Raw genomic sequence first — 406,581 nt, 5'->3', positions numbered from 1 at the left:
AACAAACCCAACCCCCACACCACAAAGATGCACCAGGCCAGACACACGTTGACGTCAACGGGGCAAAACAAACTAATTCGTCGACTAATCAAACACACTGTTGAGTTCTCAAAAATCAGACGCACCCGATCCTCGCCAGCGAAGCTGGCTCCGGTCGCGGGGCAACCTGCAGAAACTTACCGGGCGTGTTCCCCTGAGTCAAACTCGAAGTCCGACGCTCGGTGGTGGTCGCAGCTGGTCTCCGTTCCATCCGGCCTTCTGGCCAGGGAGCGGCGCCGCTTGCGGCGACAGAGAGAACATTAACCACACCCCGGCGAGCACGCAAAACCGGGGGTCCCGTTCACGCATCGTCGCAGGTCAGCGGCCTGTCGACGGTCTCGGCGACGCAGGGCGGTACGTGCTGACCGTCGGATCGTCGGTGATCCAGAAGCGCCACGGACGCTCGGCCGCGTGCCGCAGCCCCACCCGCGGACCGGTGCTGAAGGTGGGCTGGTCCGCTGCCGCCACCACTGCCACGCGGGTCCCGTTCTCGGCCAGGTCGATGCCGAGCGCCCGGCACAACCGCGCCGGGCCCCGGGCGAGGTCGCGGTCCGGGCTGCCGGGGCGGCGTACGCGCGCGAGGTCCAGACCGCCCACCACCTCGCCGGCCCGGAGCAGCACCGCTCCCGGCTCACCATCGGGTCCGGTGACGAGGTTCGCGCAGTGGTGCATGCCGTAGACGAAGTAGACGTAGAGACAGCCCGGCGGACCGAACATCACCGAGTTGCGCGGCGTACGGCCTCGGAACGCGTGGGAGCCCGGGTCGTCGGGACCGGCGTACGCCTCCACCTCGGTGAGGCGCACCGCGACTCCCCCATGGGTCAGCACGGCCCCCAGCAGGCGCGGTGCGACCTCCAGCGGGTCGCCCTCAGCCCAGGCGGTCACGGTGCCCGGCGCCGGCGGCCCGGAGCTCGTCGAGCTGCTCGCGCACCCGGTCCGGCGCGGTGCCACCGCGACCCGAGCGTGAGGACACCGAGCCCTCGACGGTGAGCACCGCGCGCACCTCGGACGTCAGCGCAGGCGAGATCTCCGCCAGCTGCTCATCGGTCAGGTCCGGCAGGTCGCAGCCGAGCTCCTCGCAGCGGCGTACGCAGGCTCCGGCGAGCTCGTGGGCGTCGCGGAACGGCACTCCTTCTCGCACGAGCCACTCCGCGACGTCGGTCGCGAGCGAGAAGCCCTGCGGTGCGAGGTCTGTCATCCGGGGACCGTTGAACGTCAGCGTCGCGACCATCCCGCTCACCGCGGGCAGCAGCACCTCGAGCGTCTGCACGGAGTCGAAGAGCGGCTCCTTGTCCTCCTGCAGGTCCCGGTTGTAGGCGAGCGGCAGGCCCTTGAGCGTGGCCATGAGGCCGGCCAGGTTGCCGATCAGCCGACCCGACTTGCCGCGCGCTAGCTCGGCGATGTCGGGGTTCTTCTTCTGCGGCATGATGCTCGACCCGGTCGACCAGGAGTCGTGCAGCTTCGCGAAGTCGAACTCACGGGTCGTCCAGAGGATGACCTCCTCCGCGAGCCGGGAGAGATCGACGCCGATCTGGGCGGTGACGAACGCGAACTCGGCGGCGAAGTCCCGTGAGGCAGTGCCGTCGATCGAGTTGGCCGACGAGCCGGAGAAGCCGAGCTCGGCCGCGACGGCCTCGGGGTCGAGCCCGAGAGTCTGGCCGGCGAGCGCACCGGAGCCGTAGGGCGAGTCGCTCGCGACCCGGACGTCCCAGTCGCGCAGCCGCTCGACGTCTCGCACCAGCGGCCACGCGTGGGCGAGCAGGTGGTGCGAGAGCAGGACCGGCTGGGCGTGCTGCAGGTGCGTGCGCCCGGGCATGATGACGTCGAGGTGAGCGGCGGCCTGGTGCTCGAGCACGTCCACGAGGTCGAGCACGAGTCCGGCGATGGTGCGGGCGTGGTCCCGCAGGTAGGCCCGGAACAGCGTCGCCACCTGGTCGTTGCGCGAGCGTCCGGCGCGCAGCCGTCCGCCGACCTCGGGCCCGACCTCCTCGAGCAGCAGCCGCTCGAGCGCGCCGTGGACGTCCTCGTCGGACTCGGCGGCGAGCAGGTCGTCGGCGGCGTACCGCTCCCCCAGGACCGACAGCCCGCGCAGCAGCTCGGCGTGGTCGCCGTCGGTCAGCAGCCCGGCCCGGTGCAGCGCGTTGGCGTGCGCGCGCGAGCCGGCGAGGTCGTACGGCGTGAGCTGCCAGTCGAAGTGCGTCGACCTCGAGAGCGCCTGGAGCTCGGGCGACGGTCCGCTGCTGAAGCGGCCGCCCCAGAGCGAGCCCTCGTTGGTGGTGCCTGCGCCTGCCGTGGGGTCTGCCATCAGTCGGTCCCGAACTCCATCGCCGCGCTCTCGAGCGCCGTCTCGTCGTAGTGCTCGTCGCCACCCTCCAGGGCCGGCGAGGGGCCGGCGCCGGTGTCGGTGATGCGGTCGAAGCCGCCGGCCTCGATGGCACCGTAGAGGGTGCCGTTCTCGACGAGCACCTGGCCCTGGTCGAGTGGCTGGGAGGCGTAGAGCTCGAGCTTGGCGCGCGAGTCGGCGATGTCGAGGTTGCGCATGGTCAGCTGGCCGATGCGGTCGGTCGGGCCGAAGGCGGCGTTGTCGGTGCGCTCCATCGAGAGCTTGTCGGGGTGGTAGGAGAACGCCGGACCGCTGGTGGCGAGGATCGAGTAGTCCTCGCCGCGGCGCAGCCGCAGCGTCACCTCACCGGTCACGAGGGAGGCGATCCAGCGCTGGATGGACTCGCGGATCATCAGCGCCTGGGGGTCGAGCCACCGGCCCTCGTAGAGCAGCCGGCCGAGCTTGCGGCCCTCGTTGTGGTACTGCGCGACGGTGTCCTCGTTGTGGATGGCGTTGACGAGCCGCTCGTAGGCGATGAACAGCAGCGCCATGGCCGGCGCCTCGTAGATGCCGCGGGACTTGGCCTCGATGATGCGGTTCTCGATCTGGTCGGACATGCCGAGACCGTGGCGGCCGCCGATGACGTTGGCCTCGTGGACCAGCGCGACCGCGTCGTCGTACACCCGTCCGTTGATCGCGACGGGCCGTCCCTGGTCGAAGCGGATCGTGACGTCCTCGGTCTCGATGGCGACCGAGGGGTCCCAGAACTTCACGCCCATGATCGGGTCGACGGTCTCCAGCGAGACGTCGAGGTGCTCGAGGGTCTTGGCCTCGTGGGTGGCGCCCCAGATGTTGGCATCGGTGGAGTACGCCTTCTCCTGGCTGTCGCGGTAGGGCAGCCCGTGCTCGGTGAGCCAGGCGCTCATCTCGTGACGCCCGCCGAGCTCGGTGACGAAGTCGGCGTCGAGCCAGGGCTTGTAGATGCGCAGGTCGGGGTTGGCGAGCAGGCCGTAGCGGTAGAACCGCTCGATGTCGTTGCCCTTGAAGGTCGAGCCGTCACCCCAGATGTTGACGCCGTCCTCGTGCATCGCGCGGACCAGCATCGTGCCGGTGACGGCACGACCCAGCGGGGTGGTGTTGAAGTAGATCCGGCTGCCCGAGCGGATGTGGAACGCGCCGCAGGCCAGGGCAGCCAGACCCTCCTCGACGAGCTGGGTCTTGCAGTCGACCGCGCGGGCCAGCTCGGCGCCGTACTGCAGGGCGCGGGACGGCACTCCGGAGATGTCGGGCTCGTCGTACTGGCCGATGTCTGCGGTGTAGGTGCACGGCACCGCACCCTTGTCGCGCATCCAGGCGACGGCGACCGAGGTGTCGAGGCCGCCGGAGAAGGCGATGCCGACGCGCTCGCCGACGGGGAGGGAGGTGAGGACCTTGCTCACGGTGTGTCCTTTGCAGAGTGCTGAGGGGTGGATGCCGCTGAGGAGTGGTGGGGGTCGTTGGCCAGGTCGAGGAAGCGCTCGGCGAGGGCGTCGCCCCCGCGCGGGTCGCGGCCGATGACGAGCAGGGTGTCATCGCCGGCGATCGTGCCGAGGATCTCCGGGAGGTCGGCCTTGTCGAAGGCGCTGGCCAGGAACTGCGCCGCGCCAGGGGGCGTGCGCAGGACCACCAGGTTGGCGCTGGCCTCGGCGCTGACGAGGAGCTCGGAGCAGAGCCGTGCGAGCCGGTCGCGACCGGCAGCGCTGTCACGTGGCCCGGAGACCGAGCGGTCGCCGCCCTCCCCAGGGACGGCGTACACGAGGGCGCCGTCAGCGCTGCGCACCTTGACCGCGTCGAGCTCGACGAGGTCACGGCTCAGCGTGGCCTGGGTGACCCGGACGCCGTGGCCGTCGAGGAGGTCGGCGAGCTCGGTCTGCGAGCGGACCGGGTGGGTCGTGACGAGGTCGATGATCCGCTGGTGCCGGGCGCTCTTCGTCAGGGGTGTCACGGCCGTCATGCGGGGTCCCCTCGGCGTCGTGGAGTGCTCATGAGCGTTCCAGGAGCCAGGTGAGCACGGCCTTCTGCGCGTGCCGACGGTTCTCGGCCTCGTCCCACACGACCGACTGCGGTCCCTCGATGACGGACTCGGAGATCTCCTTGCCGCGGTAGGCCGGCAGGCAGTGCATGACGATCGCGTCGGGCTCGGCGTGGGCGAGGAGCTCGTCGGTGACGCCGTAGGGCGGGAAGATGCGCAGCCGGTCGGCCGACTCCTCCTCGCGCCCCATGCTGACCCACGAGTCGGTGACCACGACGTCGGCGCCCTTGACCGCCTCGAGCGGGTCGACGCTCAGCTGGATAGAGCCACCGGTCTCCTGCGCGATCCCGACGGCCCGCGCGACGACGTCGGCGTCCGGGGTGAAGCCCTCGGGGGCGCCGACGACGACGTGCATCCCGGCCGAGGCTCCGGCCAGCACCCACGAGTTGCCCATGTTGCACGCGCCGTCGCCGACGAACGCGACGCGGACGCCGGCGAGACGCCCCTTGTGCTCGCGCACGGTCTGGAGGTCGGCGAGCAGCTGGCAGGGGTGGAACTCGTCGGTGAGGGCGTTGAGGACGGGTACGCCGGCGTGGTCGGCCATGGTGTCGACGTCGCTCTGGTGGGCGGTGCGCCACACGATCGCGGAGGCCTGGCGACCCAGGATCCGGGCGACGTCCTCGACGCCCTCACGCTTGCCCATGGCGGCCAAGCCGCCGTCGACGGTCATCGGGTTCCCGCCGAGCTCGGCGATGCCGGCCGCGAAGGACACCTGCGTGCGGAGGGTCGGCCGGTCGAAGACGAGTGCCACGGTGTGCGGACCGGCCAGAGGCTTGTGGTCGAACGGCGCAGCCTTCATCGCATCGGCGAGGTCGAGCACCTCGATCAGCTCCGCGGGCGAGAGGTCGTCGTCGCGGAGGAAGTGGCGGGTCATGGGGTCGTCTCCTGTGCTGCGGCGCGAGCGGTGTCGAGGATGGTGGGCAGGGCCTCGTCGAGCGCGTCGAGGTCGTCGCTCGTGAGGACGAGCGGCGGGACGAACCGCAGGCGCGAGGGACCGGTGGCGTTGAGGATGAACCCGGCGTCGCGGCCGGAGGCCACCGCTTGGGCGGCGTACGGCCCGTCGAGCTCGGCACCTCGCATCAGGCCGGAGCCGGTGACCTCGAGGACGCCGGTCTGCTTGGCCAGGAGGGCCGCGAGCTGGTCGCCACGCTCGAGCGTCGCCGTGAGCAGACCCTCGGCCTCGATGGTGCGGAGGACGGCGAGCGCGGCCGCCGACGCCACCGGGTTGCCACCGAAGGTGGTCCCGTGGTTGCCCGGCTGGAGCAGCGTGGCCGCCTTGCCACGGGCGACGGTGGCACCGATCGGGATGCCGCCGCCGAGGCCCTTGGCGAGGGTGATGACATCGGGCTGCACGCCGTCGAGGAGCTGGTGGGCGAACCAGGCGCCGGTGCGGGCGATGCCCGTCTGCACCTCGTCGAGCCACAGCAGTGCGCCGTGGTCGTGGGCGATGCGCTGGGCGGCGGCGAGGTAGTCGGCCGACGGCACGACGACGCCCGCCTCACCCTGGATCGGCTCGAGCACGATCGCGGCGACGGTGTCGTCGACGGCTGAGTCGAGCGCGGCCACGTCGTCGTAGGGCACGAAGGCGACCTCGCCCGGCAGCGGCGCGAACGGCTCGCGGTAGGCCGCCTTGGAGGTCAGGGACAGGGCACCCATGGTGCGACCGTGGAAGGAGCCCTCGGCAGCGACGACCCGGGTGCGGCCGGTGCGCCGGGTGAGCTTGAGGGCGGCCTCGTTGGCCTCGGCGCCGGAGTTGCTGAAGAAGACCCGCGCCTCGTCGCCCCATCCCAGCAGGCCGACGAGCTCCTCCGCGAGGGCCACCTGCGGCTCCGTGGCGAAGAAGTTCGAGACGTGACCCAGCGTCTGGAGCTGGGTGGTGACCGCGTCGACGAGCGCGGGGTGCGCGTGGCCGAGCGCGTTCACGGCGATGCCGCCGAGCAGGTCGACGTACTCCTTGCCGTCGGCGTCCCACACGTGGGCACCCTGGCCGCGCACGAGCGCGAGCGCGGGGGGGCCGAAGGTGTTCATGACCGCGCCGGCGTAGCGCTGCTGGATCTGCTCGCTCATGACTGGTCCTCCTTCGGGTACGGCTTGCGCAGCTTGGTGGTGGCGCCGGGCAGCACCTGGGTGCCGACTCCCTCGTCGGTGAAGATCTCGAGGAGCACCGCGTGGGGCTCGCGGCCGTCGACGACGGTGGCGCGCGGCACTCCCCCGACCACCGCCTCGTAGCAGGCGCGCATCTTCGGGATCATCCCCGCGTCGAGGCTCGGGAGCATGTCACCGAGCGCCTCCGGACTGATCTCCTGGATGAGGTCGTCGGAGTTGCCGTAGTCGCGGTAGAGACCCTCGACGTCGGTGAGGACCATGAGCTTCTCGGCCCCGAGCGCCACCGCCAGCGACGAGGCGGCCGTGTCGGCGTTGACGTTGTGGACCCGACCCTCGACGTCGGGTGCGACCGAGCTGACGACTGGCACGCGACCGGCCTCGATCAGGTCGAGCACGGCCTCGGGCCGCACGTGCGCGACCTCGCCGACCAGGCCGAGGTCGACCTCCTCGCCGTCGACCACGGTGTTGATGGCGCGGGCCGTGAACAGCCCGGCGTCCTCGCCGGACAGACCGACCGCCAGCGCACCGTGCTGGTTGATCAGGCCGACGAGCTCGCGCTGGACCTGGCCGACGAGCACCATCCGGACGACGTCCATCGCCTCGGGGGTGGTGACCCGCAGGCCACCGCGGAACTCCGACTCGATGCCGAGCTTGTCGAGCATCCGGGAGATCTGCGGGCCGCCGCCATGCACGACGACGGGCTTGAACCCGGCGAAGCGCAGGAAGGCGATGTCCTCGGCGAAGGCGACCTTGAGCGACTCGTCGGTCATGGCGTTGCCGCCGTACTTCACCACGATGGTCTGGCCGTGATAGCGCTTGAGCCACGGCAGGGCCGCCGCGAGGGTGCGCGCCTTGGCCGGGTCGGGGCGGCTCGGGTTCAGGTCGGTCTCGGTGCTGATCGTCTCGCTCATGAGCTGTAGGCGCTGTTCTCGTGGACGTAGGCGTGGGTCAGGTCGTTGGTCCAGACGGTCGCGCGGGCGTCGCCGGACTTGAGGTCGATGGTCACGCTGACCTCGCGGCCGGCGAGGTCGACACCTGCAGGGTCCTCCGCCGGCGTGGACTGCTTGCAGACCCAGACACCGTTCATCGCGACGTCGAGGTCGGCCGGGTCGAACTGGGCCTGCGTGGTGCCGATCGAGGCGAGGACGCGACCCCAGTTGGGGTCCTGTCCGAAGATCGCGGCCTTGAACAGGTTGCTGCGCGCGACGCTGCGGCCGACCTCGACGGCCTCGTCCTCCGACGCCGCGTGCAGCGTGGTGATGGCGATCTCGTGGTCGGCGCCCTCGGCATCCTTGAGCAGCTGCATGGCCAGGTCGGTGCAGGCCTGGGTGAGCGCCGCGGTGAAGTCCTCCGGCGTCGGCGTGATGCCGCTGGCGCCGCTCGCCATGACGGTGACGGTGTCGTTGGTGGACATGCAGCCGTCGGAGTCGAGCCGGTCGAAGCTGACGCGCGTCGCGGCACGCAGCGCGGCGTCGAGCTCGGCGGAGGGGACGACGGCATCGGTGGTGATGACGACCAGCATCGTGGCCAGCTGGGGCGCGAGCATTCCCGCGCCCTTCGCCATCCCTCCGATGGACCAGCCGGCGCCCTCGACCACGACGTTCTTGCTGACCGAGTCGGTGGTCATGATCGCCTCGGCAGCGCTGGGACCGCCGTCCTCGGCCAGCTCGGCCGTGGCCTGCTCGACACCGCCGAGCAGCTGGTCGCGGTCGTTGGCCAGGCCGATGAGCCCGGTGGAGCAGACGACGACGTCGATCGCACCGATGCCCAGGCCGTCGGCGACCTTCTCGGCGACGGCGTGGGTGGTCTGGAAGCCGTCGGGTCCGGTGTAGCAGTTGGCACCGCCGGAGTTGAGGACGACCGCCTTCACCGTGCCGTCCTTGACGACCTCCTGGCTCCAGAGGACCGGGTTGGCCTTGCAGCGGTTGGCGGTGAAGACGGTGGCGGAGTCGTGGGTGGGGCCCTGGTTGACCACCAGGGCGAGGTCCTTGGCGCCGCTGGACTTCAGTCCGGCCGCGACGCCGGCGGCGGTGAAGCCGCTGGGATGGGTGACACTCATGGGGCGATTCCGATCGTGGAGAGCCCGGCGGCCTCGTCGAGGCCCAGGGCGAGGTTCATGCACTGGACGGCTGCTCCGGCGGTGCCCTTGGCCAGGTTGTCGACCACGGCCACCGCCACCAGTCGTCGTACGCGCTCGTCGACGGTGACCTGCACCTGCACGGCGTTGGAGCCGAGGACGGACTGGGTCTGCGGCCACTGGCCCTCGGGCAGCAGGTGCACGAAGGGCTCGTCGGCGTACGCCGTCGTGTAGGCGGCGCGGACGTCCGCGGCGGTGATGCCGTCGAGGAGCGGCGCCTGCACCGTCGCGAGGATGCCGCGCGACATCGGCACCAGCAGCGGCGTGAAGCCGACGCGGACAGCTGAGCCATGGACGCCGCTCAGGTTCTGGACGATCTCGGGGGTGTGCCGGTGCGTGCCGCCGACGCCGTAGGCGCTGGCGTTGCCCATCACCTCGCTGCCGAGCAGGTGCGGCTTGGCGGCCTTGCCCGCTCCGCTCGTGCCTGACGCGGCCACGACGGTGACGTCGGGCTCGACGAGCCCGGCCGTGACGGCGGGCACGATCGCGAGGGTGGAGACGGTCGGGTAGCAGCCAGGCACCGCGATCCGACGCGCTGCGCGGAGCTGGTCGCGCTGGCCGGGCAGCTCGGGCAGGCCGTAGGGCCAGGAGCCCGCGTGCTCACCGCCGTAGAACGCCTGCCACTCCCCCGGGTCCGTGAGCCGGAAGTCCGCGCCGCAGTCGATCACGACGGTGTCGTCGCCGAGCGCCCGTGCGATCGCGGCCGACTGGCCGTGCGGGAGCCCGAGGAAGACGACGTCGTGGCCCGACAGGGTGTCTACCGTGGTGTCGGCGAGGACCCGGTCGGCCAGCGGCAGCAGGTGCGGCTGGAGCGCGCCCAGCCGCTCGCCGGCGTTCGAGCCGGCGGTCAGGGCGCCGATCTCGACCTCGGGGTGACCGAGCAGGAGGCGGAGCACCTCGCCCCCGGCGTACCCGCTGGCTCCGGCGACGGCGACTGAGACGGACATATGCATGACTATACATTGCTCTGCATGTCTCGACACAGCGGGGTCGGAGAACCGGGAGGCGGCGCGGCGGTCGCCTCACCTACGGTGCAGGAGTGACCCCACTTCCGGCACGCCTGTCCGCCGACGCCTACCGTTCCCACCTCCGCTCCGAGTCGCTCCGGTTTCGCGAGGTGCTCGCCTCGTGCGATCCCGAGGCACGCGTGCCCGCCTGCCCCGACTGGAGCGCCGCCGACCTGCTGTGGCACCTGGCCACCGTGCAGCGCTGGTGGACCGAGGTGCTCGATGGGCGACCTGCGCAGCCCGAGGAGCGCTACCTGTCGCGCCCGGAGACCTACGACGGGATGCTGGCGACCTACGACGAGTGGTCGGCGTCGTTGTCGTCCGCCCTGGCGGCGGCCGACCCGGCTGAGGAGGCGTGGAGCTGGTCCGACGACCACACGGTCGGCTTCATCCTGCGACGACAGGCCCACGAGGCGCTGGTCCATCGCGTCGATGCCGAGCAGACGGCCGGGGTGGCCGGCGAGCTCGACGCGACGCTCGCCTCCGACGGGGTCCACGAGTGCCTCGACGTCATGTACGGCGGCTGCCCGCCGTGGGGAGCGTGGGAGCCGGGTGCGTCGCTGGTGCGGGTGGACGTCACCGACACGGGCGACTCGTTCTGGTTGCGGTTCGGCACGTTCTCCGGCACCGACCCCGACAGCGGGACGTCGTACGCCGGCGAGGAGGACTTCCACGTGGTGGCCGCGCCGGAGGACACTGACCTCGAGCCCGACGTGGTCGTCGACGGGACCGCCGCTGACCTCGACCTCTGGCTCTGGGACCGCTCCGACGAGGCGGGGATCGCGGTGGCGGGCGACCCGGACGTGCTGGAACGGTTCCGGGCGATCGTGGGCTCGCCGATCAACTGACGGGAGCCGACACTGGGCGTTGAGTCTCCGGGAGACTCAACGCCCCGTGTCGGCGTCGTGGGGCTGGATCAGGCGCGCTGGACCGCGCCGGTCCGCTCGGCCGCCAGGGCGATCGCCGCGTCGCGGGCGGTGGCCGCCTCGCCCTCCTTCAGCGTCCGGTCGGCGGCGCGGAAGCGCAGGGCGTAAGCGAGGGACTTGCGGCCCTCGCCGACCTGCTCGCCGGTGAAGACGTCGAAGAGCCGGACCGACTCGAGCAGCTCGCCGGCACCCTCGCGGAGGGCCGCCTCGACGTCGGCGGCGGCCACGGAGGAGTCGACCACGAGGGCGACGTCCTCCTTGGCGACCGGGTACGACGAGAACGCGGGCGCCCGGCGCAGGTGGACCGACCGCTCGATGAGGACGTCGAGGTCGACCTCGGCCGCCACGGTGCGCTTCGGCAGGCCGAAGGACTGGCACACGCTGGGGTGCACCTCGCCGGCGTGGCCGATGACCTGACCCTCGACGGAGAGCTCCGCACACCGGCCGGGGTGCCAGGGCGCCAGCTCGACCGCGGAGGCGGACACGTCCAGCCCGAGAGCAGCCGCCACGGCGCGGACCGCCTCGACGGCATCCGCCCACTCGACCGGTCGGGCCTCGCCCCACCAGCCACCTGCGACGGCGTCGCCGGCCGCGACCACGGCCAGGTGGAACGGCTGGGCGGGCAGCGCGGCGTCGAGCGCCGCGAACTCCTCCTCCGTGGGCCGACGGTCGACCGGCAGGATGGCGGCCGGACCGGCGTGGCGCGGCAGCGTGACCGTCCCGGTCTCGAAGATGGCCACGTCGGCGTTGCCGTGACCGACGTTCTTGCCGGCCGCGCGGAGCACGCCGGGAAGCAGGGTCGTGGTCAGGTATGCCGCCTCGGCGCTCAGCGGGTTGGAGAGCTGCAGCAGGTCGCGACGCGGGTCGTCGGCAGGCACGCCGAGGTCGTCGAGGTCGGTCGTGCCGACGAACGGGAAGGTGACGACCTCCACGAAGCCCTCGCCGGCGAGCGTGCGCCCGATCCGGCGACGCAGCTGCTGCGCCCGGGTGAGGCCGCGCCCCGACGGGGGCGTGGGGAGCACTGACGGGATCCGGTCGTAGCCGACGAGTCGCACGACCTCCTCGGAGAAGTCCTGCGCGTCGGTGAGGTCGGGCCGCCACGGCGGCGGCGTGACCGACAGGGTGCCGGAGCCCGAGACCTCGCAGCCGATGGCGCGCAGGCACTCGATGCTGCGCTCCTCGCTGATCGGCATGCCCGACACCCGCTCGGCCAGGTCTCCGGGGACCTCGACGACGGGCATCTGCGGCGGCGTGCCGACGACCGTCACTCCCGGGTCGGCCTGAGCGCCGCCGTGCTCCACGAGGAGCTCGACCACGCGGTCGGCCGCCGCCTCGCAGATCGTCGGGTCGACCCCGCGCTCGTTGCGCTTGCCGGCCTCGGAGGTGATCTTGTGGCGCCGCCCGGTGCGGAACATCGACACCGCGTCCCAGTGGGCGGCCTCGACCAGGATCGAGGTGGTCGATCCCGAGATCTCGGTCGTCTCGCCGCCCATGACGCCGCCGAGGCCGATGATCCCCGAGTCATCGGTGACGACCAGGTCGGCCGGGTCGAGCGCGCGCTTCGCGCCGTCGAGGGTGGTCAGCGTCTCGCCATCGCGCGCGCGTCGTACGACGATCGCGCCCTCGAGGTTGTCGGCGTCGTAGCCGTGGATGGGGCGACCGGTCTCGAGCATGACGTAGTTGGTGACGTCGACGGCGAGCGAGATCGGCCGCATCCCGGCGGCGGTGATCCGTCGGACCATGAAGTCAGGCGTGGAGGCCGTCGGGTCGAAGCCGGTGACCTTGCGGGCCACGAAGACCGGGCAGCCCTCGGCGTCCTCGACCACGACCGGGTGGCCGTCGGCATTGGCTGCCGGGGTGTCACGGACGGCGGGGTCGCGGAGGTTGCTGGCACCGTCGACCGAGACCAGCACCTCGCGGGCGATGCCGCGCAGGGAGAGCGCGTAGGCCCGATCGGGGTTGATCTCGAACTCGATGGTCTCCTCGTCGAGGCCGAGGACCGCGCGCGCGTCCTGGCCGGGCTCCCCCGCGTCGGCGGGCAGCACGATGATGCCGTCGTGGTCGTCGCCGAGGCCGAGCTCGCGGGCCGAGCAGATCATGCCGGCGGACATGTGCCCGTAGGTCTTGCGGGCGCCGATCTCGAAGCCGCCGGGCAGCACGCCACCGGGCAGCACCGTGACGACGAGGTCGCCGGGCTCGAAGTTGTGCGCACCGCAGACGATGCCCTGCGGCTCCCCGGTGCCGTTGGCGTCACCGACGTCGACGGTGCACCAGTTGATGGTCTTGCCGTTCTTCTGCGGCTCGGGCTCCATCGTCAGCACGCGACCGATCACCAGCGGACCGGTGATCTCGCGACCTGGGCTCTCGATCGCCTCGAGCTTGAGCCCGGTGAGGGTGAGTCGGTCGGTGAGGTGCTCGGTCGTCGTGCCCTCGGGCACGTCGACGTAGTCCAGGATCCAGGACAGGGATGCCTTCATCTCGGTTCTCCCCTCTCAGATCTCGGTGCCGAAGGCGCTGCTGAACCGGACGTCGCCCTCGAAGAGCGGGCGCAGGTCACCCAGGTCGTGGCGGAACATGAACGACCGGTCGATCCCCATGCCGAACGCGAAGCCGCTGTAGACCTCGGGGTCGACGCCGCACGCGACCAGCACGCGCGGGTTGACGACGCCGCAGCCACCCCACTCGATCCACCCCTCCCCACGACAGGTGCGGCAGGCGGCCGCGTCGACGCCGAGGCACACGAAGCACAGCACGTCGACCTCGGCCGACGGCTCGGTGAAGGGGAAGTAGGACGGGCGGAAGCGCGTCGTGATGCCGTCGCCGAACAGCTGCGAGGCGAAGTGGTCGAGCGTGCCCTTGAGGTGCGCCATCGTGATGCCCTCGTCGACCACGAGGCCCTCGACCTGGTGGAACATCGGCGAGTGCGTGGCGTCGTACTCGTCGGTGCGGAACACCCGACCTGGACACACGACGTAGATCGGTGGCGTGCGGGTCAGCATCGTGCGCGCCTGCACCGGCGAGGTCTGCGTGCGCAGGACGAGGTGGTCCTCGGCCGGCTCGGTCCAGAACGTGTCCTGCATCGTGCGTGCCGGGTGGTCCGGGCCGAGGTTGAGGGCATCGAAGTTGAGCCACTCGGCCTCGACGACCGGGCCCTCGGCGACCTCGTAGCCCATGGCCACGAAGAGGTCGGCGATGAGCTCGGACTGCAGCGTCAGCGGATGACGGCTCCCGCGGCGGCGACGCGTGGTCGGCAGCGAGACGTCGACGGTCTCCTCGACCAGCATCCGCTCCTCGTGCTCGGCCTCGAGCACGGCCTGCCGAGCGGCGAGGGCCTGGTTGATCGCGCCGCGCGCCTGGCCGACGCGCTGGCCGGCATCCTTGCGGGCCTGCGGCGGGAGCGCGCCGATCTCGCGGTTGGCGAGCGCGAGCGGCGACCGGTCGCCGTTGTGGTCGAGGCGGACCTGCTTGAGGGCATCGAGGTCTCGAGCGTCGGCGATTGCGGCGAGCGCGGCCTCGCGCATCGCCTCGACCTGCTCGGCCTTGAGCGGGGTCACTTCGACAGGGTCGTAGTCAGTGTTGGGGCCGGACATGGCTCTCTTTCGCGCGGCGCTACCGATGTCGCCGCAGAGTCTAGAAGTGGATGAGCGTCGGGTCGGACGGGGACTCCCCGGACCCGATGACGTCAGCTGCCCGCCGGCCCGGGTCCGGGGCGCAGAAATCGCAAGCTCGTGTCCACGCGGCCGATGCTACTCCCCGATGGCCGCCCACACGCCAGCACATTCGTCGACCGGCGGGGTCTCCCCGGCGGCGTACGACGTCCCGGGCTGGGCCGGCAGCAGGCCGAGGGCGGTCAGCGGGCCCTCGGCGCGGCTGCGGGCGAGGTTCCACGCGCGCGGGTCGTCGAGGGTCTCGGGCCGCATGTCGTTCCACGGGACGAGGCCCAGGACACAGCGGGCCACGTCGTCGGGCAGCCGCTCCGCGATGACCGGTGTGGCGTCTGCCGAGAGGTCCTGCAGGTAGGAGAGGTCGAGCTTCCCGGTGGCCTCGTAGCGGTCGAGGTTGCGTCCGGCGACCCAGGCGTCGGGGTTGATCGCGGCCAGGCCGATGAGCGCGACAGCGCCGGACACCAGAGCGATCCGCGGCAGCCACGATCCGCGCCCGGCCACGCCGGCGACCATGATCGCGAGCACCACGAACCCGAGCCAGCCCTCGAAGACGTCGACGAAGAGCCGGAGCGTGGTGAAGCCGTAGGCGTCCTGGTAGACGGCCATGCCCCGCAGCGCCGACGCCACGACGAGGAGCGTCAGGCCACAGAGCAGCCCGACGGATCCGAGCAGCCAGCGACGGTCGGTCCGGGTGTCGCCGGCTCGTCGGGACGCGACCCACACCACCAGCACGGTCAGCGCGGTGGCGAGGGTCAGCTGCCCGAAGCCCTGGTGCACGAAGTCGGCGTACGTCAGACCGGTGGTGGCCTCGATGTAGTCACGACCCCCGACCAGGGCGCGGGCCTGGGCGGCGATGAAGGCGATGAACACGGCGTCGACGACGAGCACGGGGACGAGCCACTCGAACCGGTTGGTCAGCGTGGCCGGGCGTCGACCACCCAGCACCTCGACGTCCGAGGGGTTGAGCGCCAGGTAGGCGGCCCCGAGGGTCGCGGCGAAGACGAAGCACGCGAGGAAGGCCCGGCCCACGAGGTCGTTGAAGGTCAGGTGGGGGACGAGCTGGTCGACCCACGACCCGAAGACGGGGTTGGCGCTGGCGAAGATCGTGCCGAAGACCCCGAGCCCGAGCAACGACCAGGCAGCGGTGCGGACGACGGCGGGCGTGCGACTGCCGGACCCGGCGAGGCGGAGCGACCGGCCGAACCACGGAAGCCCCCGCAGCGAGGCGAGTGGCCAGGAGACGCCGGTCAGCAGGATCCCGGGCATGGTGCGCGCGCCGGTGACGCCACACAGGAAGACCGCCGTCGCCGCGACGAGGCCCAGCGACTGGACCCACCACGCGTCGAGGAGGGCGGTCGGCAGCACGAGCAGCAGCGCCAGACCGGCGCAGAGCAGGGTCCAGGGCTCGCGGCGCCGACGGGCGGTCGCCAGCGCGGCCACGCCGCAGACGATCGCGACGAGCGCCCACGTGATCCCGATGGCCGTGAAGGACAGCACCAGACCGGCCACGAGACCGGCAGCGGCGCACGCACCGACCGTGCGGAGCCCGGAGGGCACTCCGCGATCGGGCCAGAAGCGGCCGAAGAGCGCGTCGAGCCCGCCGGTCGTGGATGGGCCGGGGTCGGGAGCGGACGGTCGGTCGGGACCTGTTGCGGTCGTGGTCATGCCGGGCTCCGGGGTGCTCGACGGGATTGGGACGGAGGAGGGAGCGGACGTGGATGTCGGGTGGTCGACCTGCAGCCGCAGTCGCGCGCCCTGGCCGTCGGCCGGGTCGAGGAAGCGCAGGGTGCCGCCGTGCAGCTGGGCGACCCACCGGGCTACGGCGAGGCCGAGACCGGTGCCGCCGGCGCCGTCGGTGCCGAAACGGTCGAAGACCCGCTCGCGGTCGGCGGGGGCGACTCCCCCGCCGTCGTCCGCGACCTCGAGCCACCAGCCACGATCCCCCGCACCGGCGGTGATGCGCACCGCCGTGCCGGCGGGGGCGTGCCGTGCTGCGTTGTCCAGGACGTTGACGAGCAGCTGCCTGATCCGGGCCGGATCGCCGGGCACCACGAGGTCCTCGCCGACCACGACGTCGAACTCCCCCGCCCGGCCGGCGGAGACCACCTGCCCGACGGACTCCTCGACGAGGGCGTGCAGGACCAGGTCCTGGCGGTCGAGCTCCACGACGCCCGCCTCGAGGCGGGAGAGCTGCAGCAGGTCGTCGACCAGCCGGCCGAGCCGCTCGGCCTGGTCCAGCGCGGCACGGAGGTGGTCGGGGTCGGCGGGGACCACGCCGTCGGCGAGGTTCTCGAGGAGTGCCGTCATGGCGGTGAGTGGCGTGCGCAGCTCGTGCGAGACGGTGGCGATGAGGTCCCGGCGCTCGCGGTCGACGGTGGCGAGGTCCTCGGCCATCCGGTTGAAGGCGGCGGCGAGCTGCCCGACCTCGTCGGTGGCGGTCGTGCGTACCCGGCCGGTGTAGTCACCACGGGCCATCGCCCGCGTCACCTCGGTCATCCGACGCAGTGGCGCGACCATGCCGGCCGCCAGGAGCTGGGTGACCCCCAGGGCGAGCGCGACGCTGACCGGGAGCACGAGGAGCGCCGGGACGTGGGCCGCGGAGCCGAGGAGCGTGAGCAGGACCGCAGCCACGACGGACACGGCGACGAGGAGGCCGAGCTTGACCTTGAGGCTGGTGACGGTGTCGAGCCGGGTGCTCATGCCCGGCCCTGCCCGGTGGGTCCGACGGCCTCGAGGGCGTAGCCCACCCCGTGCACGGTCCGGATCCGCTCACCTCCGACCTTGCTCCGCAGTGCCTTCACGTGGCTGTCGACCGTCCGGGAGGCGCTGGCGCTCCCCCAGGCATCACCCCAGTCCCACACCTCGCGCAGCAGCCGTTCGCGGGCGAGCACCTGACCCGCGGCGCGAGCCAGGCAGAGCAGCAGGTCGAACTCGGTGGGGGTGAGGTGCACGCTCTCGCCCGCGACCGTCGTACGCCGGGTGCCGGGGTCGATAGACAGGGCGCCGACCTCGATGACGGCCGGGCGCTCGTCCGCGAGAGCGGCGGCCCGGTCGACGCGACGCAGCAGCGCGGCGACACGGGCGACGACCTCGCGCAGGGAGAACGGCTTGGTGAGGTAGTCGTCGGCGCCGACACCCAGCCCGACCAGCACGTCGGCCTCGTCGTCCCGGGCCGTCAGCATCAGGACCGGGACCGGGCGGGTCGCCTGGATGCGTCGACACACCTCGAGGCCGTCGAACCCGGGCAGCATCACGTCGAGCAGGACGACGTCGGGTCGCGTCGTCGCGGCCAGATCCACGGCGGTGGGCCCGTCGAAGGCCTGCTCCACGTCGAAGCCCTCGGCCCGCAGCCGCTGGGTGAGCGCGTCGTTGATGGTGCGCTCGTCCTCGACCACCAGTGCTCGCCGGGGGGCCTTCGTCGACGTCATGCCACGACCCTAGGAGGCGAGCTGCGCGGGATGTGGGGACGACTCGTGAAGGTTCTGTGGAGGTAGTCAGTCCGGCCGCTGGTCCTCGCGCGGCCAGTCGACCATCACCCGCGCGCCGCCGCCCGGGGCGTCGTCGATGGTGACCCAGCCTCCGTGGGCGCGGGCGAGGCCCCCGACGATGTACATGCCCAGCCCGGTGCCGCCGGCGTCCCCGGTGGTCCAGAACTTCGTGAACACCCGTCGTCGGAGCTCGACCGGGATCCCGTCGCCCTCGTCGTCGACCATCAGGCGTACGCCGTCGAGGCTGGGAGAGTGCGCGAGCGTCAGGCTGACGTGACCCTGGCCGTGGCGGATGGCGTTCTCGACGAGGTTGGTGACGACCTGGGTGAACTTGTCCGGGTCGGCGAAGACCTCCGGGAGGGAGTCCTCGACCTCGAGCCCGACCTCGCGCGAGGTCCCCGCCTCGATCGAGTCGACGACGCGGCGCACCAGGACCTCGGCCGAGGACTCACGTGGGTAGAGCTGGAGGCGGTCGGTGTCGATGCGGGCCACGTCGAGCAGCTCGGCGATGAGCCGGGCGAGTCGGTCGGCGTCGGCGTTGACGGTGGTGAGCATCAGCTTGCGCTGGTCGTCGGTGAGCTTGTCCCAGCGGTTGAGCAGGGCCTGGACGAACCCCTTGACTCCCGTCAGTGGCGAGCGGAGCTCGTGGGCGACCATGGCCACGAGGTCCGAGCGCTCGCGGTCCAGGCGCGCCCGCCCACGTCCGCTCCGGAGACCGACGGCGATGCCGAGCACCTGGCCGAGCTCGCCCTCGCGCACCAGCTTGGCGGTCGTCAGCACCTCCTCCCCCGACGCGTTGAGCCACGACTGCTCCGGCACGCCGCGCACGATCGAGATGCTCTCGAAGGGGCGGTTCATCTCGAGCCAGGTCTTGCCGTCCTGGTCCAGCAACCGCAGCACCTCGGGCAGGGGCAGCCCCAGCGCCACGTGGGCGTCGACGCCGAGCAGCGCAGCCCCCTGGGCGTTGAGGATCGTGACGATCCCGTCACGGGTCGCACCCAGGATCCCGTCGGGGTAGGCGTCGGCCAGCGAGCGCAGCCGGGTGGGTGCGCTGTCGACCCGCCGGCTCTCCTTCGTCACGCGCCCGACCCTAGCCGCGTGTGCTCGCCTTCGGGCGACGCAACCCCGCGGCGCGCAGGGCTGCCACCAGCTCGCGGGAGGTCACCGGGACGGCCCCGGCGGCGACCATCGCGTCGTAGTGGTCGGCGGGCACGTCGTAGTGGTCGCGGTCCCAGCCCCGCGGCGGGATGCCGTGGGCGGCAGCGAACGCGTGCAGCTCGGCGTACGACGTGTCGCTGGCGAGGTGGGACCAGAGCCGGTCCCACCTCGGCACGGCTGGTGGATCGATGAGGATCATGACCGCATCACCGCTGCGAGGGAGCGCGCTGCGCGCGGGCGCTGGCGTAGAGGCACACCGCCGCGGCGGTGGAGAGGTTGAGGCTCTCGGCCCGCCCGTGGATCGGGATCGCGACCCGGTGGTCGGCCAGGACCGCGAGCTCCTCGGGCAGGCCCCACGCCTCGTTGCCGAAGAGCCAGGCCGTCGGGCCGCTGAGGTCCGCCTCGAACAGGTCGACGTCCCCTGCTCCGTCGGCGGCAAGGACGGTCAGGCCCCGACCCTGGGCGGCGCGGACCGCGGCAACCGGGTCGGGCTCGACCGAGAACGGCAGGTGGAACAGGCTGCCCACCGTGCTGCGCACGGTCTTGGGGTTGTAGGCGTCGACGGACTGTCCGGCGAGCACGATCGCGTCGGCCCCCGCAGCGTCGGCCGTCCGGATCACGTTGCCCGCATTTCCGGGGTCGCGCACGTCGGCGCAGATGACCAGCAGCCGCGGCGAGGCAGCGACCACGTGCTCGAGCGGTGCGTCGATGTGGTGGCACAGCGCCACGACCCCGGCCGGGGAGACCGAGTCCGACAGCGAGGCGAGGGCACGCTCGTCGACGACGCGGACGACAGCGGCCGCCAGAAGGTCGGCGTACTGGTCGGATGCCGCAGGCGTGGCGAAGACCTCGACCACGCAGCCGTCGATCGACAGCGCCCCCTCGACGGCCTTGGGGCCGTCGGCGAGGAAGAGCCGCCGCTCGGTGCGTACCGAGCGGCGGCTCAACTTGCGAGCCTCCTTGACGCGAGCGTTGCTCGCGACGAGTGGCGTCACGTCGTTCAGGCGGAGACCTTGGGCGCGTTGACGTCCTCGGGCAGCGCGGCCTTGGCGGCCTCGACGAGCGCGGCGAAGGCCGGGGCGTCGTTGACGGCGAGCTCGGCGAGGATCTTGCGGTCGACCTCGATGCCGGCGAGGCCGAGGCCCTGGATGAAGCGGTTGTAGGTCATGCCGTTCGCGCGGGCAGCGGCGTTGATGCGCTGGATCCAGAGCTTGCGGAAGTTGCCCTTGTTCTTGCGGCGGTCGTTGTAGCTGTAGACCAGGGAGTGGGTGACCTGCTCCTTGGCCTTGCGGTAGAGCCGCGAGCGCTGGCCGCGGTATCCGGCGGCGCGCTCGAGGGTGGTACGACGCTTCTTCTGGGCGTTCACTGCGCGCTTGACGCGTGCCATGGCGTTACTCCTTGGTGCGGGGGGAAGTCAGACGGGACGGCGGCTGGGCCACCAGAGATGGGTGAGGCTCAGATGCCGAGCATCTTCTTGGCGCGGGCGACGTCGCCCTTCTCGAGCTCGACCATGCCGGCGTTGCGGCGGTGCTTCTTGCGGCTGCCCGTGGTCGGCGCCGACGCGAACGCAGCACCGGACTTGCGGCCGGCCTGCAGGCGCATGATCTTGCCCGAGCCGGTCACCTTGAAGCGCTTCTTCGCGCCCGAGTGGGTCTTGTTCTTCGGCATGTGTCTGCCTCAACTTCCTTGTACGTGGTTCGGGGGTCTGGGTATCTGGGCGGGACCTGGGCGACTCGCTGTGGCCACAGCGAGGGCGGCTGTCACGGCTTCGCCGCGACGTGCTCGATCGAGCCCTTCGCTTCGCTCAGGCCTCGATCTCAGGATCGAGGTTCTCGGAGCGGCGTCGCTCCTTCTTCTGGGCGACCGGGCCGGCGGCGTGCGCCGCCTCGCGCTCGGCGTCCTCCTCGGCCTGACGCTGGGCGCGCTCCTCGGCCTTGGCGGAGCGGGCGGCGTCGGCGTCGATCTTGGCGTCGGCCTTCTTCTTGTGCGGGCCGATGACCATGGTCATGTTGCGGCCGTCCTGCTTGGGCGAGGACTCGACGAAGCCGAGCTCCTGCACGTCCTCGGCCAGCTTCTGGAGCAGGCGGAAGCCCAGCTCGGGGCGGTGCTGCTCGCGACCACGGAACATGATCGTGATCTTGACCTTGTCGCCCGCGCCCAGGAACCGCACGACGTGACCCTTCTTGGTCTCGTAGTCGTGCTTGTCGATCTTGGGACGAAGCTTCATCTCCTTGATGATCACGTTCGTCTGGTTGCGACGCGACTCCCGTGCCTTCTGGGCGTTCTCGTACTTGAACTTGCCGTAGTCCATGAGCTTGCAGACCGGCGGGCGGCCCTGAGGAGCGATCTCGACGAGGTCGAGGTCGGCCTCCACGGCCAGCTTGAGTGCCTGGTCGGTCGGCACGATCCCAACGGTCTCGCCGTTGGGTCCGACGAGCCGGACCTCGGGTACGCGGATCCGCTCGTTGATGCGCAGCTCGGTGCTGATGGGTCCTCCAGTGAGTCGGGTGAATGGGAGCCGACCGCCGGGCCCGGAGCTGGTGTGCGCCGGAAATGAACAAGGCTCCCGCTGGTGCCAAGCGGGAGCCAGTCATCACACGTCACCCCTCGCGGGGAGACTGCGGTGTCCACAGGAGCCTCTCGACGTCTGTGTCACTGCGACCGGGACCCGACGATCTGTGGTGCAGGGCGATCGGTGCGGGTGGGAGACGGGTGCTGCGTGCCTCCGCTTGGCGAGATCAGCGACATCGCGACTCGGCGTGAGTCGTGGTGCCACTGATCGGTCAACATCGGAGGTTACCCGATCATTCCGCCGACGGGCCAATCCAGCCGTGTCCGCCGGCTGCGTGCTCCCCGAGTTGGACCAGCCGCCACCCGGTCGCGAGCCTGGTGAGGTCCTCGCCGTCGACGACGTACGTCGCCGGGCCGGCGAGGTCGACGAGCAGGGCCTCGGCGCCGTCCTGGATCGCCGCAGTGGCCGCCGTCGTGGTGGTCACCGGCACCGGACGGGCCGCGGGATCCCAGAGCGCCATGGCCTCCGTGGAGGTGAAGGCCAGCAGACCCGTGCTGCCATCAGGGGCCTGGACGAGCACCGCCGCCATGTCGGAGGACTTGTCGTGCGCCAGTCCCTGGGCGTCCACCTCGACCTCGCCCAGGACCGCGACGACCGGCACGAGCAGGCGCGCGTCCTGCAGGACGGCGAGCACGGTGGCCGACGAGGTGGCGCCGGCCGCGTGGTCGGCCAGCGCACGTGCCAGTCGCGGCTCGACCGCACCGCTGTCGTCGGCGAACCCGGGGTCGGGGATCGTCCGGACGAGGGGGTCGCCGTCTGCCGCGGAGTCTGGGGGGTGCACGTGCTCATTGTCCCGGGTGCGTGGACGGCTGTGGGACTCTGGGGCCGTGGAAGCGAGTACCTGGGCCGCCCTGACCGCCGCACTCACCGTGGCCGGAGCCATCTGGACGTGGATCGCGTTCCGCCGCCGCGGAGCCGTCAACGGACTGCGCGCGCTCGGCTTCACCCTCCTGCCGGCCGCCGCCTGGCTGACCGGGACCCTCGAGATGGTCGTCGAGATCGGGAGCGCGGTGACCAGCTGGGCGACGAGCCTGGTCTTCGACGTCCGCACCTGGGTGGGGGTGGGCCTGGCCGGCCTCGCCGTCGTCCTCTTCGTCATCAGCGGGTTCCTGCGGGACCGCCAGCTCGCCAGGGCCCAGGCGGGCGGATCGACCGGTGGAGCGGCCGGCGGCGCGGCAGGTGGCGCCGACCGCACCAGGCCGGCCAAGCAGCGCGAGTCCCTCCCGAAGGCGGGCTCGTCCGGGGCACGCGGCGGCTCACCCATCGACGACGACATGGCCGACATCGAGGCGCTGCTGCGCAAGCGGGGCATCGAGTGAGCGACCAGCTCGTCGACCGCAACCGTCTGTGGTCGCGCCTGGACGCTGCACTCGCGACGCTCCCCGAGTCTCCGGCGACCCCGATCGCGGTTGTCGACCTCGACGCGTTCGACGCCAACGCCGACGACCTGGTCCGTCGAGCCGGCGGCAAGCCGGTGCGCGTGGCCTCGAAGTCGCTGCGGGTGCCGGGGCTGATCGAGCGTGCCCTGGCGCACGACGGGTTCGCCGGTGTGCTGGCCTACACCGTGGCCGAGGCGCTCTGGCTGCACGACGCAGGGATCAGCGACGACATCGTCGTCGCCTACCCCTCGGTCGACACCGTCGCGCTCCGACGGCTGACCTCCTCCCCCGCTGCGGCCGCCGCGATCACGCTGATGATCGACGATCCGGCCCACCTCGACGTCGTCGACGAGACCCGACGCGCACCGGGCGCATCCGTCCGCATCGCCCTCGACATCGACGCCGGCCTCCGCGTCGGCGGGCAGCACATCGGCCCGAAGCGCTCCCCGCTCTTCGACACCGGCGACATCGTCGCGCTCGCCCGGAAGGTCGTCGAGCGCGACGGCTTCCGGCTGGTCGGCGTCATGACCTACGAGGGCCAGGTGGCCGGCGTGCAGGACGACGTCCCCGACCAGCGCACCAAGTCCCTGCTCGTACGCCGCCTCAAGCAGGCGTCGATGGCCCAGCTCGAGGTGCGACGTCGCGAGATCGCCGACGCGTTGGCCGACGTCACCGAGCTGGAGTTCTGGAACGGCGGCGGGTCGGGCTCGGTCCAGGCCACGGCCGCGGACGGTGCGGTCACCGAGATCGCCGCCGGCTCCGGCCTGCTGGTGCCGGGGATCTTCGACCACTACGCCTCCTTCGAACCCCGGCCCGCGGCCTACTTCGGCCTGCGGGTGACCCGCAAGCCCAGTCCCGCCCTCGCGACCGTCCACGGCGGCGGGCTGATCGCGAGCGGCGCCACCGGCGAGGACCGGTCGCCGGTCCCGTGGGCGCCGCCCGGGCTGCACCTCACCGGGCTCGAGGGAGCCGGCGAGGTCCAGACCCCGCTCACCGGCCACCCCGCCGCGCTGCTCGACATCGGCGACCTGGTCTGGTTCCGCCACGCCAAGTCCGGCGAGCTCTTCGAGCACGTCCGCGACGTGCACCTCGTCCGCGGCGAGGAGGTCGTCGACGTGGTGCCGTCCTACCGCGGCTGCGACCTCGCCTTCTGATGGCGGCCTGATGGCGGCCGAGCCCCGCGAGGTCGCCCGGCAGGTGGCCTCCGCCGTGCTCGGCGCGCCGCCCACGCTGGGCCGGGGACGCCTCGTGTGCGTCGACGGCCCGGCCGGCTCCGGGAAGACCACGCTCGCCGGCGCCCTGGCCGACGTCGTGCCCGACACGCAGCTCGTGCACTGCGACGAGCTGCTCGAGGGGTGGCGCGGCCTGCCCGGCCTCGCCGCGGCGGTCGAGGCACTCCTCACCCCGCTGGCGGCCGGCGGTCCCGGCGAGTGGCGGCGGTGGGACTGGCTGGCCGACGGCTGGGCGGAGACGCACCACGTGCACCCCGGCGGCCTGCTGGTGCTGGAGGGGGTCGGCTGCTGGTCACCGGCGATCGCGGACCTCGTCGGCCACCTCGTCTGGGTGGAGGCCGACCCCGACCTCCGCCTGACCCGCGGCATCGAGCGCGACGGAGAGGAGATGCGAGGCCACTGGCTCCAGTGGCGCGTCGACGAGGGCGAGCTCTTCGAGCGGCTCAGGACCCGGGAGCACGCGGACCTCGTGGTGTCGACCGACTGACGCCGCTCCCCGCCCGGTTCCTTGTCTAGTGTGGCGTCCATGGTGCATCCGAGCGGCGACCAGTACGAGATCTCGGCCGCGGGCTACTCCGCCGTGGTGACCGAGGGCGGCGCCGCGCTGCGCCGCCTGACGTGCCAGGGTCGCGACCTGGTGCGTGGCTTCGGCGAGGACGAGATGTCGAGCGGCGGACGGGGGCAGCTGCTGATGCCGTGGCCGAACCGGATCCGCGACGGTCGCTACTCGTTCGAGGGACGCGACCTGCAGCTCGGTCTCACCGACCCGGGCACGGGCAACGCCTCCCACGGGCTGGTCCGGTGGGCGTCGTGGACCGTGGAGGAGCACACCGACACCTCGGTGTCGCTGGTGTGCCGGGTGCTGGCGCAGACCGGCTACCCGTGGGCCCTCGACCTGCACGTCCTCTACGACCTGTCGGCCGACGGGCTCGTCGTCACCCAGACCGCCACCAACCTGTCCCCCGACCCGGCGCCGTACGCCAGCGGGGCGCACCCCTACCTGTGCGTGGGCGACGCCATCGAGGACCTCGAGCTCCACGTGCCCGCGCACCACCGGGTGCAGCTCGACGAGCGCCAGCTCCCCGCCGGTGTCGAGCCCGTCGCGGGGCCGTACGACTTCACCTCACCGCGCCGGATCGGCGACACCGTCCTCGACGACTGCTGGGGCGGCCTCGACCACGAGGACGGGCGGGCGACGGTGACCCTGCTCGACCCGGCGAGCGGTGACGGCGTCGCGCTGTGGGTGGACGGCCACCACCGCTGGCTCCAGCTCTACACCGCACCGTCGGACGGCCCGCGCCCCGCGCTCGCGGTCGAGCCGATGACCGCGCCGGCGGACGCGTTCAACTCCGGCACCGACCTGGTCACGCTCGCTCCGGCGGGCACCCGCGGCGACGAGCTGTCGGTGTCGTGGGGCATCCACGCGGTCTGACGCGGCCGCAGCCCCCCGCCGCTCAGTTGTCGCGGGCGTCCGCGCGGTCGATCAGCGCACGCACCTGACGGACGCCGTCGCGGGCGACCTTGCCGTCGGAGCCCTGGAACGCCATCGCCGAGAGCGTCGTGCCGTCGGCGAGGTCGAGGGTGGCCCACGGGGCACCCGGCGGCAGGTGGATCGCGAGCACCTCCTGCCACGCGAGACGGCGACGCCGGAAGCCGTTGACCACGACGAGGGCGCCCATCTCGGCGGTCACCCGCGCACGGCCGAGCGCCCAGCCGATCGTCACGAACCCACCGCCCAGGACGAGCAGGGTGATGCGCTGGAGGATGTTGAAGCGGTCGCGCACGTCCTGGGGGAAGCCGAACCACGCGGCCGCGCACACGACGAAGAGCATCACGCCGAACCCGATCACCGCGATGCGCACGCCCATCGGACGCCAGGTGCGCGGCAGGGAGGGCAGGCCCGACGACGGGTCAGAGGCGGCAGGCATGGATGTCCGTGAGCAGGATGGCGCGTGCCCCGATCGAGTACAGGTCGTCCATCAGGCGTTGCGAGCCGGCCCGCGGCACCATCACCCGCACGGCGACCCAGCCGGGCTTGCCCAGGGGGGAGATCGTCGGGCCCTCGCGCCCGGGCGCGACCTCGGTCGCCTCCGGGAGGTGGGTCTCCTCGATGTCGTAGTCCATCATCACGAAGCTGCGCGCGACCAGGACGCCCTCGACGCGGCGTCGGAAGATCTCGAAGTCGCTCGCGACGTCGCCACCGCGGGTGATGAGCACGGCCTGCGAGTCGAGGATGACCTCGCCGAAGGTCTCCAGACCGGCGGCGCGCAGCGTCGAGCCGGTCTCGACGACGTCGGCGATCACGTCGGCCACACCGAGCTGGATGCTCGTCTCGACCGCTCCGTCCAGGCGGGTGACGGTCGCGTCGATCTCGTGACGGAAGAGGTAGTCCTCGACCACGCCGACGTACGACGTCGCGATCCGGAGGCCGCGGAGGTCCTCCAGCGAGGAGTAGCGGCCGATGGGGCCGGCGAAGTGGAAGCGCGAGCGACCGAACCCGAGGTTCATCACCTCCTGGGCCTGGGCGCCGGAGTCGAGCAGCAGGTCGCGCCCGGTGATGCCGACGTCGAGGGTGCCCTCCCCCACGTAGAGCGCGATGTCGCGCGGACGCAGGTAGAAGAACTCGACGTCGTTCTCGGTGTCGACGAGCGCGAGCTCCTTGGAGTCCGTGCGCTGGCGGTAGCCCGACTCGCGGAGGATGTCGGTGGCGGCCTGGGACAGCGCCCCCTTGTTGGGGACGGCGATGCGGAGGGTCATGCGAAGGTCACCGGGTCTCTCACAGGTGGGCGTAGACGTCGTCGAGGGTCAGTCCGGAGGCGAGCATCAGCACTTGCGCGTGGTAGAGCAGCTGACTGATCTCCAGCGCCGTCGCGTCCTTGCCCTCGTGCTCGGCGGCCATCCAGGACTCGGCGGCCTCCTCCAGGAGCTTCTTGCCGATGGCATGGACGCCCGCGTCGAGCTGCTGCACGGTGCCGGACCCCTCGGGGCGCTCCACGGCCTTGGCGGACAGCTCGGCCCACAGGTCCTCGAACGTCTTCACGAGGCGCAAGCCTACGGCGCGCGGCTGGCTTCCTACGCGCCCGGTCCCGTGCGCGGACCACCCCGAGGTGTGGTGGCGTCGTCGGTGCGGCGGGCTAAAGTCGCAGCATGAGTGAATCGAACACACATTCGGACCAGGCTCCCGACGAGACCATCGGGGGCGCGACGGCGGGCGACCCCGCCCACGAGACCCTCGGTGGGCCGCAGGGCGACAGCACCCGCAAGGACCCCGAGGAGTGGGTGACCGGCGACGAGCCGATGACCGGGGCGCAGCGCAGCTACCTCGACACCCTCGCCCGTGAGGCCGGTGAGGAGCTGCCCGGCGACCTCACCAAGGCGCAGGCCTCCGAGCACATCGACCGGCTCCAGGGAGCCAGCGACCGCACCTCCTGACGGACCGCCTCCCGGGCCGGGAGGCTCAGCCCGTCCGCAGCCCGGCCAGCACGCGGGCGGTGTCGAGCGCGGCGGCAGTCGCCTCCCAGCCCTTGTCCTCGACCGAGCCCTCGAGGCCGGCACGAGCGATCGCCTGTTCCTCGGTGTCACACGTCAGGACGCCGAACCCGACCGGGATGGCGTGGTCCACGCTCACCTGCGTGAGGCCGTCTGTGGCGGCCGAGCACACGTAGTCGAAGTGCGGGGTGCCGCCGCGGATCACGACACCCAGCGCCACCACGGCGTCGTACCCGTGCCGGGCGAGGGCCGCGGCGACCACGGGCAGCTCGAAGGTCCCCGGCACCCGGATCACCTCGGGCGTGCTGATGCCGTACGCCGCGAGCGCACGCTCGGCACCGGCGACGAGGCCGTCCATCACCTGGGTGTGCCAGGTCGCGGCGACGACCGCGACCCTCAAGCCGCTGGCGTCGTAGGGCTCGGACGTCGGTGCGCCTGCTCCACTCATGCACGCACTCGCTTCGCTCCGTGCACGCATGAGGCATCTGGCACGCTGTGGTGGACCATTCGCTCGCTGCGCTCGCTCATCGGACTCCTCCGTGTGGGTCGAGGTGTTCTTCTTGGTGGTCGACGGCCAGGTCGGGCAGCTCGTGGCCCATCCGGTCGCGCTTGGTGCGGAGGTAGGCCAGGTTGTGGTCGGTGGGGCTCGGCGCGAGCGGCACCTGCTCGGTCACGGCGATGCCGAAGTCCTCGAGGCTGGCGGTCTTGTCGGGGTTGTTGGTCATCAGCCGCACCGACGCGATCTCGAGGTCACGCAGGATCTGGGTCGCGGTGCCGTAGTGGCGGGCGTCGGCGGGGAGACCGAGGTCGAGGTTCGCGTCGACGGTGTCGCGACCCCCGTCCTGGAGCTGGTAGGCCTGCAGCTTGGCGACCAGCCCGATGCCACGCCCCTCGTGCCCGCGGAGGTAGACCACCACCCCCCTGCCCTCCTCGACCACGCGACGCAGCGCCTCGTCGAGCTGGGGGCCGCAGTCGCAGCGCTCGCTGCCGAACACGTCGCCGGTGAGGCACTCGCTGTGCACCCGGGTCAGGACCGGCTCGTCACCCGAGAGGTCCCCGTAGCCCAGCGCGACGTGCTCGCTGCCGTCGATGGTGATGCGGTAGCCGTAGGCCGTGAACTCACCGTGCCGCGTCGGCAGCCTGGTCTCCGCGACCCGCTCGACATGGCGCTCGTGGCGCCGACGGTGCCGCACGAGGTCGTCGATGGAGATCATCGCGAGGCCGTGCTGGTCGGCGAACTCCCGCAGCTCGGGCGCGCGCTTCATCGTCCCGTCGTCGTTGACGACCTCGACCAGCACACCCGCGGGCGTCAGCCCGGCGAGCATCGCCAGGTCGACGGCCGCCTCGGTGTGCCCCCGTCGTACGAGCACGCCTCCCTCGCGGTAGCGCAGCGGGAAGACGTGGCCGGGGCGCGTGAGCTCCCACGGCTCGGTCGCCGAGTCGGCGAGCGTGCGGGCGGTGTGGGCGCGGTCGGCGGCGCTGATGCCGGTGCTCACGCCGTCGCGGGCATCGACCGAGATCGTGTAGGCCGTGCGGAGCTTGTCCTTGTTGTGCGGGGTCATGAGCGGGATCTCGAGCCGGTCGAGCATCTCGGCCGGCATCGGCACGCAGATCACCCCGCTGCTGTGGCGGATGGTGAAGGCCATCAGCTCCGGGGTCGCCCTGGCGGCGGCGAAGATGATGTCGCCCTCGTTCTCGCGGTCCTCGTCGTCGACGACGACGACCGCCTTGCCCGCGGCGATGTCGGCGATGGCCCGCTCGACGGAGTCAAGCCGCACGCTGCTCGGGTGGTGGTTCATACGGGGAGTGCCTCCTGCTCGTCGACGGTGCTGGTGTCGACCACGGTCCGGGCGTCGCGCCACCAGACGACGAAGCCGATGATCACGAAGATCGCGTAGAAGAGGTACATGCCTGCCGTCGGGTAGTAGCCGGCCTGGATCAAGGTGGTGACGCCGACGACGTCCACCAGGACCCAGACCAGCCAGAACTCGACCCACCCACGGGCCATGCCGTAGGTCGCCAGCATGGAGCCGGCGAGGATCCAGGCCTCGGTCGTCGGGCCCCAGGAGCCGAGCACCTGGGTCAGCACGACGTACGCCGCGGCGTAGCCGACGACCCCGAGACCCAGCAGCTGCAGTCGCTCGGTGCGCGTGGCCCAGCGCGGGGCGATGGCGCCGCCGTCGGAGGCGCCGCCGGCGTTGCGCACGTGCGACCAGCGCCACCAGCCGTAGACCGAGACCGCGGCGAAGAACACCTGACGTCCGGCCTGCCCCCACAGCGGGTCGTCGATGTGGCCGGAGAGCTCTCCGGTGGCGAAGACGGTGAAGAGCAGGACGTTGCCCACGAGCCCGATCGGCCAGGCCCAGACGAAGCGCTTCATGCCGAGGATCGCACTGGCGAGGCCGAAGAGGTTGCCGATCACCTCGCGAGCGCCGAGCTCGCCGCCGGGCACCGGGATGGTGCCGTGGACGAGCCATTCGAGCAGGGACATCAGTCTTCCTCGTCGTTCTCTGAGAAGGGGGTGGTCACGGAGCTGTAGGCGCCGAGGAGCTTCTCGACGTGCTTGGCGATGACGTCGGCCTCGAGGTTGACCAGGTCGCCGACGCGGCGGCTGCCGAGGGTCGTGCGGGCGAGGGTCTCGGGGATCAGGCTGACGGTGAAGCTCGAGTCACGGGCCTCGACCACGGTGAGACTCACTCCGTCGACGGTGATCGAGCCCTTGTCGACGAGGTAGCGCGCCAGGTGGGCCGGGAGCGAGATCTCGACGACGTCCCAGTGCTCGCTCGGTGAGCGGGCGATGACCTCGCCGACCCCGTCGACGTGGCCCTGCACGATGTGGCCCCCGAGCCGCTTGTCGACGGTGACCGCACGCTCCAGGTTGACCCGGTCGCCGGGTACGACGCCGCGCAGCGAGGTCCTGTCGAGGGTCTCCTGCATGAGGTCGGCGGTCCACCTGCCCTCGCCGAGCTCGGAGACGGTGAGGCAGCAGCCGTTGACGGAGATCGAGTCGCCCAGCCCGGTGCCCTCGAGCACGGTGCTGGCCTCGACGGTGAGTCGGACGGCGTCGCCCTGGTCGGTGACCTCGGCGATGGTGCCGAGCTCCTCGACGATCCCGGTGAACATCAGCTGCTCCTCTTCTGGGGCTTCATGGTGAGCCTCACGTTGGTGTCCTCGCCGCCGTGTCCCTGCAGCACGGCCACGTCGGTGACGTGCAGGTGGAGCGCGTCGGTGATGGTGTGGATGCCGAGGTCGGCGACGGCGCTGCGGCCGGAGCCGAGCAGCATCGGCGCGACGTAGGTGACGACCTCGTCGACGAGACCCGCGGCCAGGAACGCCCGGGCGAGCGTGGGACCACCCTCGAGGAACACGTGCTGGCGGTCCCTCGCGTGCAGCTCGGCAAGGGCGATCTCCGGGTCGCGGGTGCGCAGGTGCACGGACTCGGCCCGGTCGTTGAAGATCCGCCGGTCCGTCGGCAGGTCCCGCAGCCCCATCACGGCGCGCAGCGGCTGGATCGCGACGGGCTCGTCGACCTCGTCGCGGACGGTGAGCTCGGGGTCGTCGACCTCGACGGTGCTCGTGCCGACGAGCATCGTGTCGCACAGCCCACGTAGTCGGTGGGTGTCGAGGCGGGCGGCGCGGCTGGAGACCCATCGGCTGGTGCCGTCCGTGGCAGCGCTGCGGCCGTCGAGCGTGGTGGCGAACTTCCAGGTCACGAAGGGCCGTCGGTGGGCGATGGCGAAGGTCCAGGCCCGGTTGATCGCCTGCGCCTCGTCGATCATCTCGCCGCCGACGACCTCGACGGCCGCCTCGCGCAGCCGGCCGGCGCCGCCGACGGCGACCGGGTTGGCGTCGGGCTGGGCGAAGACGACTCGGACCACGCCGGCCGCGATGAGTGCCTCGCTGCACGGGCCTGTGCGACCGGTGTGGTTGCACGGCTCGAGCGTGACGACGGCGGTCGCGCCGCGGGCCGCGTCACCAGCCTCCGCGAGCGCGGCGGCCTCGGCGTGCGGGGTGCCCGCTCCGCGGTGGAAGCCCTCGGCGATCGTCGTACCGTCCGGGGCGAGCAGCACACAGCCGACCCGAGGGTTGGGCCCCAGTGGGACGCCGGGCGTGACCGCGAGCGCGAGTGCGCGCTGCATGGCACGCTGTTCTGCCTCGCTGGTCGTCATCGCTTCCTCCGCCTCCGGGTGTTCGGACTCCGGGGGGCGGGCGACGGCGCTCGCGGCCCCCGACAGGGAACGCGGAGTGCGTCTGCGTGCACTTCTCATCCGGACTGTGACCGTCGGTCCAGGAGTTCCACCTGGTCAACCGGCCACTGGCGGTGGTCGGGTCGCGGACTGTGACCGCCGGTGCGGAATTTCACCGCCCCCAGAGCACGCAAGCTCTTCGTGGTGGCAACCATGCCACAGGGCAGCGCATTCCCTCATCGGTGTCCGCGTGTGGCGTGCGCAACAGTTCCGAGGGTGCGCACGGTGGGTGCTGTCACCCCGCCGCCCGGGCGGAGCCGGCCTCAGACCTGGTCGAGGAAGCGGTCGAACACCCGCGCACCGAACTCCAGCGCGTCGACCGGGACCCGCTCGTCGACACCGTGGAAGAGCGCGGTGAAGTCGAGGTCGGCGGGCAGCCGCAGCGGTGCGAAGCCGTAGGAGCGCATGTCGAGCTTGCGGAAGTGCTTGGCGTCGGTGCCGCCGCTCATCAGGTAGGGCGCGACGAGGGCGTCGGGGTCCTCGGCGATGAGGCTGCGGGTCATCGCCGTCACCAGGTCACCGTCGTACGGCGTCTCCCACGGGTCCTGCTTGGACTCGAAGTCGAACTCGATCCCGTCGCCGGCGAGCTCGTGCAGGGTCTGGAAGAACTCGTCCTCGTAGCCGGGCAGGAACCGGCCGTCGACGGTCGCGTGGGCGTCGGTGGGGATGACGTTGGTCTTGTAGCCCGCCTGGAGCATCGTCGGGTTGGCGGTGTTGCGGATGACCGCGCCGAGCATCCGGGCGGCGTCGCCGAACTCCTCGACCAGCGCCTCGGCGTTGCCCGGTGTGGCCTCGGTGCCGGCGAGCTCACCGACCGTCGCGAGGAGCACCTCCATGGTGGGCGTCAGCCGGACCGGCCACTGGTGCGCGCCGATGCGGGCCACGGCGCCGGCGAGGCGGGTGACGGCGTTGTCGTCGTTGATCATCGAACCGTGGCCGGCACGCCCCCGGGCGGTGAGCCGCATCCAGGCCATGCCCTTCTCGGCGGCCTCGATGAGGTAGACCCGGCGTCCGCGGATGGTGGCGGAGAAGCCGCCCACCTCGCCGACCGCCTCGGTGCAGTCGGCGAACAGGTCGGCGTGCTCGTCGACGAGCACCTTCGCTCCGTGGCCACCTCCGGCCTCCTCGTCGGCGGTGAAGCACAGCACGACCTCCCGGTCGGGCGCGGCTCCGGCTGCGGCGCGGGCTCGCACGACGCTGAGCAGCATCGCGTCGAAGTCCTTCATGTCGACCGCGCCGCGGCCCCACACGTGGCCGTCCTTGATCTCGCCGCTGAACGGATCGACCTGCCAGTCCGACGCCTCCGCCGGTACGACGTCGAGGTGGCCGTGGAGCAGTAGCGGGGCCCGGCCGTCGCCACCGCCCCAGCGCGCGACCACGTTGGCCCGACCGGGCCGCCCCTCGATGACCTGGCTCTCGATCCCGACCTCGTCGAGCAGCCCGGCGACGTACTCGGCGGCCTTGCGCTCCCCCGGCCCGTCGTCCGTGCCGTAGTTGGACGTGTCGATGCGGATGAGCTCCCGGCACAGCTCGACGACCTCCTTGGCAGGGTCGTAGGAAGGGCCCTGCGACGGAGCCCGAGAACTGTCCTGCGGAGCCTGTTCCATGCCGCCCATCCTGCCCCACGAGCCAGCACCAACCCCGATTCGTTGCCAGCGAGGTGCTTTGCTACATTTCTCCAGCACTCGTCCGGGTGGCGGAATTGGCAGACGCGCTAGCTTGAGGTGCTAGTGCCCGTATTAGGGCGTGGGGGTTCAAGTCCCCCCTCGGACACCACGATCGAAACGAGCCCCGGGTCATCGGCCCGGGGCTTCGTCGTTGCCGGTCCGGCTGCACGCCTCACTAGGGTGGGCGCCCATGAGCTGGTGGCAGCGTGAGACGTGGAGACAGACCCTGGCGTGCGTCGGTCTGGTCGTGGGCTTCTTCACGCCCGGCGAGCCGCTGCTGGTGTTCCTCACGTCGTGGGACCTCTACGCCGTCGTCTACCTGGTCCTGACCTGGGCTGCGATCCACCGCGGGGGCCGCACCGGCCTGACGGCGATGGCGCGGCAGTCGAGGCGGATGAGCCGCGCCGCGAAGCTGTTCGTCGCCTCGCCCGAGGCCTTCGCGCAGAGCGCCGCAGTCGTGGCGCTGGTCTCGGTCCTGCTGGTCATGCCGCGTGCCGACGAGCAGCATGCGTCCGAGCCGTGGGTGCTGGCCGTGTGCCTGGTCGCCATCGTCTCGTCGTGGCTGGTGCTGCAGGCCGGATTCCTCATGACCTACGTCGCGCTCCACAGCGAGCACGGTGGACTCGCCTTCCCCGACGAGGCCCGACCCGGCGTGGTGGAGTACCTCTACTTCACCGTCGCCGTGGGGACCACCTTCGGGACGACCGACGTCGAGGTGCGCAAGTCGGTGCTGCGCGCGCAGGTGCTCAAGCACGGGGTGCTGGCCTTCGTGTTCAACACCCTCGTGCTCACCGTCGCGATCACGTTCACGACCAACTACCTCGGCTGACGAGCCGGGAACGCGCCGCCTCGGCGTGAGTCACGCCACGCGTCGACGCCACCGCATGGGGTCCACCACCCATCTTCGGTCGACGAGGCTCTCGCGACCGGGGTCATGTCACCTCGCGCCTGTAGGTTTGGCACACCCCGGCGCCCCGCCGAACCACCCGCGAGACCTCGAGGACACCCGCCTGTGCTGTTGCTGATCGTCGCCGTTCTCGCGACGGCGATCGCGTCTCCATGGCTCGTGCTGCGCGCGGGCAGTCGCGGATTCCTGGCCTTGGCGGTCGTGCCCCTCGCGGGGACGATCTGGGTGGCCGCCCAAGGGCCGACGGTCCTCGACGGCGGCACCCTCACCGAAGTCCATCCCTGGGTCGACGGCATCGGCATGGACCTCGCGCTGTCGATGGGCACCCTCCAGTGGGTGATGTCGCTGATCGTGCTGGGGATCGGCGCGCTGGTGCTGGCCTACTGCGCGTGGTACTTCGGCAGGTCCGACGCCGGCGTCCCGCGCTTCGCAGGCGTCCTGGTCGCGTTCATCGGATCCATGCTCGGCCTGGTCCTGGCCGACGACCTGCTCCTGCTCTACGTGTTCTGGGAGCTCACCACCGTCTTCTCGTTCCTGCTCATCGGGCACGACCCGGGTCGCCGCGCCAGCCGACGCTCGGCCATCCAGGCGCTCATCGTCACGACCTTCGGTGGCCTCGCGATGCTGGTCGGAGCGATCGTCGTCGCCCACGGTGCCGGGACCTACCGGATCTCGGAGATCCTGGCCGATCCGCCCGTGGGCACCGCCGTGACCGTCGGCGTGCACCTGCTCCTGGTCGGCGCCATCAGCAAGTCGGCGCTGCTGCCGTTCCACTTCTGGCTGCCGTCGGCCATGGCCGCGCCGACCCCGGTCAGCGCCTACCTCCACGCCGCGTCGATGGTGAAGGCCGGCGTCTACCTCGTGGCGCTCCTCGCCCCGGCCTTCGCCGGCGTCGCAGGCTGGCGGACGGTGCTGCTGACGCTCGGCCTCGCCACGATGCTGCTCGGCGGCGTGCGCGCGCTGCGCCAGAACGACCTCAAGCTGCTGCTCGCCTACGGCACCGTGAGCCAGCTCGGCTTCCTCGTCCTGGTGCTCGGCGTGGGCACCCGCAGCACGATGGTGGCGGGTCTGGGCGTGCTCGTCGCGCACGCCCTCTTCAAGGCCACCTTGTTCCTCACGGTCGGGATCATCGACCACAGCGCCGGGACGCGCGACCTGCGCCGCATCACCGGCCTGGCCCGCCGGATGCCCGCGCTCGCGGTGGCCGCCACGCTCGCCGCTGCGTCGATGGCCGGACTGCCCCCGCTGCTGGGCTACGTCACGAAGGAGAGCGTCCTCGTGGCACTCCTCGACGTGGCGCAGGAGGGGGACGGCACCGGCATGGCCGGTCTCTCCGGCTGGGTCCTGCTGGCCGGGGTCGTCGTCGGGTCCGCGCTGACGGCCGCCTACTCCGCTCGCTTCGTCTGGGGCGCCTTCGGCAACCGGGAGATCCACGGCGCCGGCTCGGAGCACGACGCCCCGGCCGAGGTCCACCCACCGGCACCGGGATTCGTCGCTGCCCCTGTCGTGCTGGCCGCCCTGACCGTCGCCCTGGGCTTCGCCGGCGGTCCGCTCACGACCCTGCTCGAGCAACCGGCCGAGGGCTTCCCGGCGGGCGTCCACCACCCCGAGCTCACGCTGTGGCACGGGGTCGGCACCCCGCTGCTGCTGACCGTGCTCGCGCTCGCCGGCGGAGCGCTGCTCTTCCTCGCCCGCGAGCCGGTCGCCCGAGTGCAGACGCGGCTGGCGCACGACTGGAGCCTGGAGCGCGCCTACCGGGGCGGCATGCGGCTGCTGGACCGGAGCGCGGTCGAGGTCACCGGTGTCGTCCAGCGCGGGTCCGCCTCGGCCTACCTCGCGATCATCCTCCTCGTCGTCGTGCTGCTCCCCGGATCGACGCTGCTGCGGGGTCTCGACGACGTACGCGTCCGGGCGTGGGACACCCCGGCGCAGGCCGTCGTCGGCGTGGTCATCGCCGCCGCCGCCGTGCTCACCGTGCGCTCGCGCCGTCGGATCCGTGCGGTGCTCCTGGTCGGAGTCACCGGCTACGGCACGGCTGTCCTCTTCGTCCTCCACGGCGCGCCCGACCTCGCCCTGACCCAGGCGCTCGTCGAGACCCTGACCGTCGTGGTGTTCGTGCTGGCCCTGCGCCGGCTGCCGCAGTTCTTCACCGACCGGCCGCTGAGCGCCCGCCGCCACCTCCGCGCCGTGCTCGGCGCCGCCGTGGGCGCGGTGACCGGCGGCTTCCTGCTGGTGGCGGGTGCCGCACGGACCGCGGAGCCCGTCTCGACGGCCCTCCCGAAGCAGGCGCTGGAGTTCGGCGGCGGCGGCAACATCGTCAACGTCATCCTCGTCGACACCCGCGCGTGGGACACGCTCGGCGAGCTCTCGGTCCTCGTGGCGGCCGCCACGGGCGTGGCCAGCCTCATCTACGTCAGCGCCCGCGGCGCCGACATCCGGCGCGTCCACGACATCCCCTACCCCGCCGGTGTGACGAAGGTCCCCACCGGGCCCGGTCGTCGCGCCTGGCTGCCGGGCTCGCGCACGATGGCGCCGGAGAAGCGGTCGATCATCTTCGAGGTCGTGGTGCGCCTCGTCTTCCACACGCTCATCGTGATCTCGATCTACTTCCTGCTGGCCGGGCACAACGATCCCGGAGGCGGGTTCGCCGCCGGGATGACCACCGGCCTGGCCCTCGTCGTCCGCTACCTCGCCGGCGGACGCTACGAGCTCGACGAGGCCGCGCCCGTCGACGCCGGGCGACTCATCGGTGCGGGCCTGTCCGTGGCCGCCCTCTCCGCACTGCTGCCGATGGCCTTCGGCGGCGTCGTCCTGCAGTCGGCCATCATCGACGTGCCCATCCCGCTGCTCGGTGAGCTGCACCTGGTCACCTCGGTGCTCTTCGACGTCGGCGTCTACCTCGTCGTGGTCGGCCTGGTGCTCGACCTCCTGCGCGCCCTCGGCTCCCACATCGACCGCGACATCAAGCGCACCCGACGCGAGACGGAGGCAGCGGCGGCATGAGCGTCAACCTCACCCTCGTCCTCACCTCGTCCGTCCTGCTCGGGTGCGGCGTCTACCTCGTGCTCGAGCGCAGCCTCACGCGCGTGCTGCTCGGGCTGGTCATGATCGGCAACGGCGTCAGCATCGCGTTCCTCGTCGCCGGCGGCCGGGCCGGTCGCGCGCCCATCGTCGAGAAGGGTGGCGACACCTCCGGGCTCTCCGATCCCCTGCCGCAGGCGATGGTGCTGACCGCGATCGTGATCATGCTGGCGACCACCGCGTTCGTCCTCGCCATGGCCTACCGCAGCTGGCAGCTCAACGGCCACGACGACGTCCAGGACGACGTCGAGGACGACATGATCAGGCACCTCGCGAGCCGGGACGTCACGTCCGAGGCCTACGCCGCCACCACGTCCGACTTCCCCGGTGACGACTCCAGCGGCGACCCCGGCGAGGGTCCGGACGACGACCCGCTGGCGGCCGACGAGGCCGAGATCAACCAGGAGAGGCCGTCGTGAACGCGCTCGTCCCCCTTCCCGTGGTGCTGCCGATCCTGGCTGCCGGCGTCTCGCTCGCGCTCCTGCACCACCCGCGGATCCAGCGTTGGCTCAGCCTCGGCGTCTTGACCGCCGTCGTGGTCATCTCCTCCGCGCTGCTCGTCCAGGCGGACCGGCACGGTCCGCAGACGGTCTGGATCGGCGCGTGGTCCGAGACGCTGGGCATCGTGCTCGTCGCGGACCGGCTGGCGGCCCTGATGCTGGTCGTCAGCGCGGTGGTCACGCTGGCGGTCCTCGCCTACTCCGTCGGGCAGGGCATGACCGAGGACGAGGAGGGCGCACCGATCTCGATCTACCACCCGACCTTCCTCGTGCTCGTGGCCGGTGTGTCCAACGCGTTCCTCGCCGGCGACCTGTTCAACCTCTTCGTCAGCTTCGAGATGCTGCTCTTCGCCAGCTACGTCCTGCTGACCCTCGGGGGCACGGCGACCAGGATCCGGGCCGGCACCATCTACGTGCTGGTCAACCTGCTCTCCTCCACCCTCTTCCTCATCAGCATCGCGGTCACCTACGCCGCCACCGGCACGCTGACGCTCGCCCACCTCGCCGAGCGCCTCGCCGAGCTGCCCGACCACGTCTCGCTGATGATCCAGCTCCTGCTGCTGACGACGTTCGCGATCAAGGCCGCGGTGTTCCCGCTGTCGTTCTGGCTGCCCGACAGCTATCCCACGGCACCGGCGCCGGTCACTGCGGTGTTCGCCGGCCTGCTGACCAAGGTGGGCGTCTACGCCATCCTGCGCACCCAGACCCTGCTGTTCCCCGACAGCCCACTGAGCGACCTCCTCCTGTGGACGGCGCTGCTCACGATGCTCATCGGCATCCTGGGCGCCGTCGCCCAGTCCGACATCAAGCGGATGCTGTCCTTCACGCTGGTCAGCCACATCGGCTACCTCATCCTCGGCATCGCGCTGGGCAGCCGGCTGGGCACTGCCGGCACGATCTTCTACGTCGTGCACCACATCACCATCCAGACCGCGCTCTTCCTCGTGCTCGGTCTGGTCGAGCGCCGCGCGGGCAGCACCGCCCTGATGCGGATCGGCGGCCTGGCCCGGCTCGCTCCCCTGTTGGCGGTGCTGTTCTTCGTCCCCGCGATGAACCTCGCCGGCATCCCGCCCTTCTCCGGCTTCATCGGCAAGGTCGGCCTCTTCCAGGCGGCCCAGGCCGACGGCGGGTGGCTGCCGTGGACGGTGGTCGCCGGTGGTGCGGTCACCAGCCTCCTCACCCTCTACGCCGTCGCGAAGACGTGGGCGGTCGCCTTCTGGCGTACGCCGGAGGAGGCGCACGAGGCCTTGGAGGCCATCAGTGACGCTGCGGATCCCGCCCCCGGTCACGGCAGCGACGACGGCACGCACCAGCACCGCGGGCACGTCCACACCTCGGCCGGCACGATCACCAAGAACGACATCGAGGAGGCGCGTCGTCTCGGCAACGACGACCTGCCCGACCGTGACTTCCACACCCTCATCGAGGCCGGGGAGGACAACCGGCACTCTCCCGCCGGGATGCTGGTGCCAGCCGCCGGGCTCGTCACGCTGAGCGTGCTGCTCACCGTCGTCGCCGGCCCGCTCTACGGTCTCAGCGAGCGCGCCGCCCGCGACCTCCACCAGCGCGACACCTACGTGTCGTCCGTCCTCACCGGGGAGGCTCGATGAGCCCGGTGCTCCACACCCGTCGCGACGGGACCACCCGACCCGCGCGTCACCGCGCGGTCCAGCCCCCTGCCGTCGCGGGCCTGACGCTGGTGTGGCTCGCCCTGTGGGGCGACGTCACTCCCCTGCTGCTGGTGGGCGGGGTGCTCGTCGCGGTGATGGTGTGCCTGGTGTTCCCGCTGCCTCCGCTCCACCTGAGCTTCCGGGTCCGCCCGCTCGCACTCGTCGCGCTCGTGGGGCGCTTCATCGTCGACGTGGTCCGCGCCAGCGTCGAGGTGTCCTCGGTGGTCCTGCGGCGCCGTCAGGTGAGCAACGCAGTCGTCGCGGTCGACCTCGAGTCGTCCTCCGACCTCATGATGACGCTGGTGGCCTCCATGCTCTCGCTGGTGCCCGGCTCGGTCGTCGTCGAGGCGCGGCGTTCGACCCACACGCTCTTCCTGCACGTCATCGACGTACGCGACGAGGAGGCGGTCGAGCGCTTCCGCCAGGAGGCGCTCGCGCTCGAGCAGCGGCTGCTGCGGGCCTTTCCCGCCCGAGCGACCGGGCAGGAGGAGGCGTCATGACCATCGTGCTCGTGATCGCCGCAGCCATGCTGCTGGTCGCAGCCGCGCTGCTGCTGGTGCGCATGACGCTGGGACCGACCATCCTCGACCGCAGCGTCGCGCTCGACGTGCTCGTGGCCGTCACGGTGTCCACCATCGGCCTGCTGATCGCCCACACGCGGGTGACCTACGCGCTTCCCGTCCTGGTGGTGCTGGCCGCCTTCGGCATGGTCGGCGCTGTCAGCGTCGCGCGCTATGCCAGTCGCAGCGAGGACGTCGATGCCGACAGTCGCCCGGACGAGCAGATCGAGGGGGACCTGCGATGACCTGGACCGGCGTCGCCGACGTCGTCGCGGCCGCGTGCATCCTCCTCGGCGCGCTCCTCGCGCTCATCGCCGCCATCGGCGTGGTGCGGATGCCCGACCTGCTCAGCCGGATGCACGCCGCCACGAAGCCGCAGGTGCTCGGCACCGTGCTGGTGATGGCCGGCGTGGGGCTGCGGCTGCGCGACCTCTCGGTCGTCGGTGTCCTGGTGCTCATCGTCCTGCTGCAGATGGCGACCAGCATCGTGGCCAGCCACATGGTCGGTCGCGCGTCGTTCCGTGCCGGCCAGGTCCGTCACGACCTGCTGGTCATCGACGAGCTCAGCTCCGAGCCCGCCCAGGACGAGCCGCGCGGCGCTCCCTGACCCTGCTGCCGCCGCACGCCGGTGCTACCGGGGCGGGCCGAACGGGTGCAGCCCCCACGACACCGACAGCTGCTCGCCCGCGCGCAGGCCGCGCACGCTGTTGCCGTGGTCGTCGAGGGGCGGGCTGTACGAGCCCAGGCCCAGGATCCCGGGCGCCACGGCCATCACGCCCCCCGAGACGCCGGACTTCGCCGGCAGCCCGGCGCGGTGGACCCACCTGCCACTGCCGTCGTACATGCCACAGGTCGCCATCACGCTGAGCACGTCGGTGACCACGCTCTGGGGCAGCACCCGCTCCGACGAGCCGGGGCGCACGCCCCACGTCGCCAGGGTGCCGGCCATCGTGGCCAGGTCGGCAGCGGTGACCGTGATCGCGCAGCACCGCGCCAGCACCTCCAGCGCGTCCTCCACCGAGCAGGACATGGTTCCACCGGCCCGCATCAGGAAGCCGAGGGCCCGGTTGCGGTCCCCCTGCTCGAGCTCGGTCGCCACGACGCCCTCGTCCACCGACAGCGCGCGACCCGCGGCGCCGGAGCAGACCTCGAGCACCCGGGCGACGCGCTCGTCCACACCGCGTCCCGCGACGAGCGACGACGTCAGCAGCGCACCGGCGTTCACCATCGGGTTGGGTGGCCGGCCGGTCCCCTCCTCCAGCACCACCGCGTCGAAGGGCTCACCGGTCGGCTCGACGCCCACGAGGTCGTGCACGCCGTCCCCGTGGTCGAGGAGCGCCACGCCGTAGATCCACGGCTTGACGACGGACTGGATGGGGAAGCCGACATCGGCGTCCTGCGTGTGGCTGAGCCGCCCGTCGACCGTCGTCGTCGCCAAGGCGAAGCAGCGCTCGCCGCCGTCGTCCAGCCGCTGGTCGTGGATCGTCCCCGAGGTGTCCGGGAGCAGGCGCTCGCGCTCGGCGGCCAGCGCAGAGGTCAGGTCATCGAGATGGTGCGGCACGCATGCACCCTACGGACGACCTCCCCGTCGCCGGGCCGGCGTCACTCGTCGAAGGCCTCCACGACCGCCTGGTCGATGGTCTGCACGGGTCCCTTGAACCAGTGCCTGGCCGAGGCCGCCCACCAGACAGCCAGCAGGACCAGCACGCCGAGCACCATGAACGGCGCGTAGTTCACGGCCGCCCAGTCGAACTCGTCGCGCCACGGCGCACCGAAGGGTGAGGTCGGGAGCATCAACATGATGCCGACGACGACGATCTCGATCGTGGCGACGAGGTTCATCCACTTGTACTTGCTGCCGTTGTTCCAGCTGCCGACCTCGAACGAGTCGCCGGCGCGCCAGCGCAGGAAGATCGGGACGGCGAAGGAGAAGTAGAGGCCGATGACCGAGACCGAGGTGACGGCGTAGAAGGCGGTCGGGATGCCGTTGACCGACTTCAGCGCGGGAAGCGTGATGAGGGCGCCGAGGACCGCGGCGAAGATGACGGCGTTGGCCGGGGTGCGCTGGGCGTTGACCTTGGACCACAACCGTGATCCGGGCACTGCGCGGTCACGGCTGAAGGCAAACATCATCCGCGACGTGGAGGTCAGGCAGGCGGTCGCGCAGAAGAGCTGCGCGCAGGACGAGATGAAGAGCAGCAGACCGCCCCAGGTCGATCCGAGCGCGGTGTCGAAGACGTACGCCACGCCGCCGGCCGGGATGCTGGCGTAGTCGGGCACCCCGTCGACCTTCGGGATCGCGAAGGTCACCGCGAGCAGCAGGACGTAGCCGCCGATGGCGGAGTAGAAGATCGACTGCCAGATGGCGCGCGCGGCCGTCTTGGCAGCGCCCTGGGTCTCCTCGGACAGGTGCACCGAGGCGTCGAACCCGGTGATCGTGTACTGGGTGAGGATGAAGCCGAACGGGATGATGGCGAAGAAGAACACCAGGTTGCTCGTGGACCCGTCGGACCAGCCGGAGCCGTTGTAGGTGTCGGTGAAGACCTGGGAGATGCTCAGGTGGTCGTCCGGGACGATGACGAGGACGAGCACGAGGAACGCAGCGCCGGCGACGTGCCACCACACGGAGACGTTGTTGATCAGGGCCAGCAGGTGGCTGGAGAAGATGTTGACCACCGTGATGAACACCAGGATCACGAGGAAGATCACGAAGACCGTGTTCAGCGAGAACTCGTCCATCCAGCCCCAGGCCAGGAAGGTCAGCTCGAAGAACGTCGCGCACCCGTAGGCGACGGAGGCGGTCACTGCGATGAGCCCGATCAGGTTGAGCCAGCCGGTGAAGAAGCCGGCCGCCGGGCCGCCGAGCTTGGAGGCCCAGTAGTAGATGCCGCCCGAGGTCGGCATGGCCGAGACCAGCTCGGACATCGTGAAGCCGATGATCAGGATGAAGACCGAGATGATCGGCCACGACCAGGAGATCGAGACCGGGCCGCCGTTGGCGATGCCGGCGCCGTAGGTGGTGAGGCAGCCGGCGAGGATCGAGATGATCGAGAACGAGATGGCGAAGTTGGAGAAGCCGGACCAGGAGCGGGCGAGCTCCTGCTTGTAGCCGAGCTTGGCCAGGTGCTCCTCGTCCTCGCTCAGGTGGCGCTCGGCAGCGGGCTCAGCAGACATGTCGCACCTCTCGCGGCGTCAGTGGGTGATCGGCAACCTAGACCTGGCGGAACGCCTTGTGAATACTTCGGGCCAGAACTCCGGCAAATTGGTATGAACTCCGACCATTGACCTGTTCGGTGAACCTGCGACACTGCTCACATGACCGCGCAGCCGCACGAGCACCTCACGGCTGCCGTGCTGCGACCGGTGCGTGGGCACCACGCGTTCGAGGGGTGCGTCGAGCAGCTCGCGACGGCGATCCGGCTCGGGGTCTATCCCGTCGGCAGCCTGCTCCCTCCCGAGCGCGAGCTCGCCGAGCGACTGGGCGTGAGTCGCGCGACCCTGCGCGAGGCGATCGCCGCGCTGCGGCAGGCAGGTCTGGTCGAGACACGGCGCGGGCGCGGTGGCGGGTCGACCGTGACGTCGCAGGCGCGCGGCCGGTTCACCGGTGGACTCTCCCGGGTCTCGGCCGCCACGAAGTCCGAGTGGCTCGACGCACTGGAGTTCCGGCGCGTCGCCGAGCCGGGCGCCGCGCACCTCGCCGCCAGCCACGAGCTCACGGACGCCGACCGCGAGCAGCTCGCGGCCGCCGAGACCGCGGTCCACGACGCCACGGGCAAGCGCGCCCACCGCCAGGCCGACTCCCGGCTGCACCTGACCATCGCCTCCCTGAGCGGGTCGGCGCGGCTCCAGGAGGCGGTGACCTCGGTGCAGTCCACCCTGGACCAGATGCTCGCCGCCATCCCGGCCCTCGAGCCCAACATCGGCCACTCCCACCACCAGCACCGTCTGGTGTGCCGCGCCATCCTCGCCGGGCGCCCCGAACGCGCGCGGAAGGTCATGGAGGACCACTGCGACGACACCGCCGCGCTCCTGCGCGGCCTGCTCGTCTGACCCGCCCGACCAGACCCACGAACTGCCAGCGAGACGGAGACCACGTGAGCACACGCAACGACCGCCACCTCACCATGGAGGCGCTCCGCCAGCGCATCGACGCCGGCGACGTCGACACCGTCGTCCTCGCGTTCACCGACATGCAGGGCCGCCTGCAGGGCAAGCGGCTGCACGGCCGCTACTTCCTGGACCACGTCGTCGGCCACGGCACCGAGGGCTGCAACTACCTCCTGGCGGTCGACGTCGACATGAAAACCGTCGACGGATATGCGATGACGTCGTGGGAGCAGGGCTACGGCGACATGGAGCTCGTCATGGACGAGCAGACCATCCGACTCCTCCCCTGGCTCCCGGCCACCGTGATGGTCCAGTGCGACCTCGAGTGGGCCGACCACCGCCCAGTCGTCGCCTCGCCGCGGGCCATCTTGAAGGCGCAGCTCGACCGCCTCGCCGAGCGCGACCTGGTCGCCCTCGCCGGGACCGAGCTCGAGTTCGTCGTCTACGACGACACCTATGAGGAGGCTCACCGCCTGGGCTACCGCGGCCTCACGCCGGCCAACCAGTACAACGTCGACTACTCGATCCTGGGCACGACGCGCGTCGAGCCCTTCCTGCGCGACGTCCGCAACCACATGTACGCCGCCGGGCTCGACGTCGAGGGCGCCAAGGGCGAGTGCAACTTCGGCCAGCACGAGATCGGCTTCCTCTTCAACGATGCCCTCACCACCGCCGACAACCACGTCGTCTACAAGAACGCGGCCAAGGAGATCGCGGCTCACCACGGCAGGTCGGTGACCTTCATGGCCAAGCCCAACCAGCGCGAGGGCAACTCGTGCCACATCCACCTGTCCCTGCGTGGCGCCGACGGCGAGCTGGTCTTCTGGGACGAGGACTCGGGAGCGCGTACGCCGCTCTACGACAGCTTCATCGCGGGCGTGCTGGCGACGGCGGCCGACTTCACGCTGCTCTTCGCGCCCAACATCAACTCCTACAAGCGGTTCGCCGACGGCTCCTTCGCCCCGACCACGCTGGGCTGGGGCCTGGACAACCGCACGTGCGCGGTGCGGCTCGTGGGCCGCGGTGCGGGCGCGCGCATGGAGAACCGGATCCCTGGCGCGGACGCCAACCCCTACCTCGCGCTGGCCGCGATGATCGCCGGCGGCCTGCACGGCATCGAGCACGACCTCGAGCTCGAGCCGGAGCTCACCGGCAACGCGTACGCCTCCGACAAGCCGCGCGTGCCCGGCACGATGGGCGACGCACGCGAGCGCTTCCACGCGTCCACGGTCGCCCGTGCGGCCCTCGGCGACGAGGTCGTGGACCACTACGCCAACATGGCCGACATCGAGCTCGCCGCCTACAACGCCGCCGTCACCGACTGGGAGCTCGTCCGCGGCTTCGAGCGGCTCTGAGCTCCCCTCCTGAAAGGCAGAGATGACCACCCTGATCAACCCGAGCACCGGCGCGGAGCTCGACCACTCCCCCGCGTCGGCGTCACTCGAGGACACCGACGCCGCCATCGCGCGGGCGCACGACGCCTTCCCGGCCTGGCGCGACGTCGCACCGGGCGAGCGCGCCCGGCTGCTGCGCGCCTTCGCCGCGGTCGTGGACGCCCACCTCGAGGAGCTCGCCCAGCTCGAGGTCCTCAACGCCGGTCACACGATCGGCAACGCGCGCTGGGAGGCGGGCAACGTCCGCGACTGCCTCAACTACTACTCGGCCGCGCCCGAGCGGCTCTTCGGTCGGCAGATCCCGGTGCCGGGGGGCACCGACGTCACGTTCCACGAGCCGCTCGGCGTGGTCGGCATCATCGTGCCCTGGAACTTCCCGATGCCGATCGCGGCCTGGGGCTTCGCCCCGGCCCTGGCCGCCGGCAACACCGTCGTGCTCAAGCCCGCCGAGCTGACCCCGCTGACCGCGATGCGCATCGGGGAGCTCGCGCTCGAGGCCGGTCTGCCCGAGGGTGTCCTCACCATCGTGCCCGGCAAGGGATCGGTCGTGGGCGAGCGCTTCGTCACCCACCCGCTGGTGCGGAAGGTCTGCTTCACCGGCTCCACGACCGTCGGCAAGCAGATCATGGCCGGTTGCGCCGACCAGGTGAAACGGGTGACGCTGGAGCTCGGCGGCAAGAGCTCGAACATCGTCTTCACCGACACCGACGTCGCGGCGGCCGCCGCGAGTGCGCCGTACGCCGTCTTCGACAACGCGGGCCAGGACTGCTGCGCCCGGTCGCGGATCCTCGTCCAGCGCTCGGCGTACGACGAGTTCGTGGGGCGGCTGGAGACCTCGGTCAAGGCGCTGCGGGTCATCGACCCCTCCGACGACCGGAGCGAGATGGGGCCGCTCGTCTCCGCCGGACAGCGCGAGTCCGTGCAGGCCCACCTCGACGGCGCGAGCATCGCCTTCACCGGGAGCGCCCCGGACGGGCCCGGCTGGTGGCTGCCGCCGACCGTCGTCGAGTCACGCGACACCAGCGAGTCGATCTGGCGCGAGGAGGTCTTCGGGCCGGTGGTCGCGGTGATGGCCTTCGACGACGAGGACGAGGCCGTCGCGCTGGCCAACGACACCGACTACGGCCTGTCCGGCTCGATCTTCACCTCCGACGTCGGCCGCGCGCTCCGGGTGGCACGACGCGTCGAGTCGGGGAACCTGTCGGTCAACAGCCACTCGGCGGTCCGCTACTGGACGCCGTTCGGCGGCTTCAAGCAGTCCGGCCTCGGACGCGAGCTCGGCCCGGACGCGCCGAACGCGTTCACCGAGGAGAAGAACGTCTTCATCGCCCACTGAACCAGGACCCGATCTCGACACGCCGCTCGTTCCTCGCGGCTGCTCGATCACCCAGAAGGAGAGGCACGAACACATGGCAGGACGCATCGAGGGCCGTACGGCCGTCGTGACCGGCGGGTGCAGCGGCATCGGGCTCGCGACCGTGCGACGCTTCGTCGAGGAGGGCGCGCGCGTGGTCATCGGCGACATCGACGACGCCGCTGGCGAGTCCCTGGCCGCCGAGCTGGGCGGACCCGACGTGGTCACCTACGTCCACGTCGACGTGACCTCCAAGGAGGAGGTCGACGCGCTCTTCAAGACGGCCAAGGACACCTACGGCTCGGTCGACATCGCCTTCAACAACGCCGGCATCAGCCCACCGGAGGACGACTCGATCCTCGACACCGACCTCGACGCCTGGCGAAAGGTGCAGGAGGTCAACCTGACGAGCGTCTACCTCTGCTGCAAGGCGGCCCTGCCCTACATGCTCGAGCAGAAGCGCGGCTCGATCATCAACACCGCCTCGTTCGTGGCCGTGATGGGCGCGGCGACCTCGCAGATCTCCTACTCCGCCTCCAAGGGCGGCGTGCTGTCGATGTCGCGCGAGCTCGGCGTGCAGTTCGCCCGCGAGGGCGTCCGCGTCAACGCGCTCTGCCCCGGCCCGGTCAACACGCCGCTGCTCAAGGAGCTGTTCGCCAGCGACCAGGAGCGCGCCGCCCGTCGCCTGGTGCACGTGCCGATGGGGCGTTTCGGCGAGCCCGAGGAGATGGCCAACGCGGTGCTCTTCCTCGCCTCCGACGAGTCGAGCTTCATGACCGCCAACACGTTCCTGGTCGACGGTGGGATCTCCGGCGCCTACGTCACCCCGCTCTGAGGCGGCGCGCATGGACGCACCCGTCGTCGGGTTGTCGACCTACCGCCAGCAGGCCGCGTGGGGCGTGTGGCACACGAGCGCCGACCTGCTGCCGACGGAGTACGCCGTCGCGGTCGAGGCCGCGGGCGGCGTACCCCTGCTGCTCCCGCCCGTCGCCCTGCCCGCTGCTGCCTCGCTGGTGGTGGCGCGGATCGACGCGCTCGTCATCTCCGGGGGCGCGGACGTCGACCCCGCGCAGTACGCCGAGGAGCCGCACGAGCGGACCACCGGTTGGCAGCCGGACCGGGACGCGTGGGAGCTGGCCCTCCTCACCGCCGCAGAGCAGGCGGGCCTGCCGGTGCTGGGGATCTGTCGGGGGATGCAGCTGATGGCCGTCCACGCAGGCGGCGTCCTCGACCAGCACACCCCCGACCTGGTCGGCCACGATACGCACTCCCCCGGCGGCGACACGTACGGCTCCGTCGACGTCGCGACCGAGCCCGGGTCGCGGCTGGCCGGTCTCGTCGGCGCGAGCCTCGAGGTCGGCTGCCACCACCACCAGTCGGTGGCGACCCATCCCGGGTTCACCGCGGTCGCCCGGGCGGCCGACGGCACGCTCGAGGCGATGGAGGCCCCGGGTGACCGGTTCCGCATGGCCGTCCAGTGGCACCCCGAGACGCGGGTCGAGATCGGCCTGATGACCGGCCTCGTCGCAGCCGCCCGGGAGCACGCCGCCAGTCGCTAGCTGCTCTGGCCGCGCTCCTGCTTCCGTCGCATCGTGGCGGGCATCGTGAGCAGGAGGGCGAGCCCGATGCCGATGAACATGCCGATGGAGTTGGCGGCGACGTCGCGTGGGTCGGAGACCCGGCCGGGGATCTGCTCCTGGACGGTCTCGATCATCGACGTGAGGACCACGCCGGCAGCCATCGCGATGAACCACAGGCGTGAGCCGACGAGCAGCAGCAGGAACACCCCCAGCGGGACGAAGAGCCCGATGTTGGCGAGGAACTCGATCCGCTCGACGCTCAACCGGCTGGTGAGCGGGTCGAGGTCGGGGTAGCGCTCGAGTCGCGCCAGGATCCGCGCCGCCAGCCCCTGGTAGTCGGGCTGGTCGGCTCCGGGGGTGAGCGTCACCAGCCCGATGAACCCGAGGTAGAGGAGGGTCAGGAGGCTGAGGAACGGATGACGGTGCAGCACCCGACCATCATCCGGGTCGGTCCCAGCCCCTCAGCCGAAGGACACCCCGGTCATCTCCTCCGAGACGTCCCACAGCCGCGCCGCGTCCTCGGTGCGACGCAGCGCCGGCCACAGCGTGTGCGGGCCGGGGGGACCGCCGGCGTTGCCCGGCCACTGGGGGCCGTAGAAGCCACCGTCGTCGCCCGACGTGGCGGCCATCAGCGCGGGCAGCCTCGCTGACTCGACCGTACCCACCAGCAGCCCTCGTCTCGAGAGCCACCGGATCAGCTTGACGATGGTGGTGTCGTCGGCGCGTCCGACCTCGGGCCGTGCGGCCAGCAGGCTCGTGGGGGCGACACCTGGGTGGGAGATGTTGCTCGTGACGCCCCACCCGCCGGCGCGACTGCGGCGGCTGAGCTCGAGGCCGAAGAGGCCGCAGGCGATCTTGGACTGGCGGTAGGCCGCCATCCCGTCGTAGGAGCGCTCCCAGTCGAGGTCGTCCCAGTGGATGGTCCCTCGGCGGGCGGCGATGCTCGACTGCGAGGTGATCCGGGCGCTGCCGGCACGCAGGACCGGCATCAGCCGGCCGGTCAGGGCGAAGTGGCCGAGGTGGTTGGTGCCGAGCTGGAGCTCGTGGCCGTCGGCCGTGGTCTGGCGGTCGGGCGGCGTCATCACCCCGGCGTTGTTGATCATCAGGTGGATCGGCTCGCCCGCGGTGACCAGCCGCTCCGCCAGCGCCGCGACCGAGTCGAGCGAGGACAGGTCGAGGTCGTGCAGGACCAGCCGGGCCCCGGGCACCCGGGCACGGATCGTCGACACGGCAGCCTCGCCCTTGCCGCGGTTGCGGACCGGCAGCAGCACCTCGGCGCCCGCTTCGGCCAGCGACGCGGCCATGCCGAGGCCCATCCCGTCGCTGGCGCCGGTGACCAGCGCGCGCTTGCCGGTCAGGTCGGGAAGGGTCAGGTCGTACGTCCTGGGCACGGTGGCTCCTCTGTGTCGGGCTGCGGTCCCTCCAGCATGGACGCCACCGGGGATCCCAGCCACGGCCTGGCGATCCGTGGCTACGCCCCGCTGGACCATGGAGGATGGCGCCATGATCGATCGCGTCGGGCTCGCCGACTTCCTGCGCCGCCGCCGGGAGGCGCTGCAGCCCGAGGACGTGGGACTGCCGCGCGGTGCGCGTCGGCGTACGCCCGGCCTGAGACGTGAGGAGGTCGCGGCGCTCAGCCACATGTCCACGGACTTCTACTCCCGGCTCGAGCGCGAGCGCGGACCGCAGCCCTCCGAGCAGATGGTCGCCTCGATCGCCCAGGGGCTGCACCTCTCCCTCGACGAGCGCGACCACCTCTTCCGGCTGGCCGGGCACCAGCCGCCGACCCGCGAGGCCGCCGGCGACCACGTCTCACCCGGCATGCTGCGGATCTTCGACCGGCTCGGCGACACCCCCGCCGAGATCGTCACCGAGCTCGGGGAGACGCTGCGTCAGACGCCGCTCAGCGTCGCCCTCGTCGGCGACTCGATGCGCTGGACCGGACCGTCGCGCAGCATCGGCTACCGGTGGTTCACCGAGCCGTCCGTGCGACGGTTGCACCCGCCGGAGGACCACGACTTCTACTCCCGGATGTACGCCTCCGGGCTGCGCAGCGTGCTCGCGCTCCGTGGCCCCGACTCGCGGGCCGCCCGTCTCGCGGACCGGCTCCTGGAGGAGAGCGAGGAGTTCCGGGAGCGCTGGGCCGCGCACGAGGTCGGCATCCGGCCGCACGAGGTCAAGCGCTACCTGCACCCGTCGCTCGGTCCGCTCGAGCTGAGCTGCCAGATCGTCCAGGACCCCTTCCAGTCGCACGCGCTGCTCGTCTACACCGCCACCCCGGGAACCCCCAGCCACGAGGCGCTCCAGCTCCTGGCCGCCGTGGAGGCACCCTCCCCCACCTGAGCGTCGGTGGCGTCGGCGAGGCTGTCCCCATGACCCGGATCCAGCTCTCCCGCCTGCCGGGCGAGCGTGTGCGGGTGACCGACGACGAGGCGTCGAGGGAGATCGACCTCGCCGACCTGGCGCCGTTCGTCGCCGCGCGCGAGCCCGACGGCCCGCGGTGGGTGTGGGACGACACCGCCCGCTGGTACCCCGGGCTCCTGGCCGCCGGGGTCCGCGTCGCGCGCGCCCACGACCTGAGGCTGTGCCACCACCTGCTGCGCCGGGCGCCCGCCGTCGACGCGTCCCTGCTCGTCGGGCCGGAGTCGACGCGCTGGGACCGACTCGGTCCGGCCGTGCCGAGCGACCCGGTGCTGTTCAGCTCCGACGCCGCCGCCGAACACCTCGCCGCCGACCTCGAGGACGAGCGCCAGCTGTCCGCGATCTCCGCCTCGCCCGAGGCCCGCCGCCTCCACCTGCTCGTGGCGGCCGAGTCGGCCGGCGCGCTGGCTGCTGCCGAGATGACGTACGCCGGGGTGCCGTGGCGCGTCGACGTCCACGAGGAGCTGCTGACCGGGCTGCTCGGCCCGCGCCCGCCGTGGGGCGCGCGCCCGCGACTGCTGGAGGAGGCCGTCGGCGACCTACGCCGCCTGCTGTCGGCCCCCGGCCTCAACCCCGACTCACGGCCCGAGCTCCTCGCGGCGCTGCGTCGCAACGGCATCGAGCTGACCGACACCCGGGCGCACTCGCTGCGATCGGTCGACCACCCGGTGATCGAACCACTCCTGCGCTACAAGAAGCTCGCCCACCTGTTCCAGACCAACGGCTGGGCCTGGATCGACGAGTGGGTGCGTGACGGCCGGTTCCGGCCGTCCTACCAGCCCGCGGGCTCGGCCACCGGACGCTGGTCCTCCAACGGTGGCGGCGCTCTGTCGTTCCCGGTGCAGGTTCGCTCGGCCGCGGTCGCCGACCCGGGATGGGTGCTCGTCGTCGCCGACGTCGCCCAGCTCGAGCCGCGCGTGCTCGCGGGCATGAGCGGCGACCGGGCGCTCGCGCGTGCTGCGCGCGGGGCCGACCTCTATCAAGGCATGGTGGACGACGGCGCGGTCGCGTCGCGGCAGGACGCGAAGCTCGGCCTGCTCGGCGCGATGTACGGCGCCACCAGCGGCGCGAGCGGCCGGATGGTCGCCGACCTGACCCGGCGCTACCCGGCCGCCTTCGGGCTCGTCGAGGAGGCCGCCCGGGCGGGCGAGCGCGGACAGGTCGTGCGGACGCTGCTGGGGCGCGGCTGCCCGGCACTCGGCGCCTCCTCGGACGGCGCCTGGGAGGAGTCGCCCGAGGCCCCGCCGACCGACCTCGCCGACCAGGACCGGCACCGACGCGCCTACGGCCGGTTCACCCGCAACTTCGTCGTCCAGGGAACGGGCGCCGAGTGGGCCTCGTGCTGGATCGCCGACCTCCGCAACCGGCTCTGGCACCTCGGGGCTGACGGCTCATTGGCGGAGCGCCCCCACCTGGTGTTCTTCCTCCACGACGAGGTCGTCGTGCACGCGCCTGCCCACCTGGCCGACGCCGTGGCGGGCGAGGTCACGGAGGCGGCCGCCACGGCCGGCCGGCTGCTGTTCCGGGAGCTGCCGATCGACTTCCCGCTCAGCGTCTCCGTGGTGCAGTCCTACGCCGAGGCCGGCAAGCCCGCAGGCGGCTCCAGCCATCTAGGCTCGTCGGCATGATCGCCCCCCTGCGTGTCGGCTTCGTGACCGGCGCGACGCCCGACAAGTGGGCTCGGAGCTGGCGCGCCGGCCGTCGCGAGTCGCTGCACCTCGTGCCGATGACCGAGGCCGACCAGGTCGACGGCATCCGCGACGAGACCCTCGACATGGCCATCGTCCGGCTCCCCGTCGACCGCGACGGCCTGCACTGCGTCCGGCTCTACGACGAGCTCCAGGTGGCGGTCGCCTCGCGCGAGCACCTGCTGGCGGCGGCCGACGACGAGGTCACCCTGGCCGACCTGGTCGACGAACAGCTCGTACGACCCCACCCGAGCGGCTGGACCCCTGACGTCGACCAGCTCGACTGGCCGCCGATGAGCGAGCAGGAGGCGATCGAGACGGTCGCCGCGGGCACCGGGATCGTCGTGCTTCCGATGTCGGTCGCACGCCTCCACCAGCGCAAGGACGTGGTCAGCAGGATCGTCACCGACCTCGACCCCACCACCATCGCGCTGGTCTGGCGGATCGAGCGTGACGACGAGGTCACCCAGGCGTTCGTGGGCGTGACGAAGGGGCGTACGCCCAACAGCTCGCGCTGAATCGGGTCAGTCGCCCCCGAGGACCTGGCCCAGCACGATCAGTCCGACCATGAGCAGCAGCATCGGCATCAGCACCCAGAAGTAGCGCGTGTCGACGTACTTCTTCTTCGCATCGGGGTCCCACGGGCCCTGCTTGTCGTGACTGCCGGGGTTGATGATCATGTGGTCCTCCTACCCTCTCCGGGGCCGTCGCGAACCTCGCGTCGCCGGCCATCGGCCCACACGTGTCCGAGAGGTCGCCCTCGTTCCAGCCGTTTAGGGGGGAGAACTCGGACACGTGTAGCCAGCGAAGCGGGGTTACCTCGGCCAGAACAAGGACCCGGACACGTGTCCGAGACCTTGCCGCTGTTCCGGCCGGTCAGGGGCGAGAACTCGGACACGTGTGCGTCCTCGGGGCGAAGACCGGGTCCGAGGGCGACAACTCGGACATGTGTCCGGGCGGTGGCCCCGGAAACGGTCTCCCAGGGGCGACGTCGCGGACGCGTGTCCGAGGTCGGGCCGCCCTCAGTCCCGGTGCTTGCCCCGGCGCGAGTGGGGCGTGGCCAGCACCGCCTCGACGGCGCCCCGGTCGTAGTCCTCGCCGAGCCAGTCGAAGAGCCCGCGCAGCGCCTCGGGATCGGCGACGAAGTCGTCGTAGCGCACGTGGAAGACGTCGTCGCCCAGGCCCGCGGCCGCCTCCAGCATCTTCGCCTCGATCCGCTGCACCTGTCCCAGGGGATCGTCCTTGCGCGTCCAGTAGTTGCTGGCCGCGACGTCCTCGAGCTTGCGGGTGTTGAGCACGAACCGAGCGCCCGGGAAGACCTGCCGCAGGAAGGCGAGGTAGTCGGGGAGGTCCTCGTCGTACCAGCGGATCTCCTTGAAGCCGGTGACCCGGGTGCCGGGCTCGGGACGCAGCAGCGTCGCCTCAGCCAGCGCCCGGATGTGCGTGAGCGAGGCGTCCTCGGGGAAGGCCTCGATGCCGAACCACGGGTGCGTCGGACGGCTGGCCTTCTGCGGGTCGACGCGCGCCCTCTCGGCCAGCCCGCTGCGGTGGAACTCGTAGAGGTGGCGCATGGCGTGGCGGTTCTCCCCGCGCAGCAGCCAGCCCGGGATCGAGTTGAGGATGCCCATGAGCAGGGTCGAGCCCGACCTGCCGTAGGTCATCACGAAGACGTGGCGCAGCTCGCTCATGCCGGCCTCACCACGACTTCTCGAGCGGGCGGCCCTCGTGGAAGCCGGCCGCGGACTGCACGCCGACGAGCGCCCGCTCGTGCAGCTCGGCGAGGTCGCGGGCACCGGCGTACGTGCACGACGAGCGCACGCCCGAGCAGATCTGGTCGATGAGGTCCTCGACGCCGGGGCGATGGGGGTCGAGATACATCCGCGAAGAGGAGATGCCCTCCTCGTAGAGACCCTTGCGCGCGCGGTCGTACGACGACTCGCCCGAGGTGCGGTTGGCCACCGCGCGGGCCGAGGCCATCCCGAAGGACACCTTGAAGGGGTGACCGGCGGCGTCGTGCATGAGGTCGCCGGGCGACTCGTGGGTGCCGGCGAACCACGAGCCGATCATCACCGATGAGGCACCGGCTGCCAGCGCGAGCGCGACGTCACGGGGGTGGCGTACTCCCCCGTCGGCCCACACGTGCTTGCCGAGCTCGCGGGCCGCGGTGGCGCACTCGAGGACGGCGGAGAACTGCGGGCGCCCGACGCCGGTCATCATTCGGGTGGTGCACATGGCGCCCGGACCGACGCCGACCTTGACGATGTCGGCGCCAGCCTCGATCAGGGATCGGGTGCCCTCGGCCGAGACGACGTTGCCGGCGGCGACGGGGACGGTCGGCGACAGCGCCCGGACCGCCTGGAGCGCCTGCACCATCCGGTCCTGGTGGCCGTGGGCGGTGTCGACGACGAGGCAGTCCACGCCCGCGTCCAGCAGGTCGGCGGCACGGTCGGCGACCTCGCCGTTGACCCCGACGGCCGCCGCGATGCGCAGACCGCCGTCCGCGTCGACGGCCGGCGTGTAGAGCGTCGCGCGCAGGGCTCCGAGCCGGGTCAGCACGCCGACCAGCTCGCCCGTCCCGGACACCGCGACGGCCAGCGGCGCCTTCGCTCGCTCGATCGCGTCGTAGACCTCGCGCGGGTCGGCGGTCTCGGGCACGGTCACCACGGCCTGGCTCATCACCGACGAGACCTGCGCGAAGCGGTCGACCTCGGCGCAGTCGGCCTCGGACACCACGCCGACCGGGCGGCCGTCCTGCACGACGACGGCGGCCTTGTGCGCGCGCTTGGGGATCAGCGAGAGCGCCTCGGCGACCGTCTGGTCCGGACGCAGCTCGATGGGGGTGTCGAAGACCGTGTGGCGCTGCTTGACCCATCGCACCACGTCGGCGACGACGGGGATCGGGATGTCCTGCGGGATCACCGTCAGACCTCCGCGGCGGGCGACGGTCTCGGCCATCCGCCTGCCTGCGATCGCGGTCATGTTGGCCACCACGAGCGGGAGCGTCGCACCGGTGCCGTCGGAGGTGCTGAGGTCGACGTCGTAGCGGCTGGCCACGCTCGAGGAGCGCGGGACCATGAAGACGTCGTCGTAGGTCAGGTCGTGGCCGGGGCTCTCGTGAAGGAACTGCACGTGCCCGGACTCTACGCGGCCCGTCCCGAGGAGCCGGGCAGCTTGCGTGGCCGCAGTCCGACGTCGGCGAGCTCGAGCTCGGCGAGGCGGCGTAGGACGTCGGGGTCCTTGGCCCGCCACGCACCGGCGGGGTCGTCACTGACCGTGGCGAGGACACGCATCGGCTGGTTCGCCAGTGCGCGCAGGGCGAACAGGTCGAGGTCCTCCTGGGCGTCGATGAACCGCGCTCCCGCGGTCGCCTCCCGGATGAACCGCCAGCGCAGCGGCACGTGGATCGCCGTCACGATCAGGATCGGGATCAGCGCGACCGACAGCCCGAGCAGGAGGGCGAGTCGCTCGACGGCGGTGACGGTGTCACGACCGGCCGAGGCCAGTCCCTCGGAGGCGTCCGCGGCCTTGTCGAACGGTGCGGCCAGCCCGTCGCCGACGATCGGTGTGCCGCTGAGCTTGCCGCCGGCCTCGCGGAACTGCTCGGCCATCGAGGTGGCGGCGGAGTCCGTCCTCTGAGCCGGCGCGGCGAGCTGCTCGGTGCCGTCGTGCACGGCCATCCCGATCCAGACCCACAGGCCCAGCCAGGCCACCACGAGGACGTCGGCGACGAGCTGGCGGAGGCGACGTGCGGGAGCGTCGGCGTAGAGCTTCATGACCGATACTGTCGCTCATGCACGAGCACGGGGGAACGACGTGGACGTGACGGCTCCGAACGGGCGGACCTACTCGGTGCGGCGCCAGTGGCTGGGTTGGCGCCAGCGCATCCCGTTCGACCCCGAGCTGGTGGTGTTCGTCCCTGCGGTCGTCGAGCTGGGACTCCGGGCGGCGATCGCTCCGCCCTCCATCGCCCTGCGCCGCTTCGGCGTGCTGCGGTGGGAGCTCGAGGTCCGCGACCACGGCCGGCGGTGGTGGTCCCGGTCCTCGGTCGTCCGTCGCGAGCGCATCCGCGGCTGGGACCCGTCGCAACGCAGGCTCGAGGAGCTCGCTCGGGACGTGGAGCGGGGTCACGTGGCGCTCACCGGCTTCCCGGTGACGGTGCACCTTCCACCGTCGGGCGACGGCTCCGACGACTCGCGGACCTACATGCTCGACGAGGAGACGTCCCCACCGACCGTGTCCACGCTGGTCGAGGCTCTCCGTGCCGAGCCGGCAAGGGCGCACGCGCCAGGTGGGCCCACCACGTGAGTGCTCAGGGCGAGGGGGTGGCGCCGACCGGGTGGACGGCCCCTTGCGGTCCTGGCACTCCACCGCGATCCGCGCCGCGTCGACGTACACCCGGTCGCCGACCTGTCGCACCGCATCGTGCGCGAGGGCCACTTCCACCTCGAGTTCCTCTCCACGCAGTCCGTGGAGCGCACCCTGGAGCTGATCGCGGCCGGTGGTCCGCTGCGTGAGCCTCAGACCTGAGCGGCCGCTCGCTGCAGTGCGCGCCAGGTGCGGTCGACGTCGGCCCGGGTCGTGCGCCAGCTGCCGACCGCGAGCCGGATGGCGGCGCGCCCCCCGACCGTGGTGTGGCTGAGGTAGGCCTCGCCGGAGGCGTTGACGGCCTCCATCGCGGCGAGCGTCTGCCCGTCGCCTGCCCGGAGCCGGAACACCACCAGCGACAGCGCCGGCTCGGTGACCATCTCGAAGCGGTCGTCGTCCGCGACGAGGTCGGCGACGTGCCTGGCGAGCTCGACACCGCTGCGGATGTGCTCGCGGAGGCCGCTGAGCCCGTAGGTCCGCAGCACCGCCCACAGCTTGATCGCCCGGAACCGGCGGCCGAGCTGGGGGTGCCAGTCGCGGTAGTCGACGACCTCGCCCGACTCGGTCGCCGCGTTGCGGAGGTACTCCGGGAGGATCGACAGGGCACCAGTCAGCGCAGCGCGGTCGCGCACCCAGAAGGTCGAGCAGTCGAAGGTCGTCAGCAGCCACTTGTGCGGGTTGGTGACGAAGGAGTCCGCGGCCTCGACGCCGGCGAGGTGGTCGCGGTGCTCCGGGCAGACCGCGGCCACCCCGGCCCACGCGGCGTCGACGTGCAGCCACACGCCCCACTCGCGGACGACCTCGGCCACGGCCGCGATGTCGTCCATCGCGCCGGTGGAGGTGCTGCCGGCGGCGACGTGCACCATCACCGGTCGCAGCCCGGCCTCGACGTCCGCGACGATCGCCGCACGCAGGGCCTCCACGTCCACCGTTTGCGTGACGGGGTCGGTCGCGATGCCGCGGACGGCGTCCTCCCCGAGGCCGGCCATCATCGCGGCCTTCACCAGCGACGAGTGGGCCTGGGTCGAGCCGTAGACCCGCCACGGCACGTCGCCGACACCGGAGAGTCGCGCCGCTCCCCCGCTGGCACGGTGGAGCGCGGCGAGCAGGGCGGTGAACGTCGCGGTGGACGCGGTGTCCTGGATGACGCCGCCGCCCGGTCCGTCGCTGCGGAACGCCTCCGGCAGGCCGAGCGCCTCGGCGAGCCAGTCCAGCACCACCTGCTCGACCTCGGTCACCGCCGGACTGGTCGCCCAGATCATTCCCTGTGCGCCGACGCCGCTGGAGAGCAGGTCGCCCAGGATGGCCGCCGGCGAGGAGTTGGCCGGGAAGTAGGCGAAGAACCGCGGGTGCTGCCAGTGCGTGAGACCCGGGACGACCACGCGGTCGAGGTCGCCGAGCACGGCGTCGAACGGCTCGGCGTCCTCCTGGGCCGACGCGGGCAGGAGTCGTCGTACGTCGCCGGGCTGGACCTGCGCGCGCACCGGCAGGTCGTCGAGCGAGGCCCAGTAGTCGGCGATCCAGTCGATCGCGGCATGGCCCTGGCGGCGGAACTCCTCGGGCGACATGTGGCCGGCCGGCTGCGGTTCGTCAGGCATGGTGCGAACGTACCTGTGGCGGTGGGGTACTCGTACTCAGGTCCGATCGGGTACGACGGCAGGTCCCGGCAGCGCCCACGAGGAACAGGCTTCGGTCATGACTTCCAAGACCGACTCCACCGCCAAGAACACCACCGCCTTCGCCGCCCAGGCCGCCATCTCGTTCGGTGCCGCGCTCTTCGCCATGCTGGTCGCGATCTACTTCATGGAGGCCGACCCGTGGATCAAGGGCTTCATGGCCCTCGGCACCCTCTACCTGACCACCTCGGCCTTCACGCTCGCCAAGGTCGTGCGCGACATGCAGGAGGACCAGCGGGTCTTCCACCGCATCGACCAGGCGCGCGTCGACAAGCTCCTCTCCGAGCACGACCCCTTCAAGGCCGTCTGACTCCTCGTCGTAGTCCCCTACGTTCTCGCCCTCGCCTCCGCGACCAGAACGTAGGGGACTACCCATGTGGGGTCAGCGGAGCTCGGCGCTCGACAGCCCGAGGACCCGGCGGGCCACGATCAGCTGCTGGATCTGCTGGGTGCCCTCGAAGATGTCGAGGATCTTGGAGTCGCGGGCCCACTTCTCCAGCAGCTCGCCCTCGCTGTAGCCGAGGGTGCCGCACAGCTGGACGCACGACAGGGTCACGTCGGAGCCGACGCGGCCGGCCTTCGCCTTGGCCATCGAGGCCTCGAGCGAGTTGGGCCTGCGGTTGTCGGCCATCCACGCCGCCTGCATCATCAGCAGCTGGGCGCCCTCCCAGTCGGCCTCGAGACGGAGGAACGTGGAGGCGGCCGCACTCTGCAGCTGGGCCGGCCTGTCGTGGTCGATGACCACGCCGGCCCGCTCGAGCAGGTCGCGGGTGAGGTCGAGCGACGCCCGGGCGCAGCCCACCGCCATCGCCGCCACCAGCGGACGCGTGTTGTCGAAGGTCGCCATCGCTCCGGCGAAGCCGGACCTGTCGTCGATCTCCGGCGAGCCGAGCAGGTCCTCGGCAGGGACCCGGCAGTCGGTGAAGGTGATCGCCGCGGTGTCGGAGGCGCGGATACCGAGCTTGTGCTCCAGTCGCTCGACCTTGAGCCCGGGGTTGTCCTTGCGCACCAGGAACGACTTGATCGCCGCCCGCCCGAGCTCCCTGTCGAGCGTCGCCCACACGACCACGCTGTCGGCCCGGTCGCCGGAGGTGACGTAGATCTTCTCGCCGTTGATGACGTAGTCGTCGCCGTCCTTGACGGCGGTGGTGGTGATGTTGGCCGAGTCCGAGCCAGTGCCGGGCTCGGTGATGGCCATCGCCGCCCACGTGCCCCTGAAGCGCTCGAGCTGCTCCTCGTTGGCGACCGAGGCGATGGCCGAGTTGCCGAGGCCCTGCCGGGGCATCGACAGCAGCAGGGCGGTGTCACCCCAGCACATCTCGGCGATCGAGAGCACCGACGCGAGGTTCGTGCCGTTGCGCACCCTCCCCGAGTCCTCGGACGTGCGGGGCTTCTCCTCCCGGCGTACGCCGCCGGCACCCGCGCCACCGGTCGCACCGGTCTCGGCCACGCCGTCGATCAGCGCGGCGAGCATGTCGAGCTCCTGGGGATACTCGTGCTCGGCGCGGTCGTACTTGCGCGAGATCGGGCGGAGCATGTTCATCGCCAGCTGGTGGGCCTGGTCGATCAGGCCGGCCTGCCTCCTCGGGATCTCGAGGTTGATCATCAGAGCATCACCGCGCCTTCCATCACGCCGACGGCTCGCAGGTCGCGGTACCACCGCTCCACCGGGTGCTCCTTGACGAACCCGTGCCCACCGAGCAGCTGCACGCCGTCGAGCCCGATCCTCATGCCCTTCTCGGTGCAGAGCTGGCGGGCCAGCCCGACCTCGCGGGTGAAGTCCTCCCCACGCGTCGCCCGGGAGGCGGCCTTCCACGTCAGCAACCGCATCGCCTGCAGCTCGATCGCGATGTCGGCGACCATGAAGGCGACCGACTGGCGGTGGCTGATCGGCTCGCCGAACGCCTCCCGCCCGTTGACGTAGTCCTTGACGTAGTCGAGCACCGCCTGGCCGGTGCCGACCGTCAGCGCGCACCACGCCAGGCGCGAGAGCCGCACGCACTCGGCGTACGCCGTGGCCTCGGTGTCGCCGAGCAGCGCGTCCGCCCCCAGCCGTACGCCGGTGAGGTGCAGGCGCGACAGCCCCGCGGCGCGCACGCCCATCGACGGGTCGGCCTCCACCTCGAGGCCGTGCGTGCCGGACTCGACGAGGAACAACGCGGGCGTGCCGTCGAGCGACGCCGCGACGACGAACAGCTCGGCCTCGGCCCCCCGCACGACCGCGGACTTCACGCCGTCGAGGACGAACCCGTCGCCGTCGCGCCGTGCCGTGGTGGCCGGCGCGAAGGCGTCGAAGAGCACGGTCGGCTCGGCGATCGCCAGGGCGGCGGCCGGGACGGCACTGCCGGTGAAGGCCGGCAGGTAGGTCTGCTGCTGCGCCTCGGTGCCCCACAGGCTGATCGCGGTGGCGACCGCGCCGGGGGCGAGGGTGGCGACGGCCAGGCCCATGTCGCCCTGCGCGAGCGCCTCGGCGACCAGCGCTCCCGCCATCGCGGACCGGTCCTCCATGATGCCGCCGAGCGGCTCGGGGACGCCGAGGCCGGACAGTCCGACCTCCTGGGCGGCGACGAGCACCTCGGCGGGCGCGGCGCACGCCGCGTCGGCCGCCGAGGCAGCGGGTCGCAGCACCTCCTGGGCCAGCTCGCGGGCGACCTGGACGAGCATCTCCTCGTCGTCGGTCGGGGTGAGGTCGAAGACGCCGCGCGACTCGCCGCTCGCTGGTCGGGTGCCGGCGGTGCGCCGTCCGGCCCTGGCGAACTGCCGGCCGGCGGCCGTGGCGACCCGGAAGCCGTTGCGCGTGGTCACGTAGACGGCCTGCTCGGCCTGCTTGCGCAGGCCGACGCGATCGATCAGGTCGCTCTGGGCGAGCCGGCTCACCGCGGCGACCGCGACCCCGATCGGGGTGCGGCTCTCGCGGGACGACAGCCCGTGCCGGCCGCCCGGCCGGAGAGGGTGGATGAGGGACATGGTGGAACTGTAACTTCGAGTTACAGAACGAGCCAGACATCCTCTCGTGCGGAGCCTCACCCGGCCGCTCCGCCTCGCCCGCGCTCAGTAGGATCGCCCGCATGCCTGAGGACGAGACGACCGTGACCCCGACCGACGTGCGGGCGCCGTACGGCCAGCTCCCGGGGGGTGGCACGATCCGCGCGATCACCCGGTGGGGCACGCCCGTCATGCACCGCGCGCAGACTCCCGTCACGGCGTACGACGACGCCCTCAGGGCGCTGGCCGCCGACATGGTGGCGACGATGTACGCCGCCGACGGCGTGGGCCTGGCCGCGTGCCAGATCGGCGAGGACGTCGCGATGTTCGTCTTCGACTGCCCCGACGACGAGGGAGAGCGCACCGTCGGCGTGGTGTGCAACCCGGTGCTGACGCTGCCCGAGGGCAAGGACCGCCAGCTCGACTCCGACGACGAGGGCTGCCTGTCCTTCCCCGGGTCCTTCGAGCCGTGCGCGCGTCCGGACTGGGCACGGGTGGACGGCTTCGGCCTCGACGGCGAACCGGTGACCTTCGAGGGAGACGGCCTGCTCGCCCGCTGCCTGCAGCACGAGACCGACCACACGCTCGGCACGGTCTTCGGCGACCGGCTCTCCGCCAAGTCGCGCAAGAAGCTGGGCAAGAAGCACGACGCCGCCGCCGAGGACTACCCGCTCGACTGGCCCGCCCACGTCGCCGAAGCGGCGTCGTGACCGAGCTCCGCATCACTCGGGAGAACGCCCGGTTCCAGCAGTGGGAGGCGCTGCTCGCCAACCGCTCCAAGCGCCATCGCAACCGTGAGTTCCTCGTCCAGGGGGTCCGCCCGATCACCCGGGCCGTCGACGAGGGCTGGACGGTGCGTGCACTGCTGCGCGCCGACGGCGGGTCCTCCACGTGGGCCGACCGGCTGTGGGCCGACGCCGACGGCGAGCGCGTCACGCTCTCCCCCGAGCTCCACGCCCGGCTCAGCGGCAAGGACGACGGCGCGGAGCTCGTCGCCGTCGTCGAGATGCCCGAGGACGGGGTCGAGCGCCTCGCCGAGTCCTCGCGACCGCACGGTCCCGTCGTCGTCTTCGACCGCCCGACCAGCCCGGGCAACATCGGCACCCTGGCCCGCTCCGCCGACGCCTTCGGCGCGTCCGCCCTGGTCGTCACCGGCCACGCGGCCGACCCCTACGACCCGCAGTCGGTGCGCGCGAGCACCGGCTCGCTGTTCGCGCTCACCGTGCTGCGGGTGCCCGGACCGGGGCCGGTCGTGGAATGGGCCCATGCCCACGGCTACCGGATCATCGGCACCGACGAGGCTGGCAGCGCGCTGGCAGACGTCGACCTGACCGGGCGGGTGGTGCTGCTGGTGGGCAACGAGACCCACGGCCTCTCCGCCGGGTGGCGCGAGGCCTGCGACGACGTGGTGAGCATCCCGATGGTGGGCACCGCCTCCTCCCTCAACGCCGCGGTCGCCGGCTCGGTCGTGCTGCACGAGGCGCTGCGCCAGCGCGGGTGATTGGGACCGGGTTGCTATGACTTCCCCTGACGTCCGTCCATCGAACGCCAGGGAGAGAACGACTCGTGGAAGCCGTGCTCGACTGGCTCGTCCTCGTCATGCGCACGATCGGCTCACCGGGGGTCGGCCTGGCCACCGCCCTCGAGACGGTGTTCCCGCCGATCCCGAGCGAGCTCGTGCTGCCCCTGTCGGGCTACACCGCGAGCCAGGGCCACTACAGCCTCGTCGCCGCCATCGCCTGGGCCACCGCGGGTTCGCTCGCGGGTGCGCTCGTCCTCTACTGGTTGGGCGCCGCGTGGGGCCTGGACCGGCTCTGCGCCCTGGCCGACCGCATCCCGCTCATGCACGCCGACGACGTCCGCAAGGCCGTGGAGTGGTTCCGCCGCCACGGGCGCGCCGCGGTCTTCCTCGGCAGGCTGGTCCCGGGCGTGCGCAGCCTCGTGTCGATCCCGGCCGGCGTCGACCGGATGCCGCTGTGGACCTTCTGCCTCTACACGACCGCGGGCAGCCTGCTCTGGAACGCCGCACTGATCCTCGCCGGCTACGAGCTCGGCGAGCAGTGGCACCTCGTCGAGGCGTACGTCGACCCCGCCAGCAACGTCGTCTACGCGCTCGTCGTCCTCGTCATCGTCGTCATCGCCGCCCGCCGGCTCCGGCAACGCCTCAGCGGCGAGCAGCCGCGTAGCACGCCACCGCAGTAGCCGCCGCGACGTTGAGCGAGTCGATGCCTGCCCGCATCGGGATGATCGCCCGCCGGTCGGCGGACTGCTCCCAGCGGGCCGAGAGGCCGTGCCCCTCGGACCCGAGCACGAGCGCCAGCCGGTCGACCCCGGCGACGGACTGCTCGATCGGCGTGGAGTCCTCGGCCAGGGTCAGCGCGACGGTGGTGAAGCCGCGGCGCGAGAGGTCCGGCAGGGCGTCGTACCAGTCCGGGAGCCGGGTCCAGGGCGTGCTGAACACCGCACCCATGCCGACCTTGATCGAGCGACGGTAGAGCGGGTCGGCGCATCGCGGCGCCAGCAGGACGGCGTCGAACCCGAGCGCGGCGCCGGCCCGGAAGATGGCGCCGACGTTGGTGTGGTCGACGAGGTCCTCGAGCACGAGCACGGACCGTACGCCGTCGAGGACGTCGTCGATGCTCGGGAGCGGGTTGCGACGCAGGGACGCGAGGGCACCCCGGTGGACGTGGAAGCCGGTGACCTGCTCGATGAGCGCCTCGGACAGCACGTAGCACGGCCCGTCGCTGCGGGCGAGCACGTCGCCGAGCCCGTCGAGCCATCGCGGGGCCATCAGGAAGGAGCGCGCCTCGAAGCCCGCCTCGACGGCACGCCGCACGACCTTCTCCCCCTCGGCGAGGAACAGCCCGTGCTCGGCCTCGAGGGTCTTGCGCAGCTCGACGTCGCGCAGGTCGCGGTAGTCGGCCAGGCGCGGGTCGTCGGGCGAGGAGACCTCGACCAGGTCAGCCACGCGCCGGTCCGTGCCCCGCGCGTGGGTCGGCGTAGTGGTCGGGGCGAGCGACGGCGACGACGTCGCCGATGACGATGATGGCCGGCGGCACCACCTGGTGGGCAGCGAGGTCGGCGGCGAGGCCGCCGAGCGTGCTGAGCACGGTGCGCTCGGTCGGCATGGTGCCGTCGACGATGACCGCGACCGGGGTGTCGGCCCTGCGGCCGTGCTCGACCAGGGTCGCCGCGATCGCGGGTGCGTTGTCCACCGCCATCAGCAGCACGAGCGTCCCCCGCAGCCCGGCGACGCTCTCCCACGAGACGAGCGAGTCGGGGTGGCCGGGCGGGATGTGCCCGGAGATCACGGTGAACTCGTGCGCGACGCCCCGGTGGGTGACCGGGATCCCGACGCGCGCCGGGACCGCGATGGCCGAGGTGAGCCCCGGCACGACGGTGACCGGAACGTCCGCGGCCGCGCACGCCAGCAGCTCCTCGTAGCCGCGACCGAACACGAAGTTGTCGCCGCCCTTGAAGCGCACGACCCGCTTGCCGGCACGCGCGCGCTCGACGATGACCTCGTTGATGTGGTCCTGCGAGGCCGAGCGCCCGCGGGGCAGCTTGGCCACGTCGATCAGCTCGACGTGGGGGCCCAGCCCGTCGAGCAGCTCACGAGGGGCGAGGCGATCGGCCACGACCACGTCGGCCGAGGCCAGCGCGTGGCGCGCGGCGACCGTGACGAAGTCGGGCTCCCCCGGTCCCCCGCCCACCAGCACCACGCCGGGGCTGCGGTCGAGGGCGTCGGAGGCGGTCAGCTGGCCGTCACGGAGCGCGGTGACGATGTCGTCGCGCAGCGCGGCCGACTTCTGCGGCTCGCGGTCGCCGAGGACGCCGACCGTGACGCTGCCGTGGTGACCGACGGCGGGCGTCCACGCCGATCCGCCGAGCGCGTCGTCGCTGCGGACGCAGAACGTGTGTCGAGCCTCCGCGGCCGCCGCGACCCGGGCGTTGACCTCGGGGTCGTCGGTCGCGGCCAGGACGTACCACGCGCCGTCGAGGTCGGGCTCGGAGAAGTCGCGGAGCACGAGGGTGAGCTCACCGGCCAGTCCCTCGATCGCCGGGGTCACCTCGGGGCTCACCAGGGTGACGAGGGCACCCGTGGCGATGAGCGCCGGCACGCGCCGCTGCGCGACGTGACCGCCCCCGACCACGACCACCTTCCGATCCGTCAGCACCAGGCCGGCGAGATAGGGGTGGTGGTCGGCGCGGCCGTCGTCGGTGCCGAGGCGGTGATGGGTGGTGCTCATGCCTCATTCTCTCTGGCCCGCGTCACGAGGCGGTGGCTAGGTTCGAGGCATGAGCATCGAGCGACCCGTCAGCCCCGATCCGTACGACCTCCTCCCCGCCACCGCGTCCTTCACCGTCACCAGTGACGACGTGACCGACGGCGCACCGTTGAAGGACGACCAGGTGGCCGATCTCGGCAACACCTCCCCCCAGCTGAGCTGGTTCGGCGCACCGGAGGGCACGAAGTCCTACGTCGTCACCTGCTTCGACCCCGACGCCCCGACTCCGAGCGGCTTCTGGCACTGGTGCCTGGTCGACATTCCCGCCGACGTCACCTCCCTCGAGGCGGGCGCGGCCACGGGCGAGCTCCCCGGTGGGTCCTTCCACGTCCGCAACGACGGGGGTGAGGCCGGCTTCATGGGCGCCGCACCGCCCGAGGGCGACCAGCCGCACCGCTACTTCTTCGTCGTGCACGCCGTGCAGGACGACCGCCTCGGGGTGGACGACTCCGCCTCACCCGCCGTCGTCTCGTTCAACCTCGCCTTCAAGACCCTCGGCCGGGCGATCGTGCACGGCACCTACCAGCACTGACCGCCCGCCGCTCCCGAGCGGCGCCCGACAACGGGTCGCCCGTTCGTCACTGGCGTCACACGAGTCCCACGCAACCCACCAGACCCATGGTCCGGACCGAGAGGTCCAGACCATGGGTCCTTTTTTCGTGATTCGACCACGCGCCCCGCGTCGAACGGTTTTGATGCGTACTCCGAGCCTTCGCTCGTTCTAACGGAAATCTTTACCAAACAGGCGGCACGTTGGGGTCGCGACGCTCACGAGACCTCGACATCACCCGTCAACAGTCACTACATTCAGTCTCTGTTCCCTCAAGATCATCTCAAGAAACCGTGAGGATCTCCCGTGCGTCGCTCCCGCCCCGCCTCCCTGCTCGCGGCCCTGGTCGTCGCCGCGGTGGCGCTCTGCGGCATGCCCGGCGCCGCGCACGCCAGGACCTGGTCCGTGCCCGCGTCGGTGGCGACCAAGGACGCCCAGGAGGTCACCAACGACGACCTCGAGGACGCGTTGATGGTCGAGATCAACGCAGCCCGCGCGGCAGAGGGCCTGTCGAAGATCTGGACGTTCGACTCCTGCACCGACCGGCTCGCCGAGCTGTGGGGTGCGCGGATCGCGCGCACCGGCCGGTTCGAGCACCGCAACCAGAACGAGATCATCCGCCGCTGCAACAACTCGTGGGCCGGTGAGACCCTGGTCCGCGGATCCGGGCTGACTCCCGCCGACATGGTGGAGCTGTGGCTCGACTCCCCGCCCCACCGCGAGATCCTGCTCAACCCGCGCGCCAAGCGGGCCGGGGTCGCCATCACCGAGGACTCCCAGGGCCGCGTGATCGGCGTGGTCAACCTCGTGCGGCAGAACTGACGCACGCCCCGCCCGAGACCGTCGCTCGCTGAAAGGCAGGTGCACGCGGTCCACCGGATGTGAGACGATCCCCGGCCCCCTCGTGGGTGGGCCGGGGATCGATCTCGTCTGGGACGCCCCGTGGACGAGGGGGGTGGAGGATGCTGCACGTCGCGATCGCGACCCGTGCCTTCCGTCGCTACTCCACCTACCGCGCTGCCACCCTCGCCGGGATCTTCACCAACTCGGTCTTCGGCGTCATCTACTCCTACGCCTACCTCGCCCTCTGGGACGCCAACCCCACCGCGGGAGGCTACGACGCCCAGGACGCGGTGACCTACGTCTGGCTCGGGCAGGCACTGCTGATGACGATCGCGCTGTGGGGCGGCGGCTCGACCGACGACCTCGCCGAGCGGATCCGCACCGGCGACGTGGCCATCGACCTCTATCGGCCCGTCGGGCTCGTCGGGTGGTACCTCGCCAGCGACCTGGGCCGCGCGGCCTACCACCTCCTCACCCGCGGGTTCGGTCCGACGCTGATCGGCTTCCTCCTCTTCGACATCGCCCGGCCGTCGTCGTGGCTCGCAGCGGGCGCGTTCGCGGTGTCCCTGGTGCTGGCGGTCGTGGTCAGCTTCGCGATCCGCTTCCTCGTGGCAGCGACCGCGTTCTGGCTGCTCGACCAGTCGGGCGTGAAGGTGATGAGCGGCGCGTTCGCGATCTTCTTCAGCGGCATGATGCTCCCGCTGGTGCTCTTCCCCGGCTGGCTGGGCACGCTGGCCCGTGCGCTGCCCTGGGCGTCGTACGTCCAGGTGCCCGCCGACATCTGGCTCGGCAAGCACGTCGGCACGGACCTGGCGGCAGCACTCGGCTTCCAGCTGGTGTGGGCCGTCGTGCTGCTCGCCGCCTGCCGGGGCGTGCTGCGCCTGGCGACCCGCAAGGTGGTGGTCCAGGGTGGCTGAGCATCCGGCGACGCACGTGCGCACCTACGGCCAGATCGCGTGGCTCTGGATCCGCGCCGCCTGGCAGTACCCGACGTCGTTCGTCCTCCTCGCGGTCGGCAACGGGCTGATCACCGGCCTCGACTTCGTCGGCCTGTGGATCATGTTCTCCCACCTCCGCGAGCTCGCGGGCTTCTCGCTCCACGAGGTGGCCCTGCTCTACGGCAGCGCCTCGCTCGCCCTCGCGTTCGCCGACACCGCCATCGGCAGCGTGGAGCGGATCGGCACCTACATCCGCACGGGGCGGCTCGACCAGATGATGACCAAACCGGTGCCGCTGCTGGTGCAGGTCTGCGCCGACCAGTTCACCCTGCGCCGGCTGGGCAGGCTCACCCAGGCGGGCGTCGTGTTCGCGTGGGCGAGCACGTACGTCGACTGGACCCCGCTGCGCGTCCTCGTGGCCGTGTCGATGCTGGTCAGCGGCTGCCTGGTGTTCTTCGGGCTGTTCGTGGGGTTCTCGTGCATCCAGTTCTGGACCACCGACGCCACCGAGTTCGCCAATGCCTTCACCTACGGCGGCGCGACGGTCACCCAGTACCCCCTCAACATCTTCCCGCGCGAGGTGCTCGTCGGCCTCACCTTCGTCGTCCCGGTCGCGTTCGTGAACTGGTACCCCTGCCTGTTCCTCCTCGGCCGCGACGACCCGTCAGGCATGCCCGACGCCTTCCAGCTCGCCTCGCCGCTCGCCGGCCTCGTGACCATGGCGGCTGCCCTGCTCGTGTGGCGCTCCGGCGTCCGTCACTACACCTCCACCGGGAGCTGACATGCCGACCGACCCCTCGCTCATCGACGTCCGTGACCTCGAGCGCACCTTCGACGTGCGACGCAGGGTCGAGGGACGCCGTCGCCGGGCCCGGGAACAGGTCCGTGCCGTCCACGACCTCAGCTTCTCGGTCGAGGCGGGCGAGATGGTCGGCTACATCGGCCCCAACGGCGCGGGCAAGAGCACCACGATCAAGATGCTCACCGGCATCCTGGTCCCGACGGGTGGGCAGGTGCGGGTCGCCGGGCTCGATCCCAGCCGCGACCGCGTCGAGCTCGCCCGCCGGATCGGCGTGGTGTTCGGCCAGCGCTCGACGCTCTGGTGGGACCTGCCCCTGCGCGACTCCTTCGACCTGCTGCAGAAGATGTATCGCATCCCGAGCGCGCGCTACCGTGAGAACCTCGAGCGGTTCGTCGAGCTGCTCGACCTCGGCAGGCAGCTCGACACACCCGTGCGGCAGCTGAGCCTCGGCCAGCGGATGCGAGGCGACATCACCGCCGCGCTCCTGCACGACCCGGAGGTGCTCTACCTCGACGAGCCCACCATCGGCCTCGACGTGGTCAGCAAGGGTCGCCTGCGCGAGTTCCTCCGCGCCCTCAACGCCGAGCGCGGCACGACCCTGCTCCTCACCACGCACGACCTGCAGGACATCGAGGCGCTGTGCGACCGGGTGATCGTGATCGACCACGGCACGAGCGTGTACGACGGGTCCCTCGCCGGGCTGCACGCGCAGGGTGGGTCCACCCGCACCCTCGTCGTCGACCTGGTCGACGAGGCGCCGCCCGTCGACGTCCCGGGCGTGACGGTGCGCAGGGTCGAGGGGCCGCGCCAGTGGCTGTCGTTCCCGGCCGACGCCAGCGCCGCGCCGATCGTGGCGGCCGTGGCGTCGACGTACGACGTCGCGGACCTCTCCATCCAGGAGCCGGACATCGAGGACGTGATCCGCGAGCTCTACTCCCGGGAGGGCTGAGGACGTCGGGTCAGCCGCCGAGGCTGCGCAGGCGCTCGGAGTCGCGCTCGGGCGACGTCAGGGGTTGGCGCTCGATCAGCAGCAGGGCCCGGTCGTCGTCGCCGCGCGGGACCTTCTTGAGCACGCGTTCGGTCATGCCGGGGAAACCACGGGAGTCCACGGCCGCCAGGGCGGTGTTGCGCAGCCAGTCGATGCCCCCGTCGAGGTCCTTGTCGGCTCCCTCGATGACGCCGTCGGTGTAGAACATCAAGGCCTCACCTGGGCGGAGCCGGCCCCGGCTCGGGGTGAACTCGGCCTCGTCGATGACGCCCAGTGCCATCCCGCGCGCGTTGTCGATCGCCCAGCCGCGACGGTCCAGGTGCCAGTGGAGCGCGGGCGGGTGGCCCGCGCTGGTGATGGTGTAGTCGCCGGTGACCAGGTCGATCTTGATGTGCACCGCCGTGGCCAGTGCCTCGTCGGACTCCTGGCGCAGCAGGAAGTTGTTGGCCGCCGCCATCAGCTGGGCCGGGGGCAGTGCTCCGATGAGGCCGCCCAGCGCACCGGCGAACTGCAGCGCCTGGGGTCCCACGGTCGTGCCCTTGCCGGCCACGTCGACCAGCGCCATCTCCAGCCAGCGGCCGTCGCGCAGGTCGGCCACGATGAAGTCACCGGCGTAGCTGGGACCGTTGGCCGTGAGTGCCGCGGACTCCGAGCGCCATCCCGTCGGCAGCTGGGGGATGGCGCCCTGGCGCTGCAGTCGGTCGCGCAGCTGGGTCAGCACCGCCTCGCTCAGCGCCATCGGCAGCCCCGAGCGCTGGCGGCTGGACTGGTAGACGGCGAGCAGGACGGCGAAGCCGAAGATCACCAGAGCCGAGCTCCTGCTGGCGGTGGCGAAGTGGGTGTCGAGCGTGGTGATCCAGGCGACGGCGCCGAGCACGACCACCAGCACGATCAGGGGCCCGAAGCGCAGCAGCATCGTGCCGACCATGAGGAACAGGAACCACATCGAGATCGGCACCACGACCTCGACCCACGACCCGAGCATGGCGGTCAGGCCGACCATGGCGACGAGGACGAGCAGCAGGAACCCCTGGCTCCCGCGCGAGCCCGTCCGCCAGCCGTCGACGCGCTGCCGGACGTACGACGCGACACCGCGCACCACGGACCCGACAGCACTCGACACCGCCAAAGGGTAGTTCGCGGGTGGGCTTTCGCGAGGTCGAACTCCCAAACTCCCGGCCGCTGGATAGGGTCGCGACATGCCTCTGGTTCCGCTGCAGGCCGACATCCTCGGGCCTGACTTCCGGGTGGAGACGTTCTCCCTCCCACCCGACAGCGAGGGCTCCGTGGTCGCCACGCTGGTGACCCTCGCGCCCGCGCGTCCCAACGGTCGCGCCGTGCTCCACGTCCACGGCTTCGCCGACTACTTCTTCCACGCCGAGCAGGCCCGCTGGTGGGCGGAGCGCGGCTACACCTTCTACGCCCTCGACCTGCGCAAGTACGGCCGGTCGCTGCGCGAGCACCAGACCCCCAACTACGTCGCCGACCTGCACGAGTACTACGGCGAGATCGACCTCGCGTGGTGGCGCATCACCGAGCGCGACGGCCACGACGAGGTCGTGGCGTCCGGGCACTCCACCGGGGGCCTGACCATGGCGCTGTGGGCCGACGAGCGGCGTCCCGCGGGGTTGGTCGCGCTCGTGCTGAACGCCCCGTGGTTCGACATGCACGGCCCCGCGTGGCTGCGCAGCCCCGCGGCCCGCCTGGCCATCGAACGCATCGGGTCGAGCCGCCCGCTGCAGGAGATCCCCCGCAAGGTCAGCGGGGTCTACGGGCGCTCGCTGCACCGCGACCACGGCGGCGAGTGGGACTACGACCTGTCCTGGAAGCCGATCGAGTCGCGCCCGGTCCACGTCGGCTGGCTGCGGGCGATCCGGCGCGGCCACACCCGGCTGCACGCCGGGCTCGGCGTGCGGTGCCCGGTGCTGGTGCTCTCCTCGGCCCGCTCGTTCTTCGGCGACGTGGACGGCGAGGCGGCCGCCACCCACGACATCGTGCTCGACGTCGAGCAGATCCGACGCTGGGCGTCGTCGGTCGGCCCGCACGTCACGTCCATCGCGATCGAGGGGGCCATCCACGACGTGCTGCTCTCGCGCCCACCCGTGCGCGCGGCGGCGTACGACGTCATCGGCCGGTGGCTGGACGCGTGGGTGGCGTCGCCCGCGCCCGTCGGCTCAGGCCAGGAGGACCACCAGGGCGCTCACGCCGACGACGGCGATCACCACGCGTAGCAGCTGGGGTGGGAGCCGTCGCCCCACCGTCGCACCGATCTGGCCGCCGACCACCGAGCCGGCCGCGATCAGCCCGGCGACGACCCAGTCGATGTCGGCGACGGCGATGAAGACTGCCGCCGCGACCGCGTTGACGACCAGGGCCAGGACGATCTTGGTGGCGTTGTGGCGCTGCAGGGTGTCGGCCACCCCGATGCCGAGGATCGCCATCAGCAGCACGCCCTGCGCCGCACCGAAGTAGCCGCCGTAGACCCCGGCCGCGGCGACCGCCGGCCACACCCACCACACGCCGTGGTCGGGGATGCCGCCGCGCAACTCCGCGCGGGCGGCCACGCCGCGCTGGATCCGGGGGCCGAAGATCACGAGCAGCACCCCCAGCGCGATCAGTGCCGGGACGATGGTGTCGAAGGCCGAGGACGGCAGCCACAGCAGCAGCAGCGCGCCGACGACGCCGCCGATCAACGACGCGGCGCCGAGCCTCAGCAGCCGGTGCCGCTGACCGGCAAGCTCGCGGCGGTAGCCCACCACTCCCGAGACGCTGCCGGGGACGAGACCGACGGTGTTGCTCACGTTGGCGGTGACAGGAGGCACGCCGAACGCGAGAAGGGTCGGGAACGTGATCAACGTTCCCGACCCCACCACGGTGTTGATGGTGCCGGCCGCCACTCCTGCGAGAGCGACCAGCACCATCTCGAGGGGACTCACTGGCCGGCGGGTGCTCCCGGCTCGTCGGTGCCGGACGAGTCGACCGGACCCTCGGAGAGCGGATCGGTGAGCGGGTCACCCGTCGTGTCCGGGGCGACGTCGGGGCTCGTGTCGAGCCCGCGAGCGGCCTTGCCGGGGTTCGCTGCGCTCTCGGCCTCCGCGATGGCCTGCTGGACCGCTGCGTTGGTGGCCGAGATCTCGGGGTCGTCGGAACGGTGCGGCAGCTGGGGCTCGCTCGGGCCCATGTCGATGCGGGTGCGAGGCGTCGCGTCCTTCGGGATGCCGGCGATCTCGTGGATCGAGGACCCGAGGCCCTCCATCGCCTTGGTGATCTCCGAGGGGATGACCCACACCTTGTTGGCGCTTCCCTCGGCGATCTTCGGCATCATCTGGAGGTACTGGTAGGCCAGCAGCGACTGGTCGGGCTGTCCGTCGTGGATCGCCTGGAAGACCGTCTGGATCGCCTGTCCCTCACCCTGGGCCCGGAGGATCGCCGCCTCGCGGTCGGCCTGGGCACGCAGGATCAGCGACTCCCGGTCACCCTCGGCGTTCAGGATCGAGGACTGCTTGTTTCCCTCGGCGGTGAGGATCGCGGACTGCCGCTGGCCCTCGGCGGTCAGGATGAGGGCGCGCTTGTCGCGGTCGGCGCGCATCTGCTTCTCCATCGCGTCCTTGATTGACGGCGGCGGGTCGATGCCCTTGATCTCGACGCGGTTGACCCGGATGCCCCACTTGCCGGTCGCCTCGTCGAGGACGCCACGCAGTCCGCTGTTGATCTCGTCGCGGCTGGTGAGGGTCTGCTCGAGGTCCATGCCACCCACGATGTTGCGCAGCGTGGTCATGGTGAGCTGCTCGACGGCCTGGATGTAGTTGGCGATCTCGTAGGTCGCCGTGACCGGGTCGGTGACCTGGAAGTAGATGACGGTGTCGATCGACACCACCAGGTTGTCCTCGGTGATCACCGGCTGGGGCGGGAAGCTCACGACCTGCTCACGCAGGTCGATGAGGTAGCGCACCTTGTCGATGAACGGCACGACGATGTTGAGTCCGGCCGGCAACGTGCCCTTGTACTTGCCGAAGCGCTCGACGATGGCCGCTCGCGCCTGAGGCACGATGCGGACCGTCTTGGCGAGCATGACGACGACGAACAGGACGACGAGCAGGAGCAGGACCAGCAATGCTGTCCCCATTGGGTTCTCCCCCGATCTTGTTGTGTGGCTGAGTGGTGCGACTGGTGGCGCGAGTGCCGCTGGAGACTGGTGCCGGTGGGCGTGCGGTGCCGGTCAGGGCTCGAGCGTGGCCACCGGGTGGACGTAGGCCGTGGCGCCCTTGATCTGAAGGATCTCGACCGTCTCCCCCGGTGCGATGCGCAGGTTCTCGTCGTAGGGCAACGCCGACCAGATCTCACCACCGGCCTTGACGCGACCGGGCGCGAGACCGGTGATCTCCTCGGTGACCATCGCACGGGTGCCGACGAGCTTGCCGTGGCCGAGCGAGAGCTCGGGTCCGGAGTGCAGACGCTTGGCGAACGTCGGACGGACGAAGACGAGCATGGCCACGGAGGTGCCGAGGGCTGCGAGCAGCGTGAGCTCGAGCGGGAGGCCGATGATGGCGGTGATCATCCCGATGACGGCGCCGGCCGCGAGCATGGCCAGGATCAGGTCCAGGCTGAACATCTCGGCGACGCCGAGCGCGATCGACACCGCCAGCCACGTCTCCCAGAGATGGTCACGGATCCAGTCCATGCCTCGACCCTATCCAGTCAGGGGTTGGGCGTGGACCGCGAGGGACGTCGGCGCGCGGCGAAGCGGTCGTCGGCACGACTCAGCAGCAGCGGCATGCCGAAGGTCTCCGACAGCGTCTCCGCGGTGACCACGTCGTCGACGGGTCCTGCGTCGACCACCCGGCCCTCCCGGAGCAGGAGGGCGTGGGTGAATCCCGGCGGGATCTCCTCGACGTGGTGCGACACCAGGACCGTGGCCGGCGAGTCATGATCGAGCGCCAGCTCCGAGAGCGTGGCGACGAGGTCCTCGCGGCCGCCGAGGTCGAGGCCCGCGGCCGGCTCGTCGAGCAGGAGGAGCTCGGGGTCGGTCATCAGGGCGCGGGCGATCTGGACCCGCTTGCGCTCACCCTCGCTGAGCGTGCCGAACGTGCGCTCCAGCAGGTGGCCGGCCCCGACCTCGGCCAGCAGGCCCGCAGCGCGGTCGTGGTCGAGGTCGGCGTACTCCTCGCGCCAGCGGCCGACGACGCCGTAGGACGCGGAGACGACGACGTCCTTGACCAGCTCGCTGCGGGGGATGCGGTCGGCGAGCACGGCGCTGGTGAGGCCGATGCGCGGACGCAGCTCGAAGACGTCGGTGGTGCCGAGCACGACGTCGAGGATCCCGGCGACGCCGGAGGTCGGGTGGATCTGCGCGGCGGCGACCTGGAGGAGCGTCGTCTTGCCGGCACCGTTGGGCCCGAGCACGACCCAGCGCTCGTCCTCCTCGACCATCCAGCTGACGTCGTCGAGCAGCAGTGTCCGACCACGGCGCACCGTGACCCCTGCGAGCTCGATGACGGCGACCATGCGCGTCACCCTATCCAGCAGCGACCACGCGCCCGTGCGTGACACGACGGTCGACGACCGGACGGTCGACGACCGGACGTCCCGAGTAGCCTCGCCTGCGATGTCGTCCTCCCCCGCCGGCCACGGTCTCGCCCTCCCGCACGCCGCGACGCTCGCCTGGTGGCTGACGGCGTGGCTGCGCGGGCACGAGCAGACCGACCACGTGCTGGACGCGCTCGCCGAGGACGTGCACCTCCTGGCGGGCGGTTCGGCGCTCGACCTGCTGGCGCGCGCACGAGCGACGGGGGCGCCGTACGCCGGTCTCGCGCTGCCGGTCGAGGGCGACCTCCTCGGCCTGGGTGGCCCGCGCCCGTTCAACGAGGCGGCGCTCGACGCGGGCCAGGCCGTGGTCGCCGGCGACGTCGGCCTGGTGCCCGAGGAGCAGGGCGAGACCGTGCAGTGGCACGCCCTCGAGGCCTCCCGCCGGCAGCTGCCCGACGTGGGCGAGGCCGACCGCGGCCTGCGCGAGACGCTCCTCGCCACGGCCGGCGACCTGGCCGACCTCGACGTGGCCCGGTGGCGACCCGAGGCCGCGGACGCCCTGATGAACCTCCACCACCGACCCCCGCTGGAGGCGCCGCTCGGCACTCCGCCACGGTGCGTCGACCTGGCTGCGCGGGGCCTCCAGGCCTGGGCGATCGTCGACCTCGCGCTCGTCGACGACGGCGGAGCCCTGTCGTCCTACGAGGTGGAGCAGCGGCGGGCGCTGCTGCAGCCGCTGGGTCGCGCCGCTCGCCGCGCGATCGTCGCGGCGTGCTCGCCCGAGGTGTGGCCGGACGCCTGATCGCGGCAGGACCGGGGCGGCCGCCGGCCCGGGCTCGGGCGGGCCGGCTCAGGAGGTGGTCCAGACGCCGAGCACGTTGCCGCTGGGGTCGCTGAACTCGAAACGACGACCGCCGGGGAACTCGTAGGGAGGGGCCGTGACCGAACCACCCGCCCCCTCGACGGCGGCCACGGTGGCGTCGAGGTCGTCGGAGAAGAGCAGGACGAGCGGGCCACCCGGGCCCGGGATGCCGGTGGCGTCGAGCCCGCCGACCTCGCCGTCACCCGTGGCGGCGCGGATGCCGGAGTAGGTCGGGCCGACCACCGACACGTCCGACCGGCCCGATGCGCGGACCCCGTCCACCCGACGGTCGGAGGCGGACTAGCCTTCCTCCCACGATGGAAGACGAGCCGAAGACCCTCCTGGTCACCCTCACGGGCAAGGACCGGCCCGGCGTCACCTCCGCGATCTTCGCGGCCCTGTCGGCTGCCGGCGTCGAGGTCCTCGACATCGAGCAGATCGTGCTGCGCCGGCGGCTGGTGCTCGGCATCCTGGTGACCGCTCCCCGCGACTGGAAGAAGCTGCGCGACGTCATCGAGCGGACCGCCTCGGGCCTCGACATGTCCGTCGAGGTCGACCGGGGCGCCGGAGACAACAGGAGCCGGCGCGGCGACCGCTCCCACATCACGATCATCGGCAACCCGCTGCGCGCCTCCGCGATGGCGGCCATCGCCGGCCGGATCGCCGACTCGGGCGCCAACATCGACAAGATCGAGCGGATGGCGCGCTACCCGGTGACCGCGATCGAGCTGCACGTCTCCGGGGCACCGGCCGACACGCTGCGACCGCTGCTGGCGGCGGAGGCGGTCCAGCAGGGCATCGACCTCGCCGTGCAGCGCGACTCGCTGCACCGGCGCGGGATCCGCCTGATCGTGATGGACGTGGACTCGACGCTCATCCAGGGCGAGGTCATCGAGATGATCGCCGCGCACGCCGGGCAGGAGGCCGAGGTCGCCCGGGTGACCGAGGCCGCCATGCGCGGCGAGCTCGACTTCGAGCAGTCCCTGCGCGAGCGGGTGGCCCTCCTCGAGGGCGTCCCTGCCTCCGCGCTCGACGAGGTCTACGCGTCGGTCGTGCTGGCCCCGGGTGCCCGCACGATGGTGCGTACGCTGCGCCGCCTCGGCTACCGGTTCGCGATCGTGTCCGGCGGCTTCAGCCAGATCACCGACCGGCTCGCGGTCGACCTCGGGATCCACTTCGCCCGAGCCAACGAGCTCGAGATCGTCGACGGTCACCTCACCGGACGCATCGTGGGCGAGGTGGTCGACCGGCCCGGCAAGGCCCGCGCGCTGCGCGAGTTCGCCGAGGAGGTCGGCGTGCCGCTCGACGCGGTGATCGCCATCGGTGACGGCGCCAACGACCTCGACATGATCAACGCCGCCGGGCTCGGCATCGCCTACAACGCCAAGCCGATGGTGCGCGACGCGGCGGACACGGCGGTGAACGTGCCCTACCTCGACGCCATCCTCTACCTGCTCGGGATCTCCCGTGAGCAGATCGAGGAGGCCGACGCCGAGTTCGGCATCGTGACGCCCGCGCCGCTCATCCCCTGACGCTGTGCCCGACAGCGCGCCGGCCGACGACCACGCAGCCGCCGATCTCCGGGTCCTCGACCACCTCGGTGCCGAGTCCCGCAGCGACCATCGCCGCCGTGGTCGCTGACGCCTGCTGCCTGCTCGTCTCCACGAGCAGCACGCCCCCGGGCGCCAGCCACTCGGGCGCGGACGCCGCCAGGCGGCGGTGCAGGTCGACGCCGTCGACGCCTCCGTCGAGCGCCGCACGCGGCTCGTGGTCGCGGGCCTCGGTAGGCATGCCGGCGACCCGGGCGGAGGGGACGTACGGCGCGTTGGCGGCCAGCACGTCGACGCGGCCTCGCAACCCCGCCGGGAGCGCGTCGTAGAGGTCGCCCTCGTGGACGGTGGCCGTGGGCGCGTTCTGCCGGGCGCACGACAGCGCCACCGGGCTGAGGTCGGCGACGTGCAGCTCGGTCGGTGCCGGCACGGATGCGGCCACGGGCGCGACGCCGCAGCACATCTCGACGACGACGGGCACCTCCCGGCCGGCGGCCCACGTGATCGTCGTACGCGCCAGCAGCTCCGTGCGCCGGCGCGGCACGAACACGCCGGGGGCGACGACCAGGCGTCGGCCGAGGAACTCCACCCAGCCGAGCACGGTCTCGAGCGGCTCGCCCGCCACGCGTCGGGCGACCAGCTGCTCGAGCTCGGCGGTCGAGCCGGCCTGCGCCTCGAGGAGGGCGGCCTCGTCCTCGGCCCACACGCACCCGGCCGCCCGCAGCCGGGCAACAGTCCCGGTGCTCACGCCTCCCCGACGTGGAACGCCTGGAGACGTCCCCCGCCCGGTGCGAGGTCGCGCCAGGCACCCTCGACCGCGAACACCGCGAGGGCACAGGTCGGGAAGCCGCGGGTGAGCATGCCGGTGGTGACGTCGGCCGGTCCCTCGCCGTCGTCGACGAGCTCCGCGAGATAGGCCATGGTCGGGTTGTGGCCGATGACGACCAAGGTCGTCGCCGATGCGTCGGTCTCGCGGATCAGGTCGAGCGCCGAGTCGGCCTCGGCCGCGTAGAGCGCCGCGGAGAAGTCGGCTGCACAGTCCCAGCCGGCACCCCCGGCGACCCCGTCCCAGGTCTCCCGGGTCCGCAGGGCGTCGGAGACCAGGGCGACGTCGGGCACCACGCCCTGCTCGCCCAGCCAGCGGCCGGCCTCATCCGCGGCGGCACGCCCTTGGGGGGCCAGCGGCCGCTCGTGGTCGGACGGGGCGGTGACGGCGGCCTTCGCGTGGCGCATGACCACCAGACGGCGTGGGCCGTCGACGGCTCGCTGCACGCCGTCGGTCGATGACTCCTGCATGGCTCCACCCTTCCAGCCGCGAGCATGTCTGCCAATCCTCGGCGACGCGCAGCAGGCCATGGGATTGGCAGACATGCCCTAGCCTGCCTGTCATGCCCAGGGGACCTCTCATGATCATCGGTGGCGCGGAGGACAAGCTGCGCAAGCCGACGATCCTCAAGCACTTCGTCGCTCTCAGCGGCGGCCGGGACGCACGCATCGCCGTCATCCCGACCGCCTCGTCCCTCGGGCGCGAGGTGGTCGACGTCTACGACGCGCTGTTCTCGAAGTTCGGCGCGGCCGCAGTGGACGCCGTACGCCCCGAGTCGCGCGAGCAGGCCCACGACCCGGCGCTGGTGAAGGCGCTCGAGGAGTCCACCGGCATCTTCATGACCGGCGGCAACCAGCTCAAGCTGTCGAGCATCGTGTGCGGTACGCCGGTGGGCGATGCGATCCTGCGCGCGCACGAGCGCGGGGCCGTGGTGGCCGGGACCTCCGCGGGTGCGAGCATCCAGTCGTCACACATGGTCGCGTTCGGCGTCGGCGGGGCCACCCCCAAGCAACGGATGACCCAGGTGGCGGCGGGCCTCGGCCTGGTGGACTCCACCGTCATCGACCAGCACTTCGACCAGCGCAACCGCTACGGCCGGCTGCTGATGATCGTGGCCCAGAGCCCGCAGCTGCTCGGCATCGGCGTGGACGAGGACACCTGCGGTCTCGTCGAGGACGTCGACGGCGACCTGGTCATGCGGGTGCTCGGCAAGGGTGCGGTGACGATCTTCGACGGGTCGCGCATGGTCTCCAACGCCTACGAGGCCAAGCGCTCGTCGCCGTTGCTGGCGAGCGGTGTCGTCTTCCACACGCTGCCCGAGGACACCGTGTTCAACCTGACCACCCGCTCGCTCGTCCCCCACGAGGCGGCCGTCGACCCCGAGGAGGCCGACGAGCTGGCCGAGGCGGGCCGCGACCTGCGCCAGCTGGCCAGGGACATCGCCGCGGCGGACGCCACCCCGGCCGCCATCGCCCGCCGGCTCCGCAAGCGGCGACCCACGACGCCACCCGACAACGCCCCGACCGCCCCGATCGAAGGACCGAGCTCATGAGCGAGCGACCCACGCCTGACCTGGAGATCGTCGAGACCCGCGTCTACCGCGGCGCCAACGTCTGGTCCTACGACAAGTCGATCCACCTGGTGGTCGACCTCGGGTCGCTCGAGCAGTTCCCCAGCAACACCATCCCCGGCTTCACCGACGACCTGGTCGCCATGCTGCCCGGGCTGCGCGAGCACTCCTGCTCACGCGGGCGCCGCGGCGGCTTCCTCGAGCGGCTCCACGAGGGCACCTGGCTCGGGCACGTCGCCGAGCACGTCGCGCTCGCGCTCCAGCAGCTCGTCGGTCACGACATCCGGCGCGGCAAGACCCGCCAGGTCAAGGGCCGGCCCGGCCGCTACAACATCATCTACGGCTACATCGACGAGAACGTCGGCCTCAGCGCCGGACGGCTCGCCGTCCGGCTGGTCAACCACCTCGTCGAGGGCGATCCCGACTTCGAGTGGGAGGCCGAGCGCGACGACTTCATCCGGCGTGCCGAGCGCACCGCCTTCGGGCCCTCGACCCAGGCGATCGTCGACGAGGCGGTCTCGCGTGACATCCCGTGGCTGCGACTCAACCAGCACTCGCTCGTGCAGCTCGGGCAGGGCGTCCACGCCAAGCGGATCCGCGCCACGATGACCTCCGAGACGTCCTCCATCGCGGTCGACATCGCCTCCGACAAGGACCTCACCACCAAGCTCCTCGGCGCCGCAGGCCTGCCGGTCCCGAAGCAGGAGTCGGTCCGCAGCGAGGACGGTGCCGTCGCGGCCGCCCGCCGGATCGGCTATCCCGTCGTGCTCAAGCCGCTGGACGGCAACCACGGCCGCGGGGTGTGCCTCGACCTGCAGGACGAGGACGACGTACGCGCCGCGTTCCCGATCGCCGAGGGACAGTCGCGGCGCGGCAACGTCATCGTCGAGTCGTTCGTGACCGGCAAGGACTACCGCTGCCTGATCATCGACGGCCGCATGGTCGCGATCGCCGAGCGGGTGCCCGCATCGGTCACCGGTGACGGCACCTCGAACGTCGAGCAGCTCGTCGACCTGACCAACGCCGACCCGAGGCGCGGTGTCGGCCACGAGAAGGTGCTCACCCGCATCAAGGTCGACGAGGCCGCGCTCGAGGTGCTCGCCGACCAGGGTCACAGCCTCCAGTCCGTGCCGAAGGAGGGCGAGATGGTCAAGCTCGCGCTCACGGGCAACATGTCGACCGGCGGCATCTCGATCGACCGCACCTTCGAGGCACACCCGGAGAACGTCGAGATCGCCGAGGAGGCCGCCCGGATGGTCGGGCTCGACATCGCCGGCATCGACTTCATCTGCCCCGACATCACCGAGCCGGTCCGCGAGACCGGCGGCGCGATCTGCGAGGTCAACGCCGCACCGGGGTTCCGGATGCACACGCACCCGACGATCGGCGAGCCCCAGTTCATCGCCAAGCCGGTCGTCGACATGCTGTTCCCCTCCGGCTCGCCCTCGCGGATCCCGATCGTCGCGGTGACCGGCACCAACGGCAAGACGACGACCAGCCGGATGATCAGCCACATCTTCAAGGGCATGGGGCGCAAGGTCGGGATGACCTCGACCGACGGGGTCGTGATCGACGAGCGCCTGGTGATCCGAGCCGACGCCTCGGGGCCGCGCTCCGCACGGATGGTGCTGCAGAACCCGCGCGTCGACTTCGCGGTCTTCGAGGTCGCCCGCGGCGGGATCCTGCGCGAGGGTCTGGGCTACGAGCGCAACGACGTCGCGGTCGTGCTCAACGTCCAGCCCGACCACCTCGGCCTGCGGGGCATCGACACCGTCGAGCAGCTCGCCGACGTGAAGGCCGTGATCGTCGAGGCGGTGCCGCGCGACGGCCACGCGGTGCTCAACGCCGACGACCCGCTCGTGCGGGAGATGCGGCGCAAGTGCTCGGGGCAGGTCGTGTGGTTCTCGATGGAGGAGCCCGGCAGCGAGGTGCGCGACATGATCGACGCCCACTGCCGCCGCGGCGGCAAGGCGATCGTGCTCGACCCGACCGAGCGCGGCGAGATGATGGTCGTCCAGCACGGCCGCCGCGAGATGCAGCTGGCGTGGACGCACCTGCTGCCCGCGACCTTCAAGGGCCGGGCACGGATGAACGTCCAGAACTCGCTCGCCGCGGCTGCCGCGGCCTTCGCCGCGGGCGCCCCCCTCCACGACATCCGTCAGGGCCTGCGCACCTTCTCGACGAACTACTACCTCTCCCCCGGCCGCCTCAACGAGGTCGAGGTCAACGGCGTCAACGTGATCGTGGACTACTGCCACAACGCGCCGGGCATGAAGATGCTCGGCGACTTCGTGGACCGGGTGGGCGACTCGCTCGAGTCGTCGCACGACCTGGCCCGTCCCTCCCGCATCGGCATCATCGCCACCGCGGGCGACCGCCGCGACGAGGACATGCGCGAGCTCGGGCAGATCGCCGCCCAGCACTTCGACGTCCTGGTCGTCCGCGAGGACGTGGCGCTCCGCGGCCGCGAGCGCGGCGCGACGGCCGACCTGGTGCTGGAGGGCGTGCGGGCCGCGATGGCCGACGGAGCACGGTGCAAGCAGGTCGAGCTGGTGCTCGACGAGATCCAGGCCGTGCGCCACGCGATGAGCCGCGCCAACCGAGGCGACCTCGTCGTCGTCTGCGTCGACAAGCACGCCGAGGTGATGACCGAGCTGGAGAACTGGTCGGACGAGGCCCAGGCCGGCTCCGGCGCCAACCCCGACGCCCCCGCGGCCGACCCCGACTACACCCCGCCCTCCACCGAGGACAGGGAGGGCTGAGTGCGGCTCCTCGACCTCACGGGTCTGCCGCACCGCCCGATCGACGCGCACGGCAGCCGCGGCTTCTCGGTGGGCGCGTTCGGGATCAGCGCCGACGCCCACCTGGTCGCCGTGAGACTCGAGCCGGGTGGCGTCATCGGCCGTCATCCCGCTGTCGGGCGACAGATCCTCGTGGTGCTGTCGGGCGAGGCCGAGGTCAGCGGGGCGGAGCTCACGGTGAGCCGCATCGGCCCTGGTCAGGGCGCCGTCTGGGAGCCCGGCGAGGTCCACGAGACGCGCTCGCCCGGTGGCCTGACGGCCATGATCGTGGAGGGTGACCTCGACATCGGCGCACCCGGGGAGCAGGTGGACCCCGGCGACGTGTGACCCGTGTGCTCAGGCGCCGGCCCCGGCGTCCGCCGCCGCGTCGACCGCGACGGGTCCCCCCTGGTCGCGCCGCGCGCCCAGCAGGGCGACCCCGGCCGCGCCGACGAGGGAGACCAGGGAGGTCACCAGCACCGCTCGGTGCCAGCCGTCGACGAGGCCCGCTGCGGTGACCGCACCGGTGGGTGCCGCGACGACCGAGACGACCGTGACACCCAGCGCCGAGCCGAGGTAGCGAGCGGTGTTGTTGGCGCCGCTGCCGAGACCTGCCTGGCCGGGAGGCACGCTCGCGACGCTCTCGCGACCCATCGCGGCGTTCAGCACACCGGTCGCGACGCCCGCGAGGAGCAGTCCGGGCACGAACCGCGCCGGTCCGCTGCCCGTGCCCACCCCGAGCACCAGCAGCTGGCCGACGGCGACCACGGCGAGCGCGACGGCCATCTGCGCCCGGCCGCTCCAGGCCGCGGGCAGCCGTCGGGCCAGGACCGCCGCCACCACGCTCGGCAGCGACCAGGCCAGCATCAGCCACGCCGCCGTCGTCGCGGAGATGCCGAGGGCCGCACCCACGAACCCCGAGACGTACGACATCAGGGCGATGATGCCGGCGCCGGTGGCCAGGCCGGCGACGGTCACCGCGCGGAAGGCCGGGCGGCGCAGCAGTCCGAGGTCGAGCATGGGGTGGGTCGAGCGGGCCTCGACCGCGACGAAGACGGCGAGCATGGCCACGCCGGCGGACAGCAGCACGACGGTGACGGGCCGTCCCCACCCGGCGCGGCCCTCGGTCAGTCCGGCCAGGAGGGCGGCGGTGCCGAGCGCCATCAGGAGCACACCCGCCACGTCGAGCCTGGCTCGGTGCTGCGAGCGGGACTCCGGGCACCGGCGGGCGGCCACCGCGAGGACGAGGCCGACGGCACCGAGGACGACGTAGACGTCCCGCCAGGAGTGGAGCGAGCTGAGGTAGTTGCCGAGCAGCGGACCGATCGCGATCCCGGCACCGACGCTGGCGCCCCAGACCCCCGTGGCGCGGCCGCGGGCCGCGGGGGCGGGGTGCGCGGCCGCGATCATCCCGAGCCCGGCGGCGATGACAGCGGCCCCACCGGCGCCCGCGGCGATGCGTGAGGCGACGAAGGCCGGCACTCCGCCGGCCGCCGCTCCGGCCAGGGATGCCAGGCCCAGGACCAGGGATCCGATCACGAACACGCGCCGCCGCCCGTAGTCGTCGGCCAGCCGACCGGCCGTCAGCAGGACGGCACCGAGACCGATGCTCATCGAGCTCAGCACCCACGTGCCGCCGCGATGTCCCGCGCCCAACCCCGTGACGGTCTCGTTGAAGTTGGCCAACGGCGCCGTGAAGGCGACCAGCACGGCGACGGTGCCGAGCGAGGCGGTCGCGAGCGTGCGGGTGGGCGACATGAGCCATCCTCTTGGTTCGATGAACAGACCAAAAGACGATAGCATCGACCTGTGGCACTCGGCACCGACTATCCGCGGCAGGACTGCGGCATCGCCCGCTCGCTCGAGCTGGTGGGTGAGCGCTGGACCCTGCTGATCCTGCGCGACTGCTTCCTCGGCGTGCGCCGTTTCTCCGACTTCCAGGTCCACCTCGACGTCTCCCGCGCCGTCCTGGCGGCGCGCCTCGACGCGCTCGTGGGCGCCGGTCTGCTGGTGCGCGTGGGCGCGGGACACGCGACCTACGAGCTCACCGCCGAGGCGCTCGACCTCTGGCCCGTTCTCCACGGCCTGGCGCAGTGGGGCGACCGCCGGACCAGCCCGGACGGTCCCCGCCGGACGTTCCACCACCTCGTCGCCGGGGTCGCCTGCGGGACCATCGGGGCCGATGGTCGATGCCGGTCCTGCGACACGTCTCCACGACCCGGAGACATCGAGACCCGGCCCGGCCCGGGAGCAGACCCGACGCTGCGCGACGACCCGGTGTCCCGCGCCCTCCGCGTGCCGCACCGGCTGCTCGAGCCGCTCGTCACCCGCTGACGCGGGCGGTGCTCACGGCGTCGCGGCGGCCCGCACCTTCGCCGAGAGCACCTCAGGCGTGTCGGCCGTGCCACCGTGCGCGGCGATCCAGTCGTAGGCCTGCTGCCGCTCGGCATGGCACATCAGCCCGACCACGTCCCCGGCACGGGCCCGCTCGACCAGGGCGGCCAGGCAGCCGACCTCGGTGTCGTAGGTGTCGATCTCGGTGACCCCGACCCGCCCGGCCCCCGCCCGGAGGAGCCCGTCGATCTCGTCCATCGTGCGGCCGCGGAGATAGCGCGCCTTGTGCCCGATCGCGACCACGTCGCTGCCCTTCGCGCCGATCTCGCCGAGCGCGTCGATCAGCTCGTCGGTGCGGTCGCCGACAGCGCCGAGGCCGAGGAGCAGGCGCGCGCCGGGTCGACGTACGCCACCCATGATCTCGAGCAGGGCCTCGAGCCCTGCCTCGTTGTGGGCGAGGTCCATGACGACGGACACCTCGCCCGGCAGGGAGAAGAAGTTCATCCGGCCCGGGTTGTGCTCCGCGTCGGGTCGGAACGACCTCAGCCCGGCGATCACGTCGGCCCGGTCGAGGTCGATCGCGAGGGCCGCCGAGGCGGCGGCGAGCGCGTTCTCGATGTTGAAGCGCGAGAGGCCGGCCAGGGTCATGGGGACGTCGACGAGCTCGACCAGCGGGTCGGGGTCGGCGCCGGGCGCCAGGACCGTGATCCAGCCGTCGATGACGGTCGTGGCACGACCGCCGTCGCCTAGCACCTCGCGCACCGCGGGTGAGTCGGGGTCGCGGCTGAAGACCCACGGCTGGGCCGAGATGACGCCGCGCATCGCGAGCACCCGCGGGTCGTCGCCGTTGAGCACCGCCCAGCCGTCCTTGCGGGTGATCCTCGCGACGACGGACTTGACCTCCGCGAGCTGGTCGACGGTGTCGATGCCCTGGAGGCCGAGGTGGTCGGCGGTCACGTTGGTGACCACGGAGACGTCGTTGCGGGTGATGCCGATGCCCTTGAGCAGGATGCCGCCGCGGGCGGTCTCGGTGACGGCGAGCTGGACACCGTCGAGGCCGAGCGCCCGGGCCGCGCCGGAGGGGCCGGAGTAGTCACCCTCCTCGACCAGCACGCCGTCGCGATAGATGCCGTCGGTGTTGGACCAGCCCACGACGAGACCGCTGGTGCGACCGATGTGGGCGATCATCCGGCTGGTGGTGGTCTTGCCGTTGGTGCCGGTCACCGCGACCACCGGGATCCTCGGGGTGATGGTGGTGGGCCGCTCGCCCCTCTCGGCGGCGGCGACCTGCCGGGCCGCCTCGCTCACGGCGCCCTCCACGTCGGGTGCGGGCAGCGCGTCGAGCGCGTGGGCCACCGCGGCGCCCAGGGCCTGCGCCCGGGTGCGGTTGCGCCACGGGAAGGCGACCACGACGACGTCGGGGTCCGAGGTGGGACGCACGCGCACCGCCAGCCGCCGGGTGCCGGCCTCCCCCGCGATGGCGCGGACGAGGCGCTCCACCGCGCGCAGCGCGAACCGCTGCCGGAAGCCCGAGCCCGACGCCCCCGGACGGGTGGTGCGCAACCCGATGCGGCGCGCGAGGCGCAGCACGGCCTCGTCGTCGGCCTCGGTGATCGACGAGACGTCGAGGGTCAGCTTCACCGCGGCGCGCGGGAAGTAGAGGTTCGGTCCTTCGAGGACGCGCAGCTCGACGAGTGAGGTCACCCGGGGAAACTACCGAAGAGCGGCTCGAGCGCTACAGCCCCATGGCGTGGAAGCCGCCGTCGACGTGCACGATCTCGCCCGTGGTGGCCGGGAAGAAGTCGCTCAGCAGCGCGCAGACCGCCTGCGCGGTGGGCGTCTGGTCGGTCTCGTCCCAGCCGAGCGGGGCGCGGTCCTTCCACGACGACTCGAGGTCCTCGAAGCCGGGGATCGCCTTCGCCGCGAGCGTCTTGAGCGGGCCGGCCGAGACCAGGTTGCAGCGGATCCCCTCGGGGCCCAGGTCGCGGGCGAGGTAGCGCGAGGTGTTCTCCAGCGCCGCCTTCGCCACGCCCATCCAGTCGTACGCCGGCCACGCGGTGGTGGCGTCGAACGTCAGGCCGACGATGGAGCCACCGCTGCCCATGAGCGGCCGGGTGGCCACGGCGAGGGACTTGAGGGAGTACGCCGAGACCTGCACGGCCTGCGCCACGTCGTCCCACGGGCCCTCGAGGAACTTGCCGCCGAGCAGCGTCTCGGGGTTGCCGTAGGCGATCGAGTGGACCACGCCGTCGAGGCCGTCGACGTGCTCGCGCACCTGGTCGGCGAGGCCGGCGAGGTGGTCCTCGTCGGTGACGTCGAGCTCGAGCACGGGCGCCTCCTGCGGCAGCCGCTTGGCGATGCGCCGGGTGATGCCGAGCGCGCGGCCGAAGTTGGAGATGAGCACGGTCGCGCCCTGCTCCTGGGCGACCTTCGCGGTCGCGAAGCCGATCGAGCTGTCCATCGTCACGCCGGCGACGAGGATGCGCTTGCCGTCGAGGAGTCCCATGTGTCTGTGTCCCTTCGCGTGGCCCGGGGGCCGTCAGGTGGGTGGGTGTCGGTGGGTCGGCGTCAGTGGCCCATGCCGAGGCCGCCGTCGACCGGGATCACGGCTCCGGTGACGTAGGCGGCGCCGTTGGAGGCGAGCCAGGTGACGGCCGAGGCGACCTCGGCCGGCGAGGCGTAGCGGCCGAGCGGCACCTGCTGCTTGATCGTGGCCTTCTGGTCGTCGGTGAGCACGTCGGTCATGTCGGTCTCCACGAAGCCGGGCGACACGACGTTGGTGGTGATCGAGCGGCTGCCGAGCTCTCGGGCGAGCGAGCGGGCCAGACCGACGAGGCCGGACTTGGACGCGGCGTAGTTGACCTGCCCGGCCGAGCCGAGCAGCCCGACGACCGAGGAGATCAGGATGATCCGGCCCCGGCGCAGGCGCAGCATCCCCTTGGCGGCACGCTTGGCGAGGCGGAAGGTGCCGGTGAGGTTGGTGTCGATCACCGACGACCAGTCGTCCTCGCTCATCCGCAGCAGCAGGGTGTCCTTGGTGATGCCCGCGTTGGCGACCAGCACCTCGACCGGACCGTGGGCCTCCTCGACCTGCGCGAAGGCCGCCTCGACCTGCGCCGGGTCGGTGATGTCGCAGCGCACGTCGAGCGCTCCCTCGGGGGCGCCGCCGTTGCGGGTGGTGACCGCGACCTTGTCGCCCTGGGCGAGGAACGCCTCGGCGATGGCGCGGCCGATGCCGCGGTTGCCTCCGGTCACCAGGACCGAACGGGGCTCGTGCACTGCGTTCTCGATCTCGCTCACGCTCCCTGACGCTAGTGATTACCGGTTGGTACGAGGAAACCCGGATCCGGTGGTCACTCGTCCTCGAGACGGAAGCCGACCTTCATCCCGACCTGGAAGTGCTCGACCTGCCCGTCCTTGGCGTGACCCCGGATCTGGGTCACCTCGAACCAGTCGATGTGGCGCAGCGTCTTGCCCGCCCGCTCGATGCCGTTGCGGACGGCCTGGTCGATCCCGTCGGGCGAGGTGCCGACGATCTCGGTCACGCGGTAGGTGCGGTCGGTCATGGAATGCCTCCTGGTCGTGGTTCGGCGAGCCTAGCGACGTACAGTGGAGGACATGGCCAAGCCTGACGCCGTTCGCATCACCACGGCGCGCAGCAGCGCCGCCGAGGACATGCGCTCCCGACAGCGTCGTTACGCGTGGTCGATGAGCATCCGCCTCGTCTGCTTCATCGCCGCGGTGTTCGTCCCGGGGCCGATGCGCTGGGTCCTCGTGGTCGCAGCGGTGTTCCTGCCGCTCTTCGCCGTGGTCGTCGCCAACGCCAACGACCAGCGTGACGACGGCTTCACGCTGCCTCCGGGTGCAGGCGCTCACGAGCTCACCTCGGGCTCCGACGACGAGTGACGAGACGGCGACACGGCTCCCCGAGAAGTTTGGCTTTGCCCCCGCTCGCGTGCCATGATCCAGACGCGAGCGCAGCATCCCCCGTCTGCGATTCGCATCTCGAGGTGCCGGACAGCTCCCCCCGTGGCTGTCCGGCACCTCTTTTCGTCCCGCTCCAGAACGCCACCCGGAAGGTCCCCGCATGCTGCCGATGGACGAGCCCGGGCGCGACATCTGCTCTGCCAAGGGGTGCCAGGCCGATGCCGCGTGGGACCTGCAGTGGAACAACCCGAAGATCCACACCCCCGAGCGCCGCAAGTCCTGGCTCGCGTGCGACGAGCACCGCCAGTCGCTCTCGGACTTCCTCGGCGCCCGCGGGTTCTTGAAGGACGTCGTGCCGCACACGCCCGCCTGACGTCGTACGCCGCCAAGAGTGGCGGGAAACGACATCGGAGCGGACGTCAGCGATGCCGTACGCCGCCACGGTGGCGGCAGATCGCAGGCTGAGACCCCGCGGCATGCCACGTGCCGCCAGCCTCGCCCCGACGGACCGCCAGACCGCCGAACCGCCAGGGTGGCGGGAAACGACACCCGAACCGGCGTCAGCGATGCCGTACGCCGCCAGGGTGGCGGGTCAGCCGCCGATGGCCGACATCGGGCGGTCGGGCTGGAGGAAGGTCACGTCGTCGATCCCGTGACCGGCGGCCTTGCCGCGCATGGCGACGACCCAGCGCTCGGCGATGACGGCGTCGCTGGCGCCGGTGCGCAGCGCCGCACGGAGGTCGGACTCCTCACGGGCGAAGAGGCAGTTGCGGACCTGGCCGTCGGCGGTGAGCCGGACGCGGTCGCAGTCACCGCAGAACGGACGGGTGATCGAGGCGATGACGCCGACGGTCGCGGGTCCGCCGTCGACGTCGAAGAGCTCGGCCGGTGCGCTCCCCCGGGGCTCGTCGTGCGGGGTCAGCGTGAACTCGGCGTCGAGCATGGCGAAGATCTCGTCGGCGGTGACCATCGCCGCACGGCTCCAGTCGTGCTGGGCGTCGAGGGGCATCTGCTCGATGAACCGCAGGTCGTAGCCGTGCTCGATGCTCCACCGGAGCAGCTCGGCGGCCTGGTCGTCATTGGTGCCGCGCAGGAGGACCGCGTTGAGCTTGATCGGACCGAGGCCGGCAGCCTTGGCCGCCTCGAGCCCGGCGACGACGTCGTGGAGCCGGTCGCGTCGGGTGATCGCGGCGAAGGTCTCGGGGCGGACGGTGTCGATGCTGGCGTTGATCCGGTCGAGGCCAGCGTCGGCCAGCGCCTGCGCCGTGCGCTCGAGGCCGAGGGCGTTCGTCGTCAGCGAGGTCTCCACGCCGAGGGCGTGGGTGCGCGCGACGATGTCGACCAGTCCGCGGCGCAGCAGGGGCTCGCCGCCGGTGAACCGCACCTCGCGGATCCCGAGCTGCTCGACGCCGATCGTGATCAACCGGACGACCTCGTCGTCGCTCAGCGTCTGCTCGGTCGGGAGCCAGTCGAGACCCTCCGCCGGCATGCAGTAGCTGCAGCGCAGGTTGCACCGGTCGGTGAGGGACACGCGCAGATCGGTGGCCACGCGGCCGAAGCGGTCTGCCAGAGGTGTCGTCACCACAGAAGTCTAGCGAGGCACCCCTCATGGGGTCAGGGCGCGCCGGATAACCTCACCGGGTGCACAAGCTGCGGTTCCTCGTCTCGCGCCGCTGGATCGCCTTCGCGCTCGTCGTCGTCTTCCTCGCCTGGGTGGCCTGGCGGCTCGGCGAGTGGCAGTTCCACCGCCTCGAGGACCGCAAGGAGCTCAACTCGATCATCGAGCGCAACGAGGAGGCCGGCCCCTCGCCGGTCGAGGACGTCCTGGCCCCCGGCCGGCCGGTCGCGCGCGACGACGAGTGGCGCATCGTCGAGGCGACCGGCACCTACGCCGTCGACGACACCGTGATCGTGCGCTACCGCACGCGTGACGGCGAGGCCGGAGTGGACGTCGTCGTGCCGCTCGAGCTGCCCGACGGCACGAGCCTGCTGGTCGACCGCGGCTGGTACGCCACCGACAACCGCGGCGCGACCACCGCCGACGTGCCCGCGCCACCGTCGGGCCAGGTCACGATCACCGGCTGGGCACGCAGCGACGCCGAGGGCGACAGCACGCAGGTGAGCGCGCAGTCGACCCGCGCGGTCAACAGCGAGCGGATCGGTGAGGCGCTGGACCGCGAGGTGCTCGGCGGCTGGGCCGACCTGCGCACCGAGTCGCCCGAGCCCGCCGAGGCCCTGCTCCCGGTCGAGCTGCCCGAGCTCAACAACGGTCCGCACTTCTTCTACGGCCTGCAGTGGTGGTTCTTCGGCGCGCTCGCGATCTTCGGCTTCTTCTTCCTCATCTACGACGAGTGGCGCGGGGGCCGTGGGCCGTGGGGCAACAAGGACGAGCCGGCTCCCGGGGCACGCGAGCGCGCGGCGGCCGTGCCGGCGCCGCCCGCCGAGCGCCCCACCGTCGCCCAGGCGTCCCCGAAGGCCGCGAAGCCCCGGCGCAAGACCTGGCGCGAGCGCCTCGACTCCGGCGCCGACGACGAGGCGGACGACCTGGCCCGGGCGCGAGCCGCCTCAGAGCGCGCGGAGCAGACCCCCGTCGACCGGGAGCATCACACCCGTCAGGAATGACGCGGCCGGCGACATGAGGAACGCGGCCGCGGCCCCGAACTCCTCCGGCCTGCCGTAGCGACCCAGCGGAATCGTCGCCTCCGCCGCCCGGCGCGCCCCCTCGGCGTCCCCGGTGGACGCGTCGAGCTCGGCGACCCGCTCGGTCTCGATGCGCCCGGGCATCAGGCCGTTGACCCGTACGCCGCGGGGGCCGAGCTCGTCGGCGAGGGTCTTGGCCACCATCGCCAAGCCCGGGCGCAGGCCGTTGGAGATCGCCATCTCCGGCAGCGGAGCCCGCACGCTGGAGGAGAGCACGAGGCCCAAAGCGCCGCCGGCGGACAGTGACGAGCTGACCTTCGTCGCCAGGCGTACGGCTCCCAGGAAGACCGACTCGAAGGCGGCGGTCCACTGGTCGTCGGTGACGGCGGAGACGGCTCCCTTGGGCGGGCCGCCGACGCTGATCAGGGCGCCGTCGAGCCGTCCCCAGACGTCGTCCGCGGCAGCCATCAGCCGGCCGGGCGCGTCGGGGTGGGAGTTGTCGACCGCCACCGCCACCGCCGCCTCGCGGTCGGCGGCGCGGTTGAGGGCAGCGACGGCGTCGAGGAGCGAGTCCTGCGACCGCCCGGACAGCACCACCCGAGCGCCTTCGGCGACCAGCGCGTCGGCGCTGGCCCGTCCGAGACCCCGCGCTCCCCCGGTGACGATGAAGACCCGGTCGGTCAGCTGGAGATCCATGCCGTGAGGCTATCCGGGCACGACGAAGTCGAGACCCGCGACCTCAGGACACCGTCGCCTCGCGGAACTGCGTCGCGTGGAGGGTGGCGTAGAGCCCGCCGGCGGCGAGCAGGTCCTCGTGGGTGCCGTGCTGGACGACCCGACCGTCGTCGAGGACGAGGATCAGGTCGGCGTTGCGGACCGTGGACAGCCGGTGGGCGATGACCAGCGACGTACGACCCTCGAGTGCGGCGTCGAGGGCCCCCTGCACGGCGGCCTCGGACTCGCTGTCGAGGTGGGCGGTGGCCTCGTCGAGCACGACGATCGAGGGCGCCTTGAGCAGGAGCCGGGCGATGGCCAGCCGCTGGCGCTCGCCCCCGCTGAGCCGGTATCCCCGATCGCCGACGACCGTGTCGAGCCCGTCGCGCAGCACGCGCACCAGGTGGGCGATCTGCGCAGCCTCGAGTGCCGCCCAGATCTCGTCGTCGGTGGCGTCGGGTCGGGCGTAGAGCAGGTTCGCCCGGATCGTGTCGTGGAACATGTGCGCGTCCTGGGTGACGTAGCCGACGGCGTCCTCCAGCGACTGCAGCGTCACGTCGCGCACGTCGTGACCGCCGACGCGCACGGTACCCGACCCGACGTCGTAGAGCCGGGCCACGAGGTGGGTCACGGTCGTCTTGCCGGCCCCCGAGGGTCCGACGAGCGCCACCATCTGGCCGGGCTCGGCGGTGAAGGAGACGTCGTGCAGCACCTCCGCGCTGTCGCCCGCGGCCTCGGTGCGCGCGACGCTCTCGAGCGAGGCGAGGGAGATCTGGTCGGTGCGCGGGTAGGTGAAGGCCACGTGGTCGAACTCGAGCTTCGAGACGGTGCGCGGCAGCTCGACGGCGTCGGGCTTCTCCTGGATGAGCGACGGCAGGTCGAGCACCTCGAAGACGCGGTCGAAGCTCACGAGCGCGGTCATCACGTCGATGCGGACGTTGGAGAGCCCCTGCAGCGGGCCGAGGAGCCGGGTCAGGAGCACGCCGAGCGCGACGATCGTGCCGACCGACAGGTCGCCGCGGATGGCGAGCCACCCGCCGATGCCGTAGACGAGCGCGGTCGCGAGCTGCGGAACGAGCGTCATCGCGGCGAAGAAGATCCGGGTGAGCAGCGAGATCCGGATCCCGAGGTCACGCACGACGGCGGCCTTCTCGGCGTAGCGGACGTCCTCGACGTCGCGCCGGCCGAAGAGCTTGAGCAGCATCGCGCCGCCGACGTTGAAGCGCTCGGTCATCGCGTTGCCGAGGTCGGCGTTGCCCTCCATCTGCTCGCGGGAGAGCGCGGCCAGCTTGTGCGAGACCAGGCGCGAGGCGAGCAGCAGGATCGGGAACAGGGCCAGGCACACCAGCGTCACCGGCCAGCTCAGGAAGAGCATCGTCACACCGACCACGATCGCCGCGATGATGTTGGAGACCGTCCCCTGCAGCGTGGAGGTGAACGCCCGTTGCGCGCCGATGACGTCGTTGTTGAGGCGACTGACGAGCGCACCGGTCTGCGTGCGGGTGAAGAACGCGAGCGACTGCCGCTGGACGTGGGCGAAGACCTGGGTGCGGAGGTCGTAGATGAGGCCCTCGCCGATGCGGCTGGAGAGCCATCCGGTGACCAGCCCGAACCCGGCGTCGACGACGGCCACCAGCGCGACCAGCAGCGCCAGCCACACGACGAGCGACAGGTCTCCGCCGCTGACCGCGTCGTCGATGATCGCCTTGAGCAGCAGAGGGGGTACGACGACGAGGCCGGCGTCGACGACCGTGATGGCGAGGAAGCCGGCGATCAGCCTCCGGTGTGGCCGCGCGAACCCCAGCACCCGCCGCACGGTCCGGCGCTCGATCTTGTTGTCGACGACGCTGCGGTCGCTGCGGAGGAACCGCCACGGCGGTCCGCCTGCTCCCAGGCCCATCGACATGCATGCTCCTTCGTCCGCTCACTCGTGGAACCGGCGGACGACCACCATTGTTCCGCGCGCCACCCACAGCCGCCGGGCGGGGGTGGTCCAGTGGCGAACGGCGATCCTCCGGGGGTAGTCCAGTGGCACGTGGTCGTCATCCGGGTCCCCGGACGACCATCTGCCACTGGACTACCCCGCCGGGGGCCGCGTGCGGGGTCCGGCCGGACTCAGGCGGACCATGGGCCGCTTGACCGACGGCATGCTGTCGGTCAAGCGGCCCGAGGTCCGCTCGAGCGGCGCATGGGCGGAAGGTCAGGCCAGGGCTGCGGCGACCGCGCGGAAGCGACGCACCTGCGCCTCGCGCTCGAGACGACGCTGCTCGTCGAGGTCGCGGTCGGCCGCTCCCCGGAGCAGCGCCTTGGTCTCCTCGACGACCCCTGGCATGGGCGTCAGCAGCGCGGTGACGAGGTCGGCGACGCTCGCGTCGAGCTGGTCTCCCGGCACGGCAGCCGTCGCGAGGCCGATGCGCACGGCCTCCTCGGCGGTCACGACGCGCGCGGTCGCGCAGATCTCGAGCGCACGGGCGTAGCCGACGTGCTCGACGAGCGGCTTGGTGCCGGTGAGGTCGGGCACGAGTCCGAGCGCCGACTCCTTCATGGAGAGCTTCGCGTCGTCGGCGACGACGCGCAGGTCGCACGACAGGGCGAGCTGGAAGCCCGCGCCGATGGCGTGGCCGCGCACCTTCGCGATCGAGACGAACCGTGGGTCGCGCAGCCAGGTGAAGCCCTGCTGGAACGCCTCGATGCGCGCCGAGGCCTCCTCGTCGCTGAGCGCCAGGAGCCCGAGGACGCTCTGCTCACCGGGCGTCGCGGGGTCGAGCATCGCGCGGTCGAGCCCGGCCGAGAAGCTCTGCCCCTCCCCCGTCACCACGACGACCCGGACGTCATCGGCCAGGCTGCGCCCGATCTCACCGAGTGCCAGCCACATCGCCGGTGTCTGGGCGTTGCGTACGTCGGGTCGGTCGAGCGTCACCGTCGCGACCGGGCCGTCGACGTCGAGGCGGAGTCCGACCGCGGCGAGCTCTTCGGGAGTCATGACGGCAGGCTACTACCGGCGGGTAACACGCGGGTCAGGCGAGCGAGACCAGGTCGGCGTACTCGTCGTTCCAGAGGTCCTCGTCGCCGTCGGGAAGCAGGAGCACGCGGTCCGGCGAGAGCGCGCGCACCGCCCCCTCGTCGTGGGTGACGAGGATGATCGCGCCGGTGTAGCTGCGGATGGCGTGCAGCACCTCCTCGCGCGACGCCGGGTCGAGGTTGTTGGTGGGCTCGTCGAGCAGCAGCACGTTGGCGCTGGAGACGACGAGGATCGCGAGGGCCAGGCGGGTCTTCTCGCCGCCCGACAGGACGCCGGCGGGCTTGTGGGCGTCGTCGCCGGAGAAGAGGAACGAGCCCAGCACCGAGCGGGCCTGGGTGTCGGTGAGCTCAGGGGCCGCGCTGTGCATGTTCTCCAGCACGGTGCGGTGGACGTCGAGCGTCTCGTGCTCCTGGGCGTAGTAGCCCATCTTGAGCCCGTAGCCCGGCACGACCTCGCCGGTGTCGGGCTGGTCGACCCCGGCCAGGATCCGGAGCATGGTGGTCTTGCCGGCACCGTTGAGGCCGAGGATCACCACCCGGCTGCCCCGGTCGATGGCGAGGTCGACGGCGGTGAAGACCTCGAGCGAGCCGTACGACTTGGACAGCTCGCTGCCCATGAGCGGCGTCTTGCCGCACGGCGCGGGCTCGGGGAACGCGATGCGCGCCACCTTGTCGGCCGCCCGCTCGGACTCGATGCCCGACATCATCTTCTCGGCCCGCTTGAGCATCGACTGCGCTGCCTGGGCCTTGGTCGCCTTGGCGCGCATCTTGTTGGCCTGGTCGGTGAGCACCTTGGCCTTGTTCTCGGCGTTCGAGCGCTCGCGCTTGCGGCGCTTCTCGTCGTCCTCGCGCTGGGTGAGGTAGTTGTGCCAGCCCATGTTGTAGACGTCGATGACGGCGCGGTTGGCGTCGAGGTGGAAGACCTTGTTGACGGTGGCCTCGAGCAGCGCGTTGTCGTGGCTGATCACCACGAAGCCGCCGCGGTGCGCCTTGAGGAAGTCGCGCAGCCACACGATCGAGTCGGCGTCGAGGTGGTTGGTCGGCTCGTCGAGGAGCATGATCTCGGCGCCCGAGAAGAGGATGCGGGCGAGCTCGACGCGGCGCCGCTGACCACCGGACAGGGTGCCGATCGGCTGAGCGAGGATGCGCTCCTCGATGCCGAGTGCGGCCGCCATCTGCGCGGCCTCGGACTCGGCGGCGTACCCACCACCGGCGTGCAGCTCGGCGTCGGCGCGGGTCCACCGCTTCATCCCGCGCTCGTGGACCTTCGGGTCCTCGCTGGCCATGTCGACCTCGGCCTCGCGCAGGCGGCGTACGACGTCGTCGAGACCGCGCGCGGACAGGATCCGGTCGCGGGCGATGACCTCGGGGTCGCCGACCCGGGGATCCTGCGGCAGGTAGCCGATGTCGCCGCCGCGCAGCACCTGGCCGGCGGCGGGCTCGCCCTCTCCGGCGAGGATGCGGGTGAGCGTCGTCTTGCCGGCACCGTTGCGCCCCACGAGGCCCACCTTGTCGCCTGCGGCGATGCGGAAGGTGACGTCCTCCATGAGGAGCCGCGCGCCGGCTCGGACCTCGAGCTTCTGGGCGGTGATCATCTCGGGCGTCATCCTACGAAGGGGTGGGCGCAGGAGCCCCATCGGCGCACGCGCGCGCTAACCTGCGCTGAGGTCGGTTCCACCGACATGACCGGCGGAAAGGCACGCCCATGCGCTTCAACCCGAAGGCCGACATCAGCGGCGGTCGCGTCAGCGACGCAGGTCGTGGCGGCGGTGGTGGTCGCGGCGGACCCATGCGTATCCCGCTCCCCGGCGGCGCCCGCGCCGGTGGCGGCATCGGGGGCGTCATCATCGTCATCCTGTTCGTCGTGCTCACCCAGTGCATGGGCGGCGGACTGCCCGGCGGTGGCGGCGGGGGCACGACCCAGGGCCAGGCGCAGGGCGATCCGCAGGGCATCGACAACGGCGACGAGCGCTACGCCAGCTGCAAGACCGGGGCCGATGCGAACGACAACCCCGACTGCGCCCGCAAGGCGGTCGCGCTGTCGCTGGAGAACTACTGGGGAGCCACGCTGCCCGACCAGGGCGGCACGGAGTTCCAGCCGGCCTCGATCGAGACCTTCGACGGGTCGATCGCGACGGGCTGCGGCAACGCCACGTCGCAGGTGGGGCCGTTCTACTGCCCGGCCGACCAGAAGATCTACCTCGACACCACGTTCTTCGCCGACGTGCTCGAGGGCCAGCTCGGCGGCCAGGGCGGCGACTTCGTCGAGCCCTACGTCCTCGGACACGAGTACGGCCACCACATCCAGAACCTCCTCGGCACGATGGGCAAGGTCCGCACGCAGCAGGGCCCGAGTTCCGACGCGGTACGCCTCGAGCTGCAGGCCGACTGCTACGCCGGCATGTGGACCAAGGACGCCAGCGACGGCGACGGCATCCTCGAGGGCCTCGACCAGGGCGACATCGAGGAGGCGCTCGACGCGGCCAAGACGGTCGGCGACGACCGCATCCAGCAGGCGGGGGGCCAGCGGGTCAACCCCGAGGGGTGGACGCACGGGTCGTCGGCGCAGCGGATGAAGTGGTTCACGACCGGCTACGAGAAGGGCACGCTCGAGGCCTGCGACACCTTCTCCGCCAGCAGCCTGTAGGTGCGGTCCGCAGCCGTGGACCGCAGCAGTCCGCGGGTCTAGGGTCCCGGCCATGGACATGCTGAGAGGTCCCGAGATCGCCGCGGCCGCCCTGGTGGACTGGCGCAAGCTGGCGCAGGGGCTGCACGCCCGCTTCCACATCGGCGACTTCGGTGCCGGCGCGCGTTTCGTCGTCGCCGTGGGCGAGGCGGGCGACGCGATCGCGCACCACCCGCGCGTCGTCATCGGGACCGGGCACCTCGACCTCGAGCTGGTCACCGCCGAGGCGATCTATCGCGACGACGAGGGCACCGAGCACGTCGTGGAGTGGGTGACCCAGCAGGACGTCGACCTCGCGCGGCGGATCAGCGAGATCGCCGCCGACCAGGGGCTGGTCGCCGACCCCGCCTCGGTGAGCGAGATGGAGCTCGGCCTCGACACTCCCGACTCGGCGAGGGTCGCTCCCGTGTGGGCGGCGCTGCTGACCGGTGACGCGGAGTCACAGGGCCGGGGCACACCGGGCGACGAGGTCCGCGACGCCACCGTCAGGTTGCCGAACCTGTGGTTCGACGACGCGGCTTCGGAGGGTCAGCGGTGGCACGTCGAGGTCTACGTGCCTGCGGAGGTGGTCGAGGCCAGGATCGCCGCGGCCGTGGCCGCGGGCGGCACCGTCGTCGACGACAGCGACGCGCCGGGCCTCACCGTGATCGCCGACCAGGACGGCAACCGGGGCGTCCTCTGCGCGGACGTGTCGGCCGCGCCGACTGCCTGAGACCCGCACGATCGGTCGGTCGACCTACAGGAGCGCCTCGATCTGGCTGACCTGGCGCTGCATGGCGCGGATGTAGGGCGCCACGCTCGGATGGCGGAACTTGCCCGCGAGCGCCCCTTCGCCGTCGGCCACCCGGGCCAGGGCCCAGTCCAGACGCGTCAGCGCGGTGTACACCGCCATCACGCGCGCGCCGGTCATCACCTGGTCGGTGGTGGCCAGGCCCTCCGGCAGGGCGGCGACGTACGCCGCCGCGAGGGGCTCGACGTCCTCGCGGGTCGCGAGCGAGAGGTAGCCGAGGTCGGCGCCCACGGGTCCCGTTCCCAGGTGCGCCCAGTCGACGGCCACGCCTCCCTCAGCGTGACGGCCCGGGATGTTGGCAGCCGACGGGTCACCGTGCTGGGCCACCTGCGGCAGCGCGTCGCTGCGCTCCAGCCAGGCGGACCGGTGCGACCAGAGGTGGTCGGCGATGTCGGCCATCGGCGTCCGCGCGAGCGTGCGCCATCCACCCCGACGCTCGACCAGCGTGAGTCGGCTGCGGAGCTGGTCGCGTGCGAGCCACGCGTGCTGGCCGAGGTCGACGGCGGCGAACCGGCCGAGGCAGTCGGCGATCCAGAGGCCGGGCGCGTCGTGGAGCCCGACCCGCTCGTGGACCAGCGTGATCCCCTCGGCGTCCTCCTCGACGCGTACGACCGGCGCCTCGCGCAGTCCCGGAGCGGCGGCCACGACCCCGGTGAGCGCGACGTCGGCGGCGCGGCGCCAGTAGTTCACGTCGCCGGGCACCTGGGTGCCGGGGGCGTCGTGCGGGTCCGGGCAGCGCAGCCGCTTCACGACGACGTCGCGTCCTCGGTGGGTGGTCGACCACACGCCGACGGTGGCGGGTCCGGACCCCGGAAGGCGCACCCAGCCCGGCTCGGGCTCCCACCGGGCGGCGTCCATGCGCGCGAACCTAGCGCACCGCGACGCCTCCGCACGGGGACGTCATGGGGATGGGCGGTTCGCACCGGGGATTCTCATGACGTCAGGCGTTGACGACCTCGACCCGGATCGCCTGCGTGTCGCCGATCGCCTGGTCGAGCACGGCGCGCCGCGGGTCGGGGACCGCGAGCCACGGCTCGACGACGGTGACGTGCGCGAGGCGTGCGTCGGCGAGGACCGCGTCCACAGCGCCGTGGTCGCCTCCGGTGGAGACGAGGGTTGCGCCGGCCAGGATCCGCGCCGCGTGGTCGGCTGCGGCCTCGTAGGCCTGGCGCGCCTGGTTGTCGCGGCGACGGGCGAAACGCTGCTGGCTCTGGCCACCTGCCTTGGTGCGGCCCTGCACGTGGCGTTGGCCGATCTTGTGCTCGACGAGCGTGGTGCCCGAGAGCCGCGCGATCGCGAAGCCGCCCTTACGGACCAGCAGCACGCCCCACGCAGCAGGAGCCACGGCGGCCGTCGCGAAGGCACGCGCCTCAGCCGGGCCGTCGTACTCCGTGGCGAAGGGCAGGCGTGCGGTGAAGTGCGAGCCGTCCGCGGCCGTCCCGCGCAGCACTCCGCCGTCGACGACCGCGAGGCTCGCGCCGTCGTGGCGTGAGCCGAAGTTGTCGACCCAGCGGTGCCAGCGCGCGACCGGGACCAGGACGTGTGGCACGGCGCCTCAGAGGAAGTCGAGCGGGTCGAACTCGTCGATCGGGATGACCCGGGTGCGCGGCAGCGGGGAGTTGAACGCACCGAGGTCGTACTCGAGGTCGAAGATCCGCAGCCCCGGCAGGCTGCGGAACTGGGAGTTGATGAACTCGGTGAACCCGATGACGCCGACCTGGCGGCTGCCGTCGGCCAGGGCCGAGACCTGGTCGACGAAGTCGCCGTCGTGGCTGACGAGGACCACGTCGGCCTCACGCTCGACGAGGGCCTCGGCCGTGCGCTGGATGGCGATGTCGACGATCTTGCCCTCGCCGCTCAGCGGGATCGGCTTGAAGCCGATCGCCAGCAGGGCCTGGACGAAGCTGGTCGGCAGCTCGGTGGTGGCGGCCAGGAAGAAGAGGCCGGTGACGTCCTGGTCGAAGGCGCGCTCGGCCCACTCGAGGAGCCGGTCCCACCGGGGCCGCTCCTCGGGCCGGGGACGCCGACCCAGGATCGACGTGCCCAGGGTCGCGTCGATGTTCTCCCCGTCGACGAGGAGGTAGGTCATCCGCTCAGCCATGCGAGGACTCTCCCACACCAGGAGGGGACGTCGGTCAGGGCTGGTAGACGACCCGGAACGACTCGACGACCACGTCTGCGGACACGGCCACGTCGGTCACCTCGACCAAGGCGCGCGGCTTGCCGGACCCGTCACACAGGATGGAGAGCACGCCGACCTCGGGCAGGTCGCCGTCGTAGTCGCTGCTCGCCGCGGTGGTGCTGCCGGACTCGCCGTCCAGCACGGTCTCGACGAACGCGTCCGACTCCTCCGCCGAGTCACCGAAGGCCCAGGCGGGCGGCGGCACGGACTCGAGGGTCGTCGGACCGAAGTAGGTCGGCGCCGCGTTGAGCTTGGCGTGGTAGCGGGCGAGGTCCCAGAAGACCCGGAGCTCCTCGTGGTCGAAGTCGTCGTGCTCGGACAGGTCGGACGGGTCGGCCTCGGGCTCCATGACGGGAGCCTAGGCGAGTGGTCCCAACGGACCGGCCCGGCGCTCAGGCGACCTCGGCGACGTACGCCGCGAACTCGCGCGCCGCGGACAGCGAGCCCGGCCGGGGCGGGGCGTCGGGGTCCCAGCCGAGCTCCCGGTCGGCGAGCACCTGCTGGAGCAGGGGCCGCCACCGCGGGTCCGCGTGCATCATCGCCCAGCGCAGGGCGTCACGCTTGCTGGCGACCTCGGCGGTGCGCACGGTGTAGAGGCTGCGACTGGCCTGGACGACGAGGTAGCGCTGGCACCACGCCACCTGGGACGGGCACCACCCGAGCACGTCCGCGGTGATCGTCGCCAGTCCGGCGCGGGCGTGCTCGCGCAGGACCTCGGGCGGCACCGGGTCCACGAGCTCCGCCGGGCACGGGCCGAGGAGCGTGATGCCCCGCTCGCGCAGGACCCATCGGGTCCACGGCTGGTTGCAGTGAGCGGACCAGGACATCTCGTCCCACCCGTGGTCGACGTACAGCCACTCCCGGCCGAGCCCGGCGACGGATCGCAGGTCGTCGGCGACGGCGTACGAGCCCTCGAGATGACGACTCCAGAACTCAGGTCGGTGCGGGAGGTCGCGGTGGAGGCCTCGCAACGCCGACTCCTGCTCGGCGTCGGGGCGCTCGTGCACGACGACGAGGAAGTCGCAGTCGCTGTGCACGTCCCCGGCCCCGAGGGCGAAGGAGCCCTGCAGGTAGGCACCCACGAACGACTCACCCAGCACGGCCCGAGCCGCGGTGACGAGGTCGTGCAGCACACCGTTCAGCTCGGCGTAGCGCGTGGGGTGGGGGTTGAGCACGGAGGGAAGTGTGCGCTCAGCCGCTCTCCGGCCGCGACCGATTATTCAGACGTTGAAGCCCAGGGCGCGGAGCTGCTCGCGGCCGTCCTCGGTGATCTTGTCCGGGCCCCACGGCGGCATCCAGACCCAGTTGATCGCGACGTCGCCGACGAGGCCTTCGAGGGCCTGCTCGGTCTGGTCGGTGATCACGTCGGTCAGCGGGCAGGCCGCGGAGGTGAGGGTCATGTCGAGCACGGCGTTGCTGTGCTCGTCGAGGTGCACGTCGTAGACGAGGCCGAGGTCGACCACGTTGATGCCGAGCTCGGGGTCGACGACGTCCTTCATCGCCTCGGTGACGTCCTCGCGGGTCACCGTCGCGGTGCCACCGCCGGACGTGGCCTCGGGGACCTCGGGCAGGTCGCTGTGGTCTACGGGCTGGGACTCGCTCATGCGGTGTCTCCTCCGGTCGTGGCCGAATCTGATTGGGCCTGGGCGGTCGCGTCCTTCCACGCCATCCAGGAGAGCAGCGCGCACTTCACGCGCGCGGGGAACTTGGCGACGCCGGCGAAGGCGATCCCGTCCTCGAGGACGTCCTCGTCGGGCTCGACCTGCCCCTTGCCCTGCATGAGCTCGAGGAAGGTCTGGTGGATCGTCATCGCCTCGTCGACCGGCTTGCCGATCACGAGGTCGGTCAGCACGGAGGCCGACGCCTGCGAGATGGAGCAGCCGACGCTGTCGTACGACACGTCCTGCACGACCGGTCCTCGAGGGCCGTCGGCGAGGTGCACCCGGAGGGTGACCTCGTCACCGCAGGTCGGGTTGACGTGGTGCACCTCGGACTCGAAGGGGTCGCGCAGTCCCTTGTGGTGCGGGTTCTTGTAATGGTCCAGGATGATCTCCTGGTAGAGCGCGTCGAGGTCGGTGCTCACGTCAGGCCACCTTGAAGTAGCTGCGGGTCTGGTGCAGGCCCTCGACCAGCGCGTCGATCTCCGCAGGGGTCGTGTAGAGGTAGGACGACATCCGTGTCGAGCTCTGCACGCCGAAGCGGGCGTGCGCCGGCTTCGCGCAGTGGTGCCCGGCCCGCACCGCGATGCCGCGCGAGTCGAGGACCTGGGCGATGTCGTGCGGGTGGACTCCGGCCAGCTCGAACGAGATCGCACCGCCACGCTGCGCGGCGTCGAGCGGACCCAGCACGGTCACGCCCGGCACCGACTGCAGGCCGTCGAGGGCGTACGCCGTGATCGTCTGCTCGTGCGCGTGGATGGCGTCGAGCCCGATGTGGCCGAGGTAGTCGACCGCGCAGCCCAACCCGATCGCCTCGACGATCGGCGGGGTGCCGGCCTCGAAGCGGTGCGGCGCCTTGGCGTAGGTCGAGCGCGCCATGGTGACCGTCTCGATCATCTCACCGCCACCGTGGAAGGGCGGGAGCTCGTTGAGCAGCTCCTCACGGCCCCACAGGACACCGATGCCCGTCGGACCGCAGACCTTGTGGCCGGTGAACACCAGGAAGTCGCACCCGACCGCCTGGACGTCGACCGGGAGCTGTGGCGCGGCCTGCGAGGCGTCGACCACCGAGTAGGCGCCGACAGCCTTCGCACGGGCGGCGAGGTCGGCGACCGGGTTGATGGTGCCGAGCATGTTGGACACCCACGTGAACGCGACCACCTTCGTGTGCTCGTCGACCAGCTGGTCGGCGTTGCTCAGGTCGAGGTGACCGTCGTCGGTCAGCCCGAACCAGCGCAGCTCCGCGCCGGCGCGCTCGCACGCCAGCTGCCACGACACGATGTTGGAGTGGTGCTCCATCTCGGTGATGACGACGTTGTCGCCGGGGCCGAGCTCGATCGTGCGGGCGAGCAGGTTGAGCGCCTCGGTCGCGTTCTTGGTGAAGACGACCTCGTTGCGCGACGAGGCGTTGACGAACGCCGCGACCTTGTCACGCGCGCCCTCGTAGGCCTCCGTCGACTCCGCGCCGAGCTGGTGCATGGCGCGGGCGATGTTGGCGTTGTGCCGCTCGAGCTGGTCGACCATCGAGTCGATGACGACCTGCGGCTTCTGCGAGGTGTTGGCGCTGTCCAGGTAGACCAGCGGCACTCCGCCCGCGAGCGTGCGCTCGAGGATCGGGAAGTCCTTGCGGATCACGTCGAGATCGGGAAGCAAGCCTTCCATTGACTACCCCTTTCGGCGGTGTGAGAAGTGGTGCTGGTCAAGGCGGAGGAGCGAGGGCGACCTTGGAGCGGAGCGGGTCGTCGAGCGACGACGACGCAGGCCGGTGCCGCTTATCGCAGCGCCGAGACGTACTTGTCGTAGCCGTTGGCCTCCAGCTCGTCGGCGAGCTCCTTGCCGCCGGACTCGGCGACCTTGCCGTCGACGAACACATGGACGTAGTCGGGCTCGATGTAGCGCAGGATGCGGGTGTAGTGGGTGATCAGCAGGACACCCTTGCCCTCGCGCGCGCGGAAGCGGTTGACGCCCTCGGCGACGGTCTTGAGAGCGTCGATGTCGAGGCCGGAGTCGGTCTCGTCGAGCACGGCGACCTTCGGGTCGAGCAGCTCGAGCTGCGCGATCTCGTGACGCTTCTTCTCACCGCCGGAGAAGTTCTCGTTGACGTTGCGCGTGCCGAAGGACGGGTCGAGGTCGAGCTGCTGCAGGGCCGCGTTGACGTCCTTGACCCAGGTGCGCAGCTTGGGGGCCTCGCCGTCGATCGCGGTCTTGGCGGTGCGCAGGAAGTTCGACACCGACACACCGGGCACCTCGACGGGGTACTGCATGGCGAGGAACATCCCGGCGCGGGCCCGCTCGTCGACGCTGAGCGCGAGGACGTCCTGGCCGTCGAGGGTCACCGAGCCGCCGGTGATCGTGTACTTCGGGTGGCCCGCGATCGAGTAGGCGAGGGTGGACTTGCCGGAGCCGTTGGGCCCCATGATCGCGTGGGTCTCGCCGTCCTTGATGGTGAGGGTGACGCCCTTGAGGATCTCCTTGGGGCCGTCCTCGGTGTCGACGGTGACGTGCAGGTCGGTGATGACGAGCTTGCTCATGCGGGGGTGACTCCGTTCAGGGTGGTCTGGGTGTCGACGTAGACGTCCGTGCCGCGCACGTCGACGGGGAAGGTGGCGACCGGCTCGGTCGCGGGGAGGTTGGTGGGCTTGCCGGTGCGCAGGTCGAACATCGACCCGTGCAGCCAGCACTCGATCTGGCAGCCACCGTCGGAGGAGGCGACCTCACCCTCGCTGAGGGCGACCTCGGCGTGGCTGCAGGTGTTCTCGATGGCGAAGACCTCGTCGCCGTCGCGGGCGATGGCCAGGTCGTAGCGACCGAGCGTGACCGCGAGGGCCTGGTCGGCCTGGACCTCGTCCAGTGCGCATGCGCGCTCGTAGGCCATCAGGCCTCCTGCGCGAAGGCGGCGAGCGAGCCCGGGTCCCTCAGGACGTTCTTGGCGAGCTCGGCCTCGACGGTGGTCAGCAGCCGGTCCTCGATGGAGGGCACGCCGACCTTGCGGATGAGGTCGTTGAAGAAGCCGTGGACGACGAGGCGCTGGGCCTCCTGCTCCGAGATGCCGCGGGACTGGAGGTAGAACAGGTGCTCGTCGTCGAACCGCGCGGTGGTGGAGGCGTGACCGGCCCCGGCGATCTCGCCGGTCTCGATCTCCAGGTTGGGGATCGAGTCGGCCTGGCAGCCGTCGGTGAGGACGAGGTTGCGGTTCTCCTCGTAGGTCTCGATGCCCTCGGCGACCTTGCGGATCAGCACGTTGCCGACCCACACGGTGTGCGCCTTCTCGCCCTGCAGCGCGCCCTTGTAGACCGCGTGCGACTTCGTCTGCGGCGCGGTGTGGTCGGCGAAGATCCGGTGCTCGATGTGCTGACCGGCGTCGGCGAAGTAGAGGCCGAGCAGCTCGGCGGACCCGCCGGGGCCGTCGTAGCTGACGTTGGCGTCCATCCGGACCACGTTGCCGCCGAACGAGATGGCGGCGTGCTTGTAGGACGCGTCACGACCCACGCGCGCCTGGTGGTGGGACAGGTGCACCGCGTCGTCGGCCCAGTCCTGGATCGAGACGACCGTGACGTCGGCACCGTCACCGACCGCGATCTCGACGACGGCCGCCACGGTGGACGACCCGGTGTGGTTGAGCACCACGATCGCCCTGCTGTGCGCGCCGAAGCGCATCGCGACGTGGCCGGCCTCGGTGACACTGGCGTCCGTGCCATCGAGGTCGACGACGATCGGCTCGGTGAGCTCGGTGTCGGCGGGGAGGTCGATCAGCAGGCTGTCGGGGACCTCGGCCAGCACCCGCGCGGCCCAGCGCGTGTTGGGGACCAGCCCGGAGAGCCCGCGGAGCCCGCGCGCCTCGTCGCCCGACACGCCCTCGATGCGGGCACCTGCGGGGGTGTTCCAGGTGCAGGAGGTCTTCGAGGGCATGAACTCGGCGTCAGCTTGCAGGCCCTTGAGCCGCTTGAGCGGGGTGAAGCGCCAGATCTCCTCACGGCCGGTCGGCACCTCGTGGGCGTCCACGTCGAAGGAGCCCTCCGGGTGGAGGTGGCTGTCCACGCGCTCGTGCGTGGGTGTCTGCTCCAGGGCAGCACTGACGGAATCGGTGGTGACGGTCACAGCTCTACTTTCTACGTTCGTACGTCGGTGGGCGGGGGCTCGATCAGCCGACCGCGCCTTCCATCTGCAGCTCGATGAGGCGGTTGAGCTCGAGGGCGTACTCCATCGGCAGCTCCTTGGCGATCGGCTCGACGAACCCGCGCACGATCATCGCCATCGCCTCGTCCTGCTCCATGCCGCGCGACATGAGGTAGAAGAGCTGGTCGTCGGAGACCTTCGACACGCTCGCCTCGTGACCCATCGACACGTCGTCCTCGCGGATGTCGACGTAGGGGTAGGTGTCGCTCCGGCTGATCTGGTCGACCAGCAGCGCGTCGCACAGCACGTTGGACTTCGAGCCGTGCGCCCCTTCGTTGACCTGGATCAGGCCGCGGTACGACGTCCGGCCACCGCCCCGGGCGACCGACTTGCTCAGGATCGAGCTGGAGGTGTGGGGCGCCGCGTGCACCATCTTGGCGCCGGCGTCCTGGTGCTGGCCCTCGCCGGCGAAGGCGATCGACAGCGTCTCGCCCTTGGCGTGCTCGCCCATGAGGTAGATGGCGGGGTACTTCATCGTCACCTTGGAGCCGATGTTGCCGTCGACCCACTCCATGGTCGCGCCGGCCTCGCACGTCGCACGCTTGGTGACGAGGTTGTAGACGTTATTGGACCAGTTCTGGATCGTCGTGTAGCGCACGCGGGCGCCCTTCTTGACGATGATCTCGACCACCGCGGAGTGCAGGGAGTCCGAGGAGTAGATCGGCGCCGTGCAGCCCTCGACGTAGTGCACGTAGGAGTCCTCGTCGGCGATGATCAGCGTCCGCTCGAACTGGCCCATGTTCTCGGTGTTGATCCGGAAGTAGGCCTGCAGCGGGATGTCGACGTGCACGCCCTTGGGGACGTAGATGAACGAGCCGCCCGACCACACCGAGGTGTTGAGCGCCGAGAACTTGTTGTCACCGACGGGGATGACGGTGCCGAAGTACTCCTTGAAGAGGTCCTCGTGCTCCTTCAGCGCGGTGTCGGTGTCGACGAAGATGACGCCCTTCTCCTCGAGGTCCTCGCGGATCGAGTGGTAGACGACCTCCGACTCGTACTGGGCGGCGACACCGGCGACGAGGCGCTGCTTCTCCGCCTCGGGGATGCCGAGCTTGTCGTAGGTGTTCTTGATGTCCTCGGGCAGGTCCTCCCACGAGGTCGCCTGCTTCTCGCTGGAGCGCACGAAGTACTTGATGTTGTCGAAGTCGATGCCACCGAGGTCCGAGCCCCAGGTCGGCATGGGCTTGCGGTGGAAGAGCTTGAGGCCCTTCAGGCGCAGGTCGAGCATCCACTGCGGCTCGGACTTCTTGCCGGAGATGTCGCGCACGACGTCCTCGTTGAGACCGCGCGTCGCGGTGGCGCCGGCGTCGTCGGAGTCGGACCAGCCGAACTCGTAGTTGCCGATGCCCTTGAGCGTCGGGTTGAGCTCTTCGATGGAGGTCATGCCTTCTCCTTCTTCGGGGTCTGGGGGATGCAGGTCGTGCACACGCCGTCGCCGTGGGCGATGGTCGCCAGGCGCTGGACGTGGGTGCCGAGCACGGAGGCGATGGCCTCGGTCTCGGCCTCGCAGAGCTGGGGGAACTCGTGGGCGACGTGGGAGACGGGGCAGTGCTGCTGGCACATCTGCTCCCCGACCGGCAGGTCACGCACGGACGCCGCGTAGCCGTTCTGGGTGAAGACCTTCGCCAGCGCCTCGGCCGGGCTCAGGTCGGGCTGGGCGGCGAGTGCGGCGGCGTAGTCACGCTCGACGAACGCCACCCGACGACGGGCGAACTCGACGACGGCCTCCTCGCCCTGGGTCTCGGCCAGGAACCGCATGGCCTGCACGGCGAGGTCGTCGTACTGCTGGTCGAAGCTGTCGCGGCCGGACTCGGTCAGGGCGAACACCTTCGCGGGCCGTCCGCGGCCGCGACTGCCGTAGACCTTCTGCTCGCGCGACTCCACGACACCCTCGGCGGTGAGCAGGTCGAGGTGACGGCGCACGGCGGCGGGCGTGAGGTCGAGCCGACCGGCCAGGTCGGCCGCCGTGGAGGGGCCGTTCTCCAGGATCGTGCGGGCCACGCGCTCGCGCGTGGGTGCGTCTCCGTCGGGAGTCGCCGCCGTCCTGGTGAATTCCACAACGACAGTGTGACGTTATTGAGGTTCACGCTTCAAGCAAGGGTCCCCTAAGTGACTCGTGCCACCGCGGAGGTCCTGGGTCGGCGGCCGGCAGGCCTGCGACCTAGACTTCCGGTCGTGCCGCCCTCCCCCGCCGTCGAGATCGACGGACTGGTGATGACGTACGGCGACAAGGTGGCGGTCGACGGGCTCTCCCTCGAGGTTCCGAGGGGTTCGATCACCGCCGTGCTGGGACCCAACGGCGCGGGCAAGACGACCACGCTCGAGACGTGCGAGGGCTACCGGGTCGCGCAGCGGGGCTCCGTCCGGGTGCTGGGCCTCGATCCGCAGCGCGACCGGGCAGCGCTGCTGCCCCGCATCGGCGTGATGCTGCAGGCCGGCGGGGCGTGGAGCGGCGTACGCGCCTCGGAGATGCTCGAGCACATGGCCTCGTTGCACGCCCGGCCGCTCGACACGGTGATGCTCGGCGAGCGCCTCGGTCTCGGCGACTGCGGGCGTACGCCCTATCGTCGCCTCTCCGGCGGGCAGAAGCAGCGGCTCGGGCTCGCGATCGCCCTGGTGGGCCGCCCCGAGCTGGTCTTCGTCGACGAGCCGACCGCCGGCATGGACCCGCAGGCCCGCCGGACGACGTGGGAGCTGCTCGAGGAGATCCGCGTCGACGGGGTGACGGTCGTGCTGACCACCCACCACATGGACGAGGCCGAGCACCTCGCCGACCGGTTGCACATCATCGACCGCGGTCGGGTCATCGTGAGCGGGACGCCGGCCGAGCTCACCCGCGACGGCCGCTCGGCCACGATCCGGCTGGTCGTCAACCGGCCCTTCCCCGAGGGCGCGCCCGAGTCGCTGCGGGCCGAGCTCGGCCCGGCCGCCGAGGTCCGCCAGCTCGACGAGGTCAGCATGCTCATCCACGGACCCGCCGACTCGACCACCCTCGGCCGCGTCTCGCGCTGGTGCGAGGAGCACGACGTCCTCCCGCAGACGCTCAACCTCGGCCAGCGCACCCTCGAGGACGTGTTCCTCGAGCTCACCGGACGGGCGCTCGCCTCGTGAGCGCCCCCACGTTCGCTCCCGCTCCCGGAGGCGCGTCGATGGCGCGCATGGTGCTGGCGCAGTCGCGGATGGAGGCGCGGCTGATGCTGCGCAACGGCGAGCAGCTGCTGCTCGCCATCGTCATCCCGGTCATCGTGCTCGTCGGTGGCGTGGTCGCCGCCGACCGGATCGGCATCGACCTCGACGGCCACCGGGCCGTCGACATCCTCACCCCGGGCGTGCTCGCGCTCGCGGTGATGTCGACGTCCTTCACGTCGGTCGCCATCGCGACGGGCTTCGAGCGCCGCTACGGCGTCATCAAGCTGCTGGGCTCCTCGCCGCTCCCGCGGAGCGGACTGCTGCTCGGCAAGATCCTGGCGCTGCTCAACGTCGTCGTCCTCCAGCTCGTCGTGCTCGTCGCAGTCGGGCTGGCCCTCGGGTGGGAACCGACCCTGGCACACCCGCTCCGGACGCTGGTCGGCCTGGTGCTGGCCGTCGCACTCGGGACGGCGGCGTTCGCGGCGCTCGGCCTCTTCGTCGCCGGCGTCCTGCGCGCCGAGGCCACCCTGGCCCTGGCCAACCTGGTCTACCTGCTGCTGATGGCGGGCGGCGGTGTCGTGCTGCCGACGAGCACCTACGGCGCCGCGTCGTCGCTCATCCAGTGGCTGCCCTCGGGCGCCCTCGGCGAGGCCATGCGCGAGGCACTCGTGCACGCCACCGTGGACGGCCGCTCGCTGCTGGTGCTCGTGGCCTGGGCCGCGCTCGGCACCGTCCTCACTGCCCGAACGTTCAGATGGGAATGATGAAGTCTCTGCTCGACCTGCTGTCCCGCTTCCTCTGGCCGCTGTCGGTCGCCAACCTGGTCGCCAACATCGGCATCGTGGTGACCGGCGGAGCCGTGCGCCTCACCGGCTCCGGGCTGGGGTGTCCGACCTGGCCCCGCTGCACCGACGAGTCCTACGTCCCGCACACCGAGCTCGGCGCGCACGGAGCCATCGAGTTCGGCAACCGGCTGCTGACCTTCGTCCTCACCGCCGTCGCGATCGCGTGCTTCCTCGCCGCGGTGGGTGCCAGGCACCGTCGGGCGACCCGGCTGGCCCTCGTCGTCGGACTCGGCATCCCGCTGCAGGCCGTGATCGGCGGCATCACCGTGCTGACCGACCTCAACCCGTGGATCGTCTCCGGGCACTTCCTGCTGTCGATGGCGATGATCATGGTCTGTGTCGCCCTCATCGACGAGCAGCGCAGCCCGGACCGCGGCGCCGCTCCGCCGCTGCCGCGCTACCTCGCGTGGGCCACGCTGATCGTCGGCTGGGTCGTGCTCTACCTCGGGACGGTCGTCACCGGAGCCGGCCCGCACGCGGGCGACACCGACTCACCGCGCAACGGCCTCGACCCGGCGTCCATCTCGCACGCGCACGCGTACGCCGTCTACGCGCTGGTCGCGCTGACCGTCGGCCTGCTCGTGGTGGCACTGCGTGGCGGCCACCGGTGGCTGGCGCGGGTCACCTCACTCGTGCTGGCGATCGAGCTGCTCCAGGGCGTCCTGGGATGGACGCAGTACTGGCTCGACCTGCCGGTGACGCTCGTCGCCCTGCACATGCTCGGCGCCGGGCTGCTCGCCGCGGGCCTGGCCCGCACGGCGCTGGCGGTCCTGCCGCACCACGCGGACCACGAGCCACGGCCGGGCGGCGAGTCGCAGCCCCACGCTGCGACTCGCCTGCCCTGAGGCTCCCTCCCGGGGTTCCTCGCTCCTGAGAACCGATCCTGCTAGCGCCCGATCTTGCGCGCGAAGACGACCGTGCGCTTGGAGTAGTCATCGGCCTTGCACGCCACCAGCACGATGCGCGCCGGGCCGTGAGCCGAGTAGAGCGCACCCATCTTGCGTGATGCCGACCAGAACTCGCGCTTGGTCACCTTGAACCGGCAGCCGCCGACGCGGATGACGTCGCCACGCCGCAGCTGTCCCCATCGATCGGCGACGCCGTTGCCGGCCCGCCACGCGTGACCGGCGTAGACCGTGCTGCCGGTCGGATCGCACGGTGGGTCACCCTGCGACCAGGTGTAGACCGCTCCGCGGAGCTGGTGCCCCACCGCGAGCGTGTCGTTGCGCGCCGGCACCTTGATGATCCTGGCGTCCGTGCTGGTCTTCGCGATGCGGAGCCGGTCAGGGGCGGCGTGAGCCGCACCCTGACCGACCAGCACGGACGATGCGCAGACCGCCACGGTGGCCGTGGCGTGTGCCAGCATGCGCCAGACGGTCACGCGCCCGTGTTCGGCGCGACCTGCGGTCCGTTGGCGCAGGACTTGTTGGTGAAGGTCAGCGTCCACCTCTGCTGGCCCTTGAGGCGGAAGGCCTCGTTGGCGGCGCTCGCGCGGACCACGACCTTGCGGCCCTTGGCGTGGATCCAGACGCCCTTCTTCACGACCTTGCCCTTGACCGTGTAGACCACACCTGCGCGCTTGGCGACCTTGAACATGTCGCTGCGGGTGCCGCACTTGTCGAGCTTGCGGGCCGCGCCCTTCACCACGCGCACCTGGGCAGGCAGCACCTCGGGCGGGGTGGTGACCGGCGGAGTGGTGACCGGCGGGGTCGTGACCGGCGGCGTCTCGACCGGCGGCGTCACCGGCGGAGTCGGGCACGGGACGTTGCTGTCCACCGGAGCCGGGATGGTCACGGAGGTCTGGCCGTTGCTGAACTCGTAGCCCGTGTTGGCGGTGATCGTCAGGCTGCCGTCAGGGTTGAGCACCGAGGTCCAGGGACCGCTCGGCACCGGGCCGAAGGTCGCGTTGTTCGGGCCGCACTCGTCGACGACCGGCACGGTCGGGGGCGCCGTCTGGGTGCTCGGGCACGGGACGTTGCTGTCCTTGGGCTTGGGGTAGGTCACGGACTTCGTGCCCCTGGTGTCGAACTGGTAGCCCGGGTTGGCGGTGATGGTCAGGCTGCCGTCCGGGTTGAGCTTCGAGGTCCACGGACCCGTCGGCACCGTGCCGAAGGTCGCGTTGTTCGGACCGCACTCGTCGATGACGGGAACGGTCGGCGGCGTGACGGTCTTGGTGCCGCAGTTGTCGGCGAACTTGCTCGCCGGGATGGTGCCAGAGTTGCTCACCGTCGTGTTGCTGCTGGCCCAGTAGCCCTTGACGGACAAGGTGAGGCCGGAGCTCGGCTTGGTGGTCACCGTCTCGTAGAAGGTGCCGGTCTTCCCCTTGTCGATGAAGGTGCCGATCGGCACGGCCGAAGGCCGGTTGGAGTCGATGATCTTCTCGGACCGCTGGGACTCGCTGTTGGTCACCCACCAGGTGACGGCCCAGCCGCCACCGGTCGCGCAGTCCACCTTGCCCGAGATCGTGTTGTGGTGGGCGCTGGCAGCACCAGCGATCCCCACGACGGCGAACCCCACGGCGATGACCAGCGTCATCACCCTCGCCATCATTCGCGGCGTACGAGCCACGTCCTTCTCAGCCGTCCCCACGGCGTTTCCCACGACTGTTCGCATACTGAATAGACCCCCAAAGGTCGTCCTGAGGGAAGCCCCATGCCTCCCCACCCGATGATTCAACGGGCTGGCAGCACCTGCGGCACGCAACGACTCCTCAAGAACGCCTAAAGAGTTCGTCATTCGCCGGACATCGTCCGTAGATCTCCACTAGTGCACGAGCAGGGGGTCCAGTGCCACCGCGACGAAGAGGAGGGAGAGGTACAGGTTCGAGGTGTGGAAGAGCCGCATCGGGTTGATCTCGGCCAGCTGGTCCGAGCGCTTCGCACGTGCCCACATCCGGTGCGCCTCGACGAGGAACACCGCCCCGAGGACGACGGCGGCGGCCGGGTAGACCAGGCTCGTGCCGGCGACCGGCCACAGGAGCAGGGAGGTCGCCACCATCACCCAGCTGTAGACGACGATCTGTCGTCCGACCTCGCCCGCGGGCCTGACCACGGGCAGCATCGGGACGTCGACGTTGCGGTAGTCCTCGCGATAGCGCAGTGCGAGCGCCCACGTGTGCGGCGGCGTCCAGAAGAAGACGACGAGGAACAGCACCACCGGGGTCCACGCCAGCTCGCCGGTCACCGCGGTCCAGCCGATCAGCGCCGGGAAGCAGCCCGCGAGGCCGCCCCAGACGATGTTCTGGGTGGTGCGCCGCTTGAGCAGGATCGTGTAGACGAGGACGTAGAACGCGTTCGCCCCGAGCGACAGGGCGGCCGAGAGGTAGTTGACCCACACCGCCAGGACGACGGTCGAGAGCACCGCGAGGACGGTGGCGAAGACGAGGGCGGAGCGGGGCGAGACGATGTGACGCGGCAGCGCCCGGCGCCGCGTACGGCGCATCTGCTCGTCGATGTCACGGTCGTAGACGCAGTTGTACGTCGACGCGGAGCCGGCCGACAGCGCACCTCCGACGACGGTGGCGGCCACCAGCCCGAGGGCCGGGATGCCGCGGGCGGCGAAGAACATCACCGGGACCGTGGTGAGGAGCAGCAGCTCGATCACCCGCGGCTTGGTGAGCCCGACGTAGGCCCCGACGACGTCGCGCCAGGTCTTCGGCTCCTGCGTCCCGGGGTCGTGCTCCCCGCTCGCCCGCCGCTCGGACGGTTGCCGGTCGGACGCAGCAGCGTGCGGGCCGGCGTGGGACACGGTGGGAACCTCGGGAGAGCAGGGGGTGGGACGCACAGGTCTGGGCAACCGGAGGGACGTCGACGGTGGCCGTGACCACCGTCCGGGACGACCCTCGGGCAGGGTCGAGTCTACTGGTCCACGGCGATAGGCTCGCAGTCGAGGCCACCTCGAGGGGGCTGTGATGCTGCACTCCCCCACCCCGCACCGGCCGAACCATCGAGAGGAACCGCGTTGACCGAGAAGTCCGCCCTGCCCGCCACCTTGGAGTGGACCGAGATCGACGACCGCGCCGTCGACACCGTCCGCGTCCTGGCGATGGACGCGGTGCAGAAGGTCGGCAACGGCCACCCCGGCACCGCCATGAGCCTGGCCCCCGCGGCGTACCTGCTGTTCCAGAAGGTGATGCGCCACGACCCGGCCGACCCCGAGTGGGTCGCGCGCGACCGCTTCGTGCTCTCCTGCGGCCACTCGAGCATCTCGCTCTACATCCAGCTCTACCTCGGTGGCTTCGGGCTCGAGCTCGACGACATCAAGGCACTGCGCACCTGGGGCTCGAAGACCCCCGGTCACCCCGAGCTCGGGCACACCGCCGGGGTCGAGGTGACGACGGGGCCGCTCGGCCAGGGCGTGGGCAACGCCGTCGGCATGGCCCTGTCCGGTCGCCGCATCCACGGCATGCTCGACAGCGAGGCCGCGGCGGGCCAGGGCCTCTTCGACCACCAGGTCTATGCCATCGCCTCCGACGGTGACCTCGAGGAAGGCGTCAGCTCCGAGGCGAGCTCGATCGCCGGCACGCAGAAGCTGGGAAACCTGACCCTGATCTACGACCGCAACCGGATCTCGATCGAGGGCAACACCGATATCGCCTTCACCGAGGACGTCGCCAAGCGCTACGAGGCCTACGGCTGGCACGTCCAGACCGTCGACTGGACCAACGGCGGCACCGACTACGTCGAGGACGTCCCAGCGCTCTACGCCGCGATCCGCAAGGCGCACGGCGTCACCGACCAGCCCTCGCTGATCGTCCTCGACACCGTCATCGCCTGGCCCGCCCCCCACGCCCAGGGCACGGAGGCCGCGCACGGCAGCGCGCTCGGCGCCGACGAGGTCGCGGCCACCAAGAAGGTCCTCGGCTTCGACCCCGACCAGACCTTCGAGGTGCCGCCGGCGGTCCTCGAGCACACCCGCCAGCTGCGCGAGCGCGGCAGCGCGTGGGGGGCGGAGTGGGACGAGAGGTACGCCGCCTGGTCCGCCGCCCACCCGGAGTCGGCCGAGCTCCTGCACCGGCTGAAGCGGCGCGAGATGCCCGTCGGTCTCGCCGACGCGCTGCCGACCTTCCCCGCCGACGAGAAGGGCGTGGCGACCCGATCTGCGTCGGGCAAGATCATCAACGCGCTCGCGCCGGTGCTGCCCGAGCTGTGGGGTGGGTCCGCCGACCTGGCCGGGTCCAACAACACCACGATCACCAGCGCACCCTCGGTCGGCCCCGAGGTCGCCGAGGTGGGCGAGTGGAGCACCGACCCCCACGCCGGCCGGGTCCTCCACTTCGGCATCCGCGAGCACGGGATGGGCGCGATCATGAACGGCATCGCGGCCGACCGGCTCACGCGCGTCTTCGGTGGCACGTTCCTCACCTTCTCCGACTACATGCGCGGATCCGTCCGCGTGGCCGCCCTGAGCAAGCTGCCGGTCACCTACGTGTGGACGCACGACTCCATCGGCCTGGGCGAGGACGGCCCGACCCACCAGCCGATCGAGCACCTGGCCGCGCTGCGCGCCATGCCCGGCCTCGACGTCGTACGCCCGGCGGACGCCAACGAGACGGTCGCCGCGTGGCACACCATCCTCACCCGCACGGACTCCCCGGCCGCGCTCGCGCTGACCCGGCAGAACGTGCCGGTCTTCCCCCGCGGCGAGGACGGCTTCCAGTCGACCGAGGGCGTGGCCCGCGGGGCCTACGTCCTCATCGACGCCGAGAAGGGCACGCCCGACGTGATCCTCATCGGCACCGGCTCGGAGGTCCAGCTCGCGGTGGAGGCCCGCACGCTGCTCGCCGCCGACGGCATCGACGCCCGCGTGGTGTCCATGCCGTGCCTGGAGTGGTTCGAGGAGCAGGACGAGTCCTACCGCGACACCGTCCTGCCGCCGACCGTCAAGGCGCGCGTGTCGGTCGAGGCCGGCGTCAAGCAGGGCTGGCGCGAGATCGTCGGCGACAACGGTCGGATCGTCTCGATCGAGCACTACGGGGCGTCGGCCGACTACGCCCGCATCTACACCGAGTTCGGCATCACCGGCCAGGCCGTCGCCGACGCCGCGCGCGACAGCGTCGCCGTCGTCACCGCCTGACCGCCCCAGACCACCAGCACGGGAGGCTCCTCATGAACGACCGTCTCAAGGCCCTGGCAGACGCCGGGGTGTCCATCTGGCTCGACGACCTGTCGCGGGAGCGGCTGGAGACCGGCAACCTGGCCGACCTGGTGAAGAACAGCAACGTGGTCGGGGTGACGTCCAACCCGGCGATCTTCCAGACCGCGCTGTCCGACGGCGAGCGCTACGACCCGCAGGTGCGTGAGCTGGCCGCAGCGGGCGCCGACGTCGAGAAGGCCACCCAGACCATCACCACCGACGACGTGCGCGAGGCCTGCAAGATCATGCGGCCCGTGTTCGACATCACCGACGGCGTCGACGGTCGGGTCTCGATCGAGGTGTCCCCCGGTCTGGCCCACGACACCGAGCAGACCGTCGCCGAGGCCGCCGAGCTGTGGCGCATCGTCGACCAGCCCAACCTGCTCATCAAGATCCCCGGCACCAAGGAGGGCTGGCCGGCGATCACCGAGACCATCGCTGCGGGGATCTCGGTCAACGTGACGCTGATCTTCGGCCTCGAGCAGTACCAGAACGTGATGGAGGCCTACGTCGCCGGACTGGAGAAGGCGGCCCACAACGGCCACGAGCTCGCCGACATCCATTCGGTCGCCTCGTTCTTCGTCTCGCGGGTCGACTCCGAGATCGACAAGCGCCTCGAGGCCACCACCGCGGGACCCGGCACCGACCCGGCCCTGCGTGGCAAGGCCGGCGTCGCCAACGCCCGACTGGCGTTCCAGATGTACGAGCAGTTCTTCAGCGGCGAGCGCTGGGAGGCGCTCGAGGCCAAGGGCGCCCGCAAGCAGCGCCCGCTGTGGGCCTCGACCGGGGTCAAGAACCCCGACTACGACGACACGATGTACGTCGTCGACCTCGTCGTGGAGGACACCGTCAACACGATGCCCGAGAAGACCCTCGACGCCGTCGCCGACCACGGCGAGGTGCGCGGCGACCGGGTCCGCCCGTTCTACGACGACGCCGCCGCGCACATGCAGGCGCTGGCCGACGCGGGCATCGACTACGACGACGTCATCCAGGTGCTCATCCAGGAGGGCGTCGAGAAGTTCCTCGTCGCCTGGGACGAGCTCCAGACGACCCTGAAGGCGTCGCTCGAGGCCGCCCGGGCATGAGCGGCTCCGCCCCGGTGGACCCCACGACGACGTCCGCATGGGCGGACCTCGCTCGCCTGGCCGACGCGTACTCGCCCGACCTGCGCACGGCGCTCACCCCCGAGCGGGTCACGCAGCACTCGCTGGTCGCCGCCGACCTACTCGTCGACCTGTCGAAGAACCTGGTCGACGACGAGGTGGGGGCGGCCCTGCACCGGCTCGCCGACGAGGCGGGCGTCCTGCGCCGCCGCGACGCGATGTTCGCCGGCGAGCACATCAACGTCACCGAGGACCGCGCGGCGCTCCACACCGCGCTGCGGCTGCCGACCGACGCCTCGCTCACCGTCGACGGCCAGGACGTCGTGGCCGACGTCCACGAGGTGCTCGCGCGCGTCTACTCCTTCGCCGACCGGGTCCGCACGGGAGAGTGGACCGGTGTCACCGGCAAGAGGATCCAGACCGTCGTCAACATCGGCATCGGCGGCTCCGACCTCGGTCCGGTGATGGCCTACGAGGCGCTCGAGCCCTATCGCCAGGACGGTCTCACCTGCCGCTTCATCAGCAACATCGACCCGACCGACGCAGGCCAGAAGCTCACCGGGCTCGACCCGGAGACCACCCTCTTCATCGTGTCCAGCAAGACCTTCGGCACCCTGGAGACACTCACCAACGCGCGGCTGTGCAAGGCGTGGCTGCTCGACCACCTGCCCGCCGAAAGCGACCCGGAGGCCGCCGTCGCGCAGCACTTCGTCGCCGTGTCGACCGCCCTCGACAAGGTCGCCGACTTCGGCATCGACCCCGACAACGCGTTCGGCTTCTGGGACTGGGTCGGAGGCCGCTACTCCATGGACTCCGCGATCGGGCTCTCCCTGGTCGTGGCGATCGGGCCGACGCACTTCGCCGAGATGCTCGCCGGGTTCCATGCGATGGACGAGCACTTCCGCACCGCCCCGGCAGCCGACAACGTGCCGCTGAGGATGGGCCTGCTCAACGTCTGGTACGCCAACTTCCTCGGCGCGCACACCCACGCCGTGCTGCCCTACTCCCAGCTGCTCCACCGCTTCCCGGCCTATCTCCAGCAGCTGACCATGGAGTCCAACGGCAAGCGGGTGCGGTGGGACGGTGAGGCCGTCGGGCACGACACCGGCGAGATCTTCTGGGGCGAGCCCGGCACCAACGGACAGCACGCGTTCTACCAGCTCATCCACCAGGGGACCCGACTGATCCCGGCCGACTTCATCGCCTTCGCGCGACCGGCGTACGCCCTTCGCGACGGCGACACCGACGTGCACGAGCTGTTCCTGGCCAACTTCTTCGCCCAGACCCAGGCACTCGCGGTCGGCAAGACCGCCGACGAGGTGCGGGCCGAGGGAGTCGCCGAGGAGCTCGTGGCGGCCCGGACCTTCCCCGGCAACCGCCCGACGAGCTCGATCATGGCGCCCGAGCTGACCCCGGCCGTGCTCGGCCAGCTCGTCGCCCTCTACGAGCACATCACGTTCGTCGAGGGGGCCGTCTGGGGCATCGACAGCTTCGACCAGTGGGGGGTCGAGCTCGGCAAGCAGCTCGCCCAGCAGCTGCAGCCGGCGGTGTCCGGTGACGACTCCGTGCTGGCGGAGCAGGATGCCTCCACCCAGTCGCTGATCCGCTACTACCAGGAGCACCGAGGCCGATGACGAACACCAACCCGCTGCGCGACCCGCAGGACCGTCGGCTCCCCCGCATCGCCGGTCCGTGCGGGATGGTGCTGTTCGGGGTCACCGGCGACCTGTCGCGCAAGAAGGTCATGCCGGCGATCTACGACCTGGCCAACCGCGGCCTGCTGCCGCCGGGCTTCAGCCTGGTCGGCTTCGCCCGGCGCGACTGGGCCGACCAGGACTTCGCCCAGATCGTGCACGACGCGGTCAAGGAGCACGCGCGCACACCGTTTCGCGAGGAGGTCTGGAACCAGCTGTCCGAGGGCTTCCGCTTCGTCTCCGGGGACTTCGACGACGACGACGCCTTCGACCAGCTCCGCCGCACCGTCGAGGAGCTCGACCAGAAGCGCGGCACCGGCGGCAACATGGCGTTCTACCTCGCCATCCCGCCGGCGTTCTTCGGCAACGTGGTCGGTCAGCTCAAGGAGCACGGGCTCGCCGATCCCGGCGCTGACCAGTGGCGCCGCGTGGTGGTCGAGAAGCCGTTCGGTCACGATCTCGAGTCTGCCCGCGAGCTCAACGCCACGCTCGCCGGCGTCTTCCCGTCGGGCTCGGTCTTCCGGATCGACCACTACCTCGGCAAGGAGACGGTCCAGAACATCCTGGCGATGCGCTTCGCCAACAACATGTTCGAGCCGATCTGGAACTCCAACTACGTCGACCACGTGCAGATCACCATGGCCGAGGACATCGGCATCGGCGGCCGCGCCGGCTACTACGACGGCATCGGCGCGGCCCGCGACGTCATCCAGAACCACCTGCTGCAGCTGATGGCGCTCGTCGCGATGGAGGAGCCGATCGCCTTCGACGCCGAGAGCCTGCGGCTGGAGAAGCAGAAGGTGCTCGCCTCGGCACAGCTGCCGGCGCGACTCGACCTCACCACGGCCCGCGGCCAGTACGTCGCCGGCTGGGCGGGCGGCGAGAAGGTCGGCGGGTTCCTCGAGGAGGAGGGCATCGAGAAGAGCTCCACCACCGAGACGTTCGCCGCGATCACCGTGAACGTCGAGACCCGTCGCTGGGCGGGCGTGCCGTTCTACCTCCGCACCGGCAAGCGCCTGGGGCGCCGGGTCACCGAGGTGGCCGTGGTCTTCAAGCGGGCTCCGCACCTGCCGTTCACCCAGACCGCGACCGAGGATCTCACCCAGAACGCGCTCGTCATCCGCGTCCAGCCCGACGAGGGCATGACCATGCGGTTCGGTGCCAAGGTGCCCGGCACCGCGATGGAGATCCGCGACGTCAACATGGACTTCGCCTACGGCGGCTCCTTCACCGAGGCCAGTGCCGAGGCGTACGAGCGCCTGATCCTCGACGTGCTGCTCGGCGACCCGCCGCTCTTCCCACGGCACGAGGAGGTCGAGCTGTCCTGGAAGATCCTCGACCCGGTGATCGAGCACTGGTCGAAGAAGGGCAAGCCCGACAGCTACGACTCCGGCACCTGGGGACCGGAGTCCGCCGACAAGATGCTCGCCCGCGACGGCCGGACCTGGAGGCGACCCTGATGTCGCCCCTCGCTGTTCTTCGCCTCCCCCGCTCCGCTCCTCCGCCGAACAACACCGAGGGGACCCCGACGAAATGATCGAGCTCACCGACACCAACTCATCGTCGATCGCGGCCGAGTTCGTCCGCTCCCGCACCCGCGCGGGCAGTCCTGCCATGGGCATGGTCATGACGCTGGTCATCGTGGCGCCCGAGGAGGACGCAGCCGAGGCCATGGCCGCCGCCAAGCGCGCCTCGCGCGAGCACCCCTCGCGCGTGCTCGGCGTGATCCTGGGCGACGCGAGAGGAGCCGCCCAGGTCAACGCGCAGGTCGGCAGCGGCGACGGCTGGGGTGGCGAGACCGCCCTCATCCGGCTCAAGGGAGAGGTGGTCAAGCACGCCGAGTCCGTCGTGCTGCCCCTGCTGCTGCCCGACTCCCCCGTCGCCATCTGGTGGCCCACGTCAGCGCCCCGTGATCCCGCAGCCGACCCGCTCGGCGCCCTCGCGCAGCGCAGGATCACCGACTCCGCCGCCGTGCCTCGTGGCAAGTCGACCGCGATGCTCACCCAGTGCGAGACCTACGCACCGGGCAACACCGATCTCAGCTGGACCCGGCTGACCCCGTGGCGCGCCCTGCTGGCGGCCGCCCTCGACCAGCACCCGCTGAAGGTCACCGGCGCCAAGGTGACCGCCGAGCGGATCAGCCCGAGCGCCGACCTGCTGGCCGCCTGGCTGTGCGACCGGCTCAAGATCGAGGTGACCCGCGGGAGCTCCGAGGGCCCTGGCATCACCGAGGTCACCCTGGACACCAAGGAGGGCCCCATCCGCATCGCTCGCGCCGACGGACGCCTGGCGACCTTCACCTCGCCGAACCGTCCCGATCGGCCGGTCGCGCTCAAGCGACGCGAGGTCCCGGCACTGCTCGCCGAGGAGCTGCGACGGCTCGACGAGGACGACGTCTATGCCGAGGTCGCCCAGCGACTCGTCAAGCTCCGGGGCTCGAAGTGAGCGCCGCGGCACCGGTCGTACGCCGTCACGACGACGCCGACAGCCTCGTCGGTGACGTCGCGTCGGCCCTGCTCGACCGGCTCGAGGCCGCGCAGTCGCGCGGCGAGGTGCCGCAGGTCGGGCTCACCGGCGGCACCATCGCCGAGTCGCTGCACCGCGAGCTGGCCCGCCGGGCGTCCGACTCCTCGGTCGACTGGTCGCGCGTGGTGTTCTGGTGGGGCGACGAGCGGTTCGTCCCGGCCGACTCGCCCGACCGCAACGCCCGGCAGGCACGCGAGGCCCTGCTCGACCACGTGCCGGTCGACCCGGCGCACGTGCACGAGGTCCCGGCGAGCGACGAGGTGGCCACCGCCGAGGACGCCGCCGAGGCCTACAGCGCCGCCATGCGCGAGCACGGTGCCGGGTTCTTCGAGGTGCTGATGCTCGGCATCGGCCCCGACGGGCACTGCGCCTCGCTGTTCCCCGGGCACCCGGTCCTCGAGGCACGTGACGCGATCGCGGTCGCCGTGCACGACTCCCCCAAGCCGCCGCCCGACCGGGTCACCCTGACCTTCGAGGCACTGCAGCACGCGCGGTCGGTCTGGTTCATCGCCAGCGGCGAGGGCAAGGCCGAAGCGGTCGCGCGCGCCCTGGCCGACGAGGGCTCTGTCACCGAGACGCCGGCTCGCGGCGTCCGCGGCGACGAGACCGTCTGGTGGCTCGACGAGGACGCTGCCTCCGCCCTCTGACGTACGACGCGCGAGCAGGACGTCATGGCGGCGGGTCGCCCGGAAAGCCACTGACCATGACGTCATAGGGATCCTCGGTGCGAACCGAGGGTTCTCATGACGTCCCGGCGAGAACGGGTCAGAAGATGATCTCGCCGGCCTTGCGACGGCTGCGGAGCTGGGCGACGGCCTCGTCGAGGATGTCGGCGGCCTCGGTCTCGCTGCGACGCTCCTTCACGTAGGCCAGGTGCGTCTTGTAGGGCTCGATCTTGGGCGCCGGCGGCGGGTTCTCGGAGTCGAGGCTGGCCGGCAGTCCGCACTTGGGGCAGTCCCACGAGTCGGGCACCGTGGCCTCGACCGCGAAGGTCACCACCGAGCGGTGGTCGTGACTGCAGAAGTAGGTGACCGTCTGCCGGGGCGCGGCGTCGCCGCGCTCGGCCTCGCCCATCGGCCCGGCACCGACTCGACTGCCGCGGATCGCGTTTCCAGCACCAGCCACGGGGGCTCCTTCTCAGGGACTCAGAGCAGATTCAGACGGGATGCAGAGAGGGGGTTCAGTTGCCCTGGTAGGCCATGAGCAGGCCGAGGGCGAGGATGCAGGCGAACCAGATGACACCGACACCGACGGTGAACCGGTCGAGGTTGCGCTCGGCCACCGACGATCCTCCGAGGCTGCTGGACACGCCGCCGCCGAACATGTCGGACAGGCCGCCGCCCCGCCCCTTGTGGAGGAGGACCAGCAGGATCTGGATCGCGCTCGTGATGACGAGCAGGATGGTGAAGAGCAGAATCACGGTGCGCAGCCTACGTCACTGGAGGTGAGGACCGGCGAGCGGCCTCACAGGACGGGCATGTCGTAGAACCGGCAGATGCCGCCGAACTCGTCGACCTGCAGGCTCGCGCCCCCGACCAGGCATCCGTCGACGTCGGGCTTGTCCATGATGCCGCCCACGTTGGCCGCCTTCACGGAGCCGCCGTAGAGGATCCGGAGCCCGTCGGCGGCCGCGTCCCCGTGCACCTCGCGCACACGCGTGCGGATGGCCGAGCAGACCTCCTGCGCGTCGTCGGGAGTGGCGACCTCACCGGTGCCGATGGCCCAGACGGGCTCGTAGGCGACGACGAGGCCGGCGACCTGCTCGGCGGTGAAGCCGTCGAGCGAGCCGTCCACCTGCGACAGCGTGAAGGGCACGTGCTCCCCCGCCTGGCGCACGTCGAGGCCCTCACCGACGCACACGATGGGCGTCATGCCACCGGCCAGCGACTTGTGCGCCTTCGCGTTGACCAGCTCGTCGCTCTCGCTGTGGTGCATCCGGCGCTCGGAGTGGCCCACCACGACGTAGGAGCAGCCGAGCTTGCCCAGCATCGCCGCCGAGATCTCACCGGTGTAGGCGCCGTTGTCGTGGACCGAGACGTCCTGCGCGCCGTAGCGGATCGAGAGGCGGTCGCCGTCGACCAGCGTCTGCACCGACCGGAGGTCGGTGAAGGGCGGGACGACGACGACCTCGACCGAGCCGTAGTCGTGGCGCTTGTCGGACAGCGTCCACGCCAGCTTCTGGACCAGCACCACCGCTTCCTGGTGGTTGAGGTTCATCTTCCAGTTGCCCGCCATCAGCGGGGTGCGGTCGTGCTTGGCCACAGTGGTTCAGTCCCTCTCGAGTACGGCGATGCCCGGGAGCTCCTTGCCCTCCAGGAACTCCAGCGACGCGCCACCGCCGGTGGAGATGTGGCCGAAGGCGGCCTCGTCGAAGCCCAGCTGTCGCACGGCGGCGGCGGAGTCGCCACCGCCGACGACCGACAGGCCGTCGACCTTGGTGAGTGCCTCGGCCACGGCACGGGTGCCGGCGGCGAAGGCGTCGACCTCGAAGACCCCCATCGGGCCGTTCCAGAACACCGTCCTCGCATCGGCCAGCGCGGCCGCGAAGGCAGCCGCCGACTCCGGCCCGATGTCGAGACCCAAGGCGTCGGCAGGGATCTCCGAGGCGGGTACGACGCTGGGCTGGGGCTCGCGGTCGCCCGACGGGAACGCCGTGTCGACCACGACGTCGGTCGGGAGCACGATCTCCACACCACGGTCCGCCGCCTCGCTGAGGTAGCGGGTGCAGGTGTCGAGCTGGTCGTCCTCGAGCAGGCTCTTGCCGACCTCGTGGCCCTGGGCCTTGAGGAAGGTGAACACCATCCCGCCCCCGACGAGGATCTTGTCGGCCTTGTCGATGAGGTTGTCGATGACGCCGAGCTTGTCCGACACCTTCGAGCCGCCCAGGACCACCACGTAGGGGCGGTCCGGGTGCTCGGTCAGGCGCCTCAGCACGTCGACCTCCGCGGCCACGAGCCCGCCCATCGCGGACGGCAGCCGCAGCGCGACGTCGTACACGCTCGCCTGCTTGCGGTGCACGACCCCGAAGCCGTCGGAGACGAAGGCGTCGGCGAGCTGAGCGAGCTGACCGGCGAACGCGGCTCGCACCGCGTCGTCCTTGCTGGTCTCGCCGTCGTTGAAGCGGACGTTCTCCAGGACGGCGATGTCGCCGTCCTCGAGCGCGTCCACCGTCTCGGTCGCGCTCTTGCCGACCGTGTCGGTCGCGAACGCCACCGGCCGCCCGAGCAGCTCGGCGAGCCGCGCTGCGACCGGCTCCAGGGAGTACTTCGGGTCGGGCGAGCCGTCCGGGCGGCCCAGGTGGGCAACGACCACCACTCGGGCCCCCGCATCGGACAGCTGCTGGAGCGTCGGCACGCTCGCGCGGATCCGGCCGTCGTCGGTGATGGTGGTGCCGTCGAGGGGCACGTTGAGGTCCGAGCGGACCAGCACGCGCCTCCCCTTCAGCTCACCCAGTGACGCGATGTCTGCCGTGTGGTCGGACATCGCGCTCAGAGCGACGAGCCGACGTGCGTGATCAGGTCGGCGAGGCGGTTGGAGTAGCCCCACTCGTTGTCGTACCAGCCGAGCACCTTGACCTGGTTGCCGATGACCTTCGTCAGCGGCGCGTCGAAGATGCAGGACGCCGGGTCGGTGACGATGTCGGTGGAGACGATCGGGTCGGTGGAGTACTTCAGGAAGCGGCCGTCGGCGGCCGCGTTGACGATCTCGTTGACCTCGTCGACCGACGTCTCGCGCGACGCCTCGAAGGTGAGGTCGGTGGCCGAGCCGGTCGGGACCGGGACGCGCATCGCGTAGCCGTCGAGCTTGCCCTTGAGCTCGGGGAGGACCAGTCCGATGGCCTTGGCGGCACCGGTCGAGGTCGGGACCATGTTGAGCGCGGCGGCACGGGCGCGACGCGGGTCCTTGTGGATGTTGTCCTGGAGGTTCTGGTCGGCCGTGTAGGCGTGGATCGTCGTCATCAGGCCCTTGTTGATGCCGAGGCCGTCGTGGAGCGCCTTGGCCATCGGCGCGAGGCAGTTCGTCGTGCACGAGGCGTTGGAGATGACGGTGTGCGCGGCCGGGTCGTAGAGGCCGTCGTTGACGCCCATCACGATGGTGATGTCCTCGTTGGAGGCGGGCGCGGAGATGATGACCTTCTTGGCGCCCGCGTCGACGTGGGCCTTGGCCTTGGTCGCGTCGGTGAAGAAGCCGGTGGACTCGACCACGACGTCGACGCCGAGGTCGCCCCACTTGAGGGCGCCGGGGTCGCGCTCGGCGGAGACGGCGATCTTCTGGTCGCCGACCAGGATCGAGGACTCGTCGCTCGAGACGTCGGCGTCGAGGCGGCCGAGGATCGAGTCATACTTGAGCAGGTGCGCGAGCGAGGCGTTGTCGGTCAGGTCGTTGACGCCGACGATCTCGATGTCGGCGCCGGAGGCGCGGACGGCGCGGAAGAAGTTGCGGCCGATGCGGCCGAAGCCGTTGATACCTACGCGGACGGTCATGGGTGCATGTCTCCTTGGTGTGGGGCCTTCGGTGACCCCGTGGACAACTCTGGCCTTCGGTGACCAGCATCACCGACCCTATCGGGTCCCCGCAGCCCCTCCGAGCGGGGTCGTTCGAGGTACGGACAGGTAACTTGGATCGATCCAAAGGCGCTCCGCAAGCGTAGCGGACCGCCGCGGCCGATCGTCTCGGCCTCAGCCCTCGTCGACGAGCATGTCGGGCGTCAGCGACGCCTCGGTGTCGGGGATCCCGAGGTCCTCCGCACGCTTGTCGGCCATCGCGAGCAGCCGGCGGATGCGTCCGGCGATCGCGTCCTTGGTCAGCACCGGGTCGTGCAGCTGGCCGAGCTCCTCGAGGGAGGCCTGCTTGTGCTCCAGGCGGAGGTGCCCGGCCTGGCGCAGGTGGTCGGGGATCTCCTCGCCGAGGATTTCGAGGGCGCGCTCGACGCGGGCGCCCGCGGCGACCGCGGCACGGGCGGAGCGGCGCAGGTTGGCGTCGTCGAAGTTGGCGAGCCGGTTGGCCGTGGCGCGCACCTCGCGGCGCATCCGGCGCTCCTCCCAGGCCATCAACGACTCGTGGGCGCCGAGGCGGGTGAGCAGCGCACCGATCGCGTCGCCGTCGCGGATCACGACACGGTCGACGCCGCGGACCTCGCGCGCCTTGGCGGAGATGCCGAGCCGGCGGGCAACGCCGACGATCGCCAGGGCTGCCTCAGGCCCCGGGCAGGTGATCTCGAGGGACGACGAGCGTCCCGGCTCGGTGAGCGAGCCGTGGGCGAGGAACGCACCACGCCAGGCGGCGACGGCGTCGCAGCCACCCCCGCTCACGACAGCGGGCGGCAGGCCGCGCACGGGGCGCCCGCGCTGGTCGAGCAGACCGGTCTGGCGGGCGAGCGACTCACCGTCCTTGGTCACGCGCACGATGTAGCGGCTGCCCTTGCGGATGCCGTTGCCCTGCACCATGACCACGTCGGAGGGGTGGCCGTAGACCTCGGAGATGTCCTTGCGGAGCCGACGCGCGGCCGCGCCGGTGTCGAGCTCGGCCTCGACGACGATGCGGCCGCTCACGATGTGGAGGCCGCCGGCGAAGCGGAGCATCGAGGCGACCTCGGCCTTGCGGCAGCAGGTCTTGGTGATCTGGGTGGAGGCGAGCTCTGCCTTCACCTGTGCCGTCATTGCCATGAGCCGAATCCTGCCATGCTGGTCAACGACCCCCGAGGCCTGAGATCGACCTGGGCCGGGCGGGGGTGACCTTCACCTCAGCAGGCCTCAGCCCTCGTCGACGATCCGGCGGAAGGCCTCGGCGAGGCGGGCGGGGTCGTGCCGCGGCTCCCCCGGCACGGCGATGTCCTCGACCACCAGCCGGGCACCGTGCCCGGCGACGACCCTCTCCAGCCGTCCGCGGCCGCCCACCTCGGACGCGGCGAGCAAGGAGGCGTCGACGAGGACGGCGTGCACCGTCAGGTCGGGAGCGTGCTCGAAGAGGACGTCGAGGTGGTCCTCCGGGCCGAACCCGGTCGTCTCCCCCGCCTGCGCCTCGAGGTTGAGCACCACCACCAGCCGTCCCGCAGTCTCCGCGAGCGCGCGACGCAGGCCCGGCACCATGAGGTGCGGGATGACCGAGCTGAACCACGAGCCGGGGCCGAGCACCACCCACTCGGCGGCGAGGATCGCCTCGACCGCCTCCTGACAGGCCTGCGGGTCCTCGGGCACCAGGGCGACGGACTCGATGTGACCCTCGGTGGTGGCGACCTCGACCTGCCCGCGGACGACACTGACGACGTCGGGCCGGCCGGCCTCCGCGCCGCGCACCCGGGCGGTGATGTCCATCGGGGTGGTGGCCATCGGCAGCACCCGCCCGTGGGCGCCGAGCAACCGACCGACCCAGTCGAGCGCCCGGACGTGGTCGCCCATCAGCTCCCACAGCCCGACGATCAGGAGGTTGCCGACGACGTGACCGTTCATCTCGCCGTCGCCGGCGAAGCGGTGCTGGAGGACGTCGGTCCAGGTGCGTCCCCACTCGTCGTCGCCGCACAGCGCTGCGAGCGCCATCCGCAGGTCACCGGGAGGCAGGACGCCGAACTCGCCCCGCAGGCGCCCCGAGGACCCGCCGTTGTCGGCGACCGTCACGACCGCGGTCAGGTCGTCGATGGTGAGGTCGTCGTGGAGTCGGCGCAGCGCCGACAGCGTGGCGAAGAGCCCGTGGCCCCCGCCCAGCGCGACCGCGGCCTGCGCGGTCTGGCGCGCCACGTCACTCCCTGCCGAGGTCGCGGTGGGCGGTGCTCACGTCGTAGCCGGACTCGCGCAGCAGGCCGGCGATCCGCTCGGTCATCGCGACGCTGCGATGCTTGCCGCCGGTGCAGCCGACGGCGACCTGCATGAAGCGCTTGCCCTCACGGAGGTAGCCCTCGGCGACGGTCTGGAGGACCGGGAGGTACTGCTCGAGGAACTGACCCGCGCCGGGCTGCGACAGGACGTAGGCGGAGACGTCGGGGTCGCGGCCGTTCTGCGGGCGCAGCTCGGGCACCCAGTGCGGGTTGGGCAGGAACCGCATGTCGGCCACCCAGTCGGCGTCGACCGGGATGCCGTACTTGAAGCCGAAGCTGATGACGGTGACCTTGAGCCGCGTGGTGGCTGCGGTGCCGAACAGCTCGGCGATGCGGTCCTGGAGCTGGTGGACGTTGAAGTTGGACGTGTCGAGCTGGATGTCGGCGTCGCCCCGGATGTCGGCCATCACGTCGCGCTCGCGCCGGAGGCCGTGGAGCAGCCGCCCGCCACCCTGGAGCGGGTGCGGGCGACGCGCCGCCTCCTGCCGGCGGACCAGCACGTCCTCGGTCGCCTCGAGGAAGAGCAGCGTGGTCGGCCGGCCAGTGACCTGCTGGTGCCGGTTGGCCTGGAGGGAGTCGAAGAACGACCCGGAGCGCACGTCGACGACGATCGCGATCGGCTGGTGGATGCCCCGGCTGTCGTCGACGAGCCGCACCACGTCGCGCACCAGCGTCGGCGGGAGGTTGTCGACCACGAAGTAGCCGAGGTCCTCGAGCTCCTTGGCCGCGGTGCTGCGTCCGGCACCGGTCATACCGGTGACGATCACCAGCTCACCGGGAGTCGGTTCGTTCACGTCAGTCGTCCTCCATGATCTCGCCGGTGGCGGTGTTGACGGTGGGCGCGCGGGGAGCAGTCTTCCTCGTCGCGTCGGCCTGCGCGACCGCGTCCTTGATCGCGCTGGCCGTGCGGGGGCCGATGCCGGGGACGAGCGCGATGGCGCCGACCTCGGCCTCGCGGAGCTTCTTGAGCGAGCCGAAGTGCTTGAGGAGGGTCTTGCGGCGCACCTCCCCGAGCCCGGGCACGTCGTCGAGCATGCTCTCGACCATCGACTTGGAGCGCCTGCTGCGGTGGTGGTTGATGGCGAACCGGTGGGCCTCGTCGCGGATCCGCTGGAGGAGGTAGAGGCCCTCGCTGGTGCGGGCCATGATCACCGGGTCCTCCTCCCCCGGCAGCCACACCTCCTCGAGCCGCTTCGCCAGGCCGCAGACCGGGATGTCGTTGATGCCGAGCTCGGCCAGGGCCTGCTGGGCCGCGGCCACCTGCGGCGGGCCCCCGTCGACGACGACGAGCGACGGGGAGTAGGCGAACTTGCGCGGGCGGCCCGTCTCCGGGTCGACGAGGAGGGGCGCCTGCGGGTCGGGCTGCTGAGCCTGCGAAGCGTCCGAGCCCGCTGGCGCCGCCCGAGGAGCATCGTGAAGCTCCACCCGCGCCTGCTCGTCGAGCAGCCGCTTGAATCGCCGGGTGATCACCTCGTGCATCGAGGCCACGTCGTTCTGCCCGTCGACGCCCTTGATCACGAAGCGTCGGTACTCACCCTTGCGGGAGAGGCCGTCCTCGAAGACCACCATCGAGGCGACGACCTCGGTGCCCTGGAGGTTGGACACGTCGTAGCACTCGATGCGCAGCGGCACCTCGTCGAGCGCGAGGGCCTGCTGGATCTCCTCCAGCGCCCGGTTGCGCGTGGTGAGGTCGCTGGCGCGCTTGGTCTTGTGGAGCGCGAGCGCCTGGCCGGCGTTGGTCGCGACGGTCTGCTGGAGGTCGCGCTTGTCGCCGCGCTGCGGCACCCGGATCGCGACCTTGCTCCCCCGTCGCTCGCTGAGCAGCTCCTCGAGCACGTCGACGTCCGGAGGCAGCGCGGGCACGAGCACCTCGCGCGGGATGGTCTCCCCGCCCTCCTCGGCGCCGACGCCGCCGTAGAGCTGCAGCAGGAAGTCCTGGACCAGCTCCGGCGTGCCGCCCTCGTCGGTGCGGTCGGCGACCCAGCCGCGCTGGCCGCGGATCCGGCCGCCGCGGACGTAGAAGATCTGGACGGCGACCTCGAGCGGGTCCTCGACCAGGGCGATGACGTCGGCGTCGGCCCCGTCACCGAGCACGACCGCCTGCTTCTCCAGGGCTCGCTCCATCGCACCGAGGTCGTCGCGGAGCCGGGCAGCCTTCTCGAAGTCGAGTGCCTCGCTGGCGGCGTACATCTCGTTGCGGATCCGCGCCATGAACGGCTTGGTCTGGCCGCCCATGAAGTCGCAGAAGTCGTCGACGATGCGGCGGTGCTCCTCCTCGGTGACGTTGCCGACGCACGGGGCGGAGCACTTGTCGATGTAGCCGAGGAGGCAGGGTCGGCCGATCTGGCTGGAGCGCTTGAAGACACCGTTGCTGCACGAGCGCATCGGGAAGACCCGCAGCAGGATGTCGACGGTCTCCCGGATGGCCCAGGCGTGGCTGTAGGGGCCGAAGTAGCGGGTGCCCTTGCGCTTCGCTCCGCGGCCGACCATCACCCGGGGGAACTCGTCGCCGACGGTGACGGCGAGCCAGGGGTAGGACTTGTCGTCGCGGTACTTGACGTTGAAGCGCGGGTCGAACTCCTTGATCCAGCTGTACTCCAGCTGGAGGGCCTCGACCTCGGTGTCGACCACGGTCCACTCGACGCTCGCGCCGGTGGTGACCATGGTGGCCGTGCGCGGGTGGAGGTTGCCGATGTCCTGGAAGTAGGACGAGAGCCGCGAGCGCAGGCTCTTGGCCTTGCCGACGTAGATCACGCGGCCCTTGGCGTCGCGGAAGCGGTAGACCCCCGGACTGGTCGGGATCGACCCCGGTGCGGGTCGATAGGTGCTCGGCGTGGCCACCGGACAACCCTACGGGCGGCCCCCGACAACGGGGGCCGCCCGGGTGGTCGTCAGCGGCAGGTCACTTCCTGACCTTGACCGGCTTCGACTTCACGGTGGACTTCTTGAAGCCCTTCTTCGAGCCGGTCACCTTCACCACGAGCTTCTTGCCGCGCATCGAGCGGGTGACCTTGAGCTTCTTCTTGGTCGCACCCTTGATCGCCTTCTTGCCGACGAACCACCGGTAGGTGAGCTTCGTGCCCCGGGTCCACCCCTTGGCCTTCGCCTTCACCGTCTTGCCGACCTTGGCCTTGCCCTTGATGCGGGGCTTGGTGGTCTTGAGCTTGCCGATGCGGATCTTCTTGGTGGCCTCTGAGCGGACCGAGGCAGAGGTGTCGTAGCCGGAGGCACGCGGGTACTCCGTCACCTGGATCCGCTTGCCCTTGTCCTTGCGGGTCAACCGGTAGGTGCTCTTCGTCGCTCCCTTGATCGCCTTGCCGTTGCGGGTCCACTTGTAGACCGGAGCCAGGTCGGCCGGCTTCTCCCCGAAGTTGTTCACCCAGTTCGGGCTGGTCACGGTGAGCACGCCACCGACGCGGATCGGCCCGCTGATGGTGGCCGTCCGCTGCACGCCGTCGACGTACCACGTGGCGCCGCCGACGGTCACCGGAGCGGACTGTGCCGGCGGGCTCGGGTTGCGCCCGACCGCGTAGCCGGTGGCGATCACGCTCAGGGATCCGCCCGCCATGGCCAGCGTGGGGGTGAACGTCGGGTCGTCGGCCTGCGGGATCGCCTGACCGTTGAGCACCCACTGGTAGCGCACCGCCGTCGCCTCGGGGAAGCTGGCCGCCGCGGACACCTCGCGGAGGGCGACGGGAGCCGGGACGGCAGCCGTGCCGCCGGGCAGCGGGGGCTTCTGGACACGGGTGACCGTGATCTGGTTGGCCGCGTTGGCGGTCACCGTGACGCTCTGGCCCTGGTTGGTCCAGCTCTCCCCGGCCTGCAGCGAGCCGTCGTTGCCGGGAGCGGGGAGGAGGAACGCGCCTCGCTGCGCGTCCTCGCGCTCGATGGTGAGGCCGACGCGGTAGTCCTGCCCGTACCTCTGGCTGGCGTAGTTGCAGTAGTTGGCGGTGCCGTAGCAGGTGTTCGCGTCGAGGCCCGCGCCGTCGCGGTAGTCGACGAAGTAGCGCTTGCCGTCGTCGGGGTTGATGAAGTGCACCCCGCGCAGCCCACTGGCCGACGAGCGCGACTGCAGCGTGTAGGTGCCGCCGGCGTCCGTCGCGTCGGCGACCTCGCCGGCAGCGATGATCCCCTGCTCCATCCGGTAGATCGTGCCGAGGACGGGGCTGCTCTTCCCGTCGGGGTGGGAGCCCATCACCTGGTAGAGGTCGCCGTACTCCGCCGCAGCGTTGTTGGAGTGCTGCAGGCTCAGGTTGTGGCCGTACTCGTGCTCGAGCGTGGAGCGGAAGCCCGAGGTGAGCTTGGCCTGGACGATGACGGGACCACCACTGGCGAGCGACGTCCCGAGCCGGGCACGACCCGCCGTCGGACTCCCGCACCCGTCCGGCACCAGCACCACGAGATGGTTGGGCGACGCACCGGAGAAGTCGACACCCGGGAAGGCCTGCGCACCCACGCTGGCGACGATCCCGGAGAAGTCGGCGCCGTCGTTGCCGAGGCCGCAGCCGGCCGCGGCCGAACCTGCCGCCGAGTCGACCGGGACGACGCCGGTGACGGTGTTCCATGCGGCGATCTGCCCGCCGGACTGCCCGACCCACCAGTCCTGGGCCTGCTTGATCCCGTCGAGGGCCTGGGCGTCCGTCAGCGCGATCGGGCCGAAGTTGGTCACCTTCGCGACGTACGTCGCGTGGGTGGTGACCACTGGTGCGGGAGCACCGGGAGAGGTGCGCGAGGTGACGACCTCGAGCGGCGCTCCGGATGCGGAGGCGCGTCGCAGCGCACTCGCACGGTCGGCCCCGGTGAGCCTCTGGTCGGCGCCGGCGCCCGGGACCGCGAGGGTGCCGGCGAACACCGACAGCGGATCGGCCTCGAAGCCCTCCGCGAGCTCGACGACGTTGCCCGACGGCAGCTGCAGCGAGTAGCGGTCGCGGTCACCGTCCTCGCCGTGGAGCACGAGCACGGTGCCCGTGACCTCGACCGTGTCGCGCCCGGACGCCGAGGGCGCGGTGGCGCTCCCCTGCGTCGGCGTGAGCAGTGCTGCGGTGACGAGGGCGGCCGCCGCGAGGGCGATCCGTCCGCGAACAGGTGTCAACGACATGTGGAGCTCCCCCTGGTGCGCGCCCACCCTCGGGGCGTCTGGGGAGCATTGTGTCTCACCGTGAGGTCGTTCAAACCCCTGCGGGTGATTCGCGGACGAGGCGACCGGTCACGGGGTCACCCGACGCTCAGGCCCGGAGGATCGAGTCCCCGTCGACGGTGATCGCGACCGACGCCAGCGCGGCCGTCGCCGGACCGGACAGGGGCGAGCCGTCCTCCAGCGAGAACTTGCTGCCGTGGCACGGGCAGGGGATGTCGCCCTCCGTGCTCGACTCGACCGCGCAGCCCTGGTGCGTGCAGACGGCGGAGAACGCCTTGAACTCACCCTCGGTCGGCTGGGTCACCACCACCTTGGCAGCGGCTGCGACGAAGCACCCGCCCACCGGTACGTCGCTCGCGGACGCCAGCGAGTCGCCACCGCCGGAGCTCGCGGAGCCGCTCGACGTGGGCTCGGACGTCGGGTCCGAGCTCGGGTCGTCGGCCCCGGACGCACCCGGGTCGGTGGCCGTGTCATCGGAGCCGCAGGCCGCGAGGACCGGCACGCCGATGGCGAAGGCGGCGGTGCCGGACAGGGCGCGTCGTCGGTTGATCGTCGTCATGCGGCGACCCTAGCCAGCCACCCTGTGAGGAGGCTGTGACCTCGGTGGCCGACCGGCGGGGCCTCCTACGACGTGCGCTTCCTCGCGGCGGCCTTCTTCGCCGGAGCCTTCTTCGCAGCCGTCTTCTTCGCGGCGGCCTTCTTCGCCGGAGCCTTCTTGGCGGGCGCGCTGGCGGCAGCCGCCTTCTTGGCCGCACGCTCGGCCGCAGCCACCTTCTTGGCGGCGGCCTTGGTGACCGGCCGGCCGACCTCCACCGGCTTGACCTTGCCCGTGGGCTGCTTCGCCCCCCGGCCCTCGAGGATCGGTCGCAGGAAGGTGCCGGTGTGGCTGGCCTCGACCATCGCGACGTGCTCGGGTGTGCCCTCGGCGACGACCATGCCGCCGCGCGACCCGCCCTCCGGGCCCATGTCGATGAGCCAGTCGGCGGTCTTGATGACGTCGAGGTTGTGCTCGATGACCAGCACCGTGTTGCCCTTGTCGACGAGGCCGGACAGGACGTGCAGGAGCTTGCGGATGTCCTCGAAGTGGAGACCGGTGGTGGGCTCGTCGAGCACGTAGACGGTGCGGCCCGTGGACCGCTTCTGCAGCTCGCTGGCGAGCTTGACGCGCTGGGCCTCGCCCCCGGACAGTGTCGTCGCCGGCTGGCCGAGGCGGACGTAGCCGAGGCCCACCTCGCCCAACGTCTTCATGTGGCGGGCGATCGGCGGGACCGCGGCGAAGAAGTCGGCAGCCTCCTCGATCGGCATGTCGAGGACCTCGGCGATGGTCTTGCCCTTGTAGTGGACCTCGAGCGTCTCGCGGTTGTAGCGGGCGCCGTGGCACACCTCGCACGGGACGTAGACGTCCGGGAGGAAGTTCATCTCGATCTTGATGGTGCCGTCGCCGGAGCACGCCTCGCAGCGCCCGCCCTTGACGTTGAACGAGAAGCGGCCCTGGAGGTAGCCCCGCATCTTGGCCTCCGGGGTGGAGGCGAAGAGCCGGCGGACGTGGTCGAAGACGCCGGTGTAGGTCGCCGGGTTGGAGCGTGGTGTGCGCCCGATCGGCGACTGGTCGACGTGGATGACCTTGTCGACGTGCTCGAGGCCGGTGATCTTGGTGTGGCGCCCCGGGACCGTGCGGGCGTTGTAGATCTGCTTGGCCAGGGACGTGTAGAGGATGTCGTTGACCAGCGTGGACTTGCCGGACCCGGACACACCGGTGACCGCGGTGAAGACACCGAGCGGGAAGCTGACGTCGACGTTCTGCAGGTTGTGCTCGCGGGCGCCGTGGACGGTCAGCTCGCGACCGACCGTGCGCGGGCGGCGCACGGCGGGCAGGGGGATCTCGCGACGACCGGAGAGGTACTGACCGGTCATCGAGTCGGGATGGGCCAGCAGGTCCTCGACCGAGCCCGAGTGGACGACCTGGCCACCGTGCTCGCCGGCACCGGGCCCGATGTCGACCACCCAGTCGGCCACGCGGACGGTGTCCTCGTCGTGCTCGACGACGATCAGGGTGTTGCCGAGGTCCTTGAGGCGCAGCAGCGTCTCGATGAGGCGGTGGTTGTCGCGCTGGTGCAGGCCGATCGACGGCTCGTCGAGGACGTAGAGGACGCCGACGAGGCCGGCGCCGATCTGGGTGGCGAGCCGGATCCGCTGGGCCTCGCCGCCCGACAGCGACCCGCTGGGGCGGTCGAGGGAGAGGTAGTCGAGACCGACGTCGAGCAGGAACCGCAGGCGCTCCTGGATCTCCTTGAGGACCCGCTCGCCGATCTGGCGCTCACGGGCGGAGAGCTCGACGGTGCGCAGGTATTCGGCCGTCTCGTCGATCGACAGCGCGCAGACCTCGGCGATGTTCTTGCCGCCCTGGTCCTTGGCGCCGAGCGTCACCGAGACCGAGACCGGCTTGAGGCGGGTGCCCTTGCAGGCGGGGCACGGCACCTCGCGCATGAAGCCCTCGAAGCGCTCGCGACTGGTGTCGGACTCGGCCTCGCGGTGACGGCGCTCGACGTAGGGACGCACGCCCTCGAAGGCGGCGTAGTAGGCGCGCTGGCGGCCGTAGCGGTTCTTCGTGACCACGTGGACCTTGGTCTTGTGGCCGTCGAGCAGCGAGGTGCGCGCGTGGGGGGTGAGCTGGTCCCACGGGGTGTTGAGGTCGAAGCCGAGCTCCTCGCCCAGCGCGTTGACCAGGCGGAGGAAGTAGTCGGCCACGTGGGCGCCGCTCCACGGAGCGATGGCCCCCTCCCCCAGGGTCGCGCCCTGGTCGGGCACGACCAGCTCCGGGTCGACCTCCATCTTGGTGCCGAGGCCGGAGCAGACCGTGCAGGCGCCGAAGGGCGAGTTGAAGGAGAACGAGCGGGGCTCGAGGTCGTCGGTGTCGATGGTGTGGTCGTTGGGGCACGCCATCTTCTCCGAGAAGCGCATCTCGCGGCCCGGGTCCTTGGCGTCGAGGTCGACGAAGTCGAAGACCACGAGACCGCCGGCGAGGCCGAGGGCGGTCTCGACCGAGTCGGTGAGGCGACGCTTGGACGACCCCTTCACCGCGAGCCGGTCGACGACGACCTCGATGGTGTGCTTGAGCTTCTTGTCGAGCGTGGGCGGCTCGTCGAGGGAGTGGGTCTGCCCGTCCACGCGCGCCCGGCTGAAGCCCTGCTGCTGGAGCTGGCGGAAGAGCTCGACGTATTCGCCCTTGCGACCCCGGATGACCGGCGCGAGGACCTGGAAGCGCCGACCCTCCTCGAGGGCGAGGATGCGGTCGACGATCTGCTGGGGCGTCTGCCGCTCGATCGGCGCGCCGCACGTCGGGCAGTGGGCCCGTCCGGCACGCGCGTAGAGGAGACGGAGGTAGTCGTAGACCTCGGTGATCGTGCCGACGGTCGACCGCGGGTTCTTCGAGGTGGACTTCTGGTCGATGCTGACCGCGGGGCTCAGGCCCTCGATGAAGTCGACGTCGGGCTTGTCCATCTGGCCGAGGAACTGCCGGGCGTAGGCCGACAGCGACTCGACGTAGCGGCGCTGGCCCTCGGCGAAGATCGTGTCGAACGCGAGGCTCGACTTGCCCGACCCGGACAGGCCCGTGAAGACGATGAGCGAGTCGCGCGGAAGGTCGATCGACACGTCCTTGAGATTGTGCTCGCGGGCGCCCCGGATGATGAGCTGGTCGGCCACAGTGGTCCTCTGTCTGGCGGCTGGTCGGAGTCGAACACGTGTTCGCCTCGATGTTCGTCCCAATGGCGCGCCGCGGTCAAGACGACGCACCGCTCCACACTATGACCCCGCACCGACAACGGGCCCATCCGTCACCCGCGAGGGTGGGTGGCACGAGGTGGCACGATGGCCGTCGTGACCGACCTCACCGTCCTGACCGGCCTGATCGACCGTGCCGACGCCGAGCTGGTGCGCACGGTCGACGCGCTGGCGGGTGCGGCGTACGCCGAGCCCTCCCTGCTGCCGGGCTGGACCCGTGCGCACGTGGTCGCCCACCTCACGCTCAACGCCGAGGCGCTGGCCGGGGTGCTGCACGGCGCGCACGTCGGGGAGCCGCAGCCGATGTATGCCTCGGTCGAGGGACGCGACGCCGACATCGCCGGGCTCGCGGACGCCTCGCCGTCGGCCCTGCGCGAGCGGTTCCTGGCCTCGACGACGCTCTTCGGCGAGGCCCTGGGGGCGATGGGTGAGGACGACTGGGCGGGCCGCTTCGACCGCGTGCCGGACGGGCCGACCTTCCAGCACGCCGACATCCCGCTGATGCGCCTGCGCGAGCTCGAGATCCACCACGCCGACCTGTCGGCCGGCTACACCCCCGCCGACTGGAGCGACGAGTTCGCCACCGTCCTGCTGGACGCGATGACGAGGTTCCGCACGTCGACGCCGTTCGGCATCCGGGCGATCGACCTCGACCGCTCCTGGCACTTCGGCGAGGGCGAGGGCGGCCCCGTCGTGAGCGGTACGGCGGGTGCGCTGGGATGGTGGCTCACCGGCCGGGGCACCGGCGACGACCTGACGTCCGACACGAACGAGCTCCCCGAGATGGAGGCATGGTGACCACCCAGCACGAACCCGGCGAGTCCTACACCGGCGAGGTGTCGCCCGGCGGCGACGCCGACGTCCGCACCCTGGGGTGCCTGACCCTGACGAAGGTCGCGGTCGACCCGAAGATGTCCAACAACTGCTACCTGCTGCGGTGTGCCGACACCGGCGCGCAGGTCCTCGTCGACGCGGCCGCCGAGCCGTCGCGACTCCTCGAGCTGGTCGGTGACCGGCCGCTCGCGGCCATCGTCACCACCCATCAGCACTGGGACCACCACCGCGCGCTCGCCGCGGTGAAGGCCGCCCACCCCGCCGCCGTGGTGATCGCGGGCGAGCCCGATGCGGACGCGATCGAGGAGCAGACCGGCGTCACCGTCGACCGGCGGGTGCGCGAGAACGACACGATCGCGGTCGGCACGTGCGAGCTCCAGGTCGTCCCCGTGGCCGGTCACACGCCGGGCTCGATCTGCCTGCTGCTCCGTGACGACGAGGTCTCCCCCAGCCCCCACCTCTTCACCGGCGACTGCCTCTTCCCTGGCGGCGTCGGCGGGACCTTCGGCGACGCCGATGCTTTCGCCCAGCTCATCGGCGACGTCGAGACCAAGCTCTTCGGCCGCCTGCCCGACGACACCTGGTTCTACCCCGGCCACGGCAACGACGGGCGGCTCGGCGACGAGCGGCCACACCTGGCGGAGTGGCGCGAGCGCGGCTGGTAGCCGCGCCGTTCGCCTGACATCCCCTGCTGGGCACGACAGACTCCCGCGCATGAGCCGAACGGAGGCAGTCGAGGCCGCGCTGACGCGTCGGCCAGCGGATCCGGCTGGCGAGATCGCTCTCACGGCCGCCACGCTCGGAGCCTGGCTGCTCACCTACGGCCTGCTCGCATGGCTTCAGGCGGGTCGCGTGAGCTTCGAGACGTCGCTCTGGCTCGTCCCGCTGCGCTTCGCCGCGACCCTCGCTCCGACCGTCCTGCTCCGCGCCCGCGACGCGCGTAGGAGGACCTGGGCCGGGATCGCCCTCACAGTCCTCCTGGCCACGATGCTCGTCCCCGCGCTCCTCCTGCTTCCTAGCGACGACCTCTGGAGGACATACGGGGTGTTGTTCGACATCTCCGGCCAGGCGGCTCCCCTGCTCGTGCTGGTGGTCTGGGGGCTGGCCCGCCGCCACGGTCACTGGTGGTGGATCGGCCTGATCCCGGCGTACGGGCTGGTCGTGGCGTCGACGCACCTCGTCACGGCGCTCGGCACCGGCGCGGCCGGGTGGGTCGCGGAGGTCGGCAGCTGGACCCTCGGCACGCTCGCGATGATCCTCGGCGGCCTGTGCTGCTGGTGGGTCGACGTGGCGACCACCCGGCCCGCGCGACCCGGCGCGTGGCAGTCTTGAGCCATGAGCACGCGTGAGCTGACCCTGGCCGACTTCGAGCAGACGGTGAGCGGTGAGGGCATCGTCCTGGTCGACTTCTGGGCGTCGTGGTGCGGTCCGTGCCGCCAGTTCGCCCCGGTCTTCGAGAAGGCGTCGGAGGACAACCCCGACATCGTCTTCGGCAAGGTGGACACCGAGTCCGAGCAGCAGCTCGCCCAGATGGCGGCGATCACCTCGATCCCGACCCTGATGCTCTTCCGCGACGGGGTGCTGCTCTTCAACCAGGCCGGCGCCCTGCCGCCCCAGGCCCTGAGCGGCGTGATCCAGCAGGCGCGCGAGCTCGACATGGATGCCGTGCGCCAGGAGGCCGCTGCCGCCCAGGAGGCCGCCGCCGACGCACCGAAGGACGAGGTCGGGCTCGACGACTTCGTCGCGGTGCACAGCCAGGGGGCGTACGTCGTCGACGTCCGCGAGGCCGACGAGGTGGCCGGAGGGCGCGTGCCCGGCGCCATCCACATCCCGATGAACGAGGTGCCCGCGCGGGTCGCGGAGCTCCCGAAGGACCAGCCGGTCTTCGTGATCTGCCAGTCCGGGGGTCGTAGCCGCCAGGTGGTCGACCACCTGCGCGCCCAGGGCGTGCCGGCCTTCAACGTCGCCGGCGGCACCGGCGGCTGGGCGCAGCGCGGCTGGCCGCTCGAGAGCTGATCGCGCCGGCTCAGAGCATCCGGCGCAGGATCTTCGGGCGCGCGTTGGTGAACAGGTGTGCCGCCAGCGCCGCGAAGAACGCGATGTGTGCGCCGATGTGAAGGGGCAGCCAGTCGTCGTCGCCCGTGCCGACCAGGAGCAGGCCGCTGACCGGCACGACGACGAGCAGGGCCAGCAGGGCCCGCTCGGTCCAGTGCACGAGCCGTTTGTCGGCGATCGAGAGGTGCTCGGACCACGGCGGCAGACCGACGTGCCTGCGCCACAGTGGACGGACGACGCCGAGCGCGAGGACGAGCAGGCCGAGGAAGAGGTGCACCTCTGCGAGGTCGACGCCACCGCCGATCAGGTCGTAGTCGTCGGCCCGGGCCTCGCACGCGTCCTCGAGGCGGTCCATCCGGTCCTCGAAGGCGTCGCTCGTGTCACCGCCGCTGAGGTCCTCCCCCGGCGGGTCGCAGTCGTCGAGGTCGAGGTTGTAGCCGACGGCGAGCTGGGCCCCGAGCGCTCCGACGGTCAGCCAGTGCAGGACCTTCTGGGAGGGGCGGTAGCCCCGCGGCGGGCCGAGGGTCGTCACGGCTCAGCCGACGATCACGCGGCCGGCCTCGACCTGCCAGCGCTGGTCGAGGGAGACGTGGGCCAGCAGCCGGCGGTCGTGGGACACGAGCAGCAGCGTGCCGTCGTAGGAGTCGAGTGCCTGCTCGAGCTGCTCGATGGCCGGCAGGTCGAGGTGGTTGGTCGGCTCGTCGAGGACGAGCAGGTTGACCCCGCGGGCCTGCAGGAGTGCCATCGCCGCACGGGTGCGCTCGCCCGGTGAGAGCCGCTCGACGAGGCTGGCGACCTGGTCGGCCTTGAGGCCGAACTTGGCCAGCAGGGTGCGCACCTCGGCGGGCGTCATCGCGGGCACGGCGGCCTCGAAGGCGTCGCCGAGCGACAGCGCCTCGTCGAGCGACGTGCGCGCCTGGTCGATCTCGCCGATCGCCACGGTGGCACCGAGGGAGGCCCGCCCCTCGTCGGGGGCGAGGTGGCCGAGCAGCAGCCGCAGCAGGGTGGTCTTGCCGGCTCCGTTCGGGCCGGTGATCGCGACGCGGTCTCCGGCCGAGACCTGGAGCGAGACCGGGCCGAGCCGGAAGTCGCCGAGCTGCACGGTCGCGGCGTCGAGGACCGCGACGACGCTCGAGGAGCGCGGTGCGGCGGCGATCGCGAACTGGAGCACCCACTCCTTGCGGGGCTCCTCGACCTCCTCGAGGCGGGCGATGCGCGACTCCATCTGCCGCACCTTCTGGGCCTGCTTCTCCGACGACTCGCTCTGCGCGCGGCGGCGGATCTTGTCGTTGTCGGGCGACTTCTTCATGGCGTTGCGCACGCCCTGCGAGCTCCACTCCCGCTGCGTGCGGGCGCGAGCGACCAGGTCGGCCTTCTTGCCGGCGAACTCGTCGTACGCCTCTCGCGCGTGCCGCCGGGCGACCGCGCGCTCCTCGAGGAAGGCGTCGTAGCCGCCGTCGTAGACCGCGACCTGCCCCTGGGCGAGGTCGAGCTCGACGATGCGGGTGACGCAGCGCGCCAGGAACTCACGGTCGTGCGACACCAGCACGACGCCCGCCCGCAGGCCGCGGACGAACGACTCGAGCCGCTCGAGGCCGGCGAGGTCGAGGTCGTTGGTGGGCTCGTCGAGGAGCACCACGTCGAAGCGGCTCAGCAGCAGCGCGGCGAGCGCGACCCGGGCCGCCTGTCCGCCGGAGAGCGAGGTCATGAGGGTGTCGATCCCGAGGTCGAGGCCGAGCTCGGCGAGGATCGCGGGCGCCCGGTCCTCGAGGTCCGGCGCCCCGGTGGCGAGCCAGTGGTCCAGCGCAGCGGCGTACGCGTCCCCGGCGGCGGGATCGTCGGACTCGAGCGACGCGGCGGCGGACTCCATCGCCTCCGTCGCCGGGGTGGCGCCGGTGCGGCGCCCGAGGTAGCCGGCGATCGTCTCGCCGGGCACGCGCTCGTGCTCCTGCGGCAGCCACCCGACGAACGCGTCCGCCGGCGCGGTCGACACCCGCCCCGCCATCGGCGCGTCCACGCCGGCGAGCAGCCGCAGCAGCGTCGACTTGCCGGCGCCGTTGGCACCGACGACCCCGACCACGTCCCCCGGCGCGACGGTGAGGTCGAGGGACTCGAAGAGGGTGCGCTGCCCGTGGCCGCCGGCCAGGTCCTTCGCGACGAGGGTGCCGGTCACGGCCACAGGCTAGACGGCGCGCCGACGGGACGGCATGGGTGGGTGAGCGTGGGATAGCCTCGGCGCGTGCTCATCAGCGACACCCGGCAGGTGCTCTTCGTCCACGTCCCGAAGACCGGTGGCGTGTCGATCGAGCAGACGGTCGAGGCGGCGTGTCCCGACGCCCGCAAGGGCGAGGCCCCTCTGGGCCGACACGCGACGCTGGGCAGGATCCTCAAGCACGAGCCGCAGGCCGTGGGCCACTGGACCTTCGGCTTCGTCCGGAACCCCTGGGCGCGGATGGTGTCGTGGTACTCGATGATCTCGCAGTGGGACCGCCGCCACGGCCCGTCCAGCGGCAAGCCGCAGGACGTCTTCCACGGCTCGATGCGCGACGGCAACGACATGTGGCGAGCCGCGGCGGCGTACTCCGGGTTCGACGAGTTCGTGATGCGCGGCACCGAGGAGCTGCCGCGGGTCGGGACTCCGCAGATCAGGTACCTGCGGGCTCCGAAGTTCGGTCGCGAGGTCGACTTCATCGGACGCACGGAGAACTTCGTCGCAGACCTCCAGAAGGTGCAGGTCCAGCTCGGCCTCGAGCCGTCGGTGCCCGTCCACAAGAACAAGTCGAGGCACGGCACCTACCACGACTACTTCACCGACGAGACCCGCAAGAAGATCGCCGAGGTCTACGCCGAGGACATCGACCTCTTCGGCTACACCTACTGAGACCGGGCCTCGAGCAGCGGTGTGCCTCGGGCGCCTGCCCACTCCCCTGTCGCGGCAAGCCGATGCCACACCTCGTACTCCGGGGCGAAGTGGGCGGCCAGCGCCTCCCGCGTCGCGAACGACAGCGCGCCCCGCTCGGCACCCGAGGCGTTGCGGCGCCCGAACTCCAGCGGCGCTCCGACCCGCTCGGCGAACCACGGCTCCCACACGTCGGGGCGGTCGACGCTGAAGATCCGGTCCACAGCGACCCCGCCCTCGGCACGGATGAACCTCGCCGGCCGGCCCTTCGGCGTCGGCGCGTCGTCGTCACCGGCGAGGTAGTGCAGGGCGAACTGCTCGAACGTCATGTCCGCGGTCGACTGCCGGCTGTCGTCGCGCGAGCGGTAGCGCCACCACGACTCGAGCCAGGCGACCGGCTCGCGGAACATCGTGACGAGCTCGTAGGACTCGCGCGGATGCCCCTGCTCGGCGAGCGTGCGGGCCCGGGTGTGGACGAAACCTCGGGCCGGCAGGTGCTTCTGGCCCGGCGGCGAGCCCACCACCTCGGTGGCGTACGGCGCCAGCGTGCGCTCGAGACTGGTGCTCGCGGTCTTCGGCAGGGCGAGCAGCACGAAGTCCCGGCCGGGCCCGAGTCCGAGGAACGTGATCACGGGGTCGATCATCCCCCATCAGGTCTCGCTCGGTCGCACCTGTCACGGGTAGGTGGGCTAGCCTCCCACCCGTGCTCATCTCCGACGCCAAGCGCGCGCTGTTCGTGCACGTGCCCAAGACGGGGGGAGTCTCGGCAGGGGTCGCCTTCGAGCGCTGCTGCCCCGACGCCCGGAGCAAGACACCCGGCGTGAAGCCGCCGCTGGGCCGGCACGCGCCGTACGGCCGCATCCTGCGTGCGGAGCCGGGCGTCGCCGACTACTGGTCGTTCGCGTTCGTCCGCAACCCGTGGGCGCGGATGGTCTCGTGGTGGTCGATGATCCATGACTGGAACCACTCCCACGGCCCCGCGAGCGGCAAGCCGCAGGAGGGCGCGACGAGGATGCGCGGCAACGACATGTGGCGCGCCGCGGCCGACTACTCCGGGTTCGACGAGTTCGTGCTCCGCGGCACCGACGAGCTGCCCCGGGTGGGTCGCCCGCAGGTCGACTACCTCCATGCCCCGGAGCGCGAGGTGGACTTCGTCGGGCGGACCGAGACCTTCGCGGCCGACCTGGCCGAGGTCGAGCGTCGCCTCGGGGGCGACCCGGCCCGCGTCCCGCACCGCAACAAGTCGCCGCACGGCAGCTATCGCGACTACTACTCCGATGCCACGCGCGACAAGGTCGCCGAGGTGTACGCCGCCGACCTCGAGGCCTTCGGCTACACCTTCTGAGGCCCGCCGCCCCGTGCGCGGGGTGCACAATGCGGCATGAGCTTTCCGGACGGCTGGTCGCAGGGCGAGCACACGCACGACGGCGTCACCCACCCGACGTACCGCCGAGGTGAGGGTCCCGGCGTCATCGTCATCCACGAGATCCCCGGCATCACGCCCGAGGTCGCGACGTTCGCCCAGGAGGTCGTCGACGCCGGCCACACCGTCGTGATGCCGAGCCTCTTCGGCACGGACGGCGCGCCCATGTCGGCCGGCTCGACGGTGCGCGCGCTGCGTCAGGTGTGCGTCAGCCGGGAGCTCACGAAGCTCCGCACCGGGGAGACCACGCCGGTCGCTGGCTGGCTGCGATCGCTGGCCCGCGAGCTCCACGCAGAGCTCGGCGGTCCCGGGGTGGGCGCCCTCGGCATGTGCTTCACCGGCGGCTTCGCCCTGGCGATGATGGTCGACGACTCGGTCACCGCACCGGTCCTGTGCCAGCCCAGCGCTCCCTTCGCGGTCTCCCCCTCCCGGTCCCGCGACGTCAACCTCTCCCCGGGTGACCTCGACATCGTCAAGGGCCGCTGTGCCGCCGGTCAGCAGGTCCTCGGCATCCGCTACCGGTCCGATCCCGCGGTCGGCAAGCGGTTCGACACCCTCACCACCGAGCTCGGCGACGCCTTCATCCGGGTCGAGCTCGACGGCAGGGGCCACTCCACCGTCACCGCCCACCGCTCCCAGGTCGCCGTCGAGGCGGTGCTGGCCTTCTTCGCCGAGCACCTCCGCGCACCCGCCGCTGGTTGAGCAGGGCGCCCCGGCGCCCGTGTCGAGACCAAGGCCGACAGGACCCGTGGTCTCGACACGCTCGTGCCTCGCCGCTCGACCGACGGGACCCTCGAGACCCACACCACCGGGCACTACCGCAATGCTCGACCCCGGCACCTACGACTGGACCAGCCCCCAGCGCCACCACTACCGACGCGACCACACCGGCACCACGCGCATCGACGAACCACCCGACTGACTGGCTCACGAGTTGTCGACAGGCCTGATCTCCACCACCGGGTGGACTCGGGTCAGCACCCGCGCCGCGTCCACAAGGTCGTCGTAGTCATCGCACGTGACCACGTAGAAGCCGGACATCTGCTCCACCGTCTCGGCATACGGCCCGTCGGTGATCACCACGTCGGACCCTCCTCGCCTGAGGGTCCGGGTATGCGTGCTGTCCTCGAGCGCTGCGCCGCCGACCACCGCTCCGCCGCGCGCTGCGAGCAGACGGACGAACTCAGCGTCGGTGTCGAAGGTGACCTGGCGTTCGGCGGCAGTCGCCGCCCGCCAGACCGTCTCGTCGTCGGCAGGGAACAGGAGGATGTACTCGGTCATGGGGCTTCCTCTCGTGGTGGTCCATCATCATCGTGACGGTCGAGGAGGCGCAGGATCGACATCAGGCACCACACTCGAGGCATGGCCACCACCCCCGGTTACGACGACGAGTTCCTCGGCGCCACGCTGGCGCCTCCCACTGCACCCGGCGACGGCGCGCTGCTCGACTACGTGCACTTCAGCCTCCAGATGCATCCGGAACGGAGGCTGGCAGCGTGGGTGGCCTGGAACATCGACGGCCTCCGCCTCTTCCCCGGCGACAGCATCAGCCGGTCCGGCGAGCGCTTCCGGGCCGACCCCCGCATCCCGGAGGACGCCCAGACCCTGGAGGCGGCGTACGCCGACAACGACCTCGACCGCGGCCACATCGCCCGGCGCTCCGACCTGCTGTGGGGCACCCTCGAGGAGGCCCGGGCGGCCAACTCCGACTCGTTCTTCTTCACCAACATCACCCCGCAGCACCAGGACTTCAACCAGTCCGGACGCGGGGGCACGTGGGGGCTGCTCGAGAACGCGGTGCTGGCGCAGGAGGGCCTCGTCGACCGCCGGCTGACCCTCTTCGCCGGCCCGGTGCTGGCCGAGGACGACCCGCTCTACCGCGACATCGTCCAGCTCCCGCGCGAGCACTGGAAGGTCGTGGTCTACCGCATCGACGACGAGCTGCGTTTCAAGTGCTTCGTGCTCTCGCAGGACCTCGACGGGGTCGCCAGCGTCGACTTCCTCGACGAGTTCGACACGTGGCTGGTGCCGCTCGCCCTGCTCGAGGAGCGCACGGGCCTCACCTTCCCGAGCCTGCGAGACGCCGCCCCGGCGGAGCTGCGCGTGGAGGGCCCGGTCCTGGTCACCAATCCCGAGATCGTGGACTGGTAGTCCCCCAGTACCGGCCACCGGCACCAGGTACGACCGACTCCGTGCCCGGGTGCCCGGGCCGTGAGGATGGAGCCATGAGCCACCTCCTCCGTGCCCTCACCGTCGTCGTCGCCAGCCTGCTGCTGGGTGGCGCGACCTCGTACGCCCAGGGATTCCTGCCCGACGCGTTGACCTCCTTCGCCAACTCCCCCTCGGGTTGGACGATGCTGACGGCGCTGCTGGTGGCCGCGGTACGGCCTTCGCCACCCGTCGGTGCGCTGCTCGGCCTGGTGTCCTTCGTGAGCCTGGTGATGGGCTACACGATCGCCTCCGAGCTGCGTGGCCTCGCCTACGACCCGCTGTTCTGGAGCGTCGTGGGGGTGATCGCCGGCCCCTTCGTCGGCGCCGCAGCCGCCGCGGTCCGCGGCCCGGACGGTGTGCTGGCGGGCCTCGGCGCCGGTGCGCTGGCGGGCGCGCTGGTCGCCGACGGGATCTACGGGCTGACGGAGGTCGCAGCGACGACGAGCCCGGTCTACTGGACGCTCTGCCTGGTGCTCGGCGCGGTCCTCGTGAGCGTGATGGCGGCCCGGCTCCGGGCCCAGCACCGCGCGGTGCTCGTCGTCCTCGTCACGACCGTGGTGGCGACCGGGGTGGTGAGCGTCGGCTACCAGGTGCTGAACGGCCTCTACACCGTCGACGTCTCCTGAGCGCGTCAGAGCGAGGCGATGAGCCGCCGCACGGTCGCGAGCGCACCCTGGGAGATCGCCGGTGCCGTCTCGCGGTAGTAGGTCCAGCCGCTGATGGCGGGAGCGAGCGCGAAGCCGCGCGCCCGGCGGTACGCCGCCTCGTCGAGGCCGACCTCGTCGCGGTAGAGCCGGGCGACCGAGGCCGGGAGGTAGCCCCACATCGCGTTGAGCTCGATGGCGGGGTCGCCCCGGCCCGCCGTCCTCCAGTCGATCACTGCGGCCAGCCGGCCGTCGCGGACCAGCAGGTTGCCCTCGTGCAGGTCGCCGTGGAACCAGCACGGCTCCCCGTCGTACGCCGGTGCGGCGAGCGCGTCGGCCCACACCTCGAGCACGGCGTCGCGGGAGACCTCGGCGGGATCGGCCCGGGCCGTCCACTCGCGGACCCAGTCGTCCAGGGAGGCGAGCAGACCGCCGCGTCCCTCCGTGCGAGGCGGCGCATCCATCCCCGGCACCTCCCGGCACTCCCGCACGAAGGCAGCCAGCTGCACCGCCCACGACTCCGGGTCGAAGGTGGCCTCGGTGGGGGTCTCCCCCTCGATCCACGGCACGACGCTCCAGTGCCACGGATAGCCCTCGCCCGGCTCCCCCAGCGCCACGGGCGCGGGGATGACGAGACTCAGGTGGGGCGCGATCCTCGGCAGCCACGCGTGCTCGCTCACGGCCGCGTCCGCCGCCCAGTGGATGCGCGGCATCCGGACGAGCAGGTCGTCGCCGAGCCGGAACAGCTGGTTGTCGGTCCCGACCGGTGGCAGCCGCCGCAGCGGGAGGTCCGCCCACGCGGGGAGCTGGGCGGCGAGCAGCCGTCGTACGGTCTCGTCGTCGATCGCGATCTCGTCAGCGTGCATCCCGGTCATCGCCCGGCACCTTAGTACCGGCAAGTAGGTTGGGCACGTGAGTTTCCTGCGCCGCCAAGCACTCGTCGCCGCCCTCACCGCGAATGCGCTGCGACCACCCCGCAACCAACGCGCCGGGGTGTGGTCCTTCGCCGCCGGTTGGCTCTTCGGCGAGACGGCACCACAGATGCTCGCACTGACCACCCTCGACGCGGCCACCCACCTCACGAGGGGCCGCCGGTCGGGGGTCGCGGCGAAGGCCGGGCTCGCACTCGCGGGCGCCAGTGCGCTCGGGCTGGCCCACATGGTCAGGCAGAGTCGTCGGGCCAAGGGGGTCTTCGAGGAGGCGCTGGTCGAGGGGCTGGGCGTGGACTACGTCGAGCAGCTGGACCAGGTGCCCGACCCGGCCGACCTCGCGACCCCGTGGCGCCGCCTGGCCCGTCCCTTCCACTTCGCGGACCGGGACGTGAAGGTCATCCGCAACCTGGCCTACACCGAGGCCGGTCGCCGCGGCCACCTCGACATCTACCTCCCCGCCGGCCGTGACGCGATCCAGGACGCCCCCGTCCTCCTGCAGGTCCACGGCGGCGCCTGGACGCTGGGCGCCAAGGAGCACCAGGCCCGCCCGCTGATGAACCAGATGGCGGCCCAGGGCTGGGTCTGCGTCGCGATCAACTACCGCCTCGCGCCGCGCGACCCGTGGCCCGCCCACATCGTCGACGTCAAGCGCGCGATCGCCTGGGTCAGGGACAACATCGCCGACTACGGCGGCGACCCCGACTACCTCGCCATCACCGGCGGCTCCGCCGGCGGGCACCTCGCGGCGCTGGCCGCGCTCACCCCGGGCGACCCCGCCTTCCAGCCGGGCTTCGAGGACGCCGACACGAGCGTCCGGGCAGCCGTCCCGTTCTACGGCGTCTACGACTTCGCCGGGTCCACGGGCCTGTCCAACGCGATCGGCATGCGCGACGCCTTCCTGAGTCCCAAGGTGATGCAGACGACGTGGAAGGACGCGCCCGACCTCTTCGAGGCGGCCTCGCCGATCCTGCGCGTCACTCCGGACGCACCCGACTTCTTCGTCATCCACGGCGACCTCGACAGCCTGGTCGCGGTCGACCAGGCGCGCCTGTTCACCTCCGAGCTGCGGCGCACGTCGGAGAAGTCCGTGGTCTACGCCGAGCTGCCGGGGGCCCAGCACGCCTTCGACGTCTTCCACTCGATCCGCAGCGCCTTCGCGGTGCAGGCGGTGGACCGCTACCTCACCTGGCACTGGAACACCTGGCGCCACGGCCTCGAGGCCGACAGCGGCGCGGACCCCCGGGACATGCAGGGCGACCGTCCGGCCTCGTGATCAGCCCTGGGTGATGAAGCCGACCTGGTTGCCGGCCGGGTCGGTCAGCAGTGCCAGTGACGTGCCGCCGCCGACCTCGGTGATCGGGAACACGACGGTCCCGCCGGCCGCCTCGGTCTCGGCGACCTTGCCGCCGAGGTCGTCGGTCATCCAGTAGACGGCCGTGCCGGTCATGCCCTGCGCCGCTCCGTTCGGGTTGAGCCCGATCTCCTGACCGTCCACGTTGAAGCCGACGTAGTACGGCGTCACCGTGTGCGGCTCCACGCCCCACGCGGTCGTGTAGAACGCCGTGGCGGCGTCGAGGTCCTCGACGGGGATGGCGATGGTGTGGTTGCTCATGTCTGCTCCTGCGGTGAGAGGTGGGTGGTGTGCCTGCGCTGGTACGACGGCTGGGCGCGCGGGAGTGTGACCGCGGCCGGCTCTCCGCCACGCAGGAGCACCTCGCCGTAGGGTCGCTCCCGTGATGCCCGACGACCTGCTCGCCCACGCCCGCGCAGCGAAGGGCTTCATGCCCGAGGAGGAGGGCGAGGTGCTGCACCGGTGGGCGCGCGAGCGGCTGCCCCACGGCCCCGCGCTCGAGGTGGGCACCTACTGCGGCAAGTCGGCGATCTGGCTGGGCGCCGCCGCCCGCGAGCTCGGCGGGACGGTGTTCACCGTCGACCACCACCGAGGCTCGGAGGAGAACCAGGCGGGCTGGGAGCACCACGACCGCTCGCTCGTCGACGCGGACCTCGGGGTGATGGACACGCTGCCCACGTTCCGCCGGACCATCCGCGAGGCCGGGCTCGAGGAGCAGGTCGTCGCCGTCGTGGGTCGCTCGGAGACCGTGAGCCGCTGGTGGCGCACGCCCCTGTCGGTGCTGTTCATCGACGGCGGCCACGGCGTCGATCCGGCCCGCGCCGACTTCCGCGGGTGGCCGCGCTGGATCATGGCCGACGGCGTGCTGCTGGTCCACGACGTCTTCCCCGATCCCGGGGACGGCGGCCGCCCGCCCTACGAGGACATCTACCTCCCCGCCCTGGCCACTGGCGCCTTCACCGAGGTGGAGGCGGTCGGGTCGATGCGGGTGCTACGGCGTACGTCGGGCGATGCCGGCGACCCGCTCGGCTGACCCGGCCGCCGACGGGCAGCCGCACTCCAGCCCGAGCTCGGCGAACTCCGGGGCGAGCAGCGTGCCGCGCACGATGTCCGCGCCGGGCGTGGTGTCGGTGAGCGCGTCGGCAGCCAGGATGACGGCAGCGGCGGTGTAGGTGGTCTGCTCGACCGGCCAGTTGACCCCCTCCTGCGCCGGGTCGTCCGGGACGACGTAGCCCGTCCAGTAGGACCCGTCGACGGCGCGCAGGTGCTGCATGTCGGCGAAGAGCCCCAGCGCCCGCTCACGGTCGCCGATCGCCTCGAGGGCGAGCACCAGCTCGCACGTCTCGGCACCGGTGAACCACGGGTTGGTGGCCACGCAGCGGATGCCGAGCCCGGGCTCGACGAAGGTGTCCCAGCGCTCGGCGAGCAGCGCCTCCGCGGCGGGTCCCCGGACGGCACCGCCGAGGACGGGGTAGTACCAGTCCATCGAGAAGGCCGACTTGTCCAGGAACAGGTCCCGGTGCTCGCGCAGGGCGTGGGCGAGCCGCCCACCGGCGAGCTCCCACTCCACCTGCGGCTCCCCCACCAGGTCGGCGAGGGCGCAGCCCGCACGCAACGCGTGGTGGATGCTCGACGAGCCGGCCAGCAGCGCCTCCTCGTTGACCGCCGCGGGCGCGCCGTCGTGCCACTCCTGCGACCAGGCGATGCCACCGAAGGGCAGCTGGAGCGAGACGACGAAGTCGAGCGCGCGGTGCACGGTGGGCCACATCGACCGCACGAAGTCCTCGTCGTGGGCCACCAGCCAGTGGTGCCACACGGCCACCGCGACGTAGGCCGACATGTTGGTCTCGCCGGAGTGGTCCTCGACCTCGCCGACGACGATCTTCATCGGCCACGAGCCGTCGGGGCGCTGCGTCGCGCGCGCCCACGCGAAGGCGCGCTCCGCCGCCTCCCGCCGACCGCCGACCATCAGGGCCATCGCCGACTCGAGGTGGTTCCACACGTCGGTGTGCTCGCCGGGCGTCCACGGGATCGCACCCGACGGCTCCTGCATCGACACGATCGTCGCGGCGGTCTGCTCGACCTCGGCGCGGCTGAGCATCAGGACGGCTTGCGGAAGTAGAGCACCAGGCTCTTCCCGATCAGCGGGTCGAGCACCTTGCCGGCGTACTGCAGCGCCTTCGGGTTCTTCATGATCTCCCACACCAGGAGCCGGTGGTAGCCCTTCGCGAGCGGGTGCTTGTCGTTGGTCACACCGACCGCGCACTTGATCCACCAGTAGGGCGTGTGGAGCCCGTGGGCGTAGTCCTTGCCGGTGAAGACCATCGCGTCGCCAGGGGTGCCGTCGTTGGAGCGGCCCGCCTTGGTGACCTTGTCGACCAGCTCCTCGGACGTGTAGATCCGCACGTGCCCGCCCTCGGCGTTGTGGTAGTCGTCGGAGAGCTTCCAGTTGACGACCTCGGGCAGCCAGCGCGGCACTGTGACGGCGAGCGTCCCGCCGGGGCGGAGCACCCGCACGAGCTCCTTGATGGCGTCGACGTCGGCGTGGATGTGCTCGAGCACCTCCGAGCACACGATCCGGTCGAACTCGCCGTCGGCGAAGGGCAGCGCGAGCGCGTCGCCCTCCTTCACGTCGGCCTCGGCTCCCGCGGGCACCTCACCGGCCTCGCGCATCGCGGTGAACCACTCGCGCACCGTCGCCAGCTCGTCGGCGTCCTGGTCGAAGGCGATGACGTCGGCGCCGCGCTTGTACATCTCGAAGGCGTGCCGGCCGGCGCCGCAGCCCATGTCGAGCACGCGCTCGCCCGGGCGCAGCCCGAGCCGGTCGAAGTCAACGGTCAGCACGGTGGTCCTCCTGAAGGCGGCGCTCCGCGCGGAACGACGCGATGGTCTCCTCATAGGCGGCGGCGGTGGCCTCGGCCACGGCGCGCCAGCTGAACAGCCGCTCGACCCGGGCCCGGCCGGCGGCGCCCATCGTCGTACGCCGCTGGGGGTCGTCGAGCAACGCGGCGATGGCCTGCTCCAGCTCGCCGACGTCGCCGGGGGTGACCAGGTCGGCGCACTCGCCGTCCGGCCCGACGACCTCCGGGATGGCCCCCGCCCGTGAGACGACGAGCGGCGTGGCGCAGGCCATCAGCTCGGCCGTCGGGAGCGAGAAGCCCTCGTAGAGCGACGGCACGCAGGCGATCTCGGCCGAGCCCATCACCTCGACGAGCTCGGCGTCGCTCACACCGTTGACGAAGGAGACCTTGTCGGTGATCCCGAGCTGGTCGATGAGCCGTTCGGTGCGACCACCGGGCTCGGGCCGGGTGACCAGCACCAGCGACACGTCGCGCTCGACGGCGAGCTTGGCGAAGGCCTCCAGCAGCGTCGCGATGCCCTTCATGGGCGCATCGGCACTGGCCATGGCCAGGATCCGGCCGGGCACGCGTAGGGTGCTGGGTGGCGAGAAGACGTCGTCGACGCCGAGCAGGATGGTCTGCATGCGGGCGGGGTCCACGCCGAAGTCGCGGGCGATGTCGCGGCTCGAGGACTCCGAGGGCGTCAGCACCTTGCGGTAGCGCTTGGCGACCCGGGTCTGCATCCGGAGGAAGCCGTACCACCGGCGCAGCGTGAGCCGCTTGCGCCGGGTCGGGGCCGTCTCGAGGTCGATCCGGCGATCCACCGTGATCGGGTGGTGGATGGTGGCGACCACCGGCAGGCCGAGCTCCTCCAGCTCCATGATCCCGGTGCCGAGCACCTGGTTGTCGTGGGCGATGTCGAAGTCCCCGGCGCGCTCCCTCATCAGCCGCGCGATGCGCGAGCTGAAGGTCTTGGGCTCGGGGAAGCCGGCCGTGCACATGGTGAGGAACTCCTCGACGTCGATCCGGTCGCGGAACTCCCGCAGCCTGGGCACCCGGAACGGGTCGGGCTCGCGGTAGAGGTCGAGGCTCGGCACCTTCGTGAGCCCCACTCCCTCGTCGAGGTCGGGGTAGGGCTGGCCGGAGAACACCTCGACCTCGTGGCCGAGCCGGACGAGCTCGCGGCTCAGGTGCCGGATGTAGACGCCCTGTCCGCCGCAGTGGGGCTTGCTCCGGTAGGACAGCAGGGCGATGCGCACCTCGCCATTATGCCTACTCGCAAGTAGCGCCTCGCCGGCGCCGCCCGCCTCATCCCTCGCTGGAGTGACCGGGGAACACGTGGGTCGACGGGTCGATGACGACGGCGGCGTTGTTGACCGCGGTCGCGGCCTCGCCGAACCCCACGGCGATCAGGCGGACCTTGCCGGGATAGTCGGTGATGTCACCGGCCGCGAAGACCCGCGGGAGGTTGGTGCGCATCGACGGGTCGACGACCACGTGCCGCTTGGAGGTCTCGAGGCCCCACTGCTGGATCGCGCCGAGGTCGGCGATGAAGCCCAGAGCCGCCACGAGCGCCTGCGCCTTGATCGTGCGGGGCTCCTCGTCGTCGACGCTGATCTCCACCTCCTCGAGGTGCGGCTCGCCGCGCAGCTCGGTGACCTGCGCACGCGTGATGATCTCGACGCTGGAGTCGCGGACCGCGGCGACCGTGCGCTCGTGCGCCCGGAAGGCGTCGCGCCGGTGGACCAGCGTGACGGAGGCGGCGACCGGCTCGAGGTGCTGGGCCCAGTCGAAGGCGCTGTCCCCTCCCCCGACGACCACCACGTCCTTGCCGGCGTACGGCGCGAAGCTGGGCACGAAGAACTCCATCCCGCGACCCACCCAGCCCTCGCCGGCCGGCAGCGGGCGCGGGCTGAACTTCCCGATCCCCGACGTGATCAGCACCGCCTTGGCGGTGACCCGCACGCCGTCGTCGAGCGTGACGACGACCTCGTCCTCGCCGTGCTCGAGGGTGGTCGCCGTGCGGTCGAGGAGGTACGTCGGGGCGGCCGTGGCGGCCTGCTCGACCAGCCCCTCCACGAGGTCGCGGCCCTTGACGCTGGGGAAGCCCGCCACGTCGAGGATCGCCTTCTCGGGATACATCGCGGTGATCTGGCCGCCGAGCTCGGGCAGTGAGTCGACCACCGCGACGCTCATCCCCCGGAAACCGGCGTAGTAGGCGGAGAACAGCCCGGTCGGGCCCGCGCCGATGATGAGCAAGTCGGTCGTCACGTCGTCCACGTCGCGAACCTATCCGTTGTCGGGTCTCTGCGGGGGTGCTGTCAGAGCGCGTCGAGCTCGCTCACCCGCCACCCGTCCCCGTCGCGGGCCAGGGTCACCAGCACCCGGTCGAGGTCGAGCAGCGGCTTGTCGAGGGTGTCGTCGGTCGTCGACTGGTTGACGAAGACGAGCACCCGGGCGTGCGTCGTCGTGGCGGTCACGAGCGCGGAGTCGAGGACCTCGGCCCGGACCACCGTGTGGTCGCGCGTGCTCGACGTGACGACGCCGGCCATGGTCCGCTCGTAGCGTCGCTGCATGTCGGGCGTCATCAGGGCACGTGCGGAGGCCTTGTCGTCGGTGATCGTCTTCCACGAGTAGCCGTAGACCGCGCCCGCGGCCTGCGCGGCGACCTCGCGCACCTCGTTCCTGATCGCCCCCGAGGCGACCGCGGAGTCCGCCGCGGCGGCGCTGGTCGCCGTCGGGGTCGTGTCTCCCCCGTCCAGGACGAGCCAGCCGAGCGTCGCGGCAGCAGCCAGGACCAGCACCACCAGTGCCGCGGCAACCCGCTTCTGCGTCACCGCCGTCACCTCACGAACTCGAGGTTGCGGGTCAGCCAGCGGCCGTCCTCCAGGACGAGCTCCAGCCGCATCCGGTAGTAGCGCGTCTGCGCCTCGCCGTAGGTGCTGGCGTTCATCACCGTCGAGTTGGCCGCCACCAGCACGGTGGCGGCATCGTCGTCGAGGTCACCGACGCCGAGGGAGACGACCTCGCCGGTGGAGGTGACCCGGTTGCGCCTGGTCTCCTTCGTCAGCGTGCCGCGCTGAGCGGCGTACTTGTCGGCGAAGTCACCGGTGGCACCGGCCAGCACGGCGTCGATGAGCGGGTCCATGCCCCTGTGGTCGACGGTCAGGAAGGCGACCGCCTCGGCGCGGGCGGCCTCGGCGACCTGCTGCTGCCGTGCGGTCAGGGCGTCGTCGACCGCCCCGCGCGAGGACACCTGCAGGCCGATGGCAACCAGCAGCCCGGCGAGCACGACGACGAGACCGCCGATCACCCACCCGCCGCTGCGTGCTCCCACGTCGCGAACCTAGCCGAGTGGCGACCCCACGTCGCGCTCATCCACGTCCCTAGACTGCGACGGTGAGACGTCGTCTGGACCAGCTGGTGGCGCACCCCTCCGCGGTGCTGCTCGCCGCCCAGCTGCTGCAGGTGCTGGCCTGGCCGTTCCTGGGCGGGTCCAGGATCGGTGGCGCCCTCCTCGGCGTGATCGGGATGCTCGCCGTGGGATCCGCGGTGCTGGCGGTCCGGCGTACGCCCGTGGTGAGCCGGGTCGTGTTCCTGCTCGGCGGCCCGGCGATGGTGCTGACGCTGCTCGAGCCGCTCTTCCCCACCAGCGACCCGGTCGTCCTGGTGTCGGGCCTGCTGCACGCGCCGTTCTACTTCTACGTGTCCTACGCGATGCTGCGCTACCTCTTCCACGACGAGGAGGTGACCACCGACGAGTACTTCGCGACCGGTGCCGCCTTCACCGTGGTGGCCTGGGGCTTCGCCTACGTGTTCGCCGCCATCCAGGTCGTCTGGCCGAGCTCGTTCTCCAACGCCGGCGGCTTCGACCACACCTGGTTCGAGCTGCTCTACCTCTCCTTCTCGACGCTCACCAGCGTCGGCCTGTCCGACATCGTGGCGGTCGGGGCCCAGGCCCGATCGGTGCTGATGGTCGAGATGATGGTGGGCGTCTTCTACGTCGCGATGGTCGTGGCGCGGATGGTCGGCCTGACCATGATGCGGCGCCGCTGAGCGGACGCGAGGTGGCGCTCAGCGCTCCCAGCCCTCGGGCCGGTCCCGCTTCGGCAGGCGCGAGCCGACCAGCCGGTAGGACTCCTCGACGGCCTCGACGAGCTCGTCGTCGGGGATCGCACCGGCGAGGGCCAGGTCGTTCCAGCCCGCCCTGCCGATGTAGGCCATGACGCTGGCGTCGTCGGGGTAGCGCTCGAGCCACTCGTCGGCGACCTCGCGGGTGACAGCGGCCTTCACCCCGACGCGGTCGGCGCCGAGGAACGCGAAGATCTTGCCCCGCTCCGCCGGACCGACCTTGAACACCGGGTGCTCGTGGTCCCACGGGTTGTCCGGCCAGGCGCCCGGGAGGCCGGCGCACACGGCATGCATCTCCTCCACCCGCACGCCGGACCTCCCGGGGTCGTGGCTCAGTCGTCGTCGCCCTCCTCGTCGTCGTCGAGGAGGCCCTTCTTCTCGGCAGCCTGCACGATCCTGCGGACGTTGTCGATGCTCCCGCAGTCGTTGTCGAGCTGGGCGTTGCGCTCGGCCGCGAAGACCTTGCCGAGGTCGGCGCGCACCTGCTCGCCGACCTCCTCACGAGCCGGGTTGAGGATGGTCAGCTCCTCCTCGGTGAGGTGGTGGTTGAGCGCCGTGGCCAGCTCCTCCACCGCGTCGTCGAACGCCTGCGTGTCGGTGCCCTTGAGCTCGAGCACCTTGAGCATCGCCTCGTGGCCCTCGGCGTGCTCCTCCTCGCCGTGCTCGGCCTCGTGCTCGGTGATCGCGTCCTTGCCACGCAGCTTGGGGTAGACGTGCTTCTCCTCCGCCTCGGCGTGCGCGACGTGCAGGGCCGCGAGCGCGCGGCGCACGGCGTCGCGGTCGGAGCTGCTGTCGCGGAGCTGTCGCATGAGCGACTCGAAGCGCCGGTGGTCCTCGAGGATGAGGTCGATGACGTCGCCGGAGATGGGCCTGCCGAGGTCGATGGGAGTGCTCATGCGTCGACGCTAGGCGAGGCACCAAGCGAGGGACCTCACCCCTGCGGGTCGGCGCCCGCCCCACCGGCACCGGCCCGTCCGGGTCGGCGCGCGTGCCTATGCTGGCGGCATGTCGTCAGCCGTGTGGAGTCGCTTCGAGCACGACCCCCGAACTCCCCAGGCGGCCCGGCTCCGCGCCTCGGACAAGGACCGGGACGTCGCCCTCGAGGTGCTCGGCCAGGCGTTCGCCGACGGGCGCATCGACCACCAGGAGTACGACGAGCGCTCCACCGCCGTCACCAGGGCCAAGGTGCTCGGTGACGTCCTGCCGCACCTGGAGGACCTGGTCCCCGACGAGCCGGTGGCCTCGCTGGCCGTCCGCGGCTCGGGCTCCCTCGTCACCGCGGACATGCACGAGCAGGCCGTCGCGAAGTGGGCCTCGGACCGCCGCGAGGCCGTGATGGGGCTGGTCGGGATCTCGGTCCTGCTCTGGACGATCTGGGCGATCACCATGCCCGGCGGCTTCCCGTGGCCGCTCTTCCCGATGGGCTTCGCGATGATGAACCTCGCGCGCACGATCGTGCAGAAGAAGGACATCGTCGCCGCTCACGAGAAGCGGCTCGCGAAGCGGGCGAAGAAGGCGGTCGACCTCGAGCGCCAGAAGGCCAAGGAGCTGGAGTCGGGCTCAGACGACTGAGCCGCTCCTCACTTCGTCGCCGGCGCACTCGCTTCGCTCGCACGCAGCTCCTCGCTCGTCGGGTGCGCCACAGACCTCGTTCCTCGGTCTGCGCGCACCGCTCCTCACTTCGTCGCTTCCATCATCTGGCGGAGCTCCTTCTTCAGGTCCGAGATCTCGTCGCGCAGGCGGGCGGCGACCTCGAACTGCAGCTCCGCGGCGGCCGTCTTCATCTGGTCGGTCAGCCCCTGGATGAGCTCGGCGAGGTCGGTGCTCGGGATGCCGGCGGTGTCGGGTGCCTCGGAGTGGATCCGCGACAGGGCGGGCGTCGGCGACTTGCCGGCCTTGACGCCGCCGGCGCGACCCTTCTGGCCGACGTCGGCCCACGTGCGCAGCAGCTCCTCGGTGTTCTCGTCCTCGCGGGCGAGCATCTCGGTGATGTCGGCGATCTTCTTGCGCAGCGGCTGGGGGTCGATCCCGCGCTCGGTGTTGTAGGCGACCTGGATGGCCCGACGACGGTTGGTCTCGCCGATCGCCATCTCCATCGACGGCGTGATCTTGTCGGCGTACATGTGGACCTGGCCGGACACGTTGCGAGCGGCGCGACCGATGGTCTGGATCAGCGACTTGTCGGAGCGCAGGAAGCCCTCCTTGTCGGCGTCGAGGATCGAGACCAGCGACACCTCGGGCAGGTCGAGGCCCTCGCGCAGCAGGTTGATGCCGACGAGCACGTCGTACTCGCCCATCCGCAGCTCACGCAGCAGCTCGATGCGACGCAGGGTGTCGACCTCGGAGTGGAGGTATCGGGTGCGGATGCCGGCGTCGAGGAGGTAGTCGGTGAGGTCCTCGGACATCTTCTTGGTCAGCGTCGTGACCAGGACCCGCTCCTCCTTCTCCGAGCGGGTGCGGATCTCGTGGATCAGGTCGTCGATCTGACCCTTGGTGGGCTTGACCACGACCTCGGGGTCGATGAGGCCGGTCGGCCGGATGATCTGCTGGACCGTGCCGTCGATGCCGCCGACCTTGTCGAGCTCGTAGTTGCCGGGGGTGGCGGAGAGGTAGATCGTCTGGCCGATCCGGTCGAGGAACTCCTCCCACCGCAGCGGACGGTTGTCCATCGCGCTCGGGAGCCGGAAGCCGTGGTCGACGAGGTTGCGCTTGCGCGACATGTCGCCCTCGTACATCCCGCCGATCTGCGGCACGGCGACGTGGGACTCGTCGACGACGAGCACGAAGTCCTCGGGGAAGTAGTCGAGGAGGGTGTTGGGCGCGGTCCCGGGCTTGCGTCCGTCCATGTGCATCGAGTAGTTCTCGATGCCCGAGCACGAGCCCACCTGACGCATCATCTCGACGTCGTAGGTGGTGCGCATCCGCAGGCGCTGGGCCTCGAGCAGCTTGCCCTGCTTCTCGAACACGGCGAGCTGGTCCTCGAGCTCGAGCTCGATGCCCTTGATCGCGCGCTCCATCCGCTCGGGGCCGGCGACGTAGTGGGTCGCGGGGAAGACGTGGAGCTCGGTGTCCTCCGAGATCACCTCGCCCGTGATCGGGTGGAGCGTCATCAGGCGCTCGATCTCGTCGCCGAAGAACTCGATGCGCACCGCGAGCTCCTCGTAGACCGGGAAGATCTCGAGGGTGTCGCCGCGGACCCGGAACGTGCCTCGGGTGAACGACATGTCGTTGCGCGTGTATTGGATCTCGACCAGCCGGCGCAGCACCGAGTCGCGGTCGTGCTCCTCGCCGACGTTGAGCCGCAGCATGCGGTCGACGTACTCCTGGGGGGTGCCGAGACCGTAGATGCAGGACACCGTCGAGACCACGATCGTGTCGCGGCGGGTGAGCAGGCTGTTGGTCGCGCTGTGGCGCAGCCGCTCGACCTCCTCGTTGATCGAGGAGTCCTTCTCGATGTAGGTGTCGGTCTGGGGGACGTAGGCCTCGGGCTGGTAGTAGTCGTAGTAGGACACGAAGTACTCGACGGCGTTCTGCGGGAACAGCTGGCGCAGCTCGTTGGCGAACTGCGCGGCGAGCGTCTTGTTGGGCTGGAGCACCAGCACCGGGCGCTGCACCTGCTCGGCGACCCAGGCGACCGTGGCGGTCTTGCCGGTGCCGGTCGCGCCGAGGAGCACGACGTCCTGCTCGCCGCCGTTGATCCGCTCGACGATCTCCTTGATCGCCGTCGGCTGGTCGCCCGACGGCTCGTAGTCGGAGACGACCTCGAAGGGCGCCACACGGCGCTGCAGATCGGTGATGGGACGCATGCGTCGAGCCTACGACCAGCCACCGACAACGCTCCCACCACCGCTGGAGCACCTACGCTCGTCCGGTGCCCCACCCGTCACAGCCGCCGGACCACGTGCTCGACCTGTTCGCGGCCGAGGGCGTCCTGGAGCCGCTCGAGGGCGGCCGCGGCACCAGCTGGCGAGCCGGCGACCTCGTGCTCTCGCCCGGTCACGACGAGTCGGAGGCGTGGCTGGCGCCGATCCAGGCGCGTCTCGCCGTGCGTCTCGACGAGGCCTCGCCACGCTCGCTGCGGCTGGCGCTGCCCGTCCCCGCGCGCGACGGCAATCTCACCGCCGACGGCTGGGCGGCCACCCGCTTCGAACCCGGCACGACCCCCTGCCGGCACCTGGCCACCCTCCAGGCCACCGCACACCTCCTGCACGCCCGACTGGCCGCCGCCGTGCCCGAGCGGCCCGCGGGGCTGGACGCGCGTGACGACCGCTGGGCCCGCGCCGAGCGGGCGGCGTACGACGGCACGGCCGCCCGTCTCGCCGCACGGTCGGACCCCGGTGGCATCCGTGATCTCGTCCGCTCGCTGGAGGCGGCGCTCGACGAGACCGACCTCGGCCGCGAGCAGCTGGTGCACACCGATCTCGCGAACAACGTGCTGCTCGACGCGACAGGCATCCCGTTCGTCATCGACTTCTCCCCCGCCTGGCGCTCGCCCCTGTGGGCGGAGGCGGTCTGCGTGCTCGACGCCGTGCTCTGGCAGGACGCCCCGGCCGAGGCGCTCGACGACTGGCGGTCGGGCGCGCAGCGTCAGGCGATGCTGCGGGCCGCGCTGTTCCGGGTGCTGTCCGACGAGACGTGCGACGTCGCTCGCTACGCCGCGCTGGATCTTGCAGACGCGTAGGCTCGCACCATGACGGCGTCGAGGGACACCAGCAGGCGAGGACCGGCGTTCGCAGCAGTCCTGGGCGTGCTGTGGCTCGCGATGGGCGTCTTCTACCTCGGCGACGGGCGGACCTGGCTGGGTCTGGCCGGGATGGCGCTGGGCGCCGTCAGCCTGGTCACGTGGTGGTGGCCGGACACCGCCTTCGCCAGGTTCGTGTGGACCTCGCCGTTCCGGCGCAAGAAGGGGACCGACGAGCTCAGCGCACCCGATCGAGGGTGACGACCCGGACGCCGGCGGGCAGGTCGACCTGGTCCACCGCCCCGAAGCGGGCGTGGGCGAAGGGCCCCTCGAACAGCCGCTTGCCGTCCCCGATCACCGACGGGTTGACCTTCAGCACGAGCCGGTCGATCTCGGGGAGCAGGGCGTGGGCCAGCGTCCCACCGCCGACGAGCCAGATGTCCTTCCCGGCCTCGGCCTTGAGCTCGCGCACCCGCGCGAGCGGCTCTTCGGGGACGACCTCGACCGGGAGGTCGCTGCGGTCGGCGAGCGTGCGGGACACCACGAGGTGGCGCAGGTGGGGGTAGGCGTCGAGGAGGCCAGCGGCCAGCCCGATGTCGTAGGACCCGCGTCCCTCGATGACGGTGTCGAACGACGTCCCGGGGTCGTCCACGCCCATCGCCGCGCGCGCGGGACCGGGCAGCGTCTCGGGCCAGGTGGCCACCAGGTGCTCGACGAGGTCGGGGGTCACCGGGAGGAAGTCGGAGCCGCTGGGGTCTCCCCCGTCCGGGCCGGCGATGAATCCGTCGAGGGTGACGGCGACGAGGTAGACGAGGCGGCGCATCCGCCAAGCCTGCCATCGCCACCTCGACGACCGGGTTGTTGCCGCGTCCGCGCGCGTCGCGCAGGATGCGGGGATGGACCAGACGACCGCCACGAGCGTCAACGCGCGGCGGTGGGGCTTCGCCCTCAGCGGCCTGTGGACCGTCCTCGCGGTCTGGGGCCTCGTCCTCGGCAACCTCTGGCTGCCCCTCTTCCAGCTCCTCCTCGCGGCCCTGACCCTCGCCACGACGTACTCCCCTCGCGCAGCGGCCGCGCTGCACGCGCCGCTCCTGCCGCGCCGGAGGCGGAACTGAGCGGTCACCCGTGGCCGATGCTGGGTAGGTTGTCCGCGTGACTGCCGGACGCCTGATGACCGCCGTACGCCGGACGCTCCTCACGCTGCTCGGGCTCCAGGTCGGCTTGGCGCTCACCCTCTCCCTCGTCGACTCCTACCGCCGCCGCGGCAAGAAGCCCAAGCCGTTCCCGGTGACCGAGCCGGAGACCGTTCCGGTCGGCAGCGGCGAGATCACGACCTACACCTTCGGGCGCGACCTCTACGACGACATGCTGGCCGCGATCGACGGCGCCAAGAAGCAGATCCTCTTCGAGACCTACATCTGGAAGGGCGACGAGATCGGGTGGAAGTTCAAGACCGCCCTCACCGCCGCCGCCGACCGAGGTGTCGACGTGCACTGCGTCTACGACGGCTTCGCCAACATCGTCGTCTCCCCCGCCTTCAAGCGGTTCTCGCCGTCGCTCAAGGTGCTGCGCTACCCCGTGTGGACGGCCGGCCTGCGCTTCTGGGACCTGCGCCGCTACGGCCGCAACCACCGCAAGATGCTCGTGATCGACGAGGAGGTCGCCTTCCTCGGCGGCTACAACATCGGCTCGGCCTACGCCACCGAGTGGCGTGACACCCACGTGCGGATCACCGGCCCGGGCGTGTGGGACATGAAGCGCGCCTTCGCGGACTTCTGGAACCTCAACCGCCGCCACCGGATCCGGCGCAACGAGCGCCCGCTGCTGCTCGAGACCGCCTCCGACTGGGATCCGCAGATCCGGATCCACAAGAACATCCCGCGCCAGTGGAACTTCCCGATCCGGAGCATGTACCTCGAGGCGATCCAGCGTGCCAGCCGCAACATCTGGCTGACCACCGCCTACTTCCTGCCCGACCAGGACTTCGTCGACTCGGTCGCCGAGGCGGCGCAGCGCGGCGTGGACGTCCGCATCCTGCTTCCGCTGAAGTCCAACCACATCGTCGCCGACTGGATCTCGCGCGGCTACTACGGCCAGCTGCTCGCGGCGGGCGTGCGGATCCTGCGCTTCAAGGACGCGATGGTGCACGCCAAGACCGCCACCATCGACGGCAGCTGGTCGACCGTCGGCACCGCGAACATCGACCGGCTCAGCCTCCAGGGCAACTACGAGATCAACCTCGAGGTCATCGACCCCGCCTTCGCCAGGACGATGGAGCAGGTCTTCCTCACCGACGAGTCGAACTGCCTCGAGCTCAGCCTCGCCGAGTGGCAGGCCCGCGACCTCAACCGGAAGTTCACCGAGAGCTTCCTCGCGCCGCTGCGTCCGCTGCTCTGAGTCAGGTGTGACGCTCTGGTTGGTGGGCCGTCGGTCCACGTGGTTGAGTTCGTCGCTGTGTTGACGTCGATGCTCCTCGGCATGGCCACAGCGGGCGTGATCGTGCTCCTGCTGGGCCTGGCCAAGCCGCTGCCGGAGTGTCCGGAGTGCGGGCAGCGCGTGGCGCGCATCCGGTGGCCGGACAGCGGGACGCAGGCGATCAGGGGCGGATGGACCTGCAAGCGGTGCGGCTGCCGGATGGATCGCCGAGGGCGACCGACCGGCGGCGAGCCCGAGCCGAGGCCGGAGGGCTGAGCACCGCTCAGCGCGTCGGCAGGTGGGTCGGGATGCTCATCCGCGGCCCCCGTCGCGGCCGGGACGGTCCGCCGGCGATCGCCATCGCCGCCGCGCGGCCGCGCTGCGGGCGGTAGGGCTCGAGCAGCTCGCCCATCTCCTCGTCGGTGATGTCGTGCCCGACCAGCGCCCAGCCGACCCAGTTGGCGAGGTGGTAGTCGCCGAAGCTCACCGCGTCGACGTCGCCGAGGGCGCGCATCCGGACCTCGGCGCTGGTCCACACACCGATCCCGCGGATCGACCGCAACCGCCTGTCCGCCTCCTCGTGGGAGACCTGGGTGATCCGCTCCAGCGACGCCCCGAGCCGGCAGGCGGTGACCATCGTGCGCGACTGCGCCGGCTGCACGCCGAGGCGCAGCCACTCCCACGACGGGATCGCCGCGATGACGTCGGGGGTCGGCTGCAGCATGAGGCGCAGCGCCGCCACCGGGCCGGGCGCGGGCTCGCCGTGACGGCGCACGAGCTCGCGGAACGACCCGAACGCCTGCTTGCCGGTGACCTTCTGCTCCAGGATCGAGGGCACCAGCGACTCCATCACGAGGCCGGTGCCACCGAGCCGCCAGTGCCTGTGGCGCTTGAGCCCCTCGGCGACCTGGGGATGGTGGGCGACGAACCCGCTCGGGTCGTCGTCGGCGCCGAGCAGCGCGGGCAGCCGGTCGAGCGCCCACTCGGCCCCCGGCCCCCACGCGCGGGCGAGGACGTCGCCCGAGGTCGGCCGGGCCTGGACGCACAGCGACGCCGGCCCGGTCGGCGTACGCATGGCGCGCCAGATGCGTCCGTCGTCGAGGTGCCGCTGGGTCGGGTCGCCGGCCCCGCGTCGCTGCGGGCGCAGCACCTGACCGACTGCGCACGGCCAGTCGGGCACCCACGTGCGGGTGCGCTCGACAGCGCCGGAGCCGGTGGAGGGGGCCATGGGTGCGACGTTAGACGAGCCCACCGACTAGGTTGCCGCCCATGGCAGACGGACGGGCAGACGGACGGTCAGACGGACGGTCAGACGGCACGGGCGGGACGGCGAACCAGCGCGAGATCGAGGCCGGCATCCAGCGCGACTTCTCGCAGTCGCTGTCCTACGGCGACTACCTGCGACTCGACGTGCTGCTCTCGGCGCAGCAGCCGCTGTCGGACCCGCCGCAGCACGACGAGCTGCTCTTCATCGTCCAGCACCAGACCAGCGAGCTGTGGCTCAAGCTGCTGCTCCACGAGCTGCGCTCGGCGCGCGCCCTGCTGCGCACCGACGACCTCTCCCCCGCGCTCAAGCGGATGGCCCGGGTCAAGCACATCCAGCACACCCTCACCGACCAGTGGTCGGTGCTGGCGACGCTGACGCCGAGCGAGTACGCCGAGATCCGCCCCTTCCTCGCGACCAGCTCGGGCTTCCAGTCCGCGCAGTACCGCGAGGTCGAGTTCCTCCTCGGCAACAAGAACGCCGAGATGGTCAAGGTCTTCGCCCACGACGACACCACCCGCGCCGCCCTCGACGAGCTGCTCCACGAGCCCTCGCTCTACGACGAGTTCCTGGCCTACCTCTCCCGCCAGGGCTACGCCGTCCCGCAGCGGCTGCTCGAGCGCGACTGGACGCTGCCGCACACGGCGGACGAGGAGCTGATCGACGTCTTCGCCTCCGTCTACGCCGCACCGGCCGAGCACTGGGGCGTCTACGAGACCTGCGAGGAGCTCGTCGACATCGAGGACTCCTTCCAGCAGTGGCGCTTCCGGCACCTCCAGGTCGTCCAGCGGGTCATCGGCCACAAGATCGGCACCGGCGGGTCGTCGGGGGTGGACTTCCTCAGGCGCGCGCTCTCGCTGACCTTCTTCCCGGAGCTCTACGAGGTGCGCACGCGCATCGGGCAGTGAGGTCGACGTGCTCCACGTGATGTTCCTCGAGCCCCGGATCCCGCCCAACACGGGCAACGCGATCCGGATGGTCGCCGCGACCGGCGCCACCCTGCACCTCGTCGAGCCCCTCGGCTTCGAGCTGTCCGAGCCCAGGCTCAGGCGCGCCGGGCTCGACTACCACGACCTCGCGTCGGTGACGGTGCACGCCGGCCTCGACGCCGCGCTGTCCAGCGCGGAGCTGGCCGGCTCGCGGGTGTTCGCGTTCACCGCGCATGCGACCCGGTGGCACACCGACGTCGACTACCGGCCCGACGACGTCCTGCTCTTCGGGCCGGAGCCGACCGGCCTCTCCGCAGAGGTGCTCGCCCACGAGCGGGTGAGCGACCGGCTCCGGATCCCGATGATCGCCGGGCGTCGGTCGCTCAACCTGTCGAACTCGGCGGCCGTGGCGACCTACGAGGCGTGGCGTCAGCAGGGATTCCCGGGCGCCACCTAGGCAGGCTCAGAGCAGGCGGCCGCAGGTGGGCCACGGCGAGCGCCCGCGCTGCTGGTAGAGCAGCTTGGCGCGGTAGGTCTGCTCGGCCGCCGAGGCGGAGGTGGGCAGGCCGGAGCCGCCGACGCTGCGCCAGGTCCCGGTGTCGAACTGGTAGAGCCCGTAGTAGCCCGCCGCGTTGACCGCCTGGGGGTTGCCGCCCGACTCGCAGTTGGCCAGCGCGCCCCAGTTGAGCCCGTCGGCGCCGGGGACGGAGTAGGCCGCGCGGCCGACCAGCACGCGACGCGGACGTGGCTCCTTCACGAGCTTCTTCTTGATCACGCGATACTTCACGGCCTCGCCGTTGTGGAACGTCTTCATCGCGACGACCTTGCGGACGCCCGCGCGGCCGGTGCTGACGACCTTGCGCTTGCCGGGCTTGAGCTTGGTCGTCGAGACCTCGACGGTGCCCCGGGGGACCTTCTGCGTCTTGACCTTGCGCTTCTTCTCGACCTGCGTCAGCCGCACGAGGTCGCCCTCGCGGACACGCTTCTTCGCGCCGGTGACCGTGCGCCCGTCGCGGACCACGTCGACCAGGTCGTCGCTGCCGACGGACACGCCGTGTGCCTCGAGCAGCTGGGTCGGCCACACCCTCGGGATGGTGGCGACCTCGACGGGCGGCTGGTCGGCCACCTTCAGCTCCACGCCCACGGGCGTGTCCGCGCTCGCGGCCTGGGCCGAGGCGCTGCCGGGCGCGAGCGTCAGGGCGAGAGCCACCGCGGCGGTTGCGGCGGCGAGCCCTCGCGGGCGTACGAACAGGGCGGGTGTGGTGGTGGCACGCACGTGCTTCTTACCTCACGGGGGTCGGGGGTGCGCCTCTCCGGGCGCTCGGACGCGACGCCGTACGGGTGGGGCGTCGGGGCCGCGGCGCACGTCCACCTCACGACGGGAGGTGCCTCGCACAGGACGAGGAGCACTGCCTGCGGCTCATCCACCAGAACATTTCCGACCGGGCATGTCGAATCGTGCGGGCCGGTTCAGGCGCTCCGGAGGTCGGTCACGCCCTCGTAGCCGGCGAACCCCACGGCCGGGTCCCAGTCGGCGGCCGCGAGCTCACCGGCCAGCACGTACGCCCCGACGAGGGCCAGCCCCGTTCCGGCTCCGGACATCGGGGAGGCGCTGAACGCGGCGTCGCCGACCAGCCCGACCCGGCCCGTCGACCAGTGCTCCATGACGACCTGGGCGACCTGGTCGAGCTAGAAGTCGGGCGCGTCGTCGAGGTGCTCCAGGATGCGCGGGGCCTCCCACCCGAAACCGGCCATGTGCTCGCGCAGGAGCCGCCTCTGGGGCGTCGACGCCGTCGGCATCCCGGGTGAGCCCGGTGATCCGGTCGCCGAAGACGTAGTCCACGTCGGCGCTGGTGTCGTCGTGCAGCACCTGCGCGAAGTCGCCGCGCAGCACCTCGATCTCCGACACGTAGCCGTCGCCGTCGTCGTCGGACGCACTGAACGTCTCCAGCACGTTGCCGTCGGCGTCGACCTTGCTCATGATGATCTCCTCACGACCGGGCGCTCGGTGGCGCCCTCCCAGCATGACGACGAACGGCGACCCGTCCCCACGACACCCGGTGGGGCACTAGAATTCCTTCGTGAACGACGTCCGCGTGATCGCCTACTTCGCCGGCGACCCGACGAGGACCTACCAGCTCGTGCAGTGGCTGGAGGTCCTCGAGATCCTGGACGGCGCCCACCCGGTCGGGCTGGTCATGCGCGATCCCGACTCCGCCGCAGTGGTCGGGGCCCGCACCCGCCTGCCGATCCGCACCGCCTCGACCTTCGCCGAGCTCACCGAGACCTACGCCGAGATCGACGCCAAGGTCGTGCTCTACTGCAACAACTCGCCGCTCAACTTCGAGTCGCTGGTCGACAGCCGCATGCTGCACGTGCACATCAACCACGGTGAGAGCGACAAGCAGTCCATGGCGAGCAACAACGCCAGGGCCTACGACCGCGTGTTCGTCGCCGGGGACGCCGCCGTGCATCGCTACGTCTCGGGCCTGCTCGACTTCGACGCCGGGCGCCTCGTGCGGATCGGCCGCCCGCAGCTCGATCTCCCCCGCACTCCCCTGCTCGCCCCGAGCGCGCGGCGCACAGTGATGTACGCCCCCACCTGGGAGGGCGACGCCGACTACAACGACTACACCTCGGTCGTCACGCTCGGCGAGTCGATCGTCCGGGCGATCCTCGACGTCCCTGACGTGCGGCTGGTCTACAAGCCGCACCCGAAGGTCACGACCAGCCTCGATCCCCATGTCGCCGAGGCGCACCTGGGCATCCTGCAGCTCATCGCCGAGGCGGACCCGGCTGCAGGTCACGCCGACGTCCTGAGCGGTGACATCCTCGCCGTCATGCCCGGCTGCGACGCCCTCGTGACAGACGTCTCGTCGGTCGGGCTCGACTGGCTCTACCTGCACACGGACCGGCCCGTCTTCCTGACCGATCCCCGCGGTGAGGCCGAGCTGCTGCTGGAGCAGGTGCCGATCAGCCGCTGTGCCGACATCCTCGACGCGGACGCCGTCGGCTCTCTCGCCGCGCTCCTGGCCGACCGGCTCGACCACGACGAGCACCACCTCGCCCGGCTCGCCATGCGCCACCACTACTTCGACGACCTCCAGGTCGGCGACAGCACGGGCCGCTTCCTGACCGCGGTCTCGGAGCTCGTCGAGCTGCGCGACCGTCTCGTCGCCGGCGACGAGACGGACTCGGCCATCGAGGCGTGACCCGGCTCGCGCGTTCGTGTCGGCACACGAGTGCGCTTCGCGAGCAGCGGATCAGCGCGTGGGTCACTATGCTGCGCTCCTACCACCACCAACACGTGACGCGGGGGCAGACATGATCATCGAGCCCGGAAAGCAACGGCCGCAGGGCCCGTGGGACCCCAACGAGAAGAAGAAGTACTTCGACACCAGGGAGGCGTGGCTCTGGCTGCCGCTGCTCGGGTTGATCGGTGCTCTCGTCGCCGCCGTCTACTTCTTCGGGTAGCGCTCGACGTAGTCCACGAGCGCCGCAGAGGTCGGGTCCTACGAGCCCGCGAGGGCGGGCGCCGTGGATCCGGCCATTCCGCCGTGGGCGCGCCGTCGGATCACTAGGCTCCTCGACGAGCCGGTGCGTGAGGCATCGGCCGCGCCACGGACCGACGTGGTCGACGATCGTCCTGTGGAGGCCACCCGACCATGAGTCGTCCTGCTGACGCGCGCAAGCGCACCTTCGCACTGGTCGTGCGCCTGCTCGTCACGGCGGTGGTGAGCGGGCTGCTCGCCGTCGCCCCCACGTCGGCCCACGCCCTCTCGTCCGCTGCCGCGGGTCCGCCCCAGCTCGGCGTCACGCTCGTCGTCGACGACGATTCCGTCGAGGGGGGTCAGGCGGTCCAGCACACGATCGGGCTGACCAGCGCCGGCGGATCGACCGCGGAGGGCGCCCGGATCTGGAGCGTGCTGCCGTCGGGGATCACCTGTGCGGCGATCACCGCCGCCTCCGACGGGGGCGCCTGTGCCAGCGGCCGGATCGCGTGGTCCGGTGTCGACGTCGCGACCGGCGCCACCAGGACCCTCACCTACACCTTGACCGTCCCCGACGGTGTCAGCCCGGGCGTGGCCTACGCCGGCGTCGTCGGCGTCGTGGACTACTCCTACACCGCTGACGACGGCTCGACGATCCGGCTCGTCCCGGACAACGCGCAGGTCACGGACCCCACCCTTCCCGTGGCCAACGCACCAGCGGCCGAGGCGACCGTCGTCATCCGCACCCCCGCCGCCGCGGTGGTGATGACCCGCACCACCTCGGTCACCGAGTCCGGCAACGCCGCCGGCCAGGCGACGATCGGCGAGGTCGTGACCTACACCGTCGTCACCACGATCCCCCGCAACACCACGGTGTACGGCGCGAGGGTCACCGACCCGCTCGGGTCCCGCCAGCAGCTGGTGCCCGGCAGCCTCTGCGTCAACGGCTGCACCCTCGACGGCGCTGCCTTCGGCGGCGTCGCCCAGTCGCCGGCCGACACCGTCGTCGCCACGCTGCCCACGCCCTACCGGCCGACGAGCGCCGACGGCGTGCTGGTCCTGACCTTCCAGGCCACGGTCCTCGACGTGGCGGCCAACGTCCGCGGCAGCTCGCTCACCAACACCGCGACGGTGTCGTACGCCGACCAGGACGGGTCGCCCCGCACCCGTGCCGGCGCGGTCGGCACCACCGTCGTCGAGCCCCGGACCGCAGCCGCCATGACCCACGCCGGGTCGGCGACCGTCACCCCCGGACAGGCGAAGGCGTTCACCGTCACCGCCTCGAACTCGTCCGCGACGAACGTCTCGACCGCTCACGACGTGACGCTGGCCGCCTCCCTCCCCGCCGGCATCGAGCCGGTGACGATCAACGACGGCGGTGCCTGGAACGCGGCGGCCCGGACCATCACGTGGACGGTCGCGTCGCTCGCCCCCGGGGCGTCCACCGCGCGGACCTACACCGTCCAGGTCGAGTCACCGGCCGTGGGCGGCATCACCTACACCAGCTCGCTGGCGATGACGAGCCGCAGCCTCCCCGGCGTCCCCGGTGCGCGCACGGGGGCCTCGAGCTCGAGCACGGCCGTCGACTACTCGGCCAGCGCGTCCGACGTGCTCCGAGTGGTGCTTCTTTCGGTCGTCCACGACGTCGACCGCCCCACCGCCACCGTCGGCAGCGCCGTGACGTGGCGGGTCGGCGTCGAGGTCCCGGCCGGGGTGCGCAGCCTCGACACCACCGTGGTCGGCAGCGTCCCGGACGGCCTGGCCGTCGAGGGCTACGGCGCCGTCACGTGCACCGCCGGCTGCCCGGGCACCGACCCGGAAGTGATCACCTTCGCCCCGACCGCGAGCGGCTCCGCCCAGCAGGCCGCGTGGTTCCTCGGCGACCTCGCACCGGCCGCGCAGAAGCGCACCTACGAGCTCGTCCTGCGCGGTCATGTCCTGTCGAGCCGGCGCGCCGGTGGCACCGTGACCGCGCCGGCGTCGTTCACCAGCACCGTCCGGGTGCGGACCAACCGGGCCGACACTCTTCCGGCCGCGCCCGCGTCCGTCCCGGCGACGTACGCCGACACGGTGGGGCCGGCCTCGGCCACGACGGCGGTGCGCGAGCCCGCCGTCGCGCTCGACAAGAGCGTCGACCGGGGCCCCTACGTCGAGGCCGGCGACCTGGTGACCTACTCGGTCACGATCGAGAACACCGCCACCTGGCCGGCGTACGACGTCGAGGTGGTGGACGTGCCCGACGCCGAGCTGGTCGACGTCACGCTCGTCGACGGGGCCTCGCGTAGCACGGACGGCTGGACGGCCGACGACCCCGACCTGCGCTGGCTGGTCCCTGGCCCGCTGGCCGCCGGCGCGAGCCAGACCTTCACCTACACCGCGCGGCTCGCGCCGGGCGCCACGCTCACGTCCGGCGACCAGGTGTCGAACACCGCCCGGGTCGCGTCCTACTCCGGCGCGTCGACCGCCGAGCGCGCGGACGCGCCCACCAACCCGTGGCGTGGATACACCGGTCCCAGCGACACCGTCACGGTCACCGTCGCCAAGCCGCAGCTCACCCTCACCCACACTCCCGACGACGCCGCTGCCACTGCCGGGTCGGACGCGACCTTCACCCTCACGGTGACCAACACCGACACCCGCGCCACCGCCCACGGCGTCGTCGTCCGCGACGTGCTCCCCGACGGCCTCTCCTACGTCAGCAGCTCGCCGTCCGCGACGGTCTCGGACCGCACGGTCCAGTGGGGCGTCGGCACCCTGGCGCCCGGCGCGTCCTCGACCGTGACGCTGGTCGTCCGGGTGGGCTCCGACGTGGAGAGCGGCACCACGCTCACCGCCACGGCGTCCACGCACGCCGACGAGGTGCCGACCGGGACGACCGACGCCGGTTCGCTGGTGGTCGGCACGGCGACAGACGTATCGGTCGCCAAGACCGCGTCACGCAGGTCGGTGCTGGCGGGCGAGGAGATCGTCTACACGCTCACCACCACCAACGCCGGCCCGTCGGACGCTCGCGTCACGGTGCTCACCGACACGCTGCCGTCGTACCTGACCTTCGTCGAGCTCGACGACCCGGACCGGTGCGGCGTCGACGGGCAGACGATCACCTGCGCCTACGGCACGCTCGCGCCTGGCGCGGTCCGCGAGGTCGAGGTCACCGTCCTGGTCGCCGCAGCCCGGACGGGCTCGGTCACCAACGCCGCCGACGTCGCCACCACGACGCCCGACTCGGTCCCGGCCAACAACCACAGCCAGGTGACCACGCCGGTCGCGGCCCCCGCGCCGTTCACCACCGGACCGGTCGCTGCCATCTCAGGGGAGGCGGTCCTGGGCGGCACGCTCACCGCCACCCCGACCGGGCTCGACGCCACGACCCCGTCCGCGCAGTCCTTCTCCTACGCCTGGGCCGCCGACGGCGCCGAGATCGACGGCGCCACCGGGACGACGCTCGCCCTCTCCCCTGCCCTCGTGGGTGCGAGGATCACCGTCACGGTGACGGCCCGGCGCTTCGGATACGTCGACGCGGCCAGCACGTCGGCTGCGACCGCACCGGTCGCGAGGGCGACCTTCGCGACCGGCCCCTCGGCTGCGATCAGCGGCGAGGCGGTCTTCGGCGCCACTCTGTCCGCCACGCCCGGCCCGTCCCAGACCGGCTCGACGAGCCCGACGGCCGACTCCCTCACCTACCAGTGGCTCGCCGACGGCACGCCGATCGAGGGCGCCACCGGCCCCACGCTCGCGATGACCTCCTCGTTGGTCGGCAGGGAGATCACGGTGGCCGTGACGGCGCACCGGGTCGCGTACGTCGACGCGGTGGGCGTGTCCGCGCCGACCGCGCCGGTCGCGAAGGCCGCCTTCACCGCCGGCCCCACCGCCAGCGTCAGCGGCACCGCGCAGGTCGGCCAGACGCTGACCGCCGACGCGGGCGTCCCGGCGCCCTCACCGGAGCACTACGCCTTCGCCTGGCGTGCTGACGGCGCCGCCATCGCCGGGGCGACCGGCTCGACCCTCACGCTGACCAGCGCCCAGCGCGGCCAGCGGATCAGCGTCACGGTCACGGCCTCCCGCACCGGGTACGCCGACGTCACCAGCACCTCGGCCCCGACCGCGCCCGTCTCCACGGACCAGGCACCCGGTCTCGAGCTGTCGCTCGCGGTGCCCAAGAAGGCACGGGGAGGCGAGACGCCCGACGGCGAGGCCACCGCGCTCCGCGGCCGACGCGTCACACTGAGCTGGAGCGCCACCGACGCCCAGGAGCTGACGGCGACCGGCCCATTGAAGGCAGCGCTGGTCCGGCGCTACGGCGACCAGCCCGTGCCCGTCACCGGAAGCGTCCGCGTGCGCCTCGACCGATCCGGCACCCACACCTTCCGGCTGCGCGCGACCAACGAGGCCGGCGCCACGAGCGCCGCCGCCACCATCGTCGCGGTCCGCAGGCCCACCGTCCTCAAGGTGACCGCACCGTCGTCGGCCCGCAGGGGCGAGTCCATCATGGTGCTCGCCGCGGGCCTCGGCTCCCGGGAGCGCTTCTACGTCACCATCCAGGGCGACACGACCACGACCCGCCTCTACGCCGGGCGCGCCACCTCCCGAGGCACGTTCATCCGCACGCTCAAGCTCCCCAAGACCCTCGGCCGCGGCTTCCACCTGATCGAGGTCACCGGCCGCGCGACCCACCGCTCGGGGACGGCAGGCATCGGGCTGCGGTAGTCCTGGTGGGTTTTCGAAAGAGACGTGGATCGTTGGCTCGGGACTGAGCCGAGTGCCGCGTCAGTTGCGGCACTAAGACGCAGGTTGCTCATCAGCCGGCCAGGGCGTCCGAAAGCATCACTGCGCGCCGCACAGCCGTGCACTTGTTCGCTAGCTGCCCACGTAGTGGTTCCACTGCCAATCGGCCAGATCGAAGCCAGTGTCGACGCCGGAGCGAGCGTAGATGCGCGCTTCGACCTCGGCCCCGACAGACCGCAGAGCCGCGGAGTAGCGCCGATATTCAGAACGGCCGATCTGTATGAAGTCGCCAGTCGAGTAGTGATGCCGCGTAGCCAGACCGGGACTCTTCTTAAGCGCACTCTTGTCTACCCGACCAGCCCGATGGACGAGGACGTCGCGCAGTGCCGAGAAGTCTTGCAACGTTGATGCCATGTCGCTCGGTATTGAGGTTCCGGGCCGTGGCGGGAACCCAATGCTCGTGAGCACGCGTTCCCATCGCTCTGGGGCTGATCCGTAGAGGCGAGGGAAGTCAGGGACCTGATCTGACACCGTTGAGATTGCGGCTTTGCGGATCGACTCGCGCGCCTCCTCATCGAGCGACGGCCATGCTGCTGAGTGCTCAAAGTCGCGCAGTCTTGTGAGGATGCGATCTGCCAGCACGGTCGCTGAATAGTCTCGGACGGTCGGACCGAGCCGTTCAACAAGCGAGTCCAGGTTTCCGAACAGTCCGACGAGCACAACGCCGTTCAGGAATGAATGACCGGATGCTCGGTCGGCTTTCGCCATCTCGCTACGTTCCCATGCGGCCTGAGCCTCATCGTCATCCCCATCGAACCCATCCCTGATCATGCTTTCGATGCCACCGATAGCGAACACTCGGACGCGTTCGGCTTGGTCGACGTAGTCGAAGTAGTCAGCCAGGATCGCTGTCCCGTCCCGTTCCAGCCTGGGATCGACCCGAGCCGCGTTCAGCTGACGACGCGCGTAGTCGCCCAATCGGCCCTCGCCGACCGCGTTGCTAGCAAGCGGCGCTGCCTCAGGAATTCCTTCCGCGCCTGGCGACTCATTCATGCGACCATTCAAGCGCACGTGCCAGCGTGCTCTCTCGCGATCGAGGGGCTAGTAGTTGCTCGGGGAGGGTCGTAGGCGCATCCAACACAGGAGGCGCGCGCTCGGGTGTAGAGAAAGCGGCGGTATAGGTTAGGCCCAGACATCATTGGTTCGCGCAGCCGCCGTTCGGAAGTCGCAGAGAAGTCGCAGAGGGGTTGAGGCCCTATTCTGTTTCGGCGATGAGGACGTACAGGCCGTTGTCCGGGTGGTACGTGTACTCGTAAATCAAACCGTCGTCCTCAGTGGACTGGCGTCCCATCATGGACGTGGTGTGCCCGATGCTCGACTGCACGCGCTCGGACGTACCCAAGGATGTCATCACGCAGACGTAGTCGAGGTAGCCGGTCGTGTCTGACTCGCCATCGGTCTGGATGATGAGCGTCTCGCCTGCGTCTGCGATCTCCAACGCGTCGCCAAGTTCCCGACCCTCGATGGTGGCGGGTTCATCCTCCGGCTCTCCGCACGTCGAGTAAGCCTTCTCGAGGCGGGTCTTCGACTTCTCCGAATCCGTGCCGTCGTCGCCTGAGGAGCCGCAAGACGACAGTGCGAAGCAGGCAACGACAGCCGTCGCGGCGACACGAAGTATGGCCATGCGCATGGGACTTCCATTCGAGAGAACACAACACGGAGCAGTCAGGTTCGCATTGACGTATCCGTCTTGTTTGCAGAACAGCAAAATTGGCGACCTTGCCGGAGCGGCGCTTCTAAGCCAACGCTGCGAACCCGGCGACGCCATCGACCACGATGCTGCGTTCGATGCCGAAACCGCCCTCGCGTAGCGTCATCCGCAACTCACGGTGGGACTCCAACCATGCGCAGTGACGTCCCGTACTGGCGCGTCACTTCAGGGCCTCCACTAAACCCGGCACGCGACATAGGAGACGCGCCTCGCCCATGACCGACCCGCCAACCCCGGCCCTCGTGGCCCGAGGAGTTCGTACCATCTTCAGTTAGAGAGCAGGCGGTTTGGGCACCAGGCCCTGAACCTCTAGCTCCCGCATGAAACGGATGAACGACTTCATCATGGGATCGCGAAAGCTGTTCAAGTTGTAGACCCGCCCGCCCTCACGGCGCTCTACGTCCTGCAGGATGCTGTCCTCCGAGGATTTCAACTCACGGAGAGGCCCCGACAACGCGGTTGCCGGTACGTCGTCGCCCAACTGTTCGGAGACACGCGTTCGGATCTCTTCCATGTTGGCAAAGTCGTGGGTTTGTTCAGCCATGGCCAGGAGGATCTGCTTCCGGTACTTCTTGGGCCCAACCTGCTCAATGGCCTTGAGGTAGACCCCCGCGAGCCGCCGACCGTTCTCAGCGAGGTAGGTCCTTACGGCGGCTTCGTAGTCACTCGGCGTCAGGAACGTGTCATCTCGGGCGATGCACGCCTCGGCCATGTCGAGGCAAACCGACTGCACGATCGTCGGCGCTCCTGCTGAGGTCCGAATGATCGTCTCAACAAGGTGGTCGGGGACCGATAACTGCAGACGGTTAAAACCTTGCGTGACGATGAATCTGGCTTCCTCGTCGGTCAGGGGCTCAACCAGCAGTTCCTTTACGAATCGATCGATTCCAGGATCCTGCCCGACCAATCGCTCCGCATCAAGCGTGGTGCCGATCAACACAATCACTGGGTAGTCGTCATTGCCTCCGCGACATGCCTTCATGAAATCGACCAAGTCCTCGCGGAAGGACGGAGTCGCGCGATGAAGCTCATCGATGATCAAGGTGACCTGGCGCGACGCCATCTCGGCGATCAGTGCCTCGCTTGTCGGCGAAGTAACCACGAGGCTGTACTTGGTGTTGATCTCGTTAGACGTTGCGAGCTTTCCATGAGCCACCAAACGCGCCCCTAGTTCTTGCGAGTCGCCGGTCCGGCGCGAGATCTCGGTTTCCACCGCGTAGTCCAGGTGCTCCAGGACCACGGTGAAGACATCGGCCAGTTCTTTGCCCGCCGGGCTGGAGACGTAGACGACGGTTCCTGCGTCGTCCGCCTCGCGGAAGAATCGACGTACGACCGTCGTTTTCCCGACCCCGTACTCGCCAAAGACGACCGGGATCTGCCCGCGCTGAACGTAGCGCGTCAACGCCTTCTCGGGGTCGCTGCGCTTCGTGTACACGTTCGTGTCCGCAAGAGGGATCTTTGTTGGTGTGAACACTTCGTCGGGGCGCGGCCGATCGGGCTGTGACATGCAGCGGAGCCTACTTCCGACGGTCGCCTTCATCGACCAACCCGCGGTTCGATCGAGAGGCGCCCTCTGGCGAGGTTCCCGACATGAATACGGAGATTGCCTCCGGAGGTGCATCTTCGTGTCGAGGCGCATCCCTGACGAGGCACAGCCGTGGTAGTCCATTCTGGGCGGTTCGCAGCGGGTCGACAGCGCTGCCATCGTGCGCGGTTCGACCGCACCCTCGTCCACGGTGCGCGATGACCGCGCATCTAGAACCAGTGTCGGCTTACGTCCGCCTGGCGAAGCTGACCTTGTTGTCTGAGTGGACAGTCATCGCGTAGCGAGAGTCGTGGGCCAGGCGGTGATGTCGGGGGCACAGAAGCCGGCCGTTGGCCAGATCGGTGAGTCCGCCTCTGGACCAGGGGTCGTCGTGGTGGGCGTGACAGCCTGAGGCGCCCGTCTCGCAACCGCGGGCCGTGCAGCCTCGGTCGCGAAGGCCAAGGGCGATGCGTTGAGCACGAGAGTGCAGACGTGCCGTGCGACCGAGGTCGAGCGGAAGAGAGTCCGAGCCGAGGACGACCGGGATGATCCCCGCCTCGCACGCCAGGCGGCGCGCCTGACCGGCCGTCATCCGGCTGCCGTCGTCGAGGAGAGCGGTCGCGTTCTCGGTCAGCAACTCCTGCAGCGTCATCGTGACCACCACGGTGGCGTTGACGCCGGCGGTCTGCGGCGTGGCCTTCACCGGATAGCGCTCGACGTACTCGACGAACGCCTCGCCCAGGCGACGGCGCAGCGACTTGAAAGACCCGGTCTCGTCGCGCAGCTCGGCCTCGGTGTGGCGGGCCGGGTTGGCCAGCGCCAGCAGGTGCCGCTTGAAGATCGCACCGACGTGGGAGGGGACGACGAAGGTGCCACGGCAGCGGCCCTCGCCGTCGTCGGTCAAGGTGAGCTCGACACCGGCTGCCGCACGCGCCTCCTCGGCCGCCAGCACGGCTGCCTCGTGGGACTCACCGATCTCGGGGGCGACCACGTCGAGGATCCGCTTGCCGATCTGCTTCAGCTCACGTGCGTCGTGGCGAGCAGCGAGCTCCAGCATCACCGTCTTCGCACGACCGCGTACGGCGGCGTCGACGCGGGGTGGGAGGGCATCGACCGCCTCGACGATCGCCCGCGCCTGCTCCGCGCGCACGTCCCCGGAGGCCAGCGCGACGGCGACCTCCGCGTGCTCCTCGAGAGCGCGCCCCAGGGTCAGGTCGCGGCGGGTCTCGCGCCGGGTGGTGCGGGTCTGCACTGCCAGCCAGGCGGCGGCATCACGCAGCCCGTGCTCGACACCGACCTCGTCCGAGGCAGCGAGCACCCGCGCCGCCAACGCATCGAGCTGGGAGCGCGCCTGCGCCAGCGCGACCAGCGCCGACTCCTTCTCCCCCACCGTCATGAACGCCGGCTCCACCGATGCGACACCCTTCAACGACGCACGGATGTCAGCGGCGCACCCGATGATCGGATGTAGATCGCTCATGGTGGCCACCTCCTCGACACACGTCACTGACAACCGCCCAGATCCGGGGCGGAGCGGTGAGGCATGGACTGGTGGCACCGTTGCCAGGTCGTCACCTTGTGAGCCGTCAAGCATCCCGTCAGCACCAACGACGGGTTCTATGGGTGACTGTCTCGATCCCGGGATCCTCGTCACCTCAGACGATGGACCCTTTCCGGATCGACGTGCTACGCACGATCGTACACCTGTTCGGATATGCACGCAAGGGGCCTGCCGTGCTGGTTTCGAGGCTCGCTGCCGCTCGCACCTCAACCACCAGGGCCGAGCTTCACTCGCACCTCAAGTCCTCGGGCGCCTCCGCATGCACCTCAACCACCGGTGGCGAGCACAGTCGCCGCGTACGTTGGCGCGATGACCGAGAAGACGATGCGCGAACGCATGCTGGCCGGCGAGCCGTACATCGCCGACGACCCCGTCCTGGGCGAGGAGTCACGGCGGGCGCAGGGACTGACGCACCGGATCAACTCGATGGATCCCAACGACGCGAGCGCGCGACGGGAGCTGCTGGTGGAGCTGCTCGGCGCGTTTGGGGAGGACAGCGAGGTGCGACCTCCGCTCCAGTGTGACTACGGCACCCAGACCACCATCGGCGCGCGCACCTTCGTGAACTGGGGCGTGACCTTGCTCGACGTCGCCCGGATCACGATCGGCGACGACGTCCAGATCGGCCCGAGCGTGCAGCTGCTGACCGCGACCCACCCGCTCGACCCAGAGCCTCGACGCGCCAAGTGGGAGGCGGCGGAGCCCATCGTCATCGGTGACAACGTGTGGCTCGGCGGCGGCGTCATCGTCTGTCCCGGTGTGAGCATCGGCGCCGACACGGTGGTCGGAGCGGGGTCCGTCGTCACCCGCGACCTCCCGGGAGGCGTCGTCGCCGTCGGCTCGCCTGCCAGGGTCATTCGCGAGCTCTGAGCTGCGGGCAGACGTCGGCTGCCCCGATCTGGGGATGACGGAGTGACCGTGTCCAGCACAGGATGGCCCATGACCATCCACGTCCTCGGCGAGGTCCCGATCGGCGACCTCGACCAGTTCCTGGCCGTCTTCTCGACCGACGGGCTGGCGAAGCGGCAGGAGCACGGCTGTTCCGGCGCCACTGTTCTCTCACCGATCCACGAGTCCGGCAGGGTCGTCGTGATCCTGGAGTTCGCCGACGAGCAGAGCTTCCAGGCGTTCCGCGACGACGCCACCGCTCCACCGATCATGCGCCGCGGCGGGGCGCAGGGGCCGCCGACCTTCACGGTGCTCCAGCAGGTCGGGTCCTACCCCCACTGAGCAGCGGATCCGGCTAGGTCGACCGCTCGATCGTGGTGACCACGCTCGTCACCGACGGCCGCTTCGGTGTGCTCGAGAAGCCGAACTGACAGGGCGGGTCGACCGACGCGAGCGTGCCGAGCGACGTACCCCGCCACTCCCCCGAGATGGCAGTGACCGAGACGACCGACGTCGCGCCGTACCACTCGCGGCGATCGTTGCCCGCGGTCCCGCGGGTGCGGACGCCGCGCATCACGACCCGCGCGGCCGGGTCGATCGCCGCGCACCAGGCCGGCGAGGTCGCGAGTCGGGCGGGCACCAGGCCTAGCAGCCCGCCGAGCGGCGTACGCCCTCCGACCGTCAGGCGCACCGACAGCGAGGGCGTCGAGACCTGCCACCCGTCGGAGGTGTCGGTGACCTCGACCGGCTCGATGACCTGATCGTCGAAGGAGTAGGTCGCGGCGACGAAGTCGCGCACCCGCTCGTCCGGCGCCAGCAGCACCCGGTGCCCGGCGGCGTCCTCGAGCATGACGTCGGCGAAGGAGCCCCACGGGGAGTCGTCCCAGCGCCCCACGACGATGCGCACACCGCTGGTGCTGCCCACCCCGGCGATCCGGCCGGTGAAGCGCTCGCGGACCCGACCGTGCCTCAAGGCGCGACCAGGCCGTCGGCGTCGCGACCGTCCGCGACGAGGCCCGTCGCGACACCCGCCCGGTCGGCGTCGGACCGGTTCTGGCTGAGCTTGGCCTTCGCCTCGACGGACTCGACGACCACCTCGACGCCGACGATCGGACGCAGGTTCTTCTCGACGTAGTCAGCGGGAGCGTCCGTGACCGCCCACGGCTCGTCGCGCGCCGACTCGTGGCGATCGGTCAGCCGGGTCACCAGCCCGCGCACCCAGGTGGCGTCGTCGTGGACGGTGATGCGACCGCGCAGGTGGACCACGGAGTAGTTCCACGTCGGGACGACCTTGCCGTGCTCGCGCTTCGTGGCATACCAGGACGGCGAGACGTAGGCGTCCGGCCCCGTCACGATCGCCAGCGCCGGGGAGCCGTCGACGATCCGCCGCCAGTGCGGGTTCGCGCGGGCGAGATGACCGACGAGCCGGTCGCCGTCCCAGAGGACCGGCAGGAAGGTCGCGTCGGGGATCCCGTCCTCGCCGACGGTCACCAGCTGCGCGGTCGCGACCGCGTCGACGAACGGGCGTACGCCGCCCGCGTCCATCGCGTTGAAGCGCGGGACGTAGAGCGAGGCGTCGGGAGTGGAGCTCACGAGGACCATCCTGCCCGTTGGGGGGCAGCGGCTGTCGGTGCCGGGCGGCAGGATGGATCCATGCTGCTCGCCGAGCTCGTCGCGACCTCCGAGGAGGTCGCCGCCACCCGATCCCGCAAGGCGAAGGTCGTGCTGCTCGCCGAGCTGCTCGGCCGAGTCGATGCCGAGGAGCTCGAGGTCGTCGTGTCCTACCTCGGCGGCGCCCTGCGTCAGCGGCGCACGGGCCTGGGTGGGCGCGGCGTCAGCGACCTGCCCGTGCCGGCCGACGAGGCGTCGTTGAGCGTGCTCGAGGTGCACGAGGCGTTCGAGGCGATGTCGGAGCTCTCGGGTTCCGGCTCGCAGGCCGCGCGCAAGCAGGCCGTCACCGACCTCTTCGGCCGAGCGACGGCGTCGGAGCAGGCGTGGCTGCGCGCGGTCGTCACCGGCAACCTGCGCCAGGGAGCGCTCGACGCGGTCACCCAGGAGGCGGTGGCCCAGGTGGCCGCAGTGCCGGTCGGGGCGGTGCGCCGTGCCGCGATGCTGGCCGGCAGCACGGTCGCCGCGGCGGGGGCGGCGTTCGAGGGCGAGGAGGCGCTGGCCGCGATCGGGCTCGAGGTCGGTCGCCCGATCATGCCGATGCTCGCCTCCAGCGCGAGCGACGTGGCCGCCGCGATGGCGAGCCTCTCCCCCGACGGCGCGACCGAGGTCGCGATCGACGCCAAGCTCGACGGCATCCGGATCCAGGTCCACCGCGACTGTGACGACGTGCTCGTGGTGACGCGCAGCCTCGACGACATCACCGGGCGGCTGCCCGAGGTGGTCGACGTCGCCCGCTCGCTGCCTGCGTCGCGGTTCGTCCTCGACGGCGAGGCGCTTGCACTCTCCGAAGACGGCCGTCCGATGGCCTTCCAGGACACCGCCAGCCGCACCGCGCAGGACACCGGCGTCGCGGTCACCCCGCACTTCTTCGACGTGCTCCACGTCGACGGTCGCGACCTGCTCGACTCCCCCGGCCGCGAGCGCCTGGCGGAGCTCGACGCGCTCGTCCCCGATCATCACCGGGTGCGCCGCCTCGTCACCGCCGACCCGGCTGCCGCCGAGGCCTTCGCCACCGAGACCGTCGCCGCAGGACACGAGGGCGTCGTCCTGAAGGACCTCTCGGCCCCCTACGCCGCGGGGCGTCGCGGATCGGCCTGGGTGAAGGTCAAGCCGGTCCACACCCTCGACCTCGTGGTCCTCGCCGTCGAGTGGGGCTCGGGACGCCGCAAGGGCTGGCTCTCCAACATCCACCTCGGCGCCCGCGACGCCTCGTCGGAGTCCGGCTTCGTGATGCTCGGCAAGACCTTCAAGGGGATGACCGACGAGACCCTCCAGTGGCAGACCGAGCGGTTCACCGAGCTCGCCCTCGCCCCGGGCACCATGCGCGAGCACTACGCCGTCGAGGTGCGCCCCGAGCAGGTCGTCGAGATCGCCTTCGACGGTCTCCAGCGCTCCACCCGCTACCCCGGCGGCGTGGCGCTGCGCTTCGCCCGTGTCGTCCGCTACCGCGACGACAAGTCGGCCGACGAGGCGGACACGATCGAGATGGTGCGCACCCACCTCACCCCGTAGGGGCGCACGCGTTCACCAGAACCCGGGACAGCCGCCGGCTCGCTCACCCAGACTGGAGGCTCGCACCCCTGTGCGCGCGGGGCTCATCTCGGGTCTGTGCAGCGCGCCCGACGCCACGAGGACGCCCGATGAAGAAGCCCGTCAGCCTCCTGATGTCCGCGCTCGCCTTGGCGCTGGTGCCCACGGGCGCGACCGCTTCCCAGCCCACAGGCTCCATGACGGCCCGGACCGGCGCCGGCTCGTTCACCGTGGCACCGACGCTCACGCTCCCCGCTGAGGACTGCGTCGACCACTACTACGACCTCCACCTCACCATCGGCGAGGACACCGACGACTGGTACGTCGACGTCACCGTGCTGGCACCCGACGGGTCGATCGTCGGCGGCTACGAGTCGGACACCTACAACGACACCGGGGCCCAGCTCCTCGACGACTACGTGACCCTCTGCTCCGGCGACGACGACCCCGGCGCCTACCGCATCGTCGGCGACCTCTACACCACCAACGACGACAGCCCGACGTACGTCAAGCAGGCCCTCACCCCGAGCGGCTTCACCGTGGTCGCCGCTCCGGTGACGTACGTCGACGTGGCCGGCACGGTCAGCAAGAAGCTCGTCCGGCGAGGTGTCGAGCTGACCTTCAAGGCCGACAAGGTCCCGGCCTCGACGACCGTGCGCACCCCGCTCCGCTGGAGCGTCGTCGTCGACGGCAGGCTCACGTCCTTCACCCAGAAGCCCGGCGCCACGAAGCGCAAGAAGTACGTGTTCGCCCAGGGAAGCGGCCGGCACAGGATCAAGGTGCTGCGCAACGGGAAGCCGACGCTGAAGGTGGTCGTCCGCTCCTAGGGGTGGGAAGAGAACGTCCCTTCCTCAAGGAAGGCCCAACGTTCGTCGAATCGGCCACGCACCGCCGGCGGCGCCTCTAGCGTCTGCGAGGTTCGTCCGGTCACTCGAGACCCGGACGCGGAGCACCAGAGGGTGACGATGCAGCTCAGCAAGCTCGGTCAGGGACTCGCGGTCAGCGCGGTCAGCGCACTCGTCATCACCGGGCTGGCGGTGAGCGCAGCACCCGCAACCGCCGCCGACACCGCCGGTGTCCGGCTGATCAGCCAGGCCGACGGGCTGGCGTCAATGCGGCGCGATGCCAGCAACTCGGTCGGCCTCACCGTGGCCCTCACGGCGCAGCGGCTCGACCCGAACGCCACGATCTCCTTCGAGGTCAACGCGAACCCCGTTGCCACCGACGACGATCCCGGTTGGACGGCCGTGGCGACCAGTGGCGAGACCGTCCACCAGCCCTACACCTCGGTCCAGTGGACGCCGAGCACAGACCTGGTCGGCACGCGCATCGCGCTGCGGGCCGTGGCCACGGTGCCGGCCGGCTCAGGCTCGGTGGAGACCAGGACCTACTCGACCAGGCGCGACGTGGCGCTCACGGGCGCCCAGTCCACGACACACGCAGTGTCGGTCGGCACGTCACCGTTCGACGACTTCTTCATTCCCATCGGCCCGTCCTTCCCGGTGCCGTCAGCCGGTCAGATCGGCCACTACTTCGCGCAGCCCTACCGCGACTCGGGCCGTACGGCGAGCCTGCTGCGCGTCTACGGCACCACCTCCGCCACGAGCGGCACTGTGGAGCTGTCCGCCTGGAACGCCGCCGATGGAGCATTCCGCGGGCAGACGAACGCCGCCGTGAGCGCCGCGACGCTGAAGACGAACGGCTACAGCTCCACCGCGGTGAGCGGCGGCAGCTTCCGCGGCCTCCTCGACATCTCGGGATTCGATGCGCGATCCGGCGACGCGCTGGCCGTGCGGGCCGCGAGGGACACCGACGCTGTGCTGCCGGTCCAGCTGACGGCGCAGCGCCTCACCGCGATCAGCGTCGGTGAGCCCTACCTCGGCGAGGAGGGGGCCTCGGTCACCCTCACGGTCCTCGACCAGGACAGCGACTCGGTGCCCGGCGCCGAGGTCCGCCGCATGTCTGACGGCTCGCTGGTCGACTACACCGACATCAACGGCCAGGTGAGCGTCTCCCAGCCCAGCAGCACCAGCGAGCGCTACTACGCCAACACCACCGACAACGACGCCTACGAGAAGCGCGTCGACGTGGCGACCGCCCCGGTTCGCACACCTGCCCCGGACGCGGTCGCCACCGGCACCGAGGCCGTCTTCGCGCACGGTCCTGTCTTCGACGACCAGGAGTACCGCGCCGGCGACATCGCTCTCCAGGTCCTCGACCAGGGTGGTGCGCCGATCCGCGGTCAGCAGCAGGTCACGTACTCGGTCCGCGCAGCAGGTGCAGAGCCCACCGCGCCCACGACGGTGTCCACCGACCTGAACGGCCGGGTGGAGATCCCCTTCGACCCCGAGGCGCCTGACGGCGAGTACGTCCTCTCCTTCACCGCGCCCGAGAGCGCCGGAGGTGCCGAGATGACACCGGTGAGGTTCGTCGCCGGCGACGCCGAGCTCGACCTCACCCCGCGTGCGGGCACGGCCCCCTCGGGCGGCCGGATCACCTACGACGGCAGGCTCACCGTCGAGGGCAAGCCTCTCCCCGACCATGCCATCGACCTCGACTACACCCGCGGCACCGAGGAGGCACCCGGCACCGAGGCCGACGCCGCCCTGCTCGTCGACGGCCTCCGCGTGCTCGACGCCCAGACGTACTCCGAGGACGACGGCAGCTTCTCGGTGACGGTCGACGACCTGGCCGAGGCCGGAGGGCCGGCTGAGACCGGAGGCAGGCTGACGGTCGCGACGCGCGACCTGGGTGACCTGATCGAGGCGACCGCCGACTTCACGGCGGCCCCCGACACCACGCCGACGCCGACGCCCACGCCGACTGCCACGCCTGCCCCGGTGCCGACACCGACACCGACGCCGACGCCCGTCACCGACCCGGCCAAGGCCACCGTCACGCTCCGACTGACCGGCACGGACGCGGGACCGGCGCGCGACCGGCTGCGGATCGCGGGGTCGACGGAGGTCGCAGGCCAGAAGGTCCGCATCCACGTGAAGGGCGCACGCGGACACTGGCGGTCCGTCAAGACCCTGCGCCTGGACGAGCGGGGCAACGCCGACGTGACGCTGCGCGACCGCAACGGGGACGCGGTCACGCACTACCGCGTGCGACTGCTCCCCAACCCGGACTCCTTCGCGTTCACCTCGAAGGTGCTCCGCCTCAGGTGAGCACCGCCCAGGTCGAGCCGATGTCGGCCGCCGACCTCGACGCCTGGCGGGCGTCGAGGTCGGCGGCCGGCGCCCCGCTGCCGGAGGCGACCGACGGTGCCGAGCTCGAGGCCGTCACCGTGACGGTCGACGACGTGCAGGTCGGTGGCGCCCTGCTCGAGCACGCCGACGACGCCGGGCGGCAGCGCTGCGCCGTCCGCGTCCTCCAGACGACGCTCCCCCGTGACGCCGACGCCGTCTGGGGTCTGGTGATCTCCGTCCTGGAGACGTTCGTCCGTGCCCGTGGGGCCACGCTCCTGACCACCGCTGTCGCACCCGAGCTGGCGCGGGTCTTCGGGCTCGCCGGGTTCGCGGCGACCATGACGACCGTCGGCAAGCGGCTCGACCCGGACTCCGCACCCGAGCTGCAGGAGGACCGCCGGGTCGCCGTCCGGCCGATGAGCGCCGATGAGCGCGAGCGGTTCGTCGACGACGTCCGCGACCAGCTCCGGGCCGGCATGGCCCGCGCGGGCGTCGCCGATGCCGACAGCCCCCAGCTCGGCAGCCTCGAGACGCGGCTCCGCGGGCTCGCGGTCGACCCGCCGGCCGACGAGCTCCTGATGGTCGGCACGGTCGAGGGGACCGTGGTCGGACGGGCCTGGGCCACGCTCGTCGAGCGCGACGGAGCGCTCGACTTCCACGGCAACACGATCGACCTCCTCCCCGAGCACCGCGGCCAGCGGCTGACGCCGTCGTTCCTGGGTGCCCTGCGCCGCCACGTGCACGACCTCGGGGTCCGTGACGTGCACCTGCGCGTCTACGGCCACGACGCCGGAGCCCGCCGCACGTTCCTCGAGCAGGGCGCCGGCATCGAGGACGTGCACCTGCGCAAGGACCTCGCCTAGCAGCAGCGCCCGGGATCGCCGGGTCGCCCCCTCCCTAGACTGGCCGCCATGAGCACCGATTCGTCGTCCCGGACGGTCCCCGCTCGTGGGAGCACCGCGGCTGCCCGACGCCGCCTGCGGGAGGCCGAGATCATCGCCGCCACGCGGCGGCTCTTCGACGAGCGTGGCGTGCGCGACGCGCAGATCGAGGACATCGCCCGGGCCGTCGGGATCAACCGGGCGATCATCTACCGCCACTTCACCGGCAAGGAGGAGCTCTTCAGCCTCACGCTCGTGCACTACCTCGACGAGCTCCGGGTGGCGCTCTCGGACGCCGCGGAGACGACCGCCGACCCGCGTCAGCAGCTCGAGCGGCTGGTCGAGGCGTTCGTCGACTACGGCCTGGCGCATCCCGCCTTCGTCGACTGCGCCCAGGCGATCATGCGGCGCCCCGGGGGCGACCTGCTCGAGGAGGTCAGCGAGAGCGCGATGTATCGGCTCGGCCAGGCCATCGGCGGCTGCCTGTCCGTCCTGACGCACACCATCGAGTCAGGGGTGGCGCAGGGCGAGTTCCACGTCGAGGACCCCGGCCTGCTCGCCAACATGCTCTACGCCAGCGGGCTCGGCACGCTCCAGCTCGGCCGCGTCGCCATGCTGGTCTCCGAGGAGGCGCCGGGCGTCCCGCGGATCAGCCGGATCACGCCGGCGCAGGTGCGCGACCACATGGTCGCCTCCGCGCTCGCGGTCGCCACCGGCGTACCGGCACGCTCCTGAGCCCCCGCCGCCGGCGAGGCGGCCCGGCAGAGGCTCAGCGCGACAGGTGCCGCGCGCGGGCGAAGCAGAACAGCCCGAACCCGGCGATGCCGATGGCGATCGCGACCAGCAGCACCTGGCCGAACGGAGCCTCCAGCACCGTCTGCAGTGCCTGGTCGAGGCCACCCGACTTCTTGGGCTCGTGGGTGATGGCGGCATAGGCGAACAGGCCGCCGACGATCGCCAGCGCCACGCCCTTGGCGATGTAGCCGACCTTGCCGAACAGGACGAAGGCCGACCCGTCCTTGCCCGTCGTGCCCTGGACGTCGAGCTCCTTCGTGAACTTCTCGCTCCAGCCCTTGTAGACCAGGTAGCCGCCGGTGCCGACGATCCCCAGGCCGACCAGACCGACGATGACCTGCCCCGCCGGGAGGTCCATCAGCTTCGCCGTGGTGGAGTCGGTGCCGTCCTTCGAGGAGCCCTGCCCGATCGCCGTCTGCACCGCGCTCCAGCCGAGCACGCCGTAGACCACACCCTTGCCGGCCGCGGTCGCGCGCTTGCGCCACGCCTTCGTCGTGTCCTCCTCGTGGCGCTGGCCGAAGAGGACCTCGAGCACCATCCAGACGACCAGCAGGAGCATGCCCACGGCGATGAGCCAGACCAGCACCCGGCCCATCGGCTGCTCGGCGAGGTAGTGCAGCGCGCCGCTGTTGGACGCGCTCTCCTTCTTCTCGCCGAAGGCCAGCTGGACGGCGAGCCACGCGAGCAGCAGGTGCACCACGCCGTACGCCACCAGGCCGGCGCGGATCGCGTGGTCCATCCAGTCGCTGTCGTTGACCTGCTGGGCGGTGCGGGAGGCGTCGGGGGTGCTGGGCATGACGACCAACCTAGGCCGAACCCGCGATGGTGGGCGAGGCGGCCCACCCCCGGAGGGTGAGTCTCAGACGAGGCTGGCGCGGTCGCGCTGGATCGAGCCGAGCAGCCCGTTGACGAACGCCGGGGAGTCGTCGGTGGAGAGGTCCTGCACCAGGTGCATCGCCTCGCTCACCGCGACGGTCTCCGGGACGTCGGCGTCGCCCCAGAGCAGCTCGAAGACGCCGATGCGGAGCACGTTGCGGTCCACCGCCGGCATCCGACCGAGGGTCCAGCCCTTGCTGTAGGTCGTCAGCACCTCGTCGATCCGGGCCTGGTGCTCGACCACGCCGCGCACCAGCGTGCTGGTGTAGTCGTTGGTCGGGCCCTCGCCGGCCTCGATGGCACGGTCGAGCGCCATCGCCGGGTCCTCGGAGCGGAGCTCGGAGGCGAACAGGATGTCCAGCGCGCGCTTGCGGGCCTTGGAACGGGCAGCCACGTGATGTCAGGCCTTGACGCGGCCGAGGTAGGACGAGTCGCGGGTGTCGACCTTGACCTTCTCGCCGGTGGTGATGAACAGCGGGACCGCGATGGTGTGGCCGGTCTCGAGCGTGGCGGGCTTGGTGCCGCCGGTCGAGCGGTCACCCTGAAGGCCCGGCTCGGTCTCGGAGATCAGCAGCTCGACGGAGGCGGGGAGCTCGATGAACAGGACGCGGCCGTCGTTGGTGGCGACGATCGCCTCCTGGTTCTCCAGCATGAAGTTCTTGGCGTCGCCGACGATCTCCGGCGTGACCTCGAGCTGCTCGTAGGTGCTGGTGTCCATGAAGACGTAGGACGAGCCGTCGTTGTAGAGGTACTGCATGGTGCGCTTGTCGACGTTGGCCGTCTCGACCTTGGTGCCGGCGTTGAAGGTCTTGTCGACGTTCTTGCCCGACTCGACGTTGCGGAGCTTGGTGCGCACGAAGGCGGGACCCTTGCCGGGCTTGACGTGCTGGAACTCGACGACGGCCCAGAGCTGACCCTCGATGCGCAGGACCATGCCGTTCTTGAGGTCGTTGGTGCTTGCCATGTGGTCTCTGTCCGCCTTCGTCGCTGTGGGTGATGTCAAGGAGTGTCAGGGATGAGCGGGCGCCGGACCGCGGTCACGGCGCCGACGCGCCAGTCTAGTCGCGGGCCGCGAGACCCATGAAATTGCTCGCCTGTGTAGCGTCGACCCCATGCGAGTCACCATCTTCGGCGGACACGGCAAGATCGCGCTCATCCTGGCTCCGATGCTGGTCGAGGCGGGGCACGAGGTCACCTCGGTCATCCGCAACCCCGACCACGTCGTCGACGTGGAGGCCACGGGCGCGAGCGCCGTCGTCGCCTCGGTGGAGGACGCCGACGAGGAAGCGCTCGGCGACCTGCTCAGTGGGCAGGACGCGGTCGTCTGGTCGGCCGGTGCCGGTGGCGGCGATCCGGACCGGACGTACGCCGTCGACCGCGACGCGGCGATCCGCTCGATGGAGGCGGCCGCCTCGGCCGGGGCCGCGCGCTACGTGATGGTGTCGTTCTCCGGCGCCGACCCCGACTCGCTCGTGCCCGAGGACAACCCGTTCCGGCACTACCAGGACGCGAAGATCGCCGCCGACGACCACCTCCGCGAGACCGAGCTCCAGTGGACGATCCTCGGCCCGGGCACGCTGACGCTCGAGCCGGGTCACGGCTCGGTGAATCCCGGGGCCGGCTTCAACGACGGTGACACCACCTCGCGCGAGCTCGTCGCCCAGGTCGCGGTGGCAGTGCTCGACGACCCGCGGGCGCTGCGCCAGACGCTGGTGTTCGGCGACGGCGACGTCCCGATCGATGCCTGGCTCGACACCCTCTGAGGGCCGTCCTCAGGCCAGCTCGCGCGCCCGGTCGGCCGAGACCCGGAGGTCGCGCCGGTCGGTGACGGCGAGGCGTGCCGCGGACGCCAGTGCGCCCAGGTCGCCGTCGGCGACCCGCCACACGTCGTCGAGGACCTGCGGAGGCGGGGCCACCTCGCCGTAGCAGTCGTGCCAGGCGAGCTCGAGCAGCTCCAGCAGGTCGAGCGCGGCCTCGGCGTACGCGCCGTACTCGAGCGAGGCGCGCCCGCGCGCGGCTGCACGTCGCCCGGCACGGCTCACGAGCGACGACGGCACGCGGCCGCCGCTCCCGGCGCCGACGACTCCGTCGCGGACCATCATCGCGCTGCCCTCCTCGGCCGGACGACGCTCATCGTGTGCAGCAGCGCGTCGCGCCTCGCCGCGCGCACCTCCCCGACCTTCACCTCGCAGGCCCAGCACCGATCGGTGGCGACACAGCAGGTCGCCTCCCGCACCTCGGCCTCCAGCTGGTCCGCGTGCGCACTCCCGCTCAGGACGCTCCGCATGTCGACTCCTCCACTCCGCGACACCGACTCATGGGTCGGCATCCACGACGAGTGTGCCGAGGGCGGGCGGCTCACCACATCCGTAGTCCTACCGATCTAGGCTCGGGGCGTGCCCGAGTCCCCGCCAGCCGCCGCGGTCGTCCGACGCGCCGTGGAGGCCGACGCCGACGGCCTCGCCCGGCTCGCCGCCCTCACCTTCCCGCTGGCCTGCACCCCGCAGACCTCACGCACGACCATCGAGGCCCACGTCGCGGCCCGTCTCGGTCCGGACAGCTTCCGTCGCCAGCTCGCTGATCCGGCGTACGTCGTGCTGCTGGCCGAGGCCGGCCCGGGCGCGGACCCGATCGGCTACACGATGCTGATCGCCGGGGAGCCCGACGACCCGGACGTGTCGCAGGCGATCCGGCTGCGCCCGACGATCGCCCTCGAGCGGTTCTACGTCCACCCCGACCATCACGGCTCCGGGATCGCGACGCGCCTCATGGCGGCGACCCTGGAGGCCGCTCGGTCGACCGGGGCGCGGGGCGCCTGGCTCGGTGTCAGCGAGGACAACGGACGCGCGAACGCGTTCTACGCCCGCCACGGGTTCGAGGTCGTCGGGACGAAGCAGTTCCACATCGGCGACGTGGCCGAGCGCGACAACGTCCGCGAGCGGGAGCTGTGACCGCTCGGACGCGCTAGAGGTCGACCTCGCCGGTGATCCGGGTGACGGCGTCGCCGGAGACCCAGACCCGGTCGGCTTTGGACTCGATCCGCACCCGGCCCTCGCGACCGATCACGCTGCCCTGCCGGGAGGTGTAGGCCGACGGCAGCGCCCCGGTGCCGATCAGCCACTGCGCGAGCCCGGCGTTGGCGCTGCCGGTGACGGGGTCCTCGCCGAAGAGGCCGCCGCCGCCCCACAGCGCCCGGACCTCCACGTCGGCGCCCAGCTCGGCCGCGCGGGCGTCGTCCCACCGGCCGATGACCGTGACGTCGAGGTCGCCGAAGGCGGCGACGTCGGGACGCACGGCGAGCACGGCCTCGGCCGTCCCCAGGTCGACGCCGATCCAGCCCGGCCCGTTGTCGATCCAGGCCATCCCGTGGACGTCGGCCTCGCTGACGGCGAGCGCGGCGAGCACCCTGTCCCGCAGGTCGGGCTCGACGGGGCCGGACCGCTGCAGCGGCGGGGCCGCGAAGCCCAGCTGCGGCGAGCGGCGTACGTCGACGAGGCCGGCGCGGCACTCCTGCACGATCACCTCGCCCTGCGGCACTCCCCCGGCCTCCAGCCACGCGTGGGCACTGCCGAGCGTGGGGTGCCCGGCGAACGGCAGCTCGCCACTGGGCGTCCAGATCCGCACCCGGTAGTCGGCGGCGGGGTCGGTCGGCGCGCACAGGAACGTCGTCTCGGACAGGTTGGTCCAGCGTGCGAACGCCGCCATCTGCTCCTCGCTGACCGCGTCGGCGTCGTGGACGACCGCGAGCGGGTTGCCGAGCCACGGCTCGGCACTGAAGACGTCGACCTGGCGGAAGGGCAGCATCTGCCGATCCAATCAGGTGTGCGACGCCCAGCGGCGCGCGGCCTCGTCGGCGGCCGCCGCCATCAGCTCGGTGAGCTCCGGGCGGTCGGGCACGGGGAAGGAGACGTAGCCACCACGCCCGCCCGCCACCGGGCGCCCGTAGGCCTTGGCGGCGAGCGCGCCGTCCGGGAGCAGCCGGATGGTGATCGTCTGGAGCTCGAACTCCTCCTCGCGCCGGGTGTCGCGCCACCGCAGGTCGTCGGGGACGACCACGTTGATCGCGAGCGCGCTGACCTCGACCGGGGTGCTCATGCGGCTGATCGTGCCACGCCTCGGCCACGGGTGAGCCCGGCGGCGAGCACGACGCCCCAGGCCAGGAACAACGGGTCCCAGAGGAACGCGTGTCCGATCATGCCAGCACGGTCGTAGCCGCCGTCCGGCACGATGAGACCGATCAGCACCAGGTTGCCCACCACGGTGTTCAGCCCTCCCCACAGCACGAGCACCACGGCGCCCAGCCAGCACGCCGTGCGGGTGAACCACCGCAGAGGCCAGCCCTGACGGGCGGCGACGAGGGGGACCCAGGCGGCGACCAGCTTGACCACTCCGATGGGGAGCAGGAGCCACTCCCATCCCGCGAAGGCGTCGACCATCCGCCGTCCCAGGGTCTCGACGAGCCACCCGCCGCCGACACCCCAGTAGAGGCTGAACGCGGCGTGGACCGTGCCGAGGAGTCCGGCGAGGAGCAGCGGGGCGCGGCCCCCTGCGCCGTACGACGTCACGGCGTGGCGCTGGCCAGCACCTCGAGCGCCTGCCGGTAGCCGTCGATGCCCTGCCCGGCGATCGTCACGGCGGCGTGGGGCTCGACGACCGAGGTGTGGCGGAACTCCTCCGCGCGCTGCTTCGGGTCCGAGATGTGCACCTCGACCAGGGGCGCGGTGAGCTGGGCGCAGGCGTCCCAGAGGGCGAGGGAGTAGTGCGTCCACGCTGCGGCGTTGAGCACGACGGGCGTGCCGTCGTCGGCGGCCGTGTTGAGCCAGTCGAGCAGGTCGCCCTCGTGGTTGGTCTGGCGCACCTCGACCTCGAGCCCGAGCTCGCTGCCCCACTCCACACATCGGTGGGCGAGCTCGGCGTGGGTGGTGTCGCCGTAGATCTCGGGCTGCCGGCGACCCAGACGGCCGAGGTTGGGGCCGTTGAGGACGAGCACGCGGGTCACGAGTCGCGACCTCCGATCGCGGCGTACGCCGCCCGCAGGTCGTCCTCGCTCGGTCCGGCGAGGATCCGCGGCGTGGCGAGGTCGTCGAGCACGACGAACCGGAGCTGGGAGCCACGGGCCTTCTTGTCGACCTTCATCGCCTCGTGCAGCTCGTCGAACGACGCTGCGTCGTACGTCGTCGGGAGCCCGACGCGGCCGAACGCAGCGCGGTGCCGCTCCACCAGTGCGGGGTCGAGCGCACCGGCTCGCGCGGCGAGCTCGGCGACGTAGACGCAGCCGATCGCGACGGCCTCGCCGTGGCGGACGGTGTAGTCGCTCGTGCGCTCGATCGCGTGGGCCAGGGTGTGGCCGTAGTTGAGCACCTCGCGACCGGGGTGCCCGTCCACGCCGCCGGTCTCGCGCAGGTCGTCGACGACGACGTCGATCTTGACCTGGATCGCCCGCTCGACGAGCTCACGCAGCTCGGGCGAGCCGGCGGTCAGCGCGTCGGGGTCGGTGCGCTCGACGAGGTCGAGGATGGCCGGGTCGGCGATGAAGCCGCACTTGACGACCTCACCGAGGCCCGCGACGAGCTCCTCGCGCGGCAGCGAGGCCAGCAGCGACAGGTCGCACAGCACGCCCGCGGGCTCGTGGAAGGACCCCACGAGGTTCTTGCCGGCGCCGGTGTTGATGCCGGTCTTGCCCCCGACGGCGGCGTCGACCATGGCCAGGAGGGTGGTGGGCACGTGCACCACGCGTACGCCGCGCAGCCAGGTCGCGGCGACGAACCCGCCGAGGTCGGTGCTCGCCCCGCCGCCGAGGGTGACCACGGCGTCGGAGCGGGTGAAGCCGGCCTCGCCGAGCGCCTCCCAGCAGTCGGCGGCGACCGGTGCGGTCTTGGCGCGCTCGCCCTCGGGCAGCCCGAGCGCGAGGACGTCGTAGTGCTCGACGAGGATGTCGACGACCGGGTCGGCCAGCGCGCCCAGCGAGCCGGCGTAGAGCACGGCGACACGCTCGACGGAGCTGCCGAGGATCGCCGGCAGACGGGCGGCGAGGTCGTGACCGACCACGACGTCGTAGGGCGAGGCGCCTGCGACGTGGAGCACGGTGTCCGTCATCGGACCAGCCCCTGGATCTCGGTCGCGACCTCGTCGGGCGTGCGCCCGTCGGTCTCGACCACGTGGGTGGCGACGGACTCGTAGACCGGGGTGCGCTCGTCGAGCAGCGCCTTGATGCGGGCGCGGACGTTGCCGAGCAGGAGTGGGCGACCGCTGCCGAGGCCGACCCGCTTCACCGCGTCGGAGAGGCCGACCCGCAAGAAGACGACGGGCACCGAGGCGAGCAGCTCACGGGTCTCCGGGCGCAGGACCGCGCCGCCGCCGAGGGCGAGCACGCCCTCGTGCTCGGCCAGTGCGGCCGAGACGGCCGTCGCCTCGAGGTCGCGGAAGTGGTCCTCGCCCGACTCCACGAAGATGTCGGAGATCTCCCGCCCGGTGGTCGCGACGATGTCGGCGTCGGTGTCGCGCACCGGCAGGTCCCACGCGGCGCCGAGGAGCTCGGCGACGGTGGTCTTGCCGGCCCCCATCGGGCCGACGAGCACCACGCGTGGCGGCATCAGCGGAACCGCAGGGTGTCGAGGTAGGACTCGGCGTTGCGACGGGTCTCGTGCACGGAGTCGCCACCGAACTTCTCCACCACGGCGTCGGCCAGCACCAGCGCCACCATCGCCTCCGCGACGATGCCGGCCGCGGGGACGGCACAGACGTCGGAGCGCTGGTGGTGGGCCACGGTCGCCTCGCCCGTCGACACGTCGACCGTGCGCAGCGCCTTCGGCACGGTCGCGATCGGCTTCATCGCCGCGCGCACGCGCAGCGCCTCGCCGGTCGACATGCCGCCCTCGGTGCCCCCGGAGCGACCCGACGTGCGACGCAGGCCCTCGTCGGTGGAGACGATCTCGTCGTGGGCGAGCGAGCCGGGCGTGTCGGCGAGCTCGAAGCCGTCGCCGACCTCGACACCCTTGATCGCCTGGATGCCCATCAGGGCGCCGGCGAGCCTCGCGTCGAGTCGCCGGTCCCAGTGGACGTGGGACCCGAGGCCCGGCGGCAGGCCGTGCACGACGACCTCGACGACGCCGCCGAGGGTGTCGCCGTCCTTGTGGGCCTGGTCGATGCGGGCGACCATCGCGGCGCTCGTCTCGGGGTCGAGGCAGCGCACCTCGTCGGCGTCCAGCCGCTCGACGTCGTCCGGCAGCGGGACGACGCCGGCGGGCGCCTTGACGCCACCGAGCGCGACCACGTGGGACACGATGCGCGCGCCGACGGCCTGCTCGAGGAAGTTCGACGCCACGCGACCGAGGGCCACCCGGGCCGCGGTCTCCCGGGCCGAGGCGCGCTCGAGAATCGGACGGGCCTCGTCGAAGTCGTACTTCTGCATGCCCACGAGGTCGGCGTGGCCGGGTCGGGGCCGGGTGAGCTTGGCGTTGCGGGCCAGCGCCTCGAGCTCGACCGGGTCGACGGGATCGGCCGACATGACCTTCTCCCACTTGGGCCACTCGGTGTTGCCCACCTCGATGGCGACCGGGCCGCCCTGGGTCTCGCCGTGGCGCACGCCGCCGAGCACGCGGACCTGGTCCTGCTCGAACTTCATCCGCGCGCCGCGGCCGTAGCCGAGCCGGCGGCGGGCCAGCGAGTCGGCGAGGTCGTCGGTCGTGACGCGGACGTGGGCGGGCAGCCCCTCGAGGATCGCCACCAGCGAGGGACCGTGGGACTCGCCTGCTGTGAGCCATCGGAGCATGGCAGAAGTCTCTCAGCCCCAGATGCCGCCAGCGAGCGCGGTCCCCCAGACGAGACCCACGAGGGCGCCGAGGACCATGAACGGCCCGAACGGGAACGACTTCTTGAGCATCGACCGGTCGCGCCGGGCGATCGCGAGGCCGAGGGCGGGAAGGGCGAACGCGATGAAGCCGATCCACAGCCCGATCGCCAGGGCACCCCAGCCGACCCACCCGAGCACCAGCCCGACGGGAGCGGCGAGCCGGACGTCACCGAACCCCATGCCGGCCGAGCGGAGGAACCACAGCAGCCAGAAGAACGACCGCGCCACCACCATCGCGGCGAGCGCCCGCAGCAGCGCCTCGCGCTCCCCGGTCGCCAGCCCGACGACGACGACCACGGCGATGGCCGCCAGCGTGGCGGGTACGACGACCACGCGGGGCAGCAGCCGGGTGTGCCAGTCGATCACCGACAGCGCGACCGCGACGGGAGTCAGGGGCACCAGCCAGAGCAGCGGCCAGTCGAGCCCGGTCGCCCAGCCGAGCAGCGCACCGCAGGCCGACGCGACGACGACGCTGCGCCACGCCAGGCCGGGTCGCGCCGCCATGTCGGCGTAGAGCATCTTCGGCGGCTCGTCCTCCGGCGTCTCGTCGGGAGTGCCCTCGGGCCTCTCCTTCGGCCTCGGTTCGGGCACCCGCCCGATCAACGTCGGGACCAGCAACCCGCCCAGCCCCGCCGCCACGGCGGCGACGAGGACGGCGATGAGGGTGTCGTTCACGGGGACATTCAAGCCGGGTTGCGGGCCGCGAGGGCGCGTTCGCCCGCTTCGCGCATCACCGCGAGCGGCGCGGTCCGGCCGGTGAACAGCTCGAACTGCAGCGCAGCCTGGTGCACGAGGAGGTCGAGCCCGCTGACGAGCGCCCGGCCGGAGGCGGTCGCCGCGGCCGCGAGCGGCGTGGGCCACGGGTCGTAGAGCGCCTCGAAGACGACCGGGACGTCGCGCCACCGATCGACGAGCTCGCCGGTCTGCGCCGCCGCCGGCACGGTCGAGACCACGACGTCCACGGCGGAGCCCGGAGCCGGTGGGCCGGACGCGTCGCTCCGCTGTCCCCCGCCGAGTGACCGGACGGTGATCGCGGGCGCCGCCGGGTGCGACCGCAGGAGGTCCGCCGTCTCGGCCGCCCGTGACTCCTCGCGCACCAGCAGCTCGATCGAGGTCACCCCCAGGTCGGCGAGCGCCAGCCCCACCGAGCCGGCGGTGGCACCGCCGCCCAGGATCGCCGCCGAGGCCAGCGGCATCGTCGTACGCTCCCGGATCGCGGCGGCCGCTCCCGGCAGGTCGGTGTTGTCACCCGTCCGGGTGCCGTCGTCCTCGAGCACGAGCGTGTTGACCGCGCCCGCGAGCCGCGCCCGGTCGGTGAGGCGGTCGACGAGCGGGATCGCCTCGCGCTTGAGCGGCATCGTGAGCGACAGCCCCCGCCAGCCCGCGCCGAGGCCGCCGAGGAACTCCGCCAGGCCGCCCGCCGGCACCCGGTGGGCGTCGTAGGCCCAGTCGAGGCCGAGCGCGCCGTAGCCCGCAGCGTGGAGCACCGGGGACAGCGAGTGGGCGATCGGGTCGCCCAGCACACCACAGCGTCGAGTACCGCTCACCTCAGCAGCGGTCCGACGTCTCGCAGTAGGTCTTGTACTCGTCACGGCCGACCAGGAAGCCGGCGTAGTCGTCGTAGAACTTCGTCTCACCGGTGGCGAGGTCGACCGTGACGTAGTAGTACCAGTTGCCCTCGGCGGGGTTGGCCGCCGCCGCGATCGCCTCGTCCCCCGGCGCCTCGATCGGGGTCGGCGGGAGACCGGCGTTGATGCGGGTGTTGTAGGGGGTGTCCTCGGCGAGCTGGTCGGGCGTGAGCTCGGTGGAGCCGGGCGAGAGACCGAGTCCGTAGGCGATCGAGGCGTCGATGCCCAAGGTGCCGTTGGTGCCGCCCTTGTCGCCGGGCCCGTCCAGCCGGTTGTAGATCACCCGGGAGATCTTCGGCATGTCGTCGCCGCGGCCCTCGGCCTGGATGAGCGAGGCGATGATCATCAGCTCGGCCGGGGTCTTGCCCAGTGCTGCGGCTCGGCCCTCGAGGTCGGCCGCGTCAGCGGCCTGCTGCCACCGGGTGGTCATCATCTTGAGGATCTGCACCGGCGTCATCCCCGGCTTGATCTCGTAGGTCGCCGGGAAGAGATAGCCCTCGGCGTTGCCGTCGGCGTAGTCGGGCAGACCGATCTTGCCCGGCTGTCCGAGCGCGCGGTTCCAGGCGCGGGCGGGGAAGTCGGTGTTCTCGGCCAGGGTGGAGACGATCTCGGTGAGGCGGAGGCCCTCTCGGATCGTGACGGTCGGGTATCCGATGAGGTTGCCCGGGTCGATGAGCACGTCGAGGGCCTGGGAGGCGCTCATCTGCTTCTTGAGCTCGTAGGCGCCGACCTGGATGCCGCTGGAGTCGGGCTCGCCGTTGGCGGCGTCGATGAACGCCTGGACGGACTTGGTGACGCCGTCCTCCTTGAGGTTGCGACCCATCTGGGCGATGGTGTCGCCCTCGTTGACGCTGAACTGCACCGAACCGGTGCCGGGACCGGGATAGTCCTCGGGACCCTGGAACTGGTCGGCGACCCAGGAGACGCCCTTGGTCAGCCCGAAGTAGAAGCCTCCGACGAGCACCGCGAGCGCGACGAGCACCGCGACGCACCCCTTCAGGCCGCGGCCCTTGCGCCGCTTGCCCCCAGGCACGTAGTCGTACTCCTGCTCGAACCCGGCCTCGTCCGGCTGGGTCTCGTGCTCACTCATGGGTCTCCGTCACCTCGACGATCTCTCCCGGCGCCTGCCCGCTGGACCGCTCCGTGTCGAGTGCAGTCTGCAGGATCAGCACCGCGGCTGCCTGGTCCACCACGGCGCGTCTCTTCGCCCCGTGCCGGCCCTGCTCGCGCAGGATCGACTCGGCCGAGACCGTGGTCAGTCGTTCATCACACATTCTCACGGGGACGGGCGCAACTCGGCGGGCCAGCCTGCCCGCGAGGTCGCGCGCCTTCTCCGCGGCCGGCCCCTCGGTGCCGTTGAGCGACCTGGGCAGGCCGACCACGACCTCGACGGCCTCCGTCTCCGCGACGAGCTGTGCGAGGCGGCGTACGTCGCCCTTGCCCCGCCGCACCGTCTCGACCGGGGTCGCGAGGAAGCCGGACGGGTCGCTGCGCGCGACGCCGACCCGGGCGTCCCCGGGATCCACGCCGAGGCGCACTCCGAACCTCATGCTCGGCGCTCAGCCCTGCGCAGCCTTCGCGGCCACCTCGGACGCGACGAGCGTGAGCGCCTCGTCGATGCGGGAGGCGTCGGTGCCACCGCCCTGGGCGACGTCGTCCTTGCCACCGCCCTTGCCGCCGAGGAGCGGGCCGACCGCCCGCACGAGCTCGCCGGCGGACAGGCCACGGGCGCGCGCCTCGTCGTTGGTCGCGGCGACGACGGACACCTTGCCATCGGCACTGCCGATGATGACGACGACGCCCGGCTCGCCCTGTGGGAGCCGCCCACGCACGTCCATCGCGAGGTTGCGTACGTCGCCTCCCGCAGCGCCGTCGGCGCGGTGCGCCACCAGCCGGACCGGGCCGACCTGGGCGGCGCCGGCCGCCAGCTCGGCGCTGGCTCCGAGGAGCTGGGCCAGGCGCGCCCTCTCCAGCTCCTTCTCGGCTGCGCGCAGGCGCTCGGTGAGTCCCTGCACCCGGTCGACCAGGTCGTCGGGCTGGGTCTTGAGCAGCCCGGTCAGCTGGGCGACCACGTCGCGCTCGCGGGCGAGGTAGCCGAAGCCCTCGACGCCGGTCAGCGCCTCGATGCGCCGGTTGCCCGAGCCGACGCTCGTCTCGCCGGTGACCACCACGGTGCCGATCTGCGAGGAGTGGTCGACGTGCGTGCCGCCGCAGAGCTCGCGCGACCACGGGCCGCCGATCTCGACGACGCGCACCTTGGTGTTGTCGTAGGTCTCGCCGAAGAGCGCGATGGCGCCCCACTCCTTGGCCTGCTCGAGCGTCATGTAGTCCCAGCCGACGGCCAGGTCCGCGCGCAGCGCCTGCTGCGAGACGCGCTCGACCTCGCGGACCTGCTCGGGGCTCAGCGCCTGCGTCCAGCCGAAGTCGAGACGGAGGTAGCCCGGGCGGTTGTAGGAGCCCGACTGCAGGGCGGTGGGACCGAGCACCTCGCGCAGGGCCGCGTGCACCACGTGGGTGCCGGAGTGCGCCTGGCGGGCGCCCGTGCGCCACTCGGGGTCGACGCGCGCATGGACCTCACCCGTCCCGGCGGTCGGGGTCAGCTCACCGTCGAGCACCCGGACCTGGTGCACGACCAGGCCCTTGACCGGGCGCTGCACGTCGAGCACCTCGAGCCGGCCGCCGTCGAAGATGATCGTGCCGGCGTCGGCGACCTGACCGCCGGACTCGGCGTAGAACGGTGTGCGGTCGAGCACGAGCTCGCCGATCTCGCCCTGCGCGAGGTGCGACACGGAGGCGCCACCGCTCAGCAGTGCCAGGGGGCGCGACTCGGTCTCGAGCGTCTCGTAGGCGAGCCACTCGGTCGGGCCGAACTCGTCGAGGATCCCGCGGTAGACCGCGGTGTCGCCGTGGGCGCCCTTCTTGGCCCGGGCGTCGGCCTTGGCCCGCTCCCGCTGCTCGGCCATCAGGCCGCGGAATCCCTCCTCGTCGACGCTCAGCCCTGCCTCGGAGGCCATCTCGAGGGTCAGGTCGATCGGGAAGCCGTAGGTGTCGTGGAGGGCGAAGGCGCGCTCGCCGGACAGCGTGGTGCCGCCGGACTGCTTCACCTCCGACGAGGCGGTGTCGAAGATCTGGGTGCCGGCCTGGAGGGTCTTGCGGAAGGCGTCCTCCTCGGCGAAGGCGACCTGCGAGATCCGCGCCCAGTCGCTGACGAGGTTGTCGTAGGTCTGGCCCATCACGTCGCGCGAGACCGGCATCAGCTCGGGCAGCACCCGGTCCTCGCAGCCCAGCAGGCGCATCGAGCGGACGGCGCGGCGCAGCAGGCGGCGCAGGACGTAGCCGCGACCGTCGTTGCCGGGCGTGACGCCGTCACCGATGAGCATCATCGAGGAGCGCACGTGGTCGGCGACCACCCGGAACCGCACGTCGTCCGCCGGGTCCGCGCCGTAGCGCTTGCCGGTCATCTGCTCGGCCTTCTCGATCACGCCGTAGACGACGTCGATCTCGTACATGTTCTGCTTGCCCTGGAGCAGGAGCGCGACCCGGTCCAGCCCCATGCCGGTGTCGATGTTCTTCTTCGGCAGGGAGCCGGAGATGTCGAAGTCGGACTTGGAGCGCACCGCGCTGAGCTCGTCCTGCATGAAGACGAGGTTCCAGATCTCCAGCAGCCGGTCCTCGAGCTCGACCGGCATGTCGGGCCCGAGCGTGGACGGGTCGAAGTCGGGGCCGAAGTCCGGACCGCGGTCGTAGAGGATCTCCGAGCACGGGCCACCGGGCCCGGGCACGCCCATCGACCAGTAGTTCTCCTTCGGGCCGAGCTGGACGATGCGCTCGCGCGGGAAGCCGGTCACCTGCATCCACAGCTCGATGGCCTCGTCGTCACCGACCAGCACCGACGGGTAGAGCCGGTCCTTCTCCAGGCCGTAGCCACCGTCGCTGATCGGCGTCGTGATCAGGCTCCAGGCCAGCTCGATGGCGCCCTGCTTGAAGTAGTCGCCGAAGGAGAAGTTGCCGCACATCTCGAAGAACGTGCCGTGGCGCGTGGTCTTGCCGACGTCCTCGATGTCCGGCGTGCGCACGCACTTCTGGATGCTGGTCGCCCGGTCGAACGGCGGCGTCTCCTGGCCCAGGAAGTAGGGCTTGAAGGGGACCATGCCGGCCGGCACGAAGAGCAGGTTGGGGTCGTCGGCCAGCAGCGAGGCAGAGGGCACCACGGCGTGTCCGGCGGCCTCGAAGTGCGCGAGGAAGCGGCGGCGGATCTCGGCGGTGTCCATCAGGGCAGGTCCTTCATCTCGGTGCTGGTCAGTTCGGGAACTCCATGGGGCCGCAGGCCCAGCTGCTCGCGCAACTCGGTTTCGCGCTCGGTGCGGCCCTGCTGGACCTCCTCCGCGAACAGCCGGGCGCCCACCTGCCAGCCGCGGAGGCGGTCGCGCAGGCCGTCGGCGGTCAGTGACTCGGCGGCACGACGGGCGCGGGCGGCGGCGTACACCCCGACCCCCGCCCCGGCCACGAACCAGAGTGGGCGACCCATCAGGCGACGTCCTCCCTGAGGTCGCCGTCCACGTCGCGGCGGGCGGCGGCGCGCTCACGGGCGCGGAACTCGCGCAGCGCCTGCTTCATCTCCGCGCGGCGCTCGCGGCCGGCCTGCTTGGTCTCCTGGCGGACGTGGAACCGGATCCGGTTGCGGCTCTCGGGAGAGAGCGCTCGGCGCAGGCCGTGGGTCCAGGAGGCGGCCTTGACCACGCTCTCGCGCGCCACGATGTCGGCGAAGAGCCGCCCGTCGATCGGCCGGGCGAGCGGGACCTCGGGATCGGGCGGGTCCGTCGGGGCCGTCGTGGCCGCCGCGCCGTCGCCGACACCGGTGATGACGTAGGTCGTCGCTCCGGTGTCCGCGAGCGGCACCGGGACGTCGGTCGCCGGTGACTCCAGGAGCGCGACCCGCGCGACCAGGGTCTCGAGCAGGCCCTCGGCACGACGTGCCCGACGGCGCGCGAGCAGCGCCAGCACGAGCGCGGTGAGCGCCACCGCGCCGGCTGCGACCAGCCACACCTGCTCCGTCGTCACCGGGACACCCTATAAGGGCGCCCGACAGGCCGCGCGCGTCACCGCAGGACGAAGAGGTCCTTGTAGTTGGGTGCGCTCGCGGCCGCGTCCCCGCTGGGGTTGCCGACCTGGTCGCCGAAGACGAAGAGGTGGTTCATGTAGGCGACCGGGATGATCGGGAAGTAGCGCTCGAGGATCATCTCGTCGAGGTCGCCCCACGCGTCCGCCTGCTCGTCGATCGGCAGCTCGGCGATGGCGTCCATCGCGGCGTCGACCGCGGGTTCGTCGAAGTGCGCGGTGTTGAACGGGGCCCCGCTCTTCAGCAGCGGCGGCAGCAGCGCCGACCCGGCCGGCCACGCCGGGCACCACCCGACCCCACGGAGGTTGAGCAGCTGGTTCACCTTGTTGTCGGGGTCGGTCCAGACGCTGTAGGTCGATCCCTGGACAGGGATGCTCCTGACCGAGAAGCCCCCCGCCTCCAGGCCGGTCGTGACCTGCTCCTGCATCGCGCTGGCGCGGGCGTCGATCGAGTTGTAGGCCATCGTGATCGGGTAGGGCTCGTCGGCGTAGCCGGCCTCCGCCAGGAGCTCGCGCGCCCGCTCGGGGTCGTACGTCAGCGGCTCGCCGTCGATGCGGAAGTCGCTCTGGCCCGGCATGCCGGGCGGCATGAGCGAGCCGGCCCGGACCCGGGTCACCCCCGGCACGTCGCCCGCGGCGAGCCAGGTGTCCTCGGCGGGATAGGCGTAGGCCAGCGCCTTGCGCACCCGGATGTCGGTGATCTTGCGGTAGTCGGGGGTGATCGTGGCGACGCACTGCGAGGTCTGGTGGACCAGTCGCTGTCCCAGTCGGTCGTTGGCCTCCTGGTAGCGGCTGGCGCTCAAGGACGTCGCCACGGCGGTGCGGCTGGCCGCGTTGCCCGAGAGCATGATCTCGTCGACCTTCGCCTGGTCCTGGCTGAACTTGAACACGAACGTGTCGACGTACTGGTGACGAGCGGGATCGGACGCACCCTCCCACTCCTCGTTGCGCACGAGCACGAGCTCCTCGTCCGGCTGCCACCTCTCCACCTTGTAGGGGCCGTTCGCCATCGGGCGCTGCGCGTAGCGGGTCGGCTCGGATGCCGAGCCCCGCGGCGCCGGGCCCATGACCATCATGGCGCCGTAGTAGTCCATGTCGGGGAACGGCCTCGTCATCGCGATGGTCACGTCCTGTCCGTCCACGGTGACGCCGTCCCAGCCGTCGCACTCGGGGTCCTGGCCGGTGTAGGGGCCGTCGTAGTCGTCGGCGCCGGCGAAGTAGTGGGTCGAGAACTCGTTCCCGGGCCCGGACGGGAAGGCCTCCGTGTCGAGCGACCGGCAGATCCCGAAGGCGACGTCGTCGGCGGTCACCGGGCTGCCGTCCTCCCACGTCGCGTCGTCGCGGATGGTGAAGGTCCACTCGGTGAAGTCGTCGTTCGGGGTGCCCAGGTCGGTGGCGAGGTCCGGCACGAGCACCGGCTGCCCCTCGTCGCCCCGGGCGTACTGGGTCAGCGACCGGCTCACCAGCGCCTGCTGGATCGCGTTGCCCGGCGCGGACTGGGCGTCCGTGGGGTCGAGGGTGTCCGGTCCCGGGGCGCTCGGCAGGTAGACGGTGAGCGTCCCGCCGCTCGTCGCTCCGTCGACCTCCGCGGCCGGACCCGTCAGCGTGGGGTCCTTGGAGCCGACGCCCTGCGGCCCGAACGTGCGGACGGCGCCACTGTTCTCACGGTCGGCGGACCCGGGCCGACCCGTGGTGCAGGCGGCGAGCGCGACGAGCAGGGCACATGCCACCCACGCCGTCGATCGGGATGGGGGCATGCTCATGCCTTGCCCCGCACGATCCGCCTGACCCGCTCCCAGCGCTCCTTGACGCCGGCCTCGGAGCCGAGGCTGGTGGGCGAGTAGTAGGACGCGTCCGCGAGCACATCGGGTAGGTACTGCTGCTCGACCACGCCGAAGGCCTCGTCGTGCGGGTAGCGGTAGCCCTTGCCGTGACCGAGGTCCTTGGCACCGCCGTAGTGGGCGTCGCGCAGGTGCGAGGGAACCTGCCCGATCTTGCCCGCGCGCACGTCGGAGAGAGCTCCGTCGATCGCGACGATGACCGCGTTCGACTTCGGGGCGATGGCGAGGTGGATCGTGGCCTGAGCCAGGTTGATCCGCGCCTCGGGCATGCCGATCAGCTGCACCGCCTGCGCGGCCGCGACCGCGGCCTGGAGCGCGGTGGGGTCGGCCAGGCCGATGTCCTCGCTGGCATGGACCACGAGGCGCCGCGCGATGAAGCGGGGGTCCTCCCCCGCCTCGATCATCCGTGCGAGGTAGTGGAGCGCGGCATCGGGATCGGAGCCGCGGATCGACTTGATGAAGGCGGAGATGACGTCGTAGTGCTGGTCACCCTGCCGGTCGTAGCGCACGGCTGCCTGGTCGACGGCCGTCTCCGCGGTGACGAGGTCGATGGACTCCCTGCCGCTGCTCACGGCCGCGCCCGCGGCCGCCTCGAGGTAGGTGAGGGCGCGTCGCGCGTCACCGCCGGCCAGGCGTACGAGGTGGTCGCGCGCGTCCTCGTCCAGCTCGGTCGAGCCGGACAGCCCGCGCTCGTCGACCAGCGCCTGGTCGATCACCTCCGCGACGTCGTCGTCGGTCAGGGACTGCAGCCGCAGCAGCAGGCTGCGCGAGAGCAGCGGACTGATGACGGAGAAGAACGGGTTCTCGGTGGTCGCGGCGATCAGGGTGACCCAGCGGTTCTCGACGCCGGGCAGCAGGGCGTCCTGCTGGGCCTTGCTGAAGCGGTGCACCTCGTCGACGAAGAGCACGGTCTCCTCGCCGGTGCGGACGAGCTCGGCGCGGGCACCGTCGATCGCGGCGCGCACCTCCTTCACCCCCGCCGACACGGCCGAGACCTCGACGAACCGACGGCTGGTCTGCTGGCTCACGATGGCCGCGATCGTGGTCTTGCCGGTGCCGGGCGGTCCCCACAGGAGCAGCGACATCGACTGGTCGCCCTCGATCAGGCGACGCAGCGGCGACCCCGTGGCGCGCAGCTGCTGCTGGCCGACGAGCTCGTCGATCGTGCGCGGGCGCATGCGCACGGCGAGCGGCGCCGACGCGTGCGTGTTGGCACCGAGCGATCCCGACCCCGGAACCTGGCCGGGCACGGCTCCGCGCGCGGGCTGCCCGGCGCCCGGGATCTCGAACAGGCCATCCACGTCGGTGAGTCTCTCCCACTGCGCCGACAGCGCCGGCAGCAGGACCGCTCGGCTCAGGCGCCGGCGGTCTGCTTGGTGTCGAGGTCGTACCACGTCTTCTCGTAGCCCGGGATCGACAGCCGCGCCGCCGGGGTGGCCCCGGGGACCGCACTGCCCTGGTCGTCGACACCGAGGATCTCCGTGGTCACCGGAGTGGCCGGGTGGGCTCCCAGCTCGCCGGCGAAGTGGCAGGCGACCTTGTGGCGCTTGCCGATCTGGAGCAGTGGTGGCTCGACCTTCGCGCAGATCTCCTGCGCGAACTGGCAGCGGGTGCGGAAGCGGCATCCCGAGGGTGGGTTGATCGGGCTCGGCACGTCACCCTCGAGGCGGATGCGCTCGCGACGACCACCGACCGCTGCCTGCTTGACGTCGGGCACGGCCGACAGCAGCGCCTGCGTGTAGGGGTGGTGGGGGTGGGAGTAGATCGTCTCGCGGTCACCGATCTCGACAATCTTCCCGAGGTACATCACCGCGATCTCCGGGCAGAAGTGGCGCACGATCGCGAGGTCGTGGGCGATGAAGAGGAACGCCACGTCGAACTCACGCTGGATGTCCTGGAGCAGGTTGACGACCTGCGCCTGGATCGACACGTCGAGCGCGGAGACCGGCTCGTCGGCCACCAGGATCTTGGGGTTCAGCGTGAGCGCCCGGGCGATGCCGATGCGCTGGCGCTGGCCGCCGGAGAACTCGTTGGGGTAGCGGTTGTAGTGCTCGGGGTTGAGACCCACGACCTCGAGCAGCTCCTTGACCCGCGGGATGACCTGCTTCTTCGGGACGATGTTGTGCACCTCGAGGGGTGCACCGACGATCGTGCCGACCGTGTGGCGCGGGTTGAGCGAGGTGTAGGGGTCCTGGAAGATCATCTGCACGTCGCGGCGCAACGGCTTCATCTCCCGGTTGGACAGCTTCGCCAGGTCCTGACCCTCGAACATCATCGAGCCGCCGGTGGGCGTGTAGAGCCGCGTGATCAGCCGACCGGTCGTCGACTTGCCGCACCCGGACTCGCCCACGAGACCCAGCGAGCCTCCCTTGGGCACCTCGAACGAGATCCCGTCGACGGCCTGCACCTGACCGATCGTGCGACGGACCAGTCCCGAGGACTTCACCGGGAAGTACATCTTGAGGTTGTCGACCGTGAGGACGGCGGGCGCGTCGGGGTCGCGCTCCGCGGCCACGTGGCCGTGCTCGGCCACCGCGGCGAAGTCGAGGTCCCCGATCGGGACCTCGTGGTCGGCGGTCACGTCGTGCGTGTCCTCGAGCCGGCGCTCGCCGGTCTCTGCGGCGTTCGCGCCGATCTCGGTCGGCTCCACCTCGGCCCGGGTGTTGGGATCCTGCGTCATCGGGTCTCCTCGACCAGCTCGGGGGCGATCTCGGGCAGCACCTCGGACTGGTAGACCCCGACGGGGTCGGCCAGGTGGCACCGCCTGAGATGGGCCGTTCCGCTGCTGGCCGGCAGCAGCTCGGGGAGCTCGGTGCTGCAGAGGTCGCCGGCGACCTTGTCGGAGTGCACGCAGCGAGGATGGAACGAGCAGCCCGACGGCGGCCTCAGCAGGCTCGGCGGGTTGCCCGGGATCGGGATGAGACGGGCGTCCGTCGACGCGCGCACGTCGGGGATGCTGGACAGCAGTCCCCACGTGTAGGGCATCTCGGGCGCGGTGAGGATCTGCTTGGTCGTGCCGTACTCCACGCACCGGCCGGCGTACATCACGAGCACGTCGTCGGCCATCTCCGCGATGACGCCGAGGTCGTGGGTGATGATGATGACGGCGGAGTTGAACTCGCGCTGGAGGTCCTGCAGCAGGTCGAGGATCTGAGCCTGCACCGTCACGTCGAGGGCGGTCGTGGGCTCGTCGGCGATGAGCAGCGACGGGTCGTTGATCAGTCCCATCGCGATCATCGCGCGCTGCCGCATGCCGCCGGAGAACTGGTGCGGGAAGTCGTCCACGCGCCGGTCGGGCTGCGGGATGCCCACCCGGTCGAGCATCTCGATCGCCTTGCGGCGGGCGTCTCGCTTGGACGCGCTGGAGTGGTGGACCAGGTAGGCCTCCTCCAGCTGCTTGCCGATCTTGTAGAACGGGTGCAGGGCAGCGAGCGCGTCTTGGAAGATCATCGCCATCGAGTTGCCGCGCAGGCTGCGCATCCGCGACTCGCCCAGGCCCACGATCTCGGTGCCGCCGACCCTGATGGAGCCGGAGATCCGGGCGGACTTGGCGTCGTGCAGGCCCATCACGGCCATGCTCGAGACGGACTTGCCCGATCCCGACTCCCCCACGATGCCCAGGGTCTGGCCCTTCGCGACCGAGTAGGACAGGCCCTTGACCGCGGTCACGGGACCGTCCTGGGTCGGGAAGGTGACCTGCAGGTCCTCCACCTGGAGGTAGGGGCCCTCCGGGTCGCTCGACGCGGCGGACGACGGGGTCACGGGAATGCTGGTCACGAGAGCCTCACTCTCGGGTCGAGGACGCTGTAGACAACGTCCACGAGCAGGTTGGCGATGATCAGGACGACGGCACTGAACAGTGCCGTGGCCTGGACGACCGGCAGGTCGCGTCCTTGGACGGCCTGCAGGCTCCAGTAGCCGATGCCCTGGATGTCGAAGATGCGCTCGGTGAAGATGGTGCCGGCGAGCAGCGTGCCGAAGTCGATGCCGAAGATGGTCACGACCGGCACGAGGGCGGCTCGGAGCCCGTGCTTGTAGACGATCGTCCGCGTCGGCAGGCCCTTGGCCTTGGCGGTGCGGATGTAGTCCTCGCTCAGCGCCTCGACCATCGCACCTCGCGTGAACCGCGTGTACTGCGTGCAGCCGAAGATGCCGAGCGCCACCCAGGCGAGGAACAGACCTCCGAACCACTTGAGTGGCCCGTTCTGGGCGATGGAGAAGTAGCCCGTGTCGCTGAAGAACGGGATCGGGAACGTGATCGTCAGGTAGAGCCAGGTGAGCAGCGCGAAGAGGTAGTAGGGGATCGAGCTGATGAACAGGAAGCTCGAGACCAGGGCCTTGTCGGCCACGGTGCCGCGCCGTCGTGCGGCAGCGACGCCGATCGGGACGCCGAAGAGGAGGTAGAGGAACGCGCCTCCGATGGCCACGGAGAAGGTCGCGGGCATGCGCGAGACCAGCTCCTCCTTGACCGGCTGCTTGGTGCGGTAGCTGACGCCGAGGCATGGCGCTCCGCACTCGTAGTCGTTGGAGGCGATCGTGAGCGTGCGACCGACGAAGATGCCCTTGACGTACTTCCCGTACTCCTCGTAGACCGGGTTGTCGTAGCCCAGCGTCTTCTCGTAGACGGCCAGCTTGGTCTGGGTGCACCGGTTGCTGGTCTCTCGGTCGCAGATGGGCTGCGCCGGGCTCGACGGGCCGTACCAGAACAGCAGGAAGATCGCCATCGAGACCAAGGTCACGACGAGGACTCCCGAGATCAGCCGCTTCACGACATACGCGAACATCGCAGGTCACTCTCCGGGGTGGTGGATGAGTCGGCCCCCCGGGCACGCAGCCTACTGCGTCCCGTCCGGGAGGTCCGGGCTGGCGAGTGGGGGCCCCCGGTCGGGAGCCCCCACCCGTCAGTGGTTGCTACTGGGTACTACGTGGTGCTCCCCAACCTGCGAGAGCACCGGGATCACTGCATGACGTACAGGTCCTTGTAGTTCGGCGCACCGATCGAGCCATCGCCCGTCGGGTTGCCGATCTTGGTGCCGAAGACGAACAGGTCGTTGCGGAACGCGGTCGGGATGATCGGGAAGTAGTCCGTCATGATCTCCTCGTCCAGCGAGCCCCAGGCGTCGGCCTGCTCCTCGAGGGGCAGGGTCGCGATGTTGTCCATCTCGTCGTTGACCGAGGCCTCGTCGAAGCGAGCGGTGTTGTAGACGGCGCCGCCGCGCAGCAGCGACGGGATCATCGTCGAGCCCGAGGGCCAGTCCGAGCACCAGTTCACGCCGCGCAGGTTGAGGGTCTTGTTGACCTTGTTGTCGGGGTCGAGCCAGATGTTGTAGGGCGACTCCTGGACCGGGACGGCCTTGACCTTGAAGCCCGAGGCCTCGAAGCCCTTGGTGATCTGGTCCTGGGCGGCCTTGGCCAGCGGGTCGACCTCGTAGTAGACCATCGTGATCGGGTACGGCATCTCGACACCGGCCTCCTCGAGGAGGGCCTTGGCCTTCTCCGGGTCGTAGGTGATCTGCTCACCGTCGACCTGGAAGTCCTTCTTGCCCGCCATGCCGGGGGGCATGATCGAGTTGGCCGGGACCCGGGTCACGCCCGGGACCTCGCCGCTGGCGATCCACACGTCCTCGTAGGGGTACGCGTAGGCGAGCGCCTTGCGGACGTTGATGTCGGTGATCTGGTCGTAGTCCGGCGTCAGCGTGGACACGCACTGCGAGGTCTGCTGCACCAGGCGGTCGCCCAGCTGGCCGTTGGCGTCGGTGTACTTGTCCGAGCCGAGGCCGGTGGAGACGGCGGTCTGGCTGTCGGAGTTGTCCGAGAGCATGATCTCGTCGACCTTGGACTGGTCCTGGTTGAACTTGAACACGAACTCGTCGGCGTACTGGTGACGGGCCGGGTCGGAGTCAGCGGACCACTGGTCGTTCTTGACGAGGACGAGCTCCTCGTTGGGCTTGAAGCTGTCGACCTTGTAGGGGCCGTTGGCCAGCGGCTTGTTGCCGTAGTTCGGCGGCTTGGAGGCGTTGCCGAGCGGGGCCGGGCCCATGGTCATGAAGGCGCCCCAGTAGTCCATGTCGGGGAACGGCTTGGCCATCGAGATGGTGATGTCCTGGCCGTCGACCGCGATGCCGTCCCACTTCTCGCAGTTGGGGTCCTTGCCGGTGTAGGGGCCCTCGTAGTCGGCAGCGTCCTTGAAGTACGTCTTGGAGTACTCCGTGCCGGCACCGGACGGGAACGCCTCGGAGTCCAGCGAGCGGCAGATGCCGAACGCGACCTCTTCGGCGGTGACGGGCTTGCCGTCCTCCCACGTCGCGTCGTCGCGGATCGTGAAGGTCCACTCGGTGTAGTCGTCGTTGGGCGTGCCGAGGTCGGTCGCGAGGTCGGGGACCAGCACCGGCTGGCCGTTCTCGTCGCGGGCGTACTGGGTCAGCGAGCGGCTGGTGAGCGCCTGCTGGATGGAGTTGCCCGTGACGGACCACCCGGTGGTCGGGTCGAGCGAGTCCGGGCCCGGGTCGCCGGGCAGGTAGACGGTGATCGTGCCACCCGTCGCGGCGCCCTCGATCTCTGCGGCAGGACCCTTGCGGGCGGCGTCCTTGGTGCCACCTTCCTGGTCACCGAACTCCCGGTCCGTTCCTCCGTTGCTGCCGCCACCGTCCGACGACCCGCCGCCACAGGCAGCGAGGGTCAGAAGAGCGGCGCCGGCAACGAGTGCGAGCGGCTTGTTCCGCTTCATGCTGTCCAGCCTTTCCATTGTGTTTCTCACCGAGGACGGCGTCTCCGGCGACGTGCGAGCGACCGTGGGCCGAGCGTGGCTCAGCGGCGGGTCTTGGGGTCGAGGGCGTCGCGGATCGCGTCACCCAGGAGGTTGAGGGAGAGCACCAGGGCGACGATGCCGAGCAACGGCTGCCACAGGTACTGCGGGTACTCACGGAAGTAGGTCGGGGTGGCCGCCTGGAGGATCGTCTGGCCCCAGGAGACGCCGTCGGTGACGCCGATGCCGAGGTAGGCGAGCCCGGCCTCGGCCGCCACGAACGCCGGGAGCATCAGCGACACGCTGATGATGATCGGCGCGGCGAGGTTGGGCAGCAGCTCCTTGAAGAGGATGCGCGAGGTGGGCATGCCCATCACCCGGGCCGCCTGGACGAACTCGCGCTCGCGCAGCGCCAGCACCTCACCTCGGATGAGGCGCGCGGTGCCCATCCACCCGAACAGCGCCAGCACCACGACCAGGCTGAACTTCTGGATCGTCGCGTAGCTGTCGTAGAGGGCGAACCGCTCGTTGAGGATAGGCGCGAGCGTCAGCGCGGCGAGCAGGAACGGGATGGTGAGGAAGGTGTCGACGAAGAACGACAGGATCTTGTCGACCGCACCCCCGAGGAACCCGGCGAGCAGGCCGACGACGACGCCGGTGACGCTGGCCACGAGCGTCGCGCTGGCGGCGATCAGCAGCGAGATGCGGCAGCCGTAGAGCCAGTAGGCGAGGTTGTCGTTGCCCGTCCGCGGCGCGACACCCATCGGGTGCTCCCACGTGAAGGGGCCGAACGGCGGTCCCATCTCGGGCTTGGGCATGTTGTTGTTGAGCCCGTCGACGCGCTCGCTGGCCAGCGGAGTCTCCAGGCTCACGCCGAAGAGGTGGCTGATCGGTCCGGCGAACACGGCGCAGATGATGAAGAACAAGACGACGACCGCACAGACCACCGCGATCTTGTCGCGGGCCAGACGGCCCAGCGCGATGCGCAGTGGGGACTTGCCGGCGATCTCCTTGGCCTGCTGGCTGTTGGGATCCTGGTGCTGCGGCTCGTCGCTCAACGAGCCGAGCGTCTCCGGCCCTGCGGTGTCTGCCGACATGCTCTCCCCATCTTGTTCGGGACTGTCTCGGTGCCCGGGCTCGGGGTCTCCCGAGACCTGCGCCGAGACGCGACTCTATGTGACCCGCGACGCAGGGACGATCACTGGCGCGTAACGATCCCGTTACGACCCGTTGGCCGAACGGGCCCGGCAAACATGTTGGAGATCGGCTGCCCGACGGGATGTTGTCCGCGATGATCTCGTCATCTCCGAACGAGATCGCGCCTCGTCCGGACACGACGAGACGGCTGCGGCCACCCCTCGAGGTGGCCGCAGCCGGGTCGACGTACGGATCAGGCGCCGGCTGCGGGGCTTCCCTCGGCCCGGGCGTCCTCCGGCGTGGCGTCCACCCCGGCCTCCTTGCGCTGCTCCGGCGTGATCGGCGCGGGGGCCGCGGTCAGCGGGTCGTAGCCGCCCCCGGACTTGGGGAAGGCGATCACGTCGCGGATCGAGTCCGTGCCGGCGAGCAGCGCGACGATGCGGTCCATGCCCACGGCGATGCCGCCGTGCGGGGGCGCGCCGAACTTGAAGGCGTCGAGGAGGAAGCCGAACTTCTCCTGCGCCTCCTCCTCGCCGAGGCCCATCACCGAGAAGACGCGCTTCTGGATGTCGCCGCGGTGGATACGGATGGACCCGCCGCCCAGCTCGTTGCCGTTGCAGACGATGTCGTAGGCGTAGGCCAGCGCGCTGCCGGGGTCGGTGTCGAAGGTGTCGACGAACTCGGGCTTGGGGCTGGTGAAGGCGTGGTGCACGGCCGTCCAGGCGCCGGCGCCGACGGCGACGTCGCCGCTGGCGACCGCGTCGGAGCTCGGCTCGAACAGCGGCGCGTCGACCACCCAGGTGAAGGCGAACGTCGAGTCGTCGAGCATGTCGCCGCGGCGGCCGATCTCGAGCCGCGCGGCACCGAGGAGCGCTCGGCTGCTCTTGGCCGGACCCGCGGCGAAGAAGATGCAGTCGCCGGGGGCGGCGCCGACGTGCGCGGCGAGGCCCGCGCGCTCGGTGTCCGTGAGGTTCTTCGCGACCGGTCCCCCGAGCTCGCCGTCGTCGGCGACCGTGACGTAGGCCAGGCCCTTGGCCCCGCGCTGCTTGGCCCAGTCCTGCCACGCGTCGAACTGACGGCGCGGCTGGCTGCCGCCGCCGGGCATCACGACGGCGCCGACGTAGTCGGCCTGGAAGACCCGGAAGCCGGTGTCCTTGAAGTAGTCGGTGCACTCGACGAGCTCGAGGCCCATCCGCAGGTCGGGCTTGTCCGAGCCGTACATCGCCATCGCCTCGGCGTACGTCATCCGCGGCAGGGGACGCTCGATCGTGTGTCCGGCCTGCGCCCACATCGCCTCGAGGACGTCCTCCATCAGCTCGATGACGTCCTCCTGGTCCACGAAGCTCATCTCGATGTCGAGCTGGGTGAACTCCGGCTGGCGGTCGGCGCGGAAGTCCTCGTCGCGGTAGCAGCGCGCGATCTGGTAGTAGCGCTCCATGCCACCGACCATCAGCAGCTGCTTGAACAGCTGCGGGCTCTGCGGCAGCGCGTACCAGCTGCCGGGGGCCAGGCGGGCCGGCACCAGGAAGTCGCGCGCCCCCTCGGGAGTCGAGCGGGTGAGGGTGGGAGTCTCCACCTCCACGAAGTCGCGCTCGTCGAGCACGTCGCGCGCGGCCTTGTTGATCTTGCTGCGCAGGCGCAGCGCGGCGTTGGGGCCCGAGCGGCGCAGGTCGAGGTAGCGGTGCCGCAGGCGTGCCTCCTCGCCGACCTCGCCACCCTTGTGGCCCGACGCGTCGTCGATCGGGAACGGCAGCGGGTCGGAGGTGGAGAGCACCTCGAGCTCGGTGGCGACGACCTCGATCTCGCCGGTGGCCAGGTTGGGGTTCTGGTTGCCCTCCTTGCGTGCCACGACCTCCCCGGTGACCTTCAGGCAGAACTCGCTGCGCAGGCTGTGGGCCACCGCCTCGTCGCGTACGACGACCTGGACCACGCCGCTGCGCTCGCGGAGGTCGAGGAACGCGACACCGCCGTGATCGCGCCGACGCGCCACCCACCCGGCGAGCGTGACGGTCTGTCCGACGTCCGTGGCGCGCAGGGCGCCGGCGTCATGGGTGCGAATCACTTCAGGGTCTCCTTGTTGCTGGTGGCGGTGCTGGTGATCGTGGGCCGGAGGTCGGCCGCGGGCGGGGTCCAGGTGGCCGGGTCGGCGTCGACCTGCTCCCCCGAGCGGATGTCCTTGACCTGGTGGCTGCCGTCGGGCTGGACGAACCAGACGAAGGGGATGCCACGACGCTCGGCGAAGCGGATCTGCTTGCCGAACCTCGCAGGAGCAGGGGCGACCTCGCAAGCGATATCGCGGGACCGCAGGGCGGCGGCGACCGCGGTGCTGACCGCGCGGTCGTCCTCGGTGTTGAGCGCGACGAGGACCGCGCTGGGGACCGGGCGGCTGCCGGACAGCACCTCGTCGGCGATGAGCGGGATCAGCGTGCGGGAGACGCCGAAGGACACGCCGACGCCCGGGTAGGTCGTCCGTCCGTCGCTGGCGAGCGCGTCGTAGCGTCCTCCCCCGCCGACCGACTTCAACCGCTCGTAGCCCTCCATGAAGATCTCGACGACGGTGCCGGTGTAGTAGTCGAGACCGCGAGCGATGCGCAGGTTGGCCTCGACGCTCACCCGGTCGCCGGCGACGGCACGGCAGCCCTCGACGACCGCCGCAAGCTCGTCGAGGCCCTGGTCGAGCAGCTCGTCGGTGACGCCCAGCGCGCGGACCCGCTCGACGAAGGAGGAGTCCGCGACCCGGATGGTCGCCAGCTCCAGGCACCGCTGCGCCTGCTCGGGTGTCGTGCCGACGCGCTCCACGAGCAGCTTCGCGACCTCCTCGGCCGGCAGCTTGTCGAGCTTGTCGATGACGCGGATCGCGTCGGTGACGTCGTCGATGCCCAGGCCGCGGTAGAAGCCCTGGATGAGCCTGCGGTTGTTGAACTGGAACGACACCGGCGGGATCGGCAGCCGGCCGAGGGCGTCGACCATCACCGACATCACCTCGACGTCGTGGTGGAAGGGCAGCTCGTCGCGCCCGACGATGTCGACGTCGGCCTGGGTGAACTGGCGGTAGCGGCCCTCCTGCGGGCGCTCCCCGCGCCAGGCCGGCTGGACCTGGAAGCGCCGGAAGGGGAACTCGAGGTGCCCGGCGTGCTCGAGGACGTAGCGCGCGAACGGCACGGTGAGGTCGAAGTGGAGGCCCAGCTCGGCCTTCGCGTCCGGCTCGGCCGCGATGCGCTGCAGGACGTAGATCTCCTTGTCGACCTCGCCGCCCTTGGCCAGCCGCTCGATGGGCTCGACGACGCGGGTCTCGATGTTGGCGAAGCCGTGCAGCTCGAAGGTGTGCGACAGGGAGGCGACGACCTCGCGCTCGACGGTGCGCTGCGCAGGCAGCAGCTCGGGGAACCCGCTCAGCGGGGCGATCTTGCTCATCTCAGAGTCCTCGCGTGACCTGGTCGGAGTCGCCCTCGCGCTGGAGGTCGAGCAGGTAGGGGTTGGTGGCGCGCTCGCGGCCGATGGAGGTCTGGTTGCCGTGACCGGGAAGCACCACGATGTCGTCGGGGAGCGTCAGCACCTTGTCGGCCAGGCTGCGCAGGATCGTCGCGTGGTCACCCCCGGGCAGGTCGGTGCGGCCGATGGAGCCCTCGAAGAGCAGGTCGCCGGAGAACATCACCTCGGACACGTCCTGCTGCACGTACGGCGTACGGAAGGTCACCGAGCCCTCGGTGTGCCCCGGCGTGTGGTCGACGACGAACCGCACGCCCGCGAGCTCGAGCTCGGCGAGGTCGGACAGTTCGCGCACGTCGTCGGGCTCGGCCCACGTGTGGTCGCCACCGAGCAGCATCTGGGTGGTCTCGCGGCTCATCCCGGCCATCGGGTCGGTCAGCAGGTGCCGGTCGCGGGGGTGGATCCACGCGGTCGCGTCGTAGGTGCCGGCGACCGGCGCGACGCACCACATGTGGTCGACGTGCCCGTGGGTGACCAGGACGCTGACCGGCTTGAGCCTGTGCTCGCGGACCACCTCGGCGACGCCGTCGGCGGCGTCCTTGCCGGGATCGATGACGACGCACTCCGCGCCGGGACCGGTCGCCACGACATAGCAGTTGGTGCCCCACGGCCCGGCGGGGAAGCCGGCGATGAACACAGGCGTCAGTCCTTGCTTGTCTCGACTTGTCCGGTCCGTCAGGTCTCCGGTCGGATCTTCTCAGGAGGGAAGCCTACCGAGGCCAGTCGCGACCATGACTACGATGGGCGACCATGAGCGCTGACAAGCAGTCCCGAGACGACTCGGCCCCGGGTCAGCAGCCCTGGGGTCGGGTGGCCGAGGACGGCACCGTCTATGTCCGCACCGCCGACGGGGAGCGATCCGTCGGCTCCTACGAGGCCGGCACCCCGGCCGAGGCGTTGGAGTTCTTCGCCAAGAGGTTCGAGGAGCTCGAGGGCAAGGTGCACCTGCTCGAGCAGCGCGTCGCCTCGGGCCGGCTGGCCCCCGAGGAGGCCACCTCGTCGATCAAGTCCCTGCGCGAGCAGGTCGTCGACGCCCACGCCGTGGGCGACCTGGTGTCCCTCGCCGGGCGGCTCGACGCGCTCGCTCCCGTGGTCGCGGCCCAACGCTCGGCCCGCCGGGAGGAGCGCGCGCAGAAGACGGCGGAGTCCAAGGCGGAGAAGGAGAAGCTCGTCGCCGAGGCCGAGCGCCTCGCCGAGAGCTCCGACTGGCGCAACGGCGCCAACCGCCTGCGCGACCTGCTCGCGACGTGGAAGGACCTCCCCCGCCTCGACCGCGCCACCGACGACGCACTGTGGCGGCGCTTCTCGACCGCGCGGACGACGTACACCCGGCACCGCAAGGCGCACTTCGCCGAGGAGCACGAGCGTCGCGACGGTGCGCGGGTCATCAAGGAGCGGTTGGCCAAGGAGGCCGAGGCGCTCTCGTCCTCGACCGAGTGGGGCCCGACCGCCGGCAAGTACCGCGACCTGATGCGCGACTGGAAGGCCGCCGGCCCCGCCCCCCGCGAGGTGGACGACCAGCTCTGGCAGCGCTTCCGCGGCGCCCAGGACACGTTCTTCGGCGCCCGTGACGCGGCCAACGCCGCGCTCGACGAGGAGTTCGCCGGCAACGCGGAGGTCAAGGAGGCGATCCTGGTCGAGGCCGAGGCGCTCCTGCCCGTCAGGGACCTCGACGCGACCAAGAAGACCTTCCGCGACCTGGCTGAGCGCTGGGACGCCGCCGGCAAGGTCCCGCGCGACCGGATGAAGGACCTCGAGGCCCGCATCCGCAAGGTCGAGCAGGCCATCCGCGCCGTCGAGGACGAGCAGTGGAGCAAGAGCGACCCGGAGAAGTCCGCGCGAGCCGACGACATGATCGGCAAGCTCGAGGCCGGCATCGCCGAGACCCAGGCCAAGCTCGACAAGGCCCGTGCCGCCGGCGACGACCGCAAGGTCAAGGACCTCGAGGGCGAGCTGGCCAACAAGCAGGCCTTCCTCGACATGGCGAAGAAGGCCGCGGCGGACTTCAGCTAGTCCACTTCGTCGGGGTGCTGGAGCGTGAGCCCTGGTGCTCGCGAGCGCCCCTCGTCGGACACGTGTCCGAGATATCGCCCTTCAGGTCGCCGGTTGAGGGCGACTTGTCGGACATGTGTCCGAGATATTGCCCTCAAGGTCGCCGGTTGAGGGCGAGTTCGCGGACACGTGTCGGCGAGAGGCCCACGTTGCTGCGTGACGGCATCGTGGCCACACGTGTCCGAGATATCGCCCCTGATCCGCGCGGTTGCGGGCGACTTCTCGGACACGTGTCCGATGGAGGTGCGCGCGGGACACGTGTCCGACGGAGGTGCCCGCGGAGCGAGGTCAGGCGGTGACGCGGTAGGCGTCGAACACGCCCGGCACCGCGCGTACGGCGCGCAGCACGCCGTCGAGGTGGGCCGCGTCGGCCATCTCGAAGGAGAACCGGCTCTTCGCGACCCGGTCGCGCGTGGTGGACAGGGTCGCGCTGAGGATGTTCACGTGGGCGTCGGAGAGCGCCATCGTGATGTCGGAGAGCAGGCGGGCGCGGTCGAGGGCCTCGACCTGGATGTTGACCAGGAAGGTCGACTGCGAGGTCGGCGCCCACTCCACCTCGAGCACGCGCTCGGGCTGACCGAGGAGGCTGGAGGCGTTGGTGCAGTCACGGCGGTGGACCGAGACTCCCCCACCCTTGGTGACGAAGCCGAGGATCGGGTCGGGCGGCACCGGCGTGCAGCACTTGGCGAGCTTGACCCACAGGTCGTCGACGCCGGGCACGATGACGCCGGAGTCGGTCGGGGCGCGCTTGGCGCGCGAGCGCCCGGTGATGGTGACGCCCTCGGACAGGTCCTCCTGGGCACCCTCGTCGCCGCCGTGGATGTCGATGACGCGGCGTACGACGGCCTGGGCGCTGAGGTTGCCCTCGCCGACCGCGGCGTAGAGCGCGGAGACGTCGGCGTGGTGGAAGTGCTCGGCGACGAGCGCGAGGATGTCGTGCGTCATCAGGCGGGTGAGGGGCAGGCCCTCCTTGCGCATGAGCTTGGCGATCTGGTCCTTGCCGTGCTCGATCGCCTCCTCGCGCCGCTCCTTGGTGAACCACTGACGGATCTTCGAGCGGGCGCGGGGCGACTGGACGAAGTTGAGCCAGTCGCGCGAGGGGCCGGAGGTGGGCGACTTGGAGGTGAAGACCTCGACCACGTCGCCGTTGTCGAGGGTGGACTCGAGCGGGACGAGGCGACCGTTGACCCGCGAGCCGATCGTGTGGTGGCCGACCTCCGTGTGGACGGCGTACGCGAAGTCGACCGGGGTCGCGCCCATCGGCAGCGGGATGACGTCGCCACGCGGGGTGAAGACGTAGACCTGCTGCTGGTTCATCTCGAAGCGCAGCGACTCCAGGAACTCGCCCGGGTCCTCGACCTCGCTCTGCCAGTCGAGCAGCTGGCGCAGCCAGGTGAGGTCGTCCTTGTCGCCGAGGCGGTCGGTGTCGACGCCGGCCTTGGAGTTCTCCTTGTACTTCCAGTGCGCGGCGACGCCGTACTCGGCGCGGCGGTGCTGGGCGAAGGTGCGGATCTGCACCTCGACCGGCTTGCCCGCGGGGCCGATGACGGTCGTGTGGAGCGACTGGTACATGTTGAACTTCGGCATCGCGACGTAGTCCTTGAACCGCCCCAGGACCGGGTTCCACCGCGAGTGGATGACTCCGAGCGCGCTGTAGCAGTCGCGGTCCTCGTCGACCAGGATCCGGATGCCGACGAGGTCGTAGATGTCGGAGAAGTCGCGGCCGCCGACGATCATCTTCTGGTAGATCGAGTAGTAGTGCTTCGGTCGTCCGGTGACCTTCGCGTTGATCCGCGCGGACTTGAGGTCCTGCTCGATCTCCACGACGACCTCGGCGAGGAACTGGTCGCGCGACGGCGCCCGCTCGGCGACCATCCGCACGATCTCGTCGTAGATCTTGGGGTGCAGGGTCGCGAACGCGAGGTCCTCGAGCTCCCACTTGAGGGTGTTCATGCCCAGCCGGTGGGCCAGCGGGGCATAGATGTCGAGGGTCTCGCGCGAGGACCGCTCCTGCGACTTCGCCGGGACGTAGCGCAGGGTGCGCATGTTGTGGAGCCGGTCGGCGAGCTTGATGACCAGCACCCGGATGTCGCGCGACATCGCCACGATCATCTTGCGGATGGTCTCGGCCTGCGCCGAGTCGCCGTACTGCACCTTGTCGAGCTTCGTGACTCCGTCGACCAGGACGGCGACCTCGTCACCGAACTCGGCGCGCAGCTCGTCGAGGGTGTACGGCGTGTCCTCGACCGTGTCGTGCAGCAGCGCCGCGACGAGCGTCGGCTCGGTCATGCCGATGTCGGCGAGGATCGTCGTCACCGCGAGCGGGTGGGTGATGTAGGGGTCGCCGCTCTTGCGCATCTGGCCGGTGTGCCACTTGTCGGCGACCGCGTAGGCGCGCTCGAGCAGGGCGAGGTCGGCCTTCGGGTGGTTGGCGCGCACTGCCCGGAAGAGCGGCTCGAGGACCGGGTTGGAGGCCGGCGGCCGGGTGCCGACACGGGCGAGGCGAGCACGCATGCCGCGCGCGGTCAGGGGCGCCTTCGGCTCCTGCGTGGGCACCTGCTCCTCTGCCATTGGCCCAGTCTAGTGACGGGTCGCGCACTCTCGTGAGCCGACGCCGACGACCGCGTGGGCCCGACCGCTCCTCGGTCGGCTCGTCAGACGGTGAGCAGCGACGCGATCGGCAGGTCGCCGGTGACCGCACGCGGCTCGAGGAACCCGAGCTCGAGCAGGACCGAGCAGCTGGTGGCGGTGCCGCCGCAGGCCTCGATGAGCTGCCGGGTCGCGACGACGGTGCCGCCGGTGGCGAGCACGTCGTCGATCATCAGCACCCGCTCGCCCGGCGCGATGCCGTCGCGGTGCACCTCGAGCGTGGCCTCGCCGTACTCGAGCGTGTAGGTCACCGCGTGCGTCTCGCGTGGCAGCTTGCCGGCCTTGCGGATCGGCACGAAGCCGACGCCGAGGGCCAGCGCGACCGGCGCGGCGAGGATGAAGCCGCGGGCCTCCATGCCGACGACCTTGTCGACCACGACGTTGCCGTGGTCGTCCTTCCCGGCCGCTGCCAGCGCGGTGATGATGGCGGAGAAGGCGTGGTGGTCGGCCAGGACCGGCGTGATGTCCTTGAACGTCACCCCCGGCTCCGGCCAGTCGGGCACGTCGACGATCAGTCGCTCGAGCGCCTCCTGGGCCGTACGCCGGTCAGGCATCGCCGGGCTCGCCGATCACCGGCGACTCGACCTTGGCGATCGCCGCGCGGGCGATCTCGATCGTGGCGCCGGGCGCGATCTCGAGGCGGACGCGGTCGTCGATGATCGAGGTGATCGTGCCGAAGATGCCGGCCGACATCATCACGCGCTGGCCGACCTCGATGCTGTTCTGCAGGGCGGTGACCTCCTGCTGGCGGCGCCGTTGCGGCCGGACGACCATGAACCAGAACAGGGCGAAGATGGCCACCAGGGGCAGCAGGGCGACGACGTCGTTCACGGGAGGGCTCTCCTCGAGGAGGGTCGGGGGTGTCTGAGCGCGTGGAGTCTAACGGGGCTCCCGCGACGCCCTCACGCCTCGTCGAAGAGCGTGGAGTCGACGGTCGGCATCGCGGGCGGCGTCAGCCCGAGGTGCTGCCAGGCCGCCGGGGTCGCGACGCGTCCGCGGGGCGTGCGGGCGAGCAGGCCGGTGCGGACCAGGAACGGCTCGGCGACCTCCTCGACCGTCTCGCGCTCCTCGCCGACCGCGACGGCCAGCGTCGAGATGCCGACCGGTCCCCCGCCGAAGCGGCGGCACAGCACGTCGAGCACGCCCCGATCGAGCCGGTCGAGCCCGGACTCGTCGACCTCGAAGAGCTCGAGCGCGGCCCGGGCGACCGGCAGCGTCAGCACGCCGTCGGCGCGGACCTGGGCGTAGTCGCGCACCCGGCGCAGCAGACGGTTGGCGATGCGGGGCGTGCCCCGGGAACGGGAGGCGATCTCGCTCGAGCCCTCGGCGGTCAGGTGCACGCCCAGGAGCCCGGCGGAGCGGTGCACGATGAGGTCGAGCTCCTCGGGCTCGTAGAACTCCAGGTGGGCGGTGAAGCCGAAGCGGTCACGCAGCGGGCCGGGCAGCAGCCCGGCGCGGGTGGTGGCGCCGACCAGGGTGAACGGCGGGATCTCCAGCGGGATCGCGGTGGCGCCGGGGCCCTTGCCGATGACCACGTCGACCCGGAAGTCCTCCATGGCCATGTAGAGCAGCTCCTCGGCCGGGCGCGACATCCGGTGGATCTCGTCGACGAAGAGCACGTCGCCCTCGTTGAGGCCCGACAGGATCGCGGCGAGGTCGCCGGCGTGGGTGATGGCCGGGCCACTCGTGAGGCGCAGCGGTGTGCTCATCTCGGCAGCGATGATCATCGCGAGCGTGGTCTTGCCCAGCCCGGGCGGGCCGGACAGCAGCACGTGGTCGGGCGCGCGGCCCCGGCGGCGAGCCGCCTCGAGGACCAGCCCGAGCTGGTCGCGTACGCGGACCTGCCCCACCACCTCGTCGAGGGTCTTGGGGCGCAGCGCGGCCTCGACGGCCCGCTCGTCGCCGTCGGCCTCGGCGTCGGTGAGCCGCTGGAGGTGGGCGTGCTCGGCACGGGTGAGGTCGTCGGTGTCGTCGACGTCGGTGTCGTCGTCCCAGTTCATCTCAGGCCTTGCTCAGCGTGCGCAGCGCCGCGCGCAGCAGGGCGCCGACGTCCGGTCGGTCACCGGCCTCGGGCGCGACGGCGTCGACGGCCTTCTCCGACTCCTTCGCCGACCAGCCGAGGCCGACGAGGCCGTCGCGGACCTGGTCGCGCCAGGCCTCCGCGGCGCTCGGGGCGGCCGCCGGGTGGTGGACGCCGACCGGCGGGCCGATGCGGTCCTTGAGCTCGAGGATGATGCGCTGGGCGCCCTTCTGGCCGATGCCCGGGACGCGGGTGAGCGCCTTGACGTCCTCGGTGCCGATGGCGCGGCGTACGTCGTCGGGGCTCATCACCGCGACGATCGCCTGGGCGACCTTGGGGCCGACGCCGGAGGCGGTCTGGACGATCTCGAAGATCTGCTTCTCGTCGTCGTCGAGGAAGCCGAAGATCGTCAGGCTGTCCTCACGCACGACCATGCTCGTGGGCAGCGTCGCGGGCTTGCCGACGCGCAGCGTGGCCAGCGTGCCGGGGGTGCACATCAGCTCGAGGCCGACGCCGCCGACCTCGAGGACGGCGCTGCTGAGGGTGACGGCGGCGACCTCGCCGCGGACGAAGGCGATCATCGGGTCCTCATCTTCTGCTTCTGTGCCTTGACCAGCGCCTGCTGCTGCGCCACGGCGGCCTCGAGGCGGTTGCTCGCCGCGCCACGCCACACGTGCGTGATGGCGAGCGCGAGCGCGTCGGCGGCGTCGGCAGGCTTGGGCAGCTCGCTCAGCCGCAGGATCCGCACGACCATCGCACCGACCTGGGCCTTGTCGGCGCGGCCGTTGCCGGAGACGGCGGCCTTGACCTCGCTCGGGGTGTGCATGGTGATGGGCAGTCCCCTGCGTGCCGCGACGACGAGCGCGATGCCGCTGGCCTGGGCGGTGCCCATGATCGTGCTGGAGTCGGAGCGCGCGAAGACCCGCTCCACCGCGACCGCGTCGGGCCGGTGCTCCTCGATCCAGGCGTCGAGGCCCTTCTCGATCGTCACCAGACGCTGCGCGATCGGCAGGTCCGAGCTGGTGCGGATGACGCCGACGTCCACCATCGACAGCGGGCGCCCGACGCTGCCGTCGACCACCCCGACGCCGCACCTGGTCAGACCGGGGTCGATGCCGAGCACACGCACGCCTCGCCCCCTCGCCTCGCCCTGACCGGTCCGTCCGAACACCTGTTCGTGCGGCCACGCTAACCCGGGGCGGGTGCGGGACGTCGTACGACACGCGGCGGGCGGTCGCTGAGCGCACGTCCCACCGTGCCCGGCCCCGCTGATCCGCGGGCGGGTGCGGCTGACGCGGTACGGGGCAAGGTCGGCCGTCTCGGTGCCGAAGCGGGCGCACGTGTCGGCGTACTCGCGGGCGGCCCGCGCGAGAGCGGCCTGCCGCCCGCTGAAGAGATCGACGTAGGTCAGTCGTGACGAACCGAGCTTGAAGCCGGTCAGGAAGTCGTGGCGCCGCTTCTCCTCCGCGAGGACGACCTCGGGCGTCTTCCCGCTCGGGTTGCCGAGCGGGTACTTGAGCAGGCCGTCGGCCTCGAAGAAGTGGCGATCCACGATGAGGTCGACGAACGCCGTCGCGTGTCCGTCCGACAGCCCGAACTGGCACTCGGGAGCCCCGATGGCCAGCTCCAGGACGAAGTCGCGGACCAAGGACTCGAGATAGCTCTCGGCAAGGGCGTCGGCGTGCTCGATGCACCAGCGCATGCAGCGACTGTGTGGCCAGCACGACATCCGTGACAGGTGGTCGAGCAGCTCGGCACGGGTCACGCCGTGCCGCAGCGCCGCGTCGCACGCCGCCAGCCCGTGGGCACGCCCGTGCTCGCGCACCATGTCCAGGGCGGTGCGCGCCCGCGAGAGCACGGCCAGCCCCTCCACGTCGGTGACGTCGCCGGGCAGGTAGGGCGCCAGGTGGTGCTTCACGCCGTTGCGCACCGCGTCGCCGTGCACCTTCGTCCTGCTGAGGTGGACCAGCGAGGTCCGCGGGTCCGGGGCGCCCATGCCGAGCGGGATCGCGGACGAGTCGTGACTGAAGGCGTACGTCGTCGACCGCAACCCCATCCTGGTGGCCCGGATGCGCAGCATCGGCTGACCCCGGTAGGGGTCCAGTGCCTGCCACGCGTCGGCGTCGGCGTACACCCCGCGGCGGACGCGGACGAGCCGGCCCGCGGCGAGGAGGCGTCGTACGTCGCCGGGGTCGAGGCCAGCCACGGCAAGCTGCTTGCTCGTCACCAATCCGTGCTCGCGGTGCATCTGGGCGATGACAGGGAGGTACATGCCGCCGACGATCCGCGCGGCGACGGACGGTGGGACCGATCGGCGGAGGAGGTCTGTGGAGCAAGCCGCTCCGTGGCCGGCTGTGGACGATTGCTGGCCCGGGATCGGGCCCGCCCGGAAGCCCCCACAGCGCTGTAACGCCGGGTTAGTGGTTGTACCCACCATGCTGCAACAGGGTGGGTAGAGCCACTAACCCGGCGTTACAGCGCCAGGTGGGAACGGGGCCGGGGCGGTCAGGCGTCGGCGGACTCGAGCTCGGCCATCACGTCGGCGGGGATGTCGACGTTGGTGAAGACGTCCTGGACGTCGTCGAGGTCCTCGAGCGCGTCGAGGAGGTGGAGCACCTTGCCGGCGCCGTCGGCGTCGACCGGGATCTCGAGGCTGGCGACGAACTCCACGTCGGCGGAGTCGTAGTCGATGCCGGCGTCCTGCAGCGCGGTGCGGACCGCGACCACGTCGGTGGCCTCGCTCTGCACCTGGAACGCCTCGTCGAGGTCGTTGACCTCCTCCGCGCCGGCGTCGAGGGTCGCCTCGAGGACGTCGTCCTCGGAGACCTCACGCACGGTGCCGTCGTGGTCCTGCGACTTGGGCACCACGACGACGCCCTTGCGGGTGAACAGGCGCGAGACGGAGCCGGGGTCGGCCATGGTCCCGCCGTTGCGGGTGACCGCGGTGCGGACCTCCATCGCGGCACGGTTGGTGTTGTCGGTGAGGCACTCGACGAGGAAGGCGACGCCCTGCGGTCCGTAGACCTCGTAGGAGATCGTCTTGTAGTCGACACCGCCGGACTCCGCACCGGAGCCGCGCTTGAGCGCGGAGTCGATGTTCTTGTTGGGCACCGAGCTCTTCTTCGCCTTCTGGATGGCGTCGTAGAGGGTCGGGTTGCCGGCAGGGTCGCCGCCGCCCTGCTTGGCCGCGACCTCGATGTTCTTGATCAGCTTGGCGAAGAGCTTGCCGCGCTTGGCGTCGATCGCGGCCTTCTTGTGCTTGGTCGTTGCCCACTTGGAGTGGCCTGACATGTGTCCCTCTATCTACTCGCTCGCGTGTCGTGGTCGTCAGGCCGAGCGCACCAGGTCCACGAACATGCCGTGGACCCGGTCGTCGCTGCCGACCTCGGGATGGAACGAGGTCGCCATCAGGGGGCCTTGACGGACCGCGACGATCCTACCCGCGGCCGGCCCGACGGCGACCCGAGCCAGTACGTCGACGTCGTCGGCGACCGCCTCGACCCACGGGGCCCGGATGAAGACCGCCCGCACCGGGGCGGCCAGTCCGTCGACCTCGAGGTCGTCCTCGAAGGAGTCGACCTGGCGCCCGAAGGCGTTGCGGCGCACCGTGATGTGGAGCCCGCCGATCGTCTCCTGGCCCACGGCGCCGTCCTCGATCCGGTCGGCCAGCATGATCATCCCGGCGCAGGTGCCGAACGTCGGCAGGCCTCCCCGGACGGCCTCACGCAGGGGCTCGAGCAGCTCGAAGATCCGCGCGAGCTTGACCATCGTGGTCGACTCCCCGCCCGGGACGACCAGGCCGTCGCAGGCCGCCAGCTCGGCCGGTCGGCGTACGGAGATCGGGTCGGCGCCGAGCGAGCGCAGGGCGGTCAGGTGCTCGCGCACGTCGCCCTGGAGGGCGAGGACGCCGATGACCGGCTGGCTCACCAACCGCGCTCGGCGAGGCGGTGCGGCTGCGGGATCTCGTCGACGTTGATGCCGACCATGGCCTCGCCGAGACCCCGGGAGACCTTCGCGACCACGTCGGGGTCGTCGTGGAACGTCGTGGCCTTCACGATCGCCTCGGCGCGCTGCGCGGGGTTGCCGGACTTGAAGATGCCGGAGCCGACGAAGACGCCCTCGGCGCCGAGCTGCATCATCATCGCGGCGTCGGCCGGGGTCGCGATGCCACCGGCGGTGAAGAGCACGACAGGGAGCTTGCCGGCGGCCGCGACCTCCTTGACGAGGTCGTAGGGCGCCTGGAGCTCCTTGGCTGCGACGTAGAGCTCGTCCTCGGCCATCGCGCGGAGGCGGTTGAGCTCGCCCCGGATGGTGCGCATGTGGGTGACCGCGTTGGACACGTCACCGGTGCCGGCCTCGCCCTTGGAACGGATCATCGCCGCACCCTCGGTGATCCGGCGCAGTGCCTCGCCCAGGTTGGTCGCACCGCACACGAACGGCACGGTGAAGGCCCACTTGTCGATGTGGTTCGTGTAGTCGGCCGGGGTCAGGACCTCGGACTCGTCGATGTAGTCGACGCCCAGCGACTGCAGGACCTGCGCCTCGGCGAAGTGGCCGATCCGCGCCTTGGCCATCACCGGGATCGACACCGACGAGATGATCGAGTCGATCATGTCGGGATCGCTCATCCGCGACACGCCGCCCTGGGCTCGGATGTCGGCCGGGACCCGCTCCAGCGCCATCACCGCAACGGCACCGGCGTCCTCGGCGATCTTCGCCTGCTCGGCGGTGACGACGTCCATGATCACGCCGCCCTTGAGCATCTCGGCCATGCCGCGCTTCACGCGGCTGGTGCCGTGCTCGAGAGGGGTGTCGGGAGTGTTCTCAGCCATGTGTCGGATGGTAGTGCGCCCTCACCCCGCGGGGTGCACCGGTGTCACGCCTGCGAGCCGGCCCGGGCGAGCGCCTGGCGGCGGACGACCCAGATGCGCTGCGCGACCGTGACGGTCGCGGCGACGGCCAGCGCCCAGAGCGCGATGTAGAGCAGGAACCAGAGGTCGAGGAGGTCGGCGAAGAAGGCAGGCACGAGCATGCCGACGAGGCGGTCGGGACGCTCGGCGATCCCGACCTTGGCGTCGTAGCCGAGGTAGTCGGCCTTGGCGCGGGCGTACGACGTCACCGCACCCATGACGAGGATGACCAGGCACAGCACGAGGTAGAGGCGGCTCTCGTGGTGCCAGGCGAAGAACAGGGCCAGTCCGCCGAACAGCGCACCGTCGGCGACCCGGTCCAGCGTGGAGTCGAGGAAGGCACCGAAGTCGTCCTTCCGACCCACCTTGCGGGCCATCGCGCCGTCGACCAGGTCGCTGAAGACGAACGCGGTGATGAACAGGACGCCCTGCCACACCCACCCCTGCGCGAAGAAGAACAGCGCGCCGAAGCTGACGCCGAGCGTGCCGACGAGCGTCACCACGTCGGGGCTGATGCCCAGACGGATGAACAGGTTGATGAAGGGGGCGAGCATGACGCCCTGCCAGAACTGCTTGAACCGATCGAGCACGGCGGCAGGCTACCCGTCGAGCAGGGCCGCGCGGACGTCCGCCACCGCGGCCGGCGCCCCGGTGACCGTCCAGTCCACGCCGGAGGCGGGTACGACGACCGAGTCGCCCCCGGCGCCGCGGATGATCGCCGCGCCCGGGAGCCGGTCCCAGTCGGCCACGGAGTGCTGGAACAGCACGTCCCACTGTCCCGAGGCGATGGCCATGCAGTCCATGGTCCCCGAGCCCAGCATCCGCAGGGTGCCGACCTGTCGGAGCGCGCGGGCGAACGCCTCCCCCACCTCGCCGCCGTAGAACGGCGGGTGGAGGTAGGTGGTCGCGCACCGCGCCTCGCGCGGGGTCGCTGGGAGCGCGTCGAGGGGCGCACCGTCGCAGGTGCTCGGCACCCGCGGCCCGCCGATCCACGTGCGCCCGGTGGCGGGGTGGTGGACCGCGCCCAGCAGCACGTCGTCCTCGTCGTGCAGCGCGATCGCCGTGCACCACCAGTCGCTGCCGCGCGAGAAGTTGTAGGTGCCGTCGACGGGGTCGATGACCCACGTGCGACCGGACGTCCCGGGTCGGGACGTGCCCTCCTCCCCCACGATCGCGTCGTCGGGTCGCGCGGCGGCGAGACGCTCGACGATGAGCCGCTCGGAGGCGGTGTCGGCCTGGGTGACGATGTCGGAGCCGCTGGTCTTGCGCTCGATGTCGAGGCCCTCGCCCCGGATGCGCGCGGCGAGGGATCCGGCCTCCTGCACCAGCTCGGCAGCGAGGGCGGCGTCGTCGGTCAGCGAGGAGTCGTCCACGGCGGCCACGTTAGTGCCGGGGCGTAGTGTGGCGGCACGGAGCCATCCAGGCTTCCGACAAGGGAGCCCCGATGAGCGACAAGTCGCCACGGCAAGGCATGTCCAAGAAGTCCGGCAAGTCCATCAAGGAGAAGCGTGCCGACAAGCACGCGAAGGCGGCCGGCAAGTCCGACGCCACCGAGCCCCTGATCCCCAAGAAGCGGTGACCCGGCTCAGTCTCGGCGTCATCGGGACCTCGGCCAAGGAGAACGAGCACCGCCTCCCGCTCCATCCGGAGCACCTGCACCGGCTCGCCCCGGACGTTGCCGCGCGCACGACCCTCGAGCACGGGTACGCCGACCACTTCGGCGTGAGCGACGCCGAGCTGGCCGGGCAGGTGGCCGGCTTCGCCTCCCGCGAGGAGATCCTCGCCACCGCGGACGTCGTCGTGCTGCCCAAGCCGCAGCACGAGGACGTCGCCGCCATGCACGCGGGTCAGGTGCTGTGGGGCTGGCCGCACTGCGTGCAGGACCCCGAGCTCACCCAGCTCGCGATCGACCGGGAGCTCACGCTGATCGCCTTCGAGGCGATGAACCACTGGACCCGGGACGGCTACGTCGGCCTGCACGTCTTCCACAAGAACAACGAGCTCGCCGGCTACTGCTCGGTGCTGCAGGCCATGGAGCTCGTCGGCATCACCGGTGACTACGGTCGCCGGCTGAGCGCGGTCGTGATCGGCTTCGGGGCGACCGCCCGCGGCGCGGTCACGGCGCTCAAGGCCCACGGGGTGGGCGACGTCGCGGTCCTCACCACCCGCGGGGTGGCCGCAGTGGGATCACCGATCCACTCGGTGCGGATCCGGCAGTTCGACCACGACCCGGACGACCCGAGCGCGAGCATGGTGATCACCGAGCGCGGTCGCGAGCCACTGGCCGCGTACCTCGCCGAGAACGACATCGTCGTCAACTGCACGCTCCAGGACACCGCGGCCCCGCTGACCTACCTGCACACCGACGACCTTCCCGCCTTCCGCAGCGGCAGCCTGATCGTGGACGTGTCGTGCGACGAGGGCATGGGCTTCTCGTGGGCGGCGCCGACGACGTTCGCCGACCCGATGCACACCGTCGGAGGGCGGGTCCACTACTACGCGGTAGACCACAGCCCGTCGTACCTCTGGAGCTCGGCGACGTGGGAGAACAGCGAGGCGCTGCTCCCCTTCATCGAGACCGTCCTCGACGGGCCCGAGGCCTGGGCCACCAGCGAGACCCTGACCCGGGCCATCGAGATCCAGGACGGCCGGATCCTCAACCCGGCGATCCTCGCCTTCCAGGGTCGCGCGGCCGAGCACCCCTACGCGGTCGGCTGATCCCAGGCGCCGGCCAGCAGGGCGCGGGTGTCCTCGAGCAGCTGCGGGAGCATCTTGGTGCCACCGACGACGGTGATGAAGTTCGAGTCGCCGGTCCAGCGTGGCACGACGTGCTGGTGCAGGTGCTCCGACAGCGAGCCACCGGCCGACCGGCCGAGGTTGAGGCCCACGTTGAACGAGTGGGGGCTGGCCACCGCGCGGATCGTCCGCAGCGACTGCTGGGTCAGCGCCATGAGCTCGGCCGACTCCTCCGCGGTGAGGTCGGTCAGGTCCGCGACGTGGCGGTAGGGCAGCACCATCAGGTGACCGGGGTTGTAGGGATGCAGGTTCAGCACGACGTACGTCGTCTCCCCCCGCGCCACGACCAGCGACTCGTCGTCGGGGTGGCCCGGGATCGCGCAGAACGGGCACCCCTCGTCGACCACGGAGGTCCGGACGTAGGCCATCCGGTGGGGCGTCCAGATCCGCTCGAGCCCGTCGTGTCCCATGCCGACGATCCTAGGCTTCTCCCATGACCTCGATCCGACCGGCCGTCGACACGGACATGGCAGGGGTTGCCGACCTGTGGCACGTGGGCTGGCACGACGGTCACGCCGGTCGCGTCCCCGACGGACTGACCGCCGCCCGGACGCTCGGAGCCTTCCGCGAGCGCACGCCCGCCCGGGTCGCCGACACGACCGTCGCCGTCTCCGACGACGGTGAGCTGCTGGGCTTCGTGATGGTCGTCGGCGACGAGGTGGAGCAGGTCTTCGTCGGACGCGACGCCCGCGGCAGTGGCGTGGCGGGGATGCTGCTGGCCGAGGCGGAGCGACAGGTCGCAGCCGCCGGTCTCGCCGTCGCCTGGCTGGCCGTCGTCGAGGGCAACACCCGGGCGCGGTCGTTCTACGAGAGGCAGGGCTGGCGTGACGAGGGTGCACTGCCCTACGAGGTCACCGCGGACGGGCAGGTCTTCGTGTCGCCGTGCCGTCGCTACGTCAAGGACGTCGTCGTCGACGACCTCAGCCGATGACGGCGAAGCGGGTCTCCGGCGCCGGGTAGAACTGGGCGATCACCCTGCCGATGGTGACCGCGGAGGAGGTGTCGCCGGAGGTGACGGCGACCGTCGCCCCGACCGGCTGCGACCAGGTCGCCGCCACCGGGTGGCGCAGGTGACCGTCTCGCCCGACCTGGAACGACGTGACCTCGACCGACGACTGGCGGGCACCTCTCGTGTGAGCGACCCAGGCGACGACTCCCCGTCCGCCGGCGCTGACGGCCAGGTCCATCGTGTCCCCCGAGACCGTCGCGTCGGTGAGGGTGGTGGCCCCGGCCAACGACCGCACCCGCGGCTGGGGCCGTCGAGGCACCCACGTCGCGACCCGCGGTCGTGCGGTGCGGCCGCGGTCGACCGCCTGCCACGCCACGACCGCAACCTCCTGACCGGTGATCGCGGCCGAGGACGTCACGACCTGGCGGCTCCACCGCCGGGGTGCCCAGACGCGCGGGTCGCCCGGCCTCCCGCTCAGCACGACGACGCGACTGTCGCGGCTGTCGAGCCTGCCCGTCGAGCGGGACTCGACGACGGTCGCGGCGATGCGGCCGCCGTCGAGGTCGAGGCCGGTCGGGTGGACGCCGCCGTCCGGGTAGCGGCGCGTGACGCGCGTCGTCCACGTGCGGCGGGCAGCGTCGTACGTCTCGATGCGGAGGCGCCCGCCGAACCAGTAGCCGGGCTTGTCCTCGAAGCCTGCTCCCCGCAGCGCGACGGCGTCCCCGCTGTCGTCGACGGCCGCGATCATGGTGTCCCCGGTGAGCCCGCGCTCGCGCCGCGTGAGGTCCCGCCAGCCGAGGTCGGGGTGATAGCTGGTGAGGTGGTGCGGCCTGCCGTACTGGCTGTTGCTGGTGAAGAGCGCGAACTGCCCGCCCGGCGACCAGTCCAGCGACCCGAGCTCGCCCTCGGGTTGCACACGCCACGCCCACCCGTCGTCGCCGGTCCACACCAGCTCGACGAGCCGGGTCGGTGGGTCCTCCAGGTCCGTCGTGCGCTGGCACTCGACGGCGACCGCGAGGTTGCCGTCGGCCGAGGCGGCCTCGACGGGACGGCAGTGGTCGGCGCCCGCCACGGTCATCACCTCGACCGGCGCGCCCACGCTGCCGTCCCCCGCGCGCCGCTGGTCGTAGACGGTCGCCTCGTCGGACCCGCCGACGCTGATCAGCGCGGTCTGCTCCCCGTCCAGGGCGACTGCGAGCCCATGGCCGTCCGCCTCCTGCAGCGCGCCCCACGACTCGGGGGCCGCGGCGGACGACGACACGGCCAGCGTGGCGGAGACCAGGAGTGCCGCGGCGACGGCGAGCGGGAGACGGCGGAGCTTCTGCACGAGGACCTCCGGTGCGGGTGGACCTGCGACGTTACCCGCGGCCGCGCCTCGCACACCGCCCGTCGCCAGGATGGTGGAGTCCCCGGTTCACCGGATGGCACAGGGGCTCCACCATCGTGAGGAGAGCCGGCTCTGCCTCGGTGCGTCAGGTCCAGGCCTTGGCGAGCCGCTCGACGACCTCGGTGAGCCGGTCGGGGGACGTGGCGATGTTGAGCCGGACGTGGTCGCCGCGACCGGCGGCGTAGGACGTCCCGGCGCTCACCATCACCCGGCCGCGCTCGAGCGCGACCGCCGCGGCGTCGTCGTGCCCGTAGGCGGAGGCGTCGAGCCAGGCGAGGTACGTCGCCTCCAGAGGGCGCATCCGGACCTCGGGCAGGTGCGTCGCGAGCAGCTCGCCGAGGAGCGAGCGCTGCTGGTCGAGCCGCTCGACGAGCGAGGCCAGCCACGGGTCGCCGAGGTCGTAGGCGGCCTTCGCGGCCACGATGCCGGCGGTGGAGTAGGACTCGTTGCGCGACATCGGCTCGTCGAGCAGGCGCTGCTGCGACACCGGGTCGGGCACCACGAGCTGCGCGCACCGCAGGCCGGCGGTGTTGAAGGCCTTCGACGCCGCCACGATCGCGATCGCGTGGTCGCGGGTGCCGTCGAGGGACAGGTAGGACACGTGCTCGGCACCCGGCAGCACGAGCGGCGCGTGGATCTCGTCGCAGACCACGCGGGCGCCGTGGCGCACGACGACGTCGCGGATGCCCTCGAGCTCGGCGCGGGTGAAGACCCGGCCCCACGGGTTGTGCGGCTGGGTGAGGAGCAGCGTCTGCGCGCCCTCGGCGAAGAGCCGGTCGAGGCGGTCGAGGTCGATCTCCGCGCGCTCGGCCGATGCCGGCACCTCGAGCCGGAGCTCCTCGCGACCGGTGACCGAGGCGAGTCCGTGGTGCGCGTTGTAGCCCGGCGTCGGGAAGACGACTCCCCCCGGACCGCTGAAGACGTCGATCGCGATCCGCACGCCCGCCGTCACGTCGACGACCGGGTGCACGGCCTCGGGCGCCGGAGCCCACCCGAAGTGACGCTCGGCCCAGCCGGCGTAGGACTCGGCGAGCTCGGGGTCCCAGCCGAAGAGCGGGTAGCCGACGATGCCGTCGGTGACCATCCTCTGCAGCGCCTCGATGACCACGGGGTCGACCGCGTAGTCCATCTCGGCCACCCATGCCGGCAGCACGTCCTCGGGCACACCCCACTTCAGCGGCAGCTTCAGGCGCGCCTCGTCGTCGGTGAGGTCGACGACCGGACGTCGCTCCCCGACCATGGCGCGCTCAGACCTGCTCGCGCGAGGCCACCGCCGCGGCGACCCGCTCGATCGCCTCCGCGAGGGGTACGCCGTTGTCCTGGCGGCCGTCGCGGTAGCGGAAGCTGACCGCGCCCTTCTCGACGTCGTCGTCACCGGCGATCATCATGAACGGCACCTTCTGCAGCTGCGCGTTGCGGATCTTCTTCTGCATCCGGTCGTCGGACTCGTCCACCTCCACGCGCAGGCCCTGAGCCTTCATCTGCCTGGCGATGTCGAACAGGTAGTCGTTGTGGCGCTCGGCGATCGGGATGCCCTGGACCTGGACGGGCGCGAGCCAGGGCGGGAAGGCGCCGGCGTAGTGCTCGACCAGCACGCCGATGAACCGCTCGATGGAGCCGAACTTCGCCGAGTGGATCATCACCGGCTGCTGGCGGGTGCCGTCGGCAGCGACGTACTCGAGGTCGAAGCGGTCGGTCGCCGGCTGGTTGAAGTCGTACTGGATCGTCGACATCTGCCAGGTGCGACCGATCGCGTCCTTGGCCTGCACGGAGATCTTCGGGCCGTAGAACGCGGCACCGCCCGGGTCGGGCACGAGGTCCACGCCGAACGTGCGCGCCGCGGCCTCCAGCACCGACGTCGCGGTCTCCCACTGGTCGTCGGAGCCGATGAACTTGTCGGGCTTGGAGTCGTCGCGGGTCGACAGCTCGAAGTAGTAGTCGTCGAGGCCGAAGTCACGCAACAGGCCGGTGACGAAGGTCAGCAGGTGCTCGACCTCGGCCGGAGCCTGCTCCGGGGTGACGTAGGAGTGCGAGTCGTCCTGGGTCATCGCGCGCACGCGGGTCAGGCCGTGCACGACGCCGGACTTCTCGTAGCGGTAGACCGACCCGAACTCGAAGAACCGCAGCGGCAGCTCGCGGTAGGAGCGCTGCCGCGAGCGGTAGATGAGGTTGTGCATCGGGCAGTTCATCGCCTTGAGGCGGTACTCGGCGTGCTCCATCTCCATCGGCGGGAACATGGTGTCCGCGTAGTAGGGCAGGTGCCCGGAGGTGTGGAACAGGCCGTCCTTGCTGATGTGGGGGGTGCCGACGTAGTCGAAGCCCTCCTCGAGGTGCCGGCGACGGACGTAGTCCTCCATCTCGCGCTTGATCACCCCACCACGCGGGTGGAACACCGCCATCCCGGAGCCGATCTCGTCGGGGAAGGAGAACAGGTCGAGCTCGCGGCCGAGCTTGCGGTGGTCGCGCCGCTCGGCCTCCTCGATGCGGTGCAGGTGCTCCTCGAGCGCCTCCTTCGACTCCCACGCGGTGCCGTAGATCCGCTGCAGCTGCTTGTTCTTCTCGTCACCGCGCCAGTAGGCCGCCGCGCTGCGCATCAGCTTGAACGCCGGGATCCGCTTGGTGGTCGGCAGGTGCGGCCCGCGGCACAGGTCGGACCACTTGGCCTCGCCGCTGCGGCCGATGTTGTCGTAGATGGTGAGCTCGCCGGCGCCGACCTCGACGCTGGCACCTTCGGTGTCGGCCGCGCCCGCTCCGCCCTTGAGCCCGATGAGCTCGAGCTTGTAGGGCTCGTCCTTCAGCTCGTCCAGGGCATCGGCGTCGGTGGTGACCCGGCGCTCGAAGCGCTGGTTCTCCTTGATGATCTTGCGCATCGCGGACTCGATCTTGACCAGGTCCTCGGGGACGAAGGGGGTCTCGACGTCGAAGTCGTAGTAGAAGCCGTTGTCGATCGGCGGGCCGATGCCGAGCTTGGCCTCGGGCCACAGCTGCTGCACCGCCTGCGCCATGACGTGGGCGGTCGAGTGCCGGAGGATGTCGCGGCCGTCGGCGCTGTCGATGAGCACGCCCTCGACCTCGTCACCGTCCACGAGCTCGTGGGCGAGGTCCTTCAGCGTGCCACCGATCCGGGCAGCGACGACGTCGGCGTCGTCGCGGAACAGCTCCCAGGCCCTGGTGCCCGTCGTGACCGTGGTCTCCGCACGCTGATCGGCGTGGATGCGGACGACCTGGATGTCGGACACGAGAGCTCCTTCGGGGAGTGAGGGGTAGGACGGATGTTTCCCCGACGAGCCTATCGGCCGACCTCGGCCCCGCTCACCCCGGTTTCGGCCAGCAGGTCGTGCTCCCCGTCGTCCTCGACCGGCGGCAGCACCATGTTGAACCTGCGCCGCTGCGCGCTGACCACGATGTCCTCGGACTCCGCGAGTCCGTTGCGCGGGTCGAGCGCGGTGAGGACGTAGCGGCCGAGCGGCGGGAGGCCGAGCTCGTAGTGGCCGCCCTCGTCGGTGCGCGTCGCGCCGACCGACTCGCCGCTGGAGTCGGTGAGCACGACGAGCGCGTCCTCCACCGGCCAGCCGTCCGAGGACACCACACCGGCGACGGTGAGCCGCTCGAGGACCTCGAGCCGTGCCGGCGACTCCGGTGTGAGCGGGCGCAGCTCCGAGCGCGACGCCCACCCCTCGGCCGCAGCGATGACGAGGTACTCGCCCGCGCCGGGCAGCACGACGGAGAACTGTCCGGAGTTGTCGGCGCGGGCCCAGTCGGCCTGCCGCCCGGTCCGCTCGAGCACCGAGACCACGGCGAGGCGCGCCGGCTTGCCGTCGGGTCGCCTCACGCTGCCGCGGACCACGACCTCGGCGCCGGCAGCCGCCCGGCGTACGCCGTCCTCGCGGGCGTCGTCCGCCCTCGGGGCGACACCGACCGGTGTGGCCAGCGCCGGCGCGACCCGGGTCGGGATGAGCAGCGCGACGGCCGCGCCGGCGAAGGCTCCGACGGCGGCGAGCCAGCTGGTCGCGTGGACGGCCGACTCCGTCGGGAAGCCGCTGGAGCCGACCCCGGCGGTGAGGATGGCCGCCACGGTCGCCGAGCACAGCGAGGTGCCGATGGCGCGGACCACGCTGTTCAGGCCGTTGGCCGCCGCGGTCTCGCTGATCGGCACCGAGCGCATGATCAGGACCGGCATCGCGGCGAAGGCGACCGCGATGCCCACCGACACGACCGCGACGCCGAGGGCGAGCTGGAAGATCGTCGCGTCGAGCAGGACGCGCACGACGTAGCCCAGGCCCGTGATCGTCAGCCCGGCGACCAGCGTGGTCCGGGCGCCGAAGCGGCGGGTGATCGAGGCCGAGAACGGGGAGACCAGCACCATCAGCGCGCCACCGGGCAGCATCACCAGGCCCGCGCGCGTGACGTCGAGGCCGAAGCCGACGCCGCTCTCCGTCGGCAGCTGCAGCTGCTGCACCGCGACGAGCAGGTTGGAGAACATCGCGAAGCCGGCGAGCAGCGAGGCCACGTTGGTCAGCAGGACGGGGCGGCGGGTGGAGGTGCGCAGGTCGACCAGCGGCTGACCGGTCCGCAGCTCCCACGGCACCCAGAGGGCGAAGAGCAGCACCGCCGCCAGCAGCGAGGCCAACGTGGCCTGCGAGGTCCAGCCCCAGTAGCCGCCCTTGGAGATGCCGAGCAGGAGCGTCGTCAGGGCACCGGAGAGCAGGATCGCCCCGCCCCAGTCGAACCGGCCGGGCGTGCGCACGCTCGACTCCGGCACCACGGCCAGGACCAGGGCGATCAGCAGCACCGACATCGCGACGCTGCCCCAGAAGACCGACTGCCAGCCGAAGTTCTCGTACATCACGCCGGCCAGCGGCAGGCCGACCGCGCCGCCGATGCCCAGCGTGGTGCTCATCAGGGCGACGGCACTGCCGATCCGCTCCGGCGGCAGCTCGTCGCGCATCGTCGCGATGCCGATCGGGATCAGGGCCGGGGCGAAGCCCTGGAGGGCACGCGCCACGATCAGCACCGGCAGGGTCTCGCTGAACGCCCCCAGCAACGAGCCGAGGAGCAGCATCCCGAGGGACACCAGGATCATCAGGCGCTTGCCGAACATGTCGGCGAGCCGGGACAGGATCGGTGTCGCCACGGCGGCGGTCAGCAGGGTGACGGTGACCAGCCAGGAGGCGTTGTCCGACGAGGTGTCGAGCAGACGGGGGAAGTCGGGGAGCAGGGGGACGACGAGCGTCTGCATGAGGGAGACGCTGGTGCCGCACAGGGCCAGGACCAGGACGACCGGTCCGGCCCGACGCTGCTGCTCGGCGGCCTCGGGGGTCTCGGTCGAGACGGTCTGGGTCACGTGGTCTCACCCGGGCACAGCACGATCCGATCCTAGCGACGGCGCTCGGCGAGCGCCCCTGCCGTCCTCAGCCCTGAGACCGGATGACCCGCTCCATCTCGGTGATCGAGCGTGCGGTGTCGACGTGCAGCACCGCGTGCCACCCGAAGGCCCGCGCCGCGGTGACGTTGGCCTCGACGTCGTCGAGGAACACCACCTCGGCGGGCTCGACCCCGAGGCGATGGGTCGCGAGGTCGTACGCCGCCGGGTCGGGCTTGCGGAGCCCGACCTCGTGGCTGTAGACGAGGTCGTCGGTGACGTCCTCGAACCGGTGGACGCGCTCGGCCTCGCGCGCGCCCGGGCCGGAGTTGGACAGGATGCCCGTGAGCCGCGCGGGTCGCTGGGCGGCGAACCAGTCGAACAGCACCCGGTCGAGCGTGCCGACGTACCACCGCCAGAAGTCGGCCATCAGCTCGTCGGCCTGCGCGTCGTCGAGCCGCAGGGTGCGCTGCCACTCGGCCCGCACCTCGGCCTCGGTCACCTCGCCGATGCCGGCGTCACCGGGCAGCGCGTCGAGCCCGCGCCCGATGCTGCCGGCCTCGAGGCCCAGCCGCTCCTCGGCCGGGCCGGGGAAGACACCGTCGTCGATGACCTCGAGCACGCCCCCGATGTCGAGCACCACAGCCCTGATCGCCATGCGGGCAGCATGCCCGGGTCGCCTCAGCCCGAAACCGTGGCCTGCTCGCCCGCCAGCTCCCCGGTCTGCACCCGCCAGAGGGCGGCGTACGCCCCGTCGACGTCGAGCAGCTCGTCGTGGGTGCCGGCTTCGACGACGCGGCCGGCGTCGAGCACCCAGATGCGGTGGGCGTGCCGCACGGTCGAGAGCCGGTGGGCCACCACGATCGCGGTGCGGCGTGCGGTGGCCTTGCGCAGCGAGCGCTGGATGGCCGCCTCGGTCTCGTTGTCGACGGCGCTGGTGGCCTCGTCGAGCACGAGGACGGCCGGGTCGCGCAGCAGCGCCCGGGCGAGGGCGAGTCGCTGACGCTGGCCGCCGGACAGGGTGACGCCGCGCTCCCCCACCCAGGTGTCGAGGCCGTCGGGCATCGCCTCGATGAAGTCGAGGGCCGCGGCACCCTCGGCGGCGGCACGGACCTCCTCGCGGGTGGCGTCGGGACGGCCGTAGGCGATGTTGTCGGCGACGGTTCCGGCGAACATGAAGACGTCCTGGGCGACGTAGCCCAGCGAGCCGCGCAGCGAGTCCCAGTCGAGGTCGCGCACGTCCTGGCCGTCGAAGTGCACCGTGCCCGCGCGGGGGTCGTCGAAGCGCAGCACCAGCCGGAGCAGGGAGGACTTGCCGGATCCGGTGGCGCCGACGATGGCGTGGGTCTCCCCTGCGGGGACGACCAGGTCGATGCCGTGCAGCACATCGGGACCGTCGGCGTAGCCGGCGCGGACGCCGACGAGCTCGACGCGGCCCTGCACCGGCCGCTCGAGGGCCGTCTCACCGGCCGGCACCGTCACGGGGATCTCGAGCAGACCGAGGATCCGGGACGCCGAGGCGCGGCCGCGCTGGTAGAGGTCGAGGACGGTGGCGACCTCGGTGAGCGGCCACAGCAGGCGCTGGGTCATGAAGACGAGGACCGAGTAGAGGCCGACCTGGAGGTCACCGCGCAGGGTCGCCCAGCCGCCGAGCAGCAGGGTGCAGGTGAAGCCGGTCAGGATCGCCAGGCGCACCAACGGCACGAAGGCGGCCGAGGAGCGGATCGCGTCGGTGTTGGCCTGCCGGTAGGCCTGCGAGACCGCGGCGACGCGGTCGCGCTCGCGGTCCTCGGCGGTGAAGGCCTTGATGGTGGCGATGCCGGAGATGTTGGACGAGAGCGTGCTGGACAGGTCGGCGACAGCGGAGCGGACCCGGTCGTAGAGCGGCTCGAGGCGACGCTGGAAGACCAGCGAGCCGACCACGATCACGGGGATCGGGAGGAAGGCCAGCACCAGCAGCTGGCCCGACGCCGCCGCGAAGACGGCACCGACGAGGAGCACGTTGAGGACGGTCTGCAGGATCGCCGGGGCCCCGACGTCGAGGAAGCGCTCGAGCTGGTTGACGTCGTCGTTGAGCGTGGCGAGCGTCGACCCGGCCGGTCGGCTCTCGTGCCAGCCGAGGTCGAGGTGCTGGACGTGGTCGTAGGCCTCGACCCGGAGGTCGTGCTCGACGCCCTGCGCCAGGCCGCGCCACAGCACGTCGGCGACGTACTCGCTCAGCGACTCGATGATCCACACGACGGCGTTGATGACCGCGAGCCAGCCGAGCTGGGCGTAGCGCGACTCCACGCCGAGCACGTCGGCCACGAAGGAGGCGTCACCGCGGACCACGACGTCGACCGCGGCACCGATGAGGAGCTCGGGGACGACGTCGGCCACCTTGTTGACCGTCGACGCCGTGACCGCGCCGACGAAGCGCCAGCGGTAGACGTCGTAGCGACGCCACAGGGCACGCAGGGGCTGGACGGCGGCGGGGGTGACAGGCTCGGACACGGGAACAGGTTAGGTGGGCCTAACTCCGGGCGGGGCGGCAGGTCCGCAGGGGTGAGGGTGAGATGCGGGTCCGCGGGTACCTTGGGGTGCACCCGAGTTCCTCGGGGCGCACCCGAGGAGGATTCGATGAGCGCCACCGCGACGGACGCGGCACTCCTGCGACTGCTGGAGGAGGGGCGCACGCGCGCCGCGGCCATCGACCCCGACCACGCCGTGCTGTGGGACGCGCTGTGCGCGGCCACCGAGGGCGGCAAGCGGTTCCGCCCGGCCCTGGTCGTCACGACGCACGACGCACTGGGTGGCACTTCACCGGACGCGGCCGCCGTGGTGGGCGCCGCCGTCGAGCTGCTGCACACCGCCTTCGTGATCCACGACGACGTCATCGACGGCGACGACGTCCGCCGGGGCCGGCCCAACGTCAGCGGGACGTTCGGCGACCGGGCGCGCGCGGCCGACGCGGACAGCCGGGAGGCCTCGGACTACGGCCGGACGGCAGCCATCCTCGCCGGCGACCTGGCGCTGTCGACGGCGGTGCGCGCCGTCGCGACGAGCGGACCGCCCCCGGACGTCGTCCGCCGCCTGCTCGACCTCTTCGACGAGGCACTGCACACGACCGCGGCCGGTGAGCTCGCCGACGTCCGCCTGTCCCTGGACCTCGCGCCGGTGTCGCTGGAGGAGAGCCTGGCGATGGCGGAGCAGAAGACGAGCGCCTACTCCTTCAGCCTCCCTCTCCGCGCCGGCGCGGTGCTGGCCGGCGCCGACGAGCGCACGACCGACCTGCTCGCCGAGGCCGGGCGCGCGCTGGGCGTGGCCTTCCAGCTCACCGACGACCTCGTCGGGGTCTTCGGCGACCCGCGCGAGTCCGGCAAGAGCACGACGAGCGACCTGCGCAGCCGCAAGCAGACCCCGCTGCTGGTCCACGCCCGCTCGACCGCGGCCTGGGAGCGCATCCGCCGCCACGTCGGTCGCGACCTCGACGACGCCGAGCTGCGCGAGGTGCGTGAGCTGCTCACCGAGTCGGGATCGCGGCACTTCGTCGAGGGGCTCGCCGAGCAGCGGCTGGCGGCCGCGCACGAGATCACCGACGAGCTCGGGATCTCGCTGGACCTGCTGACGTCCACGATCATCGCACCCCGGGTCGCGGGCGGACGCGAGCTGGTCGCGTGAGCCTCCTCGTGCGGCACACCCCGGTCCGCAGCCTCTACGACCTGGTGTCGGAGGGCAGCGCCGCCGTGGTGATCCGGGAGTACTCCAGCTCGTTCGGGCTCGCGTCCCGCCTGCTCGCCGAGCCGGTGCGCACCCAGGTCCGCAACGTGTACGCCCTGGTGCGGGTGGCCGACGAGATCGTCGACAACCCCGACCCGTTCCTCGAGCGCGAGCCGCGCGCGACCATGCTCGACTGGCTCCAGGACGACGTGCGTCATGCGCTGCAGCACGGCTACAGCGGCAACCTGGTCGTCCACGCCTTCGCCCGCACCGCCCGCGCGACCGGCATCGACGACGCGCTGGTGAAGCCGTTCTTCGACTCGATGCGCAGTGACCTGGACGCCTGCACCCACACCCGGGCCAGCTTCGATCGCTACGTCTACGGCTCGGCCGAGGTCGTCGGGCTGATGTGCCTGCGCACCTTCCTGGCGGCCCCCGACGGCCCGACCGACGCTGAGAGCGCCTACGACAGGCTCGCACCCGGCGCCCGCCGCCTCGGCGCGGCCTTCCAGAAGCTCAACTTCATCCGCGACCTCGCCGACGACCACGACGTGCTGCGGCGCGACTACTTCCCCGGGCTCGAGGTCGACGCGTTCTGCGACCGCGACCGTGACCTGATCCTCGACGACATCGACGCCGACCTCGACGCCGCGGCGGCCGTGGTGCCGGGTCTGCCGACCAGCAGCCGCCGCGCCGTCCGCGCGGCGCACGCGACCTTCGCCGAGCTCGCGGCGCGCCTGCGCGCGACCCCGGCCGCCGAGATCCGCCGCACGCGCGTCAGCGTGCCGCCGTCGGTGAAGGTCCGGCTGGCCGTCGGCGCACTGCGAGGCGATCGTCGGTGACCCTGCGCCTGCCCGAACGGCTCGGCCGCCGCCCGGCGACTCCCCCCGAGGGGACGGAGCCTCGCCAGGTGGTCGTCATCGGCGGCGGGATCGCCGGCCTCGCCACGGCGGCACTGCTCGCCTCCCGCGGTCACAGCGTCGACCTGCTGGAGAAGAACGACGAGCTCGGCGGCCGCGTCGGCAGCGTCGAGCGCGACGGCTTCCGCTTCGACACCGGCGCCTCGTGGTACTTGATGCCGGAGGTCTTCGAGCACTTCTTCGAGCTCCTCGGCACGACGGCGGAGGCCGAGCTCGACCTGCGCGTGCTCGACCCGAGCTACCGCGTGTTCTTCGAGGGCCACGACGAGCCGCTCGACCTGCGTCCCGACCGCGCCCACAACCGGGCCCTCTTCGAGTCGGTCGAACCCGGCGCCGGGGCGGCGTTCGACGCCTACCTCGACTCCGCCCAGGACACCTACGACCTGGCGCTGCGCCGCTTCCTCTACAGCAACTTCGACTCCTCCTCGTCGTTCCTGCGCACCGACGTCGTACGCCGCACGCCGGCGCTCGCCGGGCTGCTGACCCGCTCGCTGGAGAGCCACGTCGCCTCGCGGTTCTCCGACTCCCGGCTCCGGCAGGTGCTGGGCTACCCCGCGGTGTTCCTCGGCTCGTCGCCCGACCGCGCGCCGAGCATGTACCACCTGATGAGCCGGCTCGACCTCGGCGACCGGGTGCTCTACCCGCAGGGCGGCTTCACCCGACTGATCGAGGTCATCGCCTCCCTCGCCGAGCGCCACGGCGCGCGGCTGCACACCGGCGCGACGGTGTCGCGGATCATCACCGGCCAGCACTCCCGAGGTCGCCCGCGGGCGACCGGGGTCGAGCACGTCGACGCGGACGGCGCACGACGCACGACACCGGCCGACGTCGTCGTCGGCGCCGCGGACCTGCACCACCTCGAGACGTCCCTGCTGCCCGAGCGCCTGCAGACCCACCCCGAGGCCGCGTGGCGGCGCCGCTCCCCCGGCCCCGGCGCCGTGCTGGCGATGCTCGGCGTCGAGGGACGGCTCCCGGAGCTGACCCACCACTCGCTGTTCTTCACCTCGGACTGGGCGCAGAACTTCGGTGACATCTTCGGACGTGACTCCCGGGTCCCCGACCCGGCGTCGGTCTACGTCTGCAAGCCGTCCGAGACCGACCCCAGCGTCGCACCTGAGGGTTGCGAGAACCTGTTCGTGCTGGTGCCGGTGCCGGCCGACGTCTCCATCGGCTCCGGCGACGACGACGGCGCCGGCTCGCCGCTCGTCGAGCGTACGGTCGACGCGGCGCTCGACCAGGTCGCGGCGTGGGCGGGCGTCCCCGACCTGCGCGACCGGGTCCGGGTCCGCCACACGGTCGGCCCGGCGGACTTCGAGCGCCGCTACCACTCGTGGCGCGGCGGCGCCCTCGGCCTCGAGCACAACCTGCGCCAGAGCGCCTTCCTCCGCCCGGGCAACACCTCCGCGAAGGTCGACGGGCTGTTCTACGCCGGCGCCAGCACCGTGCCCGGCGTCGGGCTCCCGATGTGCCTGATCAGCGCCGAGCTCGTGCTCAAGCGCCTCACCGGCGACCACTCCTCCGTGCCGGTGGTGCGATGAGCCTGCTGCACTGGTCGTACGTCGCCATGCTGGCCTTCTGCCTCGCCGGCACCCTGCCGCTGGTCCCGGCCTTCGGGCTCGACGTGCTGCGGCAGCGTCGCCGCCTGCTGCTGACGATCGCGATGGCCGGTGTGCCGTTCCTCGTGTGGGACCTCTACGCGACCCACGCGGGCGGGCACTGGACCTTCGACGCCGCGCAGACGCTGCCGGTCCGGGTCGCCGGGCTGCCGCTGGAGGAGATCGCCTTCTTCGTCGTGATCCCCCTCGTCTCGGTGCTGACCCTCGAGGCCGTCAAGGTGGCGCGGCGACGGGTGCGCGAGGCCAGCACCCGGCGCCGGCAGGACGCCCGGTGACCTACACGACCCTGGCCGTCCTCGGCGTCCTCGCCGCGCTCGCGCTCGACCGGTGGGGCGCGCGCACCCGCCTGACGAGCACCCGCGACTGGTGGTCGGCCTACGCCATCATCGTGTTCTTCCAGCTCGTCACCAACGGCTGGCTCACCGGCCGCGGCATCGTGCGCTACTCCCCCGACGCGATCATCGGCAGCGACCGCATCGTGCTCGTCGGCGACGGACGCCTGGTCTACGCACCGGTCGAGGACCTCGCCTTCGGCTTCGCGCTCGTGCTCACCAGCTGCGTGGTCTGGACCTGGCTCGGGACCCGGGACCCGCGCCGCGCCGGGCGGGCGGACGGCGCCGAGCGTGCCGACGTGGACCGGGACGTGCGCGGATGAGCATCGCCACGCGCCTGCAGGACCTGCAGCCCACCGACCTCGGGATCCCCGGTCCGACCTCGCTCGACATGGCACGTGCCTTCCGCTCGGTGCGCGCCGACCCGCTCTCCTTCCTGGCCTCGGTCGGCGAGCGCTATGGCGACGTGGTCTCCTTCCCGGTGCCCGGACCGCCGGCGCTGCTGCTCAACGACCCCGCCGACGTGCGACACGTGCTCCAGACCGCAGCCCGCAGCTGGGGCAAGCAGACCGTGCAGTACGCCGCCCTGGCGCGCGTCACCGGGCCGGGCCTCCTCGCATCCGCCGAGCCGAGCTGGCTGGACCACCGGCGACTGGCCGCACCCGCCTTCCACCGCCAGCGGCTCGACGCCGTGGCCGCCGAGGTCCGGGCGGCTGCGCGCGACGCGGTCACCACCCGGCTCGGTCCCGGCCGGCACCCGGGTCGGTCGGAGGGCGAGGTGGTCGACGTGTCCGCCCTCACCCACCGGGTGGGGCTCGACGCCGTCGGCCGCGCGCTCTTCTCCGCCGACCTCTCCGGGCAGGCGCAGCGGCTGCTGACGGCCACCAGCGACGCCGCCGACCTGGTGGTGCGGCTGGGACGCTCGATCCTGCCCACGGCCGAGTGGACCCCCACCCGCACCAACCTCCGGCTGCGCTCGGCACGCCGTCGGCTCGACCAGAGTGCCGCCGAGATCATCGCCCAGCGACGGGCCAGGAGGTCGTCGGGCAGCACCCACGGCGACGACCTGCTCGGGCTGCTGCTCGACAGCGACCTGTCCGACGCCGAGGTCCGCGACGAGCTGGTCACCATGGTCATCGCCGGCCACGAGACCGTCGCCGCCGCGCTCGCCTGGACGCTGATGCTGCTGGCCGAGCACCCGTCGGCGCAGGAGCGGGTGCGCGCCGAGCTCGCGGACCACGTCGGCCCCGTCTCGCTGACGGGCCACCGCGAGACGCTGCCGTGGACGCGGGCGGTGGTCGACGAGGCGCTGCGGCTGTTCCCGCCGGCCTGGGCGCTGTCGCGACGTGCGCACGACGTGGACGTGGTGGCCGGACAGGAGGTGCCCGCCGGCACGCTGGTCATCGTCAGCCCGTGGCTGGTCCACCGGCGCCCGGACGTGTGGCCGCGTCCCCACGCCTTCCGGCCCGAGCGGTTCCTCGGCACCGACGCCGGGAGGACGGCGTACCTCCCCTTCGGCCAGGGCCCCCGGCTGTGCATCGGACGCGAGTTCGCGCTCGGCGAGATGGTCGTCGTGCTGTCCGAGCTCCTGCGCGACCACCGGGTCGCCGTGCCGCCCGGCTGGCGACGGCCACAGGCCCAGGCCCAGGTGGCCGTGCACCCCCGCGGCGGCATGCCGCTGCTGGTCACGCGGGCGCCCGGGAGCGGCGGATGAGCGACCCGCTCGGCGGGCTGCTGCCGGACCTGGTGCCGGACCTGGTGGTCGTCGTGCTCGTGCTGGCCGCGCTGGCGGCCTCCCACTGGTTCCTCGCCGATCTCCGCACCCTCCCACCGACCGCGGCCCGGCCGGCACGGACGCCAGCGGTGTCCGTGGTGGTCCCCGCGCGCGACGAGGAGGCGAGCCTGCCCGCCCTGTTGCGCTCGGTCGCCGCACTGGACCCTCCGGTCGCCGAGGTCGTGGTCGTCGACGACGGGTCGGTGGACGCCACGGCCGCGGTTACGCGTGCCGCCGGCGCCGTCGTCGTGCCCGCCCCGGCGCCACCCCCGGGCTGGACCGGCAAGGCCTGGGCCTGCCACGTGGGAGCCGAGGCGACCTCGGGAGACGTGCTCCTCCTCCTCGACGCGGACACCGTCCTCGCGCCCGACGCCCTGGCCGGGCTGCTCGAGGTGCACGCCCGCCGAGGTGGACTGGTCTCGGTGCAGCCCTTCCACCGGGTCGTGCGCCCCTACGAGCAGCTCTCGGCCTACTTCAACGTGGTCGCGGTCATGGCGAGCTCGGCCTTCACCCGGCGGCCTGCGACCGGGCCGATGGCGTTCGGGCCGTGCCTGCTCACCTCCCGCTCGGACCTCCTCAGTGCCGGCGGTCATCGCGCGGTGCGGGACGAGATCCTCGACGACGCCGCCCTCGCGGCGGCGTACACCCGTGCCGGCCTCCCGGTCACCTGCGCGGTCGGCGAGACCGCGGTGACCATGCGGAGCTATCCGGGCGGCCTCGGCCAGCTCGTGTCGGGGTGGACCAAGAACATCGCCTCGGGGGCGTCGAGCGCCTCCCCGTTCGCCACCCTCGCCACCGTGCTGTGGGTGAGCGTCCACCACGCCGTGGCCGTCGGCGCCGTCCTCTCGTGGATCCTGGCCCTCACCGGTCGTGGTGGCTGGCTCGCCACCGGCGACGTCGCCGTCTGGACCACCGCGTGGGTCGCGCTCGCCTGGCACCTCCGCTCGCTCCTGCGGCGGCTGGGCTCGTTCCGCTGGTGGGCGTGGGCGCTGTTCCCGGTGCCGCTGCTCGCCTTCGACCTCGTCTTCGCCCGCTCGGCGGTGCTCACCCTCGTACGCCGCTCCGTGCGGTGGCGCGGCCGCGACGTCGACCTGCGCGGCCCCCGGTCCCGGGAGGAGGTGGTCTGATGCTCCGACTCGTCATGCCGCAGACCCTGACGGTCGTCGTCGACGTGCTGGCCTGGGGCCTCTTCCACGCAGCCACGGGCTACGCCGCCCACCGGCTCGGCGACGACCGGCTGCGGCGCGAGGGCCCGGTGCTGCGGCAGAAGGGCTTCGAGGACCGCGGCCGGTGGTATCGCCGACGCCTGCTGGTCCACCGCTGGAAGGACCGCCTGCCCGAGGCGGGTGCGACGTTCGAGGGCGGGATCAGCAAGCGACAGCTGCCCGGTGGCGACGTCGAGGGCCTCGAGACGTTCGTCCGCGAGACGCGTCGCGCCGAGCTGGCGCACTGGTGGGCGATGGCCTGCTCGCCGCTGTTCCTCCTCTGGAACCCGCCGTTGGCGGCCGGGCTGCTCGTCTCCTACGGCGTGCTCGTCAACCTCCCCTTCATCGTGATCCAGCGCTACAACCGGTTCCGGACCCAGGCGCTCCTCGCCCGTCTGGCCCGGCGCAGGAGCCGCGCGTGAGCAACCGGGCCAGCGCCCGCTCGCAGAGCTCCGCCCCGCGCGTCGAGGTCGAGGAGCCCGGGCGGCGCGCGGTCCGGCGACCACCGTCTCGGCACGGCCCGATCGCCCAGCTGCTGATGTCGCTCTCGCCGCTGAGCCTGATCCTCGTCGTCTACGCGGTGGCGGACTGGGTGAGCGCGCCGCTGTCCGGCGGGAGCGGCACCAACCGCCTCGGGGCGGTCCTGCACGTGGACGGGCCGGCTCGGGCGGACACCTGGGTCTTCGGCGCCGTCCCCACCGTCTGGCTCCAGGCCCGCCTCGTCGACGGATCGGCGCACTGGTGGGACGCGGTCGCTGCGCTGGTCTACGCGACCCACTTCGTCGCCATCCCGCTGCTCACCGCGTTCGTGTGGTTCCGGCTGCGCCACCGGTTCGTCGCCTGGCTGGTCGCCGTGCTCACCATGTCGGTCGTGGGCATCGCGGGCTACGTCGCCTATCCCGCCGCGCCGCCGTGGCTCGCCTCCGACCAGGGCCGGATCGGGGACGTCGAGCGGATCTCGACGATCGGCTGGGACGTCCTCCACCTCGGCCTCCTCGGCGATCTCACCCGGACCGGACAGACGGGCAGCAACCCCGTCGCCGCGATGCCGTCGCTGCACGCCGGCGCGGCCCTGCTGGTGGCGCTGTTCCTGTGGCCGTCGGTCTCGCGTGCGGTCCGCGCCGCGCTGGCGGCGTACGTCCTGGCCATGGGCGTGGTCCTGGTCTACACCGGCGAGCACTACGTGGTGGACGTCGTCGCCGGCTGGCTGGTCGCCGCGGTCGCCATCACCGCAGCGGCCCGCGCGGGAGCCGTCGTCGCCTCCCGGCGGGTCGCACGGGAGGCACCTCCGCCCGCTTGACTCGTTCGAACACCTGTTCGATCATGGAGCCATGTCGTCCGCCCGCTCCGTCGCCGCCCTCGACCCGGCCCGATCGGTGGTCGAGCAGCTGCGCGAGCGGGTCGCCGCGATGGAGCGCAAGCCGGCCGGCGAGCCCGTGCCGACCCTGCCCGGACTGGCCGGGCTGGTGCCGCTGCACGCAGGGGCAGCCTACGCCGTGGACTCGGCCTCGCTGGCGCTCGCGCTGGCCGCGGGCGCCTCGCAGGCCGGTGAGTGGATCGGCTTCGCGGGCTGCGCCGACTTCGGAGCGGAGGCGGCGGCCGAGCTCGGGATCGAGCTGTCCCGCACGGTCGTGGTCCCCGACCCGGGCGAGCACTGGCTGGAGGTCACCGCGGCACTGGTCGACGTGCTCCGGCTGGTCGTGCTGCGCCCTCCTGCGACGGTCGACGAGCGCACGGCCGGCATCCTCGACTCCCGTCTGCGCACCCGCTCGGCAGTGCTGGTCGTGCACGGCGACTGGCCCCGCGCGGAGGCCCGCCTGAGCGTCGAGGGGTCGAGCTGGCGCGGCCCCGCGTCCGGCACGGGGCAGCTGGAGGAGCGCCGTGCCCGCCTCGTCGTGCGCCGGGGTGCCCGCCCTCCGCAGCGCACCGACCTGGCGTGGCCGGGAGCGCGCGAGGTGGTGGCGACACCGGTGCGGGAGATCCACCGGGCCTCCGGATGAGCCGCGGGGCGCAGAGGCGATGAGGGTGATGGTGGTGTGGTGCCCCGACTGGTCGGTGGTCGCCGCGCTCGACGAGGCCGAGCGGTCGCGGCGCTCCCCCGCCGCGGTCCTCTCCGCCAACGTCGTCGAGGTGTGCAACGGCCCGGCCCGCACCGAGGGCGTGCGCCGTGGGCAGAGACGTCGTGACGCCCAGTCCCGGTGTCCCGACCTGGTGCTGCTCCCCGCCAACCCCGATCGTGACGCCCGGGCCTTCGAGCCGGTGCTGGGCGTCGTGGAGGCTCTGCGTCCCGGGGTGGCAGCGCTGCGTCCCGGCCTGCTGGCCGTCCGCGCGCCCGGCAGCTGGTACGGCACCGAGTCCGACGCCGCCGCCACGGTCTGCCAGGCCCTCGTCGAGGCCGACGTGTGGGACGTCCGCATCGGGATCGCCGACGACCTCTTCACCGCCGAGCAGGCGGCCCGCACCGCCGGCGTCCAGGGGTGGGAGATCGTCCCCGTCGGTGGCGCCGCGCCGTTCCTCGGCCCTCTGCCGGTGCACGTCCTGCAGCAGGACGGGCCGCAGGGCCGCGACCTGGTCAGCCTCCTCCAGAGGCTGGGGCTCCACACGCTCGGTGCACTCGCCGACCTGCCGGGCGACGCCGTCCAGCACCGGCTCGGCGCCTACGGCGCGACCGTGTGGCGTCGCGCGCGTGGCGAGGACCCTGCGCTCTTCGCCGCGCGCACCCCTCCACCCGAGCTCGAGGCCGACGTGGTCTTCGAGCCTCCGCTCGACTCTGTCGAGGCGATCACCTTCAGCGTGCGCACGACCACGGAGCGGTTCCTGACCCAGCTGGCCCACCACCAGCTCGTCGCTACCGGCGTGCGCATCGAGGCCGAGTCCGATGCCGTCGTCTGCTCGTCACGCACCTGGCTGCACCCGCGCCACTTCGCCGCCCGCGACTTGGTCGACCGGGTGCACTGGCAGCTGCAGGGAGCCGGGTCCACGAGCGGTGCCGGCAGCTCGCTGCGCGCACGCAAGGACGTCGGCCGGGTGCGGGCGCCGATCGAGCGGATCCGGTTCGTGCCCGAGGTCGTCGAGCCGGCGGCCGCCCACGGGGAGGCGCTGTGGGGGGCGGCCTCCGACGACCTCGTCGAGCGGGGCGTGGCCCGGGTGCAGGGCATGGTCGGCTTCGACGCCGTGCGCCGTCCGGTGCTGCAGGGCGGTCGCAGCCCTGCGGCGCGGCAGGCACTGGTGCCCTGGGGGGAGCGGGCGGTCGACCTGCGTCCCGTCGACCGGCCCTGGCCCGGTCGGGTGCCGGGCCCGGCGCCGGTGCGGGTGTTCGCGACACCGCCGGTCGCCGAGGTCGTCGACGACGCCGGGCGCGAGGTGCGGGTCACCGATCGCGGGGTCGTCACCGGCGAGCCGCGGCGCTTCCGCGTCGGCGGTGACGGCGTCGTCAGCGGCGGGCCAGGCCTGCCGTGGCAGCCGGTGACGGCATGGGCCGGGCCGTGGCCGACCGACGAGGGCTGGTGGTCGGGCGGGAGTGGGCCCAGCGCCCGCTTCCAGGTCGTGGGTGCCGACGGACGGGCCTGGCTCCTGCTCCGCTCGCCCGAGGGCTGGTCGCTGGAGGCCGGCTATGACTGAGCGCCCGGCCGTCGGGGTGGTGCGCTGATGGGCTGGAACAACCCCGCCATGCACTGGAAGGAGCTCGAGCGCCGACTCAGCGGCCTGCCGGGCGCCGACGACGCACCGGTCTCGCGGCGCAAGCACGCACGGGCGGAGGCGCGCGCGATCGAGCGACCCGCCCACGTGACGCCCTACGCCGAGCTGCACTGCCACAGCCACTTCAGCTTCCTCGACGGGGCCAGCTCGCCGGCCGAGCTGGTCGAGGAGGCGGTGCGGCTCGGGCTGCACGCGCTGGCCGTCACCGACCACGACGGCTTCTACGGCGCCCCGATGCTGGCCGAGGCAGCAGCGGAGCACGGCCTGCCCACCGTCTTCGGTGCCGAGCTGTCCCTCGGCCTCACCGGCCCGCAGAACGGCGTGCCCGACCCCGAGGGCAGCCACCTGCTCGTGCTGGCGCGCGGTGTCGAGGGCTACCACCGGCTGGCCGCGGCGATGACCGACGCCCACCTCGGTGGCGACGAGAAGGGACGACCGGTCTACGACCTCGACGAGCTGGGCGAGCGCGGTCGCGGGCACTGGACGGTCCTGACGGGGTGCCGCAAGGGCACCGTCCGTCAGGCGCTGGCCAGCGGCGGAGAGTCGGCAGCGGCTGCCGAGCTCGACCGGCTGACCGCGCTGTTCGGGCTCGAGCACGTGCTCGTCGAGCTCTCACCCCGACCGGGTGCCGACACCGTCAACGCCACGCTCGCCTCGTTGGCCGCGGTGCACGGGCTCGACGTCGTCGCGGCGGGCAACGTCCACCACGCCACGCCGCGTGGCCACCGGCTCGCCTCCGCGATGGCTGCCGTGCGCGCCAGACGCAGCCTCGCCGACCTCGACGGCTGGCTCGACCTGTCGGGCTCGGCCCACCTGCGCAGCGGTGACGAGACGGCCGCCGCGCTGGCGGCGTACCCCGACGGGCTCGGCGCCCGGGCGGTGGCGCGCAGCGTCTCGCTCGCCGACGAGCTCGCCTTCGACCTCCGCAAGGCCTCCCCCGCGCTGCCCAAGCGGCAGATCCCCGAGGGACACACCGCCGACTCGTGGCTGCGGGTGCTGGCCGAGCGCGGCTTCGCCGAGCGCTACGCCGGCGTCCCCCACGAGGCCGCCGCGCGCGAGCGCCTCGAGCACGAGCTGCGGGTCGTCTCGGAGAAGGACTTCGCCGGCTACTTCGTCATCGTGCACGACATCGTCGCCTTCGCCCGCGGGCGCGGCATCCTCTGCCAGGGCCGCGGGTCGGCGGCGAGCTCCGCGGTCTGCTTCGCGCTCGGCATCACCGCGGTCGACGCCGTCTTCTTCAAGCTGCCGTTCGAGCGCTTCATCTCCGCCCACCGCGACGAGGAGCCCGACATCGACGTCGACTTCGACTCCGACCGGCGCGAGGAGGTCATCCAGTGGGTCTACGACACCTACGGGCGCCGCAACGCCGCCCAGGTCGCCAACGTCATCAGCTACCGGCCACGGATGGCGGTGCGCGACGCCGCCAAGGCGCTCGGGCACTCCCCTGGCCAGCAGGACGCCTGGTCCAAGCAGATCGACGGCTGGAAGTCGGTCGTCGCCGGCGACATGGGCGATCCCGACGCGCACGACGTGCCGGCTGCGGTGGTGGCGCTGGCCGAGGAGCTGATGGGGGCGCCGCGCCACCTCGGCATCCACTCCGGCGGGATGGTGCTGACCGAGCGCCCGATCGGCGAGGTGTGCCCGATCGAGCGGGCCCGGATGGACAAGCGCACCGTGCTGCAGTGGGACAAGGACGCGTGCGAGTCGATGGGCCTGGTGAAGTTCGACCTGCTCGGGCTCGGCATGCTCGGCGCGCTCGACCACATGATGCGGCTGGCCGGCGACCACCTCGGTGAGCGGTGGGACCTCGCGACGATGCCCAAGGAGGAACCGGCCGTCTACGACATGCTCTGCCGGGCCGACTCGATCGGGGTGTTCCAGGTCGAGAGCCGCGCCCAGATCGGCACCCTGCCGCGGCTGCGGCCGCGCGAGTTCTACGACCTCGCCATCGAGATCGCGCTGATCCGGCCCGGCCCCATCCAGGGCGGTGCCGTGCACCCCTACGTCCGGCGCGCGACCGGCCAGGAGGAGGTGACCTACGACCACCCCGAGCTGGTGCCGGTGCTCGAGCGCACCAAGGGGGTGCCGCTCTTCCAGGAGCAGCTGATGGCGATGGCGGTCACTCTCGGCGACTGCAGCCGCGACGACGCCGACCTGCTGCGTCGCGCGATGGGCTCCAAGCGCGGGGTCGAGCGGATCGAGTCGGTCAAGGCCAAGCTCTACGCCGGCATGGAGCGCCGCGGCATCACCGGCGACCTGGCCGACTCGATCTACGTCAAGATCCTCTCCTTCGCCAACTTCGGCTTCGCCGAGTCGCACGCCCTGTCCTTCGCACTGCTGGTCTACGCCTCGTCGTGGTTCAAGCTGCACTACCCCGCGGCCTTCCTCGCGGGCCTGCTGCGCAACCAGCCGATGGGGTTCTACTCACCGCAGTCGCTGGTCGGCGACGCGCGCCGCCACGGGGTCGACGTACGCCGTCCCGACGTCGTGCGCTCGGCAGCACAGGCCGATCTGGAGGGCCTCGTGGCGGGACCGGTCGCCGCCACCGGGCTCGGCGGCTGCTGCGAGCCACGCTCCACCCGCACCGAGTGGGTGCCGGGCACCCCCGACCCGGTGCCGGCCCATCGGCGTGACGGCATGCTCGCCGTCCGGCTCGGTCTCGACTCGGTGCGGGGCATCGGGCTCGACGTGGCGCGCCGGATCGTCGCCGCGCGCGACGAGGCGCCCTTCACCGGAGTGACCGACCTGTCGCGTCGCGCCGACCTGACGTCCGCACAGCTCGAGGCGCTGGCGACCGCCGGAGCGTTCGACTCCTGGGGGCTCGACCGTCGCCAGGCGCTGTGGGCGGCGGGGTTCGCCGAGGGCTCCGGTCACCTGCCGGGCACCACGCCTGCACCCGACGCGCCGACGTTGCCGGGCATGAGCGAGCCGGAGCTCACCCTCGCCGACCTGTGGGCCACCGGGATCTCCCCGGAGCGCCACCCGGTCGAGCACCTCCGCGACGAGCTGCGCCGCGCCGGCGTCCGCTCCGTCGCCGAGCTCGACACCGCGGAGTCGGGGCGCCGGGTCCACGTCGGCGGGCTGATCACCCACCGTCAGCGGCCCGGCACCGCGATGGGTGTCACCTTCCTCAACCTCGAGGACGAGACCGGGATGCTCAACGTCGTGTGCTCGATCGGCGTGATGAAGGCGCACCGCCAGGCAGCCCGCAACCGGGTGGCGGTGGTCATCCGCGGCCGACTCGAGCGCAACGAGGGTGTCGTCAACCTCATCGCCGACCGGGTCGAGGGCATCGACGTCGTCGTGCCCGGCGCGGGGGCCGTGCTGCAGGCGCGGGCGTCCTCACGTGACTTCCGCTGAGCCTGCGACCACCACCCCCGACACGTGTCCGAGCTGTCGCCCTCGGATCGCTGCGCGGAGGTCAGCATCTCGGACACGTGTTGCCGACGGCCTCGCTCAGCGCGCGAACGGACCGCGCAGGGCCGCCCACTGCAGCAGCATGACCGTCTTGGCGTCGACGATGGTCGTGCCGATGCCCGCGAGCGCCTCGTCGAAGCCGAGCTCGACGGTCTCGATGTGCTCGCCCTCGTCGGCGACGCCGTGCTGCGTGCCCGAGAGGTCGGCGCGGGTGTAGGGCGCGGCGAAGAAGAGCAGCTTCTCGGTGACCGAGCCGGGGCTCATGTAGAGGTCGAAGAGGCGCTCCACCTCGCCGACCTCGACGCCGGTCTCCTCCAGCGTCTCGCGGCGCATCGCGCTCTCGCCGTCCTCCTCCTCGATCAGGCCGGCCGGGGTCTCCAGCAGCATCCCGTCGGGGTGGTCGTTGACGTAGACGGGGTAGCGGAACTGCCGGGTCAGCAGCACCGTGCGGCGGTCCAGGTCGTAGAGCAGGATCGTCGCACCGTCACCCCGGTCGTAGGTCTCGCGCCGCTCGGTGTGCCACGCCCCGTCCGCGCGCCTGATGTCGTACGTCGTCGCGCGCAGCACGTACCAGTCCGAGCTCAGCAGCTCGACGTCGCGGACCACCACGTCCGGGTTGCGGTCCAGGTCACGCCCGGTCAGGTGGAGACCGGTGCGGCCACGGCCGTCCGGCTCGTCGGCGCCTCGTGCCATCGTCCTCTCCTCACTCGTCATGGTGCTCCCGACATCTTCTCAGCGAGGGAAGTCGAGCCGGCGCAGCGCGATCTCCAGGGTGATGTCGCGCCTCAGGCGACGGGACTCCTCGCCGCGACGTCGGCGGGACGGGAACGGGCGGTGGTGCTGGATCGTGTCCATGGCGGTGATTCCTTCGGTCAGGTCAGCCGGTCGGCCGATGACCCGACTCTGGCCGGCAGCCCTTGCGGCGACCTTGCGATCGCCCTGCAGGTCGCTGCCTACGTCCGGCGGCGGCTCGCCTCACCCGGCGACGTCAGGTCCGAGGGACCGCGCACCAGCAAGCCGGGTGACACGCAGCCTCTAGAGACGGATGCTGCGGTTCACCCAGGTCGACGTCACGACCATGCCGACGCGCTCGTAGAGTCCGCGCGCGCCGGCGCGGGTGTCGGTGGAGAGGTAGGACCGTGTCGCGCCGTGTGCTCGCGCGAGAGCGAAGGCGTCGACCAGCATGGCCGGCGCGAGCCCGCGGCCTCGCTGGTCCGGCCGGACGGCGATCTTGGCGACGTACGCCGACGGGGTCCCGTCGTCACCGCCCGCGAGATGGACGTGGGTGGCGCCGAGCAGCTCACCGCGGGCGTCGCGGACCAGGCGCAGGTTCCACGGCTCGTAGCCGGTCCGCCCCCAGATGCGCGCGCCGAAGTCGTCGAGCGAGACCCGGTCACGGTCCGACCACTCGAGGAAGGCGTCCTCCAGCAGCGTCCAGGCCGCCTCGCGGTCCGACGGCGAGGCGTCGGAGACGGTGACCCCGTCAGGCAGCGGCCGGGCGACGATCTCGCGCTCGGGGGGCAGCTCCAGGTCCCAGGCGGTCCACAGGGCCTCGTAGCCCAGGTCACGCATCAGCCGGTCGGCGGCGCTGCCCTCGGGCATCTGGGAGCCCACCCGGTCGGAGCCGCCAGCACGGGCACGGTCCTGCACCCAGCCGGCCAGTGCGGTGCCGATCCCGCGGCCCTGGTGGTCAGGCAGCACGGCGGTGTAGGCCACGCTGGGCGCACTGAGGTCGGCGTAGGCAACCAGCTGGTCTCCGTCGAAGACGCCCACGGTGCTGGTCGCGATGTCGTAGCTGGGCCGCAGCCAGTCGGACTCGACGTCTTCCAGCGTCATGGTCGACTCGCCGAGGTCGACGACCTCCTCCGCGGCGATCGCAGCGAGGACGGCCGGCGCGTCGGCCAGGGTCAGGGGACGGTGGGTGAGGCCCGCAGGCAGGTCGAGGTCCATGACAGGAGTGTGCGACGTCGCCCTTGCGGTCCGCCTGCCGTTTTCTTGCTCACGCATGGACGAACGCACGACGGTCGAGCGTGCGGTATCCGCGACGTCCGATCGCGTGCATCCACCGCACAGGGGCGGGCGCACCAGCGAAGAGACGGTCGTGGGCCTCGCTCGGCAGCTCGTCGGTGACCCACGGCAGCAGGAACAGCATCTGCCGGAGGGTCGGCCTCCCGCGCAGGACGGTGGCCTCGAGGTGGGCCCACTCCTCCGCGGTCACCTGCTCCTGGATGATGCGGATGGCGTCGGCCTCCTCGTGGGAGAGGTGGGCATCGAGGCGGTCCGCGAGCTCGCCGACGGCGTCGGCCAGGTCGGAGCGCACGCTGTCCGTGCCCTCGGGGGTGCCGTTCGCCAGCCGGCGAAGCCCTTCCTCGACACACGCGAGCAGGGGGTCGATGGCGGCGTGCTCGGCCTCCATGGCCGCCAGCACCCCATGGTCCTCCGGCCCGACCCGGTCGAGCAGCAACGGCCAGATGCCCTCATCCTCCTTGGTGTGGTGCTCGTGCAGCTCGCGGGCGAACCGGTCCCAGCGGGCGGCCAGAGCGCGCCAGGTGGCGACCTCGACCACAGGCGTGCGTCGCATGGCGACCGCGAAACGGCTGAGGTCACGGCGGAACGCGTGGTGCATGACGTACATGCCGGTCAGGTCGCACGGTCCGGCGTGGGCGGCGGCCTGGCCGGGAAGCAGCAGCTGGACGGGGAAGGCGTGGTCTGCGGTGGTCATGAGCTGATCTCCTGGATCTGACGGGTGGACGGGACGAGCGGGACGACGACGGCGGTGACGATCCACGGCTCCTCGTCGTCCACGGACGGCAGCACGTCGGTGACGACGTGGACGAAGCCGTCGGAGCGCACGACGCGGAAGCAGAGGGCCGCGGTGTGACCCGCCGCCGCGGACGTGAGGACCGCCTGGTCGACGGTGCCCATCTGTTCGGCATGGAGGCCCGTGTCCCTGACGGCCTCGGCGAGCAGCGACCACGTGGCTGCCGGCCCGAGGCAGGCCGTGCCGGCCGTGGCATCGACCACGACGTCGACCAGCCGGTGGGTCAGCACCCGCATCGTCGGGGCGAGACCGTCACCCGGACGCGCTGCGCCGTCGTCGGTGCGCAGGCCGTGCACCCGGGCGACGTCGACCGCGGCCGCCACGGCGGACTCGGTGTCGGGCACCACGACGACGTCGGGCGGCGCCGGCAGGCCGGAGACGAGGTCCGGGTAGTGGGGGTCGGTCGGATAGACGATCAGGCCCGCCACGGTGCGGCGGAGTGCCTCCACCGCGGCAGGCGGGACGGTCGTGGGTCGGGGCGTCATGCGTCCACCGTGCGCCACCGCGCTTGCGACCGGCTGAACGCCGACTTGCACTCAGGTCCGCAGGTGCTCCGGCGTCCTGACCCAGGTGCGGTCCCACGTGGTCGCCTGACCCGGACCGGTCAGCCGCAGGGCCCGGTCGAAGTGCTCGGCGGCCAGGGTCGGCTCACCCAGCGTCGTGGCGAGCAGGCCGAGGTAGTGGTCGACCGGCCCCATGGCGAGGGCTCCGTTGAGGGACCGGGCGAGCTGGCCCGACCACGGCAACATCTCGTCGTACACGACCCGTGCCTGCTCGAGGTCACCGAGGAACGCCACGATGTGGGCCCGGACGGCGATGTCGAAGAGCCAGGTGGCGTCGTGCTGCATCGGCGTCGGCGACCACAGCTCGCGGGCCTGGTCGACCTCGCCTGCGTCGAGCAGCGTCACGACGAGCAGGTCGGTGGAGTGCCACGGCATCAGCTCGGTCATCCGCTCCGCGTGCTCCCTCAGCCCCGAGGTGTCCCCTGCGGCGAAGTCGATGGCGAACCGCGACCAGAGCCAGATGAAGAAGCCGTTGGGGTCGCCCGAGCCGGTGATCACCTCGCAGACGCGCTCGAAGCCGTCGCGCGCGCCGGCGAGATCCGACTGGAGCAGCATCGTGGTCGCCTCGAAGATCGAGGACAGGAGCAGCAGCTCGGGCAGCTGGCCGCTCGTCCCGGCCCGCACTGCCAGGTCGATGTGGGCGGCCGCGGTGCCCAGGTCGGCCTCCGCGATCGCCGCCGAGTGCAGGTGCATGTGCGCCACCGCGGTGTAGCCGTGCAGACCGCCCTCCTCGGCGGCGGCGAGCATCCGGCGGCCGATGGTGCCGAGGACCGTGGGGTCGTCGGACGCCAGCACCGCGAAGTACGCCGCGTTGAGGGCGCGGCACCGCAGCTCAGGGTCGGCGAGGCCCTCGGCGATCGCCACCGCCTCGTCCGCGGCCTCCACGACCACGTCGATGTTCCACGGGTCTGCCTCGATGACGAGGGCGTTCAGCAGCTCGAGACGGAGCACCGGGTCGTCGTGGCCGGTCTCGTCGAGCAGGGCTCGCAGCGCCAGCACCGACTCCTCGCTGACCTGGTCGGAGGCCCGCCTGGTCCACATCATCGGCGACTGCCACTGCCAGGCGCGGGCGACGTCGGTCGTGGACCCGTGCGCGGTCGCCTCGTCGATCGCGACCCGACGCTCCGCCGCCGCGGAGCTGATGTCGCCGTCCCGGGCCAGCGCCCGGACCAGGTCGAGGCGCACGGGGAACGACTCGTGCGGCTCCGCCCCCGCCAGCTCGAGCGCTCGCAGGGCGGTGCGCAGGTGCGGTACGGCGCCGGAGGGACCGCCGCGCGCCGCAGCGGCCAGCAGCAGCGGGACGGCGTCGGCCGCGGATCGACGGTCCAGGCTCGCGGTCGCGTGGTGCGCGATCTCCTCGACGCGCCCGGGCCACTCCTTGAGGTACGTCGTGAGCGCCGCTCGGTGCAGCCGGGTGCGGCGCAGGGGCGGCAGCCGTCCGTAGAACGTGTCGCGGATGAGCGCGTGCGTGAACCGCAGCTCCGACGGGCGCGGGCTGTCGAGGAGCCCCGCGACCAGGCCGGCGTCGAGCTGGTTGGCGACGGTGTCCTCGTCCGCGTCGCCCCACTCCTGCTCGAGCGCCAGGACCAGGTCGAAGTCGATGTCGCGGCCGAGCACCGAGGCGCGCGACAGGGCGTCGACCGTGGTCTCGGGCAGACGCTCGATCCGGCGCAGCAGCAGGTCGCGGATCGCAGCCGGCACCGCGTCCACCGAGCCGACTCCCTCGGACTCGACGAGCTGGGCGAGCTGGCGCAGGAAGAGCGGGTTGCCCGCCGAGCGGTCCAGCAGGCGCGCGAGGGCGTCCGTGGGCAGCGGTGCCGCCACGTGCTGCGAGATCAGCTCGCGGGCCGCGCGCTGGTCGAGGCCCCCGAGCACGATGCGGTCCAGGGTGCGCTCCGTGGTGAGCGCGAGGGTGGCGGCGAGGTCGCGACCGACCTCGTGGCTGCGGAACGTCGCCACCACCAGCACCGGTGCGTCGACCGACTCGACGAGGCGCCAGAGCACCTGCAGCGTGTCGTCGTCCGCACGGTGCACGTCCTCGACGACCAGCAGGGTCGGCGTGGCACGCTGCTCGAGCCGATGGCGTACGGCGTCGGCCAGCGCGAAGGGGTGCGCGTCGTCCGGCACGGGCGCGGCGAGCGCGTCGAGGATCTCGAGCCAGGCGTGGCTCGGGGGTGCGCCGGCCACCTCCGAGCAGTGCCCGCGCACCACGGACCAGTCGGCGATCGACTGGTCGCCGAACCTCGAGACGAGAGCGGACTTGCCGAAGCCCGCGTCACCTTCCACCCACACCACCCCCGCCCGGCGGCGCAGGGAGCCCGCGGCGGCACCCAACCGGGCCAGCTCGTCCTCGCGCCCGACCAGCGGTGTGCTCTCGACGAGGGACCGCTCCGGAAGGGTCGGCAAGACGGCCGCGACGGGACGCGGTGGCGCGGCGAGGTGCTCGGCCTGGTGGAGGATGTCGGACTCGAGCTCGCGCAGCTCGGGGCCGGGGTCGACGCCGAGCTCGTCGACCAGCCGCTCACGCACCATGCTGAGTGCCGCCAGCGCCTCGGCCTGTCGCCCCGACTGGTAGTAGGCACGGGCGAGCAGGCCGACCGCCTGCTCCCGCAGGGGGTGCCGACGCACGTGCTCCTCGAGGTCGGCCACCGTCGCTCCCCCGCGCCCGAGTCTCAGGGAGACCGAGCCTCGTGCCTCGACGGCCTCGGCGTGCAGCTCGCCCATCCGGGTGGCCTCCGTGGCGGCCCAGTCCTGGTCGAGGTACTCCGCGAACGGTCCGTCGCCCCACAGCGCGAGTGCCTCGTCGAGCACGGTCAGGGCCGGCTCGTCGTCGAGCCCGGCCGCGCGGCGCACGAGCGAGGTGAAGTGCCAGGTGTCGACCGCCTCGTCCGGCAACGACAGGGCGTAGCCGGGCGGGTTGCTGACCAGCACCGCTGCCGGGCGACGCTTCTCGCGTCCGGGCTCGAGGGCCGACCGGAGACGGGAGACGTACGCCTGCAGCGCGCCGATCGCGCTGGGCGGGGGCTCACCGCTCCAGAGCTCCTCGAGGAACCGGTCGATCGAGACGGTGCGGCGCCCCGATGCGACGAGCATTCCCAGCACCGCACGCTGACGTGGCCCGCCGAGGTCGACGGGCTCCCCGTCCAGGCGGGCACGGACACTGCCGAAGGCGCGGACCTCGAGCATGGGCTGATCCTAGGGACGACGACGGGGCGGCTGACGGTGTTCATCGTCAGCCGCCCCACTTGCGGTCCACTTGCAGCGTCGCTCAGCGCTTCTGCCGCTTCTTCTTCGCCACCACCTTCACCGTGAGCGGCCCGGACGTCGAGGCGAGCGCGCTCGCCGAGCCGGCGTACGTCGCGACGAGGGTGTGCCGGCCCCTCGCGAGGCGGAGCCTGACGGTGCCCGAACCGGCGCGGGTCGCTACCTTCCTGCCCTTGTCGGTGATCACGACCGGGCCCGCGGTCGTGCCGGTGAGAGTCACCCTGACGGCGACCTTCCTGCCTGCGACAACCCTCGCCGGGGCCTTGAGGGTGAGCGACGTGGTCGCCTTCACCGGTGCTGGCGGCGCCGGTGCGGGGGAGGTGACCGGCGGTGTGGCGACCGGCGGAGGTGCCGGCGCCCGGTGCATCGCCAGCAGGTGGCGGCCGCCGGCCGCGATGCCCGTGATCGGTGCGTACTGGCTCACCGCCGCAGGGACCGGGTGGATCTTCCCCGCGTTGCCCCACGTGATCACGTCACCGGTGCTCGTCAGCGCCATGGCGACCTCGGCGCCGAGGTCGATGTCGACGACCTTGACGCCGTCGAGCGCTGCGGGGAGCTCCGTCAGGCCGGTGCCGGAGTCGCCCCAGGCGATCACCTCACCGTCGGCGGTGAGGACCATGGACGTGGCTCCGTGCGCCTCGACGTCGATCACGTCCTCCTCGGCGACGCGTGCGGGGACTTGCTTCTCCCCGTGCCGGTTGGAGCCCCACACCGAGACCACCCCGCGGGTGTCCACCGCGACCGAGTGCAGGTAACCGGCTGCGACGTCGACGGCGTAGTGCGACCCCTCGAGGAGGTCCTGGGGGACGTGGGTCTGACCGGCGTTGATCGCCGCGTGTCGTCCCTCGGCGCCCCACGCCACGACTCGACCGCCACCGACGATGGCGAGCGCGTGGTAGGTGCCCATCGACACGGTGCTGGCGCGGCTCGCAGGGTGGGGCCCGCGCAGTTCTGCCGGGATGTCGATCTGCCCTTCGTCGGTGTCGCCGAGGGCACCCCAGCCGCGGACGCTGCCGTCCCATGCGATGGCCAGCGAGGCGTAGACGCCGGCATCGACCGACGAGGCCATGGTCGCTCCCGTGGCGAGGTCGGACGGGATGTCGATCTGTCCGTCGCCGTTCCAGCCCCACCCGGTGACGGCACCGTCGGAGGTGATGGCCAGCGAGTGCTCGTCGCCCGCCGACACGCTCCAGACCTCGCGGCCTGCGAGGCCGGCCGGCACGACCGACTGGCCGACGTCGAAGCCACCCCAGCCGGAGACCACGGTCAGCGGCTGGGTCGCAGCGCTTGCCGGCCCCGCGACCGAGGTGAGTGTGCCGGCGAGCACCACGGAGGTGCCCAGTGCCAGGGCGGTGCGAGCCCCGCGCCTCATCGGACCGTCACCTTCGTGGGAGCCGACGAGGACGCGAGCACCTGCTCCGACCCGCCGTAGCGGGCGACGAGCACGTGCTTGCCCTTCCTCAGCCGCGGCAGCTTGAGGGTGGTCACCCGCCCGGACACCTGGGTCGAGGCGATCTTCCTGCCCTTGTCGGTGATGACGACCTTGCCGGACACGGCTGCCGTGCTGGTGATGGTGATCGTGGCCTTCCGCTTCGCGACCCGGTACGACGCCTTGGTCGTGGAGGCCGCCTGGGTGGCTCCGGGCGTCGGGCCTGCGGGACCGGTGGCCGCGCCGGTGGCGAACAGCCCGACGTACGGGGTCACGTAGTGCTTGTTGCCGCCGTGGCCACCGACGGTGAAGGCGACCTGGAGGTGGTCGCCGGAGACGTCGGCCGGGCAGGGCGCGGTGCCGTCGATGCGGGTCTGGCACTCCGGCTGCTGGGTGGCCGGGCCCTTCAGCTCGCGGGTCGCGACGACCGGGACCTGGATCTCGAGGATGTCCCCGACGCGGAGCTCCCAGGCCTTGCGGTCCGGGGTGCCGATCAGGAAGCCCCCGTTGGCGCCACGGTCGAAGGTGAGGGTGTCGGTCTTGAGCGCCTGGGGCGTCCCCGACTTGGTCAGGTCCCAGTAGAGGGGGGCCTTGTCGTCGGCCGGCACGACGCCGGACGGCAGCATCAGCTCCGGCAGCACCGTCACGGCGCCGCTGCAGGGGATCGAGACCAGGCCGGCGTAGCCGCGGACGTAGAAGACCTCGCCGACCTTCGGCACCTGACCGGTCTCCGAGCGCCAGCCGACGTCGGCGCTGACGCCGGGTGCCGGCTGCTGGGTGATGCAGTTGATGACGGTGTCCTCGTCGTGCTTGCCGGGGTTCCAGTCGCCTGCTGCCTGCGCACCGTGCGCCAGGGGTACGACGGCGGCGAGGGCGCCGAGGAGGGCGATCCCTGCCCGGTTGCGGAGAGAGCGGCGAACGGGCGCAAGGCGTGCTGAGCGCGTGGTCATGGTGGGTCCTTCGTGGTGGGTGGTCGGGGGGTGATTGCTGCGGGTGGGGTGGTCGGTCAGTGGGTCAGGCATGAGCCGGCTCCTGCTCCGCGGCGACGCGGCTGTGGCCGAGACGCTGCTGGATGAGGACGCCGAGGGTGGCGACCATCAGCCCCCTGGGCACCTCGACGATCAGGCCGGCGAGGACGGGGCGCTCCGGGAGCGGGACGAGCAGCGGCAGCGCACCGACGACGAGCAGGACGCCGATCCAGCTGGGGATGCCGGTCGCCCGGATGAGGGCGATGCCCATCACGAGCAGGCTGATCACGAAGATCAGGCCACCGACGAGCTGGAGCGTCACGAACGCCGCGCCGTCGAAGATCTCGCCCCGGTCGGAGATCAGGGCACGACCCTGCGGGTCCGCGGCGAGCGTCGGGGCGACGAACGCCTCGACGACCAGGTGCGACATGGCGCTCAGGGCGTTGCCGAGCATGTACATCGTGAACCCGACGAACCCGACCCTGCCGAGCTCCTCACGGAAGTAGAGGTAGCCGCCCGGCAGGCCGAGCATCAGGAACAGGGCACCGACGTAGATGAAGTACTGCGCCCAGGGCGAGCGCGGGGCGAGGAAGACCTCGATGGAGTGCGACTGCCCGTCGACGACGGGGTGCAGCACCCCGCCGAGCAGGCTGAACGCGAAGGACAGGATCAGCGCGACGGCGCTGAGGCGGTAGAGGGTGTTGGTGGTCATGGGAGCACCGTGCGGCGGAGCTCTTGCGCGGGTCTTGCACGGGCCGCCACGCCTGCTTGTGGGCGAGTTGCACCGCCCTCCCTCAGAGCCTCAGCGCGGCGTGTTCGCGCCCAGGACGTGGTCCAGGACGTCGGCGGTCCACACGCGGTACGACGTTGCGGCGCCCGCCTCGGTCACCGTCAGGGCGGCCAGCTCGGTGGCCAGCCGCACGCCCTCGGGCAGAGAGCGTCCACCCGCCAGCAGCGCCGCGAGGGCGCCGACGAAGGCGTCACCCGCACCTGTGGTGTCCACGACCCGCGACACCGCGGGTGGCTCGCTGACCTCGACCCGGTTGCCCACGAGGCACGCAGCACCGCGCGCACCGAGGGTGACGACCACGCTCACCGCACAACCCGCCAGGCTCCGGCACAGCTCGACGGGGTCTGCGTCCTCCGCACCGCCGGGCACCGCCCGGCCCAGGGACGAGAGGAGCGCGAGCGCCTCGGTCTCGTTCACCACCAGTGGGTTCGCCGACGCGACCACCTCGGCGGGGAGGTCGGTGTACGGCGCGATGTTGAGCACGAACCTCAGATCGTGGCGGCCCGCCCACGCTGACGCCTGCGCGATCGTGTCGACCGGCACCTCGGCCTGGCTCACCACGACCGCGTCGCCCCCGACCCGCTCCCCTACCTTCGCCAGACACCTCTCGGTGACCTCGGGCAGGTGCGCGCCGTTGGCGCCCGGCGACACCACGATGACGTTCTCGCCCTGCTCGTCGACGGTGATCGCGGCCGTGCCGGTGCGCTGGCTCGTGCCGGGCAGCAGGTCGACCAGCTCGACCCCGCGCTCACCGAGCTCGTGACGCAGCACCGTGCCCTCCGTGTCGTGGCCCAGCGCGCTCAGGAACACGACCTGCACGCCGACCGTGGCGGCGGCGACACTCTGGTTCGCTCCCTTGCCCCCGATCGACTCACGCGTCTCCTGGGCGGTGACCGTCTCGCCCGGTCGGGGAAGCGAGTCGACGTACGTGGTGCGGTCGTAGTTGCTCGACCCCACGACGATGACCTGACCACTCACTGCGATGTCCTCACTCGATGCCCGGCTCGCCGTCGGCGGTGTATGGCGACACCCTTCCACGATGGTGAGTCGTCATGCTCCTCCTGGAGACCGTCACGAGCCAGCGCGATGCGGCGGCAACGCGCTCAGCGAGCGGTCATGTTCGGCCACGGCGTGCCCTGCGCTCGGTACGGGACGAGGTCCTGGCCGGCGTCCATGAACACCGTGGGGAGGTCGGGACCCCAGAACGGCTGCGCCGCCAACTCGGTGAGCTCCTCCATCGTGAGCGGAGGCTGCGAGCGTCGGACATCCCAACCTCCGCCCGCGAGGGACAGACCGTTGGTCGCCGAGACCGAGACCTGGACGTTGTCAGTGCGCCGCAGCTGGACGATGCGAGCGATGCCCACCTCCTCGTCAGCCGCGGTGCGTTGCTCGTAGGTCTTCAGGATGCTGCCATCCGCGAGCGTGCTGACCTGGCAGTCGACGACCGCCTTGTCCGGGCGGCAGTCACCGAACGGCATGTCGTTCTGCACGTTGACGTCGAGCTGGGAGGTGCCCTCGCCGTCGGCGGCGTCCCACTCCAGGCTGGCGTGCCACTCGTGGCCGGCCTGGCCGCCGAAGTTCGTGGCCGTGCCGGCCTGGAGGTCCGTCACTGCCCACCAGAGCGCGGCGGCGACGCCGCGTCCCGTCGCCGGGGCGCTCGGCCCCGGCGCCGACGGGTCGAAGGCGTCCGGGACGGCGGGGCTGACTGCCGTCACCACCTCGCCTGCGACGTCCGCCTGGTCGGGTCCGACGGCGAGGGCGTCGACTCCCACGGCCGTGGCGGCGACAGCTGCCGCACAGGCGATACCGGACACGACGCGGCGGCGGCGCAGCGCGCGTGTCCCCTGACCGCGCGCCACGTGACTGAGCCGCTGGACGTCGATGTCAGGTCGGTCGTGCGAGTCGAGCTCCCGCTCGAGCTGCTCGTGAAGCTTCATCGCTGCTCCTGTGGCTGTGAGTCGTGGTTGGGACGAGATGGGTCGAGCTCGAGGTCGGGGAACTGCTCGCGGAGCCTGACCAGGGCCCGGCGAGCCCGTTGGCGTACGGCGGCCTCGCTGATCCCGAGGCTGACCGCGGTCTGGGTCACGCTGAGATCGAGCCAGTAGCGCAGCACCAGCACGACCCGGTCTCCGGCCCTGAGCGTCCCCAGCGCCGCAATCAGGTCGAGCCGTACGGCCGCGTCCGGTCCGTCGACCCCCGGCCGATCCACGAGCACGTCGGCGGGTCGCTCGCTGTTGCGGCGCAGCCGGCGGTGAGACAGGTACGTGCGTGTGAGGACCTGACGCGTGTACGCGACCGGGTCCTCCAGACCAGAGATCCGTCGCCAGGCCATGAACACCTTCGTGTACGTGGCCTGGGTCAGGTCCTGCGCGAGGTGGTGGTCGCCGCCGGTCAGCAGCAGTGCCGTGCCGTGCATGGTGCGAGCGGTCGCATGGACGAAGTCGTCGAACGAGGCGGTGACCGTGCTCGGTCTCGCGGGAGTCACCGGCGTCGTCCAATCGAGGGGGAAGGTGGTCACACCAGTCAAACGCCTCGAGACGGCGGTCGTGTGACAGCCCACCCGTGGAACCTGCAGGAGCGGGGTGACTCACCCACATGCCAAAGGGCCGGCTTCCTGATCGGAAGTCGGCCCCTGACCTGCGGTGACTCGGTGGGCGATACTGGGTTCGAACCAGTGACCTCTTCGGTGTGAACGAAGCGCGCTACCACTGCGCCAATCGCCCGAGCTCGGCAGAACGTTATCCCATGGAGCGTCGCGACCTTGAATCGGGTCGGGGCACACGGGGCTCGCTCGTCAGTCGCGCACGCGGCCTTCGTGCTTGCGCTCCTCGCGCTCGTGCTGAGCAGCCTCGATCTCGCGACCGAGCTCGGCGACGGCCTCGGGCTTGCCGTGGAAGCGACGGTAGCTGTAGACGATGAGCGCGAGGGCGATGATCGCCGAGCCGATCTGGGTGATGCCGGTCCAGATGCCGCCGGGGAGCCACCACGCGTCCGAGAACGGCCACCAGCCCGGCGCGGGCGGGTAGGCGATCCACAGGACCCCGCAGGCGACGAGCGCGAGCGCCCCGGCGCAGGAGGCGATGATCCGCGGCCAGGTCTCCACACCGTCCGCGGCACCGCGGAGGGCGCGGAGGCGGACCGGCTCGACGCGCCGCTCGGCCCAGTCGTACTGCTGCGACAGCAGGGCCAGTCCGGCGAAGATCCCGAGCAGGCCGGGGCCGGGCAGGAAGATCATCGCGACCCCGAGGAGCAGCAGGACCCAGCCGAGGGTCTCGAGAACGATGCGCTTGGCTGCCCCGGTCATGGGGAGAACCTATCCGGCCGCACCAGAGGCAATCCGTACCTCCGACGACGTCGAATCGTTAAGGAACCATCAAGGCGCACATCTCAACGTAAAGATCTGGTCTGGACCGGTCCGGGTCATATTTCGCCGTTTCACATCACAGGGGGCCTGACATGACGTCTCATGAGCACCAACACCCCCGGAGCCCTCGCCCCGGGAAACCCCAAGGAGCGTCGATGAACATGTCTGGAAGCGGCCACACCCTGTCCGACGTGGCGCTGGACATCACCGTGGAGTGCCTGGACGACCGCGGCATCCGGCACGAGATCGACACCGTCCTGGGGTACCGCAGCCACGACCCGTTCGCCGTCGCGATGACGTTCGTGACCGCCGACGGCAACCTCGTGTGGACCTTCGGTCGCGACCTGCTCATCAGGGGCACCGAGAAGCCCACCGGCGAGGGTGACGTGCACGTGGCGCCGGCCATCGGCGTCAGCGGACGCGCCATGGTCAGCATCGAGCTGAGCTCGCCCGACGGACACCTCGTGCTCCTGGCCCGCTCCTCGGACATCCACGACTTCCTCGACCGGACCACCGCGATCGTGGCGCCCGGCTCGGAGTCGGAGTTCTTCGACGCGGACATGCTGATCAGCCAGGTGCTCGCCTCCTGACCCGCCTCCGGGACCGGTCCCGGAGATCCCTCGCCTCAGGCGCGGGAGTGCTGGGCGATCCAGCTCGCGTGCAGTCCTGCGTAGACGCTGCCGGCCTGCGTGACGAGCTCGGCGTGCGGTCCGCGCTGCACGACCCGTCCCTTGTCGACGACGATCACCTCGTCGGCGCCCTCGGCCGTCGAGAGCCGGTGCGCGATGGTGACGGAGGTCCGCGACTGCATCAGCCGCTCGAGAGCGCGGCCGATCTGCATCTCCAGGGCCGGATCGACCGCGCTGGTGGCCTCGTCGAGGACCAGCAGGTCGGGGTCGGCGAGGTGCGCGCGCAGCAGCGCCACCAGCTGCCGCTCCCCCGCTGACAGCGACTCGCCGCGCTGGCCCACCGCCGTGTGGAGACCGTGCGGCAGGCCGGCGAGCCAGTCGTCGACGCCGAGCTGGACCGCGGACGCCCGGATCTCGTCCTCGGTGGCGTCGAGCTTGCCGTAGCGGACGTTGGCGGCGACCGTGTCGTCGAAGAGGAAGCCCTCCTGCGGCACCAGCACCACGCTGCGCCGCAGTGACGTGGCGTCGATGCGGCGCACGTCGACGCCGTCGAGGAGCACCGCGCCGTCGACCGGGTCCATCAGGCGCGTGAGCAGCTTGGCGAAGGTCGACTTGCCCGACCCGGTCTCCCCCACGATCGCGATGCGGGTGCCCGCGTCGATCGTCAGATCGACCTCGCGCAGGACCGGCGGACCACCGGGGTAGGCGAAGGAGACGTCGGCGAAGCGGACGTCGACGGGGCCGCGCGGGAGCTGCTCGCCGTCGGGTCCGGGGTCGACCAGGTCGGCCGGGGTCTCGAGGATGCCGAGCACGCGCCGCCAGCTGGAGATGGCGTTCTGGGCGTCGGTGAGGATCTGCGTGCCCATCTGCACGGGCCCGACGAACAGCGTGACGAGGAACGCGAAGGCGAGCACCTTGCCCGGGGTCATGTCGCCGGTGAAGCCGAGCAGCACGCCGATGACGATGACGCCGGCATTGGCCAGACCCGCCGAGATGCCCCCGAGGGAGAACGACGTCACGGTGAACTTCTGGGCGTGGATGTAGGCGTCCTGCCAGTCCTGGATCGCGGTGTCGATGCGGGCCTGGGTGCGGTCCTCGACGCCGTTGGAGCGGACCACGGCGGCGCCGACGACCGGCTCGGAGATCGCGCCGAGGAGCACGCCGACCTGGTGGCGTACGACGGTGTAGGCGGCCGAGAGCTTCTTCTGGAACCAGCGGATGGACAAGAACAGCGGCGCGAAGGCGACCCACACCACCGCGGCGAGCTGCCAGCTGTAGAACAGCATGAGCACGGTCGCCACCAGGATCTGCCCGATGCTCACCACGAAGATCAGCCCTCCGAAGACGAGGAACTGGCTCACCTGGTCGACGTCGGTGGTCACGCGCGAGACGAGGGCGCCGCGGCGCTCGGTGTTCTGGGTGAGCAGCGGCAGGTCGTGGACGTGGCGGAACGCCTTGGCGCGCAGGGTGGCCAGACCGCGCTCGGACACGGTGAACAGCCGCCGCGTCATGGCGTACGACGCCCAGCTGGTGACGCCGATCGCCAGCGCGGCGACCAGGCCCATCCAGAGCACGAAGTCGAGGCGGGGCCCCCCGGGCGCGCCGAGGCCGCGGTCGAGGGTCTGCTGCACCGCGATCGGCACGACGACCTGCCCGCAGGAGGCCAGGACCGCGAGCACCAGCGAGACGCCGAGGCCCTCGCGCAGCTCGGGTGAGTACTTCACCCCGAGCCGGATGGTGGCCATGGCACCGATCTCCTCGCCGGTGTCCATGCGGGTGCCGGCGGTGGGGGCCGGGTCCGAGGTGGTCGTCATCGGTTGCTGCCCTCCTCGGCGGGGTCGGTCTCGTAGGCGTTGACGAGCTGGGCGTAGGAAGGGCTCGACGCCAGCAGCTCGGCATGGGTGCCGCGCCCGACGACGCGGCCCTCGTCGAGGTGCACCACCTCGTCGGCCAGGGAGATCGTGGCCTTGCGGTAGGCGACCACGAGGAGCGAGGCGGCCGAGGTGTCGTCACCGTCGAGGTCGTCGCGCAGGGAGGCCAGGATCCGGGCCTCCACCTCGGGGTCGACCGCGGACGTGGCGTCGTCGAGGATCAGCAGCCGTGGCCGTCGCACGAGGGCCCGCGCCAGCGACAGGCGCTGGCGCTGGCCCCCGGACAGCGAGGTGCCGCGCTCCCCCAGCCGGGTGTCGAGCCCTTCGGGCAGGGCGGCCACGAAGCCGTCGGCCTGGGCGGTGCGCAGCACGCTCCAGACCTCGTCGTCGGGCACGTCGGCGCCGAGCGTGACGTTGCCGCGCACGGTGTCGTCGAACATGAAGGCGGTCTGCGGCACCAGCGCCACGTCTCGCGGCAGCTCGCCTCGCCGCAGGCCCTTGAGATCGTGGCCGTCGATGCGGATCTCACCGGCGTCGGGGTCGACGAGCCGGGTCATCAGGCTGGTGAGGGTGCTCTTGCCCGACGCCGTGGCGCCGACGAGCGCGACGGTGCGCCCCGGGCGTACGTCGAAGTCGACGCCGCGCAGCAGCGGGGTGTCGGCGTCGTAGGAGTAGTGGAGGCCGTCGACCTGCAGGAGCGCGCCGCTCGAGCCACGAGGCAGCTCGACGTCGCCGTAGGCCATGTTGCCCTGGGCCTCGAGCACGGCCTGGGCTCGGCGGTAGCCGACGACCGAGCGCGGGAACTCGCCGAGGAGCCAGCCGATCGCGCGGATCGGGAAGGCGACGATCGTCAGCAGGTAGGCGACGGTGACGACGGCGCCCGGCTCGGTGGCGCCGCTCGTCACGCGGGAGACGCCGACGGCCAGCACGACCAGCACCCCGAGGTTGGGCAGGCTGGCCAGCGCGGGGTCGAAGATCGCGCGGATCCTGCCGGCGCGCACGTTGACGTCGCGCAGCTCGTCGACCTTGACCCGAAACCGGTCGGTCTCCTCGACCTCGCGGCCCAGCGTCTTGACGACCATCGCGCCGTCGAAGGACTCGTGGGCGATCTCGCTGACCTCGGCGCGCAGCTCCTGGGCACGAGTCATCAGCGGCGAGGAGTAGTGCTGGTAGAGCAGGTTGGCGACCACCACCGCGGGGAAGACCAGCAGGCCCACCATCGCCATCACCACGTCGGCGACGAACATCTGGATGACCGCGATCACCATCATCACGATCGTGCCCAGCGCCATGGGCAGCGGCATGATCGGCGCCCAGGCCGCCTCGACGTCGGAGTAGGCGTTGGACAGCAGCTGGCCGGTCGGGTGGCGCTGGTGCCACTCCATCGGCAGGGAGAGGTATTGGCGGGTGACGCCGCGTCGGGTGTGCGACTGCATCCGGTAGTACATGATGCCGCCGCCGAGGCGGCGCGCGACGATGCCGACGGCGCGGAGGATGGCCACCGCCATGAAGAGCGCGACCACCCACACGAGCAGGCCGGCCCCGATCTCGCCGGTGTCGAAGGCGGGGATCAGGACGTGCTGGGTGGACCAGCCGAGCACCCAGGCGTCGGCCACGGTGAGGACGCCGAAGAGGACGGCCCCGAGCGTGGCGACGGTGAAGATCGTGGGCTCACGCTTGATGGCGACCCAGAGGACCCGGAAGCCGTCGAGCGTCGTGGTGCGCCGCAGATTCGCGTCCTCGCCCACCGGTGTCGCCCGCCTCCTGTTGTCCGTGACCGTCCTGATCGGAACCGATCAGTCCGTTGCCGTGCGCAACCACCCGACCTGGTCAGGCTATTCCTCGCCACCGACAGCGGACGAATCACGTGGTGCGCGTTCGCTGGCGGCGTACGCCCTCACGCGCGGATGCGGGAGAGGAACGCGCGGGTGCGCTCCTGCTGCGGGTCGCCGATGACCTGCTCGGGGCTCCCCTGCTCGTGGATCCGACCGTCGTGCAGGAAGCAGACCTGGTCGGCGACGTCGCGCGCGAAGCCCATCTCGTGGGTGTTCAGCAGCATCGTGACGCCCTCGCCCTTGAGCTCGGTCAGCAGGTCGAGCACCTCGCCGACCAGCTCGGGGTCGAGCGCGCTGGTGACCTCGTCGAGCAGCATCAGGCGCGGGTTGGCGACCATCGCCCGGGCGATCGCGACGCGCTGCTGCTGGCCGCCGGACAGGTCGTCGGGACGCGCCGCCGCCTTCGAGGCGAGACCCACCCGGTCGAGCATCGCCAGCCCGCGCGAGCGCGCCTCCTCGGCCCCGACGCCGTGCACGAGGCGGAGCGCCATCGTCACGTTGCCGATGACGTCGAGGTGCGGGAAGAGGTTGTAGGCCTGGAACACCAGGCCCATCCGCGAGCGCACCTCGTCGCCGTCGACCCGCGGATCGGTGATGTCGCGGCCCTCGAAGGTGATCACCCCGTCGTCGACGATCTCGAGGAGGTTCACGCACCGCAGCAGCGTGGACTTGCCCGACCCGGACGCGCCGATGAGCACGACGCACTGGCCCGGCTCGATCGTCAGGTCGACGTCGCTGAGGACGACGTGGTCGCCGAAGGCCTTGCGCACGCCGTCGAGACGCAGCAGCTCGGTGGAGCTCTCGCTCACAGGTGTCCCCCGGCTCCGTGGTAGCCCTTCTTGCGGGCGTAGCGGTCGGTGAGCCGCGCCATCGGGATGGTGAGGCAGCAGAACAGCGCACCGGCGACGACGTAGGGCGTGTAGTTGAAGTCGAGCGCCGTCTCGATCTGCGCCTTGCGGATCGCGTCGGTGACCCCGAGGACGGCGATCAGGCCGGAGTCCTTCTGGAGCGAGACGAGGTCGTTCATCAGGGGCGGGATCACGCGACGCCAGGCCTGCGGCAGCACGACGTGGCGCAGCGTCTGACCGTAGGACAGGCCGAGCGAGCGGCCCGCCAGCCGCTGGCTGGGATGGACCGACTCGATGCCGGCACGGAACACCTCGGCGACATAGGCCGAGTAGGACAGCACCAGCGCCGAGCAGCCCCAGAACAGGGCGGAGGTGGGCAGCCCGCTGAGCCCGAGCGCCGGACCGCCGAAGCCGAGCAGGAAGATCACCAGCAGCAGCGGCAGGCCTCGGAAGACGTCGACGTACGCCGTGCCGAGCAGCCGCAGCGGGAAGGCGACCGGGCCGCGCAGCGTCCGCACGACCGCGACGGTCAGGCTGACCACCAGGATCAGCACCCAGCAGATGGCCATCACGCGGATGTTGAGCCACAGTCCCTCGAGGACCGCCGGGAACGACGAGACGGCCTTGTCCCAGTCGAAGTAGGTCTCCCGGACCCGCTCCCAGCCCGGCGAGCTGATGACGGCACCGCCGATGACGCCCAGGAGCAGGAGGGTGCTCCCGGCCGCGATGACCGCGCTGCGCAGCGTGCGGCGGCGCCGCCACTCGTCACGCTCGCGCTGGACCTCGGAGGGCGTCCACTCCTCGGAGGCGGTCTGGGCCTCGGTCATCAGGAGAGCTCGGGTGCGCCCTGCTGCTTGAGCCACTCCTCGTTGATCTGGTCGAGGATGCCGTCCTCACGCAGCGCGTCGACGGCGCCGGAGACGCAGCTGGTGAGGGGGCTGTCCTTGGCGAGCACGGCGCCGAACTGCTCGGGGTCGCCCTCGGGCAGCGGGAGCTGGCCGACGATGACGCCGTCGTCGAGCTGGACCGCGGTCATGAAGTAGGCCGTGGGGAGGTCGACGACGATGCCGTCGATCTGGCCGTTCTTGAGCGCCTGGACGGCCTGGTCGTTGGTGTCGAAGACGGCCGGGTCCTGCGAGGGCTGGATCTGGTCGGTGATCGCGGTGTAGCTCGTGGTGCCGACCTGCGCGCCGAGCTTGGCGTCCGCGAGGTCGGCCACGCTGGTCACCCCGTCGATGTCACTGCCGGAGTTGGTGATGACGGCCTGGACGACGTCGTAGTAGCCGGAGGAGAAGTCGACCGCCTTGCGGCGGGCCTCGGTGATCGAGACCTGGTTGAGGTCGAGGTCGAACTCCTTGGGACCGGGCTGGACGACCTTGTTGAACGGCACCGTGACCCAGGTGACCTGCTCGTCGGTGTAGCCGAGCTGCTCGGCGATGGCGTAGGCCACCGCGGACTCGTAGCCCTGGTCGTTGGTGGGGTCGTTGTCGACGAACCACGGCTCGTAGGCGGGGTCGTCGGTCGCGATGGTGAGCGTGCCGTCGGAGACCGTCTCCATCGAGTCGGGCGTGCACTCCCCGGCCGCCGCGCTCTCGCTCGCGCCGGCCGTGGCATCGGATCCGCCGTCGGAGCCGCCGTCGGCCTCGTCGGTGGGAGCACAGGCGGTGAGGGCGATGGTGGCGGCCGTGAGGGTGGCGACGGCGAGGTGGCGCTTCGCGACGCGCCGGGAGGTCTTCAGCATGGGGCGAATCCTACGGCTCCACTCGACTTCAGCGAACCGGGTGACCCGCCGCGGACAGACCGGCCTTGACCTCACCGATGCCGAGGGTGCCGAAGTGGAAGACGGTGGCGGCCAGCACGGCGTCGGCGCCGGCGTCGACGGCGGGCGGGAAGTGCTCGACCGCACCCGCTCCCCCGCTTGCGATCACCGGGACGCTGACCTCACGGCGCACGGCCCGGATCAGCTCGAGGTCGAAGCCGTCGGTGGTGCCGTCGGCGTCCATCGCGTTGAGCAGGATCTCGCCGGCGCCGAGCTCGGCTGCCCGGATCGCCCACTCGATCGCGTCGAGGCCGGCGCTCTTGCGGCCACCGTGGGTGGTGACCTCGAAGCCGCTGGCCGTGCCCTCGGCGCGGCGCGCGTCGACGCTCAGCACGAGCACCTGGTTGCCGAAGCGGTCGGCGATCTCGGCGACCAGCTCGGGGCGGTGGATGGCGGCGGTGTTGACCGCCACCTTGTCCGCGCCGGCGCGCAGCAGCCTGTCGACGTCGTCGACGCTGCTGACGCCACCGCCGACCGTGAGCGGGATGAAGACCTCCTCGGCGCAGCGGCTGACGACCTCCATGGTGGTCGCGCGTCCCTGGTGGGAGGCGGAGATGTCGAGGAAGGTCAGCTCGTCGGCACCCTCGGCGTCGTAGAGCCGGGCCAGCTCGACCGGGTCACCGGCGTCGCGGAGCTCGGTGAAGTTGACGCCCTTGACCACCCGGCCGCCGTCGACGTCCAGGCACGGGATCACGCGGATCGCGAGGCTCATGCCTGCTCCTCCCTGACCGCGCGGGCGGCCAGCGCGACGTCGACGATGGACGAGCGCCGCTGTCCCTCGAGCTCGGCGAGCGGCACCCAGGCGGCGTGGTCGGTCGATCCGCCGACCTCCGTGGTGCCCAGCTCTCCCCCGGTGATGGTGGCGTCGAAGACGAACCGCTGGGACCGCATCCACCCGTCGAAGGACCGGCCACGGGCGGTGAAGAAGTCGTCGGTCAGCAGCGGACCGGGCCTCACGTGGTAGCCGGTCTCCTCGAAGACCTCGCGCACCATCGCGTCGCGGATCGACTCCTCGAACTCGACGCCCCCGCCGGGCAGCGACCACTCGGGCTCGCTGTGGCCCTCGCCGTTCCACCACGCGAGGAGCACCCGGTCGGACTCGTCGACCAGGAGGGCGTACGCCGCGAGCCGGACGTGGTAGTCGGTGAACTCCATGCTCACGACCTGGTCAGCTCCAGCGCGTCCTCGAGGGTGAAGCGGCCCTCGTAGAGCGCGGTGCCGGCGATGGCGCCCTCGACGCCGTCGGCGACCAGGCCCATCAGCGCCTCGATGTCGGCGAGCGTGGTGACGCCGCCACTGGCGACGACCGGCTGGTCCGTGGCCGCGCACACCTCGCGCAGCAGCTGGAGGTTGGGCCCCTGGAGCATGCCGTCCTTGTTGACGTCGGTGACGACGTAGCGCGCGCAGCCCTCGCCGTCGAGGCGGGCGAGCGTCTCGTAGAGGTCGCCGCCCTCGCGGGTCCAGCCGCGGGCCGCGAGCGTCGTGCCCCGCACGTCGAGCCCGACCGCCACCCGGTCGCCGTACGTCGCGATGGCGCGCGCGCACCACTCGGGCTGCTCGAGCGCGGCGGTGCCGATGTTGACGCGCCGGCAGCCGGTGGCCATCGCGGCCTCGAGCGACTCGTCGTCACGGATGCCGCCGCTCATCTCGACCTGGATGTCGAGGGTGCCGACGATCCTCGCCTGCAGCTCACGGTTGTGGCCGTGCCCGAACGCCGCGTCGAGGTCGACGAGGTGGATCCACTCCGCGCCCGCCTCCTGCCAGCGCAGCGCCGCCTCGATCGGGTCGCCGAAGCGCTTCTCGGAGCCGTCCACGCCCTGCACGAGCTGGACGGCCTGGCCGCCCTTGATGTCGACGGCGGGCAGGAGCTCGAGGTAGGGCTGCTCGGGGGTGCTGGGCATGGGTCGATCCTAGGAGCCCCGCCGGGCCCGCCCGACGGGGTGGCGCCAGTGCGAGACGGCGCTAGTGACGACCGCGCTTGCGGACGGGCAGCTCGTAGGCGATGCCGTCCATGGGGTAGGTCGCCTGGATGCCCATCGCCCGCAGGATCGTCGGCATGATGTCGACCGAGCGGACCTCGGCGCGCAGGTCCTTGCTCGAGAGCCCGCCGCCGGCGAAGACGATCGGGATCTGCTGCGCGGCGCGCTGGATGCCGCCGTGGTCGCCCTTGACGGAGTACGTCGTGTCGTCGGGCAGCGTGGCGATGAGGTCCGGGCCGTAGTCAGCCGCCTGGGTGTCGACGAGCTCCTGCGCCTTGCTGGCGAACCAGACCCGCTCCCCCCACGAGCGCATCCGTTCCCAGCGCACGGGCGAGACGCGGTCGTAGTGGTCGCCGTCGCGCCTCCAGACCGCCGTCACCCCCGCCATCGTGCCCATCGCGGTCGCCGCCTCGTCGACCTTGGCCGGCGACTGGTCCTTGAGCCACACGCGCAGCATCGAGTCGCTGTAGGAGAGCCCGACGTTGCCGGTGTTCACCAGCGGCAGCAGTGCGTCCTGCGGCCTGTCGTAGACGCCGTCGTTCTCGGGATCGCCGTAGTACCAGTTGTAGTAGCCGTAGTCGCGCTCGGCGACCTCCTTGCCGTAGAAGGTCTTCCCGGCGACCGAGCCGTGGTCGGCGGTGAGGACCACGAGGGTGTCGTCGAGGACTCCCTGCGCCTCCAGCTCGCCCATGATCTTGCCGACCTGCCGGTCGGCCTCGGCCGTCGCGGCCGCCAGGTGGGTCATCGGGTCGCCATCGGTGCCGGTGGGACCGGGGTCCGACGTACCACCCCACATGTGGGCGGCCTTGTCGACGCCCGGCAGGGTCACGAAGATGCCGTTCCAGCTCGCCTCGTTGCGCATCACGGCCACCGCCGCGTCGGCGGCCCACACGTCCCCGCCCTGGTGGGCCGGGTCCTTGCCGGTGACGTAGCGGTCGCTGTCGAGCGGGTAGAGGATCGCCGGCAGCTTGGCGGTGTCGTAGGCGAAGGTCGGGTAGCCGCTGTGCACCCAGAAGCGGCTGCACGGCTCGCCGAGGATGTACGAGGGCACGTTGATGCCGGTGGGCTTGCGCCACGAGCCGCCGGTGGTGCACTCGGGGCCGCTGCCGAAGGTGATGATCGAGTCCGACCCGGCGCCGCCGAAGGCGTACCCGGCGTAGCCCTTGGGACTGATCGTGAACGTCTTGGCGCTCGGGTCGGCCGTGCCGAGGTAGTCGGCGAGCTTCGGGTAGCCCGCGGCCTGCTGGAGCTTGAACAGGTCGGTGGTCGCGTTGCTGGTGATGTAGAGCTGGTCGGGGTTCGTCGGCTCCGGGTCGCCGAGGACGCCGGCGACGTCGCGGTAGCCCTCGTCGGTCCAGCCCATGTGCTGGGGCAGCTGCCCGGAGGTGATCACGTTGTGCGTGACGACGGTCACCGAGCCGGTGTGGCCCAGGTAGGACCGCGGACTGTCGACGCCGTCCTTCATCAGCGCCTCGACGTTGCGCATGTCGTACTGCTCGACGATCTCCTTGCTGAGGGAGTCGACGACGATGATCACGACCTTCGACGGACGGTCGACCGAGCCGTGGCCGGGGCCGTGTCCGTGCCCATGGCCGTGCGGATGGCTCTGGCCGCCGCGCCCACCGGCCACCGCACCCGACTGGGTTCCGGCGACGGTGAGCGCGACCACGGCAGCGGTGGCAACGGCAAGCACACGGGTACGGCGCTGGGTCATCACGATCCCTCCCGGCGCGGCTGCACTGCCGCGAACCGTGAGCCGAACCTAGACCTGCCGCGCCGACCTCGGGTATCCCTCAGGCGGGGTACGTCAAGGCTGCCTGGTCACCACTGCGGGTCGTTGATCCAGGTGGCCAGGTCGGAGAGCGCGCCGGTGCCCAGGGCCGGCGCCAGCAGGAACGGAAGGACCACCACGAGCACCACGAACGCAAGCAGGCCGCCCCACGGCCGCGCCTTCAGACCGTGGAGCACGAGCCCCGCAGCCGCCGCCGGCGCGACGAACGGGAGTGCAGCAGGGAGCTGCCAGACGCACCACGCCACCACTGCGGCGTAGAGCACGAGACCGACCAGCCGCGTGCCGGCAGCGGTGACCCACGACGTCGATCGTCCGCGGCGATCCCCACCGTGCCGTCGTACGTCGGCGATCGGCAGGTGGCAGCTCCGGCACGCCTGCGCGTTCGCCGGCACGCTCGCTGCGCACAGCGGGCAGGTCAGAGCCACGTCGGAGATCGGTCGCGTCTCGGGCACGGAAGAACCGTAGGCGCGACTCGCCCGTCGTGCGGGGGGAACGTCGAGATCTCCATGAGGTTGACTGCCGGTCATGGTGCTGAAGGGGATCGCTGGCGTGGTGGCGACGCTGGCAGTGGCAGCAGTGCTCGGAGTGGTGGTGCTGCTCGCCAGCATCCTGGGCCCGCAGTTCCCCACCGAGGGGCACTTCCCCGACCTCCCTGACGACTACTCGTACGCCGGCGAGGCCGACCGAGGGTGCGGGTCGGGCGGCTGCTTCCTCTCCCTGGCCGTCGACAGCCCGGATGACGCCGAGACCGGCTCGCTGGCCGACGCCCTCGCCCTGCGAGCGGACGACTGCCGAGCGAACGGGCTGCTGGACCGTCGGAAGCGGTGCACCGGCGTGTCCTCCGACGCTGACGGGGACGTCGTCATCTCGGTGATGATCCACGACCTCGGGAAGTGATCCGGGGTCCTGTTGCCCTGGAGGTCGGCGCTCCAGGTTCGGGTGGAGCGAGCCTCTCGCTCACTCCGACCTCGGCTCTACAGGTCCGTTTCCGCGACGGCGACTGTCGGTGGCCACCGATAGAATCGAACGCATGATCGACACCCTGGCAGCCGCACCCGCGGCAGAGGCAGACGACCTCTCCGCCTCGGCGCTGCTCGCCTCGATCCGCTCGGCCCGCGATGTCGAGCACGCCGCTGCAGCCGAGCAGCTCGACCTCGCCGCCCGGTGGGCCGACCTCCACCCACCCGAGTCGATCCACTCCGCCGCATCGTTCACCACGCCCGGGTGTGAGCACGAAGAGCCCATCGCCGGCCCCGGCTGCCCACTCGTCGCGGAGTTCTGCGCCGCCGAGCTCGGCGCTGTCCTCGGGATCTCCACTCTGTCCGCGAAAAAGCTCATCGGACACTCGCTGGAGCTACGCCACCGCCTCCCCCGCCTCTGGGCGCACGTCCACGCTGGTGTCGTGCCCGCCTGGCGGGCACGGTCGGTCGCCGAGACCACCATCCACACCAGCCCCTCGTTGACCGTCGAGGCGGCCGGGTGGGTCGACGCGCAGGTCGCGGCCGCCGCCGCGAAGATCGGCCCCGCGCAGCTCGACCGGCTCGTCGCAGAGTCGATCACCCGCTTCGACCTCGCCGATGCTGATCCGACTGCCGATCCGGAGGACGGGTACCTCCACGTCGACCCCCGCCACGTGACCGTGCACGGTCAGGACGTCCACTACGCCGGCACCGTGCGCATCGAGGCCGAGCTCGACCTCGCCGACAGCATCGACCTCGACAACGCCCTCGCCCACGGTGCCGCTACCCAGAAAGCCCTCGGCTCCGAGGAGTCACTCGACGCCCGCCGCGCCAAGGCCCTCGGCGACCTCGCCCGCACCCAGACCGCCCTCGACCTCTTCCACCACGGCACCGGGTCAGCGAAGACCTCTGCCAGCGACGAGGGTGGGCTCCCGGCGGCGCGGCAGGTCGTCCTCTACGCCCACTTCGACGGTGGTCTGTCGGGAGAGACCACGGTGTTCGGTCCCACCGGCCGCATGGAACACGGCCTACGCCTCGCGCTGCTGGACCAGGTCCAGGCGTGGTGCGCCGACTCCCGCACCGAGGTGATCGTCAAGCCCGTCATCGACCTCCACGAGCAGCTCGCCACACCGGCGTACGAGGTCCCCGACCGGATCCGCGAGCACGTCATCCTCCGAGACCGCACCTGCGTGTTCGCCTGGTGCGCCCGACCCGCGCGAGCCTGCGACATCGACCACATCATCCCCTTCGACCACGAAGCAGATGCCGACGGCAGACCTCAGACCGGACCGACCGAGACCGGCAACCTCGCCGCCCTGTGCCGGACCCACCACCGCCTGAAAACCCGCACGACCTGGCGCTACCGCATGCTCGAACCCGGCGTCTTCGAGTGGACCAGCCCCCACAGTCACCGCTACCGGCGCGACCGATCAGGCACCACCCGCATCGACGAACCACCCAACTGACCGGGTCTCGGGACAGGACTTCGTCCTTCCTCGACCGAACGCAAGCACGCCCCGTCCCCCTCCAGTCATCACGATGGCGGGGGTGTCGGCACGCACACCCTCCGACGACGCCTGAGCCCGGCGGCGTGACGTCGGATCAGTTGACCAGCGACAAAGCTGCTACCCCTGCACCGCCATGGCGCGGGTGCGCACCGCCGGCCCTGCGCGGGTCCACGAGCCCAGCACAGCGATGCCGACGAGCGGCAGGAGCACCGCAGTGGTGGCCACGCCGTGGACTGACGTCATCACCGACATGACCAGGACCAACACGGCCACGGGCACGACGAGCAGGACCGCAGAGCCCACGAAGAGCAGGATGCCCTGGACGTCAGTCGTCCGGGGCGCGAGCACGAACGCCGAGAGGACCGAAGCAGAGACACTCCCCGACTTCATGCGCCCACGCTGCCATCTCGACACGCTCACGTCGTCGAGTCAGCTGCGCAGCCAGGTCGGCCGCAACCGCGGCGCGCCAGCCCAGCGGCTAGCGTCACCAGCATGATCGGCGACCGGTGGGGTGTCACGGACGAAGAGGTCCGGCGACGCTACGGGTGCGACGACCTCGCGCCGGAGCCGACGCTGCAGGCATGGCGTGGCGTCACCGTGCACGCCGAGCCGACGCGGGTCTGGGCACGCGTGCGGCAGGTGCGCCTGGCGCCGTACTCCTACGACCTCGTCGACAACCTCGGACGCCGCTCCCCGCAGGAGCTGCGTGACGTCCAGGAGCCGCAGGTCGGCGACGCGTTCACGCGGGCGTTCGGCCGCGACCAGGGTGAGGTGGTCGCGGTGGTCCCCGCGCGGGAGCTGACCGCACGCATCATGGGCGCCCACATGACGTACGCCGTCGAGCCCGGCGCGGACGGCACCCGTCTGCTGCTGAAGATCGTCGCCGGCACGCACCGGTGGCTGGCGCCCGCACTGTCGGTCGGCGACCTGGTGATGGCGCGCAAGCAGCTGCTGACCCTGAAGCGGCTGGCCGAGGGCGACTAGCGCCAAACGGGTGCGACCTCGCGGTGGTAGCGACGCGCCACCACCTTGGTGAGGATCGTGACCACCGGGCCGGGGATGGTGGCGCGGAGCGACGAGAGCTCACGTTCGCCGGCTCCGTCCTGCATCCAGGCCAGGGCGTTGGCCGCGTCGACGAGGGAGGCCGGCCGCATCTTCGCCGCCGCCTTCTTCCACTCGGGATCCTGCTCCAGGTCGCCCATGATCCCCTCGACGTCGGCCTCCTCGTGGTCGAGGTGGCCGTTGATCACCTCGCGCGCGCGAGCGACCTCGTCGGCCGCGGCGACGGCGGCGGTCGCGGTGGGGGCGGCGACGACGGCGTCGATCGCGGCGGACGACGCGGTCAGGGCGTTCTTCATCGCGACGTGCTCCGCCTCCATCTCCTCCAGCAGCCCGGTGTCGAAGCCGCGTGAGGCCAGGAACGGCCACGCGATGGTGTCCTCGGCCTCGTGGTGGTGCGTCAGCTCGCGCACCAGGTTGCGCCAGGCGGTCTGCACCTGGCGGGCGCGCTCCCCGTCGCCGTCGTCGAGGGCGCGCAGCGCCTGCTCGGTGCGGGCCACGTCGCGTCGCACGGCGGCGTGGATGACCTGGTTCATGCTCATCGGCTCGCTCATGGCGGGACGCTAGACCTCAGCGGCGCAGTGACGCCACCCAGTTCTCGAGCAGCTTCGCACCGGCGTCACCGGACTTCTCCGGGTGGAACTGGGTGGCCCACAGAGGTCCGTTCTCGACGGCGGCCACGAACCGGTCGCCCCCGTGCTCGGCCCAGGTCACCAGCGGCGCTGCGGTGCGGTCGTTGGTCACGAGGTCCCAGCTGCGAGCGGCGTAGGAGTGCACGAAGTAGAAGCGCTCGTCCTCGGCGCCGGCGAACAGCCGGGTCCCGGCCGGCACCTCGACGGTGTTCCAGCCCATGTGCGGCACCACGTCGGCCTCGAGCCGGGTGACCAGGCCGGGCCACTCGTCGCACCCGTCGGTCTCGACGCCGTGCTCGACTCCCCCGGCGAACAGGATCTGCATCCCGACGCAGATGCCGAGCACCGGACGACCGCCGGCCAGCCGGCGACCGATGATCCGCTCGCCCTTGATCGCCCGCAGGCCCGCCATGCAGGCGGCGTACGCCCCCACGCCCGGCACGACGAGGCCGTCGGCTGCCAGCGCGGTCTCGAAGTCACCGGTCAGCGTCACCGAGGCGCCGGCGCGCTCGACGGCGCGCACGACCGAACGGACGTTGCCCGAGCCGTAGTCGAGAACGACGACCTCAGCACTCACAGAGCACCCTTGGTGGACGGCACACCCGTCTCGCGCGGGTCGATCGCGACGGCGTCGCGGAAGGCGCGGGCGAACGCCTTGTACTGGGTCTCGACGATGTGGTGCGGGTCGCGCCCGGCGAGCACGCGGACGTGGAGCCCGAAGTGACCGTGCTGGGCGATCGACTCGAAGACGTGCTGGGTGAGCGACCCCATGTAGGGAACACCGGAGCCACCGATGGCGGCGTAGACCTGGCCCTCCGGCTCACCGGTGTGCACGCAGTAGGGCCGGCCGGACACGTCGACCACGGCCTGCACCAGCGCCTCGTCGAGCGGCACGGTCGCATCGCCGAAGCGGCGGATGCCGGACTTGTCGCCCAGCGCCTGCCGCAGCGCCTGGCCGAGCACGATCGCGGTGTCCTCGACCGAGTGGTGCGCGTCGATGTGCGTGTCGCCCTCGGTGCGCACGACGAGGTCGACCAGCGAGTGGCGCGCGAACGCGTCGAGCATGTGGTCGTAGAACCCGACGCCGGTGGACACCTCGGAGCGGCCGGTCCCGTCGAGGTCGACCTCGACGGCGACCTGCGACTCCTTGGTCGTGCGCTCGATCTTCGCGGTGCGGCTCATGCGGTGTCCCTCGTGCTCGTCTGATCAGTCGTCTGCCGGACCGTCTCCAGCAGTGCCTGCCTGAATGCTGCCATCTCCCCGGCCGTGCCGATGGACACGCGCAGCCACCCGTCAGGGCCGGTCTCGCGGATCAGCACGCCGCGGTCGACCAGCCCCCGCCACACCGCGTGCCGGTCGGCGAACCGGCCGAACAGCACGAAGTTGGCGTCGGAGTCGGCGACCTCGAACCCCTGCTCACGCAGCCACACCACGGTCGCGTCGCGCTCGACTCGCAGGTCGTCGACCCTGCCGAGCAGCTCCGGCGCGTGCCGCAGCGCGGCCAGCGCGGTCGCCTGGGTGACGGCCGAGAGGTGGTAGGGCAGCCGGACGACGCGGATCGCGTCGCAGATCGCGGGATCGGCGGCGAGGTAGCCGACCCGCGCACCGGCGAGGGCGAAGGCCTTGCTCATCGTGCGGGTCACCACCAGGTTGCGGTGGACCGCCAGCAGCTCGAGCGCACTCGGCGTCCCGGCACGGCGGAACTCGCCGTAGGCCTCGTCGACCACGACGACACCGCCCGGCTCGTAGGACGCCGCGGCCTCGCACAGCATGGAGACCGCCTCCGGCGGCAGCGCGGTGCCGGTCGGGTTGTTGGGGCTCGGGAGCAGCACCACCGACGGCTGCTTCTCGAGCACCAGGTCACCTGCAGCGTCGAGGTCGAGCGAGAAGTCCTCGGCACGGTGCCCGGCGACCCACTCGGTGAGGGTGTCGCGGGCGTACTCGGGATACATCGAGTACGTCGGGGCGAACGACAGCGCCACGCGACCGGGACCGCCGAAGGCCTGCAGCAGCTGCAGCATGACCTCGTTGGAGCCGTTGGCCGCCCACACCATCTCCGGGACGATCGCCGAACCGCCGGAGCTGTTGAGGTACGTCGCCAGGGCCGCGCGCAGCGCGACGAACTCCCGGTCCGGATAGCGGTTCAGCGACACGGCGGCCTCACCGACGGCACGCGCGATGTCGGCGGCCGCCTCGGGAGAGGGGCCGTAGGGATTCTCGTTGACGTTGAGCTGCACCGGCACGTCGAGCTGAGGCGCGCCATAGGGCTCGATCCCCCGCAGCTCCTCGCGCAGGGGTGGGAACGCGCCGCTCACCGCTGCGACCGGTCGGAGTCGAGGCGCACCGAGACGGCCTGTCCGTGCCCGGGCAGGTCCTCGGCCTCGGCCAGGGTGACCACGTGGTCGGCGACCTCGGCGAGGGCGGCCTGGGAGTAGTCGATGACGTGCACCGACCTGGTGAAGGCGCGCACGGACAGCCCGCTGGAGTGGCACGCGCAGCCGGCGGTGGGCAGCACGTGGTTGGACCCGGCGCAGTAGTCGCCGAGGGAGACCGGCGCCCACGGGCCGACGAAGATCGCGCCGGCGTTGCGGATCCGGGCGGCGTGGGCCCGCGCGTCGCGCGTGTGGATCTCGAGGTGCTCGGCGGCGTAGGCGTTGACCACGTCGAGGCCCTGGTCCATGCCGTCGACCAGCACGATGGCGGACTGACGTCCTCCCAGCGCGGTGCTGATGCGCTCGGTGTGGCGGGTGGCGAAGACCTGCTTGTCGAGCTCGGCGTCGACCGCGTCGGCCAGCTCGAGGGAGTCGGTGACCAGCACGGAGGCCGCCATCGGGTCGTGCTCGGCCTGGCTGATCAGGTCGGCAGCGACGAACGCGGCGTCGGCACTGTCGTCGGCCAGGATCGCGATCTCGGTCGGGCCGGCCTCGGAGTCGATGCCGACCACGCCGCGCAGCAGCCGCTTGGCGGCGGCGACGTAGATGTTGCCCGGCCCCGTGACCAGGTCGACCCGCTCGCACGGACCGGCACCGTAGGCGAACATGGCGATCGCCTGCGCGCCGCCGACCGCGTACACCTCGTCGACGCCCAGGAGGGCGCAGGCGGCCAGGATCGTGGGCTCGGGCAGACCACCGCTGTTCTTCTGCGGCGGGCTCGCGAGCGCGATCGAGCGGACGCCGGCGACCTGTGCGGGGACGACGTTCATCACCACGCTGCTGACGAGCGGAGCGAGCCCGCCGGGGACGTAGAGCCCGACCCGGTCGATGGGCACCTTGCGGTGCGTCACGACCGCGCCGGGCGCGACCTCGCTCGTGACGTCGTGCTCGAGCTCGACCTCCGACGTCGCACGGAGCCGGCGGATGGACTCCTCCAGGCCTGCTCGGACCGCCGGGTCGAGGGTCTCCAGCGCCTCCGCGATGGCCGCACGCGGCACGGCGATGTCGTTGCTGTCGACCCCGTCGAACTGAGCGGAGAACTCCGCGATCGCCTCGACCCCGCGGGTGCGCACGGCGTGGATGATCGGCTGGACCTGATGCGTGGCGGCCTCGACGTCGAACTCGGCTCGAGGCACGCTCGTGCGGTAGTCGACGGACGCCTGGTCGGCGCCCCTCAGGTCGATGCGACGGATCAGGGACATGTCCCGATTCTAGGTTCCCCGGCGGGTCGGCCCGCCCTCGCGGGCCCATGGTGGACACGCCGGGCTAGTGTCGAAGCGTGAGCGACCCGCTGCCGATGTTCCCGCTGAACACCGTGGTGTTCCCGGGGATGAGCCTGCCGCTCCACGTCTTCGAGGACCGCTACCGGATGCTCGTCCGGCACCTGCTGACCGTCGACGACCCGGCGGCGAGGGTGTTCGGCACCGTCGCCATCCGTGAGGGCTACGAGGTCGGTGACCACGGCGCCCAGTCGGTCTACCGGGTCGGCTGCGTCCTGCAGCTCACCGAGGTGGACCGCCGCGACGACGGCACCTTCGACATCGTCGCCGTCGCGCGCGACCGGTTGAAGCTGGAGCAGATGAGCCGCGGGGACGAGTTCCCCCAAGGCGTCGTCGCGGTGATGAGCGAGCCCGAGGTCGAGGTGCCCAGCGAGGTGCTCGACCGCGCGCGCTCGACGTTCACCGCGTTCCGCGCGGCGATGGCCCAGCTCCAGGGCGATCCGTTCAGCGGCACGCTGCCCCGCGACCCCGACTACCTCGCCTGGACGCTCTCGGCGCTGACCCCGCTGCCGATGGCCGAGCGGCAGTCGTTGCTCGAGGCCGAGGACGCCACCGAGCGGCTCACCCTGGTCACCCGCCTGCTCACCGAGGAGCTGCGGGCGATCAACGTCATCCCGTCGTTGCCGGCCACCCAGGTGGCGCGCACGGCCTGGTCCCCGAACTGACCTGACGAGCATGGCGAAGAAGCCACGCCCCGGCGGCGGTACGCCGGCCACGCTGGCGCTCACGGCCGCGGGCATCGCCTTCGAGGCGCGCGCCTACGAGCACGACCCGCGCGCGACGTCGTACGGACTGGAGGCGGCCGAGGCTCTCGGGGCGGACCCCGCGACGGTGTTCAAGACGTTGATGGCCTCCCTCGACGGCTCACTCGTCGTCGGGATCGTCCCGGTCTCGGGGCAGCTCGACCTCAAGGCCCTCGCTCGCGCGCTGGGCGGGAGCAAGGCCGTGATGGCCGACGTCTCCGCGGCGCAGCGTGCCACCGGCTACGTCGCCGGCGGGATCTCGCCGATCGGGCAGAAGCGCCGGCACCCGACCGTCCTGGACGCATCGGCGATGGACCACCCGGCGATCCTCGTCTCGGGTGGGCGGCGCGGCTTCGACCTCGAGCTCTCCCCCCACGACCTGGTGGCGGTCACCGGAGCGGTGACCGCCACCATCGGTCGCACGGGCTGACCAGCCCTGGGTCAGTTGGTCGTCAGCTTGAGCATGCCGTGGACGACGTCGTCGTCCACCCATCCACTCACGCCGAAGGCCGACAGGGGGGCGAGGTTCTCGCTGATCTCGGGCTCGTCCTTGCTGAGCCGGACCAGCCAGTCGTCGTCGGCGTCGAAGTTGACGAACAGCACGGTCTGCGCGTCGTCGTCGATCACCTTCGAGTAGAGGTCGCTGCTGCCGAGACCGCTGTCGCTCTCGAGCGTGTCGCGGTAGGAGTCCTGCAGGGCCAGCACGGCATAGCCGTCGCCCTCGGTGACCTGGAGGTACTGCTCGGCCTCGGGGCCTGCGAGCGCGCTGATCTTGTCGAGCACCGCCTGGATCTCGTCAGCGTCGCCCTTGATCTTGATGCCGACCGGGATCTCGCCGGGACCGCCGTTGGCGATCGCGTCGGGGTCGATGCCGCTGCCGACCGACACGGTGACACCCTCACCGAGCAACGTCTCCACGTCCTCGGGGAAGGCCAGCCCGGTCTCGCTCTCGAACTGCGCGAGCTGGTCGTCGATCGTGGCGGCCTCGTCGGGGACGATCGTCTTCACGTAGTCGAGCATGCCCTGGGCCCAGCCCTTGCTGAGCGAGAAGCCGAAGGCGGCGATGGTGTCCTCCGGCAGGTCGGAGACCATGTCGACGCCCTCCTCGCTGCTGAGGAACTTGGTGAAGTCGGACTGGTAGTTGCTCATCGCGTACTCGACCTCGACCGCGCCGTCGTTGAAGCGGACCGTGGCCGCCGCACCGTCGAAGTCGTTGATCATCTGCTGGACCTCCGCCGGGAGCTCCTCGGAGCCGGTGCCGCCGGTGGAGTCGTCCGCCGACTCGTCGAAGCACTTCTCCATCTCCTCGGGCGTGGTGGCCTCGGTGATGCAGTTCTCGTCGAAACCGGTGCTGCCGGGAGCGGCACCGAGCGGCGAGGGGACACCGAGCATGGAGCCCATGCCGGCCGCGTCCTCGAGGTACTTCGCGGCGCCCTTGGCGACGTAGAAGGACATGAACCCGTCGTCGCCCGCCTCGCCGGTCCACTGGCCGAAGGCCGAGTCCGCGGCGAGCGTCCCGTCGTCGGTGGCGTCGACGACCTTCTGGGCGACGTCCTCGGTCTCGGCGATGACCATCCAGTCGCCGTCGACGACCCATCCCCCGGTGCCGCCAGCCGCGTCGTCACCGGAGCCGTCCTCGGCGCCGGTGCTGCCGCCGCAGGTCTCGACGAGCTTGGCCATGCCCTCGTCGGCCTTCCCCGAGTCGGTCACCTGCACGACTCCGACGGCGGTGGGCTCGTCCTCGCCGAGGTCGACGGCGGCGATCGCGGCGCGCGACCCGAGCCACGGCTTCACGTCGTCGGCGTAGTCGAGACCCTCGCACTCACCGGACTTGGTGATCTCCTCGAACATCCGCTCGCGCAGGTCGTCGTCGGTGTCGAGGTTGACCTTGTCGGTGAAGCCGGGGAACTTGCGCAGCGTCTTGATGGCCTCGATCTTCTGGCCGCCGCTCGGGTCGAGGTCGACGCTGGCGTAGGCGATCGTCGAGCCCGGGAGCGCCTCGGCGGGCTGGGAGCCGGTGGCGAAGAAGCTGGTGGCCGCCCAGGCGCCGCCTGCCACGATCGCACCGCCGGCGACGATGGCACCGAGCGCGATCAGGCGCTTCTTGTTGTCGTTGGCGGGGGCGGTGGTCGCCGGCCCCGACGAGTCGAGGTACTCCGGGGAGTACTCCCCAGAGTGCTCAGGTGTGTTGCCCGGGCCGCCCGGTGGTGTCGTGCTCATGAGATCTGCTCCCCCACATCACGCGCCCCGGATGGCCGGGACGCCCAGAACTGGTCGCGGTCAGCCTACCCACGGCGGCGCCCGGTGAATCCTCGACTTCCGAAGAGATAGGTGCCGACCAGACCGGTCATCGCGCCCGAGGGCAGGGCGAGGAGCGCGGTCGAGAGCCAGGCGGACTGTCCTCGGTCGGGAGCGCTCAACCCGATGTCGGCGGGCAGAGTGGTGTAGTCGGGCTTGGCCGCGGCCAGCGTCTGCGGGTCGGTCGGACCGAGCGCGTGGCCGACGGCGTACATCAGGACACCCGCCGCCGAGGCCGCGACCAGCACCGTCAGCGTGGTGGCGACCTCGTGACGGCTCCACACCCCGGCGAGCACCGCGAGCAGCAGGCCGAGGGGGAACGCGATGACCACGAACAGCGCGACGCCCTCGAAGGAGACGTCGGGACCGGCGGGCTCGAGGAACCACGTGCCCTGGTAGGTCAGACCGGTCGGGGGCTTCCAGAGCCACTCCCACAGGACGCCGCCCAGCGCCCCGGCGAGGAGGAACATCGCGGCGACGAGCACGAGCCTGCGCAGCAGCCCGCGGCGTTCCGTCGCCGGCCGCTCCGCCCCGGTGTCGTACGACGCCTCGTCCACGCCGATCACCCGGCCAGGCACCCCGGGCCGAGCAGCTGCTTGAGGTCGGCGAAGAGGGCGGGGCTCGGGCTCACCCGGAGGTTGTCGTCGAGGCGGAGCACCTTGGTGGAGCTGCGCGTCAGCAGGCGCAGCTGCACCTCGGTCATGCCGGGGTGGGTGCCGAGCACGTCGCGGAGCTGGGCCACGACCGGTGGCGTGCACCGGGTGGAGGGCAGGCTGATGACGACCGGGCCGGTGGGCCCGTGGGTGAGGTCGGGGGCGGTGACCTCCTGGGCGCGCAGCTCGGGCTGGTCCTTGTCGCGCGAGAGCTGGCCCTTGATCCGCACGATCTGGTCCTCGACGAGCAGCGTCGAGGCGAGCGTGTAGGAGCTGGGGAACAGCAGCACGTCGATGGCGCCGTCGAGGTCCTCGAGCGTGATCGTCGCCCACGGGTCGCCACGCTTGGTGATCTTGCGGGAGACCGAGGTGATCAGCCCGCTGACGGTGAGCGTCGAGCCGTGCGGTCGGTCCTCGTCGAGCATGAGCTGTCCGATGGTGCAGTCGGTGCCCTGCGAGAGCACGTGCTCGAGGCCCAGCAGCGGGTGGTCGGAGACGTAGAGGCCGAGCATCTCGCGCTCGTGGCCGAGGAGGGTCAGCTTGTCCCAGTCGTCGATGTCGGGGATGGTCACGCTCACCCCGAAGCCGGCGTCGTCCTCGCTCAGCCCGCCGAAGAGGGAGTCCTGACCGATGGCCTCGTTCTTCTTGAGGTCGACGAACTGGTCGACCGCGGTCTCGTGGACGGCGACGAGCGCACGGCGCTTGTGCTTCATGTCGTCGAAGGCACCGGCCTTGATGAGCGACTCCACGACGCGCTTGTTGCACACGAGCGCGGGGACCTTCTCCATGAAGTCGTTGAAGTCGGCGTAGCGGCCCTTCTCCTCGCGGGCGGCGGCGATGCCGTCGACGACGTTGCTGCCGACGTTGCGCACGGCGGTGAGGCCGAAGCGGATGTCGTTGCCGACCGGGGTGAAGTTGGCGTGGGACTCGTTGACGTCGGGTGGGAGGACCTGGATCTTCATCCGGCGACACTCGTTGAGGTAGATCGCCATCTTGTCCTTGTCGTCCTTCACCGAGGTGAGGAGCGCCGCCATGTACTCGGTGCGATAGTTGGCCTTGAGGTAGGCCGTCCAGTAGGTGATGACGCCGTAGGCGGCCGAGTGCGACTTGTTGAAGGCGTAGTCGGAGAACGGGAGCAGGATCTCCCAGAGCTTGTCGATCGCGACCTGGGGGAAGCTGCGCTCGAGCATGCCGGCCTGGAAGCCGGCGTACTGCTTGTCGAGCTCCTCCTTCTTCTTCTTGCCCATCGCGCGGCGGAGGTTGTCGGCTGCGCCCAGGGTGAAGCCGGCCAGGACCTGGGCGATCGCCATCACCTGCTCCTGGTAGACGATCAGGCCGTAGGTCTCCCCCAGCACCGGCTCGAGCGCCTCGGCGAGCGCCGGGTGGATGGGCTCGATCGGCTCGCGACCGTTCTTGCGGCGGGCGTACTTGTTGTGGGAGTCGGCACCCATCGGACCGGGACGGTAGAGCGCGCTGACGGCGGTGATGTCGGCGAACTGGTCGGGCTGCATCGAGCGCAGCAGCGCGCGCATGCCCGAGCCGTCGAGCTGGAACACGCCGAGCGTGTCGCCGCGGCCCATCAGCTCGTAGGTCGCCCGGTCGTCGAACGGCAGCTCCTCCAGCACGACCGTCTCGTCGCGGTTGACCTGGATGTTGGCGAGCGCGTCCTCGAGGATGCGGAGGTTGGACAGGCCGAGGAAGTCCATCTTGACCAGCCCGAGCGACTCGCACATCGGGTAGTCGAACTGGGTGATGACCGCGCCGTCCTGCGGGCGGGACATGATCGGCACGATGTCGATGAGCGGCTCGCTCGACATGATCACGCCGGCGGCGTGGACGCCCCAGTTGCGGATCTGGCCCTCGAGACCGAGCGCGGTCTCGTAGATCGTGCGGACGTCGGGGTCCTGGTCGTGCAGGGCCCGGAACTCGCCGCCGTCGTTGTAGCGCTTGTGCTGGGGGTTGAAGACCTCGCTGAGCGGGACGCCCTTGCCCATCACGTCGGCCGGCAGCGCCTTGGTGATGCGGTCGGAGATCGCGAACCCGTGGTCGAGGACGCGGGCGGCGTCCTTGATGGCGGCCTTCGCCTTGAGCCGGCCGAACGTCGCGATCTGCGCGACCCGCTCGGCGCCGTACTTCTGCGAGACGTAGGTGATGACCTCGCCCCGGCGGGCGTCGTCGAAGTCGATGTCGAAGTCGGGCATCGAGGGACGCTCGGGGTTGAGGAACCGCTCGAAGAACAGGCCGTGCTCGAGGGGGCACAGGTCGGTGATGCGCAGCGCGTAGGCCGCGATCGACCCGGCGCCGGAGCCACGGCCGGGACCGACGCGGATGCCGTTGTCCTTGGCCCAGTTGATGAAGTCTGCGACCACGAGGTAGTAGCCGCAGTAGCCCTTCTGCGAGATGATCGCCAGCTCCATCTCGACGCGGTCGCGGACACCCTGGTCGAGCCGCTCACCGGGGTAGCGGGCCTCGATGCCGCGCCAGACCTCCTTGCGGAACCACGAGTCCTCGGTCTCGCCCGGCGGCACGTCGGCGCGCGCCATGTAGCCGCCGGTGGACTCGGTGAACTCCACCTCGCACCGCTCGGCGATCGCCAGGGTGTTGTCGCAGGCCTCGGGCATGCCGAAGCGCTCGCCCCAGAGCTCGCGCATCTCGGCGGCGGACTTGATGTAGTAGCCGCCACCGTCGAACTTGAGACGGTTGGTGTCGGAGAGACGCTTGCCCGACGCCACGCAGATGAGGGCGTCGTGGGCCGAGGCGTCCTCGGGGTTGTTGTAGTGGGAGTCGTTGGTGGCGATGGGCGGCAGGCCCATCTCCTTGCCGAGCCGGAGCAGGTCGTCGCGGACCCGCTTCTCGATGTCGATGCCGTGGTCCATCAGCTCGAGGTAGACGTTGTCGCGCCCGAAGATGTCCTGGAGCTCGGCCGCCTCGCGCACCGCCTCGTCGTACTGGCCCAGGCGCAGCCGGGTCTGGATCGCGCCGCTCGGGCAGCCGGTGCTGACGATCAGCCCCTTGCTGTGCTCGGCGAGGATCTCCTTGTCCATGCGGGGCTTGAAGTAGTAGCCCTCCATGCTCGAGCGCGAGGACAGCCGGAACAGGTTGTGCATGCCCTCGGTGCTCTCGGCCCACATCGTCATGTGGGTGTAGGCACCACCGCCGGCGACGTCGTTGCCGCCCTCCTCGGCCAGGTCGCCCTGCCCCCACCGGACCCGGCGCCGCTCGCCGCGCTGGGTGCCGGGCGTGATGTAGGCCTCGATGCCGATGATCGGCTTGACGCCGTGCTGCTTGGCCTTGCGGTAGAAGTCGTAGGCGCCGTGGAGGTTGCCGTGGTCGGTCATCGCGATCGCCGGCATGCCGAGCTCGCTGGTGCGGCTGAACAGGCCGTCGAGCAGCGACGCCCCGTCGAGCATGGAGTACTCGGTGTGCACGTGGAGGTGCACGAAGTTGTCCGCTGCAGTGTGGGGGGAGCCGGCCGACATGGAGGAGACTTCCGCGCCTTTCTGGGGTCGCTGACGGTGCTTTTCTGACGGGAGGTGCTGGCTGCGCAGACCGCCTGACCAGAAGGAGGGGGAAGATCAGCAAGCCTACGTCAGTCTGCCGGTCACCACCGACAGGACACTCGCCCGTCAGAGCCAGTCGAGGGCGTGACCGTGGCCGTGGCTCCAGGCCACCGGCGTGCCGTCGAGCGCGGTCACGAACCGGCCACCGGGCACCTCCCGGCCGCCCGTCACGCCGGGCAGCACGCGCGGACCCTCGTTGCTGACCCACCGGCACCGGCCGGCGGACACCAGGGTGGTCATCAGCACGTGGAAGCGCTCACGATCCGGCGGCTCGAGGTAGGCGATCACCGCGGAGTGGAACACGACCGGGGCGCCGTGCTGCGCGGCCTCGTCGACCAGGCTCTCGACCTCCTCGAGCAGGTCGCCGGCCCGCAGCCTCGGCGGCTCCCGGCGGGCGACGGCGATCGCGGCGCGCAGCCGCTCGCGACGCTCGTCCTGCTCGGGCCAGACCAGGATCTCCAACCACGCCATCGCGTCGGCGTCGGTGACGTCGAGCGGATTGAGGTCGACGCCGCCGCGCCACGCGATCACGGGGTGCGCCGTGGGCACCGGCAGCGGACCGGTGGCCGCGGCGGTCAGGACCGGACCGCCGCTCCCCCGCAGGTCGCCCACGGGCGGCCAGGCGTAGTCGTAGCGGTCCGGGTAGAGGCACAGGCCGGCGCTCGCGCCGACCTCGACGAGCGCCAGCGGGCGGTCCTCCTTGTCGCCGACCAGCCCGAGGACGGGGGTGAGCGTGGCGAGGCGCCCCACCTCGTTGGTCTGGGTGGCGCGCGCCATGATCGTCGCCCGGACCGCGGCCTCCCGCTCGACCAGCACCCGGCGCAGTCCGGCGTACGCCCCGGGCGCGGGAGCGCCGTGCCAGCGAGCGGCGGCGAAGACGAGGTTGGGCTGTCGCTTGAGCGCCGGCAGCGTGCCCAGCCACGCCACGACCTCCGCGTCCTCGACGACCCCGAGCGCCCACTCCTCGAAGCACGGCGAGTCGCCCGCGGCATAGGTCGCGAAGTCGCGGTACTCCTCGATCACCTCGGCGTGCAGCAGCATGGCCACATCCTGCGCCTGCGGACCGGACCCGTCAGCGTCGGGTCGGGAACGGACCGCCGGGTCCGATGCCGGCGTTGCCCATCCGGATGCCGGAGAACTCGAGCCCGCGGTCGCGGACACCGGTGAAGTACGGCTCGAGCTCGTCCAGCACCAGCAGCTCGATGCCGTGGCGGGCGTGGAGGTCGACCAGGTCGCCGACCTCGGCGGGTGGCCCCAGTGGGGAGACCGCATGTGTGGCGACGTGGGCGTGCGGTCGTTCGCCGAACGGCGCGAAGTCGGTCGCGTCGAACCGGTAGGCCCACAGCGTCGTGGCGCGCATCGACTCCAACCAGGCGGCCTCGACGGCGTGGACCCGGCCGGACCCCGTCGCCCCGTCCCACGAGCAGACGCGCGGGCACTGGCGCGGGAACCAGTAGCAGGGGCTGTTGAGCGCGTCGACGGTCCAGACGTAGGCCTCCGGCTGGAGCGAGGTCGCCGCCACGTGCGGGACGAAGTGCTCGATCGAGGGGTCCTCGCTGAAGTGGAGCAGCTCTCCGGGGCCTGGCAGCACCGGAGCATCGTGTCCCGCCAGAGCCGGGGCGGCAACAGTGGAGCGTGCGGTCGGACCTACCGGCCCCGGGCTCCGCTGTCGGCGGCGTCGAGGGACTCGGTGATGATGACGTCGACGATCCGAGCGACCCGGTCGTCGCCCAGCTCGGGGACGATGCCGGCGATGCGGTGGGCGATCTCGGCCTCACGGACCCGGTCACGCTCCGTGGACGGCTTGATGTCCTGCACGGCTCGGGTCAGGGCCGTACGCCGTGCCAGCACGTCGCCGAGCACCAGGTCGACCTCGTCGATCATCGACCGGAAGCACCCCAGGGGGTCGCGACCCGGGTGGACGAGCTTGATGTCGGGCGAGCGCTCCTCGTTGGCCGTGCCGTCCGTGCGCTCGAGGGCCACGAAGCCGTGCCGGGCGTAGAAGTCGCGAGCCGGCCGGTTGGACTCGAAGACCCACAGGCCGACGCCGTCGGGATGGGCGGCCAGCACCTGCAGCAGCAGCGCGGTGCCGACGCCGGTGCCCTGCATCTCGGGCCGGACGTAGAGGTCGTCGAGCCATGTGGGCGTGGACCGGGCGTAGCCGACGACCCGGTCGTCCTGGACGGCCACCCGGACGTCGTAGGCCCTCAGGTCCCAGCCGGCGACCCAGGCGTGCGCCTCGTCGTCGGTGTGCACGCTCGGCGGGAAGGCGGTGCCCGCCCCGGCACGGGCCACCAGGTGGACCTCGGCGATCACCGGCAGGTCGGCCGGTGTGGCGGGCCGCAGGACCATGTCCGCGCCCGGCATCTCAGTGCTCGTCCCGGACGACCTCGAGCGCGTGCGCCAGGTCGTCGGGGTAGGTCGACTCGTAGGTGACGTGGTCGCCGGTCTCGGGGTGCTCGAAGCCGAGCCGCATCGCGTGCAGCCACTGGCGCTCGAGCCCCACGCGCGCGGCCAGCGTCGGGTCGGCACCGTAGGTGAGGTCGCCGACGCACGGATGCTTGAGCGCACTCATGTGGACGCGGATCTGGTGGGTGCGTCCGGTCTCGAGGTGCACCTCGAGCAGGCTGGCGAAGCGGTGCGCCTCCAGGGTCTCGTAGTGGGTGATGCTGTGGCGACCGTCGGCCATCACCGCGAACTTGTAGTCGTGGTGAGGGTGCCGCCCGATGGGCGCGTCGACCGTGCCGGCGAGCGGGTCCGGGTGCCCTTGGACCAGCGCGTGGTAGGTCTTGTCGACCGTGCGGTGGCGGAAGGCGTTCTTGAGCACGGAGTAGGCGTGCTCGGACTTCGCGATCACCATGACGCCGGACGTGCCGACGTCGAGGCGCTGGACGATCCCCTCGCGCTCCTTGGCCCCGGACGTGGAGATCCGGAAGCCGGCGCCGGCGAGGTGCCCGACGACGGTCGGGCCGCGCCACCCCGGGGACGGGTGCACCGCGACGCCGACGGGCTTGTCGATCACCACGATGGCGTCGTCGTCGTGGATGATCCGGATCCCCTCGACGATCTCGGGCCGCACCTCGAGCGGGTCCCGCTCCGCGGGGATCGTCACGTCGAGCATGGCGCCCGCGTCGACGCGGTCGCTCTTGCCCACCGACGCGCCGTCCACGTGGACCAGGCCCTGGGAGATCAGGTCGGCGGCCTTGGTGCGCGAGAGACCGAACATCCGTGCCATCGCGGCGTCGACTCGCTCGCCGGCCAGCCCGTCGGGGACGAACACCGTGCGCTGCTCGGCGTGCACGCTCACGCCCGATCGCCGGCCTCGTCGTCGACAGCCCCCGTGGCGTCGGAGCCGTGGGACTCTCGGGTGCCGTCGATCCGGATGCCCCGGAAGGTCTGCAGGATGATCACACCGGCGGCGACGTTGATGCAGACGTCGGCGACGTTGAACACCGGCCAGTTGGGCAGCATCAAGAAGTCGACCACGTGCCCGTGGAACGCCTCGGGCTGGCGGAAGATGCGATCGGTCAGGTTGCCGCTGACGCCGCCCAGCAGGACGCCGAGACCGAGCGCCCAGCCGATGCTGCCGAGCCGGCGGCTCAGCCACAGCACCACGACCACGGCCACCATCGCCAGGCAGGTGAAGACGATCGTGAAGCCGGTGCCCGTGCTGAACGCCGCGCCCGGGTTGAAGGTCAGGTGGAGCGTGAACCAGTCGCCGAACACCCCGATGTCACCGTCGGCCAGCGCGGACAACGCCCACTGCTTCGTGCCGAGGTCGACGGCGTACGCCGCGACAGCGACGGCGGCGAACACGAGCCGGGGGGCCATGCGCCGTCGGCCGGCGGCCGGGTCGGCCTGGTCGCTGGAGTTCAGCGACGCTCCTCGCGCTGCTTGCATGACAGGCACAGTGTGGCATGGGGCCGGGCCATCAACCGATTCTTGCCGATGGGGTTGCCGCAGGAGTCGCAGACTCCGTAGGACCCGTCGTCGATGTGCGACAGGGCACGCTCGATCTCGGCGAGCGTCTCGCGCTCCTTGGCCAGCACGGTGAACTCGTGGTCACGCTCGAAGCTCGTCGCACCGACGTCGGCCTGGTCCTGCCCGGCGCCGTCACCGGCGTCGCGCATGAGCCCGGCCAGCTCCTCCTCGGACTGCCCGACGATCTCGGTCAGGCGCTCTTGGTGGTCACGGAGCTCCTTCACGACCTCGTTGAGCTCACTACGGGTCCAGGCGCCCTCACCGTCGAGCACGACGAGCGTGCTGGGGGTGGCCTTGCGGACCTTCTTCGCCGACGCGTTCTTGGCTGGTGCGGGAGCGGCCTTCGTCACGGGAGCAGCTTTCTTGGTCGTTGCGGTCGTCGCAGGTGCGGTCTTCTTGGCTGGCTTCGTCGCAGCCTTCGTGGCGGTCTTCTTCGCCGCCGGTGCCGTGTCGGCTGCACCAGTGTTGCTGGCCGGCACAACCTTCGACGCCACTGACTTCTTCCCAGGTGCCTTCTTGGTCGCTGGCGCAGGCGTGACCGCTGCCTTCTTCGCCGGGGCGGCCTTCTTCGCGGGAGCCTTCTTCGCCGGGGCGGCCTTCTTCGCGGGAGCCTTCTTCGCCGGGGCGGCCTTCTTCGCCGGAGCCTTCTTCGCCGGGGCGGCCTTCTTCGCCGGAGCGGCCTTCTTCGCCGGAGCCTTCTCGGCCGGCGCGGCCTTCTTCGCCGGAGCGGCCTTCGTCGCGGCGGCCTTCTTCGCTGTCGCCTTCTTCGCCGGGGCCTGCTTCGATGCCGCAGCCTCCGTCGAGCCACCTCGCCGCCCGATCACCCGCTTCGCTGCAGCAGCGGCGGTGCCTGCCAGGGACTTGCGCGTGCTACCAGCCATCTCCGAGGGCCTCCGGTGCGTCGGGTGTGGCTTGAACCACACGGTGGCAGGGAGGCTATCCGCTGGCAGGGGGCGAACCAACACACGGCTCGCCGAAATGCGAGAACGACCACCCCCAGGGGCGGTCGTCCTCGCACGGTGCGTGTTCAGCTCGCGGTGTCAGCTCTCGTCGTCGCCGAGCACGGAGCGGAGGCGCTTGGGAGCCGCGCTCCCGGTGTCGGCCGGCGCCTGGCTCTCGGCACCCGTGTTGAGCGCCTCCAGCTGCTGGGTGAAGTAGGTCTTCAGGCGCGAGCGGTACTCGCGCTCGAACTGACGCAGCGTCTCCACGTCGCTGTTGAGCTTGTCGCGCTCCTTCTCCAGGTCGCCGAACATCTGCTGGCGACGCTCGGCGGTCTCGGAGTCGAGCATCTGCGAGCGCTGGCGGGCGTCCGCCTCCATGCGGTCGGACTTGGTCTTGGCCTCGGCCTCGACGCGCTCGGACTTGGTGCGCGCGGCGCCGACGATGCGGTCCGCCTCGTTCTTGGCGTCCTCGACGAGCTCGTCGGCGTTGCGCGTGGCGATCTCGAGCAGGCGCGCCGCAGCGTTGGAGGCGTCCGCGATGTTGCTGACACGCTCGGTCTGCACGGGCGCCGGCGCGGCGGCCAGCGGAGCAGCAGGGGCGGCGGGCTCGGGCTCGGGTTGCGGCTCGGGCTCGGGCTCCGGCTCAGTCTCCCGGGCAGCAGGAGCGAACGACGCGGAGGCGGGCGCCGGCGTCGAGGAGCCGCCGGACTGGGCCGCGGCGAGCTTGGACCGGAGGTCGTCGTTCTCCTTCGTGAGGCGGGCGAGCTCGGCCTCGACCTCGTCGAGGAACTGGTCGACCTCTCCCATGTCGTAGCCCTCACGGAGCCGGACAGGCGTAAAGCGCTTGTTGCTCACGTCCTCAGGCGTCAGCGGCATGACCTCACCCAAACTTTCACAATTCGATTACGCGACGGCTCTGCTGTCAGAAGACAATAGCGCCCGGAGTTCCACGGGGCACAGTGGCCCGTGTGACGGATGGTTCAGACTACGAGCTCAAGAAGATGGTCGCGACCACCCGCAGCAGCAGCCATGCTGTCACCAGCACGAGCAGGAAGCTCAGGTCGAGGGCGACCTGGCCGATCCGCAGCGGCGGGACGACGCGGCGCAGCGCCATGATGGGCGGGTCGGTCGCGGAGTAGACGCCCTCGAGCGCCACCAGCAGCGGACCACGCGGCTGCCACTGGCGGGCGAAGACTTGGACCCAGTCGACGATGAAGCGGATCCAGAGCAGGGCGATGAAGACGAACAGGACGTAGTAGAGCGTCAGCCCGATGATGTACACGGTGGAAGTGTCACTCAGCTCTGGTTGAAGAAGCCGTCCTCGGCGATCCGCTCCTTGTCCTCCGCCGACACCGCGACGTTGGGGGGCGAGAGGAGGAACACCTTGTTGGTCACCCGCTCGATGGAGCCGCGCGTGGCGAAGATCAGACCGGCGGCGAAGTCGACGAGGCGCTTGGCGTCGTTGTCGTCCATCTCGCTGAGGTTCATGATCACGGGCGTGCCGTCGCGGTAGTTCTCGCCGACGAGGCGGGCCTCGTTGTAGTTGCGCGGGTGCAGGGTGGTGATGCGGCTCAACTCGGCCACGACTCCCGTCTGGACCGGGGCCGGTCGACGGCGCTCGGCAAGGTCGGACACAGGGGCAGGACGCCGCTCGCGCTCGACCGGACGCCGGTCGACGGCCTCCTGGGTCGAGGTCTCGGCGTCACCGTCGAACTCGTCGTAGTGGCCGGTGTCCTCGAGCAGGCCGAGGTACTCGCCGATCTTGCGCATCGCGCCGCTCATGAGACTGATCCTCCGCTAGACCCGGCGCCCCGGACGGGACACCTGTTGACTGTTGTGGACATTACTGGACCGCGGGCCTCGGACCGAGGACCGCGGAGCCGACACGCACGTGTGTCGCACCACGCCTGATCGCCGCCTCGAGGTCACCGCTCATCCCGGCCGACAGCACGGTGGCACCGGGATGGTCGCGGAGGAGCTCCGCGTGCACCTCCGCGAGCCTGGCGAAGGCGTCGTCGGGCTCCTCGCCGAGCGGCGCGACGGCCATCAGGCCGCGCAGCCGCAGCATGCCCGCCTCCTCGACGCGACGCGCCAGCTCGGCGACGTCGTCCGGGGCGGCACCGGATCGATGGTCTGCCCCCGGCGGGTCCAGACCCACCTGGAGGAGCACGTCGACCTCGTGACCTCGCGTGTGGGCGCCCCGTGACAGCGCTTCGACGAGCTTGGCGCGGTCGACCGACTCGACCACGTCGGCGTACGACGCGACCGCCGCCGCCTTGTTGGACTGGAGTCCACCGATGAAGTGCCACCGCAGACCGAGGTCGGCGCACTCGGCGGCCTTGGCCTCGGCCTCCTGGTGGCGGTTCTCCCCGACGTCGGTGACACCGAGGTCGGCGAGGATCCGGACGTCGGAGGCGGGGAAGAACTTGGTGACGACCACGAGCGAGACCTCCCCCCGATCCCGACCGGCGTCGGCGCACGCCGCGTCGATGCGTCGGCGTACGGCGTCGAGGTTGGCGACGAGCTCGTCGCGGCGCGCACTCACGCGTGGCTCCAGATCACGCCGGCGAACCGCGTCGCCGCCGCACCGTCGCGGCGGTGGGACGGCCAGGACCCGTCCTCGCGCGTGCACACCTCGACCACGCGGACGTCGTCGATGCCGGCGGCCGCCAGCTGCGCTCGTACGCCCGCCCCCAGGTCGAGGCCGGGCGTGTCCCACGAGGTGGTGGACCGGGACTCCGGGACGACCGCGGCCACCTCGTCCTGCATCGCAGCCGGAACCTCGTAGCAGGAGCCGCACACGTGCGGGCCGACCCACCCGACCGACGGGCGGGCACCTCGCGCGCGCAACGCCGCGACCGCAGCGGGTACGACGCCCGCGGCCAGACCGGGGCGCCCGGCGTGCACGGCCGCGATCCACCCGGACCGCGGATCGGCCAGCAGGACGGGCACGCAGTCAGCTGCGCGCGCCAGGAGTGCGACCCCGGACCGGCCGGTGATCATCGCGTCACCGGTGGCCGCCACGGCTGTGGGCGTGTCGTCGACGAGCGCCACGTCGGCACCGTGCACCTGCTTCATCAGCACGGGCGCGGCACCGGTGGCCCGGGCGACCTCGCGCAGCGCCTCGGCGCGCACCTCGTCCTCGGCGGCGTCGCCGAGGCTGAGCGAGACATCGGTGAAGGCGACCTCGATGACGAGGTCGCCTTCGATCCGGTCGCGGTGGTGGAGCAGGGTCACCTGAGGGTCACTTGAGGAAGTCGGGCACGTCGAGGTCGTCGTCGTCGAACTGGACCTGACGGGCCGGGCGCGGCTGGGTCGGCGTCGTGGACTGTCCCGGCTGACCCGACGCGCCGGCAGCCGGACCACCGCTCTGCGTGGCCGGCTGGCCCGCCGGCTGCGAGGCGGGCGTGACCGGGCGCGAGGGCGTGGCTGATCCCTGACCGGAGGCGCCGGCCGACGCTCCCTGCGACGCGAGCTGCTGGGCGGCGGCCCGGGTCTGCTCCTGCGTCTGCGCGGGCGTCGTACGTCCGAGCACGTTGCCGTCGGAGCGGCGCTTGGGCATGCCGCCGTCGAAGCCGGCGGCGATGACGGTGACCCGCACCTCGTCGCCGAGCGCGTCGTCGATCGTCGCGCCGAAGATGATGTTGGCCTCGGCGTGCGCGGACTGCGAGACGAGCGCGGCGGCCTCGTTGATCTCGAACAGGCCGAGGTCGGAGCCCCCGGCGATGGAGAGGAGCACGCCGTGGGCACCCTCGATGCTGGCCTCGAGCAGCGGGCTGGAGACGGCCATCTCGGCGGCGGCGACCGCACGGTCCTCCCCGCGTGCCGAGCCGATGCCCATGAGGGCGGAGCCGGCGTTGGCCATCACCGACTTGACGTCGGCGAAGTCGAGGTTGATCAGGCCGGGCGTGGTGATCAGGTCGGTGATGCCCGAGACACCCTGCAGCAGCACCTGGTCGGCCTGCTTGAAGGCGTCGAGGATCGACACGTTGCGGTCCGAGATCGACAGCAAGCGGTCGTTGGGGATCACGATGAGGGTGTCGACCTCCTCGCGGAGCTGGCTGATGCCCTCCTCCGCGGAGTTGGCCCGACGACGCCCCTCGAAGGCGAACGGACGGGTCACCACGCCGATGGTGAGCGCGCCGAGGGATCGGGCGATGCGGGCCACGACGGGCGCGCCGCCGGTGCCCGTTCCGCCACCCTCGCCGGCGGTCACGAAGACCATGTCGGCGCCCTTGATGACCTCCTCGATCTCGTCGGAGTGGTCCTCGGCGGCCTTGGCGCCCACGTCGGGGTTGGCGCCGGCTCCGAGCCCACGGGTGAGCTCACGACCGATGTCGAGCTTGACGTCGGCGTCGCTCATGAGGAGGGCCTGGGCGTCGGTGTTGATCGCGATGAACTCGACGCCCTTGAGGCCGACCTCGATCATCCGGTTGACGGCGTTGACGCCACCTCCACCAATGCCCACGACCTTGATGATCGCCAGGTAGTTCTGCGCTGCTGCCACGGCTCGGGGCCTTTCGATCGGAATGTCTGGTGCGAGTTCTGGGGAAGGGGGACGAGGTGAGCTGCTGTGCCCTCGGTGGCCGCGAAACTCTAACGGTGAACCTGAGGGTTATAGTTATGTCAACCTCGCCTTTCGATAGAGATTAGGAGCGCGGCGACGCGAAACTCCGCCGGACACGCCCACCGCGCGCGTGTCGGCAGGGAAAATGTCCGTCCACCCGCGTTCGGACGGCTTGCGGCGCAGGGCCGGGCCCCGATCAGCCGGCGTCGCGGACCGTCGGGTTGCCGGGCACGCTGACGTCGTAGACCGGCGACTCCACCGAGGTGAGCAGCTTGTCGATGACCTGGGCCTTGAGCTCCGACTCGTCCGCGCTCCCCCACAGCACCTCCCGCTGGTCGCGCAGCACGAGGGTGATCTGGTCGACGGTGGCGACCTCGACGTGGTCGACGCGGGCGGCGAGGTCCTGGGGCAGCGCCGCGACGACGGTGGCCGCCTCCTTGAGGGCGTCGGTGCCTGCGGCCCCACCCGGGCGGATGAGTGGCATGCCCGGAGGCACCCGCTTGTAGTCGCGAAAGACCACCCCGTCGGCGTCGAGCCCACGGATCCGTCCGGTCAGGTCGACCACGGCCACCGCGGTGCGCTCGACGACCTCGATCCGTACGGCGTCAGGCCAGCTGCGCGTCACGTCGACCGACTTCACCTCGGCCATCGCCCTGACCCGCGCGGTCGCCCGGTCGAGGTCGACGAGCGCGAGCTGCTCCCCCAGCGGGATGTCGGCGCGCTCACGCACCTGTGCGTCGCTGAGCAGCTCGTTGCCGGCGACCTGCACCTTCGTCACCTGCAGGACGGTCGAGAAGAACACCAGGTAGACCGAGGCACCGAGCAGGCCGAGCACCAGCACGAACGCCAGGACGTAGCGCAGCGAGAGCCACCGACGGGCCCACTGGCGACGGGCGAACCGGCGCCGGGTGCGGCTCGCCGCGCGGGTGTCCTGGTCGCTCTCCTGCGCCACTCACGCACCCCCGAGGAGCGCGAGCACCTGGGGCCCGACCCGGGTGATGTCCCCCGCGCCGAGCGTGATGACCAGGTCGCCGGGGCGGGCACGCGCGGCCAGGGCCTCGGCGGCGGCAGGGAGCCCGTCGACGTAGGCGACGTGCTCGGCCGGCAGGGGTACGGCGTCGACGACGAGGCGGCCGGTCACGGCGGGGTCCGGGGCCTCGCGGGCGACGTAGACGTCGAGCACCACGACCTCGTCGGCCGCGCCGAGCGCGACCCCCATGGCCTCGCCGAAGATGCGGGTCCGCGAGACGAGGTGGGGCTGGAAGGCCGCGACGACCCGCCCCTCCCCCGCGAGTGCGCGGGCGGCCTCGAGGTCGCCGCGGATCTCGACCGGGTGGTGGGCGTAGGAGTCGTAGACGCGGATGCCGTCGACCTCGCCCTTGAGCTCCATCCGGCGGCCGGTCCCGGTGAACCCGCCGAGGCCGTCGACGAGCGCGTCGAACGCGCAGCCGAGCCGGAGGCCCATGGCCAGGGCGGCGACGGCGTCGAGGACGTAGTGGCGCCCGGGGATGCGCAGGCGGAGCTCGCCGAGGTCGACCCCGTCACGCGAGATCCGGCAGGTCGAGGTGGAGCCGTCGAGCGTGAGGTCGTGGATGCGGAGGTCGGCCCCGGCGGACTCCCCCACCTCGATGACCTCCAGCCCGCGGTCGCGGGCGGTGCGGGCCAGCGCGACGGCGCCGGGGTCGTCGGCGACGCAGACGAGGAAGCCATCGCGGTCGAGCGTCCCGGCGAACTCCTCGAAGGCCTGGTGGTAGGCCTCCTCGGTGCCCCAGTTGTCGAGGTGGTCGGCCTCGACGTTGGTCACGATCGCCGCGTGCGGGCGGTAGTGGAGGAAGGCTCCGTCGCTCTCGTCGGCCTCGGCGACGAAGAGGTCGTCGATGCCGGCGTCGGCGTTGCGCCCGGTGGCGCTCAGCACCCCGCCGACGGCGTACGACGGGTCGAGTCCCGCCGCCAGCAGGGCGGAGGTCAGCAGGCCGGTCGTCGTCGTCTTGCCGTGCGTGCCGGCGACGGCCAGCACGCGCGAGCCGGCCATCACGGCGGCGAGACCCGCCGAGCGGGGCAGGATGCGGAGACCGCGCCGGCGCGCCTCCGACACCTCGGGGTTGTCGTCGCGCGCGGCCGTGGTGACGACGAGGGTGTCGGCGTCGGCGACGTGGGAGGCGTCGTAGCCGAGGTGGCAGGTCACGCCGAGCTCGCGCAGGGCGGGGAGGAACGGGGTGTCGTTGTCGTCGCTGCCGGAGACCTCGACGCCCTGCCTGGCCATGATCCGGGCGATGGCGGAGATCCCGGCTCCACCGATGCCGACGCAGTGCACACGCCCGAGCTCGGCTGCGGGGAGGATCTCGTCGGGGACCGGGATCCTCATCGCGCGGCACCGGCGTCGAGGATCATCCGGGCGAGGATCTCGTCCGCGTCGAGCGGGATGATCCCGCGTGCCGCGGCGCCCATCCCGGCCAGACGATCCGGGTCGGTGAGCAGCCCGGGCACGGTGGCCGCGACCCACTCGGGAGTGAGCGCGGCATCGGCGACCAGCAGGCCGCCGCCGGCGTCGATGACCGGGCGGGCGTTGAGGGACTGCTCGCCGTTGCCGATGGGCAGTGGGACGTAGATCGCCGGCAGGCCGACGCCGGCCACCTCGGTGACGGTGTTGCTGCCCGAGCGGCACAGCACGGCGTCGGCCGCGGCGTAGGCGAGGTCCATCCGGTCGACGTAGTTGAGCACCACGTAGGGCACCTCGCCCGAGGCCACGTCGAGACCGTGCTTGGGACCGACGACGTGGAGCACCTGCACGCCGGCGGCGGCGAGGTCACCCGCAGCCCCGGAGACGGCGGCGTTGATGCGCGCCGCGCCCTGGGAGCCACCGGTCACGAGCAACGTCGGCAGGTCGTCGCGCAGCCCGAACGACGCCATCGCCTCGGTCCGGAGCGCGCCGCGGTCCATCGTGGAGATCAGCCGGCGGATCGGCAGGCCGGTGACCACCGCGTGGGGCAGGACGGTGTCGGGGAAGCTGGTGGCGACGTGGGAGGTCATCCGCGCACCGAGCTTGTTGGCGATGCCGGGGATCGCGTTGCCCTCGTGGACCACGATGGGCAGGCTGCGCCTGCGAGCAGCCAGGTAGGCCGGGACCGAGACGTAGCCGCCGAAGCCGACGACCACGTCGGGGCGCACCCGGTCGACGACCTCGAGCGCGGCGGCGCGGGCGGCGCGCAGCCGGGACGGCGTACGCAGCAGGTCGGGGCCGGGCCTGCGGGGCAGGGGCAAGCGGGGCACGATCTCGAGGGGCAGCCCGGCCTCGGGGACCAGCCGGGCCTCGAGGCCCTCGCGGGTGCCGAGGCAGGTGATCTCGGTCGCCGGGTCGAGCCGCCGCAACGCGTCGGCGGTGGCGAGCAGGGGCGAGGTGTGGCCGGCGGAACCGCCGCCGGCGAGGAGAACGCGCATCAGGGGAAATCTATCGACTGGTGCCGGCGGAGAGACCGGCGGAGCGGTTGCGGCGGCGCGCGGCGAGCGCCGCGGCGGCCTCGGGCTCGCGTCGGGCGAAGCCGATGAGCAGGCCGAGCGCGACCAGCGAGGGCAGGAGCGCCGAGCCGCCGTAGGACACGATCGGCAGCGGGATGCCGATGACGGGCAGCACCGCGAGCACCATGCCGACGTTGATCATCATCTGGCCCAGGATCCAGACCACGATGCCGAAGGTCGCGTAGCGCACGAACGGGTCGGCCGTGCTGAGCGCCACGCGGATGGCGGCGTAGGCGATGGTGAAGAAGAGACCGACGACCAGCAGCGTGCCGACCAGGCCGAGCTCCTCGCCGAGCACGGCGAAGATGAAGTCGGTGTGGGCCTCGGGCAGGTCGCCCCACTTCTGGGTGGAGGCACCGATGCCCTGGCCGAACCAGCCACCGCTCGAGAGGGCGTAGAGGCCGTGGGCCGGCTGCCAGCCCGCGTCGGTGTAGTCCTTGAACGGATCGGTGAAGTGGGTGATGCGCTTGAGCCGCTCGGCGTTGGTCGCTGCCATCGCGAGCGCGGCGACGCCGAGGACCGAGATGCTGAGCCCAAACAGCCGCATCGGCGCTCCCACCACCCACAGCATGCCGAGCAGGATCGCGGCCAGGACCAGGGCGGTGCCGAGGTCACGGCCCACGAGGACCAGCCCGATGACGGCGAACAGGCCGGGCACCACCGGCACGAGCAGGTGGTGCAGCTCACGCAGGCGTCGCTCCTTGTGGGCGTAGATGTTGGCCGCCCACAGCACGATCGCGAGCTTGGCCACCTCGGCCGGCTGCATGGTGAACGGACCGACCTGCAGCCAGTTCTTGTTGCCGTTGATCAGCACGCCGAAGCGCGCGACCAGGGCCAGCAGCACCAGCGCGAAGACGAATCCGGGATAGGCCAGGCGGCGGATGTGCCTGATGGGCAGCCGGGAGGCGACCCAGGCACAGGGCAGGCCGATCGCGACCCACAGCAGCTGGCGCTTCACGATGGCGTAGGAGTCGCCGGTGCTCGTGTAGGACCGCACGCTCGACGCGCTCAGCACCATGATCACGCCGATGGTGAGGAGCAGGGCCGAGGCCCCGAGGAGCAGGTAGTAGGAGGTGAGGGGGCGGTCGAGCGCGGCGCGGACCGAGCGCCAGCCGGCGATGACGCCGGAGCCCAGCGGCGCGCGTGCCGGGACCGAGTCCTCGACCGTGCCGGTCGCCACGGTGCCACCGGGGCGAGCCGGTCGCACCGCGGTGTCCTCGGGGTTCGCGGTGGTCATCGTCGCGCTCCCCTCCGGAGGTGTGGTGTGCCTAGTCGGTGCCGGTGATCCTGCGGTGGACGGCCGCGGCGAACGCATCGCCGCGGGCGCCGTAGTTGGCGAACATGTCCATGGAGGCGCATCCCGGCGCGAGGAGCACGGTGTCACCGGACCTGGCGAGCCCGGCGGCTGCGTCGACCACGCGCCCCATGGGGTCACCAGTCTCATCGGCGCCCACGTCGATGACCGGCACATCGGGCGCGTGTCGCGAAAGTGCGTCGGCGATGACCTGGCGGTCCCGACCGAGCAGGACGACGCCGCGCAGCCGGCCGCTGACGGCCGCGACGAGATCGTCGAAGCGGGCGCCCTTGGCCAGGCCGCCGGCGACCCACACGACGTGCTCGTAGGCGGCGAGCGAGGACTGCGCCGCGTGCGGGTTGGTCGCCTTGGAGTCGTCGATCCAGGTCACCCCGCCGGCCACCGCGACGTGCGCGATGCGGTGTCCGTCGGGACGGAACGAGCGCAGCCCGTCGCGGACCGCCTGCTGGCTGACGCCGTGCGCGCGCGCCAGGGCCGCCGCGGCGAGCGCGTTCGCGACGAAGTGGGGGGCCTGCGAGGCGAGGTCGTCGAGCGTGCAGAGCTCGGCGGCGCTGGTGGCCCGCTCCTCGATGAACGCTCGGTCGACCAGCAGGTCCTCCACGACGCCGACGTTGCCGGCCGCGGGCATCCCGAGCGTGAAGCCGACGGCACGCGCCCCCTCGACCACGTCGGCGCGCTCCACCATGCGCTCGGTGAGCGGGTCGGCGAGGTTGTAGACGCAGGCGCGCTGGACACGCTCGTAGATGCGTGCCTTGTCGGCGGCGTACTGGTCCATGCCGGTCCGTGCGCCGGGGACGTCGTCCGGCTCGTCGTCGTACCAGTCGAGGTGGTCCTCGGCGACGTTGAGCACCACGGCCGACTCCGCGGACATCGACGAGGTGTAGTGGAGCTGGAAGCTGGAGAGCTCGACGGCCAGGACGTCGTAGGGCTCGGGATCCATCACCGCCTCGACGATCGGCAGACCGACGTTGCCGACGGCGGCGGCGCGCAGCCCGGCGGCCAGGAGGATCGACTGCAGCATCTGCACGGTCGTGGTCTTGCCGTTGGTGCCGGTGACAGCCAGCCACGGCGCCGGCTGCCCGGGCGAGGTGGTGTCGCGCAGCCGCCAGGCAAGCTCGACCTCGCCCCAGACCGGGATCTGGCGGTCGGTGGCCTGCGCCAGCAGCGGTGCGTCCGGGCGCCAGCCGGGAGAGGTCACCACGAGGTCGACGTCGTCGGGCAGGGTCGCCGTGGCGCCGGGCTCGAGCCGGACGGTCGCGCCGAGCGTCTCGAGCAGCTGGGCCTTCTCGGCCTTCTCCTCGCTGGTGGACTCATCGAGGGCGGTCACCTGGGCGCCGAGGAAGAGCAGGTTGTCGGCGGCGGCGTAGCCGGAGACGCCGAACCCGGCCACCACGACGCGTACGCCGGACCAGTCGCTGCGGCGGTCGAGCCCTTCGATGTCTGTCGTCATCCGATGCCGGCGACCCACTCGGCGTAGAAGATGCCCAGGCCGGTGGCCACGCAGAGCCCGGTGATGATCCAGAAGCGGATCGTCACGGTGACCTGCTCCCAGCCGAGCATCTCGAAGTGGTGCTGGAGCGGCGCGATGCGGAACACGCGGTGGCCGGCCTGGATCCTGAACACCGACCGGACCAGCCCGCTGGCCCGGCTGAGCTTGAAGACCGACACCTGGATCATCACCGAGAGCGTGATGACCACGAACAGCCCGCCGATGATGATCAGCAGCAGCTCGGTGCGGGTCATGATCGCGAAGCCGGCCATGGCGCCGCCGAGGGCGAGCGAGCCGGTGTCGCCCATGAAGATCTGCGCCGGCGAGGCGTTCCACCACAGGAAGCCGAAGCACGCCCCGGTGATGGCCGCGGCGACGACGGCCAGGTCGAGCGGGTCGCGGACCTCGTAGCACTTGGGGCCGGCCTCGAGGGCGCACGACTGGCTGTTCTGCCAGATGTTGACCAGCGTGTAGGCGGCGAAGACGAGGATCGAGGCGCCGGTCGCGAGGCCGTCGAGGCCGTCGGTGAGGTTGACCGCGTTGCTGAAGCCGGTGACGAGGAACCAGATGAGCACGATGGCGAGGACCGTCGGCAGGGCGAAGCGCTCGTAGTCGCGGATGAACGAGATGTGGTCGGACGCGGGACGCCAGCCCCGCTCGTCCTCGAGCGCCGGTGACAGCGCGAGGAACCCGAAGACCACCGCGACGAGCGTCTGCCCGATCATCTTGGCCCGGCTGCGCAGCCCCAGGTTGTGCTGGCGGCTCACCTTGAGGAAGTCGTCGAGGAAGCCGACCGTGCCGAGCCCGACGAAGAGGAAGAGCAGCAGCATCGCCGACGCCGTCGGCGCGGAGCCGGTGATGACCTTCGCCGCGAAGTAGCCCACGACGGTGGCGAGCACGATCACCGCCCCTCCCATCGTGGGCGTCCCGCGCTTGGTGTGGTGCGTGGTGGGACCGTCGTCGCGGATCGGCTGGCCGAAGCCCTGACGGGTGAAGATCCGGATGGCGTAGCGCGTGCCGAGCAGCGAGATCAGCAGCGAGAGTCCTCCTCCGAACAGGATGGCTCTCATGTGATGCGTCTCCCTTCCGTGCCGCTCTGGGCGAGCAGGTCCTCGGCGATCAGTTCCAGCGCCGCCCCTCGTGATGCCTTCACCAGGACGACATCAGCAGCCGAGACATTGTGCCGCAGCCAGGTGACCGCAGCGTCACGCCCCGCCGTGGGGATGCTCACTCCCCCACCTCCGACGTCGTCGAAGCCGTCCGCGATCCGCCCCGCGCCGGCACCCACGGTGACCAGGAGGTCGACGCCGACCTCGGCGGCGTACGTCCCGACTCCGCGGTGCGCGTCGGCGGCTCCCTCACCGAGCTCGAACATCTCACCGAGCACCGCGACCGTACGTCGACCGCTGCGGGCGCCGATGCCGGCGAGCGTCTCGAGGGCGGCCCGCATGGACTCGGGGTTGGCGTTGTAGGCGTCGTTGACCACGACGAGGCCGTCCGCGCGCTCGGTCACCTCCATCCGCCACCGGCTGGCGGGACCGGCGTCGGCGAGCGAGTCGGCGACGGTGTCGAGGTCGAGGCCGGCCGCGAGGGCCATCGCGGCCGCGACCGCGGCGTTGCGCCACTGGAAGGCGCCGATCTGGGCCAGGTGCACGGTCGCGCCGGACCCGCGGTGGACGACCTCGAAGGACTGACGGCCGATGTCGTCGGTGGTGACCTCGCTGACGGCCACGTCGACGGGGCCACCCCGTGCGCTGCTCCCGACCGTGACGACCGAGGCGCGCGTGCGCGGCGCCATGGCGGCGACGAGGTCGTCGTCGGCGTTGAGGACCGCGGTGCCGTCGGCCGGCAGCGCCTCGATGATCTCGCCCTTGGCCCGGGCGATCGCGTCGCGGCTGCCGAACTCACCGATGTGCGCGGTGCCGACGTTGAGCACGGCGGCGATGTGCGGCGGCGCGATCTCGCAGAGCCGGGCGATGTGCCCGACGCCCCGGGCCCCCATCTCGACGACGAGGTAGCGCGTCTCGGGGGTCGCCCGCAGCACGGTGAGCGGAACGCCGAGCTCGTTGTTGAAGTTGCCGCGGGTCGCGACCGTCGGCCCGGACTCGCCGAGGAGGTGGGCCAGGTAGTCCTTGGTGCCGGTCTTGCCCTGCGAGCCGGTCATCGCGAGCACCGTGACCTCGGGGAGACGGTCCACCACGTGTCGCGCGAGTCGGCCGAGGGCGCCGGTCACGTCGTCGACGACGACGGTCGGGAGCGCAGTGGGTCGGGTGCCCAGCACCGCGACGGCACCGGCCGCGCCGGCCTCGGCCACGAAGTCGTGGCCGTCGACGCGCTCACCGACGATGGCGACGAACAGTCCGCCCGGCTCCGGGGTGCGGGTGTCGAGGAACGCACCACCCGTGAGCGTCGCCTCGCCGTGGGCCACTCCCCCGACCGCCTCGGCGACCTCGGCCAGCGACATCGCGATCATCGGGCCCCACCGTCGTGCGTGGACGCTGCCCGGAGGGTCGCGTCGACCTCCTCGCCGGCCACGACGCGGTCGTCGAACGGGTGCACCACGTCACCGACCTCCTGGCCGGTCTCGTGCCCCTTGCCGGCGACCAGCACCACGTCGCCGGGCGCGGCACGGCGCACGGCCTCGCGGATGGCGAGGCGCCGGTCGCCCACCTCGAGCACCTCCGCCCGACCGCCACCGGCGCCGGCGAGCACCGCCGCGCGGATCGCGGCGGGGTCCTCGGTGCGAGGGTTGTCGTCGGTGATGATCGCCACGTCGGCGAGTCGAGCCGCGATCTCGCCCATGACCGGGCGCTTGGTCGTGTCGCGGTCGCCCCCCGCGCCGACGACCACGATCAGCCGGCCGTCGGTCAACGGACGCAGGGTGCGGAGGACGGCCTCGAGCGCGTCGGGCTTGTGGGCGTAGTCGACCACGACCGCATAGCCCTGACCGCGCGCGACCTGCTCGAGTCGACCGGGCACGCCGCTGACCCGCGCGATGCCATCGGCGACCGCACGCGGGTCGAGCCCGGCCAGCGCGGCGGACGCGATGGCGGCGAGCGTGTTCGAGACGTTGAACTCGCCCGGGATACCGACGGCCGCCTCGATCTGGACGTCCGGGCCGAGGACCGTGAACGTCGCCCCTGTCGGGCCGAGGTCGACGTCGACGGCCCGCCAGTCGGCGGCACCGTCCGGGTCCTGGCTGGAGAAGGTGGACATCGGGATCGTCGCCACGTCGAGCAGTCTGCGGCCGAACTCGTCGTCGATGTTGGTCAGGCCGCCGCTCGCGCGCTCGGGGGTGAAGAGGCTGGCCTTGGCGGCGAAGTAGTCGTCGAGGTCGTGGTGGAAGTCGAGGTGGTCGCGACCGAGGTTGAGGAAGGTCGCCACGTCGAAGACCACCCCGTCGACCCGGCCGAGCACCAGCGCGTGGCTGGAGACCTCCATGGCGCAGGTGTCGACCCCCTCCTCGCGCATGACCGCGAAGAGGCCGTGCAGGTCGGGCGCCTCGGGCGTCGTGAGCTGTGTCTTCACGTCCTCCCCGGCGATGCGGGTGCCGACGGTGCCGATCACCGCCGACGTGGTGCCGGAGGCGGTCAGGCCCTGCTCGAGGATCCGGGTGGTCGTGGTCTTGCCCTGGGTGCCGGTGACCCCGATGACGCGGAGGGCACGGGCCGGCTCGCCGTAGATCCGGGCGGCCAGCCGCCCCAGGACGCGCCGCGGCTCCGGGACGACCAGGGCAGGCGTGCCGGACGGCAGCCGGTCGAGCCCGGACGGGTCGGTCAGGACCACGACGACTCCGGCGCCGAGCGCCTGCGCGGCGTAGTCGGCACCGTGGGCGCGTGCGCCCGGGAGGGCGGCGTACAGGTCACCCGGGCGGATGCGGGCGGTGCTCAGCGAGATGCCGGTGACGGCGACGGAGAGGTCACCGCGCACGGCCACCTCCGTGGTGGACGACAGCCAGTCGGCGAGCTCGGCCGCGGGGGTCGCCGGGACCTGCTGCGGCCGGGTCGCGCTCACTGCCTGATCCACCGACCGAGAGTAACGACTCACCACTCGACGGGGAGACGCGACGGCTTGCCGTTGGTCGGCTCGACGCCGTAGCGGCCCAGCACGTAGCCCATGATCCGCGAGAACACCGGTCCGGTGATCGAGCCACCACCACCGTCGACCATCGGGCGGTGGATCACGACGTAGACGGTGAAGCGCGGGTCGTCGGCCGGGGCGAACCCCCCGAAGGACACCGAGGTGCTGCCGTCGTAGACACCGTCGACCACGCGCTGCGCGGTGCCGGTCTTGCCGGCCACGAGATAGCCCGGCACCTGCGCGCCGGGGGCGACGCCGTCCTCGGGGTCGACGACCTTCTCCATCATCTTGGCGGTGCCCCGGGCTGCCTTCTTGCTCACGACCCGGGTCCGGGTGGCGGTGTCGGTGCCGACGGTGACACCGTCGTCGGTGACCGCGGAACCGGCGATGATGCTGGGCGAGACCCGGATGCCGCCGTTGGCGACCGTGTTGACCGCGGCCGCCATCTGCATGACGTTGACCGACAGCGACTGGCCGAAGGCGACGCGGTCCTTGGTCTGCGACGTCATCGCGTCCCCCGTGGTGAGCAGGCCGGACGACTCGCCCCGGACGCCGATGTCGGTGCGCTGGCCGAGCCCGAACCGCTTGAGGTAGTCGACGAGCTCGGGTGGCGTGAACGCGTCGGCCGCGAGCACGGTGCCGATGTTGGACGACTTCGCGATGATCCCCGCGAGCGTGAGCCTGATGTCCCCGTGGTCGAACCAGTCGCCGATGACGCGGTCCTGACGGGCCAGGTTCGGCGGCACCTTGAACCTCTGTCGCGGGAAGGCCTTGCCGGCATCGATCAGCGACGACGCAGTGAGCACCTTCTCGACCGAGCCGGGCTCGTAGGCGTCGTTCATCGCCCGGGAGCCGAGGTCGTCCTTCTTCGCCTCGCTCGGCCGGTTGGCGTCGAAGGTCGGGTAGTCGGCCAGCGCGAGCACCTCGCCCGTGCGGGTGTCCAGCACCGCGGCGGCGCCGCTCTCGGCGCGATACTGGTCGACCGACTGCGCGAGCACCTTCTGCACGAACCACTGCAGGTCGCGGTCGATCGTCAGCGTCAGCGGCTTGCCGTCCTGCGCAGCCTTGATCGTGCTGTCGCGCAGCGGGATTCGGACGCCCTTGCGGGAGTTGGACTGCCAGGTGGCCTGGCCGTCGACGCCGGCCAGCTGCTTGTCGAAGGTGCGCTCGAAGCCGCCGAGCGGCTCGTCGGTGCCCATGTAGCCGAGCAGGTTGGCCGCGACGTCGCCGGCGGGGTAGTCCCGGATCGGGTCGTCCTGGAGGGAGACGCCGTCGTAGCCCGCGGCGTCGATCGCCTTGAGGGTGTCGCTGGCCAGGGTGCTCGGCACCCGGCGGGCGATGTACTCGAAGCGGCTGCCCTCCTTGCGGCCCTTGAGCGCGGTGAGCGCCTTGAAGTAGTCGATCGACAGGGCGTCGGAGAGCAGCCGGGCGATCGCGGGGGCCTGCGCGGCGGTGAGGCTCGGGTCGGCGATGACCATCTTGCCCTGGATGGAGTCGGCCAGCGGCACGCCGTTGCGGTCGAGGATGTCGCCGCGCTCGGCGAGCAGCGGGATCTTCACCGCGCCCTCGGCCGCGGCCATGGCGGCGTACGAGCGCGGGTCGACGCCCTGGAGCTGCACCAGCCGGGCGCCGAAGAAGGAGAGGACCATCGCGATGAGGACGAACCCGACCCGCAGGCGCAGCAGGGGTGCGCCTCGCGAGGCTCCGGGCCTCAGGCGGCTGCTCGGCACTGGTCTCCTCATTTCCCCGTCGGGTCCCGGGCTGCGCCCGGGCACGTGCGGTGGTGCTGAATGTAGGTGGCTGACGCCGTGGATCGGTGCGACCGCGCCGTCAGCGGTCGCGGTTCTTCTTGCCCTGCTGGTTGCCCTGCTGGCCGGTGGTCTTCGTCGACGCGGTGGACGCCGTGGCCGGGACCTGGACGACGGTCGGGTCGGGCTGCAGGATCTTCGGCTTGGGCGGCGGGGGCGGGTCGAGCCGGATCGCGTTCTCCGGGGTCGCGGGGGTGCGCACCCCGATCGTCTTGCCGGTCTCGAGGTCGAGGAAGACCGGCGCCGGCGGGATGACCATGCCCATCTGCTGCGCCTGCTGTGCCAGCCGCTGGGGGTCGCGCAGCTCGTCGAGCTCCATGCGCAGGGTCTGCTGACGCGCAGCCAGGGTGTCGGCCTCCTTCTCCAGCGAGGACGCGGAGAACGAGGCCTGCTGCATGGAGGTGTTGAAGAGCAGGAGCCCGACGATGCCGGCCACCAGGACCGCGCTGACCAGGGTCACGAACGGCACCCGCGGGGCGCGCGTGCGCACCCGGGGCACGACGGTGAGGCGCGCCTTGTCGACGGCCTCCTGGGCGATCCGGGTGACCCGGGTCCTGGTCTGCAGAGCGGGACTGCTCATCGTTGTGGCTCCCGGGGTTGGTGGGACTGGCTGGGTGAGGCAGGGCGGACGCGCTCGACGGCGCGCAGCCGGACGGATGCAGCTCGGGGGTTCTCGGCGACCTCGTGCTCGTCGGCCTGCTCCGCGCCGCGGGTGACCAGGCGCAGGGCCGGCTCGGCACCCTCGGGCACGAAGGGCAGGTCCGGCGGCACGTCGAGCCGGGTGGCCTCGGTGAACGCCCGCTTGACCAGGCGGTCCTCGAGGGAGTGGTAGGACTCCACGACCACGCGACCGCCGAGGCCGATGGCCTCGATCGAGGCCGGGATCGCCCGTCGCAGGACGGCGAGCTCGTCGTTGACCGCCATCCGCAGCGCCTGGAAGGTCCGCTTGGCGGGGTGGCCACCGGTGCGCCGGGCGGGTGCCGGGATGGTCGCGTAGAGCAGCTCGACCAGGTCGGCGCTGGTGGAGAACGGCGCCGTCTCGCGGCGGCGTACGACCTCACGGGCGATCTTGCTGGCGAACTTCTCCTCGCCGTACTCCCGCAGGATCCGGGTGAGCTCCTGCGGGGTCGCGGTGTTGAGCAGGTCCGCGGCGGTCTGGCCCGTGGTGGGGTCCATCCGCATGTCGAGCGGGGCGTCCTCGGAGTAGGCGAAGCCGCGGTCGCGGACGTCGAGCTGCATGGAGGAGACGCCGAGATCGAAGAAGATCGCGTCGACGTGGTCCAGGCCGAGGCTGCCGACGACCTCGGGGAGCTCGTCGTAGACCGCGTGCACGGCTGTGAACCGGTCACCGTGGGCGGCGAGGCGCTCGGTCGACATCCGCAGTGCGGCGGGATCGCGGTCGATGCCGATGACCCGGGCCTCGGGCAGCCGCTCGAGGACCGCCTCGCTGTGGCCACCGAGGCCGAGCGTGCAGTCGACGTACACCGACCCGGGGGCGGCGAGCGCAGGCGCCAGGAGGGCGACGACCCGGTCGAGGAGGACCGGGGCGTGGCTGGGAGTCGTCATCCGGTCCAGCCCGACTCAGCCCTGGTGACCCAGGAACGTGAGCAGGAGCAGCGCCAGGGCCAGCGACGTGGCTGCGGCGGCGGAGAAGAGGATGAGGGCGACCGCCTGGCGCGCCTGGTCGCGCACCCGCAGCGGCGGTGCCGCCGTGGTGCGCCCCAAGGGCTGGGTGGTGCTCATGGTCTCGACCCCACTGGTTGGTGTGCTGGTGTGCTGGTGTGCTGCGGGTGCAGGTTGGCGGTGCGACTGACACGCCCCGCCGGAGTGGCACGGGGTGGGCCGCCGCACCAGGTCCCTGCCCGCTCCCGGCGATGGGGAAGGCCGTCTGGTGCCGGGGAAGTGCCCCAGATGGCCATCGCTGCGGGAGCGGGCTCGAGACCTGGTGATGCGGGTCCGATGTCAGTTCTCGTGGTGCGTCTTGTGCTGTCACGGTCGTGCTGGTGCTGCGGTGGATCCCTGCTCAGATCCCGGGGAAGACCTCGTCACTGAGCTCGGAGAACTTCTGCTCCTGCTCCTCGGAGTAGGTCGCCCACGCCGTGGGGTCCCAGATCTCGATCCGGTTCATCGACCCGATGACCACGCACTCCTTGCGGAGCGAGGCGTACTCCCGCAGTGGTGCCGGGATGTTGATCCGTCCCTGCTTGTCCGGCACCTCCTGGCTGGCGGCGGCGAACAGCATGCGGACGTAGTCGCGGGTGCCCTTCTGCGTGACCGGCGCCTCTCGGAGCCGGTCGGTGAGCCTCCCGAAGTCCTCCAGCGACCAGACGGTGAGGCAGCGCTCCTGCCCCCTGGTCACCACGAGTCCCTCCGTCAGCTCGTCCCTGAACTTCGCGGGGAGGAAGAGGCGTCCCTTCTCGTCGAGCTTGGGCGTGTAGGTGCCGAAGAACATCCGGCACCCCCCTCGCTCGGCGGGAAAGTTCGACCCTGTCCCCCACTTCGCCCCACAGTACTCCACATTGCTCCACCGTCAACCAGATCCCGCGTGTTTCCCGCCTGAATTTCACGTCGCCCACCGCCGCGCCGGGCGTACGCCGCCTCGGTGGCGCGCGACGGCGTACCGGTCCCGCTGAGCGTGGATCCGCGCCTCTCCACGCTCAGCACGCACCGTCCGCCGTCCCCCGGGGAGCGCCGGTGGGGAACGGGGCAGGCCGGTGGTGGAGGAAAGTGGAGGGACCGGGGCTGCCCGGGGTGCGCGGTGGTGGATCGCGGTGCCTTCGGCGCCCGGATGCGGTCGCGACGAGCCTGCGGTCCGGACTTCGGGTCCCGGTATGTTGCGCAGACCACATACCGTGGTGCCGAGCGCCGATCGCGGCTGACGAGGGGACGGACGAGACGTGACCACTGGGCCAACCGACGAGACGTTCGGGCGGGCGCCCGACCTGGACACCGTGCACCGGGTGACCGGCGCGGTTCGCCAGAACATCGAGCGGGTGATCGCCGGCAAGCCCGACGTCGTCAACGCGGCGCTCGTCGTCCTGCTGGCCGAGGGTCACCTCCTCATCGAGGACGTCCCCGGTGTCGGCAAGACCCAGCTGAGCAAGGCGCTCGCGAGGAGCATCGACTCGACGGTGCGCCGGATCCAGTTCACGCCGGACCTGCTGCCGTCCGACGTCACCGGCGTCTCGATCTTCAACCAGGACACCCGCGAGTTCGAGTTCCGCCCCGGGGGCATCTTCGCCAACATCGTGGTCGGCGACGAGATCAACCGGGCCTCGCCCAAGACGCAGTCCGCGCTGCTGGAGTCGATGGAGGAGCGCCAGGTCACCGTGGACAGCGCGACCTACCAGCTCGAGAAGCCCTTCATGGTGATCGCCACCCAGAACCCGATCGAGATGGAGGGCACCTACGCCCTCCCCGAGGCCCAGCGCGACCGCTTCATGGCCCGTGTCTCGGTGGGCTATCCCGTCGAGTCCGCGGAGATCGCGATGCTCGAGGGCCACACCGCGCACAACCCGCTCGACGACCTCGAGCCCGTCACCGACGCCGGCGAGATCCGCAAGGTCATCGAGATCGTCGGCCGTGTCCACGTCTCCTCGGCCGTGCACCGCTACGCCGTCGCCCTCGCGACGGCCACCCGCACGAGCAGCGACCTCCACCTCGGCGCCTCGCCGCGCGCGACGCTCCACCTGGTCCGTGCCGCCAAGGCGGTCGCTGCCACGCAGGGCCGCGACTACGTCCTCCCCGACGACCTGCACGGCATCGCGCAGCCGGTGCTCGCGCACCGACTCCTGCCCAACGTCGAGGCGACCATGAGCGGACGCACCACCGGGTCGATCCTGGCCGCGATCGTGGAGTCGGTCCCGGTCCCGGCTGCGCCCGACTCCCGTGGCAGCCGTGCGTGAGGCACTCGCCTCCCTGACCGTCCGCGGACGGGCGTTCCTGGCTGCCGGCATCACGACGGTGGTCGCTGCGATCGTCGTGGGCCACTCCTCCGTGGTCCGCATCGGCGTGCTGGTCGCCGTGCTCCCGCTCCTGACCGCGTGGTGGGTGGGCCGCTCCCGCTACCGGCTCGGCCTGGTGCGCACCGTCTCGCCGCAGCTCGTCGTCGCCGGCCAGCCCGCGACCGTCGAGCTCACCGTCGCCAACGAGTCGCGCACGCCGACCGGCGTGCTGCTGCTCGAGGAGCGACTCCCCTACGTGCTGGGCACCAGGCCGCGCTTCGTGCTGGAGGGACTCGGCCACGGCTGGCGACGCCATGCGACCTACCAGGTGCGCTCGGAGCTGCGCGGCCAGTTCGACATCGGTCCGATGTCCGTGCGGGTCACCGACCCGTTCGGCCTCGTCGAGCTCGGGCGCACCTTCCACGCGACCTCGCGCCTGACCGTCACCCCGCGCACCATCACCCTGCCGAGCATCCCGCTCGGCGGCGCCTGGACCGGGTCCGGCGACAACCGGCCCCGCGCCTTCGCGACCGGCAGCGCCGAGGACGTCACCGTCCGCGAGTACCGCCGCGGCGACGACCTCCGGCGCGTGCACTGGCGCAGCTCGGCCCGCGTCGGTGAGCTGATGGTGCGGCGCGAGGAGCAGCCCTGGCAGTCGCGTGCGACGGTCTTCCTCGACAACCGCGGCACCTCGCACCGCGGCCAGGGCGCTGCCAGCTCGCTGGAGGGCGCGGTCTCCGCCGCCGCCTCGATCGCGGTCCACCTGGCCCATCGCGGCTACACCGTCCGGCTGGTCACCGCCTCCGGGGACAGCCGCGAGACCCAGTGGCACTCGCAGACCGGGGAGGCGAGCACCGTGCCGCTGCTCGAGGCACTGGCCGTGGTCCAGCTCGACCACGCTCCCGCCCCCGACCTCCAGTGGCTGGCCGAGCCCGGGCACGGCGGGCTCACCGTCGGCGTCTTCGGCGGGCTCGCGGAGGTCGACCTCCCGTTCCTGCGGCGCCTGCAGCACCATGCGTCCTCGAGCCTGGCCATCTCGCTCGACGTCGACGCCTGGGCACCGCACCTGCCCGTGCAGCCGGGCCGAGGTGCGGCCGCCCACCTCACCGCGTCCGGCTGGCGCTCGGTGACCCTCGGTCCCCGCGACCGGCTCGACACCGCGTGGCAGGAGCTCGGACTCATGCAGAGCAGGTCGACCGCAGCGGCAGGATCCGCGCGATGAAGGCGTCCGGCACGACCTCGTGGAGCGCGCTCCCCCACCAGCTGCGGGTGGCGTTCATCGCCCTGCTCGCCGGCTGGGCCACCATCCTCTCGTGGCGGGTGCTGACCGACGGCTTCGCCGAGGTGGGGATCCCGCTCCTCCTCATCGGGGTCGTCCTGGCCGCGATGGGTGCCGTCGCGCGCTGGAGCCGGCTGCCCGCCCCTGCGATCATGGCCGGCCAGCTGGTCGTCGGTGGCCTGCTGGTGCTCGGCACGGTGACCGGTTCTCCGGTCCCGACGCCGGGCAACGTCGATGCCTTCCTCGTCGCGCTCGACGACGCGCTCGAGACCTCCCGCAACTACGCGGCTCCCGTCCAGGCCGGCGTGCCTCCGGTGTACCCGCTCCTGCTCATCGGCGGAGCACTGGTCGTCTGGCTGGTCGACGTGGTGGCCTGCACGCTGCGTCGCGCTCCGGTGGCCGGTCTCGTGCTGCTGGCGGCGTACACCCTGCCGGTGGCAGTGACCGGCAACGCGGTGTCGTGGTGGCTCTTCGTGGTCATCGCCGGACTGTTCCTCGCCCTCGTCTTCCTCCAGCACAGCGACCACGTGACCAGCTGGGGCAGGGCGCCGGACGGCGAGAAGGGCTCGTTCTCCGTGCGCACCGGCGCGATCGGCAACACCGCGCTCGCCCTCGGCGCCTCGGCGATCGCCCTCGCAGTCGCCGTGCCGCTCGCCGTGCCCACCATGACTATGAGCGTCTTCGACGGCAACGGGCCCGGCACGCGCGAGGTCGAGGTCAAGGACCCGATGATCGACCTGCGTCGTGACCTCCAGCGAGGCGAGGACATCCCGTTGCTGTGGGTGACCACGGCCGGCCCCAAGCCCAGCTACTTCCGCATCTCGGTCCTGTCCCGCTTCAACGGGTCGTCGTGGACGCCCGGCGACCGCGAGATCCCGGAGACCCAGACCGCCACCGGTGCGTTGCCGACCCTCGACGGCGTCGCCACCGACGTGCCGCGCAAGGAGTTCGCCTACGACGTCCGGGTCAGCCCCGACTTCAGGTCGACCTGGCTGCCGACCACGGAGCAGGTCACCCGGATCTCGGCAGGCACCGACTGGCGCTACGACGTCAGCACCCGTGACTTCATCGGCGCCAACGACGACGTCACCACCGCCGGGCGGACCTACGACTTCACCGGCGCCCAGCTGACCTACGACGCCGAGTCGATGAACACCGCCGTCTCCGGCGCCGGCTCGGTCGCCGGCATCTTCACCGACGTGCCGAGCACGCTCAACAACGAGATCCGTCGGCTGGCCGCGAGCGTCACCGCCGACGCTCCGACCCGGTTCCAGAAGGCGCAGCTGCTCCAGCAGTGGTTCCGCCGCGACGGCGGCTTCCGCTACGACGTCAACCAGGTCGAGTCGGCCGGCAACGGCGGCGCAGACCTGATGGCGTTCCTCGACGACCGGGTGGGCTACTGCGAGCAGTTCGCGGCGTCGATGGCGATCATGGCGCGCGTCATCGGCATCCCGAGCCGGGTCGCGGTCGGCTTCCTCGAGCCGGAGAAGTCCACCAACGGGTCCTGGGAGTTCTCCGCCCACGACCTGCACGCCTGGCCCGAGCTCTACTTCCCCGGCTCCGGCTGGGTGCGGTTCGAACCGACACCCGCGGCCCGCGCCGACAACGTCCCGGGCTACACCGACGCCCAGTTCGAGGCGGTCACCGAGGCGCCGACGCCGAGTGCCAGCAGCTCCACCGAGCTCCTTCCCGAGCGCGGGGAGACCGCCGACACCGACACCAGCACGGCGTCCGAGACCACCTCGTCGATCCCGTGGGTCCCGATCGTGTCCGGCGTGCTGGGTCTCGCCCTCCTGGTGCTGCTGCTGCTGACACCGCGGCTGGTCCGCACGTCACGTCGGCGACGGCGGCTCGCCGGAGACATCGAGGACCTCTGGGTCGAGCTGCGCGACGTCGCTCGCGACCTCGGCCACGCCTGGCCCGAAGGTCGCTCACCTCGCCGGGCCGGCGAGTGGCTCGGACGGCTGCTGGCCGCACCCGTCGCCGGGGGCGAGCGACCCGACCGGCCACGACGGGGCCGCGACGAGGCACCGGAGGCCGCGCACGCCCTCGACCGTCTCGTCGTCGCGCTCGAGCGAAGCCGCTACGCCCGCGACCCCGAGACCTTCACCGCAGACCGGTTCGCCGACGACCTCAGCCTGGTCGAGGAGTCCCTGGCCGCCGCGGTCACGCCCCGCGAGGCGCGTCGGGCCACCTGGTGGCCGGCCTCGGTCGTCGGGCGACGTACGTCGTGGCGTCCCCGCTCGCGGTCCCGCCGGGCCGAGACGCCCGAGCAGGACACCGGCCGGACGGTCGACGAGCTCGTCGGCTGACGCCCCCGGCCCGCCGGCGAGGCGCGGAGGTCATGGCCGGTGGTCGCACTGGCGACCGAGCGTCATGACGTACGTCCACGACGTCGTGGCGCCTGGTCGCCGCAACGACCGATGTCCATGACGTCCGGGAACGGGTGCGTGGCCACGACGTACGACTAGCCCGGCCGAAGCCGGGCTCGATCGGGGTGGAGTCAGTGCGAGGTCACAGGCCGCGCTCGCGGCGGCGACGCCACCGCTCCTCCATGCGCTCCATGAACGGACCGCCGGAGCGCTGACGGCCCGGACGGCTGGGGCGGTGCTGCCGACCACCGTCGACGACACCGAGGCCGGAACGGCCGGACGCCCGCACCTTGGGGCTGGCCTGGTGGCCCGGGCTGCGCGTCGAGGTGAGGGCCAGCACGGCGCCTCCGAGCATCACCACGAAGCCGAGGACCCCGGTGATGGTCTGGAGCAGGGCGCTGAGGTCGAGGAGCACGGCGATGACGAGGAGGCCGATGCCGGCCACGAGGACGACGCCGCCGAGGACGAGGCGCCGACGAGCAGCACGCTGGAAGGACGTGCCGCGCAGGGTCGAGGCGAGCTTGGGGTCCTCCTCGACGAGCGCGCGCTCCATCTGCTCGAGCATTCGCAGTTCTTCCTCGGAGAGCTCCACGGTTCCTCCTCACCTCTCTCGGCCACAAGTCTAGGCACGCTGTTGCGCCTACGGTAGGCGTCCCCGGAAAATTCACCCCACCGCAGGTGCCGCGGTCGCCCGCCGGGGTGGGCCGGACGCGTCCACCGGCCCGTGGGTCAGGGCCGCCCGACCACCAGGCTGGCGGGTCGGACGGCCGCCGACCCGAACCGACGCGTCGCGCGATCGACCGCCCGGTCCGCCTCCGTCCAGCCGGGGTCGGGCTCGCCCAGCGCGAGCTGGCGGTGGACCGTGCAGCGTGGCACCAACCGCTCGACGCGCACCCCGACCAGGCGCAGGCGCTGGTGTCGCAGCCCGAGCGCGTCGAAGAGGCGGGTCGCCGTGCGATGGATCTCGACGGTCACGTCGGTGGCCTCGGGCACGGTGCGCGCGCGGGCGATGGTGGTGAAGTCGGAGAACCTGACCTTGAGGGTGATCGTCCGACCGACGACGCCGGCCGCACGCATCCGGCCGGCCACGCGCGCCGAGAGGCGGAGCAGCTCTCGCACGATGACCTCGCGGTCGTCGGTGTCTCGACCGAAGGTCTCGTCGGCACCCATCGATCGCTCGGGCTCGCGCGTGCCCGTGCTGGCGTTCAGCTCGTCGCGGTCCGTGCCCCACGCCAAGTCGTGGAGGTGGCGGCCGAGGTGGACGCCCACCTGGCGCTGGAGGGCGTCGAGCGGCGTGTGCGCGACGTCCTTGACGGTGCGCAGCCCTGACCGGTGCAGCAGTGCGCGGGTCTTCTCCCCCACGCCGTAGAGGTCGCCGACGTCGAGGGGGTGGAGGAACGACGTCACCTCGGACGGCGGGACCACGATGACGCCGTCGGGCTTGGCCCGCCGACTGGCGACCTTGGCCACCGAGATGGTCCTGGCCACGCCGACCGAGCAGGTGATGCCCTGCTCGTCGTGGATCGTCGAGCGCACCCGCTCAGCGATCTCCACCGGCGAGCCCAGCCGCCGGGTCGACCCGCGCACGTCGAGGAACGCCTCGTCGAGCGAGAGCACCTCCACGACCGGCGTCACCTCGCGGAAGGTCTCCATGACCGAGGCAGAGACGGTGATGAACGTGGCGTAGTCGGGCTCGAGCACGACCACCCGTGGGCACAGCCGGCGCACGCGGCTCATCGGCAACGCCGAGTGCACGCCGTAGCGACGGGCGACGTAGTTGGCGGCCAGGACCACGCCGCGGCCGCGTCCGCCGACCACCACCGGCTGGTCCAGGAGGTCGGGGCGCTCGCGCAGCGCCACGGACGCGTAGAAGGCGTCCATGTCGACGTGCAAGATCGGGGTGTCGGTCACCGCCGCCTGCCGATCGGGCCGTCGGTCCGGCCGCCGTCGGGCGTGTCAGCGACCGGCGATGACGTGGAGCTGAGTGGCGAGCGGCAGGTATTCCGGTCGGGTCGCGACGGCTCGCTCGAGCTCGACCAGGGCCGCGGTCGCGCCGGGCTCGAGGTCGAGCAGGCTGCCGGGAACGAGGTCGGCGAAGACCCGCACCGCCTGCACCGACGAGGCCTGGAGCCCGGCGTCACCGAGGAGGTCGCCGAGCTCGTCGTGGGTGAAGCGGCGACCGCCGCGGCTTGCACCGGACCCGGCTGCGGGGTCACCGTCGAGCAGCTCACGGGCGGCCTGGAAGTGCCCGGCCATGGCCCGCGCCACGACCGCGGCGTGCCGCTGGGCGACGAGCAGGCTGAGGTGTCCGCCCGGGCGGAGCACGCCCGCGATCGCCGCGAGGGACGCGGCGGGGTCGTCGACCATCTCGAGCACACCGTGGCAGAGGACGAGGTCGACCTCGGCAGCGAGGGTGGGCAGGTCGGACAGGTCGCCCTGCTGGCCGGTGACGCGGTCGGCGACACCACGCTCGCGGGCCCGCCGGTCGAGCGAGGCGAGCGCGTCCGGGCTGGGGTCGATGACCTGGACGGTGTGACCCAGCTCGGCCAGGGGGACCGCGAACCCGCCCGTGCCGCCGCCGACGTCGACGATGCGGGCCTGTTCCGCTGCGGGTGCCGCGGTGCCGTCGCCGTCCAGCAGCCGGCGCACGCCGTCCCACACGACGCCGGTGCGGACGGACTGGCGACGGTCGCTGGCGGAAGGCTGCGGCATGCCGGCAACCCTAGTGGCACGCTCACGCCACGCTGGCGTGCGGCACGAGGCCGAGCGCCTGCTCGACCACAGCGAGGAACCGGTCGGCGTCGCGGACCAGGTCATCGGCCTCCCGCTCGGTCACCGCACGGGTGGAGCCCGCCTCGGCGGCGGCACGCTTGGCGGCTCCAGCGGCGAAGAAGCTCGCCCACTCCGAGAGCTCGGGTGCGACCTCGGCCAGGAGCACCCAGGCGTTCTTCTGCCGCCTCCCCCGCGGCGCGGGCCGGGCGCGCGCCGCGAGCAGGGCGGCCGCGGCGCACAGCGCGGCGACGTGTGCGCAGGCATAGCGGGTGGGCACGTCTCGGGCGGTGATCGCGTCGCGCAGCGAGGTCGCCGATCGTTGGAGGTAGGAGTGCGTCGTCGCCGGCAGCATGTGCGGGCCTGCCTGGTCGAACCGCTCGCTCCGTCGCACCTGGACGGGGTCGTCGTGCTGCCTCATCGCGCCTCCTCGGCACATCCGTCGACCCCGGGGACGACCCGGGGACGATGGGGTCGAGGTCACCGCCACCCGGGTCGCGTCGAACATCTGTTCGAACACCACGAACGGTACTACGGCCCACCGACACCCCGTCAAGAGCAGGCGGCGCTCGCCGGCGGCGCAGGCTCAGGAGCGCCGCAGGAAGGCGGTCGTGTCCCGGTGCCAGAGGAAGAAGGAGAGCACCAGGCCCTCGACGATGACCAGGGCGGAGAGCACCACGAAGACGACCGGCAGGTGGGACTTGAGGCAGACCGCGCCGACCAGCACACCGACTCCGGCCGTGGCGGTGAGCACCATGCGGGCCCAGCCGTGCCCACCCACGAGGAACGACCCGAGCACCATGGCGAGCAGCGTGAACCCGATGAACGCCACGACCGCGAGCGCCACGAACCCCGGCACGATCTGATCGTTGCGCAGCAGCGCGATCCCGCCCTCCTCGAGCTTGGCCTGGGCGGCCGGGTTGCCGTCGGCCCAGCCGAGGATGACCTCGTCGCGCATCAGCCGGATCAGCACGGTGATCACCGCGGAGGTCGCCACGATCAACGCGAGCACTCGCACACTGTTGACCACGGATCGGGGCAGGTCGCGCGCCATCTTCGAAAGTCTCCTGGGTCGGTCGTCGTCGCTAGGCTCGCATCATGTCGACCGAGCACCCCTCCGTCACCTCGTTTCGAGATGAGCTCACCCGGCGCGGCGGCACGGGTGACGTGGTCATCCTGCCCGACAGCGCCCACACTGCCGCACTCGCCGCTGCGGCCCTGGGGTGCGAGGTCGGCGCCATCGCCAACAGCCTGCTCTTCGACAGCGACGGCGAGCCGGTGCTGATCCTCACCTCGGGCGCCCACCGCGTGGACACGAAGGCCGTCGCCGAGCGCATCGGGGTCGCCGGGCTGAAGCGTGCCGCGCCCGAGTTCGTCCGCCGTCACACCGGCCAGGTGATCGGCGGCGTCTCCCCCCTCGACCACCCAGCCCCCGTCCGCACCTGGATCGACCCGTGGCTGCGCCGGCACGACGTCGTCTGGGCGGCTGCCGGGCACCCCGCCGCGGTGTTCTCCTCGACGTACGACGAGCTGGTCGCGATGACCGGTGCCATCGAGGTGCAGGTGGACTGACCATGGACGCGCTCGCGCTGACGTTCTCCAGCGGCTGGGCCAGCGGCATCAACGCCTACCTCGTCGTGCTCGTGCTGGGCACCGCCGACCGGGTCGGGTCGTTCGCCGAGATCCCCGACGCCCTCGGTCGGTGGGACGTGCTCGCCGCCGCGGCCTTCCTCTACGCGATGGAGTTCGTCGCCGACAAGATCCCCTACATCGACTCCACCTGGGACGCGATCTCCACCGCCATCCGGCCCACGGCCGGCGCGGTCATCGGGGTGCTGCTCGCCGGTGACGCCTCCTCCCTCGACCAGGCGGTCCTCGGCGTGGTCGGTGGCGGCACCGCGCTGCTGAGCCACCTCGCCAAGGCCGGCGGCCGGCTGGCCCTCAACTCCTCACCCGAGCCCGTCACCAACGTGCTGGCGAGCCTGACCGAGGATGCCGCCGTGCTGGGCGTCGTGTGGTTCTCGCTCGCGCACCCGCAGGCAGCCGCCGCGATCGCGGGCGCGCTGCTGCTCCTCGGCCTGGTCGTGCTGCTGCTCGTGGCGCGGCTCGTGCGCCGCGGCTGGCGCAGGTGGCGCCAGAAGGACCCGCTCCACCACGGCGCCCGACCGGGCGCGCTCTAGGGTTCCCCCGTGTCTCGTGTCGTGGTGGTCGGTGGCGGCTTCGGCGGCATGGCCGCCGCCGCCCGCCTCGCCAAGCTCGGGCACGACGTCACCCTGCTCGAGCGATCACCGCGGCTCGGAGGCGCGCTGAGCACCGTCGAGCAGGACGGCTTCGCCTGGGACGCCGGAGCGTCGACCACCCTGCTGCCGGCCGTCGTGCGCGACCTCTTCCGCAAGTCCGGGCGCCCGCTCGAGCGCGAGGTCGACCTCCAGCCGCTCGACCTGGTGCGCGAGCACCGCTTCGAGGACGGCACCTCCCTCGCGCTGCCCGGCGGGTCGCGGGCCGCCCAGCTCGCGGCCTTCGAGACCCTCGGGGCCGGGCTCGGCCACCAGTGGGTGGAGCACGTGGCGTCGTACGGCGAGACGTGGGAGCTGCTGCGGCGGGAGTGGTTCGAGCGCGCCTTCGACGCCGACGTCGCGCCGCGCGAGATGACCTCCCTGCTCGAGAGCCGCGAGTCGCTGCAGAAGCGGTTGCGTCGCACCTTCCGCGACGAGCGCCTGCGCCTGGTCGCCGGACACCGGCTGGTGATGGACGGCCACCACCTCCGCGACGTGCCGGTCTTCGCGGGCGTCGACGTCTACCTCGAGCAGCGCTTCGGCGCCTGGACCGTCCCCGGCGGGCTGGCCGCGCTGGGCGCGGCGATGGCCGACCGGCTGGCGCTGCGCAACGTGGACGTGCGGACCGGTGCGTCCGCCACCGACCTCGTCCTGCGCGCCGGCCGCGTCGCCGCCGTCCGCACCGACGACGGGGAGGTCGATGCCGACCTCGTCGTCGTCGCGATCGACCCGCGACGACTGCCCGCCCTGGCGACGTACGTCCGGCGCACCACCCCGGCCTTCCCGCCGGTCGTGTGCCACGTCGGGCTGGCGGGCGGGCCGGGCCTGGAGCTCCCCGACCTCCCCCACGAGGTCGTGGTCCACGGCGACCCCCACATCGTCGTGCGGACCGGCGGCCGCGCTCCCGACGGGGCCGCCGCGTGGACCGTGCTCGCGCGGGGTCGGCTCGTCGAGGACCTGCTGACCGCACTCGCCCGCCGCGGCATCGACCTGCGCCGTCGCGTCATCACCCGTCGCGATCGCAGCCCGCGCGACCTCGTCGACGCCTGGGGCGGGTCGCCGCACGGCCTGCAGTGGGCGGGGCCCCGGTCCGCCGGCACCCGGCTGGGTCCTCGCACGCCGATCGCCGGCGTGCTCGCCGCGGGCGCCCACGCCACGACCGGCTCCGGACTGCCGTTCGCGGGGCTCAGCGCAGCGCTGGTCGCCGAGACCGTCGGGCGCGCCGAACGTCGGGTCCTCTAGGGGAGGAGCTCCCACACGACCGTGACCGATGCGGTCACCGTCGTCTCTCCGGCCTCGATGCCGCCGCCCGCGTCGCGCATCATCGCCAGCTTGGGCAGGGGCGAAGGCCCGTCGGCGGCATCGCCCTCGACGATCGTCTGCACCGCCCCCAGCCCAGCGGCGCCGGCCATCCGCGCCAGCTGGGCCGCACGCTCGCGGGCGTCGTTGAACGCCGCCTCGCGGGCCTTGCCGCCCGCCCCGTGGTCCTCGGTCACCTCGAGCGCGACGCTGTCGACGGCCAGCCCGTCGCCGACCTCGACCGCGAGCTCGCCGAGCAACCGGCCGGCACTCGCGAGGTCGGCGCAGCCGATGGCGTAGGCGTGGCGTGCCTCGTATCCGGTGCGTCGGCCCTCATGGTCGTGGGCCGGCCACACGGTGATCCCGGTCGAGGCGACGCGCCGCTCGTCGGTGTGACGCTGGGCGACCTCGACGACCGTGGCCGCAGCGGTGGACATCGCCTCGTAGGCTCCGGCGACGGCCGCGCCGCGTGCGACGGCAGCCACCCGGACGACGGCGCTGTCGGGAGCGACGGTGCTGGTGCCGATCCCGGTGACGGTGACGGTGAACATGCCCCCACCGTAGTGCCGCGGCGGATCTGCGGACGGGGCGACGGCTCAGGCCGTGATGCGCAGGTTGGCGAAGATCTCGCGCGTGGCCCGCGATCGGTTCAGCGTGTAGAAGTGCAGTCCCGGGGCGCCGGCGTCGAGGAGGTCGCGGCACAGCTCGGTCGCGATCGTGATGCCCTCGGCGCGCAGCCGCTCGGGGTCGTCGGCGAGCGGGCGCAGGCGCGCGCTCACCTCGTCGGGCAGCTCACGGCCCGAGAACTCGACCATCCGCTCCATCGAACGGAGGTTGAGGATCGGCATGATGCCCGGGATGATCGGGAGGTCCGCGCCGGCGGCCGTGGCACGCTCGACCAGCCCGGCGTAGTCGGACGCACGTAGCACCATGTCGGTCACGGCGAACTCGGCGCCGGCGTCGTACTTCGCCTTCAGCACCTTGGCGTCGTGCTCGAGGTCGGGCGCGTCGACGTGGCCCTCGGGGAAGGCCGCGACGCCGATCCGCATGTCGTGGTGGTGGTCGCGGATGAGTGCGACCAGCTCGTTGGCGTAGGTCAGTCCGCCCTCGGTCGGGGTCCACGGCGAGCCGGGCCCGTCCGGCGGGTCGCCGCGCAACGCCATCACGTGGCGCACGCCGGCCTCGGCGAGGTCGTCGAGGACCGCCTCGAGCTCGCCGGTCGTGTGGCCCACGCAGGTCAGGTGCGCGACGGGCAGCAGGCCGGTCTCGCGAGCGATCCGCTCGGTGATCGCGACGGTGCGGTCGCGCGTCGTGCCGCCGGCGCCGTAGGTGACCGACACGAAGGTCGGGCCGAACGGCTCGAGCTCGGTGATGGCCTGCCAGAGCTGCTGCTCGCCGGCCTCGTCCTTGGGTGGGAAGAACTCGAAGGAGAAGGACCGCTCGCCACGCGCGAGACGCTCGCGCATGCTCAGGTCCCGGCCCACGTCCCGGCTGTGCGTCATGCGCAACAGCCTACGGACGGTGGCGGTGACTTCCCCAATCCGTCCACTGGCTAGGCTCGCCGCCGTGACGACCTGGGACCCTGCCCCCTTCCGCGACCAGGTCCAGCAGGTGCTCGACGTGTTCCTCGACGAGCGCGAGGCCGAGCTCGCCCCGCTCGGCCCCGACGCCGGTCGCCTCATCGCCGAGGCGCGTACGGCGGTGCACGGGGGCAAGCGCTTCCGCGCGGCGTTCTGCCACTGGGGCTACCGCGCGATCCGGCCGGACGTCGCCGACTCCACGGCGGCGGCACTGGCGCAGGCCTGCGCATCGCTGGAGCTGCTGCACGCGAGCGCGCTCGTCCACGACGACTACATGGACGCCTCGGACACCCGCCGCGGCCGGCCGGCCACCCACCGCGCCTTCGAGGCCGAGCACCGGGCCGCCGGCTGGCGGGGCGACCCGGTGCAGTTCGGCGCCGCGGCCGCGATCCTGCTCGGCGACCTGCTCCTCGGCTGGGCCGGCGACATGCTGCGCCGCAGCGGCTTCGGCGCCGACGAGACCGCGTCCGGGCTCGGCCTGTTCGAGCTGTGCCGCACGGAGGTCATCGCCGGTCAGTTCCTCGACGTGTCGGTCCAGGCGCGTGGTCGCGCCGACGTCGACACCGCGATGACGGTGCTGCGCTACAAGTCCGCCAAGTACTCCATCGAGCGGCCGATCCACATCGGCGCAGGCCTCGCCGGTGCCACCGCCCAGCAGAACGAGCAGCTCACCCGGTTCGGCCTGCCGCTCGGCGAGGCCTTCCAGCTGCGCGACGACCTGCTCGGCGTCTTCGGCGACCCCGCCGAGACGGGCAAGCCCGCGGGCGACGACCTCGTCGAGGGCAAGCGGACCGTGCTGGTCGCGCTCGCGCTCGACGCCGCCCCGCGGGCCGCCGCCGAGCGCCTCGACCGTGCTCTCGGCACGCCCCTCCAGCCCGCCGAGGTCGACGAGCTGCGCGGCATCATCGACGACTCGGGCGCTCGCGCGCAGGTCGAGGAGGTCATCGGCCACCTCGCCGACCGCGCGGTCGAGTCGCTGCGGGCAGCCGACGTCGACGAGCACGCGCGCGAGGTGCTCACCGAGCTCGCCGCGGCCGCGACCCAGCGCACCGTCTGACGCCGGGGCCCGGGTCTCGACACGCTCGTGCCTCGCTGCTCGACCGGCGTGTATCGGACGTCAGTCCAGGCTGGTGGTGCCCGGCAGCGGCGGGCCCTCGCCGCGCAGGAGCACGGAGAACGGCACCCCGCGGTCCGCGTTCACCCGTGAGCCGAGCACGCTGAGCGCGACGCTGAAGGCCCGCTCGTCGGCGCGAGCGAGGGTGCCCCAGCCGTCCCAGAGCAGGACGACGCCGTCGGAACCGCTCCCGATGTCGTGCAGGCAGTCGGCGAGGGCGTCGAAGTTGCGGCCGTAGTGGTCGGGGAACCCGAGCGCCTCCCCCACCGCGACGAGGAACGCGGCCTTGGTGTCGGCGCCGGTCCAGCCGTCGACGTGCCCGAAGCCCCAGCCGGCGTGCTCGACCGTGTGGCGTACGTCGTCGACGTCGAAGCCGCCGTGCCACAGGTGGATGCCGGGCGGCTCGTGCCCGGCGAGGACGGCAGCGAGACCACTCACGTCGCGATCCTGGAGAAGGAGTCGTAGTGGTCCCCGGTGTAGTAGAGCTCACCGTCGTCGCCGGCCACGATGCGTCGTGCTCCGCGGTCGTCGGACCCGGGGGTGGGCACGGTGTACTCGCGGTAGTAGCCCGAGGGACGGTCGGGCAGCAGTTCCTCGCGGTTGCCGAACGTGCCACCGTCGTGGTCGGGCTCGGGGAACGGACCACCGGCGAGGATCAGCTCGATCGTGTCCGCCACCTCCGGGGGGAGGTCGTCGACCCGCACGATCGGCAGCCCGCTGTCCGGGTCCTCCGTCTCCGCGGCACCCGTCGGGGGGAAGCCCGTCGTGTCGTCGGTCGGCGTGGCCGACGACGTCGCGTCGGTGCTCTCGCCGGAGGTCGCCGGGTCCTGCGGATCGGCCGGGGTGAAGAACCAGACGACCAGGAACGCAGCCGCGACGAGCAGCACCAGCACCCGGAAGCGCTGCCGGCCCGGCGCGTCGGCCATCAGTACTCCAGGACCTGCGCGCGCCGCTTGACCTCGCTGCCGCGGTTCTCGCGGAGCGCGTCGATCGGACGTCCCGGCAGGTCGTCGTCGGTGAACAGCCACGCGATGCACTCGCGGTCGTCGAAGCGGTGGTCGTGCAACAGGGTCAGCAGTCCCGGCAGGCCCTTGACGACCAGCCCGTCCTGGATGAAGTCGGCCGGCACGCGGGGTCCCGCGCCCGGCTCGGAGACAGCGGCGGCGAGCTCGTGCTCGCGGATCATCGTGCGGACCTTGCTCGGGGTCACGCCCAGGAGCGTGGCGACCTGCTGCCAGTCGAGCCACTCCGGCACGAGTGCGGCCAGGTCACGGTCGGCCAGGGGTGCTTCACTCATGGGCGGAAGTCTGTCACGGGACCGACGCCACGCCGGAACTCGCGCGAGAGCGTGGGCTCAGGCGTGGCTTCCGTAGAGTGGAGGCGCCGGATCCTTCCCCGTGTCGCCATGGTCCGGCCCTGGAGGTCGAGCAGTGGAGCCACCCGAGCACGCCCGCGCAACCGCGCCCGGCGCTGCAGGCGACCCCTTGATCGGTCGCGTCCTCGAGCGCCGCTACGAGATCCGCGCGCGCATCGCCCGCGGGGGCATGGCCAGTGTCTACGAGGCCACCGACACCCGCCTCGACCGCACGGTGGCGGTCAAGGTCATGCACCCCGGCCTCGGCGACGACCAGGAGTTCGCCGCGCGCTTCGTCCGCGAGGCGCGCGCCGCCGCCCGGCTGAACCACCCCCACGTCGTGGGCGTCTACGACCAGGGCGACGACACGTCCGAGGGTCAGGACACCGTCTTCCTGGTGATGGAGTACGTCCCCGGCCACACCCTGCGCGACGTCATCCGCAAGGAGTCCCCGATGTCGCCGACCCGGGCGCTCGCGCTGCTCGAGCCGGTCGTCTCCGCGCTCGGCGCCGCGCACCGGGCCGGGCTCATCCACCGCGACGTGAAGCCCGAGAACGTGCTCATCGCCGACGAGGCGCACGGCGGCCGGGTCAAGGTCGCCGACTTCGGGCTGGCGAAGGCCGTCAGCGCCGACACCCAGCACACCGCCACCGGCGGGGTGCTGATCGGCACCGTCTCCTACCTGGCGCCCGAGCTGGTCGTCGACGGCCGCGCCGACGCGCGCGCCGACGTGTACGCCGCCGGGGTGGTCCTCTACGAGCTGCTCACCGGCAGGAAGCCCCACGAGGGCGAGTCGCCGATCCAGGTGGCCTACCGCCACGTCCACCACGACGTGCCGATGCCCTCGCTCCTCCAACCCGGCATCCCCGACTACGTCGACGCCCTGGTCGCCCGGGCCACCTCGCGTGACCGCGACCAACGGCCCGCGGACGCCACCGTCCTCCTGCACCACCTGCACCGCGTCGAGCAGGCCCTGCGCGAGGGACTGGACTCCGACCCGGAGCTCGCCGCGGACCTGCTGCCGCGTCGCGCGCCGGGGGGCGAGCCGGACCCCACCGAGCACAGCAACGACACCGTGCGCGAGCCCTTCGACGCCAGCGCGCTGGCGCTGCTCACCGAGGTCGACCCGCGCGACTCCGGGCTGGTCGCCGACGGCAGCCCCGACCGGACGACGGCGCTCGAGCGCCACGCGGTCCACCCCGCGGACGCTCCGGTCACCGAGCCGATGCGGACGATGGCGCCACCGGACGCCGGCGGTGCCCCACTCACGTCCGCCGTGACGTCCGCCCCTGCCGCCGCGGTCCCCGCACGCCCCCCGGCACCCGGACCCGGGGCCGGCCGGGCACCGAGCAAGGTCGCGCCGGTCCCGACGACGCCGCGCCGTCGCTCCCGCAAGGGACCGATCTCCTTCGTCCTCGCGATCCTCCTGCTGGCCGGCGTCGCGGGTGGCGCCTACTGGTTCGGCTGGGCGCGCTACACCACCACGCCCGGAGTGCTCACCCTCGACGAGGCTGCGGCGACCGCCAAGCTGGAGGCCGCCGGGCTCGACGTCGAGGCCGGCGAGCCGGCGTACTCCGAGAACGTCGAGCAGGGGCTGGTCATCTCGACCGACCCCGGCCCCGGTGGCCGGGTGCTGGCCGGCGGCACCGTCACGCTGGTGCTCTCCCTCGGCCCCGAGCGCTACGACGTGCCCGAGCTGGCGGGGCAGACCGAGGACCAGGCCCAGGACGCCCTCGCCGCGACCAACCTCGTCTTCGGCGAGAGCCTGGGCCGCTGGAGCGAGACCGTGCCCGAGGGACAGGTGGTCCGGACCAAGCCGAGGGCCGGCACCACGCTGAAGCCGGGTGCCACCGTCGACCTCGTGCTCAGCCGTGGGCGCAAGCCGCTCACCATCCGCGACTGGACCGGCAGGTCGTTCGACAGCGCCAAGTCGGCCCTCGAGGGGCGAGAGCTCCAGGTCACGGTGGCGAGCGAGGAGTTCAGCGACACCGTCCCCGAGGGCAACGTCATCTCGCAGGACCCGGCCACCGGCACGCTCTACCGCGGCGACACCATCACCTTCGTCGTCTCGCGAGGCCCGGAGCTGGTCGAGGTGCCGCGGGTGCGCGCGATGGGTGTCGCAGCGGCCACCGAGCTGCTCGAGGGGCTCGGGTTCACCGTCGAGACCGAGCAGTCCGACACCTACCTCGGCCTCGGCTTCGTCTCCGGCTCCGACCCCGAGCAGGGCGAGGACGTGCCCAAGGGCTCGACGATCACGCTCTTCCTCGTGTGAGGTCCTAGCCTTCGCGGGTGAGTCCCGAGCAGCACCGGCGTACGACGCTCGTGGCCACCGCAGCCCTGCTGGGCCTGGCGGCCTGCTGGGGCTCGACGTTCTTCCTCATCAAGGACCTCCTCGACCGGGTGCCGACCCTCGACTTCCTGGCCGTGCGGTTCGGGATCGCCTCGATCGCGCTGCTGCTGGTGGCCCCGAAGGCTCTGGGTCGGCTGTCCCCGGTCGTGCGCCGCCACGCCGTCGTGCTCGGACTGCTCTACGGCTTCGCGCAGATCCTGCAGACCGCCGGGCTCGCGCACACGCCGGCGAGCGTGAGCGGCTTCGTCACCGGGCTGTACGTCGTGTTCACGCCCCTGCTGGCCGCTGCCATCCTCAGGACCCGGATCCCGCCGATCACGTGGGTGGCCGTCGTGCTGGCCACCGTCGGGCTCGCGGTGCTCGCGCTCAACGGTCTCAGCGTCGGCTACGGCGAGCTGGTCACCTTGTCGTCGGCGGTGCTCTACGCGCTCCACATCGTCGGTCTCGGCGCCTGGTCCACCGCCCAGGACGCGCTCGGGATGACGCTCCTCCAGATGATCGTGATCGCCTTCGTGTGCACGATGGCCACCGCGCACGACGGGATCGTGCTCCCCCAGCGCACCTCCGACTGGGTGTCGGTGCTCTACATGGCGGTCGTGGTGGCGGCCCTCGGGCTCTTCGCGCAGACCTGGGCGCAGGCGCACCTGCCGCCGACCCGCAGCGCGATCCTGATGAGCATGGAGCCGGTGTTCGCCTCGTTCTTCGCCGTCTGGCTGGGCGGCGAGGACCTGACGGCCCGGCTGCTGATCGGCGGCACGATGGTGCTCGCCGCCATGCTGACGGTCGAGCTGGCGCCACGCCGGGTGGTCGAGGGCGAGGTCGCCCACATCGTCGTCTGAACCGACGCGGCCGCAGGAGCGGCGCGGGGTGGGGCCGTCCCCCTATCGTGGTGCCCGTGGACAGGTGTGTGGCGTGCGGGGCTGAGCTGGGCGTGGGCCGGTTCTGCCTCAACTGCGGCCACCCCATCGGCGCCCCGGCACCGACGCCCGCCGCACCGCCAGCACCCGCACCGACCGCACCAGCGGCTCCGAAGCCGACGCCTCGCCCCGCGCCCCCGGACCCGACCCCCGCGCCGACCCGTGGGAGCGACGGTCCGGGACCGGTCGGCATGCCGGTGCAGGCAGCCGACCCCACCCCCGTGCCGCCCACCGTCCCGCCCGACGCCGCGACCGATCCCGCGCCGACGCAGGTGACCCCGGCCGCCGTCGCTGCCGGCACCCGCGGCGTGCCCGCCACCTCCCCGCGTCCGCGCTGGGATCCCGAGGAGGAGCTCCTCCCCTACGAGGAGGTCGACGGGCTCGAGCCGGACTATCCGGTGCGCGGCCGGACGTGGATCTTCTGGGTGGTCGGCGCCGCGCTGCTGGTCGGACTGGTCGTCGTCCTGCTGCAGGTCTTCACGACCGGCGACGAGGACACGGCCGCCGACCCCGCGGGCGGCACGAACTCGAGCGTGAGCGCCGAGCCCGATCCCAGCACGCCCGAGGAGACCGAGGCCGACCCCGGCACGGGGCAGGAGACCGATGCGCCGGCAGGTGCGGGACAGCGGGTCGAGCTCGCGACCGGAGCGACCTTCGAGGTGCCCGACACGGCGCCACCGACCCAGGACTTCGACGGCACCATGGTGGCCTACGAAGCCGCGCAGATGGGCGACGGCAACCCGAGCACCGCGTGGCGCACCGAGGGGGACGCGACCGGGCAGAGCATCACGATCACGCTGCCGGAGGCGGGCGTCGTCCAACGGGTCGGGCTCGTCAACGGCTACGCCAAGCAGGTCGCCGGGGTCGACTGGTATCCCAACAACCGCCGGATCCTGGCGGTGACGTGGACCTTCGACGACGGGACGGCGGTGACGCAGACCCTCGCGGAGCGGCCCGAGCTGCAGACGCTGAAGGTGCCACAGGTGGAGACCAGCACGGTGGTCCTGAGCATCGACTCGGTCACGCCGCCGGGCAGCGGCAGCCTCGGGCGGGACTACACCGCCATCAGCGAGGTGTCGATCATCGGTCGAGCAGCCGGCTGAGCACGGCCGCCGCCCGCTCGGCGTCGGCACGGCTGACGTCGAGGTGGGTCACGAGGCGTACGGCGCGGGGTCCCACCGCCGAGATCCGGACGCCCTCCTCGGCCGCTCGGGCCACGAACGTCGCCGCGTCGGGGCGCTCCACCACGACGATGTTGGTGTCCACCATCGCCGGGTCGAGGCCCAGCGCCTCGCCGATCAGGCACGCGTGTGCGTGGTCGTCGGCCAGCCGCTCGACGTGGTGATCGAGGGCGTACGCCCCGGCTGCGGCCAGGACGCCGACCTGGCGCATCCCGCCGCCCATTCGCTTGCGGCGCACCCGGGCCTCGTCGATCGCGTCGGCCGAGCCCACCACCAGCGACCCGACCGGAGCGCCGAGCCCCTTGGACAGGCAGACCGCGAGGACGTCGGCGACCCGGCCGTAGTCGGCCAGGGAGGTCCCGGTCGCGACGTGGGCGTTCCACAGCCGCGCGCCGTCGAGGTGGATCTTGGTCCCGGTCGAGTCCGCCCAGCCGCGGAGGGCCTGCAGGTCCTCGATCGGCAGGACGGCGCCGCCGGCGAAGTTGTGGGTGTTCTCGACCGAGACCGCTGCCGTGCGCACGAAGTACATGCCCATGTCGGGGGCGAACATCGACTCGATCGCGGGCAGGTCGACCTGGCCGCGGTCGTGGGTCCAGGTGCGCATGGTGATCCCGGAGATGGCGCCGTGCGCGCCGAGCTCGGCACGCGCGATGTGCGCCGACGACTCGCAGAGCACCTCCTGACCCGGCGCGACGAGCGAGGCGACCGCGAGCACGTTGGCCATCGACCCCGTCGGGGTGAACAGCGCCGCCTCGTGGCCGAACGTCTCCGCGACCCGCTCCTGCAGCGCGATCACCGTCGGGTCCTCGCCGTAGACGTCGTCGCCGACCTCCGCGCGAGCCATCGCCTCGCGCATGCCGTCCGTCGGCCGGGTCAGGGTGTCGGAGCGCAGGTCGATCACGCGACCATCCAACCAGCCGGCCCCGGCGCTCGGGCGAGCGGTGTGTGAGACAGGTTCCGGGCGTGCGAAACCTGTCTCACGCACCGCTCGGGAAGGTGGGACCTCCCGGGTGGTGTTTCGTCACGCACGTCGCGCGCGCTCGCAGGCTCGCGCGAGCGAGGCTGCTCAACCCTGCTCGCGCACGCCGCTCGCTCGTCCCTCGCGACCGGCTGCTCGCAGCATCTCGGCGACGAGGAACGACAGCTCGAGGGACTGGACCCGGTTGAGGCGGGGGTCGCAGACCGACTCGTAGCGGTGGGCGAGACCGACCTCGTCGATCTCCTCGCCGCCGCCGACGCACTCGGTCACGTCGTCGCCGGTGAGCTCGACGTGCACGCCACCGGGCCAGGTGCCGAGCGAGCGGTGCACGTCGAAGAAGCCCTGGACCTCGTCGATGACGTCGTCGAAGCGGCGGGTCTTGTAGCCCGAGGACGCCTCGAAGGTGTTGCCGTGCATCGGGTCGCAGACCCAGGCGACGTTGAGCCCCTCGGCGGTGACCTTCTCCACGAGGGCCGGCAGGCCGTCGCGGATCTTGCCGGCGCCGAAGCGGGTGATGAACGTCAGCCGACCGGGGGTGTTGTCGGGGTTGAGGCGCGCGGCGTAGGCCAGGGCGTCGTCGGGCGTGGTCGTCGGCCCGAGCTTGATGCCGATCGGGTTCTTGATCTTCGACAGCAGCTCGACGTGCGCGCCGTCGAGCTGGCGGGTGCGCTCGCCGATCCACACGAAGTGGGCCGAGACGTTGTAGGGCTCGTCGGTGCGCGAGTCGATGCGGGTCAGGGACTGCTCGTACTCGAGCAGCAGCGCCTCGTGGCTGGAGTGGAAGTCGACCCGGTGGAACTCGTCGGGGTCGGCGCCGATCGCCTTCATGAAGGTGAGCGCGCGCTCGATCTCGTCGGCCACCGCCTCGTAGCGCCGACCGAACGGCGAGCTCTGCACGAAGTCGGTGTTCCAGGTGTGCACCTGTCGCAGGTCGGCGTAGCCGCCGGTCACGAAGGCGCGGACCAGGTTCAGCGTCGCCGCCGAGGAGTTGTAGACGTCGACCAGGCGCTGCGGGTCGGGGACGCGGGACTCGGGCGTGAAGTCGAAGCCGTTGACCGCGTCGCCGCGGTAGGCCGGCAGGGTGACCCCGCCGCGGGTCTCCTGGTCGGAGCTGCGGGGCTTGGCGTACTGGCCCGCGAGACGGCCCAGCTTCACCACCGGCACCGAGGCGGCGTAGGTCAGGACGACCGCCATCTGCAGCAGGACCCGGAGCTTGTTGCGGACGTTGTCGGCGGTGACGCCGTCGAAGGTCTCGGCGCAGTCGCCACCCTGGAGCAGGAAGGCCTCGCCGCGGGTGACCGCCGCGAGCTTCTCGGTGAGGTCGTCGCACTCGCCCGCGAAGACGAGCGGCGGCGCGGTCCTCAGTCGGGCCACGGCAGCGTCGACCGCCCCGGCATCGGGATAGGTCGGCTGCTGCTGGGGCCCGAGGGCGTGCAACTGCTCGAGGGTGGGGATGGCACTCACCCGACAAGGGTACGGCGCCGGGCCCCGCCCGCCCGAACCGTGACCGCCCCGTGGGCGACCCCGGGTGGCCGCGTCCTCGGCAGCTGCCTCAGCGGCGCGGCGTGAACACCCCGCCGGTCGCGTCGAGCCGCACGCCACCGTCGCGGGTGCGGCTGGCCTCGAGGGTGCCGGTGACGATCGAGGGCCGGGGGTAGCTGATGTGTCCGGGCGCTCCCTGCCGGGACGTGGTCCAGAGCCGGTCCTCGAAGCCGACGACGCCGCGGAACTGGTGGTTCTCCAGCACGAGCCGGTCGGCGCTCACCTGCCCGACGACGTACGACGCCTCGCCGCGGTAGAGCAGCGAGCCGTGGGAGACCTGGAGGATCCCGTCGCGCTGGAGGACGGTCTGGTCGTGCACCTCGCCACTGAGGTAGACGTCGACGCCGCCCTCGACCATCGCCTTCCAGAGGTCGGAGCGCCGGCCCTTCTCGTAGCTCAGCTGACTGGAGTTGCGGTGACGCACGTCGCGGGTCATGGGCGTGTGGCCCTGCACCATCACCCACGGCACGTCGTCCTTCCGTGCCTGGCGCAGCACCCCCTTGAACCACTTCAGCTGCTGCGCGTCGACCGAGAGGTGCACGTCTCCCCCGCGCCGCTCGAAGACGTCGAGGGTCACCAGCAGCACGTCGGCGTCGAGCCGCACGGCGTACGCCGTCCTGCGCGCCGGCCCCGATCGCGGGCGGTCGGTGAAGCGGGGCCTGCCGTCGGCGCGGGTGAGCATGTGCTCGGCGAAGATCTTCTTGAACTCCGGGACGTGGCGGCGCTTGAAGTCGATCCAGGCGTTGGGCCGCCGCGTGCGCCACGGGTCGTCGCCCACCTCGTGGTCGCCGACGGCGGGGTAGGTCCGGAGGCCGTGGTCGGCGAAGCGCTGCCGGTAGGCCGGGTAGTAGACGTCAGCGGCCCGGCGCCATGCGCGCATCCGCTGCGACTCGGTCCGCACGGGCCCGAAGACACCCGCCTTCGAGTCGTCGCGGCCCCACCTCCCCTCGACCAGGTCACCGGCCACGAGGACGTCACGGGTGCCGTGGGACGCCATCTCGGAGATGACGCGGTCGAGGGCGGTCTCGTAGTCGCGGTTGGTGGAGTTGGCGACCTCACCGGTCTGCTTGACGACGTGGGGCTTGCGGCCGTCGGCCGTGAGGTCGGCGACGTCCTGGTTGAGGAAGTCGGGGGCGGAGATGAAGCGGTAGGCGCCCGGGAGGTCGGGGGCCGCCGGGACCGGGGGCCGGTCGCGCGGCTTGCGGTCGTCGACGGAGCTCGACGGCCTCGTGGGCGACGGAGCCACCGTGGGTGCGGGGTAGTCCCCGCCAGGTGTCGCGCTCGCCGACGGGGCCGGTGGGGTGACCGCCGAGCAGCCGAGCGCCGATCCGATCAGCAGGGCCAGGAGGGTCCCGAGAGGTCGTCGTGTCACTTGCCCCACCGTAGACGGCGGACCCGACCCGTTCGGCGTACTCCCCTGCCGTGTCGGCGACCGCTCCTGGTCACTCCTCCAGGTGGTCGATGTCGCGGAAGCCGGTCTTCTTCGCGCGCACCCCCCGGTTGGTCGCCCACGTCAGCGCCCACAGGACGATGCCGACCGCGAGCAGGCCACCGGCGATCTTGTACTGCACCATGTCAGCCTCGAGCCGCGCCCACGGACCGAGCAGGTAGGCGCAGCACACCGCGCCGATGACCGGCATACCGGCCGGCGCCCGGAAGGCCCCGTCGGGTGTCGCGTCGCGGCGCAGGATCAGGCAGGCGATGTTGACGATCGTGAAGACCGCGAGCAGCAGCAGGGCCGTCGTGCCGGAGAGGGCGGAGACGACCGACGACTCCGAGTCGAGGGTGACCACGAAGATCAGCGCGAGCGCCAGCAGGGTGGTGAAGAGGATCGCGGTCCACGGCGAGCGGCGGCGCGGCAGGACCTTGCCGAGCGAGCGGGGCAGCACGTCCTGCTGTGCCATGCCGTAGATGAGCCGGCTCGCCATCAGCATGTTGATCAGCGCGGTGTTGGCGACGGCGAAGACGGTCAGGAACGGGAAGATCGTGTCGATCGGCAGGTTCGGCGCACCGACCTTGACCACGTCGAGCAGGATCCCGGCCTCGGCGTTGGTCGGCTCGGCGATCTGGCCGGCCGGGATGACCGCGACGACCGAGATCGCGACGAGCATGTAGATCAGCACCGCGATGCCCAGACCGGTGAGCATCGTGCGCGGGAAGATCTTCATCGGGTCCTTGGTCTCCTCGACCATGTTGACCGAGTCCTCGAACCCGACCATCGAGAAGAAGGCGATGGCCGTGGCGATCGTCACGGCCATGAAGAGGCCCTTGTCGTCGGGGCTCTCGAAGACGATGACGCGGCCCAGGTCGCCGTCGCCGCGGGCGATCACCCAGAACCCGATGCCGATCACGATCGCGAGCGCGGTCATCTCGACGATCGTGAGGAGGACGTTGAACTTCACGGACTCGCCGACGCCGCGCAGGTTGATCGCCGCCAGGACGAGCATGAACCCCAGGGCCGTGATCAACGTGGCGCTCGAGCTCGGCGAGTCGTTGCCGAACCCGATCAGCAGGTTGGCGGCCAGCAGGTTGGACGACGTGGACGCGCTGGTGATGCCCGAGCAGACGACCGTGAAGGCCACCAGGAAGGTGATGAAGTGGATGCCGAACGCCTTGTGCGTGTAGAGCGCCGCGCCCGCCGCCTGGGGATACTTCGTGACCAGCTCGAGATAGCTGAACGCCGTCACGGTCGCGACGGCGAAGGCGACCAGGAACGGCAGCCACGCGATGCCGCCGACCTGTCCGGCGAGCTTGCCGGTGACGGCGTACACGCCCGCGCCGAGGATGTCGCCGACGATGAACAGGAGCAGCAGCTTGGGGCCGAGCACCCGCTTGAGGTCGGGGTTGTCGGGTCCGTTGACGTCGGACTCCGCGGCTTCGGTGGCGCTCATGTGACTCTCCTTGGTCCGTGACGTGCCCGAGCACGCGTGATGGCTCACCCTGTCGTGCTCGCCGTCGCCCGGCAACCACCGGCCCACCGAATCTAAGGCGGACCGGACCGAGGATCGGACCGGACTTCCGCACTTGGATCGTTCTAACTACCCTGCTGCCCATGCCGAAGCGTGTTGCCCTCCTGACGGCCGGTGGCTACGCCCCGTGCCTGTCGTCCGCCGTCGGGGCCCTCATCGAGACCTACGACGCCACGGACCCCGACATCGAGCTGATCGCCTACCGGCACGGCTACCACGGGCTGCTCACCGGCAACAGCATCTCGATCGGAGCCGACGTACGAGCCGGTGCCGCGCTGCTGCACCGGTTCGGCGGCAGCCCGATCGGCAACAGCCGGGTCAAGCTGACCAACGACGAGGACTGCCGACGGCGCGGTCTGATCGGAGAGGGCGAGACCGCGCTGGAGGTGGCGGCGGCGAGGCTCCAGGCCGACGGCGTGGACGTGCTCCACACGATCGGCGGTGACGACACCAACACCGCGGCGGCCGACCTCGCGGCGTACCTCCGCACGCAGGGCTCCGAGCTGACCGTCGTGGGGCTCCCCAAGACCATCGACAACGACATCGTGCCGATCCGCCAGAGCCTCGGCGCGCTGACCGCGGCCGAGGAGGCCTCGCTCTTCGCCCAGCACGTGCTGGCCGAGCACGGCTCCAGCCCGCGGATGCTGATCGTGCACGAGGTGATGGGCCGCGCCAGCGGGTGGCTCACCGCCGCCGCGGCACGCGACTACATGGCGTGGCACGCCGAGCAGGAGTGGCTGCCCGGGATCGGCCTCGACGCGCGGCGCTGGGCGATCCACGCGGTCTACGTCCCCGAGCGCGGCATCGACCTCACGGCCGAGGCGACCCGCCTGCGGGCGGTCATGGACGAGGTCGGCTGCGTCAACATCTTCCTCGCCGAGGGCGCCGGGATCGACGACATCGTCGCCGACCTGGAGGCCGCGGGCGAGACCGTCGGCCGCGACCCGTTCGGCCACGTCAGGATCGACACGATCAACCCCGGCCGCTACTTCGCCGACCGCTTCTCCCAGGAGATCGGCGCGGAGAAGCAGATGGTGCAGAAGTCGGGCTACTTCTCCCGCTCGGCGCCGGCGAACGACACCGACCTCCGGCTGATCCGCGAGATGGCCGAGCTCGCTGTCGCCTCGGCCCTCGACGGCACCCCCGGTGTGATCGGGCACGACGAGGAGCGGGGCGACGAGCTGCGCGCGATCGAGTTCGAGCGGATCGCCGGGCACAAGCCGTTCGACGCCTCGCAGCCGTGGTTCGCCGAGCTGCTGGCCGGGATCGGCCAGGCCTGACCGCTTCGGGACGGAGCACTCCGGGCCGGGTCTGCTCGCGCCGATCTCGGACGACTCAGACGTCCACCCGCTCGGTGATCCGGAGGCCGGAGGAGGGCAGGACCCGCGGCAGCCTCTGCAGGTACGCCGCACCGGCGAGGCCGATCAGCGCCAGCACCCACCAGATGGTGACCTGGCCGTGCTCGAGCAGCCAGGTGAACGTGAGCGGGGCGACTGCGCCACCGAGTCCCCAGCTGAGCTGGAACAGCCCGAGGTAGCGGCCGCGCAGGTGGTCGGGCGCGGCCTCGGCCGCGGTGGCGCTGAAGACCGGGCCACCGACGAGCTCGCCACCCGTGTAGACCGCCGCACCCACCAGCATGACCAGCACCGCGAGCCACACCGGCAGCCACCCGGCGACGGCGAACATCGCATAGCTCGCCACGAACACCAGCTGGGCCAGGCCCATCATCCGGGCTCGCACGCGCCCGGTCATCCGGCGTACGACGAGTCCCTGCCCGAGCCCGATGAGCGCGGTGTTGAGCGTGAAGATCGCTCCGACCACCCATCCCGGCAGCCCGACCGTCTCGACCACGTAGACCGGGAGCGCGACGTTGAGCACCATCATGCCCGCCACGAAGCCGAGCTGGCCCAGCACGAGCCGGAGGTAGGCCCGGTCGCGCAGCACCACGGCCCACCCCTCCCCGGACGTGTCGGCCACCGGGGCGGTGCGGTGGTCGGGGACCCCCAGGAGAAGGACGAAGGCGAGGACGAACGTCGCGGCGTTGACGACCACCACCGAGTAGAACGCGGCGTGGGTGCCGATCTGGAGGGCGATGCCGGCGAGGACGCCGCCGACGGAGAAGCCGAGGTTGCGCACGGCCTGCAGGAAGCCGAACCACATCTCGCGCTCGCCCGGCACCGAGATCGCGGTGACGACGTTGCCGAACGACCCCCAGAAGGCCTGGCGGCCGATGTTGAGCAACGTGGTCCAGAACGCCACCTCGACCACCGAGTCGGCCCAGAGGTAGGCCACCATGCCGGTCGCCTGGACCAGGTTGCCGACGAGCATCAGCGCGCGCGGGCCGAACCGGTCGACGAGGCTCCCGACGGCGAAGGCTCCGGGCATCGTCAGCAGGGCGGACAGCGACAGCGCGGACCCGATCTCCACCAGGGAGAGGTCCGTGGTCCCGAGGAAGTAGAGCAGTGTCACCGGCAGGAACAGCCCGCTGCCCACGGTGTCGGCGAGCATGGCCGCGACGAACCTGCGATGCTCCCCCACACGAGGGAATCCGAGACGGTTCAGCACGCGCGCATCCTTGCACCTGCAGCCGCTGCGTGGCAGCAACCAGTCATCTAGGGTCGGCGCCATGACCTTCTCGATCGTGGCCCGCTCCGACGACGGCGAGTCCTGGGGCGTCGCGGTCGCCTCGAAGTTCCTGGCCGTGGGCTCCGCCGTGCCGGCCGCGGCCGCCGGGGTGGGTGCGATCGCCACCCAGGCCGACGCCAACCTCGCCTACAAGTACCTCGGCCTCGCCCACCTCGACGAGGGCGCCACCGCACAGGTCGCGCTCGACCGGCTCGTGGAGGAGGACGACGATCGCGAGCACCGCCAGGCCGGCATCGTCGACTCCGACGGCAACGCCGCCACCTGGACCGGCAGCGACTGCTTCGCCTGGGCGGGCGGCACCACCGGCCGCAGCGGCGAGCGCGGCGGCTACGCGATCCAGGGCAACATCCTGACCGGACCCGAGGTCGTCGAGGCGATGGAGCGCGCCTGGCTCGCCTCGTCGGAGGACATGATCGAGCGGCGGCTGCTCGCGGCGCTCGCCGCGGGCGACGAGGCGGGCGGCGACAGCCGCGGCCGGCAGTCGGCGGCGCTCCTCGTCGTACGCGACGGGGCGGGCTACGGCGGTCACGACGACGTCGCCGTCGACCTGCGGGTGGACGACCACACCGACCCCGTCCCCGAGCTGGCCCGCCTGGTCGACCTCAACGAGCTCTACCTGACCGCCTCGACGCCCGAGGAGAGGGTGCCGGTCGACGACGCGCTCCTGATGGAGCTCGAGGCGCTGGCCAAGGCCGACGGCAAGGACAGCTTCCACATGTGGGTCGGCTCGGAGAACTACGAGATGCGGGTCGACACCTCGCCGAGGCCTGCCTGGATCGACCGTCGGATCCTCGAGATCATCCGCGGCGGTCGCGAGGAGGGCCCGGCATGAGCGAGCGGAGCGAGCGCATCGGTCAGCACGGTGCGCCTCGTGCCTCGTGCACGCACGGAGCGAAGCGAGCAGGTGCATGAGTGTCCTGGCCATCGACGCCGGCACGACGGGCGTCACCGCTGTCGTGGTCACGCCCGACGGCCGGATCGAGGCCACGGGCTACCAGGAGTTCCGCCAGCACTTCCCGCACCCGGGCTGGGTCGAGCACTCGGCCGAGGAGATCTGGCAGGCCACGATCGAGGCGACGCGGGAGGTCCTGACCAAGGTCGACCAGTCCGAGCTCACCGCGATCGGGATCACCAACCAGCGCGAGACGATCGTGCTGTGGGACCGCGAGACGCTCGGGTCCCCGCGCCGCGCGATCGTGTGGCAGGACCGGCGCACCGCCGACATCTGCGAGCGCCTGCGCGCCGACGGGCACGAGGACCGCGTCACCGAGCTCACCGGTCTCCGCCTCGACCCCTACTTCTCCGGCACCAAGCTGATGTGGCTCGCCGAGCAGGAGCCGCACACGTGGGCGCTGGTCGAGTCGGGGAGGTACGCCGTCGGCACCGTGGACTCCTACCTCATCGCCCGGATGACCCGCGGCACCTGGCACGTCACCGACGTCTCCAACGCCTGCCGCACCCTGCTGTTCGACCTCGAGGCGGGCGACTGGTCCGAGGAGCTGTGCGGGCTGTTCGGGGTCCCCCGCGACGCGCTCCCGGACCTGGTGCCCAACTGGGGCGAGGTCGCCCCGTCGGACCCGAAGGTCTTCCTCGGCCTCGAGCTGCCGATCGCGGGCATCGCCGGCGACCAGCAGTCGGCGCTGTTCGGGCAGACCTGCTTCGACGAGGGCGAGTCGAAGTGCACCTACGGCACCGGCTCCTTCATCCTCACCAACACCGGCGGCGAGGTCGTGCGCAGCGACGCCGGCCTGCTCTCCACGGCCGCGTGGCGCTCCCCCGGCGGCGAGATGACGTACGCCCTCGAGGGCGCGATCTTCGTGACCGGGTCGGCGGTCCAGTGGCTGCGCGACGGCCTGCAGATCGTCGGCAGCGCCGCCGAGACCGCGGCCATCGCGGCGACCGTCGACGACAGTGACGGCGTCGTCTTCGTGCCGGCGCTGACCGGCCTCGGGGCACCCCACTGGGACCCGCACGCGCGCGGCACCATCCTCGGGATCACCCGCGGCACCACCCGGGCGCACCTCGTCCGCGCGACGCTCGAGGGGATCGCCTTCGAGGTGCGCGACGTGCTCGAGACCCTGCCCGAGCTCACCACGCTGAGGGTCGACGGCGGTGCGGCGGCCAACGACTTCCTGTGCCAGCTCCAGGCCGACCAGGTCGACCGGGCGGTGGAGCGGCCGGAGATCGTGGAGACCACCGCGCTGGGTGCGGCGTTCCTCGCCGGGCTCGGCACGGGCGTGTGGGACTCGACCGACGACCTGCGCGAGACCTGGGCGCTGGAGCGCCGCTTCGAGCCCGCAGGTGACCGCGACGCGCTCGATGCGTCCTACGCTCGCTGGCGCGACGCCGTGGAGCGGTCGAAGGGCTGGGCAGGCTGACCCGGTCGGCTAGATCCGGTCCCGCGCCGCCTTCGCCGACTCGACTCCCGCCTGCGCCTCGGCGACGGCCTCCTCCGCCTCGGCCTGTGCCGCCTCGGCCTCGCCGAGGTCGTCGTCCACCTCCTCGAGCGTGCCCTCGAGCGCCGCGAGCCGACTGCGCAGCTCGTCGATCTCGGACTGCACCTGGAGGGTCCTCGCCTGCAGCCTCTCCACCGCGCGTCGGGCGGCGCGCTGCTCCTTCTCCGCGGCCGCGAGGTCGGTCTTGGCGTCCGCGACCCGCTGCGCAGCGACTGCCCTGGCTTTCTTGTCCGCGTCCGGGTCGGGTACGACGTGCAGCTGGGGTCGCTGCGTCGGATCGGGCGCCGCGACCGGGCGCGCCGTCGCGGTGAAGCCGAGCGCCTCGGGCACGGCGACCGCGCCGCCGAGGTCGAGGTCGCCGAGGCCGGTCGCGGACAGCGCGGTCACCAGCAGACCGCTGCGGACGGCCCTGGCCGCATCGGGCTCGAGCATGGCGGCGGTCAGGGTGGCCTCGACCTGGTCGGCGACCGACTGCGTGGTCCGGACCCCCTCCTCCCTCGCCATCCGTCGGGCGGCGGTGGTGACCGACGCGGTGAGCTGACGACGCTGCTTGGTGAACTCACGCAGCTGGCCGGCGTCGAGGTTGTCCTGGGCGTCGCGCAGCGCCTCGCCGACCGCCAGGACCTGGTCGACCTGGTCCGGGTCTCGTCGCACGAGGAGGTTGACCACCCAGGCCGCGACCGACGACTTCCGCAGGCCCCTGACCGCGGCGGCCAGGTCCTTGTCGGCCTTGTGCTCCTTGACCAGCGCGTCGCGCGCCGGGGTGAAGTCCGCGAGCGGCAGTGCGTAGAGCTCGTCGGCGATCTCCAGCAGCGGGTCGGCCATGGGCCGATCCTAGGAGGGTGCCTGGGCGGCGTACTCGACCTCGGTGGGGTACGGCGGCCACGGGCACTCCTGCACGACCCCGGTGGGGCTCCAGCCGCGCGAGTCGTAGAGCGCGCGAGCGCGCGCGTTGGCCTGCAGGACCCACAGCCGACGCGCGCCGGCGGCCTCGGCGCGGGCGAAGCCGGCGCGGCCGAGGCCCGAACCCCAGTGGTCGGGGCGGACGGCCAGGTGGCGCAGCGACGAGCCGTCGTGGGCCGCGAGCGCGATGAGTCCCTGCTGGTCCCCGACCACCTCCACCACGACCTCGGGGTCGTCGAGCAGCAGGACCCAGCGGGCGAGCACGTCGTCGTCGGGGTAGGGCAGGTCGCCGAACACGTGCGCCAGACCGGTGCGGCTGGCGATCCGCTCGAGGTCGCGCAGCGCCACGGCGTCGTCCGCGGTCGCCCGGCGCCACACGACCCGGTCGGGGGCCCGGTCCGCCGTCACGGCCGGCCCGCCTCGTCCCACGCCCGGTGCGAGGCCTGCGTGCGCTGCCACAGCGAGGACCACTCGTCGGCGGTCACGTCGTCCACCGGGAGCAGCAGGTCGTCGACCAGCGCCCCACGCCACTCGTCGTACGTCGTCAGGTCGCGCTGGTCGCGCCCGGCCGGGGTCATCACCTGGTGCACGAGGCCGCGCACCGTGAGCTGCCGCGGTCCCTCGATGCGCTGCACGACCAGGACCCGACGGAACGGCGAGCCCTCGCTCGCGCTCAGGTGCTCGTGCGCGACGGCGATCGCGTCCGTCGAGTGGTCGCGCGAGGTGACCACGATCCCGCCGAGCACGCCGTCCGGCAGGTGCCGGTAGGTCCAGGCGGCCGGGCCGGTCGGGCGACCCGAGGCCCGGGCGCCGAAGCCGGCACCGATGCCGAAGGACCACCCCTCCACCTCGTGATCGCCGCGCACCAGCGGCAGCGGCTCGGCGAACCCCTCGCCGAGGCCCGCGTCCACCCACCAGTGGCCGCCGGGGTTGTCGTCGGTCGGCAGCCCCGACACCACCAGCACCAGGTGGTTCAGCCCGGTCTCGAGCTGGTCCTCGGGGCGCATCCACACGTGGCCGTGGCGCCGGCTGACCGAGAAGCCGAGCCCGGACAGCAGCCACGCGAAGGCGCCGTTCTGCTGGAAGCAGTAGCCGAGCCGACCGCCCGCGACGACGCGCGCCACGCCCGCGGCCGGGTCGACCGGATCAGGTCGTCCGAGCATCGTGGAGAGGTTGTCGTAGGGGAGGCGCGAGACGTGGGCCCGGTGCACCTCACGCAGGTCCTCGACCGTGTGGCCGGGACGACCCGTCAGCCCGAGCCGCGTGAGGTAGGTGTCCACGTCGGACGACACCTCTGCCACAGCCACTCCCCTCCGTCGTCGCCGATCTCGGCGATTCGCTCGCCCTGCCGCTGCCGAAACCTACCCGCACGGGTGCTGGTCTGGTCCGCATACCCGATTTGAGGGTTGAGAGTGCACGGGCAGCGGTGTTGTGGTGAAGACCGGCTCCCGCACGGGGGTCGTGTGTCCGGGGGTGTGATGCAGATGCGACGACGTGCTCCGATCGTGCTGGCAGCGATGCTGGCCCTGTTCGTCCTGGGGCCGGCGCAGTCCGGCACCGCCAGCGAGGGTCCGTCGGCCCCACCCGCGCAGGTGACGGTGGTCCAGGCCGTCCCGGGCGCCGCGGTCGACGTCTCCATCGACGGGAGGTCCGTCGCGTCCGGCGCCGCGGTCGGTGCGGTGCTCGGACCCTTCGAGGTCGCGCCCGGCTCGCACGACGTCTCGTTCACCGGCGACGGCATGACGGTCGACTCCAGCCTGGAGGTGACCGCCGGGGAGAGCAGCGACGTGGTGCTCCACCTCCCGGCGCAGGTCGGCGGCGACCCGGTGGTGAACTCGTACGCCGCTCCGACCGGCCCCATCGGGCCGGGCAAGGCACGCGTGATGCTCGCGCACACCGCGACGGTCGCCCCGGCCGACGTCGAGGTCGACGGGCAGACGGTCTTCACCAACATCGCCAACGGCGAGTTCGCCGACGCGGACGTCCCCGGCGGCACGATCAAGGTCGCGCTGCTCCCGTCGGGCACGAAGGACGACCCGATCCTGGGTCCGCTGGACGTGAGCCTCGACTCCGGCACGCTGTCGATGATCTACGCCTACGGCAACCCGCGCGACGGCTCGATGAACGTCATCGCCCACACCTCGGAGCTGGCTGCGGACGGCAGCGTGCAGCCCTCGCGCATCGACACCGGATCGGCCGGCCTGGCGAACAGCCCGGTCTCCACCTTCGGCCACGCAGCTCCTCGTGATGCCGGCCCGCTCGGGTCCGTACCGCCCTTGGGGATGCTGGGAGTGTCGGCGGTCGTCGGAGTGGTCACGGTCCTCGGGGCACGCCGCCGCTCGCGGCGCACGCCGTCGCGACCGCGGCTCGGATGAGGCCCGGGCGGACGCTGGGACTGGCCGTGTCGCTCGCGCTCCTGGCAGTCGGTGCGGGGTGCGCCGAGGATGCCTCGTCACCCGGAGCAGACGTCGAGGCATCCTCGACCGCATCGTCCGCCCCACCTCCTGTCGCGACCTCCTCGACGACCCCGGTGACCCCAGCGAGGCGTGCCGACTCGGTGGTCAGGCCGCAGCCGCCCGTGCTCGCCGTCCTGCCCAGCGGCCGCAGGGTCCCGATCAGCACGGTGGGCACCACCCCTGCCGGGCTGCTGGCGGTGCCTGAGGACATCGACGTCGCCGGGTGGTGGCGCGGCGGGTCCCGGCTGGGTGACCCGTTCGGATCGATCCTCGTGGCCGCGCACGTCGACTCCCGGACCCAGGGGCTGGGACCCTTCGCCGAGCTTCTCAGCGTCGAGCCCGGGACGCGCGTCCGCGTCGAGTCCGACCGGTTGCGCCAGACGTTCGAGGTCGAGTCGCGTCGCCTGGTGCCGCAGGGCACGCTGGTGGACGACTCCTGGATCTTCGACGCGTCCGGCGACCTGCGGCTCACGCTGGTGACCTGTGCCCCGCCCTACGACTCGGCCCGCGGTGGCTACCAGAACCTCGCGGTCGTCACCGCTCTCCCCCTCGGCCCGCCGGAGACACCGTGAGCAAGAAGAAGCCGTATAAGAACCAGCTGCCGAGGGTGCTCCCGCCGACCCCTCGCCCCGCCTCCAAGCCGGCCGCGACGTCGCGGACCACGACGCCTCCGAGGTCGGCCCCCGGCGCGGCACCGACGCCGCCCACGACGGTGACGCCGAAGGCGACCCCGGCATCCGGGCCGAGGACCGCTCCGAGGGACCTGCCGAGGCCACGGCCCGCGTCCGAGCCGGTTCGCGCCTCCACCCAGGCGCCGGCGAAGCGGCCCGCGCCGTCGGCTCCGCCCGCTCCCCCGGCGCGTCCGAGTCCCCCGCTCCCGGCGCCGGTGGTCGACCCGGCACGCACCCGCCGTCGGCGAGCCGTCCTGGCGCTCGTGGCCGTGGCGGTCGTGGTCGCAGCCGGCCTCGTCACCTGGCGGATCGCGGCCGGCGGCTCCGACGGCGGCCCTGCGGAGGCGTCGATCCCGGCGGGCTGGCCCGAGGCCGGTGCGTCCCGCACCGTGACCGAGGTGCGCGCGGACGGCACGCTCGAGGTGACGCACTGGATCCACACCGAGGAGCCGCTCGACGAGATCGATGTCGCCTTGCCCCAGGGAACGGAGGACGGCACGCTCGAGGCGACCGACGTGCGCGTGCGTGCGGACGGTCGCTCGGCGTCCGGTCCGCAGACGCTCAGCTTCAGCCGCGCCTCCTACGTCTTCTCCGGCGCGACCCGGATCCAGGTGCGCTACCGACTGGCCGGTGCGGTGGAGGAGAGCACCTCCGCGGCCGGGCGCGGACTGGCCACCCCGACGGCGCTCGACGTGTCGGCGGTGCAGCCGAGCGACACCCGGATCGTGCGCTCCGCCGACGTCCTCTCGATGGCGTGCGCGTCCTCCCCCGACGTGTCCCTCGCCCCGTGCGGCGAGGCCGACGGCGACGGGCAGTGGAAGGTCGTGCTGACCGGACAGGAAGCCGGCGGCCGCGTCGTGGCGGCCGTCACTGTTCCCTCGTGATCGACCCGCACGGACTCGACGGGTTCAGTCGTCGCCCTCGTCGAGGCCGTGCTCGATGGCCCAGCGGGTGAGCTGGACGCGGTTGTTCATCTGGAGCTTGCGGAGGGTGTTCTGCACGTGGTTCTGCACGGTGCGGTGCGAGAGGACCAGCCGTTCGGCGATCTGCTTGTAGCTCATGCCGGTCGCGACCATCTTGAGGATCTCGGTCTCGCGCTCGGTGAGCTGGTCGCGCGGGTCGTCGGCGGGGCCGTCGGCGATCCGCCGGAACTCGCCCAGCACCAGGCCGGCCAGCCCCGGCGTGAAGACCGTGTCCCCCTCCGCCACTCGCGTCACGGCGCTGACCAGCTCCGCGCTGGAGGCGGACTTCACCAGGTAGCCCGTCGCGCCGGCCTTGATCGCGTCGAGCACGTCGGTCTGCTCGCCGCTCGCGGAGAGGATGAGCACACGTGCGGCGGGATCGTGCTCGAGCATCATGCTCGTGACCTGGACGCCGCTGTGGTCGGGCAGCTGCAGGTCCAGCACGACGACCTGCGGCGTCGCCGCCGGGAACCGGGCCATCGCCTCGCGCCCGTTGGCGGCGACCGCGACCACCTCGTGGCCCGCCGCCTGCAGGTCGCGCTCGACCGCGTCCCGCCACATCGGGTGGTCGTCGACCACCATCACTCGCACCATGGATCCCCCGTCCTGAGTTGGGTGGATGGTAGTCCGGCTACACGCCCGGCGGGACGTAACGGCCGCGGCGATGCACGAGGGCATCGGCGTCGTCGCCGACGACGACCTCCTCGGCCCGGCAGGTGACCAGGCGCGACCATCCGACGTCGACGTCGGACTCGACCTCGAGGCTCGCCCACGTCGTCGCGCGCGCGAGCCGCGGTCCGTGTGCGGTGTCCTCCCACGGCGCGAGCCGCCACGGCCCGCCGGGTGCCGGGGCGGTCCCGGCGAAGACGTCGGCGAGGTCCCGGTCGTCCCACGTCAGGAGCTGCACCACGCCACGCCCCGTCGCCAGCAGCAGGTCGGTGAGGTCGGCGTCCGGGTCCAGCAGCGCCAGCACCCGACCGGGCTCGCCGCCGGCGACCATCCACGACGAGACCGTGAGACCGGCTCGCTCACCGCCCGGCGAGCCCGACGTCCACAGCGAGACGGTGCCGCCGAGGCGCCCGCGCAGTCGTCGTACGGGATCGCGGTCACCCTCGGGCTCGAGGAAGGGGTGGGTCGAGTGGATGGTCACCACGTCACGCTAGCGGCACGGTCAGCTCCCACTCGGTGCCCCACGTGCCGCTCTGCATCACGGCGGTGCCACCGAGCTCCTCGATGCGGCCGCGGATGGACGAGGACACACCCAGCCGACCCTGCGCCGCGGCCTCCTCGAGACGACCGGCCTCGATCCCGGGGCCGTCGTCGCGCACCGAGATCGTGATCGCCGCGGCGGCCGACTGGGCCAGCACCCAGGCCGACGCGTCCGGGCCGACGTGGGTGAGCACGTTGTCGAGGCAGGCCTTCACGGCGGCCACGGTCTCCTGCGCGACGTGCCGGTCCACGGGGACGGCCGCACCGGGGGTCGCGACCTCGACCCGCACCGGGTGGGCCGTCGCCATCGCCTCGAGGGCACCGGCGAGGTCCACCTGTGCACCGGGCCCGCTCGCGGTCGGGACCGTGTCCTGCTGGCGGATGAGCGACCGCAGGCTGCGCTCCTGCTCGCCGGCGAGGCGGCCGAGGTCGGCCCACTCGCCGCCGGCCGCGGTCCCACGACGCTGGGTCATCGCCAGGACCTGCAGGACCCCGTCGTGCACCGCGCGGGCGAGGCGGGTGCGCTCGTCGGCCGCGGCGGCCGTGCGCTCCGCGGCGTCCCGCTCCCGCGCCATGCGCTGGAGGGACTCGCACATGAATCCGACGATCGGGCCGCCGATGAGGATCAAGAAGACGTTGCCGTAGTTGCTCTGGTCGATCTCGGCGCGCGGCAGCAGGTCGGACGCCGAGATCAGCGCCGCGGCGACGAGCCCGCCGCGCCAGTGCCAGTGGATCGCCCAGGCCAGCAACGCCCCCATCACCCAGAACCCCGGGATCGTGGCGTTGAAGTGCTCCGATTTCACCCACGGCGTCGCAGCCATGGCTGCCAGCACGATCGCGAGGTCGACGACCAGCACGGCGGACGTACGACGTGCGCGGTCGCGGTAGAGCCAGATGGCTGCAGCCGTCCAGGCGACCAGCCCCAGCACGATCGCCAGCGCGACGTCGGGGTGGGAGAAGTTGTCGCGGCGGTAGGCGTTCAGCCCGACCATGTTGATCGTGACGACCACCCGCACGATCGCCAGCGCGGAGTAGAGGCGGTCCTCGACCGCCAGTGCCGAGTCCGCTCGCGGCGCGGAGCCGCGCGGGCTGCGCGACGACACGTCGGCGCTCAGGACGCCTTCTGGTCCGGTCCGTCGCCAGCCTTCTCCTGCTCGGCGGCGGCCTGCTTGGCGAGCTCCTTGGCTTCCTCCCTGGCCTCGCGGTCGAGCTCCTTGGCCTTGCTGGCGTAGAGGTCGACGTACTCCTGCTCCGAGAGACGCATGATCTCGTACATGATCTCGTCGGTGATCGAGCGGAGGATGTAGCGGTCGTTCTCCATCCCGGCGTAGCGGGAGAAGTCGAGCGGCTTCCCGAACCGCACGACCGGGCGGGTCCAGGTGCCGTAGACCTTGCCGGTCGGTGCGACGACGTCCGTGCCGACCACCGCGCACGGGATCACCGGCGCACCGGACTCCAGCGCGAGCCGGGCGACGCCGGTCTTGCCGCGGTAGAGCCGGCCGTCGTGCGAGCGGGTGCCCTCGGGGTAGATCCCGAACAGGTCGCCCTGGCCGAGGATCTTCATCGCCGACTTCATCGCGCCCTCGGCGGCGTTGGCGCCGGAGCGGTCGATCGGCACCTGTCCGGCTCCGGTGAAGAACTTCTTCTGGAACCAGCCCTTGATGCCGGGGGTGGTGAAGTACTCCGCCTTGGCCACGAAGGTCACCCGGCGGTTGAGCGTCAGCGGCATGAACAGCCAGTCGGCGTACGACAGGTGGTTGCTGGCCAGGATCGCCGGACCCGTCTCCGGCACGTGGTCGATGCCGTAGGCCTTGGGCCGGAAGACGAGGCGGAGCACCGGCCCGAGGGCGATCCACTTCAGGAACCAATAGAGCACGCGGCGAGCCTATCCCTGTCCCCGCCCCTGCCGAGTGACCCGCTCGATGAACTCGGCGGACTCGGCGAGGATGCGCGGAGCGTCGTGGTCGAGGGTCGCGACGTGGTAGCTGTTCTCGAGCACCCGCTCCTCGAAGTCCTTCGACGACAGGCCCGCGTTGAGGGCGCGCGAGCTGGAGATGTCGACGACGTGGTCGTCCGCGGAGCGGAAGTACAGCACCGGGATCGTGATCTTCGGCAGGTCCCGACGGAGCTCGGCGTACCCCGCGAACATCGACGCGGCCGCCCTCAGGGGGGTCATCGGGTACCCGTACTCCTCGGCGCCCGGCTTCTTGATGTCGTTGGCGATGCCGGGCATCGCCGGAAGCACGTGCTTGAGCAACGGGAGCACCTTGACGTCCTTGCGCAGCGTGTCGACCGCCGCGTTGACGATGACGATGCCGGCGAGGTCGTCGCCCCGGTCCGCGGCGAGGCGCAGGCACAGGGCACCGCCCATCGACAGACCGACGGCGACGACGGCGTCGTTCTCGGCGAGCAGCCTGTCGAAGGTCCCCTCCACGGTCGTCACCCAGTCGGACCAGGACGTCTTGTTCATGTCCTGCCAGCGGGTGCCGTGGCCGGGCAGCAGCGGCATCTCGACGGCGTACCCGCGGGCCGCGAGGTCGTCGGCCCAGGGCCGCATCGAGGCGGGGTTGCCGGTGAACCCGTGCTGCACCAGCACCCCGATGCGCTGACCGTCGGTGAGCTCCGGCTGCGCCGCGGTGGACATCGGCGCGACGAGGGCCGGGTCGAGTGGCGCCGCCGGGGCGCGGAGGAACGGGATCTTCACAGCCGACAGTCTGCACCACTCCACGCGTCCCGGAGCGGGCTCGAGCGGCACTTTCGTCGGCCTCCGACAACCGGGGGGCCGGCGCGACGGACGTCGGAACCGCACGGGGGCTACCGTTGGCAGGGTGAGCCGCCCGGAGGACGAGAGCAGCACCGAGCTGGCGTGGCGCGAGATCGTCGAGAACTACGGCGAGCGGGCCGTGCTGCCCGACGACCTCGCAGGCGCCGCGCCCGGAGGATCTGCCGCGACGTCCGAGCCGCTCCCGCCCGACGAGGTCGACGAGCGCACCGTGGGCACCCCCGGCGCCACCCCGCCCGAGACCGCCGGCCCCCTGCCCGACCACCTGGCCGACGACGACCCGGTCGAGGCACGCGAGCAGGCGGTCGAGGAAGCGGCGCGCTTCCGTCCGCCGCCGCCACCGCCCTTCCCCGTGCCCCGGACGTGGCAGCGCGGCCTGGCCTGGTCGGGGATCTTCGTGGCGCCGGTGCTGGCGCTGGTGATCGCGTTGTTCTCCATCTACGTGAACCCGCTCATCGGGTGGCTGCTCGTGTCCTGGTTCGTCGGCGGGTTCCTCTACCTCGTCCTCGAGATGCCGAGTGCGCCCCGGGACCCGTGGGACGACGGGTCCCGCATCTGATCCGCGTCTCTGGATAGGGTCGCGCACGTGGGTGCCAAGGAGACGGTCGAGATCACGGGGCACCTGATGGACAGTGGCATCCTGTCGCGGATCCTGGACGACATCCGCGACTACGGCGGCGACTACGTGATCGAGCAGTTCGACGTCGGCCACGAGGCGCAGGACCCCAGCAGTGCCCGCATCGCCATCGAGGCCGCGGACGAGGGCGCGCTCCAGCGACTGCTCATGCGGCTCCAGACCCGCGGTGTCAACCAGGTCGCGCTGGGGGATGCCGCGGTGGCGTCCGCCGATCGCGACGGCGTGCTGCCGGACGGCTTCTACTCCACGACCAACCTCGAGACCCAGGTACGCCTCGACGGCACGTGGCACGAGGTGGAGAACCCGGAGATGGACTGCGGACTGGTCGTCAGCTCGTCCGCCGAGGGTGCGCCGCGGGTCCGCACCGTCCCGATGTCCGACGTCCGGGCGGGGATGCGGATCGTGGTGGGCGCCTCGGGCATCCGGGTGTCCGTGCCCAGTGCCGACTCCGCAGCCGATCCCTTCGCGCAGCTCCCGAGCGACTCCTCGGAGCGTCCGCAGGCGGTGCTCGTGCGCCAGGTGGCCGACACCATGCGCCAGGTGCGGGCAGCCGGCAAGCGGTTGCTGTGGGTGGCGGGGCCAGGCGTCGTGCACACCGGTGCGACACCGGCGATGGTCGCCCTGATCAGGGCCGGTTTCGTCGACGCCCTGTTCGCGGGCAACGCGCTGGCCACCCACGACATCGAGTCCGCGCTCTACGGCACCAGCCTGGGCATCGACATGAACATGGGCCAGGGGGTCGAGCACGGCCACGAGCACCACGTCCGCGCGCTCAACACGATCCGGAAGGCCGGCTCGATCCGTCACGCGGTCGCCGACGGGACACTGACCAGCGGGATCATGCACGCGCTCGTCACCGAGGAGAGGCCGTACGTCCTGGTCGGCTCGGTGCGCGACGACGGCCCTCTGCCCGACGTCCACACCGACGTCATCGAGGGCCAGCGGGCGATGCGGGCGCAGCTCCACGACGTCGGCTACTGCCTGATGATGGCGACCCAGCTCCACTCGGTGGCGACCGGCAACATCCTGCCGGCCTCGGTCCCGCTGGTGTGCGTCGACATCAACCCCTCGACAGTCACCAAGCTCGCCGACCGTGGCACCAGCCAGGGACGCGGCATCGTCACCGACGTCGGCCTGTTCCTCGAGCAGCTGGCGCTCGAGCTGGTGCCGGACCACCGGCGCTACTGAGGTCGGGCCACCAGCAGCGCCGCACCGATCATCCCGGCCTCGGGTCCCAGACGGGCCGCGACCAGGTCGGGGACCACACGGTGCGCGGCGCCGACCAGGGTCCGGCGAAGCGCCGCCCGCGCCGGGTCGAGCAGCCGGTCGCCGGCGGCCGAGACACCGCCGCCGACGACCACGAGCTGCGGGTCGAGGGCGGCGACGAGGTTCGCTGTGCCGACGCCGAGCCACTCCCCGATGGAGGCGAAGGCCTGACGGGCGACGAGGTCGCCCTGCTCCGCGGCCGCGGTCACCATCGGGCCGGTGACCCGGTCCGGGCCACCCGCGCACATGTCGGTCAGCACGGACGGCTGCTCGGCCATCAGCGCGCGTGCGTTGCGCACGAGCGCGTTGCCCGAGGAGTACTGCTCCCAGCAGCCGCTCCGTCCGCACTCGCACTCCTGCCCTCCGGGGACGACCTGCATGTGCCCGAACTCGCCGGCCATGCCGTTCTGGCCGCGCAGCACCCGGCCGTCGAGGAGCAGCGCGCCCCCGATCCCGGTGCCCATGGTGATCATGAGGGCCGACCGGGCCCCCCTCGCCGCTCCGTGGTGAGCCTCGGCACGGGCGGCGCAGTTGGCGTCGTTGTCGAGCACCACCGGGCACCCGAGCCGGTCCTCGAGCAGGTCGCGCAGCGGCTCGCCCTGCCACGGCAGGTGCGGTGCGAACATCACGCGCTCACCGGCAGGGTCGACGAACCCGGCCGCGGCGACGCCGACGCCGAGCAGCGCCCGCTCGCCGGCCGCCTCCGCGACCGCCCCGACGAGGGCGTCCTCGACCTGGCTGGCCACGACCCGGCGCCCGGGCGTCGTACGACGAGCCGTGCGGGTCACCCGCCCACCGCCGTCCACCACGCCCGCAAGGACCTTCGTCCCCCCGATGTCGACCCCGACGACGACGCCGTCTGCGTCAGTCACGGCGTCCCGGCGGCGCCATGACGACCGCTGCGGCCTGCGCGAGCGACGACATCGCGGCGGTCAGGTGCTCGGTGAGCTCCGGACTCAGCTGCCGGACGGTGTGCACCACCCGGCACACCGGGCATGCGGTGCACTCCGCCGACCCCGTCGCGAGGTGGTCGTCGAGGTCGTCCGCGGTCGTCGTGGCGTGGGCCGAGAGGTCCGACAGCACCTCGCTCGCCTCGCCGGCCTGGTCACGTGCCCAACCCGAGAGCGCTCCGAAGAGCTTGGCCGCCTCCTCGCTCAGGGAACCGACCTCGCGCGGGTCATCCGTCATGTGATCACTCCTGGAGGACAGCGGGCGACGAGCCGAGCCGGATCAGAGCGACTCGACGCGCTTCTTAAGCCCCTTCAGGGCGGCGTCGATGAGGATCTTCTCGCCCTTGCGCTTGAGCATGCCGATCAGCGGGATGCTCACGTCCAGGGCGAGGCGGTAGGTCACCTCGGTGCTGCCGTCGCCCAGGTCCACGAGCGTGTAGGCGCCGTCGAGCGCCTTGAGCATGTTGCCCTCGACCAGGGTCCACGTCACCTCGCGGTCGCCGTCCCAGTCGTAGGCCAGCGTGTACTCGTCCTTGATCGGCGAGACGTCGAGCGCGAAGTAGACCTGCTCGGCGCGACCACCGGACCCGGCAGCCGTGACCTCCGCGGTCTGCACGCCCTTGGCCCACTCCGGGTAGGACTCGAAGTCGGCGATGACGGCCATCACGTCGGCCGGAGGGGCGTCGACCGTGATCGACGAGGAGGTCTGTTCGGCCATGGCCGGAGCCTACGACATGTCGGCTCGGGCTCGTCCCACGCAGCGCCCCTCCCGCCGAAGCGGGTGCGAGGCCCGGGCTCGCCCGGCGAGCCGGGCACGTTCCCTGAAGCGATAGCCTGCGCTGGCACTCGAGTCATCCAACCAGGAGGTTCCACCGTGCGTGAGTTCTCCACGCCGCTCTCCGTCGCCATCCCCACCACGGGGAACCTCACCGACGACGTCGTCACCAACGCGCGCGAGGCGGGTGGGACGGCGGTCTTCAGCCGCAACACCGGTGAGGGCTGGGTCGACGTGACGGCGACCGAGTTCCACGACGAGGTGTGCGCGGTGGCCAAGGGGCTCGTCGCGGCTGGTGTCGAGGCCGGTGACCGGGTCGCGCTGCTCTCCAAGACGCGCTACGAGTGGACGCTGCTCGACTACGCCATCTGGTTCGCCGGAGCCGTGACGGTCCCGATCTACGAGACGTCGTCCGCCGAGCAGGTCGGCTGGATCCTGCAGGACTCCGGCGCTCGTGCGGTCGTCGCCGAGGGCCCCGAGCACCTCGCCCGGGTGCGTGAGGCCCGCCAGTCCGGTGATCTCGCCGAGCTCCAGCACGTCTGGTCGATCACCGACAACGCCGTCGACGTGCTCCAGCGCCTCGGCTCGGACATCTCCGACGCGGTCCTCGAGGAGCGGCGTACGACGGCGACCCCGCAGGACCTGGCGACGCTGATCTACACGAGCGGCACCACGGGCAAGCCGAAGGGCTGCATGCTCACCCACGGCAACTTCATGTTCGAGCTCGGCGTGGCCGTCGAGGAGCTCCCCGAGCTCTTCGAGACCGACGACGCCTCGACGCTGCTGTTCCTCCCCCTGGCCCACGTCTTCGCCCGGATCATCCAGGTCGGGTGTGTGAAGAGCCGCGCACGGATGGGCCACAGCTCCGACATCAAGAACCTCGTCGCCGACCTCGGCGAGTTCCGGCCCACCTTCATCCTCGCGGTGCCCCGCGTCTTCGAGAAGGTCTTCAACACCGCATCCCAACGCGCGACCGCCGACGGCCGCGGCAAGGTCTTCGACCGCGCCGCCGACACCGCGATCGCCTACTCGCGCGCCCAGGACGGCAAGAGGGTTCCCGTCCGGTTGCGCGCCCAGCACGCCGTCTTCGACAAGCTCGTCTACGGCAAGCTTCGCCAGGCGCTCGGCGGCAGCTGCGCGTACGCCATCTCCGGTGGCGCACCGCTGGGCGACCGCCTCGGCCACTTCTACCGCGGCATCGGCCTCACGGTGCTCGAGGGATACGGCCTCACCGAGACGACGGCCGCACTGTCGGCCAACCTGCCGGACGCCACGAAGATCGGCACCGTCGGACGCCCGCTCCCCGGCACCAGCGTCCGCGTCGGTGACGACGGGGAGCTCCTGTTCAAGGGCGGCCAGGTCTTCACCGGCTACTGGTCCAACGAGGCAGCCACCCGCGAGGCACTCGACGACGACGGCTGGTTCCACACCGGAGACGTCGGCGAGGTCGACGACGAGGGCTTCGTGCGCATCACCGGACGCAAGAAGGAGATCCTGGTGACGGCCGGCGGCAAGAACGTCGCGCCCGCCGTGCTCGAGGACCGGCTCCGCGCGCACGCGCTCGTCGACCAGTGCCTGGTGGTGGGCGACGGTCAGCCGTTCATCGGCGCCCTGGTCACCATTGATCGCGAGACCTTCCCGCAGTGGGCCGAGCAGCACGGCAAGTCCGGCGACATCGCCGACCTGGTCGAGGACCCCGACCTCGTCGCCGCCGTTCAGGAGGCCGTCGACGAGGCCAACAAGGCCGTCTCCAAGGCCGAGGCGATCCGGAAGTTCACGATCCTGGCCGACGAGTGGACCGAGGAGGGCGGCCAGCTCACGCCCAGCATGAAGCTCAAGCGCAACGTGGTCGTCCGCCAGCAGCGCGACGAGATCGAGGCGCTCTACCTCGGCTGAAGTCCCAGGTCGGATCGCTGCCGGCTAGACCATGACTACGTCGGACTAGTCACTTCGGGCTACCCGGATGCTGCCTTCGGGTGGTTTGTCAGGTTTAGCCCTCACCTCTCCGAGCACGCGCCTAGTGTCTGGCGTGCGTGAGGGACGTCGGGATCCTCAGCAGCGCGCATGTCTCCGAGCGGCCGTCACCCCGAGGGCACGTTCGGCTCCCGGCAACCACCTGAGCGAATCCACATCCGTGGTTCTGAGTTCGAAGGATGCCCGATGGCACGTCGTTCCGTACTTCTCGCCGTGGCCATCGTCACGGCACTCGTCGGTACCTTGCTGATCGTCCTGTATGTCCAGGGCATCGACAGCCGAGCCACGCAGGGACAGGAGCTCGTCAAGGTCCTGGTCGCGAAGGACGTCGTCAACGCTGGTGAGTCCGTCGCCGACGCCGAGGCTGCTGGAAAGTTCGCCACCTCCGAGGTGCGCCGAGAAGACATGGTCCCCGGCGCGCTGTCCTCGTCCACCAGCGTCACCGGCCTGGTCTCCACTGGCAACATCTATCCCGGTGAGCAGCTGATCGCCGACAAGTTCGGCACGATCGCACAGACCGAGTCCTTGGTCATCCCGGACGACAAGCTGGCCATCTCGGTCGAGCTGACCGACCCGGAGCGGGTCGCGGGCTTCGTCAACCCGGGCTCCGAGGTGGCCGTGTTCGTCACCGTCACGGACCCGAAGTCCTACACCCGCGTCCTGCTCACGCGCGTCACCGTCATCGGTGTCGGCCAGACCACCACGACGTCGCGCACGACGACCGACGACTCCGGGGCACAGATCCTGGAGGAGGTCCCCAAGACCATCCTCACCCTGGCGCTGAGCCAGAAGGAGTCGGAGAAGCTGATCTGGGCAGACCGGTTCGGCGAGCTGAACTTCGCGCTCCTCAGCGAGAACACCAAGGTCGTGGACGAGAAGGGCACCGACGTGCAGCTCGCGGTCCCCGGACTCCCCCCGGTCGTGAGCTGACATGACAGCCATCGTCGAGGTCGACCCCGCGCAGCGCGGGATCCTCCAGGCCATGCTGCACGGCTCCACCGCTGTCGGCACGGTCGCGGAGCTCCACACCCTCATCCAAGACTCGCACGACGAGTTCGCGGTGCTGATCGGCCCGAGCATCACTGCCGAGGACGCGACGTCCTTCGCCCAGTGGGCACGCATCAACCGACCCGATCTGGGCGTCATCTTGCTGCGCGACGCCGTGGACGCCGGCGCGCTGTCGATGGCACTGCGAAGCGGCATGCGCGAGGTCGTCCAGAGCAAGGACCTGGCCGGGATCACGACCGCTGTGCAGCGCGCACGCACCGTCTCCAGCGCGATCGGCAAGACCATGCTGGGCGGGGTTCAGGCCGCGGCCGAGGAGGCCAAGGCTCAGATCATCGCGGAGGCGGCGGCCGAGCGTGCGGCCGCCGAGGCGCCGCAGGGCAAGCTCTTCACGGTCTTCTCCACCAAGGGCGGTGTCGGCAAGAGCCTGGTGGCGACCAACACCGCGGTCGCGCTCGCGGACAAGGGACACAAGGTGTGTCTCGTCGACCTCGACGTCAACAGCGGAGACGTCGCCCTCATGCTGCAGCTGACGCCGACCCGTAACGTGAACGACCTCGTGGGCTTCGGCGGCAGCATCGACGAAGGCTCCATCGAGTCCCTTCTCACCCGCCACTCCGACCAGCTCGCCGTGGTGGCCGCGCCTGTGCACCTGGACTCCCCCGACCAGGCCTCCGGTGAGGAGATCGGCCTGCTCCTCGACGGCCTGAAGGCCATGTTCGAGTTCATCGTCGTCGACACCTCCGGGGTGTTCGACGACCAGGCACTCGCCGCGCTCGATCGCTCCGACAGCATCATCCTCGTCGGCACACTGGACATCCCGGCACTCAAGGGCGTCAAGCTCGCGACCAGCACGCTGGACCTCTTGAACTTCGCCCGCGACTCCTGGACGTTCGTGCTCAACCGTGCGGACGCCAAGGTGGGCCTCACCCAGTCCGAGTTCGAGTCGACCCTCGGCCTCAAGGCCGACGCGACTCTCGTGAGCAGCCGGGAGGTCCTGGCTGCTGTCAACCGCGGCGAAGCCCTCGTGAAGGCCTACCCCGGCAACGCGAACAGCAAGGCGTTGGTCACCTTCGCGAACACGCTCGCCAAGGCACATGCCCCGGCTGACGACGCCGCTGGGGCCAGCCGCAGGACCGGACGTCTCCGTCTCAGGAAGGGCTGACCATGAGCCTCACCGACCGTCTCGCCGCCGCGTCGCGCTCACGATCCGAGGCGCCCGCCGCGGGGAGCTCGTCCGAGTCGACCGCACCGGGCACGTCACCGGCCAAGTCCTCCGAACCGACCGAGGCGACCCGTCGCCGCGCTGCTGCTCGTGACAGCGCTGATCCGTTCAAGGAGCTCAAGCGCATCGTCCATGGTCGCCTGGTCAGTGCGCTGGGTCCGACGCTCTACGACGCCCACCTGACGCAATCCGACCTGGAGCAGCAGGTGCGTCTCGCCCTGCAGACCACCCTCGCAGAGGTGGACATGCCGATGTCGTCGGCGGACAAGTCGCGCATCTCTCAGGAGATCGCAGACGACATCCTCGGCTACGGGCCACTTGAGCCACTGCTGCGCGACCCCGACCTGTCCGAGGTCATGGTCAACACGTTCCAGGACATCTACGTCGAGCGCAGCGGCAAGCTCGTCAAGGTGGACGCCACGTTCAACGACGAGGCGCACTTGCGCCGCACGATCGACAAGATCGTCAGCAAGATCGGCCGCCGGGTCGACGAGACCAGCCCCATGGTGGACGCCCGGCTCCCCGACGGCAGCCGCGTGAACGCGATCATCCCGCCTCTGGCACTCGACGGCTCCAAGCTGACGATCCGCAAGTTCTCCGAGGACCCCTACACGGTCGAGGACCTGATCACGTTCGGCACGCTCAACCGCGCTTCTGCGGACCTCCTCGACGCCTGCGTCCGTGGTCGGCTGAACATCCTGGTCTCGGGTGGTACGGGTGCCGGCAAGACGACGACGCTCAACGTGCTGTCGTCGTTCATCCCGACCGACGAGCGCATCGTGACCATCGAGGACGCCGCCGAGCTCAGGCTCGTCCAGGACCACGTGCTCCGCCTGGAGTCGCGTCCGCCCAACATCGAGGGCAAGGGAGCGGTCACCATCCGCGACCTGGTCAAGAACTCGCTGCGCATGCGTCCCGACCGCGTCGTCGTCGGCGAGATCCGCGACGCGGCGGCTCTCGACATGCTCCAGGCGATGAACACCGGCCACGACGGGTCGATCTCCACCCTGCACGCGAACACGCCGCGTGACGCGCTGTCGCGGCTGGAGACGATGGTGCTGATGGCCGGCATGGACCTCCCCGTGCGGGCCATCCGCGAACAGGTGGCCAGCGCCGTCGACCTGATCATCCAGCAGACCCGCCTCAAGGACGGCACCCGGAGGATCACCGCGATCACCGAGATCGTCGGCATGGAGGGTGACATCGTCACCACTCAGGACGTCTTCCTCTTCGACTACGCCGCAGGCGTGGACGACCAGGGCAAGTTCAAGGGAGGTCTCGCGTCGACCGGGCTGCGCCCGAGGTTCCTCGAGCGACTGGCCGACCACGGCGTCCACCTCAACCCGGCAGTGTTCGTCGTGGGTGGCACCCGATGAGCGTTGTCCGGCGCGGGGTGGCTGCTGCTCTCGCCGCGGCCGTCGTCCTCGTGGTCGGTACCGCGCCGGCGTGGGCGGCCGACGGCATCACCATCGAGCACGTCGACACCGATCGCGGCTCCGTCAGCCTGCTCGTCTCCACCGACGGCGTACCTCCCGGCGTCACCGTCGAGGCCTCGCAGATCTCCGTCGAGCTCAACGGCAGCGCTGTCGATACGTCTGCCAAGCTCGTCGACGCCGGAGACATCAACCGATCGACGGTCATCGTGCTCGATGCGAGCAACAGCATGAAGGGGCGCGGAAAGTTCGCCGCCGCCACCACAGCGATCAATGCCTTCCTCGACACCGCCCCGGACGACGTCGCCATCGGCCTCGTCGCGTTCGCCGGCTCCATCACCTCAACGGTGGCCCCCACCACCGACCATGACGCGGTCCGACAGGCGCTGACCGAGGTCCAGCTGTCCAGGGGCACCAACGTGTACGACGCCGTCGTGGAGGGCGTCAAGCTCCTCCAGGCAGATGGCGCGCGCAATCTCCTCGTCCTGTCCGACGGAGCCGACACCGGCAGCAGCATGACCCCCGAGGTCGCCACCGCGGATGCCAAGGAGGCAGGCGTGGTCGTCGACGTCGTCTCCCTGGTCGAGCCCGCGGGCAGCGACGAGCTCGCTGCCATTGCTGCAGCCACCAACGGCTCGGTCATCCCTGCCGACCCCGACGTGCTCACCTCGGTGTTCAACGAGCGAGCGGACGCACTCGCGCAGCAGCTGCTCGTCAGCTTCGAGGCTCCGTACGGCACCGGAGCGGACGCGAACATCGACGTCGTCGTCGACGCCGGAGGTACGGCGTACCACGACACGGCCTTCACCACGCTCGGGCCGGGCTTCGAGGTGCCCGACGTGGTCACGTCGGGAAAAGCGCTCGTCGGCAACTCAGGCATGCTGATCGGAGCAGCCACCCTGGCCGTTGGCCTGTTCGGGCTCCTCGCTGTCGCACTCATCGGCAGCGGCGACAATCGCTCACAGTCGGTGCGCCAGCTCGATGCCTACTTCAACGGAGCCGGCGGCGCCAACGGCAAGAAGCAGAAGAAGGCGACCACTTCGGCGGACCTGAAGGGATCGGCCGTCTCTGTGGCGAACAAGTTCGTCAGCGCCGACCTCGAGACGAAGATCTCGCAGCGATTGTCCGGCGCCGGCTCGGCCTTGACCGCCTCCGAGTGGGTGCTGCTCCACGTCGGGATCGCCGTGACCGGCGGTGTGGTCGGACTCGTGATGGGTGGAGCGTCGCTCAGCATTCTCGGCCTCCTGCTAGGCATCGGCGTGCCGTGGGTGTACCTGCGGTTCCGCCACAGCCGCCGGCTCGGTGCCTTCAACGGACAGCTGGCGCAGACCCTCAGCCTGATGGCGGGCGGCCTTCAGGCCGGCCTGTCTCTTCCGCAGGCGGTCGACACCGTGGTCCGCGAAGGTCACGAGCCGATGGCCGGTGAGCTGCGCCGGGCCCTGGTCGAGCAGCGGCTCGGGGTCGACATCACCGATGCCCTGGACGGTGTCGGCGAGCGCATGGAGAGTGAGGACTTCGGCTGGGTGGTCATGGCCGTACGCATCCAGCGCGAGGTGGGTGGCAACCTCGCCGAGATCCTGCACACGGTCTCCGAGACCCTGCGCGAGCGCGAGTACCTTCGCCGCCAGGTGAAGGCGCTCAGTGCCGAGGGACGGCTCTCCGGCTACATCCTCACCGGCCTGCCACCCCTCATCTTCTTCTACATGACGTTCGCCAACCCCGAGTACGTGCGGCTGCTCTACACCACGCTTCCTGGCTACATCATCCTCGCCGTGGCACTGTTCCTGTTGTCCTTGGGCTCGTTCGCCATGGCCAAGCTCGCGACAGTGAAGGTGTGAGATGATTCTCTGGATCGGTGCCGGTCTCGTCTTCGTGGCCATCGTGCTGTCACTCTCCGTCGTCGGCGTGATCACGCGGGAGCGGCGCGGCGTCGGCCGCTCGGTGGCCGCCATCCAGGCCATGAGCCGCAGCACGCCCGACATGCTCAAGTCGGAGCTCGAGCGGCCCTTCGCCGAGCGGGTGTTGGGCCCCCTCGGCGACCAGCTGGTGGGCACCGGTCGCAGGCTGGTGCGGGCCGACACGGCCACCAAGCTGGAGTACCGGCTCAACGTCGCCGGCAACCCTCCCGGCTGGGACGCCAACCGCCTCATCGGGCTCAAGGTGCTCGGCATGGCCACGTTCGGCGGGCTCGGGCTGCTCTACTTCGCGGCGCGGGACTGGCCCTTCAGTCGCGTCGTCATCGCGACAGCCCTGGTGGCTGCGTTCGGCTACCTGCTTCCCAACGTGCTGCTCCACAATGCTGGCCAGAAGCGAGAGAAGCTGATGCGGAACTCGCTGCCGGACGCCCTCGACCTGTTGACCGTCTCGGTCGAGGCCGGGCTGGGCTTCGACGCCGCGGTGGACCGCGTCGCCCGCAACACGAACGGTCCGCTCGCGGGCGAGTTCGCCCGACTGCTCCAAGAGATGAACATCGGCGTCGGCCGGGTGGACGCGATGCGTGCGATGGCAGATCGCACCTCGCTCGACGACCTCAAGTCGTTCTGCCTGGCGATGGTGCAGGCCGACAGCCTCGGCATCCCGATCGGACGCGTGCTCCGCATCCAGAGCGCGGAGATGCGCACGAAACGTCGCCAGCGAGCCGAGGAGAAGGCCCAGCAGGTCCCGGTCCGGATGATGATCCCTCTGGTGCTCTTCATCCTGCCGTGCCTGTTCCTCGTGATCATGGGGCCGGCCGGCATCCAGATCGCCGAGACCTTCTCGAACCAGTGACGCGATGCGCCTGACCTCGCGACTGGACCGAGCGGTTCCCGCAGGCGGGCTGCCCTACACCTGGCGGGTCACGACCGCGATCCGCGTGTTCGCCCTGGCTCTCGCCGCAGGCATCGTGCTGGCCGACAACGAGGCGGGCGCCTCGTGGCCACTCCTGACCGCGCTGGCCGTCATCGCTGCCGCGAGCGCGGTGCTGGACTGGTCACCCCAGCCCGACCGGTCACCGTGGGTCGCAGCCGCCGAGATGCTCCTCAGCGCTCTGATCCTCTCGAGCGCGGACGCTTCGATCGGCCTCTACGCCTACCTGGCGGCCCCGCCTGTGGTGACGGGGCTGCGTCACGGGCTCGTCACCACCGTCAACGTGGCAGCCGTCGGCGCGTTGGGGGTGCTCGGTGCCTCCGCTGCGGGCGACGATCCGCGCCCGGAGCTCTTCGCAGCCGCCCCGTGGGTGCTGAGCGGACTGGGCGCCGGCATGTTGACCAGCTGGCAGTCACGATCCCTGCGCGACCAAGGCGCACGACGCGCGCCCTACCAGGCCGCCCATCAGCTGATGGCCCAGCTCCATGACCTCGCGCGGCGACGTGAGCTGGGGCTGGACCGCCTCCAGCTCGCCGCGGACCTCCAGACACACCTGCGCCGGGCGACCGGCGCCGTGACGTCGACGGTCTTCACCGGCTCGGCGCAGGATGACCTGGTCGTGCTGTCCAGCTGTGGCGATGCCGCGCAGCTGGCCGACGAGGTGCGCCTCTCCGTCGAGCACCGGAGTCCGGACGTGCGGATCGTGCCCGTGCACGGCACCGCCGGTGTCATGGGGTTCCTCGCTCTCGGTGGTGTGCAGCGCTGGAACGACGAGATCGCGCAACGAGCCGCGGAGATGACCGATGACTTCGCGCTCAGGCTCGACACCGCGGTGCTGTTCGACGAGGTGCGGATCATGGCTACGTCGGAGGAGCGCAACCGGCTGGCCCGCGAGATGCACGACGGCGTAGCCCAGGAGATCGTCGCGCTCGGCTACGTCGTGGACGAGATCGAGTCGATCTCCCACGACAAGAAGGCGCGCGACCTCGCCGTATCCCTTCGCGACGAGATCACCCGGGTCGTCGGCGAGCTGCGCTACTCCATCTACGACCTGCGGCACGAGGTCACCGGCCAGCGCCTGTCAGGCGCCATCTCCGAGTACGTCCGCGACCTCAGCAGCGGCACCGATCTCCACGTGCACCTCGACTTCGACGAGGTCGGTCCGCCGCTGTCGCCCAACACGGAGTCCGAGCTGCTGCGCATCGCCCAGGAGGCGATCAGCAACGTGCGCCGACACTCGCACGCCGAGAACCTGTGGGTCAGCTTCGCCACCGACGGCTGGTCCGTCGACCTGCAGATCGAGGACGACGGCGTCGGCAACGCCAGCCCGAAGGACCGCCACTGGGGTCTCCAGACCATGTCCGAGCGTGCCGCCGGGATCGGTGCACGTCTCGATGTGTGCGACCGAGCCGCCGGCGGCACCCGGGTTCACCTCCGCACAGAACAGACCACCACCACCCGAGAGGGGAGCTCAGCCAGATGAGCACCACCGTCATGCTGATCGACGACCACGAGCTGATCCGACAGGGGCTCGCCCGCGCCTTCGAGCGCGAGGACGAGATGCGCGTCGTGGGTCAGGCCGGCAGTGTGCACGAGGGCCTGTCCGTCTTCCGTGACGTCGATCCGGACGTGGTGGTCACCGACCTCCAGCTTCCGGACGGTCAGGGACTGGAGGTGGTGCGGTCCGTTCGCGAGCAGAGCGACACCGTCGGTCTGGTCGTCCTCACCATGCACGCGGGTGACGACCAGATCTTCGCAGCCATGGAAGCGGGCGCCTCGGCCTTCGTCGGCAAGGACAGCAAGGCCTCGGAGGTGGTGAGTGCCGCCCGGCACGCAGCCGTCGCCCCCCGGACCTTCCTGTGCGCCGGACTCAGCGCCGCGATGATGCGTCGAGCCACCACCCCTGCCGCGCCCCGGCTGTCCGGCCGCGAGGAGGAGGTGTTGGTGCTGCTCGCCGACGGTCTGGGCACCGGCGACATCGCCCGCCGGCTCTACCTGAGCGAGTCGACCGCGAAGACCCACATCACGCACATCTACCAGAAGCTCGGAGCGGCCAACCGGGCGCAGGCCTTGGTGACCGCGATGCGGATGGGAATGCTGGATCACCAAGCTTGACGGCCCCAGGGACCACTCGTGCGACGCGCCCAGCAGGTGAGCCATCGCCTGCGTCCGACGGGGTGGTCGCAAGATAGTCAGAACGGACTACCCCATCGGAGCCGTTCACCCGATTCGCCGGATCCCGATATGGACGAGAGTTTCTCCTGACGGGTCCTCGTGGGCTCGGGACCCAAACAATTCGACTTCCAAGGGGAAAACAATGATCGAGTTCCTGACCATCATGCTCAACGCTCGCCGCGACGAGGAGAAGGGCGCCACCGCCGTGGAGTACGGCCTCATGGTCGCCCTCATCGCCATCGTGATCATCGCCGCCGTCACCCTGCTCGGTGGCAACCTGTCGTCGCTGTTCAACAACGTCTCCTCGAGCATCGGCACCGGCTCCACCAACTGATCCACGCAGCCGGGCTGCATCGTGACCCGGGTCCGCGCACGCGGGCCCGGGTCTTGTCTCTTCACACTAGGAGAACGGGCAATGGATCGCTGGCACGAGATGCGCGACGAGCGCGGTGCGACGGCCGTCGAGTACGGTCTCATGGTGGCGATGATCGCCATCGTCATCGTCGCGGCCGTCGCGCTGTTCGGCACCGCCGTGAGCGACCTCTTCGAGGTCCCCGCAGGAGTCTTCTCCCGCTGATGGGTCGTGGACGACCCGCCCCGTCACATCACGTCCGAGGGCGACCGGTAGACCGGTCGCCCTCAGTCGTCTACGGGACCTACCGACATCACCTGCTCAGGTCTGCCAGCGTCCCTCGCCATGTCGCTGTCAGCCTCCCGAGCGGTAGCCCTCTCATGCGCAGCCGATCGCCGATCGCTGCACCTCCGGAGACGTCGCCGTACAGCTGCACCAGACGTTCCTCCCCCACCCGCTCGGCGATGATCCGGCACGCCAGCCAGGCTCCCTCGTAGGCCGCCTGGAGGCCGTCGGATCGGGTGTCGAAGTCAGCTGCCGACGGCAACGCCTCCGGCAGTCCGTCACGGCGCACCGCATCGACGGCGCGCCCGAGGGTCACGCGGTCCGGCAGACGCGTGTTACGGAGCGCGACGTAGTCGGCGAAGCCCTCCAGCAGCCACGGCTCCATCGCGCTGCGGGCCGCGTCGGTCGCGACGTGCACGAGCTCGTGGCTCATGACCACCTGGGCGCCAGCCCGTCGCAGGCCGTCGGTCACATCGGGGTTCACCAAGACGTGCACCGGCGCGTCGTCGGCCGTCCCGCTACCGACCGCCGCGGTGACCGCTGCGATGTCGGCGTACGTCCCGGGGCTCGCGCCGAGCGTCTCGTCGAGGTCCGCACCGCTGGCCGGGACCTCCACGACCACCGGGCCCTCCCAGTCGGGCAGCACCCGTCGCACGACCTGGATCCCCCGGGTGACGCGCTGCGCCACGTCGTCGGCCTCGCCCGTGGTTCCGTCGGCCATGACGAGCACGCCCGCCGTGCGCGCCACGGAGAGCTCGCCGCGCAGCCACAGCGGCGTACGTGATCGCCCTCCCCCGTCGGCGCTCCCGAAGCCGACGATGCCGAGCGTGTCCCCGTCCGGGGCGAAGGTGACCACGACGTCGGCCTCGGACGGGGCTGGATCGAACCCGTCGAGCTGCCACGTCAGCTCGACGACTCCGGACCACGTGCCGTCCTCATCGACGGCGCCCACCTGGTCCACGTAGCGCGCCGTCACGCCGACCAGGGCAAGGGCAGCGGCGTTGCGCCCGATGCCCGCGAGGAGGTCGCGCGCAGCGGTGTCGCCCCCTGGCGCCAGATCGGCCATGACATCAGCATCGCGCGCCTCGATGCCGTCCACGAAGGTCGTGAGAGCAGCCGTCGCGGCGGCTGGGCTCGCGCGGGGTACGTCGAGGGGTCCGGTGTCGGCCTCGTAGCGGCTGTCACGCGCCAGGAGCGCGACGACGAGCGCAGCGACCAGGGACAGCGAAAGGCCGGCCGCCCACAGGAGTGGACGGCCGGCCTTCGTGCGCGGCTGATCAGCCAGGGCGGACCGCGCCGACGAACGGCATCGAGTAGAGGCCCGAGACGACGACGCCGGTGCCGGGGTTGGCGGCATGGACGATCATCCCGTTGCCGATGTACATCCCGACGTGGCTGATGGGGCTGTAGTAGAAGACCAGGTCACCCGGCTGCAGGTCGCTCGCGGCAACGCGAGGGCCGAAGCCGAACTGAGCACTGGACGAGTGCGGCAGAGCCACACCGGCCTGGGCCCAGGCCCGCATGGTCAGGCCGCTGCAGTCGAAGGCGTTCTCACCGGCGGCACCGTAGACGTAGGCGTCCCCGACCTGGGCCATGGCGTACTGGACGGCGGCGGCCGCGCGGCCGGAGGCGGGCACGTCACTGGGCATCCGGACCGAGCTGCCGCGGGAGGCGAGGAGCCGCTCACGCTCCTCGGCCTCGAGGTCGGCGAGCACGTCCTTGGCCTCGGCGAGCTTCTCGTCGACCGTGTCCTTCTCGGTGCTCAACTGGTCGGTGAGCTCGGCGATCTCGGTCGTGCGCGCATCGGTGGCCTCGCGACGGATCTCGAGGGCCTCGAGCTCGGTGTCGTAGTTGCTGAGGAGCGAGGATTGGAGGTCGTTGAAGGACGACATCGTGGAGAGCGAGTCGAGGAACGACCCGGGGTCCTCCGCGACGACGATCTGGCCGACGGTCGAGATCCCCTCGCCCTCGAGCTGGCGCACCACGGCGTCGGACACCTGGGCACGCACGGCGTCGAGACGGTCGTCCTGGCGCTCCTGGTCGGCCTCCAGGCCGGACAGGTCGCTGCGGAGATCGGCGAGCTCGAGCTTGGCGTCGTGCAGGCGCTCCTGAGCCGCCTCGGCCTCGTGGTAGAGGCGATCGACGCGAACCTTGACGTCCTTGATGCTGGGGTCGGCCTGCGCGGGGGTCGCGGGCACGAATGCGATGGCGGCGATTGCGCACAGTCCTAGGACGGTCGCGCCGACTCGCTTGCGGGTGTGAGCCACGAGCGGGGGAACTCCTCGGGGTGTCGTACGCCTACCGGGTGAGCTGACGGGTTCGGCACGACGTGTCCTACCCCTGCTCCACGCACCGCTCGCGCGGTGCGCCTCACAGGGGATTCACCCCAGGGGGAAGTGTGGTTCCCCGGCTCGTCGACCACTGCGAAGCGGGGGTCGTGGTCGACAACTCGGCGCGGCTCCCGCGCGGGCCTGGTGACCCACTTCCACGGAAGCCAGCCCTCACCCTAGACCGCGAGGGGAAGCCTCGCCAATCTTTGGGTCGATCGCTTCGGCAAAGTCCTGCACGCGGCAAGCGAGGGCCGGCGGTGTCGCCGGCTCGGCGGGCTCGGCGGGCTCGGCGGCAACCCCGGTGTGCCGATCACGGAGGAACGGCTCCTCAACGCAGCGCCACGAGAGCTCGGCGATCGCCGCGGTGAGCAGCACTGCCACCGCGAGCGCCGGCCACCGAGCTGGCGCCGGCAGGGTGGCGGCCACCCCGAAGAGCGGGAAGTGCCAGAGGTACATCGCGTACGAGCGCCGGCCGACCCAGCGCAGCGGACGGCTGTGCAGCAGTCGGCCGCCCGGCTGCTGCACCAGCGCGAGGATCGCCACCGCCACCAGGAGCGGAACGAGCGTCGGCACCACGAGGTACTTGACCGTTCCTGGGCCCACGCTGAGGAGGGCCGCGCCCCCGCGAGGCATGCTGCGGCGAGCACCGGTCGGTTGCGGCCGGGATGACGCCCGCTCATCCAGATCGCGACCAGGCATCCGACGAGCAGACCATCCATGCGGGTGTCCGTGCCGAAGTAGATCCGGTCGGCCCCCTTCCCCCGTCCCACAGGAACAGCCGAAGGGTGATCGCCGCCACCGACCCGAGCGCCGCCACCGAGAACAACACCCGCATGCTGTGAGCGACAGCCCCGATGCCCATCACCAGGATCGGCCAGACGATGTAGAACTGCTCCTCGACCGCCAGCGACCAGGTGTGGACGAGCACGTTGTCGCTCCCCTGCATCCCGGTCGTGTAGTTGCCGACGTAGAACAGGGCGCCCAGGAAGTCGGTCAGGGACGGAGATGTCCGCGCGTTGCTGAGCTGGGCGAAGACGGCCATCGCAGCGAGGTAGGCGAGCAGCGCAGGCAGCAGCCTGCGGGCTCGACGACGGTAGAAGTCACCCAGCGAGATCCGGTCCGGGCGCGCCCGTTCGTCGAGAAGGAGCGAGGTGATCAGGAAGCCACTGACGTCACGCCCACGGGGCCTGCCGCCTGCAACGGTGTACGCACCGTGTGGTGCACGAGCACGAGGAGGACCGCGACGGCGCGCAGGCCGTCCAGCGCGGGACGCCGTCCCAGCGTCCACGTCCTCTCACCACTCACGACGCCATGATCCACGCTGAGCCCCGGTCACGCAGCCGAACGGCCTGCGACCGGGCGGAGCTCGCCGAGCAGTTATCGCGGGAGCTTCCGTGTCCCGAACCGCTGCAGCGGTCGCCTGGACGGCTGTAGCGTGCGCGCAGAACGGACGAGGCCGGACGAATGTGGAGCGATGACGACCTTCTCACGCCCTACGGACGGCGCCGGACGGATGGTCGCATCGTGGCGATGGTCCTCTCGGATGTTCGGCGTGGCGACCATCGCGCACCTGGCCGGCAACCCGTCCGGATGGCGAGGCGACGGTCTCGGTCAGCCGACAGCGCTGGTGGTCGCATCGGCCCTCATGGGAGGGCTCGCGCTCATCCTCCTCGTCCGTCCCGGCCGACGCGCGCTCGGGGCGACCGCAGCACTCGTGCTGGTGACCCTCTGGCTCGAGCTGCCGAACGCGGGCAACCACTGGTTGCTGATGGGCTTCGTCGCCGCCGCGTCCCTGCTCTCGCTGGCCAGGAGCGACTCGTGGCAGTGGTTCTCGAGGACCGGGCGCTGGATCTTCTTCGGCTTCTACTGCTTCGCTGCCTTCGCGAAGCTCAACGCCGGCTTCTTCGACCCGACCACCTCGTGCGGTGTGTTCTACGCGAACCAGTCACTCGCGTCGTTCGGCCTGCCGACGATGGGAAGCGAGAGCCCGCTGGCGAGGATCGCCGTCGCAGGTCCGGTGCTCACCGAGCTCTCGGTGCCGGTGCTGCTGGCGTTCTCGCGCACGCGTCACGCCGGGGTCCTGCTGGCCCTGATCTTCCACTCGGTCATCTCGCTGGACCTCGACCAGCACTTCTACGACTTCACCAGCGCCCTCGCGGTGCTGTTGTGCCTCTTCCTCCCGGAGTCGACGACAACCCGGCTCGAGGAGCGCGCCACCAGACCGTCGCTGGTCCGTCACGTGACCGTGGTTCTCGCCGCAGTGTTGGTGGGGGCATCCTTGCTGCCCTCGACGTACGCCCTCGCCGTCGTGGTCCTGCGAGTGGTCGCCTTCGTGCTCTGGGTCCCGTTCGCCATCTGGCTCATCGCGGCTGTGGCACGCGACGGCCTCCACACCACCTCGCTGCCCATGCGCCTGCGGGGCGTCGCAGCGTGGGGACTGGTGACGGTGGTGGTCCTGAACGGACTGACCCCGTACCTCGAGGTGAAGACAGCGGTCGGCTTCAACATGTACGCCAACCTGGTCACGGTGGCCGGTGAGTCGAACCACTTCGTCGTGCCGCGCACCCTGCACCTCAGCTCGGTCCAGGACGACCTGGTCGAGATCGTGGACTCCGACGATCCCGCGCTCGAGGTCTACGCCCGCGAGGGCTACCTCCTGCCCGAGCGGAACCTCCTGCACTACCTCGCCGAGCATCCAGACAGCACCGTGTCCGTGCGGGACGGAGACGGTGAGCGCAGCCTGGCCGGGGCGGACGGGGTGCCCCTCCCGCTCGTGATCACCAAGCTCCAGCCGTTCCGCGCCGTCGACACGCAGAACCCGCCCCGCTGCCAGGCGGTGTGGCTCTCGGCTCTCTGAGCCCTCACGCCGACTCGATCACCGGCCCGGCCACCGGCTCCACGAGCCGCAACGGCGGGACCAGTCCCCCCGAGGCCAGCACGTCGAGCGCCGCCATCTCGTCGTCGTCGATCGTGAGCTCCGGTGGCGGTCCGAGGAGCACCGTCACCACGCAGTCGTGGCAGTGCAGGCCGCGCACCACGCAGGTGTCGCAGTCGATCCGTGTCGTCATGTCCCGAACGGTGACAGGAGCCACCGACAGCGGCAGCCCGAGCGTGTCGCCCCGCGTGTCTCAGCCCCGCAGGATGCCGAGAAGCGCCGAGGCCGGCACGACGCGTGCACCGGTTCGCGCCACGTCCCGGGCCACGGCCCGGTCACCGGTGACGACGACGACCACCCGTCCCCGGGGCTCTGCCGCCACGAGCTGCCGGATGACGTCGTCGGCGATCACGCCCTCCGGGCTGAACACCACGCGCACACCGCGCGGCGCCGGCATCACGGTCCGCGCAGTCGACTCGGCGGCGTCGAAGACCACCGTGGTCTCGGCGCCCGAGCGTGCCACCAGTGGACCGAGCGCGGCGACCAGTCGGCTGCGCTGCGCCTCGAGGCTGGCCGTGGGCCACGCCTCCTTGGTCACGTTGTAGCCGTCGACCACGAGCCGAGCGCGTGGCATGGCGAGCACCTGCTCGAGGAGGGCCGGCGAGGCGGGTGCGCTGGAGGTGGGAGCGGACTCGATGCCGGCCAGCCCTGCCTCGACCGCGTCGCCAGGGGATCCGTCGACAGGGGCGAGGCCGAGCTCGCGCCGGAGCCCGGTCGCCGACTCGACAACGGCGTCGAGCAGCAGTCGCGCGCGGATGGTGGCGGCATCGCGCTCGGAGCGGACGTCGCGGCGCTGCGCGGCCAGACCGGACTCGGCCTCGTCGAGCTGGGCACGCATCCGGCGCACGTCGACCTCCGCCGCGCGGGTCGCCGCCTCGGCATCGGCCAGCGCGGCGTCGCGGGCGGCGTACGCCTCGTCACGAGCCTCCTCAGCGGCGCGCAGCACGCCTCGCGCCTCCCCGAGACGCTGGCGCAGCACCTTGTGGTCGGCCCGCGCACGGTCGAGCTCGTCGCGATGGACCGCCTTGAGCGAGGCGAGGTCCGCCTGGAGGCGGGCCACCTGGGCCGTCAGCCGGGCGACCTCGGTGCTGACCTGCTCGTCGCGGACCTCCTCCCCCTCGAGCTCCTCGACGGCCGCTGCGACCACCGCCTCCCATCCGTCGTCGCGGCCCAGCCAGGCCCGGGCCGCCGCGTCCACGGCATCGTCGTCGACCGGGACGGCCGCCACCTGGACGGCAGCATGCTGCCGGAAGTCGTCGTCGGCCAGCGCGTCCCAGATCGCTCGTCCGCCGAGCCGCGCGCGGCGCGCGGGGGCGAAGGCGGCCACCTTGCGCAGGGGCGCGGGGACGGGGTTGACGGACGGCAGCACCGCGGACACGAGCGCGACCACCCGCAGGCGGAGTCGCTCGGGCAGCGGCGTCGGGTCCGTCACACCACGACCCGTCAGCCTGCTGCCGGGTCGCCGGCAGTGTCGGCGGCAGCGCGGTCCACGACCTCGATCGCGTCCGCGCGGCCGCACCAGCGGCACGAGACGGCCTCGACCGCCTCCGAGCGCACCTTCTCCTCCTCGACCTGGTGGTCGCCGGCGAGGTCGAAGTGCCAGTACTCCGTCGTACGCCGGGTGCGCGTGACGTCGAAGCGGGTCAGGTTGCCGCACCCGGCACACCGCCAGCGCTCTCCGTCGCCCGGAACGCGAAGGTCGGCGGTCTGGTCGGTCACAGGTGCTCCTCGGGATGGGCGATGAAGGGTCGGCCGGGCGTCGAGCCACCGGCGCGGTCAGCGTAGTCCGCGCGTCGCCGCACCGATGTCGTAGCCCACGTCTAGCGTCGTCAGGCATGAGCACCACCGCCCAGCGCCCGTCGCGGGAGAGATCACGCTGGGAGGCGCAGCGCAGCTTCGACGAGCTGGGACGGCCCCTGCGTGACGTCACGTTCTGCGTGGTCGACCTCGAGACCACCGGAGGCTCGGCCGCGGCCGGCTCGATGATCACCGAGATCGGCGCGGTGAAGGTGCGTGGCGGCGAGGTCCTGGGTGAGTTCCAGACGCTCGTCGACCCATGCACCGAGATCCCCGCGTTCATCGCGGTCCTGACCGGCATCACCAACTCGATGGTCCGCGACGCCCCGCCGATCGAGTCGGCGCTGCCGGCCTTCCTCGAGTTCGCCGCGGGCTCCGTCCTCGTGGCGCACAACGCGCCGTTCGACGTGGGATTCCTCCAGCACTTCGCGCGCGAGCAGGGCCGCGCCTGGCCGAAGTTCGAGGTGCTCGACACCGCCAAGCTGGCCCGGCGCGTGATCACCCGCGACGAGGCGCCCAACTGCAAGCTCGCGTCCCTGGCCCGGGTGTTCGGTGCCTCGACCACGCCCAACCACCGCGCCCTCTCCGACGCGCGTGCCACGGTCGACGTCCTCCACGGCCTGATGGAGCGGCTGGGCGGGCTCGGGGTGCACACGCTCGAGGAGCTGCAGACCTTCTCGGCGCGGGTCAGCACGGCCCAGCGCCGCAAGCGGCACCTCGCCGAAGGCCTCCCCCACGCTCCCGGCGTCTACCTCTTCCGCGACGAGCGCTCACGCGTGCTCTACGTCGGCACCTCACGCGACCTGCGCACGCGAGTGCGCACCTACTTCACCGCGTCGGAGACCCGCACCCGGATGGGCGAGATGGTCGGCCTGGCCAGCTCGGTCACCGGCATCGAGTGCGCGACCCCGCTCGAGGCGGAGGTCCGTGAGCTCCGCCTGATCGCCGAGCACAAGCCCCGCTACAACAGGCGTTCGCGATTCCCGGAGAAGGTGCACTTCCTCAAGCTCACCCGCGAGACCTGGCCGCGCCTGTCCCTCGTCCGCAAGGTGCTCGACGACGACGCCGACTACCTCGGCCCGTTCTCGTCGAAGAAGACCGCGGAGAAGTGCCTCGCCGCACTCCACGAGACGTTCCCGGTCCGACAGTGCAGCGGCCGCCTCCCTCGCCAGCCGTCGGGATCTGCCTGCGTGCTGGCCGAGATGGGTCGGTGCCTGTCCCCCTGCGACGGGTCGGTCGACGAGAGCACCTACGCCACCGTCGTACGACAGCTGCGTGACACCCTGCTGCGCAGCCCGCAGGAGGTCGTGGAGGCCATCAACCAACGGATGAGCGCGCTCGCCGACCACGAGCGCTTCGAGGAGGCCGGGGTCCACCGTGATCGACTCGCCACCTTCGTCCGCGCAGCGGCACGCACCCAGCGGCTCTCCGCGCTCACCCGGTGCCCGGAGGTCGTCGCAGCCCGCCGCGAGGACGACGGACGCTGGTCGGTCCACGTGGTGCGTCACGGCCGGCTGGCCGCAGCCGGGGTGATCCCGCCGGGAGCCGAGGCCCACCAGTTCGTCCGTGAGCTGACGGCGAGTGCTGAGACCGTGGGCGACGCCCCGGGACCCGTGCCGGCCGCGACCGCCGAGGAGACCGAGAAGGTCCTGCGCTGGTTGGAGTCGCCCGGCGTGCGGCTCGTCGACGTCGACGGCGAGTGGGTCTGCCCGCTCGCCGGGGCGGCTCGTCACCTGGCGGTCTACGACGCGGCCAACCAGTCGCGGCTCTCCCTCGTGCCCTTCGACGAGCAGCGGCTGCCCTCCCCCGTGCACCGACCGGTGCGGTGAGCCGTCAGTCCAGGCCGATGCTGAACGCCGACTCCAGGTCGTGGCGGGAGTAGGTCCGGAACGCGATGTGGGTCTCGGTCTCCGTCACACCGGTGACCTTGTTGAGCCGGTCGGCCACCACGGATGCGATGTCCTCGTGCTCGCGCACCCGCACCAGTGCGATCAGGTCGATCGCACCCGTGACCGAGTAGACCTCGCTCACGCCGTCGAGCGCGGCGATCTCCTCGGCGACCTCGGGGATGCGCGCGACGTCGGCCTTCACGAACACGATGGCGGTGATCATGGCCTCACCGTAGCGCTCGACCACACAGCTCGCTGCGCCTCGCGTTCGACACCGACTGGCTACTTCGTCTAGTCATTTGTGACTAGCCGATCCCGGTTCCCCGGCGTGGTCCGTGCGTGCAGACCTAGCGTGTGACGGTCTGCACCGCCACGAGGGGGAACTCCGGTATGCCACGCACGTCTTTCGGGTCCATCACACGCGCGTCCCGGGCCGCCCTGGTGGTCGCGCTGACCGTCACCGCGACCTTCGTCGCCCTGTCGCAGCCGGCTCAGGCCACACCGGACGCACCGGTCGGCCTCACCGCCAGCGGCACCCCGGTCCCCACGCTGTCGTGGGCTCGGGTGTCCGGCGCGCAGCGCTACCGGGTGCAAGGCTCGGAGGACTCCTCGTTCCCCAGCAACAACCTGGTCTTCAACACCGAGACGACCAACGACCGATACACGCCGACCCGCGTCCTGCGCAACGGCACCCTCTACTGGCAGGTCCAGGCCATCGATGCCTCGGGCGCCGGGTCGTGGAGCCGCAGCGAGACCACCATCGCACCGCTCCAGGTGCCTCCCGGGCTCCAGGTCTCCACCGGCCAGCAGGTCCTTCCCCCCGTCTCGCCGCCGGTCATCTCGTGGCAGGCCGTTCCCGGCGCCACCGGGTACGACATCGAGCTGGACGACAACGGGGACTGGGTCGGAACCTCGCTCCGGCAGGACATCCGCACCACGTCGTACGTCTGGCCGGACCCTCAAGAGGTCGGCGACTACTTCGTCCGGGTGCGGGCGCGCTTCGAGAACAACCTCCAGAGCGCGTGGTCGGACGTGACCACCTACGACGTCACCCAACTTCCCGCCGTCACCTCGACGACGTGCGCGTCAGGCCTCGCCTGCGCCCCCGACCCGGCCGGTGGTGTCCGCTCGAGCGTGAGCATGCAGGACGTCGTGCTGAGCTGGGACCCGATCAAGGGGGCCAAGCAGTACGAGCTGCAGATCGCTCTCGACCGAGACTTCCAGAACCGGGTCGAGCCCGTCGGCGCGACCAGCCGGCTCCTCACGTACTCGACCCGCTACTCACCGGCGACGACCTACAGCAACGGCAACTACTACTGGCGCGTCCGTGCGATCAACGCCGCCGGCCAGGCCACACCGTGGCCCTCGACGCCGAGCGAGTTCCAGCGCCGCTGGGACTCCAAGCCCACGCTCCTGTACCCAGCCGATGGCGCGACCGACGTCGCCGACGACATCTACTACCAGTGGACGCCGGTGCAGCACGCCACCCGGTACGCGCTCGACATCAGCAACGACTCCAACTTCACCACCTACTCCACGTGTGAGACCGCTTCAACGACCTACGTGCCGGGCGACGAGCGACGCTCGTCGTGCAACCCCAATCAGGGCACCAACGTCTACTGGCGGGTGCGGGCGCTCGACCTGCCCAAGGGGATCGAGAGCCTCACCTCGGCCAGCAGCCGCTTCACCTACAGCAGCGGCGAGATCCAGGTCCTCGAGCCTGGCCCCAACGCCTCCGTCTCGGTGCCCACCCTCCGGTGGAAGCCCAGCCAGGACGCGAACAAGTACGCCATCACGCTGGAAGGTCCCGGCGGGGCCACCGTGACGGCCACCACGGCATCGACCTCTTGGACGCCGACCGAGCTGCTGCCCTCGGACAGCGACACCGACGACCCCCAACGACTTCCGGACCGCTTCGACTACTGGATCGCCGCCATCGACGGAGACGGCAAGTCATCGGTCACCTACCACTCGGGGTCGTTCCTGGTCGCCGAGTCGGTGCCCGCGAGCTCCTCGGGCCTGAGCCCGCTCACCCCTCTCCCGTCTGCAGGCGGCCAGGTGCCGTCGCGGTTCCCCTCGCTCACGTGGGTGCCCTACGCATCCACCGAGGGAAGCCGGGTGCAGTACCAGTTGCAGATCTCCGAGACCAACAACAACGTCATCGTCTCCCCCGGCGCGACGCCCATCCTCAACAAGCGACTCGCCTACCCCGCGGTGACCGACCTCGACACCTACTTCCTCCGCCAGGGCACGTACAGCTGGCGCGTGCTGGCCATCAACGGCCAGACGGGGGCGACCTTTGACGTCGGTCCGTGGGCGACGTTCACCATCTCTGCGCCCGAGCCGGTGGACGGCGAGAAGGTCGCGCTCGACGGCTTGGCGATCGACGCCGGCAACGCCTGCACCAAGCAGCTCGTCGTAGGTGATGAGTCCACCGTGTGCACGGGGATGAGCGCCACACCGGTCCTCGACTGGGACCCGGTGCCCGGAGCGGGTGGCTACCAGGTCTACGTCTCCCGCGACCCCGACTTCACCACCAAGATCTACGACGGCGTCCAGACCATCAACTCGCGCTTCACTCCGCACGTCGCCATGTCGCCCCAGCAGCTGCCGGACAACGAGTCCGGACCGGCCTACTACTGGTACGTGCGACCCTGCGCCCAGGTCATGCCGTTGCGCAACTGCGGGCCCGCACCGTCGGGCACCCTCGACGCCGGCCGCGGCGCCTTCCGCAAGGTCTCGCCCAAGGTCCAGCTCCAGAGCCCGGCCCCCGGTGCGACCATCGCCGACCAGGTCACCTTCACCTGGCAGGACTACGAGGCGACCAACAGGGCGACCCCGCCGCAGTACGGCGGTACGCGCCGCCCGTACCAGACGGCTCGTGGTTACAAGATCCAGGTGGCGACGTCCGAGACCTTCTCCGGCGCCTCGATCATCGAGAACAGCAATTTCGAGATCGACCAGGCGACCTTCACCGCCTCCACCAAGACCTATCCCGAGGGTGACCTCTGGTGGCGCGTGCAGGCGGTCGACGCCGCCGGCAACGAGCTGCCGTGGTCGGACCCGCGCAAGGTCGTGAAGTCGACGCCTCCGCTCAGCCTCGCCTCGCCGGCGTTCGACAGTCGCCAGGCGAGCGGTCCCACCCTGTTCCGTTGGGCAGCCGGCAACTTCGACGGCACCTGGAACATCGAGGTCTACCGCAACGACGACACGACGCAGTCCTCGGCCAACCGGGTGCTGAGCACCCAGGTGAAGCAGGCAGCGGTCGTCCTGCCTTCCGTGCTGCCGCCGTCGGCATCGGCATACCGCTGGCGTGTGCAACGGGTCGACGTCGCGGGCAACACTGGGCGGTGGTCCGACTTCGGTCGGTTCTTCGTCGACGACCGTCCGGTCACGCTCTCCTCGCCCGCCGACGGAGCGGTCCTGCAGCCGAACGCAGTGCACCTCACCTGGACGCCGTACGCCACGGGCGCTACGCAGGCCACGAAGTACACCGTCCAGGTCAGCAACGTCTCCGGCGGCGCGAGTCCGGGCGCCACGACGACCTCCGCGACGGCAGCCTCCATGACCGGCAACCTCGTCGGCGGGACGTACGCCTGGGTCGTGCGGGCGTTCGATGCCCAGAACAACCTGCTCGGCAGCAGTGCGGAGCGGCGGTTCACCGTCGACGCGGGCCTCGAGGCGACCACACCGGTGCGCATCGACGCGCCGAGCGGTTCCGCCATCGGCCAGACGCTGACCAGCACGCCGCCGACGTGGAACCAGACGGACGTCGCCATGTCCTATCAGTGGCTCCGGAGCGGTCAGCCCATCGGAGGCGCCAACGGACCGACGTACACGCTCACCACCGCGGACTACACGCGGGTCGTGGCCCTCCGCGTCACCGGCACGAAGGCGGCGTACACCGACGCGAGCACGACGAGCAACGAGTTCTCGGTGACTGCAGGCGGCGCCCTCCAGGCGACGGGTCAGCCCGTCGTGTCCGGGAGCGCAGCGGTGGGGAGCTCGCTGTCGGTGACCAACGGCTCGTGGAGCCCGGTCGCCACCAGGTTCCGCTACCAGTGGCTGCGTCAGGGGGCCCCGATCCCCGGCGCGACCGGTTCGACGTACCGCATCGGTGCGGACGACGCCGGCCGGGACGTCTCGGTGACCGTGTTCGCGTCGGCGACCGGGTTCAACGAGGGCGCTGCGACCACAGCGGCCGTGTCCGTGGGCCGTATGAAGTCCAGCGTCGCGGCGACCCTGCCGAAGACGCGGGTCAAGCTGAAGAAGGTCGCCAAGCTCGGCGTCACGGTGACGGTGCCCGGTCTCGACACCCCCACCGGCACCATCCAGGTCCTCGACAAGGGCAAGAAGATCGCGCAGATGACCATGGCGCCGGCGCACAAGGGCAAGGCGACGTTGAAGCTGAAGAAGCTGAAGAAGGGCAAGCACAAGCTCCAGGTCGTCTACCTCGGCAACGGCCAGGTCTTCGGCTCGAAGTCGAAGATGCTCGTCCTCTTCGTGGTCAAGTGACGGATCGGCACGCCGGTCACGGCGGGAAGTAGGCTCCCCGCCGTGACCTGGCTCTCCGACCACTGGCTCGACCTTCTCGGATGGGGCGGCAGCGCGCTGCTCGTCTACTCATTGCTCCAGGCCAGCCTGCTGCGGTTGCGGATCCTCAACGCCGTGGCGTGCGTCATCCTGATTGTCTTCAACGGTCTTCTCCAGGTCTGGCCGATGGTCGGGATGAACGCGGTCTTGGTGGCGATCAACGCGTGGTTCGTCCTCAAGATGCTCGGCGAGCGCCACGACGCCGACGCCTTCGAGGTGCTCGAGGTCGGACCGGACGACGAGTACCTCCGACACGTGCTGCGCGTGCACGGTGCCGACATTCGGCGGTTCAATCCCGACTTCGTCCACGACCCGGGCGGGACGCACGACGCGTTCCTGGTGCAGAAGGGCGACGAGACCGTCGGTGTCGTGCTGCTGCAGGAGGAGGGACAGGTCGCGGACGTCAAGCTGGACTACGTCACGCCGCGATACCGAGACCACTCACCCGGCGAGTTCGTGTGGCGACGCAGCGGACTGCTGGCTGCACGCGGGATCCGCCGTGTCGTGACCCCGCCGTCGATGATCGGTGCCTACTACGAGCGCCTCGGGTTCCGACGCGACGGCCGGTCGTGGGTGCTGGACGTGACACCGTGATCACGGTCTTCGTCAGGCGGGTGCTGCCGGTCATCGGCATGGGGGCCGTGATGATGGTGGTGGCCACCCGCATGATCATCTCCGGCACCGGGGCCGACACCTACTTCCACCTCCGGTTCGGCCAGGAGTTCCTCGACGGGTGGTCCATCAGGTCCCCCGGGCACCTGAGCGCCTTCGACTCGGCGAGCTGGACGCCGACCCAGTGGCTCGCCCAGGTCGGCATGGCCGGCGTCGACGACGTGTTCGGCCTCGCCGGGATCCTGTGGCTCGCCGGCACCCTGACGATGGCGTTGCTCGTCCTCGTCTACCTGATGGCGCGACTGCGGGCCGCCCCGCTTGCGGCGGCGCTCGCCACGGCGGTGTTCTACGTCGCCGCCGCGCCCGGCCTGTCCGCACGCCCCCAGCTGCTCAGCTACGTGTTCATCGCCGTCGCCACCCATGCCTGGCTGGCCACTGTCAAGGATGGTCGTCCGCGCTACTGGCTCGTGCTGCTGGCCTGGGTGTGGCCCACCGTGCACGGCATGTGGCCCTTCGGGATCATGATCGCGGTCGTCGTCCTCGCAGGCATGGCACTCGATCGAAGCGTCGCGCCTCGCGCCCTGCTCAAGCTCGCCGTCATCCCGGTCGCCTCCCTCCTGCTGTCGGCAGCCACCCCGGCCGGACTCGGCGCGTTCCGGTCGCTGGTGGACGTGAGCTCACGGTCGGACTACTTCGCCGAATGGGGTGCGCCCGACTTCACCTCGCCGTCGTCCTTCGTGCTGGCACTGATGCTCGCCGTGGTCTTCCTGGTCGCGCTGGTCCGACCGCTCCCGACCACCTGGGCAGACGCCCTGATGATCGGCATGGCGACCGCGTGGGCGCTGTTCACCGTGCGGACCGGCCCCGCCGCCGCCATCGTCGCGGCCCCCTTCCTCGCCTCCGCGATCCAGACGTTCCTCCCGTCTCAGGGTCCACCTGCCCGTCGGGAGGTCATCACGGTGCTCGCCCTCGCCGCCGTGAGCAGCACCGTCCTCGCGCTCAGCGCAGGTTCAAGGACGAGCGAGCCGGTCGTGCCGGCGTGGCTGGACGCTCGGCTGGACGCCGTGCCCACCGGCACGCGCGTGCTCAACGAGTGGGACTCGGGCCCGTACTTCCTGTGGCGGCATCCGCAGCTCAGCCTCGTCATGCACGGCTACGGCGACGTCTTCACCGACGACGAGATCCAGCGCAACGCCGACCTGGTCCAGCTCAATCGTGGATGGGACGACGACGTCGCGGACCTCGAGGCCGACTACGCGCTCGTCACCGCCGACTCGAGGCTGGGCTACGCCCTCGTGCACCAGCTCGGCTGGACCGTCCTCGAGGGGGACGACGAGTTCGAGCTCCTGAGTCCGTCCGAGAAGTGAACGGGGCCCAGCGGCAGCTGACCGGCCGCCACGTAAGGAGACGAGCGGCTCGCGACCTGCTGTGGGCGGTCGCCCTGCTCCAGACGTGGCTGGTGGTCCAGTTCGTGGCCGGCGCCGGGTACGGACTCGGTGTGGACTCGCACGCGTACTGGGCTGCATGGCGCGGTGAGATGTACGACGCCGCGCCGGCGACGCTCGACGCCTACCTCTACAGTCCCGCCTTCGCTCAGCTCGTGTGGCCCCTCGCCCAGCTTCCCTGGCCCGTCTTCGGCGTCGTGTGGGCGATCGCCACCGTCGCCGCCGTGATCTGGCTGGTGAAGGTCGCGCACTGGTACGTCGCCGTCCCCCTGTCGCTCATCGGCCTCCACGAGGTCCTCACCGGCAACATCAACTGGCTCCTGGCCTTGGTCGTCGTCCTCGGCCAACGCCATCCCGCGCTCTGGTCGTTGCCGTTCCTGACCAAAGTCACCTCGTGCCTCGGGCCGATCTGGTTCCTCGCGCGCGGCGAGTGGCGCAAGCTCCTCGTGTGCCTGGGCACCATCGTGGGCATCGCACTCGCATCCTGGCTCGTGGTGCCGGAGCTCTGGCGCGACTGGATCTCCTTCCTGCGGATCCACTCGGGCAGCACGGACACCCAGGTAGGTGCTGCCTTCCTGCCGCCCCTCATCGTGCGTCTCCCGATCGCCATCGCACTCGTGGCCTGGGGCGCTCGCCGGGACCACTGGTGGACCCTGGCGGTCGGCATGATGCTCTCCTCACCCGTCGCCGGACTGGGCCAGATGGCCCTCTTCCTGGCTCTCCCCCGGCTCAACGCCGAGGCTCGTCGCCGTAGGACGGCGATCGACTCCTAGCCGCGTCCGACCCGCCTCGTGCACCGTTGGGAGGACAGGGTCAGCGCCCCGAAGCGGCCACCCACCGCTCGAGCGCAGCGGCTGCCTGACCGGAGTCGATCGCCTCGGCAGCCCGGGCCACGCCGGCGGCGAGGGCAGGCTCGACGTCGTCGTCCGGCGCCCCGTGGACCGCCAGCGCGGCGCCCGCGTTGAGCACCACTGCGTCGCGGACCGGGCCGGTATCACCCGCCAGGAGACGGCGTACGACGTCGGCGTTGTGCGCGGCGTCGCCGCCGCGGAGGTCCTCGGTGGTCGCGCGGGGGATGTCGAGCGTGGCTGGGTCGATCGACTGCTCGGTGACCGAGCCCCCGTGGACGCGCCACAGCGTCGAGGTGGTCGTGGTGGTGAGCTCGTCGAGGCCGTCGTCGCCGCGGAAGACCCACGCGTCGACGCCGCGCCTGGCCAGGACGCCGGCCATGACGGGGGCCATCCGGAGGTCCGCGCAGCCGATGGCCTGCGCCTGCGGACGGGCCGGGTTGGTCAACGGTCCGAGGATGTTGAAGGTGGTCGCGATGCCGAGCTCGCGCCGGGGCACCGCAGCGTGTCGCATGGCCGGGTGGAAGGCGGCGGAGAAGCAGAAGGTGATGCCGGCCTCCTCGGCGACCTCCGCGACCCGCTCCGGCTCGAGGTCGAGCCGGATGCCGAGCGCCTCCAGCACGTCGGCCGACCCGGACTGGGAGGACGCGGAGCGGTTGCCGTGCTTGACGACACGGGCACCGGCGCCCGCGGCGACGATCGCGGCCATCGTGGAGATGTTGACCGACATGGACCGGTCGCCACCGGTCCCGACGACGTCGAGGAGCCGCCCGGGGACCGAGATGGGGTTCGCGGCCGCGAGCATGGCCTCGGCGATGCCGGAGACCTCCTCGACGGTCTCGCCCTTGGCCCGCAGCGCCACCACGAGGCCCGCGAGCTGGACGGGCGTCGCCGCGCCGGCGAACACCTCGTCCATGGCCCATCGCGCCTGCTCGGTCGACAGGTCGCCTCCGGCGACCAGCGTGGAGAGGACGTCGGGCCAGGTGTGGGACATGGGGATCAGGCTAGTGGGGCGACCGGGTGGCTCCGGCCCGGGTTTCAGTGCGTGGCCGGGACCGAGGGGCGCAGCAGCCCGATGACCGCCTCGGCGAGCTGGATCGGGTCGATCGGGTGCGGCACGGCCGCCTCGGCCCGCGACCACGTCGCCAGCCAGGCGTCCTGCGGACGGCCGGTGAGCACGAGGACCGGCGGACACTGGTAGATCTCGTCCTTGAGCTGCTTGGCGATGCCCATGCCACCGGCCGGGACGGCCTCGCCGTCGAGGATGGCCAGCGCGATGTCTCCGGCATCCATGTTCTGGATGACGACGGGCTCGGTCGCCACCTCGACGTACTCGAGCTCCGGGAGGTCGGGGTGCGGGCGACGGCCCAGCGCCAGGATCACCTGCTGGCGGGTGTTCACGTCGTCGCTGTAGACGAGGACCTTGACCGGACGATCTGAGGGGGCGTGGCTCACCCGAGCATCGTAACCATGCAGGAGGTCCGCCGACCCTGTGGCACGGGTCACGACCGACGAGGCGTCAGCCGGTCGTCGTACGCCGCCGCTCCTCGAGGTCGAGCCGGCGGTCCTCCCGGGCGGCCTCCTTCATCGACGACCGCAGCCACTGCGTGAACAGCACGCCGAAGAACAGCACCCCGATGAGGTCCCCGCTGGCCCAGAGGATTCCCCCGGCCAGGTGCTGGTCGTCGAGCACGGGTGGCAGCCACGCACCCATGGGGCCCTCCCGCAGCGCGAGGTAGTGCGCGCCGCCGATCAGCGTCGACTGACCCATGATGGTGACGCCCAGGAACGCGTGGAACGGCAGCGTCATCAGCGTCAGCAGCACCCGGAACGGGTGGCCGACCCTGCCGGGCACCGGGTCGACGCCCATCAGCGGCCAGAAGAACAGGGTGCCCACCAGCACGAGGTGGATGTGCATCATCTGGTGCACGAACGTCGAGCTCAGGCTGGCGTCGTACCAGGAGCTGAAGTAGAGCGCCCACGGCGAGGCGACGTAGAGCACGAACGCCAGCGGCGGGAAGGCCAGCACCTTGGCGACGCGGGAGTGCAGCACCGCCAGCAGCCACCGCCGAGGCTTGCGCGGGAGCGTGCGCAGGGCGAGCGTCACGGGTGCTCCGAGCGCCAGCGCCAGCGGCACCACCATCGACAGCAGCATGTGCTGGACCATGTGCACGCTGAGCAGCGTGGTGTCGTAGCGACCGAGTCCCGAGCTCGTCGCCAGGAAGAAGGCGCCCATCCCGAGCCCGACGAAGGCGAGGGTCCGACCGACCGGCCAGCGGTCGCCGCGGCGGCTCAGGACCACCACCCCGAGCACGTAGAGGCCCACCGCCCAGACCGTCACGACGAACGGGATGGGGTCGATCCCCCACTCGGTGAAGACCCGTCCCAGCGTGAAACGCGGGAGGGTCTCGAGGGCTTCCTGGGAGGCACCGGACAGGGGGATCAGCACCCTGTGAACTTTATGTCGCGACAACACAGGGGGTCGGGGTGCCCTCCACCTCCGGGAGAAGCAATAATGACGCCTGTGGCGACAGCAACTGCGATCCCGGCCTCCCGTCTGCACGGGCACCACGACCGACCCAGCATGGTCAGCGTGGGCACCATCATCTGGCTCTCCAGCGAGCTGATGTTCTTCGCGGCGCTGTTCGCGGCCTACTTCACCATCCGGGCGGTCAGCCCCGAGCTGTGGGGACAGGAGACGGCCAAGCTCAACGTCGTCTTCGCCACCGCCAACACCTCGATCCTGGTGGCCTCCTCGTTCGCCTGCCAGTGGGGCGTGTTCGCAGCCGAGCGCGGCCAGGTCGGCCGCACCGGCGGCCTGCTCAACTTCACCAAGTGGGGCCTGCGCGAGTGGTTCATCCTGACCTACGTCATGGGCGCCATCTTCGTGGGCGGACAGGCGTTGGAGTACGTCGAGCTGGTGCACCACGGCGTGACCATCCCGAGCTCGGCCTACGGCTCGATGTTCTACCTGACCACCGGCTTCCACGGCATCCACGTGGTCGGGGGGTTGATCGCCTTCCTCTTCGTGCTGGGCCGGACCTACCTGGCCCGACGCTTCACCCACGAGCAAGCCGTGACCGCGATCGTCGTGTCCTACTACTGGCACTTCGTCGACGTGGTGTGGATCGGCCTGTTCTTCACGATCTACGTCATCCAGTAAGCACCGATCCCCCACCGCCAAGGACTTATCGTGCGTTTGCTCAACCGAACCGCTGGTCGCCTCTCCCGGCATCGCCGGGGGCCGCTCGCGGGTCTCGCCGTGCTGCTGCTGGGCCTGCTGATCTCCGGCTCGCTCTACACCGCCTTCGCTCCGGCCCAGGCGCAGAGCCAGGCGAGCGAGACCGAGAAGATCGCGCAGGGCAAGGAGCTCTTCCTCGCCAGCTGCGCCTTCTGCCACGGCAAGAACGGTGAGGGCATCCCGACCGTGCGTCCGGGCTACCAGATCGGCCCGCCGCTCGTCGGCACGGGCGCCGCCGCGGTCGACTTCCAGGTCGGCACCGGCCGGATGCCCATGGCCGCACCCGGCCAGCAGGCACCCCGCAAGGCCGTCGCCTTCAGCGACGACGAGGTGGACGCGCTCGCGGCGTACGTCGCCTCCCTCGGCCCCGGCCCGGCGATCCCCAACGAGTCCGACTACTCGATCGAGGGCCTGTCCGAGGAGGAGCGCCAGGAGGCGATCTCCCGCGGCGGCCAGATCTTCCTCACCAACTGCACGGCCTGCCACAACTTCAACGGCGCCGGCGGAGCCATGCCCCGCGGCGGCTACGCGCCCACGCTCCACGGCGTCGAGGGCAAGTACATCTACGAGGCGCTGCTGACCGGACCGCAGCAGATGCCGACCTTCAGCAACGGCAACCTCTCCCCCGACGAGAAGCGCGACGTCATCGCCTACCTCGGCAGCCTCGAGGACGCCCCCGAGGTGGCCGGCTTCACGCTCGGCGGCTACGGGCCGGTCGGTGAGGGCCTGTTCGTCTGGGTCCTCGGCATCGGCGGCCTCGTCGGCGCGGCGGTCTGGATCGCCTCGCACACGACGCGCACCACGAAGAGCAAGGTGGAATCGTGAGCAACGACAACAGCAGCATCGAGCCCACCTCGGGCGGCGGGGACTCCCACCTGCCCGAGCGCGTCGAGGCCGACCCGATCGCCGACCCGGGGCTCCCGCCCCACAAGTGGCGCCCGACCGACGTCGACCCGAAGGCCGAGCGCCGTGCCGAGCGACAGATCGCCGCGATGTTCATCGGCGCGATGGTCATGGCCGTCCTCTTCGTGGTCAGCTACTTCACCTTCTCGGTGGGCGACTCCTGGGACACGATCGGCGGCCTCGGCGCCTCCACCGTGACCCTCGGCGTCACGCTCGGCCTGACCCTCCTGCTCATCGGCACCGCGATCATCCACCTCGCGCGCAAGCTGATGGCCGACGCCGAGATGGTCGAGATGCGGCACCCCGCCGCCTCCCCCCAGGAGGACCGCGACGCCACCGTCGCCGCGCTCAACGCCGGCCTCGACGAGTCCGGCATCGGCCGCCGCCCGCTCGTGCGCAACACCATGTTCGGCGCCATCGGCGTCGGTCTGGGCCTCCCGAGCGTCGTGCTCCTGCGCGACCTCGCCCCGGGCGACCAGCTCGACATCAGCAAGCTCGCGAAGACCATCTGGGCACCGGGCATGCGGCTCGTGCGCGACGTCGTCGGCACCCCGATCCTCGCCAGCGAGATCGAGGTCGGCGACCTCATCAACGGTGCTCCCGAGGCGATGTTCCCCACCGAGGAGAACGGCTACCCCGAGCTGCACGGCGCCCAGGAGCAGATCGACAAGGCCAAGGGCGCCATCATCATCGTCCGGATGGACCCCGACGACATCACGCCGCTCAAGGGGCGTGAGAAGTGGACCGTCGACGGAATCATCTGCTACTCGAAGATCTGCACCCACGTCGGATGCCCGATCTCCCTCTACGAGCGCACCACGCACCACGTGCTGTGCCCGTGCCACCAGTCGACCTTCGACCTCGCGGACCACGCGAAGGTCATCTTCGGTCCGGCTGCCCGCCCCCTCCCCCAGCTGCCCATCGCAGTGGACGAAGAGGGCTACCTCGTCGCGCAGAGCGACTTCACCGAGCCCATCGGGGCTAGCTACTGGGAGCGTGAGAAGCAGTGAGCGTCGACACCAGCAAGGTCGCGACGAGCAACCGCACGAACGCCGCAACCGCATCGAAGCCCGGCCCCGCCGGGTCCCTGGCCACCTGGGCGGACGACCGCCTCGGCCTGGCCACCGCCATGAAGAAGAACCTCCGGAAGGTCTTCCCCGACCACTGGTCGTTCATGCTCGGCGAGATCGCGCTCTGGAGCTTCGTCGTGCTGCTCCTCACCGGCGTCTTCCTCACCTTGTGGTTCAACCCCTCGATGGGTCACATCACCTACGAGGGCTCCTACGACCAGCTCCGCGGCATCGGCATGTCGGAGTCGATGGCCTCGACGGTGCACATCTCCTTCGACGTCCGCGGCGGCCTGCTGATGCGCCAGATGCACCACTGGGCGGCGGCCATCTTCATCGCCTCGATGATGGTGCACCTGCTGCGCGTCGCCTTCACCGGCGCCTACCGCAAGCCCCGTGAGCTCAACTGGGTCATCGGCTGCGTGCTGCTGCTCCTCGGCACGCTCGAGGGCTTCACCGGCTACTCGCTGCCCGACGACCTGCTCTCGGGCACCGGCGTCCGTGCCGCCGACGGCTTCCTCAAGGCCACCCCCGTGGTGGGCGCGTACATGTCGTTCTTCCTCTTCGGCGGCGAGTTCCCCGGCGAGTCGATCATCCCGCGCCTCTACATCATCCACGTGCTGCTCATCCCCGGCATCCTGCTGGCTCTGATCGCCGCGCACATGCTGCTGCTCGTCTACCACAAGCACACGCAGTGGCCTGGCCCCGGCCGCACCGAGCAGAACGTCGTGGGATTCCCCATGCTGCCCGTGTACGCCGCCAAGGCCGGCGGCTTCTTCTTCATGGTCTTCGGCGTCATCGCCCTCATGGGCGGCCTGATGTCGATCAACCCGGTGTGGAAGTTCGGCCCCTACGACCCGACCAAGGTCACCGCCGGCTCCCAGCCCGACTGGTACATGGGCTGGCCCGACGGCCTGCTGCGGATCATCCCGAGCCACTGGGAGTCGGTGATCTTCGGCTACACGATCTCGTGGAACGTGATGCTCCCGATCCTGATCGTTCCGCCGCTCATGCTCGTCGTCCTGATCCTCCTGCCCTTCCTCGAGGGCTGGATCACCGGCGACAAGCGCGACCACCACCTGCTCCAGCGCCCCCGCAACGCGCCCACGCGCACCGCGGTCATGGTCGCCCTGATGACGTTCTACGGCCTCGCCTGGGCCGCGGGTGGTAACGACATCATCGCCATCAAGCTGCACCTGAGCATCAACCAGATCACCTACTTCATGCGCGTGGCGATCTTCCTGGGGCCGGTCCTGGCCTTCTGGATCACGCGTCGGTGGTGCATCTCCCTGCAGCGCCACGACAACGAGAAGCTGCTCCACGGCTACGAGACGGGCATCATCACCCGCTCCCCCGAGGGCCAGTACTCCGAGCGTCACCTCCCGATCAGCGCGACGTCCGCCTACACGCTCACTGCACGTGACCGTGACGAGGTCCTGGCGTTGCCGAGCGAGACGGACTCGGCTGGCGTGACGGCGCCCAACTCCCGCTCCGAGCGGCTGCGGGCGAGGCTGTCGTCGTGGATGTACAGCAACAACGTGCAGAAGCCCACGCGGGCCGAGCTCGAGGAGGCGCACCACCACGCCGAGCACGAGGCGGAGCTCCAGGCCGGTCTGGACCACCCGGCCGACGGTCACCAGTTCGACGACCACCGCCTGCGCGACGCCGACGACGTACCGCTGCGCGACCACTGAGCCGCGCCGCTGGTCCGCCAGCATGGAGCAGGGCCCGCCGGGATCGTCCCGGCGGGCCCTTCTTCTTCGTCAGGCCGGGGGCTTCAGGAGAGCGCGGAGCCCTTGCGCCACGCCTGGGGCGACAGGTTCCAGTCGCCGTAGCCGTTGTCGAGGGTCATCTGCCGCTCGGAGCCGCTGACCTCCACGACGTCGCCCCTGCTGGTGCGGTCGTAGAGCCACTGTGCGTCAGCCAGGCTCATGCCGACGCAGCCGTGCGAGACGTTGGCGCTGCCCTGGGAGCCGACCGACCAGGGGGCCGCGTGGATGAACTCGCCGGAGTACGTGACGCGCATGGCGTACTCGACGTTCGAGAGGTTGTAGTACTCCGGGTCGCTCTCGTCGACGCCGATCGTGGCGGCGTTCATCGTCTTGCGCCGGAACTTCTCGATGATCACCTTGGTGCCCGACCGGGTCTCCCACCCGGCCTTGCCGGCACTGATCGGCATGGTGCGGGCGAGCGTGCCGTTGATGAAGGTGCGCATGAGGTGGGTGTCGACGTCGACCTTGCTGACCACCGAGTCGCCGATGTGGAAGTCGATGCTGCGCGACTCCTGTCCGAAGATGCCGTTGCCGGCGGGCAGGCTGTTGACGTCGACGTCCACCGAGACGTCGGTTCCGGGCTTCCAGTAGTGCGCCGGTCGGAAGTGCGCCTCCCGGTCGCTCAGCCAGTACCACGACCCCTTCTGCTCGGGGCTGCTGGTGACGTGCATGTGCTTCTCGAAGAGCGCCTTGTCGGTCACCGGGAGGTCGAAGGTGACCACGACGGGCATGCCCACGCCGACCGTCTCGCCGTTCAGGGGCGCGACCGAGGGGAACGTCTGCTGGTCGAGGGTCAGGTCGACGGTGTGGAAGCTGCGGGTGCGCTCCACCGCGTGGCCGTCGGAGCGCGTCGCGGTGGCGGTGATGGTGTAGTCGGTGCCGGGCTCGAGCAGGCTCGAGGCCGTCCACGAGCCGTCCGCCACCTCTCCGGTCACGTCACCCGCGCTGGAGGTCACCTGCACCGCATCCAGGGTGCCGCCGCTCGCGCTGACCGACACCGGTGCGTCGATGGGGACGCTGGCGGGGTCGGTGAAGCTGGTGCTGAGGCGTACGGGCTGGGGCCTGGCGGTCTCGGAGGCCGACTGGCCTCCGGGTCGCTGGCCTGGTCCGTCGGCGGAGGAACCCCCTCCGGGCGAGGTGCACGCGGTCAGCCCTGCGGTGAGGGCGAGGACCGCGACACCGGCCACCGTGGCACGGTGGGCGGAGCGCGTGGTGACGAGCGCACGAGAGCGCATGTGGTGAGACCCCCAGGAGAACGACAAGACCCACCCAGCGTACGTCGCGGGCGGGCCCTGGTCGTGGTTGGCGCGGGTGTGGCGCACCGATCAGGGGTGGATCAGCGATGACTCAGTGGGCGTGCTCGCCCCGGTAGTACTCGAAGACGAAGCCACAGGTCATCACCGCGCCGACGATGAAGCCGATGATCACCAGCCACCACGCTGCGAGCGCGACGCCGTAGACCAGCAGGCCGAGCGCGAGGGCGCACCACAGCGGCCACCACGAGTAGGGCGGGAAGAAGCCCAGCTCGCCGGCTCCCTCGGCGATCTCACCTTCCTTGCGGTCCTCGGGACGGGGGTCCATCTTCGAGGCGTGGAAGCCGAGGTACATGGTGACCATGCCGAACAGCAGCGCGGTCATGACCAGCGCGGACGTGCCGGTCCAGTCGTGGGCGAGGAACCAGTAGGCCGGAGTGACGACCGCGACGAACAGTGCGGTGGCTCCGAAGACCCAGGCTTCGGCCTTCATCGGTGATCTCCATCGTGAGGGTCGGTGGTGGTGTCGTCGTCGGCGCGCTCGCGCAGCATCTCCTCGCGCCCGGTCATCTCGGGTGCGTCGGCCACCTCACCGTTGCGCTCGGCGTCGTGCTCGTGGAGCTCCATGAGCGCGATCTCCGGGTGGTGGAGGTCGAAGGCCGGGGACTCCGAGCGGATGCGCGGCAGGGTGTGGAAGTTGTGGCGCGGCGGCGGGCAGCTGGTGGCCCACTCCAGCGAGCGGCCCCAGCCCCACGGGTCGTCGACCTCGATCTTCGGCCCGCGGGCGGAGACGTAGACGTTGTAGAGGAACGGCAGCATCGAGGCACCGAGGAGGAAGGAGCCCACGGTCGAGATCTGGTTGAGCGTGGTGAACCCGTCCTCGGGCAGGTAGTCGGCGTAGCGACGCGGCATGCCCTCCACCCCGAGCCAGTGCTGGACGAGGAAGGTGGTGTGGAAGCCGACGAACAGCAGCCAGAAGTGGACCTTGCCCAGACGCTCGTCGAGCATCCGACCGGTCATCTTCGGCCACCAGAAGTAGAACCCGGCGAACATCGCGAAGACCACCGTGCCGAACACGACGTAGTGGAAGTGCGCCACCACGAAGTAGGAGTCGGACACGTGGAAGTCCAGCGGCGGGCTGGCCAGGATCACTCCGGTCAGACCACCGAAGAGGAAGGTGGTCAAGAAGCCGATCGACCACAGCATGGGGGTGTCGAAGGACAGAGATCCCCCCCACATCGTGCCGATCCAGTTGAAGAACTTCACGCCGGTCGGGACCGCGATGAGGAACGTCATGCCCGAGAAGAACGGCAGGTCGACGGCGCCGGTGACGAACATGTGGTGGGCCCACACCGCGACGGACAGCATCGCGATGCCGAGCGTGGCCGCGACGAGACCGACGTAGCCGAAGATCGGCTTGCGGCTGAAGACCGGCAGGACCTCGGAGATGATGCCGAAGAACGGCAGCGCGATGATGTAGACCTCGGGGTGACCGAAGAACCAGAACAGGTGCTGCCACAGCACCGGGCCGCCGTGGGACGGGTCGAAGACGTGCGCCCCGAGTATCCGATCGGCCTCGAGCGAGAGCAGCGCGCCCGCGAGGATCGGGAACACCATGATCACGAGCATGCTGGTGATCAGGACGTTCCAGACGAAGATCGGCATCCGGAACATCGTCATGCCGGGCGCACGCATGCAGATGATCGTGGTGATGAAGTTGACGCCACCCAGGATCGAGCCGAGACCGGCCATCCACAGGCCCATGATCCAGAGGTCGCCGCCGACACCCGGGCTGCGAACCGCGTCGGACAGCGGCGTGTAGGCGAACCACCCGAAGTCGGCGGCGCCGGACGGGGTGAGGAAGCCGGAACCGGCGATGAGGCCGCCGAACAGGAACAGCCAGTAGCTGAACATGTTGAGGCGCGGGAACGCCACGTCGGGCGCGCCGATCTGCAGCGGCATGATCACGTTGGCGAAGCCGAAGAACAGCGGCGTCGCGAACAGCAGCAGCATGATCGTGCCGTGCATCGTGAACAGCTGGTTGTAGAGCTGGTCGTTGACGATCTGCTGACCGGGGTAGGCCAGCTCGGCGCGGATCAGCATGGCCATCAGGCCCGCGGCCAGGAACCAGCCGAACGAGGTGATGAGGTACATCTTGCCGATCAGCTTGTGATCGGTCGTGGTCAGCATCCGGACGACCTGCTGGCCCAGCGGCTTGCGCTCCGGCGGGGGCGTCGCGGCCTGGGGGGAGGCCGAGGTGGTGGCGGTCACTCGCTGTGTCCTTCCGAGTTGGCGTCGAGGCCGGCCTGCTCGTTGACGAAGCTGCCGCCGAGGACCGGGAGCTGCGAGGTGTTGCCCTGCTCGGCCAGGTCGGCGAGGTAGGCCTCGTAGTCGGCCTGGCTGACGACCTCGACGTTGAAGAGCATCCGGGAGTGGGAGACGCCGCAGAGCTCGTAGCACTTGCCGGCGTAGGTGCCCTCCACCGTCGGCGTGACCTGGAGCTTGTTCACACGGCCGGGGATCACGTCGAGCTTGGTGAGGAAGGCGGGCACGCCGAACGAGTGGATGACGTCGGGCGAGTGCAGGTTGAACTGGATGGTCTCGTCCACCGGCAGCACCAGCGTCGGGATGTCGCGCGCGGTGCCGGAGGTGTAGACGTACTCGTCGTAGGCGAAGTCTGCGGGCTCGCCGTTGGCGGCGGGCTCACCCGTCGCATCGGTGTTCTGCTCCCCGATGCCGTGGTTGAAGGTCCACGTCCACTGCTGGCCCATCACCTCGATCGTCAGGTCGGGGTCGGGGACCATCTTGGTCATCTCGTCCTGGACGCGGACGGTGTGGAAGAAGAACACGACACACATCAGGACCGGCGCGATCGTGTAGAAGACCTCGAGCGGCAGGTTGTAGCGCGTCTGCCGCGGCACCTCGTCGTCGCTGCGGCGGCGGAACTTCACCACGGCGTAGAAGATGAGGCCCCACACGATGATGCCGGTGGCCATCGCCGCGACCCAGGCCCATTTCCAGAGCTCGTAGGTGTAGGGGCCCTGCGCGCTGGCGCGGTCGGGCATCGCGAGGTTCTTGATCTGGTGCGTGTCGGCCTCGGAACATCCGGCCAGCACCAGCATCGTCATGCCCAGCAGCGCGACCTTCAGGGCACGCCGCGTGCGCGCACCTGAAAGGTTGGGGACTTGCAGACCCACTGACGAGCCTCTCTCTAGGTCCTTCTCGACGTGTAGAGAGTATCCCCAACCGGCCGCGTCGCGCGGGGCAGGGTCGGGTGTCGGCTGATCTGGCCCGATCGGGGAGACCGACGTGGGCGGCGCGCGCCGGGCGTGGCATAAGTTGCCCCTGTGACCGGGCCGCGCGACCTCGACAGCGCCTCCGCCATGCCCCTGCACCCGGCCGCCCGCGAGGCCTTCCTCGCCGCGCTCGACCGGGGGTACGCCGACCCCCGCCGGCTGCACCGGGCGGGCCGCGAGGCGCGGATCCTGCTCGACAACGCGCGCGAGGTGACGGCCCACGCGCTCGGCGTGCGTCCCGACGAGGTCACCTTCACCCCCAGCGGCACCCATGCGGTGCACCTGGGCCTGCTGGGTCTCGTGCGCGGGTCGCGGCGGGGGGATGTCGTCGTGCACTCCGCGGTCGAGCACTCAGCCGTCCGCCACGCCGTCGCGTGGGGTGCTCGCGCCCGGACGGTGTCGTGCGACGCGCAGGGCCGGGTGGACGTCGGCGTCCTGGCGAACGAGGCGACCGCGCCCGACGTGGGCGTGGTCGCCCTGCAGGCCGCCAACCACGAGGTCGGCACCGTGCAGCCCGTCGGCGACCTCGATCTGCCCGCCGAACTCCCGCTCTTCACCGACGCCTGCGCATCGATGGGCCGCTCGCCCCTCCCGACCGGCTGGGCCGCCGCTGCCGGGTCTGCGCACAAGTGGGGAGGTCCGGCGGGGGTCGGCGTGCTCCTCGTGCGCAAGCGGGCCCGCTGGCGCAACCCCTTCCCCGGTGACGACCGCGTCGACGAGCGGAGCACCGGCTTCGAGAACGTTCCCGCCGTCCTCGCCTCGGCCGCCTCGCTCCAGGCGGTGGTGGCCGAGCGCGAGGAGGTCAGCGCCCGCCAGCACGAGCTCGTCGACGTCGTACGCCGCCGGGTGGCCGCGGAGGTCCCCGACGTGGAGGTGGTCGGCGATCCCGTGCGACGCCTCCCCCACCTGGTGACCTTCTCGTGCCTCTACGTCGACGGCGAGGCGCTGGTCACCGAGCTCGACCGGCGCGGCCTCGGCATCGCCAGCGGCTCGGCCTGCACCGCCTCCACCCTGACGCCGAGCCACGTGCTGGAGGCGATGGGCGTGCTGACCCACGGCAACGTCCGCCTCTCGCTCCAGCGCGACGCGACCCGTGCCGACGTCGACGCCTTCTGCGACGTGCTGCCGGGCGTCGTGGCGGAGATCCGGTCACGGGTGGGCATGTGAGCGCCGAGTCGTCCGGGCCGAGGATCGCGCTCGAGCTGGACTGTCGCGCCCTGCCGTGCCCGATGCCGGTCATCGAGCTGGCCCGTCACCTCGCGGACGTGTCGGTGGGCGACCTGCTGGCAGTCGTGGCGCACGACCCCGCGGCAGCGGTCGACGTGCCGGCCTGGTGCCGGATGAAGGCACAGGACTACGTCGGGGCGGACACCGCCGACGACGGCGCCCCGCGCTTCGTCGTACGACGCCTGACGTGACCCGCTCGCGGTAGTCCCCTACGTTCTGGGGCTCTCCTGGGACCCCACACTCGGTAGTCCCCTACGTTCTGGGCGCCCAGAACGTAGGGGACTACCTCGAGGTCGTGGATCAGGCGCGGATGGTCTTCAGGTGCGGCTCGAAGTCGGCGACGGCCTCGTCGCCGTAGGTCGCCCCGCACCGCTCGAGGAAGGCCTGGCGGGAGATCTCGTACTCCTGCGTGCCGACCCGCTCGACGACGTAGACGGCCAGCAGGCAGCCGAGCTGGGCAGCGCGCTCGTGGCCGAGGCCCCAGCTCAGTGCGGCGAGGAAACCGGCGCGGAAGGCGTCGCCGACCCCGGTGGGCTCGACCTTCGCGATCTCGGGCACGGCCCGGACCACGATCGACTCCTCGCCCCGGCGGTCGATGCGTACGCCGTCGGGGCCGAGCGTGACGACCCAGGTGCCGACCCGCGAGAGGACCTCGTCGGCGCTCCAGCCGGTCTTCTGGGTGATCAGGCTGGCTTCGTACTCGTTGGAGAACAGGATCTCCGCGCCGTCGATCAGCGGTCGGATCAGGTCGCCGTCGCCGAAGGCCAGCTGCTGCGAGGGGTCCGCGAGGAACTTGTAGCCGCGCTGGCGGCACTCCTCGGTGTGGCGCAGCATGCCCTGCGGGTCGTCCGGGCCGATGATCACGTAGTCGGGCTCCCCCACGCGCTCGACGATCGGCTTGAGCTCGATCTCGCGCGACTCGCTCATCGCGCCGGCGTAGAAGCTCGCGATCTGCGCGTGGGAGGAGTCGTTGGTGCACACGAAGCGCGCGGTGTGCCGGGTCTCGGACACGTGCACCGAGTCACAGTCGACGTTGTGGCGCTCGAGCCACGCGCGGTACTCGGCGAAGTCCTCCCCCACGGCTCCGACGAGCACCGGGCGCAGGCCCAGGTTGCCCAAGCCGAAGCAGATGTTGGCCGCACACCCGCCGCGGCGGACCTCCAGGTCCTCGACGAGGAACGACACGGAGAGCTTGTCGAGCTGGTCGACGACGAGGCTGTCGGCGAACCTGCCCGGGAAGGACATCAGGTGGTCGGTCGCGATGGATCCGGCAACGAGGAGGGACACGACGCGGAACACTACCCTCAGGTAAGCCTCGGACTACCTCGCGGTAGCCCGTAGCGTCGGGTCCATGACGACTCCAGCGCAGGGTTCCCAGCGTCCCTCGAGCCTGGTCCACGACGAGCTCGGCACGCCGGCACAGATGGCCGACGACTGTCGCCAGGTCGGCCGCCACCTGCGTCTCGAACGAGCCGCCCGCGCCGCCGTCTCCGCTCCACCGAGCCTTCGCTTCGAGGACTACCCCGCCGAGGTCGGCAAGCGCGACATCCGGATCTCGGACGCCGCCGCCCGCCTCGCCAACGCGCTCCACCTGCACCTGGACTGACCCACTTCGCGAAGAAGGGCCCCCGCCGGTCGGCGGGGGCCCTTCGTCGCTGATGTGGTCAGTCGGCTGACGCGTGCACGCTCAGTGGAACGAGTCGCCGCACGCGCACGAGCCCGTGGCGTTCGGGTTGTCGATCGTGAAGCCCTGCTTCTCGATGGTGTCGACGAAGTCGATCTCGGCACCGTTGAGGTAGGGGACGCTCATCCGGTCGACCACGACGGTGACGCCGTCGAAGTCGGTGGTCACGTCACCGTCGAGGGTGCGCTCGTCGAAGAACAGCTGGTAGCGCAGACCCGAGCAGCCACCCGGCTGCACGGAGATGCGCAGGGCCAGGTCGTCGCGACCCTCCTGCTCGAGGAGGCTGCTGATCTTGCTGGCGGCGACGGCAGACAGGTTGATCTGGTCGGTGCGGCGCTCAGTGGTCTCGACCTGCTCGGTCATCTCATCACTCCAGAAGGCTCGGGGTACTGCTGGTTCCAATGGTCGCACACCCGGGGTTATTCCCGACGGTCGTGCCCGTGGCGCAGCCGACACCCTGCGGGGGTCCATCCTGGCGGCGCACGACATCCGCGCCAGCAATCTCGATGTCGTGCGCCGCCACCCTCGCGTGCGCCGACCTCACCGTGGCGGCGTACGACATCCGGAGCCACGACCACGATGTCGTCAGCCGCCACCTTGGCCGGCGACCCGCCGGAGGAAGTCCGCCTGACCTGCCGGCGTGAACAGCGACCGGCGGAGCTCCTTGGTCCACGGCCGGATCCGAGCCGGGTCGTGGGGTCGACCGATCGCGCGGTCGGCGTCCTCCAGCACGGTGACGGGACGGCGCAGGACGTCGCCCGAGGTGTAGCCACGACGGACGCGGCCCGCCTTGTCGAGCCTCCGGTCGCGACGTCGGTCCTTGACCCTGCGGATCGCCGTCTCGTGCTCGTCGCCGTCGTACTCGTGGACCGACGTGGTTCCTGTGACCCAGAGATCCACGCGAGCCACCAGCACGCCGTCCGCGTCGACCACCTCGTGCTGCGGGACGACGTCGATGCCGCACCAGACGTGAAGGAGACGGAGAAGCGTCTCGAAGGCGGACTCCGACCGCTCGTCGGCCAACGCCAGCGCCTCACGCAACCGACGCGCACCCGGCCGACGGGGCCTGATGACCTCCTCGATCTCGGCGCGGGTGGCGAGCCGGAGATGGAGGACGCAGTCGACCAGAACGACGGTGTCGATGACGCACAGCCATCGCGCACACGCCAGCAGGGTCTCGGGAACGGACGCGCACCTGAGCCCGTGGACCTCCTCGAAGGCGATGACCCTCCCGTGCCG

General features: G+C 71.5%; 408 protein-coding genes, 2 tRNA genes, 2 pseudogenes and 2 riboswitches (1 of these 414 cut by a window edge). Of the genes and pseudogenes, 148 read left to right on the top strand and 264 right to left on the bottom strand.

Annotated elements, in window-relative coordinates; translation table 11 throughout:
• Window positions 1-357 precede the first annotated feature (357 nt).
• The 9 genes from IEZ25_RS04005 to argC are packed head-to-tail and all read right to left on the bottom strand — an operon-like array spanning window position 358 to window position 9,623.
• Entirely contained in the window at window positions 358-924 is a 567-nt protein-coding gene (locus IEZ25_RS04005; protein WP_191198058.1) for a DNA-3-methyladenine glycosylase, read from the bottom strand.
• Entirely contained in the window at window positions 908-2,344 is a 1,437-nt protein-coding gene (argH, locus tag IEZ25_RS04000) for an argininosuccinate lyase (RefSeq protein WP_191198057.1), read from the bottom strand. The genes IEZ25_RS04005 and argH overlap by 17 nt, the downstream gene beginning before the upstream one ends.
• Window positions 2,344-3,801, bottom strand: a complete 1,458-nt coding sequence (gene argG / locus IEZ25_RS03995) for an argininosuccinate synthase (protein ID WP_191198056.1) — start codon at window positions 3,799-3,801, stop codon at window positions 2,344-2,346. The genes argH and argG overlap by 1 nt, the downstream gene beginning before the upstream one ends.
• Window positions 3,798-4,355, bottom strand: coding sequence for an arginine repressor (locus IEZ25_RS03990; protein WP_191198055.1), 558 nt, complete (start codon window positions 4,353-4,355; stop codon window positions 3,798-3,800). The genes argG and IEZ25_RS03990 overlap by 4 nt, the downstream gene beginning before the upstream one ends.
• A gap of 28 nt (window positions 4,356-4,383) precedes the next feature.
• Entirely contained in the window at window positions 4,384-5,307 is a 924-nt protein-coding gene (gene argF / locus IEZ25_RS03985) for an ornithine carbamoyltransferase (protein ID WP_191198054.1), read from the bottom strand.
• Window positions 5,304-6,500: an acetylornithine transaminase gene (locus tag IEZ25_RS03980; RefSeq protein ID WP_191198053.1), complete on the bottom strand. Its 1,197-nt coding sequence runs from the start codon at window positions 6,498-6,500 to the stop codon at window positions 5,304-5,306. The genes argF and IEZ25_RS03980 overlap by 4 nt, the downstream gene beginning before the upstream one ends.
• On the bottom strand, window positions 6,497-7,450 hold the full coding sequence (gene argB / locus IEZ25_RS03975; protein ID WP_191198052.1) for an acetylglutamate kinase: 954 nt from the start codon (window positions 7,448-7,450) through the stop codon (window positions 6,497-6,499). Before argB ends, IEZ25_RS03980 begins: the two co-directional genes overlap by 4 nt.
• Window positions 7,447-8,598, bottom strand: a complete 1,152-nt coding sequence (gene argJ / locus IEZ25_RS03970) for a bifunctional glutamate N-acetyltransferase/amino-acid acetyltransferase ArgJ (protein WP_191198051.1) — start codon at window positions 8,596-8,598, stop codon at window positions 7,447-7,449. Before argJ ends, argB begins: the two co-directional genes overlap by 4 nt.
• Window positions 8,595-9,623: an N-acetyl-gamma-glutamyl-phosphate reductase gene (argC, locus tag IEZ25_RS03965; protein WP_191198050.1), complete on the bottom strand. Its 1,029-nt coding sequence runs from the start codon at window positions 9,621-9,623 to the stop codon at window positions 8,595-8,597. Before argC ends, argJ begins: the two co-directional genes overlap by 4 nt.
• Window positions 9,624-9,715: 92 nt before the next feature.
• Between argC and IEZ25_RS03960 the strand changes: the two genes are divergently transcribed.
• Window positions 9,716-10,531 carry a maleylpyruvate isomerase family mycothiol-dependent enzyme gene (locus IEZ25_RS03960; protein ID WP_191198049.1) on the top strand — a complete coding sequence of 272 codons (816 nt, stop codon included), beginning with the start codon at window positions 9,716-9,718 and terminating at the stop codon, window positions 10,529-10,531.
• A gap of 68 nt (window positions 10,532-10,599) precedes the next feature.
• Here IEZ25_RS03960 and pheT read toward each other — a convergent pair whose 3' ends face one another.
• The 11 genes from pheT to IEZ25_RS03905 form a co-directional block, all read right to left on the bottom strand.
• Window positions 10,600-13,086: a phenylalanine--tRNA ligase subunit beta gene (gene pheT / locus IEZ25_RS03955; protein ID WP_191198048.1), complete on the bottom strand. Its 2,487-nt coding sequence runs from the start codon at window positions 13,084-13,086 to the stop codon at window positions 10,600-10,602.
• 15 nt (window positions 13,087-13,101) lie between these two features.
• Window positions 13,102-14,199, bottom strand: a complete 1,098-nt coding sequence (gene pheS, locus IEZ25_RS03950) for a phenylalanine--tRNA ligase subunit alpha (protein WP_191198047.1) — start codon at window positions 14,197-14,199, stop codon at window positions 13,102-13,104.
• 156 nt (window positions 14,200-14,355) lie between these two features.
• A complete protein-coding gene (locus IEZ25_RS03945; RefSeq protein ID WP_191198046.1) occupies window positions 14,356-16,974 on the bottom strand; it encodes a DUF4153 domain-containing protein in 2,619 nt (872 codons plus the stop codon).
• Window positions 16,971-17,702 (bottom strand): response regulator transcription factor, encoded by a 732-nt coding sequence (locus tag IEZ25_RS03940; protein WP_191198045.1) that lies wholly within the window; start codon window positions 17,700-17,702, stop codon window positions 16,971-16,973. Before IEZ25_RS03940 ends, IEZ25_RS03945 begins: the two co-directional genes overlap by 4 nt.
• A gap of 66 nt (window positions 17,703-17,768) precedes the next feature.
• A complete protein-coding gene (locus tag IEZ25_RS03935; RefSeq protein ID WP_318152023.1) occupies window positions 17,769-18,842 on the bottom strand; it encodes a PAS domain-containing sensor histidine kinase in 1,074 nt (357 codons plus the stop codon).
• A 10-nt stretch (window positions 18,843-18,852) separates the two neighbouring features.
• Window positions 18,853-19,119: a DUF4031 domain-containing protein gene (locus IEZ25_RS03930; protein ID WP_191198044.1), complete on the bottom strand. Its 267-nt coding sequence runs from the start codon at window positions 19,117-19,119 to the stop codon at window positions 18,853-18,855.
• 7 nt (window positions 19,120-19,126) lie between these two features.
• Window positions 19,127-19,924 (bottom strand): TrmH family RNA methyltransferase, encoded by a 798-nt coding sequence (locus tag IEZ25_RS03925; protein ID WP_191198141.1) that lies wholly within the window; start codon window positions 19,922-19,924, stop codon window positions 19,127-19,129.
• Entirely contained in the window at window positions 19,921-20,307 is a 387-nt protein-coding gene (gene rplT / locus IEZ25_RS03920; protein ID WP_129402084.1) for a 50S ribosomal protein L20, read from the bottom strand. The genes IEZ25_RS03925 and rplT overlap by 4 nt, the downstream gene beginning before the upstream one ends.
• 68 nt (window positions 20,308-20,375) lie before the next feature.
• Window positions 20,376-20,588, bottom strand: a complete 213-nt coding sequence (locus IEZ25_RS03915) for a large ribosomal subunit protein bL35 (RefSeq protein WP_090971167.1) — start codon at window positions 20,586-20,588, stop codon at window positions 20,376-20,378.
• Window positions 20,589-20,724: 136 nt separating this feature from the next.
• Entirely contained in the window at window positions 20,725-21,408 is a 684-nt protein-coding gene (gene infC, locus IEZ25_RS03910) for a translation initiation factor IF-3 (protein WP_344056932.1), read from the bottom strand.
• Between the two features lie 316 nt (window positions 21,409-21,724).
• Window positions 21,725-22,273 carry an SseB family protein gene (locus IEZ25_RS03905; RefSeq protein WP_318152022.1) on the bottom strand — a complete coding sequence of 183 codons (549 nt, stop codon included), beginning with the start codon at window positions 22,271-22,273 and terminating at the stop codon, window positions 21,725-21,727.
• 46 nt (window positions 22,274-22,319) lie between these two features.
• Here IEZ25_RS03905 and IEZ25_RS03900 point away from each other — a divergent pair, with 46 nt between their 5' ends.
• From IEZ25_RS03900 to IEZ25_RS03885, 4 genes are read left to right on the top strand one after another with little or no spacing between them, the layout of a single operon-like run.
• A complete protein-coding gene (locus IEZ25_RS03900; protein WP_191198143.1) occupies window positions 22,320-22,811 on the top strand; it encodes a cellulose synthase in 492 nt (163 codons plus the stop codon).
• The gene (locus tag IEZ25_RS03895; protein ID WP_318152021.1) at window positions 22,808-24,025 is read left to right on the top strand and encodes an amino acid deaminase/aldolase; all 1,218 of its coding nucleotides are present in this window, start codon (window positions 22,808-22,810) and stop codon (window positions 24,023-24,025) included. Before IEZ25_RS03900 ends, IEZ25_RS03895 begins: the two co-directional genes overlap by 4 nt.
• Window positions 24,026-24,035: 10 nt before the next feature.
• Window positions 24,036-24,590 (top strand): uridine kinase family protein, encoded by a 555-nt coding sequence (locus tag IEZ25_RS03890; RefSeq protein ID WP_191198042.1) that lies wholly within the window; start codon window positions 24,036-24,038, stop codon window positions 24,588-24,590.
• A 39-nt stretch (window positions 24,591-24,629) separates the two neighbouring features.
• The gene (locus IEZ25_RS03885; RefSeq protein ID WP_191198041.1) at window positions 24,630-25,535 is read left to right on the top strand and encodes an aldose 1-epimerase family protein; all 906 of its coding nucleotides are present in this window, start codon (window positions 24,630-24,632) and stop codon (window positions 25,533-25,535) included.
• Between the two features lie 22 nt (window positions 25,536-25,557).
• On the opposite strand, the gene IEZ25_RS03880 is transcribed toward IEZ25_RS03885, so the two are convergent.
• The 3 genes from IEZ25_RS03880 to IEZ25_RS03870 are packed head-to-tail and all read right to left on the bottom strand — an operon-like array spanning window position 25,558 to window position 27,143.
• Window positions 25,558-26,031, bottom strand: coding sequence for a PH domain-containing protein (locus IEZ25_RS03880; protein ID WP_191198040.1), 474 nt, complete (start codon window positions 26,029-26,031; stop codon window positions 25,558-25,560).
• A complete protein-coding gene (hisG, locus tag IEZ25_RS03875) occupies window positions 26,015-26,860 on the bottom strand; it encodes an ATP phosphoribosyltransferase (RefSeq protein ID WP_191198039.1) in 846 nt (281 codons plus the stop codon). Before hisG ends, IEZ25_RS03880 begins: the two co-directional genes overlap by 17 nt.
• A gap of 19 nt (window positions 26,861-26,879) precedes the next feature.
• A complete protein-coding gene (locus IEZ25_RS03870; RefSeq protein ID WP_191198038.1) occupies window positions 26,880-27,143 on the bottom strand; it encodes a phosphoribosyl-ATP diphosphatase in 264 nt (87 codons plus the stop codon).
• A 107-nt stretch (window positions 27,144-27,250) separates the two neighbouring features.
• Here IEZ25_RS03870 and IEZ25_RS03865 point away from each other — a divergent pair, with 107 nt between their 5' ends.
• Entirely contained in the window at window positions 27,251-27,535 is a 285-nt protein-coding gene (locus IEZ25_RS03865; protein ID WP_191198037.1) for a DUF3072 domain-containing protein, read from the top strand.
• 25 nt (window positions 27,536-27,560) lie between these two features.
• Here IEZ25_RS03865 and ribH read toward each other — a convergent pair whose 3' ends face one another.
• The 6 genes from ribH to IEZ25_RS03835 form a co-directional block, all read right to left on the bottom strand.
• Window positions 27,561-28,040, bottom strand: coding sequence for a 6,7-dimethyl-8-ribityllumazine synthase (gene ribH, locus IEZ25_RS03860; RefSeq protein WP_191198036.1), 480 nt, complete (start codon window positions 28,038-28,040; stop codon window positions 27,561-27,563).
• A gap of 76 nt (window positions 28,041-28,116) precedes the next feature.
• Window positions 28,117-29,391: a bifunctional 3,4-dihydroxy-2-butanone-4-phosphate synthase/GTP cyclohydrolase II gene (locus tag IEZ25_RS03855; RefSeq protein WP_191198035.1), complete on the bottom strand. Its 1,275-nt coding sequence runs from the start codon at window positions 29,389-29,391 to the stop codon at window positions 28,117-28,119.
• The gene (gene pnuC / locus IEZ25_RS03850) at window positions 29,388-30,086 is read right to left on the bottom strand and encodes a nicotinamide riboside transporter PnuC (RefSeq protein WP_397183065.1); all 699 of its coding nucleotides are present in this window, start codon (window positions 30,084-30,086) and stop codon (window positions 29,388-29,390) included. Before pnuC ends, IEZ25_RS03855 begins: the two co-directional genes overlap by 4 nt.
• On the bottom strand, window positions 30,083-30,715 hold the full coding sequence (locus IEZ25_RS03845; protein WP_191198033.1) for a riboflavin synthase: 633 nt from the start codon (window positions 30,713-30,715) through the stop codon (window positions 30,083-30,085). Before IEZ25_RS03845 ends, pnuC begins: the two co-directional genes overlap by 4 nt.
• Window positions 30,715-31,761, bottom strand: coding sequence for a bifunctional diaminohydroxyphosphoribosylaminopyrimidine deaminase/5-amino-6-(5-phosphoribosylamino)uracil reductase RibD (gene ribD, locus IEZ25_RS03840; protein WP_224748284.1), 1,047 nt, complete (start codon window positions 31,759-31,761; stop codon window positions 30,715-30,717). The genes IEZ25_RS03845 and ribD overlap by 1 nt, the downstream gene beginning before the upstream one ends.
• A gap of 82 nt (window positions 31,762-31,843) precedes the next feature.
• Window positions 31,844-31,973: riboswitch (FMN riboswitch) on the bottom strand.
• A gap of 129 nt (window positions 31,974-32,102) precedes the next feature.
• Window positions 32,103-33,446 carry a M20/M25/M40 family metallo-hydrolase gene (locus tag IEZ25_RS03835; RefSeq protein ID WP_191198032.1) on the bottom strand — a complete coding sequence of 448 codons (1,344 nt, stop codon included), beginning with the start codon at window positions 33,444-33,446 and terminating at the stop codon, window positions 32,103-32,105.
• A gap of 80 nt (window positions 33,447-33,526) precedes the next feature.
• On the opposite strand from IEZ25_RS03835, the gene IEZ25_RS03830 reads away from it, so the two are divergent.
• The 8 genes from IEZ25_RS03830 to mnhG all read left to right on the top strand — a co-directional run bounded on the left by IEZ25_RS03830 (window position 33,527) and on the right by mnhG (window position 40,831).
• Window positions 33,527-33,615, top strand: a tRNA-Leu gene (locus IEZ25_RS03830).
• An 81-nt stretch (window positions 33,616-33,696) separates the two neighbouring features.
• A complete protein-coding gene (locus IEZ25_RS03825) occupies window positions 33,697-34,335 on the top strand; it encodes a DUF1345 domain-containing protein (protein ID WP_191198031.1) in 639 nt (212 codons plus the stop codon).
• A gap of 183 nt (window positions 34,336-34,518) precedes the next feature.
• Entirely contained in the window at window positions 34,519-37,416 is a 2,898-nt protein-coding gene (locus tag IEZ25_RS03820; RefSeq protein WP_318152020.1) for a Na+/H+ antiporter subunit A, read from the top strand.
• Window positions 37,413-37,913 (top strand): Na(+)/H(+) antiporter subunit C, encoded by a 501-nt coding sequence (locus IEZ25_RS03815; RefSeq protein WP_191198029.1) that lies wholly within the window; start codon window positions 37,413-37,415, stop codon window positions 37,911-37,913. Before IEZ25_RS03820 ends, IEZ25_RS03815 begins: the two co-directional genes overlap by 4 nt.
• Complete coding sequence (locus IEZ25_RS03810; protein WP_191198028.1) at window positions 37,910-39,604, top strand: Na+/H+ antiporter subunit D; 1,695 nt, start codon at window positions 37,910-37,912, stop codon at window positions 39,602-39,604. The genes IEZ25_RS03815 and IEZ25_RS03810 overlap by 4 nt, the downstream gene beginning before the upstream one ends.
• Window positions 39,601-40,164, top strand: coding sequence for a Na+/H+ antiporter subunit E (locus tag IEZ25_RS03805; RefSeq protein ID WP_191198027.1), 564 nt, complete (start codon window positions 39,601-39,603; stop codon window positions 40,162-40,164). Before IEZ25_RS03810 ends, IEZ25_RS03805 begins: the two co-directional genes overlap by 4 nt.
• Window positions 40,161-40,469 (top strand): monovalent cation/H+ antiporter complex subunit F, encoded by a 309-nt coding sequence (locus IEZ25_RS03800; RefSeq protein WP_191198026.1) that lies wholly within the window; start codon window positions 40,161-40,163, stop codon window positions 40,467-40,469. The genes IEZ25_RS03805 and IEZ25_RS03800 overlap by 4 nt, the downstream gene beginning before the upstream one ends.
• On the top strand, window positions 40,466-40,831 hold the full coding sequence (gene mnhG, locus IEZ25_RS03795) for a monovalent cation/H(+) antiporter subunit G (RefSeq protein WP_191198025.1): 366 nt from the start codon (window positions 40,466-40,468) through the stop codon (window positions 40,829-40,831). Before IEZ25_RS03800 ends, mnhG begins: the two co-directional genes overlap by 4 nt.
• Before the next feature lie 24 nt (window positions 40,832-40,855).
• Here the strand turns inward: mnhG and glsA are convergent, their stop codons facing one another.
• On the bottom strand, window positions 40,856-41,785 hold the full coding sequence (glsA, locus tag IEZ25_RS03790) for a glutaminase A (RefSeq protein ID WP_318152019.1): 930 nt from the start codon (window positions 41,783-41,785) through the stop codon (window positions 40,856-40,858).
• A 41-nt stretch (window positions 41,786-41,826) separates the two neighbouring features.
• Complete coding sequence (locus tag IEZ25_RS03785; protein WP_191198024.1) at window positions 41,827-43,398, bottom strand: amino acid permease; 1,572 nt, start codon at window positions 43,396-43,398, stop codon at window positions 41,827-41,829.
• A gap of 141 nt (window positions 43,399-43,539) precedes the next feature.
• Between IEZ25_RS03785 and IEZ25_RS03780 the strand changes: the two genes are divergently transcribed.
• From IEZ25_RS03780 to IEZ25_RS03760, 5 genes are all read left to right on the top strand, one after another.
• On the top strand, window positions 43,540-44,274 hold the full coding sequence (locus IEZ25_RS03780; RefSeq protein ID WP_191198023.1) for a FadR/GntR family transcriptional regulator: 735 nt from the start codon (window positions 43,540-43,542) through the stop codon (window positions 44,272-44,274).
• A gap of 44 nt (window positions 44,275-44,318) precedes the next feature.
• Window positions 44,319-45,686, top strand: a complete 1,368-nt coding sequence (locus tag IEZ25_RS03775; protein WP_318152018.1) for a glutamine synthetase family protein — start codon at window positions 44,319-44,321, stop codon at window positions 45,684-45,686.
• 22 nt (window positions 45,687-45,708) lie between these two features.
• On the top strand, window positions 45,709-47,061 hold the full coding sequence (locus tag IEZ25_RS03770; RefSeq protein WP_191198022.1) for an aldehyde dehydrogenase family protein: 1,353 nt from the start codon (window positions 45,709-45,711) through the stop codon (window positions 47,059-47,061).
• A gap of 73 nt (window positions 47,062-47,134) precedes the next feature.
• Window positions 47,135-47,914: a 3-oxoacyl-ACP reductase gene (locus IEZ25_RS03765; protein WP_191198021.1), complete on the top strand. Its 780-nt coding sequence runs from the start codon at window positions 47,135-47,137 to the stop codon at window positions 47,912-47,914.
• A 10-nt stretch (window positions 47,915-47,924) separates the two neighbouring features.
• Window positions 47,925-48,638 carry a gamma-glutamyl-gamma-aminobutyrate hydrolase family protein gene (locus IEZ25_RS03760; RefSeq protein WP_191198020.1) on the top strand — a complete coding sequence of 238 codons (714 nt, stop codon included), beginning with the start codon at window positions 47,925-47,927 and terminating at the stop codon, window positions 48,636-48,638.
• Here IEZ25_RS03760 and IEZ25_RS03755 read toward each other — a convergent pair.
• On the bottom strand, window positions 48,635-49,090 hold the full coding sequence (locus IEZ25_RS03755) for a VanZ family protein (RefSeq protein WP_191198019.1): 456 nt from the start codon (window positions 49,088-49,090) through the stop codon (window positions 48,635-48,637). The two genes, IEZ25_RS03760 and IEZ25_RS03755, sit on opposite strands and share 4 nt — an antisense overlap.
• A gap of 30 nt (window positions 49,091-49,120) precedes the next feature.
• Window positions 49,121-50,050: an SDR family oxidoreductase gene (locus IEZ25_RS03750; protein WP_191198018.1), complete on the bottom strand. Its 930-nt coding sequence runs from the start codon at window positions 50,048-50,050 to the stop codon at window positions 49,121-49,123.
• A gap of 112 nt (window positions 50,051-50,162) precedes the next feature.
• Here IEZ25_RS03750 and IEZ25_RS03745 point away from each other — a divergent pair, with 112 nt between their 5' ends.
• From IEZ25_RS03745 to IEZ25_RS03735, 3 genes are read left to right on the top strand one after another with little or no spacing between them, the layout of a single operon-like run.
• Entirely contained in the window at window positions 50,163-51,002 is an 840-nt protein-coding gene (locus IEZ25_RS03745; protein WP_191198017.1) for a helix-turn-helix transcriptional regulator, read from the top strand.
• 29 nt (window positions 51,003-51,031) lie between these two features.
• Window positions 51,032-52,708, top strand: coding sequence for a bifunctional 3'-5' exonuclease/DNA polymerase (locus IEZ25_RS03740; protein WP_191198016.1), 1,677 nt, complete (start codon window positions 51,032-51,034; stop codon window positions 52,706-52,708).
• Window positions 52,705-53,286, top strand: a complete 582-nt coding sequence (locus IEZ25_RS03735) for a LysR family substrate-binding domain-containing protein (protein ID WP_191198015.1) — start codon at window positions 52,705-52,707, stop codon at window positions 53,284-53,286. The genes IEZ25_RS03740 and IEZ25_RS03735 overlap by 4 nt, the downstream gene beginning before the upstream one ends.
• Window positions 53,287-53,292: 6 nt before the next feature.
• On the opposite strand, the gene IEZ25_RS03730 is transcribed toward IEZ25_RS03735, so the two are convergent.
• The 4 genes from IEZ25_RS03730 to IEZ25_RS03715 all read right to left on the bottom strand — a co-directional run bounded on the left by IEZ25_RS03730 (window position 53,293) and on the right by IEZ25_RS03715 (window position 56,541).
• The gene (locus IEZ25_RS03730) at window positions 53,293-53,448 is read right to left on the bottom strand and encodes a hypothetical protein (RefSeq protein ID WP_191198014.1); all 156 of its coding nucleotides are present in this window, start codon (window positions 53,446-53,448) and stop codon (window positions 53,293-53,295) included.
• 342 nt (window positions 53,449-53,790) lie between these two features.
• Window positions 53,791-54,456 carry a sulfotransferase family protein gene (locus IEZ25_RS03725; protein WP_191198013.1) on the bottom strand — a complete coding sequence of 222 codons (666 nt, stop codon included), beginning with the start codon at window positions 54,454-54,456 and terminating at the stop codon, window positions 53,791-53,793.
• 7 nt (window positions 54,457-54,463) lie between these two features.
• A complete protein-coding gene (locus IEZ25_RS03720; protein WP_191198012.1) occupies window positions 54,464-55,897 on the bottom strand; it encodes a GuaB1 family IMP dehydrogenase-related protein in 1,434 nt (477 codons plus the stop codon).
• 11 nt (window positions 55,898-55,908) lie between these two features.
• A complete protein-coding gene (locus IEZ25_RS03715) occupies window positions 55,909-56,541 on the bottom strand; it encodes a hypothetical protein (RefSeq protein ID WP_191198011.1) in 633 nt (210 codons plus the stop codon).
• Between the two features lie 46 nt (window positions 56,542-56,587).
• Between IEZ25_RS03715 and IEZ25_RS03710 the strand changes: the two genes are divergently transcribed.
• Window positions 56,588-57,073: a hypothetical protein gene (locus IEZ25_RS03710; protein WP_191198010.1), complete on the top strand. Its 486-nt coding sequence runs from the start codon at window positions 56,588-56,590 to the stop codon at window positions 57,071-57,073.
• Window positions 57,074-57,285: 212 nt separating this feature from the next.
• Here the strand turns inward: IEZ25_RS03710 and IEZ25_RS03705 are convergent, their stop codons facing one another.
• Window positions 57,286-58,731, bottom strand: a complete 1,446-nt coding sequence (locus IEZ25_RS03705) for a pyridoxal phosphate-dependent decarboxylase family protein (protein ID WP_224748283.1) — start codon at window positions 58,729-58,731, stop codon at window positions 57,286-57,288.
• Between the two features lie 97 nt (window positions 58,732-58,828).
• Here IEZ25_RS03705 and IEZ25_RS03700 point away from each other — a divergent pair, with 97 nt between their 5' ends.
• Window positions 58,829-59,119, top strand: coding sequence for a YiaA/YiaB family inner membrane protein (locus IEZ25_RS03700; protein ID WP_191198009.1), 291 nt, complete (start codon window positions 58,829-58,831; stop codon window positions 59,117-59,119).
• 72 nt (window positions 59,120-59,191) lie between these two features.
• On the opposite strand, the gene IEZ25_RS03695 is transcribed toward IEZ25_RS03700, so the two are convergent.
• Together IEZ25_RS03695 and IEZ25_RS03690 are read right to left on the bottom strand one after the other, a co-directional pair.
• Complete coding sequence (locus IEZ25_RS03695) at window positions 59,192-60,415, bottom strand: acyl-CoA dehydrogenase family protein (RefSeq protein WP_191198008.1); 1,224 nt, start codon at window positions 60,413-60,415, stop codon at window positions 59,192-59,194.
• Window positions 60,415-61,776, bottom strand: coding sequence for an acyl-CoA dehydrogenase family protein (locus tag IEZ25_RS03690; RefSeq protein ID WP_191198007.1), 1,362 nt, complete (start codon window positions 61,774-61,776; stop codon window positions 60,415-60,417). Before IEZ25_RS03690 ends, IEZ25_RS03695 begins: the two co-directional genes overlap by 1 nt.
• A 101-nt stretch (window positions 61,777-61,877) precedes the next feature.
• Here IEZ25_RS03690 and def point away from each other — a divergent pair, with 101 nt between their 5' ends.
• The 3 genes from def (at window position 61,878) to IEZ25_RS03675 (ending at window position 63,996) form a co-directional block, all read left to right on the top strand.
• A complete protein-coding gene (gene def, locus IEZ25_RS03685) occupies window positions 61,878-62,504 on the top strand; it encodes a peptide deformylase (protein ID WP_191198006.1) in 627 nt (208 codons plus the stop codon).
• Window positions 62,501-63,295: a TrmH family RNA methyltransferase gene (locus IEZ25_RS03680; protein WP_191198005.1), complete on the top strand. Its 795-nt coding sequence runs from the start codon at window positions 62,501-62,503 to the stop codon at window positions 63,293-63,295. The genes def and IEZ25_RS03680 overlap by 4 nt, the downstream gene beginning before the upstream one ends.
• Window positions 63,296-63,360: 65 nt before the next feature.
• On the top strand, window positions 63,361-63,996 hold the full coding sequence (locus IEZ25_RS03675) for a DedA family protein (RefSeq protein WP_318152017.1): 636 nt from the start codon (window positions 63,361-63,363) through the stop codon (window positions 63,994-63,996).
• Here the strand turns inward: IEZ25_RS03675 and IEZ25_RS03670 are convergent.
• Complete coding sequence (locus tag IEZ25_RS03670) at window positions 63,959-64,762, bottom strand: TrmH family RNA methyltransferase (RefSeq protein WP_191198004.1); 804 nt, start codon at window positions 64,760-64,762, stop codon at window positions 63,959-63,961. The genes IEZ25_RS03675 and IEZ25_RS03670 overlap by 38 nt on opposite strands.
• Window positions 64,755-66,044, bottom strand: a complete 1,290-nt coding sequence (cobA, locus tag IEZ25_RS03665; protein ID WP_191198003.1) for a uroporphyrinogen-III C-methyltransferase — start codon at window positions 66,042-66,044, stop codon at window positions 64,755-64,757. The genes IEZ25_RS03670 and cobA overlap by 8 nt, the downstream gene beginning before the upstream one ends.
• Window positions 66,045-66,093: 49 nt before the next feature.
• Here cobA and IEZ25_RS03660 point away from each other — a divergent pair, with 49 nt between their 5' ends.
• The 5 genes from IEZ25_RS03660 to IEZ25_RS03640 all read left to right on the top strand — a co-directional run bounded on the left by IEZ25_RS03660 (window position 66,094) and on the right by IEZ25_RS03640 (window position 70,165).
• Window positions 66,094-66,615 carry a YbhB/YbcL family Raf kinase inhibitor-like protein gene (locus IEZ25_RS03660; RefSeq protein ID WP_191198002.1) on the top strand — a complete coding sequence of 174 codons (522 nt, stop codon included), beginning with the start codon at window positions 66,094-66,096 and terminating at the stop codon, window positions 66,613-66,615.
• Window positions 66,616-66,939: 324 nt separating this feature from the next.
• Window positions 66,940-67,455: a CAP domain-containing protein gene (locus tag IEZ25_RS03655; protein WP_191198001.1), complete on the top strand. Its 516-nt coding sequence runs from the start codon at window positions 66,940-66,942 to the stop codon at window positions 67,453-67,455.
• A gap of 140 nt (window positions 67,456-67,595) precedes the next feature.
• Window positions 67,596-68,393 carry an ABC transporter permease gene (locus IEZ25_RS03650; RefSeq protein WP_191198000.1) on the top strand — a complete coding sequence of 266 codons (798 nt, stop codon included), beginning with the start codon at window positions 67,596-67,598 and terminating at the stop codon, window positions 68,391-68,393.
• Window positions 68,386-69,195: an ABC transporter permease gene (locus tag IEZ25_RS03645; RefSeq protein ID WP_191197999.1), complete on the top strand. Its 810-nt coding sequence runs from the start codon at window positions 68,386-68,388 to the stop codon at window positions 69,193-69,195. The genes IEZ25_RS03650 and IEZ25_RS03645 overlap by 8 nt, the downstream gene beginning before the upstream one ends.
• Window position 69,196: 1 nt before the next feature.
• Complete coding sequence (locus IEZ25_RS03640) at window positions 69,197-70,165, top strand: ABC transporter ATP-binding protein (RefSeq protein ID WP_191197998.1); 969 nt, start codon at window positions 69,197-69,199, stop codon at window positions 70,163-70,165.
• A 10-nt stretch (window positions 70,166-70,175) separates the two neighbouring features.
• Here IEZ25_RS03640 and IEZ25_RS22100 read toward each other — a convergent pair whose 3' ends face one another.
• Entirely contained in the window at window positions 70,176-71,327 is a 1,152-nt protein-coding gene (locus tag IEZ25_RS22100) for a PP2C family protein-serine/threonine phosphatase (RefSeq protein WP_191197997.1), read from the bottom strand.
• 76 nt (window positions 71,328-71,403) lie between these two features.
• Between IEZ25_RS22100 and IEZ25_RS03630 the strand changes: the two genes are divergently transcribed.
• The gene (locus IEZ25_RS03630) at window positions 71,404-72,435 is read left to right on the top strand and encodes an alpha/beta hydrolase (RefSeq protein WP_224748282.1); all 1,032 of its coding nucleotides are present in this window, start codon (window positions 71,404-71,406) and stop codon (window positions 72,433-72,435) included.
• Here IEZ25_RS03630 and IEZ25_RS03625 read toward each other — a convergent pair.
• From IEZ25_RS03625 to IEZ25_RS03610, 4 genes are all read right to left on the bottom strand, one after another.
• Window positions 72,379-73,140, bottom strand: a complete 762-nt coding sequence (locus IEZ25_RS03625; RefSeq protein WP_191197996.1) for a sulfite exporter TauE/SafE family protein — start codon at window positions 73,138-73,140, stop codon at window positions 72,379-72,381. The genes IEZ25_RS03630 and IEZ25_RS03625 overlap by 57 nt on opposite strands.
• Window positions 73,137-74,330, bottom strand: coding sequence for an SPFH domain-containing protein (locus IEZ25_RS03620; RefSeq protein WP_191197995.1), 1,194 nt, complete (start codon window positions 74,328-74,330; stop codon window positions 73,137-73,139). Before IEZ25_RS03620 ends, IEZ25_RS03625 begins: the two co-directional genes overlap by 4 nt.
• 93 nt (window positions 74,331-74,423) lie before the next feature.
• Window positions 74,424-74,885, bottom strand: a complete 462-nt coding sequence (locus tag IEZ25_RS03615; protein WP_191197994.1) for an NfeD family protein — start codon at window positions 74,883-74,885, stop codon at window positions 74,424-74,426.
• A gap of 17 nt (window positions 74,886-74,902) precedes the next feature.
• Window positions 74,903-75,709 (bottom strand): ABC transporter ATP-binding protein, encoded by an 807-nt coding sequence (locus tag IEZ25_RS03610; protein ID WP_191197993.1) that lies wholly within the window; start codon window positions 75,707-75,709, stop codon window positions 74,903-74,905.
• 100 nt (window positions 75,710-75,809) lie between these two features.
• On the opposite strand from IEZ25_RS03610, the gene IEZ25_RS03605 reads away from it, so the two are divergent.
• Entirely contained in the window at window positions 75,810-76,532 is a 723-nt protein-coding gene (locus IEZ25_RS03605; RefSeq protein ID WP_191197992.1) for a hypothetical protein, read from the top strand.
• Window positions 76,533-76,580: 48 nt separating this feature from the next.
• Here the strand turns inward: IEZ25_RS03605 and IEZ25_RS03600 are convergent, their stop codons facing one another.
• Window positions 76,581-76,835 carry a VOC family protein gene (locus tag IEZ25_RS03600; RefSeq protein WP_191197991.1) on the bottom strand — a complete coding sequence of 85 codons (255 nt, stop codon included), beginning with the start codon at window positions 76,833-76,835 and terminating at the stop codon, window positions 76,581-76,583.
• 74 nt (window positions 76,836-76,909) lie between these two features.
• Between IEZ25_RS03600 and serB the strand changes: the two genes are divergently transcribed.
• Window positions 76,910-78,124, top strand: coding sequence for a phosphoserine phosphatase SerB (serB, locus tag IEZ25_RS03595; RefSeq protein ID WP_191197990.1), 1,215 nt, complete (start codon window positions 76,910-76,912; stop codon window positions 78,122-78,124).
• On the opposite strand, the gene IEZ25_RS03590 is transcribed toward serB, so the two are convergent.
• Window positions 78,114-78,890 (bottom strand): putative protein N(5)-glutamine methyltransferase, encoded by a 777-nt coding sequence (locus IEZ25_RS03590; protein WP_191197989.1) that lies wholly within the window; start codon window positions 78,888-78,890, stop codon window positions 78,114-78,116. The two genes, serB and IEZ25_RS03590, sit on opposite strands and share 11 nt — an antisense overlap.
• Window positions 78,887-79,438: a SixA phosphatase family protein gene (locus IEZ25_RS03585; protein WP_191197988.1), complete on the bottom strand. Its 552-nt coding sequence runs from the start codon at window positions 79,436-79,438 to the stop codon at window positions 78,887-78,889. The genes IEZ25_RS03590 and IEZ25_RS03585 overlap by 4 nt, the downstream gene beginning before the upstream one ends.
• A gap of 92 nt (window positions 79,439-79,530) precedes the next feature.
• On the opposite strand from IEZ25_RS03585, the gene IEZ25_RS03580 reads away from it, so the two are divergent.
• From IEZ25_RS03580 to IEZ25_RS03570, 3 genes are read left to right on the top strand one after another with little or no spacing between them, the layout of a single operon-like run.
• Entirely contained in the window at window positions 79,531-80,520 is a 990-nt protein-coding gene (locus IEZ25_RS03580; RefSeq protein WP_191197987.1) for a cyanophycinase, read from the top strand.
• On the top strand, window positions 80,517-83,300 hold the full coding sequence (gene cphA / locus IEZ25_RS03575) for a cyanophycin synthetase (protein WP_191197986.1): 2,784 nt from the start codon (window positions 80,517-80,519) through the stop codon (window positions 83,298-83,300). The genes IEZ25_RS03580 and cphA overlap by 4 nt, the downstream gene beginning before the upstream one ends.
• On the top strand, window positions 83,301-83,666 hold the full coding sequence (locus IEZ25_RS03570) for a cupin domain-containing protein (RefSeq protein WP_191197985.1): 366 nt from the start codon (window positions 83,301-83,303) through the stop codon (window positions 83,664-83,666).
• Between the two features lie 9 nt (window positions 83,667-83,675).
• On the opposite strand, the gene IEZ25_RS03565 is transcribed toward IEZ25_RS03570, so the two are convergent.
• Window positions 83,676-85,076 (bottom strand): MFS transporter, encoded by a 1,401-nt coding sequence (locus IEZ25_RS03565; RefSeq protein WP_224748281.1) that lies wholly within the window; start codon window positions 85,074-85,076, stop codon window positions 83,676-83,678.
• Window positions 85,077-85,127: 51 nt separating this feature from the next.
• Here IEZ25_RS03565 and IEZ25_RS03560 point away from each other — a divergent pair, with 51 nt between their 5' ends.
• A complete protein-coding gene (locus IEZ25_RS03560) occupies window positions 85,128-85,652 on the top strand; it encodes a winged helix-turn-helix transcriptional regulator (RefSeq protein WP_191197983.1) in 525 nt (174 codons plus the stop codon).
• 12 nt (window positions 85,653-85,664) lie between these two features.
• Here IEZ25_RS03560 and IEZ25_RS03555 read toward each other — a convergent pair whose 3' ends face one another.
• The 4 genes from IEZ25_RS03555 to IEZ25_RS03540 form a co-directional block, all read right to left on the bottom strand.
• The gene (locus tag IEZ25_RS03555; RefSeq protein ID WP_191197982.1) at window positions 85,665-87,356 is read right to left on the bottom strand and encodes a Mur ligase family protein; all 1,692 of its coding nucleotides are present in this window, start codon (window positions 87,354-87,356) and stop codon (window positions 85,665-85,667) included.
• Between the two features lie 31 nt (window positions 87,357-87,387).
• Entirely contained in the window at window positions 87,388-88,158 is a 771-nt protein-coding gene (fabI, locus tag IEZ25_RS03550) for an enoyl-ACP reductase FabI (RefSeq protein WP_191197981.1), read from the bottom strand.
• Between the two features lie 62 nt (window positions 88,159-88,220).
• The gene (locus tag IEZ25_RS03545) at window positions 88,221-88,952 is read right to left on the bottom strand and encodes a beta-ketoacyl-ACP reductase (protein ID WP_191197980.1); all 732 of its coding nucleotides are present in this window, start codon (window positions 88,950-88,952) and stop codon (window positions 88,221-88,223) included.
• 53 nt (window positions 88,953-89,005) lie between these two features.
• Window positions 89,006-89,218 carry a dodecin gene (locus IEZ25_RS03540; RefSeq protein WP_191197979.1) on the bottom strand — a complete coding sequence of 71 codons (213 nt, stop codon included), beginning with the start codon at window positions 89,216-89,218 and terminating at the stop codon, window positions 89,006-89,008.
• A gap of 52 nt (window positions 89,219-89,270) precedes the next feature.
• On the opposite strand from IEZ25_RS03540, the gene IEZ25_RS03535 reads away from it, so the two are divergent.
• Together IEZ25_RS03535 and IEZ25_RS03530 are read left to right on the top strand one after the other, a co-directional pair.
• A complete protein-coding gene (locus IEZ25_RS03535; RefSeq protein WP_191197978.1) occupies window positions 89,271-89,558 on the top strand; it encodes a DUF3099 domain-containing protein in 288 nt (95 codons plus the stop codon).
• A gap of 181 nt (window positions 89,559-89,739) precedes the next feature.
• The gene (locus IEZ25_RS03530; protein WP_191197977.1) at window positions 89,740-89,952 is read left to right on the top strand and encodes an acetone carboxylase; all 213 of its coding nucleotides are present in this window, start codon (window positions 89,740-89,742) and stop codon (window positions 89,950-89,952) included.
• A gap of 219 nt (window positions 89,953-90,171) precedes the next feature.
• Here IEZ25_RS03530 and moaA read toward each other — a convergent pair whose 3' ends face one another.
• A complete protein-coding gene (gene moaA / locus IEZ25_RS03525; protein WP_191197976.1) occupies window positions 90,172-91,161 on the bottom strand; it encodes a GTP 3',8-cyclase MoaA in 990 nt (329 codons plus the stop codon).
• A 59-nt stretch (window positions 91,162-91,220) separates the two neighbouring features.
• Here moaA and IEZ25_RS03520 point away from each other — a divergent pair, with 59 nt between their 5' ends.
• The gene (locus IEZ25_RS03520; RefSeq protein WP_318152016.1) at window positions 91,221-92,201 is read left to right on the top strand and encodes an SURF1 family cytochrome oxidase biogenesis protein; all 981 of its coding nucleotides are present in this window, start codon (window positions 91,221-91,223) and stop codon (window positions 92,199-92,201) included.
• On the opposite strand, the gene IEZ25_RS03515 is transcribed toward IEZ25_RS03520, so the two are convergent.
• The 4 genes from IEZ25_RS03515 to IEZ25_RS03500 form a co-directional block, all read right to left on the bottom strand.
• Complete coding sequence (locus tag IEZ25_RS03515; protein WP_191197975.1) at window positions 92,145-92,915, bottom strand: SDR family oxidoreductase; 771 nt, start codon at window positions 92,913-92,915, stop codon at window positions 92,145-92,147. The genes IEZ25_RS03520 and IEZ25_RS03515 overlap by 57 nt on opposite strands.
• Window positions 92,916-92,958: 43 nt before the next feature.
• Complete coding sequence (locus IEZ25_RS03510) at window positions 92,959-94,839, bottom strand: ABC transporter ATP-binding protein (RefSeq protein WP_191197974.1); 1,881 nt, start codon at window positions 94,837-94,839, stop codon at window positions 92,959-92,961.
• A gap of 294 nt (window positions 94,840-95,133) precedes the next feature.
• Window positions 95,134-95,916, bottom strand: coding sequence for an enoyl-CoA hydratase/isomerase family protein (locus tag IEZ25_RS03505; protein ID WP_191197973.1), 783 nt, complete (start codon window positions 95,914-95,916; stop codon window positions 95,134-95,136).
• 34 nt (window positions 95,917-95,950) lie between these two features.
• Complete coding sequence (locus IEZ25_RS03500) at window positions 95,951-97,549, bottom strand: ABC-F family ATP-binding cassette domain-containing protein (RefSeq protein WP_191197972.1); 1,599 nt, start codon at window positions 97,547-97,549, stop codon at window positions 95,951-95,953.
• A gap of 110 nt (window positions 97,550-97,659) precedes the next feature.
• Here IEZ25_RS03500 and ypfJ point away from each other — a divergent pair, with 110 nt between their 5' ends.
• The gene (gene ypfJ / locus IEZ25_RS03495) at window positions 97,660-98,601 is read left to right on the top strand and encodes a KPN_02809 family neutral zinc metallopeptidase (RefSeq protein ID WP_191197971.1); all 942 of its coding nucleotides are present in this window, start codon (window positions 97,660-97,662) and stop codon (window positions 98,599-98,601) included.
• Window positions 98,602-98,653: 52 nt separating this feature from the next.
• The gene (locus IEZ25_RS03490; protein WP_191197970.1) at window positions 98,654-99,352 is read left to right on the top strand and encodes a 4a-hydroxytetrahydrobiopterin dehydratase; all 699 of its coding nucleotides are present in this window, start codon (window positions 98,654-98,656) and stop codon (window positions 99,350-99,352) included.
• Between the two features lie 24 nt (window positions 99,353-99,376).
• Here IEZ25_RS03490 and IEZ25_RS03485 read toward each other — a convergent pair whose 3' ends face one another.
• The 13 genes from IEZ25_RS03485 to IEZ25_RS03425 all read right to left on the bottom strand — a co-directional run bounded on the left by IEZ25_RS03485 (window position 99,377) and on the right by IEZ25_RS03425 (window position 109,504).
• On the bottom strand, window positions 99,377-100,288 hold the full coding sequence (locus IEZ25_RS03485) for a phosphotransferase (RefSeq protein ID WP_191197969.1): 912 nt from the start codon (window positions 100,286-100,288) through the stop codon (window positions 99,377-99,379).
• Window positions 100,289-100,370: 82 nt separating this feature from the next.
• Window positions 100,371-100,979: an acVLRF1 family peptidyl-tRNA hydrolase gene (locus IEZ25_RS03480; protein ID WP_191197968.1), complete on the bottom strand. Its 609-nt coding sequence runs from the start codon at window positions 100,977-100,979 to the stop codon at window positions 100,371-100,373.
• A 6-nt stretch (window positions 100,980-100,985) separates the two neighbouring features.
• Entirely contained in the window at window positions 100,986-101,531 is a 546-nt protein-coding gene (locus IEZ25_RS03475; RefSeq protein ID WP_191197967.1) for an NYN domain-containing protein, read from the bottom strand.
• A gap of 34 nt (window positions 101,532-101,565) precedes the next feature.
• Window positions 101,566-101,961, bottom strand: coding sequence for an ASCH domain-containing protein (locus tag IEZ25_RS03470; protein ID WP_191197966.1), 396 nt, complete (start codon window positions 101,959-101,961; stop codon window positions 101,566-101,568).
• A 43-nt stretch (window positions 101,962-102,004) separates the two neighbouring features.
• On the bottom strand, window positions 102,005-102,787 hold the full coding sequence (locus tag IEZ25_RS22095; RefSeq protein ID WP_191197965.1) for an aminoglycoside adenylyltransferase domain-containing protein: 783 nt from the start codon (window positions 102,785-102,787) through the stop codon (window positions 102,005-102,007).
• Between the two features lie 45 nt (window positions 102,788-102,832).
• A complete protein-coding gene (locus IEZ25_RS03460; protein ID WP_191197964.1) occupies window positions 102,833-103,216 on the bottom strand; it encodes a metal-sulfur cluster assembly factor in 384 nt (127 codons plus the stop codon).
• A complete protein-coding gene (sufU, locus tag IEZ25_RS03455; protein ID WP_191197963.1) occupies window positions 103,213-103,695 on the bottom strand; it encodes a Fe-S cluster assembly sulfur transfer protein SufU in 483 nt (160 codons plus the stop codon). The genes IEZ25_RS03460 and sufU overlap by 4 nt, the downstream gene beginning before the upstream one ends.
• A 1-nt stretch (window position 103,696) precedes the next feature.
• On the bottom strand, window positions 103,697-104,932 hold the full coding sequence (locus IEZ25_RS03450; protein WP_191197962.1) for an aminotransferase class V-fold PLP-dependent enzyme: 1,236 nt from the start codon (window positions 104,930-104,932) through the stop codon (window positions 103,697-103,699).
• A 110-nt stretch (window positions 104,933-105,042) separates the two neighbouring features.
• Window positions 105,043-105,801 carry a Fe-S cluster assembly ATPase SufC gene (gene sufC / locus IEZ25_RS03445; RefSeq protein WP_191197961.1) on the bottom strand — a complete coding sequence of 253 codons (759 nt, stop codon included), beginning with the start codon at window positions 105,799-105,801 and terminating at the stop codon, window positions 105,043-105,045.
• Entirely contained in the window at window positions 105,798-106,145 is a 348-nt protein-coding gene (locus tag IEZ25_RS03440) for a non-heme iron oxygenase ferredoxin subunit (protein ID WP_191197960.1), read from the bottom strand. Before IEZ25_RS03440 ends, sufC begins: the two co-directional genes overlap by 4 nt.
• On the bottom strand, window positions 106,145-107,368 hold the full coding sequence (sufD, locus tag IEZ25_RS03435) for a Fe-S cluster assembly protein SufD (protein ID WP_191197959.1): 1,224 nt from the start codon (window positions 107,366-107,368) through the stop codon (window positions 106,145-106,147). The genes IEZ25_RS03440 and sufD overlap by 1 nt, the downstream gene beginning before the upstream one ends.
• Before the next feature lie 43 nt (window positions 107,369-107,411).
• Window positions 107,412-108,830, bottom strand: a complete 1,419-nt coding sequence (sufB, locus tag IEZ25_RS03430) for a Fe-S cluster assembly protein SufB (RefSeq protein ID WP_191197958.1) — start codon at window positions 108,828-108,830, stop codon at window positions 107,412-107,414.
• Window positions 108,827-109,504, bottom strand: coding sequence for a helix-turn-helix transcriptional regulator (locus IEZ25_RS03425; RefSeq protein WP_191197957.1), 678 nt, complete (start codon window positions 109,502-109,504; stop codon window positions 108,827-108,829). The genes sufB and IEZ25_RS03425 overlap by 4 nt, the downstream gene beginning before the upstream one ends.
• 117 nt (window positions 109,505-109,621) lie before the next feature.
• Between IEZ25_RS03425 and IEZ25_RS03420 the strand changes: the two genes are divergently transcribed.
• Genes IEZ25_RS03420 through IEZ25_RS03410 form a run of 3 tightly spaced genes read left to right on the top strand, consistent with a single transcriptional unit; the run spans window position 109,622 to window position 112,265 of the window.
• Window positions 109,622-110,557: an ABC transporter ATP-binding protein gene (locus IEZ25_RS03420; RefSeq protein WP_318152015.1), complete on the top strand. Its 936-nt coding sequence runs from the start codon at window positions 109,622-109,624 to the stop codon at window positions 110,555-110,557.
• On the top strand, window positions 110,554-111,339 hold the full coding sequence (locus IEZ25_RS03415; RefSeq protein WP_318152014.1) for an ABC transporter permease: 786 nt from the start codon (window positions 110,554-110,556) through the stop codon (window positions 111,337-111,339). The genes IEZ25_RS03420 and IEZ25_RS03415 overlap by 4 nt, the downstream gene beginning before the upstream one ends.
• Window positions 111,339-112,265 carry a COX15/CtaA family protein gene (locus IEZ25_RS03410; RefSeq protein ID WP_224748280.1) on the top strand — a complete coding sequence of 309 codons (927 nt, stop codon included), beginning with the start codon at window positions 111,339-111,341 and terminating at the stop codon, window positions 112,263-112,265. The genes IEZ25_RS03415 and IEZ25_RS03410 overlap by 1 nt, the downstream gene beginning before the upstream one ends.
• Before the next feature lie 41 nt (window positions 112,266-112,306).
• Here IEZ25_RS03410 and IEZ25_RS03405 read toward each other — a convergent pair whose 3' ends face one another.
• The 3 genes from IEZ25_RS03405 to IEZ25_RS03395 all read right to left on the bottom strand — a co-directional run bounded on the left by IEZ25_RS03405 (window position 112,307) and on the right by IEZ25_RS03395 (window position 115,203).
• Entirely contained in the window at window positions 112,307-112,786 is a 480-nt protein-coding gene (locus IEZ25_RS03405) for a class F sortase (protein ID WP_191197955.1), read from the bottom strand.
• An 11-nt stretch (window positions 112,787-112,797) separates the two neighbouring features.
• The gene (locus tag IEZ25_RS03400) at window positions 112,798-113,967 is read right to left on the bottom strand and encodes a hypothetical protein (protein ID WP_191197954.1); all 1,170 of its coding nucleotides are present in this window, start codon (window positions 113,965-113,967) and stop codon (window positions 112,798-112,800) included.
• 216 nt (window positions 113,968-114,183) lie between these two features.
• Window positions 114,184-115,203, bottom strand: a complete 1,020-nt coding sequence (locus IEZ25_RS03395) for a heme o synthase (protein WP_397183006.1) — start codon at window positions 115,201-115,203, stop codon at window positions 114,184-114,186.
• A 177-nt stretch (window positions 115,204-115,380) separates the two neighbouring features.
• Here IEZ25_RS03395 and tkt point away from each other — a divergent pair, with 177 nt between their 5' ends.
• The 6 genes from tkt (at window position 115,381) to pgl (ending at window position 123,528) form a co-directional block, all read left to right on the top strand.
• Complete coding sequence (gene tkt / locus IEZ25_RS03390; RefSeq protein ID WP_191197952.1) at window positions 115,381-117,495, top strand: transketolase; 2,115 nt, start codon at window positions 115,381-115,383, stop codon at window positions 117,493-117,495.
• A gap of 32 nt (window positions 117,496-117,527) precedes the next feature.
• Entirely contained in the window at window positions 117,528-118,643 is a 1,116-nt protein-coding gene (gene tal / locus IEZ25_RS03385) for a transaldolase (RefSeq protein ID WP_191197951.1), read from the top strand.
• Window positions 118,640-120,295: a glucose-6-phosphate isomerase gene (pgi, locus tag IEZ25_RS03380; protein ID WP_191197950.1), complete on the top strand. Its 1,656-nt coding sequence runs from the start codon at window positions 118,640-118,642 to the stop codon at window positions 120,293-120,295. Before tal ends, pgi begins: the two co-directional genes overlap by 4 nt.
• Window positions 120,292-121,815 carry a glucose-6-phosphate dehydrogenase gene (zwf, locus tag IEZ25_RS03375; RefSeq protein WP_191197949.1) on the top strand — a complete coding sequence of 508 codons (1,524 nt, stop codon included), beginning with the start codon at window positions 120,292-120,294 and terminating at the stop codon, window positions 121,813-121,815. The genes pgi and zwf overlap by 4 nt, the downstream gene beginning before the upstream one ends.
• A 73-nt stretch (window positions 121,816-121,888) precedes the next feature.
• The gene (locus IEZ25_RS03370; protein WP_191197948.1) at window positions 121,889-122,800 is read left to right on the top strand and encodes a glucose-6-phosphate dehydrogenase assembly protein OpcA; all 912 of its coding nucleotides are present in this window, start codon (window positions 121,889-121,891) and stop codon (window positions 122,798-122,800) included.
• On the top strand, window positions 122,797-123,528 hold the full coding sequence (gene pgl / locus IEZ25_RS03365; protein ID WP_191197947.1) for a 6-phosphogluconolactonase: 732 nt from the start codon (window positions 122,797-122,799) through the stop codon (window positions 123,526-123,528). Before IEZ25_RS03370 ends, pgl begins: the two co-directional genes overlap by 4 nt.
• Window positions 123,529-123,646: 118 nt before the next feature.
• Here the strand turns inward: pgl and IEZ25_RS03360 are convergent, their stop codons facing one another.
• From IEZ25_RS03360 to uvrA, 12 genes are all read right to left on the bottom strand, one after another.
• Window positions 123,647-124,006, bottom strand: coding sequence for an RNA polymerase-binding protein RbpA (locus IEZ25_RS03360; RefSeq protein ID WP_191197946.1), 360 nt, complete (start codon window positions 124,004-124,006; stop codon window positions 123,647-123,649).
• Between the two features lie 55 nt (window positions 124,007-124,061).
• Entirely contained in the window at window positions 124,062-124,301 is a 240-nt protein-coding gene (secG, locus tag IEZ25_RS03355; protein WP_191197945.1) for a preprotein translocase subunit SecG, read from the bottom strand.
• 44 nt (window positions 124,302-124,345) lie between these two features.
• On the bottom strand, window positions 124,346-125,116 hold the full coding sequence (tpiA, locus tag IEZ25_RS03350) for a triose-phosphate isomerase (RefSeq protein WP_191198130.1): 771 nt from the start codon (window positions 125,114-125,116) through the stop codon (window positions 124,346-124,348).
• A gap of 33 nt (window positions 125,117-125,149) precedes the next feature.
• Window positions 125,150-126,364, bottom strand: coding sequence for a phosphoglycerate kinase (locus IEZ25_RS03345; protein WP_191197944.1), 1,215 nt, complete (start codon window positions 126,362-126,364; stop codon window positions 125,150-125,152).
• Window positions 126,365-126,369: 5 nt separating this feature from the next.
• On the bottom strand, window positions 126,370-127,365 hold the full coding sequence (gene gap, locus IEZ25_RS03340; protein ID WP_191197943.1) for a type I glyceraldehyde-3-phosphate dehydrogenase: 996 nt from the start codon (window positions 127,363-127,365) through the stop codon (window positions 126,370-126,372).
• A 195-nt stretch (window positions 127,366-127,560) separates the two neighbouring features.
• The gene (gene whiA, locus IEZ25_RS03335) at window positions 127,561-128,547 is read right to left on the bottom strand and encodes a DNA-binding protein WhiA (RefSeq protein ID WP_191197942.1); all 987 of its coding nucleotides are present in this window, start codon (window positions 128,545-128,547) and stop codon (window positions 127,561-127,563) included.
• A gap of 87 nt (window positions 128,548-128,634) precedes the next feature.
• Entirely contained in the window at window positions 128,635-129,615 is a 981-nt protein-coding gene (locus IEZ25_RS03330) for a gluconeogenesis factor YvcK family protein (protein WP_191197941.1), read from the bottom strand.
• Between the two features lies 1 nt (window position 129,616).
• Window positions 129,617-130,486 carry an RNase adapter RapZ gene (rapZ, locus tag IEZ25_RS03325; protein WP_191197940.1) on the bottom strand — a complete coding sequence of 290 codons (870 nt, stop codon included), beginning with the start codon at window positions 130,484-130,486 and terminating at the stop codon, window positions 129,617-129,619.
• Window position 130,487: 1 nt separating this feature from the next.
• The gene (uvrC, locus tag IEZ25_RS03320) at window positions 130,488-132,533 is read right to left on the bottom strand and encodes an excinuclease ABC subunit UvrC (protein ID WP_191197939.1); all 2,046 of its coding nucleotides are present in this window, start codon (window positions 132,531-132,533) and stop codon (window positions 130,488-130,490) included.
• 61 nt (window positions 132,534-132,594) lie between these two features.
• Window positions 132,595-134,790: a hypothetical protein gene (locus IEZ25_RS03315; protein WP_191197938.1), complete on the bottom strand. Its 2,196-nt coding sequence runs from the start codon at window positions 134,788-134,790 to the stop codon at window positions 132,595-132,597.
• A gap of 127 nt (window positions 134,791-134,917) precedes the next feature.
• Entirely contained in the window at window positions 134,918-135,388 is a 471-nt protein-coding gene (locus IEZ25_RS03310; RefSeq protein WP_191197937.1) for a Rieske (2Fe-2S) protein, read from the bottom strand.
• A 65-nt stretch (window positions 135,389-135,453) separates the two neighbouring features.
• Entirely contained in the window at window positions 135,454-138,534 is a 3,081-nt protein-coding gene (gene uvrA, locus IEZ25_RS03305; RefSeq protein ID WP_191197936.1) for an excinuclease ABC subunit UvrA, read from the bottom strand.
• Window positions 138,535-138,708: 174 nt separating this feature from the next.
• Here uvrA and IEZ25_RS03300 point away from each other — a divergent pair, with 174 nt between their 5' ends.
• From IEZ25_RS03300 to trxA, 4 genes are read left to right on the top strand one after another with little or no spacing between them, the layout of a single operon-like run.
• Window positions 138,709-139,410, top strand: a complete 702-nt coding sequence (locus IEZ25_RS03300; RefSeq protein ID WP_191197935.1) for a maleylpyruvate isomerase family mycothiol-dependent enzyme — start codon at window positions 138,709-138,711, stop codon at window positions 139,408-139,410.
• On the top strand, window positions 139,404-140,111 hold the full coding sequence (locus tag IEZ25_RS03295) for an MBL fold metallo-hydrolase (RefSeq protein ID WP_191197934.1): 708 nt from the start codon (window positions 139,404-139,406) through the stop codon (window positions 140,109-140,111). Before IEZ25_RS03300 ends, IEZ25_RS03295 begins: the two co-directional genes overlap by 7 nt.
• Before the next feature lie 49 nt (window positions 140,112-140,160).
• A complete protein-coding gene (locus IEZ25_RS03290; RefSeq protein ID WP_191197933.1) occupies window positions 140,161-140,778 on the top strand; it encodes a hypothetical protein in 618 nt (205 codons plus the stop codon).
• A gap of 3 nt (window positions 140,779-140,781) precedes the next feature.
• On the top strand, window positions 140,782-141,462 hold the full coding sequence (gene trxA / locus IEZ25_RS22090; protein ID WP_191197932.1) for a thioredoxin: 681 nt from the start codon (window positions 140,782-140,784) through the stop codon (window positions 141,460-141,462).
• A gap of 10 nt (window positions 141,463-141,472) precedes the next feature.
• On the opposite strand, the gene IEZ25_RS03280 is transcribed toward trxA, so the two are convergent.
• Window positions 141,473-142,033, bottom strand: coding sequence for a cytochrome b/b6 domain-containing protein (locus IEZ25_RS03280; RefSeq protein ID WP_191197931.1), 561 nt, complete (start codon window positions 142,031-142,033; stop codon window positions 141,473-141,475).
• A gap of 3 nt (window positions 142,034-142,036) precedes the next feature.
• Window positions 142,037-143,674 (bottom strand): ribosomal protection-like ABC-F family protein, encoded by a 1,638-nt coding sequence (gene abc-f / locus IEZ25_RS03275; protein ID WP_191197930.1) that lies wholly within the window; start codon window positions 143,672-143,674, stop codon window positions 142,037-142,039.
• A gap of 66 nt (window positions 143,675-143,740) precedes the next feature.
• On the opposite strand from abc-f, the gene IEZ25_RS03270 reads away from it, so the two are divergent.
• Entirely contained in the window at window positions 143,741-144,382 is a 642-nt protein-coding gene (locus tag IEZ25_RS03270) for a sulfotransferase family 2 domain-containing protein (RefSeq protein ID WP_191197929.1), read from the top strand.
• Here the strand turns inward: IEZ25_RS03270 and IEZ25_RS03265 are convergent.
• Window positions 144,376-145,032, bottom strand: a complete 657-nt coding sequence (locus IEZ25_RS03265; protein WP_191197928.1) for a sulfotransferase family protein — start codon at window positions 145,030-145,032, stop codon at window positions 144,376-144,378. The two genes, IEZ25_RS03270 and IEZ25_RS03265, sit on opposite strands and share 7 nt — an antisense overlap.
• 71 nt (window positions 145,033-145,103) lie before the next feature.
• Between IEZ25_RS03265 and IEZ25_RS03260 the strand changes: the two genes are divergently transcribed.
• Window positions 145,104-145,745, top strand: a complete 642-nt coding sequence (locus tag IEZ25_RS03260; RefSeq protein WP_191197927.1) for a sulfotransferase family 2 domain-containing protein — start codon at window positions 145,104-145,106, stop codon at window positions 145,743-145,745.
• Between the two features lie 36 nt (window positions 145,746-145,781).
• Window positions 145,782-146,525, top strand: a complete 744-nt coding sequence (locus IEZ25_RS03255; protein WP_191197926.1) for a dienelactone hydrolase family protein — start codon at window positions 145,782-145,784, stop codon at window positions 146,523-146,525.
• Window positions 146,526-146,750: 225 nt separating this feature from the next.
• On the opposite strand, the gene IEZ25_RS03250 is transcribed toward IEZ25_RS03255, so the two are convergent.
• Window positions 146,751-147,104, bottom strand: a complete 354-nt coding sequence (locus IEZ25_RS03250; RefSeq protein ID WP_191197925.1) for a YciI family protein — start codon at window positions 147,102-147,104, stop codon at window positions 146,751-146,753.
• Window positions 147,105-147,185: 81 nt separating this feature from the next.
• Between IEZ25_RS03250 and IEZ25_RS03245 the strand changes: the two genes are divergently transcribed.
• Both IEZ25_RS03245 and IEZ25_RS03240 read left to right on the top strand, forming a co-directional pair.
• A complete protein-coding gene (locus tag IEZ25_RS03245; protein WP_191197924.1) occupies window positions 147,186-147,974 on the top strand; it encodes a DNA/RNA non-specific endonuclease in 789 nt (262 codons plus the stop codon).
• Between the two features lie 74 nt (window positions 147,975-148,048).
• On the top strand, window positions 148,049-148,660 hold the full coding sequence (locus tag IEZ25_RS03240; protein WP_191197923.1) for a DUF6518 family protein: 612 nt from the start codon (window positions 148,049-148,051) through the stop codon (window positions 148,658-148,660).
• A 5-nt stretch (window positions 148,661-148,665) separates the two neighbouring features.
• Here IEZ25_RS03240 and IEZ25_RS03235 read toward each other — a convergent pair whose 3' ends face one another.
• Window positions 148,666-149,553, bottom strand: a complete 888-nt coding sequence (locus IEZ25_RS03235; protein WP_191197922.1) for an aminoglycoside phosphotransferase family protein — start codon at window positions 149,551-149,553, stop codon at window positions 148,666-148,668.
• Window positions 149,554-149,590: 37 nt separating this feature from the next.
• Between IEZ25_RS03235 and IEZ25_RS03230 the strand changes: the two genes are divergently transcribed.
• Complete coding sequence (locus tag IEZ25_RS03230) at window positions 149,591-150,883, top strand: alpha/beta hydrolase fold domain-containing protein (RefSeq protein WP_191197921.1); 1,293 nt, start codon at window positions 149,591-149,593, stop codon at window positions 150,881-150,883.
• Here the strand turns inward: IEZ25_RS03230 and IEZ25_RS03225 are convergent, their stop codons facing one another.
• Complete coding sequence (locus IEZ25_RS03225) at window positions 150,884-151,222, bottom strand: VOC family protein (RefSeq protein ID WP_191197920.1); 339 nt, start codon at window positions 151,220-151,222, stop codon at window positions 150,884-150,886. It lies immediately after the preceding gene.
• A 124-nt stretch (window positions 151,223-151,346) separates the two neighbouring features.
• On the opposite strand from IEZ25_RS03225, the gene IEZ25_RS03220 reads away from it, so the two are divergent.
• Complete coding sequence (locus tag IEZ25_RS03220) at window positions 151,347-151,994, top strand: class I SAM-dependent methyltransferase (RefSeq protein WP_191198129.1); 648 nt, start codon at window positions 151,347-151,349, stop codon at window positions 151,992-151,994.
• Here the strand turns inward: IEZ25_RS03220 and IEZ25_RS03215 are convergent.
• Genes IEZ25_RS03215 through IEZ25_RS03190 form a run of 6 tightly spaced genes read right to left on the bottom strand, consistent with a single transcriptional unit; the run spans window position 151,953 to window position 157,138 of the window.
• Entirely contained in the window at window positions 151,953-153,062 is a 1,110-nt protein-coding gene (locus IEZ25_RS03215) for a prenyltransferase/squalene oxidase repeat-containing protein (protein ID WP_191197919.1), read from the bottom strand. The genes IEZ25_RS03220 and IEZ25_RS03215 overlap by 42 nt on opposite strands.
• On the bottom strand, window positions 153,062-153,805 hold the full coding sequence (locus IEZ25_RS03210) for a class I SAM-dependent methyltransferase (RefSeq protein ID WP_191197918.1): 744 nt from the start codon (window positions 153,803-153,805) through the stop codon (window positions 153,062-153,064). Before IEZ25_RS03210 ends, IEZ25_RS03215 begins: the two co-directional genes overlap by 1 nt.
• The gene (locus IEZ25_RS03205; protein WP_191197917.1) at window positions 153,792-155,060 is read right to left on the bottom strand and encodes a glycosyltransferase family 4 protein; all 1,269 of its coding nucleotides are present in this window, start codon (window positions 155,058-155,060) and stop codon (window positions 153,792-153,794) included. Before IEZ25_RS03205 ends, IEZ25_RS03210 begins: the two co-directional genes overlap by 14 nt.
• 49 nt (window positions 155,061-155,109) lie before the next feature.
• A complete protein-coding gene (locus IEZ25_RS03200) occupies window positions 155,110-156,081 on the bottom strand; it encodes an NAD(P)/FAD-dependent oxidoreductase (protein WP_191197916.1) in 972 nt (323 codons plus the stop codon).
• A gap of 41 nt (window positions 156,082-156,122) precedes the next feature.
• Window positions 156,123-156,638 carry a hypothetical protein gene (locus IEZ25_RS03195; protein ID WP_191197915.1) on the bottom strand — a complete coding sequence of 172 codons (516 nt, stop codon included), beginning with the start codon at window positions 156,636-156,638 and terminating at the stop codon, window positions 156,123-156,125.
• A 5-nt stretch (window positions 156,639-156,643) separates the two neighbouring features.
• Entirely contained in the window at window positions 156,644-157,138 is a 495-nt protein-coding gene (locus IEZ25_RS03190; RefSeq protein ID WP_191197914.1) for a hypothetical protein, read from the bottom strand.
• A gap of 62 nt (window positions 157,139-157,200) precedes the next feature.
• Between IEZ25_RS03190 and IEZ25_RS03185 the strand changes: the two genes are divergently transcribed.
• Window positions 157,201-157,857, top strand: a complete 657-nt coding sequence (locus IEZ25_RS03185; protein WP_191197913.1) for an ion channel — start codon at window positions 157,201-157,203, stop codon at window positions 157,855-157,857.
• An 18-nt stretch (window positions 157,858-157,875) separates the two neighbouring features.
• On the opposite strand, the gene IEZ25_RS03180 is transcribed toward IEZ25_RS03185, so the two are convergent.
• Both IEZ25_RS03180 and IEZ25_RS03175 read right to left on the bottom strand, forming a co-directional pair.
• Window positions 157,876-158,241, bottom strand: a complete 366-nt coding sequence (locus IEZ25_RS03180; protein ID WP_318152012.1) for an MmcQ/YjbR family DNA-binding protein — start codon at window positions 158,239-158,241, stop codon at window positions 157,876-157,878.
• A 23-nt stretch (window positions 158,242-158,264) separates the two neighbouring features.
• On the bottom strand, window positions 158,265-158,828 hold the full coding sequence (locus IEZ25_RS03175; protein WP_191197912.1) for a hemerythrin domain-containing protein: 564 nt from the start codon (window positions 158,826-158,828) through the stop codon (window positions 158,265-158,267).
• Between the two features lie 109 nt (window positions 158,829-158,937).
• Here IEZ25_RS03175 and IEZ25_RS03170 point away from each other — a divergent pair, with 109 nt between their 5' ends.
• Window positions 158,938-159,504 carry a DUF1707 SHOCT-like domain-containing protein gene (locus IEZ25_RS03170; RefSeq protein WP_191197911.1) on the top strand — a complete coding sequence of 189 codons (567 nt, stop codon included), beginning with the start codon at window positions 158,938-158,940 and terminating at the stop codon, window positions 159,502-159,504.
• A gap of 104 nt (window positions 159,505-159,608) precedes the next feature.
• On the opposite strand, the gene uvrB is transcribed toward IEZ25_RS03170, so the two are convergent.
• Complete coding sequence (gene uvrB / locus IEZ25_RS03165) at window positions 159,609-161,738, bottom strand: excinuclease ABC subunit UvrB (RefSeq protein ID WP_191197910.1); 2,130 nt, start codon at window positions 161,736-161,738, stop codon at window positions 159,609-159,611.
• Window positions 161,739-161,803: 65 nt separating this feature from the next.
• On the opposite strand from uvrB, the gene IEZ25_RS03160 reads away from it, so the two are divergent.
• Together IEZ25_RS03160 and IEZ25_RS03155 are read left to right on the top strand one after the other, a co-directional pair.
• Complete coding sequence (locus tag IEZ25_RS03160) at window positions 161,804-162,613, top strand: hypothetical protein (protein WP_224748278.1); 810 nt, start codon at window positions 161,804-161,806, stop codon at window positions 162,611-162,613.
• 9 nt (window positions 162,614-162,622) lie between these two features.
• Window positions 162,623-162,874 (top strand): hypothetical protein, encoded by a 252-nt coding sequence (locus tag IEZ25_RS03155; RefSeq protein WP_191197909.1) that lies wholly within the window; start codon window positions 162,623-162,625, stop codon window positions 162,872-162,874.
• Here IEZ25_RS03155 and IEZ25_RS03150 read toward each other — a convergent pair.
• Window positions 162,852-163,436 carry a dihydrofolate reductase family protein gene (locus IEZ25_RS03150; protein ID WP_191197908.1) on the bottom strand — a complete coding sequence of 195 codons (585 nt, stop codon included), beginning with the start codon at window positions 163,434-163,436 and terminating at the stop codon, window positions 162,852-162,854. The two genes, IEZ25_RS03155 and IEZ25_RS03150, sit on opposite strands and share 23 nt — an antisense overlap.
• A gap of 73 nt (window positions 163,437-163,509) precedes the next feature.
• Here IEZ25_RS03150 and IEZ25_RS03145 point away from each other — a divergent pair, with 73 nt between their 5' ends.
• From IEZ25_RS03145 to IEZ25_RS03135, 3 genes are all read left to right on the top strand, one after another.
• A complete protein-coding gene (locus IEZ25_RS03145; protein WP_191197907.1) occupies window positions 163,510-163,728 on the top strand; it encodes a hypothetical protein in 219 nt (72 codons plus the stop codon).
• A 37-nt stretch (window positions 163,729-163,765) separates the two neighbouring features.
• Complete coding sequence (locus IEZ25_RS03140) at window positions 163,766-165,010, top strand: phospholipase D-like domain-containing protein (RefSeq protein WP_318152011.1); 1,245 nt, start codon at window positions 163,766-163,768, stop codon at window positions 165,008-165,010.
• 81 nt (window positions 165,011-165,091) lie between these two features.
• Window positions 165,092-165,304, top strand: a complete 213-nt coding sequence (locus IEZ25_RS03135) for a hypothetical protein (protein ID WP_191197906.1) — start codon at window positions 165,092-165,094, stop codon at window positions 165,302-165,304.
• A gap of 7 nt (window positions 165,305-165,311) precedes the next feature.
• On the opposite strand, the gene IEZ25_RS03130 is transcribed toward IEZ25_RS03135, so the two are convergent.
• The gene (locus IEZ25_RS03130; protein ID WP_191197905.1) at window positions 165,312-166,256 is read right to left on the bottom strand and encodes a DNA-3-methyladenine glycosylase family protein; all 945 of its coding nucleotides are present in this window, start codon (window positions 166,254-166,256) and stop codon (window positions 165,312-165,314) included.
• Window positions 166,257-166,297: 41 nt separating this feature from the next.
• Here IEZ25_RS03130 and kynA point away from each other — a divergent pair, with 41 nt between their 5' ends.
• Both kynA and IEZ25_RS03120 read left to right on the top strand, forming a co-directional pair.
• Entirely contained in the window at window positions 166,298-167,200 is a 903-nt protein-coding gene (gene kynA / locus IEZ25_RS03125; protein WP_191197904.1) for a tryptophan 2,3-dioxygenase, read from the top strand.
• Window positions 167,201-167,207: 7 nt separating this feature from the next.
• Window positions 167,208-167,678 carry a tRNA (cytidine(34)-2'-O)-methyltransferase gene (locus IEZ25_RS03120; protein ID WP_191197903.1) on the top strand — a complete coding sequence of 157 codons (471 nt, stop codon included), beginning with the start codon at window positions 167,208-167,210 and terminating at the stop codon, window positions 167,676-167,678.
• A gap of 6 nt (window positions 167,679-167,684) precedes the next feature.
• Here the strand turns inward: IEZ25_RS03120 and IEZ25_RS21240 are convergent, their stop codons facing one another.
• Together IEZ25_RS21240 and IEZ25_RS21235 are read right to left on the bottom strand one after the other, a co-directional pair.
• Window positions 167,685-168,497 carry a resuscitation-promoting factor gene (locus IEZ25_RS21240; protein WP_318152010.1) on the bottom strand — a complete coding sequence of 271 codons (813 nt, stop codon included), beginning with the start codon at window positions 168,495-168,497 and terminating at the stop codon, window positions 167,685-167,687.
• Between the two features lie 194 nt (window positions 168,498-168,691).
• Window positions 168,692-168,889: pseudogene (locus tag IEZ25_RS21235) on the bottom strand (FAD-dependent monooxygenase); the annotation flags it as partial.
• 413 nt (window positions 168,890-169,302) lie between these two features.
• Here IEZ25_RS21235 and IEZ25_RS03105 point away from each other — a divergent pair.
• The 3 genes from IEZ25_RS03105 (at window position 169,303) to IEZ25_RS03095 (ending at window position 175,419) form a co-directional block, all read left to right on the top strand.
• Entirely contained in the window at window positions 169,303-170,433 is a 1,131-nt protein-coding gene (locus IEZ25_RS03105; RefSeq protein ID WP_191197902.1) for a CDP-glycerol glycerophosphotransferase family protein, read from the top strand.
• Window positions 170,434-170,545: 112 nt separating this feature from the next.
• On the top strand, window positions 170,546-170,695 hold the full coding sequence (locus IEZ25_RS03100) for a hypothetical protein (protein ID WP_191197901.1): 150 nt from the start codon (window positions 170,546-170,548) through the stop codon (window positions 170,693-170,695).
• Between the two features lie 191 nt (window positions 170,696-170,886).
• Window positions 170,887-175,419: a DUF11 domain-containing protein gene (locus tag IEZ25_RS03095; RefSeq protein ID WP_191197900.1), complete on the top strand. Its 4,533-nt coding sequence runs from the start codon at window positions 170,887-170,889 to the stop codon at window positions 175,417-175,419.
• A 150-nt stretch (window positions 175,420-175,569) separates the two neighbouring features.
• On the opposite strand, the gene IEZ25_RS03090 is transcribed toward IEZ25_RS03095, so the two are convergent.
• From IEZ25_RS03090 to IEZ25_RS03075, 4 genes are all read right to left on the bottom strand, one after another.
• Window positions 175,570-176,490, bottom strand: coding sequence for a hypothetical protein (locus tag IEZ25_RS03090; protein WP_191197899.1), 921 nt, complete (start codon window positions 176,488-176,490; stop codon window positions 175,570-175,572).
• Window positions 176,491-176,692: 202 nt separating this feature from the next.
• Window positions 176,693-177,121 carry a hypothetical protein gene (locus IEZ25_RS03085; RefSeq protein WP_191197898.1) on the bottom strand — a complete coding sequence of 143 codons (429 nt, stop codon included), beginning with the start codon at window positions 177,119-177,121 and terminating at the stop codon, window positions 176,693-176,695.
• 358 nt (window positions 177,122-177,479) lie between these two features.
• Window positions 177,480-178,715 (bottom strand): ATP-binding protein, encoded by a 1,236-nt coding sequence (locus IEZ25_RS03080; RefSeq protein WP_191197897.1) that lies wholly within the window; start codon window positions 178,713-178,715, stop codon window positions 177,480-177,482.
• A 265-nt stretch (window positions 178,716-178,980) separates the two neighbouring features.
• Window positions 178,981-180,213, bottom strand: coding sequence for an HNH endonuclease signature motif containing protein (locus IEZ25_RS03075; protein WP_191197896.1), 1,233 nt, complete (start codon window positions 180,211-180,213; stop codon window positions 178,981-178,983).
• A 390-nt stretch (window positions 180,214-180,603) separates the two neighbouring features.
• Between IEZ25_RS03075 and IEZ25_RS03070 the strand changes: the two genes are divergently transcribed.
• Together IEZ25_RS03070 and IEZ25_RS03065 are read left to right on the top strand one after the other, a co-directional pair.
• The gene (locus IEZ25_RS03070; protein WP_191197895.1) at window positions 180,604-181,164 is read left to right on the top strand and encodes a sugar O-acetyltransferase; all 561 of its coding nucleotides are present in this window, start codon (window positions 180,604-180,606) and stop codon (window positions 181,162-181,164) included.
• A gap of 69 nt (window positions 181,165-181,233) precedes the next feature.
• A complete protein-coding gene (locus IEZ25_RS03065; RefSeq protein ID WP_191197894.1) occupies window positions 181,234-181,524 on the top strand; it encodes an antibiotic biosynthesis monooxygenase in 291 nt (96 codons plus the stop codon).
• Between the two features lie 13 nt (window positions 181,525-181,537).
• On the opposite strand, the gene IEZ25_RS03060 is transcribed toward IEZ25_RS03065, so the two are convergent.
• Both IEZ25_RS03060 and IEZ25_RS03055 read right to left on the bottom strand, forming a co-directional pair.
• Window positions 181,538-182,155 carry a hypothetical protein gene (locus tag IEZ25_RS03060; RefSeq protein ID WP_191197893.1) on the bottom strand — a complete coding sequence of 206 codons (618 nt, stop codon included), beginning with the start codon at window positions 182,153-182,155 and terminating at the stop codon, window positions 181,538-181,540.
• Entirely contained in the window at window positions 182,152-182,775 is a 624-nt protein-coding gene (locus tag IEZ25_RS03055; RefSeq protein WP_318152009.1) for an FMN-binding negative transcriptional regulator, read from the bottom strand. The genes IEZ25_RS03060 and IEZ25_RS03055 overlap by 4 nt, the downstream gene beginning before the upstream one ends.
• Before the next feature lie 60 nt (window positions 182,776-182,835).
• Between IEZ25_RS03055 and IEZ25_RS03050 the strand changes: the two genes are divergently transcribed.
• The 5 genes from IEZ25_RS03050 (at window position 182,836) to IEZ25_RS03030 (ending at window position 189,190) form a co-directional block, all read left to right on the top strand.
• Window positions 182,836-184,365 carry an ATP-dependent DNA ligase gene (locus tag IEZ25_RS03050; protein ID WP_191197891.1) on the top strand — a complete coding sequence of 510 codons (1,530 nt, stop codon included), beginning with the start codon at window positions 182,836-182,838 and terminating at the stop codon, window positions 184,363-184,365.
• A gap of 128 nt (window positions 184,366-184,493) precedes the next feature.
• Window positions 184,494-185,210, top strand: a complete 717-nt coding sequence (locus IEZ25_RS03045; protein ID WP_191197890.1) for a hypothetical protein — start codon at window positions 184,494-184,496, stop codon at window positions 185,208-185,210.
• A gap of 138 nt (window positions 185,211-185,348) precedes the next feature.
• The gene (locus IEZ25_RS03040; protein ID WP_191197889.1) at window positions 185,349-187,553 is read left to right on the top strand and encodes a hypothetical protein; all 2,205 of its coding nucleotides are present in this window, start codon (window positions 185,349-185,351) and stop codon (window positions 187,551-187,553) included.
• The gene (locus IEZ25_RS03035) at window positions 187,550-188,437 is read left to right on the top strand and encodes a hypothetical protein (protein WP_191197888.1); all 888 of its coding nucleotides are present in this window, start codon (window positions 187,550-187,552) and stop codon (window positions 188,435-188,437) included. Before IEZ25_RS03040 ends, IEZ25_RS03035 begins: the two co-directional genes overlap by 4 nt.
• A gap of 48 nt (window positions 188,438-188,485) precedes the next feature.
• Window positions 188,486-189,190, top strand: coding sequence for a TetR/AcrR family transcriptional regulator (locus tag IEZ25_RS03030; protein ID WP_191197887.1), 705 nt, complete (start codon window positions 188,486-188,488; stop codon window positions 189,188-189,190).
• 34 nt (window positions 189,191-189,224) lie between these two features.
• On the opposite strand, the gene IEZ25_RS03025 is transcribed toward IEZ25_RS03030, so the two are convergent.
• From IEZ25_RS03025 to efp, 3 genes are all read right to left on the bottom strand, one after another.
• The gene (locus IEZ25_RS03025) at window positions 189,225-190,046 is read right to left on the bottom strand and encodes a DUF1206 domain-containing protein (RefSeq protein WP_191197886.1); all 822 of its coding nucleotides are present in this window, start codon (window positions 190,044-190,046) and stop codon (window positions 189,225-189,227) included.
• A 63-nt stretch (window positions 190,047-190,109) separates the two neighbouring features.
• On the bottom strand, window positions 190,110-190,520 hold the full coding sequence (nusB, locus tag IEZ25_RS03020) for a transcription antitermination factor NusB (RefSeq protein WP_191197885.1): 411 nt from the start codon (window positions 190,518-190,520) through the stop codon (window positions 190,110-190,112).
• A gap of 6 nt (window positions 190,521-190,526) precedes the next feature.
• On the bottom strand, window positions 190,527-191,090 hold the full coding sequence (gene efp / locus IEZ25_RS03015) for an elongation factor P (RefSeq protein ID WP_191197884.1): 564 nt from the start codon (window positions 191,088-191,090) through the stop codon (window positions 190,527-190,529).
• A 148-nt stretch (window positions 191,091-191,238) separates the two neighbouring features.
• Between efp and IEZ25_RS03010 the strand changes: the two genes are divergently transcribed.
• The gene (locus IEZ25_RS03010) at window positions 191,239-191,889 is read left to right on the top strand and encodes an SDR family oxidoreductase (RefSeq protein WP_191197883.1); all 651 of its coding nucleotides are present in this window, start codon (window positions 191,239-191,241) and stop codon (window positions 191,887-191,889) included.
• Window positions 191,890-191,898: 9 nt separating this feature from the next.
• Here the strand turns inward: IEZ25_RS03010 and IEZ25_RS03005 are convergent, their stop codons facing one another.
• Both IEZ25_RS03005 and IEZ25_RS03000 read right to left on the bottom strand, forming a co-directional pair.
• Window positions 191,899-192,228, bottom strand: a complete 330-nt coding sequence (locus IEZ25_RS03005) for a hypothetical protein (protein ID WP_191197882.1) — start codon at window positions 192,226-192,228, stop codon at window positions 191,899-191,901.
• The gene (locus tag IEZ25_RS03000) at window positions 192,225-192,413 is read right to left on the bottom strand and encodes a hypothetical protein (RefSeq protein WP_191197881.1); all 189 of its coding nucleotides are present in this window, start codon (window positions 192,411-192,413) and stop codon (window positions 192,225-192,227) included. The genes IEZ25_RS03005 and IEZ25_RS03000 overlap by 4 nt, the downstream gene beginning before the upstream one ends.
• 109 nt (window positions 192,414-192,522) lie before the next feature.
• On the opposite strand from IEZ25_RS03000, the gene IEZ25_RS02995 reads away from it, so the two are divergent.
• Window positions 192,523-193,077: a GNAT family N-acetyltransferase gene (locus IEZ25_RS02995; protein ID WP_191197880.1), complete on the top strand. Its 555-nt coding sequence runs from the start codon at window positions 192,523-192,525 to the stop codon at window positions 193,075-193,077.
• Between the two features lie 13 nt (window positions 193,078-193,090).
• On the opposite strand, the gene IEZ25_RS02990 is transcribed toward IEZ25_RS02995, so the two are convergent.
• The 24 genes from IEZ25_RS02990 to IEZ25_RS02875 form a co-directional block, all read right to left on the bottom strand.
• On the bottom strand, window positions 193,091-193,930 hold the full coding sequence (locus IEZ25_RS02990) for a PhzF family phenazine biosynthesis protein (protein WP_191197879.1): 840 nt from the start codon (window positions 193,928-193,930) through the stop codon (window positions 193,091-193,093).
• 12 nt (window positions 193,931-193,942) lie between these two features.
• Window positions 193,943-194,221 carry a hypothetical protein gene (locus IEZ25_RS02985; RefSeq protein WP_191197878.1) on the bottom strand — a complete coding sequence of 93 codons (279 nt, stop codon included), beginning with the start codon at window positions 194,219-194,221 and terminating at the stop codon, window positions 193,943-193,945.
• Complete coding sequence (locus tag IEZ25_RS02980) at window positions 194,218-194,691, bottom strand: DUF3995 domain-containing protein (protein ID WP_191197877.1); 474 nt, start codon at window positions 194,689-194,691, stop codon at window positions 194,218-194,220. The genes IEZ25_RS02985 and IEZ25_RS02980 overlap by 4 nt, the downstream gene beginning before the upstream one ends.
• Window positions 194,688-195,125, bottom strand: coding sequence for a type II 3-dehydroquinate dehydratase (locus tag IEZ25_RS02975; protein WP_191197876.1), 438 nt, complete (start codon window positions 195,123-195,125; stop codon window positions 194,688-194,690). The genes IEZ25_RS02980 and IEZ25_RS02975 overlap by 4 nt, the downstream gene beginning before the upstream one ends.
• Window positions 195,122-196,222 (bottom strand): 3-dehydroquinate synthase, encoded by a 1,101-nt coding sequence (gene aroB / locus IEZ25_RS02970; RefSeq protein ID WP_191197875.1) that lies wholly within the window; start codon window positions 196,220-196,222, stop codon window positions 195,122-195,124. The genes IEZ25_RS02975 and aroB overlap by 4 nt, the downstream gene beginning before the upstream one ends.
• Window positions 196,219-196,719, bottom strand: a complete 501-nt coding sequence (locus IEZ25_RS02965) for a shikimate kinase (protein WP_224748276.1) — start codon at window positions 196,717-196,719, stop codon at window positions 196,219-196,221. The genes aroB and IEZ25_RS02965 overlap by 4 nt, the downstream gene beginning before the upstream one ends.
• A complete protein-coding gene (gene aroC / locus IEZ25_RS02960) occupies window positions 196,719-197,897 on the bottom strand; it encodes a chorismate synthase (RefSeq protein WP_191197874.1) in 1,179 nt (392 codons plus the stop codon). The genes IEZ25_RS02965 and aroC overlap by 1 nt, the downstream gene beginning before the upstream one ends.
• A 12-nt stretch (window positions 197,898-197,909) precedes the next feature.
• Window positions 197,910-198,653, bottom strand: a complete 744-nt coding sequence (locus IEZ25_RS02955) for a prepilin peptidase (RefSeq protein WP_191197873.1) — start codon at window positions 198,651-198,653, stop codon at window positions 197,910-197,912.
• 8 nt (window positions 198,654-198,661) lie between these two features.
• A complete protein-coding gene (locus IEZ25_RS02950; protein WP_191197872.1) occupies window positions 198,662-199,525 on the bottom strand; it encodes a shikimate dehydrogenase in 864 nt (287 codons plus the stop codon).
• Window position 199,526: 1 nt separating this feature from the next.
• Entirely contained in the window at window positions 199,527-200,696 is a 1,170-nt protein-coding gene (gene mltG, locus IEZ25_RS02945) for an endolytic transglycosylase MltG (protein WP_191197871.1), read from the bottom strand.
• Window positions 200,689-201,156: a Holliday junction resolvase RuvX gene (gene ruvX / locus IEZ25_RS02940; protein ID WP_191197870.1), complete on the bottom strand. Its 468-nt coding sequence runs from the start codon at window positions 201,154-201,156 to the stop codon at window positions 200,689-200,691. The genes mltG and ruvX overlap by 8 nt, the downstream gene beginning before the upstream one ends.
• Window positions 201,157-201,165: 9 nt before the next feature.
• Window positions 201,166-203,877, bottom strand: a complete 2,712-nt coding sequence (gene alaS, locus IEZ25_RS02935; protein ID WP_191197869.1) for an alanine--tRNA ligase — start codon at window positions 203,875-203,877, stop codon at window positions 201,166-201,168.
• Window positions 203,877-204,134, bottom strand: coding sequence for a DUF6167 family protein (locus tag IEZ25_RS02930; protein WP_191197868.1), 258 nt, complete (start codon window positions 204,132-204,134; stop codon window positions 203,877-203,879). Before IEZ25_RS02930 ends, alaS begins: the two co-directional genes overlap by 1 nt.
• Window positions 204,134-204,667, bottom strand: coding sequence for a hypothetical protein (locus tag IEZ25_RS02925; RefSeq protein WP_191197867.1), 534 nt, complete (start codon window positions 204,665-204,667; stop codon window positions 204,134-204,136). Before IEZ25_RS02925 ends, IEZ25_RS02930 begins: the two co-directional genes overlap by 1 nt.
• A 38-nt stretch (window positions 204,668-204,705) precedes the next feature.
• Window positions 204,706-206,481, bottom strand: a complete 1,776-nt coding sequence (locus tag IEZ25_RS02920) for an ABC transporter substrate-binding protein (protein WP_191197866.1) — start codon at window positions 206,479-206,481, stop codon at window positions 204,706-204,708.
• 2 nt (window positions 206,482-206,483) lie between these two features.
• Window positions 206,484-207,866, bottom strand: a complete 1,383-nt coding sequence (locus IEZ25_RS02915) for a replication-associated recombination protein A (RefSeq protein ID WP_397182969.1) — start codon at window positions 207,864-207,866, stop codon at window positions 206,484-206,486.
• 53 nt (window positions 207,867-207,919) lie between these two features.
• Entirely contained in the window at window positions 207,920-209,245 is a 1,326-nt protein-coding gene (locus IEZ25_RS02910) for an ABC transporter ATP-binding protein (protein ID WP_191197865.1), read from the bottom strand.
• On the bottom strand, window positions 209,242-210,342 hold the full coding sequence (locus IEZ25_RS02905; RefSeq protein ID WP_318152008.1) for an ABC transporter ATP-binding protein: 1,101 nt from the start codon (window positions 210,340-210,342) through the stop codon (window positions 209,242-209,244). The genes IEZ25_RS02910 and IEZ25_RS02905 overlap by 4 nt, the downstream gene beginning before the upstream one ends.
• Entirely contained in the window at window positions 210,339-211,349 is a 1,011-nt protein-coding gene (locus IEZ25_RS02900) for an ABC transporter permease (RefSeq protein WP_191197864.1), read from the bottom strand. Before IEZ25_RS02900 ends, IEZ25_RS02905 begins: the two co-directional genes overlap by 4 nt.
• Window positions 211,350-211,522: 173 nt before the next feature.
• Window positions 211,523-213,292: an ABC transporter substrate-binding protein gene (locus IEZ25_RS02895; protein ID WP_191197863.1), complete on the bottom strand. Its 1,770-nt coding sequence runs from the start codon at window positions 213,290-213,292 to the stop codon at window positions 211,523-211,525.
• A gap of 80 nt (window positions 213,293-213,372) precedes the next feature.
• Window positions 213,373-214,407, bottom strand: coding sequence for an ABC transporter permease (locus IEZ25_RS02890; RefSeq protein ID WP_191197862.1), 1,035 nt, complete (start codon window positions 214,405-214,407; stop codon window positions 213,373-213,375).
• A gap of 293 nt (window positions 214,408-214,700) precedes the next feature.
• A complete protein-coding gene (gene aspS, locus IEZ25_RS02885; protein ID WP_191197861.1) occupies window positions 214,701-216,509 on the bottom strand; it encodes an aspartate--tRNA ligase in 1,809 nt (602 codons plus the stop codon).
• Window positions 216,506-217,861 carry a histidine--tRNA ligase gene (gene hisS, locus IEZ25_RS02880; RefSeq protein ID WP_191197860.1) on the bottom strand — a complete coding sequence of 452 codons (1,356 nt, stop codon included), beginning with the start codon at window positions 217,859-217,861 and terminating at the stop codon, window positions 216,506-216,508. Before hisS ends, aspS begins: the two co-directional genes overlap by 4 nt.
• Before the next feature lies 1 nt (window position 217,862).
• Entirely contained in the window at window positions 217,863-218,573 is a 711-nt protein-coding gene (locus IEZ25_RS02875) for an MBL fold metallo-hydrolase (RefSeq protein WP_191197859.1), read from the bottom strand.
• Between the two features lie 113 nt (window positions 218,574-218,686).
• Between IEZ25_RS02875 and IEZ25_RS02870 the strand changes: the two genes are divergently transcribed.
• Window positions 218,687-219,949 carry a DUF349 domain-containing protein gene (locus IEZ25_RS02870; protein ID WP_191197858.1) on the top strand — a complete coding sequence of 421 codons (1,263 nt, stop codon included), beginning with the start codon at window positions 218,687-218,689 and terminating at the stop codon, window positions 219,947-219,949.
• Window positions 219,950-220,276: 327 nt separating this feature from the next.
• On the opposite strand, the gene IEZ25_RS02865 is transcribed toward IEZ25_RS02870, so the two are convergent.
• The 12 genes and pseudogenes from IEZ25_RS02865 to IEZ25_RS02815 all read right to left on the bottom strand — a co-directional run bounded on the left by IEZ25_RS02865 (window position 220,277) and on the right by IEZ25_RS02815 (window position 230,940).
• Entirely contained in the window at window positions 220,277-222,559 is a 2,283-nt protein-coding gene (locus IEZ25_RS02865; protein WP_224748275.1) for a RelA/SpoT family protein, read from the bottom strand.
• Window positions 222,560-222,642: 83 nt separating this feature from the next.
• Window positions 222,643-223,191 carry an adenine phosphoribosyltransferase gene (locus IEZ25_RS02860; RefSeq protein WP_191197857.1) on the bottom strand — a complete coding sequence of 183 codons (549 nt, stop codon included), beginning with the start codon at window positions 223,189-223,191 and terminating at the stop codon, window positions 222,643-222,645.
• A complete protein-coding gene (gene yajC, locus IEZ25_RS02855) occupies window positions 223,184-223,468 on the bottom strand; it encodes a preprotein translocase subunit YajC (protein ID WP_191197856.1) in 285 nt (94 codons plus the stop codon). The genes IEZ25_RS02860 and yajC overlap by 8 nt, the downstream gene beginning before the upstream one ends.
• 71 nt (window positions 223,469-223,539) lie before the next feature.
• Window positions 223,540-224,637: a Holliday junction branch migration DNA helicase RuvB gene (gene ruvB / locus IEZ25_RS02850; RefSeq protein ID WP_191197855.1), complete on the bottom strand. Its 1,098-nt coding sequence runs from the start codon at window positions 224,635-224,637 to the stop codon at window positions 223,540-223,542.
• A 1-nt stretch (window position 224,638) separates the two neighbouring features.
• Entirely contained in the window at window positions 224,639-225,238 is a 600-nt protein-coding gene (gene ruvA, locus IEZ25_RS02845; RefSeq protein ID WP_191197854.1) for a Holliday junction branch migration protein RuvA, read from the bottom strand.
• Window positions 225,235-225,786, bottom strand: a complete 552-nt coding sequence (ruvC, locus tag IEZ25_RS21230) for a crossover junction endodeoxyribonuclease RuvC (protein ID WP_318152030.1) — start codon at window positions 225,784-225,786, stop codon at window positions 225,235-225,237. The genes ruvA and ruvC overlap by 4 nt, the downstream gene beginning before the upstream one ends.
• A gap of 1,008 nt (window positions 225,787-226,794) precedes the next feature.
• Window positions 226,795-226,905, bottom strand: a pseudogene (locus IEZ25_RS21225) (type IV toxin-antitoxin system AbiEi family antitoxin domain-containing protein); the annotation flags it as partial.
• A gap of 257 nt (window positions 226,906-227,162) precedes the next feature.
• Window positions 227,163-227,948 carry a YebC/PmpR family DNA-binding transcriptional regulator gene (locus tag IEZ25_RS02835; protein WP_191197852.1) on the bottom strand — a complete coding sequence of 262 codons (786 nt, stop codon included), beginning with the start codon at window positions 227,946-227,948 and terminating at the stop codon, window positions 227,163-227,165.
• Between the two features lie 36 nt (window positions 227,949-227,984).
• The gene (gene pdxT / locus IEZ25_RS02830) at window positions 227,985-228,584 is read right to left on the bottom strand and encodes a pyridoxal 5'-phosphate synthase glutaminase subunit PdxT (RefSeq protein WP_397182961.1); all 600 of its coding nucleotides are present in this window, start codon (window positions 228,582-228,584) and stop codon (window positions 227,985-227,987) included.
• The gene (gene pdxS, locus IEZ25_RS02825; protein ID WP_191197850.1) at window positions 228,581-229,489 is read right to left on the bottom strand and encodes a pyridoxal 5'-phosphate synthase lyase subunit PdxS; all 909 of its coding nucleotides are present in this window, start codon (window positions 229,487-229,489) and stop codon (window positions 228,581-228,583) included. The genes pdxT and pdxS overlap by 4 nt, the downstream gene beginning before the upstream one ends.
• 44 nt (window positions 229,490-229,533) lie before the next feature.
• Window positions 229,534-230,157, bottom strand: a complete 624-nt coding sequence (pgsA, locus tag IEZ25_RS02820; RefSeq protein WP_191197849.1) for a phosphatidylinositol phosphate synthase — start codon at window positions 230,155-230,157, stop codon at window positions 229,534-229,536.
• 9 nt (window positions 230,158-230,166) lie between these two features.
• Window positions 230,167-230,940 (bottom strand): inositol monophosphatase family protein, encoded by a 774-nt coding sequence (locus IEZ25_RS02815; RefSeq protein WP_318152007.1) that lies wholly within the window; start codon window positions 230,938-230,940, stop codon window positions 230,167-230,169.
• Window positions 230,941-231,011: 71 nt separating this feature from the next.
• On the opposite strand from IEZ25_RS02815, the gene IEZ25_RS21740 reads away from it, so the two are divergent.
• A complete protein-coding gene (locus IEZ25_RS21740) occupies window positions 231,012-231,146 on the top strand; it encodes a hypothetical protein (protein WP_263575170.1) in 135 nt (44 codons plus the stop codon).
• Window positions 231,143-232,285, top strand: coding sequence for a N(5)-(carboxyethyl)ornithine synthase (locus IEZ25_RS22085; RefSeq protein ID WP_318152006.1), 1,143 nt, complete (start codon window positions 231,143-231,145; stop codon window positions 232,283-232,285). Before IEZ25_RS21740 ends, IEZ25_RS22085 begins: the two co-directional genes overlap by 4 nt.
• On the opposite strand, the gene IEZ25_RS02805 is transcribed toward IEZ25_RS22085, so the two are convergent.
• The gene (locus IEZ25_RS02805) at window positions 232,270-232,773 is read right to left on the bottom strand and encodes an HIT family protein (protein ID WP_191197846.1); all 504 of its coding nucleotides are present in this window, start codon (window positions 232,771-232,773) and stop codon (window positions 232,270-232,272) included. The genes IEZ25_RS22085 and IEZ25_RS02805 overlap by 16 nt on opposite strands.
• A 23-nt stretch (window positions 232,774-232,796) precedes the next feature.
• On the opposite strand from IEZ25_RS02805, the gene IEZ25_RS02800 reads away from it, so the two are divergent.
• A complete protein-coding gene (locus tag IEZ25_RS02800; RefSeq protein ID WP_191197845.1) occupies window positions 232,797-233,294 on the top strand; it encodes a GNAT family N-acetyltransferase in 498 nt (165 codons plus the stop codon).
• Here the strand turns inward: IEZ25_RS02800 and IEZ25_RS02795 are convergent.
• The 6 genes from IEZ25_RS02795 to IEZ25_RS02770 all read right to left on the bottom strand — a co-directional run bounded on the left by IEZ25_RS02795 (window position 233,284) and on the right by IEZ25_RS02770 (window position 242,554).
• Window positions 233,284-234,639 (bottom strand): hypothetical protein, encoded by a 1,356-nt coding sequence (locus IEZ25_RS02795; protein ID WP_191197844.1) that lies wholly within the window; start codon window positions 234,637-234,639, stop codon window positions 233,284-233,286. The genes IEZ25_RS02800 and IEZ25_RS02795 overlap by 11 nt on opposite strands.
• 145 nt (window positions 234,640-234,784) lie before the next feature.
• Window positions 234,785-235,939, bottom strand: coding sequence for a MalY/PatB family protein (locus IEZ25_RS02790; RefSeq protein WP_191197843.1), 1,155 nt, complete (start codon window positions 235,937-235,939; stop codon window positions 234,785-234,787).
• A 7-nt stretch (window positions 235,940-235,946) separates the two neighbouring features.
• Window positions 235,947-237,938 carry a threonine--tRNA ligase gene (gene thrS, locus IEZ25_RS02785; RefSeq protein ID WP_191197842.1) on the bottom strand — a complete coding sequence of 664 codons (1,992 nt, stop codon included), beginning with the start codon at window positions 237,936-237,938 and terminating at the stop codon, window positions 235,947-235,949.
• 50 nt (window positions 237,939-237,988) lie between these two features.
• A complete protein-coding gene (locus IEZ25_RS02780) occupies window positions 237,989-240,043 on the bottom strand; it encodes an MFS transporter (RefSeq protein WP_318152005.1) in 2,055 nt (684 codons plus the stop codon).
• Window positions 240,044-240,110: 67 nt separating this feature from the next.
• Window positions 240,111-240,719 carry an HAD-IA family hydrolase gene (locus tag IEZ25_RS02775; RefSeq protein WP_191197841.1) on the bottom strand — a complete coding sequence of 203 codons (609 nt, stop codon included), beginning with the start codon at window positions 240,717-240,719 and terminating at the stop codon, window positions 240,111-240,113.
• 23 nt (window positions 240,720-240,742) lie between these two features.
• On the bottom strand, window positions 240,743-242,554 hold the full coding sequence (locus tag IEZ25_RS02770; RefSeq protein ID WP_191197840.1) for an ABC transporter ATP-binding protein: 1,812 nt from the start codon (window positions 242,552-242,554) through the stop codon (window positions 240,743-240,745).
• Window positions 242,555-242,680: 126 nt separating this feature from the next.
• Between IEZ25_RS02770 and IEZ25_RS02765 the strand changes: the two genes are divergently transcribed.
• The 12 genes from IEZ25_RS02765 to IEZ25_RS02710 are packed head-to-tail and all read left to right on the top strand — an operon-like array spanning window position 242,681 to window position 256,666.
• Window positions 242,681-243,721 carry a polyprenyl synthetase family protein gene (locus tag IEZ25_RS02765; protein ID WP_191197839.1) on the top strand — a complete coding sequence of 347 codons (1,041 nt, stop codon included), beginning with the start codon at window positions 242,681-242,683 and terminating at the stop codon, window positions 243,719-243,721.
• Window positions 243,718-244,602: a phytoene/squalene synthase family protein gene (locus IEZ25_RS02760; RefSeq protein ID WP_191197838.1), complete on the top strand. Its 885-nt coding sequence runs from the start codon at window positions 243,718-243,720 to the stop codon at window positions 244,600-244,602. The genes IEZ25_RS02765 and IEZ25_RS02760 overlap by 4 nt, the downstream gene beginning before the upstream one ends.
• The gene (gene crtI, locus IEZ25_RS02755; protein ID WP_318152004.1) at window positions 244,599-246,218 is read left to right on the top strand and encodes a phytoene desaturase family protein; all 1,620 of its coding nucleotides are present in this window, start codon (window positions 244,599-244,601) and stop codon (window positions 246,216-246,218) included. The genes IEZ25_RS02760 and crtI overlap by 4 nt, the downstream gene beginning before the upstream one ends.
• Entirely contained in the window at window positions 246,215-246,571 is a 357-nt protein-coding gene (locus tag IEZ25_RS02750; protein WP_224748274.1) for a lycopene cyclase domain-containing protein, read from the top strand. Before crtI ends, IEZ25_RS02750 begins: the two co-directional genes overlap by 4 nt.
• Window positions 246,568-246,951, top strand: a complete 384-nt coding sequence (locus IEZ25_RS02745; RefSeq protein WP_191197837.1) for a lycopene cyclase domain-containing protein — start codon at window positions 246,568-246,570, stop codon at window positions 246,949-246,951. The genes IEZ25_RS02750 and IEZ25_RS02745 overlap by 4 nt, the downstream gene beginning before the upstream one ends.
• Window positions 246,948-248,342, top strand: coding sequence for a cytochrome P450 (locus tag IEZ25_RS02740; RefSeq protein ID WP_191197836.1), 1,395 nt, complete (start codon window positions 246,948-246,950; stop codon window positions 248,340-248,342). Before IEZ25_RS02745 ends, IEZ25_RS02740 begins: the two co-directional genes overlap by 4 nt.
• On the top strand, window positions 248,339-249,529 hold the full coding sequence (locus IEZ25_RS02735) for a glycosyltransferase family 2 protein (protein WP_191197835.1): 1,191 nt from the start codon (window positions 248,339-248,341) through the stop codon (window positions 249,527-249,529). The genes IEZ25_RS02740 and IEZ25_RS02735 overlap by 4 nt, the downstream gene beginning before the upstream one ends.
• Window positions 249,529-250,029, top strand: coding sequence for a glycosyl-4,4'-diaponeurosporenoate acyltransferase CrtO family protein (locus IEZ25_RS02730; RefSeq protein ID WP_191197834.1), 501 nt, complete (start codon window positions 249,529-249,531; stop codon window positions 250,027-250,029). The genes IEZ25_RS02735 and IEZ25_RS02730 overlap by 1 nt, the downstream gene beginning before the upstream one ends.
• The gene (locus IEZ25_RS02725; RefSeq protein WP_191197833.1) at window positions 250,026-250,907 is read left to right on the top strand and encodes a phosphatase PAP2 family protein; all 882 of its coding nucleotides are present in this window, start codon (window positions 250,026-250,028) and stop codon (window positions 250,905-250,907) included. Before IEZ25_RS02730 ends, IEZ25_RS02725 begins: the two co-directional genes overlap by 4 nt.
• A 31-nt stretch (window positions 250,908-250,938) precedes the next feature.
• The gene (locus tag IEZ25_RS02720; protein ID WP_191197832.1) at window positions 250,939-251,607 is read left to right on the top strand and encodes a hypothetical protein; all 669 of its coding nucleotides are present in this window, start codon (window positions 250,939-250,941) and stop codon (window positions 251,605-251,607) included.
• A gap of 19 nt (window positions 251,608-251,626) precedes the next feature.
• The gene (locus IEZ25_RS02715; RefSeq protein WP_191197831.1) at window positions 251,627-253,228 is read left to right on the top strand and encodes a Y-family DNA polymerase; all 1,602 of its coding nucleotides are present in this window, start codon (window positions 251,627-251,629) and stop codon (window positions 253,226-253,228) included.
• Window positions 253,229-253,255: 27 nt separating this feature from the next.
• Window positions 253,256-256,666, top strand: a complete 3,411-nt coding sequence (locus IEZ25_RS02710) for an error-prone DNA polymerase (protein WP_191197830.1) — start codon at window positions 253,256-253,258, stop codon at window positions 256,664-256,666.
• 96 nt (window positions 256,667-256,762) lie between these two features.
• On the opposite strand, the gene IEZ25_RS02705 is transcribed toward IEZ25_RS02710, so the two are convergent.
• The 14 genes from IEZ25_RS02705 to IEZ25_RS02645 all read right to left on the bottom strand — a co-directional run bounded on the left by IEZ25_RS02705 (window position 256,763) and on the right by IEZ25_RS02645 (window position 269,862).
• Window positions 256,763-257,416, bottom strand: coding sequence for an NUDIX domain-containing protein (locus tag IEZ25_RS02705; protein WP_191197829.1), 654 nt, complete (start codon window positions 257,414-257,416; stop codon window positions 256,763-256,765).
• A gap of 39 nt (window positions 257,417-257,455) precedes the next feature.
• The gene (locus IEZ25_RS21725) at window positions 257,456-257,578 is read right to left on the bottom strand and encodes a hypothetical protein (RefSeq protein WP_263575169.1); all 123 of its coding nucleotides are present in this window, start codon (window positions 257,576-257,578) and stop codon (window positions 257,456-257,458) included.
• 180 nt (window positions 257,579-257,758) lie between these two features.
• Entirely contained in the window at window positions 257,759-258,673 is a 915-nt protein-coding gene (locus IEZ25_RS02700) for a GNAT family N-acetyltransferase (RefSeq protein ID WP_224748273.1), read from the bottom strand.
• A gap of 49 nt (window positions 258,674-258,722) precedes the next feature.
• A complete protein-coding gene (locus IEZ25_RS02695; protein ID WP_191197827.1) occupies window positions 258,723-259,445 on the bottom strand; it encodes a hemerythrin domain-containing protein in 723 nt (240 codons plus the stop codon).
• Complete coding sequence (locus IEZ25_RS02690) at window positions 259,442-260,029, bottom strand: hypothetical protein (protein ID WP_191197826.1); 588 nt, start codon at window positions 260,027-260,029, stop codon at window positions 259,442-259,444. Before IEZ25_RS02690 ends, IEZ25_RS02695 begins: the two co-directional genes overlap by 4 nt.
• A gap of 51 nt (window positions 260,030-260,080) precedes the next feature.
• Complete coding sequence (locus tag IEZ25_RS02685; protein WP_191197825.1) at window positions 260,081-263,293, bottom strand: BTAD domain-containing putative transcriptional regulator; 3,213 nt, start codon at window positions 263,291-263,293, stop codon at window positions 260,081-260,083.
• Between the two features lie 82 nt (window positions 263,294-263,375).
• Complete coding sequence (locus IEZ25_RS02680; protein WP_191197824.1) at window positions 263,376-264,743, bottom strand: Ig-like domain repeat protein; 1,368 nt, start codon at window positions 264,741-264,743, stop codon at window positions 263,376-263,378.
• The gene (locus tag IEZ25_RS02675; RefSeq protein ID WP_191197823.1) at window positions 264,740-265,750 is read right to left on the bottom strand and encodes an Ig-like domain-containing protein; all 1,011 of its coding nucleotides are present in this window, start codon (window positions 265,748-265,750) and stop codon (window positions 264,740-264,742) included. The genes IEZ25_RS02680 and IEZ25_RS02675 overlap by 4 nt, the downstream gene beginning before the upstream one ends.
• Before the next feature lie 64 nt (window positions 265,751-265,814).
• Complete coding sequence (locus IEZ25_RS02670; RefSeq protein ID WP_191197822.1) at window positions 265,815-266,480, bottom strand: hypothetical protein; 666 nt, start codon at window positions 266,478-266,480, stop codon at window positions 265,815-265,817.
• Window positions 266,481-266,570: 90 nt separating this feature from the next.
• Window positions 266,571-267,536, bottom strand: coding sequence for a ribokinase (locus IEZ25_RS02665; RefSeq protein ID WP_318152003.1), 966 nt, complete (start codon window positions 267,534-267,536; stop codon window positions 266,571-266,573).
• 125 nt (window positions 267,537-267,661) lie between these two features.
• Window positions 267,662-268,495, bottom strand: a complete 834-nt coding sequence (locus IEZ25_RS02660; RefSeq protein ID WP_191197821.1) for a hypothetical protein — start codon at window positions 268,493-268,495, stop codon at window positions 267,662-267,664.
• Window positions 268,492-269,043 carry a sigma-70 family RNA polymerase sigma factor gene (locus tag IEZ25_RS02655; protein WP_318152002.1) on the bottom strand — a complete coding sequence of 184 codons (552 nt, stop codon included), beginning with the start codon at window positions 269,041-269,043 and terminating at the stop codon, window positions 268,492-268,494. Before IEZ25_RS02655 ends, IEZ25_RS02660 begins: the two co-directional genes overlap by 4 nt.
• Window positions 269,044-269,209: 166 nt before the next feature.
• Window positions 269,210-269,281, bottom strand: a tRNA-Val gene (locus IEZ25_RS02650).
• Window positions 269,282-269,352: 71 nt separating this feature from the next.
• Window positions 269,353-269,862 (bottom strand): PGPGW domain-containing protein, encoded by a 510-nt coding sequence (locus tag IEZ25_RS02645; protein WP_191197820.1) that lies wholly within the window; start codon window positions 269,860-269,862, stop codon window positions 269,353-269,355.
• A 215-nt stretch (window positions 269,863-270,077) separates the two neighbouring features.
• Here IEZ25_RS02645 and IEZ25_RS02640 point away from each other — a divergent pair, with 215 nt between their 5' ends.
• Complete coding sequence (locus IEZ25_RS02640; RefSeq protein ID WP_191197819.1) at window positions 270,078-270,512, top strand: SsgA family sporulation/cell division regulator; 435 nt, start codon at window positions 270,078-270,080, stop codon at window positions 270,510-270,512.
• 35 nt (window positions 270,513-270,547) lie between these two features.
• Here IEZ25_RS02640 and IEZ25_RS02635 read toward each other — a convergent pair whose 3' ends face one another.
• The 10 genes from IEZ25_RS02635 to IEZ25_RS02590 form a co-directional block, all read right to left on the bottom strand.
• Entirely contained in the window at window positions 270,548-272,365 is a 1,818-nt protein-coding gene (locus IEZ25_RS02635) for an ABC transporter ATP-binding protein (protein ID WP_191197818.1), read from the bottom strand.
• Complete coding sequence (locus IEZ25_RS02630) at window positions 272,362-274,170, bottom strand: ABC transporter ATP-binding protein (protein ID WP_318152001.1); 1,809 nt, start codon at window positions 274,168-274,170, stop codon at window positions 272,362-272,364. The genes IEZ25_RS02635 and IEZ25_RS02630 overlap by 4 nt, the downstream gene beginning before the upstream one ends.
• 149 nt (window positions 274,171-274,319) lie before the next feature.
• Complete coding sequence (locus tag IEZ25_RS02625) at window positions 274,320-275,066, bottom strand: amino acid ABC transporter ATP-binding protein (protein ID WP_191197817.1); 747 nt, start codon at window positions 275,064-275,066, stop codon at window positions 274,320-274,322.
• Window positions 275,063-275,932, bottom strand: coding sequence for an amino acid ABC transporter permease (locus tag IEZ25_RS02620; RefSeq protein WP_191197816.1), 870 nt, complete (start codon window positions 275,930-275,932; stop codon window positions 275,063-275,065). The genes IEZ25_RS02625 and IEZ25_RS02620 overlap by 4 nt, the downstream gene beginning before the upstream one ends.
• Window positions 275,932-276,846, bottom strand: coding sequence for an ABC transporter substrate-binding protein (locus tag IEZ25_RS02615; protein WP_191197815.1), 915 nt, complete (start codon window positions 276,844-276,846; stop codon window positions 275,932-275,934). Before IEZ25_RS02615 ends, IEZ25_RS02620 begins: the two co-directional genes overlap by 1 nt.
• A gap of 28 nt (window positions 276,847-276,874) precedes the next feature.
• Window positions 276,875-277,636, bottom strand: coding sequence for an imidazole glycerol phosphate synthase subunit HisF (gene hisF, locus IEZ25_RS02610; RefSeq protein WP_191197814.1), 762 nt, complete (start codon window positions 277,634-277,636; stop codon window positions 276,875-276,877).
• Window positions 277,633-278,079: an NUDIX hydrolase gene (locus IEZ25_RS02605; RefSeq protein ID WP_191197813.1), complete on the bottom strand. Its 447-nt coding sequence runs from the start codon at window positions 278,077-278,079 to the stop codon at window positions 277,633-277,635. The genes hisF and IEZ25_RS02605 overlap by 4 nt, the downstream gene beginning before the upstream one ends.
• 2 nt (window positions 278,080-278,081) lie before the next feature.
• On the bottom strand, window positions 278,082-278,825 hold the full coding sequence (gene priA / locus IEZ25_RS02600) for a bifunctional 1-(5-phosphoribosyl)-5-((5-phosphoribosylamino)methylideneamino)imidazole-4-carboxamide isomerase/phosphoribosylanthranilate isomerase PriA (protein ID WP_191197812.1): 744 nt from the start codon (window positions 278,823-278,825) through the stop codon (window positions 278,082-278,084).
• Between the two features lie 61 nt (window positions 278,826-278,886).
• Complete coding sequence (locus IEZ25_RS02595; RefSeq protein ID WP_191197811.1) at window positions 278,887-280,617, bottom strand: alkaline phosphatase family protein; 1,731 nt, start codon at window positions 280,615-280,617, stop codon at window positions 278,887-278,889.
• Between the two features lie 107 nt (window positions 280,618-280,724).
• Window positions 280,725-281,147, bottom strand: a complete 423-nt coding sequence (locus IEZ25_RS02590; RefSeq protein WP_191197810.1) for a hypothetical protein — start codon at window positions 281,145-281,147, stop codon at window positions 280,725-280,727.
• Window positions 281,148-281,220: 73 nt separating this feature from the next.
• Between IEZ25_RS02590 and IEZ25_RS02585 the strand changes: the two genes are divergently transcribed.
• Both IEZ25_RS02585 and IEZ25_RS02580 read left to right on the top strand, forming a co-directional pair.
• Entirely contained in the window at window positions 281,221-281,592 is a 372-nt protein-coding gene (locus IEZ25_RS02585; protein ID WP_191197809.1) for a hypothetical protein, read from the top strand.
• Window positions 281,593-281,725: 133 nt separating this feature from the next.
• Window positions 281,726-283,120: an HNH endonuclease signature motif containing protein gene (locus tag IEZ25_RS02580; protein WP_191197808.1), complete on the top strand. Its 1,395-nt coding sequence runs from the start codon at window positions 281,726-281,728 to the stop codon at window positions 283,118-283,120.
• 159 nt (window positions 283,121-283,279) lie between these two features.
• Here IEZ25_RS02580 and IEZ25_RS02575 read toward each other — a convergent pair whose 3' ends face one another.
• The gene (locus IEZ25_RS02575) at window positions 283,280-283,552 is read right to left on the bottom strand and encodes a hypothetical protein (RefSeq protein WP_191197807.1); all 273 of its coding nucleotides are present in this window, start codon (window positions 283,550-283,552) and stop codon (window positions 283,280-283,282) included.
• A gap of 102 nt (window positions 283,553-283,654) precedes the next feature.
• Between IEZ25_RS02575 and IEZ25_RS02570 the strand changes: the two genes are divergently transcribed.
• On the top strand, window positions 283,655-284,146 hold the full coding sequence (locus tag IEZ25_RS02570) for a polyketide cyclase (RefSeq protein WP_191197806.1): 492 nt from the start codon (window positions 283,655-283,657) through the stop codon (window positions 284,144-284,146).
• On the opposite strand, the gene IEZ25_RS02565 is transcribed toward IEZ25_RS02570, so the two are convergent.
• Genes IEZ25_RS02565 through hisD form a run of 5 tightly spaced genes read right to left on the bottom strand, consistent with a single transcriptional unit; the run spans window position 284,143 to window position 288,481 of the window.
• Complete coding sequence (locus tag IEZ25_RS02565; protein WP_191197805.1) at window positions 284,143-284,775, bottom strand: hemerythrin domain-containing protein; 633 nt, start codon at window positions 284,773-284,775, stop codon at window positions 284,143-284,145. The genes IEZ25_RS02570 and IEZ25_RS02565 overlap by 4 nt on opposite strands.
• Window positions 284,776-284,791: 16 nt before the next feature.
• Entirely contained in the window at window positions 284,792-285,430 is a 639-nt protein-coding gene (hisH, locus tag IEZ25_RS02560) for an imidazole glycerol phosphate synthase subunit HisH (RefSeq protein WP_191197804.1), read from the bottom strand.
• On the bottom strand, window positions 285,427-286,035 hold the full coding sequence (hisB, locus tag IEZ25_RS02555; protein WP_191197803.1) for an imidazoleglycerol-phosphate dehydratase HisB: 609 nt from the start codon (window positions 286,033-286,035) through the stop codon (window positions 285,427-285,429). The genes hisH and hisB overlap by 4 nt, the downstream gene beginning before the upstream one ends.
• On the bottom strand, window positions 286,032-287,168 hold the full coding sequence (locus IEZ25_RS02550; RefSeq protein WP_191197802.1) for a histidinol-phosphate transaminase: 1,137 nt from the start codon (window positions 287,166-287,168) through the stop codon (window positions 286,032-286,034). The genes hisB and IEZ25_RS02550 overlap by 4 nt, the downstream gene beginning before the upstream one ends.
• Window positions 287,165-288,481 (bottom strand): histidinol dehydrogenase, encoded by a 1,317-nt coding sequence (hisD, locus tag IEZ25_RS02545; RefSeq protein WP_224748414.1) that lies wholly within the window; start codon window positions 288,479-288,481, stop codon window positions 287,165-287,167. The genes IEZ25_RS02550 and hisD overlap by 4 nt, the downstream gene beginning before the upstream one ends.
• Window positions 288,482-288,564: 83 nt before the next feature.
• Here hisD and IEZ25_RS02540 point away from each other — a divergent pair, with 83 nt between their 5' ends.
• Together IEZ25_RS02540 and ybaK are read left to right on the top strand one after the other, a co-directional pair.
• Window positions 288,565-289,230 (top strand): LON peptidase substrate-binding domain-containing protein, encoded by a 666-nt coding sequence (locus IEZ25_RS02540; RefSeq protein WP_191197800.1) that lies wholly within the window; start codon window positions 288,565-288,567, stop codon window positions 289,228-289,230.
• A gap of 10 nt (window positions 289,231-289,240) precedes the next feature.
• On the top strand, window positions 289,241-289,738 hold the full coding sequence (gene ybaK / locus IEZ25_RS02535; RefSeq protein ID WP_191197799.1) for a Cys-tRNA(Pro) deacylase: 498 nt from the start codon (window positions 289,241-289,243) through the stop codon (window positions 289,736-289,738).
• Window positions 289,739-289,749: 11 nt separating this feature from the next.
• On the opposite strand, the gene IEZ25_RS02530 is transcribed toward ybaK, so the two are convergent.
• From IEZ25_RS02530 to mraZ, 28 genes are all read right to left on the bottom strand, one after another.
• Window positions 289,750-291,528 (bottom strand): DUF3352 domain-containing protein, encoded by a 1,779-nt coding sequence (locus tag IEZ25_RS02530; RefSeq protein WP_191197798.1) that lies wholly within the window; start codon window positions 291,526-291,528, stop codon window positions 289,750-289,752.
• Window positions 291,529-291,593: 65 nt separating this feature from the next.
• On the bottom strand, window positions 291,594-292,172 hold the full coding sequence (locus IEZ25_RS02525) for a hypothetical protein (RefSeq protein ID WP_191197797.1): 579 nt from the start codon (window positions 292,170-292,172) through the stop codon (window positions 291,594-291,596).
• Window positions 292,169-295,738, bottom strand: a complete 3,570-nt coding sequence (gene dnaE / locus IEZ25_RS02520; protein WP_191197796.1) for a DNA polymerase III subunit alpha — start codon at window positions 295,736-295,738, stop codon at window positions 292,169-292,171. Before dnaE ends, IEZ25_RS02525 begins: the two co-directional genes overlap by 4 nt.
• A gap of 147 nt (window positions 295,739-295,885) precedes the next feature.
• Window positions 295,886-296,860 carry a DUF2332 domain-containing protein gene (locus tag IEZ25_RS02515; protein ID WP_191197795.1) on the bottom strand — a complete coding sequence of 325 codons (975 nt, stop codon included), beginning with the start codon at window positions 296,858-296,860 and terminating at the stop codon, window positions 295,886-295,888.
• Between the two features lie 31 nt (window positions 296,861-296,891).
• Window positions 296,892-297,410, bottom strand: coding sequence for a DUF6886 family protein (locus IEZ25_RS02510; RefSeq protein ID WP_191197794.1), 519 nt, complete (start codon window positions 297,408-297,410; stop codon window positions 296,892-296,894).
• Window positions 297,411-297,466: 56 nt separating this feature from the next.
• Window positions 297,467-298,186 (bottom strand): GNAT family N-acetyltransferase, encoded by a 720-nt coding sequence (locus IEZ25_RS02505; protein ID WP_191197793.1) that lies wholly within the window; start codon window positions 298,184-298,186, stop codon window positions 297,467-297,469.
• A 1-nt stretch (window position 298,187) separates the two neighbouring features.
• Window positions 298,188-299,126 carry an RluA family pseudouridine synthase gene (locus tag IEZ25_RS02500; RefSeq protein WP_191197792.1) on the bottom strand — a complete coding sequence of 313 codons (939 nt, stop codon included), beginning with the start codon at window positions 299,124-299,126 and terminating at the stop codon, window positions 298,188-298,190.
• A complete protein-coding gene (gene lspA / locus IEZ25_RS02495; RefSeq protein ID WP_191197791.1) occupies window positions 299,123-299,719 on the bottom strand; it encodes a signal peptidase II in 597 nt (198 codons plus the stop codon). The genes IEZ25_RS02500 and lspA overlap by 4 nt, the downstream gene beginning before the upstream one ends.
• Window positions 299,692-300,681: a TraR/DksA family transcriptional regulator gene (locus IEZ25_RS02490; protein WP_191197790.1), complete on the bottom strand. Its 990-nt coding sequence runs from the start codon at window positions 300,679-300,681 to the stop codon at window positions 299,692-299,694. The genes lspA and IEZ25_RS02490 overlap by 28 nt, the downstream gene beginning before the upstream one ends.
• 159 nt (window positions 300,682-300,840) lie before the next feature.
• A complete protein-coding gene (locus IEZ25_RS02485) occupies window positions 300,841-301,617 on the bottom strand; it encodes a DivIVA domain-containing protein (protein ID WP_191197789.1) in 777 nt (258 codons plus the stop codon).
• A gap of 109 nt (window positions 301,618-301,726) precedes the next feature.
• Window positions 301,727-302,023, bottom strand: coding sequence for a YggT family protein (locus IEZ25_RS02480; RefSeq protein WP_191197788.1), 297 nt, complete (start codon window positions 302,021-302,023; stop codon window positions 301,727-301,729).
• Between the two features lie 14 nt (window positions 302,024-302,037).
• Complete coding sequence (locus tag IEZ25_RS02475; RefSeq protein WP_191197787.1) at window positions 302,038-302,523, bottom strand: cell division protein SepF; 486 nt, start codon at window positions 302,521-302,523, stop codon at window positions 302,038-302,040.
• Between the two features lie 61 nt (window positions 302,524-302,584).
• Window positions 302,585-303,286 carry a YggS family pyridoxal phosphate-dependent enzyme gene (locus tag IEZ25_RS02470; protein WP_318152000.1) on the bottom strand — a complete coding sequence of 234 codons (702 nt, stop codon included), beginning with the start codon at window positions 303,284-303,286 and terminating at the stop codon, window positions 302,585-302,587.
• Complete coding sequence (locus IEZ25_RS02465; protein WP_191197786.1) at window positions 303,283-303,978, bottom strand: polyphenol oxidase family protein; 696 nt, start codon at window positions 303,976-303,978, stop codon at window positions 303,283-303,285. The genes IEZ25_RS02470 and IEZ25_RS02465 overlap by 4 nt, the downstream gene beginning before the upstream one ends.
• A 7-nt stretch (window positions 303,979-303,985) precedes the next feature.
• Window positions 303,986-305,248 (bottom strand): cell division protein FtsZ, encoded by a 1,263-nt coding sequence (gene ftsZ / locus IEZ25_RS02460; RefSeq protein ID WP_191197785.1) that lies wholly within the window; start codon window positions 305,246-305,248, stop codon window positions 303,986-303,988.
• A 256-nt stretch (window positions 305,249-305,504) separates the two neighbouring features.
• Entirely contained in the window at window positions 305,505-306,260 is a 756-nt protein-coding gene (locus IEZ25_RS02455; protein WP_191197784.1) for a cell division protein FtsQ/DivIB, read from the bottom strand.
• The gene (murC, locus tag IEZ25_RS02450; RefSeq protein WP_191197783.1) at window positions 306,261-307,673 is read right to left on the bottom strand and encodes a UDP-N-acetylmuramate--L-alanine ligase; all 1,413 of its coding nucleotides are present in this window, start codon (window positions 307,671-307,673) and stop codon (window positions 306,261-306,263) included.
• Complete coding sequence (locus IEZ25_RS02445; protein ID WP_191197782.1) at window positions 307,670-308,746, bottom strand: UDP-N-acetylglucosamine--N-acetylmuramyl-(pentapeptide) pyrophosphoryl-undecaprenol N-acetylglucosamine transferase; 1,077 nt, start codon at window positions 308,744-308,746, stop codon at window positions 307,670-307,672. The genes murC and IEZ25_RS02445 overlap by 4 nt, the downstream gene beginning before the upstream one ends.
• Window positions 308,747-308,756: 10 nt before the next feature.
• Window positions 308,757-310,061, bottom strand: coding sequence for a putative lipid II flippase FtsW (ftsW, locus tag IEZ25_RS02440; protein WP_191197781.1), 1,305 nt, complete (start codon window positions 310,059-310,061; stop codon window positions 308,757-308,759).
• A gap of 31 nt (window positions 310,062-310,092) precedes the next feature.
• Window positions 310,093-311,589, bottom strand: coding sequence for a UDP-N-acetylmuramoyl-L-alanine--D-glutamate ligase (murD, locus tag IEZ25_RS02435; RefSeq protein ID WP_191197780.1), 1,497 nt, complete (start codon window positions 311,587-311,589; stop codon window positions 310,093-310,095).
• On the bottom strand, window positions 311,586-312,698 hold the full coding sequence (gene mraY, locus IEZ25_RS02430; protein WP_191197779.1) for a phospho-N-acetylmuramoyl-pentapeptide-transferase: 1,113 nt from the start codon (window positions 312,696-312,698) through the stop codon (window positions 311,586-311,588). The genes murD and mraY overlap by 4 nt, the downstream gene beginning before the upstream one ends.
• A complete protein-coding gene (locus IEZ25_RS02425; RefSeq protein WP_191197778.1) occupies window positions 312,695-314,101 on the bottom strand; it encodes a UDP-N-acetylmuramoyl-tripeptide--D-alanyl-D-alanine ligase in 1,407 nt (468 codons plus the stop codon). Before IEZ25_RS02425 ends, mraY begins: the two co-directional genes overlap by 4 nt.
• Complete coding sequence (locus IEZ25_RS02420; protein WP_449866948.1) at window positions 314,098-315,654, bottom strand: UDP-N-acetylmuramoyl-L-alanyl-D-glutamate--2,6-diaminopimelate ligase; 1,557 nt, start codon at window positions 315,652-315,654, stop codon at window positions 314,098-314,100. The genes IEZ25_RS02425 and IEZ25_RS02420 overlap by 4 nt, the downstream gene beginning before the upstream one ends.
• 17 nt (window positions 315,655-315,671) lie before the next feature.
• Window positions 315,672-317,438, bottom strand: a complete 1,767-nt coding sequence (locus IEZ25_RS02415) for a peptidoglycan D,D-transpeptidase FtsI family protein (protein ID WP_318151999.1) — start codon at window positions 317,436-317,438, stop codon at window positions 315,672-315,674.
• A gap of 100 nt (window positions 317,439-317,538) precedes the next feature.
• The gene (locus IEZ25_RS02410) at window positions 317,539-318,096 is read right to left on the bottom strand and encodes a hypothetical protein (protein WP_191197776.1); all 558 of its coding nucleotides are present in this window, start codon (window positions 318,094-318,096) and stop codon (window positions 317,539-317,541) included.
• Complete coding sequence (rsmH, locus tag IEZ25_RS02405; RefSeq protein WP_191197775.1) at window positions 318,093-319,082, bottom strand: 16S rRNA (cytosine(1402)-N(4))-methyltransferase RsmH; 990 nt, start codon at window positions 319,080-319,082, stop codon at window positions 318,093-318,095. The genes IEZ25_RS02410 and rsmH overlap by 4 nt, the downstream gene beginning before the upstream one ends.
• A gap of 15 nt (window positions 319,083-319,097) precedes the next feature.
• On the bottom strand, window positions 319,098-319,259 hold the full coding sequence (locus tag IEZ25_RS02400; RefSeq protein WP_191197774.1) for a hypothetical protein: 162 nt from the start codon (window positions 319,257-319,259) through the stop codon (window positions 319,098-319,100).
• 280 nt (window positions 319,260-319,539) lie between these two features.
• Entirely contained in the window at window positions 319,540-319,968 is a 429-nt protein-coding gene (mraZ, locus tag IEZ25_RS02395) for a division/cell wall cluster transcriptional repressor MraZ (RefSeq protein ID WP_090971700.1), read from the bottom strand.
• A 445-nt stretch (window positions 319,969-320,413) separates the two neighbouring features.
• Between mraZ and IEZ25_RS02390 the strand changes: the two genes are divergently transcribed.
• From IEZ25_RS02390 to IEZ25_RS02380, 3 genes are read left to right on the top strand one after another with little or no spacing between them, the layout of a single operon-like run.
• Window positions 320,414-321,421 carry an AAA family ATPase gene (locus IEZ25_RS02390; protein WP_191197773.1) on the top strand — a complete coding sequence of 336 codons (1,008 nt, stop codon included), beginning with the start codon at window positions 320,414-320,416 and terminating at the stop codon, window positions 321,419-321,421.
• On the top strand, window positions 321,414-322,682 hold the full coding sequence (locus IEZ25_RS02385) for a DUF58 domain-containing protein (protein WP_191197772.1): 1,269 nt from the start codon (window positions 321,414-321,416) through the stop codon (window positions 322,680-322,682). Before IEZ25_RS02390 ends, IEZ25_RS02385 begins: the two co-directional genes overlap by 8 nt.
• On the top strand, window positions 322,679-325,051 hold the full coding sequence (locus IEZ25_RS02380) for a transglutaminase family protein (RefSeq protein WP_191197771.1): 2,373 nt from the start codon (window positions 322,679-322,681) through the stop codon (window positions 325,049-325,051). The genes IEZ25_RS02385 and IEZ25_RS02380 overlap by 4 nt, the downstream gene beginning before the upstream one ends.
• 202 nt (window positions 325,052-325,253) lie before the next feature.
• On the opposite strand, the gene IEZ25_RS02375 is transcribed toward IEZ25_RS02380, so the two are convergent.
• From IEZ25_RS02375 to IEZ25_RS02355, 5 genes are all read right to left on the bottom strand, one after another.
• Window positions 325,254-325,703: a DUF3040 domain-containing protein gene (locus tag IEZ25_RS02375; protein WP_191197770.1), complete on the bottom strand. Its 450-nt coding sequence runs from the start codon at window positions 325,701-325,703 to the stop codon at window positions 325,254-325,256.
• Window positions 325,704-325,840: 137 nt separating this feature from the next.
• Window positions 325,841-327,022 carry a DNA polymerase IV gene (gene dinB, locus IEZ25_RS02370; protein ID WP_318151998.1) on the bottom strand — a complete coding sequence of 394 codons (1,182 nt, stop codon included), beginning with the start codon at window positions 327,020-327,022 and terminating at the stop codon, window positions 325,841-325,843.
• Between the two features lie 45 nt (window positions 327,023-327,067).
• Window positions 327,068-327,823, bottom strand: coding sequence for a methyltransferase domain-containing protein (locus IEZ25_RS02365; RefSeq protein WP_191197769.1), 756 nt, complete (start codon window positions 327,821-327,823; stop codon window positions 327,068-327,070).
• Window positions 327,824-327,845: 22 nt separating this feature from the next.
• Window positions 327,846-328,301, bottom strand: coding sequence for an SAV_6107 family HEPN domain-containing protein (locus tag IEZ25_RS02360; protein WP_224748271.1), 456 nt, complete (start codon window positions 328,299-328,301; stop codon window positions 327,846-327,848).
• A 165-nt stretch (window positions 328,302-328,466) separates the two neighbouring features.
• Entirely contained in the window at window positions 328,467-328,892 is a 426-nt protein-coding gene (locus IEZ25_RS02355) for a hypothetical protein (RefSeq protein WP_191197768.1), read from the bottom strand.
• Window positions 328,893-328,978: 86 nt separating this feature from the next.
• Here IEZ25_RS02355 and IEZ25_RS02350 point away from each other — a divergent pair, with 86 nt between their 5' ends.
• Genes IEZ25_RS02350 through IEZ25_RS02340 form a run of 3 tightly spaced genes read left to right on the top strand, consistent with a single transcriptional unit; the run spans window position 328,979 to window position 331,398 of the window.
• Window positions 328,979-329,452 carry a YbaK/EbsC family protein gene (locus IEZ25_RS02350; protein WP_191197767.1) on the top strand — a complete coding sequence of 158 codons (474 nt, stop codon included), beginning with the start codon at window positions 328,979-328,981 and terminating at the stop codon, window positions 329,450-329,452.
• Between the two features lie 2 nt (window positions 329,453-329,454).
• Window positions 329,455-330,060 (top strand): DUF4126 domain-containing protein, encoded by a 606-nt coding sequence (locus tag IEZ25_RS02345; protein WP_191197766.1) that lies wholly within the window; start codon window positions 329,455-329,457, stop codon window positions 330,058-330,060.
• A 9-nt stretch (window positions 330,061-330,069) separates the two neighbouring features.
• Window positions 330,070-331,398, top strand: a complete 1,329-nt coding sequence (locus tag IEZ25_RS02340) for a phytoene desaturase family protein (protein WP_191197765.1) — start codon at window positions 330,070-330,072, stop codon at window positions 331,396-331,398.
• On the opposite strand, the gene IEZ25_RS02335 is transcribed toward IEZ25_RS02340, so the two are convergent.
• Both IEZ25_RS02335 and metF read right to left on the bottom strand, forming a co-directional pair.
• The gene (locus IEZ25_RS02335; RefSeq protein WP_191197764.1) at window positions 331,395-332,006 is read right to left on the bottom strand and encodes an SIMPL domain-containing protein; all 612 of its coding nucleotides are present in this window, start codon (window positions 332,004-332,006) and stop codon (window positions 331,395-331,397) included. The two genes, IEZ25_RS02340 and IEZ25_RS02335, sit on opposite strands and share 4 nt — an antisense overlap.
• Before the next feature lie 45 nt (window positions 332,007-332,051).
• The gene (gene metF, locus IEZ25_RS02330; RefSeq protein ID WP_224748270.1) at window positions 332,052-332,957 is read right to left on the bottom strand and encodes a methylenetetrahydrofolate reductase [NAD(P)H]; all 906 of its coding nucleotides are present in this window, start codon (window positions 332,955-332,957) and stop codon (window positions 332,052-332,054) included.
• Window positions 332,958-333,021: 64 nt separating this feature from the next.
• Here metF and IEZ25_RS02325 point away from each other — a divergent pair, with 64 nt between their 5' ends.
• Window positions 333,022-334,092 (top strand): polyprenyl synthetase family protein, encoded by a 1,071-nt coding sequence (locus IEZ25_RS02325; RefSeq protein WP_318151997.1) that lies wholly within the window; start codon window positions 333,022-333,024, stop codon window positions 334,090-334,092.
• Window positions 334,093-334,152: 60 nt separating this feature from the next.
• On the opposite strand, the gene IEZ25_RS02320 is transcribed toward IEZ25_RS02325, so the two are convergent.
• The 3 genes from IEZ25_RS02320 to IEZ25_RS02310 are packed head-to-tail and all read right to left on the bottom strand — an operon-like array spanning window position 334,153 to window position 335,446.
• Window positions 334,153-334,587 (bottom strand): barstar family protein, encoded by a 435-nt coding sequence (locus tag IEZ25_RS02320; RefSeq protein ID WP_191197762.1) that lies wholly within the window; start codon window positions 334,585-334,587, stop codon window positions 334,153-334,155.
• Window positions 334,584-335,075, bottom strand: coding sequence for a ribonuclease domain-containing protein (locus IEZ25_RS02315; protein ID WP_191197761.1), 492 nt, complete (start codon window positions 335,073-335,075; stop codon window positions 334,584-334,586). The genes IEZ25_RS02320 and IEZ25_RS02315 overlap by 4 nt, the downstream gene beginning before the upstream one ends.
• A complete protein-coding gene (locus IEZ25_RS02310) occupies window positions 335,075-335,446 on the bottom strand; it encodes an Rv2175c family DNA-binding protein (protein WP_191197760.1) in 372 nt (123 codons plus the stop codon). Before IEZ25_RS02310 ends, IEZ25_RS02315 begins: the two co-directional genes overlap by 1 nt.
• A 187-nt stretch (window positions 335,447-335,633) precedes the next feature.
• On the opposite strand from IEZ25_RS02310, the gene IEZ25_RS02305 reads away from it, so the two are divergent.
• From IEZ25_RS02305 to IEZ25_RS02295, 3 genes are all read left to right on the top strand, one after another.
• The gene (locus tag IEZ25_RS02305) at window positions 335,634-337,775 is read left to right on the top strand and encodes a Stk1 family PASTA domain-containing Ser/Thr kinase (RefSeq protein WP_224748269.1); all 2,142 of its coding nucleotides are present in this window, start codon (window positions 335,634-335,636) and stop codon (window positions 337,773-337,775) included.
• 17 nt (window positions 337,776-337,792) lie between these two features.
• Complete coding sequence (locus IEZ25_RS02300) at window positions 337,793-338,692, top strand: DMT family transporter (protein ID WP_191197758.1); 900 nt, start codon at window positions 337,793-337,795, stop codon at window positions 338,690-338,692.
• 269 nt (window positions 338,693-338,961) lie between these two features.
• Window positions 338,962-339,873 carry an NADase-type glycan-binding domain-containing protein gene (locus IEZ25_RS02295; RefSeq protein WP_191197757.1) on the top strand — a complete coding sequence of 304 codons (912 nt, stop codon included), beginning with the start codon at window positions 338,962-338,964 and terminating at the stop codon, window positions 339,871-339,873.
• On the opposite strand, the gene IEZ25_RS02290 is transcribed toward IEZ25_RS02295, so the two are convergent.
• The 4 genes from IEZ25_RS02290 to IEZ25_RS02275 all read right to left on the bottom strand — a co-directional run bounded on the left by IEZ25_RS02290 (window position 339,851) and on the right by IEZ25_RS02275 (window position 345,363).
• Window positions 339,851-340,852, bottom strand: coding sequence for a threonine aldolase family protein (locus IEZ25_RS02290; RefSeq protein ID WP_191197756.1), 1,002 nt, complete (start codon window positions 340,850-340,852; stop codon window positions 339,851-339,853). The two genes, IEZ25_RS02295 and IEZ25_RS02290, sit on opposite strands and share 23 nt — an antisense overlap.
• A gap of 165 nt (window positions 340,853-341,017) precedes the next feature.
• Window positions 341,018-342,394, bottom strand: coding sequence for a class II 3-deoxy-7-phosphoheptulonate synthase (locus tag IEZ25_RS02285; protein ID WP_191197755.1), 1,377 nt, complete (start codon window positions 342,392-342,394; stop codon window positions 341,018-341,020).
• 88 nt (window positions 342,395-342,482) lie between these two features.
• Window positions 342,483-343,844: a metallophosphoesterase family protein gene (locus IEZ25_RS02280; protein ID WP_191197754.1), complete on the bottom strand. Its 1,362-nt coding sequence runs from the start codon at window positions 343,842-343,844 to the stop codon at window positions 342,483-342,485.
• A 70-nt stretch (window positions 343,845-343,914) separates the two neighbouring features.
• Window positions 343,915-345,363 (bottom strand): APC family permease, encoded by a 1,449-nt coding sequence (locus IEZ25_RS02275; protein WP_191197753.1) that lies wholly within the window; start codon window positions 345,361-345,363, stop codon window positions 343,915-343,917.
• Between the two features lie 161 nt (window positions 345,364-345,524).
• Between IEZ25_RS02275 and IEZ25_RS02270 the strand changes: the two genes are divergently transcribed.
• Window positions 345,525-346,721 carry a pyrophosphate--fructose-6-phosphate 1-phosphotransferase gene (locus IEZ25_RS02270; RefSeq protein WP_191197752.1) on the top strand — a complete coding sequence of 399 codons (1,197 nt, stop codon included), beginning with the start codon at window positions 345,525-345,527 and terminating at the stop codon, window positions 346,719-346,721.
• A gap of 55 nt (window positions 346,722-346,776) precedes the next feature.
• Here the strand turns inward: IEZ25_RS02270 and IEZ25_RS02265 are convergent, their stop codons facing one another.
• Entirely contained in the window at window positions 346,777-348,006 is a 1,230-nt protein-coding gene (locus IEZ25_RS02265; RefSeq protein WP_318151996.1) for an MFS transporter, read from the bottom strand.
• A gap of 61 nt (window positions 348,007-348,067) precedes the next feature.
• Between IEZ25_RS02265 and IEZ25_RS02260 the strand changes: the two genes are divergently transcribed.
• Window positions 348,068-348,919, top strand: coding sequence for a DUF1028 domain-containing protein (locus tag IEZ25_RS02260; RefSeq protein WP_191197751.1), 852 nt, complete (start codon window positions 348,068-348,070; stop codon window positions 348,917-348,919).
• Window positions 348,920-348,995: 76 nt separating this feature from the next.
• The gene (gene glpK / locus IEZ25_RS02255; protein WP_191197750.1) at window positions 348,996-350,465 is read left to right on the top strand and encodes a glycerol kinase GlpK; all 1,470 of its coding nucleotides are present in this window, start codon (window positions 348,996-348,998) and stop codon (window positions 350,463-350,465) included.
• 9 nt (window positions 350,466-350,474) lie between these two features.
• Here the strand turns inward: glpK and IEZ25_RS02250 are convergent, their stop codons facing one another.
• The 3 genes from IEZ25_RS02250 to IEZ25_RS02240 are packed head-to-tail and all read right to left on the bottom strand — an operon-like array spanning window position 350,475 to window position 352,747.
• Window positions 350,475-351,368 (bottom strand): hypothetical protein, encoded by an 894-nt coding sequence (locus IEZ25_RS02250; protein WP_191197749.1) that lies wholly within the window; start codon window positions 351,366-351,368, stop codon window positions 350,475-350,477.
• Between the two features lie 9 nt (window positions 351,369-351,377).
• On the bottom strand, window positions 351,378-351,854 hold the full coding sequence (locus IEZ25_RS02245; protein WP_191197748.1) for a GNAT family N-acetyltransferase: 477 nt from the start codon (window positions 351,852-351,854) through the stop codon (window positions 351,378-351,380).
• Window positions 351,851-352,747, bottom strand: coding sequence for an arylamine N-acetyltransferase family protein (locus tag IEZ25_RS02240; protein WP_191197747.1), 897 nt, complete (start codon window positions 352,745-352,747; stop codon window positions 351,851-351,853). Before IEZ25_RS02240 ends, IEZ25_RS02245 begins: the two co-directional genes overlap by 4 nt.
• A 183-nt stretch (window positions 352,748-352,930) precedes the next feature.
• On the opposite strand from IEZ25_RS02240, the gene IEZ25_RS02235 reads away from it, so the two are divergent.
• Both IEZ25_RS02235 and IEZ25_RS02230 read left to right on the top strand, forming a co-directional pair.
• Complete coding sequence (locus IEZ25_RS02235; protein WP_191197746.1) at window positions 352,931-353,821, top strand: DUF4397 domain-containing protein; 891 nt, start codon at window positions 352,931-352,933, stop codon at window positions 353,819-353,821.
• 155 nt (window positions 353,822-353,976) lie between these two features.
• Window positions 353,977-354,474: a class F sortase gene (locus tag IEZ25_RS02230; RefSeq protein WP_191197745.1), complete on the top strand. Its 498-nt coding sequence runs from the start codon at window positions 353,977-353,979 to the stop codon at window positions 354,472-354,474.
• Here the strand turns inward: IEZ25_RS02230 and IEZ25_RS02225 are convergent.
• Entirely contained in the window at window positions 354,437-354,808 is a 372-nt protein-coding gene (locus tag IEZ25_RS02225) for a hypothetical protein (protein ID WP_191197744.1), read from the bottom strand. The two genes, IEZ25_RS02230 and IEZ25_RS02225, sit on opposite strands and share 38 nt — an antisense overlap.
• On the opposite strand from IEZ25_RS02225, the gene IEZ25_RS02220 reads away from it, so the two are divergent.
• Window positions 354,789-355,457 carry a hypothetical protein gene (locus tag IEZ25_RS02220; protein WP_191197743.1) on the top strand — a complete coding sequence of 223 codons (669 nt, stop codon included), beginning with the start codon at window positions 354,789-354,791 and terminating at the stop codon, window positions 355,455-355,457. The two genes, IEZ25_RS02225 and IEZ25_RS02220, sit on opposite strands and share 20 nt — an antisense overlap.
• A 24-nt stretch (window positions 355,458-355,481) precedes the next feature.
• Here the strand turns inward: IEZ25_RS02220 and IEZ25_RS02215 are convergent, their stop codons facing one another.
• Genes IEZ25_RS02215 through IEZ25_RS02195 form a run of 5 tightly spaced genes read right to left on the bottom strand, consistent with a single transcriptional unit; the run spans window position 355,482 to window position 359,448 of the window.
• Window positions 355,482-356,129 carry a response regulator gene (locus IEZ25_RS02215; RefSeq protein WP_191197742.1) on the bottom strand — a complete coding sequence of 216 codons (648 nt, stop codon included), beginning with the start codon at window positions 356,127-356,129 and terminating at the stop codon, window positions 355,482-355,484.
• A 37-nt stretch (window positions 356,130-356,166) separates the two neighbouring features.
• Window positions 356,167-356,685, bottom strand: coding sequence for a flavin reductase family protein (locus IEZ25_RS02210; RefSeq protein WP_191197741.1), 519 nt, complete (start codon window positions 356,683-356,685; stop codon window positions 356,167-356,169).
• A gap of 4 nt (window positions 356,686-356,689) precedes the next feature.
• Window positions 356,690-357,847 (bottom strand): MacS family sensor histidine kinase, encoded by a 1,158-nt coding sequence (gene macS / locus IEZ25_RS02205; protein WP_318151995.1) that lies wholly within the window; start codon window positions 357,845-357,847, stop codon window positions 356,690-356,692.
• An 8-nt stretch (window positions 357,848-357,855) separates the two neighbouring features.
• Window positions 357,856-358,620, bottom strand: a complete 765-nt coding sequence (locus IEZ25_RS02200; protein ID WP_191197740.1) for a 1-acyl-sn-glycerol-3-phosphate acyltransferase — start codon at window positions 358,618-358,620, stop codon at window positions 357,856-357,858.
• A gap of 9 nt (window positions 358,621-358,629) precedes the next feature.
• On the bottom strand, window positions 358,630-359,448 hold the full coding sequence (locus IEZ25_RS02195) for an alpha/beta hydrolase (RefSeq protein WP_318151994.1): 819 nt from the start codon (window positions 359,446-359,448) through the stop codon (window positions 358,630-358,632).
• Window positions 359,449-359,572: 124 nt separating this feature from the next.
• Between IEZ25_RS02195 and IEZ25_RS02190 the strand changes: the two genes are divergently transcribed.
• Together IEZ25_RS02190 and IEZ25_RS02185 are read left to right on the top strand one after the other, a co-directional pair.
• Complete coding sequence (locus tag IEZ25_RS02190) at window positions 359,573-360,085, top strand: hypothetical protein (protein WP_191197739.1); 513 nt, start codon at window positions 359,573-359,575, stop codon at window positions 360,083-360,085.
• 27 nt (window positions 360,086-360,112) lie between these two features.
• Window positions 360,113-361,351 carry an ornithine cyclodeaminase gene (locus IEZ25_RS02185; RefSeq protein ID WP_191197738.1) on the top strand — a complete coding sequence of 413 codons (1,239 nt, stop codon included), beginning with the start codon at window positions 360,113-360,115 and terminating at the stop codon, window positions 361,349-361,351.
• Here the strand turns inward: IEZ25_RS02185 and IEZ25_RS02180 are convergent.
• The 3 genes from IEZ25_RS02180 to IEZ25_RS02170 are packed head-to-tail and all read right to left on the bottom strand — an operon-like array spanning window position 361,345 to window position 363,097.
• Entirely contained in the window at window positions 361,345-362,301 is a 957-nt protein-coding gene (locus tag IEZ25_RS02180; protein ID WP_191197737.1) for an ROK family protein, read from the bottom strand. The genes IEZ25_RS02185 and IEZ25_RS02180 overlap by 7 nt on opposite strands.
• Window positions 362,294-362,617: a hypothetical protein gene (locus IEZ25_RS02175; RefSeq protein ID WP_191197736.1), complete on the bottom strand. Its 324-nt coding sequence runs from the start codon at window positions 362,615-362,617 to the stop codon at window positions 362,294-362,296. Before IEZ25_RS02175 ends, IEZ25_RS02180 begins: the two co-directional genes overlap by 8 nt.
• A 42-nt stretch (window positions 362,618-362,659) precedes the next feature.
• Entirely contained in the window at window positions 362,660-363,097 is a 438-nt protein-coding gene (locus IEZ25_RS02170; protein ID WP_191197735.1) for an SRPBCC family protein, read from the bottom strand.
• 156 nt (window positions 363,098-363,253) lie between these two features.
• On the opposite strand from IEZ25_RS02170, the gene IEZ25_RS02165 reads away from it, so the two are divergent.
• From IEZ25_RS02165 to IEZ25_RS02120, 10 genes are all read left to right on the top strand, one after another.
• Window positions 363,254-365,050, top strand: a complete 1,797-nt coding sequence (locus IEZ25_RS02165) for an AMP-dependent synthetase/ligase (RefSeq protein WP_191197734.1) — start codon at window positions 363,254-363,256, stop codon at window positions 365,048-365,050.
• A 264-nt stretch (window positions 365,051-365,314) separates the two neighbouring features.
• Window positions 365,315-366,058, top strand: a complete 744-nt coding sequence (gene cpaB / locus IEZ25_RS02160; protein ID WP_191197733.1) for a Flp pilus assembly protein CpaB — start codon at window positions 365,315-365,317, stop codon at window positions 366,056-366,058.
• A gap of 1 nt (window position 366,059) precedes the next feature.
• The gene (locus IEZ25_RS02155) at window positions 366,060-367,298 is read left to right on the top strand and encodes an AAA family ATPase (RefSeq protein WP_191197732.1); all 1,239 of its coding nucleotides are present in this window, start codon (window positions 366,060-366,062) and stop codon (window positions 367,296-367,298) included.
• Window positions 367,299-367,300: 2 nt separating this feature from the next.
• Complete coding sequence (locus IEZ25_RS02150) at window positions 367,301-368,734, top strand: CpaF family protein (RefSeq protein ID WP_191197731.1); 1,434 nt, start codon at window positions 367,301-367,303, stop codon at window positions 368,732-368,734.
• Window positions 368,731-370,629: a type II secretion system F family protein gene (locus tag IEZ25_RS02145; RefSeq protein ID WP_191197730.1), complete on the top strand. Its 1,899-nt coding sequence runs from the start codon at window positions 368,731-368,733 to the stop codon at window positions 370,627-370,629. Before IEZ25_RS02150 ends, IEZ25_RS02145 begins: the two co-directional genes overlap by 4 nt.
• 1 nt (window position 370,630) lies before the next feature.
• On the top strand, window positions 370,631-371,560 hold the full coding sequence (locus IEZ25_RS02140; protein WP_191197729.1) for a type II secretion system F family protein: 930 nt from the start codon (window positions 370,631-370,633) through the stop codon (window positions 371,558-371,560).
• A 4-nt stretch (window positions 371,561-371,564) separates the two neighbouring features.
• On the top strand, window positions 371,565-373,121 hold the full coding sequence (locus IEZ25_RS02135) for a sensor histidine kinase (protein WP_191197728.1): 1,557 nt from the start codon (window positions 371,565-371,567) through the stop codon (window positions 373,119-373,121).
• The gene (locus IEZ25_RS02130; RefSeq protein ID WP_191197727.1) at window positions 373,118-373,753 is read left to right on the top strand and encodes a response regulator; all 636 of its coding nucleotides are present in this window, start codon (window positions 373,118-373,120) and stop codon (window positions 373,751-373,753) included. The genes IEZ25_RS02135 and IEZ25_RS02130 overlap by 4 nt, the downstream gene beginning before the upstream one ends.
• Before the next feature lie 202 nt (window positions 373,754-373,955).
• Window positions 373,956-374,147: a Flp family type IVb pilin gene (locus tag IEZ25_RS02125; protein ID WP_191197726.1), complete on the top strand. Its 192-nt coding sequence runs from the start codon at window positions 373,956-373,958 to the stop codon at window positions 374,145-374,147.
• Window positions 374,148-374,228: 81 nt separating this feature from the next.
• Window positions 374,229-374,390: a Flp family type IVb pilin gene (locus IEZ25_RS02120; protein ID WP_191197725.1), complete on the top strand. Its 162-nt coding sequence runs from the start codon at window positions 374,229-374,231 to the stop codon at window positions 374,388-374,390.
• An 88-nt stretch (window positions 374,391-374,478) separates the two neighbouring features.
• Here IEZ25_RS02120 and IEZ25_RS02115 read toward each other — a convergent pair whose 3' ends face one another.
• From IEZ25_RS02115 to IEZ25_RS02100, 4 genes are all read right to left on the bottom strand, one after another.
• Entirely contained in the window at window positions 374,479-375,807 is a 1,329-nt protein-coding gene (locus IEZ25_RS02115) for a gluzincin family metallopeptidase (protein WP_191197724.1), read from the bottom strand.
• Window positions 375,728-376,648: a C40 family peptidase gene (locus IEZ25_RS02110; protein WP_318151993.1), complete on the bottom strand. Its 921-nt coding sequence runs from the start codon at window positions 376,646-376,648 to the stop codon at window positions 375,728-375,730. The genes IEZ25_RS02115 and IEZ25_RS02110 overlap by 80 nt, the downstream gene beginning before the upstream one ends.
• A gap of 99 nt (window positions 376,649-376,747) precedes the next feature.
• Window positions 376,748-376,882, bottom strand: a riboswitch (cyclic di-AMP (ydaO/yuaA leader).
• A gap of 69 nt (window positions 376,883-376,951) precedes the next feature.
• Window positions 376,952-377,353, bottom strand: a complete 402-nt coding sequence (locus IEZ25_RS02105; protein ID WP_191197722.1) for an acyltransferase family protein — start codon at window positions 377,351-377,353, stop codon at window positions 376,952-376,954.
• A gap of 103 nt (window positions 377,354-377,456) precedes the next feature.
• Window positions 377,457-378,068: an acyltransferase family protein gene (locus IEZ25_RS02100; RefSeq protein WP_191197721.1), complete on the bottom strand. Its 612-nt coding sequence runs from the start codon at window positions 378,066-378,068 to the stop codon at window positions 377,457-377,459.
• Window positions 378,069-378,332: 264 nt separating this feature from the next.
• Between IEZ25_RS02100 and IEZ25_RS02095 the strand changes: the two genes are divergently transcribed.
• Window positions 378,333-379,637, top strand: a complete 1,305-nt coding sequence (locus IEZ25_RS02095; protein ID WP_191197720.1) for a hypothetical protein — start codon at window positions 378,333-378,335, stop codon at window positions 379,635-379,637.
• A gap of 4 nt (window positions 379,638-379,641) precedes the next feature.
• Here the strand turns inward: IEZ25_RS02095 and IEZ25_RS02090 are convergent, their stop codons facing one another.
• Genes IEZ25_RS02090 through IEZ25_RS02080 form a run of 3 tightly spaced genes read right to left on the bottom strand, consistent with a single transcriptional unit; the run spans window position 379,642 to window position 381,434 of the window.
• Window positions 379,642-379,848: a hypothetical protein gene (locus tag IEZ25_RS02090; protein WP_191196838.1), complete on the bottom strand. Its 207-nt coding sequence runs from the start codon at window positions 379,846-379,848 to the stop codon at window positions 379,642-379,644.
• A gap of 60 nt (window positions 379,849-379,908) precedes the next feature.
• Window positions 379,909-381,147, bottom strand: coding sequence for an NYN domain-containing protein (locus IEZ25_RS22080; RefSeq protein WP_191197719.1), 1,239 nt, complete (start codon window positions 381,145-381,147; stop codon window positions 379,909-379,911).
• A gap of 11 nt (window positions 381,148-381,158) precedes the next feature.
• Complete coding sequence (locus tag IEZ25_RS02080; RefSeq protein ID WP_191197718.1) at window positions 381,159-381,434, bottom strand: hypothetical protein; 276 nt, start codon at window positions 381,432-381,434, stop codon at window positions 381,159-381,161.
• 116 nt (window positions 381,435-381,550) lie between these two features.
• Between IEZ25_RS02080 and IEZ25_RS02075 the strand changes: the two genes are divergently transcribed.
• On the top strand, window positions 381,551-383,341 hold the full coding sequence (locus IEZ25_RS02075; RefSeq protein ID WP_191197717.1) for a DEDD exonuclease domain-containing protein: 1,791 nt from the start codon (window positions 381,551-381,553) through the stop codon (window positions 383,339-383,341).
• A gap of 4 nt (window positions 383,342-383,345) precedes the next feature.
• On the opposite strand, the gene IEZ25_RS02070 is transcribed toward IEZ25_RS02075, so the two are convergent.
• A complete protein-coding gene (locus IEZ25_RS02070; protein ID WP_191197716.1) occupies window positions 383,346-383,624 on the bottom strand; it encodes an Lrp/AsnC family transcriptional regulator in 279 nt (92 codons plus the stop codon).
• Window positions 383,625-383,791: 167 nt separating this feature from the next.
• Between IEZ25_RS02070 and IEZ25_RS02065 the strand changes: the two genes are divergently transcribed.
• Genes IEZ25_RS02065 through IEZ25_RS02050 form a run of 4 tightly spaced genes read left to right on the top strand, consistent with a single transcriptional unit; the run spans window position 383,792 to window position 390,824 of the window.
• Window positions 383,792-387,916 carry an Ig-like domain repeat protein gene (locus IEZ25_RS02065; protein WP_191197715.1) on the top strand — a complete coding sequence of 1,375 codons (4,125 nt, stop codon included), beginning with the start codon at window positions 383,792-383,794 and terminating at the stop codon, window positions 387,914-387,916.
• Window positions 387,917-387,958: 42 nt separating this feature from the next.
• Window positions 387,959-388,588, top strand: coding sequence for a hypothetical protein (locus IEZ25_RS02060; RefSeq protein WP_191197714.1), 630 nt, complete (start codon window positions 387,959-387,961; stop codon window positions 388,586-388,588).
• Complete coding sequence (locus IEZ25_RS02055; RefSeq protein ID WP_191197713.1) at window positions 388,585-389,973, top strand: hypothetical protein; 1,389 nt, start codon at window positions 388,585-388,587, stop codon at window positions 389,971-389,973. The genes IEZ25_RS02060 and IEZ25_RS02055 overlap by 4 nt, the downstream gene beginning before the upstream one ends.
• Window positions 389,970-390,824 carry a glycosyltransferase family 87 protein gene (locus IEZ25_RS02050; protein WP_191197712.1) on the top strand — a complete coding sequence of 285 codons (855 nt, stop codon included), beginning with the start codon at window positions 389,970-389,972 and terminating at the stop codon, window positions 390,822-390,824. Before IEZ25_RS02055 ends, IEZ25_RS02050 begins: the two co-directional genes overlap by 4 nt.
• Window positions 390,825-390,864: 40 nt before the next feature.
• Here the strand turns inward: IEZ25_RS02050 and trpD are convergent, their stop codons facing one another.
• The 3 genes from trpD to IEZ25_RS02035 form a co-directional block, all read right to left on the bottom strand.
• A complete protein-coding gene (gene trpD / locus IEZ25_RS02045; RefSeq protein WP_191197711.1) occupies window positions 390,865-391,893 on the bottom strand; it encodes an anthranilate phosphoribosyltransferase in 1,029 nt (342 codons plus the stop codon).
• A gap of 44 nt (window positions 391,894-391,937) precedes the next feature.
• Window positions 391,938-392,354, bottom strand: coding sequence for an Rv3143 family two-component system response regulator (locus IEZ25_RS02040; RefSeq protein WP_191197710.1), 417 nt, complete (start codon window positions 392,352-392,354; stop codon window positions 391,938-391,940).
• 64 nt (window positions 392,355-392,418) lie between these two features.
• Window positions 392,419-393,348 (bottom strand): cytochrome c oxidase assembly protein, encoded by a 930-nt coding sequence (locus IEZ25_RS02035; protein ID WP_318151992.1) that lies wholly within the window; start codon window positions 393,346-393,348, stop codon window positions 392,419-392,421.
• A 12-nt stretch (window positions 393,349-393,360) separates the two neighbouring features.
• Here IEZ25_RS02035 and ctaE point away from each other — a divergent pair, with 12 nt between their 5' ends.
• Genes ctaE through qcrB form a run of 4 tightly spaced genes read left to right on the top strand, consistent with a single transcriptional unit; the run spans window position 393,361 to window position 397,804 of the window.
• Window positions 393,361-394,062 (top strand): aa3-type cytochrome oxidase subunit III, encoded by a 702-nt coding sequence (ctaE, locus tag IEZ25_RS02030; RefSeq protein ID WP_449866947.1) that lies wholly within the window; start codon window positions 393,361-393,363, stop codon window positions 394,060-394,062.
• Between the two features lie 30 nt (window positions 394,063-394,092).
• Entirely contained in the window at window positions 394,093-394,965 is an 873-nt protein-coding gene (gene qcrC, locus IEZ25_RS02025; protein ID WP_191197708.1) for a cytochrome bc1 complex diheme cytochrome c subunit, read from the top strand.
• Window positions 394,962-396,053, top strand: a complete 1,092-nt coding sequence (gene qcrA / locus IEZ25_RS02020) for a cytochrome bc1 complex Rieske iron-sulfur subunit (RefSeq protein WP_318151991.1) — start codon at window positions 394,962-394,964, stop codon at window positions 396,051-396,053. Before qcrC ends, qcrA begins: the two co-directional genes overlap by 4 nt.
• Window positions 396,050-397,804, top strand: a complete 1,755-nt coding sequence (gene qcrB, locus IEZ25_RS02015) for a cytochrome bc1 complex cytochrome b subunit (protein WP_318151990.1) — start codon at window positions 396,050-396,052, stop codon at window positions 397,802-397,804. The genes qcrA and qcrB overlap by 4 nt, the downstream gene beginning before the upstream one ends.
• A gap of 83 nt (window positions 397,805-397,887) precedes the next feature.
• Here qcrB and IEZ25_RS02010 read toward each other — a convergent pair whose 3' ends face one another.
• The 4 genes from IEZ25_RS02010 to ctaC all read right to left on the bottom strand — a co-directional run bounded on the left by IEZ25_RS02010 (window position 397,888) and on the right by ctaC (window position 402,332).
• On the bottom strand, window positions 397,888-399,117 hold the full coding sequence (locus tag IEZ25_RS02010; RefSeq protein WP_191197707.1) for a L,D-transpeptidase: 1,230 nt from the start codon (window positions 399,115-399,117) through the stop codon (window positions 397,888-397,890).
• Window positions 399,118-399,229: 112 nt separating this feature from the next.
• Window positions 399,230-399,628 (bottom strand): cytochrome c oxidase subunit 4, encoded by a 399-nt coding sequence (locus IEZ25_RS02005; RefSeq protein WP_191197706.1) that lies wholly within the window; start codon window positions 399,626-399,628, stop codon window positions 399,230-399,232.
• Window positions 399,625-401,406, bottom strand: a complete 1,782-nt coding sequence (gene ctaD, locus IEZ25_RS02000; RefSeq protein WP_449866946.1) for an aa3-type cytochrome oxidase subunit I — start codon at window positions 401,404-401,406, stop codon at window positions 399,625-399,627. The genes IEZ25_RS02005 and ctaD overlap by 4 nt, the downstream gene beginning before the upstream one ends.
• Window positions 401,403-402,332: an aa3-type cytochrome oxidase subunit II gene (gene ctaC / locus IEZ25_RS01995; protein WP_318151989.1), complete on the bottom strand. Its 930-nt coding sequence runs from the start codon at window positions 402,330-402,332 to the stop codon at window positions 401,403-401,405. Before ctaC ends, ctaD begins: the two co-directional genes overlap by 4 nt.
• A gap of 150 nt (window positions 402,333-402,482) precedes the next feature.
• Here ctaC and IEZ25_RS01990 point away from each other — a divergent pair, with 150 nt between their 5' ends.
• Window positions 402,483-403,598, top strand: coding sequence for a cysteine desulfurase family protein (locus tag IEZ25_RS01990; RefSeq protein WP_318151988.1), 1,116 nt, complete (start codon window positions 402,483-402,485; stop codon window positions 403,596-403,598).
• A complete protein-coding gene (locus IEZ25_RS01985; protein ID WP_318151987.1) occupies window positions 403,595-403,849 on the top strand; it encodes a sulfurtransferase TusA family protein in 255 nt (84 codons plus the stop codon). Before IEZ25_RS01990 ends, IEZ25_RS01985 begins: the two co-directional genes overlap by 4 nt.
• A 109-nt stretch (window positions 403,850-403,958) precedes the next feature.
• Here IEZ25_RS01985 and IEZ25_RS01980 read toward each other — a convergent pair whose 3' ends face one another.
• Entirely contained in the window at window positions 403,959-404,945 is a 987-nt protein-coding gene (locus IEZ25_RS01980) for a carbohydrate kinase family protein (RefSeq protein WP_191197705.1), read from the bottom strand.
• A 64-nt stretch (window positions 404,946-405,009) separates the two neighbouring features.
• Here IEZ25_RS01980 and IEZ25_RS01975 point away from each other — a divergent pair, with 64 nt between their 5' ends.
• Complete coding sequence (locus tag IEZ25_RS01975) at window positions 405,010-405,264, top strand: hypothetical protein (RefSeq protein ID WP_191197704.1); 255 nt, start codon at window positions 405,010-405,012, stop codon at window positions 405,262-405,264.
• A gap of 81 nt (window positions 405,265-405,345) precedes the next feature.
• On the opposite strand, the gene erpA is transcribed toward IEZ25_RS01975, so the two are convergent.
• Both erpA and IEZ25_RS01965 read right to left on the bottom strand, forming a co-directional pair.
• Window positions 405,346-405,705 (bottom strand): iron-sulfur cluster insertion protein ErpA, encoded by a 360-nt coding sequence (gene erpA / locus IEZ25_RS01970; RefSeq protein WP_129400819.1) that lies wholly within the window; start codon window positions 405,703-405,705, stop codon window positions 405,346-405,348.
• A 222-nt stretch (window positions 405,706-405,927) separates the two neighbouring features.
• A protein-coding gene (locus tag IEZ25_RS01965) for a hypothetical protein (protein WP_191197703.1) crosses the window boundary here: on the bottom strand, window positions 405,928-406,581 show its 3' portion. It continues 291 nt past the right edge of the window; 654 of the gene's 945 nt are visible here — the last part of the coding sequence; its start codon lies off the right edge, out of view; its stop codon occupies window positions 405,928-405,930.

Source organism: Nocardioides hwasunensis (genome assembly GCF_014779665.1).
Lineage (GTDB): Bacteria > Actinomycetota > Actinomycetes > Propionibacteriales > Nocardioidaceae > Nocardioides > Nocardioides hwasunensis.
This window is presented reverse-complemented; position numbering and strand designations above follow the sequence as displayed.

Bases quoted from the DNA above. Each gene is read 5' to 3' on its own strand.
- argH (WP_191198057.1), bottom strand. From the start codon at position 2,344: ATGGCAGACCCCACGGCAGGCGCAGGCACCACCAACGAGGGCTCGCTC.
- IEZ25_RS03990 (WP_191198055.1), bottom strand. From the start codon at position 4,355: ATGACGGCCGTGACACCCCTGACGAAGAGCGCCCGGCACCAGCGGATC.
- argF (WP_191198054.1), bottom strand. From the start codon at position 5,307: ATGACCCGCCACTTCCTCCGCGACGACGACCTCTCGCCCGCGGAGCTG.
- IEZ25_RS03980 (WP_191198053.1), bottom strand. From the start codon at position 6,500: ATGAGCGAGCAGATCCAGCAGCGCTACGCCGGCGCGGTCATGAACACC.
- argB (WP_191198052.1), bottom strand. From the start codon at position 7,450: ATGAGCGAGACGATCAGCACCGAGACCGACCTGAACCCGAGCCGCCCC.
- argJ (WP_191198051.1), bottom strand. From the start codon at position 8,598: ATGAGTGTCACCCATCCCAGCGGCTTCACCGCCGCCGGCGTCGCGGCC.
- argC (WP_191198050.1), bottom strand. From the start codon at position 9,623: ATGTCCGTCTCAGTCGCCGTCGCCGGAGCCAGCGGGTACGCCGGGGGC.
- pheT (WP_191198048.1), bottom strand. From the start codon at position 13,086: ATGAAGGCATCCCTGTCCTGGATCCTGGACTACGTCGACGTGCCCGAG.
- pheS (WP_191198047.1), bottom strand. From the start codon at position 14,199: ATGTCCGGCCCCAACACTGACTACGACCCTGTCGAAGTGACCCCGCTC.
- IEZ25_RS03945 (WP_191198046.1), bottom strand. From the start codon at position 16,974: ATGAGCACCCGGCTCGACACCGTCACCAGCCTCAAGGTCAAGCTCGGC.
- IEZ25_RS03940 (WP_191198045.1), bottom strand. From the start codon at position 17,702: ATGACGTCGACGAAGGCCCCCCGGCGAGCACTGGTGGTCGAGGACGAG.
- IEZ25_RS03930 (WP_191198044.1), bottom strand. From the start codon at position 19,119: ATGATCCTCATCGATCCACCAGCCGTGCCGAGGTGGGACCGGCTCTGG.
- rplT (WP_129402084.1), bottom strand. From the start codon at position 20,307: ATGGCACGCGTCAAGCGCGCAGTGAACGCCCAGAAGAAGCGTCGTACC.
- IEZ25_RS03915 (WP_090971167.1), bottom strand. From the start codon at position 20,588: ATGCCGAAGAACAAGACCCACTCGGGCGCGAAGAAGCGCTTCAAGGTG.
- IEZ25_RS03890 (WP_191198042.1), top strand. From the start codon at position 24,036: ATGGCGGCCGAGCCCCGCGAGGTCGCCCGGCAGGTGGCCTCCGCCGTG.
- IEZ25_RS03885 (WP_191198041.1), top strand. From the start codon at position 24,630: ATGGTGCATCCGAGCGGCGACCAGTACGAGATCTCGGCCGCGGGCTAC.
- IEZ25_RS03880 (WP_191198040.1), bottom strand. From the start codon at position 26,031: ATGCCTGCCGCCTCTGACCCGTCGTCGGGCCTGCCCTCCCTGCCGCGC.
- hisG (WP_191198039.1), bottom strand. From the start codon at position 26,860: ATGACCCTCCGCATCGCCGTCCCCAACAAGGGGGCGCTGTCCCAGGCC.
- IEZ25_RS03865 (WP_191198037.1), top strand. From the start codon at position 27,251: ATGAGTGAATCGAACACACATTCGGACCAGGCTCCCGACGAGACCATC.
- ribH (WP_191198036.1), bottom strand. From the start codon at position 28,040: ATGAGTGGAGCAGGCGCACCGACGTCCGAGCCCTACGACGCCAGCGGC.
- IEZ25_RS03855 (WP_191198035.1), bottom strand. From the start codon at position 29,391: ATGAACCACCACCCGAGCAGCGTGCGGCTTGACTCCGTCGAGCGGGCC.
- IEZ25_RS03845 (WP_191198033.1), bottom strand. From the start codon at position 30,715: ATGTTCACCGGGATCGTCGAGGAGCTCGGCACCATCGCCGAGGTCACC.
- ribD (WP_224748284.1), bottom strand. From the start codon at position 31,761: ATGACGACCAGCGAGGCAGAACAGCGTGCCATGCAGCGCGCACTCGCG.
- IEZ25_RS03835 (WP_191198032.1), bottom strand. From the start codon at position 33,446: ATGGAACAGGCTCCGCAGGACAGTTCTCGGGCTCCGTCGCAGGGCCCT.
- IEZ25_RS03825 (WP_191198031.1), top strand. From the start codon at position 33,697: ATGAGCTGGTGGCAGCGTGAGACGTGGAGACAGACCCTGGCGTGCGTC.
- IEZ25_RS03815 (WP_191198029.1), top strand. From the start codon at position 37,413: ATGAGCGTCAACCTCACCCTCGTCCTCACCTCGTCCGTCCTGCTCGGG.
- IEZ25_RS03805 (WP_191198027.1), top strand. From the start codon at position 39,601: ATGAGCCCGGTGCTCCACACCCGTCGCGACGGGACCACCCGACCCGCG.
- IEZ25_RS03800 (WP_191198026.1), top strand. From the start codon at position 40,161: ATGACCATCGTGCTCGTGATCGCCGCAGCCATGCTGCTGGTCGCAGCC.
- mnhG (WP_191198025.1), top strand. From the start codon at position 40,466: ATGACCTGGACCGGCGTCGCCGACGTCGTCGCGGCCGCGTGCATCCTC.
- IEZ25_RS03785 (WP_191198024.1), bottom strand. From the start codon at position 43,398: ATGTCTGCTGAGCCCGCTGCCGAGCGCCACCTGAGCGAGGACGAGGAG.
- IEZ25_RS03780 (WP_191198023.1), top strand. From the start codon at position 43,540: ATGACCGCGCAGCCGCACGAGCACCTCACGGCTGCCGTGCTGCGACCG.
- IEZ25_RS03770 (WP_191198022.1), top strand. From the start codon at position 45,709: ATGACCACCCTGATCAACCCGAGCACCGGCGCGGAGCTCGACCACTCC.
- IEZ25_RS03765 (WP_191198021.1), top strand. From the start codon at position 47,135: ATGGCAGGACGCATCGAGGGCCGTACGGCCGTCGTGACCGGCGGGTGC.
- IEZ25_RS03760 (WP_191198020.1), top strand. From the start codon at position 47,925: ATGGACGCACCCGTCGTCGGGTTGTCGACCTACCGCCAGCAGGCCGCG.
- IEZ25_RS03745 (WP_191198017.1), top strand. From the start codon at position 50,163: ATGATCGATCGCGTCGGGCTCGCCGACTTCCTGCGCCGCCGCCGGGAG.
- IEZ25_RS03740 (WP_191198016.1), top strand. From the start codon at position 51,032: ATGACCCGGATCCAGCTCTCCCGCCTGCCGGGCGAGCGTGTGCGGGTG.
- IEZ25_RS03735 (WP_191198015.1), top strand. From the start codon at position 52,705: ATGATCGCCCCCCTGCGTGTCGGCTTCGTGACCGGCGCGACGCCCGAC.
- IEZ25_RS03730 (WP_191198014.1), bottom strand. From the start codon at position 53,448: ATGATCATCAACCCCGGCAGTCACGACAAGCAGGGCCCGTGGGACCCC.
- IEZ25_RS03725 (WP_191198013.1), bottom strand. From the start codon at position 54,456: ATGAGCGAGCTGCGCCACGTCTTCGTGATGACCTACGGCAGGTCGGGC.
- IEZ25_RS03715 (WP_191198011.1), bottom strand. From the start codon at position 56,541: ATGAAGCTCTACGCCGACGCTCCCGCACGTCGCCTCCGCCAGCTCGTC.
- IEZ25_RS03705 (WP_224748283.1), bottom strand. From the start codon at position 58,731: ATGCCTGACGAACCGCAGCCGGCCGGCCACATGTCGCCCGAGGAGTTC.
- IEZ25_RS03700 (WP_191198009.1), top strand. From the start codon at position 58,829: ATGACTTCCAAGACCGACTCCACCGCCAAGAACACCACCGCCTTCGCC.
- IEZ25_RS03695 (WP_191198008.1), bottom strand. From the start codon at position 60,415: ATGATCAACCTCGAGATCCCGAGGAGGCAGGCCGGCCTGATCGACCAG.
- IEZ25_RS03690 (WP_191198007.1), bottom strand. From the start codon at position 61,776: ATGTCCCTCATCCACCCTCTCCGGCCGGGCGGCCGGCACGGGCTGTCG.
- def (WP_191198006.1), top strand. From the start codon at position 61,878: ATGCCTGAGGACGAGACGACCGTGACCCCGACCGACGTGCGGGCGCCG.
- cobA (WP_191198003.1), bottom strand. From the start codon at position 66,044: ATGAGCACCACCCATCACCGCCTCGGCACCGACGACGGCCGCGCCGAC.
- IEZ25_RS03660 (WP_191198002.1), top strand. From the start codon at position 66,094: ATGAGCATCGAGCGACCCGTCAGCCCCGATCCGTACGACCTCCTCCCC.
- IEZ25_RS03650 (WP_191198000.1), top strand. From the start codon at position 67,596: ATGCTGCACGTCGCGATCGCGACCCGTGCCTTCCGTCGCTACTCCACC.
- IEZ25_RS03640 (WP_191197998.1), top strand. From the start codon at position 69,197: ATGCCGACCGACCCCTCGCTCATCGACGTCCGTGACCTCGAGCGCACC.
- IEZ25_RS03630 (WP_224748282.1), top strand. From the start codon at position 71,404: ATGCCTCTGGTTCCGCTGCAGGCCGACATCCTCGGGCCTGACTTCCGG.
- IEZ25_RS03620 (WP_191197995.1), bottom strand. From the start codon at position 74,330: ATGGGGACAGCATTGCTGGTCCTGCTCCTGCTCGTCGTCCTGTTCGTC.
- IEZ25_RS03615 (WP_191197994.1), bottom strand. From the start codon at position 74,885: ATGGACTGGATCCGTGACCATCTCTGGGAGACGTGGCTGGCGGTGTCG.
- IEZ25_RS03610 (WP_191197993.1), bottom strand. From the start codon at position 75,709: ATGGTCGCCGTCATCGAGCTCGCAGGGGTCACGGTGCGCCGTGGTCGG.
- IEZ25_RS03605 (WP_191197992.1), top strand. From the start codon at position 75,810: ATGTCGTCCTCCCCCGCCGGCCACGGTCTCGCCCTCCCGCACGCCGCG.
- serB (WP_191197990.1), top strand. From the start codon at position 76,910: ATGGAAGACGAGCCGAAGACCCTCCTGGTCACCCTCACGGGCAAGGAC.
- IEZ25_RS03585 (WP_191197988.1), bottom strand. From the start codon at position 79,438: ATGCAGGAGTCATCGACCGACGGCGTGCAGCGAGCCGTCGACGGCCCA.
- IEZ25_RS03580 (WP_191197987.1), top strand. From the start codon at position 79,531: ATGCCCAGGGGACCTCTCATGATCATCGGTGGCGCGGAGGACAAGCTG.
- cphA (WP_191197986.1), top strand. From the start codon at position 80,517: ATGAGCGAGCGACCCACGCCTGACCTGGAGATCGTCGAGACCCGCGTC.
- IEZ25_RS03565 (WP_224748281.1), bottom strand. From the start codon at position 85,076: ATGTCGCCCACCCGCACGCTCGCGACCGCCTCGCTCGGCACCGTCGCC.
- fabI (WP_191197981.1), bottom strand. From the start codon at position 88,158: ATGGGACTCCTCGACGGCAAGCGCATCCTCGTCGCCGGCGTGACGATG.
- IEZ25_RS03540 (WP_191197979.1), bottom strand. From the start codon at position 89,218: ATGACCGACCGCACCTACCGCGTGACCGAGATCGTCGGCACCTCGCCC.
- IEZ25_RS03535 (WP_191197978.1), top strand. From the start codon at position 89,271: ATGGCCAAGCCTGACGCCGTTCGCATCACCACGGCGCGCAGCAGCGCC.
- IEZ25_RS03530 (WP_191197977.1), top strand. From the start codon at position 89,740: ATGCTGCCGATGGACGAGCCCGGGCGCGACATCTGCTCTGCCAAGGGG.
- IEZ25_RS03515 (WP_191197975.1), bottom strand. From the start codon at position 92,915: ATGGATCTCCAGCTGACCGACCGGGTCTTCATCGTCACCGGGGGAGCG.
- IEZ25_RS03510 (WP_191197974.1), bottom strand. From the start codon at position 94,839: ATGTCGATGGGCCTGGGAGCAGGCGGACCGCCGTGGCGGTTCCTCCGC.
- IEZ25_RS03505 (WP_191197973.1), bottom strand. From the start codon at position 95,916: ATGACTCCCGAAGAGCTCGCCGCGGTCGGACTCCGCCTCGACGTCGAC.
- IEZ25_RS03500 (WP_191197972.1), bottom strand. From the start codon at position 97,549: ATGATCACCGCCCAGAAGCTCGAGGTCCGAGCCGGCGCGCGGCTCCTC.
- ypfJ (WP_191197971.1), top strand. From the start codon at position 97,660: ATGCGCTTCAACCCGAAGGCCGACATCAGCGGCGGTCGCGTCAGCGAC.
- IEZ25_RS03490 (WP_191197970.1), top strand. From the start codon at position 98,654: ATGGACATGCTGAGAGGTCCCGAGATCGCCGCGGCCGCCCTGGTGGAC.
- IEZ25_RS03485 (WP_191197969.1), bottom strand. From the start codon at position 100,288: ATGGACGCCGCCCGGTGGGAGCCCGAGCCGGGCTGGGTGCGCCTTCCG.
- IEZ25_RS03475 (WP_191197967.1), bottom strand. From the start codon at position 101,531: ATGGCTGAGCGGATGACCTACCTCCTCGTCGACGGGGAGAACATCGAC.
- IEZ25_RS03470 (WP_191197966.1), bottom strand. From the start codon at position 101,961: ATGGAGCCCGAGGCCGACCCGTCCGACCTGTCCGAGCACGACGACTTC.
- IEZ25_RS03460 (WP_191197964.1), bottom strand. From the start codon at position 103,216: ATGAGCGAGTCCCAGCCCGTAGACCACAGCGACCTGCCCGAGGTCCCC.
- IEZ25_RS03450 (WP_191197962.1), bottom strand. From the start codon at position 104,932: ATGGAAGGCTTGCTTCCCGATCTCGACGTGATCCGCAAGGACTTCCCG.
- sufC (WP_191197961.1), bottom strand. From the start codon at position 105,801: ATGAGCAAGCTCGTCATCACCGACCTGCACGTCACCGTCGACACCGAG.
- IEZ25_RS03440 (WP_191197960.1), bottom strand. From the start codon at position 106,145: ATGGCCTACGAGCGCGCATGCGCACTGGACGAGGTCCAGGCCGACCAG.
- sufB (WP_191197958.1), bottom strand. From the start codon at position 108,830: ATGACCTCCATCGAAGAGCTCAACCCGACGCTCAAGGGCATCGGCAAC.
- IEZ25_RS03410 (WP_224748280.1), top strand. From the start codon at position 111,339: ATGAAGTCTCTGCTCGACCTGCTGTCCCGCTTCCTCTGGCCGCTGTCG.
- IEZ25_RS03405 (WP_191197955.1), bottom strand. From the start codon at position 112,786: ATGCTGGCACACGCCACGGCCACCGTGGCGGTCTGCGCATCGTCCGTG.
- IEZ25_RS03400 (WP_191197954.1), bottom strand. From the start codon at position 113,967: ATGGCGAGGGTGATGACGCTGGTCATCGCCGTGGGGTTCGCCGTCGTG.
- tal (WP_191197951.1), top strand. From the start codon at position 117,528: ATGAACGACCGTCTCAAGGCCCTGGCAGACGCCGGGGTGTCCATCTGG.
- pgi (WP_191197950.1), top strand. From the start codon at position 118,640: ATGAGCGGCTCCGCCCCGGTGGACCCCACGACGACGTCCGCATGGGCG.
- zwf (WP_191197949.1), top strand. From the start codon at position 120,292: ATGACGAACACCAACCCGCTGCGCGACCCGCAGGACCGTCGGCTCCCC.
- IEZ25_RS03370 (WP_191197948.1), top strand. From the start codon at position 121,889: ATGATCGAGCTCACCGACACCAACTCATCGTCGATCGCGGCCGAGTTC.
- tpiA (WP_191198130.1), bottom strand. From the start codon at position 125,116: ATGGCGGGCAACTGGAAGATGAACCTCAACCACCAGGAAGCGGTGGTG.
- IEZ25_RS03345 (WP_191197944.1), bottom strand. From the start codon at position 126,364: ATGTCCGACCACACGGCAGACATCGCGTCACTGGGTGAGCTGAAGGGG.
- gap (WP_191197943.1), bottom strand. From the start codon at position 127,365: ATGACCGTCCGCGTAGGTATCAACGGCTTCGGCCGCATCGGCCGCAAC.
- whiA (WP_191197942.1), bottom strand. From the start codon at position 128,547: ATGGCAATGACGGCACAGGTGAAGGCAGAGCTCGCCTCCACCCAGATC.
- IEZ25_RS03315 (WP_191197938.1), bottom strand. From the start codon at position 134,790: ATGTCGTTGACACCTGTTCGCGGACGGATCGCCCTCGCGGCGGCCGCC.
- IEZ25_RS03310 (WP_191197937.1), bottom strand. From the start codon at position 135,388: ATGACGACGATCAACCGACGACGCGCCCTGTCCGGCACCGCCGCCTTC.
- IEZ25_RS03295 (WP_191197934.1), top strand. From the start codon at position 139,404: ATGGTGACCACCCAGCACGAACCCGGCGAGTCCTACACCGGCGAGGTG.
- IEZ25_RS03290 (WP_191197933.1), top strand. From the start codon at position 140,161: ATGAGCCGAACGGAGGCAGTCGAGGCCGCGCTGACGCGTCGGCCAGCG.
- trxA (WP_191197932.1), top strand. From the start codon at position 140,782: ATGAGCACGCGTGAGCTGACCCTGGCCGACTTCGAGCAGACGGTGAGC.
- IEZ25_RS03255 (WP_191197926.1), top strand. From the start codon at position 145,782: ATGAGCTTTCCGGACGGCTGGTCGCAGGGCGAGCACACGCACGACGGC.
- IEZ25_RS03250 (WP_191197925.1), bottom strand. From the start codon at position 147,104: ATGACCGAGTACATCCTCCTGTTCCCTGCCGACGACGAGACGGTCTGG.
- IEZ25_RS03245 (WP_191197924.1), top strand. From the start codon at position 147,186: ATGGCCACCACCCCCGGTTACGACGACGAGTTCCTCGGCGCCACGCTG.
- IEZ25_RS03240 (WP_191197923.1), top strand. From the start codon at position 148,049: ATGAGCCACCTCCTCCGTGCCCTCACCGTCGTCGTCGCCAGCCTGCTG.
- IEZ25_RS03235 (WP_191197922.1), bottom strand. From the start codon at position 149,553: ATGACCGGGATGCACGCTGACGAGATCGCGATCGACGACGAGACCGTA.
- IEZ25_RS03225 (WP_191197920.1), bottom strand. From the start codon at position 151,222: ATGAGCAACCACACCATCGCCATCCCCGTCGAGGACCTCGACGCCGCC.
- IEZ25_RS03220 (WP_191198129.1), top strand. From the start codon at position 151,347: ATGCCCGACGACCTGCTCGCCCACGCCCGCGCAGCGAAGGGCTTCATG.
- IEZ25_RS03215 (WP_191197919.1), bottom strand. From the start codon at position 153,062: ATGCTCAGCCGCGCCGAGGTCGAGCAGACCGCCGCGACGATCGTGTCG.
- IEZ25_RS03175 (WP_191197912.1), bottom strand. From the start codon at position 158,828: ATGAGCACTCCCATCGACCTCGGCAGGCCCATCTCCGGCGACGTCATC.
- IEZ25_RS03170 (WP_191197911.1), top strand. From the start codon at position 158,938: ATGTCGTCAGCCGTGTGGAGTCGCTTCGAGCACGACCCCCGAACTCCC.
- uvrB (WP_191197910.1), bottom strand. From the start codon at position 161,738: ATGCGTCCCATCACCGATCTGCAGCGCCGTGTGGCGCCCTTCGAGGTC.
- IEZ25_RS03155 (WP_191197909.1), top strand. From the start codon at position 162,623: ATGACGGCGTCGAGGGACACCAGCAGGCGAGGACCGGCGTTCGCAGCA.
- IEZ25_RS03150 (WP_191197908.1), bottom strand. From the start codon at position 163,436: ATGCGCCGCCTCGTCTACCTCGTCGCCGTCACCCTCGACGGATTCATC.
- IEZ25_RS03145 (WP_191197907.1), top strand. From the start codon at position 163,510: ATGGACCAGACGACCGCCACGAGCGTCAACGCGCGGCGGTGGGGCTTC.
- IEZ25_RS03135 (WP_191197906.1), top strand. From the start codon at position 165,092: ATGGCCACAGCGGGCGTGATCGTGCTCCTGCTGGGCCTGGCCAAGCCG.
- IEZ25_RS03130 (WP_191197905.1), bottom strand. From the start codon at position 166,256: ATGGCCCCCTCCACCGGCTCCGGCGCTGTCGAGCGCACCCGCACGTGG.
- kynA (WP_191197904.1), top strand. From the start codon at position 166,298: ATGGCAGACGGACGGGCAGACGGACGGTCAGACGGACGGTCAGACGGC.
- IEZ25_RS03100 (WP_191197901.1), top strand. From the start codon at position 170,546: ATGATCATCGAGCCCGGAAAGCAACGGCCGCAGGGCCCGTGGGACCCC.
- IEZ25_RS03095 (WP_191197900.1), top strand. From the start codon at position 170,887: ATGAGTCGTCCTGCTGACGCGCGCAAGCGCACCTTCGCACTGGTCGTG.
- IEZ25_RS03090 (WP_191197899.1), bottom strand. From the start codon at position 176,490: ATGAATGAGTCGCCAGGCGCGGAAGGAATTCCTGAGGCAGCGCCGCTT.
- IEZ25_RS03085 (WP_191197898.1), bottom strand. From the start codon at position 177,121: ATGGCCATACTTCGTGTCGCCGCGACGGCTGTCGTTGCCTGCTTCGCA.
- IEZ25_RS03080 (WP_191197897.1), bottom strand. From the start codon at position 178,715: ATGTCACAGCCCGATCGGCCGCGCCCCGACGAAGTGTTCACACCAACA.
- IEZ25_RS03075 (WP_191197896.1), bottom strand. From the start codon at position 180,213: ATGAGCGATCTACATCCGATCATCGGGTGCGCCGCTGACATCCGTGCG.
- IEZ25_RS03070 (WP_191197895.1), top strand. From the start codon at position 180,604: ATGACCGAGAAGACGATGCGCGAACGCATGCTGGCCGGCGAGCCGTAC.
- IEZ25_RS03065 (WP_191197894.1), top strand. From the start codon at position 181,234: ATGACCATCCACGTCCTCGGCGAGGTCCCGATCGGCGACCTCGACCAG.
- IEZ25_RS03050 (WP_191197891.1), top strand. From the start codon at position 182,836: ATGCTGCTCGCCGAGCTCGTCGCGACCTCCGAGGAGGTCGCCGCCACC.
- IEZ25_RS03045 (WP_191197890.1), top strand. From the start codon at position 184,494: ATGAAGAAGCCCGTCAGCCTCCTGATGTCCGCGCTCGCCTTGGCGCTG.
- IEZ25_RS03040 (WP_191197889.1), top strand. From the start codon at position 185,349: ATGCAGCTCAGCAAGCTCGGTCAGGGACTCGCGGTCAGCGCGGTCAGC.
- IEZ25_RS03030 (WP_191197887.1), top strand. From the start codon at position 188,486: ATGAGCACCGATTCGTCGTCCCGGACGGTCCCCGCTCGTGGGAGCACC.
- IEZ25_RS03025 (WP_191197886.1), bottom strand. From the start codon at position 190,046: ATGCCCAGCACCCCCGACGCCTCCCGCACCGCCCAGCAGGTCAACGAC.
- efp (WP_191197884.1), bottom strand. From the start codon at position 191,090: ATGGCAAGCACCAACGACCTCAAGAACGGCATGGTCCTGCGCATCGAG.
- IEZ25_RS03010 (WP_191197883.1), top strand. From the start codon at position 191,239: ATGCGAGTCACCATCTTCGGCGGACACGGCAAGATCGCGCTCATCCTG.
- IEZ25_RS03005 (WP_191197882.1), bottom strand. From the start codon at position 192,228: ATGATGGTCCGCGACGGAGTCGTCGGCGCCGGGAGCGGCGGCCGCGTG.
- IEZ25_RS03000 (WP_191197881.1), bottom strand. From the start codon at position 192,413: ATGCGGAGCGTCCTGAGCGGGAGTGCGCACGCGGACCAGCTGGAGGCC.
- IEZ25_RS02990 (WP_191197879.1), bottom strand. From the start codon at position 193,930: ATGCTGCCCTTCCGCCAGGTCGACGTCTTCAGTGCCGAGCCGTGGCTC.
- IEZ25_RS02985 (WP_191197878.1), bottom strand. From the start codon at position 194,221: ATGAGCACCCCGGTCGAGGTCAGCGCGCTCGCGATCAACGTGGTCGTC.
- aroB (WP_191197875.1), bottom strand. From the start codon at position 196,222: ATGACGGACACCGTGCTCCACGTCGCAGGCGCCTCGCCCTACGACGTC.
- IEZ25_RS02965 (WP_224748276.1), bottom strand. From the start codon at position 196,719: ATGCCGCCACGCGTGGTGCTCGTCGGCCCGATGGGGGCCGGCAAGACC.
- aroC (WP_191197874.1), bottom strand. From the start codon at position 197,897: ATGCTCCGATGGCTCACAGCAGGCGAGTCCCACGGTCCCTCGCTGGTG.
- mltG (WP_191197871.1), bottom strand. From the start codon at position 200,696: ATGAGTGAGCACGAGACCCAGCCGGACGAGGCCGGGTTCGAGCAGGAG.
- ruvX (WP_191197870.1), bottom strand. From the start codon at position 201,156: ATGAGGTTCGGAGTGCGCCTCGGCGTGGATCCCGGGGACGCCCGGGTC.
- alaS (WP_191197869.1), bottom strand. From the start codon at position 203,877: ATGGACACCGCCGAGATCCGCCGCCGCTTCCTCGCGCACTTCGAGGCC.
- IEZ25_RS02930 (WP_191197868.1), bottom strand. From the start codon at position 204,134: ATGGGTCGCCCACTCTGGTTCGTGGCCGGGGCGGGGGTCGGGGTGTAC.
- IEZ25_RS02920 (WP_191197866.1), bottom strand. From the start codon at position 206,481: ATGCCCCCATCCCGATCGACGGCGTGGGTGGCATGTGCCCTGCTCGTC.
- IEZ25_RS02910 (WP_191197865.1), bottom strand. From the start codon at position 209,245: ATGACGCAGGATCCCAACACCCGGGCCGAGGTGGAGCCGACCGAGATC.
- IEZ25_RS02900 (WP_191197864.1), bottom strand. From the start codon at position 211,349: ATGTTCGCGTATGTCGTGAAGCGGCTGATCTCGGGAGTCCTCGTCGTG.
- IEZ25_RS02895 (WP_191197863.1), bottom strand. From the start codon at position 213,292: ATGAAGCGGAACAAGCCGCTCGCACTCGTTGCCGGCGCCGCTCTTCTG.
- IEZ25_RS02890 (WP_191197862.1), bottom strand. From the start codon at position 214,407: ATGTCGGCAGACACCGCAGGGCCGGAGACGCTCGGCTCGTTGAGCGAC.
- hisS (WP_191197860.1), bottom strand. From the start codon at position 217,861: ATGAGCAAGATCGCCCCGCTGAGCGGGTTCCCCGAGCTGCTGCCTGCG.
- IEZ25_RS02870 (WP_191197858.1), top strand. From the start codon at position 218,687: ATGAGCGCTGACAAGCAGTCCCGAGACGACTCGGCCCCGGGTCAGCAG.
- IEZ25_RS02865 (WP_224748275.1), bottom strand. From the start codon at position 222,559: ATGGCAGAGGAGCAGGTGCCCACGCAGGAGCCGAAGGCGCCCCTGACC.
- IEZ25_RS02860 (WP_191197857.1), bottom strand. From the start codon at position 223,191: ATGCCTGACCGGCGTACGGCCCAGGAGGCGCTCGAGCGACTGATCGTC.
- ruvB (WP_191197855.1), bottom strand. From the start codon at position 224,637: ATGAACTGGGACGACGACACCGACGTCGACGACACCGACGACCTCACC.
- ruvA (WP_191197854.1), bottom strand. From the start codon at position 225,238: ATGATCGCCTTCGTCCGCGGCGAGGTCGCCGCCGTCACCCTCAGCAGC.
- IEZ25_RS02835 (WP_191197852.1), bottom strand. From the start codon at position 227,948: ATGTCAGGCCACTCCAAGTGGGCAACGACCAAGCACAAGAAGGCCGCG.
- pdxS (WP_191197850.1), bottom strand. From the start codon at position 229,489: ATGGCTGAGAACACTCCCGACACCCCTCTCGAGCACGGCACCAGCCGC.
- IEZ25_RS21740 (WP_263575170.1), top strand. From the start codon at position 231,012: ATGAGCGACAAGTCGCCACGGCAAGGCATGTCCAAGAAGTCCGGCAAG.
- IEZ25_RS02805 (WP_191197846.1), bottom strand. From the start codon at position 232,773: ATGGGACACGACGGGCTCGAGCGGATCTGGACGCCCCACCGGATGGCC.
- IEZ25_RS02800 (WP_191197845.1), top strand. From the start codon at position 232,797: ATGACCTCGATCCGACCGGCCGTCGACACGGACATGGCAGGGGTTGCC.
- IEZ25_RS02790 (WP_191197843.1), bottom strand. From the start codon at position 235,939: ATGGTCGGGGAGCGACGTCCGGTCGTCGACCTCACCGACGACGAGGCG.
- IEZ25_RS02775 (WP_191197841.1), bottom strand. From the start codon at position 240,719: ATGGCGATCAGGGCTGTGGTGCTCGACATCGGGGGCGTGCTCGAGGTC.
- IEZ25_RS02765 (WP_191197839.1), top strand. From the start codon at position 242,681: ATGAGCGCCACCGCGACGGACGCGGCACTCCTGCGACTGCTGGAGGAG.
- IEZ25_RS02750 (WP_224748274.1), top strand. From the start codon at position 246,215: ATGAGCCTGCTGCACTGGTCGTACGTCGCCATGCTGGCCTTCTGCCTC.
- IEZ25_RS02740 (WP_191197836.1), top strand. From the start codon at position 246,948: ATGAGCATCGCCACGCGCCTGCAGGACCTGCAGCCCACCGACCTCGGG.
- IEZ25_RS02735 (WP_191197835.1), top strand. From the start codon at position 248,339: ATGAGCGACCCGCTCGGCGGGCTGCTGCCGGACCTGGTGCCGGACCTG.
- IEZ25_RS02730 (WP_191197834.1), top strand. From the start codon at position 249,529: ATGCTCCGACTCGTCATGCCGCAGACCCTGACGGTCGTCGTCGACGTG.
- IEZ25_RS02720 (WP_191197832.1), top strand. From the start codon at position 250,939: ATGTCGTCCGCCCGCTCCGTCGCCGCCCTCGACCCGGCCCGATCGGTG.
- IEZ25_RS02715 (WP_191197831.1), top strand. From the start codon at position 251,627: ATGAGGGTGATGGTGGTGTGGTGCCCCGACTGGTCGGTGGTCGCCGCG.
- IEZ25_RS02710 (WP_191197830.1), top strand. From the start codon at position 253,256: ATGGGCTGGAACAACCCCGCCATGCACTGGAAGGAGCTCGAGCGCCGA.
- IEZ25_RS02705 (WP_191197829.1), bottom strand. From the start codon at position 257,416: ATGGCACGAGGCGCCGACGAGCCGGACGGCCGTGGCCGCACCGGTCTC.
- IEZ25_RS21725 (WP_263575169.1), bottom strand. From the start codon at position 257,578: ATGGACACGATCCAGCACCACCGCCCGTTCCCGTCCCGCCGACGTCGC.
- IEZ25_RS02700 (WP_224748273.1), bottom strand. From the start codon at position 258,673: ATGGACCTCGACCTGCCTGCGGGCCTCACCCACCGTCCCCTGACCCTG.
- IEZ25_RS02695 (WP_191197827.1), bottom strand. From the start codon at position 259,445: ATGACCACCGCAGACCACGCCTTCCCCGTCCAGCTGCTGCTTCCCGGC.
- IEZ25_RS02690 (WP_191197826.1), bottom strand. From the start codon at position 260,029: ATGACGCCCCGACCCACGACCGTCCCGCCTGCCGCGGTGGAGGCACTC.
- IEZ25_RS02685 (WP_191197825.1), bottom strand. From the start codon at position 263,293: ATGCTCGAGGTCCGCGCCTTCGGCAGTGTCCGTGCCCGCCTGGACGGG.
- IEZ25_RS02680 (WP_191197824.1), bottom strand. From the start codon at position 264,743: ATGAGGCGCGGGGCTCGCACCGCCCTGGCACTGGGCACCTCCGTGGTG.
- IEZ25_RS02675 (WP_191197823.1), bottom strand. From the start codon at position 265,750: ATGACCACGCGCTCAGCACGCCTTGCGCCCGTTCGCCGCTCTCTCCGC.
- IEZ25_RS02670 (WP_191197822.1), bottom strand. From the start codon at position 266,480: ATGACCACCAACACCCTCTACCGCCTCAGCGCCGTCGCGCTGATCCTG.
- IEZ25_RS02660 (WP_191197821.1), bottom strand. From the start codon at position 268,495: ATGAAGCTTCACGAGCAGCTCGAGCGGGAGCTCGACTCGCACGACCGA.
- IEZ25_RS02645 (WP_191197820.1), bottom strand. From the start codon at position 269,862: ATGACCGGGGCAGCCAAGCGCATCGTTCTCGAGACCCTCGGCTGGGTC.
- IEZ25_RS02640 (WP_191197819.1), top strand. From the start codon at position 270,078: ATGAACATGTCTGGAAGCGGCCACACCCTGTCCGACGTGGCGCTGGAC.
- IEZ25_RS02635 (WP_191197818.1), bottom strand. From the start codon at position 272,365: ATGACGACCACCTCGGACCCGGCCCCCACCGCCGGCACCCGCATGGAC.
- IEZ25_RS02620 (WP_191197816.1), bottom strand. From the start codon at position 275,932: ATGACCGAGGCCCAGACCGCCTCCGAGGAGTGGACGCCCTCCGAGGTC.
- IEZ25_RS02615 (WP_191197815.1), bottom strand. From the start codon at position 276,846: ATGCTGAAGACCTCCCGGCGCGTCGCGAAGCGCCACCTCGCCGTCGCC.
- hisF (WP_191197814.1), bottom strand. From the start codon at position 277,636: ATGAGCCTCGCGATCCGCGTGATCCCGTGCCTGGACGTCGACGGCGGC.
- IEZ25_RS02605 (WP_191197813.1), bottom strand. From the start codon at position 278,079: ATGGAGTTCACCGACTACCACGTCCGGCTCGCGGCGTACGCCCTCCTG.
- priA (WP_191197812.1), bottom strand. From the start codon at position 278,825: ATGCCCAGCACCCCCGAGCAGCCCTACCTCGAGCTCCTGCCCGCCGTC.
- IEZ25_RS02595 (WP_191197811.1), bottom strand. From the start codon at position 280,617: ATGACCCAGCGCCGTACCCGTGTGCTTGCCGTTGCCACCGCTGCCGTG.
- IEZ25_RS02585 (WP_191197809.1), top strand. From the start codon at position 281,221: ATGGTGCTGAAGGGGATCGCTGGCGTGGTGGCGACGCTGGCAGTGGCA.
- IEZ25_RS02580 (WP_191197808.1), top strand. From the start codon at position 281,726: ATGATCGACACCCTGGCAGCCGCACCCGCGGCAGAGGCAGACGACCTC.
- IEZ25_RS02575 (WP_191197807.1), bottom strand. From the start codon at position 283,552: ATGAAGTCGGGGAGTGTCTCTGCTTCGGTCCTCTCGGCGTTCGTGCTC.
- IEZ25_RS02570 (WP_191197806.1), top strand. From the start codon at position 283,655: ATGATCGGCGACCGGTGGGGTGTCACGGACGAAGAGGTCCGGCGACGC.
- IEZ25_RS02565 (WP_191197805.1), bottom strand. From the start codon at position 284,775: ATGAGCGAGCCGATGAGCATGAACCAGGTCATCCACGCCGCCGTGCGA.
- hisB (WP_191197803.1), bottom strand. From the start codon at position 286,035: ATGAGCCGCACCGCGAAGATCGAGCGCACGACCAAGGAGTCGCAGGTC.
- ybaK (WP_191197799.1), top strand. From the start codon at position 289,241: ATGGCGAAGAAGCCACGCCCCGGCGGCGGTACGCCGGCCACGCTGGCG.
- IEZ25_RS02530 (WP_191197798.1), bottom strand. From the start codon at position 291,528: ATGAGCACGACACCACCGGGCGGCCCGGGCAACACACCTGAGCACTCT.
- dnaE (WP_191197796.1), bottom strand. From the start codon at position 295,738: ATGTCGGCCGGCTCCCCCCACACTGCAGCGGACAACTTCGTGCACCTC.
- IEZ25_RS02515 (WP_191197795.1), bottom strand. From the start codon at position 296,860: ATGCTGCTGCACGCCGAGGTGATCGAGGAGTACCGCGACTTCGCGACC.
- IEZ25_RS02505 (WP_191197793.1), bottom strand. From the start codon at position 298,186: ATGCCGGGCGCGGACATGGTCCTGCGGCCCGCCACACCGGCCGACCTG.
- lspA (WP_191197791.1), bottom strand. From the start codon at position 299,719: ATGCAAGCAGCGCGAGGAGCGTCGCTGAACTCCAGCGACCAGGCCGAC.
- IEZ25_RS02490 (WP_191197790.1), bottom strand. From the start codon at position 300,681: ATGGCTGGTAGCACGCGCAAGTCCCTGGCAGGCACCGCCGCTGCTGCA.
- IEZ25_RS02485 (WP_191197789.1), bottom strand. From the start codon at position 301,617: ATGCCGCTGACGCCTGAGGACGTGAGCAACAAGCGCTTTACGCCTGTC.
- IEZ25_RS02475 (WP_191197787.1), bottom strand. From the start codon at position 302,523: ATGAGCGGCGCGATGCGCAAGATCGGCGAGTACCTCGGCCTGCTCGAG.
- murC (WP_191197783.1), bottom strand. From the start codon at position 307,673: ATGAGGATCCCGGTCCCCGACGAGATCCTCCCCGCAGCCGAGCTCGGG.
- IEZ25_RS02445 (WP_191197782.1), bottom strand. From the start codon at position 308,746: ATGCGCGTTCTCCTCGCCGGCGGCGGTTCCGCCGGCCACACCTCGCCC.
- ftsW (WP_191197781.1), bottom strand. From the start codon at position 310,061: ATGACCACCGCGAACCCCGAGGACACCGCGGTGCGACCGGCTCGCCCC.
- murD (WP_191197780.1), bottom strand. From the start codon at position 311,589: ATGACGACAGACATCGAAGGGCTCGACCGCCGCAGCGACTGGTCCGGC.
- mraY (WP_191197779.1), bottom strand. From the start codon at position 312,698: ATGAGAGCCATCCTGTTCGGAGGAGGACTCTCGCTGCTGATCTCGCTG.
- IEZ25_RS02425 (WP_191197778.1), bottom strand. From the start codon at position 314,101: ATGATCGCGATGTCGCTGGCCGAGGTCGCCGAGGCGGTCGGGGGAGTG.
- IEZ25_RS02410 (WP_191197776.1), bottom strand. From the start codon at position 318,096: ATGAGCAGTCCCGCTCTGCAGACCAGGACCCGGGTCACCCGGATCGCC.
- rsmH (WP_191197775.1), bottom strand. From the start codon at position 319,082: ATGACGACTCCCAGCCACGCCCCGGTCCTCCTCGACCGGGTCGTCGCC.
- IEZ25_RS02400 (WP_191197774.1), bottom strand. From the start codon at position 319,259: ATGAGCACCACCCAGCCCTTGGGGCGCACCACGGCGGCACCGCCGCTG.
- mraZ (WP_090971700.1), bottom strand. From the start codon at position 319,968: ATGTTCTTCGGCACCTACACGCCCAAGCTCGACGAGAAGGGACGCCTC.
- IEZ25_RS02380 (WP_191197771.1), top strand. From the start codon at position 322,679: ATGAAGGCGTCCGGCACGACCTCGTGGAGCGCGCTCCCCCACCAGCTG.
- IEZ25_RS02365 (WP_191197769.1), bottom strand. From the start codon at position 327,823: ATGCCGCAGCCTTCCGCCAGCGACCGTCGCCAGTCCGTCCGCACCGGC.
- IEZ25_RS02360 (WP_224748271.1), bottom strand. From the start codon at position 328,301: ATGAGGCAGCACGACGACCCCGTCCAGGTGCGACGGAGCGAGCGGTTC.
- IEZ25_RS02350 (WP_191197767.1), top strand. From the start codon at position 328,979: ATGTCGACCGAGCACCCCTCCGTCACCTCGTTTCGAGATGAGCTCACC.
- IEZ25_RS02345 (WP_191197766.1), top strand. From the start codon at position 329,455: ATGGACGCGCTCGCGCTGACGTTCTCCAGCGGCTGGGCCAGCGGCATC.
- IEZ25_RS02335 (WP_191197764.1), bottom strand. From the start codon at position 332,006: ATGTTCACCGTCACCGTCACCGGGATCGGCACCAGCACCGTCGCTCCC.
- metF (WP_224748270.1), bottom strand. From the start codon at position 332,957: ATGACGCACAGCCGGGACGTGGGCCGGGACCTGAGCATGCGCGAGCGT.
- IEZ25_RS02315 (WP_191197761.1), bottom strand. From the start codon at position 335,075: ATGGCCGACGCGCCGGGCCGGCAGCGCTTCCGGGTGCTGGTGCTGCTC.
- IEZ25_RS02310 (WP_191197760.1), bottom strand. From the start codon at position 335,446: ATGAGTGAAGCACCCCTGGCCGACCGTGACCTGGCCGCACTCGTGCCG.
- IEZ25_RS02295 (WP_191197757.1), top strand. From the start codon at position 338,962: ATGCCGGTGCAGGCAGCCGACCCCACCCCCGTGCCGCCCACCGTCCCG.
- IEZ25_RS02275 (WP_191197753.1), bottom strand. From the start codon at position 345,363: ATGAGCGCCACCGAAGCCGCGGAGTCCGACGTCAACGGACCCGACAAC.
- IEZ25_RS02270 (WP_191197752.1), top strand. From the start codon at position 345,525: ATGCCGAAGCGTGTTGCCCTCCTGACGGCCGGTGGCTACGCCCCGTGC.
- IEZ25_RS02260 (WP_191197751.1), top strand. From the start codon at position 348,068: ATGACCTTCTCGATCGTGGCCCGCTCCGACGACGGCGAGTCCTGGGGC.
- glpK (WP_191197750.1), top strand. From the start codon at position 348,996: ATGAGTGTCCTGGCCATCGACGCCGGCACGACGGGCGTCACCGCTGTC.
- IEZ25_RS02250 (WP_191197749.1), bottom strand. From the start codon at position 351,368: ATGGCCGACCCGCTGCTGGAGATCGCCGACGAGCTCTACGCACTGCCG.
- IEZ25_RS02235 (WP_191197746.1), top strand. From the start codon at position 352,931: ATGCGACGACGTGCTCCGATCGTGCTGGCAGCGATGCTGGCCCTGTTC.
- IEZ25_RS02215 (WP_191197742.1), bottom strand. From the start codon at position 356,129: ATGGTGCGAGTGATGGTGGTCGACGACCACCCGATGTGGCGGGACGCG.
- IEZ25_RS02175 (WP_191197736.1), bottom strand. From the start codon at position 362,617: ATGACGGATGACCCGCGCGAGGTCGGTTCCCTGAGCGAGGAGGCGGCC.
- IEZ25_RS02170 (WP_191197735.1), bottom strand. From the start codon at position 363,097: ATGGCCGAACAGACCTCCTCGTCGATCACGGTCGACGCCCCTCCGGCC.
- cpaB (WP_191197733.1), top strand. From the start codon at position 365,315: ATGGCACGTCGTTCCGTACTTCTCGCCGTGGCCATCGTCACGGCACTC.
- IEZ25_RS02155 (WP_191197732.1), top strand. From the start codon at position 366,060: ATGACAGCCATCGTCGAGGTCGACCCCGCGCAGCGCGGGATCCTCCAG.
- IEZ25_RS02150 (WP_191197731.1), top strand. From the start codon at position 367,301: ATGAGCCTCACCGACCGTCTCGCCGCCGCGTCGCGCTCACGATCCGAG.
- IEZ25_RS02145 (WP_191197730.1), top strand. From the start codon at position 368,731: ATGAGCGTTGTCCGGCGCGGGGTGGCTGCTGCTCTCGCCGCGGCCGTC.
- IEZ25_RS02140 (WP_191197729.1), top strand. From the start codon at position 370,631: ATGATTCTCTGGATCGGTGCCGGTCTCGTCTTCGTGGCCATCGTGCTG.
- IEZ25_RS02135 (WP_191197728.1), top strand. From the start codon at position 371,565: ATGCGCCTGACCTCGCGACTGGACCGAGCGGTTCCCGCAGGCGGGCTG.
- IEZ25_RS02130 (WP_191197727.1), top strand. From the start codon at position 373,118: ATGAGCACCACCGTCATGCTGATCGACGACCACGAGCTGATCCGACAG.
- IEZ25_RS02125 (WP_191197726.1), top strand. From the start codon at position 373,956: ATGATCGAGTTCCTGACCATCATGCTCAACGCTCGCCGCGACGAGGAG.
- IEZ25_RS02120 (WP_191197725.1), top strand. From the start codon at position 374,229: ATGGATCGCTGGCACGAGATGCGCGACGAGCGCGGTGCGACGGCCGTC.
- IEZ25_RS02115 (WP_191197724.1), bottom strand. From the start codon at position 375,807: ATGCCGCCAACCCCGGCACCGGCGTCGTCGTCTCGGGCCTCTACTCGA.
- IEZ25_RS02090 (WP_191196838.1), bottom strand. From the start codon at position 379,848: ATGACGACACGGATCGACTGCGACACCTGCGTGGTGCGCGGCCTGCAC.
- IEZ25_RS02075 (WP_191197717.1), top strand. From the start codon at position 381,551: ATGAGCACCACCGCCCAGCGCCCGTCGCGGGAGAGATCACGCTGGGAG.
- IEZ25_RS02070 (WP_191197716.1), bottom strand. From the start codon at position 383,624: ATGATCACCGCCATCGTGTTCGTGAAGGCCGACGTCGCGCGCATCCCC.
- IEZ25_RS02065 (WP_191197715.1), top strand. From the start codon at position 383,792: ATGCCACGCACGTCTTTCGGGTCCATCACACGCGCGTCCCGGGCCGCC.
- trpD (WP_191197711.1), bottom strand. From the start codon at position 391,893: ATGTCCCACACCTGGCCCGACGTCCTCTCCACGCTGGTCGCCGGAGGC.
- ctaE (WP_449866947.1), top strand. From the start codon at position 393,361: ATGTCGCGACAACACAGGGGGTCGGGGTGCCCTCCACCTCCGGGAGAA.
- IEZ25_RS02010 (WP_191197707.1), bottom strand. From the start codon at position 399,117: ATGCGCTCTCGTGCGCTCGTCACCACGCGCTCCGCCCACCGTGCCACG.
- IEZ25_RS02005 (WP_191197706.1), bottom strand. From the start codon at position 399,628: ATGAAGGCCGAAGCCTGGGTCTTCGGAGCCACCGCACTGTTCGTCGCG.
- IEZ25_RS01975 (WP_191197704.1), top strand. From the start codon at position 405,010: ATGACGACTCCAGCGCAGGGTTCCCAGCGTCCCTCGAGCCTGGTCCAC.
- erpA (WP_129400819.1), bottom strand. From the start codon at position 405,705: ATGACCGAGCAGGTCGAGACCACTGAGCGCCGCACCGACCAGATCAAC.